This is a genomic window from Phenylobacterium haematophilum, from assembly GCF_014196295.1.
Taxonomy (GTDB): Bacteria; Pseudomonadota; Alphaproteobacteria; order Caulobacterales; family Caulobacteraceae; genus Phenylobacterium; species Phenylobacterium haematophilum.
In genome coordinates, this window is record NZ_JACIDK010000001.1 from 610161 (window position 1) to 1055951 (window position 445791).

At 67.2% G+C, this 445791-nt stretch carries 434 protein-coding genes, 8 tRNA genes and 2 pseudogenes (1 of these 444 cut by a window edge); 167 read left to right on the forward strand and 277 right to left on the reverse strand.

The annotated features are described in order from the left end of the window. The 4 genes from GGQ61_RS03065 to GGQ61_RS03080 all read left to right on the forward strand — a co-directional run. Positions 1 to 93, forward strand: the final stretch of a protein-coding gene (locus GGQ61_RS03065) for an acyl carrier protein (RefSeq protein ID WP_056019455.1). The gene continues 147 nt to the left of window position 1, outside the view; the window shows 93 of its 240 coding nt (coding positions 148-240); its start codon lies beyond the left edge, outside the window; the stop codon is at positions 91 to 93. Positions 94 to 176: 83 nt separating this feature from the next. After that, positions 177 to 1460: a beta-ketoacyl-ACP synthase II gene (gene fabF / locus GGQ61_RS03070; RefSeq protein ID WP_183769834.1), complete on the forward strand. Its 1284-nt coding sequence runs from the start codon at positions 177 to 179 to the stop codon at positions 1458 to 1460. Beyond that, positions 1457 to 2569, forward strand: a complete 1113-nt coding sequence (gene mltG, locus GGQ61_RS03075; protein ID WP_183769835.1) for an endolytic transglycosylase MltG — start codon at positions 1457 to 1459, stop codon at positions 2567 to 2569. Before fabF ends, mltG begins: the two co-directional genes overlap by 4 nt. 188 nt (positions 2570 to 2757) lie before the next feature. Beyond that, positions 2758 to 3825, forward strand: a complete 1068-nt coding sequence (locus GGQ61_RS03080) for a DUF2853 family protein (protein ID WP_183769836.1) — start codon at positions 2758 to 2760, stop codon at positions 3823 to 3825. A 24-nt stretch (positions 3826 to 3849) separates the two neighbouring features. Here the strand turns inward: GGQ61_RS03080 and GGQ61_RS03085 are convergent, their stop codons facing one another. Then, entirely contained in the window at positions 3850 to 4263 is a 414-nt protein-coding gene (locus GGQ61_RS03085; protein WP_183769837.1) for a hypothetical protein, read from the reverse strand. A gap of 150 nt (positions 4264 to 4413) precedes the next feature. Between GGQ61_RS03085 and GGQ61_RS03090 the strand changes: the two genes are divergently transcribed. From GGQ61_RS03090 to GGQ61_RS03100, 3 genes are all read left to right on the forward strand, one after another. Continuing rightward, positions 4414 to 5295, forward strand: a complete 882-nt coding sequence (locus GGQ61_RS03090; protein ID WP_183769838.1) for a YicC/YloC family endoribonuclease — start codon at positions 4414 to 4416, stop codon at positions 5293 to 5295. 100 nt (positions 5296 to 5395) lie between these two features. Beyond that, a complete protein-coding gene (gene gmk / locus GGQ61_RS03095; RefSeq protein ID WP_183769839.1) occupies positions 5396 to 6052 on the forward strand; it encodes a guanylate kinase in 657 nt (218 codons plus the stop codon). A 199-nt stretch (positions 6053 to 6251) separates the two neighbouring features. Then, positions 6252 to 6527, forward strand: a complete 276-nt coding sequence (locus GGQ61_RS03100; protein ID WP_183769840.1) for a hypothetical protein — start codon at positions 6252 to 6254, stop codon at positions 6525 to 6527. 86 nt (positions 6528 to 6613) lie between these two features. Here GGQ61_RS03100 and GGQ61_RS03105 read toward each other — a convergent pair whose 3' ends face one another. After that, on the reverse strand, positions 6614 to 6949 hold the full coding sequence (locus GGQ61_RS03105) for a hypothetical protein (RefSeq protein ID WP_183769841.1): 336 nt from the start codon (positions 6947 to 6949) through the stop codon (positions 6614 to 6616). Positions 6950 to 7274: 325 nt separating this feature from the next. Continuing rightward, positions 7275 to 8579: a nicotinate phosphoribosyltransferase gene (gene pncB, locus GGQ61_RS03110; RefSeq protein WP_183769842.1), complete on the reverse strand. Its 1305-nt coding sequence runs from the start codon at positions 8577 to 8579 to the stop codon at positions 7275 to 7277. Between the two features lie 47 nt (positions 8580 to 8626). Between pncB and GGQ61_RS03115 the strand changes: the two genes are divergently transcribed. The 10 genes from GGQ61_RS03115 (at position 8627) to GGQ61_RS03160 (ending at position 15253) form a co-directional block, all read left to right on the forward strand. Beyond that, positions 8627 to 9064, forward strand: coding sequence for an SRPBCC domain-containing protein (locus GGQ61_RS03115; RefSeq protein WP_183769843.1), 438 nt, complete (start codon positions 8627 to 8629; stop codon positions 9062 to 9064). Between the two features lie 43 nt (positions 9065 to 9107). Next, positions 9108 to 9482: a YbaN family protein gene (locus GGQ61_RS03120; RefSeq protein WP_183769844.1), complete on the forward strand. Its 375-nt coding sequence runs from the start codon at positions 9108 to 9110 to the stop codon at positions 9480 to 9482. 48 nt (positions 9483 to 9530) lie between these two features. Continuing rightward, positions 9531 to 9713: a DUF3606 domain-containing protein gene (locus tag GGQ61_RS03125; RefSeq protein ID WP_183769845.1), complete on the forward strand. Its 183-nt coding sequence runs from the start codon at positions 9531 to 9533 to the stop codon at positions 9711 to 9713. A 6-nt stretch (positions 9714 to 9719) separates the two neighbouring features. Next, a complete protein-coding gene (locus tag GGQ61_RS03130) occupies positions 9720 to 10487 on the forward strand; it encodes a sulfite exporter TauE/SafE family protein (RefSeq protein WP_183770584.1) in 768 nt (255 codons plus the stop codon). Positions 10488 to 10548: 61 nt separating this feature from the next. After that, positions 10549 to 11019, forward strand: coding sequence for a hypothetical protein (locus tag GGQ61_RS03135; protein ID WP_183769846.1), 471 nt, complete (start codon positions 10549 to 10551; stop codon positions 11017 to 11019). Positions 11020 to 11216: 197 nt separating this feature from the next. Beyond that, a complete protein-coding gene (locus tag GGQ61_RS03140; protein ID WP_183769847.1) occupies positions 11217 to 11642 on the forward strand; it encodes a hypothetical protein in 426 nt (141 codons plus the stop codon). 74 nt (positions 11643 to 11716) lie between these two features. Further along, the gene (locus GGQ61_RS03145) at positions 11717 to 12250 is read left to right on the forward strand and encodes a hypothetical protein (protein WP_183769848.1); all 534 of its coding nucleotides are present in this window, start codon (positions 11717 to 11719) and stop codon (positions 12248 to 12250) included. A gap of 54 nt (positions 12251 to 12304) precedes the next feature. Then, positions 12305 to 13426: a helix-turn-helix transcriptional regulator gene (locus GGQ61_RS03150; protein WP_183769849.1), complete on the forward strand. Its 1122-nt coding sequence runs from the start codon at positions 12305 to 12307 to the stop codon at positions 13424 to 13426. 96 nt (positions 13427 to 13522) lie between these two features. Beyond that, on the forward strand, positions 13523 to 14443 hold the full coding sequence (locus tag GGQ61_RS03155; RefSeq protein ID WP_183769850.1) for a hypothetical protein: 921 nt from the start codon (positions 13523 to 13525) through the stop codon (positions 14441 to 14443). A gap of 18 nt (positions 14444 to 14461) precedes the next feature. Then, positions 14462 to 15253, forward strand: coding sequence for an SDR family oxidoreductase (locus tag GGQ61_RS03160; RefSeq protein ID WP_183769851.1), 792 nt, complete (start codon positions 14462 to 14464; stop codon positions 15251 to 15253). Here the strand turns inward: GGQ61_RS03160 and rsmA are convergent. Both rsmA and GGQ61_RS03170 read right to left on the reverse strand, forming a co-directional pair. Then, positions 15250 to 16077: a 16S rRNA (adenine(1518)-N(6)/adenine(1519)-N(6))-dimethyltransferase RsmA gene (rsmA, locus tag GGQ61_RS03165; protein ID WP_183769852.1), complete on the reverse strand. Its 828-nt coding sequence runs from the start codon at positions 16075 to 16077 to the stop codon at positions 15250 to 15252. The genes GGQ61_RS03160 and rsmA overlap by 4 nt on opposite strands. A gap of 45 nt (positions 16078 to 16122) precedes the next feature. Beyond that, positions 16123 to 16932, reverse strand: a complete 810-nt coding sequence (locus tag GGQ61_RS03170) for a hypothetical protein (protein ID WP_183769853.1) — start codon at positions 16930 to 16932, stop codon at positions 16123 to 16125. A gap of 94 nt (positions 16933 to 17026) precedes the next feature. On the opposite strand from GGQ61_RS03170, the gene fliK reads away from it, so the two are divergent. The 3 genes from fliK to mtnN are packed head-to-tail and all read left to right on the forward strand — an operon-like array spanning position 17027 to position 19073. Then, entirely contained in the window at positions 17027 to 18058 is a 1032-nt protein-coding gene (gene fliK, locus GGQ61_RS22585) for a flagellar hook-length control protein FliK (protein ID WP_183769854.1), read from the forward strand. Further along, complete coding sequence (locus GGQ61_RS03180; protein ID WP_183769855.1) at positions 18055 to 18327, forward strand: EscU/YscU/HrcU family type III secretion system export apparatus switch protein; 273 nt, start codon at positions 18055 to 18057, stop codon at positions 18325 to 18327. Before fliK ends, GGQ61_RS03180 begins: the two co-directional genes overlap by 4 nt. Before the next feature lie 20 nt (positions 18328 to 18347). After that, positions 18348 to 19073: a 5'-methylthioadenosine/S-adenosylhomocysteine nucleosidase gene (gene mtnN / locus GGQ61_RS03185; protein WP_183769856.1), complete on the forward strand. Its 726-nt coding sequence runs from the start codon at positions 18348 to 18350 to the stop codon at positions 19071 to 19073. On the opposite strand, the gene GGQ61_RS03190 is transcribed toward mtnN, so the two are convergent. The 9 genes from GGQ61_RS03190 to lptF all read right to left on the reverse strand — a co-directional run bounded on the left by GGQ61_RS03190 (position 19070) and on the right by lptF (position 29386). After that, positions 19070 to 19237 (reverse strand): hypothetical protein, encoded by a 168-nt coding sequence (locus GGQ61_RS03190; RefSeq protein WP_183770629.1) that lies wholly within the window; start codon positions 19235 to 19237, stop codon positions 19070 to 19072. The two genes, mtnN and GGQ61_RS03190, sit on opposite strands and share 4 nt — an antisense overlap. Before the next feature lie 96 nt (positions 19238 to 19333). Continuing rightward, the gene (gene greA / locus GGQ61_RS03195; protein WP_183769857.1) at positions 19334 to 19813 is read right to left on the reverse strand and encodes a transcription elongation factor GreA; all 480 of its coding nucleotides are present in this window, start codon (positions 19811 to 19813) and stop codon (positions 19334 to 19336) included. Between the two features lie 12 nt (positions 19814 to 19825). Next, the gene (locus GGQ61_RS03200; RefSeq protein WP_183769858.1) at positions 19826 to 20440 is read right to left on the reverse strand and encodes a class I SAM-dependent methyltransferase; all 615 of its coding nucleotides are present in this window, start codon (positions 20438 to 20440) and stop codon (positions 19826 to 19828) included. Continuing rightward, positions 20440 to 22260: a DUF885 domain-containing protein gene (locus GGQ61_RS03205; RefSeq protein ID WP_183769859.1), complete on the reverse strand. Its 1821-nt coding sequence runs from the start codon at positions 22258 to 22260 to the stop codon at positions 20440 to 20442. The genes GGQ61_RS03200 and GGQ61_RS03205 overlap by 1 nt, the downstream gene beginning before the upstream one ends. 94 nt (positions 22261 to 22354) lie before the next feature. Further along, positions 22355 to 23371, reverse strand: coding sequence for a 4-hydroxythreonine-4-phosphate dehydrogenase PdxA (gene pdxA, locus GGQ61_RS03210; protein ID WP_183769860.1), 1017 nt, complete (start codon positions 23369 to 23371; stop codon positions 22355 to 22357). Continuing rightward, complete coding sequence (locus tag GGQ61_RS03215) at positions 23368 to 24717, reverse strand: peptidylprolyl isomerase (RefSeq protein WP_246370431.1); 1350 nt, start codon at positions 24715 to 24717, stop codon at positions 23368 to 23370. The genes pdxA and GGQ61_RS03215 overlap by 4 nt, the downstream gene beginning before the upstream one ends. A gap of 58 nt (positions 24718 to 24775) precedes the next feature. Then, positions 24776 to 27085 carry an LPS-assembly protein LptD gene (locus GGQ61_RS03220; RefSeq protein WP_183769862.1) on the reverse strand — a complete coding sequence of 770 codons (2310 nt, stop codon included), beginning with the start codon at positions 27083 to 27085 and terminating at the stop codon, positions 24776 to 24778. Between the two features lie 55 nt (positions 27086 to 27140). Further along, positions 27141 to 28244 (reverse strand): LptF/LptG family permease, encoded by a 1104-nt coding sequence (locus GGQ61_RS03225; RefSeq protein WP_183769863.1) that lies wholly within the window; start codon positions 28242 to 28244, stop codon positions 27141 to 27143. Then, positions 28241 to 29386 carry an LPS export ABC transporter permease LptF gene (gene lptF / locus GGQ61_RS03230; RefSeq protein ID WP_183769864.1) on the reverse strand — a complete coding sequence of 382 codons (1146 nt, stop codon included), beginning with the start codon at positions 29384 to 29386 and terminating at the stop codon, positions 28241 to 28243. The genes GGQ61_RS03225 and lptF overlap by 4 nt, the downstream gene beginning before the upstream one ends. Positions 29387 to 29540: 154 nt before the next feature. Between lptF and GGQ61_RS03235 the strand changes: the two genes are divergently transcribed. The 15 genes from GGQ61_RS03235 to GGQ61_RS03305 all read left to right on the forward strand — a co-directional run bounded on the left by GGQ61_RS03235 (position 29541) and on the right by GGQ61_RS03305 (position 44704). After that, positions 29541 to 31016: a leucyl aminopeptidase gene (locus GGQ61_RS03235; RefSeq protein WP_183769865.1), complete on the forward strand. Its 1476-nt coding sequence runs from the start codon at positions 29541 to 29543 to the stop codon at positions 31014 to 31016. An 80-nt stretch (positions 31017 to 31096) separates the two neighbouring features. Then, positions 31097 to 31801, forward strand: a complete 705-nt coding sequence (locus tag GGQ61_RS03240; protein WP_183769866.1) for an alpha/beta hydrolase — start codon at positions 31097 to 31099, stop codon at positions 31799 to 31801. After that, positions 31798 to 32256: a DNA polymerase III subunit chi gene (locus GGQ61_RS03245; protein ID WP_183769867.1), complete on the forward strand. Its 459-nt coding sequence runs from the start codon at positions 31798 to 31800 to the stop codon at positions 32254 to 32256. The genes GGQ61_RS03240 and GGQ61_RS03245 overlap by 4 nt, the downstream gene beginning before the upstream one ends. Next, entirely contained in the window at positions 32253 to 32570 is a 318-nt protein-coding gene (locus GGQ61_RS03250) for a peptidase inhibitor I78 (protein ID WP_183769868.1), read from the forward strand. The genes GGQ61_RS03245 and GGQ61_RS03250 overlap by 4 nt, the downstream gene beginning before the upstream one ends. A 13-nt stretch (positions 32571 to 32583) precedes the next feature. Continuing rightward, positions 32584 to 33159 (forward strand): molybdenum cofactor guanylyltransferase, encoded by a 576-nt coding sequence (gene mobA, locus GGQ61_RS03255; protein ID WP_183769869.1) that lies wholly within the window; start codon positions 32584 to 32586, stop codon positions 33157 to 33159. Between the two features lie 88 nt (positions 33160 to 33247). Next, a complete protein-coding gene (locus tag GGQ61_RS03260) occupies positions 33248 to 33826 on the forward strand; it encodes an ANTAR domain-containing response regulator (RefSeq protein ID WP_183769870.1) in 579 nt (192 codons plus the stop codon). Continuing rightward, positions 33823 to 34815 (forward strand): CmpA/NrtA family ABC transporter substrate-binding protein, encoded by a 993-nt coding sequence (locus GGQ61_RS03265; RefSeq protein WP_183769871.1) that lies wholly within the window; start codon positions 33823 to 33825, stop codon positions 34813 to 34815. Before GGQ61_RS03260 ends, GGQ61_RS03265 begins: the two co-directional genes overlap by 4 nt. Before the next feature lie 223 nt (positions 34816 to 35038). Continuing rightward, on the forward strand, positions 35039 to 36256 hold the full coding sequence (locus GGQ61_RS03270; RefSeq protein ID WP_183769872.1) for a nitrate/nitrite transporter: 1218 nt from the start codon (positions 35039 to 35041) through the stop codon (positions 36254 to 36256). A gap of 26 nt (positions 36257 to 36282) precedes the next feature. Beyond that, positions 36283 to 38739: a nitrite reductase large subunit NirB gene (nirB, locus tag GGQ61_RS03275; protein WP_183769873.1), complete on the forward strand. Its 2457-nt coding sequence runs from the start codon at positions 36283 to 36285 to the stop codon at positions 38737 to 38739. After that, positions 38736 to 39074 carry a nitrite reductase small subunit NirD gene (gene nirD / locus GGQ61_RS03280; protein WP_183769874.1) on the forward strand — a complete coding sequence of 113 codons (339 nt, stop codon included), beginning with the start codon at positions 38736 to 38738 and terminating at the stop codon, positions 39072 to 39074. The genes nirB and nirD overlap by 4 nt, the downstream gene beginning before the upstream one ends. A 4-nt stretch (positions 39075 to 39078) precedes the next feature. Further along, positions 39079 to 41739 carry a nitrate reductase gene (locus GGQ61_RS03285; RefSeq protein ID WP_183769875.1) on the forward strand — a complete coding sequence of 887 codons (2661 nt, stop codon included), beginning with the start codon at positions 39079 to 39081 and terminating at the stop codon, positions 41737 to 41739. Continuing rightward, complete coding sequence (gene cobA / locus GGQ61_RS03290) at positions 41729 to 42487, forward strand: uroporphyrinogen-III C-methyltransferase (RefSeq protein ID WP_183769876.1); 759 nt, start codon at positions 41729 to 41731, stop codon at positions 42485 to 42487. The genes GGQ61_RS03285 and cobA overlap by 11 nt, the downstream gene beginning before the upstream one ends. 67 nt (positions 42488 to 42554) lie before the next feature. Next, positions 42555 to 43523 (forward strand): magnesium/cobalt transporter CorA, encoded by a 969-nt coding sequence (corA, locus tag GGQ61_RS03295; RefSeq protein WP_183769877.1) that lies wholly within the window; start codon positions 42555 to 42557, stop codon positions 43521 to 43523. Further along, entirely contained in the window at positions 43523 to 44209 is a 687-nt protein-coding gene (locus tag GGQ61_RS03300) for an alpha/beta hydrolase family protein (protein ID WP_183769878.1), read from the forward strand. The genes corA and GGQ61_RS03300 overlap by 1 nt, the downstream gene beginning before the upstream one ends. A gap of 177 nt (positions 44210 to 44386) precedes the next feature. After that, positions 44387 to 44704, forward strand: coding sequence for a GIY-YIG nuclease family protein (locus GGQ61_RS03305; RefSeq protein WP_183769879.1), 318 nt, complete (start codon positions 44387 to 44389; stop codon positions 44702 to 44704). A gap of 4 nt (positions 44705 to 44708) precedes the next feature. Here the strand turns inward: GGQ61_RS03305 and GGQ61_RS03310 are convergent, their stop codons facing one another. Beyond that, the gene (locus GGQ61_RS03310) at positions 44709 to 45989 is read right to left on the reverse strand and encodes an aminotransferase class III-fold pyridoxal phosphate-dependent enzyme (RefSeq protein WP_183769880.1); all 1281 of its coding nucleotides are present in this window, start codon (positions 45987 to 45989) and stop codon (positions 44709 to 44711) included. A gap of 74 nt (positions 45990 to 46063) precedes the next feature. Here GGQ61_RS03310 and GGQ61_RS03315 point away from each other — a divergent pair, with 74 nt between their 5' ends. From GGQ61_RS03315 to GGQ61_RS03325, 3 genes are read left to right on the forward strand one after another with little or no spacing between them, the layout of a single operon-like run. Further along, a complete protein-coding gene (locus GGQ61_RS03315) occupies positions 46064 to 47008 on the forward strand; it encodes a carbohydrate kinase family protein (protein WP_183769881.1) in 945 nt (314 codons plus the stop codon). Further along, complete coding sequence (locus tag GGQ61_RS03320) at positions 47008 to 47661, forward strand: class II aldolase/adducin family protein (protein WP_183769882.1); 654 nt, start codon at positions 47008 to 47010, stop codon at positions 47659 to 47661. Before GGQ61_RS03315 ends, GGQ61_RS03320 begins: the two co-directional genes overlap by 1 nt. After that, positions 47658 to 48836 carry an MFS transporter gene (locus GGQ61_RS03325; RefSeq protein WP_183769883.1) on the forward strand — a complete coding sequence of 393 codons (1179 nt, stop codon included), beginning with the start codon at positions 47658 to 47660 and terminating at the stop codon, positions 48834 to 48836. The genes GGQ61_RS03320 and GGQ61_RS03325 overlap by 4 nt, the downstream gene beginning before the upstream one ends. On the opposite strand, the gene GGQ61_RS03330 is transcribed toward GGQ61_RS03325, so the two are convergent. Together GGQ61_RS03330 and GGQ61_RS03335 are read right to left on the reverse strand one after the other, a co-directional pair. Further along, positions 48778 to 49470, reverse strand: coding sequence for a TetR/AcrR family transcriptional regulator (locus GGQ61_RS03330; RefSeq protein ID WP_183769884.1), 693 nt, complete (start codon positions 49468 to 49470; stop codon positions 48778 to 48780). The two genes, GGQ61_RS03325 and GGQ61_RS03330, sit on opposite strands and share 59 nt — an antisense overlap. Positions 49471 to 49595: 125 nt before the next feature. Continuing rightward, positions 49596 to 51839 carry a TonB-dependent receptor gene (locus GGQ61_RS03335; protein ID WP_246370433.1) on the reverse strand — a complete coding sequence of 748 codons (2244 nt, stop codon included), beginning with the start codon at positions 51837 to 51839 and terminating at the stop codon, positions 49596 to 49598. Between the two features lie 236 nt (positions 51840 to 52075). Here GGQ61_RS03335 and GGQ61_RS03340 point away from each other — a divergent pair, with 236 nt between their 5' ends. Beyond that, complete coding sequence (locus GGQ61_RS03340; RefSeq protein ID WP_183769885.1) at positions 52076 to 53614, forward strand: N,N-dimethylformamidase beta subunit family domain-containing protein; 1539 nt, start codon at positions 52076 to 52078, stop codon at positions 53612 to 53614. Here the strand turns inward: GGQ61_RS03340 and GGQ61_RS03345 are convergent. Next, entirely contained in the window at positions 53611 to 54972 is a 1362-nt protein-coding gene (locus GGQ61_RS03345) for an NAD(P)-binding domain-containing protein (RefSeq protein ID WP_183769886.1), read from the reverse strand. The genes GGQ61_RS03340 and GGQ61_RS03345 overlap by 4 nt on opposite strands. Positions 54973 to 55127: 155 nt before the next feature. Between GGQ61_RS03345 and GGQ61_RS03350 the strand changes: the two genes are divergently transcribed. Beyond that, the gene (locus tag GGQ61_RS03350; RefSeq protein WP_221220816.1) at positions 55128 to 56696 is read left to right on the forward strand and encodes a PAS domain-containing sensor histidine kinase; all 1569 of its coding nucleotides are present in this window, start codon (positions 55128 to 55130) and stop codon (positions 56694 to 56696) included. Here the strand turns inward: GGQ61_RS03350 and pip are convergent. Continuing rightward, positions 56693 to 57772 (reverse strand): prolyl aminopeptidase, encoded by a 1080-nt coding sequence (gene pip / locus GGQ61_RS03355; RefSeq protein WP_183769888.1) that lies wholly within the window; start codon positions 57770 to 57772, stop codon positions 56693 to 56695. The genes GGQ61_RS03350 and pip overlap by 4 nt on opposite strands. A 361-nt stretch (positions 57773 to 58133) precedes the next feature. Between pip and GGQ61_RS03360 the strand changes: the two genes are divergently transcribed. Further along, positions 58134 to 60779, forward strand: a complete 2646-nt coding sequence (locus GGQ61_RS03360) for a bifunctional acetate--CoA ligase family protein/GNAT family N-acetyltransferase (protein ID WP_183769889.1) — start codon at positions 58134 to 58136, stop codon at positions 60777 to 60779. On the opposite strand, the gene purN is transcribed toward GGQ61_RS03360, so the two are convergent. The 6 genes from purN to GGQ61_RS03390 form a co-directional block, all read right to left on the reverse strand. Beyond that, positions 60776 to 61381, reverse strand: a complete 606-nt coding sequence (purN, locus tag GGQ61_RS03365) for a phosphoribosylglycinamide formyltransferase (protein ID WP_183769890.1) — start codon at positions 61379 to 61381, stop codon at positions 60776 to 60778. The two genes, GGQ61_RS03360 and purN, sit on opposite strands and share 4 nt — an antisense overlap. Continuing rightward, a complete protein-coding gene (locus GGQ61_RS03370) occupies positions 61378 to 62202 on the reverse strand; it encodes an MBL fold metallo-hydrolase (RefSeq protein ID WP_183769891.1) in 825 nt (274 codons plus the stop codon). Before GGQ61_RS03370 ends, purN begins: the two co-directional genes overlap by 4 nt. Beyond that, entirely contained in the window at positions 62199 to 62975 is a 777-nt protein-coding gene (locus GGQ61_RS03375; protein ID WP_183769892.1) for a TatD family hydrolase, read from the reverse strand. The genes GGQ61_RS03370 and GGQ61_RS03375 overlap by 4 nt, the downstream gene beginning before the upstream one ends. A gap of 9 nt (positions 62976 to 62984) precedes the next feature. Further along, positions 62985 to 63983: a DNA polymerase III subunit delta' gene (locus GGQ61_RS03380; protein WP_183769893.1), complete on the reverse strand. Its 999-nt coding sequence runs from the start codon at positions 63981 to 63983 to the stop codon at positions 62985 to 62987. Further along, a complete protein-coding gene (tmk, locus tag GGQ61_RS03385) occupies positions 63976 to 64620 on the reverse strand; it encodes a dTMP kinase (protein ID WP_183770586.1) in 645 nt (214 codons plus the stop codon). The genes GGQ61_RS03380 and tmk overlap by 8 nt, the downstream gene beginning before the upstream one ends. Positions 64621 to 64685: 65 nt before the next feature. Next, the gene (locus tag GGQ61_RS03390; protein ID WP_183769894.1) at positions 64686 to 65639 is read right to left on the reverse strand and encodes a septal ring lytic transglycosylase RlpA family protein; all 954 of its coding nucleotides are present in this window, start codon (positions 65637 to 65639) and stop codon (positions 64686 to 64688) included. Between the two features lie 151 nt (positions 65640 to 65790). On the opposite strand from GGQ61_RS03390, the gene GGQ61_RS03395 reads away from it, so the two are divergent. After that, positions 65791 to 65880, forward strand: a tRNA-Ser gene (locus GGQ61_RS03395). Here GGQ61_RS03395 and GGQ61_RS03400 read toward each other — a convergent pair. From GGQ61_RS03400 to GGQ61_RS03560, 33 genes are all read right to left on the reverse strand, one after another. Next, on the reverse strand, positions 65848 to 67515 hold the full coding sequence (locus tag GGQ61_RS03400) for a recombinase family protein (RefSeq protein WP_183769895.1): 1668 nt from the start codon (positions 67513 to 67515) through the stop codon (positions 65848 to 65850). The genes GGQ61_RS03395 and GGQ61_RS03400 overlap by 33 nt on opposite strands. Further along, on the reverse strand, positions 67512 to 67910 hold the full coding sequence (locus tag GGQ61_RS03405; protein WP_046846297.1) for an HVO_A0114 family putative DNA-binding protein: 399 nt from the start codon (positions 67908 to 67910) through the stop codon (positions 67512 to 67514). The genes GGQ61_RS03400 and GGQ61_RS03405 overlap by 4 nt, the downstream gene beginning before the upstream one ends. Further along, positions 67907 to 68260 carry a toxin-antitoxin system TumE family protein gene (locus GGQ61_RS03410; protein WP_046846296.1) on the reverse strand — a complete coding sequence of 118 codons (354 nt, stop codon included), beginning with the start codon at positions 68258 to 68260 and terminating at the stop codon, positions 67907 to 67909. Before GGQ61_RS03410 ends, GGQ61_RS03405 begins: the two co-directional genes overlap by 4 nt. Continuing rightward, on the reverse strand, positions 68257 to 68571 hold the full coding sequence (locus GGQ61_RS03415; RefSeq protein ID WP_046846295.1) for a hypothetical protein: 315 nt from the start codon (positions 68569 to 68571) through the stop codon (positions 68257 to 68259). The genes GGQ61_RS03410 and GGQ61_RS03415 overlap by 4 nt, the downstream gene beginning before the upstream one ends. 147 nt (positions 68572 to 68718) lie before the next feature. Next, on the reverse strand, positions 68719 to 68937 hold the full coding sequence (locus GGQ61_RS03420; protein ID WP_046846294.1) for a DUF2274 domain-containing protein: 219 nt from the start codon (positions 68935 to 68937) through the stop codon (positions 68719 to 68721). 2 nt (positions 68938 to 68939) lie between these two features. Next, positions 68940 to 70103, reverse strand: a complete 1164-nt coding sequence (locus GGQ61_RS03425; protein ID WP_030540343.1) for a TraB/TrbI/VirB10 family type IV secretion system protein — start codon at positions 70101 to 70103, stop codon at positions 68940 to 68942. Beyond that, positions 70100 to 71056 carry a P-type conjugative transfer protein TrbG gene (trbG, locus tag GGQ61_RS03430; protein ID WP_046846293.1) on the reverse strand — a complete coding sequence of 319 codons (957 nt, stop codon included), beginning with the start codon at positions 71054 to 71056 and terminating at the stop codon, positions 70100 to 70102. The genes GGQ61_RS03425 and trbG overlap by 4 nt, the downstream gene beginning before the upstream one ends. Then, complete coding sequence (gene trbF, locus GGQ61_RS03435; protein ID WP_425500969.1) at positions 71053 to 71736, reverse strand: conjugal transfer protein TrbF; 684 nt, start codon at positions 71734 to 71736, stop codon at positions 71053 to 71055. Before trbF ends, trbG begins: the two co-directional genes overlap by 4 nt. A gap of 2 nt (positions 71737 to 71738) precedes the next feature. Then, complete coding sequence (gene trbL, locus GGQ61_RS03440) at positions 71739 to 73052, reverse strand: P-type conjugative transfer protein TrbL (protein ID WP_046846291.1); 1314 nt, start codon at positions 73050 to 73052, stop codon at positions 71739 to 71741. 3 nt (positions 73053 to 73055) lie between these two features. Beyond that, positions 73056 to 73331 (reverse strand): putative entry exclusion protein TrbK-alt, encoded by a 276-nt coding sequence (gene trbK-alt / locus GGQ61_RS03445; RefSeq protein ID WP_003052351.1) that lies wholly within the window; start codon positions 73329 to 73331, stop codon positions 73056 to 73058. A gap of 10 nt (positions 73332 to 73341) precedes the next feature. After that, on the reverse strand, positions 73342 to 74115 hold the full coding sequence (gene trbJ / locus GGQ61_RS03450; RefSeq protein ID WP_046846290.1) for a P-type conjugative transfer protein TrbJ: 774 nt from the start codon (positions 74113 to 74115) through the stop codon (positions 73342 to 73344). Beyond that, the gene (gene trbE / locus GGQ61_RS03455; RefSeq protein WP_046846289.1) at positions 74112 to 76568 is read right to left on the reverse strand and encodes a conjugal transfer protein TrbE; all 2457 of its coding nucleotides are present in this window, start codon (positions 76566 to 76568) and stop codon (positions 74112 to 74114) included. The genes trbJ and trbE overlap by 4 nt, the downstream gene beginning before the upstream one ends. Positions 76569 to 76578: 10 nt before the next feature. Continuing rightward, a complete protein-coding gene (locus GGQ61_RS03460; RefSeq protein ID WP_003052343.1) occupies positions 76579 to 76860 on the reverse strand; it encodes a VirB3 family type IV secretion system protein in 282 nt (93 codons plus the stop codon). Beyond that, positions 76860 to 77159, reverse strand: a complete 300-nt coding sequence (locus tag GGQ61_RS03465) for a TrbC/VirB2 family type IV secretion system protein (RefSeq protein WP_238335910.1) — start codon at positions 77157 to 77159, stop codon at positions 76860 to 76862. The genes GGQ61_RS03460 and GGQ61_RS03465 overlap by 1 nt, the downstream gene beginning before the upstream one ends. A gap of 29 nt (positions 77160 to 77188) precedes the next feature. Beyond that, positions 77189 to 78124, reverse strand: coding sequence for a P-type conjugative transfer ATPase TrbB (gene trbB, locus GGQ61_RS03470; protein WP_202877089.1), 936 nt, complete (start codon positions 78122 to 78124; stop codon positions 77189 to 77191). Positions 78125 to 78317: 193 nt separating this feature from the next. Next, the gene (locus GGQ61_RS03475; RefSeq protein ID WP_003052333.1) at positions 78318 to 78779 is read right to left on the reverse strand and encodes a CopG family transcriptional regulator; all 462 of its coding nucleotides are present in this window, start codon (positions 78777 to 78779) and stop codon (positions 78318 to 78320) included. A gap of 10 nt (positions 78780 to 78789) precedes the next feature. Then, complete coding sequence (locus GGQ61_RS03480) at positions 78790 to 80778, reverse strand: conjugal transfer protein TraG (protein WP_046846287.1); 1989 nt, start codon at positions 80776 to 80778, stop codon at positions 78790 to 78792. A 185-nt stretch (positions 80779 to 80963) separates the two neighbouring features. Then, positions 80964 to 81905, reverse strand: a complete 942-nt coding sequence (locus GGQ61_RS03485; RefSeq protein WP_046846286.1) for a LysR family transcriptional regulator — start codon at positions 81903 to 81905, stop codon at positions 80964 to 80966. Between the two features lie 117 nt (positions 81906 to 82022). Further along, positions 82023 to 83432 carry an efflux transporter outer membrane subunit gene (locus GGQ61_RS03490; RefSeq protein WP_046846285.1) on the reverse strand — a complete coding sequence of 470 codons (1410 nt, stop codon included), beginning with the start codon at positions 83430 to 83432 and terminating at the stop codon, positions 82023 to 82025. A 3-nt stretch (positions 83433 to 83435) separates the two neighbouring features. Beyond that, positions 83436 to 84560: an ABC transporter permease gene (locus tag GGQ61_RS03495; RefSeq protein WP_046846284.1), complete on the reverse strand. Its 1125-nt coding sequence runs from the start codon at positions 84558 to 84560 to the stop codon at positions 83436 to 83438. Further along, on the reverse strand, positions 84557 to 85684 hold the full coding sequence (locus GGQ61_RS03500) for an ABC transporter permease (RefSeq protein ID WP_046846283.1): 1128 nt from the start codon (positions 85682 to 85684) through the stop codon (positions 84557 to 84559). The genes GGQ61_RS03495 and GGQ61_RS03500 overlap by 4 nt, the downstream gene beginning before the upstream one ends. After that, positions 85681 to 87411, reverse strand: a complete 1731-nt coding sequence (locus GGQ61_RS03505; protein WP_046846282.1) for an ATP-binding cassette domain-containing protein — start codon at positions 87409 to 87411, stop codon at positions 85681 to 85683. Before GGQ61_RS03505 ends, GGQ61_RS03500 begins: the two co-directional genes overlap by 4 nt. Before the next feature lies 1 nt (position 87412). Further along, the gene (gene hlyD, locus GGQ61_RS03510) at positions 87413 to 88420 is read right to left on the reverse strand and encodes a secretion protein HlyD (RefSeq protein ID WP_046846281.1); all 1008 of its coding nucleotides are present in this window, start codon (positions 88418 to 88420) and stop codon (positions 87413 to 87415) included. After that, the gene (locus tag GGQ61_RS03515) at positions 88420 to 89106 is read right to left on the reverse strand and encodes a CerR family C-terminal domain-containing protein (protein WP_046846738.1); all 687 of its coding nucleotides are present in this window, start codon (positions 89104 to 89106) and stop codon (positions 88420 to 88422) included. Before GGQ61_RS03515 ends, hlyD begins: the two co-directional genes overlap by 1 nt. 159 nt (positions 89107 to 89265) lie before the next feature. Then, complete coding sequence (locus GGQ61_RS03520; RefSeq protein ID WP_052750807.1) at positions 89266 to 90222, reverse strand: alpha/beta fold hydrolase; 957 nt, start codon at positions 90220 to 90222, stop codon at positions 89266 to 89268. 328 nt (positions 90223 to 90550) lie between these two features. After that, positions 90551 to 92602 carry a relaxase/mobilization nuclease domain-containing protein gene (locus GGQ61_RS22590; RefSeq protein WP_046846279.1) on the reverse strand — a complete coding sequence of 684 codons (2052 nt, stop codon included), beginning with the start codon at positions 92600 to 92602 and terminating at the stop codon, positions 90551 to 90553. Continuing rightward, positions 92599 to 92919, reverse strand: coding sequence for a hypothetical protein (locus GGQ61_RS03530; protein WP_046846278.1), 321 nt, complete (start codon positions 92917 to 92919; stop codon positions 92599 to 92601). The genes GGQ61_RS22590 and GGQ61_RS03530 overlap by 4 nt, the downstream gene beginning before the upstream one ends. Beyond that, positions 92916 to 93818, reverse strand: a complete 903-nt coding sequence (locus tag GGQ61_RS03535; protein ID WP_238335907.1) for a lytic transglycosylase domain-containing protein — start codon at positions 93816 to 93818, stop codon at positions 92916 to 92918. The genes GGQ61_RS03530 and GGQ61_RS03535 overlap by 4 nt, the downstream gene beginning before the upstream one ends. A gap of 3 nt (positions 93819 to 93821) precedes the next feature. After that, on the reverse strand, positions 93822 to 94154 hold the full coding sequence (locus tag GGQ61_RS03540; RefSeq protein WP_046846276.1) for a DUF736 domain-containing protein: 333 nt from the start codon (positions 94152 to 94154) through the stop codon (positions 93822 to 93824). Positions 94155 to 94191: 37 nt separating this feature from the next. After that, positions 94192 to 94737: a S26 family signal peptidase gene (locus GGQ61_RS03545; RefSeq protein ID WP_046846275.1), complete on the reverse strand. Its 546-nt coding sequence runs from the start codon at positions 94735 to 94737 to the stop codon at positions 94192 to 94194. Beyond that, entirely contained in the window at positions 94734 to 95252 is a 519-nt protein-coding gene (locus tag GGQ61_RS03550) for a DUF2840 domain-containing protein (protein WP_046846274.1), read from the reverse strand. The genes GGQ61_RS03545 and GGQ61_RS03550 overlap by 4 nt, the downstream gene beginning before the upstream one ends. Before the next feature lie 58 nt (positions 95253 to 95310). Beyond that, on the reverse strand, positions 95311 to 96390 hold the full coding sequence (locus GGQ61_RS03555; RefSeq protein ID WP_046846273.1) for a replication initiator protein A: 1080 nt from the start codon (positions 96388 to 96390) through the stop codon (positions 95311 to 95313). Then, positions 96391 to 96663, reverse strand: a complete 273-nt coding sequence (locus GGQ61_RS03560) for a helix-turn-helix transcriptional regulator (protein WP_003052294.1) — start codon at positions 96661 to 96663, stop codon at positions 96391 to 96393. A gap of 469 nt (positions 96664 to 97132) precedes the next feature. Between GGQ61_RS03560 and GGQ61_RS03565 the strand changes: the two genes are divergently transcribed. Continuing rightward, positions 97133 to 97420 carry a DNA -binding domain-containing protein gene (locus GGQ61_RS03565; protein ID WP_046846272.1) on the forward strand — a complete coding sequence of 96 codons (288 nt, stop codon included), beginning with the start codon at positions 97133 to 97135 and terminating at the stop codon, positions 97418 to 97420. Positions 97421 to 97433: 13 nt separating this feature from the next. Here the strand turns inward: GGQ61_RS03565 and GGQ61_RS03570 are convergent, their stop codons facing one another. From GGQ61_RS03570 to GGQ61_RS03590, 6 genes are all read right to left on the reverse strand, one after another. Then, positions 97434 to 97910 carry a DUF2285 domain-containing protein gene (locus GGQ61_RS03570; protein WP_202877086.1) on the reverse strand — a complete coding sequence of 159 codons (477 nt, stop codon included), beginning with the start codon at positions 97908 to 97910 and terminating at the stop codon, positions 97434 to 97436. 91 nt (positions 97911 to 98001) lie between these two features. After that, positions 98002 to 98217, reverse strand: a complete 216-nt coding sequence (locus GGQ61_RS22675; protein ID WP_081856739.1) for a transcriptional regulator domain-containing protein — start codon at positions 98215 to 98217, stop codon at positions 98002 to 98004. A 217-nt stretch (positions 98218 to 98434) separates the two neighbouring features. Next, a complete protein-coding gene (locus GGQ61_RS03575) occupies positions 98435 to 98962 on the reverse strand; it encodes an antirestriction protein ArdA (RefSeq protein WP_046846271.1) in 528 nt (175 codons plus the stop codon). Positions 98963 to 99376: 414 nt separating this feature from the next. Next, entirely contained in the window at positions 99377 to 99802 is a 426-nt protein-coding gene (locus GGQ61_RS03580; RefSeq protein WP_003043905.1) for a hypothetical protein, read from the reverse strand. Positions 99803 to 100063: 261 nt separating this feature from the next. Then, a complete protein-coding gene (locus GGQ61_RS03585; RefSeq protein ID WP_183769896.1) occupies positions 100064 to 100954 on the reverse strand; it encodes an aspartyl protease family protein in 891 nt (296 codons plus the stop codon). A gap of 136 nt (positions 100955 to 101090) precedes the next feature. After that, positions 101091 to 101849: a helix-turn-helix transcriptional regulator gene (locus tag GGQ61_RS03590; protein ID WP_343056010.1), complete on the reverse strand. Its 759-nt coding sequence runs from the start codon at positions 101847 to 101849 to the stop codon at positions 101091 to 101093. A 142-nt stretch (positions 101850 to 101991) separates the two neighbouring features. Between GGQ61_RS03590 and GGQ61_RS03595 the strand changes: the two genes are divergently transcribed. The 4 genes from GGQ61_RS03595 to GGQ61_RS03610 all read left to right on the forward strand — a co-directional run bounded on the left by GGQ61_RS03595 (position 101992) and on the right by GGQ61_RS03610 (position 107894). Beyond that, a complete protein-coding gene (locus tag GGQ61_RS03595; protein ID WP_246370437.1) occupies positions 101992 to 104367 on the forward strand; it encodes a TonB-dependent receptor in 2376 nt (791 codons plus the stop codon). Between the two features lie 12 nt (positions 104368 to 104379). Continuing rightward, the gene (locus GGQ61_RS03600; RefSeq protein ID WP_183769898.1) at positions 104380 to 105564 is read left to right on the forward strand and encodes an acyl-CoA dehydrogenase family protein; all 1185 of its coding nucleotides are present in this window, start codon (positions 104380 to 104382) and stop codon (positions 105562 to 105564) included. A 26-nt stretch (positions 105565 to 105590) separates the two neighbouring features. Next, positions 105591 to 107165, forward strand: coding sequence for a fatty acid--CoA ligase (locus GGQ61_RS03605; RefSeq protein WP_425500970.1), 1575 nt, complete (start codon positions 105591 to 105593; stop codon positions 107163 to 107165). 96 nt (positions 107166 to 107261) lie between these two features. Next, entirely contained in the window at positions 107262 to 107894 is a 633-nt protein-coding gene (locus tag GGQ61_RS03610) for a helix-turn-helix domain-containing protein (protein ID WP_183769900.1), read from the forward strand. A gap of 24 nt (positions 107895 to 107918) precedes the next feature. Here the strand turns inward: GGQ61_RS03610 and hemN are convergent, their stop codons facing one another. From hemN to ccoN, 9 genes are all read right to left on the reverse strand, one after another. Next, positions 107919 to 109298: an oxygen-independent coproporphyrinogen III oxidase gene (hemN, locus tag GGQ61_RS03615; protein WP_183769901.1), complete on the reverse strand. Its 1380-nt coding sequence runs from the start codon at positions 109296 to 109298 to the stop codon at positions 107919 to 107921. Between the two features lie 65 nt (positions 109299 to 109363). Then, positions 109364 to 109513: a cbb3-type cytochrome oxidase assembly protein CcoS gene (ccoS, locus tag GGQ61_RS03620; RefSeq protein WP_183769902.1), complete on the reverse strand. Its 150-nt coding sequence runs from the start codon at positions 109511 to 109513 to the stop codon at positions 109364 to 109366. Further along, positions 109513 to 111684 (reverse strand): heavy metal translocating P-type ATPase, encoded by a 2172-nt coding sequence (locus GGQ61_RS03625; protein ID WP_183769903.1) that lies wholly within the window; start codon positions 111682 to 111684, stop codon positions 109513 to 109515. The genes ccoS and GGQ61_RS03625 overlap by 1 nt, the downstream gene beginning before the upstream one ends. Further along, positions 111675 to 112151 carry a FixH family protein gene (locus GGQ61_RS03630; RefSeq protein ID WP_183769904.1) on the reverse strand — a complete coding sequence of 159 codons (477 nt, stop codon included), beginning with the start codon at positions 112149 to 112151 and terminating at the stop codon, positions 111675 to 111677. Before GGQ61_RS03630 ends, GGQ61_RS03625 begins: the two co-directional genes overlap by 10 nt. Then, positions 112148 to 113653, reverse strand: a complete 1506-nt coding sequence (gene ccoG / locus GGQ61_RS03635) for a cytochrome c oxidase accessory protein CcoG (RefSeq protein ID WP_183769905.1) — start codon at positions 113651 to 113653, stop codon at positions 112148 to 112150. The genes GGQ61_RS03630 and ccoG overlap by 4 nt, the downstream gene beginning before the upstream one ends. A 4-nt stretch (positions 113654 to 113657) precedes the next feature. Then, a complete protein-coding gene (ccoP, locus tag GGQ61_RS03640; protein WP_183769906.1) occupies positions 113658 to 114524 on the reverse strand; it encodes a cytochrome-c oxidase, cbb3-type subunit III in 867 nt (288 codons plus the stop codon). Further along, complete coding sequence (locus tag GGQ61_RS03645) at positions 114511 to 114690, reverse strand: cbb3-type cytochrome c oxidase subunit 3 (protein WP_183769907.1); 180 nt, start codon at positions 114688 to 114690, stop codon at positions 114511 to 114513. The genes ccoP and GGQ61_RS03645 overlap by 14 nt, the downstream gene beginning before the upstream one ends. Then, a complete protein-coding gene (ccoO, locus tag GGQ61_RS03650) occupies positions 114687 to 115421 on the reverse strand; it encodes a cytochrome-c oxidase, cbb3-type subunit II (RefSeq protein WP_183769908.1) in 735 nt (244 codons plus the stop codon). The genes GGQ61_RS03645 and ccoO overlap by 4 nt, the downstream gene beginning before the upstream one ends. A 13-nt stretch (positions 115422 to 115434) precedes the next feature. Continuing rightward, on the reverse strand, positions 115435 to 116919 hold the full coding sequence (gene ccoN, locus GGQ61_RS03655; protein ID WP_246370538.1) for a cytochrome-c oxidase, cbb3-type subunit I: 1485 nt from the start codon (positions 116917 to 116919) through the stop codon (positions 115435 to 115437). Between the two features lie 304 nt (positions 116920 to 117223). On the opposite strand from ccoN, the gene GGQ61_RS03660 reads away from it, so the two are divergent. Beyond that, entirely contained in the window at positions 117224 to 117469 is a 246-nt protein-coding gene (locus tag GGQ61_RS03660) for a hypothetical protein (protein WP_183769910.1), read from the forward strand. Positions 117470 to 117517: 48 nt separating this feature from the next. Here GGQ61_RS03660 and GGQ61_RS03665 read toward each other — a convergent pair whose 3' ends face one another. Next, a complete protein-coding gene (locus tag GGQ61_RS03665; RefSeq protein ID WP_183769911.1) occupies positions 117518 to 120277 on the reverse strand; it encodes a TonB-dependent receptor plug domain-containing protein in 2760 nt (919 codons plus the stop codon). Between the two features lie 275 nt (positions 120278 to 120552). Between GGQ61_RS03665 and GGQ61_RS03670 the strand changes: the two genes are divergently transcribed. The 6 genes from GGQ61_RS03670 to GGQ61_RS03695 all read left to right on the forward strand — a co-directional run bounded on the left by GGQ61_RS03670 (position 120553) and on the right by GGQ61_RS03695 (position 127512). Beyond that, positions 120553 to 121467, forward strand: a complete 915-nt coding sequence (locus GGQ61_RS03670; RefSeq protein ID WP_221220819.1) for a LysR family transcriptional regulator — start codon at positions 120553 to 120555, stop codon at positions 121465 to 121467. 55 nt (positions 121468 to 121522) lie between these two features. Then, positions 121523 to 122605, forward strand: a complete 1083-nt coding sequence (gene dgcN / locus GGQ61_RS03675; protein WP_246370438.1) for an N-acetyltransferase DgcN — start codon at positions 121523 to 121525, stop codon at positions 122603 to 122605. Beyond that, entirely contained in the window at positions 122563 to 123582 is a 1020-nt protein-coding gene (gene dgcA, locus GGQ61_RS03680) for an N-acetyl-D-Glu racemase DgcA (protein ID WP_183769912.1), read from the forward strand. The genes dgcN and dgcA overlap by 43 nt, the downstream gene beginning before the upstream one ends. 76 nt (positions 123583 to 123658) lie before the next feature. Further along, a complete protein-coding gene (locus tag GGQ61_RS03685) occupies positions 123659 to 125257 on the forward strand; it encodes an N-acyl-D-amino-acid deacylase family protein (RefSeq protein WP_183769913.1) in 1599 nt (532 codons plus the stop codon). A gap of 85 nt (positions 125258 to 125342) precedes the next feature. Beyond that, on the forward strand, positions 125343 to 126659 hold the full coding sequence (locus GGQ61_RS03690) for a dicarboxylate/amino acid:cation symporter (protein ID WP_183769914.1): 1317 nt from the start codon (positions 125343 to 125345) through the stop codon (positions 126657 to 126659). Positions 126660 to 126750: 91 nt separating this feature from the next. Then, the gene (locus tag GGQ61_RS03695; protein ID WP_183769915.1) at positions 126751 to 127512 is read left to right on the forward strand and encodes a porin family protein; all 762 of its coding nucleotides are present in this window, start codon (positions 126751 to 126753) and stop codon (positions 127510 to 127512) included. A 21-nt stretch (positions 127513 to 127533) separates the two neighbouring features. Here GGQ61_RS03695 and ftsZ read toward each other — a convergent pair. Next, a pseudogene (gene ftsZ / locus GGQ61_RS03700) lies at positions 127534 to 128601 on the reverse strand (cell division protein FtsZ); the annotation flags it as partial. Positions 128602 to 128768: 167 nt separating this feature from the next. Then, positions 128769 to 129563 carry an acyl-ACP--UDP-N-acetylglucosamine O-acyltransferase gene (gene lpxA, locus GGQ61_RS03705; protein ID WP_183769916.1) on the reverse strand — a complete coding sequence of 265 codons (795 nt, stop codon included), beginning with the start codon at positions 129561 to 129563 and terminating at the stop codon, positions 128769 to 128771. Between the two features lie 108 nt (positions 129564 to 129671). Here lpxA (GGQ61_RS03705) and GGQ61_RS03710 point away from each other — a divergent pair, with 108 nt between their 5' ends. The 3 genes from GGQ61_RS03710 to GGQ61_RS03720 are packed head-to-tail and all read left to right on the forward strand — an operon-like array spanning position 129672 to position 132752. Continuing rightward, complete coding sequence (locus GGQ61_RS03710; protein WP_246370439.1) at positions 129672 to 130574, forward strand: class I SAM-dependent methyltransferase; 903 nt, start codon at positions 129672 to 129674, stop codon at positions 130572 to 130574. Beyond that, positions 130571 to 131308: a pseudouridine synthase gene (locus tag GGQ61_RS03715; RefSeq protein WP_183769918.1), complete on the forward strand. Its 738-nt coding sequence runs from the start codon at positions 130571 to 130573 to the stop codon at positions 131306 to 131308. Before GGQ61_RS03710 ends, GGQ61_RS03715 begins: the two co-directional genes overlap by 4 nt. A gap of 25 nt (positions 131309 to 131333) precedes the next feature. Further along, the gene (locus GGQ61_RS03720; RefSeq protein WP_183769919.1) at positions 131334 to 132752 is read left to right on the forward strand and encodes a CoA transferase; all 1419 of its coding nucleotides are present in this window, start codon (positions 131334 to 131336) and stop codon (positions 132750 to 132752) included. Here the strand turns inward: GGQ61_RS03720 and GGQ61_RS03725 are convergent. Next, entirely contained in the window at positions 132749 to 134182 is a 1434-nt protein-coding gene (locus GGQ61_RS03725; RefSeq protein ID WP_183769920.1) for an MFS transporter, read from the reverse strand. The genes GGQ61_RS03720 and GGQ61_RS03725 overlap by 4 nt on opposite strands. Before the next feature lie 88 nt (positions 134183 to 134270). Here GGQ61_RS03725 and GGQ61_RS03730 point away from each other — a divergent pair, with 88 nt between their 5' ends. Then, positions 134271 to 134501 (forward strand): sulfurtransferase TusA family protein, encoded by a 231-nt coding sequence (locus GGQ61_RS03730; protein ID WP_183769921.1) that lies wholly within the window; start codon positions 134271 to 134273, stop codon positions 134499 to 134501. Here the strand turns inward: GGQ61_RS03730 and GGQ61_RS03735 are convergent. Then, the gene (locus GGQ61_RS03735; RefSeq protein WP_343056011.1) at positions 134476 to 135447 is read right to left on the reverse strand and encodes a YihY/virulence factor BrkB family protein; all 972 of its coding nucleotides are present in this window, start codon (positions 135445 to 135447) and stop codon (positions 134476 to 134478) included. The genes GGQ61_RS03730 and GGQ61_RS03735 overlap by 26 nt on opposite strands. Before the next feature lie 269 nt (positions 135448 to 135716). On the opposite strand from GGQ61_RS03735, the gene GGQ61_RS03740 reads away from it, so the two are divergent. Continuing rightward, positions 135717 to 136796, forward strand: coding sequence for a substrate-binding domain-containing protein (locus GGQ61_RS03740; protein ID WP_183769922.1), 1080 nt, complete (start codon positions 135717 to 135719; stop codon positions 136794 to 136796). 70 nt (positions 136797 to 136866) lie between these two features. Here the strand turns inward: GGQ61_RS03740 and GGQ61_RS03745 are convergent, their stop codons facing one another. Together GGQ61_RS03745 and GGQ61_RS03750 are read right to left on the reverse strand one after the other, a co-directional pair. After that, positions 136867 to 138000: a CaiB/BaiF CoA transferase family protein gene (locus GGQ61_RS03745; protein WP_183769923.1), complete on the reverse strand. Its 1134-nt coding sequence runs from the start codon at positions 137998 to 138000 to the stop codon at positions 136867 to 136869. A 77-nt stretch (positions 138001 to 138077) separates the two neighbouring features. After that, on the reverse strand, positions 138078 to 138854 hold the full coding sequence (locus tag GGQ61_RS03750) for an SDR family NAD(P)-dependent oxidoreductase (protein ID WP_183769924.1): 777 nt from the start codon (positions 138852 to 138854) through the stop codon (positions 138078 to 138080). Between the two features lie 131 nt (positions 138855 to 138985). Here GGQ61_RS03750 and GGQ61_RS03755 point away from each other — a divergent pair, with 131 nt between their 5' ends. Further along, a complete protein-coding gene (locus GGQ61_RS03755; protein ID WP_183769925.1) occupies positions 138986 to 140314 on the forward strand; it encodes a diguanylate cyclase domain-containing protein in 1329 nt (442 codons plus the stop codon). Between the two features lie 227 nt (positions 140315 to 140541). Here GGQ61_RS03755 and mfd read toward each other — a convergent pair whose 3' ends face one another. The 3 genes from mfd to GGQ61_RS03770 all read right to left on the reverse strand — a co-directional run bounded on the left by mfd (position 140542) and on the right by GGQ61_RS03770 (position 144973). Beyond that, a complete protein-coding gene (gene mfd / locus GGQ61_RS03760; RefSeq protein ID WP_425500972.1) occupies positions 140542 to 143982 on the reverse strand; it encodes a transcription-repair coupling factor in 3441 nt (1146 codons plus the stop codon). A gap of 37 nt (positions 143983 to 144019) precedes the next feature. Further along, entirely contained in the window at positions 144020 to 144310 is a 291-nt protein-coding gene (locus GGQ61_RS03765) for an FAD assembly factor SdhE (RefSeq protein ID WP_183769927.1), read from the reverse strand. Between the two features lie 63 nt (positions 144311 to 144373). Beyond that, positions 144374 to 144973, reverse strand: a complete 600-nt coding sequence (locus GGQ61_RS03770) for a hypothetical protein (RefSeq protein WP_183769928.1) — start codon at positions 144971 to 144973, stop codon at positions 144374 to 144376. A 74-nt stretch (positions 144974 to 145047) separates the two neighbouring features. Here GGQ61_RS03770 and recG point away from each other — a divergent pair, with 74 nt between their 5' ends. Continuing rightward, entirely contained in the window at positions 145048 to 147123 is a 2076-nt protein-coding gene (gene recG, locus GGQ61_RS03775; protein ID WP_183770594.1) for an ATP-dependent DNA helicase RecG, read from the forward strand. A gap of 9 nt (positions 147124 to 147132) precedes the next feature. Here the strand turns inward: recG and GGQ61_RS03780 are convergent, their stop codons facing one another. From GGQ61_RS03780 to kdsA, 5 genes are read right to left on the reverse strand one after another with little or no spacing between them, the layout of a single operon-like run. Continuing rightward, positions 147133 to 148125 carry an NADP-dependent oxidoreductase gene (locus GGQ61_RS03780; RefSeq protein ID WP_183769929.1) on the reverse strand — a complete coding sequence of 331 codons (993 nt, stop codon included), beginning with the start codon at positions 148123 to 148125 and terminating at the stop codon, positions 147133 to 147135. Positions 148126 to 148180: 55 nt separating this feature from the next. Beyond that, positions 148181 to 149305, reverse strand: coding sequence for a DUF3089 domain-containing protein (locus tag GGQ61_RS03785; RefSeq protein WP_183769930.1), 1125 nt, complete (start codon positions 149303 to 149305; stop codon positions 148181 to 148183). 12 nt (positions 149306 to 149317) lie between these two features. Then, positions 149318 to 150316: an ADP-glyceromanno-heptose 6-epimerase gene (rfaD, locus tag GGQ61_RS03790; protein ID WP_183769931.1), complete on the reverse strand. Its 999-nt coding sequence runs from the start codon at positions 150314 to 150316 to the stop codon at positions 149318 to 149320. Next, entirely contained in the window at positions 150313 to 151767 is a 1455-nt protein-coding gene (rfaE2, locus tag GGQ61_RS03795) for a D-glycero-beta-D-manno-heptose 1-phosphate adenylyltransferase (RefSeq protein ID WP_183770596.1), read from the reverse strand. The genes rfaD and rfaE2 overlap by 4 nt, the downstream gene beginning before the upstream one ends. A gap of 12 nt (positions 151768 to 151779) precedes the next feature. Further along, positions 151780 to 152634 carry a 3-deoxy-8-phosphooctulonate synthase gene (gene kdsA / locus GGQ61_RS03800; protein WP_183769932.1) on the reverse strand — a complete coding sequence of 285 codons (855 nt, stop codon included), beginning with the start codon at positions 152632 to 152634 and terminating at the stop codon, positions 151780 to 151782. Positions 152635 to 152933: 299 nt separating this feature from the next. Between kdsA and GGQ61_RS03805 the strand changes: the two genes are divergently transcribed. The 3 genes from GGQ61_RS03805 (at position 152934) to sseA (ending at position 155996) form a co-directional block, all read left to right on the forward strand. Next, positions 152934 to 154076, forward strand: coding sequence for a class I SAM-dependent methyltransferase (locus tag GGQ61_RS03805; RefSeq protein ID WP_425500953.1), 1143 nt, complete (start codon positions 152934 to 152936; stop codon positions 154074 to 154076). 85 nt (positions 154077 to 154161) lie between these two features. Beyond that, positions 154162 to 155160 (forward strand): cysteine synthase A, encoded by a 999-nt coding sequence (locus GGQ61_RS03810; RefSeq protein WP_183769934.1) that lies wholly within the window; start codon positions 154162 to 154164, stop codon positions 155158 to 155160. A 2-nt stretch (positions 155161 to 155162) separates the two neighbouring features. Next, positions 155163 to 155996: a 3-mercaptopyruvate sulfurtransferase gene (sseA, locus tag GGQ61_RS03815; RefSeq protein WP_183769935.1), complete on the forward strand. Its 834-nt coding sequence runs from the start codon at positions 155163 to 155165 to the stop codon at positions 155994 to 155996. On the opposite strand, the gene GGQ61_RS03820 is transcribed toward sseA, so the two are convergent. Continuing rightward, positions 155993 to 157054, reverse strand: coding sequence for an amino acid ABC transporter substrate-binding protein (locus GGQ61_RS03820; RefSeq protein ID WP_183769936.1), 1062 nt, complete (start codon positions 157052 to 157054; stop codon positions 155993 to 155995). The genes sseA and GGQ61_RS03820 overlap by 4 nt on opposite strands. A gap of 103 nt (positions 157055 to 157157) precedes the next feature. On the opposite strand from GGQ61_RS03820, the gene metC reads away from it, so the two are divergent. Then, positions 157158 to 158351 carry a cystathionine beta-lyase gene (metC, locus tag GGQ61_RS03825; RefSeq protein ID WP_183769937.1) on the forward strand — a complete coding sequence of 398 codons (1194 nt, stop codon included), beginning with the start codon at positions 157158 to 157160 and terminating at the stop codon, positions 158349 to 158351. Between the two features lie 192 nt (positions 158352 to 158543). On the opposite strand, the gene GGQ61_RS03830 is transcribed toward metC, so the two are convergent. The 12 genes from GGQ61_RS03830 to GGQ61_RS03885 form a co-directional block, all read right to left on the reverse strand. Beyond that, positions 158544 to 158620 (reverse strand) — tRNA-Arg (locus GGQ61_RS03830). Positions 158621 to 158631: 11 nt separating this feature from the next. Beyond that, positions 158632 to 158937 (reverse strand): ETC complex I subunit, encoded by a 306-nt coding sequence (locus tag GGQ61_RS03835; RefSeq protein WP_183769938.1) that lies wholly within the window; start codon positions 158935 to 158937, stop codon positions 158632 to 158634. A 28-nt stretch (positions 158938 to 158965) separates the two neighbouring features. After that, positions 158966 to 159042: transfer RNA gene (locus GGQ61_RS03840), tRNA-Pro, on the reverse strand. A gap of 69 nt (positions 159043 to 159111) precedes the next feature. Further along, a complete protein-coding gene (locus tag GGQ61_RS22115) occupies positions 159112 to 159540 on the reverse strand; it encodes a hotdog domain-containing protein (RefSeq protein WP_183769939.1) in 429 nt (142 codons plus the stop codon). After that, complete coding sequence (locus GGQ61_RS03850) at positions 159533 to 160081, reverse strand: DUF192 domain-containing protein (protein ID WP_343056013.1); 549 nt, start codon at positions 160079 to 160081, stop codon at positions 159533 to 159535. Before GGQ61_RS03850 ends, GGQ61_RS22115 begins: the two co-directional genes overlap by 8 nt. Before the next feature lie 70 nt (positions 160082 to 160151). Beyond that, the gene (locus GGQ61_RS03855) at positions 160152 to 160751 is read right to left on the reverse strand and encodes a cold-shock protein (protein ID WP_183769940.1); all 600 of its coding nucleotides are present in this window, start codon (positions 160749 to 160751) and stop codon (positions 160152 to 160154) included. Between the two features lie 165 nt (positions 160752 to 160916). Beyond that, positions 160917 to 160991, reverse strand: a tRNA-Glu gene (locus tag GGQ61_RS03860). Between the two features lie 124 nt (positions 160992 to 161115). Next, positions 161116 to 162915: a single-stranded-DNA-specific exonuclease RecJ gene (gene recJ / locus GGQ61_RS03865; RefSeq protein ID WP_183769941.1), complete on the reverse strand. Its 1800-nt coding sequence runs from the start codon at positions 162913 to 162915 to the stop codon at positions 161116 to 161118. A 4-nt stretch (positions 162916 to 162919) separates the two neighbouring features. Then, positions 162920 to 163873 (reverse strand): class II fructose-bisphosphatase, encoded by a 954-nt coding sequence (gene glpX / locus GGQ61_RS03870; protein ID WP_183769942.1) that lies wholly within the window; start codon positions 163871 to 163873, stop codon positions 162920 to 162922. Between the two features lie 45 nt (positions 163874 to 163918). Further along, positions 163919 to 165208 carry a homoserine dehydrogenase gene (locus GGQ61_RS03875; protein ID WP_183769943.1) on the reverse strand — a complete coding sequence of 430 codons (1290 nt, stop codon included), beginning with the start codon at positions 165206 to 165208 and terminating at the stop codon, positions 163919 to 163921. After that, a complete protein-coding gene (locus GGQ61_RS03880; protein ID WP_183769944.1) occupies positions 165205 to 166425 on the reverse strand; it encodes an LL-diaminopimelate aminotransferase in 1221 nt (406 codons plus the stop codon). The genes GGQ61_RS03875 and GGQ61_RS03880 overlap by 4 nt, the downstream gene beginning before the upstream one ends. Positions 166426 to 166540: 115 nt before the next feature. Then, positions 166541 to 167002, reverse strand: coding sequence for a hypothetical protein (locus tag GGQ61_RS03885; protein ID WP_183769945.1), 462 nt, complete (start codon positions 167000 to 167002; stop codon positions 166541 to 166543). 92 nt (positions 167003 to 167094) lie between these two features. Between GGQ61_RS03885 and phaC the strand changes: the two genes are divergently transcribed. Both phaC and GGQ61_RS03895 read left to right on the forward strand, forming a co-directional pair. Continuing rightward, positions 167095 to 169035, forward strand: coding sequence for a class I poly(R)-hydroxyalkanoic acid synthase (gene phaC / locus GGQ61_RS03890; RefSeq protein ID WP_183769946.1), 1941 nt, complete (start codon positions 167095 to 167097; stop codon positions 169033 to 169035). Positions 169036 to 169058: 23 nt separating this feature from the next. Continuing rightward, the gene (locus tag GGQ61_RS03895) at positions 169059 to 170009 is read left to right on the forward strand and encodes an alpha/beta hydrolase (protein WP_183769947.1); all 951 of its coding nucleotides are present in this window, start codon (positions 169059 to 169061) and stop codon (positions 170007 to 170009) included. Here GGQ61_RS03895 and msrB read toward each other — a convergent pair. The 5 genes from msrB to rplM form a co-directional block, all read right to left on the reverse strand. Further along, positions 170006 to 170494 (reverse strand): peptide-methionine (R)-S-oxide reductase MsrB, encoded by a 489-nt coding sequence (gene msrB / locus GGQ61_RS03900; protein ID WP_183769948.1) that lies wholly within the window; start codon positions 170492 to 170494, stop codon positions 170006 to 170008. The two genes, GGQ61_RS03895 and msrB, sit on opposite strands and share 4 nt — an antisense overlap. A 39-nt stretch (positions 170495 to 170533) precedes the next feature. After that, the gene (locus tag GGQ61_RS03905) at positions 170534 to 170974 is read right to left on the reverse strand and encodes a GNAT family N-acetyltransferase (protein WP_221220820.1); all 441 of its coding nucleotides are present in this window, start codon (positions 170972 to 170974) and stop codon (positions 170534 to 170536) included. After that, on the reverse strand, positions 170971 to 171948 hold the full coding sequence (gene argC, locus GGQ61_RS03910; RefSeq protein WP_183769949.1) for an N-acetyl-gamma-glutamyl-phosphate reductase: 978 nt from the start codon (positions 171946 to 171948) through the stop codon (positions 170971 to 170973). The genes GGQ61_RS03905 and argC overlap by 4 nt, the downstream gene beginning before the upstream one ends. 89 nt (positions 171949 to 172037) lie before the next feature. After that, entirely contained in the window at positions 172038 to 172508 is a 471-nt protein-coding gene (gene rpsI, locus GGQ61_RS03915) for a 30S ribosomal protein S9 (RefSeq protein WP_183769950.1), read from the reverse strand. A 5-nt stretch (positions 172509 to 172513) separates the two neighbouring features. Further along, complete coding sequence (gene rplM, locus GGQ61_RS03920) at positions 172514 to 172987, reverse strand: 50S ribosomal protein L13 (RefSeq protein ID WP_183769951.1); 474 nt, start codon at positions 172985 to 172987, stop codon at positions 172514 to 172516. 214 nt (positions 172988 to 173201) lie between these two features. Here rplM and GGQ61_RS03925 point away from each other — a divergent pair, with 214 nt between their 5' ends. Continuing rightward, the gene (locus GGQ61_RS03925; protein WP_183769952.1) at positions 173202 to 174638 is read left to right on the forward strand and encodes an alkaline phosphatase PhoX; all 1437 of its coding nucleotides are present in this window, start codon (positions 173202 to 173204) and stop codon (positions 174636 to 174638) included. Here GGQ61_RS03925 and GGQ61_RS03930 read toward each other — a convergent pair. Continuing rightward, on the reverse strand, positions 174635 to 175666 hold the full coding sequence (locus GGQ61_RS03930) for a COX15/CtaA family protein (RefSeq protein ID WP_183769953.1): 1032 nt from the start codon (positions 175664 to 175666) through the stop codon (positions 174635 to 174637). The genes GGQ61_RS03925 and GGQ61_RS03930 overlap by 4 nt on opposite strands. A 138-nt stretch (positions 175667 to 175804) precedes the next feature. Here GGQ61_RS03930 and GGQ61_RS03935 point away from each other — a divergent pair, with 138 nt between their 5' ends. Together GGQ61_RS03935 and GGQ61_RS03940 are read left to right on the forward strand one after the other, a co-directional pair. Continuing rightward, complete coding sequence (locus GGQ61_RS03935) at positions 175805 to 176053, forward strand: GlsB/YeaQ/YmgE family stress response membrane protein (RefSeq protein WP_183770599.1); 249 nt, start codon at positions 175805 to 175807, stop codon at positions 176051 to 176053. A 39-nt stretch (positions 176054 to 176092) separates the two neighbouring features. After that, on the forward strand, positions 176093 to 176290 hold the full coding sequence (locus GGQ61_RS03940) for a DUF2842 domain-containing protein (protein ID WP_183769954.1): 198 nt from the start codon (positions 176093 to 176095) through the stop codon (positions 176288 to 176290). Between the two features lie 189 nt (positions 176291 to 176479). On the opposite strand, the gene GGQ61_RS03945 is transcribed toward GGQ61_RS03940, so the two are convergent. The 7 genes from GGQ61_RS03945 to GGQ61_RS03975 form a co-directional block, all read right to left on the reverse strand. Continuing rightward, positions 176480 to 176556 (reverse strand) — tRNA-Pro (locus tag GGQ61_RS03945). An 89-nt stretch (positions 176557 to 176645) separates the two neighbouring features. After that, positions 176646 to 177059: a MerR family transcriptional regulator gene (locus tag GGQ61_RS03950; protein WP_183769955.1), complete on the reverse strand. Its 414-nt coding sequence runs from the start codon at positions 177057 to 177059 to the stop codon at positions 176646 to 176648. A 13-nt stretch (positions 177060 to 177072) separates the two neighbouring features. Continuing rightward, entirely contained in the window at positions 177073 to 177375 is a 303-nt protein-coding gene (locus tag GGQ61_RS03955) for an integration host factor subunit alpha (protein ID WP_056019003.1), read from the reverse strand. A 151-nt stretch (positions 177376 to 177526) separates the two neighbouring features. Next, the gene (locus GGQ61_RS03960) at positions 177527 to 178507 is read right to left on the reverse strand and encodes a beta-ketoacyl-ACP synthase 3 (protein WP_183769956.1); all 981 of its coding nucleotides are present in this window, start codon (positions 178505 to 178507) and stop codon (positions 177527 to 177529) included. Further along, positions 178508 to 179560 carry a phosphate acyltransferase PlsX gene (gene plsX, locus GGQ61_RS03965; RefSeq protein ID WP_183769957.1) on the reverse strand — a complete coding sequence of 351 codons (1053 nt, stop codon included), beginning with the start codon at positions 179558 to 179560 and terminating at the stop codon, positions 178508 to 178510. 84 nt (positions 179561 to 179644) lie between these two features. After that, positions 179645 to 180166 (reverse strand): YceD family protein, encoded by a 522-nt coding sequence (locus tag GGQ61_RS03970; RefSeq protein ID WP_343056014.1) that lies wholly within the window; start codon positions 180164 to 180166, stop codon positions 179645 to 179647. Beyond that, positions 180163 to 180693, reverse strand: coding sequence for a ubiquinol-cytochrome C chaperone family protein (locus GGQ61_RS03975; RefSeq protein ID WP_183769958.1), 531 nt, complete (start codon positions 180691 to 180693; stop codon positions 180163 to 180165). Before GGQ61_RS03975 ends, GGQ61_RS03970 begins: the two co-directional genes overlap by 4 nt. Before the next feature lie 105 nt (positions 180694 to 180798). Here GGQ61_RS03975 and GGQ61_RS03980 point away from each other — a divergent pair, with 105 nt between their 5' ends. Then, positions 180799 to 181290: an outer membrane protein assembly factor BamE gene (locus GGQ61_RS03980; protein WP_183769959.1), complete on the forward strand. Its 492-nt coding sequence runs from the start codon at positions 180799 to 180801 to the stop codon at positions 181288 to 181290. A gap of 78 nt (positions 181291 to 181368) precedes the next feature. On the opposite strand, the gene GGQ61_RS03985 is transcribed toward GGQ61_RS03980, so the two are convergent. The 9 genes from GGQ61_RS03985 to glyA all read right to left on the reverse strand — a co-directional run bounded on the left by GGQ61_RS03985 (position 181369) and on the right by glyA (position 189147). After that, positions 181369 to 183495 (reverse strand): sodium-translocating pyrophosphatase, encoded by a 2127-nt coding sequence (locus tag GGQ61_RS03985; protein WP_183769960.1) that lies wholly within the window; start codon positions 183493 to 183495, stop codon positions 181369 to 181371. 215 nt (positions 183496 to 183710) lie between these two features. Further along, positions 183711 to 184169: a hypothetical protein gene (locus tag GGQ61_RS03990; protein ID WP_183769961.1), complete on the reverse strand. Its 459-nt coding sequence runs from the start codon at positions 184167 to 184169 to the stop codon at positions 183711 to 183713. A 42-nt stretch (positions 184170 to 184211) separates the two neighbouring features. Next, the gene (thiL, locus tag GGQ61_RS03995; RefSeq protein ID WP_183769962.1) at positions 184212 to 185201 is read right to left on the reverse strand and encodes a thiamine-phosphate kinase; all 990 of its coding nucleotides are present in this window, start codon (positions 185199 to 185201) and stop codon (positions 184212 to 184214) included. Further along, on the reverse strand, positions 185161 to 185619 hold the full coding sequence (nusB, locus tag GGQ61_RS04000; protein ID WP_183769963.1) for a transcription antitermination factor NusB: 459 nt from the start codon (positions 185617 to 185619) through the stop codon (positions 185161 to 185163). The genes thiL and nusB overlap by 41 nt, the downstream gene beginning before the upstream one ends. Next, positions 185619 to 186080, reverse strand: a complete 462-nt coding sequence (gene ribH / locus GGQ61_RS04005; RefSeq protein ID WP_183769964.1) for a 6,7-dimethyl-8-ribityllumazine synthase — start codon at positions 186078 to 186080, stop codon at positions 185619 to 185621. The genes nusB and ribH overlap by 1 nt, the downstream gene beginning before the upstream one ends. Positions 186081 to 186110: 30 nt before the next feature. Next, positions 186111 to 186701 carry a riboflavin synthase gene (locus tag GGQ61_RS04010; RefSeq protein ID WP_183769965.1) on the reverse strand — a complete coding sequence of 197 codons (591 nt, stop codon included), beginning with the start codon at positions 186699 to 186701 and terminating at the stop codon, positions 186111 to 186113. Then, positions 186702 to 187352: a RibD family protein gene (locus GGQ61_RS04015; protein ID WP_183769966.1), complete on the reverse strand. Its 651-nt coding sequence runs from the start codon at positions 187350 to 187352 to the stop codon at positions 186702 to 186704. Continuing rightward, positions 187342 to 187815, reverse strand: a complete 474-nt coding sequence (gene nrdR / locus GGQ61_RS04020) for a transcriptional regulator NrdR (protein ID WP_183769967.1) — start codon at positions 187813 to 187815, stop codon at positions 187342 to 187344. The genes GGQ61_RS04015 and nrdR overlap by 11 nt, the downstream gene beginning before the upstream one ends. A gap of 42 nt (positions 187816 to 187857) precedes the next feature. Further along, positions 187858 to 189147: a serine hydroxymethyltransferase gene (glyA, locus tag GGQ61_RS04025; protein ID WP_183769968.1), complete on the reverse strand. Its 1290-nt coding sequence runs from the start codon at positions 189145 to 189147 to the stop codon at positions 187858 to 187860. A 188-nt stretch (positions 189148 to 189335) separates the two neighbouring features. Between glyA and GGQ61_RS04030 the strand changes: the two genes are divergently transcribed. Continuing rightward, on the forward strand, positions 189336 to 189767 hold the full coding sequence (locus GGQ61_RS04030; RefSeq protein ID WP_183769969.1) for a Ros/MucR family transcriptional regulator: 432 nt from the start codon (positions 189336 to 189338) through the stop codon (positions 189765 to 189767). A gap of 113 nt (positions 189768 to 189880) precedes the next feature. On the opposite strand, the gene hemA is transcribed toward GGQ61_RS04030, so the two are convergent. From hemA to GGQ61_RS04050, 4 genes are all read right to left on the reverse strand, one after another. Next, positions 189881 to 191110, reverse strand: a complete 1230-nt coding sequence (gene hemA, locus GGQ61_RS04035; RefSeq protein WP_183769970.1) for a 5-aminolevulinate synthase — start codon at positions 191108 to 191110, stop codon at positions 189881 to 189883. A 153-nt stretch (positions 191111 to 191263) separates the two neighbouring features. Continuing rightward, positions 191264 to 192160, reverse strand: a complete 897-nt coding sequence (mmsB, locus tag GGQ61_RS04040) for a 3-hydroxyisobutyrate dehydrogenase (RefSeq protein WP_183769971.1) — start codon at positions 192158 to 192160, stop codon at positions 191264 to 191266. A gap of 52 nt (positions 192161 to 192212) precedes the next feature. Then, entirely contained in the window at positions 192213 to 193268 is a 1056-nt protein-coding gene (locus tag GGQ61_RS04045) for an enoyl-CoA hydratase/isomerase family protein (RefSeq protein WP_183769972.1), read from the reverse strand. After that, a complete protein-coding gene (locus GGQ61_RS04050; protein WP_183769973.1) occupies positions 193265 to 194404 on the reverse strand; it encodes an isobutyryl-CoA dehydrogenase in 1140 nt (379 codons plus the stop codon). The genes GGQ61_RS04045 and GGQ61_RS04050 overlap by 4 nt, the downstream gene beginning before the upstream one ends. Before the next feature lie 105 nt (positions 194405 to 194509). Between GGQ61_RS04050 and GGQ61_RS04055 the strand changes: the two genes are divergently transcribed. The 3 genes from GGQ61_RS04055 to GGQ61_RS04065 are packed head-to-tail and all read left to right on the forward strand — an operon-like array spanning position 194510 to position 196373. Continuing rightward, positions 194510 to 194989, forward strand: coding sequence for a hypothetical protein (locus tag GGQ61_RS04055; protein WP_183769974.1), 480 nt, complete (start codon positions 194510 to 194512; stop codon positions 194987 to 194989). After that, positions 194986 to 195993: a porphobilinogen synthase gene (hemB, locus tag GGQ61_RS04060; protein WP_183769975.1), complete on the forward strand. Its 1008-nt coding sequence runs from the start codon at positions 194986 to 194988 to the stop codon at positions 195991 to 195993. The genes GGQ61_RS04055 and hemB overlap by 4 nt, the downstream gene beginning before the upstream one ends. Further along, positions 195990 to 196373 (forward strand): NUDIX domain-containing protein, encoded by a 384-nt coding sequence (locus GGQ61_RS04065; protein ID WP_183769976.1) that lies wholly within the window; start codon positions 195990 to 195992, stop codon positions 196371 to 196373. Before hemB ends, GGQ61_RS04065 begins: the two co-directional genes overlap by 4 nt. A gap of 7 nt (positions 196374 to 196380) precedes the next feature. Here the strand turns inward: GGQ61_RS04065 and GGQ61_RS04070 are convergent, their stop codons facing one another. Continuing rightward, positions 196381 to 197235, reverse strand: a complete 855-nt coding sequence (locus GGQ61_RS04070) for an NAD(P)-dependent oxidoreductase (RefSeq protein ID WP_183769977.1) — start codon at positions 197233 to 197235, stop codon at positions 196381 to 196383. A gap of 85 nt (positions 197236 to 197320) precedes the next feature. On the opposite strand from GGQ61_RS04070, the gene GGQ61_RS04075 reads away from it, so the two are divergent. From GGQ61_RS04075 to GGQ61_RS04105, 7 genes are all read left to right on the forward strand, one after another. Beyond that, a complete protein-coding gene (locus GGQ61_RS04075) occupies positions 197321 to 198226 on the forward strand; it encodes a flagellar motor protein MotB (protein WP_183769978.1) in 906 nt (301 codons plus the stop codon). 88 nt (positions 198227 to 198314) lie between these two features. After that, positions 198315 to 199079 carry an arginyltransferase gene (locus tag GGQ61_RS04080; RefSeq protein ID WP_183769979.1) on the forward strand — a complete coding sequence of 255 codons (765 nt, stop codon included), beginning with the start codon at positions 198315 to 198317 and terminating at the stop codon, positions 199077 to 199079. A 95-nt stretch (positions 199080 to 199174) separates the two neighbouring features. Beyond that, complete coding sequence (locus tag GGQ61_RS04085) at positions 199175 to 199912, forward strand: AAA family ATPase (RefSeq protein WP_343056017.1); 738 nt, start codon at positions 199175 to 199177, stop codon at positions 199910 to 199912. Between the two features lie 60 nt (positions 199913 to 199972). Further along, complete coding sequence (locus tag GGQ61_RS04090) at positions 199973 to 202171, forward strand: RNA degradosome polyphosphate kinase (RefSeq protein ID WP_246370442.1); 2199 nt, start codon at positions 199973 to 199975, stop codon at positions 202169 to 202171. Then, positions 202152 to 203687, forward strand: a complete 1536-nt coding sequence (locus GGQ61_RS04095; RefSeq protein ID WP_183769982.1) for a Ppx/GppA phosphatase family protein — start codon at positions 202152 to 202154, stop codon at positions 203685 to 203687. Before GGQ61_RS04090 ends, GGQ61_RS04095 begins: the two co-directional genes overlap by 20 nt. An 83-nt stretch (positions 203688 to 203770) precedes the next feature. Continuing rightward, positions 203771 to 205165: an alkaline phosphatase gene (locus GGQ61_RS04100; protein WP_183769983.1), complete on the forward strand. Its 1395-nt coding sequence runs from the start codon at positions 203771 to 203773 to the stop codon at positions 205163 to 205165. A gap of 58 nt (positions 205166 to 205223) precedes the next feature. Then, positions 205224 to 206489, forward strand: a complete 1266-nt coding sequence (locus tag GGQ61_RS04105; protein ID WP_183769984.1) for a serine hydrolase domain-containing protein — start codon at positions 205224 to 205226, stop codon at positions 206487 to 206489. Positions 206490 to 206870: 381 nt separating this feature from the next. On the opposite strand, the gene GGQ61_RS04110 is transcribed toward GGQ61_RS04105, so the two are convergent. Then, the gene (locus GGQ61_RS04110) at positions 206871 to 207044 is read right to left on the reverse strand and encodes a type 2 periplasmic-binding domain-containing protein (protein WP_183769985.1); all 174 of its coding nucleotides are present in this window, start codon (positions 207042 to 207044) and stop codon (positions 206871 to 206873) included. A 33-nt stretch (positions 207045 to 207077) separates the two neighbouring features. Next, on the reverse strand, positions 207078 to 208265 hold the full coding sequence (gene rnd, locus GGQ61_RS04115) for a ribonuclease D (RefSeq protein WP_183769986.1): 1188 nt from the start codon (positions 208263 to 208265) through the stop codon (positions 207078 to 207080). Between the two features lie 92 nt (positions 208266 to 208357). Here rnd and purM point away from each other — a divergent pair, with 92 nt between their 5' ends. Continuing rightward, complete coding sequence (gene purM / locus GGQ61_RS04120; protein ID WP_183769987.1) at positions 208358 to 209383, forward strand: phosphoribosylformylglycinamidine cyclo-ligase; 1026 nt, start codon at positions 208358 to 208360, stop codon at positions 209381 to 209383. A 16-nt stretch (positions 209384 to 209399) separates the two neighbouring features. Here the strand turns inward: purM and GGQ61_RS04125 are convergent, their stop codons facing one another. The 3 genes from GGQ61_RS04125 to GGQ61_RS04135 are packed head-to-tail and all read right to left on the reverse strand — an operon-like array spanning position 209400 to position 212563. Continuing rightward, complete coding sequence (locus GGQ61_RS04125; protein ID WP_183769988.1) at positions 209400 to 210179, reverse strand: enoyl-CoA hydratase/isomerase family protein; 780 nt, start codon at positions 210177 to 210179, stop codon at positions 209400 to 209402. Then, positions 210176 to 211396, reverse strand: a complete 1221-nt coding sequence (locus GGQ61_RS04130) for a CoA transferase (RefSeq protein ID WP_183769989.1) — start codon at positions 211394 to 211396, stop codon at positions 210176 to 210178. The genes GGQ61_RS04125 and GGQ61_RS04130 overlap by 4 nt, the downstream gene beginning before the upstream one ends. Positions 211397 to 211405: 9 nt before the next feature. After that, positions 211406 to 212563 carry an acyl-CoA dehydrogenase family protein gene (locus tag GGQ61_RS04135; protein ID WP_183769990.1) on the reverse strand — a complete coding sequence of 386 codons (1158 nt, stop codon included), beginning with the start codon at positions 212561 to 212563 and terminating at the stop codon, positions 211406 to 211408. A gap of 218 nt (positions 212564 to 212781) precedes the next feature. Here GGQ61_RS04135 and GGQ61_RS04140 point away from each other — a divergent pair, with 218 nt between their 5' ends. After that, positions 212782 to 212970, forward strand: a complete 189-nt coding sequence (locus GGQ61_RS04140) for a hypothetical protein (protein ID WP_183769991.1) — start codon at positions 212782 to 212784, stop codon at positions 212968 to 212970. Positions 212971 to 213101: 131 nt separating this feature from the next. Here the strand turns inward: GGQ61_RS04140 and ndk are convergent, their stop codons facing one another. Continuing rightward, positions 213102 to 213521, reverse strand: coding sequence for a nucleoside-diphosphate kinase (gene ndk / locus GGQ61_RS04145; protein ID WP_183769992.1), 420 nt, complete (start codon positions 213519 to 213521; stop codon positions 213102 to 213104). Between the two features lie 133 nt (positions 213522 to 213654). Here ndk and GGQ61_RS04150 point away from each other — a divergent pair, with 133 nt between their 5' ends. Both GGQ61_RS04150 and GGQ61_RS04155 read left to right on the forward strand, forming a co-directional pair. Next, positions 213655 to 215541 (forward strand): ABC-F family ATP-binding cassette domain-containing protein, encoded by a 1887-nt coding sequence (locus GGQ61_RS04150; RefSeq protein ID WP_183769993.1) that lies wholly within the window; start codon positions 213655 to 213657, stop codon positions 215539 to 215541. Positions 215542 to 215582: 41 nt separating this feature from the next. Beyond that, positions 215583 to 216395: a potassium channel family protein gene (locus GGQ61_RS04155; protein WP_183769994.1), complete on the forward strand. Its 813-nt coding sequence runs from the start codon at positions 215583 to 215585 to the stop codon at positions 216393 to 216395. Between the two features lie 115 nt (positions 216396 to 216510). Here the strand turns inward: GGQ61_RS04155 and GGQ61_RS04160 are convergent, their stop codons facing one another. Next, on the reverse strand, positions 216511 to 216681 hold the full coding sequence (locus GGQ61_RS04160) for a hypothetical protein (protein ID WP_183769995.1): 171 nt from the start codon (positions 216679 to 216681) through the stop codon (positions 216511 to 216513). 335 nt (positions 216682 to 217016) lie between these two features. Between GGQ61_RS04160 and GGQ61_RS04165 the strand changes: the two genes are divergently transcribed. The 10 genes from GGQ61_RS04165 to GGQ61_RS04210 all read left to right on the forward strand — a co-directional run bounded on the left by GGQ61_RS04165 (position 217017) and on the right by GGQ61_RS04210 (position 230714). Further along, on the forward strand, positions 217017 to 218798 hold the full coding sequence (locus GGQ61_RS04165) for an FAD-dependent oxidoreductase (protein ID WP_343056019.1): 1782 nt from the start codon (positions 217017 to 217019) through the stop codon (positions 218796 to 218798). Then, positions 218789 to 220615 (forward strand): 2-oxoacid:acceptor oxidoreductase subunit alpha, encoded by a 1827-nt coding sequence (locus GGQ61_RS04170; protein ID WP_183769997.1) that lies wholly within the window; start codon positions 218789 to 218791, stop codon positions 220613 to 220615. Before GGQ61_RS04165 ends, GGQ61_RS04170 begins: the two co-directional genes overlap by 10 nt. After that, positions 220612 to 221667 carry a 2-oxoacid:ferredoxin oxidoreductase subunit beta gene (locus tag GGQ61_RS04175; RefSeq protein ID WP_183769998.1) on the forward strand — a complete coding sequence of 352 codons (1056 nt, stop codon included), beginning with the start codon at positions 220612 to 220614 and terminating at the stop codon, positions 221665 to 221667. The genes GGQ61_RS04170 and GGQ61_RS04175 overlap by 4 nt, the downstream gene beginning before the upstream one ends. Before the next feature lie 113 nt (positions 221668 to 221780). Further along, positions 221781 to 224447 carry a hypothetical protein gene (locus GGQ61_RS04180; RefSeq protein ID WP_183769999.1) on the forward strand — a complete coding sequence of 889 codons (2667 nt, stop codon included), beginning with the start codon at positions 221781 to 221783 and terminating at the stop codon, positions 224445 to 224447. A 70-nt stretch (positions 224448 to 224517) separates the two neighbouring features. Beyond that, a complete protein-coding gene (locus GGQ61_RS04185; RefSeq protein WP_183770000.1) occupies positions 224518 to 225450 on the forward strand; it encodes an NAD-dependent epimerase/dehydratase family protein in 933 nt (310 codons plus the stop codon). Further along, the gene (locus tag GGQ61_RS04190; RefSeq protein ID WP_183770001.1) at positions 225450 to 226745 is read left to right on the forward strand and encodes an NAD(P)/FAD-dependent oxidoreductase; all 1296 of its coding nucleotides are present in this window, start codon (positions 225450 to 225452) and stop codon (positions 226743 to 226745) included. Before GGQ61_RS04185 ends, GGQ61_RS04190 begins: the two co-directional genes overlap by 1 nt. Next, positions 226738 to 227166: a GtrA family protein gene (locus tag GGQ61_RS04195; RefSeq protein ID WP_183770002.1), complete on the forward strand. Its 429-nt coding sequence runs from the start codon at positions 226738 to 226740 to the stop codon at positions 227164 to 227166. Before GGQ61_RS04190 ends, GGQ61_RS04195 begins: the two co-directional genes overlap by 8 nt. Then, complete coding sequence (locus GGQ61_RS04200; protein ID WP_183770003.1) at positions 227163 to 228626, forward strand: UbiA family prenyltransferase; 1464 nt, start codon at positions 227163 to 227165, stop codon at positions 228624 to 228626. Before GGQ61_RS04195 ends, GGQ61_RS04200 begins: the two co-directional genes overlap by 4 nt. After that, positions 228617 to 229954: an FAD-binding oxidoreductase gene (locus tag GGQ61_RS04205; RefSeq protein WP_183770004.1), complete on the forward strand. Its 1338-nt coding sequence runs from the start codon at positions 228617 to 228619 to the stop codon at positions 229952 to 229954. The genes GGQ61_RS04200 and GGQ61_RS04205 overlap by 10 nt, the downstream gene beginning before the upstream one ends. Next, entirely contained in the window at positions 229944 to 230714 is a 771-nt protein-coding gene (locus GGQ61_RS04210; RefSeq protein WP_183770005.1) for an SDR family NAD(P)-dependent oxidoreductase, read from the forward strand. The genes GGQ61_RS04205 and GGQ61_RS04210 overlap by 11 nt, the downstream gene beginning before the upstream one ends. A gap of 17 nt (positions 230715 to 230731) precedes the next feature. Here GGQ61_RS04210 and GGQ61_RS04215 read toward each other — a convergent pair whose 3' ends face one another. From GGQ61_RS04215 to GGQ61_RS04255, 9 genes are all read right to left on the reverse strand, one after another. Continuing rightward, complete coding sequence (locus GGQ61_RS04215) at positions 230732 to 231460, reverse strand: PepSY domain-containing protein (RefSeq protein WP_183770006.1); 729 nt, start codon at positions 231458 to 231460, stop codon at positions 230732 to 230734. A gap of 11 nt (positions 231461 to 231471) precedes the next feature. Next, on the reverse strand, positions 231472 to 232170 hold the full coding sequence (locus GGQ61_RS04220; protein ID WP_183770007.1) for a hypothetical protein: 699 nt from the start codon (positions 232168 to 232170) through the stop codon (positions 231472 to 231474). A 72-nt stretch (positions 232171 to 232242) separates the two neighbouring features. Next, on the reverse strand, positions 232243 to 234948 hold the full coding sequence (locus GGQ61_RS04225) for a TonB-dependent receptor (protein WP_183770008.1): 2706 nt from the start codon (positions 234946 to 234948) through the stop codon (positions 232243 to 232245). Positions 234949 to 235406: 458 nt separating this feature from the next. After that, on the reverse strand, positions 235407 to 235730 hold the full coding sequence (locus GGQ61_RS04230) for a copper-binding protein (protein WP_183770009.1): 324 nt from the start codon (positions 235728 to 235730) through the stop codon (positions 235407 to 235409). Between the two features lie 40 nt (positions 235731 to 235770). After that, complete coding sequence (locus tag GGQ61_RS04235) at positions 235771 to 236742, reverse strand: copper resistance protein B (RefSeq protein WP_183770010.1); 972 nt, start codon at positions 236740 to 236742, stop codon at positions 235771 to 235773. Beyond that, positions 236739 to 238454: a copper resistance system multicopper oxidase gene (locus GGQ61_RS04240; RefSeq protein ID WP_183770011.1), complete on the reverse strand. Its 1716-nt coding sequence runs from the start codon at positions 238452 to 238454 to the stop codon at positions 236739 to 236741. Before GGQ61_RS04240 ends, GGQ61_RS04235 begins: the two co-directional genes overlap by 4 nt. Positions 238455 to 238607: 153 nt before the next feature. Continuing rightward, a complete protein-coding gene (locus tag GGQ61_RS04245) occupies positions 238608 to 239192 on the reverse strand; it encodes a sigma-70 family RNA polymerase sigma factor (RefSeq protein ID WP_183770012.1) in 585 nt (194 codons plus the stop codon). Further along, a complete protein-coding gene (locus tag GGQ61_RS04250) occupies positions 239189 to 239626 on the reverse strand; it encodes a periplasmic heavy metal sensor (RefSeq protein ID WP_183770013.1) in 438 nt (145 codons plus the stop codon). Before GGQ61_RS04250 ends, GGQ61_RS04245 begins: the two co-directional genes overlap by 4 nt. Then, positions 239623 to 239916 (reverse strand): hypothetical protein, encoded by a 294-nt coding sequence (locus GGQ61_RS04255; protein WP_183770014.1) that lies wholly within the window; start codon positions 239914 to 239916, stop codon positions 239623 to 239625. The genes GGQ61_RS04250 and GGQ61_RS04255 overlap by 4 nt, the downstream gene beginning before the upstream one ends. Positions 239917 to 240135: 219 nt before the next feature. On the opposite strand from GGQ61_RS04255, the gene GGQ61_RS04260 reads away from it, so the two are divergent. From GGQ61_RS04260 to GGQ61_RS04275, 4 genes are all read left to right on the forward strand, one after another. Beyond that, complete coding sequence (locus tag GGQ61_RS04260) at positions 240136 to 240828, forward strand: response regulator (protein WP_183770015.1); 693 nt, start codon at positions 240136 to 240138, stop codon at positions 240826 to 240828. Continuing rightward, positions 240825 to 242000 (forward strand): sensor histidine kinase, encoded by a 1176-nt coding sequence (locus GGQ61_RS04265; protein ID WP_183770016.1) that lies wholly within the window; start codon positions 240825 to 240827, stop codon positions 241998 to 242000. Before GGQ61_RS04260 ends, GGQ61_RS04265 begins: the two co-directional genes overlap by 4 nt. Before the next feature lie 192 nt (positions 242001 to 242192). Next, positions 242193 to 243020, forward strand: a complete 828-nt coding sequence (locus tag GGQ61_RS04270) for a flagellin (RefSeq protein ID WP_183770017.1) — start codon at positions 242193 to 242195, stop codon at positions 243018 to 243020. Positions 243021 to 243087: 67 nt separating this feature from the next. Further along, positions 243088 to 244101, forward strand: coding sequence for an LLM class flavin-dependent oxidoreductase (locus GGQ61_RS04275; RefSeq protein ID WP_183770018.1), 1014 nt, complete (start codon positions 243088 to 243090; stop codon positions 244099 to 244101). On the opposite strand, the gene GGQ61_RS04280 is transcribed toward GGQ61_RS04275, so the two are convergent. Continuing rightward, positions 244098 to 244274: a DUF1508 domain-containing protein gene (locus GGQ61_RS04280; RefSeq protein WP_183770019.1), complete on the reverse strand. Its 177-nt coding sequence runs from the start codon at positions 244272 to 244274 to the stop codon at positions 244098 to 244100. The genes GGQ61_RS04275 and GGQ61_RS04280 overlap by 4 nt on opposite strands. A 184-nt stretch (positions 244275 to 244458) precedes the next feature. Between GGQ61_RS04280 and GGQ61_RS04285 the strand changes: the two genes are divergently transcribed. The 3 genes from GGQ61_RS04285 (at position 244459) to mazG (ending at position 247230) form a co-directional block, all read left to right on the forward strand. Further along, positions 244459 to 244959: a hypothetical protein gene (locus tag GGQ61_RS04285; protein WP_183770020.1), complete on the forward strand. Its 501-nt coding sequence runs from the start codon at positions 244459 to 244461 to the stop codon at positions 244957 to 244959. Positions 244960 to 245052: 93 nt separating this feature from the next. Continuing rightward, complete coding sequence (locus GGQ61_RS04290; RefSeq protein WP_183770021.1) at positions 245053 to 246417, forward strand: MFS transporter; 1365 nt, start codon at positions 245053 to 245055, stop codon at positions 246415 to 246417. Positions 246418 to 246420: 3 nt separating this feature from the next. Beyond that, positions 246421 to 247230: a nucleoside triphosphate pyrophosphohydrolase gene (mazG, locus tag GGQ61_RS04295; RefSeq protein WP_183770022.1), complete on the forward strand. Its 810-nt coding sequence runs from the start codon at positions 246421 to 246423 to the stop codon at positions 247228 to 247230. Here the strand turns inward: mazG and hflX are convergent. The 5 genes from hflX to GGQ61_RS04320 form a co-directional block, all read right to left on the reverse strand. Continuing rightward, entirely contained in the window at positions 247227 to 248543 is a 1317-nt protein-coding gene (gene hflX / locus GGQ61_RS04300) for a GTPase HflX (RefSeq protein WP_183770023.1), read from the reverse strand. The genes mazG and hflX overlap by 4 nt on opposite strands. Further along, on the reverse strand, positions 248540 to 248791 hold the full coding sequence (gene hfq, locus GGQ61_RS04305) for an RNA chaperone Hfq (RefSeq protein WP_183770024.1): 252 nt from the start codon (positions 248789 to 248791) through the stop codon (positions 248540 to 248542). The genes hflX and hfq overlap by 4 nt, the downstream gene beginning before the upstream one ends. 100 nt (positions 248792 to 248891) lie before the next feature. Next, on the reverse strand, positions 248892 to 249755 hold the full coding sequence (locus GGQ61_RS04310; RefSeq protein ID WP_183770025.1) for a D-amino-acid transaminase: 864 nt from the start codon (positions 249753 to 249755) through the stop codon (positions 248892 to 248894). A gap of 1 nt (position 249756) precedes the next feature. Next, entirely contained in the window at positions 249757 to 251148 is a 1392-nt protein-coding gene (gene ntrX / locus GGQ61_RS04315) for a nitrogen assimilation response regulator NtrX (RefSeq protein WP_183770026.1), read from the reverse strand. After that, positions 251148 to 253382, reverse strand: coding sequence for a sensor histidine kinase NtrY-like (locus GGQ61_RS04320; protein ID WP_183770027.1), 2235 nt, complete (start codon positions 253380 to 253382; stop codon positions 251148 to 251150). Before GGQ61_RS04320 ends, ntrX begins: the two co-directional genes overlap by 1 nt. Positions 253383 to 253672: 290 nt before the next feature. Between GGQ61_RS04320 and GGQ61_RS04325 the strand changes: the two genes are divergently transcribed. Both GGQ61_RS04325 and GGQ61_RS04330 read left to right on the forward strand, forming a co-directional pair. Continuing rightward, positions 253673 to 254758: a 3-deoxy-7-phosphoheptulonate synthase gene (locus GGQ61_RS04325; protein ID WP_183770028.1), complete on the forward strand. Its 1086-nt coding sequence runs from the start codon at positions 253673 to 253675 to the stop codon at positions 254756 to 254758. 126 nt (positions 254759 to 254884) lie between these two features. After that, complete coding sequence (locus GGQ61_RS04330) at positions 254885 to 256111, forward strand: serine hydrolase domain-containing protein (protein WP_183770029.1); 1227 nt, start codon at positions 254885 to 254887, stop codon at positions 256109 to 256111. Here GGQ61_RS04330 and GGQ61_RS04335 read toward each other — a convergent pair whose 3' ends face one another. From GGQ61_RS04335 to dusB, 3 genes are read right to left on the reverse strand one after another with little or no spacing between them, the layout of a single operon-like run. After that, on the reverse strand, positions 256112 to 257533 hold the full coding sequence (locus GGQ61_RS04335; RefSeq protein WP_183770601.1) for a sigma 54-interacting transcriptional regulator: 1422 nt from the start codon (positions 257531 to 257533) through the stop codon (positions 256112 to 256114). Between the two features lie 5 nt (positions 257534 to 257538). Then, positions 257539 to 258660 (reverse strand): two-component system sensor histidine kinase NtrB, encoded by a 1122-nt coding sequence (locus GGQ61_RS04340; protein WP_183770030.1) that lies wholly within the window; start codon positions 258658 to 258660, stop codon positions 257539 to 257541. After that, positions 258657 to 259664: a tRNA dihydrouridine synthase DusB gene (gene dusB, locus GGQ61_RS04345; RefSeq protein ID WP_183770031.1), complete on the reverse strand. Its 1008-nt coding sequence runs from the start codon at positions 259662 to 259664 to the stop codon at positions 258657 to 258659. The genes GGQ61_RS04340 and dusB overlap by 4 nt, the downstream gene beginning before the upstream one ends. 90 nt (positions 259665 to 259754) lie before the next feature. Between dusB and GGQ61_RS04350 the strand changes: the two genes are divergently transcribed. Then, positions 259755 to 260894 (forward strand): bifunctional 2-C-methyl-D-erythritol 4-phosphate cytidylyltransferase/2-C-methyl-D-erythritol 2,4-cyclodiphosphate synthase, encoded by a 1140-nt coding sequence (locus tag GGQ61_RS04350; protein WP_183770032.1) that lies wholly within the window; start codon positions 259755 to 259757, stop codon positions 260892 to 260894. Here the strand turns inward: GGQ61_RS04350 and GGQ61_RS04355 are convergent. Further along, positions 260891 to 263137, reverse strand: coding sequence for a spermidine synthase (locus GGQ61_RS04355; protein WP_183770033.1), 2247 nt, complete (start codon positions 263135 to 263137; stop codon positions 260891 to 260893). The genes GGQ61_RS04350 and GGQ61_RS04355 overlap by 4 nt on opposite strands. Before the next feature lie 84 nt (positions 263138 to 263221). On the opposite strand from GGQ61_RS04355, the gene GGQ61_RS04360 reads away from it, so the two are divergent. Next, a complete protein-coding gene (locus GGQ61_RS04360) occupies positions 263222 to 263713 on the forward strand; it encodes a CinA family protein (protein ID WP_183770034.1) in 492 nt (163 codons plus the stop codon). Here GGQ61_RS04360 and GGQ61_RS04365 read toward each other — a convergent pair. Together GGQ61_RS04365 and lipA are read right to left on the reverse strand one after the other, a co-directional pair. Beyond that, a complete protein-coding gene (locus GGQ61_RS04365; protein WP_183770035.1) occupies positions 263710 to 264159 on the reverse strand; it encodes a type II toxin-antitoxin system RatA family toxin in 450 nt (149 codons plus the stop codon). The two genes, GGQ61_RS04360 and GGQ61_RS04365, sit on opposite strands and share 4 nt — an antisense overlap. Before the next feature lie 4 nt (positions 264160 to 264163). After that, positions 264164 to 265126 (reverse strand): lipoyl synthase, encoded by a 963-nt coding sequence (gene lipA, locus GGQ61_RS04370; protein ID WP_183770036.1) that lies wholly within the window; start codon positions 265124 to 265126, stop codon positions 264164 to 264166. A gap of 77 nt (positions 265127 to 265203) precedes the next feature. Here lipA and GGQ61_RS04375 point away from each other — a divergent pair, with 77 nt between their 5' ends. The 3 genes from GGQ61_RS04375 to GGQ61_RS04385 all read left to right on the forward strand — a co-directional run bounded on the left by GGQ61_RS04375 (position 265204) and on the right by GGQ61_RS04385 (position 268352). After that, a complete protein-coding gene (locus GGQ61_RS04375; RefSeq protein ID WP_183770037.1) occupies positions 265204 to 266220 on the forward strand; it encodes an alpha/beta fold hydrolase in 1017 nt (338 codons plus the stop codon). A 126-nt stretch (positions 266221 to 266346) separates the two neighbouring features. Then, a complete protein-coding gene (locus tag GGQ61_RS04380) occupies positions 266347 to 267900 on the forward strand; it encodes an AMP-binding protein (protein WP_183770038.1) in 1554 nt (517 codons plus the stop codon). A gap of 47 nt (positions 267901 to 267947) precedes the next feature. Further along, entirely contained in the window at positions 267948 to 268352 is a 405-nt protein-coding gene (locus tag GGQ61_RS04385) for a DoxX family protein (protein ID WP_183770039.1), read from the forward strand. A 34-nt stretch (positions 268353 to 268386) separates the two neighbouring features. Here the strand turns inward: GGQ61_RS04385 and lpdA are convergent, their stop codons facing one another. The 11 genes from lpdA to secG all read right to left on the reverse strand — a co-directional run bounded on the left by lpdA (position 268387) and on the right by secG (position 278807). Then, positions 268387 to 269787, reverse strand: a complete 1401-nt coding sequence (gene lpdA, locus GGQ61_RS04390) for a dihydrolipoyl dehydrogenase (protein WP_183770040.1) — start codon at positions 269785 to 269787, stop codon at positions 268387 to 268389. Positions 269788 to 269801: 14 nt separating this feature from the next. Continuing rightward, positions 269802 to 271088 (reverse strand): pyruvate dehydrogenase complex dihydrolipoamide acetyltransferase, encoded by a 1287-nt coding sequence (locus tag GGQ61_RS04395; RefSeq protein WP_183770041.1) that lies wholly within the window; start codon positions 271086 to 271088, stop codon positions 269802 to 269804. Positions 271089 to 271099: 11 nt separating this feature from the next. Beyond that, entirely contained in the window at positions 271100 to 271534 is a 435-nt protein-coding gene (locus GGQ61_RS04400; protein WP_183770042.1) for a GFA family protein, read from the reverse strand. Positions 271535 to 271547: 13 nt separating this feature from the next. Next, on the reverse strand, positions 271548 to 272933 hold the full coding sequence (locus GGQ61_RS04405; RefSeq protein ID WP_183770043.1) for a pyruvate dehydrogenase complex E1 component subunit beta: 1386 nt from the start codon (positions 272931 to 272933) through the stop codon (positions 271548 to 271550). Then, complete coding sequence (pdhA, locus tag GGQ61_RS04410; protein WP_183770044.1) at positions 272930 to 273970, reverse strand: pyruvate dehydrogenase (acetyl-transferring) E1 component subunit alpha; 1041 nt, start codon at positions 273968 to 273970, stop codon at positions 272930 to 272932. Before pdhA ends, GGQ61_RS04405 begins: the two co-directional genes overlap by 4 nt. Before the next feature lie 76 nt (positions 273971 to 274046). Next, on the reverse strand, positions 274047 to 274343 hold the full coding sequence (locus GGQ61_RS04415) for a septum formation initiator family protein (RefSeq protein ID WP_183770045.1): 297 nt from the start codon (positions 274341 to 274343) through the stop codon (positions 274047 to 274049). 118 nt (positions 274344 to 274461) lie between these two features. Next, positions 274462 to 275742: a phosphopyruvate hydratase gene (eno, locus tag GGQ61_RS04420; protein ID WP_183770046.1), complete on the reverse strand. Its 1281-nt coding sequence runs from the start codon at positions 275740 to 275742 to the stop codon at positions 274462 to 274464. Positions 275743 to 275904: 162 nt separating this feature from the next. Continuing rightward, on the reverse strand, positions 275905 to 276087 hold the full coding sequence (gene rpmF / locus GGQ61_RS04425) for a 50S ribosomal protein L32 (protein WP_056018768.1): 183 nt from the start codon (positions 276085 to 276087) through the stop codon (positions 275905 to 275907). A gap of 93 nt (positions 276088 to 276180) precedes the next feature. Next, positions 276181 to 276537 (reverse strand): MmcQ/YjbR family DNA-binding protein, encoded by a 357-nt coding sequence (locus GGQ61_RS04430; protein WP_183770047.1) that lies wholly within the window; start codon positions 276535 to 276537, stop codon positions 276181 to 276183. Positions 276538 to 276585: 48 nt separating this feature from the next. Next, positions 276586 to 278226, reverse strand: a complete 1641-nt coding sequence (gene pyrG, locus GGQ61_RS04435; RefSeq protein ID WP_183770048.1) for a CTP synthase — start codon at positions 278224 to 278226, stop codon at positions 276586 to 276588. Between the two features lie 155 nt (positions 278227 to 278381). Beyond that, positions 278382 to 278807 (reverse strand): preprotein translocase subunit SecG, encoded by a 426-nt coding sequence (secG, locus tag GGQ61_RS04440; protein WP_183770049.1) that lies wholly within the window; start codon positions 278805 to 278807, stop codon positions 278382 to 278384. A 110-nt stretch (positions 278808 to 278917) separates the two neighbouring features. On the opposite strand from secG, the gene GGQ61_RS04445 reads away from it, so the two are divergent. Together GGQ61_RS04445 and GGQ61_RS04450 are read left to right on the forward strand one after the other, a co-directional pair. Continuing rightward, positions 278918 to 279433, forward strand: coding sequence for a GNAT family N-acetyltransferase (locus tag GGQ61_RS04445; protein ID WP_183770050.1), 516 nt, complete (start codon positions 278918 to 278920; stop codon positions 279431 to 279433). A gap of 31 nt (positions 279434 to 279464) precedes the next feature. After that, entirely contained in the window at positions 279465 to 279878 is a 414-nt protein-coding gene (locus GGQ61_RS04450; protein ID WP_183770051.1) for a VOC family protein, read from the forward strand. Between the two features lie 5 nt (positions 279879 to 279883). On the opposite strand, the gene tpiA is transcribed toward GGQ61_RS04450, so the two are convergent. Next, positions 279884 to 280627 (reverse strand): triose-phosphate isomerase, encoded by a 744-nt coding sequence (gene tpiA, locus GGQ61_RS04455; RefSeq protein ID WP_183770052.1) that lies wholly within the window; start codon positions 280625 to 280627, stop codon positions 279884 to 279886. 135 nt (positions 280628 to 280762) lie between these two features. Between tpiA and GGQ61_RS04460 the strand changes: the two genes are divergently transcribed. Together GGQ61_RS04460 and trpE are read left to right on the forward strand one after the other, a co-directional pair. Beyond that, complete coding sequence (locus GGQ61_RS04460) at positions 280763 to 282694, forward strand: peptidyl-prolyl cis-trans isomerase (protein ID WP_183770053.1); 1932 nt, start codon at positions 280763 to 280765, stop codon at positions 282692 to 282694. Then, positions 282691 to 284223, forward strand: a complete 1533-nt coding sequence (gene trpE, locus GGQ61_RS04465; protein ID WP_183770054.1) for an anthranilate synthase component I — start codon at positions 282691 to 282693, stop codon at positions 284221 to 284223. The genes GGQ61_RS04460 and trpE overlap by 4 nt, the downstream gene beginning before the upstream one ends. Here the strand turns inward: trpE and GGQ61_RS04470 are convergent. Next, positions 284220 to 284420 (reverse strand): hypothetical protein, encoded by a 201-nt coding sequence (locus GGQ61_RS04470; protein WP_183770055.1) that lies wholly within the window; start codon positions 284418 to 284420, stop codon positions 284220 to 284222. The two genes, trpE and GGQ61_RS04470, sit on opposite strands and share 4 nt — an antisense overlap. A 77-nt stretch (positions 284421 to 284497) precedes the next feature. Between GGQ61_RS04470 and GGQ61_RS04475 the strand changes: the two genes are divergently transcribed. The 4 genes from GGQ61_RS04475 (at position 284498) to lexA (ending at position 287718) form a co-directional block, all read left to right on the forward strand. Then, positions 284498 to 285088 carry an anthranilate synthase component II gene (locus tag GGQ61_RS04475; RefSeq protein WP_183770056.1) on the forward strand — a complete coding sequence of 197 codons (591 nt, stop codon included), beginning with the start codon at positions 284498 to 284500 and terminating at the stop codon, positions 285086 to 285088. A 3-nt stretch (positions 285089 to 285091) separates the two neighbouring features. Beyond that, positions 285092 to 286105 (forward strand): anthranilate phosphoribosyltransferase, encoded by a 1014-nt coding sequence (gene trpD, locus GGQ61_RS04480; protein WP_183770057.1) that lies wholly within the window; start codon positions 285092 to 285094, stop codon positions 286103 to 286105. Continuing rightward, positions 286102 to 286890, forward strand: a complete 789-nt coding sequence (trpC, locus tag GGQ61_RS04485) for an indole-3-glycerol phosphate synthase TrpC (RefSeq protein ID WP_183770058.1) — start codon at positions 286102 to 286104, stop codon at positions 286888 to 286890. The genes trpD and trpC overlap by 4 nt, the downstream gene beginning before the upstream one ends. A gap of 132 nt (positions 286891 to 287022) precedes the next feature. Continuing rightward, entirely contained in the window at positions 287023 to 287718 is a 696-nt protein-coding gene (lexA, locus tag GGQ61_RS04490) for a transcriptional repressor LexA (RefSeq protein WP_183770060.1), read from the forward strand. Positions 287719 to 287725: 7 nt separating this feature from the next. On the opposite strand, the gene GGQ61_RS04495 is transcribed toward lexA, so the two are convergent. Then, on the reverse strand, positions 287726 to 289768 hold the full coding sequence (locus tag GGQ61_RS04495; protein WP_343056025.1) for a ComEC/Rec2 family competence protein: 2043 nt from the start codon (positions 289766 to 289768) through the stop codon (positions 287726 to 287728). A gap of 121 nt (positions 289769 to 289889) precedes the next feature. Here GGQ61_RS04495 and gltX point away from each other — a divergent pair, with 121 nt between their 5' ends. Next, entirely contained in the window at positions 289890 to 291302 is a 1413-nt protein-coding gene (gltX, locus tag GGQ61_RS04500; protein WP_183770064.1) for a glutamate--tRNA ligase, read from the forward strand. Between the two features lie 57 nt (positions 291303 to 291359). Further along, positions 291360 to 292640, forward strand: a complete 1281-nt coding sequence (gene gltA, locus GGQ61_RS04505) for a citrate synthase (RefSeq protein ID WP_183770066.1) — start codon at positions 291360 to 291362, stop codon at positions 292638 to 292640. Between the two features lie 156 nt (positions 292641 to 292796). Here gltA and lpxB read toward each other — a convergent pair whose 3' ends face one another. From lpxB to rpsB, 15 genes are all read right to left on the reverse strand, one after another. Beyond that, positions 292797 to 293954, reverse strand: coding sequence for a lipid-A-disaccharide synthase (gene lpxB, locus GGQ61_RS04510; protein ID WP_183770068.1), 1158 nt, complete (start codon positions 293952 to 293954; stop codon positions 292797 to 292799). Beyond that, positions 293951 to 294793: a UDP-2,3-diacylglucosamine diphosphatase gene (lpxI, locus tag GGQ61_RS04515; protein WP_183770070.1), complete on the reverse strand. Its 843-nt coding sequence runs from the start codon at positions 294791 to 294793 to the stop codon at positions 293951 to 293953. Before lpxI ends, lpxB begins: the two co-directional genes overlap by 4 nt. 3 nt (positions 294794 to 294796) lie before the next feature. Continuing rightward, the gene (gene lpxA / locus GGQ61_RS04520; protein WP_183770602.1) at positions 294797 to 295588 is read right to left on the reverse strand and encodes an acyl-ACP--UDP-N-acetylglucosamine O-acyltransferase; all 792 of its coding nucleotides are present in this window, start codon (positions 295586 to 295588) and stop codon (positions 294797 to 294799) included. A gap of 2 nt (positions 295589 to 295590) precedes the next feature. Beyond that, positions 295591 to 296058, reverse strand: coding sequence for a 3-hydroxyacyl-ACP dehydratase FabZ (gene fabZ, locus GGQ61_RS04525; protein ID WP_183770072.1), 468 nt, complete (start codon positions 296056 to 296058; stop codon positions 295591 to 295593). Then, the gene (gene lpxD, locus GGQ61_RS04530) at positions 296055 to 297071 is read right to left on the reverse strand and encodes a UDP-3-O-(3-hydroxymyristoyl)glucosamine N-acyltransferase (RefSeq protein WP_183770073.1); all 1017 of its coding nucleotides are present in this window, start codon (positions 297069 to 297071) and stop codon (positions 296055 to 296057) included. The genes fabZ and lpxD overlap by 4 nt, the downstream gene beginning before the upstream one ends. 40 nt (positions 297072 to 297111) lie before the next feature. Next, on the reverse strand, positions 297112 to 297756 hold the full coding sequence (locus GGQ61_RS04535; protein ID WP_183770074.1) for an OmpH/Skp family outer membrane protein: 645 nt from the start codon (positions 297754 to 297756) through the stop codon (positions 297112 to 297114). 9 nt (positions 297757 to 297765) lie between these two features. Then, on the reverse strand, positions 297766 to 300180 hold the full coding sequence (bamA, locus tag GGQ61_RS04540) for an outer membrane protein assembly factor BamA (RefSeq protein WP_183770075.1): 2415 nt from the start codon (positions 300178 to 300180) through the stop codon (positions 297766 to 297768). Between the two features lie 31 nt (positions 300181 to 300211). Then, on the reverse strand, positions 300212 to 301429 hold the full coding sequence (gene rseP, locus GGQ61_RS04545; RefSeq protein ID WP_183770076.1) for an RIP metalloprotease RseP: 1218 nt from the start codon (positions 301427 to 301429) through the stop codon (positions 300212 to 300214). A 21-nt stretch (positions 301430 to 301450) separates the two neighbouring features. Next, positions 301451 to 302647 (reverse strand): 1-deoxy-D-xylulose-5-phosphate reductoisomerase, encoded by a 1197-nt coding sequence (locus GGQ61_RS04550; RefSeq protein ID WP_183770077.1) that lies wholly within the window; start codon positions 302645 to 302647, stop codon positions 301451 to 301453. Further along, positions 302635 to 303477, reverse strand: a complete 843-nt coding sequence (locus GGQ61_RS04555) for a phosphatidate cytidylyltransferase (protein WP_183770078.1) — start codon at positions 303475 to 303477, stop codon at positions 302635 to 302637. Before GGQ61_RS04555 ends, GGQ61_RS04550 begins: the two co-directional genes overlap by 13 nt. Continuing rightward, entirely contained in the window at positions 303455 to 304210 is a 756-nt protein-coding gene (gene uppS, locus GGQ61_RS04560) for an undecaprenyl pyrophosphate synthase (protein ID WP_183770080.1), read from the reverse strand. The genes GGQ61_RS04555 and uppS overlap by 23 nt, the downstream gene beginning before the upstream one ends. Before the next feature lie 34 nt (positions 304211 to 304244). Beyond that, a complete protein-coding gene (gene frr, locus GGQ61_RS04565; RefSeq protein ID WP_183770082.1) occupies positions 304245 to 304808 on the reverse strand; it encodes a ribosome recycling factor in 564 nt (187 codons plus the stop codon). Between the two features lie 40 nt (positions 304809 to 304848). Continuing rightward, positions 304849 to 305568, reverse strand: a complete 720-nt coding sequence (gene pyrH, locus GGQ61_RS04570) for a UMP kinase (RefSeq protein WP_183770084.1) — start codon at positions 305566 to 305568, stop codon at positions 304849 to 304851. Positions 305569 to 305666: 98 nt separating this feature from the next. Beyond that, positions 305667 to 306602, reverse strand: coding sequence for a translation elongation factor Ts (gene tsf / locus GGQ61_RS04575; RefSeq protein WP_183770086.1), 936 nt, complete (start codon positions 306600 to 306602; stop codon positions 305667 to 305669). 98 nt (positions 306603 to 306700) lie between these two features. Beyond that, entirely contained in the window at positions 306701 to 307528 is an 828-nt protein-coding gene (rpsB, locus tag GGQ61_RS04580) for a 30S ribosomal protein S2 (RefSeq protein WP_183770088.1), read from the reverse strand. A gap of 228 nt (positions 307529 to 307756) precedes the next feature. Between rpsB and GGQ61_RS04585 the strand changes: the two genes are divergently transcribed. Continuing rightward, positions 307757 to 308104, forward strand: coding sequence for a hypothetical protein (locus GGQ61_RS04585; protein WP_183770090.1), 348 nt, complete (start codon positions 307757 to 307759; stop codon positions 308102 to 308104). Here the strand turns inward: GGQ61_RS04585 and dnaE are convergent. Both dnaE and sidA read right to left on the reverse strand, forming a co-directional pair. Continuing rightward, a complete protein-coding gene (dnaE, locus tag GGQ61_RS04590; RefSeq protein ID WP_183770092.1) occupies positions 308101 to 311541 on the reverse strand; it encodes a DNA polymerase III subunit alpha in 3441 nt (1146 codons plus the stop codon). The two genes, GGQ61_RS04585 and dnaE, sit on opposite strands and share 4 nt — an antisense overlap. A gap of 16 nt (positions 311542 to 311557) precedes the next feature. Further along, entirely contained in the window at positions 311558 to 311647 is a 90-nt protein-coding gene (gene sidA, locus GGQ61_RS22680) for a cell division inhibitor SidA (RefSeq protein WP_183770094.1), read from the reverse strand. 98 nt (positions 311648 to 311745) lie between these two features. Between sidA and GGQ61_RS04600 the strand changes: the two genes are divergently transcribed. Next, positions 311746 to 312171, forward strand: a complete 426-nt coding sequence (locus tag GGQ61_RS04600; RefSeq protein ID WP_183770096.1) for a VOC family protein — start codon at positions 311746 to 311748, stop codon at positions 312169 to 312171. On the opposite strand, the gene GGQ61_RS04605 is transcribed toward GGQ61_RS04600, so the two are convergent. From GGQ61_RS04605 to GGQ61_RS04715, 23 genes are all read right to left on the reverse strand, one after another. After that, positions 312168 to 312854: an ABC transporter ATP-binding protein gene (locus tag GGQ61_RS04605; protein ID WP_183770098.1), complete on the reverse strand. Its 687-nt coding sequence runs from the start codon at positions 312852 to 312854 to the stop codon at positions 312168 to 312170. The genes GGQ61_RS04600 and GGQ61_RS04605 overlap by 4 nt on opposite strands. Further along, positions 312847 to 314142: a lipoprotein-releasing ABC transporter permease subunit gene (locus tag GGQ61_RS04610; RefSeq protein ID WP_343056026.1), complete on the reverse strand. Its 1296-nt coding sequence runs from the start codon at positions 314140 to 314142 to the stop codon at positions 312847 to 312849. Before GGQ61_RS04610 ends, GGQ61_RS04605 begins: the two co-directional genes overlap by 8 nt. A gap of 317 nt (positions 314143 to 314459) precedes the next feature. After that, positions 314460 to 314723 carry a DUF1467 family protein gene (locus GGQ61_RS04615; protein ID WP_183770100.1) on the reverse strand — a complete coding sequence of 88 codons (264 nt, stop codon included), beginning with the start codon at positions 314721 to 314723 and terminating at the stop codon, positions 314460 to 314462. Next, positions 314723 to 315145, reverse strand: coding sequence for a methylmalonyl-CoA epimerase (gene mce, locus GGQ61_RS04620; protein WP_183770102.1), 423 nt, complete (start codon positions 315143 to 315145; stop codon positions 314723 to 314725). The genes GGQ61_RS04615 and mce overlap by 1 nt, the downstream gene beginning before the upstream one ends. 56 nt (positions 315146 to 315201) lie before the next feature. Beyond that, positions 315202 to 316881 (reverse strand): ribonuclease J, encoded by a 1680-nt coding sequence (locus GGQ61_RS04625; RefSeq protein WP_183770104.1) that lies wholly within the window; start codon positions 316879 to 316881, stop codon positions 315202 to 315204. Further along, positions 316881 to 317657, reverse strand: coding sequence for a type III pantothenate kinase (locus tag GGQ61_RS04630; protein WP_183770106.1), 777 nt, complete (start codon positions 317655 to 317657; stop codon positions 316881 to 316883). Before GGQ61_RS04630 ends, GGQ61_RS04625 begins: the two co-directional genes overlap by 1 nt. Before the next feature lie 4 nt (positions 317658 to 317661). Beyond that, positions 317662 to 318402: a biotin--[acetyl-CoA-carboxylase] ligase gene (locus GGQ61_RS04635; RefSeq protein WP_183770108.1), complete on the reverse strand. Its 741-nt coding sequence runs from the start codon at positions 318400 to 318402 to the stop codon at positions 317662 to 317664. Then, complete coding sequence (gene nuoN, locus GGQ61_RS04640) at positions 318403 to 319845, reverse strand: NADH-quinone oxidoreductase subunit NuoN (RefSeq protein WP_183770110.1); 1443 nt, start codon at positions 319843 to 319845, stop codon at positions 318403 to 318405. 14 nt (positions 319846 to 319859) lie between these two features. Beyond that, positions 319860 to 321347: an NADH-quinone oxidoreductase subunit M gene (locus GGQ61_RS04645; RefSeq protein WP_183770112.1), complete on the reverse strand. Its 1488-nt coding sequence runs from the start codon at positions 321345 to 321347 to the stop codon at positions 319860 to 319862. A gap of 16 nt (positions 321348 to 321363) precedes the next feature. Continuing rightward, positions 321364 to 323451, reverse strand: coding sequence for an NADH-quinone oxidoreductase subunit L (gene nuoL / locus GGQ61_RS04650; protein WP_183770114.1), 2088 nt, complete (start codon positions 323449 to 323451; stop codon positions 321364 to 321366). A gap of 11 nt (positions 323452 to 323462) precedes the next feature. Next, a complete protein-coding gene (gene nuoK, locus GGQ61_RS04655; RefSeq protein ID WP_183770116.1) occupies positions 323463 to 323768 on the reverse strand; it encodes an NADH-quinone oxidoreductase subunit NuoK in 306 nt (101 codons plus the stop codon). After that, positions 323765 to 324373, reverse strand: a complete 609-nt coding sequence (locus GGQ61_RS04660) for an NADH-quinone oxidoreductase subunit J (protein WP_183770118.1) — start codon at positions 324371 to 324373, stop codon at positions 323765 to 323767. The genes nuoK and GGQ61_RS04660 overlap by 4 nt, the downstream gene beginning before the upstream one ends. Before the next feature lie 89 nt (positions 324374 to 324462). Then, entirely contained in the window at positions 324463 to 324954 is a 492-nt protein-coding gene (gene nuoI / locus GGQ61_RS04665; RefSeq protein ID WP_183770120.1) for an NADH-quinone oxidoreductase subunit NuoI, read from the reverse strand. A gap of 7 nt (positions 324955 to 324961) precedes the next feature. Then, positions 324962 to 325156: a hypothetical protein gene (locus GGQ61_RS04670; RefSeq protein WP_183770122.1), complete on the reverse strand. Its 195-nt coding sequence runs from the start codon at positions 325154 to 325156 to the stop codon at positions 324962 to 324964. An 8-nt stretch (positions 325157 to 325164) separates the two neighbouring features. After that, the gene (gene nuoH, locus GGQ61_RS04675) at positions 325165 to 326250 is read right to left on the reverse strand and encodes an NADH-quinone oxidoreductase subunit NuoH (RefSeq protein ID WP_183770124.1); all 1086 of its coding nucleotides are present in this window, start codon (positions 326248 to 326250) and stop codon (positions 325165 to 325167) included. Between the two features lie 4 nt (positions 326251 to 326254). Continuing rightward, positions 326255 to 328297 carry an NADH-quinone oxidoreductase subunit NuoG gene (gene nuoG, locus GGQ61_RS04680; protein WP_183770126.1) on the reverse strand — a complete coding sequence of 681 codons (2043 nt, stop codon included), beginning with the start codon at positions 328295 to 328297 and terminating at the stop codon, positions 326255 to 326257. 6 nt (positions 328298 to 328303) lie between these two features. Beyond that, entirely contained in the window at positions 328304 to 329620 is a 1317-nt protein-coding gene (gene nuoF, locus GGQ61_RS04685) for an NADH-quinone oxidoreductase subunit NuoF (protein WP_183770128.1), read from the reverse strand. A 55-nt stretch (positions 329621 to 329675) separates the two neighbouring features. Beyond that, positions 329676 to 330359 (reverse strand): NADH-quinone oxidoreductase subunit NuoE, encoded by a 684-nt coding sequence (gene nuoE / locus GGQ61_RS04690; protein WP_183770130.1) that lies wholly within the window; start codon positions 330357 to 330359, stop codon positions 329676 to 329678. A gap of 7 nt (positions 330360 to 330366) precedes the next feature. After that, positions 330367 to 330717: a nuclear transport factor 2 family protein gene (locus GGQ61_RS04695; protein ID WP_246370447.1), complete on the reverse strand. Its 351-nt coding sequence runs from the start codon at positions 330715 to 330717 to the stop codon at positions 330367 to 330369. Beyond that, positions 330714 to 331928: an NADH-quinone oxidoreductase subunit D gene (locus tag GGQ61_RS04700; RefSeq protein ID WP_183770132.1), complete on the reverse strand. Its 1215-nt coding sequence runs from the start codon at positions 331926 to 331928 to the stop codon at positions 330714 to 330716. The genes GGQ61_RS04695 and GGQ61_RS04700 overlap by 4 nt, the downstream gene beginning before the upstream one ends. After that, a complete protein-coding gene (locus tag GGQ61_RS04705) occupies positions 331928 to 332539 on the reverse strand; it encodes an NADH-quinone oxidoreductase subunit C (RefSeq protein ID WP_183770134.1) in 612 nt (203 codons plus the stop codon). The genes GGQ61_RS04700 and GGQ61_RS04705 overlap by 1 nt, the downstream gene beginning before the upstream one ends. Then, positions 332536 to 333117, reverse strand: coding sequence for a NuoB/complex I 20 kDa subunit family protein (locus GGQ61_RS04710; protein ID WP_183770136.1), 582 nt, complete (start codon positions 333115 to 333117; stop codon positions 332536 to 332538). The genes GGQ61_RS04705 and GGQ61_RS04710 overlap by 4 nt, the downstream gene beginning before the upstream one ends. Further along, the gene (locus GGQ61_RS04715) at positions 333087 to 333464 is read right to left on the reverse strand and encodes an NADH-quinone oxidoreductase subunit A (protein WP_183770138.1); all 378 of its coding nucleotides are present in this window, start codon (positions 333462 to 333464) and stop codon (positions 333087 to 333089) included. The genes GGQ61_RS04710 and GGQ61_RS04715 overlap by 31 nt, the downstream gene beginning before the upstream one ends. A gap of 322 nt (positions 333465 to 333786) precedes the next feature. Here GGQ61_RS04715 and GGQ61_RS04720 point away from each other — a divergent pair. After that, positions 333787 to 333863, forward strand: a tRNA-Asp gene (locus GGQ61_RS04720). A 176-nt stretch (positions 333864 to 334039) separates the two neighbouring features. After that, positions 334040 to 334717, forward strand: coding sequence for a PEPxxWA-CTERM sorting domain-containing protein (locus GGQ61_RS21985; protein ID WP_221220823.1), 678 nt, complete (start codon positions 334040 to 334042; stop codon positions 334715 to 334717). A 152-nt stretch (positions 334718 to 334869) separates the two neighbouring features. On the opposite strand, the gene GGQ61_RS04730 is transcribed toward GGQ61_RS21985, so the two are convergent. The 5 genes from GGQ61_RS04730 to GGQ61_RS04750 form a co-directional block, all read right to left on the reverse strand. After that, the gene (locus GGQ61_RS04730; protein ID WP_183770140.1) at positions 334870 to 335445 is read right to left on the reverse strand and encodes an NADPH-dependent FMN reductase; all 576 of its coding nucleotides are present in this window, start codon (positions 335443 to 335445) and stop codon (positions 334870 to 334872) included. Between the two features lie 238 nt (positions 335446 to 335683). Then, positions 335684 to 337603 (reverse strand): flavin-containing monooxygenase, encoded by a 1920-nt coding sequence (locus GGQ61_RS04735; protein WP_183770142.1) that lies wholly within the window; start codon positions 337601 to 337603, stop codon positions 335684 to 335686. 82 nt (positions 337604 to 337685) lie between these two features. Beyond that, a complete protein-coding gene (locus tag GGQ61_RS04740; protein ID WP_183770144.1) occupies positions 337686 to 338945 on the reverse strand; it encodes a cytochrome P450 in 1260 nt (419 codons plus the stop codon). Positions 338946 to 339064: 119 nt separating this feature from the next. Beyond that, on the reverse strand, positions 339065 to 339532 hold the full coding sequence (locus GGQ61_RS04745) for a nucleoside deaminase (RefSeq protein WP_183770610.1): 468 nt from the start codon (positions 339530 to 339532) through the stop codon (positions 339065 to 339067). A gap of 5 nt (positions 339533 to 339537) precedes the next feature. After that, positions 339538 to 340476 (reverse strand): aldo/keto reductase, encoded by a 939-nt coding sequence (locus GGQ61_RS04750; protein WP_221220824.1) that lies wholly within the window; start codon positions 340474 to 340476, stop codon positions 339538 to 339540. A gap of 479 nt (positions 340477 to 340955) precedes the next feature. Between GGQ61_RS04750 and GGQ61_RS04755 the strand changes: the two genes are divergently transcribed. Together GGQ61_RS04755 and GGQ61_RS04760 are read left to right on the forward strand one after the other, a co-directional pair. Beyond that, positions 340956 to 341501 carry a sigma-70 family RNA polymerase sigma factor gene (locus GGQ61_RS04755; RefSeq protein ID WP_183770147.1) on the forward strand — a complete coding sequence of 182 codons (546 nt, stop codon included), beginning with the start codon at positions 340956 to 340958 and terminating at the stop codon, positions 341499 to 341501. Positions 341502 to 341571: 70 nt separating this feature from the next. Continuing rightward, positions 341572 to 342894 carry a transporter gene (locus GGQ61_RS04760; protein ID WP_183770149.1) on the forward strand — a complete coding sequence of 441 codons (1323 nt, stop codon included), beginning with the start codon at positions 341572 to 341574 and terminating at the stop codon, positions 342892 to 342894. 5 nt (positions 342895 to 342899) lie between these two features. On the opposite strand, the gene GGQ61_RS04765 is transcribed toward GGQ61_RS04760, so the two are convergent. The 10 genes from GGQ61_RS04765 to GGQ61_RS04810 all read right to left on the reverse strand — a co-directional run bounded on the left by GGQ61_RS04765 (position 342900) and on the right by GGQ61_RS04810 (position 351208). Further along, the gene (locus GGQ61_RS04765; RefSeq protein WP_183770151.1) at positions 342900 to 343454 is read right to left on the reverse strand and encodes a hypothetical protein; all 555 of its coding nucleotides are present in this window, start codon (positions 343452 to 343454) and stop codon (positions 342900 to 342902) included. Positions 343455 to 343458: 4 nt separating this feature from the next. Then, positions 343459 to 344181, reverse strand: coding sequence for a C39 family peptidase (locus tag GGQ61_RS04770; RefSeq protein ID WP_183770153.1), 723 nt, complete (start codon positions 344179 to 344181; stop codon positions 343459 to 343461). Positions 344182 to 344188: 7 nt separating this feature from the next. After that, complete coding sequence (locus GGQ61_RS04775; protein WP_183770155.1) at positions 344189 to 344557, reverse strand: hypothetical protein; 369 nt, start codon at positions 344555 to 344557, stop codon at positions 344189 to 344191. 72 nt (positions 344558 to 344629) lie between these two features. Then, the gene (locus GGQ61_RS04780; protein ID WP_183770157.1) at positions 344630 to 345187 is read right to left on the reverse strand and encodes a hypothetical protein; all 558 of its coding nucleotides are present in this window, start codon (positions 345185 to 345187) and stop codon (positions 344630 to 344632) included. A gap of 139 nt (positions 345188 to 345326) precedes the next feature. Further along, positions 345327 to 345403: transfer RNA gene (locus GGQ61_RS04785), tRNA-Val, on the reverse strand. A gap of 71 nt (positions 345404 to 345474) precedes the next feature. Then, positions 345475 to 345771 (reverse strand): HU family DNA-binding protein, encoded by a 297-nt coding sequence (locus tag GGQ61_RS04790; protein WP_343056053.1) that lies wholly within the window; start codon positions 345769 to 345771, stop codon positions 345475 to 345477. Between the two features lie 135 nt (positions 345772 to 345906). Next, positions 345907 to 348306, reverse strand: a complete 2400-nt coding sequence (gene lon / locus GGQ61_RS04795; RefSeq protein ID WP_183770159.1) for an endopeptidase La — start codon at positions 348304 to 348306, stop codon at positions 345907 to 345909. 205 nt (positions 348307 to 348511) lie between these two features. Beyond that, positions 348512 to 349960 carry an amidohydrolase family protein gene (locus GGQ61_RS04800; protein ID WP_183770161.1) on the reverse strand — a complete coding sequence of 483 codons (1449 nt, stop codon included), beginning with the start codon at positions 349958 to 349960 and terminating at the stop codon, positions 348512 to 348514. Positions 349961 to 350033: 73 nt separating this feature from the next. Continuing rightward, entirely contained in the window at positions 350034 to 350591 is a 558-nt protein-coding gene (locus GGQ61_RS04805) for a hypothetical protein (RefSeq protein ID WP_183770163.1), read from the reverse strand. Further along, a complete protein-coding gene (locus tag GGQ61_RS04810; RefSeq protein WP_221220825.1) occupies positions 350591 to 351208 on the reverse strand; it encodes a DUF3011 domain-containing protein in 618 nt (205 codons plus the stop codon). The genes GGQ61_RS04805 and GGQ61_RS04810 overlap by 1 nt, the downstream gene beginning before the upstream one ends. A gap of 113 nt (positions 351209 to 351321) precedes the next feature. On the opposite strand from GGQ61_RS04810, the gene GGQ61_RS04815 reads away from it, so the two are divergent. After that, a complete protein-coding gene (locus GGQ61_RS04815) occupies positions 351322 to 351537 on the forward strand; it encodes a hypothetical protein (RefSeq protein ID WP_183770168.1) in 216 nt (71 codons plus the stop codon). Beyond that, the gene (locus tag GGQ61_RS04820; protein WP_343056054.1) at positions 351534 to 352094 is read left to right on the forward strand and encodes a transporter substrate-binding domain-containing protein; all 561 of its coding nucleotides are present in this window, start codon (positions 351534 to 351536) and stop codon (positions 352092 to 352094) included. The genes GGQ61_RS04815 and GGQ61_RS04820 overlap by 4 nt, the downstream gene beginning before the upstream one ends. Before the next feature lies 1 nt (position 352095). Here GGQ61_RS04820 and GGQ61_RS04825 read toward each other — a convergent pair whose 3' ends face one another. Together GGQ61_RS04825 and clpX are read right to left on the reverse strand one after the other, a co-directional pair. Beyond that, on the reverse strand, positions 352096 to 353520 hold the full coding sequence (locus GGQ61_RS04825) for a DHA2 family efflux MFS transporter permease subunit (protein ID WP_343056030.1): 1425 nt from the start codon (positions 353518 to 353520) through the stop codon (positions 352096 to 352098). Between the two features lie 73 nt (positions 353521 to 353593). Further along, positions 353594 to 354856, reverse strand: coding sequence for an ATP-dependent Clp protease ATP-binding subunit ClpX (clpX, locus tag GGQ61_RS04830; RefSeq protein WP_183770171.1), 1263 nt, complete (start codon positions 354854 to 354856; stop codon positions 353594 to 353596). Between the two features lie 340 nt (positions 354857 to 355196). Between clpX and GGQ61_RS04835 the strand changes: the two genes are divergently transcribed. Genes GGQ61_RS04835 through GGQ61_RS04850 form a run of 4 tightly spaced genes read left to right on the forward strand, consistent with a single transcriptional unit; the run spans position 355197 to position 356858 of the window. After that, positions 355197 to 355862, forward strand: coding sequence for an HAD-IB family hydrolase (locus GGQ61_RS04835; RefSeq protein ID WP_183770172.1), 666 nt, complete (start codon positions 355197 to 355199; stop codon positions 355860 to 355862). 23 nt (positions 355863 to 355885) lie between these two features. Continuing rightward, positions 355886 to 356203 carry a helix-turn-helix domain-containing protein gene (locus GGQ61_RS04840; RefSeq protein ID WP_183770173.1) on the forward strand — a complete coding sequence of 106 codons (318 nt, stop codon included), beginning with the start codon at positions 355886 to 355888 and terminating at the stop codon, positions 356201 to 356203. Positions 356204 to 356205: 2 nt separating this feature from the next. Beyond that, positions 356206 to 356592 carry a nucleoside triphosphate pyrophosphohydrolase gene (locus tag GGQ61_RS04845; protein ID WP_183770174.1) on the forward strand — a complete coding sequence of 129 codons (387 nt, stop codon included), beginning with the start codon at positions 356206 to 356208 and terminating at the stop codon, positions 356590 to 356592. A 5-nt stretch (positions 356593 to 356597) separates the two neighbouring features. Then, positions 356598 to 356858, forward strand: coding sequence for a hypothetical protein (locus GGQ61_RS04850; RefSeq protein ID WP_183770176.1), 261 nt, complete (start codon positions 356598 to 356600; stop codon positions 356856 to 356858). Here GGQ61_RS04850 and GGQ61_RS04855 read toward each other — a convergent pair. From GGQ61_RS04855 to GGQ61_RS04870, 4 genes are all read right to left on the reverse strand, one after another. Continuing rightward, positions 356848 to 357369 (reverse strand): Rossmann-fold NAD(P)-binding domain-containing protein, encoded by a 522-nt coding sequence (locus GGQ61_RS04855; protein ID WP_183770178.1) that lies wholly within the window; start codon positions 357367 to 357369, stop codon positions 356848 to 356850. The genes GGQ61_RS04850 and GGQ61_RS04855 overlap by 11 nt on opposite strands. A gap of 10 nt (positions 357370 to 357379) precedes the next feature. Beyond that, positions 357380 to 357994 carry an ATP-dependent Clp protease proteolytic subunit gene (locus tag GGQ61_RS04860; protein WP_183770180.1) on the reverse strand — a complete coding sequence of 205 codons (615 nt, stop codon included), beginning with the start codon at positions 357992 to 357994 and terminating at the stop codon, positions 357380 to 357382. 161 nt (positions 357995 to 358155) lie between these two features. Then, the gene (gene tig, locus GGQ61_RS04865; protein WP_281372610.1) at positions 358156 to 359514 is read right to left on the reverse strand and encodes a trigger factor; all 1359 of its coding nucleotides are present in this window, start codon (positions 359512 to 359514) and stop codon (positions 358156 to 358158) included. A gap of 327 nt (positions 359515 to 359841) precedes the next feature. Then, positions 359842 to 359926: transfer RNA gene (locus GGQ61_RS04870), tRNA-Leu, on the reverse strand. A 185-nt stretch (positions 359927 to 360111) separates the two neighbouring features. On the opposite strand from GGQ61_RS04870, the gene GGQ61_RS04875 reads away from it, so the two are divergent. Further along, positions 360112 to 360264, forward strand: coding sequence for a hypothetical protein (locus GGQ61_RS04875; protein WP_183770184.1), 153 nt, complete (start codon positions 360112 to 360114; stop codon positions 360262 to 360264). Positions 360265 to 360318: 54 nt separating this feature from the next. On the opposite strand, the gene GGQ61_RS04880 is transcribed toward GGQ61_RS04875, so the two are convergent. From GGQ61_RS04880 to GGQ61_RS04890, 3 genes are read right to left on the reverse strand one after another with little or no spacing between them, the layout of a single operon-like run. Next, on the reverse strand, positions 360319 to 361770 hold the full coding sequence (locus GGQ61_RS04880; protein ID WP_183770186.1) for an NAD(P)H-hydrate dehydratase: 1452 nt from the start codon (positions 361768 to 361770) through the stop codon (positions 360319 to 360321). A gap of 17 nt (positions 361771 to 361787) precedes the next feature. Then, a complete protein-coding gene (locus GGQ61_RS04885) occupies positions 361788 to 362357 on the reverse strand; it encodes a histidine phosphatase family protein (protein ID WP_183770188.1) in 570 nt (189 codons plus the stop codon). Between the two features lie 4 nt (positions 362358 to 362361). Then, the gene (locus tag GGQ61_RS04890; protein WP_183770190.1) at positions 362362 to 363897 is read right to left on the reverse strand and encodes an acetyl-CoA acetyltransferase; all 1536 of its coding nucleotides are present in this window, start codon (positions 363895 to 363897) and stop codon (positions 362362 to 362364) included. Positions 363898 to 364140: 243 nt separating this feature from the next. Between GGQ61_RS04890 and GGQ61_RS04895 the strand changes: the two genes are divergently transcribed. The 8 genes and pseudogenes from GGQ61_RS04895 to GGQ61_RS04930 all read left to right on the forward strand — a co-directional run bounded on the left by GGQ61_RS04895 (position 364141) and on the right by GGQ61_RS04930 (position 375223). After that, positions 364141 to 364479, forward strand: a complete 339-nt coding sequence (locus GGQ61_RS04895; RefSeq protein WP_183770192.1) for a P-II family nitrogen regulator — start codon at positions 364141 to 364143, stop codon at positions 364477 to 364479. A gap of 40 nt (positions 364480 to 364519) precedes the next feature. Next, a complete protein-coding gene (gene glnA, locus GGQ61_RS04900; RefSeq protein ID WP_183770194.1) occupies positions 364520 to 365932 on the forward strand; it encodes a type I glutamate--ammonia ligase in 1413 nt (470 codons plus the stop codon). Positions 365933 to 366199: 267 nt separating this feature from the next. After that, positions 366200 to 368509: a penicillin acylase family protein gene (locus GGQ61_RS04905; protein ID WP_183770196.1), complete on the forward strand. Its 2310-nt coding sequence runs from the start codon at positions 366200 to 366202 to the stop codon at positions 368507 to 368509. A gap of 610 nt (positions 368510 to 369119) precedes the next feature. Beyond that, positions 369120 to 369248: pseudogene (locus GGQ61_RS22685) on the forward strand (PEPxxWA-CTERM sorting domain-containing protein); the annotation flags it as partial. A gap of 53 nt (positions 369249 to 369301) precedes the next feature. Beyond that, positions 369302 to 371359 carry a DNA topoisomerase IV subunit B gene (gene parE, locus GGQ61_RS04915; RefSeq protein ID WP_183770197.1) on the forward strand — a complete coding sequence of 686 codons (2058 nt, stop codon included), beginning with the start codon at positions 369302 to 369304 and terminating at the stop codon, positions 371357 to 371359. A gap of 261 nt (positions 371360 to 371620) precedes the next feature. Continuing rightward, positions 371621 to 373174 (forward strand): DEAD/DEAH box helicase, encoded by a 1554-nt coding sequence (locus GGQ61_RS04920; protein WP_183770198.1) that lies wholly within the window; start codon positions 371621 to 371623, stop codon positions 373172 to 373174. A 111-nt stretch (positions 373175 to 373285) separates the two neighbouring features. Then, entirely contained in the window at positions 373286 to 374341 is a 1056-nt protein-coding gene (locus GGQ61_RS04925) for a GGDEF domain-containing protein (RefSeq protein ID WP_183770199.1), read from the forward strand. A gap of 81 nt (positions 374342 to 374422) precedes the next feature. Continuing rightward, a complete protein-coding gene (locus GGQ61_RS04930) occupies positions 374423 to 375223 on the forward strand; it encodes an enoyl-CoA hydratase/isomerase (RefSeq protein ID WP_183770200.1) in 801 nt (266 codons plus the stop codon). Positions 375224 to 375257: 34 nt separating this feature from the next. Here GGQ61_RS04930 and GGQ61_RS04935 read toward each other — a convergent pair whose 3' ends face one another. The 9 genes from GGQ61_RS04935 to GGQ61_RS04975 are packed head-to-tail and all read right to left on the reverse strand — an operon-like array spanning position 375258 to position 382492. Then, positions 375258 to 375656 carry a HesB/IscA family protein gene (locus GGQ61_RS04935; RefSeq protein WP_183770201.1) on the reverse strand — a complete coding sequence of 133 codons (399 nt, stop codon included), beginning with the start codon at positions 375654 to 375656 and terminating at the stop codon, positions 375258 to 375260. Positions 375657 to 375673: 17 nt separating this feature from the next. After that, on the reverse strand, positions 375674 to 376036 hold the full coding sequence (locus tag GGQ61_RS04940; RefSeq protein ID WP_183770203.1) for an SUF system Fe-S cluster assembly protein: 363 nt from the start codon (positions 376034 to 376036) through the stop codon (positions 375674 to 375676). 8 nt (positions 376037 to 376044) lie between these two features. Beyond that, positions 376045 to 377259 (reverse strand): aminotransferase class V-fold PLP-dependent enzyme, encoded by a 1215-nt coding sequence (locus tag GGQ61_RS04945; protein WP_183770205.1) that lies wholly within the window; start codon positions 377257 to 377259, stop codon positions 376045 to 376047. 2 nt (positions 377260 to 377261) lie between these two features. After that, positions 377262 to 378290, reverse strand: coding sequence for a Fe-S cluster assembly protein SufD (sufD, locus tag GGQ61_RS04950; protein ID WP_183770207.1), 1029 nt, complete (start codon positions 378288 to 378290; stop codon positions 377262 to 377264). After that, positions 378287 to 379033 carry a Fe-S cluster assembly ATPase SufC gene (gene sufC / locus GGQ61_RS04955; protein WP_183770209.1) on the reverse strand — a complete coding sequence of 249 codons (747 nt, stop codon included), beginning with the start codon at positions 379031 to 379033 and terminating at the stop codon, positions 378287 to 378289. Before sufC ends, sufD begins: the two co-directional genes overlap by 4 nt. Next, positions 379033 to 379407 carry a hypothetical protein gene (locus GGQ61_RS04960; protein ID WP_183770211.1) on the reverse strand — a complete coding sequence of 125 codons (375 nt, stop codon included), beginning with the start codon at positions 379405 to 379407 and terminating at the stop codon, positions 379033 to 379035. The genes sufC and GGQ61_RS04960 overlap by 1 nt, the downstream gene beginning before the upstream one ends. A gap of 26 nt (positions 379408 to 379433) precedes the next feature. Then, positions 379434 to 380903: a Fe-S cluster assembly protein SufB gene (gene sufB / locus GGQ61_RS04965; protein ID WP_183770213.1), complete on the reverse strand. Its 1470-nt coding sequence runs from the start codon at positions 380901 to 380903 to the stop codon at positions 379434 to 379436. A 12-nt stretch (positions 380904 to 380915) separates the two neighbouring features. After that, a complete protein-coding gene (locus GGQ61_RS04970) occupies positions 380916 to 382049 on the reverse strand; it encodes a cysteine desulfurase family protein (protein WP_183770215.1) in 1134 nt (377 codons plus the stop codon). Continuing rightward, positions 382046 to 382492, reverse strand: a complete 447-nt coding sequence (locus GGQ61_RS04975) for an Rrf2 family transcriptional regulator (RefSeq protein ID WP_183770217.1) — start codon at positions 382490 to 382492, stop codon at positions 382046 to 382048. Before GGQ61_RS04975 ends, GGQ61_RS04970 begins: the two co-directional genes overlap by 4 nt. A gap of 179 nt (positions 382493 to 382671) precedes the next feature. On the opposite strand from GGQ61_RS04975, the gene GGQ61_RS04980 reads away from it, so the two are divergent. Beyond that, complete coding sequence (locus GGQ61_RS04980) at positions 382672 to 383322, forward strand: alpha/beta hydrolase (protein WP_183770219.1); 651 nt, start codon at positions 382672 to 382674, stop codon at positions 383320 to 383322. A 61-nt stretch (positions 383323 to 383383) separates the two neighbouring features. Here the strand turns inward: GGQ61_RS04980 and GGQ61_RS04985 are convergent, their stop codons facing one another. Both GGQ61_RS04985 and GGQ61_RS04990 read right to left on the reverse strand, forming a co-directional pair. Continuing rightward, entirely contained in the window at positions 383384 to 384682 is a 1299-nt protein-coding gene (locus GGQ61_RS04985; protein WP_183770221.1) for an amidohydrolase, read from the reverse strand. A 15-nt stretch (positions 384683 to 384697) separates the two neighbouring features. Further along, positions 384698 to 385810 carry an anhydro-N-acetylmuramic acid kinase gene (locus GGQ61_RS04990; protein WP_183770223.1) on the reverse strand — a complete coding sequence of 371 codons (1113 nt, stop codon included), beginning with the start codon at positions 385808 to 385810 and terminating at the stop codon, positions 384698 to 384700. Positions 385811 to 385999: 189 nt separating this feature from the next. Between GGQ61_RS04990 and tyrS the strand changes: the two genes are divergently transcribed. The 4 genes from tyrS (at position 386000) to GGQ61_RS05010 (ending at position 389674) form a co-directional block, all read left to right on the forward strand. Next, the gene (gene tyrS, locus GGQ61_RS04995) at positions 386000 to 387328 is read left to right on the forward strand and encodes a tyrosine--tRNA ligase (RefSeq protein WP_183770225.1); all 1329 of its coding nucleotides are present in this window, start codon (positions 386000 to 386002) and stop codon (positions 387326 to 387328) included. A 9-nt stretch (positions 387329 to 387337) separates the two neighbouring features. Beyond that, positions 387338 to 387802 carry a peroxiredoxin gene (locus GGQ61_RS05000; RefSeq protein ID WP_183770227.1) on the forward strand — a complete coding sequence of 155 codons (465 nt, stop codon included), beginning with the start codon at positions 387338 to 387340 and terminating at the stop codon, positions 387800 to 387802. 293 nt (positions 387803 to 388095) lie between these two features. Then, a complete protein-coding gene (locus GGQ61_RS05005; RefSeq protein ID WP_183770230.1) occupies positions 388096 to 389259 on the forward strand; it encodes a peptidoglycan DD-metalloendopeptidase family protein in 1164 nt (387 codons plus the stop codon). Beyond that, positions 389240 to 389674 carry a bactofilin family protein gene (locus GGQ61_RS05010; protein WP_183770232.1) on the forward strand — a complete coding sequence of 145 codons (435 nt, stop codon included), beginning with the start codon at positions 389240 to 389242 and terminating at the stop codon, positions 389672 to 389674. The genes GGQ61_RS05005 and GGQ61_RS05010 overlap by 20 nt, the downstream gene beginning before the upstream one ends. A 3-nt stretch (positions 389675 to 389677) precedes the next feature. Here the strand turns inward: GGQ61_RS05010 and GGQ61_RS05015 are convergent, their stop codons facing one another. The 4 genes from GGQ61_RS05015 to GGQ61_RS05030 all read right to left on the reverse strand — a co-directional run bounded on the left by GGQ61_RS05015 (position 389678) and on the right by GGQ61_RS05030 (position 395342). After that, a complete protein-coding gene (locus GGQ61_RS05015) occupies positions 389678 to 390385 on the reverse strand; it encodes a 2-phosphosulfolactate phosphatase (protein ID WP_183770235.1) in 708 nt (235 codons plus the stop codon). 112 nt (positions 390386 to 390497) lie between these two features. Further along, positions 390498 to 391620, reverse strand: a protein-coding gene (gene prfB / locus GGQ61_RS05020) for a peptide chain release factor 2 (RefSeq protein WP_183770236.1) whose coding sequence is annotated in 2 segments (ribosomal slippage) — positions 390498 to 391550 and positions 391552 to 391620 — 1122 coding nt in all. Because the reading frame shifts where the segments join, the coding sequence is not laid out codon by codon here. Between the two features lie 76 nt (positions 391621 to 391696). Next, positions 391697 to 394081, reverse strand: coding sequence for a penicillin-binding protein 1A (locus GGQ61_RS05025; protein WP_221220828.1), 2385 nt, complete (start codon positions 394079 to 394081; stop codon positions 391697 to 391699). 100 nt (positions 394082 to 394181) lie between these two features. Then, positions 394182 to 395342 carry an N-acetylmuramoyl-L-alanine amidase family protein gene (locus tag GGQ61_RS05030; protein WP_343056032.1) on the reverse strand — a complete coding sequence of 387 codons (1161 nt, stop codon included), beginning with the start codon at positions 395340 to 395342 and terminating at the stop codon, positions 394182 to 394184. A 454-nt stretch (positions 395343 to 395796) separates the two neighbouring features. Here GGQ61_RS05030 and GGQ61_RS05035 point away from each other — a divergent pair, with 454 nt between their 5' ends. From GGQ61_RS05035 to GGQ61_RS05050, 4 genes are all read left to right on the forward strand, one after another. Continuing rightward, the gene (locus GGQ61_RS05035; protein WP_183770240.1) at positions 395797 to 398439 is read left to right on the forward strand and encodes an Rne/Rng family ribonuclease; all 2643 of its coding nucleotides are present in this window, start codon (positions 395797 to 395799) and stop codon (positions 398437 to 398439) included. 116 nt (positions 398440 to 398555) lie between these two features. After that, a complete protein-coding gene (locus tag GGQ61_RS05040; RefSeq protein ID WP_183770241.1) occupies positions 398556 to 399959 on the forward strand; it encodes a M48 family metalloprotease in 1404 nt (467 codons plus the stop codon). 51 nt (positions 399960 to 400010) lie between these two features. Beyond that, a complete protein-coding gene (locus GGQ61_RS05045) occupies positions 400011 to 400763 on the forward strand; it encodes a DsbA family protein (RefSeq protein ID WP_183770242.1) in 753 nt (250 codons plus the stop codon). 97 nt (positions 400764 to 400860) lie between these two features. Next, positions 400861 to 402360, forward strand: coding sequence for an FAD-dependent oxidoreductase (locus GGQ61_RS05050; protein ID WP_183770243.1), 1500 nt, complete (start codon positions 400861 to 400863; stop codon positions 402358 to 402360). Here GGQ61_RS05050 and GGQ61_RS05055 read toward each other — a convergent pair. The 4 genes from GGQ61_RS05055 to thiS all read right to left on the reverse strand — a co-directional run bounded on the left by GGQ61_RS05055 (position 402344) and on the right by thiS (position 404843). Then, the gene (locus GGQ61_RS05055) at positions 402344 to 403138 is read right to left on the reverse strand and encodes an SDR family oxidoreductase (RefSeq protein ID WP_183770244.1); all 795 of its coding nucleotides are present in this window, start codon (positions 403136 to 403138) and stop codon (positions 402344 to 402346) included. The two genes, GGQ61_RS05050 and GGQ61_RS05055, sit on opposite strands and share 17 nt — an antisense overlap. A gap of 64 nt (positions 403139 to 403202) precedes the next feature. Next, on the reverse strand, positions 403203 to 403853 hold the full coding sequence (locus GGQ61_RS05060; RefSeq protein WP_183770245.1) for a 2-hydroxychromene-2-carboxylate isomerase: 651 nt from the start codon (positions 403851 to 403853) through the stop codon (positions 403203 to 403205). Further along, positions 403853 to 404641: a thiazole synthase gene (locus tag GGQ61_RS05065; protein ID WP_183770246.1), complete on the reverse strand. Its 789-nt coding sequence runs from the start codon at positions 404639 to 404641 to the stop codon at positions 403853 to 403855. The genes GGQ61_RS05060 and GGQ61_RS05065 overlap by 1 nt, the downstream gene beginning before the upstream one ends. Before the next feature lies 1 nt (position 404642). Next, a complete protein-coding gene (gene thiS, locus GGQ61_RS05070) occupies positions 404643 to 404843 on the reverse strand; it encodes a sulfur carrier protein ThiS (RefSeq protein ID WP_183770247.1) in 201 nt (66 codons plus the stop codon). 87 nt (positions 404844 to 404930) lie between these two features. On the opposite strand from thiS, the gene GGQ61_RS05075 reads away from it, so the two are divergent. From GGQ61_RS05075 to aat, 4 genes are all read left to right on the forward strand, one after another. Then, the gene (locus GGQ61_RS05075) at positions 404931 to 405380 is read left to right on the forward strand and encodes a type II 3-dehydroquinate dehydratase (protein ID WP_183770249.1); all 450 of its coding nucleotides are present in this window, start codon (positions 404931 to 404933) and stop codon (positions 405378 to 405380) included. A 10-nt stretch (positions 405381 to 405390) separates the two neighbouring features. Further along, positions 405391 to 405873 (forward strand): acetyl-CoA carboxylase biotin carboxyl carrier protein, encoded by a 483-nt coding sequence (accB, locus tag GGQ61_RS05080; RefSeq protein WP_183770251.1) that lies wholly within the window; start codon positions 405391 to 405393, stop codon positions 405871 to 405873. A gap of 4 nt (positions 405874 to 405877) precedes the next feature. Further along, the gene (accC, locus tag GGQ61_RS05085) at positions 405878 to 407230 is read left to right on the forward strand and encodes an acetyl-CoA carboxylase biotin carboxylase subunit (RefSeq protein WP_183770253.1); all 1353 of its coding nucleotides are present in this window, start codon (positions 405878 to 405880) and stop codon (positions 407228 to 407230) included. A gap of 65 nt (positions 407231 to 407295) precedes the next feature. Continuing rightward, positions 407296 to 407943 carry a leucyl/phenylalanyl-tRNA--protein transferase gene (gene aat, locus GGQ61_RS05090; RefSeq protein ID WP_183770254.1) on the forward strand — a complete coding sequence of 216 codons (648 nt, stop codon included), beginning with the start codon at positions 407296 to 407298 and terminating at the stop codon, positions 407941 to 407943. Here the strand turns inward: aat and GGQ61_RS05095 are convergent. Beyond that, a complete protein-coding gene (locus GGQ61_RS05095) occupies positions 407883 to 408560 on the reverse strand; it encodes a DUF2155 domain-containing protein (protein ID WP_183770256.1) in 678 nt (225 codons plus the stop codon). The genes aat and GGQ61_RS05095 overlap by 61 nt on opposite strands. Before the next feature lie 2 nt (positions 408561 to 408562). After that, on the reverse strand, positions 408563 to 408958 hold the full coding sequence (locus GGQ61_RS05100) for an NADH:ubiquinone oxidoreductase subunit NDUFA12 (protein WP_183770258.1): 396 nt from the start codon (positions 408956 to 408958) through the stop codon (positions 408563 to 408565). Positions 408959 to 409126: 168 nt separating this feature from the next. Here GGQ61_RS05100 and GGQ61_RS05105 point away from each other — a divergent pair, with 168 nt between their 5' ends. From GGQ61_RS05105 to GGQ61_RS05115, 3 genes are all read left to right on the forward strand, one after another. After that, positions 409127 to 411613 carry a TSCPD domain-containing protein gene (locus GGQ61_RS05105; protein ID WP_183770260.1) on the forward strand — a complete coding sequence of 829 codons (2487 nt, stop codon included), beginning with the start codon at positions 409127 to 409129 and terminating at the stop codon, positions 411611 to 411613. Positions 411614 to 411685: 72 nt separating this feature from the next. Beyond that, positions 411686 to 412174, forward strand: a complete 489-nt coding sequence (locus GGQ61_RS05110) for a pentapeptide repeat-containing protein (RefSeq protein WP_183770262.1) — start codon at positions 411686 to 411688, stop codon at positions 412172 to 412174. Positions 412175 to 412265: 91 nt separating this feature from the next. Continuing rightward, a complete protein-coding gene (locus tag GGQ61_RS05115; RefSeq protein WP_183770264.1) occupies positions 412266 to 413156 on the forward strand; it encodes a pentapeptide repeat-containing protein in 891 nt (296 codons plus the stop codon). A 55-nt stretch (positions 413157 to 413211) separates the two neighbouring features. Here the strand turns inward: GGQ61_RS05115 and aspS are convergent, their stop codons facing one another. The 6 genes from aspS to lepB all read right to left on the reverse strand — a co-directional run bounded on the left by aspS (position 413212) and on the right by lepB (position 420717). Next, positions 413212 to 415041, reverse strand: coding sequence for an aspartate--tRNA ligase (gene aspS, locus GGQ61_RS05120; RefSeq protein ID WP_183770266.1), 1830 nt, complete (start codon positions 415039 to 415041; stop codon positions 413212 to 413214). A 180-nt stretch (positions 415042 to 415221) separates the two neighbouring features. After that, positions 415222 to 417471: a DNA topoisomerase IV subunit A gene (parC, locus tag GGQ61_RS05125; RefSeq protein ID WP_183770268.1), complete on the reverse strand. Its 2250-nt coding sequence runs from the start codon at positions 417469 to 417471 to the stop codon at positions 415222 to 415224. A gap of 72 nt (positions 417472 to 417543) precedes the next feature. Then, the gene (gene recO / locus GGQ61_RS05130; protein ID WP_183770270.1) at positions 417544 to 418275 is read right to left on the reverse strand and encodes a DNA repair protein RecO; all 732 of its coding nucleotides are present in this window, start codon (positions 418273 to 418275) and stop codon (positions 417544 to 417546) included. Between the two features lie 41 nt (positions 418276 to 418316). Continuing rightward, on the reverse strand, positions 418317 to 419252 hold the full coding sequence (gene era, locus GGQ61_RS05135) for a GTPase Era (RefSeq protein ID WP_183770272.1): 936 nt from the start codon (positions 419250 to 419252) through the stop codon (positions 418317 to 418319). Beyond that, the gene (gene rnc / locus GGQ61_RS05140) at positions 419249 to 419947 is read right to left on the reverse strand and encodes a ribonuclease III (protein ID WP_183770274.1); all 699 of its coding nucleotides are present in this window, start codon (positions 419945 to 419947) and stop codon (positions 419249 to 419251) included. The genes era and rnc overlap by 4 nt, the downstream gene beginning before the upstream one ends. After that, the gene (gene lepB / locus GGQ61_RS05145; protein WP_183770276.1) at positions 419944 to 420717 is read right to left on the reverse strand and encodes a signal peptidase I; all 774 of its coding nucleotides are present in this window, start codon (positions 420715 to 420717) and stop codon (positions 419944 to 419946) included. The genes rnc and lepB overlap by 4 nt, the downstream gene beginning before the upstream one ends. A gap of 247 nt (positions 420718 to 420964) precedes the next feature. Here lepB and GGQ61_RS05150 point away from each other — a divergent pair, with 247 nt between their 5' ends. Further along, positions 420965 to 421861, forward strand: coding sequence for an EamA family transporter (locus GGQ61_RS05150; protein WP_183770278.1), 897 nt, complete (start codon positions 420965 to 420967; stop codon positions 421859 to 421861). 37 nt (positions 421862 to 421898) lie between these two features. Here the strand turns inward: GGQ61_RS05150 and acpS are convergent, their stop codons facing one another. Genes acpS through pyrE form a run of 3 tightly spaced genes read right to left on the reverse strand, consistent with a single transcriptional unit; the run spans position 421899 to position 423633 of the window. Next, on the reverse strand, positions 421899 to 422297 hold the full coding sequence (gene acpS, locus GGQ61_RS05155; protein WP_183770280.1) for a holo-ACP synthase: 399 nt from the start codon (positions 422295 to 422297) through the stop codon (positions 421899 to 421901). Next, positions 422294 to 423052, reverse strand: a complete 759-nt coding sequence (locus tag GGQ61_RS05160) for a pyridoxine 5'-phosphate synthase (protein ID WP_183770282.1) — start codon at positions 423050 to 423052, stop codon at positions 422294 to 422296. Before GGQ61_RS05160 ends, acpS begins: the two co-directional genes overlap by 4 nt. Next, complete coding sequence (gene pyrE, locus GGQ61_RS05165) at positions 423049 to 423633, reverse strand: orotate phosphoribosyltransferase (RefSeq protein ID WP_183770284.1); 585 nt, start codon at positions 423631 to 423633, stop codon at positions 423049 to 423051. The genes GGQ61_RS05160 and pyrE overlap by 4 nt, the downstream gene beginning before the upstream one ends. 78 nt (positions 423634 to 423711) lie before the next feature. On the opposite strand from pyrE, the gene GGQ61_RS05170 reads away from it, so the two are divergent. Beyond that, complete coding sequence (locus GGQ61_RS05170; protein ID WP_183770286.1) at positions 423712 to 424404, forward strand: glutathione S-transferase N-terminal domain-containing protein; 693 nt, start codon at positions 423712 to 423714, stop codon at positions 424402 to 424404. A gap of 103 nt (positions 424405 to 424507) precedes the next feature. Here the strand turns inward: GGQ61_RS05170 and GGQ61_RS05175 are convergent, their stop codons facing one another. Further along, positions 424508 to 425770 carry an amidase family protein gene (locus tag GGQ61_RS05175; protein WP_183770288.1) on the reverse strand — a complete coding sequence of 421 codons (1263 nt, stop codon included), beginning with the start codon at positions 425768 to 425770 and terminating at the stop codon, positions 424508 to 424510. After that, positions 425767 to 427494, reverse strand: a complete 1728-nt coding sequence (locus GGQ61_RS05180; RefSeq protein ID WP_183770290.1) for an N-acyl-D-amino-acid deacylase family protein — start codon at positions 427492 to 427494, stop codon at positions 425767 to 425769. The genes GGQ61_RS05175 and GGQ61_RS05180 overlap by 4 nt, the downstream gene beginning before the upstream one ends. Positions 427495 to 427967: 473 nt before the next feature. Here GGQ61_RS05180 and GGQ61_RS05185 point away from each other — a divergent pair, with 473 nt between their 5' ends. Continuing rightward, entirely contained in the window at positions 427968 to 428405 is a 438-nt protein-coding gene (locus GGQ61_RS05185; protein WP_183770292.1) for a CBS domain-containing protein, read from the forward strand. A gap of 33 nt (positions 428406 to 428438) precedes the next feature. On the opposite strand, the gene GGQ61_RS05190 is transcribed toward GGQ61_RS05185, so the two are convergent. From GGQ61_RS05190 to folK, 4 genes are all read right to left on the reverse strand, one after another. Then, positions 428439 to 430607, reverse strand: a complete 2169-nt coding sequence (locus GGQ61_RS05190) for a RelA/SpoT family protein (protein ID WP_183770294.1) — start codon at positions 430605 to 430607, stop codon at positions 428439 to 428441. Positions 430608 to 430702: 95 nt separating this feature from the next. Continuing rightward, entirely contained in the window at positions 430703 to 431062 is a 360-nt protein-coding gene (gene rpoZ, locus GGQ61_RS05195; protein ID WP_183770296.1) for a DNA-directed RNA polymerase subunit omega, read from the reverse strand. 84 nt (positions 431063 to 431146) lie between these two features. Continuing rightward, on the reverse strand, positions 431147 to 431785 hold the full coding sequence (locus GGQ61_RS05200; protein WP_183770298.1) for an HAD hydrolase-like protein: 639 nt from the start codon (positions 431783 to 431785) through the stop codon (positions 431147 to 431149). 82 nt (positions 431786 to 431867) lie between these two features. After that, positions 431868 to 432404 carry a 2-amino-4-hydroxy-6-hydroxymethyldihydropteridine diphosphokinase gene (gene folK, locus GGQ61_RS05205; protein WP_343056034.1) on the reverse strand — a complete coding sequence of 179 codons (537 nt, stop codon included), beginning with the start codon at positions 432402 to 432404 and terminating at the stop codon, positions 431868 to 431870. Here folK and GGQ61_RS05210 point away from each other — a divergent pair. Next, positions 432403 to 432999: a LabA-like NYN domain-containing protein gene (locus GGQ61_RS05210; RefSeq protein WP_183770301.1), complete on the forward strand. Its 597-nt coding sequence runs from the start codon at positions 432403 to 432405 to the stop codon at positions 432997 to 432999. The two genes, folK and GGQ61_RS05210, sit on opposite strands and share 2 nt — an antisense overlap. Beyond that, positions 432999 to 433658 carry a uracil-DNA glycosylase gene (locus tag GGQ61_RS05215; protein WP_183770303.1) on the forward strand — a complete coding sequence of 220 codons (660 nt, stop codon included), beginning with the start codon at positions 432999 to 433001 and terminating at the stop codon, positions 433656 to 433658. Before GGQ61_RS05210 ends, GGQ61_RS05215 begins: the two co-directional genes overlap by 1 nt. On the opposite strand, the gene GGQ61_RS22600 is transcribed toward GGQ61_RS05215, so the two are convergent. The 3 genes from GGQ61_RS22600 to dapA are packed head-to-tail and all read right to left on the reverse strand — an operon-like array spanning position 433655 to position 435730. Further along, positions 433655 to 434398, reverse strand: a complete 744-nt coding sequence (locus GGQ61_RS22600) for a GNAT family N-acetyltransferase (protein WP_183770305.1) — start codon at positions 434396 to 434398, stop codon at positions 433655 to 433657. The genes GGQ61_RS05215 and GGQ61_RS22600 overlap by 4 nt on opposite strands. Further along, complete coding sequence (gene smpB, locus GGQ61_RS05225) at positions 434391 to 434846, reverse strand: SsrA-binding protein SmpB (RefSeq protein ID WP_183770307.1); 456 nt, start codon at positions 434844 to 434846, stop codon at positions 434391 to 434393. Before smpB ends, GGQ61_RS22600 begins: the two co-directional genes overlap by 8 nt. Continuing rightward, positions 434846 to 435730 carry a 4-hydroxy-tetrahydrodipicolinate synthase gene (gene dapA / locus GGQ61_RS05230; protein ID WP_183770309.1) on the reverse strand — a complete coding sequence of 295 codons (885 nt, stop codon included), beginning with the start codon at positions 435728 to 435730 and terminating at the stop codon, positions 434846 to 434848. The genes smpB and dapA overlap by 1 nt, the downstream gene beginning before the upstream one ends. 125 nt (positions 435731 to 435855) lie before the next feature. On the opposite strand from dapA, the gene GGQ61_RS05235 reads away from it, so the two are divergent. Further along, positions 435856 to 438027, forward strand: coding sequence for a lytic transglycosylase domain-containing protein (locus GGQ61_RS05235; protein ID WP_246370448.1), 2172 nt, complete (start codon positions 435856 to 435858; stop codon positions 438025 to 438027). Between the two features lie 15 nt (positions 438028 to 438042). On the opposite strand, the gene GGQ61_RS05240 is transcribed toward GGQ61_RS05235, so the two are convergent. From GGQ61_RS05240 to GGQ61_RS05250, 3 genes are read right to left on the reverse strand one after another with little or no spacing between them, the layout of a single operon-like run. After that, positions 438043 to 439581 carry a DHA2 family efflux MFS transporter permease subunit gene (locus tag GGQ61_RS05240; protein ID WP_343056036.1) on the reverse strand — a complete coding sequence of 513 codons (1539 nt, stop codon included), beginning with the start codon at positions 439579 to 439581 and terminating at the stop codon, positions 438043 to 438045. 10 nt (positions 439582 to 439591) lie between these two features. Next, positions 439592 to 440746, reverse strand: coding sequence for an HlyD family secretion protein (locus GGQ61_RS05245; protein WP_183770312.1), 1155 nt, complete (start codon positions 440744 to 440746; stop codon positions 439592 to 439594). Between the two features lie 38 nt (positions 440747 to 440784). Then, positions 440785 to 442197 carry an efflux transporter outer membrane subunit gene (locus GGQ61_RS05250; protein WP_183770314.1) on the reverse strand — a complete coding sequence of 471 codons (1413 nt, stop codon included), beginning with the start codon at positions 442195 to 442197 and terminating at the stop codon, positions 440785 to 440787. Positions 442198 to 442308: 111 nt separating this feature from the next. On the opposite strand from GGQ61_RS05250, the gene GGQ61_RS05255 reads away from it, so the two are divergent. Continuing rightward, positions 442309 to 442941, forward strand: a complete 633-nt coding sequence (locus tag GGQ61_RS05255; RefSeq protein WP_183770317.1) for a TetR/AcrR family transcriptional regulator — start codon at positions 442309 to 442311, stop codon at positions 442939 to 442941. Positions 442942 to 442950: 9 nt separating this feature from the next. On the opposite strand, the gene GGQ61_RS05260 is transcribed toward GGQ61_RS05255, so the two are convergent. Then, positions 442951 to 443586, reverse strand: a complete 636-nt coding sequence (locus GGQ61_RS05260; protein WP_343056037.1) for a TetR/AcrR family transcriptional regulator — start codon at positions 443584 to 443586, stop codon at positions 442951 to 442953. Between the two features lie 197 nt (positions 443587 to 443783). Here GGQ61_RS05260 and GGQ61_RS05265 point away from each other — a divergent pair, with 197 nt between their 5' ends. From GGQ61_RS05265 to GGQ61_RS05275, 3 genes are read left to right on the forward strand one after another with little or no spacing between them, the layout of a single operon-like run. Continuing rightward, positions 443784 to 444005, forward strand: coding sequence for an RING finger protein (locus GGQ61_RS05265; RefSeq protein WP_156378297.1), 222 nt, complete (start codon positions 443784 to 443786; stop codon positions 444003 to 444005). 49 nt (positions 444006 to 444054) lie between these two features. After that, the gene (locus GGQ61_RS05270) at positions 444055 to 444957 is read left to right on the forward strand and encodes a class I SAM-dependent methyltransferase (protein WP_183770320.1); all 903 of its coding nucleotides are present in this window, start codon (positions 444055 to 444057) and stop codon (positions 444955 to 444957) included. Then, positions 444954 to 445739, forward strand: coding sequence for a TrmH family RNA methyltransferase (locus GGQ61_RS05275; protein WP_183770322.1), 786 nt, complete (start codon positions 444954 to 444956; stop codon positions 445737 to 445739). Before GGQ61_RS05270 ends, GGQ61_RS05275 begins: the two co-directional genes overlap by 4 nt. The last annotated feature ends 52 nt before the right edge of the window (positions 445740 to 445791 follow it).

Here is a 445791-nt window from a genome sequence, read left to right on the forward strand (position 1 = left end):
GAGTTCGACATCGAGATCCCGGATGACGCCGCTGAGCACATCCAGACCGTCGGCGATGCGGTGAAGTTCATCGGTGAGCGCCTGGGCGCCTAAGGCGAGTCCACGGAATTCATTGAATATTTGACCGCCGCGAAGCTCTTCGGAGTTCGCGGCGGTCTGCGTTTGGAGGCCCGCTAATGCGTCGTGTCGTCGTCACCGGCATCGGTTTGCTGACCCCGCTCGGTCAAGGAACCGACATCACCTGGAAAGCCATCCTGGAGGGCAAGTCCGGGGCGGGCCGCATCACCACCTTCGATCCCACCGACTATGCCTGCCAGATCGCCTGCGAAGTGCCGCGGGTCGATGGTCGCGGCGGCGGCGGCGAAGGCGTCCCCGGTTCGTTCAATCCGGACGACACGCTGGCGCCCAAGGATCAGCGTCGGGTCGACGACTTCATCCTCTACGCGATCGCGGCGGCCGACGAAGCGGTGAAGGATTCGGGCTGGGTTCCGGAATCCGAAGACGACAAGGAACGCACCGGCGTCATCATCGGCTCGGGCATCGGCGGACTGGCGACGATCGAAAAGACCAGCGTCGAGCTGCACGAGAAGGGCCCGCGCCGCGTCAGCCCGTTCTTCATTCCCTCGGCCCTGATCAACCTGGCCTCGGGCCAGGTCTCGATCCGGCATGGCTTTAAGGGCCCGAACCACTCCGTCGTCACCGCCTGCGCCACTGGCGCGCACGCGATCGGCGACGCGGCCCGACTGATCAAGTACGGCGACGCCGACGTGATGGTCGCCGGCGGCGCCGAGGCCTCGATCTGCCCTGTGGGTGTCGCGGGCTTCATCGCCTGCCGCGCCATGTCGACCGGCTTCAACGACGCGCCGGAAAAGGCCAGCCGGCCTTACGACAAGGACCGCGACGGCTTCGTCATGGGCGAGGGCGCCGGCGTGTTGGTGCTGGAAGAGTACGAACACGCCAAGGCCCGCGGCGCGAAGATCTACGCCGAAGTGGCCGGCTACGGCCTGGCGGGCGACGCCTATCACATCACCGCCCCGGCCGAGGACGGCGACGGCGGCTTCCGCGCCATGCGCGCGGCGATCAAGGACGCGGGCATCACCCCGGCCGACATCGACTACATCAATGCGCACGGCACCTCGACGCCGCTCGGCGACGAGATCGAACTGGGCGCGGTCACCCGCCTGCTCGGCGACGCGGCCAAGGACTTGACCATGTCGTCGACCAAGTCGGCCACCGGGCACCTGCTCGGCGCCGCGGGCGCCATCGAGTCCGCGTTCACGGTGCTGGCGATCCGCGACCAGATCGCGCCGCCGACCATCAACCTCGATAATCCGTCGGTTGAGACCGAGATCGACCTGGTCGCCAACAAGGCCAAGCCGATGAAGATCGACATCGCGCTGTCCAACAGCTTCGGCTTCGGCGGCACCAACGCGTCCGTGGTGTTCAAGAAGGTCTCGTGAGCCGCAAGCCGCGCAAGTCGGCCGCCCGCGGGCGGCGCAAGCCGTCGGGCGCTTTGACGCCTGCGCGCAAGTTCAGGATCATCCTGGGCAGCGCGGCGGCGACGCTGGGCGTCGTCGCCGCGCTGGTACTGGCCTGGGCCCTGTGGTCCTACCAAGGTCCAGGGCCGGCCACTGACGGCGGCGAGACCCGCGTGGTCATGCTGCGAAAGGGGGCCGGCCTGACCGAGATCGCCTCGACTCTGGAGCGGTCCGGAGCGATCCGCTCCAAGGCGCTGTTCGCCGCCGCCGCCCAGTTCACCGGCGCGGCCAAGTCGCTGAAAGCCGGCGAGTACGAATTCAAGAGCCGCGCCTCGCTGGCTTCGATCCTGCGCGACATCCGCGACGGCAAGATCGTCATCCACCAGGTGACCATCCCCGAGGGCATGACGTCGGAGGCAGCGGTCGCCGCGCTGATGGCGCGCCCCGATCTGAGCGGCGTCGTGGCCGCCCCGCCCGAAGGCTCGATCCTGCCCGAGACCTACCAGTACGAGCGCGGGGAGGACCGCTCAGCGGTGCTGAAGCGCATGATGGACGCCCGGGACGAATTGCTCGCCCTGCTGTGGGAGAAACGTCAGCCGGGCCTGCCGATCAAGACGCCCGAGGAGGCGGTGACGCTGGCGTCTATCGTCGAGAAGGAAACCGGGATCGCGAGCGAACGGCCGGAGGTCGCGGCGGTCTTCGTGAACCGGCTGCGCAAGGGCATGCGGCTGGAGAGCGATCCGACGATCATCTACGGGCTTAATGGCGGCAAGCCGCTGGGCCGCGGGCTGCGCGCTTCGGAAATGGCGCAGCCAAACCCCTACAACACCTATCAGATCGACGGCCTTCCGCCGACGCCGATCGCCAATCCAGGCCGCGCGGCCCTGGCGGCCGTGCTCGATCCGCCCGCTAGCGACAATCTGTTCTTTGTCGCCGACGGCAGCGGCGGGCACGTCTTCGCGGTGACTTACGACGACCACCTAAAGAACGTCGCCAAGTGGCGGGTCGTGGAAAAGCAGCGCGCTGCGGCCGCGCTTCAGGAAAAGGCCGGCGCCCTTCAAGAGAAGGCGGCGGAGCAGGCTGGCCGCTAGTCGGTCGTGGCGCGGCTGCGAGTAGCGGCCAAGCGAGGCCGCAGATTCCTAAGGTAAATCCATCCGCCCACTCCGCAAACGGCCCTAGCGCCCGCATCTCGCCATGGCCCTATCGGTGAGAGGTCGATCCTGGACGCGACCCCTCGCGCGCCCGTTCGACGCCCGTCAAACGGATCGGAGGACAGGCCATGGCGGAAGACTGGGCCATCGACGTCAGGAAGTACGTTCCCAACGCCGATTCCAAGGTTATCGATGCGATCGTGCGGTATTGCGGGATCGCCCTGCATAACCGGGACTCGTCGCTGGTTTCCTTCACGGAGCCCGAGGAGCTGCGTCGGATTCGCGAGAATTACCTGAGGAAGAAGCTAGGTCTGGCGCATAGCGACGCCGAGCTGGATGACGCGATCATAGGCGTCGGCGAGCGGATGAGCGCGGATCGAACCAAGAACAGGGTGACCGTCTACTATCTGCTGGCCGAGCATTTCCGGAAACTGTCGGTGTTCGGCGGCACGGATGTCGCCGGCGGGATCGGCAAGGCGTCGATGGCGGCCGGCGCTGTCGGGGTCGGTGCTGGAGCCGCGTCCGTGGCGAGTGCGGCGACTGACGCCTCGGCGACCGTGGCCGACTTCGGCGATAGAGCCCACCGGGGCGAGGATCGGCCTCCGCCGGCCGCGCCGGTCTATGCGCGGAGCGCCGCCGCCGCGCCGGCCCGGCGTTCAGGCATGGGCGCATGGTTGCCATGGCTGCTGGGGGTGGCGGCGTTGGCGTTGCTGGCGTGGTTCTTCCTGGGCCGCCAGGCGACCGCGCCGACCGCGCCTGTCGCTGAGGTGAGGCCTGTAGCGCCAGCCGTGGCCCCGCCGGTCCGGACTGCGCCGGCCGAGACTGTCGCGCCGGTTCCAGTCACACCTGCGCCGGCGCCCGCGCCAGCGGCGATCGTCGGACTGCCCGCCAATGTGCATTTCGCCCTCGGCTCGGCGGCCATCGGTCCTGACGACGGCCGGCTGATCGAAGAAGCTGCGGCTGCGATAAAGCAGGATAACCTGCGGGTCGGCATCACCGGCTACACCGATCGCACCGGTAACCTGGCGCTCAACGAACGCCTGGCGCAGCAACGGGCGGAGGCGGTTCGCGATCGGCTGGTCGCGTCCGGAGTTCCGGCCTCCAGCATCGAGATGGTGGCGCCTGTTGCTGTCGAGAACGGTCCTGCCGCAACGCCTGACGTCGACGCACGGCGCGTCGAGATCGTCCGCCGCTAGGGACGAGCGCGCATGCGGCCCGCGCTAGTCGCGCGGGTCGCGGCGTGCGCGGAACACCGGAAGGATCGCAGCGTACAGCAGCAGGCCGAGTGTGGTCCAGGCAGCAATGCGATCATTGGGCTGGGCCAACTCCGCCGTGAATAAACGGCGGAAGAAGGTGAGTTCGACAACTGCCAGCACGAACAGCATCAGCACCGCGCCAGCCCCGACCGCTAGCCGCTGTGGGATCGAGGGCGTGATGCCGAAGGCGCGCACCGCAAATCCGGCCCAGGGCAGCAGGGCGAAGGCGACGATGAGCGCCCCGGCGATGACCCCGAACGCCGGCTCCACTCCGACGAGATCCACCACGTCGCGGACCAGCCGTGCGACGCCCAGCGCCGTAAACAAGGCACAGAAGTAGATCGCCGCAGCGCCCGCGATGCGTCGGACCATGTCCATGGCCGCCTCCGTCCAGTTTGGAGCGCAACTTGACGCTGATGCGCGTGGGGAGTCGACCCTGGACATTGGAAGCGCCACTCGCGTTTCGGTTAGCTTCGGGGTCGGTAGCCTGTGTAAACTGCCGGGGATTGTGCAGCTTCGAGGATTTTCATGCCGCTGTCTGGGATGACGGGCTTTGGCCGGGCCGAGGGTGCGGCGGGCGACTGGACTTGGGCGGTCGAGGCACGTTCGGTGAACGGGCGCAATCTCGAGGTTCGGTTTCGTGGGCCGCCGGGCTTTGACCAGTTGGAGCGCGCCGCGCGCGACGGCGCCCAGGCCCGCTTCGCCCGTGGTCAGGTCAATGTCGGCGTCCAGGCAAAGCGCACCGACAGCGGCGTCGAGGTGCGGATCAACGAAGACGTGCTGGCGCGCTACTTGGCGATGGGCGAAGGGTTGATCCTGGGCGGAAAGGTTGGACCGCCCAGCCTGGACGGGCTGTTGGCGCTGCGCGGGGTTATCGAGGCGGCGGAGGGCGACGGCGATCCGGACGCCCAGGCGGCGCTGCAGGCGGCGATCGCGCTGTCGATCGGCGCGGCGCTTGAGGCGTTGGCCGCCTCGCGTCGCGAAGAAGGCCTGGCGCTGACCTCAGTGCTGATTGGACTTGTCGACAAGATCGAAGCCCTGGTTGGCGATGCCCAGGGCCTAGCCGAAGGGCAGCCCGTGGCGATCAAGAATCGCTTCGCACGACGGATGGCCGAACTGGTCGGCGAAGCAGCCGGCGAGGACAAGATTGTCATCGAGGCGGCCGCCATGGCCGTGAAGGCCGACGTGCGTGAGGAACTGGACCGGCTGCGCGCCCACGTTGACGCGGCGCGCGCGCACATCGTCGCCGAGGGCCCGCAGGGACGACGGCTGGACTTCCTGACCCAGGAATTCATGCGCGAGGCCAACACCCTGTGCTCGAAGTCGGCGCTGGGCGTGCTGACGACCGTCGGGCTGGAACTCAAGGCGACGATCGAGCAGTTCCGAGAGCAGGTTCAGAACGTCGAGTAGGGCCTGTCCGTCCGCTCCAGTCGCTTGGCGGTGTCGGGAGCCCCTTCCGCCGAAAGGGCGGTATCTGTTAAGCGGCGCTCCGAACGTGCGAGAGTGACGAATGACTGACGGACACGACCATCCCAGGCCCTGGGAAACAACCCGCCGCGGGATGATGCTGCTGGTGTCCTCGCCGTCGGGCGCGGGCAAGACGTCGCTATCGCGGCGGCTCGTCGCCGATCACAGCGACCTGATGCTGTCGATCTCTTGCACCACTCGCGCGCCGCGCCCGGGAGAGGAGGAGGGCCGTGAGTATTATTTCGTCGACCGTCCGACCTTCGACGCGATGATAGAGCGCGGCGAGTTCCTGGAGTGGGCCGATGTGCACGACAATCGCTACGGCACCCCCAAGGCGCCGGTGATGGCGGCCCTGGAGGCTGGCAAGGACGTGCTGTTCGACATCGACTGGCAAGGCGCAAAGCAGGTCGCCGACAACGCGCCGGACGACAGCGTGCGGGTCTTCATTCTCCCGCCGTCATGGGAAGATCTGTCGCGCCGACTGCACGCTCGCGCTCAGGACAGCGAAGAGGTCATCCAGAAGCGCCTGCTAAAGGGCAAGGACGAGATCGAGCATTGGCGGCTCTACGACTATGTGATCGTCAACAAGAACTTCGACCGGGCCTATGCCGACCTCGGGCACATCTACCGTTCGGAGCGTATGAAGCCGGGCCGCAATCCATGGTTGCCGGACTTCGTCGAGGCGCTGCTGGCCGAGTAGCCCGCGCGGCTCCTGGAAAACAGGCCGTTCACAGGATTTCGCCCCCTGTGGATGACTGCGCGGTTTTGAGAACCCGCGACTCTTCCGATGCTTGCGGTTGGTTGCTCTCGTTTGAGTTGGAGGGCGGTCTGGCCGATCAACCTGAACGGAGTCGCCCGTGCCTGCGTGTTCTGTTTTTGTTCTGCCGCTGGAGGCGAACATGAAGCATGAGGAATGGAACGACGTGCAGCGCGAGCCGCTGCTGGCGTGCGTGGGACTGGATCGGCACCTGGTGGCGCGGTGCGCCTCGCCGGGATGTGAGCGGGCTGCGCCGTGCGATCCGACGCATTGGGTGGCGCAAGGACTGGGCGGTTTGCCCCTGCGAGCGTTCACCGATCGCATGCGCTGCGTGTGCGGTGGGCGGCGAGCGCAGCTGACGATCGCGGCCGGGCCGCTGCCTGAACGCGCAGGTGGGGACGTCTACGTCTTCCGCTGATCGCGGAACGACCCGTGTCGCACAGACGGCGACGATAAAAGGAGGAGCGCGCCCCGACTGGAGGTCCGGGGCGCGCTCGAAGCGGCTTACTTCTTCAGCATCGACTTCAGTTCGTCGGCCGTGGCGTTGATCGTCGCCGAGCCGTCGGCGATCGCCAGCTTGCTGGTTTCGACCGCGAAGGTGTCCGAGCCCATCTTGATCGTCGCGACTTGCTGGCCGGCGGCGTCGGGCTTCACTTCGGTGACCGTGCCGATGCTGGCGCCGGTCTTGTCCTTCACGGTGGCGCCGACGGCCAGGGTGGCGGCGGTGGCGCTGGCGTCCTTCGCCGGCGGGGCGGTCGGCTCAGAAGCGTCTTGAGCAAAGGCCGGAGCGGCGATGGCGAGGGCGAGGGCCGCAGCCCCGTAGGTGAAGATGGAACGCATGAGGTCTCCCGTACATCTGTGAGGCCTCCCCCGAGGCATCTCCAAGCTGACCTGGCAATTCGGCCATCAAAGGACCGTGGCAAGGCGTAATCGTGACATTGGTATGCGGCACGTGGCCTATAATGCAGCGCTTTGGGAAATAATTATAGTTATGGGTATGCATGCGAGGCCGCGCTCCGTGGGGAGCCGGCCTGACGGACGCCTAGCTTTACCTTGCAGCCTCCACGCGCATTGAGCGCGCTCAGAACAACCCGGGAGACAGGGTGGTGAAGCGCAGCCAAACCCGTTTGGTTGCAGGCGCAGGTGGGGCGTTTTGGCGCAGGGGTCAGACGCTGACCGGATGCGCGTGGCGTCCTGCCGCTCCGAAGACACGGAGATAGCGGGCGATTTCGGTGGGATCGCCGGTGGCTTTCTCGGGATTGTCGGATAGCTTCACGGCGGGACGGCCGTTCGCCTCGGTCACCTTGCAGACCAGCGAGATCGGATCGAGGGCCTCCCCGCCGCCGGGCAGGCATCCCTTGAAATCGTTGGTCAGGTTGGTGCCCCAGCCGAAGCTCATTCGCACGCGGCCGGCGAAGTGACGGTGGGCCTCTTCGATCGAGTCGATGTCCATGCCGTCGGAGAACACCAGCAGCTTGTCGCGCGGATCGCGGCCCTTGGCCTTCCACCAGGCGATGATCTCCTCGCCGCCTTCGATCGGTGGGGCGCTGTCGGGACGGAAGCCCGTCCAGTCGGCGACCCAGTCAGGGGCGTCGGCCAGGAAGGCGCGAGTGCCATAGGCGTCGGGCAGGGCGACGAGCAGGTTGCCGCCGTAGGTGCGCCGCCATTCGTCGAGCACCTTGTAAGGCGCGGCGCGCAAGGCTTCGTCCGTATCGGCCAGCGCTGCGGCGACCATCGGCAGCTCATGAGCGTTGGTTCCGACCGCCTCCAGATCCCCGTCCATGGCCAGGAGGACGTTGGACGTGCCGAGCACGGCGTCGCCTAGCCCTTCCTTCAGGGCTTCCACACACCATCGTTGCCAGAGGAACGAGTGGCGGCGGCGGGTCCCGAAATCGGAGATCAGCAGGCCGTCGAACTTGCGCAGGCGTTCGACCTTTTCCCAGAGCTTGGCCTTGGCGCGGGCGTAGGTGATGTCCAGGGCGAAGCGCCCCTGGCCGCGCAGCACGCTGCGGGTGCGCAGTTCGTTGATGATCGCCAGCGCGGGGATTTCCCACATGGTGGTGTGGGTCCACGGGCCGTGGAAACTGAGCTCGTACTGCCCGTCGCGCCGCGCCAGTTCGTAGGGCGGCAGGCGAAAGTCGGCGAGCCATGCGATGAAGCCCGGCTTGAACATCTGGGTCTCGCCGTAGAACGTGTTGCCGGCGAGCCAGATCAGCTCCTTTTTCGAGAACGACAGGGTGCGGGCGTGGTCGAGCTGGGCGCGTAGTTCGGCCTCGTCGACGACCTCGGCCAGACGCACGTGGCGGGTGCGATTGATCAGCGAGAAGGTGGCTTGGACTTCGGGATGCAGGCTCCAGATCAGCTGCAGCATCAGCAGTTTGTAGAAGTCGGTGTCCAACAAGCTGCGGATGATCGGATCCAGCCGCCAGCCGTGATTGTAGGTCCGCGTCGCGAGGTCGGTGTTCGCCATGCTGCGACAATGGCAGCCGACGCGAATTTTGCGAATATAGTTGAGCCATGCATCAGATCCGCACCGAAGCGATCATTCCCGCTATGCCCGATGCGGTCTGGGCCGTGCTCGCCGACTTCGAGCGGTACGGCGAGTGGAACCCGCTTAACCTGGAGGCCTATGGGGCGGCCAAGGTCGGGGCCAAGGTGAAGATGGTGTTCCGCAATCTGGCCGGGAAGGGCGTGATCCGCCAGACGACCCGGATCGTCGCGGCGGAACCAGGGCGAGAGCTCGCTTGGTCGGGTCACGTGCCGTTGGTCTTCGCCGGCCGGCACGGGTTCCTTCTGACGCCGCATGCGGAGGGTACGCACGTTCTGCACACCGAGGTGCTCGGCGGCCTGCTGCCGGCGACCTGGAGCAAGGCCAAGATCGCCCGCGATTTCACGCCGGCCTACGAGGCTGTCAACGTCGCCTTGGCGCAGCGTCTCGCAGATTTGGCGGCCTGACCCCTATCGCCGCAGGCGCTTTTGAGAGAAGTTCTCAATTGGCATGACGCGCGCGCTTTATCTGGTTTTGGGGTTGGGGTTCACGGGCCTGGGCATCGCCGGGGCGTTCCTGCCGTTACTGCCGACCACGGTGTTCCTGATCCTCGCGGCGGGCTGTTTTGCAAAGTCCTCGCCGAGGCTGGAGGCTTGGATCCTGGACCATAAGCAGTTCGGGCCGTTGGTGCGCGACTGGCGAGCGCATGGGGCGATCCCGCGCAAGGCGAAGGTGCTGGCCTGCACGGGCATGGCGGTCGGGTTCGCAGTCTTCTTCCTGTCGGTGCATCCTGATCTATGGCTGGCGCTGGCGGTCGCCGCCGCGCTGGCGGCTTGCGCGGCGTTCGTGGTCAGCCGGCCGAGCGGCTCGCGTCCAGGCGGGTAGGCGCCGCGCGACGGACTTGGTAGGCCAGGGGCGATCACGGAGGCGATCATGGCCGAACCCAAGGGCAAGCGGGATTTCCGCGACAATGTGCGGCTGGACGTCCGCGAGCGTCATGAGGTGGCGTTCTGGGCTAAGCGCTGGGGCGTGAAGCCAGAACAGGTCATCGCCGCGCACCGCAAGGTGGGCCACAACGTGAAGGACATCGCCGCCGAACTCGGCAAGCGGAAGTAGAGCCTCCTGCTCACCGATCCCTTCTTCTACGCCGTCGCGATCCCGGCGGTGATCCTGCTGGGCCTGGCCAAGGGCGGGTTTTCCGGCATCGGTGTCATCGCGGTCCCGATGATCGCGCTGGCGGTGTCGCCGGTGCTGGCCGCCTCGATCACCCTGCCGATCCTGATCGTGCAGGACGTCGTCAGCGTCTGGTCGTTCCGCAAGACTTGGGACAGAAACGTGCTGGCGGTCATGCTGCCGAGCGCGGCGGGCGGCATCGTCGTGGGGTACGCGCTGGCGGCGTTCGTGAAGCCGGGCGCGGTGGAACTGGCGGTCGGGGCGATCTCGATCGTCTTTGCAGTGATGCGACTGTGGGCCGAGCGCGGGTCGGCCTCGGCCAGGCCGGCCAAGCCGGAAAAGCTGCCGTGGCGCGGCGTGCTGGCGGGCGTCACGGCTGGATTCACGAGCCAGATCGCCCACGCCGGCGGGCCGCCGTTCCAGATCTACGTGATGCCCAAGAACCTGCCGCGTGACGTCTTCATCGGCACCAGCGCCATCTTCTTCGCGGTAGTGAACTGGATGAAAGTTCCGGCCTACTGGGCGCTGGGGCAGTTCACGCGCGAGGCGATGATGACGGCTCTCGTGCTGCTGCCGCTGGCCATCGCCTCCACTTGGGGCGGGGTGTGGCTCGTCCGTCGGGTCCCAGCGGGGAACTTCTATCGGATCATCTACGTCTTGTTGATCGCAGTCGGGGGCAAACTGGCCTGGGACGGGGCGACCTCGCTGCTTGGATAGCGCCTTACGAGCGCCCATATCCGCTGCTTAAGCTCGGGCGCGCTTGGAGGCGCCATCTGACATGCGTACGCGTACCGTTCTGGCGGCCTGGGCCGCGCTGGTCCTGACAGCGGGGACCGCCGAGGCCCAGGAGGCGATGAGCACCGCCGGCGCTACGGGCGTCGCGCCGTCAGAAATCAACTTGGCGGCCGCTGAACCGGCGACGTCGGTGACGATCGCTCCGAAGGCCGAGGCGCTGGACACCGCTGAGCAGATCAGACGCTGGCTGGCCGATTCCCCGGCCGCGGCGACTGAAGAAGCATATGGCGAAGGCGTGCGGCTACCGCGAGATCGCCAGATCCACGGCGAGGTCGGCGTTGCGGTCGGCACCGGCGGCTATCGCAGCGGCTACATCACCAGCGTCATGCCGATCGGCGAGAGCGGGACCCTGGCCCTGACCATCGGCCAGGAGAAGAACGGCGTTTGGCGCTATTGGAACCGAGCCGGTCGGCCATACGGAGCATTCGACTACGGCTACGGCCTGGCGCGCTGACACGCGGTTGTGACCGAGGCCCCGACGGTTTCACGGCTCGAAGTTATCGGGGCGCCCCAAATGGGGGATGCGGCCACCGACCGACGTCCACCATTTTGACCTGACGGAAGTCGGGCGCTTGGGGCGGACGAATGAAAGCAGCTTTGTTGGCTCTGGCGGCTGCAGCCGGGCTCGCCGCTTGCGGGGAGCGTGAGGCCGTGATCGAAAGCCCCGCCGCCGACGCGACGTCGACCGGCGTGATCAAGACCGCCGACGCTCGGGGCAGGATCGTAGCCGAACTGCCTCTGAAGCGCGGCTACTACGTGGCGGCCGACACGCCGTGCGCCCAGGCATCGAACGCCACCGTCGTCCTGCTGCGCCGTGAGGGCCTGGGCGGCTCGCAGGACTTTTGCGAGTTCAAGAAGATCGAGCAGACCGCTTCGAGCACCTATCGCGTGACGCAGAGCTGCGGCGACCTGCGCGGCGGCGGCGAAGAGACAAGCATCGTCACCTACGAACTGCTGGGCGACGCGGGCTTCAAGTCCAAAACCGAGTTCGGCTGGGAGCACAGCGCCCGGCGCTGCGAGCAGTCGAGCATGCCCGCCGACTGGCGCGAAAACGACATCAGCGACGTCATCGGCTGAGCGACGGCGGCCCGCGCGCCGTCCTGCGGGGAAACCAGAAGGGGGCGCCGCGGCAAGGCCGCGGCGCGAGCGGAATGAAGCAGAAGTCCGAGTACGTGAGGTCAGAGCGGGGCGGCGACACGCTGTTTACGGTGACGCCCGCTCCGGCGCCGAAGTTCATCTATCTGGGGGTGATCGGCGCGATCGCCGTCGTCATGGGTCTGCCGATGCTGCCCTTAGGTATCGTTCTGATCGGTATCGGTGGACTTGCGATCTGGGCCGCGTTCATTCGAGACATGCGGCCGCCGGAACATCGGGGGACGTCGGTCATCATCGTGGGGCCGGACCGCATCGAAGCTGCGGGACGGACCTTCAAGGCTGAGGACATCCATCGCCTGCTGATCCGCAATGCTGTCACGGGCCAGGAAGGCGACGTGACGATCGTTAATCCAAGCGTGAGCGTGGCCGCGGGAATGGGCTATCGGGCCAAGGTGGCGCAGATCGCCAACGCCCTGACCCTGGAAGGCGGCGGTAAGGCGACGGTGCTTGCCGGCGGCATGGACGAGGTCACCGCCTACGGCCTGCTGCGCGACGTCAGCCGGGCCATCGGCTTCGAGCGGGCGGCCTGACCGCATAACGCTCCCATATAACGCCGGTCTCGAATGACGTGTTAGATAACGACGGTGTCCGCGACCCAACATTACGACGCACGTCTCACGGAGCTTATCGCGCATCTCTACGATGCGGCGCTGGATGACGCGCTTTGGCTCGGCACAGCCGAGCGCATGGCGCGCGCCTTCGAATCCTCGAGCGCAGTCGTGAAGCTGCACGGCGTAGCTGACAGCGTCGAGCTTCTGGAGCGCACCGAGAACCTCGTAGTGGCTCAGGCGCGTGAATCCTGGGCCCAGGATTGGCATCGCCGGGACCTCTGGGTCGAGCGTTCGATCGTCCGCGGCATGTCGCAGATCATCACCGGCGACGACCTGGTGACGGCCGAGGAGCAGGCGCAAAGCGGCTATTATCAGGAGTGGCTTGCGGAACTCGATATCCACCACATGCTCGGCGCCGTCTTCCCAGCTGTCGATGGAGCGGTCGGGGTTATGGGCATCCACCGACCGCGCGCCGCTGAACGATACGGGTCGAACGACCGCCGCAGGGCGGCGTTGCTGTTGCCGCACCTGCGGCGGGCGCTTCAACTGGGTCAGCGCCTGTCGCTCAGCAGCGTCCAAAACGTAGCGTTGCAGGCCCTAGATCAGATTGCGGCCGGAGTGATTGTGCTCGATGGGGCCGGACGAGTGATCCACGCCAGCGGGCCTGCCGAAGCCATCCTGCAGACCAACCGGGAGCTGGCGGTGAAGGGCGGGAGGATGTGGTGCAGACGGCCGGCGCTGAACGAAAGGCTCCAATCCCAGATCCGTGACGCCCTTGAAACCGCAGCTGGGAGGCCGGCGCCGGCAGGTGCAGCCTTGGCGGTGGCGCGCGAGGGGCGGGCGCCACTGACCTTGACGGTGGCGCCTCTACGGCCGTCGGCGACCGGACTGGGCGACCAGAGGCCGTGCGCGTTGGTCTTCGTGAGGGAGCCAGATGCGGCGCTTGCCATAGAGCCGCTCTGCGAGCTCTTTGGACTGACGCCGGCCGAGGGGGCGGTAGCGGCAGATCTGGCGCGGGGGCTGTCGCTGGATCACATTGCGCGGCTTCGGGGCGTGCGCATTGCAACCGTCCGCTCGCACCTCAAGCAGATCTTGAGCAAGACCGGGACCCACCGGCAGGCCGAGTTGGCCGCCCTGCTGGCCCGTAGCGCGTAAGCATCGTTCAAACGCTTGTTTGAGGCGCCCTTGCATGCGTCTATATCGCGCTGCGCCCGGCTGGCGGCGGGCGCGCGATAGAGAGGAGAACGCCCCATGACCTTCGATACGCCCCTCAGCCTTGCCGGCCCGTTGCGCAAGCCGGCGCAGATGTTGGCTGACCAGGAATATGGCGGGCACACCTCGATCCATGATGACGCGATGGCCGAGAAGCTGGGCTTCCGGGCCGGGCCGATCGAAGGGCCGACGCACTTCAGCCAGTTCCAGCCGCTGCTGGCCAAGATCTGGGGGCGGCGCTGGCACGAGACCGGCTGCATCTCCTCCCACTTCCTGAACATGGTGGTCGAGGGCGAGGAAGTCCGCGCCTTCGCCGAGATCCCAGCCGAGGGGGCCACGCGCACGCGCGTTTGGGCCGAGAAGGCCGACGGGACCCCCGTGCTCGAGGCCAGCGCCAGCGTCGGACCGCAGACCGAGCCGAGCCTGCTGGAGGCGCGGATGGCGGCGCTGCGACCGCCCGGAAAGCTGCTGATCCTGGAAGACCTGAAAGTCGGCATGACCGGGGTCAAGGAGGAGCGGGTGCGGATGGACCCCGACCAGAACATGGGCGCGCTCTATCCCTTCAGCCTGAACCAGAAGCTGGCCAAGATCACCGAGACCTCGCCGTGGTACGTCGATGGTTCGGACTCGCCGTGGGGCCGAGCGATCATCCCGTTCGAGATGCTGAGCGTGCTGTTCGAGTATTCGAGCCGGGAGGCGGCGTTTCCGGTGAAGGGACCCGCCGTAGGGCTGTTCGCCGATCAGGAGATCAAGCTCATCGACGGTCCGCTGTTCGTCGGCGAGGAGTACGTGCTGCGTCGCGAGATCGTCGCGCTGGCCGAGAGCAAGCGCACCGAGTCCTACTGGGTGCGCACGCAGGTGTTCGACGCCAAGGGCGAGAAGCAGGTCGCGCAGATGCTGCTCAATCACGCCAGCATGAAGAACTCGTACGCCGGCTACGCCGACGCGGCCCAAGCCTGATCAAGAGGACGGATTTCGATGGAAGTTAAGGGCAAGGTCGTCGTCGTCACCGGCGGCGCCGAGGGGATCGGCGCCGGGCTGGCGCGGCGCTTCGCGCGCGAGGGCGCCAAGGCGGTGATCGTCGCCGACCGCAACGGCGAGGGCGCGGCCGCCGTCGCCAAGGAAATCGGCGGCGAAGCGGTGACCCTGGACGTCAGCGACGGCGCGGCGGTGGCGGCGATGGTCGCCGACATCGAGGCGCGGCATGGCGGCATCGATCTCTTTTGCTCCAACGCGGGCGTCGGCGACGGCGACCCGGACAAGCAGAGCGCGGCCTCGTCGCCGGATGCGGTCTGGAACCGGGCGTGGAACGTCAATGTCATGGCGCACGTCCATGCGGCGCGCGCGGTTATCCCCGGCATGCAGGCGCGCGGCGGCGGCTATCTGCTGAACACGATCTCGGCGGCGGGGCTGCTGTCCCAGATCGGCGGGGCGGTCTACTCGACCACTAAACATGCCGCGGTCGGCTTCGCGGAGTCGTTGGCCATCACCCATGGCGACCAGGGCATCAAGGTTTCGATCCTGTGCCCGCAGGGCGTCGACACCGCCATGCTGCGCCAGGGTGACGCCGCCTCTCAGCCGCAGAACTTGGACGGCGTGCTGACCCCTGACGACGTCGCCGAAAGCGTGGTGCAAGGGTTGGCGGCGGAGAACTTCCTGATCCTGCCGCACCCGGTCGTGCTGACCTATATGCAGCGTAAAACCGCGGACTACGACCGCTGGATCGGCGGCATGCGCCGGCTTCGGGCCAAGATGTTCGGCGGCGGCTAAGACGCTGCGCGGAGCGCGTCGGCAAGGGCCAGGAAGCCCGCAACGTCGATCGTCTCGGCCCGGGCGTCCGGCGCGATTCCGGCTGCCTCGCAGAGTTCGGCGCCGCCCAGAACCTTGAGGCTGGAGCGCAGCATCTTGCGGCGTTGTCCAAAGGCGGCGGCCGTCACGCGCTGCAGGGCCTCGAGCCGCTCAGGCGCCGGGCGGTCGGCACGTGGAGTCAACCGCGCCACCGCCGAGGAGACTTTGGGCGGCGGCGTGAACGCACGGGCCGGCACGTCCATGACCACGGCCGCGTGGCTCGTCGCCTGGGCGATGACCGAAAGTCGGCCATAGGCCTCCGATCCAGGTTCCGCGGCGACTCGGTCGGCGACTTCCTTCTGGAACATCAAGGTCATGGACGCGGGCGTGAAGGCCCCAGTCAGCCACTTGATCAGCAGCGGCGTGCCGACGTTGTAGGGCAGGTTGGAGACGATGTGGGCGGGCGCGCCGGCGGCGACGGACGCCTCGTCGGTTTTCAGAGCGTCCTCCAGGCGGACGGTAAGCGCGCCTCCCGAGGCGACGGAGAGTTCCTCCAGCAAAGGCGCAAACCGGGGATCCGCCTCGACGGCGGTGACCTTGGCGCCGGTCTCCAGCAACGCACGGGTAAGACCGCCGGGACCAGGACCGACCTCGATGACATGGTCGCCTTCGCCGACCTCGGCCAGGCGGGCGATCTTCCGCGTGATGTTCAGGTCCAGCAGAAAGTGCTGGCCGAAGCTCTTCTTGGCGAGGAGGCCGTGCTCGGCGAGGGTTTCGCGCAGGGGCGGGAGCTGGTCGAGGGTCATTACGCCGCCCAATAGCAGGCGCGGCGTGCGAAGGGCAGGGGGCGGCTAGGGCCGCTTAGGAGTAAGGGCGTGCAGCCGCTGATAGAGGGCGTTGGCCTCCTCGTCCTTGGGCGAGATCGCCCAGGCTTGGGCCGCGCAGGCGAAGGCGTGCTCGAGATGTTCGGCGTTGCGGCGCTGGGCTTCGAAGAGGTCGGCGTGGGCGGCCCCCTCCATGGTGGCGACGATAGCCCGTTGTCGCCCGCTCATGGACGGACGGGCGAAGCGGAGATCGGCGAGGGTGGCCAGAGAGCCGCGGGCGTCCTTGGCCTCGCGCTGAAACCGCGCCAGGTGAATGGCGATGTCGCCCTGGGGCCAGGCGCCGGCCGCGACCGCCGCGTCGCGCCAGCCGCCCGCGATGGCGACGCCGGCGCTCCATGCCCCGCTGCGCTTCAGCGCCTTGGCGCGGAGGTGACGCGCATCGCGGTCCGGCGTCAGACCGCGTCGATGGTCGCGGACCGCCTCCAGGATGACGAAGAGATCCTCGCGGGAGGGCGGCCGGCGCGGGACCAGATCGCGGATTTCCTCGTACGCGGCGTTCTCCTCTCGTACGCGGGCCGGGATCGCGGCGAACACGGCTTTGCGGAGGGCGTCGCTGGGAACGACCGCGCCGTCGGCAAGTCGAGCGAAGGGAACCGAGCGGGTCGCCGCGCGGGTCGCATAGGTGATGCGACGACCATCGAGATCGACGGCGAGGATCGACAGGAGGTCCTCGTGTTCACCGTCGTCGAAGCCGCACCCGACGAGCAGTTCCGGCTCCGCGCCCGGGCTGTCGAGCCAGCGGACGATCTCGGCGCCAGCTATGTCTGCGTCCGCCATGGGGATCTCCATGTTGACCGGATCACACCGATCTTAAGCCGAGCTTCACTCCCGGCCGGTAAGATGTCGGCAACTTTTGGCAAGTGAGTCGCTCGTGTCGATCACGCCGATCCAAGGCCCGCTGACGCCCCAGGTGGCGATACCGGTCACGCCGGTGCGTCCGGTGATTCCGGTGACGCCCCCGGCTGCCCCCTCGATAGACATCGACCCAGGCCAAGTTCAATCCCAGATACTTGCCCAGACCGCGCAGCAGGCGGCCGCCCGGCAGGGGGGCCTGGCGCCGCTGATGGCCGACCTGACCCGAGCCGCCGGCAATCCGGCGCTGCCGAGCCCTGTCCGCTCGGCGGCAGCGCAGGTGCTGGCCCAGGCGACGCCGTTCGATGCCCGGGTCGGCGGCGCCGACGTCGCCAAAGCGCTGTCGCAGTCAGGTCTGTTCCTCGAAGCCAAGCTGGCCGCAGCGCCGCAGGTCTCGCCGATGGGCCAGGACATGAAGGCCGGGCTGCTGGTGCTGCGCCAGGCGCTGAGTGCGTGGCTGGCCGGCGTCCCCCGCACGCCCGACGCCAGAGCGCCGGCGCGCACACCGCCGCCGCCCTATCGCGCGGGCGGACCGCGGGCCCAACCGGCGGCCGCTCCCAGCCTTCCGCTCGACGCCGCGCCAAGTCAGATCGGTCAGCGGCTGCTGGCCGAGACCGAGAGCGCCGTCGCCCGCCAGGAACTGCTGCAGATCGCCTCGATGCCGGCCGGCGAGCCTGTCGAGGCGCAGGTGACCCGCTGGATGTTCGAAATGCCGTTCACCACGCCGCAAGGTGCGACGGTGGCGCAGTTCGAGATCAGCCGTGACGGCCGCGGCAAGGGCGGCGAGGCCCAGCCCACCTGGCGGGCGGCGTTCTCGCTCGACATCGAGCCGTTGGGGCCGATCCACGCACGGGTCTCGCTGGCCGGCGGCCAGGCGATCGTCGGACTGTGGGCCGAACGCGAGACCGGGCTGGCGCGGCTTGAGGAAGGTCGCGAACTGCTGGGCGCGGCCATGGCGCGCGCCGACTTCCGGGCCGAGATCGCGGTGCATGCCGGGGCTCCGCGCATCGCCGAGCCCGAGGCCGGCCGGCTTGTGGACCAGACCTCATGAGCGAGGAACCTCGCAAGACCCTGGCTGTGGCCCTGACCTACGACGCCCCCCACGCGCCGCGGGTCGTTGCTAGCGGCCGCGGCCATATCGGCCAGAAGATCATCGAGGCGGCGCAGGCGCACGGCGTGCCGATCCAGAAGAACGCGGCGCTCGCCGAAGCGCTGTCGACCATTGAGGTTGAGACCGAGATCCCCGAGGGGCTCTATGTGGCGGTGGCCGAGATCCTCGCTTTCGTCCTGCGCGCCGCAGAAGACGGGCAGCGGCGCTGAGGCCGTGCTAAGCGGAGCGCATGCACGCGATCCTCTGCGCAACGCCTGAAGAGATGGCCGCCCTGCGCCGCGTCCTGCACGCCGGTCCGCAGCCGGAAATCCATGGGCCGACCAAGGTCTGGCGCGCGCTTTATCGCGGCGAACCCGTCGTGCTGGCTCAGGCCGGCATCGGGAAGGTGAATGCGGCGGCGGCCGCGACCCTGCTGCTTTCGGCGTTCGGCGCGCGCAGCCTCATCTTTTCTGGGGTCGCCGGCGGGCTGAACCCTTCCTTGAGCGTCGGCTCGGTGCTGCTCGCTGAGCGTCTGGCGGTGCACGATTATGGGATCGTCACCGCTGGCGCCTTCACGCCGACGGCTTACGGCGTGATCCCGGTCGGGGCGCCGGTGCTGAGCGCGCCCGAACCGGTGGACGAGGCCGTACGGGCGATCCTCGCGCAGTTGTCGGCGGCCATGGGCGGCCGGCTCGACGCGCGTCTCGGCGGCATAGTGACCGCGGACTACTTCCTGAACTGCCCGGCGACACGCGACGAGTTGCACGCCCGGTTCGGGGCAGATGCGATCGACATGGAGTCAGGCGCGGTGGCGGTCGTGGCGCGGGCCTGGAACACGCCGCTGTACGTGATCCGCACGCTGTCGGACTTGGCCGGGGAAGACAGCCACCTGACCTATGACGAGATGGTCGAGGCCGCGGCCGCGAACTCAGCCGCTTGCGTGGACGTGCTGTTGAGCCTGCTGGCCGAAGGCTAGTCGGCGACGCCGCCCCGGAGCGGGTCAACGCCGTCGAGCATCAGGATGTGACGCCGTTGGCGGCGGACGCCCTCGATGATCTGCTCCAGGCTGCGGCGCTGCCGCGCCGCCGATTGCGCCGAGCGATCACGAACGGGCGTCGGGTTGGTCTTGAGTGGCGTCATGGCTTCTCCTTCCTGGCCGTCGCCCGAGGCGGGCGGCGAAGTCGAAGGACAACACTTAAGCCGTGGATCGGTTCGCCAGCGGGTCCCGCCCCGACATCACTTGATCGAGACCACCTCAACTTCGGCGCCGTTGATCTCGGCGATGTCCCCGCAGGCCTTGCCGAGTAGGGCTTGGGCGAGGGGCGATATGTATGACACCGTGCCACTGGCGGGATCGGCCTCGTCCTCGCCGACGATGGCGTAGGTCTGGCGCCGGCCGTCCTCGCGCTCGAAGGTCACGCTGCGCCCAAACTGAACGGTGTCCAGCGACAGGTCGGGTTCGATCAGCTGGGCGCTGGCGCGACGCGCTCCGTAGTAGCGCAGGTCGCGGGTGGCCCTGGCCATGGCGGTGCGGTCAGCGTTGACGTCGCCGCTGGCCTGGGCGGCGCTGTAGGCGGCCCGGGCCTTTGCAAGTTCGTCCTCGAGCTGAGCCAGGCCCTTGGCGGTGACCAGGTTGGGGTGCGGGGAGATCGGACGATCGGGCAGGTCCGCAGCGGCGGACTCGCTATCCTCTTCCTTGGTGAAGGCGACGCTCATGGGGCCATTCTCTCAGGAAGCGGCGGTCATGAAAACGTCGTAGCGCAGGGTCTTGCCGACGATCTGGTGCGACGGCGCGCGCAGGCCCGGCATCGGCGGACCCTTGCGCGGCCATTTCAGGACCACGCGCTTGCCGGCGCAGGCCAGCGCGGCCTGCATCAGTTCGAGCTGGTCGGGATCGGTCCCCACAAGGTCGCGGAGCAGGCGCATGTCCTTCTTCACCAGGGCGCTGGATGTGCGCTCGGGATGCATCGGATCAACTATGACCACGTCGGCCGCGAGGGTCGGCAGCAACAGCCGTGCGTCGCCGTGCAGCAGGGTCATGCGGGCGACCACCTCAGCCGTGCGCCCATCGGCGGCTGCAGCCTCTAGTCCGGCGGCAAGACGGGCGTGGACGTGCGGCGAGCGCTCGATCAGCGTCACCTGCGCCCCCAGCGAGGCCAGCAAGAAGGCGTCGCGCCCGAGCCCGGCCGTCGCGTCGATGACCGTGGGGGTGACCCCCTTCACGAACCCGGCGGCGCGCGGCAGATCCTGGCCGCGGCCGCCGCCGAACCGGTGGCGATGGCCGACCGCGCCGCCGACAAAGTCGATGGTCAGTTCGCGGGCGAGATCGGCCGGGTCGCTCATCAGCGCTGGGACACTGTCCATTGGTCGACGACGCGCTCGAGCACGGCCAGCGGCAGCGATCCACCGAGCAGGACCGCATCGTGGAAGCCCTTGATGTCGAACTTCGGGCCCAGGGCGGCCCTGGACTTGGAGCGCAGGCGGTCGATCTCGGTGTGGCCGATCTTGTAGCCGCACGCCTGGCCCGGCCACACGACATAGCGGTCGATCTCGTTCTCGGCCGCGCCGAGCGGCAGGCCGACGGTCTCGCGCATGTAGGTGATCGCCTGCTCGCGGCTCCAGCCCTTGCCGTGGATCCCGGTGTCCAGAACGATCCGCGCAGCGCGGTAGAGGAAGGATTGCAGCCAGCCGATGCGACCGGCGGGATAGGCGTCGTACATGCCGAGCTCGTCGCCGAGTTGTTCGGCATAGAGCCCCCAGCCTTCGCCATAGGCGGTGAAGCCGATGTTCTTGAACAGCATCGGCGAAGCGCCGGCTTCCTGCACCAGCGCTCCGTGGAACAGGTGACCGGGAACCGCCTCGTGATAGGTGAGGGTCGGCAGCGCCCACTTCGCCCACTCGGTCGTGTCGCGCAGGTTGATGTAGTAGGTGCCGGGACGCGAGCCGTCGAGCGAGCCGCTCTCGGCATAGCCGCGCGGGGCGCCGATCTCGATAGACGGCGGCACGCGGCGGATGTCCATCCCGTCCTTGGGGATGGTGTTGAACATTTTCGGGGCGGCGGCCTTTACCTCCGTCATCTGACGGTTCAGTTCGGCGAGCAGCTCCTGCCGGCCCGCGTCGGTGTTCGGATAGAACTGGGCCGGATCCTTGGCGAAGGCGTCCAGGCGGGCGGCGACCGAGCCCTGGGTCAGGCCCTGCGCCCTCAGCAGCGGGTCGAGGCGGGCGGTCAAGTCCGCGACTTGTTCGAGGCCGATCTTGTGGGCGGCGTCGGGGGTCAGGTTCGTCGTCGTGTGAAAACGCAGTGCGTACTCGTAGTAGGCCGCGGTGATCGGCTGGCGCGAGACGGTGGCGTCATGCACGGCGGTGCGGCGCTGCTCAGTCAGCAGCGCGATCTGGCCGGCTAGGGCTTGGGCGACCGGACCATCGACGATCGCCGCGGCCTTGGCGCCCCAGTCGGTTCCCAGGCCCTTCTCGGCGGCGCGGCGGCCCACCGAGGCGGCGAGGCCCGAGCTCTCGCCCTTCTGCGCCGCCAGGGCGTTCATCTGGGCCAGGGCCTTGTCGAGGATGAAGTCCGGCGGGATCAGGCCCACGGCGGCGTTGTCCTTGGCGCGTGCGGTCTCGTCGTTCATCGCCTTGGCGAAGTCGGTGAGGCGCGCAAGGTAGGCTTCGGCGTCGGCCTTCGTCTCGATCACGTGCTTGGTGTCGAGCCCGTCCGGGACCTTCTGGTAGCAGCCGGTCAGTTGGCTGAGCACGTAGGGCACCGGATAGTCGTAGGACTCGACGCCGACGAAGGCGAAGCGCGCGCCCTCGGCGCAGCGGTCGGCGTACCAGGTGACGGTATCGTACTCGGTGACGCTGCGGCCCGAGAGCGCCGAACGGTCGACGGCCTTGAGACTATCGCGGGCGTCTATCAGCGGCTGGAACGAGCCCATGCGGCCGGCCTGCGAGCGATCGCCGACCTTCGACTTCAGGGACGCGCGGGCCTCCTTGTCGAGGCCAAGGCCGGAGGCGTTGAGCGGATCGGACGCCAGCATGCCCTCGAAGATGCGGTCGTAGAGCGCTTCGGCCTGAACCTGGGCGCCGCCCTGGGCGTGGGCCGACCCGAAGGCCCCAAGGCTGGCCACGCCGGCGGAGGCGGCGAGCAGGCGACGGCGATTGAGCATGTGGATTTCCCCCGGATCAGACGGCGGCAAGAGGACATGTCCGGCTGGAGTCGGCAAGCCGGCGGCGACGGAACCGATCGCCGGCGCGCCGAACTCAGGCGGCGCGATTGGCGGCGATCTCGGCGGCCATGCGGATGGCGGCGATCAGGCTGTCCGGGCGCGCCAGGCCGCGGCCGGCGATGTCGAACGCCGTGCCGTGGTCGGGCGAGGTGCGGACGATCGGCAGGCCCAGCGTGACGTTCACCCCACCCCAGAAGTCCAGCATCTTCACCGGGATCAGCGCCTGGTCGTGATACATGCAGACGGCCGCATCGAAGCGGGCGCGGGCGGCCTCGTGGAAGAGGCTGTCGGCGGGGGTCGGTCCGCTGGCGGCGACGCCTTGGGCCCGCAGCGCCTCGACGGCGGGGGCTATGATCTCGACATCTTCGCGGCCGATGGTTCCGTCTTCGCCGGCATGCGGGTTGAGGCCTGCGACCGCGAGCCGGGGCTCAGCGATCCCGAAGTCGCGGCGCAGGGCTTGGGCGGTGACGAGCCCGGCGTTCACGATCGCCTCGATGTTGAGTAGCGCGCCGACCCTGGAAATCGGCTCGTGGACCGTGACCAGGGCCGTGCGCAGGCCGGGCACGGCCAGCATCATGATCGGGCCGCGGGCGCCCTCATGGGCGGCGCCAGCCGTGAGCTCTCCGAGGAACTCGGTGTGACCGGGGAAGCCGAAGCCGGCGGCGTAGAGCGGCGCCTTGGCGATAGGGGCGGTGACTACGCCGCTGACTGCCCCCGAAAGGGCCAGCCCGACCGCGGTTTCGATCCAGCGGATGATCGCCGACGCCGCCGTCGACGACGGCTGGCCGGCGATCACCGGGCTGCGCAGCGGGATGTCGAGCACAGGCAGCGCCTCGCCGAAGACTGCGACAGCCTCCTTCGGCGTCGTCACCCGGCGTACGGTGCGCATGCTGGCGCCGGACGCCGAGGCCACCGACTGGGCGTCGCCCACCACCATGAAGGACGGCCCTTCATGGCGCAGCTGAGCCCAAGCCTTGACCACGATTTCGGGGCCGACCCCGGCGGGATCGCCGAGGGTGAGGGCGAGCGGCGGCTGATCGGGCGGGGTCACCGGGTCTCGATCGTCGCCGACGTCCGGAGGTCACGCATGTACCGGCGCGCGATCATGCTGAGTTGCTGGCCATAGAGGCGACTTTCGATCTGCTCGGCGGTCAGGCTCTCTGCCCCGCCCGCGCGCTTGCCGCAGACCGCCAGGATGTGCAGGCCGGCGTTGGTGCGGATCGGTCCCGAGATCTGGCCGGCTTCCAGGTTTTCGACCGCTTGGCGGAACGCCGGAGCCAGGTCCTTGATCTCGGTCTCGCCGAGATCGCCGGCGACGACTCCGTTTACCCGGCCAGCCTTGGCCTCGATGTCGTTGCAACTCGTGACCTGGCTGCGCACGGTTTCAAGCGTGGCGGTGGCGGCCGCGATCTGGGCCTCGGTGGCGCTTTGCGGCAGCGCCACTGCGGCCTGCTTCAGATGGACCACGGAAGCCGTCGATCCCGAACGCTTGTCGCGCAGGAAGATAATGTAGACGCCGTCGCGGACCGGGATCGGCTGCGACAGTTGGCCGGGCCGCATTTGATCGAGCGCCGCGTCGATCTCCGGCGCCATTTCGCCTGCGCTGACCCAACCGGCGTCGCCGCCGTTGGCTGCGGTGGCCGAGGCCGAGAACTGCCGGGCGACGGCCGGGAAGGGCGCGCCTTGCTGCATCTGGGAAATCAGCTGTGTAGCGCCGTTGACGGCCGTCTCCATGCCGCCGACGCGGTTGGCGTCGATGAACACTTCGCTGATCTGGTACTGCGGCTTGGACGCAGCCGCGGCCATGCGCTGCTGGACCGCCTTGACCTGATCTTCGCCGACCCGCAGGCGCGAGCCGTAGCGTCCGCGAATCCAGCGCTGCCAGCTGATCTGGGCCTGGACCTGCTCGCGCAGGGTGTCGATTCCGATCCCCTGGCCGGCGAGCGAGGTCGTGAACTGCTGGAGCGACATGTTGTTGTTGCGCGCCATGTCGGTCAGCTCTTCGTCGATCTCGGCGGAGTCGGCGATAAGCGAGATCTTCTGTTCCCTCTCCTGGCGACGCAGCTCCTGAATCTGGAGACGCTCGTCGACCAGCGAGACCAGGGCCTCGCGCTGGAACTGGGCGATGTTCTGCTGGGTCGGCTGGATGCCCGAGGTGGCGATCAGCAAACGCATCCTCTGGGCCAGATCGTAGGTCGAGATGATGTCGTCGTTGACGACCGCGGCGACCGATTCCGACAGCCCGCGCGGCGCGGCGGGCGCGGCGGGCGCGGCTGCGGCCGGAGCCGCGGCGGGGGCCTGTGCGAAGGCGTATTGCGGCACGGCCGCGGCGGCGAAGGCGGCGGCCAAGGCGACGCCGCGCGCCGCAAGGCCCGTGACTTTACGCGCGCGGATCATGGATGAGGTCTTCCTTAGCGTAGCCGTAGCGGGCGGCGCCTCGGGGCGGCCGCGGTTGTCAGTTGCCATATATCGGTTCGCCCAATGTGGCGAGGGTTAGGCGGAACCCGACAGACTCCGTCGCGCCCAGTCGATTGCCGATGGCGTCTTCGCGCCGATAGTAGACGTCAAGCCGCAGGCATTCGTCGCGATATGCGACGCCGATGTCTCGAACCACCCAGGCGTCAGCCTGCAGATCGCGGTTGCCGTAGGCGGTGAACGACCAGTTCTTGGAGACATAGACCTCGCCGCCCAGGTCCAGATTCTCGACGCGGCCGTTCGTGTTCGTCGCGATCGGGCTGGACCGGTCGCGAAGATAGCGAACGTAACCGAAGCCCCACTTAGAGTTCACGTTGGCCCCAGCCTCGGCGCGCGCGAGGTCGAAATCCTCGGAATCAAGGCGGGCGCGGGTGAAAAGGGAGAGGCCACGAAGCGGCTCGGCCGAAGCCGCGACGATCCAGTCCGACGACTTCGTGCGCAGGCCGCTGGCCTGGGAGAACACGTCGTTATCCTCGGTGCGCAGCGAGCGGCCGATCAGCAGGCTGGCCCGGCGGCCGTCATCCCAGAGGATCGAGGCCCGGCCGCCGACATTGGCCCTGATGCCGTCCTCGTAGAGGTCATAGCCGGGGAACTTGTTCGGCCGGAAGAGATTGGTTTCGTCGAACTCGAAGGCGAGGCCGTCCTCGTTCAGATAGATCGGCGCGCCCGTCGTGTCATAGCCGAGGACGACCTGCTTGACGTTGGGCGACAGAGCGACCTGAGCAATAGGCTCAAGAACCGCCGTGAAGTTGTTGTAACGCTTGAAGAAAGGATAGCTCAAGTCAGCCCCGGCGACGCCGAGGCCGCGCATGAGACTGTCCGAGCGCGAACCGTTCGACAAAACGCCCTGCAGGTTGTCGTCGATCGAATAAGCGTCGATCCGCGCCTGAACGTAGGGCGAGACGACCACGCCGCCTTTGGAGACGAAAGTCGTGCGCCAATCGACTTCGCCGGTGGCGCGGCGGCTATCGAGCCCCTCGAGCCTCAGAGGCGGCGCGTTCAGCGGCGACTGGTCGCGGGTCAGAGCGACGGCGCTGGCGCGCACCCGCAGCCGGCCGCCCAGGACTGCCGGTTCGGCTTCCCAGCGCGATTCAATGAGCGGCGCGACGATCGGGAAGGTGCGGTCGTTGTCGTCCGGGCGCAGGCCTTGGATGGTGAAGGCCGCTGCCGAGAAGTAGGACCGCTGGTCCTCGCGGATCGTATAGACCTGACTGATCAGGCGGCGGTCGTCGGCGACGTAAGGGCCGCGCGCCTCATAGACGCCGCCGATGTCGTACTTGTCGAACAGCAGGTCGTCGGACGTGCGCTCCGCCGTGAAACCCCAGCGCCACTTCTCGTTAATGGCGAAGGCGCCCGACGCAAGGATGTAGCTGTGCGAGGTCTCGTCGCCGCTCTGGCCCTGAGGCGCGGCGATGTCGTCGTCGTAGGTGTAGCCGAACCGCGCCTCGAGCCCGCCGGAATAGAACCGCTTGCGTAGCTTGCCGTTGAGCAGCGGGTTAACTTTCGTGTTGATCTGAGGGCTTAGCGTCAAATCTGCAGAGGGCGAGAGCACGAACAGGTATGGCTGCTCGTAGGAGGCGCCGCGGCGGTCCGAGAACGAGATCTCCGGGGGTAGCAGGCCAGACTTGCGCTGCGCCTGCGGATCCGGGTGCCAGAAGATCGGCAGGTAGATCAGCGGCACGCCTTTCACCTGAATGACGGCGTTCCGGTAGTATACGAGCTGGCGCTGCTTATCCTGGACGACCTTGTCGGCCTTGATCGACCAGGTCGGCGACTTGGCGGTCTTGGTGTCCGGGGCGCAGATATCGCACGGAGTGTAGATCGCGCGGTTTAGCTCATTGACGGTGTCGGAACGGTGGACGGCGCTGGCGGCCGCCATCTTCACGTTCTGCTGCAGGCGTGACGAGAACCCGGTCGCGACCCCGGCCTTCATCTCGTCGTCGAGCACGATCTCGTCGGCGTACTGCACCGAGCCGTCGGCGTTGATGATCGAGGTGTCGCCCCGGGCGCGGATAAGGCCTTTGGCCTCGTCGTAGATCAGTTCCTGGGCGTGCAGCGTGCGGCCCTGGTAGCGGACCTCGACCTCGCCCTTGGCCGTGGTGATCTTGTTCTTGTCGTCGCGAATGACCAGGTCGGCTTCCATATAGAGCTGACCGGGCGCGAGACCATCGGGCGAGGCCGGGGCCGCCCGCGCGGCCTCCTGCGCCTGGGCCGCGCCGCAGAACACCATCAGCGCCACGCCCGCAAGCAGGCCGCGCTTGGCTGAGGCTGAACGCCTGCCGAGACTCATGAACTCCCCTCGCGCGGACCCTGAAGCGTGATGCATAGCCGGTCAGTCCGGCGATTCAACCGTCTTCGGTGTAGCAGAGCAGCGCAAGGCCTGACAGCAACGCCACCAAAGGCGGCGCCCAGGCGGCCGCGAACAGCGGGATGATGTCGGCGCCGGCGAGCGCCCCGGAGAACTCGTTGAAGAAAAAAACGATGAATCCTAGGCCGACGCCGGCCCCGGCGAGGCCCGCCAATCCGCCCAGCCGGGCCAGGCGCAGCGAGAACGCCGCAGCGAGGATCGACATGGCCGCGAACAGCACCGGCGTGGCCAGCAACTGTTGGAAGCGCAGGCGATAGCCGTTGCCGGAGAACCCAGCCGCTTCCGTCAGTCGGATAGCGTCGGGCAGCCGCCAAAAGGCGACGGACTGCGGCGCGGCGTAGCGCTCCATGGCCGACTCTGCGTCGAGGGTCGAGCGGATCGACAGGGAGTCGGAGCGCACCGAGCTTTCGCCCGCGCTGGCCTCGCGCACATCCCAGAGCTTCCAGTAGCCGGGATAGAGCTGCGCCTCGGCCGCTTCCAGGCGGCGCTTGAACTCAGGCCGCCCGGCGCTGTCCTTCTGATAGACGAAGACCGAGACCGAGCGCAGTCGCACGCGGCCCTGCTCTGTGTCGCGCTGCTTGGCGTGGATGACCATCTGCGTCCGCTCGTCGCCCTGGCGCAGCCACACCTCCTTGGGTGCGTCGGTCAGGTAATTCTCCATCAGGTTCGCGCGGTCGGATTCGTACCTGGCGCTGAAGGTCGCGGCGAGCGGGTTGAACACCAGCACGACGGCGACGCCGATCAGAAACGCCACCGCCGCCGACGGCAGGATGAAGCGCCAGGCCGATACGCCGGCCGCACGCATGGCGACCAACTCGGAGCGTCGGTTGAGGCCGACATAGGCGGCGATGCCGCCGAATAGGAACACGAACGGCAGCAGCAGCAGCACGACCGACGGGGCCTGCAGCAGGGTCAGGCCGAACAACTGGGCGACGCCGACGTCGGCGCGCACGGCGACCTCGCGCGAGAGGTTCACGAACGAAACGAGGATGATCACCGCCGAAATCACCGCCAGCGCCGCGCCGACGCCGGCCAGGGTGCGGCCCATCACATAGCGCTCGAGCTTGCCGGCGCCGATCATGCGGCGGCCTCCCCGTGGCGGCTGATTCGGTGAGGTTTCAGGCGCATATCTATGAAACGAGAAACTTTTTCGCGGAAGATTCCCCGCAATCCGACATAGGTCGCGGCGACTGGCACGAGGTACTGCAGCACGTTCAGCCAGGCGGCTTCCTCTGACGCGGCCTGGACCACGAACCCGAGGATCCTAAAGCCCACCGCCACCGCGCTGATGATCGCGATGCGCCGCCCATAGCCCATGCGGCTGAAGCCGCCGCCGATGATCGCGGTGAAGGCCAGCGCCATCAGCGCGATGTTGTAGAGCGGACTGGCGATGCGGTTGTGGCCCTCGGCCAGCAGCTTCAGCCGGTTTCGCTTCTCCCAATCCTGCGTCAGGTCGGGGAACAGCAACTCGTGCAGGTAGCGGTCCGAAGGCTTGAAGTGAATCAGCTCGTCGCTGCGCATGAACGGCGCGAGTTCGTAAGGATAGTCGTCAAAGGTCAGGTAGTTGAGGACGTCCGCCTTGTCGAATTCCTGCATCGAGCCGCGATGCATGGCCAGCACCGGCTTGCCGTTGCGCTTCTCGATGCGTCCTTCCTCGGCGGTGTAGGTGGTGGCGCCGCCGCCGTCCTTCTCCTGGTGAATGAAGAGGTTGTGGATCAACCCTGTCGCGTCGACCGACTGGGCGTAGACCGTCAGACCTGGGGCCGGATTGGTGAACTCGCCCTCGCGGATCAAGGTCGAGGCGAGATCCGTACGCACCTCGAACAGCGTTTCCCGCATCTCGCGCGCAGCCAGCGGCTGAACCCAGAGGTTCATCACCAGAGCCAGCAGCGTGATCATAGAGGCCAACCGCAGGCCCGGCGCGATCACCCGCCAGCGGCTCATCCCCCCGGCGAAGCAGACCACGATCTCCTGCTCAGTGTGTAACCGGTTCAACGACACCAGGGCGGCGACGAACACCGCGATCGGCAGGACCATGTTGACCAGCTGGGGCATGGCCAGCAGCGTCACCTTGGCGAAGACGAGGGCGCTCTGCCGCTGCCCGACGATGAGGTCCAGCGCCGACAGGCTCTGCGAGAGCAAGGCGACGGCCGCCAGCGCGGCCGTGGCGAGCACGGTCGGTCCGAGGAGCTGGCGGAGCAGATAACGGTCGATCAGCAGCATGGGCAGAAAAGTGGGGTTCGCCGGGGATTTTGCGCGCCCTGGACGTGAACCTGCTCTAAATCATGCGTCGCCGCGTCACACAACCGCCGCAAGAACGGCCAAGCTTGCGAGCCAGATGGGCGCGGACCCAAATTCTTTTCGGAGTTCGAGACTGATGGAGATCGAGTTCATCGCGGCTGGCGCGGCGCCTGCTGATAAGAGCGCCCTGGCCTTGGTGGTGTTCGAAGGCGCGGTGCTGGACGGCCCGGCCGGCCAAGCCGACGCTCAGGCCGGCGGTGCGCTGGCGCGTGCGGCGACCGCTCAGCGCTTCACCGGCGCCAAGGGGCAGGTCCTGGACGTGCTGGGCGCCGCGGGAGCGGCCAGCCGGATCCTGCTGGTGGGCGCGGGCAAGAAGGACGGCTTCGACGACGTCGGGGCCGAGCACGCCGCCGCCAGCGCCTATAACGCCGTAAAGACCTCGGGTCTGACGACGCTGCGCGTCGAACTCCCTGCCGGCGGCTCGGCTGCCCATGCGGGCCTGGGCGTTCGCCTGGCCTCCTACCGCTTCGATCGCTACCGAACGAAGGAACCGGCGGACAAGAAGCCGTCGATCACGAAGACCCAGATCGTCGCCGACGACGCCGACAAGGCGCTCGCGGCCTTCGCCCCGCTCGCGGCGCTGGCCGACGCGGTGGCCTTCTCGCGCGATCTGGTCTCCGAGCCGCCGAACGTCCTCTATCCGGCCGAGTTCGCGCGCCGGGTGAAGGCGCTGGAGAGCCTCGGCCTCGAGGTCGAGATTCTCGGCGAGGCCGAGATGGAGAAGCTCGGCATGGGCAGTCTGCTTGGCGTGGGGCAGGGCAGCACCCGCGAGAGCCAACTGGCGGTGATCAAGTGGTACGGCGCGGCCGATAAGTCGGCCCAGCCGATTGCGTTCGTCGGCAAGGGCGTCTGCTTCGACACCGGCGGCATCTCGATCAAGCCGGCCGACGGCATGGAAGACATGAAGTGGGACATGGGCGGCGCCGGCGCCGTCGCCGGCCTCATGCACGTGCTGGCCGGCCGCAAGGCCAAGGTCAACGCCATCGGCATCCTCGGGCTGGTCGAGAACATGCCGGACGGAAACGCCCAGCGTCCGGGCGACGTGGTCACCTCGATGTCGGGCCAGACCATCGAGATCATCAACACCGATGCAGAAGGCCGCCTCGTGCTGGCCGACGCCATCTGGTACTGCCAGGACCGCTTCAAGCCGAAGTTCATGGTCGACCTCGCCACCCTGACCGGCGCCATCATCATCAGCCTCGGCAATGACTACGCCGGCCTGTTCTCGAACAACGACGAATTGTCGGCCAACCTGCTGGCGGCTTCGGGCGCCGAGGGCGAGCCGCTGTGGCGCATGCCGCTGCCGGCTCAGTACGACAAGAACATCGACTCGATGATCGCCGACATGAAGAACACCGGCGGCCGGCCGGGCGGTTCGATCACCGCGGCGCTGTTCATCCAGCGTTTCGTGAACAACGTGCCCTGGGCGCACCTGGATATCGCCTCCACCGCCTGGAAGAAGCCCTCGACCGTGCCGACCATCCCGGACGGCGCGACCGGCTTCGGCGTGCGGCTGCTGAACCGGATGGTCCAGGACAAGTACGAGGGCTGAGGCCCACGCGGCGGAGGGGAGATGCTCCCTCCGCCGACCTTTCGGCTCGGAACAGCTCGCTTCTGGGCTAGAACACGCCGATGCGATTCATCCTGCTTCACAGCCCGTTGACGGGCGCAGCGGCCTGGGGGCCTGTCGCGGCCGAATTGGCCGCACGCGGGATCGAAGCCACGCGCCCGGTGATCCCTCCGATGGCGGCCCTGGCCGCGCCTCACTACGAGAGCGCCGCGCGCGCCGTCGCAGCCCAGGTCCTGAGCCAGGGCGGCCCGTTCGTGTTGGCCGTGCATTCGGCGGCCGGCGGCCTCGCGCCTTCGGTCGTCGCGGCGGGCAAGAGGCAGATCCGCGGCGTGCTCTATGTCGACGCCATCCCGCCGCATCCTGGCCGCTGCTGGTTCGAAACGGCGAGCGATGGGCTGGTGGCGAGCCTCAAGGCCAAAGCCGAAGACGGCATAGTACCGGCGTGGGACCAGTGGTTTCCCCCCGGCGCGCTGGAGAGCCTGCTGCCGGAAGGCGCGCTGCGCGAACGGTTCATAGGAGAACTCTGTCCCACGCCGCTGGCTTGGTTCGAGGAGAGCGCCCCGCAGACGGACTTGCCGAATGACGTCGGCTGGGGCTTCCTGCGCCTCTCGAAGGCATATGAGCGCGAGGCCGGCGAGGCGCGACGGCTGGGATGGCCGACCCTGCGGCGCGACCTGCATCACCTGTCGATGGCCACGCACCCGAAGGAGGTCGCCAACGCCATGCTCGCCCTCACGCGGCTCCTGGGACTGAAGGCAGGCGCGTGAGCGAAGCCCCCTGCGAGGTATGGTTCTACCACCTAGAGCGCTCCGGGCTGGATCAGGTGCTGCCCGACCTGCTCGAGCGTACGCTGGGACGCGGCTGGAGGGCGATCGTGCGCACCCGGGAGCCAGACCGCATCGAACATCTGGACGGCTGGCTGTGGGCGTACCGCGATGACAGCTTCCTGCCGCACGGAACCGACGACGAGCCGCAGAAGGCCCGCCAGCCGATCCTGTTGACCCTGGCGATGGATAATCCGAACGAAGCCGACGTGCTGTTCGTCGTCGATGGGGCCGATCCGGGAGACCTTGCCGGATACGCCCGATGCATGATCGTGTTCGACGGTCGCGACGACGCCCAGCTGGCGGTGGCGCGCAGTCAGTGGAAGACGATCAAGGCCAAGGGGCATCCCGCGGTCTATTGGAAGCAACAAGAGCGGGGATGGGAGAAACAGGCATGAAGAAGCTCATCGTCCTTGGCGCGGCCCTGATGGCGCTGGCGGCCTGCGCCGACAGCCCGCCGGTTCCGCCGCCCGCTCCGCCGAAGCCCGCGCCGGCCCCCCCGCCGCCGCCGAAGGAGCCCGATCACTGCGGCGCGGACGCCGCTCAGAAGTACGTCGGCCGCCCCCGTTCGGAGATCCCGGTTCCGGTGCAGCCGAACCTTCAGCGCGTGGCCTGCACGACCTGCCCGGTCACCATGGACTTCAACGAGCGGCGCCTGAACTTCTTCTACGATGCTGCGACTGGCATCGTGAAAGAGGTCAAGTGCGGCTAGAACCCCGCGTAAGATGACCTCGACGCTTGGGGCGATGATCCTGACGGGCGGCGCCTCCAGTCGAATGGGCGTCGATAAGGCGACGCAGCTCTGGGAAGGAATTGCGGCTGTGGAGCGTGTCGCGGCGTTGGCCCGCGCGGTCGGGGCGAGCCCAGTGGTCACCGTTGGCGGTCGATCGCACGGCCTGCCGCATGTCCGCGATGAACCGGCGCTCGGCGGACCGGTGGGCGGCGTGCTGCGCGGAGCGGAGGCCTTGCGGGAGGCAGGCTGCTCAAGAGCGCTGATCCTGGCGGTCGACGCCCCGACCGTGCAGGCGGCGGATCTCGCGCCGCTGCTGAGGGCTGACGGGCGAGGTGCGGCTTACAAGACCCTTCACTTGCCGATGGTGCTGAGCCTCTCGGCGCTGCCGGCTGACGCTGAGGCCGGATGGCCCCTAGCGCGCCTTGCAGAACGGGCAGGGTTGGCGAGACCCTCATGTACGGCCGAGGTTGCGGCGCGAATCCGCGGCGCGAACACGCTGGACGAGCGCAATGCGCTGTTGGCGTGCATCCCTCGGGACGATTCTGCCGAGAAACCGGGCGCCGGCTGACCGATCGTCGGGCGTTTCAACGTTGCAAACAGCCGAGAAGGACCTCCCCCCCTGATCAAAGGCTGCGCCTCGCTCTTAGTCGAGCGGCATGCGCGTGCTTGTCATCGATCCTGATCCTGCCCGGGCCGCCCTCGTCGCCGAGGGCCTGGCCGGCGTCGAACCGTTGGAGGTTCGGCGGGCCTCGGTATTTGACGAATTGGAGGTCGCGCGCTTCGGGCCGGACGTCGTGGTCGTCGCCGCCGATAGCCCCGATCGCGACACGCTGGAGAGCCTGCGCGAGACCAGCTTGGCCAATCCGCGGCCCGTGGTGATGTTCGTCGACCGCTCGGAGCCGGGCTTGGCGGAGGAGGCGGTTCGCGCGGGCGTCGCCGCCTACATCGTCGACGGCCTGGCGGTCGGCCGGGTCCGCGCAATCCTGGAGGTGGCGATGACCCGTTTCCAGTTGATGAGCCAGCTGCGGCAGGACCTTGAGCGGGCCAAGGCCGACCTGGCCTCGCGCAAGACGGTCGAGAGGGCCAAGGCGCTGCTGATGAAGGAGCGCGGTCTGGAAGAAGACGCGGCCTATCGGCTGCTTCGCAAGCTTTCCATGGACACCGGCCGACCGCTAGGAGCGGTGGCGGCGGACCTGCTCGCCTTCGCGGGCGTGCTGAAGGGAGACGGCGCATGAGCCGCAGCGAGGTCCTGAGGCTGGGCTTCGTGCCCCTGACCGACAGCGCGCCGCTGGTCGTCGCCAAGGAGCGGGGATTCTTCGAGGCCGAGGGCCTGAAGGTCGAGCTGAGCCGCGAGGTGTCGTGGGCGACGATCCGCGACAAGGTCGCCGTCGGAGCGCTCGACGGCGCCCACATGCTGGCGCCGCTGGCGCTGGCCGCGACGATGGGGGCGGGCAGCGAGCCCACGCCGATGATCGCTCCGATGGCCCTGAACCTGAACGGGGCGGCGGTGACGCTGTCGACCCGGCTCACCTCGGCGCCGGGGGAGAACGGCGAGGCGATGGCGCTGGCCAAGCTGATCGCGCGACGCCGCAAGGAAGGGGCGAGCCTGCTGACCTTCGCGGTCGTCTATCCGTACTCGGTGCACAACTATCTGCTGCGCGACTGGCTGGCGGCGGCGGGCGTCGATCCCGACAACGACATCCGCCTGACCGTCGCCGCGCCCTCGCGCATGGCCGAACTGCTGGCCGACGGAATTATCGAAGGCTTCAGCGCCGGCGAACCCTGGAGCAGCGTCGCGGTGGCGTTGGGAGCTGGGCGGGTCGCGGTGCGTGCTTCACAGCTCTGGGGGCGGGCGCCCGACAAGGTGCTGGGCGTGACCCAGGAGTGGGCCGACGAGAACGGCGAGGTCCTGACCCGGCTCTTGCGGGCGCTGATCACCGCAGCGGCCTGGTGCGACGCCCCCGAGCATCGCGGCGAACTGTCGGGCCTGCTGGCCGGGGCCCCATACGTCGACGCGCCACGCGCGGCGATCGCCGCCAGTCTGGACGACGTGATCTTCCACCGCGACGGGGCTAATGCGCCCCGTACGGCCCAGGCCGCCTGGCTGCTCGGCCAGATGGCGCGCTGGGGACAGGTCGCCGCTGACGCCGAGACCTCGTCGGTGGCCGGGCAAGTCTACCGCCTCGACCTCTACGAAGCGGCCCGCGCCGGCCAGAACGCCTAAAATCCAATCACGCGCCCTGGTCGGCGCCGAGATTTTGCGCTGCAGCAAAGACCTCGCCACTCACCGCTGATTTGCAGATGACGCCTCAGCCAGGCCGGGTTCTCCTGGTCTTGGCCTCAGGACAACGGCGTTCGCGGCCCCTGGAAACCGCCCGATGACGGGCGGACCTCCGCCTTCGGCGACGCCGCCTCTTCCGTCCATTCCTGCACGGGGCCAATCAGCCATGCTGAGCCGTTCTTTCCTCAAGTCGGGCCACACGCCGACCCTGCTCTCGGCGTTCCTCTATTTCGACCTCAGCTTCATGGTCTGGGTGATCCTGGGGCCGCTGGGCGTCGCCATTTCCAAGACCCTGCATCTCGATCCGGGCCAGAAGGGCCTGATGGTCGCCATCCCGGTCCTGTCCGGGGCGATCCTGCGGCTGGTCGCTGGCGTGATGGTCGACCACATCGGTCCCAAGAAGACCGGCCTGATCGGCCAGGTCATCGTGATGGCGGGCCTGGGCCTGGCCTGGTTCCTAGGCATCAAGAGCTACGATCAGGTGCTGATGCTCGGCGTGGTGCTGGGCGTCGCCGGCGCATCGTTCGCCGTCGCCCTGCCGCTCGCCTCGCGCTGGTATCCGCCGGAGCACCAGGGCCTGGCGCTCGGGATCGCCGGCGCGGGCAACTCGGGGACCGCACTGGCCGCTCTGTTTGCGCCGGGCCTGGCCCAGACCTTCGGCTGGACCAACGTCATCGGCCTGGCGGTTCTGCCGTTGGCGGTCGCCTTCGTGGTCTATCTGATCTTCGCCAAGGATGCGCCGAACCGCCCGCCGCCTAAGCAGCTGTCGGAGTATCTGGGCGTGCTGCGCACCGCCGACGCCTGGTGGCTGATGCTGCTCTACGGCGTGACCTTCGGCGGCTTCGTCGGCCTGTCGTCGTCGCTGACCATCTACTTCAACTCCGAATACGGCCTCTCGGCGGTCACTGCCGGCTTCTTCACCGCCGCCTGTGTGTTCGCTGGTTCGTTCATCCGCCCGGTCGGCGGAGCGCTGGCCGACCGCTTCGGCGGGGTCCGCACCCTGACGGCCGTCTACATGCTGGCCGCCGTCGGTCTGACCCTGGCGAGCTTCGAGGCGGCCAATCCCTACATCGCGCTCGGCGTGCTGATGTTCAGCATGATGGCGCTGGGCGCCGGCAACGGCGCGGTGTTTCAGCTTGCCCCCCAGCGGTTCGGCAAGGAGATCGGCGTCGTCACCGGGCTGGTCGGCATGACCGGCGGGATCGGCGGCTTCTACCTGGCCGCCAGCCTGGGCTGGGCCAAGCAGGCGACCGGCAGCTACCAGTCCGGCCTGCTGGCGTTCGCGGGGCTCGCCCTGCTGGCCCTGGCCTGTCTGACCGGGGTCAAGGCGCGCTGGCGCCAGACCTGGGGCGCCCAGGCCGCCGGCGCCCAGCTTCGCCTTTGATTTCCTCTGTGACCGGGAGCGTTGCGATGCCCAAGGAAAAGCTCGTCGTCATCGGCAACGGCATGGCCGGCTGCCGGGCGGTGCAGGAAGTGATCAAGCGCGACCCTGACCGCTACGAGATCACCATCTTCGGCGCCGAGCCGCGGGTGAACTACGACCGGATCATGCTCTCGCCGGTGCTGGCGGGGGAGAAGGCCTTCGAGGACATCGTCCTCAACGACGAGGCCTGGTACCGCGACAACGGCATCGCCCTGCACGCCGGTCACGCGGTGACGCAGATCGACCGCGAGGCGAAGGTGGTTCGCACCGCTTCGGGTCTGGCCGAGCCCTATGACCGGCTGCTGCTGGCCATGGGTTCGGACCCGGTGCGGCTGCCGCTGCCGGGCTCGGACCTCAAGGGCGTGGTCACCTTCCGCGATCTGGACGATGTCGAGGCCATGGTCGCGGCCGCCGCCAAGCCGGGCGCGAAGGCCGTGGTGATCGGCGGCGGGCTGCTCGGCATCGAGGCGGCCTACGGCCTTGTTCGCCGCGGCATGGCGGCCACCGTCATCCACCTGATGGACGTGCTTATGGAGCGCCAACTGGACGCCTCCGCCGGCTTCCTGCTGGTCGAGGCGATGGCCCAGCGCGGCGTCGACACCGTGCTCGGCGCCCAGTCCGAGGAGATCGTCGGCCAGGACGGCAAGGTCGCCGGCCTGAGGCTGAAGGACGGCAGGCTGCTGCCGTGCGACATCCTGGTGATGGCGGTCGGCATCCGTCCGAACGTCGCGCTCGGTCGCGAGGCCGGCCTGGAGATCGGGCGCGGGATCGTCGTCGACGACGCCATGCGCACCTCCGACCCGGCGATCCTGGCCGTGGGCGAGTGCGCCGAGCACAGGGGCCAATGCTACGGCCTCGTCGCGCCGATCTGGGAGATGTGCAAGGCGCTGGGCCAGACCCTGACTCAGGGCGAGGGCGCCTACGAGGGCTCGGTGCTCTCGACCCGGCTCAAGGTCTCGGGCGTCGACGTGTTCTCGGCCGGCAAGTTCGGCGGCGGGACGGAGTGCGAGGACATCGTGTTCCGCGACGCCGGGCGCGGGGTCTACAAGCGCGTCGTGCTCGAGAACGGCAAGGTCGCCGGGGCGGTGCTGTTCGGCGACGCTGCGGACGGTCCCTGGTACTTCGACCTGATGAAGTCGGGGGCCGAGGTCGCGGACATTCGCGAGACCCTGATCTTCGGCCAAAGCGTGACGGAGGGCCTTCGGGGCCTGGACCCTAGCGCCGCCGTTGCCGCCATGGCCGACGAGGCCGAGGTCTGCGGCTGCAACGGCGTCTGCAAGGGCGAGATCACCGGCGCGATCACAGTTCAGGGGCTTTCGACCCTGGACTCGGTCCGCGCTGTCACCAAGGCCTCGGCATCGTGCGGTTCCTGTACGCCGCTGGTCGAAAAGCTGCTGAAACTGACGCTGGGCGACGGCTTCCAGGTGCAGACGGGCCCCAAGCCGGTGTGCGGCTGTACACCCAAGGGCCACGATGAGGTCCGCCGACGCATCGTCGCCGAGGGTCTGAAGTCGATCCCGGCCGCCATGCAGGGGCTGGAATGGGCCACGCCCGACGGTTGCGCCTCGTGCCGGCCGGCTTTGAATTACTACCTGCTGTGCGCCTGGCCCGGCGAGTATCGCGACGACAAGCAGTCGCGGTTCATCAACGAGCGCGCCCACGCCAACATCCAGAAGGACGGCACCTATTCGGTCGTACCGCGGATGTGGGGCGGCATGACTAGCGCCGCCGAACTGCGCGCCATCGCCGACGTGGTCGAGAAGTTCGAGGTCCCGGCGGTGAAGGTGACCGGCGGCCAGCGCATCGACCTGCTGGGCGTCAAGAAGGACGACCTGCCGGCGGTCTGGGCCGACCTCAACGCCGCTGGAATGGTCAGCGGCCACGCCTACGCCAAGGGCCTGCGGACCGTGAAGACCTGCGTCGGCTCGGACTGGTGCCGGTTCGGGACCCAGGACTCAACCGGCCTGGGCGTGCGGCTGGAGAAGTTCATGTGGGGCTCGTGGGCGCCGGCCAAGGTCAAGCTGGCCGTCTCCGGCTGCCCGCGCAATTGCGCGGAGGCGACCTGCAAGGACATCGGGGTGATCTGCGTCGACAGCGGCTACGAGATCCACGTCGGCGGCGCGGCGGGCCTGCATATCCAGGGGACCGAGGTGCTGACGAAGGTCGCCACCGAGGACGAGGCGGTCTGGACCATCTGCGCCGTCACCCAGCTCTACCGCGAGAACGGCTGGTACCTGGAGCGGATCTACAAGTGGATGGCCCGGGTCGGCCTGGAGAGCATCAAGGGCCAGGTAGAGGATCCCGAGGCCCGCAAGGCGCTCTACGACCGCTTCTCGTACTCGCAGCGCTTCTCGCGCATCGACCCCTGGGCCGAGCGCGTCGCCGGCCGCCACGCCGAAGAGTTCAATCCGCTTAGCCGCCGTATGGAGTTCGCGCCGTCATGAACGTGCTGGTGAAAGATCCGATCGCCTGGACCGATGTCGGGGCGGTGACCGACATCCCGCTGCGCGGCGCCCGGCGGGTGCCGACCCCGAGCGGCGATATCGCCATCTTCCGGACCGGCGACGGCAAGGTGTTTGCGCTGAAGGACGCCTGTCCGCACAAGGGCGGGCCGCTGAGCCAAGGCATCGTCCACGGCCACGCGGTGGCCTGCCCGCTGCACAACTGGTCGATCGACCTGGCGAGCGGCGAGCCGATGGGGGCCGACCGAGGCAAGGGCTGTACGCCGGTCGTGCCGCTCGAAGTCCGCGACGGCCGTCTGCTGCTGGGACGGAGCTGAGGCGATGAGCCGGGCCGCGGTTCGCACGGCTTGCCCCTATTGCGGCGTCGGCTGCGGCGTCGCCGGACGACCCGAAGGTCGCGCGTTGGAGGTCGCCGGCGACGCGGCGCATCCCTCGAACTTCGGGCGGCTGTGCTCCAAGGGCTCGGCGTTGGGGGCGACGGTCGGACTGGAGGGCCGACTGCTGAGCCCGATGATCGGCCGGCGTGCGGCGAGCTGGGACGAGGCGACCGCCCTGGTCGCCCGGCGCTTCAAGGAGACCATCGCCCGGCATGGCCAGGACTCGGTGGCCTTCTACGTCTCGGGCCAGTTGCTGACCGAGGACTACTACGCCGCGAACAAGCTGATGAAGGGCTTCATCGGCTCGGGCAACATCGACACCAACTCGCGGCTCTGCATGGCCTCGGCGGTCGTGGCGCACAAGCAGGCGTTCGGCGCCGACCTGGTGCCCGGTTGCTACGAGGACCTCGACCTGGCCGACCTCGTGGTGTTCTCAGGCCACAACGCGGCCTGGACCCATCCGGTGCTGTTCCGGCGGATGGAGCAGGCTCGAACCCGCGGGCAGCGCCACGTGGTCATCGACCCGCGCCGCACTGACACCGCCGAGGTCGCCGACCTGCATCTGGCGCTGGCCCCGCAGAGAGATGTGCGACTGTGGAACGGCCTGCTGGCCGAGCTGGACCGGCGCGGAGCGCTGGACAGCGCCTACATCGCCGCGCATGTCGCTGGCTTCGCCGAGGTGAAGGCGGCGCTGTCGGCAGACGATCAGTCGCCGGCGGCGGTGGCGGCCGACTGCGGCGTGCCGCTGGCGGACCTGCAGCAGTTCTTCGATTGGTTCGCCCAGACGCCGCGGACAGTCAGCCTGTTCTCGATGGGGGCCAACCAGTCGGCCCAGGGCGTCGCCAAGGGCCTCGCGATCCTCAACGTGCACCTGGCCACCGGCCGGATCGGCAAGCCGGGCGCCTGTCCGTTCTCGATCACCGGCCAGCCCAACGCCATGGGTGGGCGCGAGACTGGCGGCATGGCCACGACCCTGGCCGGCCACATGGACTTCGACGACGTCTCGCGGGCCCGTGTGGCGCGGTTCTGGGGCGCGCAGAACGTCGCGCCGCGCCCGGGCCTGAAGGCGATCGACATGTTCGACGCCATCGCCGACGGCAAGATCAAGGCGCTGTGGGTGATGGCGACCAACCCTGCGGTCAGCCTGCCGAACGCCGACAAGGTCCGTGCGGCGCTGGCGGCGTGTCCGTTCGTGGTGGTCTCGGACTGCATGGCGCAGACCGACACAATGGACTTCGCGCACGTGAAGCTGCCGGCCCTGGCCTGGGGTGAAAAGGACGGCACGGTCACCAATTCGGAGCGGCGGATCTCGCGCCAGCGGCGGCTGTTCGACCCGCCGGGCGAGGCGCGCGCCGACTGGCGGATCATCGCCGATGTCGCCAGCGCGATGGGCTGGCGCGAGGCCTTCGACTGGCGCTCACCGGCCCAGGTGTTTCGCGAGTGGGCGCGACTGACCAACTACGAGAACCAGGGGCGGATGCTGGCGCTGGGTCCGCTGGCGGGGCTGACGCCTCAGGCCTACGAGGCGCTGGAGCCCGTGCAGTGGCCGGTGACGGCGGCGGGCGGCACGGCGCGGCTGTTCGAGGACGGCGTCTTCCAGACCGCGGACGGCCGGGCGCGGATGGTGGTCACCGAGGCCAGGGGGCCAGCGCAGGCGACCGATCGGTCGTTCCCGCTGGCGCTCAACACCGGCCGGGTGCGCGATCACTGGCACACGCTGACGCGGACGGGGCTTGCCCCCGACCTCTGCCGCCACACGCCAGAGCCCTATGTCGAGATGCATCCAGCCGACGCCGAGCGCCTGGGTGTGATCGACCGCGCCTTGGTTCGGGTGCAGACCATGCAGGGCGAGGCCGTGACGCTCACCAAGTTGACCGACCGCCAGCGACAGGGATCGATCTTCATGCCGATGCACTGGACGCAGGCCTTCGCACCGAGCGGCCGGGCCAACCCGCTGGTCGCCGCGGCGGTGGATCCGAAGTCGGGCCAGCCGGAGTTCAAGCACACGCCGGCGCGGGTGAGGCCTTATCGCGAGACCTGGCGCGGTTTCTTCATCGCCCGAGCCGGCTGGTCGCCGCCGGCCGGGCTGGACCTCGTCTGGCGGCGCATCCCGCAGCACGGCTGCCAGTTGCACGAGTTCGCCGGGCGCGGCGACGAGACAGAGCGCGAGGCGCTGCGCCGGGCGCTGAGCAAGGGCGCGCGGGGCGAGCCGATGCGGTTCGAGGACGCCTCCGCCGGCAGCCTGCGTGAGGCCTATCTGGCTGGCGAGGCGCTGGATCGCGTGCTGTTCACGGCCACGAGCGGCGCGCTGCCGCCGCGCGACTGGCTGGCCGAACTGTTCGCCAAAGACGCGCTGAGCGCGCTCGACCGCACCGCCTTGCTGATCGGGCGGGCTCCGGGTCGCGTCGTAGAGAGCGCGCCGCTGGTCTGCGCTTGCCGCGGCGTGCGGGCCGACAGGATCGGCGCCGCTATCGAGGCCGGGGCCGGATCGGTCGACGCAGTCAGCGAGGCCACGGGCGCCGGTTCGTCCTGCGGCTCCTGCCGGCCGGAGATCGTCTGGATCATCGCCCAGACCCAAAGCAAGAAGGTGCGCCATGCCGCATGACCCTGGACGTGTTCTGCTGGTCGGGGCGGGGCCCGGCGCCGCCGACCTTCTGACGGTGCGCGCGGCCCGGGCTGTGGCCGAGGCCCAGGCGCTGCTCTACGACGCCCTGGTCCCGCAGGAGATCCTCGACCTGGCTCCGGCCAGTTGTCTGAAGATCCAGACCGGAAAGCGCGCAGGCCGCACCAGCATGGCGCAGACGACGATCAACCGGCTGATGGTGCGGCTGGCCCGGCGTGGGCTCGACGTCGTTCGTCTCAAGGGCGGCGATCCGTCGGTGTTCGGTAGGGTAGGCGAGGAGATGGCCGTGCTGAAGGCGGCCGGCATCGAGGCACAGGTCATTCCGGGCGTGACGGCGGCGGCGGCGGCGGCCGCGCAGTTCGGCTTCCCGCTGACCCATCGCGGCCAGGCCCGTCGCGTGGTGCTGACCACGGCGCGACTGGACCAGGGCAGCCTGGCCGAGGACTGGCGCGCGGCGGCCGATCCCGAAGCGACCCTCGCGATCTACATGGGCGGAGCCGCGGCTGGCGCGATCCGCGATCGGCTCATTGCGGCCGGCCGGTCGGCGGCGACGCCGATCCTGGCGGTCGAAAACGCCGGACGCCCTGCGGCACGGCTGTTCACGGGGGTGTTGGGCGGGTTGGCTGAGACCGTGCCGGCCGATCTCGACGGGCCCGTCCTGATCGTGGTCGGCGATGTGGCGGCGCAAGCCGTCGAGGCGGCGCCGGCCCTGACTGAGCTGGCGAGCTAGCCGGCTTGGCCGCGGCGGCGGACGAGGCGCACACTGGCGCCGATTCCAGTTGGTCGTGGTGAAGCCGATGAGCGTGATTGCCGCCTATGTGTATGGCGAGGGCCAGCGGGTTCGGGAGATAGACCTTGGGGACCCCGCTAGCCTCGAGCTGCAGCCCGGCCAGTTCGCCTGGATCGGACTCCTCGAGCCGAGCGAGGCCGAGCTCGACGTCCTGAAGCGGCGCTTCAACCTCCACCCGCTTGCTGTCGAGGACGCGCTGAAGGCAGACCAGCTGCCAAAGGTCGACGTCTATGGCGACCAACTGTTCGTGGTCGCCCGCACCGCGCATCTGCAGGAAGAGAAGATCGGCTACGGCGAAACCGACATCTTTGTTGGTCCGAGCCACATCATCACCGTTCGCCACGGCTCGGCGCGCGCCCATCTGGAACTTCGCCAGCATCTGGAGGCGGCGCCGGCCCAGCTCAAGCACGGCGTCGACTACATCCTTCACGCGGTGCTCGACTTCATCGTTGACGGCTACTTTCCGATCGTCGATGCGATCGAGGAGAAAGTGCTCGAGATGGAGCGCTACGCCCTCGACTCCTTCCTGAGCCGCGCCGAGGTCCTGCGGATCTTCGCTTTGCGTCGCGAACTGATGCGCTTCAAGCGGGTGCTCGGCCCCATGGAGGAGGTGGCCAGCCGTCTCGAGCACCACGAATTGCCCTGTATCGATTGGGATGTTCGGCCTTATTTTCGTGACGTCTACGATCACGTGCGGCGCGTCGCCTCGTTGGTCGAGACGCTTCGCGAGGTGCTATCGTCGGTGTTCGAAGCCAGCAGCCTGATGGAGCAGCAGCGCCAGGGTGCGATCACCCGGCGACTGGCGGCCTGGGCCGCGATCCTGGCGGTGCCGACAGCCATCGCCGGGATCTACGGCATGAACTTCGAGGTCATGCCGGAACTGAAGTGGCGCTACGGCTATCTGATGGTGGTGATCGCCATCACGGCGATCTGCCTGGTGCTATATGCCCGGTTCAAGCGCTCGAAGTGGCTGTGATGATCGAAGCTGTCGTCATTCCCCTGGACCCCGAGCGCAGCGTCTCCGGCCTCTGGATCCGCCCCGAAAACGCGCGCGCGGCGCTCGTCCTGGCGCACGGCGCAGGAGCTGGCATGGCCCACAAGGCCATGGCCGCCACCGCTGAGGGACTGGCCGAGCGAGGCGTCGCAACCCTTCGCTACAACTTTCCCTACATGGAGCGCGGTTCGAAACGCCCGGATAGCCCAGCTCTGGCCCATCAGGCCGTCCGCGCCGCGGTCGCCAAGGCGGGTGAACTGGCCGCGGGCCTGCCGCTGTTTGCTGGCGGTCGGTCATTCGGGGGGCGGATGACGTCGCAGGCGCAGGCCGGACTGGCTTTGCCCGGCGTCCGAGGGCTGGTCTTCTTCGCATTTCCCTTGCACGCCCCCGGCAAGCCGGGTGTCGAGCGCGCCGCGCATCTGTCGGAGATCAAGGTCCCGATGCTCTTCCTGCAAGGAACCAATGACGAGTTCGCCCGCCTGGACCTGCTGAACGAGACCATCGCGGGGCTCGGCGCCGGCGCAAGCCTGACCTTGGTGGAATTCGCGGACCACTCCTTCCATGCGCCCGCCAAGAGCGGCCGCAAGGACCCGGAGGTGCTGGCCGAGGCTCTGGACGCTTGCGTAGACTGGATGGCCGAGAATTGGGTGCGGAGCCTTCCGGAATGAAGCCGCGCCGCCTGCTGCCGGGATCGGACAAACTGGCGAACCACGCAACCGCGGCTGGGCGGCCATCGACGCTTCTGCGGCTCGGCGATGGGCTCGCTCCTCCCAGGGCGAGCCGATAGGCTGGCGTCTATGATCCAGGGGGCGCCCGGATGGTTGGGAAAAGCGCGGCGCGCGGCCGTGAGCCTTCGCGCCACGACGCGTGGAGCGTCGGGCGCCAAGCAATCGGTGTATGTCGTGCTGCTCCACGACGACCGGCGAGCCGATCCGTGGGGCCTCTATGTCGGTCAGACGTCCCGCGATCCCGACGTGCGGTTCGACCAGCACAAGGAGGGGTATAAGGCGAGCGGTCCAGCGCGCCGCTTCGGCGTGAGATTGCTGCCGGACCTCGTAGCCCACCTCAACCCCATGCGCCGCTGGGAGGCGCTGGAGTTGGAGGCGGCCCTGGCCGAGGCCTTTACTGCTTCGGGCGTGCCCTGGGTCGAGGGCGGCCACTAGGCGTCTAGTGGCCGTCGACCATCTGGTGCAGGAAGGCGATCTTCGCGACCGGCTCCAGCGGGCCGGCGTCCTTGACCACCTTGAAGGCGTCGTCGGCGGCGTTCAACGTGTCGTCGATGTCGGCCTCAGTCATCGCCGCGCAGATGAACATGTTGTGCCAGGGGTGGAAGTAGACGCCGCGCTTCAGCAGGGCGTTGTTCCATAGGTAACCCTTGGCCGAGGTCGGGTCGTCGTCGAACATGATGAGGGGCAGTTGGGCCGGACCGGTCTGGCGCAGCGCGAAGCCGTGACGGCCCGCTGCCTCGTCCAGGCCGCTGCGCAGCCGCTCGCCGAGCGCGATGGTTCGCTCGAGGTAGTCGGTCTGCGCGATCAACTTCAGGGTCTCCAGGGCCGCGGCCATTGGGGCGGCCGAGAACCAGTAAGAGCCGGTCGCGTAGATGGTCGCCGCTGCGAAGCGGCAGACGTCGGACCCCAGCAGCGCCGAGATCGGGTGGCCGTTGGCGACCGCCTTGCCCCAGGTGGAGAGGTCGGGCTTCACGTCGACCAGCGACCAGCTGCAGTCGCGGGCCAGACGGAAGCCGGCGCGGACGTCGTCGACGATCAGCAGAGCGCCGTGCTCGTCGCACAGCTCCCGGGCCCGGCGGGCGTATTCGGGGTTCGGCAGTTCCTGGTCGATGAAGGTGTCGTGCTTTATCGGCGAGGCGAAGATCGCCGCCAGGTCGGACCCGGCGGCCTTCACCGCCGCCTCAAGGCTCTCGACGTCGTTGTATTCATAGAACACTTGGTTCGCGCGGTCGGAGGGGGCGACCCCGTTCTTGACCGGCGTGCACCAGGGCGCGGCGCCATGATAGGCGCCCTTGGCCAGGACGATGGTGTTCTTCTTGGTGTGATTGCGGGCGATCATCATCGCCATGGTCGTGGCGTCGGTGCCGTTCTTGCAGAACATGGCCCAGTCTGCGTGACTGACCTGGGCGGTCATCGCTTCGGCCAGCAGGACCATGGCCTCGCCGGGGCCGGTCATGGTGTCGCCGAGCTTGGCGCGGTCGAAATAGGCCTGGTCGATGCCCGCATGCGCATAGCCGAACAGGTTGGGCCCATAGCCGCAAAGGAAGTCGACGTAGCGGTTCCCGTCCATGTCCCAGAGGTAGGCCCCCTGGGCGCGGTCGAAGAACTGCGGGTAGTCGTCCGGAAGAAGCATGACCGACTGGTGGCCATACATGCCGTTGGGGATGACGGCCTGCGCCCGTTCACGCAGTGCGCTGTCCTTGCTGTTCGTCCAAACCATGTCGGCCCCTGTAAGATAGTTTTGACTATCCTACCGAGCCGGACTTACTAATCAAGGCGTAGGGGAGAGAACCGATGAAGTCCGGACTGCTGACCATTGGACTGACGACGCTGGACGTTGTCGCGCGGCCGATCGACGGCCTGCCAAGCGGCGAGGGCACGACCCTCATCGAAGGCATCGCCTGCGCTCCGGCCGGGACCGCGGCAGGCGCGGCGATGGTCGCCGCGACGCTGGGCGTGCCGGTGAAACTGGCCTCGGCGGTCGGCGGCGACCTGATCGGACGCTTCGTGCGCATGGCCCTGGACGAGGCCGGCGTCGACACCTCGCTGCTGGCGACCATGGACGGCGCGCCGACCTCGACGACGGTGCTGGCGGTCGACTCGCAAGGTCGGCGGCCGAACTTCCACGCCCTGGGCGCAGGCATGTTCGCCACCGTCACCGACAATGTTCTGGCCGCCGCGCGCGAGACGCGTTTCCTCCACTATGCTGGCGTTGGCGGGCCGAAACTGGACCGCGGACCGGGCGCGGAGCTGCTGCGCGCGGCGCACGAGGCCGGTGCGATCATCACCTGCGACCTGATCTCGCCGCAGCCCTCGGCGTTGCAGGAGCTGGAGCGGCTGCTGCCTTATGTCGACTATTTCATGCCGAGCGCGGCCGAGGCCCTGGCCCTGACCGGGACCGAGGATCTGGACGCCGCGGCAGACGCCTTCCTGGCGCTGGGCGCCAAGGCCTGCATCATCAAGAACGGCGGGCAGGGGTCTTACATCGTGCTGCCGAGCGGCCGGTTTACACTGCCGGCTCACAGGATCACGCCGGTAGACACGACTAGCTGCGGCGATTCCTACTGCGCCGGTTTCATCGCCGCGCTGAACCGCGGCTGGGAACCGCTGGAAGCCTGCCGGTTCGCGACCGCGACCGCCGCGCAGGTGGCGCAGGCCTTGGCGACCCTGGGCAAGCTGGAGAGTTTCGAAGCGACCGAGGCGGCGATGACCGCGGCGCGCACGGCGGAGAGCGCCTGATGGCTCAGAAGCTGGACGAAGGTCAGCTGCGCGAGCGCATGGCCTATGTGATGCGGGCGATGGATGCGCGCGGGCTCAACCGCGGCACCTCGGGGAACGTCTCGGCGCGCTTCGGCGAAGGCATGCTGGTGACGCCGAGCGGCGTGGTCCCCGCGCAGTTGAGCGCCGAGCAGGTGGTCTATGTGGCCCCCGACGGTTCGACCCCGGAGGGCAGCCTGAAGCCCTCCAGCGAATGGCGGATGCATTGGGGACTGCTGGAGCGACGCCCCGACGCCAACGCCGTCGTCCATTGCCACTCTCGGCACGCGACGATCCTGGCCTGCGCCGGACTGGAGATCCCGCCCATGCACTACATGGTGGCGGTCGGCGGCGGCTCCAGCGTGCCGGTCGCGCCCTACGCCACCTTCGGGTCGGCCGAACTGGCCCAGTCCGTGGTCGAGGCCTTGGACGGCCGAGCCGCGGCGCTGATGGCCAATCACGGCCAGATCGTCGTCGCCCGCAACCTCGACGCCGCCCTGGCGATCGCCGAGGAGGTGGAGGAACAGTCAGCGGTCTATTGGGGCACGCTCGCCATCGGCGGCCCCAAGCTGCTCGACAAGCAGGAGATGGACACCATCCTCCAGCGCTTCAAATCCTACGGCCAGAAGTCGTGACCGCGGCCCTCAGCGTGGCGGGCGCTCCCGCCGCCAGCCGTCGGGACGTCACGATCGCGCTGACCGTCGGCGTCGTCGCCCTGCTGATCGCCGGCCTGCAACCGGTCGTCCTGGGTGGGCTTGAGTCCGAGGGACGGCTCACGGCCTCGCAGATCGGGCTGGCCGCCACCGTCGAGCTGCTGGCGCTTGGCCTGACCTGTGGCCTGGCCGCAGCGTTCCTCAAGCCTGACCGGGTTCGGCTGAAGCTGGCCCTTGCGTGCATGGCCCATGCCGGCGCCATGTTCGGCACCTGCCTGGTCGCCGGCGTCGCCGTGATCGCCATGCGCGGCGCGGCCGGGGTGTTCGCTGGCCTGATGCTGTGGGCGGCGATCAGCACCATCACGCGTGCGGAGCGCCCCGAACGACTGTCGGGGGTTTTCGTGACCGTGCAGACGCTGGCGCAACTGGTCCTCGCCGCCGTGCTGCCGGCGACCGTCGTGCCGTGGTTCGGCATCAATGGCGCGCTGGAGGCGCTGGGGGTCATCTCGCTGCTGACCGCCGTGGCCGCCCTGGCCGGCGCCAACAGCTATTCGCCGCTGCCCAAGGCGGCAAAGGGCGGGGGCGGCATCGGCCTGCGCCCGCTGCTGGGCCTGGCGGCCTGCTTCCTGTTCATGGCCTTCATCGTCGCGCTCTGGGTCTATCTGGAGCCGCTGGCCGAGCTCTCGGGCATGTCCGCCAAGCAGGCCGGTCTGGCCGTGGCCGTGGCGCTGGGCATGCAGGTGGCTGGCGGCGCGGCGGCGACGCTGGCGGCGCGGCGCTGGCGGCGGCCGGGGGGCGTGCTGCTGGCGGTCGGCGCGCTGAACGGCGGCATCCTCGCCATCCTGTTCGGCCCCCCGCAGGCGGCGCTGTTCATGGGCGCGGTGGCGGTGTTCGGTTTCCTCTGGCTGTTCGCCCTGCCGTTCCAGACCCTGCTGCTGATCCAGCTCGACCCGACGCGACGCGCGGCCATGCAGCTTGGGACCGCCCAACTGCTGGGCAGCAGCTTCGGCCCGCTGGTCGCCTCGTTCGTGGTGAGCAACGACGAAGTGAGGGGCGCCGTCGGCCTGTCGGCCGCACTCCTCGTGCTCGCGCTGATCGCTATCGGCCTGCTGACGGCGTTCCGGCCCGCTTCCGCAGCTGTTGGTAGTACAGGCTGACCATCCAGCTGACCTCCTCGGCGACCCTGTCGTCATCGAGGCTGGGGTCTTCGATGATCATCTCGACGGCGGCATAGGTCATCTGCTCGGAGAGCCGCATGGCGGTCCGCAGATGATCGTCGCTGACGTTCGGATAGGCCCGGCGCAGGAACTCGTACATCCGGTCGAGCACCTTGTTGCGCGAAGCGGTGCGGACCTCCTGGAAGGCCGGGACCGCGCGGATCGCGCGCAGGATCCACAGACCGCCAGGCTGACGGCGGGTGATCTCGATCTGACGTTTCTGAAGGCGCAGGTTCTTTTCGACCGCTTCTTCGAGGGTGGTCGAGATCGCCCCGCCCTCGTCGAGCCATTCGAACACGGCCTCGTCCTGCGCCTCCATCAGCCGGCGGGCGAGTTCGGAGACCAGGGCGTACTTGTTCGGGAAATAGCGATAGAGCGCCGGCGGCGTCAGTCCCGCGCGCTCGCAGACCAGATTGGTGGTGAGCCGCTCGAACCCGACCTCGGCCAGCACCTCGCCCGCGGTGGCCAGCACGGCTTCGTATGTGTTCTTGCCGCGCGGCCGCGAGGGCAGGGACTTGGCGTCGAGCGAGGGAGCCGCGCTTGCGGCGGCTGAAGCTGGTGCGCGTTTCGCCATTTGATTCCAGGTTCTCGCCGGATCGACGATCGCGATTTGTATAGCAGGGCCCGGACCCTCGGCGAAAGCGTGGCTAAGCCCTGGCGTACGCAGACGCCAGGGCCGCCAGGGCTCATTCGCAGGTCTTAGTAGTGGTAGCGCAGGAAGACGCCCAGGCTGCGCGGCTTGTTGTAGGTCAGCAGGTCCTGGCCGAGGCTGTCGATGTTGGAGATCGACACGAAGTAGTCCTCGTTGAACACGTTGCGGGCGAAGACGCCGGCCTCGATCGAGGTGTCGGGCGAACGCCAGCTGGCCTGGGCCCCGGCGATCCAGACGCCGTCCTGCGACAGACGCTCGGCGTTGGAGTTGTCGAAGTAGATCTTCGACGAATAGGCCGCGTCCGCGCTGGTCACGATCGAGGCGCCCGACGCCAGCGGGAAGGTGTAGTTGACCGCGGCGTTGAAGGTCACCTTCGGCGACTGCGGCAGGCGGTTGTCGGTGAAGTCGTCGCCGTCCGACTCGTACTCGCCGTACTTGGCGTTGAGCAGCGACAGACCGGCGGTGATCAAGAGGTTCTCGGTCGGGCGCGCGGTCAGGTCGGCCTCGGCGCCGTAGACCTTCGAGCTGGCGGCGTTGTCGAGCACCAGCACGGTCAGGCCGTTGCGCAGGGCCTGGGCGAACACCTGCTGGTTCTGGTAGTCGTAGTAGAAGGCCGACATGTTCAGGCGCACGCGGCGATCGAACAGCTCGGACTTCACGCCGACCTCGTAGGCGTCGAGCGTTTCGTTGTCGTAGGGCTCGAGCTCTTCCGGCGTGGTCGCCAGGCCGCCGAAGAAGCCGCCCGCCTTATAGCCGCGGCTGTAGGTGGCGTAGACATTGACGTCGTCATTGACCTCGTAGCGCAGGCCCAGGCGGCCCGACCAGTCGGAGAAGGTCTTGCTCTGCTTGGATTCGAGCAGGACGATCGAGCCCTCGGCGGTGCTGCGATAGTCGAAGTCCTTGTCGTCGGCCGACCAGCGCAGGCCCAGCGTCGCCGTCAGACGGTCGGTCAGCGAATAGTCGGCCTGGCCGAAGATCGCATAGCCCTTGGTCTTCTGGGTGTAGGGCGTGCCGAACACCGCGACGCTGTTCTCCAGGCTGACGCCGGTCGGATTGTCCGGGGTCGTGAACAGCGGACGCAGGTCGCGCAGAATGTCCTGCTGCGTGGCGTTCTTGATCGTCTCGTCCATGTAGTAGAGCCCCGCGACCCACTTCAGACGCGCGGCCGGGTCGTTGGACTGCAGGCGCAGCTCCTGGGTGAACTGCTGCGAGCGCGAGAGGTAGTTGATCTCGATCATCTGCAGCGGGCTGGAGTCGGTGTTCTCCAGGGCGTTGCGATGCGCCCACTGATAGGCTGTCACCGAGACCAGCGAGACCGGCCCGAGGTCCCAGTTGGCTTCCAGCGACGAGCCGAACAGGTCGACCTTGTCCTTGCCTTCGAGGTTGTAGTCGCCGGCGTAGCGGTCGTTGTCGGTGTCGGCGTAGCCGAGCAGGTCGGTGCACAGGCCGCTCGAATAGAGCGCGCTGGCGCAGAAGCCGGTCGGGCCGGCGGCCTCGGGCGCCGCCGGGAAGAGGGCGCGGTGCTGCGGGGCGGTGGCGTCTCCGCGGTTCACGAAGCGGTTCACCTGGGCCAGGACCTCGAAGTCCTCGGTCGGGGTGAACAGCAGTTGCGCACGGCCTGCCCAATAGTCGGTGGCGTTCACGTCGTTGCCGGTGACCCGGTTGTAGGTGAAGCCGTCGTCGGCGACGTACTGGCCGGCGACGCGGAAGGCGAGCTTGTCCTGCACGATCGGGCCGCCGACCGCGGCGGTCAGGTTGACCGCGTTGTAGGTCGCGTATTCAGCCGCAACGTCGGCGGTGAAGGTCTGGGTCGGGCGCTTGGTGGTGACGTTGATCGCCCCGCCATTGGTGTTGCGGCCGTAGAGCGTGCCTTGCGGACCGCGCAGCACCTCGACCTGGGCCAGGTCGAAGAAGCCGGCCATCTGGGCCAACGGCGAGCCGATGTAGACGCCGTCGACATAGACCCCGACGCCGCTCGACGAGTTGGGGTTGAAGTCGCTGAGGCCGACGCCGCGGATGAAGATCTTCGGGTTGGCGGCGGCGTCCCCGCTGCTGACGCGGAGGCCGGGCGCGAGATTGTTCAGGGCCACGACGTTGTTGACGCCCTGGTTGGCCAGCGCCTGGCCGGTGATGGCGGTCAGCGCGACCGGCACGTCCTGGAGGTTTTCGGAGCGCTTTTGCGCGGTGACGACGATCTCCTCGACCGTCGCCGTGCTGTCCTGCGCGTGAGCCGCGCCCGTCGAAAGCGCCGCCAGGGCGCAGCCCATCAGCCAGAACGTCTTCATCTTCATCCCCGTGATCTTCTTGTCGCAAACGCGATGCGAGCCCTTGAGATAGCAAAAGCTATCATAGCGCAAGAGGGGCGCTGCGGCTGGACGGCATGTGGGCGGCGGTGCGTGTTCTGGCGGCGACAGCGGCTCAAACCGCGTGCATCAAGGCCTGAGGGAGATTGCGGGTTGGCGAACGCCTCGGCCCCCTGCAATAATAAAAACTATCACAACGTCGTGGCCATTGGGAGGGTGTCATAATGCTGGGTTGCTACACCGATCGTCTGAGCGTGCGGCCGCTGGAGCGCTTCACCCTGCTGGCGAGCGCCGAGGGCCCGAGCCGGCTGCAGATCACCCGGATCGGCGGGACCGAGGACGTGGTCCTGTCGCAGGACGGTGTGGCCACGCAGCTGCAACCCGTGCCGGAAAACGTCGACCGTGACGGCTGCGGCTGGGCGCCGACGCTGGAGATCGAGGTCGGCGCCGATTGGCGCTCGGGCTACTACGACATCAGGCTGACTGACGCCGCCGGGGCCGAGACCCACCACTTCGTCTGCGTGAAGCCGCCGCTTCGCGCGGCGAAGTCACGAGCCGCCTTGGTCCTCGCGACCAACACCTATCACGCCTACAACTGGTGGGGCGGGGCCAACGCCTATTCCAATGTGACCGGACTGATGAGCGGGCAGGTTCCGTTCGATCAGGCGATGGACCAGGCCATCGGTGTCCTCTCCACCGAGCGCCCGTTCGCGCCGCTGATCGCCGCCGCGCCGGACGACGCGCCGCGGCTGGTCAACACCCGCAAGCGCGGCTTCAAGGAGCGGCCGTGGGCAAGCGATCCGGCCTGGATGGCGGCCCATCGCGTCTCGCCCTACGACGGCTCGGCCGGCTTCCTCAACAAGTGGGAGCACGCCTTCCTGCAGTGGGCCGAGCGCGAAGGCTACGTCTTCGACGTCTTCACCGACTATGACCTCGAGGCGGAGCCGGACGTCCTGAAGGACTACGCCTCGGCGTTCTTCGTGGGCCACAGCGAATACTGGTCGGGCGGCCAGCGGGCGCAGGTCGAGCGCTTCGTGGACGCCGGCGGCAAGGTCGGGATCCTGTCGGGCAATACCTGCTTCTGGAAAGTCCGCTGGGAGAACGACGGCAAGACCCTGATCTGCCACAAGTGGCGCGGCTTCGAGGCCGAGGACGTCCCGGCCAGGGACGCGACGCACCTGTGGTCGCACGCCGCCTTCGAGCAGCCGGAAGCGGCGCTGACCGGCCTCAGCTTCGTGTTCGCCGGCTATCACCGCCTGGGCATGTGCGTCTCGCGCGGGCAGGGCGGCTTCACCATCTACGACGACAAGCACTGGGCCCTGGAAGGCTCGGACCTGTTCTACGGCGACATCCTTGGCGGCGACCTGCCGCTGATCGGCTACGAGAGCGACGGCTGCAAGTTCGAGTTCGGTCAGGACGGCCTGCCCAAGGCGATCCCCAGCGTCGGCGTCCCGGCCAACTTGGAGATCATCGGCATCGCGCCGTGCGCCTTCGGCGAGGAGGCCGGTCGCGGCTACAACCCGATCATCCCCCCGGAGAAGCTGGACGTGATCGCCAACGTGGTGTTCGGCGACACGAGCGCGGAGGCTCAGGCCGCCGTCCTGCGCGGCCACGCTGTGCTCGCCAGCTTCAAGCGCGGCGAGGGCGAAGTGTTCAATACCGGCACCACGGAGTGGGCCCACGGCCTGAAGGCCCAGGACCCGTTCGTCGCGACCATCACCCACAACGTTCTGCGACGCTTCGGCGTGACCCGGACGGCTTAGGCGGAGACCTCGGCTCGGGCGGGGATCGGCGGCGCATAACCGGCGGCCTTAGCCCGGGCCTCGCCGCGGACGATTTCCTTCAACAGGTCGGCGACGTAGACGCCGAAGTCGACCTGGATGGTGTGGCGCTTGGACCGGTAGTACTGACCCAGATGCGCCTCCTCGTCGCGCGCGGTCGTCTCGGTCATCTCGGCCGACGAGGGCGGCAGGTAGCGACCGCTCAGATAGGCCGCCGCCAGCTTGGCCTGCTGTTCGGCGAAGTTGACGAGGGTCGGCAGCGGCTGGGCCAAACCCATGTAGAAGAGGTTCGGCACGGCCGGGTTCATCATCCGCTTGAACAGCGGCAGCCGATGGTCGGCGTCCGGGACCAGAGCCGGATCGTCGAAGAACGGAAAGCGCATGTCGTAGCCGGTGGCGAAGATGATGGCGTCGACGTCCTCGACGCTGCCGTCGGCGAAGCGGACCTGGTCGCCCTCCAATCGCTCGATCGCCGGCTTGAACTTCACGTCGCCGCAGCCGGCCCGGGTCAGGAACTCGCCTGAGACAGACGGATGCGCCTCCAGCGGCTCGTGGTCGGGCTTGGGCAGGCCGTAATCCTCCATCTTGCCGATCGACTTCTTGATGGCGGCGCGGGCCAGGGACAGCCCGAGCTTGCGCGGCATCCAGGACGGCATGGCCGATTTGTCGGCAGGGCGGCCGTTCATGTACTTGGGCAGCACCCAGACGCCGCGGCGGGCCGAGACCCAGAGGTTCTTGGCGATCGGCCGCTGGGAGAGTTCGGAGGCGATATCCATCGCCGAATTGCCCATCCCGACCACGACGATGTTCTTGCCGCGCATGTCGACAGGATCGAACGGGTCGCGATAGGCATGACTATGGAACGCCGCGCCGTTGAACTCGCCCTCATAGTCGGGGACGCGTGGGCTCCAATGGTGGCCGTTGCAGACGAACAATACATCGTAGAGCCGGGTCTCGCCGGTCGAGAGGCTGACCTCCCAGAGGCCGTCGTCCCTGCGCCGCGCCTTCTCGACCGCGGTGTTGAACGTGATGGTCTGACGCAGGCCGAAGTGGTCGACATAGTTCTTGAAGTACTGGAAGAGCTGGGCGTGGTGCGGGAAGTCGGGCCAGTCGGCCGGCACAGGATAATCCTCGAACGCCAGGCGCCACTTCGAGGTGTCGATGTGCAGGCTCTCGTAGCAGGCCGAAAGACCGTTCGGGTTGCGATAGTACCAATTGCCGCCGATGTCGTCGGAGAGTTCGAAGCAGTCGTAAGGGATGCCGTGATCCTTGAGGCGCTTGGCGGTCGTGAACCCCGAGCAGCCTGCGCCGATGATGCAGGCTTTTGGCGGCTGAGCCACGGTTCTCTCCCTCGAATGACATTGTTTGAATGAAGGCTAGCGCCGGACGGTCGGCGGCGCCTAGATTCACGTGGGGGAACCCGACGCGGCGGCGGCCATTAGCCCTCTACGGGGCGATAGTCCGCAGTAGGGTCAGTCGGGCTATGGGGGAAGAAATGAAGCAGTCCGTCGAGACGCCGCCAGCGGCGGACGACCGCATATACGAGCGGCTGATCCAGTCGGTCGTCGACTATGCGATCTACATGCTCGACTTGGAAGGTCGCGTCATCAGCTGGAACGCCGGGGCGGAGAAGATCAAGGGCTATGCGGCCGCCGAGATCATCGGCGACAACTTTGCGCGGTTCTACACGCCCGAGGAGCGCGACGCGGGCGCGCCGCAGAACGCGCTGCGGCTCGCCGCCGCCGAAGGCCGCTTCGCAGCCGAGGGCTGGCGACTGCGCAAGGACGGCACCCGTTTCTGGGCGATGGTGGTCATCGATCCGGTTCGCGCCGACGGCGAACTGATCGGCTTCGCCAAGATCACCCGCGACATGACCGAACTGCGGGAGGCTCAACTGGAGCTGGAGCGCTCGCGACAGGCGCTGTTCCAAGCCCAGAAGATGGAGGCGGTCGGCCAGTTGACCGGCGGCCTGGCGCACGATTTCAACAACCTGCTGACCGGCGTGACCGGCAGTCTCGACCTCATGCGCCGGCGTCTCGACCAGGGCCGGATCAGCGAGCTGGACCGGTATATCACCGCCGCGCAGGGCGCGACCTCGCGGGCTGCGGCGCTGACCCACCGGCTGCTGGCCTTCTCGCGCCGCCAAACCCTCGAGCCGAAGGCGGTCGACGCCAACAAGCTGGTCGCCGAGATGGAAGAGCTGGTCCGCCGCACTGTCGGCCCGAGCATCCTCGTGCAGACCGATCTCAGCGACGAACTCTGGACCTGCTTTTGGGACCCAAATCAACTTGAGAACGCGATCCTCAACCTCTGCATCAACGGCCGCGATGCGATGGGGGACGGCGGCCGGCTGATCGTCGAAACCGCCAACGCCGTGATCGACGCCGACGCGGCCGCCCAGCGCGACATGCCGCCCGGCGAGTATGTCGCGGTGGCGGTCAGCGATACCGGTCGCGGGATCAGCCCCGAGCTGCTGCCGCGGGTGCTCGAGCCGTTTTTCACCACCAAGGCGGCGGGGAAGGGGACGGGACTTGGCCTGTCGATGATCTACGGCTTCGCCAAGCAGTCCGGCGGTCAGATCCGCATCTACTCTGAAATCGGGGAGGGGACGACCGTCCGCCTTTACCTGCCGCGTCACCGAGGCGATGCGCAAGCCGAACAGCCCAAGGAGCAACCGGCCAAGCCCCCGGCGGGGCGCGGCGAGACGGTGCTGATCGTCGATGACGAGCCGACCATCCGGATGCTGGTCAGCGACACGCTGGCCGACCTCGGCTACCAGGCCATCGAGGCGGCCGACGCGCCGACCGGGCTGAAGCTGCTGGAATCGGACGTCGCCATCGACCTGCTGATCACCGACGTCGGGCTGCCCGGGGGGATGAACGGCAAGCAGATGGCCGACGTCGCCCGCCGGCGCCGCCCGGACCTCAAGGTGCTGTTCATCACGGGCTACACCGAGAACGCGGCGATCTCCAACGGGCGGCTGGAGCGCGGCATGCATGTGCTGAGCAAGCCGTTCCCGATGGAGAAGCTGGCCACCCGCATCCGGGCGATCATTGAAGGCTAGAGCCTGGGCAGGCCGTCCATGATCGCCGTCAGCGCCAACGCGGTCTCACGCTCCATGGCGCTGTGGCCGGCGTTGGTCATCACGAACGTCGCCGGCGGCGCGCCGAGCTCTGCGAGGGCGGCGGCGAGGCGCGAGGCTTGCGGCAGCGGACAGACCTGGTCGAACCTGCCATGGACGATGTGGGTGGGCACGCCCGCGATCGCTGCGGCGTTGCGGATGATGTAATCCGGCTCCAGGAACAGCTGGTTCGCGAAGAAGTGGGCCTCGATCTGCGCAAAGCAGAGCGTGAAGTCGGCCTCACCGAACTTCCCCGAGTCCGCGTTGTCCGGGATCATGTTCGAGATCGTGCCTTCCCAGACCGACCAGGCCAGCGCCGCCTGCAACTGGCGCTCGCGTTCGGCGTCGCTCGCCGGGGTCATATCGAAGATCGCCTTGTAGGCGCCCATCATGTCGGCGCGATCAGCCGGAGGGATGATCTCGACGAAGGCCTTCCACTCATCCGGATAGGTCACGTAGGAGCCGGGCTCAGAGAGCTCGAACGGCGTCTTCTCGAACACCGCCGCGTTGCCCTGGTACATGTAGAGCAGGTCCTCTCGCGTCCCGAGAAAGATCCCCCGCAGGATCAGCGACGCGACGTTCTGCGGATGGCGGATGGCGTAGACCATCGCCAGGGTGCTGCCCCAGCTGCCGCCGAACACGTGCATTTTCCCGCTGATCGACAGCGCCTCGCGCAGCGCGTTGATGTCGTCGACCAGGTGATCGGTCGTATTCTCGGCCAGAGCGATCTTCGGACCGGCCGAGGCGACGGTCGGCTCGCTTTTCCCGCAGCCACGCTGGTCGAACAGGATCACCCGGTAGCGCGCCGGATCGAAGAACCGCGACATGACCGGCGCGCAGGCGCCGCCAGGCCCGCCGTGCAGGAACATCACCGGTTCGCCGTCCGGGTTTCCGTATTCTTCCCAATAGAGCTTGTGGCCAGGCGAGACGGCCAGCAGGCCCGAGCGATTGGCCTGCGCCTGCGGATAGGACCATTCGTCGGTGATCTTGCTGGTCGCCTGCAGTTTCGAGAAGTCCACGGGGGTGCTCCGGATCCGTCGCTTTCGATGCGCCTTGGACCCGCACATGCCCTGAGGTCAACCCGTCCGTGCGGAAGCTCGGCCGGGTGGTCCGCGGCGCTGGGGTCGTGGATGCGAGTGTCCGCGCGGGGGCTGCTGAACGTCGGAGCAGGAGGACACGCATCGCTCAACAAGAACATCGCCTAAGGAATATTATCGGCAATTAATAGCTCCGGTCTGTTGGCCCGGGACGCTACATCCTTAGGCCGACGCTGACGGATTCGCCCCAGAGCGAGAAGCCGACTTGATCGACAGGCCGGTGCGCGGTGTCTTGGCGGTTCTGGCCAGAATCTCCTGGCCCAGGCGCAGACGGAAGCCGGGTATGACGACGCGAAACCTTGATGCGCTGTTCCATCCCAACGCCATCGCCGTGATCGGCGCCAGCAACGCCCCGGGCTCCGTCGGCCAGGTCCTGTCGCGCAATCTGCTGGAAAGCGGCTTCTCCGGCCCCGTGCTGCCGGTGTCGCTGAGCGCACGCGCGATCCGCTCTTCCATCGCCTATCTCAGCGTCGCCGAACTGCCGATGGTCCCGGACCTGGCCGTGATCGCCACGCCGGCGCCATCGGTTCCTGGCATGGTCGCCGAACTGGCCCGGGCCGGCTGCCGCGCGGCGATCGTGATCAGCGCCGGCGTCGATGCGACGCTGCGCCAGCAGATGCTGGACGCCGCCAAACCGACCCTGATGCGGATCCTAGGGCCCAACTGCCTGGGATTTATGTCGCCGCGCCAAGGCATTAACGCCAGTTTCGCACACCTGTCGCCGGCGCCTGGCGGCTTGGCGCTGGTCTCCCAGTCCGGCGCGGTGGCGGCCGCGGCCATTGACTGGGCCCACGCCCGCGGCGTCGGCTTTTCGCACGTCCTGACCATCGGCGACGCGGCCGACATCGATTTTGGGGATCTGCTCGACTATCTGGCCCTCGACTACGACACGCATGGCGTTCTGCTCTATGTCGAGAGCATCACTGATGCGCGCAAGTTCATGACCGCCGGCCGCATCGCCTCGCGCGCCAAGCCGGTCGTCGTGGTCAAGGCCGGCCGCAGCAAGGCCGGCGCTCAGGCCGCCTTCTCGCACACCGGCGCGCTGGCCGGCGCCGACCTCGTCTATGAAGCCGCCTTCCGTCGCGCCGGGATGCTCCGCGTCGGCGGTCTGCGCGAGCTCTTCGATGCGGTGTCGACCCTCGGCGCCGGCATGCGGGTCTACGGCGACCGCCTGGCGATCCTGACCAATGGCGGCGGGGCTGGCGTCATGGCCGCCGACGCGCTGGAAGCCCGCGACGGCCGGCTGGCCGAACTGTCGCCCGAGACCATGGAGAAGCTCGCCGTAACCGCGCCGAAATATTGGTCCGGCGCCAATCCCGTCGACATCCTGGGCGACACGCATGCCCCGGTTTATGCCCGGGCGCTGGAGATCATGCTGGAGGACCGCAATGCCGACGCCGTGCTGGTGATGAACTGCCCGACGGCGGTCGAAGACAGCACCGCAGCGGCCGACGCCGTGGTCGAGGTGCTGAAGGCCAAGCGCTACCATCGCCCCGTGCTCAGCGCCTGGATGGGCCAGACCGCCGTCGCCGAGGGCCGACGCCGGCTGGCGGCCGCCGGCGTGCCGGCCCACGAGACCCCGGACGAAGCGGTCCGCGCCTTCATGCACCTGGTCGATCACCGCAAGAACCAGGAAGCCCTGATCCGCACCCCCGGCGCCACAGCCGCGCCCAACGGCGCCACAGCACGCGCGGTGATCGCCAATGCCCGCGCCGATGGGCGCCTCACCCTCACCGACCCGGAGGCGCGCGAGGTGCTCAAGGCCTACGGCGTGCCAGCGCTGGAGGGCCGTGACGCGGCGACGCCTGAAGAGGCGGGCCGCATCGCCGAGGAGATCGGCGGTCCTGTGGCGCTGAAGATCCTGTCGCCGGACGTCAGCCACAAATCCGAGCTCGGCGGCGTCGTGCTCGGCCTCGAGGGCGCGCTGGAGACCCAGATCGAGGCCCAGGCGATGATGGCGCGGATCGCCAAGGCGCGGCCCCATGCGCGGATCGAAGGCCTGGTCGTCGAGCCGCTGGTGCATCGGCCCGAGGCGCGCGAGCTGCTGGTCGGGATCGCACAGGACAGCCTGTTCGGACCGATCGTGATGTTCGGCGCCGGCGGGATCAGCGTCGAGGTCACCGCCGACCACGTGATCGGCCTGCCGCCGCTCGACGACGTGCTGGCCCGCGACATGGTCGGCCGCACGCGGGTTTCAAGGCTGCTGCAGGGCTTCCGCGACCACACCGCCGCAGACCTCGACGCCATCGCCGACGTCATCGTCCGGGTCTCGCAGATCGCCGCCGGCGAACCGGAAATCGCCGAACTCGACATCAACCCCCTGCTCGCCGACGCGTCCGGGGCCCTGGCCCTGGCGGCCCGGATCCGGCTGCGGGCGCCTGACGAGCCGTCGCGGAGGATGGCCATCCTCCCCTACCCCGACCGTCTGCAACGCCAAATCGAGGTTGGCGGCCAGCAGGTGACGCTGCGCGCGATCCGCCCGCAGGACGGCCCGGCGATCGCCGCCATGGTCGAGGCCAGCAGCGCCGAGGACGTGCGCCTGCGCTTCCGGTCCGGCTTCCGGACCTTGCCCCCAGGCTGGCCCGAGCGCCTGTCGCAGATCGACTATGACCGTGAAATGGCGTTGGTCGTCGATGACGGCGAGAAGATCATCGGCGTCTCGCGCCTGGCCGGCGATCCCCAGGGCGAAACCGCCGAGTTCGCGCTGATGGTCCGCACCGACCAACAGCACAAGGGCCTGGGGCGGCTGCTGCTCGGCGAAATCCTCGACTACGCGGCGGCCAAGGGTCTGTCGGAGGTCTGGGGCGACGTCGCGCGTGAAAACACCGCGATGCTCACGACGGCCAAGTCCTTCGGCTTCGAGCGGCGTGCGGCCGAGGACTTCACGCGAGTGAAGATCGTGAAAACCCTGGCGAAGGACGCCGGCTAGTCCGGCAGTCGCAGGTCGCCCGAGGCGATGCGAGCCAGGGTCTCGACGAAGAACCCCGGCTCCATAGCCGCCACCCGCGCTTCAAGCGCCTCGGCCGTGTCGCCGGGCAGCACCGGCACGGTCCGCCGCTCGATCACCGGACCGTGGTCGTAGATCTCGTCGACCGCATGGATGGTGGCGCCGCTCTCGGTGACACCGGCGGCGATCACCGCCTCGTGGACGCGACGGCCGTACATCCCTTCCCCGCCGAAGGCCGGCAGCAAGCCTGGATGTATGTTCAGGATGCGGTTGCGATAGCGGCCCAGGGTCCGTGGTCCCAGGTGGCGGAGATAGCCCGACAGGATCACCAGTTCGACGCCCGCCGCCTCCAGCGCCTCGCAGAGCGCTGCATCTGCGGCGGCAGGATCCGACTGGGTCGGGATCAAGAGGCTCGGTACGCCGCGCTCGGCAGCGAACTCCAGCGCCGCGGCCTTGCGGTTGTTGCTGACGACCAACCGAGGCTCGGCCGGCAAAGCTCCGGCGCGGGCGGCGTCCACGATGACGCGCATGCTAGTGCCGTTCTTAGACGCCAAAAAGCCAAGCTTAAGCGGCGAGGAAGTCATGACAAATCGCCACTCAGTTCATGTTCGAAGCGCAGGCCGTCGAAAGCTGGCTCGACCCCCTGCGGCAGCTTCGCAGCCAGCTCGGCGTAGTCGAGGTCGATGTGCATGTTGGTCAGGATCGCCCGGCGCGGGCGCACCCGCGCGATCCATTCCAGCGCCAGGTCGACATGGGCGTGGGTCGGATGCGGCCGCCAGCGCAGCGCATCGAGGATCCAGACGTCCAGGCCGCTTAAGGCCTCGAAGGCCGCCTCGTCCAATCCGACCACATCGCTGGAATACGCCACGTTTCCAAAGCGATATCCGATAGACCTCACACCGCCATGGTCCTGATCGAAGGTCTTCACCGGGATCGCGCCGGACGGGCCGTCGATCGCCCAGAGCTGGCCGTGGGGCGCCAGCGGGGTGATGTCGCCGATGGCCGGATAGCCGTTCTCGCCCTGGAACACATAGCCGAACCGGCGCTGCATGCTGAGCGCGGTCGGCGGGTCCATGTAGCAGGGGATCCGCGCCCGCTGGCGGATGAAAAAGGCGCGGATGTCGTCGATGCCGTGGGTCTGGTCGGCGTGATCGTGCGTCAGCAGCACCGCATCCAGCCGCTTGGCGCCCGCTTCCGACGTCTGCCAGACCAGATCGGGCGAGGTGTCGACGATAAGGGTGGTGTCGCTCTCGCGCCCCTGCCCCAGCCGCCGCACCAAGAGCGAGCAGCGGCGACGACGGTTCTTCGGCTCAGCTGGATCGCACGCGCCCCAGTCGCCGTCCGCCCGCGGCACTCCGCCGGACGATCCGCAGCCCAGGATCGTGAACTCCAGCCGCCCGCTCATGGCCGCGGGATCCGGTCGAACAGGGCGAAGAACGCGTCCTCGGTCCGCTTTTCGGCGTCGTGCTTCGACCAGCCGCGGATCTGCGCGAGCTTGTTCAGCACGTCCGGCAGGAAGGCCGGCTCATTGCGGCGTCCTCGGTGCGGCACCGGGGCTAGATAGGGGCAGTCGGTTTCGACGATGATGCGGTCGGCCGGCATCTCGCGGACGACCGCGCGAACATCCTCGGCGGCCTTGAACGTCGCGATGCCCGACACCGAGAACCAGGCGCCCAGCGCCGCCGCCCGCGCCGCCAGCTCCGCGCCGGACGTGTAGCAGTGCATCAGCATCTTGAACGGGCCGGCGGCGTACTCCTCCTCGAGGATGTCGCCTATCAGCTCGTCAGCCTCGCGGGTGTGAACCACAAGCGGCAGGCCGGTTTCGCGCGCCGCAGCCACGTGCTGTCGGAACACCTTGGCCTGGATGTCGCGGGGGCTGAGGTCGTAGTGGAAATCGAGCCCGGTCTCGCCGATGCCGACCACGCGCGGATCGGCGGCGATGGCGATCAGGTCGGCCGCCGACAGGTCCGGGTTCTCCTTGGCCTCGTGCGGATGGGTGCCGACCGTGCACCAGATGTCGGGATGGTCGGCCAAGGCGCGCACGGCGGCGAAGCCGGAGACCTTGTCGCTGATGTTGACCATAAGCTCGATACCGGCGGCGCGCGCACGGGCGATCACCTCGTCGCGGTCTTCGTCGAACTGGTGCGCGTGCAGGTTTACGTGGCTGTCGATCAGCATCCGGATATTTCAGGCGCGCGCGGCGGCGCGAAGCTCAGTGAGGGCCGTGAAGAACGCGTCCGCACGGTCGAGATTGACGGCCTCGACCTCCCGCGGGAGGCGCTGCAGCGTCTCCCATGCTCCGGCCCAACGATCAAGTCCGCCATAGCCCTCGGCCGCCAGGCGCATGGCATGGCCGTGCACGCGCTCGGCGAGCCGCTCCAGCAGCAGATTGAACTGAGCCGCGCCCTCCGCGCCGCGGAAGCGATCGGCCAGCGACAGCGCCAGGCCTTCGTCGACGTTCGGCAGCGACAAAAGGATCTCCTTCGCCGCGTCGTCGACAGCAACCGCGCCAGCGAGGGCGAGCGCCAGAGCCTTGCCAGGCGCGCCCTTCGACATCCGGGCCAGTCGGATGGCGTCCTCGGCGTTGGCCGTCGTTCGGGACTCCACGAACGCGGTGACCGCGTCTTCCGGCAACGGCTGGAAGCCCAGCCGCCGGCAGCGCGACTTGATCGTCGGCAGCAGGCCGCCCGGCGCATGTGAGACCAGCAGGATCACGCCGCGCGGCGGCGGCTCCTCCAGGGTCTTGAGGACCGCGTTGGCGGCATTGACGTTGAGGTCGTCGGCGGCGTCGATGATCGCCACGCGATGCGGGGCCGAGGCCGGCGACTTGGAGAAGAAGTCGGTGAGCTTGCGCGCCTCGTCGACCGGGATCAGCTTCCGCGGCTTGCCGTCCTCGCCGATTTTCTCAAGCACCATCAGGTCCGGGTGCGAGCGGGCGATGATCTGGCGGCTGACGGGATGGTCCGGCGAGGCGCCCAGCACGCCGTAGGCGGCGTTCGGCGGCGCACCCAACAGCCGACGCGCGGCGCGGAAGGCGAAGGTGGCCTTGCCGACGCCCTCGGTCCCAGTGAGCAGCCAGGCGTGGTGCAGCCGGCCACGGCCTCTTGCCTCCTCGAAGGCGATTTCGGCCGCTTCATGGCCTTTCAGATCGAAGACCTGGCGTGGATGGGGCGCGGCGTCAGCCATGGACCAGCCGGCTCTCGACTGCGCGCCAGACCTGGCCCTCCACCTCGTCCATGTCCTGGGCGGCGTCGATCAGCGTGCAGCGGTCGGGTTCGGCCGCCGCGATGGCGCGGAATGCGGCGCGTAGCCGCTCATGGAAGGCCACGCCCTTGGATTCGAAGCGCGTCTCGGCATGGCCTTCGGCCTGAGCGAAGGCCTCTGCGCGGGCCAGACCGACATCCACCGGCAAATCGAACACCAGCGTCAGGTCCGGCCGGACATCGGCCAGGACAAAGGCCTCCAGCGCGGTGATGAAGGCGGGATCGACCCCGCCGGCCCCGCCTTGATAGGCGCGGGTTGAATCGGCGAAGCGATCGCAGACCACCCAGGCGCCGCGCTCCAGCGCCGGCAGGATGGTCCGCTCGATATGGTCCCGGCGCGCGCCGTACATCAGCAGGGTCTCGGTCGCCGGGCTCCAACGGTCGGCGTCGCCCTTCAGGACCAGGTTGCGAATAGCCTCGGCGCCCGGCGAGCCGCCCGGCTCGCGCGTGGCGACCACGTCGTGGCCGGCGGCCTGCAGGCGCGCGACCAGGCGCCGGACCTGCGTCGACTTGCCCGCGCCCTCGCCGCCTTCGAAAGTGATGAACCGCCCACGCGTCACGCCGGCCAAAATGGCCGCTTCGGTCCGTTTGTCCAGCGCTCAACTGTCGCCGGCGGCGATGGGGCTCAGGCGCCCGGCCGCACCACCCGCGCCTCGGTGAAGCCGTAGGCCGCGACCCGGTCGCGCAGATCGAAGGCCTCGCCCTCGTCCGCCGTCCCGTCGACCATCACCCGATAGAGCGTCATGCCGTCGGCGCGCTGGAACGGCTCCACCTTGGCGACGACGGCCGAGCCGAGTTGGCTGACCACGCGCTGCGCATTGGCCGGGTCGGAGAACGCGCCGGCCTGGACGCGATAGATCAGGCCGCCGCTCGCCGGCGGCGGCTGAACCGGGACCGAAGCGACCGGAGCCAGCGGCGCCAGCGGCTGCGACGCCACCGGCGTCTCGACTGGACCAGGGTTCAGGCCGGCGTACGGCGTCGGCGCCGGCGGCAGCTGCGATGGCGCGGGCGCCGGCGTGTAGGCGGAATGGCGCAGGCCGGCGTCCGGCGCGCCGAGCGGAGCCGGGCCGACATAGCGGACGCGCACGCGCGCCGTGCCCTGCTGCTCGAAGCCGAGTTGGCGCGCGGCCTCCTGCGAGACGTCGATCACCGCCCCGCCTTTGAACGGGCCACGGTCGTTGACCCGGACCTGGACGGTCCGGTTGTTCTCGAGATTGGTCACCTCGACGATCGACGGGAGCGGCAGCGTCGTGTGAGCGCCCGACAGCGCATAGCGATCGAACACCTCGCCGTTGGCCGTGGTCTTGAGGTGGTGCGATTGGCCGTACCACGTGGCGGTGCCTTCCTGGTCATAGCCAGGCTCCTCCTTCGGCACGTACCAGACGCCGCCGACCTCGTAGGGCGAACCGACCTTGTAGCGTCCTCCTGCCCCGTTCGGCAGCTGGCCAGGAGTCGGCCCGGCCGTAGGATGCTTGGCGGCGTAGCGCGGTTGCGGCGTGGCGCAGGCGGCGAGCGCCGCCGTTCCCATAAGCACGACAGCGACGCTGCGAACCGGCGTGCGCGAACGGATGCGGGCCATGGCCGCCCCCTCTTTCAAACCTACGCTCCCCAGCGCTGGCGGCCATGTTCGCGCGCGAGACTTGAGCCATGGTTAACGCCAGGGCGAATTTCATTAAGCATCCACGATGGGTGGAGACGTCGCGCGACGCCTGCTATAGCCCCCTCGTTCCGGAAGGGTGGCCGAGTGGTTTAAGGCAGCGGTCTTGAAAACCGCCGTAGGTGAAAGCCTACCGTGGGTTCGAATCCCACCCCTTCCGCCACTTTGGAACCCCTCTGGGCACGCCAGCCACCGCCGATTGCCGCACTTGGCCAGCAATAAGCGTCCTTAGCAGCTCCGTCTTCGATCCCATGATGCGAATTGCGTCGTCGGCGACCTCGACACGCTGCGCCAGTGAGCGCAGATGATCCCGCCGATAGCCGCCCTCGCTGCCCCGGATGCGCTCGCGTGCGCGACGCGCAAATCCCCGGATCATGGTCGGGGTGATGGCGCTGTGGCCGGGGCTGTCGAGCAAGGCTTGCGCCCGGTCGGCGTCGGCCCTGGCCTGATCGCGGATGACCTTGAGGCCGGCGATGCGCTCCTTGAGCGCCGGGTCGTCAAGATCGGCGACGCCCGCCTCGATGGCGTCGTAGAGGCGCTTGAGGCGCAATTCCGATTCGGTCGAGCGCCGCTCCAGTTCGGCGATGTGCTGCCGGCGACGCTCGGCCTGATCGTCGCGACGGCCGAGCACGGTGCCAAGCAAGTCCTCCAGCCGGTCGGCATCAAGCAAGCGTTCCTCGATATGCCCGACCACCATGCGGTCGAGCTTATCCATCGGGATCGCGCGGCCCTTGCAGCCGGTTTCGCCCTGCCGGGCCTTGATCGAGCACGCATAGTAGCGATAGCGCCCGCCCTTGCCGGTGCGGATCGTCATAGCGCCTCCGCAATTGCCGCAATAGCAGATGCCCGTTAGCAGCGTCGGCCCGATCACGACGCGCGCGGGCAGCTCGGTCTTGGGATTGCGGGCCTGCAATAGCTTCTGCACCGCGTCGAACGTCTCCCGCTCGATAAGCGCCGGCACCTGAACGGTGATAACCTCATCCTCGAGCTTCACCTCTCCCTTGTTGGAACGGCGATTGAACCGATGCTCGCCGATATAGGTGCGCCGGGTCAGGATGCGGTGAACCTGACCGATGCCCCAACGCCCGCCGTCGCGCGTGAAAATGCCCTTGCCATTGAGATACTTGACGATGGCCTTCACGCCCATCTGGCCGGATGAACCTTCACCCTCCAGCGCAAGGCGATAGATGAGCCGGATCGTCTCGGCGTGCAGCGGGTCGATTTCCAGCTTCTTCTTGACCTTCGCGCCGCGCTGCTCGGCCGCGACGACGCGGTAGCCGATGGGCGGCAGCGAGCCGTTCCAGAAGCCTTGCCGGGCGTTTTCCTTCAAGGCGCGCAGGACGTGCTTGGCGTTCTCCTTGGACTGGTATTCGTCGAATAGCGACATGATCCGTCGCATCATGTCGTGGATCGGATCATCGCCAAGCTCCTGCGTGATCGAAACCAGCTTCACACCGTTCTTCGCCAGCTTGCGGTAATAGAACTCCATTTCAAATTCGTCGCGGAAGAAGCGTGAGAAGCTGTGAACCACGACGACATCGAACGATGCCGGCTTAGCGGTGGCAGCCTCTATCATCCGCTGGAACTCCGGGCGGCGGTCGTTGGTCGCGCTGTTGCCCGGCTCCACGAATGTTTCGACAAGCTGATAGCCGCGCGCCTCGCAATAGGCTTCGCCCTGGCGCTTCTGGTCGGGGATCGACACGTCATGCTCGGCCTGCCGCGTCGTCGAGACGCGCAGATAGAGGGCGGCGCGCAGCGTGACGTTGGGATTGTGGACGGTGGGACTATGGACGTTCATTGCCGGCCTCCTGCCGCCTTGCGCGGCCCTGCGCGCTCGGTCAGCGGCAGGTCTAGTTCTACTCGGTCGTGGATGACCTTGGGCGTGAGCTTGCGGCCTTCGCCCTTCTCCATGCGGACAAGGCCGTAACTGGCCATCCGTTTCAGAGTGCGGGACAGGTTGGACTTGGCCCGGCCGGTGATCTCGGCCAGTTCCTCCAGCGAACCCGGCGCTTGCTGGTCGATGACGCGCAGCAATTCGCGATTGCCCGCCGACAGCACCTTGGCGAAGGATTCCATGGATGTGAACCACACCTTCGGATCGCCGGGCGCGGGCTTTTCCTCGCCCTTGGCAATCCGCATGGTGCGGGCCTTCATTTCGTCGTAGCCGGCAATCCCGACTTTCAATGTGGTCATGTTACGCCTCGCTCCTTCAACACCGCGTCCACCGCCTGCCAGAAGTCGGCCAGCAGCGTGGCCGCACCCTCGTAGGCGTAGGGCTTCACGGTCTGGAGGCGGTGCCGATGGTCCATCGGCTCGCCGCGCCTGCCTCGGCCGACTGGATGGGCGTTGTCGAAGCCGACCAGCCGTTCGCCCGAAGGCCCGTGAAGCGTGAGCGAGTAATCGAGGCCGTGCGGCTTCTCCGGCGATGCCGGAACGCGGGTGACGATGAACTTCACCCAATGGCCGCCCTCGGGATCGACAACGAGCACCTGGCCGTCGAGGTCCAGAAGCGTGTCGAGGTTCGGATCACGATCCTCGCTCATGGCTTTTTGTTATCAGATGAAGATAACTTAGTCAAGCCCGGCACGGTTGGAAGTGGGCCGAACATCTCGTCGAAGACATCGGCAAACCATCGCTCGAACACCTGAATCTCTGCCTCGGTGATCGGCACTTTCTCCGGCCAGTCGTCGATGACGGGCAGCTTCTCCACGTCGAAGGCATCGGGCGGGCTTCCGCGCGCCGGGCTGATACGCGGCGCGGGATCGTCGTCATAGTCGTAAAGGTCATCGGGAAGCGTCTGCGGAGCCGGCTGTCGTGGGCGGCCCCTTTGGGTATGGCGGCGTCTCGCGCACATGGAATCCTCCGTGGTTCGTTGCTGGATTCCGGGTGGCTGGAAGCCCCGGAATTAGGCGAAGCATGGAGGGGGATCGGCGGCCTGTAGCGTGCCGCATTTGCGCTCACGCGCTGGCGGCACCCCTGCTGTCGGGTGCCGCCAACTAGGTTAGCTGGCCGCGCGGCGGGCCTTCTGAAACTCTCGATCCGTGGCGAGGAAGCGTTCCAGCATCGGCACAATCAGCTTTTCCGGCTCTATTGGCGGCTGCCCTGGCTGCGCCAGCAATCGGCCATAAAGTTGCAAGTCCCGAAAGAGTGTCGCGGGAAACTCGCGCGACACCTTGACGGGCTTGTCGTCGGCGAGCGTGCCGAGTTTCAGCTTGCTCATGGTCAACCTCTGTATGGTTCGAGCACAAGGTCGCGGGTGACAATCACGCGGACGGGGAAGCCCGGCCTGATCGTGAGCGTCGGCGCAACCTGCAACTGGCGGCGGATGATCTGCTGGCCGGCGTCGTTGATGGTGTCCTGCGCCCCGTCGCGGATGGCGCGCACAAGGCGGTCCTCGTCGCTGACGGCCAGCTCCGTGCCGACCGCAAGCAACGTCGAAAGGCCGGCGGCCTTCGCCAAATCCCACCAATGATAATCGACGCCATCCTCAAGACCGGCGTAGCCCTGGCTATCCGCGCCCGGCTGGCGCTCCAGAACGATAGAGCGGCCATTGGGGAGGATCAGCCGATTCCAGACGAGCAGCACGCGGCGCTGGCCGAACTGAACGCTATTGTCATACTGCCCGATGATCCGCGTCCCCTGCGGGATCAGGAGCAGGCTGCCGGTCGGGCTGTCATAGATGTGCTGCGTCACCTGGGCGGTGATCTGGCCCGGAAGATCGGAACGGATGCCGGTAATGAGCGCAGCCGGGATCACGGCCCCGGCCTGGAGCACGAAGGGCGAGGCTGGAGCCATGACGCGATCCGACGACGTGGTGCGGCGATCGACGGGTGCATTGAGGAACGCAAGCTGCTTGTCCTGCGCGGTCTGCTGGCCGGGCTGCCCTGTCAGGCCGGCAAGGTCGAGGCCGGGAAGTCCCGGCGTGGTCGCGCCGCCCGGCGTTGCGGCCGGGCTGCCGGTGCGGGCCTCGGTCTGGAAGAACACGCGGCTGACGCGCGCGGCTTCTTCCTCGGCAAGCCGGCGTTCCTCGGCGCGATCCACGGGCGGCGTGGTGATCGTCGGCGGCACGACGGGCTGGCCCCTGTTCTGCGCGTCCAAGATGGGTCTGCCGAGGTCGCCCGGCAGCGGCGGCCCCAGGACCGGGCCGGTATAGTCGCGCGGCAGGCCGGCAAGCCCATCGGCAGGCTGGCGGTTGTTGGTGGAAAACAGTTCTTCGCCGCCCGTGCCGCCGTCACGGGTCTGGAGCGCGTAGATCAGCGCGCCGCCGACGCCGACCAGGGCGACGGCCGCCACGCTGGCGAGCACCTTGCGGGACAGGCGGGTGACGCGCGGGGCTTCCGCGCGAAGCCGCATTGGCGTGGCGGTATTGGTGTCATTCTCACTCATGACGATGGCCTCCCGTCCGTGCGGACAATCCTGACGGTCTGTTGGCGGTCGCCGCTGCCAAGGCGCAGCTCGGCCGCGCCGAACAGGCGGTCCACGATCAGGATGTGTTGATGGATGCGGCTGTTGACGATCTGCGCCTCGCCGTCCGCGCCGAGCACGAAGATCGGCGGCATTTCGCCTTGAACGATGCCGCGCGGAAACTCGACATAGACGCGCCTGCCGTCGTCATAGACGGCGACGGGCTTCCAAGCTGGATTGTCGCCTGTCAGTCCATAGCGATAGTTGCGCGCGGCGACGGCCGGGATGACCGGCGTGGCCGGCACCGCCTGCCGCTGCCCGGCCGGCTGCTGCGGATAGGCCCAGGCAACAGCCGGCATATAGGGCTTCTCGCCCGAGCGCAGCTCGAGCATGTAAACGCGCCGGTCGGTCGTCACGACAAGGTTCGTGGTGATGTCCGGCCGGCTTGGCTTCACGAGGATATGGACGCGGCGCATGACGCCCGAACCGGATTCCGTATCGCCGATAATCCAGCGTGCCGTGTCGCCGGCCGCTATCGGCCCCGCGCCGGTCAGGCTTTCGCCTGGCTCCAGGGCGATGTTCGTGATCTGGCCCGGCGCGGCATAGACCTGATAGAGCGCGCCGTCGCTCCACGGGTAAATCTGGATGGAGTTGTAATAGCCCTCGCGGCGCGGCTGCACGCGGGCGGCGGCATTGGCGTTCTCGACGCGCGCGGTCGGTGTGCCAGCGGCGGTGCCGCCGCGTGCGACGGTCCAGGCGGGCGGGATATGGATCGGCCGCGGCCGGTCGTCGGTGACGGCCGCGGGGACGGCCGGCAACGGCGGCACGCTCGCATCGTAGCTGATCTGCGGCGGTTTGTAGGTCGCGCAGCCGGCAAGCATGGTTGCGGAAAGTAGGACGGCGGGAATCGCCGGGGTGCGGATGATCGTCCTCATTGGCTCATCTCCCGCGACCACGAAATTGCATTGACGTAGATTCCCAACGGATTGGCGCGCAGCCGTTCGGTATCGCGCGGCGGCTGGATTGCGATGGTCAGGATCGCGGTCCATCGCTCGGTTGTTGAAAGCTGGCCGGATTCGTAGTGGCGTTCGGTCCAGGCGACGCGGAAGGAATCCGGCGAGGCGCGAATAACGCTCGACACCTCGACCGCGACCTGTTGCTTTCCGACTTTGGTGAACGGGTCGTTGGCGCGGGCATAGTCGTTGAGCGCCGCCGCGCCCCTGTCAGTCGTCCACTCGTAAGCGCGTAGCCAGTTCTGGCGGACGATGATGGGATCGGCGGGGATGCTCCTGACCTGTTCGATAAAGCGCCCAAGGTGCCATGCCACTTGCGGATCGGTCGGGCGATAGTCGGCCGTGGCAGGCGCGACGGCCTGCGCCTGGCCGAGCCGATCAACTTGGACTACCCAGGGCACAACGGTCCCGCGCGCCGATTGCCAGACAAGCGCGGCGGCGAAGCCGGCCGAAAGGATCAGGCTGCCGAACGCCATGTAGCGCCAGTTCCTCGCCTGCACGCGGGCCGAGCCTATGCGCTCGTCCCAAACCTGCGCGGCGCGCTGATAAGGCGTTTCGGGTTGTGGGGTCTTGCCGTAATGCACGGCGGGTCGCTTGAAGATGCTCATGTGCGGTCGCTTTCAGAGAGGTTGACGGAAGAACCAGAGGCGTGGCTGTCGCCAGAGCGGACGGCGTGCGCGGCCGTCTGGACGGCATGGCCGGTGTGGCCGGATTGGCGCATCCGCTGCGCCCAGCCGGGCGATGTGCCAGCGGCCGGCGCGGATGCGGATGTGCTGCCGGCCGATCCCATGGAGGATGTGCCGCCGGTCGCGCCGAACCCGGCTTTCACGCCATCGGAAAAGCTGGATTTGACGCTTGCCGCCGCGCGGCGCAGCGGCGATGTGGCTGTGCTGCCTGCCGCCCGCGCCACGCCGCCCAGGCCGGACGCGACGCCCGCCGCGCCGGACTGGCCGAGCGAGCCAAGGCTATAGGCGGCGGATGCTGCGCCGGCTGCGGTCGCGCCTCCGCGCACGGCGGCAGCGCCTCCCTTTGCGGCAAGCCCGGCTGCACCGCCTGCGGCCAGCGCCGCGCCACCAACGGCAAGGCCGGTGCCGACCGCCGCGCCCGCGCCGAGCTGCGGGCCGCCGCTGACAAGGCCGGAAGCGATGCCGGGTCCGAAGATGCCCAGCCCGACGAGCGAAAGCGCCGCGAGCACGATGGCCATGGCGTCGTCGATGCTAGGAGTCTGACCGCCGAAGCCTTGCGTGAATTGCGAAAACAGCGTCGAGCCGATGCCGACGATGACGGCGAGCACCAGCACTTTGATGCCGCTGGAAATCACATTGCCAAGCACGCGCTCGGCCATGAAGGCGGTCTTGCCGAACAGGCCGAACGGGATCAGCACGAAGCCTGCCAGCGTGCTCAATTTGAACTCGATCAGCGTCACGAAAAGCTGGATGGCGAGGATGAAGAAGGCTAGGATGACGAGCGCCCAGGCGAACAGCAGGCACGCGATCTGAATGAAGTTCTCGAAGAAGGCGACCCAGCCCATAAGGTTGGAAATGGAGTCGAGCAGCGGACGCGCTGCGTCGAGGCCGGTTTGCGCCACCTTGCCGGGCCGCATCAAATCCTGCGCGGTGAAGCCCGTGCCGGATGCTTTCAGGCCCAGGCCGGCGAAACTGTCGAAGACGATCTTCGCGAGGTTGTTCCAGTTGCCAATAAGATAGGCGAAGACGCCGACGAACAGCGTCTTCTTCACCAGCCGCGCAATGATGTCGTCGTCTGCGCTCCAGCTCCAGAACAGCGCTGCGAGCGTCACGTCGATGACGATGAGCGTGGTGGCGATGAACGCCACCTCGCCACCCAACAGGCCGAAGCCGGAGTCGATGTATTGCGTGAACGTGCCGAGAAAATTGTCGATGACGCCTGCGCCGCCCATGCGTCACCGCCCTTCCGGTGCGGCCGGCGCGCGCGTCCGGCCGAGAAAGCGGTCACGGGTTTCGGCCCATACACGTAGGCATTCCGCGTCGTCGGCGGCTTGCTGGCCAAGCTGCTGGCACCGGCGCTGCCCTTCGCGCAGCGGGTCACGTTCGGGCTGGAGAAGACGCGGCGGTGATGCCGGCGCGTCTTCCTTGCGGGTCATTTCGATGGCTGTCGCCGTGATGGCGATGGCCACGAATACGATTGCGCCCAGCCGGGCCAGCATCTTGCCGTCCATGGCCGCGCCCTCAATTGCCGTTGTTGAACATTTGCGCGTTGCCGGGCTGGTAGCCGTTGCCGGGCGTGAGGAAGCGGCGGCGCTGCTCGCGCCCCTGTTCTGCTGCCGCTGCGCGTTCGGCCTCGGTCAGCGCGCCCGCCCGGCCGTTGGCTGCGAGCAACGCAACAAGGTCGGAAAGCTGCTGCGACTGGAGGGCTAGAAGCTGGTTGCCGGCTTGCGTCGCCTGGAGTGCGCCGGTCGCGTTCTGGCTCTGGCCGACCAGCTCCGACATCTGCGTGCGGTTGCTGTCGATGTTGCCGACGACGCCGGCCTGAACGCGCATAGCGTCCTGCAAGCCGCCTACGGTGTTCTGCCAGCGCGTGCGAGCGTTGGCGACGAGCTGCTGATCCGTCGCCGACATCGACACGTTGCCGTATTGCTGCTGGAACGCCTGGTCGATGCGCTGCACGTCGAAGGCGATGTTCTGCGCCTGGCTCAAAAGCTGCTGCGTGCGCTGGACGTTCTGTTGAAGCTGCTGGAGCGACGAGAACGGCAGGCTCGCCAGATTGCGCGCCTGGTTCATCAACATGGTCGCCTCGTTCTGGAGCGAGGTGATCTGATGATTGATCTGCTCCAGCGTGCGCGCGGCCGTGAGGATGTTTTGCGCATAGTTCGACGGGTCGAAGACGATCCTTCCGAATTGCGCATGTGCCGGCGTTGCCAGCATGGACGAAACGGCCAGCGGGGCGGCGAGCATCGTTGCGGCCATGACGATGGCGCGCGAGCGGAAAACACGAATGGTCATGGTTGGGACTCCTTTTCGGTTTGGGGGATCAGCGTCGGGAAGTTCGGAAGAAGATCGACGGCCCAGCCGACATCGCGGGTCGTGAGCCAGGCCGCGAGAAAGCCGTCGCGGCCGTGTTCGGCGACAATCTGCGCAATGAGCGTCTGATCGGATTTGGCGGATGCGGCGCAGAGCGCGAGGCCGATTTCGGACAGGCCCAGCTCGAACAGGCGATTGCCGCGCCGCGACTGGCAGTAGTAATCCCGCTTCGGCGTAGCGCGGGCGATCAACTCTATCTGGCGGTCATTGAGTCCGAAGCGCCGATAGATGGCGGTGATCTGCGGCTCGATGGCCCGCTCGTTCGGCAAAAGCAGCCGCGTCGGGCAGCTCTCGATGATCGCAGGCGCAATATTGCTGCCGTCGATGTCGGACAGGCTTTGCGTGGCGAAGATGACGCTGGCGTTCTTCTTGCGCAGCGTTTTAAGCCACTCGCGGAGCTGGCCGGCAAAGCCTTCATCGTCGAGCGCAAGCCAACCCTCGTCGATGATGAGCAGCGTCGGCCGTCCGTCCAACCTGTCGCCGATGCGGTGAAACAGGTAGGCTAGAACGGCGGGCGCGGCTCCCGTGCCGACAAGCCCCTCGATCTCGAACGCCTGCACGTCGGCCGAGCCGAGATGTTCGGCTTCGGCGTCGAGCAGCCGGCCATAGGGACCGCCGACGCAATACGGCCGAAGGGCTTGTTTGAGGTCGTTGGATTGCAGCAGCACCGCGAGGCCGGTGATGGTGCGTTCCCCGACTGGCGCGGAGGCAAGCGAGGTCAGCGCCGTCCAGATATGTTCCTTCACCTCCGGCGTGATCGCCATGCCTTCGCGCATGAGGATGGCCACGATCCAGTCGGCGGCCCAGGCGCGTTCATAGGTGTCGTGAATGCGGGCAAGTGGCTGGAGCGATACGGAAGCGTCGGAACCTTCGGTCAGGCCGCCGCCCAGGTCGTGCCAGTCGCCGCCCATTGCGAGCGACGCGGCGCGGATGCTGCCGCCGAAGTCGAACGCGAAGACTTGGCTGCGGACGTAGCGCCGGAACTGTAAGGCCATGAGCGCGAGCAGCACTGACTTGCCCGCGCCGGTCGGGCCGACGACGAGCGTATGGCCGACATCGCCAACGTGAAGGGAAAACCGGAACGGGGTGGAGCCTTCGGTCTTTGCATAAAGCAGAGGGGGCGCACCGAAATGCTCGTCCCGTTCCGGCCCCGCCCACACCGCTGAAAGCGGGATCATGTGGGCGAGATTCAAAGTGCTGATGGGCGGCTGCCGGACGTTCGCGTAGGCGTGGCCGGGCAAGCTGCCGAGCCATGCGTCAACCGCGTTGACCGTCTCCACCATGGCGGTGAAGTCGCGGCCCTGGATGACCTTTTCGGCCAGCCGCAATTTTTCGTCGGCAATCCTGGGGTCCGCGTCCCATACGGTGATGGTGGCGGTGACGTAGGCCATGCCGGCGACATCGGCCCCAAGCTCCTGCAAGGCCATGTCGGCGTCGGCGGCCTTGTTGGCGGCGTCCGTATCGACGAGAACGGATGCCTCGTTGGTCATCACCTCTTTCAAGATCGCGGCGATGCTTTTGCGCTTCGCGAACCATTGCCGCCTGATCCTGGTGAGCAGCTTCGTCGCGTCGGTCTTGTCGAGCAGGACCGCGCGCGTGCTCCAGCGATACGGGAAGGCGAGCCGGTTCAAGTCGTCGAGCAGGCCGGGCGTTGTCGCGGTGGGAAAGCCGGTGACGGTCAGGACGCGGAGATGCTGGTCGCCAAGGCGCGGCTCCAGCCCGCCGGTCAACGGCTGGTCGGCGAGCAGCGCGTCGAGATAGATCGGCGTTTCGGGAACGCGGACGCGATGCCGGTTGGTCGAGACGGTGGAATGGAGGTAGGTCAGCGTTTCGCTGTCGTCGAGCCACCGGCAGGACGGCATGAAGCCGTCGAGCAATGCGAGCACGCGGTCGGTGCGGTCGATGAAACCGCGCAACACTTCATAGGGATCGACGCCGGATTGCTCGCGGCCTTCATAGAGCCAGGTTTCGGCGCGGGCGGCTTCCTCGGCCGGCGGCATATAGAGGAAGGTCAGGAAATAGCCCGACACGAAATGCGCGCCAGCTTCCTCGAAGGCGGCCTTGCGCTCGGCGTCGAGCAAGGCCGACGCGGGATCGGGAAAGGTGCTGTCGGGATAAGTCGCGGCTTCGCTGCGCTGCGCCTCGACGAAAATCGCCCAGCCCGATCCGAGACGGCGGAAGGCGTTGTTGATGCGACCGGCGACGGCAACCAGCTCGGCCGCAACGGCGGAATCCAAATCGGGACCGCGAAACCTGGCCGTGCGCTGGAACGAGCCGTCCTTGTTCAAGACGACGCCAGAGCCGACCAGCGCGGCCCAGGGCAGAAAGTCGGCAAGGCGACTGGCGGTGCGGCGATATTCGGCGAGGTTCATCATGGCCACGCCCTCACGCTGCAAGGTTTGCGGGGATGCGCAGATGCCGCCGCCCCACCTCGACAAAGAGCGGGTCGCGCTTCGCCGCCCATACGGCCGCGAAATGGCCGATGGCCCATATGGCGAGGCCCACAAGCCAGAGGCGCAGGCCAAGGCCCACGGCCCCGGCGAGAGTGCCGTTCATGATGGCGATGGAGCGAGGTGCGCCGCCGAGCATGATGTGCTCGGTCAGCGCCCGATGGACCGGGACCGAAAATCCCGGCACGGCGTCGAGTTGTTCGAGGACGGCGGCCATCAAACGAGCGCCCCGCCGCCGAACGAGAAGAACGACAGGAAGAAGCTCGATGCCGCGAACGCGATGGACAGACCGAATACGATCTGGATCAGGCGACGGAAGCCGCCCGACGTATCGCCGAACGCCAGGGTCAGGCCGGTTGCGATGATGATGATAACGGCCACCACCTTGGCAACCGGCCCTTCGATGGATTGAAGGACTTGTTGAAGCGGTTGCTCCCACGGCATTGACGAGCCGGACGCATGAGCGGCCGGGGCGAGGATCATGCTGATGAAAACAGCGGCGGTTGCGGTCGCCATGGTGCGGTAGCCGCGCGAAAGCGTGCGGATCATTTGGGTTCTCCTGTGCTGTTGGGGATTGCGGGGGTGATGCGGTAATCGCCGTCCGGCCCCAGCCCTTCGACGTGGGCGAGTTCGGCCAGCCGGCGCGCGGAACCGCGCCCGGAAAGGACGGCAACAAGGTCGATGGTTTCCGCGATCAGAGCGCGCGGGACCGTGACGACAGCCTCTTGAATGAGCTGTTCAAGGCGACGGAGCGCGCCGATGCCGGTGCCGGCATGGATGGTGCCGATGCCGCCCGGATGGCCCGTGCCCCAGGCTTTGAGTAGGTCGAGGGCTTCCGCGCCGCGCACCTCGCCGATGGGGATGCGGTCGGGGCGCAGGCGAAGCGAGGACCGCACAAGATCGGATAGCGTCGCCACGCCGTCTTTCGTCCGCATGGCGACAAGGTTGGGCGCGGCGCATTGCAGCTCGCGCGTATCCTCGATGATGACGACGCGATCCGCGCCCTTCGCCACCTCGGCGAGCAGCGCATTGGTCAGCGTCGTTTTGCCGGTGCTCGTGCCGCCCGCGACAAGGATGTTCGCACGCGATGCGACGGCGGTGCGCAACGTCACGGCCTGGTCGGCGGACATGATGCCGGCAGCTACATAGTCGTCGAGGCTGAACACCGCGACGGCGGGCTTCCTGATCGCAAATGCCGGTGCAGCGACGACGGGCGGCAAAAGTCCCTCGAACCGCTCGCCGGTTTCGGGAAGCTCTGCCGAGACGCGCGGGGATCGCGCGTGAACCTCTGCGCCGACGTGGTGAGCGACAAGACGGACGATGCGTTCGCCATCGGCCGGCGACATCGTTTCGCCCGTGTCGGCCAGCCCTTCGGAAAGTCGGTCGATCCAGATTCGCCCGTCTGGATTCAGCATGACCTCAACCACGGCCGGGTCTTCCAGAAACCGGGCGATGGCCGCGCCGAGCGCGGTGCGCAACATGCGCGCGCCGCGCTGTATCGCTTCCGGCTTATGGTGTGTGGATGTCATATCGGCCCCGATTCCTGACGGGGCGCGACAGACCGTCCCCGCAACGGGGTCGATTAAAGGAGCCTGAAATCAGGCTGATTCAACAAGTATCGAAGAGGATGCGGTGATCGGCGGCTATCGGCGGCGAATAGGACGGGTTGGAAATTCAGGTTACGCTGCCATCGGCCTCGAACTGATCTTGCGATGGACTATCGGGAAGCGAATCGACATCGCGCGACAACTCTTTGAGGAACCTGTCGCCGGTCGCAAGACGCCGGCCGAGCGTCTGCATGAAACCCTCGAACCGTTCGGCACCTTTCGCGCGGGCGGCGGCCTGCGCGCTCTCCGGCAGCGGCGGCGTGGCGGAAAGCCAGATGTTGACGAACAGCGAGACGGTTTCGCCGAGCACGGCAAGATCCTCGTCGAGCGCGTGGATCTCGCGGCCGAGCTTGTCGAGGCGGCGCGACATGGCCGCCTCCAGCCGATCCGAACTGTCGCCGGACAGGAAGGAAGCGACGGCTGCCTCGACGATGGCGGATTTCGACACTTGGCGGCGCAGCGCCAGCGCCTCGACCTGGGCGAGCAAGTCCGGGGCGAAATAGACGTTCATGCGGGTTCGGGTGGTCATGGGCGTATCCTCAAAGCTCGATGCCGTCGCCGGGGTCCAGCGACGCTTGCCGCGCGACCATCCGCATACGCTGGCGCAGCGCGCGGGCTTTGGCGGCGTCAACGTCCGGTTCATCGTCCAGAATGTCGAACTCCTGTTCGGGCGGACGTGGCGGCGCGACGATTTCCTCATGCTCCGGCAATTCCGGCTCGCGGCGGATACCGGCATTGGCCGGATCGCCTTCGGTCCCGCCGGCCGTGGCCGGGGCCGCTGCTTTCGTCGCCGCGACGATGCGGCTCGACCAATCGTCGGATGACGGGTTCGCGGCGGCGGGATCGGCTGCCGGATCGGGCGGGGTCAGGATGCGTTCCATGAACCGCGCATCCTCGAAATAGCGAGCCTTGGTCGCGCGGATGGGCGGCGTGCCGGCGACCATCACGATTTCGTCGCTCGGCGGAAGCTGCATCACCTCTCCAGGCGTGAGCAGCGGCCGTGCCGTCTCCTGCCGCGAAACCATCAAATGCCCTAGCCACGGCGCAAGCCGGTGGCCGGCATAGTTGGTAGAATCGCGCAGCTCGGTCGCGGTGCCGAGCGCATCGCTGATCCTTTTCGCCGTCCGCTCGTCGTTCGTCGCGAAGGCGACGCGGACGTGACAATTATCCAATACGCTGTTGTTCGCCCCGTAAGCCTTTTCGATCTGGTTGAGGCTCTGCGCGATCAAAAAGCTTTTGAGGCCATATCCGGCCATGAAGGCGAGCGCGGATTCAAAAAAATCGAGCCGGCCGAGCGCAGGAAACTCGTCGAGCATCAAGAGCAGCCGATGCCGCTTGCCGGACGTGTGCAATTCCTCCGTCAACCGCCTGCCAATCTGATTGAGGATCAGGCGAATGAGCGGCTTGGTGCGGTTGATGTCGGACGGCGGCACGACAAGGTAGAGGCTGACCGGCTTCTTGCTGCCAACAAGATCGGCAATGCGCCAGTCGCACCGCGCCGTGACGCGCGCCACGACGGGATCGCGATACAAACCCAGGAACGACATGGCGGTGGACAACACGCCGCTGCGCTCGTTCTCGCTCTTGTTCAACAGCTCGCGGGCCGATGACGCGATGACGGGGTGAACGCCGGCTTCGCCCAGGTGCGGCGTATCCATCATCGCGCGCAAGGTCGCCTCGACGGGGCGCTTCGGATCGGAAAGGAAGCTGGCGACGCCGGCCAGCGTCTTGTCGGGTTCGGCATAGAGGACGTGCAGGATTGCGCCGACAAGCAGGCTGTGGCTCGTCTTCTCCCAATGGTTTCTTCGATCCAAGCTCCCTTCGGGATCGACGAGAATATCCGCGATGTTCTGCACGTCGCGGACTTCCCATTCGCCTTGCCGGACTTCCAGCAGCGGATTGTAGGCAGAGGATTTCGCGTTCGTAGGGTCGAACAGCAGGACGCGACCGTGCTTCGCGCGGAAGCCGGCTGTCAGCGTCCAATTCTCCCCTTTTATGTCATGAACGATGCAGCTTCCCGGCCAGGTTAGCAGCGTCGGCACCACGAGGCCGACGCCTTTGCCTGACCGCGTAGGTGCGAAGCAAAGCACATGCTCCGGCCCATCATGGCGCAGATAGTCGCCGTCGTGCCGGCCGAGCACGACGCCGTCGGGACCGAGCAGACCAGCGGCGCGGATTTCCTTGTCCTCGGCCCATCGTGCCGATCCATAGGTGGCGACGTTGCGCGCCTCCCGCGCCCGGATGATCGACATCATGATTGCGGCGGCGATGGCCATAAGCCCGCCCGACGCTGCGATGACGCCACCCTCGACAAAAATCGAAGGCGCATAGGCGTCGAAGGCATACCACCACCAGAACAGCGCGGGTGGGTAGTAGATCGGCCAGCCAGCCAGCTCGAACCATGGATTGCCGAGTTGCGCCTGAAAGCCGAGACGCCATGCGGTCCATTGCGTCGCCGCCCAGGTCATCACCAGAACGATGGTGAAGACGACGGCGATCTGACCCCAAAGGATTCGGCCTCCGCGCATACGGGCTCCAGTCGGAAAAAGAGACGGAGCCGATCAGAGAGTAGGCAATTATGGGACAGGCAACAGTAAAGGTGGAGCGGGAGGGCTGTCGGATACTATCGGCGGCAAATAGGACGGGTTGCGTCCACTCATTTATCTGCGCGGATGTCTGTCGCGGGAAGACAGTAACGAATCGCGGACGAGACTCAATCCGCCGGGGTAGTTCGCCCCATTTCTCTTGCGAGGGTGAGCAAATTGCGAAGCGCCGCGCTACAGTTGAATGGCGACCAGACGGCCGAGAAAGGAACCGGCTCCGGTTCGTCCGCGACCGGAAGGAAAGTAACGTCGGAAGTTCGTAGCAGCGACGTAGCCGCGCCGACGATGGTGACGCCGAAGCCCTGTCCGACCATGGAAAGCAGCGTGCCGCGCTCGACATCGAAGCGTTGGATGGATGATGCCGGCCAGCGTCCGGCAAGGCGCAGCACGATATGGTCATGGACTTGTGGGCCGGTGCCGCCGTGCCGGGCAAGGAACGTCTCGCCCGCTAGATCGGCCCAGGTGACGGCGGCTTGCTTGGCGAGCCGATGCCTATCCGGCAGCGCGGCGACCAGCGGTTCGGTCCATATCCGCCGCGTGTGGCAGTCGGGTAGCTCGGGCGTGCCTGCCATGAATACGATGTCCAGACGGTCGGCGCGCAATTGCATAACCGCATCGCGTGCCGTGCCTTCCGTGATCTCGACTTCGATGCCGGGATAGTCTGCGCGATACTGTCCGATCAGTCCTGCGAGGAAGCTGCGAGGGATCAGGGCATGGACGCCGATGCGCAGGCGTCCGCACTCTCCTGACGCCGCCATGCCGGCGGTCTTCACGGCATGGTCGAGTTGATCGACGCCGGCAGAAACATGCTCGACGAACTGGCGACCGGCCTCTGTCAGCCGGACGCCTCGCGCATGGCGCTCGAACAGCAAAACGCCAAGGTCTTGCTCCAGCGTCTTCACGCGAGCACTGACGCTCGACAGGCTGACGCCGAGTGCGTTCGCAGCGTGCCGGAAGTTCAGATATTCGGCGACGGCGAGCGTTTGAATGAGGGACGCGAGGGGAATGCGTGAACCCAACGAGGTCGGCACTCCCCATTTGCGGTCGATCATGGGTGTTGAACGCCGCCGCCGCACCGTTTCACCTGTGCTCGGTCAATCGACGGCGACCGTCGCGCCGGACACCGGGAACATTGTGAATGTCTGACCGGAAAATCAGTGGCAGACCGATCATGAGACGGCGGCCTCCCATCCGCCCCCTAGTGCCTTGTAGAGAGCGACAACGGCCATCAGTTCGCCGACGCGAGCATCAAGGCTCGCACGCTCCGCAGCGCTGTATGCGGATTGCGCGTCCAGCAATATCGTTAGGTCGTCCTCGCCAGCTTGGTAGCGCTGGCGGGCAAGATCGACCGCAGCGGCCGCCTGCGTTGTCGCCCCCTCCGCTTTCCGGCGCATGATCTGTGCGGCGGCATATCGGTTAAGCGCCGTCTCACTGTCAGTAAGCGCGCCCGTTACGCTCCGCTCGTAGCGGATCATGGCTGCATCGGCTCGGGCATCCGCCGCCCGAATCTGCGCTCGGATGCGCCCCATGGAGAATATGGGCCAATGGAAGCTCGGCCCAACTTGCAATCGTGTGCTCGCCCCCGATGCCAGATCGCCCGCGCTCTGAGCTTGCTGACCAATCGACCCAATGAGCGATAGTCGCGGAAAGAGGTGAGCCGTGGCCACGCCAACGTCAGCGGTGAACGCCGCCAATTCGCGCTCTGCCTGACGTATATCCGGGCGTCGCCTTAACAGTTCGGATGGAAGCCCAGCCGTAATCTGCGATGGAGCAACCGGAAGCGACCCAGGGTTCAACAGCCGAAGTGAAGTGGCCCCCGGTGCTTGGCCAGTTAGCAAGGATAAGCGATAGGCTGCCGCGCGCGCGTCGGCCTCAATCCCATCAAGGCTTACGCTGGCTGCCCGAGCCTGTGTGTCGGCACGAGCAAAGTCGAAGCGCGACGCCTCGCCGGACCTAAACCGTCTTTCGACCAGGCTGGCGATGGCCTGCTGTGCGTTGGCGTCTGCGCGAGCAACCAACAGCCTAGTTTGGGAGCCGCGTAGATCGACATAGCTTCGGACAACCTCTGCGATCACCTGTAAGATGACATTGCGCCGGGCTTCCTGCATTGCCTCTGCACGGGCGTCCGCCGCTTCGATGCTACGCCGTGTTCGGCCCCATAGGTCGATTTCCCACGACGCATCGAATCCGAAATCGAAAAGGGAAAATTGAGGATCGAACCCCGGAACATTGGCAACCGGCAATTGACCGTTTCCGCTGACGCGGTTCGCCGTGGCCGCGCCGGATAGTGCTGCATCTGGACCGGCGCGACCGCGTGCGGCGTCGCGTAGCGCCCGCGCTTCGCGTAGGCGCGCTTCCGCCTCCCGAACGTCGTGGTTGCTGGTTACAGCCAATTCCACAAGTTCAACGAGTTGTGGATCATTGAACGAGCGCCACCAATCTTCATCAATCGGATGTGGAGTGGCAGCGGAAATCCAGCCGGGCGCCACCGCCGGGCTGGATTCGACATAGCTTGGTCCGACCGTGCAGGCCGCAACGCTAAGAGAGGCTAGTAGTGCCGGGAACGGGGGATGACGCATGGGCTACTCCATCCGAGCGCGGAAAAGAATTGCCGAAACGGTCAGCGTGACGGACGCGATAGCCGCCAGCGGCCATGTGTTCGCGAGAATGACCGCCGCAGGCATGTCTTTCAGGAAGACGCCTTCGGAGACGACGAGGAAATGCCGACAGGGATTGGCGAAAGCGATCACCTGTAGCCAGCCGGGCATGTTATCGACTGGAGTGGCGAAGCCGGACAGCAGGATTAGCGGCACCGTCACCAGAAACATGCCGAGAAAGGCTTGTTGCTGGGTTTGCGACAACGTGGATACCAGCATTCCGACGCCGATCAGCGACACTACATAGAAGAACAGAGAGAAGTAGAACGACGCCACGGAGCCGGTAAGCGGCACTCCGAAGACCGTGGGGATAAGGATCACATAGAGCGTGGCATTGAAGAATCCGATCAGCAAAGGCGGTGCCATCTTGCCAATGAGGATTTCGTGGACCCTCAACGGCGAAACCATAAGCTGATCGAAGGTGCCTAGCTCCCGCTCGCGGGCAACGGATTGAGCCGTAATCGACAAGGTGCCGGTTGCGCCCAGGGTCACAAGCAACGCCGGCATCACGAACCAAAGGTATATCAGCGCGGGATTGAACCAGTTGGTGACGACGGTTCGGGTAGTGGGCTGCCCTGGAGTTGCGGCGGGGCGCGCTTCGGCTGCGACCTGGCCAATGATCTGTTGCAGGTATGAGGAAACGATCTGCGATGCGTTCGAGCGTCGCCCGTCTAGGACGATCTGAACCTCGCCAATCTGCCCGCCCTCGATAGCCGCGCTGAATCGCGAATCGAAACTGAGAACGGCGATGACCTGCTGATTGTTGATTGCCTCCCGCATGTCGTCGGGCGAGGCGAGCGGCACCATGCGGCCGACGTTGGGGCTGCCTGCCACCCGCGAAACAATTTCATGGCTCCAGATGCCGGAATCGCGGTCTAGCACGCCAACGTCGAAGTTGCGCACTTCCAGCGTCGCCGCGAATCCGAACAGGACGAGTTGAAGTAACGGAGGCGCAATAAGGGTGATGCGAGCCCTGGGGTCGCGAAAGACCGCCCATAGCTCTTTCACGATGATCGCAGATAGTCGCGCGAAGCTGGCGGAACTCATCATGCGATCCTCCGGCGCGTCACTCGGAAGGCGAGGCCGAAGAACAGGAGGCCGAAACCCAGCATCGCCAGGATGCTGCGAACGAACATCGGCCAAAGATCGCCCACCACGAAAACGCTGGTCAGGGGCGGGATGAAGTAGCGGGCTGGAACCGCATAGGTCATCCCCTGAATGAATTTCGGCATCGAGCCGATCTCGAACAGAAATCCAGACAGCAGCAGGCCCGGCAAAAATGCCGTTAGCAACGCAACCTGGCTGGCCACGAACTGATTCTTCGTCGCCGCCGAAATCAGCAAGCCTTGGCCCAATGCTGGCATGAGGAAGGCCGCGCCAACCGCATACAGCGCGAGGATCGACCCTCTAAAGGGCACGCCGAACAGGAAGACGGCGACGATGACGCAGAGCGTCATCGAACCGAGCCCGAGCACAAAATAGGGAATGATTTTCGTGGCCAGGAACTCGCCCATGCTGACGGGCGTAGCCATCAACGCTTCGAGCGTGCCGCGCTCCCATTCCCGCGCGACGACGAGCGCGGTCAGAAGCGTCCCGATCATCGTCATGACAATGCTGATCGAGCCGGGAATGAGAGCGAACCGACTTTCGAGGCCCGGATTGAACCAGAAGCGGGGCAGCGGGGCGATTGCGGGAGCTAGTCGCACGCCACGATCCAATGCACGGCCTTCCGCCCAGGTGGCCCGCACACCTTCGGCATAGGCGGCGACAAAGGATGCCGTGTTCGGCAGCGAGCCATCGGTAATCACCTGGATCGGCGCGTCGATCCCGGCTGCGACCCTCTGGCCGAAATCACTCGGAATGACCACGATGCCCCGGATATGCCCAGCGATCAGTTCATCCTTGAGCGAAGTCACGTCGCGCCGGGATTGAACCTCAAACCACCGGGATGATCGGTAGGCCCCCGCCAGGCTGGCCGCCGCTTCGCTGGAATCTTGAACCGCCAAGCCGATCCGCGTCCTCGCCGTATCGAGAGACACGCCGTATCCAAACAGGAAAAGCAGGAGCAGCGGCAGCACAAAGGCGATCAGCATCGTCGAGGGGTCGCGGAGAATCTGTAGCGACTCCTTGACGAGCAGGGCCATGAAGCGTCGAGGATAGAAGCGGTCGTTCATGCGGCCTCCCGCTTTCGATCCGTTTCCTCGATCAGCGCAATGAAAGCGTCCTCCATCGTAAGGTCTGTGCCGCCACTGATTTCAGCCGCGCGGATTTTGAGGTCTTCGGGCGTGCCTTGGGCGATTTCCTGTGCGCGATAGATCAGCGCTATGCGGTCGCAATATTCCGCTTCTTCCATAAAGTGGGTGGTGACGAGCACCGTCACGCCGCGTTGCACGAGGCCGTTGATGTGCAACCAGAACTCGCGGCGGGTGATAGGGTCCACGCCCGATGTCGGCTCATCCAAGAAAAGCACGGGCGGTTGATGGAGCACGGCGCAGGCAAGCGAGAGCCGTTGCTTGAAGCCTAGCGGCAATGTTCCGCTGTTCACCGGCAGATGACGTTCAAGCTGGAAAATGTCGATGACGCGCGCAACGGCCTCGGCCCGCTGGCGTCGATTCAAGCCATAGGCTCCGGCGAAGAAGTCCAGATTTTGTTTGACGCTAAGATCGCCATACAAGGAAAATTTCTGCGCCATGTAGCCGAGAGACTGACGCGCCTCCGCGCTGGCGGTGCGAAGATCATGGCCGGCAACGCGGCCTTCGCCCGCTGTCGGCGTGAGAAGCCCGCAAAGCATCTTGAAGGTCGTGGATTTGCCCGCGCCGTTCGGCCCGAGAAGGCCGAATATCCGGCCTTGCGGCACGGAGAATGTGATGTCGCCTGCCGCCGTGAACGTCCCAAACACCTTGGTAAGCCCTCGCGCCTCGATGGCCGGCGCGTCGGACTTTTCGATGGGCTTGTAGCTCGCGGCGAGTTGGCTGACGCCTTTCGGTCCTCCACCAAGGATGTCAATGAACGCATCCTCAAATCGCGGCTGCACGGCTTCGATTCGGTCGCCCTGCGACATTCCGAATCGTTCTGTGGTCGGCGCAGCAGCGCCTTCGTCCATGAGGACGCGAACGGAAGCGCCCTGAATGGTGGCGTCCTTTACATCGTCGCGAAGGACAAGGCTGGCGAGTAAAGACCGCCGGCTTTCGGAAGGACCAAACAGACGATAGGTCCGACCTTCGACACGGGATGTCAGCCGCTTCGGCGGTCCACTGAACAGCAGCTTGCCTTCGTTCAGCAGGAATACCGTATCGCACTTCTCGGCCTCGTCGAGATAGGCGGTGGACCAGACGACGCCCATGCCCTCCGTCGTGAGCTGGCGGACCATCGCCCATAGTTCCCGTCTGGCCACGGGATCGACGCCAACGCCAGGCTCATCAAGCAGCAGCACGCGAGGGGGCCGCACCAGTGCGCAGGCCAGGCCCAGCTTTTGCTTCATGCCGCCCGATAGACGGCCAGCCAACCGGGGGCGGAATCGCTCAAGGTCCGTGAAAGACAGGAGTTGGGAAAAGCGCTCCGTGCGTTCTTTCCCTGGGGGTAAACCGCGAAGATCAGCGTAGAGTGAAAGGTTCTCGATAACCGACAGGTCTTCGTAGAGTCCGAAGCGTTGCGGCATGTAGCCTAGTGCCGATCTATCGGCCGCGATGGCGGGCTCGCCGAGAAGGGTAACTTCCCCTTCATCCGGGTCGAGCAATCCAGCGAGCAAACGGATCAGGGTTGTCTTGCCCGCGCCATCAGGGCCGACCAAGCCCGTCATCACGCCGCCCATCACCTCCATGCTCACGGCATCAAGTGCCGGGGCTGCATTGGGCGCGAAGCGTTTGGTGACATCTACAGCGTGGGCAACTGCCTCTGTCATTTCACTGGCCCGCCCCTGGGTCCGGGCTCTGCTGGAGCCTCACGGTCACGGGCTGACCTTGACGGAGACGGTCATCGGGATCGGTGACGTTGATCCTCAAACGATAAACGAGGTCGGCGCGCAGTTGTTCGGTCTGAACCGTCCTCGGCGTAAATTCGGCGGTTGGTGAAATGAAGCCGATGACACCACGATAGACTTTGGGGTTGCCGTCAGTGGTTACGAACACGGTCATGCCGGGCGCGATCCGCCCAAGGTCGGGTTCGGCAACATAGGCGCGCACCCGGATCGGCCGATTGATGGTGAGCGTGAAGATAGTTGCGCCGGATTGGACGATGGCACCGGGCTCGGCCGCTCGCGTGAGGATCGTGCCAGCGTCCGGTGCTTTAAGCGTCGTGTCGGCCAGATTGGTTTTCACCCTATCGCGTTCCGCTATCGCGGCCGCGAGTTGCGCCTCCGCAGCCGCGATGTCTTCGACGCGAGAGCCGGCGCGCAGCAGCGCCAAGGCTTCCTCCGCCGCGCGAAGCTGCGCTTCGGCGGCGCGGTATTCAGCCTCGGCGGCCTCGAAAACCGATTGGGATACAGCGCCGGTAGCAACCAGCGCCCGGCGACGCTGGAAGGCTTTTCGGGTTCGCACCATGTCCGCCCTTCGGACGGCGACCGCAGCCTCCGCCTGGGCAATTTCCTGGGGTCGATTCCCGTTGCGCCGTTTTTCGAGTTCGGCGCGAGCGGTCGCAACCTGCGCTTCCGCACCCGCCAGCGCGTCGATGAATGGCTGTTGGTCAAGCTGCGCCAGAGTTGCCCCAGCCTCGACCGAAGCACCTTCATCAATCGGCATTTCGGCGATACGACCCGCAACGCGAAACCCGAGATTCACCTGACGAATATCGACATTCCCATAAAGGACCAGCCCCTCGTTGGGCTTGTCCAAGAAGCCGAAGCCGCGAGTGTAGTATCCCGCCGCTGCGACGCCCGCGATGATGACTGCCAGGATGATGATGCGGCGGGACACTATGCGCCCCCCACATTCGGGGAGGCAGGCGCAATGGACCCGACGAGTTCAACCACCAAAGCCTCAATGGCTGCGAGGCCCTTGTCGTCTATCGTCTCCCAATCGAGCGCGGCGAGGACCGAAGCGCGCCCCACCCTGAACATGAGGACGCTTCCAACCAATGCGAGGGTTCTGAGGCGCACATGCTCGGAAGCAGAGTCTTCGTCGAGCAAGGTTCCAATTAGATGGTCACATATATTGAGCAGCGGTCCCATCAAGTCGTCGTAGAGGCAACGAAAGGCCGTAGTCGGCTGCATCTGCTCGCGGATAATGAAGCGCGCCCAAGGCTCGGAACGGCTGCTCACGAATAGCGCCGCCATCCGCTGAATGATCTCGGTCAGCAGGCGGCGTGCCTCATCCGTGCCAAGCGGCGTTCCCGAGCGCGCTTCTTCGACACGGGCAAAGACGAGGCTTCGCAGCGGGGCGATATGATCCTTGATGCCATCCCCGATGGAGGTGGCCGCAGCGAGGTAAAGGCCCTCCTTGTTCCCGAAGTAGTAGGCGATTGCCTGCTGGTTTGCCCCGGCCTTCTCGCAAAGCATCCGGGTCGTCGCGCCGTCGAAACCGACACGCCCGAAAACATCCACGGCTGCGATAAGCAGCTTCTCGCGAGTTTGATCGCCGCGTTCGATCTTTCGTCCCGACATGACGCCCGTGCTCCATCCTTCATCTTGGGAACCGAAAGCCGCCCTGCGCTCCCTCGCGGCGAGTCGGCTCCATCCCACGATCAAACCTAGCGTGGACCAGAGACTAAATCAATCATCTGATTTAGTTAAGGCTTGATGGATAGACGGCTGCGAGAACTGTCATTGCGATCCAGCGATAATTCGCGCCGTCTGGTTGAACGGCCCTGACAGGAGGCGGCCTGTGGTGTCGAGCAGATAGACGCCAGCCTGTCGGACGCCGCTAGCAACATGACCATCTTGGGCAGCCGCGAAATAGCGTGCCGCGAAGGTGGCGAAGCGGTCATGGTTGAAGGCATTGCCTGCTGGTAGGGTCGTGATGTCGATGATCCGTATGCCACCCCGGCGAGAAATCTCCTGTATCTCCGGGTCATCGACGCGGGCCGCACCAAGGCGGGGCCTGCCATTGGCAAGCCGACTCGACGCGGCAAGTGCCCGGTCGTCTTCGGATACAAGGACAGTTAGCGGCGGTGACAGTCGGCCGACCAAAGCAGCCTGTGTGCGGAAGACATCCACATCAATATCAGGGGCGGCAAGCCCGACCTGTAGGCGAGAGATAACACCGTCCCGTCCCTGGAGGCGAAGCTGTCGAAGCGCTTCCATGACCAGCCATGCGCCCAAGCTATGGCCGATCATGATCACGCGCCGCTCTGTGCGTGAACGGCTCAACGTGGCGAGCAAATGAACTAGATCGTCCCGCGCATAGGTGGCGGAGTCCCGGTCGGCGACGTAGCCTCTAACGCTGGCCTGCGAAGGCCAAGAAAAGAGGATTGGCACAACTCGCCCATCGACCTCGGCGCTCAACTGCGCAAGGCGGAAAACCGCCTCCTGATAACTGTAGTTATAGCCATGGACGAACACCGCGACCGTGCCGCCAGCATCTTTCTGCATACGGTTGACGCTATCCTCGAACGCTTTTTCATCGAGTTCGCGCCGTCCGACTGTGATAAAGTCTTTTGAGGGATCGCTGCTGCGAGCGTTGACAACCGCGCCCGCTCTGCCGCCGTCCGCTGATGCCGCCTGCATTGTGAACTGTTCGTAGCGCAGGATGCCGCGCCCGCTTCCTAAGACGGGGCGCACCAAATCTGTCGAAGAACGATCTGTCGCCGTGAGGACCGTGATGCTGCTAGTGTTCCCTGCTGCGCGCCGGCCAGCGGGATCAAGCGTCTCTGGTCCGGGCCGCGCTGCGCACCCTGCAAGCGCAGTCGCGAGGACCAGAACCAACGGGATGAAAGCCGCTCGTGCTCGTGGCATCGTTCTGGTTCCGCACAAAGGTCAATGAGAGGGACAAGCCAGGCGCTTCCTGCCAGCGTCCAACAATCAGTCTAGCGTGACGTAAAAACTAAATCAATCATATGATTTAGTGCCTATCCGGTTCCTGCGTTGCCAGCGCCTCGGTTGGACAGCGCTACAGCCCCAAACCCTTCTGCCGGCCCAATTGCCACGACACCGAACCGCCCTGCACGACGCCCGCGATTTCACGGCCGAGCTGGCGGTCGATGACAGGTCGCCATGGGACAAGGGTAAACTCGTGCGCTTTCTCGACGATGGCGAACTTGCCGCTGGTTAGCTGCACGGTGCCAGTGAACTTGCCGCTGACGGTTTCGCCATCGGCGACGGCGCGGAACGGCAGCGACTTGTTCGCCGCCATCGCCGTGCCGAAGCTGGCAACCTCGCGCTCGCGCAGCGTCGCGAGAAGATTGCGCCGATAGAAGATTCGGCCGTCCCGGCTGCGCGTGGCGTCGCCATGCTCGACGTGATGCTCGCGGCGCTGGTCCATCGCCTCGCGCACCTGCTGGCCGAAGCCGGCCGATGCAAGGTCGGTTGCGTCGGGCGTAACCAAGCGCCGGTCGAGCCAGGTCGCGCCGTCCGCGCCGATCTGCTTTTCAAGGTCGAGCACCGAAAGGACGCGAACGCTGGCTTGCCGGTTGCGGCCGGCGTCGTAGGCAGTGGCGCGGCTCTCGAAATCCTCGGGGATGCGCCATTGGTCGGCGTCGATCCGCGCGACAATGCCGGCCCGGCGCAATGCCTCCAGCCGGCGCACATGAGCATCGACATATCCCTCATAGTCGCCGCCCGGAACGCGGCCCTCGAACTTCGCCTGTTCCAGATGGCGGCTCGGCCGATAGACGCCATCCTCGGCGATGGCGGCAATGGTCCGGTCGGACGGACGGCTTGCCGTTTCGGCCGGGCCGATCTCGACGACGCTGCCTATCCGCGCGTCCTCAACGCGGGCCGGGTCGATGCCGGCGACATGGTGGGTCCGGCCGTCGATCCCGTCCACCACGACGGTCAGGTTCTCGCCCAGCTCGTCGGACAGATACTTATCGACGACGCGGCCGACGATGGGCTTTTCGGGCGGCCCGTCATGGACTTGGAAGGTCAGCGGGTCGCGCTCCAGGCCATCGGCCTTCAACGCCTTGTGCATGTTGCGGATGATGTCGCCGCGCTCGCCCATCTCGCGCAAGGTCGGCTCCATGCGCTCGCTCATTTCCCAAACGCCCGGCGCGTGCTCGGTCGCCAACCCCATCTTGTCTAGCTTGGCGAGACGGCGCAGGCGCAGGGCGCGATTGAACTGGCGGCGCGGCTCGGCCGGCTCTTGGCGAAGGTCGAGGAACCTGTCGTCGGCTTCCTCGACCATCGCCCGGTCGATGCGGGTGAAACGGTCCTGGTCGATCTCGGCCGACAGCTTACGGGTCTGCTCGATCTCGGAGACGGGGCCAAGCTCCAGCGTGGTCAATTCGCTTGCCCGCTCGCGTATGCCGTTGGCGAGATAGTCGCCGTTGATGACAAGGTTCTCGCCCAGGTCGTCCTTGCCGCGCACGATGACATGCACATGGGGATGGCCGGTGTTGTGGTGATTGACCGCAACCCAATCCAGTTTCGTGCCAAGGTCGGCTTCCATCTGGCGCATGAGGTCGCGGGTATAGGCTGTCAGGTCCGACAGGTCCGCGCCGTCCTCCGGCGAGACGATGAATCTGAATTGGTGGCGATCCTCCTGGCCGCGCTCAAGGAATGCAGCGCCATCGGCGCGGTCCTCGGTCGCCGAATAGAGCTGCCCGCGCTCGCCGTCGCGCGATGTGCCGTCGCGCTGGATGTAGCGCAGATGGGCGGCCGCCCTTCCGTTCCTGCCCGCCTCCTTGACGTAGCGGGTCTTGACGACGACGCGGCGCATTCCGGGCGCGCTGTGACGCCAGCCGCCCGACAGGGTGCGAGCGCGCACGAAGGCCGCGCCGCGTCCGCGCCGGACGCCCGGTCCTCCTGACGAACGCGCGCCCTTGCCGCCCTTGGCGGTCGGGGTCTTGCCTGGGCGCGGCGACGATCTGGATGACGTGGTGCTGTGCTGCCGCGCGATCTTCTTCGCCTGCGTGAGAAAGCTCTTGGTCTTGCCGCCCTTCGGCGCGTCGGATCGGATGCGACCGGGCTTCGGGCGGAAGCGGGTTTCGTCGTCGGCGCTCATGGACGCGCCTCCGGCCAAAATCCAAGGAAATCGGGCACTCGGCGGTCATGGTGCCGGTCGAAACCCAGCAAAGCCAAGGCTTTGCGCAACATCGCGGCACGCGGGATTAAAAAGCATGGTGCCGCTCGCGGCTCCCCTAACCAGTGTGCAGACAACAACAATTTCAGAAATCCGGCCGACCTAGTGCCGGTTTCCTTTATCTTGCCCTCCGCTCTTTCGTCCTTCTCTGCCTCTCCGGCCCGGTATGCTGCCAGACGCGAACCCGCCTGACTGCACACCGGATCGTCCGCCGCCGAGCGCGGGAATGCCACCTTCATGGCGTATCTCCGACGCTCGCGCGGGCTACAAAAATGCTGCCGTCTTGCGGTTCCATAGCGGCGGGATCGCGCACCGGAACGGTCGCGCGAGCGTCGCCGGATTGCGCGTCGGACGGCTGCGCGGCGATTGCCCGGCTGTCATTCGGCCGCATGATAAAGAGCGGTGCGTCGCGCCAGTCGGGCGGCGGTGGCGGTGCCGATGACGGCGCTTCCGATGCAGCCGCACCGCCAAGGATCGGCGCGAGCGCGGCGACATAGGCGCGTGTCTCGGCCGGTAGCGGACGGCCGGTCGAACGGTGCTCGTCGTAGCGGCCGGGGCCGGCATTGTAGGCCGCGAGCATCGCGCCGACATTGCCGTAGCGATCCCACATCTCGCGCAGATAGGCCGTGCCTGCGAGGATGTTGTCGCGGGGCTGATAGGGATCGCGGCCGAGCCGGTGACGGGCACGCAGGCCCGCCCAGGTGTCGGGCATAACCTGCATCAATCCCATCGCGCCGGCCGACGAAATCGCGCGCACGTCGCCCGCGCTCTCGGCGCGCAGGACGGCGCGAATCCAGTGTTCGGGGATGCCGAACCGCTGCGACGCCTCGGTGATGTGCGCGGCATAGGGATCGACGGCAACCGGGCGCACGACCGACGCGGATTGCGCGACCGCGACGCCCGATCCGGCGCTGACTGATAGTGCGCCGGCCAGCAACAGGACGGCATAGCGCCATGGCTTCCTGTCGCCGCTATGACGCCAGCCTGCCAGCGTGCTCGCTACGGTAAAGGGTGCGCGCAAAGCGCCGGCCGGTGGCCGCCCTTGACCTTCGCTGCGCGCGCCGGCCGTCTTGTCGCCGAGCGGGACGAAGGGATGCGAGTGCGTTCCCGCGAACAAAGGGATGATCGGAACGCGCACCAATTAGCTCCGATCCTCGCGCGCCTTCGGCCGCTTCCACGCGAGCCGGAAGGTGCGTGCCTCGTCGTCGGCCTGGAACAGCGCCGGGCGAAACAGCGCAGGGAAAAGCGGGCTGTCGATCTCCAGGGCGATGTAATCCCCCGCGCGTTCGCCGACACGTTTCCAAGCCCCGCCGATCTCGGGGCCGTCCTCGTCGTCAAGGTGGATGCGATAGGCCGGCGTGTTCTCGCCGTCGCCCGGCTCGATGGCGACGAGCACGATTGCCTCGTCAATGCCGAACAGCCGGACGCGGCCGGCGTAACCGTTGGCGGTGGGTTCAAAGATATTGGCGGGCATTGTAAGTCTCCTTGCGATTGGTTGGGGAAGCGCGAAGTCAGTGCGTCGGCGCGCGCCACTCGAAGCGGCCGACGCCTTCCTCATCGGTCCAGAGCGGGACCGCTCGGCCGATGACGGAGCTTGCGGGGATGGGTCCGAAGTAACGGCCGTCTAGGCTGTCGCGGACATCCCAATTCATGAGGAAGATTTCGCCGGGCGCGATGACGCGGCAGCCCTGCCAGGCAGGCAGTTCACGGCCGATCCGGTCGCGCTCCAGCGCCTCGCCCATCTCGATCCCGTCAACCGTGATCGTGCGGCCGGCGCGGCAAACCCACTGCCCTGGAAGGCCGACGACGCGCTTCAACAGCGGCACGCCGCGTCCGACATAGCCGCGCTGCACCATGAAGGCGGCGAGCGGTTCGGGCGGCATGACCGCGACCAGCTCGGGCACCTCGATCCGGTCGGCCGGCTCGACGGTGTAGAAGCCTACCGGCGCGCTGGCCGTGGCGTTCCAAATGAGTTTCGTCGGCGTCTCGATGGCGCTTGCGACGGCAACGCCCATCGCGGCCAGCGCCGTGACGGCGAGATAGCGGCGGCGCGTCACGGGTCGATCCTCCGACGCCCAATCCACGCCGCATGTCGTTCCGGCGTGTAGTCGCTCGGCTCCAGATTGGCGGCTAGGCGGTTGTGCGCGTGTCGCCAGTAGTCCGGTGACACGTCGGCCGGGTCGAGTCCCAGCGCCTCCACGGCGTCGATGACGGCAAGTGCGCGCTGCACTTTCGGCCAGCCGTCCAGGCGTAAAAGGATGTCGCCCCCAGGCCGGACGAAGGGCAATGTCTGGAACGGCTCGCCCCGACCGATGGCCCGCGCGATGTCGATGCGTGAAATGATCGTGCCGTGCTCGCCGGCCGCCCAACGGACGAAGGCGAAGATGTTGTTCGGCGCGAAGCCGACGACGCTTCGGCGACGGTCGATGATCTGTTCGTAGCTCTTGCGGCCGAAGCGTATCCAGTGCTCGACCTTGCGTTTCTCGAAAGTCAATTCGACAAGCGTGGTGAAGGGCGCGGGTCCGTCCGGCAGCGGACGGCCGTGCGCGCTGCGATGGGCGCGACGGGTCATTGTTCGTCTCCGGTGATGGCTTGGGGGTTGCGCGGGCGCACCGCGTCGAGCGCGGGCGTCATGGTTCGCCTCGCTCGGCGGCACCGGCACCACGCCTCGCGTGTGCGCGCGTCAAAGAAGAAAAGTTAGATTCTCTGTTAGACTCTAAGTTAGCGGTCGGATTGCGCGTTTCAGGCCAAAGCGTTAGCTGGGGTTCGTGCGCCTGATCTGCCGATAGGGTTGCGCCTGATGTGCCGATACCCCGTGCGCCTGATGTGCCGATGGCATTCACACCGTTATCAACAGGCACTGTGGACAGGTTTACCGGGCAGATGCGAAGCAGCTCACGGCCGTCTTCCCGCTCGATCTGGAGTCGATAGCCAGGAAGCGGCTGGCGGGCCGCGATGCGGCGCAAGTCGAGCGCAAAATCGGACAGCCGTGCGAGGCTGCCGGATTTCTGATGAAGGTGCGCAAACTCGAACAGCCAGCCATGGCGCTGGCGGCCGGCGTGCTTACGGGCGACGCGGTAAAGCCAACGCTCGATGCCGCCTGTCAGCCGGAAATAGGCCGGGTCGATGGTCAGGACCAACGAGCGGTCGATGACGCTGTTGTAGAACCATTCGGGCAAGACAAATTCCATGCCCTCGACGCGGCCGGCGCGCGTCGTCATTTCCTCCCACTCGTTGATCCATGAGAATTGCCGGCGACGCCAATGCGGGCCGTTGCGGATGGTGGTGGCGATGACGGTCGATTGCAGTCGCGCCAGCGCGGCTTTCAGCAGCAGGTATTGATGGTTGCCGGTCGGCCGCCCGATGGCGCGCAGCAGATGGTAAGGCGTGAAGCGGACGAAGCGTGACGTGGTGAGGCCGTTGTTTTCGGCCGCGACGATCTGCGAGGCCGCCCATATCAGCACGTCGGCGTCCCATATCGTCGCCATGCCGTGCTCGGGCATCCCGAACACCTGCACCTCGACATCGGCGGCCTTGTAGAAAATAGGCTTGGTGCGCGGCGTCTTCGCCAGGGAGAAGAACGGCCGCTCCATCAAATCGCGCTGGTCGCGCGGTGCGGCGTCGCCGGTCGCGACCACGAAGGGGTCGAGTCGGCTGCGTTCGCTGGCGTCGGCCGGCTGCGCGGGGCTATGGTCGTCCTCGCGTAGCATTCAGCAATCGCCCAGCTCTTTGGGCGTGAGCGGACGCGCGGGAAAAACCGTGCCGGCGTTCTTGTCGCGCGTGGATTTGCGGGTGCCGACCGCGCTCCAGGCTTCAAGGTCGCGGACGGTATAGAGGACGCGCCCGCCGATCTTGCGATAGGTCGGGCCGGTGCCGTATGTGCGATGCTTCTCAAGGGTGCGGACGGACAGGCCGAGAAAGCGCGCGGCTTCCTGTGTGCGAAGCAGGCGCGGCGGCAGGTCCGCGTTGCGGCGGATGGCCATAAGATCACCTCTGGTTCGTCGGTTGATGTGGCCGCCGAAAACTTCGGCGGGCTGTGGCGAACCATGGCGAGGGATCGGCGGCGCGTAGCGTGCCGCATTTGCGCCTATGCGCTGGCGGCACCCCTTGGGGAGCGTCGGCAAGCTGAAAAGACGAAGAAAATCCGTGCGTCATGCCTGCCGCACCGAATTGGCGAAGACATTCGCGTGCGGGTCGGCTAAGACTGAACGCGGAGCAGACGCGCTGCTCCGGGGCGTAGTAACCCCTGGTTAGCGGTTGGTGCCGGCCGTGACGGCATCAAACTCCTTGACCTTATGGTCGGGGAGCCTGTGGCGTATACAACAGGCTCTCCGAGCTAAAGGCCATAGGGCCGTCTAACCACGGTTACTAACTCCCCGATCACCAGAGTCAGAGAGCATCGTTTGCGGGGGCGCACCGCGAACAAACCCTCTCGGATACGGGGAAACGGCCATGCAAGTGCCCGTCGAACTCGATCCCGATGTGGACGACGAAGCCCCAACGGGAAACGACATAACGCCTTATGACGAACGGCATTACGTCACCTATCTGCGCCTTCTCGACGCGAAGGCCGAAGGGGCGGACTGGATGGAAGTCGCGCGAATCGTGCTGCATCGCGATCCGGTCGGCGATGAAGCGCGGACCCGGCGATGCTGGGAAAGTCACCTTGCCCGCGCCCAATGGCTTTCACGCGAAGGCTATCGGCGAATCTTGGAACAGGCGGTCGCGGCCGGGCGCTGATCGTTGCCGGTTTTCACTCGGCAGGCGATTTGATCGGATAGTGCAGCAATAGGCGGTAGCCGCCCCTCATCATCTTCAGGCCGTGCGCGACCAATCGGCGGGCCTGGTTCTTGCGCGGGTCGGCTTCCCAATCCTCCTTGGTCCCGCGAAAGCCAAGCAGGACTTCCGCGATGGTGCGATAGCTTTCGCCTCGCAAGCGGGCGTCGAGCGCGCGCAGGGACAGGATATGAAACTTGCGGAGCTGCGCCGGCAGGGTGCGGAAGTCCGCGCCGGGCGCTCGCCCATTGAGGGACCGCCAAAGTCGGCGGGCGGCATGGGCGCGAAGCTCCATGAAAGAATCCATCGGAAGGGATACGGCATAGAAGGCCGCTGCGTCGGGCACGGCCTGGGGCAGCCAGAATTGATGCGCGACGCCATCCACATTCCAGATGCCATGCCACCCATCCGCTGCGTGCCGTAGGTCGAGGCCGGACAGGTGCGCCAGCGTCACTATAGGTTCCGTCGCCCCGTCGCGATGCTGCACCGGGGACAAGAGAACCGCTTGCGGCTGGAGACTTGGAATCCAGAACAGGGATTGCCGATCAGGCGGCGTTTCGGGATCGCACGGGAAATCGCAAACCCCAACGCTGCGAGAATCCGTCAAGCTGGTCGCCAGCCGGCTCCTTCACCTGGGATATTGTTTGGAAGTCGCGATGATAGTCCTCATGGCGACGAAGATACTCCCAGGCGAAACCGGCGGGGGGAATAGCTTTCGCGTGCCCGTAAGCCGCCGGCGCACGCCAATCAATGCTAAGCATGGCGTCACCTCCCTATACCGGACGGCGCAGGGCAACGCCCGGATAGAGAGTTTCCGGAATCGCCAACACTGGATATAGCTGGAGTTATACGGAATGTTGTTCGTGAAGGCCGCACATTTATAGTTATTTTCTTCTTAACAACATTTCTGTGATTTTACTAGTCTGCGAGGTCGTGCGTGTTGCCTTGCCCGCTGGCGCAGGCAAGGCAACCCAAGTCTCACCTGTTGGAAAAGACATGCACCTCGTCGCGTGCTGTTTCTATCGTGAAGAACTCGCCGCCCATTTCAGCGTCGCGGGCCATTGCCTCCCAATCGACATAGTAGCGCAGGGCTTCGGGGATCGTGACGCTCTCGGCGGTCAGCTCCTCCATGTAGTCCGCAAGGCTCGCGTGCTGTCCATGATAGCAATCCTGCAAGGCACTTTCGGCCTGGTCGATGTCACCGACGAACTGCTCCAGCAAACCCGCGCCTAGTGCGCCGTGCTCGGCGATGAAAGCGCCCATCCGCGCCACGCCCTCGATGCTGGCGTATTCCCTGACGGTGACGCCCTCGAAGCCTTCATAGTCATGGATGGCATATTCTTCCGCGCCCTTGATCGGGGAACGCGCAAGCATCGCGGCAATCTCGTCTCTGATGTCGTCGGCGTCCTGATCCGCGTCGATCCAGGCACCATGCAGATAGCCGTTGTTATAGGCTGCAAGGCAGGCAACATAGATGCGGGGATTGGTGTCGGTTGCGCTGGTCATGTCTCTGTTCCTTCGGGTGTTGGGTTCAGAGCAGCGAAGCGCCGCTCCTGAACCCCTGCCCGTCGGCGAGACTGGGGTAGTAAGGTGCCAGACAAGTCTTTGGCACCGTGGAATAAATGGAGGGGACCCGCTTGCGGGGAGCGGGCCGTTTATGCCGCGAAAGGGCAAAGAGTTTTCTTGCGCCGCGCGAGGGCAACGCCCTTAGCAATCTCTCGAACAAGAAAATCAGCAGGCCGGACTACCATGCGCCCGGTTCTCCATATTTCCAGGCGGTAGGTGTCGAACGACGCGGCGACAGCCGCGCCGACCCGGAGGCGAACGCGCTTCCAAATTGCGCCGTAGTGAGCCGGAGGGTCGCCAGTGACAAAGCCCCGGCGCTTTAGCGCCGGGTCAATTTGATATTACGCCGTTGGATTAGCGAACGGGCGTGGGTCCGCTGGCCGAAGGTGCTGCCAGTCGCAGCAAGGCCGAAATCCCGACAAAGCCGCCGCCGATGATGCAGAAGATTTGCCGCCAGATTTCGGATGGGACCGATTCCTTGGTGACGCCGTGGACCAGCGCATAGCCGGCCACGGCAGCGGGTGCAGCGAAGATCAGCGCCACGGCGAGGCGCAGGATCGGGGAGCGTAGCGAGTCAAAGAGAAGCGCCAGGACGCCGAAGGCTGCGCCGGCCGCGACCAAGCCGACCAAGCCCGCGCCGATCAAGCCGGAGCCGGTCTGATAGGCGAACTGCGCGGCCGTCAATCCGAGCATGAAGGGCAGCGCATAGACCGCGAGCGTATAGGCCGCGACGCAAAGCATTGCGATCAATACAACGCTCATTATCATTACGACGGCCATGGCTCTGCTCCTTTACGACTGGCGCGGTTCGCTCTTTCTTGCTCCTTCGCGTGGCGATGCGCCTATGATGACGGTCCTCGTTTATTCTGTCGACCGTGAACATGGCTTTCTCGCGCAAGCCTGCGAAACAAGCGTGATTAAACAGAAGCGGCCGGAAACCTGCTGAGATTTCAGCAGATTCCGGCCGATTTTCATGGTTCATTTTGGAGGGCTATGGAGTAAACGTAGTGCTCATCGGTATCCCGCACGTCCCGCCAAGCCTCATCCCGCCGGGGCGACGAGGACGAGCTCTAGCCCCTTGTAATCGATGATGGTGCGGTAGCGGCCCAACTGGTCCATGCCCAGGATCATCGCCGGCCTGTCGGCCAGCCCGACCACCTCGAACACCGGCAGGTCCGCAATCCGAAGCTCGGGCCTCTCGATGAGCGCCCCCGCCACCTCCAGCTTGCGGGCGATATGGACAGCGTTGGCGCTCGCATGGCTGCTGACGCCCTTCACGGCGCTGCCCGCGCGCAGGCCTTCGCTCTGCGGCGTCAAGCCGAGCAGGCTCGCCGCGCGCCAGTTGATGATCGTCGCCCGCGCGCCGGTGTCGACGACCGCATCGATCGGGTAGCTGTCGATCCAGACCGTCACCCGCGGCGCCAATGCGTCGTCGAGGGTGATCGCAGTCCGATGATTCTGGGCCGAAATCGGCAGACTGGGCATCGCATCCCGCAGCGCCCAGCGCCGCTGCGCCAGATCGACGTCGAGCACCCCTTGGGCGAGCACGTCCGCGCCAAGGATGCCGTGGACCTGCAGCGCATCGACGGGCCCGGCCGGCATGTCGAACGCGGTCAGCCCCGTGAACCGCCGGCCCTGCGTGTCCAGCGTCCGGATAGCGACGGTGGCGACCTCCGCACTCCCCGCTGCGCCGTTGACCTCCAATTCGCCCCTCTTCTCGAGCTTCACCGGCAAGGCGGCGTGCAGGCTGGGCAGCACGACGGTGCTGCTGGCCGCGGTGTCGATCACGAACCGATAAGGGCCGTGACCTTCGATCGTGACTTCGGTGACCGGCAGTCCGCTGCTGTGAACCATCAGCGGCGTGGTCGGCCGCTCGGCCAGCGCGCCCGCCGACGTCAGCGCGAGCGCCAGAGCGTAGATCGCATGCATCATTCTGAAGTCTCCAGCCTTGCGCCGCGGTGAAGACCCTAACGCCCAGGGCCGCCCAGGCGACGCGTCGTCGCCCAAAACTGATTTCATCGCGGCAAGCACGACCAAACCGACGTTCGGCGCGACGAAGGCGGACCTTTCAGGCGCGACCGGTGGGACGGCGCTCGCCGACATAGCCAAGCACCGAGGCGCGGTGGACCGCCTGCGGCCGGCCCGCCACGCCCATCTTGTCGGCGGCGTTGCGCATGTGGAAGCGGACCGTCGGCATCGAAATCTTCACGATCTCGGCGATCTCGCCGTCCGTCTTGCCCTTGGCCGCCCACTTAAGACACTGGATTTCGCGACGAGTCAGGTGGACGAGGCCGTTCGGGGACGGGCCGCGGTCATTGTAGGCGGCCATGAAGCGCAGTGAGAGGACCGACAGCTCGGCCGCGCGCTGTTCGAACACCGGCCGCACGTCGAAGACCTCGGGCGAAGCCCAGACGATCGCCCCGATCACCCCGCCGGGCAGATGCGCCGGCGCGATGATCGCCGTGCCGATCTCCACCGTCTCGGCGCTCTGCACCACGTCGATCGCCGCCAGTCGGCGCGACGGCCGCCAGGCCCCGAAGCGTCCGTCCTGAAAGTAGAAGGGCTCGGCCGTGTAGCGGCATGCGAGCACGAAGGTCGAGCGCAGGGCGAAGCCTCGATCCTTCCAGTACTGCAATCCAGGGTCGAGCCACTGAAACAGCGTCTCGGCGAACGGCCGGCCATGCCGGTCGCGCATCGGCTCAGGATCGCCGATGTCGGCGCTGACTGCGACATAGGGCAGGCCGATCTCGCGGCCACCGTCGCGGACCTGCCCCGCCAAGGCCTCGATCAGCTCGTACTCCTCGTGAGACTCAGCGCTCAACGCCACGACGGCCTGCCTCCCCTGCGGCGCCTATCACATCCGTTAGCTTGTCCCTCAAAGCCTGGTTCTGCAAGCATTCCCGCCTCGCCGCGACAAGACGGCGACGTGCAAGAACGCTTCGCCGGCGCGGCCGGCGACGGGAGGGATGATGAAACAAGCACTGACGACCGCCTCGTGGGCGGTGATCGCGCTCGCCTGCGCGGCAGGTCCAGCCATCGCACAGGAATCGGGGACCGTCGCCGAACTCGTGGTCACGGCCCAGAAGCGCGAGCAGAACCTGCAGGACGTGCCGATCGTGGTCACCACCCTTCCGCAACGGCAACTTCAGGATGCGGGCGTTCGGGACATCAAGGACCTGCAGGTCCTCGCCCCGGGCCTCAGCGTGACCTCGTCGACCAGCGAGGCGCAGACGTCGGCCCGGATTCGCGGCGTCGGCACCATCGGCGACAACCCAGGCCTGGAATCGTCGGTCGGCACGGTCATCGACGGCGTCTATCGCGCCCGCAGCGGCGTGGCCTTCGGCGATCTCGGTGAACTGGAGCGCGTCGAGATCCTCAAGGGTCCGCAAGGCACGCTGTTCGGCAAGAATACGTCGGCGGGCGTCATAAACGTCCTGACCAAGGCCCCCTCGTTCGACTTCGAAGCGGCGGGCGAACTGACGGTCGGCAACTATGGCGCGCTCGGCGTGGCCGGCAGCGTCACCGGCCCGATCGTTGCCGACAAGCTGGCCGGGCGCCTGTACGCGGCCAAGCGCGAGCGCGACGGCTTCGCCGACGTCCACGTCGCGGCCGGGCCGCGCACCCGCACCGACGACACCGACCAGAACTACTACACCATCCGCGGCCAGCTGCTGTTCACACCGACCGAGGCCCTCAGCATCAAGCTGCTGGCCGACTATTCGAACCGTGACGAGCATTGCTGCGTGAACTTCGTCACCGTCGCCGGCCCGACCGCCGCGCTGGTCGACGCCCTGGCCGCCGACGAAGGCGTCCTGCGCCCGCCGACCCCCGGCGCGCGGATCGCCAACGCCAACCGCGACATGGGCTCGAAGATCATTGACCAGGGCGTCTCGGCGCAGATCGACTGGGACATCAACGACGACATGGTCCTGACCTCAATCACCGCCTACCGCGACTGGCGGGCGGAGAACGGCTCGGACATCGACTTCTCGTCGGCGGACATCTGGTATCGCCCGGCCGACGGCTCGAGCTTCAATCAGATCAAAGCATTCTCGCAGGAAGTTCGCCTGGCCGGGGCCACCGAGACGGTGAACTGGCTGATCGGCGCCTTCTATTCGGACGAGGACCTGACGGCCGCCGCGGCCACCACCTTCGGCAGCGCCTACGAGCCCTATTTCGGCCTGTTGCTGTCGGCGGCGACCGGCAGCCCCAACCCGGCCTTCGTCTCGGCGCTGACCGGCCTGCCGTTCGGAACCAACTTCCCGGCCGGCGCGGGGCCGCGCGACAGCTATGACCACAGCTCCAAGGGCTGGGCGCTGTTCACCAACAACAGCTGGAAGGTCACCGAGGCGCTCGAGCTGACCATGGGCCTGCGCTACTCCGACGACGAGAAGTCGGTCCGCAGCCACTACACCAACTCCGCGCCGGCCAACGCCTGCGCCGCAGCGCTGGTGCGACCTATTCCGGCCGCCGCTCGCGGAGCGATCTGCGCTCCCCACTCCGACCCCGCCTTCAACAACGTGGTCACCAACCAGGACCAGAGCGAGGGCCGCTGGAGCGGAACCCTCAAGGCCAGCTATCGCTTCAACGAGGGGGTGATGGCCTACGCCTCCTACGCCGAAGGCTTCAAGAGCGGCGGCTTCAATCTCGATCGCGCGCGCTTGGCCGCCGGGGTGATCAATCCCGACACCAGCTTCCCGGCGGAAACTGTGGTCAGCTACGAGTTCGGCGTGAAGACCAACACCGCCGACTACGGCCTGGTCGCCAACGCCGCCCTGTTCCACCAGACCTACGAGGACTTCCAGCTCAACACCTACACAGGCATCAGCTGGCTGGTGGCCTCGATCCCGGAAGTGATCTCGCGCGGCGTAGACGTCGACCTGATGTGGCGCCCGCCGATCGAGGGCCTCAGCTTCTCGGGCGGTGCGACCTACGCAGAGACCCAGTTCGGCGACTTCGTCCCGCCAGCCGGCATCTCGCCGCGCCTGCCGAACACCCGCCTCTCCTACGCGCCGCTATGGTCGGCGGCCGGAACCGTCAGCTACGAGCGCCCGGTCAACGAGACCCTCGAATTCCGGGCCAGCCTTTCGGCCAAGTACACCTCGGAGTACAACACCGGCTCCAACCTCGACCCGCTGAAGTCCCAGCCGCCGCTGACCCTGGTCAACGCCCGCCTGGTTCTGGCCAGCCAGGATGAGCGTTGGTCGGCCGAGCTCTGGGCCCAGAATCTGACCGACGAGGACTACAACCAGGTCGTCGTCGACCAACCGCTGCAGACCGGCACCTTCGCGACTTTCCTTGCGCCGCCGCGGACTTACGGCGTTACCCTGCGCGGACGTTTCTAGGACGCCCGCCAAGTGAACCTGGATCTGACCGCCGAAGAACTGGCCTTCCGCGACGAGGTGCGCGCCTTCCTGGAGGAGGCGCTTCTCCCCGATCTGCGGGAGGCCGGACGCCGCGCCACCAGCGTCTTCATCGACAAGCGCTACAGTCTGCCCTGGCAGAAGATCCTGCACGCCAAGGGCTGGGCCGCGCCGAGTTGGCCCAAGGCCTACGGCGGCCCCGGCTGGAACGAGATGCAGCGGCACATCTTCGCGGCCGAATGCGCCCGGGCCGGCGCGCCCAGCCTCGCCCCAATGGGCCTGCGCATGGTCGGGCCGGTGATCATGGGCTATGGCAGCGAGGCGCAGAAGGCCCACTACCTGCCCCGAATCCTGTCCGGCGAGGACTACTGGTGCCAGGGTTATTCCGAACCCGGCGCAGGTTCGGACCTGGCCGCGCTGCAGCTGCGCGCCGAACGCGACGGCGACGACTACGTCCTGAATGGGTCGAAGCTGTGGACCACTCATGCGCATTGGGCAAACCGCATGTTCTGCCTGGTCCGGACGTTGGCCGAGGGCAAGCCGCAGGCCGGGATCACCTTCCTGCTGCTCGACATGCAGACGCCAGGGATCAAGGTCCGCCCGATCATCACCCTGGCCGGTGAGCACGAGGTCAACGAGGTGTTCTTCGAGAACGTCCGGGTCCCGGTCTCCGGGCGGCTGGGGGAGGAGAACCAGGGCTGGACGGTCGCCAAGTACCTGCTCGAGTTCGAACGCGGCGGCGGCTCGGCGCCGGGCCTGAAGGTCATGCTGGAACGGCTGCGCAAAACCGCCCGTGACGCCGGCCTGCTGGATGAGGCGAGCTTCCGCCGCCAGCTGGTGGAGACCGAGATCGCCGTTCAGTCCATCGAGGTCTCCGAGCAACGGATCCTCGCCGAGTTGTCGTCCGGCAAAAACCCCGGCCCCGCCTCCTCGATGTTGAAGACCCAGGGCGGCGAAGCCATGCAGCGCATCGACGAACTGCTGCTGCAGGTCGCCGGCGTCTACGCCGCGCCCGACCAGCCGGCCGCCCGCGAAGCCGGGTCGAACATTACGCCGATCGGGCCGGACGCCGTCCTGACCGCGATGCCCCGTTACCTGAATAATCGCGCCGCCTCGATCTACGGCGGCTCCAACGAGATCCAGCGGGACATCATCGCCCGCCTGGTGCTCGGGCTCTAGGGAGGCCGCCCGTGGCTCCAACGTCCGTGGACTTCAACGCCATCCCGACCCTGGCTGACGCGCCGCGCTTCCACGCCCGCGAGCGGCCGGACGCCGTCGCCCTGACCTTCGAGGGGCGGGAGACGACCTACGCCCAGTTCGACGCCGCCAGCAATCAGGCGGCCCAGGCGCTGCTCGCTGAGGGTCTCAAGAAGGGCGACCGCATCGCCTATCTCGGCAAGAACAGCGACCACTATTTCGAACTGTTGTTCGGCGCCGCCAAGATCGGGGTGATCATGGCCCCGATCGGCTGGCGGCTGGCCCCGCCCGAGGTCGCCTACATCGCCGGCGACGCCCAGGCTAGGATGCTGTTCGTCGGCCCCGAGGCTCTCGACACCGCCCGGAAGGTCGCCGCCGAACTGCCCGACATGAAGGTCGTGGCCATGGAGCCCGGCGCCGGCGAGTGGCCGACCTACGAGGCATGGCGCGACGCGCAAGCCCCCCGCGATCCGGCCATCCAGATCGACGAGCGCGACGTCGCCGTCCAGCTCTACACCTCGGGCACCACGGGCCGCCCGAAGGGCGCGATGCTCAGCCACCTCAACATCCTGGGCGGCCGACGGCGGGCTCAGGAGTCGCCGATGGCCTGGAACCAGTGGGACCCGGAAGACATCAGCCTCGTCGCCATGCCGGTGGGCCATATCGGCGGCACTGGATGGGGCATCGTCGGCCTGGTGAATGGCGCCAAGGGCGTCGTCGCGCGCGAGTTCGATCCGTTCAAGGTGCTCGACTACATTGAGCATGACCGCATCTCGAAGATGTTCATGGTGCCGGCCGCGCTGCAGATCGTGGTGCGCCAGCCGCGGGCGCGCGAGGTCGACTATTCGCGTCTGAAATACATCCTCTACGGCGCCAGCCCGATCCCGCTGGACCTGCTGCGCGAGTGCATGGAGGTGTTCGGCTGCGGATTCGTCCAGCAGTACGGCATGACCGAGACCTGCGGCACGATCGTCTACCTGCCGCCGGAAGACCATGATCCCGCCGGCAACGCTCGGATGCGCGCCGCGGGCCTGCCGATGCCGGGGGTCGAGATCAAGGTGGTCGACGAGACCGGTGCCAGCCTGCCGCCGAACACCGTCGGCGAGGTCGCCGTCCGCTCGGTCTCAAACATGGCCGGCTATTGGCGGCTGCCCGAAGCGACCGCCGCGACCGTGGCCGCCGACGGCTGGCTGCGCACCGGCGACGCCGGCTACCTCGACGAGGACGGTTACCTCTTCATCCACGACCGGGTGAAGGACATGATCATTTCTGGGGCCGAGAACATCTATCCGGCCGAGGTCGAGAGCGCCGTCTATGGCCACCCGGACGTCGCCGAGGTCGCGGTGATCGGCGTGCCCGACGACAAGTGGGGCGAGTCGGTGAAAGCCATCGTCGCGCCGAAGCCTGGGACCAGCCCCGATCCAGAGGACATCATCGCCTTCGCCCGCACCCGCATCGCCGGCTTCAAGGTCCCCAAGAGCGTGGACTTCATCGAGGCCCTGCCCCGCAACGCCTCGGGCAAGATCCTGCGCCGCGAGCTGCGCGAGCCTTACTGGGCCGGCCGCACCCGCCGTGTGAACTGACCTCCGTAGGAGTACGTAAGGGCGCACCCGTAAGGGACGATCCGAAATTTTCCGCCTGCCCGCCCCGTCCTAGTCAAAGGTCATCGGGAGTTGGGTATGATTTGCAGCGAAACGATCCTCCGTGAAGACCACGACCTGATCAGCCGGATCGGCGTGCCGATGACCTTCGCCAAGGACGAAGAGATCTATGGCCAGGGCGAGCGCGCCGATCTGGTCTATCGCATGATCAGCGGCACGGTGCGCACCTCGCGCTTCATGGCCGACGGCCGCCGCCCGATCGGCGACTTCTACTATCCCGGCGACGTGTTCGGGCTGGAGACGACCGGCAGCCACAGCATGGCCGCCGAAGCGCTCAGCGATTGCGTGATCCTGGCCGCCAGCCGGCAGGCGATTCTGGCCGCAGGCGGCGAGGAAGAGCTCAAAGACCTGATGTGGGACGCCACCGTGCGTGACCTTGAAAGCGCCCGCGAGCACCTGACCCTCCTGGTCCGCAAAAGCGCCAGCGAGCGGGTCGCCAGCTTCCTGCTCGGCCTGGCCCAGCGTCGCGGCGAGACCGCCGTCGAGCTGGCCATGGGCCGCCAGGACATGGCGGACTATCTGGGTCTCACCATCGAGACGGTGTCTCGGATGATCACCCAGTTGCAGTCCTCCGGCGTGGTCGAGTTCGAAAGCTGCCGCCGCTTCCGCGTCCGCGACCGCGAGGCCCTTGAAGACCTCGCCGCCGCCTGACTTTTCACCTCTACAGTTCTCCCCTCACAACGCCTTGGCGTGCCGGCCTTGCTGGGCGTCGAAGTAGGCGTCCACCGCCGCGCAGATCGAGCGGATGACCAGCCGGCCGTGTCCGACCACATCGACGCGGCCGGCTTCGGCCTGCAACAGGCCTTCGCGCCGGAACGGCTCAAGCCGGGCCAGGATCAGCGCCAGGTCGGCCAAAGAGCGGCCGTGCCGGGCGCACATGGCATGCAGGTCGACAGCGAAGTCGCACATCAGCCGCTCGATGATCTCGCCGCGGAACCGGTCCTCGTCGGTGATCGCCACGCCGCGGGCGACCGGCAACTCCCCGCGCTCCAGCGCCGCGCGCCAGTCGAGTTCTCTCGTTACATTTTGCACGAAGCCTTGCGGGAAGGCGCCGATGGCCGACGCGCCCATGCCGATCAGGGTCTTGGCGGCGTCGGTCGTGTAGCCTTGGAAGTTCCGGCGCAGCCGGCCCTCGGCCAAGGCGATCGCAAGTTCGTCGCTCGGCAGGGCGAAGTGATCCAGGCCGATGCGGACATAACCCTCGGCGATCAGTCGATCGGCCGCGGTCTCGCTCTGGTCGAGGCGCTCGGCCGGCCCCGGCAGCGCGTCTTCAGCGATCAGTTGCTGGTGCGACTTCATCCACGGGACGTGAGCGTACCCGAATAGCGCCAGCCGTTCGGGCCGTAGCCCCAGAACCGCGTCGATAGTCGCCAGCGTGTTGGCGGTGGTCTGGTGCGGCAGGCCGTACATCAGGTCGAAATTGATCGAGGTGACGCCGGCCTCGCGGAGCCAGCCGACGCAGCGGGCCGCTTCCTCGATGGTGCCCTTGCGGTCGACGGCGGCCTGGACCTGCGGGTCGAGGTTCTGCACGCCCAGGCTCGCGCGCCGCAGGCCGTGGCCGGCGCAGGCCATGACCCAGTCGCGGGTCAGCGCCGGCGGATCGATCTCGGTCGCCACCTCGATGTCGGGTGCAAGCTCGAACACCTCGCCAAGGGCGGCGAACAGCACGTCGAGTTCCTCGACCGCCAGCATGTTCGGGGTCCCGCCGCCGAAGTGCAGGGCGTTGGCCGGCAGCTTTGACGGCAGCGCTTGCCCCAGCAGCCGGAGCTCATCGAGCAGCTTGCCGACATAGGCCGCGATCGGCTCATGCCGGTTCACGGCCCGGGTGTTGCACCCGCAGTACCAGCACAGCCGCGCGCAGAACGGGATGTGCATGTAGAGCGAGACCGGATCACCCGCGGGCAGGTCCGCCAGCCAGCGCCGGTAGGCCGCCTCCCCGACGTCCGGCGTAAACTGCACGGCGGTCGGATAGCTGGTGTAGCGCGGGGCGCGGCCGTCGAAGCGGGCGACGAGGTCGGCCAGCGCCTGGGGGTCTCTGAGCGCGGTGAGTGTCACGGGCGGCTCCTGTCGTGTCTCTCAGGACTTCTCGCCTGCTCCGCCGCAGCCCGCCGTGATATCCGTCAATCGGGCTGATCGTGATCCACCAGGATCCGCGACGCGTCGCCAACCGGGTCTTCGTACTGACCGCTGCGCAGCGTCCACCAGAACGCGCCGAGACCGACCAGCGCCAGAGCCACTGAGGCCGGGGCCAGGAACATCAGGATATCCATCAGGGTCTCCCCGCCCCCGTGCGTAGGGCGTTCAGGGTCACGACCAGCGACGAGCCGGACATCGCTAGGGCCGCGACGAACGGATTGACGAAGCCGAGCATCGCGGCCGGCGCCGCCACGAGGTTGTACAGAGCCGCGAACGAGAAGTTCTCCAGCGCCCGCCGACGGGCCGAGCGCGCAACATCGATCGCCTCGACGACCGCCTCTAACCGTTCGCCCGAGAACACCAGGTCGGCGGCGTTCTGGCTGGCGTCGAGCGCTGTGCCCGGCGCCATGCCCGCGTGCGCTCCGGCCAACGCGGCGGCGTCGTTCAGCCCGTCGCCGACCATCAGCACCTTGCGGCCTTCCGCCGTGCGTTCGGCGACGAGCGCTGCCTTTTCGGCCGGCGTCAGCGCCGCGCGCCAGACCTCGATCCCGGCCTGCTCGGCCGCCCGCGACACCGCCGCGAAAGCGTCCCCCGACAGTATCTCGACGCTCAGGCCCCGCGCCTTCAGGGCCGCCACCGTCGCGGCCGCGTCGGCGCGCAACTGATCGGCGAACACGAAGCGGATCTTGGTCTCGCCTTCGATTCCGAACCAGAGTTCCGTCTCGCTGGCCGGCGCACCGGCGACGCCGACGAAACTCGCGCGGCCAAGCCGGGCGCGGCGTCCGCCGATCAGGCCCTCGACCCCCTGCCCTGGCGTCTCCACGACGTCGTCAGCCAACAGGGTCGGCCCCGCATAAGCGGCCAGCGCGCGCGACAGCGGGTGGGCCGAGGCCTTGGCGAGCGGCGCAGCCATGGCGATGGCGGCCGGAACCGGGTCGATCAGCTGCGGCCTGCCCTCGGTCAGCACGCCGGTCTTGTCGAGCACGATATGGTCGACCTCGGCCAGCCGCTCCAGCGCCGCGCCGGACTTGACCAGGATCCCGCGCCGGAACAGCCGCGCCGAGGCGGTCACCTGCACCGCCGGGACCGCCAGCCCCAGCGCGCAGGGGCAGGTGATGATCAGCACGGCCACAGCGCGCAACAGCGCCTCGCGCGGCCCCAGGCCCAGCGCCCAGACGCCGACAAAGGTCAGCGCCGCCGCCGTATGGATGACCGGGACATAGAGCGCCGCCGCCCTATCGGCCAGTTGCACGTACTTCGAGCGTGACTGCGCCCCGGCCTCGACCAGGCGGGCGATCGCCGCGACGGCGGAGTCTTCCGAGCGGGCCACCGCACGCAGCCGCAGCACGCCGCCCAGGTTAAGCGCCCCGGCCTGGCAGGGTTCGCCGGCCGCCACGCGAACCGGCAACGTCTCGCCGGTCAGCATCGACTTGTCGAGTTCGGAGACTCCAGCGGCGATCACGGCGTCGACCGGGATCCGCTCGCCCGGACGGACGATCAGCTCGTCTCCGGGCGCAACTTCGCTAAGCGGGATGCGGCGCTCGGCCCCGCCCTCTGCGACCAGGGTCGCGGACGGCGCCTGCATCGCGAGGAGGTCGGCGGCGGCGCTCCGCGCGCTGGCGCGCAGCCGGTGATCGAGCCAGCGGCCGATGAGCAGCAGGAACAGTAGCGTCACCGCCGCGTCGAAGTACGCGTCGCGGCCGCGCAGCACCGTCTCGATGAACGAGATCACCAGCGTCAGGATCACCCCGATCGAGATCGGCACATCCATGTTGGCGCGCCCGGAGCGCAGCGAGCGCCAGGCGGACTCGAAGAACGGCATGCCGGCGTAGACGGCGCACGGCGCGCCGATCACGCCGCTCATCCACATCATCAGGGTGCGGGTGGCCGGGCCGAGCTCCTGGCCGAACAGCCCGGCCCAGATCGGCACCGAGAACATCATGGCGTTGCCGGCCCCGAAGGCCGCGACGCCGAGCGCCAGGGTCAGCTTGCGGCCCTCGGCGTCCCGGGCGGCCGCGGCCTTGCCGGGATCGTAGAGCGTCGCCGGATAGCCGAGCCCGTCGAGGCGCTCGAGCACCAGGCTCGGGTCGCCGGCGCCCGGCGCGAAGCCGACGGTCAGCTTGCCGGTCGTCAGGTTCAGCCGCGCCGACTCCACCGCGGGCAGAGCCCGGACCTCGGTCTCGATTTTGGAGAGACAGGCCGCGCAGCGCGCGCCCTTGACCAGCAGTTCCAGCGAACGGCCGCCGCTCTCCGATGGGCGCAGGAAGGCGGAGTAGTCGTGGCGATCGGCGGCGGTCATGGCCATGTCAGTCGGCGCTCCGCTTGGAAGACCTGGCCCTGCGTCTGGACGTGTACGTCCCAGGCCCCCGCGGCGGGCTTGGCAGGAGCGCGATAGCGGCCGGGCGCGGCCTCTTCGAACTTCAGCGGCAGTTCGCCTGCCTCGGTGGCCGGCCGCCGCAGCAGCCCGGTCAGTTTCAGGCCGGAGACCGGCTGGCCCTGGGCGTCGGCGACCTCGACCACGACGCCTCTGGCGTCCGTCGCCGCCGTCGCGGTCCAGCCCATCGCCGCCTGGGCCCGGCGCTGCGCGACGGCGCGGTTGTAGGCCAGCCCGTCCTCATAGGGGGTCACCGACACCTGGCCCGGGTGCGAGCGATAGGCCAGCACAAGGAACAGACTGTCGACCGCGATCACCACCCCGAAGAAGGCGACGACGGAGAACAGCACGTGCCACCCGGTGACCCGGAACGGCTTCTTCACGGCGCGGTCGGTCATGGCGCGTTCGCAGCTCCTGACAGGAAGGTGGTCTCGGTGCGCGCCTGGGTCGCCGACGTGGCGACGACGAAGGCGGTGGACATGTTGGCGGCGTCGATGGCCTCCGGCGGCAGGGTTACGAACACGCGCACGGCGCGCACCTCGTTGGCCGGAACCTCGACCTTCAGAATGTCTCCGCTGGCGGCGTCGCCCGGCGTCTTCAGGATCGCGCCCTTGGGCCCGTCAAAGGCGACCGTGTAGGTCTGGGCCTGGAAGGTCCGGTTGGCGATCTTGATCGTGTAGCCGTTGCGCACCGCCCCGTCGTGCAGCCGCACGAACACGGGGTTGCGGTCGTGCAGGACGTGGACGTCCAGGCTCGGACGGTTCAGCAGACCCCAGGTCATCAGCGCGCCGACGACCGCCAGGGCGACCGCGTAGAACACGGTGCGCGAGCGGATCAGGCGATAAACCGCCGGCTTGCCGGCCGCCCGCGCCTCGACGGCCGCGTCGGTGTCGTAGGCGATCAGCCCCTTGGGCCGGTCGACCTTCAGCATGATCTCGTCGCAGGCGTCGATGCAGAGGCCGCAGTTGATGCATTCCAGTTGCGCGCCGTCGCGGATGTCGATGCCCATCGGACAGGCCGTGACGCACTGGTGGCAGTCGACGCAGTCGCCGCGGCCTTCCCAGCCGGCGCTCTTCTTGTGCGCGCCGCGCGGCTCACCGCGGTCGTAGCGATAGGTCACCTGCAGTGAGTTGGCGTCGAGCATCGCGCCCTGGATGCGCGGCCACGGGCACATGTAGATGCAGACCTGCTCGCGCATGGTCCCGGCGAAGATATAGGTCGTGAAGGTAAGCAGGACGCAGAACACGTACCCGGTGACCGGTCCCTGCCCGATCCAGAAATCCCGCAACAGGCTGGGCGCGTCGTGGAAGTAGAAGATCCAGGCCCCGCCGGTGGCGAACGCGATGCCCAGCCAGGTCGCGTGCTTGCCGATCTTGCGCCAGGCCTTGTTCAGCGACCACGGCGCGGCGTCCAGGCGCATGCGCGCGTTGCGGTCGCCCTCGAACAGCCGCTCCACATAGATGAACAGGTCGGTCCAGACCGTCTGCGGACAGGCGTAGCCGCACCACAGCCGGCCGAACAGCGCGGTCACCAGGAACAGCGCCAGCGCCGACAGCACCAGCAGGCCGGTGATGAAGTGCACCTCCTGCGGCCAGAGCTGGATGTCGAAGAAGTAGAACCGGCGGCCGGCGAAATCGACCAGCACGGCCTGGTCCGGCAGCACGCCTGGCCGATCCCAGCGGATCCACGGGGTGATGTAGTAGATCGCCAGGGTGACGATCATCACCGCCCACTTGATCGCGCGCCAGCGGCCGTGGACCAGCTTGGGATAGATCGGCGCGCGCGGCTTGTAGAGGCCGCCGCCCGGATCGGCGCTCTTGCGAGCCCGGGCGGCGGCCGAGACGGGACCCGCTTCGTGCTTGGGGGCGGAAGCTCGGGTCCTGTCTATGACGACGGTCATGGCCCTACTGGCCTCCGGCGTTGGCGTGGATGTAGACGGCGAGCGCCTTCAGGGTTTCCGGATCGAACCGGGCCTTCCAGCTGGGCATGACCCCGTTGCGGCCGTTCCAGATCTGGGCGTGGATGTCGGCCCGCGCGGAGCCGTACAGCCACTCCTGGTCGGTCAGATTCGGAGCGCCCTGCTTCTGGTCGCCCGTCCCGGTCGGGCCGTGACAGGCCACGCACTGGGTCTGGTAGATCGGCGCGGCGCGGCGCACGGCCGCGGCGTTGGCCGGCCGGCCGGACAGCGCCACGACGTACTCCGTCAGGTCCGAGACCTCCGCGGCGGTCAGCATCTGGTCGCGACCGAAGGCCGGCATCTGCGAGAACCGCGTCTGCGGATGGTCCGCGCGAATGCCGACCTCGATGGTGTGGCGGATGTCCTCCAACGAACCGCCCCACAACCAGACGTCGTCGCGCAGGTTGGCGTAGCCCTTGGTCCCGACGCCGCCCGTGCCGTGGCAGGTCGCGCAGTTGTCCCCGAACACCGACTGGCCGACCTGCTGGGCGTAGGCCTGCAGTTCCGGATCGCGCTCGATCTCCTCGAGGCTCGCGGTCTTCAGGCGGGCGGCCTGTTCCCCGCGCAGGGTCTTCAGGTCGTTAAGGGCGACGACCACATCGGCGCGGTCCGACTGCCCGAGCACGCCCTGGGTATAGCTGCGGACCCCGGGCCAGGCCGGCATCAGCACCCAGTAGACCGCCGCCACAGCGATGCCGGCCCAGAACATATAGAGCCACCAGCGCGGCAGCGGGTTGTCCAGTTCACGGATCCCGTCCCACTCGTGTCCCGTGGTTTCGACGCCCGTGACCTCGTCGGCTTCACGCTTGGACATCGGGAGCCTCATCATCTTGCAAGGGAAGGCTGGCGAGGCGGTTGAACGCCTCGCGGTTGCGCGGCCAGAGCGCGTAGACGACGCCGCAGGCGAAGATCAGCCCGAAGTAGATCAGGCCGCCTTGCTGGGCGAAGCGCGCGACGGTCTCGTAAGTCAGGTCGCTCATCGACGGTTCTCCGGGGCCTTGGCCTCGTAGGTGCTGAAGTCGACGAGCGTGCCGAGCATCTGCAGGTAGGCGATCAGGGCGTCCATTTCGGACAGCCGGTCCGGCTCGCCGTCGAAGTCGCGTTGGATGACCTTGCCGCCGTAGCGGGCCTGGAACTTGCTGGCCGCCGCGAACGGATCGGCCTGGGTCTCCAGGTCGTCCTTGGCGTTGTCGATCATGTCCTGGGTGTAGGGCACGCCGACCTTGGTCATCGCGCGGATCTTGTCCTGGATGTCGCGGTAGTCGAGCGCCTTCTCGGCCAGGAAGGCGTAGGGCGGCATGACCGACTCCGGCACGACCGATCGCGGATCGACGAGGTGATCCTTGTGCCAGCCGTCCGAGTACTTGCCGCCGACCCGCGCCAGGTCGGGGCCCGTGCGCTTGGAACCCCACTGGAACGGGTGGTCGTACATGCTCTCGGCCGCCAGGCTGTAGTGGCCGTAGCGTTCGACCTCGTCGCGCAGCGGGCGGACCATCTGCGAGTGGCAGGTGTAGCAGCCCTCGCGGATGTAGATGTCGCGCCCCGCCAATTCGAGCGGGGTGTAAGGCCGCACGCCCTCCACCTCCTCGACGGTGCTTTCGAGCCAGAACAGCGGCGCGATCTCGACGATGCCCCCGATGGACACCACGATCAGGATCGCGATGACCAGCGGTAGGGAATGCTTCTCAAGCTTGGTGTGGTGCTTCCACATGGTCGGCCTCGCCTTACTGCGCCGCGACGAGCGCGGGGGCGGGACCGCTCAGGCTCTGGGCGCTGGGCGCAGAGCTGGGCATGCGGATCGTACGCCACAGGTTGTAGGACATGATCACCGCGCCGGCGAGGAACATGGCTCCGCCCAGGGTGCGGATGACGTTCTCGATATGCTTGGCGGCGACGGTTTCGACGAAGGAGTTCGCGAGGAAGCCCTGCGGCGTGTATTCGCGCCACATGAGGCCTTCCATGATCCCGGAAACCCACATCGCGCAGATGTAGAGAAGGATGCCGAGGGTCGCGATCCAGAAGTGCCACTCGGCCAGCTTCAGCGAGTAGAGGCCGTCCTTCTTCCACAGCCACGGGACCATGCAGTAGACGGCGCCGAAGGTGATGAAGCCGACCCAGCCGAGCGCGCCGGAATGCACGTGGCCGATGGTCCAGTCGGTGTAGTGGCTGAGCGCGTTGACCTCGCGGATCGACATCAGCGGGCCCTCGAACGTGGCCATGCCGTAGAAGGCGATCGCGACGGCCATCATCCGGATGACCGGGTCGGTGCGCAGCTTGTCCCACGCCCCCGAGAGGGTCATCAGGCCGTTGATCATCCCGCCCCAGGACGGCATCCACAGCATGATCGAGAAGGTCATGCCCAGCGTCTGCGCCCACTGCGGCAGCGCCGTGTAGTGCAGGTGGTGCGGGCCGGCCCAGATGTAGATGAAGATCAGCGACCAGAAGTGGACGATCGACAGGCGGTACGAATAGACCGGCCGCTCCGCGCGCTTGGGCACGAAGTAGTACATCATCGCCAGGAAGCCGGCGGTCAGGAAGAAGCCGACCGCGTTATGGCCGTACCACCACTGCAGCAGGGCGTCCTGCACCCCGGCGAACAGCGAGTAGCTGCGGCTGTTCAGCGGACTAACCGGAACGGCCAGATTGTTGACGATGTGCAGCAGCGCGATGGTGACGATGAAGGCCAGGTAGAACCAGTTGGCCACATAGATATGCGGCTCCTTGCGCTTCCAGATCGTACCCAGGAAGACCAGGAAGTATGCGACCCAGACGATGGTCAGCCAGAGATCGACCAGCCATTCCGGCTCGGCGTATTCCTTGGATTGGGTGATGCCGGCCACGTACCCGACCGCCGCCAACACGATGAACAGCTGGTAGCCCCAGAACACGAACCAGGGCCAGACTCCGCCGGCCAGCCGGGCGCGACAGGTGCGCTGGACCACGTAGAAGGAGGTGGCGATCAGGGCGTTGCCGCCGAACGCGAAGATTACGCCGGAGGTGTGCACCGGACGCAGGCGGCCGAAGTTCAGCCAGCCTTGCTCAGGGAAATACAGCAGGTTCGGCCACGACAGCTGGGCGGCGATGAACACGCCGGCGGTCATGCCGACGATCGCCCAGAACATGGTGGCGATGACCCCTGCCCGCACCACGCCGTCGGCGTAGCGGTCCTGCGGCGATTGCAGGCGGCCGGAGTTGATGGCGACCGTCATGATCGACAGCGCGAGCAGGAAGGCGCCCAGGAAGATCCAGCCCTGGAGCCGGAACAGCGGGTCTTCGGTGAAGGCGGTGGCGAGGAGCGCTGCGAACGCGCAGATCCCCGTTGTGATGAACAGAAGGACCGCGTCGCGCGGCGTTCTGCTCTCTGGAGCCGGCAAGGTAGTCATGGTCCCCCAAGCGAGTCATGGTGACAGCACCTGGGAGATGGCCGGCCCCTGCCGTAGGGGCATTGATTTCGGTCAAGGCGCCGCTCGGACGGCTAGTTCTTATGGCTGCACGCCACCCAGTGAGGACGCTATGACACAGCTGAAGTCGGACCTGATCACCGCCGCTGGAGCGGCCATGCTCGTCGGCGCGGCCGTGAGCGCCGAGATGGCTTGGCTCGCGGCTCGCGGCGTGGCGGAGCTCGGCGTCATCTGCGGCGCCGCCGGCCAGCCGCACTGCCCCTGGATGATCGGCTCGGCCGCGCTGCTGGCCTCGGGAACGGCGACCCTGATCGCCGGCCGCCGCCGCATGAAGCCCGCGCCGGCTTCTTCGAGGTGAAGCCGCCGCAGCCTGGTCGCTTGAGACCAGGCTGCGGGCTCTACATTGTCAGTAGGTAAAGCGCAGGCCCACCGTGAACCGGCGTCCGACGATGTCGTGCGCCGCGCCGGAGTTTGGGCTGCCGAAGATGAAGGTGTTCGGCGACACCGGCGGATCGACGTCGAACAGATTGCTGATCACGCCAAAGGCTTCGAGCGAACGCGCACCGTCGTCCCTGATCTTCCAGGCGGCCGACGCGGTCGTCACGAACTGGCTGTCGACATGGGCGTCGTCATAGGTCTGCTCGACGTCGTAGACGCCTTCGCCGACATAGCGCCCCTGAAGGTAGCCCTTGAAGGGGCCGTTCTCGTAGGACGCGCTGGCGGTCCAACGCCAGTGCGGCCGGTTGTTGCCGACTTCGCCGGCCGTATCGAGCGACGTCACCCCATCATTGGTGACGTAGCGGTCGAGATAGCTGGCCAGGAAACGTAGGGTCAGGTCGCCATCGACGGCCTCGAAGATGTTCGATAGCGGCGTGGAGTAGCTGACCTCGGTGTCGACGCCGCGCACCTGAATGCTCGACAGGTTGATGAAGGTCCGCATCACCTCGTTGAGCGAACCGTCCGGGTTGCGCGTGATGAAGCGGCACAGGTCGGCGGCGCCGGCCGCGCAACGATTGACGATGCCTTGCCCGGTCAGCGTCGAGATCGCGCCCTGCAGGTCGATGTCGTAATAGTCGACCGACAGCCGAAGGCGCGGCGCGAACGCCGGCTCATAGACGATGCCGGCGGTGAAGGTGTCGGCCTCCTCCGGCTGCAGCGCCAGATTGCCCTGCTGTGGCGAGCGCACCGTCGACTGCCGGCCGGTGACCGGATCGGTGATCGACGAGAAGGTCAGCACGTAGGACGAATAGAGTTCCGAGAGGTTGGGAGCCCGGATGTCGCGCGAACGGGTCGCCCGGAACTTCAGCCCGTCGAACGGCTCGTAGGTGAAGCCCGCCTTCCAGGTCCAGACGGTGCCGCTGGTCGAATAGTTGGTCGCCCGCACGGCGCCGTTGAAGTCCAGCGATTGGGCGAAGGCCATGTCCTTGGCCAGCGGAATGACGGTTTCGACGAAGGCTTCTTGCACGTCATAGGAGCCCTTCATCGCCTTCGGGTTGCCGATCGAGAACAGGCTGGCCTGGGCCATGGCGTCGACGCGCTGCTCGACCGAGTCCTTGCGGTACTCCAGGCCCGTGGCGATGGACACCGGGCCGGCCCAGGTCGAGAACGGCTCGCCCGACAGGCTGGCGGCGGCCGCCTGCTGCTCGATGTTGGCGACCAGGTGCTGGCTGCCCGTGACGTAGTCGATCGCGGCGGCCGACGGCGAGCCCTCGCCGAACAGGTTGATCGGCACGCAGCCGTTGCCCGGCGCGCTCAGGGTCGAGCGGCAGACGATCTGGTTGTTCGCCGGGTTGATCACCGCATCCAGGGCGTTGGTGAAGTTGGCCGCGATCCGGTTGTTGAAGATTCGCGCCGCGTAGCGGTTCTGGCCGTACTGGTAGTAGGCGTCCCAGTTCCAGCCGTCGCCGAAGTCGCCCTTCAGCCCGACGACGATGCGCGAAGTGGCGTTCTTGTTGTCGACCACGTTGAAGGCGATGTCGCGGTTGAAGCGGCCCATCCGGAAGGTCGAGATGCCGTTGGCGTCCATCAGCGCCCCGACGTTGGCCGGCAGGTAAGCGTTGTCGCGGCGGATGGTCAGCGTGCCCAGGTCATAGGACGTCGAAAGGTTGAAGGTCGTCTCGGCATAGGCGACCGAGGCCTCCATGAACGCTTCGACGTTGTCGGTGACGTCATAGGTCGTGCGGGTGAACAGGTTGGCCCGGGTCAACGGGGTCATCAGGCTGATGATGTCGCCCGGATAAAGGCCGTCGCCGTCGGTGTGGTACTGGGTGCCGACGTTGTTGCCATATCGGAACGGGGCGGTGACGCCGCCGGACAGGAATTGCAGCCCCTTCAGCGGTCCGTCGGTGATCAGGCCGCCCAGGGTCGCGACCGAGGCGGTGACGTTGGGGACCAGCAGGTTCTGCGGCTGGCCGTTGCCGGCGCGATAGGCCGGGTTGGCGATGACCTGCTGGTGCTCTCGGAACCAGTCACGGTCGGCGCCGACGCCCTTCATGTCGACGAACTCAGACGCGGCCATGAAGTGACCGCGGCCGCCGGCGAAGCGGAAGCCGCCGGCCAGGGCGACGTTGAATTCCTCATTGTCCTTGTACTGGCTGGTGCTGCCCTGGACCTGGCCTTCGAGGCCCTCAAGGTCCTCGCGGAAAATCAGGTTCACGACCCCGGCCACGGCGTCCGAGCCCCAGGCCGCGGACGCGCCGCCGGTGACCACTTCGACTCGGCCTAGCAGGGAGGCCGGGATCACGTTGATGTCGACCAGACCGCTCGAGGTCGTCGGCACGTGGCGGCGGCCGTCAACCAGGACCAGGGTACGGTTGTTGCCCAGGTCGCGCAGGTTCAGGAAGTTGGCCCCCGCGTTCTGCGAGCTGTGCGAGGTTGTCGTGCCGCCGCCGAAGGTCGGCAACGTGTTCAGCATGTCGGCGACATTGGTCGCCGCAACCGCCTGCAGGTTTTCAGTCCCGACCACGGTGGTCGGGGTCGGGGCATCGAAGCCCGAGCGATTCACCCGGCTGGCCGTGACGACCAGTTCGTCGACCAGGTCCTGGGCGAGCGCCGGCCCCGCCGGCATCATACAGGCCACCGCCAGGCTGCTGGCCCCCGCCAGAGCCGTCTTCCGCAGCCGGCTGCCGGCCGCGGCCCGGCCGTTGGTAGTCGTAGTGTTTCGCATGGTCCCCTCGTCGATGCCCGTCGGCGCTTGCTGGCGCTCGTCGTCTTGTCGACGCGGACCTTTGGTCGGCGACCCCGTGACGCCAATGTCGAAGGCTTCTTCAGCCCATAACCAGAGCTCATGGGTGGCCGAGGTTGTCTAATTCCTCCGGGTGCTGCAGATGCCCCGTGCGGCGTCGTTGATTGATCGGCTATTCCGCAGTCGCGTTTTTCGCCCTCTCCCGACGCGTACGTCATTGCGCACCGGGGTTTCAGCGGCGTTGAGGGGAAATGGTCATGGTCACAGTTCCGGGTTCGTCGATGAACCTGCGCCACATCGAAGTGTTTCACGCGGTCTATCAATCCGGCTCCGTCAGCGCCGCTTCCCGCGCCCTCAACGTCTCCCAGCCGTCGGTCAGCAAGGTGCTCAAGCACGCCGAGAGCCGGATCGGCTTTCGACTGTTCCGCCTGGTGAAAGGGCGCCTCGTGCCTACCGATGAGGCGCACACCCTGTTCCGCGAGGTCGACGACATCTACGGCCGGATCGAATCTCTTCGGCAGACGACACGGAACCTGCGGGCCGGCGGCGATGGGCACATCAGGCTGGCGGTCCTGCCCTCGCTCGGACTCGGCGTCGCGCCGGCCGCCGTCGCCCGCTTTCGCCAGCAACGGCCTAATGTTTCCTTTGATATCCACACCCTGCACAACGACGACATCCTCAAGGCGCTGTACGAACGCAACAGTGATCTGGCCGTCGCCTACGACACCCCCCGCCACCCCCGCCTGGCCGACGTCCGCATTGGCTCGGGCGAACTCGTCATGCTCTATCGCAAGGACGAGATGCCCGACGCGCCGGAGCGTCTGAGCCTCGACGCCGCCCGCGACCGCGACCTGATCAGCCTTGCTGGCAGCGGCCCTGTCGGGGCACTTTTCGCCAGCGAAGTCGTGCAGGACGACCCTGGCCGGAGCGAGCGCATATTCGTCCAGACTTACTATGTCGCCGCCGCCCTTGTGCGGCACGGCGCGGGGGTCGCCGTGGTCGACGAGTTCACCGCCCGCGCCAGCCTGAGCCCCGAGCTCGATTTCCGCCCGCTGACTCCAAAAGTGACCTTCGGCGTCCACTGCATCTACCTAGAAGACCGGCCGCCCTCACGCCCTGCGCGAGACTTCATTGCGGTCCTGCAGCAGACCCTCGCCGAGCGGTACACATAACCGGCGGCTATATCGCAGCCCAGTCTTTGACCTATCGCGGGAGCGGCTGCACGACATGATCCAGCCCGCCGGGCGCGCCCCGGCTGGTCTGGAGCTGTTGATGATCCCCTCCCCGTTTCTCCTCTATCTCGGCGACTCCCAGGACGAGCTGTCGGTGAAGACCTCGCGCGGCGTCGCGGTCTGGCGTCCGCAGGCCTGCGTCGGGGAATTTCGCGGCCCGAAATGCAACCAGACCCTCGGCCTGCCTCCCCTGAGCTTCGAAGAAGCCAAGGCCCAGGGCGCCAAGACCGTGATCATCGGCGTCGCCAACGCCGGCGGGATCATGGGCCCGGGAATCGTCGCCGACGTGGTGGCCGCGCTGCGCGCCGGCCTCAACGTCGCCTCCGGCCTGCATGACCGGCTTCGCAACCACTCCGAAATCGTCGAGGCCGCGGCGGCGGGCGGACTTGAGCTGTTCGACGTGCGCGAACCGCCGGCCGATATTCCCGTTGGCAACGGCCGCCCTCGCGCCGGCATGCGTCTGCTCACCGTCGGCACCGACTGTTCGGTTGGCAAGATGTACACGACGCTGGCGCTGGAGAAGGAGATGCAGGCCCGAGGTCTGAAGGCCGATTTCCGCGCCACCGGCCAGACCGGCATCTTCATCGCCCAGTCCGGCGTCCCGATCGACGCGGTGATCGCCGACTTCATCTCGGGCGCGGCCGAGCAGATTTCGCCTGCCCGCCACGACGGCGGATGGGACCTGCTGGAGGGCCAGGGATCGCTCTTCCATCCCTCCTATGCCGGGGTCTCGCTCGGCCTGCTGCACGGCGCCCAGGCCGACGCCCTGGTCATCTGCCATCAGCCGGGCCGCGAGAGCATGCGGGGCCTTCCGGGCCGCGCCTTGCCCGACCTCAAGACCTGTCTGGAGGCCAATCTCGCCGCCGCCCGGCTCACCAGCCCCGACGTGATCGCCGTGGGCGTGGCGCTCAACACCTCGGGAATGACCCCGGAAGCCGCCCAGCGCGCCTGCGCCGAGGCCAGCGACCTGCTCGGCCTCCCCGCCCAGGACCCGGTCTCCATGGGCGTCCATCTCATCGTCGACAGGCTGATCGAATGCTTCGAACCTTCCAAGCTCGCCGCGAACACTGGCCGCTAGCCGCGCCGTTCCGCATCTCGCGCGGGGTGAAGACGGCGGCCGACGTGGTCGCCGTCGACGTCGGGCACGACGGCCATATCGGACACGGCGAGGCCGTTCCCTACGCCCGCTATGGCGAGACCCTCGACAGCGTGCTCGCCCAAATCGAGTCCGTCGCCGAAGCGGTTCGGGGCGGCATGACCCGAATCGAACTCATGCGCGCCTTGCCTCCGGGCGCCGCGCGCAACGCCATCGACTGCGCGCTCTGGGATCTGGAGGCTAAGCTCGCGGGACGCAGCGTCGCCGAGCTGCTGCACCAACCCGAACCGTCCCCGGTAGTCATCGCCCTGACGGTCAGCCTCGACGAGCCGGAGGCCATGGGCCGCGCCGCAGCGGCGATGAACGGCGCCCCGGTCATCAAGGTGAAGGTAGATGCGGTCCAACCCGAGGCCTGCCTGCGCGCCGTCCGCGCGGCGGCTCCCGACGCGCAGCTGATCGTCGATCCCAATGAGGGCTGGACCTTCGAACTGCTGCGCGACATCCAGCCCGTGCTGCAAGAGCTGAACGTCGCGTTGGTCGAACAGCCGCTGCCCGCCGAAGAGGACCACCAGCTCTCCGGCTTCAATCCCGCAATTCCGATCTGCGCCGATGAATCATGCCATGTCGCCGCTGATTTGGACGATCTCGCCGGCCGGTATCAGGTCGTGAACATCAAGCTGGACAAGACCGGCGGCCTGACCGAAGCCCTCGACCTGCTGGCTGCGGCCAGGTCCCGCGGATTCGGCGTGATGATCGGCTGCATGGTGTCGAGTTCGCTGTCCATCGCCCCGGCCCTGCTGCTGGCCGGCGAGGCGGAGTTCGTCGATCTCGACGGACCTTTGTGGCTCAAGGCCGATCACGTGGGGGGCGTGCGGTTGGAGGCCGGCAAGCTCACCCCCGCGGCGCCGGGCTTCTGGGGGACGCCATGCCCGCAGGCTATGGCCGCGCCAAGCGACTGACGATGGCGGCTGCGCCGACCCGGCGCGAGAGTGTGAATCGGCGCCGGCGGCGCATGAGTTTCGGGGGAGAGCTGTGATGAAGACGTCCAAACTAGTCGCCCTGGCGGGAGCCAGCGTCCTGTCGTTGTCGGCGGGCGCGTTCGCCCACGCTCAGCCGGGCCGGGCGGTCGACGTGCTGATCAAGGGCGGGACGGTCTACGACGGCGGCCAAGGCGCCGGCGTCACAGCCGATGTCGCGATCTCCGGCGGCAAGGTCGTCTTCGTCGGCGACGCCGCCAAGGCCAAGATCACCGCGACCACCTCGATCGACGCCAAGGGTAAGATCGTCGCCCCCGGGTTCATCGACCCCCACACTCACTACTTCGAGGACCTCTCGTCGACGGACGCCGACACGCGCCGCAACCTGGCTGCCGCCATGCAGGGCGTGACGACCGTCTTCGTCGGCAGCGACGGCCGCGCCGCGCCCGAGGTCAAGGACACTTTCGCCAAGCTCGAGCAGAACGGCGTCGGCACGAACGTGGCGACCTATGTCGGCTTCGGCACCCTGCGCCAACGCGTGCTGGGCGACTCCGACCGCGCCCCGAACGCCGCCGAACTGGAGCAGATGAAGGGCATGGTCGCCAAGGCCATGTGCGAGGGCGCGCTCGGCCTCTCGACCGGCCTGTTTTATCCGCCGCAGAGCTACGCCAAGACCGAGGAGGTCATCGCGCTCGCCAAGGAAGCGGCCAAGCGCGGCGGGACCTACGACAGCCACATCCGCGACGAGTCCTCGTACACGATCGGCCTGAAGGGCGCGGTGCAGGAGGTGTTCGACATCGGCCGCGGGGCCGGCATCCCGGTCCACATCGGCCACATCAAGGCGCTGGGCGTCGACGTCCAGGGCCAGGCCGGCGAGATCATCAAGATGGTCGAAGCCGCCCAGGCCTCCGGCCTCAAGGTCACAGCCGACCAGTATCCGTGGGCCGCGTCGGGCACCGGGCTTTCCGCAGCCCTGCTTCCCCGCTGGGCGCAGGTCGACGGCGAGGCGGCGATGCTCAAGCGCCTCTCCGACCCGACGCTCGGACCGAAGATTCGCGCCGAAATGGCCGAGAACATGCGTCGCCGCGGCGGGCCCGATTCCCTCCTGCTGACGCGCACGCCGGTCGACGAGGCCAAGGGCAAGACCCTCGCGCAGATCGCCAAGGCCTGGGACGTCGATCCGATCGAGGCGGCGGTGCGCCTGCTCCAGCGCGGCGACGCCGGCGTCGCCTCGTTCAACCAGAGTGAAGACGACATCAAAGCCTTCATGCGCCAGCCCTGGGTGATGACCTCGTCCGACGGCTCGGAGGGTCACCCGCGCAAGTACGCCAGCTTCGCCGAGAAGTACGCCAAGTACGTCAAGGCCGAGAAGACGGTCTCCATGGCCGACTTCGTTCACCGCAGCACTGGTCTTACCGCCGACACCTTCGGCCTCACCGGCCGCGGCTACCTGAAGCCGGGCTACTACGCCGACGTGGTGGTGCTCGATCCGGCGACCTACGCCCCCAAGGCCACCTACGTGCAGCCCGAACTGCTGTCGGTCGGCGCCGAGCAGGTGCTGGTGAACGGCAAGTTCGTCGTCCGCGACGGCAAGCCGACCGACGCCCTGCCTGGCGCGGGCGTACTGCACGCCCCGACCGCCGGCTCCTGCAACTGACCCTGCGGCCGCGCGGCGCACTAGCGTCCAGCGCGGCCGCAACTATCGTCGGCGGCCGACACGCCCCGCACCTTGGGAACACCTCATGGCGACCGAGCAAGACGCCCGCACCGCGGCCGACGCCAGCCCCGCTCCGCGCGGCGCCGGCGCCCTGCTGCGCCGCTACTGGTTCGGCGTGGTCCTATGGAAGCGAATCCTGATCGCCCTGGCGCTCGGCACGATCGTCGGCCTGGCGCTCGGCGAGGCGTCGGTGCAGCTGAAATGGATGGGCGATGTCTTCATCCGGCTGATCCGGATGGTCGTCGCGCCGTTGGTGTTCTTCTCCATCGTCTCCGGCATCGCCAGCATGGGCGATCCCAAACGACTGGGCGCCATCGGCTCCAAGACCCTCGCTCTATATCTGACCCTCACGGTCATCGCCGTCAGCGTCGGCATGGCGATGGGCGTGATCTTCCAGCCGGGCGTCGGCATGGACTTCGCCGGAGCCGCCCCCGCCCAGATCGCCAAGGCGCCGCCCAGCCTCGGCGAGCACCTGATCAGCATCATCCCTACCAATCCGATCGCCGCCCTGGCCGAAGGCAACGTCCAGTCGGTGATCTTCTTCGGCATCCTGGTCGGCCTCGGCATCCTGACCATCGCGCCGCGCGCCGAGCCGGTCGGCCGCCTGTTTCAGATGGGCGCCGACATCATGCTGCAGATCGTGCGCTTCGTGATGGAGGTGGCGCCCTTCGGCGTCTTCGCCCTGGTCGCCTGGGTGATGGGCACGACAGGTCCGAGCGCCTTCGTCCACGTCCTCAAGCTGGCCGCGGCGCTGGTGCTCGGTTGCGCCTTCCAGACCCTGATCATCCACGGCGGCCTGGTGCGGCTGGTCGCGCGGCTGCCGGTGCTGCCGTTCTTCCGCGACATCACCGACGTCGTCGCCATCGCGTTCTCGACCTCGTCCAGCGCCGCCACCCTGCCGGTCGCGATGCGGGTCGCCGAGAAGAACCTCGGCGTCAGCCACGCGGTGACTTCGACCGCCATGCCGCTGGGCGTCACGCTCAGCATGGACGGCACCGCCCTCTACGTCGCCCTGCTGGCCGTGCTTTCGGCCCAGGCGTTCGGCATCGACCTGCATTTTTCGCAGTACGTGATGCTGGCTCTGGCGACGACTGTCGTGGCGCTGGGCACCGCCCCGGTGCCCTCGGCCTCGCTGTTCATGCTGGCCGCCGTGCTGCAGGTCATCGGTCTGGGCGCCGAGCAGACCGCCCTGGTCGTCGGGTTCATCCTGCCCTTCGACCGACTGCTGGACATGACCCGCACCATAACCAGCGCCACCAGCGACCTCTCCACCGCCGTCACCGTCGCCAAATGGGAAGGCGAACTCGATCACGAGGTTTATCTGCGCAAGCCAGTCGAATAGGTCGTCCGCGCACCTCGTCTAGGGTCTTACCCGGACAGCATCGCCCGGCGGCATGGCCCAATCTCCCGGAAGCTTCGCCAGGAGACGCAAAATGCGCAGGATCGGGATACTCGCCTTGCTGGCCGCGACGGCCGGGCTTCCCGCCGCCGCTCACGCAGAGGACGACTGGACCGTCGCCATCACGCCCTATGTCTGGATCGCGTTCCCGACGGGCGATGTGTCTCTGGCCTCGGGCCGCGGCGGTTCGCGTCCAACGGTCAATCCCGACGTTCAGGTGAACTTCGACGACATCGGCTTGTCAGGCGCGTTCACCGGCTCGGCCGACGTCCGCTACGGCAAGTTCGGGGTGCTCGGCGACCTTACCTACTACGAGGTCGAGGCCGACAAGGACATCGCCGCCGGCCCCCTGCCCGACGCTGACGGCAAGGTGACAATCTCGGGGACCAAAGGCATGATCGTCGGCTACTGGCGCGCCTACGAGACCGACCGAGCCTCGGTCGACATCCTCGGCGGCGCCCACTACCTCGGCATCGACGCCGACGTCGCGGTCAGCACCCCGAACCGCCAGATCGACTTCGGCGCCAAGGAAGATCTCTGGGACCCGGTCATCGGCGTCCGCGGCAAGACCATGATCGGCGAACATTTCGGAGTGATCGGCTTGGCCGCCGCCGGCGGCTTCGGCGTTTCGTCCGAAAGCCTCTACGAGGTCCAGGCCTACCTGAGCTACCGGTTCAACGACCTGATCACGGCCGAGGCCGGCTACCGCTTCTACTCCACGAAGTGGGAAGGCGACCGCATCGACTACGACGCCTCGTTCAGCGGCCCGCTGATGGGCCTGACCTTTACGTTCTAGGCGCCGCCGCGATCACCAGAACCGACGCGGCGTCGCGCCCGGCGCCGCATCGTGGGCAGACGCCGCCTCCGGGGCCGCGGCGGACGCCGGCGCAGGCGCCGCGTCGCGGCCGTTCGCCGAATTCATTCCGGTGGCGACGACCGACACCCGCAACTTGCCTTCCAGCGACGGATCGAAGGCCGCGCCGAAGATGATGTTGCCGTCCGGGTCGACCTGGTCGGAAATGACGTTCGCCGCCTCGTCGACTTCCAGCAGCGTCATGTCGGTGCCGCCGGTGACGTTGATCAGCACGGCCTTGGCCCCGGCCAGCGAGGTCTCGTCCAGCAGCGGGTTCTGGATGGCGTTCTGGGCGGCCACGGCGGCGCGGTCCGCGCCGCTCGCCTCGCCCGTGCCCATCATCGCCGCGCCCATGCCGCCCATGACGCTGAGCACGTCGGCGAAGTCGAGGTTGATCAGGCCGGGCAGCACCATCAGGTCGGTGATCGAGCGGACGCCGGAATGCAGAACTTGGTCGGCCATCCCGAACGCTTCAGCGAAGGTCGTTTGCTCGGTCGCGACGCGAAACAGGTTCTGGTTCGGCACGATGATCGAGGTGTCGACGTACTGCTGCAGCTCCTGCAGGCCGGCCTCCGCCAGGCGCATGCGGTGACGGCCCTCGAATCGGAACGGCTTGGAGACCACGCCGACGGTGAGGATGCCGCGCTCACGGGCGCAGCGGGCCACGAACGGCGCAGCCCCGGTCCCGGTGCCGCCGCCCATGCCGGCGGTGATGAACACCATGTCCGCGCCGTCCAGGTAGCGGATGATATCCTCGGCGGATTCCTCGGCCGCGCTGAGGCCGGCGTTGGGGTTGGCCCCGGCGCCCAGGCCCTGGGTGACCTGCACGCCCAGCTGGATCCGTTGGCTGGCCAGCGACAGCGACAGTTGCTGGGCGTCGGTGTTGGCGACGACGAAGTCGACGCCCTCCAGCCCCTGCTCGATCATGTTGTTGACCGCGTTCACGCCGGCGCCGCCGACTCCGAACACGACGATCCGGGGCTTCAATTGGGCGACCGCCGGGCGCGTTCCGTTCGGGGCTGACACTGACATGTTGGCAAAACTCCTCGTACGTCCCTGCCGTGGCCGCCGGCGATTCCACAACCAAGCGCGGACCAGTTCCACAGGAATGTGGTGCAATCCGGACTCGCCCCCCGGGCACGGGCCAACGAATTGGCCCATTGCGGGACAAACAGCAAGCGGGGGCTTAGCGCGGCGCTTTACGCCGCAGCTGGAAGATTCCGCCGGGGCGTGGCGATCACCCCGCGCGCGCTGGACCGCATGAAGGCGATCAGCCGGCGGACATGGTCGTCCTCGGCGTCGCGTTCGGCCGCGGCCAGGCGCTCGGACAGGACGCCGCCGCCGTGGAACACCAGCTTGAAGGCCCGCTTCAGCGAAGCGAGTTCGCCAGCCGCCCATCCAGCCCGGCGCAGGCCGACCGCGTTCAGCGAGACCAGCCGCGCACGATCACCCTGCACCAGGCAGTAGGGCGCGACGTCCTGGGTCACGATCGCGCCGCCGGCCACGAAGGCAAGCTCGCCGATCCGCACGTGCTGGTGGACCGCGCAGAGACCGCTGAGCTGCGCCCGGTCGCCGATGACGACATGCCCTGACAGCGTCGCACCGTTGGCCATCACCACGTCGTCGCCGACCACGCAGTCATGGGCGACGTGCGCGGTGGCCATGAACAGTCCTCGCGCCCCGATCACGGTGATCGAGTCGCCGCCCGCATGGACCGTCACGAACTCCCGGAACACGTTGCCGTCGCCGATCTGCAGTCGCCCCGCTTCGACGGCGCGGCCGGTGATCTGCGCGCTGGCCCCGATTGAACACGAGGCCATGAAGCGATTGTCCGCCCCGATCTCGCTACGGCCGTCGAGCACCGCATGCGGCCCGACGACATTGCCAGGTCCCATGCGCACGTCGGGGCCGATCACCGCATAGGGGCCGATCTCGCAACTCGGGTCGATCTGCGCGCCGGGTGCGACAACGGCTGTCGGATGGATGCTCGCCATGCGAAGACACCTGAACCCGTCCGATGTCGCCGCCAACTCAACTTCGGTGTCCGATTGCGACGGGCTACAGATGCCGCAACAGATTCGACGATCCCCCGGACCCAGCCCTTGCCTTCAGCCGTCTACGGAAATCCGCCGCCCGACGTTATCGAGACGCCCAAGGGGGCCGCGCAGCTGTCGCCGCTGATCCCTGGATCTACGGACATCGTCAGCCTGGCGGACGCCAGCCAGGACGAGCTCGCCCTACTCGTCCCCGGCGGCGCCATCGAAGCGCGATACCTCCTGGCCCAGGCTCTGCGCGTCCTGCGTCCAGGCGGCGCGCTCGCTGCGGCCGCGCCGAAGGACCGCGGTGGGCTGCGGCTGAAAAAGACTCTTGCCGCGCTCGGCTGCGAGGTCGCCGAGACTTCCCGCCGCCACCATCGGATCTGCGAGGTCGAGCGCCCGGACGTCTCTCTCGCGCTCGCCCCCGCCATCGCCGAGGGCGCGCCCCGCATCCTCCCCAGCGGGCTCTGGTCGCAGCCGGGGGTGTTCAGCTGGGATCGACTGGACCCGGGCAGCGAACTCCTGCTCCAGCACCTGCCGGCGCTGAGCGGCCGCGGGGCCGATTTCGGCTGCGGCGTCGGGTGGCTGTCGCGTGCAGTGCTGACCTCGCCGGCCGTCGCCGCCCTGACCCTGATCGACATCGATCGCCGCGCCGTCGAGTGCGCCGAGCACAACATCGTCGACTCGCGCGCCAGCTTCGTCTGGGCCGACGTCCGGACCGCCGCCAAGGCCCTCTCCGACCTCGATTTCGTGGTCATGAACCCGCCATTCCACGACGGCGGCCAGGAAGACCGGCGGCTGGGACAGGCGTTCATCCGCGCCGCCGCCGACAGCCTGCGTACGGGCGGCCGCCTCTGGCTGACCGCCAACCGGCACCTGCCCTATGAGGCGGCGCTCACTGAAGCGTTCAAGGCCGTGACGCTGGTCGCCGACGGCGGCGGCTACAAGATCTACGAGGCGCGCAAATGAGCAAGACGCCGACCATGCGGCTCGACCGGTTGCTCTCCAATCTCGGCTACGGCAGCCGCAAGGAGATGCACGGACTGGTCGCCGCCGGCCGGATCGTGCTGGACGGCGTGGCGCTGAGCGACGCCGGCGCGCGGATCGCCATCGGCGCCGATCTGCCCGAGCGCATGCTGGTCATGGGCCGGCCGGTCGATCCGCCGCCGCCGATGGTGATCATGATGCACAAACCGCTTGGCGTGGTCTGTTCGCATAAGGAGTACGGCGACCGCGTCTACGACCTGCTGCCGCCGCGCTGGCGAGTGCGCGACCCGGCGCTGTCGACCGTCGGCAGGCTCGACAAAGAAACCTCCGGGCTCTTGCTGATCACCGACAACGGCGACTTCCTGCACCGGGTGATCTCGCCGCGCCGCCATGTGAAGAAAAGCTACATCGCTGACCTTGACCGCCCGCTGGAAGGCCACGAGGGCGAGATCTTCGCCGCCGGAACGCTGATGCTCGAAGGCGAAGAAAAGCCCCTGCTCCCGGCGACCCTGGAGCCGCTCGGCGAGCGCCAGGCCCGGCTGATCATCGAAGAAGGCCGCTATCACCAGGTCAGGCGGATGTTCGCCGCGGTCGGCAATCACGTAGCGGCGCTGCACCGCGACCGCATCGGCGGGCTGAGCTTGCCGGACGATCTGGCGGTCGGCGATTATCGGGTCTTGCCCGCCGAGACCGCCGAGCTGGTGTTCGCCGACTGACCATCCACACACCGGAAGACAGGCGATGACCACAGCCGACGACGCGTTCGAACACCTGATGCGGCTGGCCGGCCGCCCGCGACCCGCCTTCGTCCGCATCGAGGACGAACCGGCGGCCATGGCCACGCGCTTCCAGGCTGAAGCCGGCGCCGCTGCGGCGCTGGCCGCGGTCGGGGCTATGGCCGCCGACCTCTGGACGCTCCGCACGGGCCAGACACAGCAGGTGAGCGTCTCACCCCGGGAGGCTGGCGCATCCCTGATCAGCTTCGCTCTGCAGGTGTTCGAAGACCCCGACCGCGCCCCGCCTTCGCGGCCAGACGACGCCGCCGGCGGCGGCCGGGGCACGCCGGCCATGGGGTTCTTCCCCACCAAGGACGGCCGCCACGTCTTCCTGCATCCGAGCTTCCCTGACAGCGCCGCCAAGCTGCACCAGTTGATGGGCTCGCCCGCCGACACCGCCGCAGTCGCCGCCGAGGCGCTGAAGTGGAATGCGCTCGATCTTGAGAACGCGATCGCCGACGCCGGCGTCTGTGGGGCGATGGTCCGCACGCCCGAGGAATGGGACGCCTCCGAACAAGGCCGCATCCTCGCCGGCCGGCCCGTCGTCGAGATCGTGAAGATCGCAGACGGCCCGCCCATGCCCTTGCCCGGTAACGGCGAGACGCCGCTATCCGGGGTTCGCGTCCTGGACCTGACCCGGGTGCTGGCCGGCCCGACCTGCGGCAAGACCCTGGCTCAGCACGGGGCGGACGTCCTCTACGTCGCCTCCCCCAACCTTCCGGCCACTGAGTTCTTCGTCAGCGACGTCGGCCACGGCAAGTTGGCGGCTTGGCTCGACCTGAAGGACGCGGCCCAGCTCGCCCAGTTGAAGGCTCTGGTCGCGCAGGCGGATGTGTTCAGCCAGGGCTATCGTTTGGGCGCGCTGGAACGGCTGGGCCTCGGCCCGCTCGACCTCGCCAGGCTGCGGCCGGGGATCGTCTACACCTCGATCAACGCCTATGGGCACGAAGGTCCCTGGGCCGGCCGCCCCGGTTGGGAGCAGCTCGCACAGACGGTCACCGGCATGGTCCATATTCACGGCGGCGATGGTCCGCCCAAGCTGCAGCCGGCCGCGGTCGCCGACTACACCACAGGCTTCCTCGCCGCCTTCGGCACGCTGGTCGCGCTGGAACGGCGAGCCCGCTTTGGAGGAAGCTATCTTGTTCGCGTGTCGTTGGTGCAGACGGCGACCTGGCTGCGCGGTCTGGGCCTGAAGTCCGCAAGCGATCTCGCCGCCATTCATCCCGCGACACCCGCCGAGATAGACGGCTGGCGGATCGACTCCCCATCGGGATTCGGTGGCGTACGACATCTGCGCCCGCCCGTGCGAATGTCGGCGACGCCGGCGCGGTGGGCGCGGCCGACGACGGCGCTGGGCGCTGCGCCCGCGATCTGGCCCGACTAGGGCGCGTCGTCGAGCACCGACAGAGGCGGGGCGACTTCTTCCAGCGGCTTGCGCTCGGCTGCGACGCCCAGGAACAGCTCCACGACCGCCGCGCTCAACATCAGCACGCCCCCCAACAGGTAGCCCCAGAAGATCTGGCTGCGCTCGCCGCTGTCGATCAGGGCCCCGAACAGCGCCGGTCCCCCGACCCCGCCCAGCAGCGTCCCGAACGCGTAGAACAGCGAGATGGTCACCGCCCTCGTCTCTAGCGGGAAGCTCTCGCCCACCGTCAAGTAGGCGGCGCTCGCTCCGGCCGAGGCGAAGAAGAAGATCACCGTCCAGGCCGCGGTCTGCGTCGTGGCGGTCAGCAGCCCGGCCGAGAACATCCAGCCCGTGGCGCACAGCAGCGCTCCCGCCAGACCATAGGTCAGGGCGATCATCGGCTTGCGCCCGACGCTGTCGAAGAAGTGGCCGAGCAGCAGCGGCCCCAGGAAGTTCCCCGCCGCGAACGGCAGGATGAACCAGCCGATCGAGGCGGCCGGCACGTCGTAGAACTTCGTCAGGATCAGCGCGTAGGTGAAAAAGATCGCATTGTAACAGAAGGCCTGGGTGGCCATCAGCACCAGCCCCAGGACGGTACGCTTGGGGTGCCGCACCACCAGCGAGCGGGCGATGTCGAACCACGAGGTGCGCATCGGCCGCAGCCGCAGGGTCGGCAACTCGCTGGTCGGGCCGAGCGACCGGCCGGTGTCCCGCTCGATCCGCGCCTCGATCCCCTCGACGACCGCCAGCGCCTCCTCCGGATGGCCGTGGGTCATCAGCCAGCGCGGGCTCTCGGGGATGTAGCGGCGGACCCAGATCACGATCAGCGCCAGCAGGCCGCCGATGATGAAGGCCAGCCGCCAGCCCCAGGCCTGATCGACGAGGTTCGGGTCGAGCACGATCAGCGATCCCATCGCCCCCAGCGCCGCGCCCAACCAGAAGCTGCCGTTGATCGCCAGATCGGTGTACCCCCGCCGCCGCGCAGGGATCAGCTCCTGAATGGCGGAGTTCACCGCGCCGTACTCGCCGCCGATGCCGGCCCCGGTCAGGAACCGGAACAGCAGGAACGACCAGAAGTCCCAGGCGAAGCCGGTGGCGATCGTCGCGATGAGATAGACGGCCACCGTGATGGTGAAGAGCCGCCGCCGCCCGAACGTGTCGGTCAGCCGCCCGAAGACCAGAGCGCCGAGCACCGCGCCCAGGATGTAGGCGCTGCCCGACAGGCCGATCTGGGTCGTGGTGAGCCCCAGCCCCTCCGAGATCGCCGGCGACAGCGACCCGACCAGCGTCACCTCCAGCCCATCGAGGATCCAGGTGATGCCCAGCGCCGCCACCACCAGCCAGTGGAACCGGCTCCAGGGGAGCCGATCAAGCCGCGCGGGCACGTTGGTTGTGAAGCTGCCGGTCATGCGCCCTCCCCCGTCGTTTGGCGTAAGTGAGCGACAACGCGACGGCGCCGCTTGGGTTCAGCGCCTTCTGGCTGTATGGCCGCACAAGATGTTTACCGACGAGATCACCGTTGACGCCCGCGGCCACCGCTGCCCGGTGCCGACCCTGCGGCTGCGGCGCGCGCTGGAGGACGCCTCGCCGGGCGTGAAAGTGCGGCTGCTGGCCGACGATCCGCTGGCCCGGATCGACGTCCCGCACTTTGCGAACGGCGCCGGCTTCGTCGTCGTCGAGACTGGCGAGCGCGACGGCGTCCTTAGTTTTCTGGTCGCGCGGCCATAGTCCCGTTGGCGGGCAGACGCCGCTCGCGCTCGCGCAGGACGATCTCGATCTCGGTCGCGAAGGCGCCGCCGAAGAATACCGCGTTCACGCTCCACGACAGCCAGATCAGGAACACCACGACCGCGGCGACCGAGCCGTAGGTCGCGCCCAGGTGCGCCACCTGCTCGACATAGAAGGCGCTGGCCCAGGATACGAGCAGGCAGAGGATTGCGGCCGACACCCCGCCGAGGATCGACGGCAGCCACGCCACCGGCCGGCTGGACATGGCGAACCGGTAGATCAGCGTCATCGCGAAGGTCAGGCCGAAGCTCGCCCAGGTCCACTCGCTGTAGAGCCACGAGACCCCCGCCAGGGGCTTGAGGCCGAACGCCGCGGCGATGAATCGGAAGTAGAAGAAGATCGCCGAGAAGAACGCCAGCATCGCGAAGGCGGCGATCAGCACGGCCAGGGCCAGCAGGTTGAACTGAAGAAAGCTGCGCGGCGCCGCCTCGTCGTGAATGAACGACAATCCAGCCAGCAGCGCCTTGAAGCCGCGGTGCGCGGCATAGCCGCCGACGACCAGCGCCACCCCGCTTTGCGCAGACACTGAATGGAACGGCGTCTGCGCCAGCCGCTCCAGCTCGGCCTGGAAGATCGCCTGCGCCCCCGAGGGCATCAGCCGCGCCAGCGCCTCCGCCTGGTGCGCCACCTCGTTCGGATCGGCCAGAAGGCTGTAAAGCCCAATCCCGATCGCCAGCGCCGGGAACACCGCGAGCATGATGAAGAACGAGACGCCGCCCGTGTAGAGCATGACGTCCCGCCCCCAGAGGCGGCGCATGGCGCGGCCGGTGATCAGGACCGCCAGGCGCAGCCAGTGCGAGGGGTCCCAGTCCGCCTCGCGAACGCGCTGGATTCGTTGCCGTAGCGACATGGCGCGGAAGGTGCTGAAGCTCGCCCCGCGGCGCAAGCAATGATCTCTCCACACGAACGGCGCGCCGGTCCTTGCTGGGAACCGACGCGCCGCCGATGGGCGTGTCATGCCATCCGGTCGGTCGCCGTATCGAGGGACGGGAGTGACGACGATCGACCGTGCCTTACGATGCGCCATGCGGCCTGAACCCCCGCTGAACGCCGTTCGTAGAACCTGTTCAGCCCGCACGCGTTCGTCATTCGACCTTCACAGAACCGTCAAACAACAATGTTAGCGCCTCTGCCGAACCGGAGCGGAGCCAGACCATGAAGACTTTCGCCTATCTCGCCGTCGCCGCCGTCGCGCTCAGCGCCTGCGGTCAGCAAGCCCCCAAGGGCGGTGCCGAAAAGGCCGCGGGACCCAGCGCCAGCGGCCGCGATCAAGTGTGGGCCGCGGGCTCCTCTACCGTGTTCCCTTTCGCCACCCGCGTCGCCGAGAACGTCGCCAAGACCACGGGCGGGCGCCCGGCCAAGGTGGAGAGCCTCGGCACCGGCGGCGGCTTCAAGCTGTTCTGCAGCGGCACGGGCGCGGGCTTCCCCGACATCGCCAACGCCTCCCGCCCGATCAAGAAGTCGGAGTTCGAGCAGTGCGCCGCCAACGGCGTGACCGACATCGTCGAGATCAAGATCGGCTATGACGGCATCGTGATCGCCAACGCCAAGAGCGGCCCGACCTACAACTTCAAGATCGACCAGGTCTATCGCGGCCTTGCCGCCGAACTGCCGCAGGGCGAAGGCTTCGCCAAGAACGCCGCCAAGTCCTGGAAGGACGTTGACGCGGGCCTGCCGGCCCAGGCGATCCTGGTCTACGGCCCGCCGCCGACCTCGGGCACCCGCGACGCCTTCGTCGAGCTTGGCCTCGAAAAGGGGGCCCGCAAGCTTCCGGCCCTCGAGGCCCTGCGCGAGAAGGACGAGGACGCGTTCAAGGCCAAGGCTCACACGATCCGCAGCGACGGCGCCTGGGTCGACGCCGGCGAGAACGACAACGCCATCGTCCAGACCCTGACCAAGACCCCGAACGCCATCGGCGTGTTCGGTTACTCGTTCCTTGAGAACAACCTCGACACCGTGAAGGCCGCCACGGTCGATGGCGTCGCCCCGACCTTCGAGACCATCTCGAACGGGACCTATCCGGTGTCGCGCTCGCTCTACGTCTACGTGAAGAAGGCCAATATCGGCGTCATTCCGGGACTGCGCGAATACGTCAACGCGTTCGTCTCGGACGCGGCGACCGGCAAGGGCGGCTATCTGCAGCAGCGCGGCCTGATCCCGCTCGGCGCCGAGGAGCACGCTGCTCAGAAGGTCTCGGTGACGGAGCTGAAGACGATCGGCGCGCCGGAAAAGTAAGCTTCGCTCGAAGCCCAGTGAAGAAGGCCCCGATGCTCGCGCTTCGGGGCCTTTCTGTTATCCGGCCGTCTTATCCAGCCAGGGCGCCGGCCGCCTTGAGCTCGTCGATGGCGGCGGTCGAGAAGCCCCAGTCGCTGAGCGCCTCGCGGTCATGAGCGCCGATCGCCGGCGGCGGACCCTGGATCTCCCCAGGCGTGGCCGAGAACCGCGGCGCCGGCGCAGGCTGCACGACCCCGCCCAACTCCACAAAGGTCTGCCGCGCCACGTTGTGCGGATGCTTGGGCGCCGCATCGAGGTCGAGAACCGGCGCGAAGCAGACGTCGGTGGCGTCCATGATCTCGCACCACTCGGCCTGGGTCTTCTGGGCGATCACGTGGGCCAGCTTGTCGCGCAGGTCGTTCCAGGCGCCCCGGTCCATCTGGGCGGCGAAGGCCGGGTCGTTGATCCCGGTCTTCTCCAGCAGCAGCGCGTAGAACTGCGGCTCGATCGAGCCGATCGAGATCCACTTGCCGTCGGCGCACTGGTAGGTGTCGTAGAAGTGCGCGCCGCCGTCGAGCAGGTTGGCCCGGCGCTCGTCCTTCCACATGCCGCTGGCCTTGAAGCCGTAGAACATCGCCATCAGCGAGGCCGCGCCGTCGCTCATCGCACAGTCGATCACCTGGCCCTCGCCGGTCGCGCGCGCATTCAGCACCCCGGCCAGCAGGCCGAACGCCAGGTACAGCGCCCCGCCCCCGAAGTCGCCGACCAGGTTCAGCGGCGGGATCGGCTTGTCGCCCGTGCCGATCGCATGCAGCGCACCGGTGATCGCGATGTAGTTCATGTCGTGGCCGGCGGCGTTGGCGTACGGTCCAGTTTGGCCCCAGCCGGTCATCCGGCCATAGACCAGCTTCGGATTGCGCTTCAGGGCGACCTCGGGGCCCAGGCCCAGGCGCTCCATGACGCCCGGCCGGAAGCCCTCGAACACCGCGTCCGCGCCTTCCATCAGCTTCAGGCACGTCTCGATGGCGGCGGGATTCTTAAGGTCGAGGCCGATCGAGCGGCGCCCGCGGCTGGTGATGTCGGCGGGCGACGACCGCCCCTGCCCCTTGCGGTCGATCCGCACGACGTCGGCGCCGAGGTCGGACAGCAGCATGCCGCAGAACGGACCCGGGCCGATTCCGGCGAATTCGATGACCTTCAGCCCTGAAAGCGGCCCCTTACCCATACGACGTCTCCCTGTTTCCTTGCCCGAAGCTAGCGGCCCCAAACCTAGCGATCATGACGCGCCGTCAGCCAACGGCTTCAGCCGCCGCCCGGCAACGACTGGCCGTCGTCGATGGTGATCACCGTCCCGGTGATCGCCCGCGCTGCCGGCCCGCTCAGCATCAGCAGCGAGGCGTCCAGGTCCGCGGCGTCCATCAGCCGCCGCCGCGGGAAGCCCTTCATCTGCTTCAGGCCGCCCTCGGTCTTGAACCAGTCGGAATTGATGTCGGTCTCGATATAGCCGGGGCAGATGGCGTTGACCGCGATCCCCTTCCGCGCCCATTCGCGGGCCAGGCTGCGGGTCAGCATCGCGACCGAGGCCTTAGAGGCGCAGTACGCCGACAGCCCCGGCAGCACCGTATGCGAGGCGATCGAGGCGATGTTGACGATGCGCGCCTCGCCGCGCTCGGCGACGCCGGAGGCGATCATCCGCTTGGCCGCCTGCTGGGCTGCGAAGAACACTCCACGGACATTGACGTCGAAAGTGCGGTCCCACTCCTCGATCGACAGGTCCAGGGCCAGCCCCTCGCCGCCGACCCCGGCGTTGTTGATCAGGATCGAGATCGGCCCCAGCGCCGTCTCCACCTCGTCGAAAGCCGGCCCGATCGCCGCGGCGTCGGCGACATCCAGCTTCAGCGCCATCGCCTGGCCACCGTCTCCGGCGATTGCCCCGGCATGACTTTCGACCAGATCCAGCCGCCGCGCGGTCAGCGCCACCGAAGCCCCTGCCTGGGCCAACACGCGCGCGAAATGCGCGCCCAACCCGCCCGATGCGCCGGTGATCACCGCCACCTGCCCCTTCAGAATCTGCTCCATCCCGTCTCTCCTCCACAGGCTTGCGACTCGGCGTCGCTGTGCCATTCGCCTTGCGCCTGTATAGTTGTGGCGCACGTCGATTCCCGCCCAGCCTGGGCGGGCGCGCGACCGAGAGGCCAGGGTTTAAGCGAATGACGGCGGGCGTCCAGGCGCGAGTCTTGATCGTTGCACGGGACGACGCGGTGGCCGGACCGCTGGCCGAGGGCCTGGACCGGCTCGGCTGGCGCACTGTCACGGCACGTGGCCCCTACGCCGCCGTCGCTGCGCTGGCCGACCTCAACGTCGAAGCCGCCATCGTCGACCTGGCCAGCGGCGGTCACGAGGCCCTGACCATGGCGCGGCGCCTGAAGGCCGCCTGCGCCCCGCGCCGCCTACCGGTCATCGCCATCGGCGATCCCGGTCCCGAGCTTGACACCTACGACTTCGACCTGACCCTCGCAGCGCCGGTGCATCCGGCCCAGATGGTCATGCGGCTGGAGACTCTGGTGCGCACCGCCGTAGCCGAGGAAGAGTTCGAGCTCAGGCTGGAGACCTTCGCCGACCGCGGCCGCCGGCTGGACATGCCCGAGCCGGACTCCGCACCCTACCACGTCCTGGCGATCGGCGAGCCGGCGCCGCAGTTCCTCGCCCTGGCCAACGCCCTGACGCGTTCCGGGGCCGAGGTCGTGGGCGCGTTCACCGCCTATACCGCCTTCGACTACCTTCATGAGCGCCCGTTCGACGCTGTGGTGCTGTGGGCCGGCGACACCAGCCAGGAGGCGCTGTCCATCGCCGCCGGCATGCGCCGCAACACCCGGCTCTACCACACGCCTGCGCTGCTCTACATGCGCCAGGAGAGCTACGTGACGATGTCGGAGGCCTACCATCGCGGCGTCTCCGACGTGGCCTCTCCCGAGACACCGGAAACCGAGACGGCACGCCGCGTGCTCGAACTGGCGCGCAGCTATCGCCGCCAGACCGCGATCCGCCGGGCGCTGGAGATGGCGCGCACCTCCGGCCTGATGGACGCCGCCACCGGCCTCTTCACCCGCGATCTCTTCGCTCGCCACGTCGCCCGCCTGGCCCAGGCGTCCCGCGTCCGCGGCCGCCCGCTGTCGGTCTGCGTGCTCAAGGTCGCTGAGCGGACCGACGTCTCGGCCGCGCGCGCCGGCGGCTGGCTGGACCGCGCCATTCCACAAATCGGCTCGATGATCGGCCGTCTCGTCCGCGTCGAGGACACCGCCGCGCGCCTGGGGCAGGAAGTCTTCGCCCTGGCCCTGCCCGCCACCGGCAAGGCTGCGGCCCGCGCCGCCGGCGAGCGCATCGCCGCGGTCATCGGCTGCACCGCCTTCGAGGCTGGCGACGGCCAACCGCCGTTCGTGGTCGACTTCGACATCGGCGTCGCCGAAGTCACCTCGCCCGAGAGCGTCGGCAAGGCGCTTGAAGAGGCCGCCGCCAGGGCGCACCAGAAGGCGAGTTAAGCGCGCTGTAAACGGCGCCAACCGCAAAGCTCAAGCCATTGTATACAAATCTCTTTCGGCTGTCCGGCCTCGTGTCGGCCACCCAAAGGCGCCGCGTTGCACGGCGCGCCGTGGCGCGCCGGCGTTCACCCTGCTCTGACTGCGTTTATGGGTCTCCGGGACACGCCCGGCGATGACGATCCATAAGAGCTCCCGTCATGCAGAAGCCTCCGGTCAGCTGGGCAGCCCTAAGCCGCCAGCTTGGCCAGCTCGCTGAGGATGCCCTCGGCCGCCGCCAGGCGCTGCTCCGGCGTCTCCCACTCGCCCTTCACCACCACCTTGTGATCGGGGCGGATCTTCCAGGCGACTTGGTTCTTCTGGACGAAGCCGACCAGTCCCATCGGATTCTTGAACTCGTCGCCACGGAAGGTGACGACCGCGCCCTTCGGTCCGACGTCGATCTTTGCGACATTGGCCTCGCGGCACATGCCCTTGATCGCCACGACCTTGAGCAATTGGCCGGCTTCCGGCGGAAGCGGGCCGAAGCGGTCGATCATCTCGGCGGCCAGCGCCTCGCGGTCGCCCGCCTTCTCGGCGTCGGACAGACGACGGTAAAGCGACAGGCGCACGTTGAGGTCCGGCACGTATTCATCGGGAATCAGCACCGCCGCGCCGGTGTTGATCTGCGGCGACCAACCGCGGTCGGCGGCTTCGCCCGTGCCGGCCAGTTCCTTCAGCTCGTTGACCGCGTCTTCCAGCATCTGCTGGTACAGCTCGACGCCGATCTCGCGGATATGCCCTGATTGCTCCTCGCCCAGCAGATTGCCGCCCCCGCGCTGGTCCAGGTCATGGCTCGCCAGCTGGAAGCCGGCGCCGAGGCTGTCGAGCGACTGCAGAACCTTCAGGCGGCGTTCGGCCGAAAGCGTCACCTGCTTCTCGGCAGGCGTGGTGAGGTACGCATAAGCGCGGGCCTTGGCCCGGCCGACGCGGCCACGCAGTTGGTACATCTGGGCCAGACCGAACATGTCGGCGCGGTGCAGGATCATGGTGTTGGCGGTCGGGATGTCGAGTCCGCTCTCGACGATCGTCGTCGACAGCAGCACGTCGTATTGCCCCTCGTAGAAGGCGCTCATCACCTCCTCGAGCTGGGTCGGCGCCATCTGGCCGTGGCCGACGACGAACTTCACCTCTGGCACCTGTTCGCGCAGGAACTTCTGCAACTCGGGCAGGTCGCTGATGCGGGGGGCGACGTAGTACGCCTGGCCGCCGCGATACTTCTCGCGCAGCAGCGCCTCGCGGATGACGACCGGATCGAAGGGCGTGATGTAGGTTCGCACCGCCAGGCGATCGACCGGCGGGGTGGCGATGATCGACATTTCGCGAATGCCCGAAAGCGACATCTGCAACGTGCGTGGGATCGGCGTCGCGGTCAGGGTCAGCATATGCACGTCGGCCCGAAGCTCCTTGAGCTTCTCCTTGTGCTTGACCCCGAAATGCTGCTCCTCGTCCACGATCACCAGGCCGAGGTTATTGAAGCTGACCTGCTTGCTCAGCACGGCATGGGTGCCGACGATGATCTCGACCTCGCCGTTGGCCAGGGCCGCGCGAGTTTCGCTGGCTTCCTTGGCCGGCACCAGCCGCGACAGCCGACGCACCTTAACCGGCCAGCCCTGGAAACGCTCGGAGAAGGTCTTGTAGTGCTGTCGCGCCAGCAGCGTGGTTGGCGCGACCACGGCGACCTGCTGGCCGCTCATCGCCACCACGAACGCCGCCCGCAGCGCGACCTCGGTCTTGCCGAATCCGACGTCGCCGCAGATCAGCCGGTCCATCGGCTTTCCGGCGCCCAGGTCCTCCAGCACATCGCCGATGGCGTTGAGCTGGTCCTCGGTCTCTTCGTACGGGAAGCGAGCGCAGAACTCGTCGAACACTCCGTGCGGCGGCGTGATCGCGTCGGTGTCCTTTGTCGCCCGCTCGGCCGCGATGCGGATAAGGCCTATGGCCATCTCCCGCAGACGTTCCTTGGCCTTGGCCTTGCGGGCCTGCCAGGCCGCGCCGCCCAGACGGTCGAGCTGGACGTTCTCGCCGTCCGAACCATATCGAGTCAGTAGGTCGATGTTCTCGACCGGCAGGTAGAGCTTGGCCTCGCCGCCGTACTGTAACTCCAGGCAGTCGTGCGGGGCGCCCGCGACGTCGAGGGTCTTCAGCCCCTCGTAGCGGCCGATGCCGTGATCGATATGGACGACGAGGTCGCCTGGCGTCAGCGACGAGGCCTCGGCCAGGAAGTTCGACGCCCGCCGCCGACGGCGCGGACGCGCCAGTCGGTCGCCGAGAATGTCGGTTTCGGAGATAACCGCGAGTTTTTCGGTCTCGAAGCCCGACTCCAGCGGCAGCACTACGCGCTGGAATATCTTGGGGTCGGCCGACCTTGCGGCGTCCCAGTAGGGCGCCAGCGAGATGTTCTTCAGGCCGTGATCGGCGAGCATCGCGCCCAGACGGTCTGACGAGCCGTCCGACCACGAGGCGAACAGCACCCGCTTGCCCTCCCCGACCAGTCGCTTCGCGTGGTCGGCGGTGGCCTCGAACAGGTTCACTGAATCCTGCTGACGCTCGGCCGTGAAGGCCCGCCCCTGGCGCGCACCCATGTCGATGACGGTTTCGCCCTCGACCTCCTGGAAAGCGGAAAACCGCCGGGTCGGGCGAACCGCAAGCCGCTCGCGGTATTCTTCGGCGTCCATGTAGAGCCGCGTCGGCTCCAGCGGCCGATAATGAACCTTTCGGTCGGCCTGGGCGCGGGCGTCGTAGGCGTCCTCGATCATCGAGAGACGCTCGTCGCGGGCCCCGTCGGACAGGTGGTCCAGGGCGATCAGCGTGTCGGCCGGCAGATAGTCGAGCAGCGTCGCCATCTCCGGGTAGAAGAGCGGCAGCCAATGCTCCATGCCCGCCCGGCGGCCGCCTTCGCTGACCGTGTCGTAAAGCGGGTCGCCGCCCGGCGCCCCGAAGGCCTCGACGTAACCGCGACGGAATCGCGAGACCCCCTCCTTGTCGAGCAGCACCTCGCTGACTGGCAGCAGCGTGACGTCCTTGAGTTGACGAGTCGAGCGCTGGGTTTCCGGGTCAAAGGCCCGGATCGATTCCAGGGTGTCGCCGAACAGGTCCAAGCGCACCGGCTCGTCGGCGCTCGGTGGATAGACGTCGATCACCCCGCCTCGGATGGCGAACTCGCCGCGTTCCGACACGGTCGAGGCGCGCTGGTAGCCGTTGATCGCGAAGTATCGCTCGAGGTCGGCGATTTCGACGACGTTGCCGACCGTCGCTGAATAGGCGCCGCCCTCGACGGCCGACTTCGGCGGAGTCCGCTGGATCAGCGCCGGCACGGTCGTGACCAGCAGCGCCGGCTTCTTGGCGTCGAAGCCCTTGGCCAGCCGGGCCAGGGCGGTCATCCGCTCGGCGGCGACGCCGGCCGAGGGACCGATACGGTCGTAAGGCAGACAGTCCCACGAGGGGAATCTGACGACCTCGACGTTGGAGGCGAAGAACGAAAAGGCGTCGACGAACGCCGAAAGCCGCGAGGCGTCGCGGGCCACGAACATCGACAGGCCGCCGCGAGCCTTGACGATGTCCGCCATGACTAGGGCGTCGAAGCCCTCGGGCGCGCCGACCAGATCGAGCCGACCTGGGTCCTGAGCAATACGCCGGGTCTCCGCCGCCGTCGGCGCCCGGAAGCCGTCAGCCGCCACGGGGCCCTCCCCTGGCCTCGAAGGCTTCGAAGCGGAACGTCTTGATCATGCCCATGATTTCGCCGTCGAACTCAGCCGGGGTCGGGGTGCGCTCGACGATCCACTCGTAGAGATCCTGGTCCGGCTGCTCCATCAGCGCCTCGAAGGCGTCGAGCTGCTCCGGAGTGAGGGTGTGGGCGTAGGTGTCCGCGAACGGCCCCAGGATGAGGTCCGCTTCCCGGAAGCCCCGGTGCCAGGCCCGGAACTTCAAACGCTTCAGTCGTGTGTCATCGATGCTCATGGGAGAGCGGCCGATATAGGCCGCTACGCCCACCCGCGCCAGAGCGCGTTCGCCGAAAAGGCGTCAGCCCCAGTCGCCGCCCCGCCAGGTGAACGCCACGTCCTTGAACGGCGTGTCGCCGACCTGCAGCGCTCCGGTGGCGACGGTCAGGCCGTCCTTGCCCTTTACGCCCTTGGTCTTCTTCAGCGCCACGGGGTCCAGCTTCACGTCCAGCCGCACATCGCCGAGCTTCGGATGCTTGCCGACCAGCCGGATGCGCTCGTCCGTGACGGCGTAGGCGTCCGGCAGCACCTTGAGCTTCACCGAATAGACCACGTTGCCGAGCGCGTTCTTGCGGGCCGGGCTCGTGATGTCGACGAACTCCAGCATCACCGGGGCGTAGGTCTTGGTCCTCTGGCCGGTCTCCCAGTCGTTGAAGCCCATCTGGCCGGCGACGTGCAGGTTGTCGAGCCGGTAGTCGCCGACCTTCACCTCGTTGACGGGCAGGTAGTAGCCGAACTGCTCGTCGCCCCTGGGCCGCCGCATGCCGGTGAAGCTCGGATCGACCGGCACCGCCGGCTCGGCCACAGGGGCCTTGGCCTGATCGACTGCCGCATCTTCCGCCGCCGGACTGCAAGCGGCGAGCAACGCGACGCCGATGGTCGCCAGAAGCGCATTGCGCATATGAATCCCCCCTGGGTTTTGGAAAGTTCATCATGGGCGCCGCAGGCTGTCCATGGTCGCGCTATGTTCCGCCTATGCGGCCCGAGATTCTTTTTCCGCTCTATGCGCCGATCACGACCCTGAAGGGCGTCGGCGCGCGCGTGGCGCCCCTGTTGGAGAAGCTGGCGGGGCCTATCGTGCGCGACGTGGCGTTCCTGCGCCCGCACTCGGTGATCCGCCGCGAGCGGGCCACCGTGGCCAGCGCCGTCGAAGGCGCGGTGCAGATCTTCGAGGTCCAGATCGACGCCTACAAGCGCCCGCGCAGCCCCCAGCAGCCCTGGCGGGTCGAGACCTACGACGGCACGGGCGTGCTCAGCCTGGTGTTCTTCGGCAGCTTCGGCGGCCAGCTCGAGGCCAAGCACCCGCTCGGCTCCAAGCGCCTGGTCAGCGGCAAGGTCGAGCGCTTCGGGCTTGGCCTGCAGATCGCCCACCCCGACTACATCGTCGCCCCCGACCGCGCCGAGGACATCCCGGCCTTCGAGGCGGTCTATCCGGCCACCGCCGGGCTGCCGGCCCGCACCGTCCGCAAGTTCGCGCTCGAAGCCCTCGGCCGCGCGCCTGAGCTGCCGGAATGGCAGGACCCCGCCTGGCTGGCCCGCGAGCGGTTCCCCAGCTGGCGCGAGGCGCTGGCGCTCATGCACGCGCCCCAATCCGAGCTCGACCTCGCGCCGCAGACGGCCCACGCGCGGCGCCTGGCCTATGACGAGCTGCTGGCCCATCAGCTGGCCATGGCCCAGCGCAAGACCGAGCGCCGCGCCGAACCGGCCGCCCGCATCGCCGCCTCGGAGCTGGCCGCCAAGGTCCGCGATGACCTGCCCTACCAGTTAACAGGCGCCCAGAACCGGGCGCTGGCCGACATCCGCCGCGACCTTGAGGCCGGCGAGCGCATGAGCCGCCTGGTCCAGGGCGACGTCGGCTCCGGCAAGACCGTCGTCGCCATGCTGGCCATGGCCGACGTCGCCGCCGGCGGCGGCCAGAGCGCGCTGATGGCCCCGACCGAAATCCTCGCCCGCCAGCATTTCGAGACCCTCTCGGGCCCGCTCGCCGAGCACGGGATCACCGCGATCCTGCTGACCGGCCGCGACAAGGGCGCGGCGCGGGCCGAAAAGCTGCGGGCCCTGGCCTCGGGGGCGGCCCAGGTCGCGGTCGGCACCCACGCCCTCTTCCAGGACGACGTCGGCTTCCAGCGCCTCCAGCTGGCCGTCATCGACGAACAGCACCGCTTCGGCGTCGCCGAACGCCAGCGGCTGCAGTCCAAGGGCCAGGCCGTCCACCTGATCGCCATGTCGGCGACACCGATTCCGCGCACCCTCGAGCTGACCGTCTACGGCGACCTCGACGTCTCGCGGATCGACGAGAAGCCGCCGGGCCGCACGCCGGTCGCCACCCGCGCGGTGCCGACCAGCCGCCTGGACGAGATCGAGGCCCGCCTGCGCGACGCCATCGCCAACGGCGCCCAGGCGTTCTGGATCTGCCCGCTGGTCTCGGAATCCGAGCTGATCGACCTCAAGGCCGCCGAAAAGCGCGCCGCCGAGCTTCGGGCGAAGATCGGCCCCGGCGTCGGTCTGGTCCACGGCAAGATGACCGGCCCGGAGAAGGACGCGGTCATGGCCGACTTCGCCGACGGCAGGATCAGCCTGCTGGTCGCCACGACCGTCGTCGAGGTCGGGGTCAATGTCCCCAACGCCACCATCATGGTCATCGAGCAGGCGGAGCGCTTCGGCCTGGCCCAGCTGCACCAGCTGCGCGGCCGCGTCGGCCGCGGCTCGCGCGAGAGCGCTTGCGTGCTGCTCTACGATCCGCCGCTGTCGGAGACGGCGCAAAAGCGCCTCGACATCCTGCGCCGAACCGACGACGGCTTCCTGATCGCCGAGCGCGACCTGGAGCTGCGTGGGGGCGGCGACGCGCTCGGCCTGCGCCAGTCAGGCTTTCCCGCCTACGTCTTCGTCGATCCCGTCGCGCACAAGGACCTCATCGCGACCGCGGGCGACGACGCGCGGCTGATCATCGAGCGCGACCCGGAGCTGACTTCGCCACGCGGCCAGGCGCTGCGCGTCCTGCAGGAACTGTTCGACTGGCGGCCAGGCTCGCCGCTGAAGGACGCGGGCTAGGGACGCCAGCTAGACCTTGACCATCCGCTTGCCGCGGTTCTCCCCGGCCAACAGCCCGACCAGGGCCGCGGGCGTGTTCTCCAACCCCTCGATCACGTCCTCCTGGACCTTCAGCGCGCCGCTGGCGACCCAGGCCTGCAGCTCGGCCAGCGCGATGTCGCGGCGGTCATAGAAATCCGAGACGATGAAGCCGCGGACGTTCAGCCGCTTGGTGACGATCAGCCCCGGCACCCCGCGCGGTCCATTCGACGGCGCTGCGCCGTCGTACTGCGAGACCGCCCCGCAGCAGGCGATGCGGCCGAAGTTGTTCATGTTGAACAGCGCCGCCTCGAAGATGTCCCCGCCGACATTGTCGAAATAGATGTCGATCCCGTCGGGGCACGCGGCCCGCAGCGCCCGGCGCACGTCGCCGGCCTTGTAGTCGACCGCCTCGTCGAACCCGAGCTCGTCGGTCAGCCAGGCGCACTTCTCGGCCCCGCCAGCGATCCCAACGACCCGGCAGCCCTTGATCTTGGCGATCTGTCCGACGATCGAGCCGACCGACCCGGCCGCCGCCGAGACCACGACCGTTTCGCCCGCCTGCGGCCGGCCGCACTCCATCAGCCCGAAATAGGCGGTCAGCCCCGCCACCCCGTAGACGCTGATAAGATGGGTGAGCGGCTTCAGGTCGGGCAGCGGCGACAGCCCCTCGGCCGAGACCGCCGCGTACTCCTGCCAGCCGGTGTCGGCGAACACCAGGTCGCCGGCCTTGAGGCCCGCCGCCTTGCTCTCCACGACCTCGGCGACAGATCCGCCCGCCATCACGTCGCCGGCCTGCAGGGCCGATCGGTAGGTCGCGCCCTGCATCCAGGCGCGGTTCGCTGCATCCAGCGAGATGTAGCGGGTGCGCACCAGCACCCCGCCGTCGCCCGGCGTCGGCGCGGGCGTCGTCTGCAGTCGGAAGTGCTGCGGCGTCAGCTTGCCCTGCGGGATCTGCTCAAGAACGATCTGACGGTTGTCCATCGCGCGTCTCCTGTCCTGCGGTGACGCCGACGATGACCCCCGAAGCCCGCCAGGGTCAATCGACCGGCGTGCCCCTGCGTTCTGTCAGCGTCGCCACCCGAGCGCCGGCGTCGGCCTCAAGGTCGGCGAAGAACACGTTGTAGCCCGGAGCCCGCCGTCGGTCGGTCCAGGACCCCGATGGCTTCAGCGACGGCGACTTCGGCCGCGTCACCCGCAGGATGCCCTTGTCGCACCTGGCCCCGACTTGCCGGGTCAGGAAGGCCGGCCGGGCGCCCCACTCCAGGCCGGTGGCGTTGGTGGCTCCGAGGTTCAGCCGCGCCGGAGCCTCGGCGTCGACCACGGCCCCGAACAGCGGATTGAAGCAGATCGGCGTGCGGCCGCCGAGATTGACCAGTTGCCCGGCGTCGTTCCACACCAACGAGCGGTCCAGCAGCGCCTGGGCCCGCTCCGGCTCGCCCTCATAGACCGAGGCCCAGGCCGCCAGGCATCCGGTCTGCTTGGGCGCGATGCACGGCGGCAGCGGCGGCTTGTCGGACGGCACGATGGTCTGCATCAGGTAGGCGGCCGCGATCCGCGAACGCAGCGCCGGATGGGGCGCGACCTCCTCGGCGATCAGCCGCGCGGCCAGGGTGCCGCCCTGCTCCACCCCGACGACAACGAAGGGCCGATCGCGGTTGTAGTGAGCGATGTAGTAGCGGAACGCCTCCGCCACGTCGCCATAGGCGAAGCGGCGCGCCTCCTTGGCGTCGTCGCGCAGCGTCATCAGCGTGTAGAGACTGGCCTGGCGATAGCGCGGGGCGAAGATCCGGCCGACCCGAACGAACGGCCCAGCGTAGTTCGGGGCCATGACCTCGCGGAACAGGCGGTCGGCCCGTGCGTCGTCGATCGGCGCGTTCCAGTGGCGACCGCCGTCGAAAGTCGTCGGCGAGATGAAGAAGACGTCGGCCGGCGGTTCCTCGTCCGTCGGGGCATCCGGCGCGTTCGGCATCAGCGCCCAGGCCGAACGCTGCGCATAGTCCGGCGCCGGCGGCGGATCGTAGATCTGGAACGGCTCCTTGGGATCGAGCTGGGTTCGCAGGATGTCGTCGCGCCAGACATAGACGGCCGCCGACAGCACCAGCGCCACCACCACGATCGCGGCGGTCGCGAGACGCCGAAAACCCTTGGGACGATCGGCCATCCGCCCCTGCGCCTAGCGGTATGGGTCGGGCTGGGACAGGTAGCGCTTTACGTAGTCGCTCACCCCGTCCTCCAGCGTGGTCATGGGCTGGTTGTACCCCGCCTCCTGCAGGCGTTCCATGTTGGCCTGGGTGAAGTACTGGTACTTGTCGCGGATCGCCGGCGGCATCGGCGTGTACTCGATCTCCGGCTCGCGGCCCGCGGCAGTGAACACCGCACGCGCCAGGTCCTCGAAGGTCCGGGCGGTCCCTGAGCCCAGATTGTAGATCCCGTTGACCTGCTCGTTCTTGGCCAGCCAGCCGATCACGTCGGCGACGTCGCGGACATAGACGAAGTCGCGGGTCTGGCCGCCGTCCGGAATGCCTTCGCGATAGGACTTGAACAGCTGCACCGAATGGCCGTCCCGGACCTTCGGCCAGATCTGCGAGGCCACCGACTTCATCGAGTGCTTGTGCTCTTCGTTCGGCCCGTAGACGTTAAAGAACTTGAGGCCTACCCATTGCGGAGGCGCGTAGTCGCGCGCGGCCTGCCGCGCGGCGAACAGGTCGAACAGCGCCTTGGACCAGCCGTAGGTGTTGAGCGGACGCAAGCCCGCCAGCCACTCCAGATCGTCGCGATCCCGGAAATCGGTCGAGTCGCCGTAAGTCGCGGCCGACGAAGCGTAGATGAACCGGCGCTGGTGATCGGCGCACCAGCGGAACAGGTCGCGCGACAGCGTGAAATTCGAATGGATGATCTTGTCGGCGTCCGGCTCGGTCGTCGACGACACCGCGCCCATGTGGACGACCAGCTCGACGTCGCGCCAGCGTTTCTCCAGCCAATCGAACATCGCTTCCGGCGCGACGAAATCGCCGATTGGATGCTTGGCGATGTTGCGCCATTTGCCCAGTTCGGCTTCGCGCAGCCGATCACAGACTACGACGTCGAGCGACGGGTCCTCAGCCAGCTTGGCGACGATGTTCGAGCCGATGAAGCCGGCGCCGCCGGTGACGAAGATGATGCGACGGGTCATGCCTTCTCCTGCATCCGGGCGATGGCCGCGGTCGTGGAGTATCCGTCCACGAGCTGGGCCAGCCTGACCTCGCCCCCATAAGACTTCACAAAGTCGCCGCCGACCACCTCGCTCTCGGCGTAGTCGGCGCCCTTGATCAGCACGTCGGGCCGCGCGGCCTCGATCAGGGCGATGGGCGTATCCTCGTCGAACGGCGCCACCAGGTCGACCGAGCCGAGCCCGGCCAGCACCATGGCCCGGCTCTCCAGATCGTTGACCGGCCGTCCCTCGCCCTTCAGCGCACGGACCGAGCGATCAGAATTGACGCCGACGATCAGCCGGTCGCACCAGGCCCGCGCCTGCGTCAGATAGGCGACATGCCCGCGGTGAAGGATGTCGAAGCAGCCGTTGGTGAAGCCGACCTTCAGCCCCTTGGCGCGCCAGCGGGCGATCTCGTCGGCCATGCGCTGCGGCGTGGCGATCTTGGCTTCGGCGGGCGCCATGTGCGCGGTGATCGAGGCCTCGATCATCTCCTCGGGCGTCACGACCGCAGTCCCCGCCTTGCCGACCGCGACACCGGAGGCCAGCATCGCAAACTCGATGGCGTCGGAGACGTCGACCTTGGCCGCCAGGGCCACGCCCAGCGCCGCCAGCGTGGTGTCGCCGGCCCCCGAAGCGTCGAAAACCTCACGCGGCACGCCTGGGAAATGGCGAACCGGCTCGCCGCGGACCGCCAGCGAGATACCCTTCGCAGCGCGGGTCACCAGGATCGCCTTGGCCTCGCAAACCGTCAGGGCGTGGGCGAGCGCAGCCTCGACCTCGGCGTCGGTTTGGGTCGGCATGTCAGTGGCGTGGGCCAGTTCGGCGGCGTTCGGCTTGACGATGTCGACTGCGCCGTAGCGGGCGAACGAACGGGCTTTCGAGTCCACGATCATCAGCGCGCCGGACGCGCGGCAGGCTTCGATGACGGCCGCAGTCACCACGCCCTTGCCGTAGTCCGACAGCAGGATGACGCCGGCGTCCTTGGCCACGTCGCGCACCGTTCGGACCAGGCGTTGTTCGACGTCGCCGCTGGCCGGACCGCTGGTCTCCATGTCGACGCGCAGCAACTGCTGGCCGCCGGACACGAAACGGGTTTTCAGGGTGGTCGGTCGCGCGGCGTCGGTCACCACAAAGCCTTCGACGCCCTCCTCGGCCTTGACCAGACGCAGCGCTTCCACGCCCTCCGGATCGCCGCCGATCATCCCGACCAGGCAGACCTCGCCCCCCAGCGCCGCGGCGTTTCGCGCCACATTGCCCGCCGCGCCGAGCATCACCAGTTCACGCTTGCGCGCCAGCACCGGGATCGGCGCCTCAGGCGAGACGCGCGTCACGTCGCCGTAGACGAACCGGTCCACCATGAGGTCGCCGACGCAGGCGATGCGGGCGCCCGACAGGGCCGAAAGGATCTTTTGAAGGGCCGCCAGGTCCATGATGCTCAAAGCCTACGCCGATTGCTGGACCGCCGCATGAACGGCTTTGACGCTGGCCAGCAGGTCGCGCGCGCCGTCGAGCGGCAGACAGCTCGGACCGTCGCACAGCGCCTTGTCCGGGTCGGGATGGAACTCAAGGAAAACGCCGTCGGCGCCGGAGGCGACCGCGGCCTTGGCGATGATCGCGACGCCGTCGCGACGCCCGCCCGTCGAGGCGCCGGCCGTGCGCGGATCGGCGCCCGGCAGCTGCACCGCGTGGGTGGCGTCGATCGTTACCGGCGCGCCGAGCTTCTTCATTTCCGGGATCGCCAGCATGTCGACCACCAGATTGTTGTAGCCGAAGGAGGAGCCTCGCTCGCACAGGACCACACCGACGTCCGAGACTTCCCTGATCTTGCTGAGGATGTTCTTGGTGTCCCACGGGGCCAGGAACTGCGCCTTCTTGACGTGCACCAGGCCGCCGGCCGCGCCTGTCGCCTTCGCGGTCGCCACCACAAGGTCGGTCTGACGGCAAAGGAACGCTGGTATCTGCACGAGATCGGCGACAGCAGCCACCGGCTCGGCCTGTTCGACCTCGTGCAGGTCGGTGCAGATCGGTACGTCCAGCTGCGCCTTCACCTCGGCCAGGATCTTCAGGCCGTCTTTCAGGCCAGGACCGCGGAAGCTCTTCACGGACGATCGGTTTGCCTTGTCGAAGCTCGCCTTGAACACAAAGGGCAGGCCCAGTTCGCCGGTGACAGCCTTCAGATGGCGGCCGGTCGCGAGCGCCAGGTCCAGGTCCTCGATGACATTCAGTCCGGCGATCACGACCAGCGGCTGGCCGTCGCCGATCGAGAGATTCCAGCGATTAAGCGTCAGTGCGGTCATGATAATCTCGGATTTGGGTGATCTGCGGCGCGCTCGCGCAACGGCCTAAGTGGCGCGCGTACGCTCGGTTCACAAGCGCGAAAACGTGAACCCCTCGAACCAGCTCTACCGGTCTCGCGTACTGGAGTTGATTCCATTCAATCCCAAATGCAGTGTTGCAGGTGTGAAAATCGAGGGTTGCGACCATGAGCTTGGCGCATGAACCATCGCTGGCGGCCCTGGCCGCCTCACCCAGGGCCTTCGGCAAGTTGCCGGCCCTCGCCGGCGCGCCCGCCGCATTCCGTTTTATGGCGCGCCTCATGGCGCTGAATTGGAGGGCGGGTTCCCTGACCTTCGTCACGCCCTCCGGCCAGGAATTGCGGATCAAGGGCGCCGAACCCGGAGTCGACGGGCGGATCATCGTCCACGACTTCGGCTTCATGCGGCGGGTGCTCGCCGCCGGCGATATCGGCTTCGCAGAAGGCTACATGGCCGGCGAGTGGACCACCCCCGACCTCTCGGCGGTGCTCATCTCGGTCAGCATGAACTTCGATCGCTTGGCGCGCTTCTTCATCGGCAACCCGGTCGTACGCGCGGTGAACTTCATCGGCCACAGTCTCCACGCCAACACCCGCAAGGGTTCGCGCAAGAACATCCACGCCCACTACGACCTCGGCAACGCCTTCTATTCCCAGTGGCTAGACCGGACGATGACCTACTCGTCGGCGCGCTTTTCCCATGACGGCGAGGCGCTGGAGCTCGCCCAGACCAACAAGTACCGCTCTCTGGCCCAGGGCATGGGACTGGAACGCGATCAGAGCGTGCTCGAGATCGGCTGCGGCTGGGGCGGCTTCGCCGAGTATACGGCGAAGGAGGTCGGCGCCAAGGTCACCGGCATCACCATTTCGCAGGAACAGTTCGACTTCGCCCGCAGACGAATCTTCGAACAGGGCCTTAGCGAACGCGCCGAAATCCGGATCATCGATTACCGCGACGTCCAGGGGCAGTTCGACCGCGTCGCTTCGATCGAGATGTTCGAGGCGGTCGGCGAGCGCTACTGGCCCACCTACTTCGGCAAGATCCGCGAGGTGCTGCGGCCGGGCGGCCGGGCTGGCCTGCAGATCATCACCATTCGCGACGAGATCTTCGAAGCCTACCGGCGCCGCGCAGACTTTATCCAGAAATACATCTTCCCAGGCGGGATGCTGCCGTCCGAAGCCCGGCTCAAGGACGTAACAGGTCGGGCCGGTCTGGCTTGGACCGGCATCAGCCGGTTCGGACAGGACTACGCCGACACCCTGGCCGAATGGGGCCAGCGCTTCGAGAGCGCCTGGGAGGGCATCGCCGAGCTGGGCTTCGACGATCGGTTCCGCAAGCTCTGGCGCTTCTACCTGAGCTATTGCGAGGCGGGGTTCCGCACCGAAAGGACCAATGTCGTCCAACTCAGTCTTTCGCGGGCCTAAGCCTCAGAACAGCTTAGGTCGGTTCGACGAAAGCTGAGGCCTTTCCCACTGTTCTGCGCCTGCAGCCCGGCTTAAGTAGTCGGCTATGACTGTCGCCAGCAGCGTCCTAGACGCCATCGGAAACACGCCCCTGATCCGTCTTCGCCGAGCGAGCGAAGCGACAGGTTGCGAAATCCTCGGCAAGGCCGAGTTCATGAACCCCGGGGCGTCGGTGAAGGACCGCGCGGCCCTCTATATCGTACGCGACGCCGAACGCCGCGGGCTGCTGCGGCCCGGCGGGCGCATCGTCGAGGGCACGGCCGGCAACACCGGCATCGGCCTGGCCATGGTCGGGGCGGCCAGCGGCTACAAGACCACCATCGTCATCCCGCGCACCCAGAGCCAGGAGAAGAAGGACGCCATCCGCCTGCTCGGCGCCGAGTTGGTCGAGGTGGACGCGGTCCCCTACTCCAACCCCGACAACTATGTTCGCTACTCCGGCCGCTTGGCCGAGGAGCTGAACGCCAAGGAGCCGGCCGGCGCGATCTGGGCCAACCAGTTCGACAACGTCGCCAACCGACAGGCCCACGTCGAGACGACCGCCCCGGAGATCTGGGAGCAGACCGGCGGCAAGGTCGACGCCTTCATCTGCGCGGTCGGTTCGGGCGGCACCCTTGCCGGCGTCGCCGAGGGCCTGCGAGCCCGCAATCCGAACATCAAGATCGGCCTCGCCGACCCGCACGGCGCAGCCCTCTATTCCTGGTACGCTGACGGCGAGCTGAAGTCGGATGGGACCTCGATCAGCGAAGGCATCGGCCAGGGCCGGATCACCGCCAACCTCGAAGGACTGAGGGTCGATCACCCCTACCGCATCGACGATGTCGAGATGCTCAACGTGATCTTCGACATGGTCGAGCACGAGGGTCTGGTGATGGGCGGCTCGACCGGCGTCAACGTCGCCGGCGCCATCCGCATGGCGAGGGACCTCGGCCCCGGCCACACCATCGTGACGATCCTCTGCGACCAGGGCGCCCGATACCAGAGCAAGATCTTCAATCCGGCGTTCCTGGCGGAGCGCGGCTTCCCCATCCCCCGCTGGCTCTAGCCATGGACGATCCCGTCGTCTCCACCGCCTGGCTGGCCGAACGCCTCGGCTCCGTCCGCGTCGTCGACGGCAGCTGGCACATGCCCGCCGAAGCCCGCAACGGCGCTGCGGAGTATCTCCAGCGGCATATTCCTGGCGCCGTCTTCTTCGACATTGATCATGTCGCCGATCACGACACCGACCTCCCGCACATGCTGCCGAGACCCGAGGCCTTCGCGCAGGCCGCCGGCGCGCTCGGTCTGTCGCGCGAGACCGACATCGTCGTCTACGACGTCCACGGCATTCGCTCAGCGGCCCGCGTCTGGTGGACGCTCCGCGTCATGGGCTACGACAAAGTCCACGTTCTCGACGGCGGCCTGCGCAAGTGGCTCGCCGAAGGGCGGCCCGTCGAAGCCGGCGACGTAGTTCCGCAACCCGTCACCGTCGCCCCCAGGTTCGAGGCGGAACTCGTGCGCAACGCCCAAGACGTCCAGGCCATCCTGCAGTCCGGCGCGGCCAGGATGCTCGACGCTCGCTCCGCCGCCCGTTTCCGCGGTGAAGCTCCCGAGCCGCGCGCCGGCCTGCGGTCCGGGCACATGCCGGGCGCCGCGAACCTCCCGTGGGAGCAAGTCATCGCCGAGGACGGAACGCTGCGTCCGTCCGAAGAGCTCAAGTCCGTTTTTGATCGGGTCGGCGTCGATCTCGCCAAGCCGATCGTCACGACGTGCGGCTCGGGCGTGACCGCTTCAGTCCTGGCCTTGGCGCTCGCCCGCCTGGGCATTTGCGCCGCTGTCTATGATGGTTCCTGGTCCGAATGGGGCGGCTTGGCCGACGCGCCCATCGTCACCGGTCCCTAGCGCGCGGGCGGCGCATAGAGCAGTCCCGGTATCGGCGCGTTCCATAACGCGTTGTGTCCCCGCTCGAGGTTCAGCGCTGACTGCGCCCCGAGATTGCGTGCGAAGACCTCGTCATAGGCGCCGACCTGGATGATCGCCTGCAGCGCAAAATCGCGCCTCAGACCGAGGAGCGGCCCAAAGTCGCCCTCAGCTCCGAGCAGTCGTCGGACACGTGGATCGACCGAGCTCTTGGCGAGCTCCGCCGCCGTCTTGGAGTTCACCCCGACCTCCTCGGCCAGGATCAGTGCATTCACGGTCCAGCGCACGATGTCGGTCCAGGCCGGATCGTCCTGCCGAACCACGGGCGCCAACGGCTCCTTGGAGATCACGGTCGGCAGGATCACATGGGCGTTCGGGCTGTTCATCACCGAGCGGGCCGACGCAAGCGCCGAAACATCGGCCGTGAACGCATCGCAGCTTTCAGCCTGGTAGAGCGCGCGGGCCTCAGCCTCGGTATTGGTCACGACCGGCGTATACTTTAGGGCGCGCGCCTTGAAATAGTCCTCGACATTAGTCTCGCTGGCGGTGCCGCGCTGAACGCAGATCCGCGCGCCGTTGAGCTCGTCCGCGCTTGTCAGGTTCAGGGACTTGGGCGCGAGGAACCCCTGTCCGTCGAAATAGGTGATCGCGGCGAAATCGACGCCCTCGCCCGCGTCCCGCGCCAAGGTCCAGGAGGTGTTGCGCGAGAGCACGTCGATCTTCCCGCTACGCAGGGCTTCGAAGCGATCAGCGGCCTCCACCGGTGTGAACCGGACCGCCTTGGCGTCGCCGAGGGTCGCGGCGGCCACCGCCCGACAGATATCGACATCGAAGCCGCGCCAGGTTCCACGATCGTCGGCGAAAGCGAATCCGGGCAGGCCCGGATTGACCCCGCAAGAAACCCACCCGCGGGACTTCACGGCCGCCAAAGTCGCGCTGGGTTTCGGCTTGAACGCGCCGGCCGGCGCGGTCGTCTCGACCTTTGGCGCGGGCTGGGGCGGCGGCGCGGCTCGTTCCTTCCCGCAGGCGGCCAGCAACATCGCCGCGGCGATGCAGCTGGTGGTCTTCGTAGAAATACTGTGCCGAGAGATTGGCCGCCCTCCTTGATTGCATAGCTGTGGAGGCTCTAAGTGCCATGCGATCATGGCTCAAGTTCGCTCCACCTCGTCAACCCGCGTCGCCCCAGAAACACGTCTCATCCGAGCTGGGGCGCGCGACTGCGACTTGGTAAAGACCGTCGGCCCTCCGATCCAGAAGGGCTCGACCGTTCTGCTGCCGAATGCAGCGGCGCTATACGATGACGATTCGTTCCTGACCTATGGCCGCGCGGGCCTCGCCGCCCACGACGCGCTCAAGTGCGCGCTGGCCGAGATGGAGGGCGCCGAGGGAGTCTGCCTCTATCCGTCCGGCCTCGCGGCGGTGACGGGCGCGGTCCTGGCCGTGCTGCAGGGTGGCGACGAGGTCCTGGCCGCAGACAACATCTACAAGCCGAGCCGCCGGTTCTGCGACAACGTCCTGAAGCGCTACGGAGTCGCCGTCCGATACTTCGATCCGCGTCTGTCGCCGGAGGCGTTACTTGATCTAGCCGGTGAAAAGACGCGCCTGATAATGATGGAGTCGCCCGGTTCGCTGACCTTCGAGATGATGGACCTGGCCGCCGTCGCGGCGCTGGCGAAGACCAGGGGCATACTGACCCTGACCGACAACACTTGGGGCGCCGGCTATTTCTTCAAGCCCTTGGAGCACGGCGTCGACATCAGCGTTCAGGCGCTGACCAAGTATGTCGGCGGGCACTCGGACGTGTTCATGGGCTCGGCAGCGGCGCGCGATTCCGCCCTCGTTCGGCGCCTCGAGGATGGCGTTCACAATCTCGGCTGGTCGGTTTCCGCCGAGGACGCCTATCAGATGCTGCGCGGCCTGCGCACGCTGCCCACCCGCCTCAAGGCCCAGGGCGACGCGGCGCTTCGGATCGCGCAATGGTTGGCTGGACAGCCAGAGGTCGCTGAGGTCATTCACCCAGCCCTGCCGGGCGCTGTCGACCATGACCTTTGGGCGCGCGACTACAGCGGCGCCTGCGGCCTGTTCGGCTTTGTCTTGAGGGGGAGGACGCCTCAGGCGGCCGACGCCTTCCTGGACGCGCTGCAGCTGTTCGGTCTCGGCTTCTCCTGGGGCGGCTTCGAGAGCCTCGCCATCGTTAGCGACCCGCAGCTCGGCAAGCGCAAATTCGCGCCGACATACGACGGTCCCCTGATGCGGCTGCACATCGGCCTCGAAGCCGAGGACGACCTCATGGCGGACCTGCGCCGCGGCCTCGACGCCTTCGCCGCCGCCCGCTAGGGCCGCGCCATTCGGCTCATGAACAGCGGCGCGGGTCTGCTCTGCCGATCAAGGCTGCTGAGGTCCATAGTCTCGCCGGCCGCCGAACCGAACTTGCGGCGAGCAGGGGCGAACGCCGGCAGCGCCGCGCGGGAAGTCTGGATCCTGACCCGTCCCCAGACACCTGCCGCCAGTCCACGGCAGTCCGAGACCTGGCGCGCCCAGCAGGACTCGAACCTGCAACCGTCCGCTTAGAAGGCGGATGCTCTATCCGGTTGAGCTATGGGCGCCTGGCAGGCTGTTAGTGCGTCCAGGACTGCTTGCGATTGTAGGCGAAGTTGTCCGCGTAGGCCTTAAGGATGCGCTTGGGCGCCTTCGGCTCGGTGATCTGGAACGGAATGCCATGCGCCTGAGCGTAGGCGACCGCCTCTTCGCTCGTCTCGAATGACAGGCGAATCTGGCCGTTCATGTCGCTGGTCAGGGTCCATCCCATCAGGGGATCGGAGCGACGGGCCGAGTCCGGCTCGAACTCCAGCACCCAGTCCTTGGTCTTGGCCTTGCCAGACTGCATGGCGTTCTTGGCCGGACGATAGATGCGCGCGAGCATGCAAACCCTCGTAGAAATCTGACCGGCGTGGTCGGGGCGGCAGGATTCGAACCTGCGACCCTCTGCTCCCAAAGCAGATGCGCTACCAGGCTGCGCTACACCCCGAAGAGCCGGCGTGGGCGGGATATAAGGCTTTGGCCTTTCCCGCAATTGAACAAAGTCGCGCGCCGCCGCTTAACCGTGCCGGCGCATCAACTTGAACACGGCTGACCCGCGCACGACGTCCGTCCCAGCCACATGCGCACGAGCCTCGACAAAGGCCACGTCACGCGTTGCGCGCGTGACCCGCGCCTCTCCCATCACCCACTCCCCGACCCGCGCCATATGCAGGAAATCGATCGAGAGATGGATCGTCACCGCCGTCTGCCGCGCTGCGCGGTAGACCGCCGCGCCCATAAGGCCATCGAGAAAGGCCGTCAGCATGCCCCCGTGCACCAGACCCAGGCCGTTCGCGTGGCGCGGCAGGGCGTAGAAGGCCTGTTCGGTGACTTCACCCATTTCGGCGCGGTGGAAATAGGGGCCGTTATGGCTTGAGAAGGGACCTCGGCTGCCCGATGGGACAAACCCGGCCGGCGGCGCGGGCACGATATCCTTGTCAGTCACGCTTGAAGATCCGGTGCTCGATGCGATCGCCCGGCATCAGGCCGATCTCGCCAGCCCGTCCGCCGGCCAACTCCAGAACGCCCAAGATTGGCCCGCCCGACGGGATCGGCGCTTCCGACAGCGGCGTCGTGTTGCGCGCGATCGACAGGACGGTTCCGTCGGCACGGATGTAGATGATGTCGAGCGGGATCAGGGTGTTCTTCATCCAGAACGCCACCTCGCGCGGCGTCTTGAAGTCGAACAGCATGCCGCGATCGGGCGGCACTTCCTTGCGGAACATCAGTCCCTTCTCACGTTCAGCGTCGGTGTCCGCGATTTCGACGAAGAAACGGGCTCGGCCGGCCGGCGTCACCGTCTCGAGCGCCTCGAAACCCGCCGGCGGATTTCCGATGGCGCCGGCAGCAGGCGCCGACGCCGGGCCGGCTGGCGCAGCACGGGTCGCAGCCTCCTGAGCCGCCGGTTGCTGGGCGCAGGCCGCAAGGAGCGACAAAGCACCGGCAAGCGCTGTCAGGCCGCTCCGCAGCCTCATCTGACTGGGCACCGGAACCTCCGAGCTGTGGGTCCGGAGCGCGACGGGCGTCGCGCCCCAAGGTCGAGAGTCCCGAAAGACTCTAGGCCAGACCTACAGGCTCGATCTCGGCGACGACAAGCCCCTTCGGGCCCTCCGCGAACCGCACCATGACATCGTCTCCTGGCTGCAGGTCCTCAATTCCGGACCTGCGCAAGGTTTCAATGTGCACGAAGATGTCGCCGGTCTCCCCGTCGCGAACCACGAAGCCGTAGCCCTTGGCGCGGTTGAACCACTTCACCTTGGCGCGTTCCAGCGGACCGCGCGGGGTCAAGGGACGGCGCTGCGGCCGGGCGCCAAAGCCCCCCCGATCGAAGCTGCGTCCGTGATGCCCCTCGTCGTGTCGTCGACGGTCGGAGGGCGGCGGAGCCGAGCTCTCGTCCACCTCCAGCACCTCGGCGACCTGCCATCCCTTTGGACGTCGGATCACGTCGCAAACGATCACCGCACCTTCTAGGGCGCTCTCCCGCCCGGAATTGCGAAGACTTGTGACGTGAAGCAATACGTCCTTGAGCCCCGTTTGATTGGGGTCGTCAGGAACGACAAATCCATAACCCTTGCCGGCGTCGAACCACTTCACACGCCCGCTGATCCGCACGGCTTCTTCGTGTGGACCTACTCCCTCGAATTCGTAACCAGACATCTGCCCCTCTGGCCCGGTCTCCCCCCGATCCTTTCGGACATGGCCAACTAGAACAGTGTTCTCGTTACGCTAGTGCCGTCAATGGGGCATTTTACGAGCGCCACCCGCATAGGTCGTGCTTTTCGCGCCAGCGTCGTGAACGAGTGATTTTGGGGAGCCTCGCGGTGGCAGTCCCTAGGGGAGTCGAACCCCTCTCTCCAGGTTGAAAACCTGGCGTCCTAACCGATAGACGAAGGGACCGCGTCCGCGAGAGCGGTGTCTATATGGGCGAATCTTCGGGGGCGCAAGCGCCTTGCTCAAACCTTTTTCAGCACGCCGTTATTCGAACGCCGAACGGAGGGCTCAAGCCCTTCCGGCTCAAGGCTCAGGCGACCCGCCGGGGGTCGGCCGCGTCTTCGATTTCCAGCTCGACGCTTTCACGTCCCTGCCAGTCATCGGGCTTCAGACGGCCGGCGACGTGGATCGCTCCGGCCCCGGCGAGCAACGTCCGCCCCAGCTCGGTCTCTTCGGCACGCCAGGCCACCGCCTTCAACCGGCCGCCTGAGCCGTCGGTTAGCGTGACCCGCACATGGCCGCCGCGCAGCGCCATGGGCCGCTCAACGCGGACGTTGGCGGCCGCAAACATCGGCTCGGGATTTCCCGGCCCGAATGGCGCCATTGCCTGGAAGGCGCGCCATAGGCCCCTGTCGGCTCCGCCCGCCGTCACGAGGGCGTCGATATCTAAGGCATCTTCAGCCGCCGCGATTTCGGCCTCCGTGGCGATGCGATCATTCAGGAAGGCCCGCAGGTCGGGAATCACTTCGGGCCGCACCGACAGCCCCGCGGCCATGGCATGTCCGCCGCCCGCAAGAAGCAGACCCTCATCGAACGCGGCCTGCACGGCGCGCCCAAGGTTCACACCCGGCTGGGAGCGACCCGAGCCCTTGCCGATGTTCGCGGCGCGGTCGACGCCGATGACCATGGTCGGCTTGCGGTAGCGTTCGCGCAGTCGGCTGGCCACGATGCCGATGACCCCCGGATGCCAGCCGTCGGCGGCGACCAGCGCCATGGGCGCGTCGCCCTGGTTGCTCTCGCGCTCTACGATGCGCACCGCCTCGTCGAAGATGTCCTTCTCGACTTCCTTACGTGATGCGTTGAGGGCGTCGAGCTCCGCGGCCAAGGTGGCCGCCTCTTCGGGGTCGTCAGTCGACAGCAGCCTTGCGCCGAGATCGGAGCGGCCGATGCGCCCGCCGGCGTTGATGCGAGGCCCAAGGATAAAACCCGCGTGAAAGACGCTGGCGGGACCGGAGCCCTTGGCGATTTCCAGCAGCGCCTTGAGGCCCGGATTGCGCCAAGCCGACATCACCTTCAAGCCTTGGGCTGTCAGCGCACGATTGAAGCCGACAAGCTGGGTGACGTCACAAATCGCGCCGAGCGCCGCAAGATCCAGCCATTGGCGCAGGTCCGGCTCGGCGCGATCCTGGAACAGGCCCCTGCCCCTCGCTTCACGGTTCAGAGCCGCCAGCAGCACGAAGGCCACCCCCGCCGCCGCCAGGACGCCCTGCCCCGACTCGCAGCCCGGACGGTTAGGGTTCACGAGCGCGGCGACGTCGGGGATTTCGTCGCGCATCAGGTGGTGGTCGATCACCACCACGTCGAGCCCGATCTCCTTGGCGTAGGCGAGCGCCTCGTAGGCGGCCGCGCCGCAATCGACGGTCACGACCAAATCCATGCCGGACTCGCGGATCTTGCGGAACGCAGCCGGCGACGGGCCGTAGCCCTCGGTCATCCTGTCGGGGACGTAGATCGGCAGCTCCATGCCCATGACACGGAACCAGCGGACGAGCTGAGCGGCGCTTGAGGCGCCGTCCACATCGTAATCTGCGAACACGGTCATCGGCCTGTTCGCGAGCAGCGCATCAATCAGGATCGCGGCCGCCCGATCCATGTCGAGGAAGCTCGATGGATCGGGAAACTGCGCCTTGAGGGTCGGATTGAGATAGGTTTCGCCGCCATCGGCCTCGACCCCGCGCGAGGCCAGCGCCCGCGCGAGGGGTTCGGAAAGGCCGAGCGCCAACTGGTGGCGGCGCACGACGGCGGGATCGGCCGGCCGCTCGCGCCACGCACGCCCGGTGAGCGACCGCGCGACCCCGAGATAACCCGTCGCCGAGCCCCCGTCGGGCACAGACCTAGACCGGCCGCTTCATCCGCACTTCGCGCACCGTGCGGGTGGAGGAGTTCATCACCAAGGTGTGCGTGTGGACGAAGCCGTCCTCGTAGGCCACGCCATCGAGCAAGGCGCCGTTGGTGACCCCCGTCGCGGCGAAGATCGCATCGGCGCGCACCATCTCGTGCAGATCGTACTTCTTGTCGAAGTCGGTGATCCCGACCCGGGTTGCGCGCGCCTTCTCGTCTGCGTTGCGGAACACCAAACGCCCTTGGAACTGGCCGCCGACGCACTTCAGCGCCGCACAGGCCAGGACGCCCTCCGGCGCGCCGCCCTGACCGATATAGAGATCGACGCCGGTCGTCGGGTCCGACGTATTGATCACGCCAGCCACGTCGCCGTCGGTGATCAGATGGACGCGGGCGCCCACCGAGCGGACCGAAGCGATGATCTCAGCGTGGCGCGGACGATCCAGCACACAAACCGTGATCTCGGACGGATCGACTTCCTTGGCCTCGGCCAGCGCCTGCACGTTCTCGGCAGGGGTCTTGTCGAGGTCGATCACCCCTTCCGGGTAGCCCGGACCGCAGGCGATCTTGTCCATGTAGGTGTCAGGCGCGTTCAGCAGGCTGCCTTTCGGCGCCCAGGCCATCACGGCCAACGCATTGGCCATCGCCTTGGCGGTCAGGGTCGTGCCTTCCAGCGGATCGAGCGCGATGTCGATCGCCGGGCCTTTGCCGCGGCCGACCTTCTCGCCGATGTAGAGCATCGGGGCTTCGTCCCGCTCGCCTTCGCCGATCACGATCTCGCCGTCGATGTCGAGATCGTTCAGCGCCGTACGCATGGCGTCGACGGCGGCCTGGTCGGCGGCCTTCTCATCCCCGCGGCCGACCAGCTTCCAGGCGGCGATCGCGGCGATTTCTGTCACCCGGACCGCGTCCAGAACCAGACCGCGATCCAGATCTTGCGAACTCATCTGTCTCTCCCAGCACCTCGAAGGGCGCAGATTATCCTTGGATTCTTATATGCGCGCGATCCGCAAGAGGCGCGGTCTTTCCAGCACCACCGAAAGATTGGCGATGCGGTCGATCGCGGCCGTCAGGACCGACTCGGCGACGGCGTGCGTGGTCAGCACGATCGGCACGCCCTCAGCATTCTCCACCGGCTTCTGCAGGAAGCTCTCGATCGAGACCCCCGCTTCAGCCAGGGTTTCGGAAACCGCGGCGATGACGCCGGGCTCGTCCTTCACCAGGAACCGAAGATAGGCGCGGCTCAGGTTCCGAGCCGGGTCGACCGGCGTGAAGGGCGTCAGCGAAGTAGCTGGAGCCTGGAAGACGGGACGATTCGCGGCGGTCATCACGTCTGCGATGTCGGCCGCCACGGCCGCCGCGGTCGGCCCAGAGCCTGCACCGGGCCCCTGGATAAAGATGCGGCCGATCCGCGTGCCCTCGATGAAGAGCGCGTTGAGCGCGCCGCCGGCCTGGGCCAGCGGATGGCTCTGGGCCACGAGGGTTGGATGAACACGGACCAGCACGCCCTCGTCGGACCTGTTCGCCGACGCGATGAGCTTGATCTTGTAGCCGAGGTCCTTGGCGAGCTGGATATCGAGCAGTGCGACCTGGTCGATGCCTTCGATCTCGGCGGCCGCGTAGTTCGGCGCACAACCGAACGCCAGGGCGGCAAGGATCGAGATCTTGTGCGCGGCGTCGAAGCCGCCGACGTCCATGGTCGGATCGGCCTCGGCGTAGCCAAGCCGCTGGGCCTCGGACAAAACGTCGGCGAACGAGCGCCCGCTGCTGTCCATCTCCGAGAGAATGTAGTTGCAGGTGCCGTTGAGGATCCCGGCCACCGACTTCACGTCGTCCCCGACCATGGCCTCGCGCAGCATCTTCACCGCCGGCGTCCCGCCCATCACCGCAGCTTCGAACAGCAGCGGCACGCCCTTGGACTCGGCCAAGGCGGCGAGTTCGGCGCCATGCTCGGCGATCAGCGCCTTGTTGGCGGTCACGACCGGCTTGCCGACGTTCAACGCCGCCTCGACGGCGGCCTTGGCCGGGCCGTCGGATCCGCCGATCAGCTCGACGAAGATGTCGATGTCCGGCGACTTCGCCAGTTCGACAGGATCGTCAAACCAGGGCAGGTTCGAGATGTCGAACGGGCGCGGGCGAGACCGCGAACGCGCCGACACGCCGGTCACGACGGCCTTGCCTCCGGCCGGCGCGAAGCCGGCCCGGTCGGAGAGGAAGTTCAGCAGGCCGCCGCCGACCGTACCCAGGCCCGCGACGCCGACCCGCCACTCAGTTTTACTCATTGCGCCGCCATAGTGTTGTGGGCCCGGCCGAGGATTTCGTCGGCGTTGGCCAGAAATTTCTTCACGTTGCGGGCCGCTTGACGAATGCGGTGCTCGTTCTCGACGAGTCCGATGCGCACATAACCCTCGCCGTACTCGCCGAACGCCACGCCGGGAGCGACGGCGACGCCGGCCTCCTCGATCAGCAGTTTGGCGAACAGCATAGAGCCGGCCTCCTTGAACTTCTCCGGCAGCGGCGCCCAGGCGAACATCGAGGCGGGCGGCGCCGGGATGTCCCAGCCGGCGCGCTTCATCGACGACACCAGGGTGTCACGGCGGCTCTTGTAGATCGCGCGGATCTCGTCGACGCAATCCTGTGGCCCGTTCAGCGCCGCGGCAGCGGCGACTTGGATCGGCGTATAGGCGCCGTAGTCGAGATAGGACTTCACACGCGCCAGCGCCGCGCACATCCGAGCATTGCCGACGACCATCCCAACGCGCCAGCCGGCCATGGCGTAGGTCTTCGAGAGAGAGTTGACCTCGACAGCGATGTCCTTAGCGCCCTCGACCTGCAGGATCGAAGGCGGCGGGTTGTCCTCAAAGTAGATCTCGGAATAGGCGATGTCGGAGAGCACGAGCATGTCGTGCTTCTTCGCCAGCGCCACGGCTTCCTTATAGAAGTCCAGGTCGACCCACTGCGCGGTCGGGTTCGACGGGTAGGACAGGATGAGAACGCTGGGCGGCGGCGCGGAATGCTTCACCGCCCGGCTGATCCCGGCCAGATACTCTTCTGGGGACGGCGCTGGCACGTGGCGGATTACTCCGCCGGCCATGATGAAGCCGTAGGCATGGATCGGATAGGCCGGGTTCGGGCAGATCACGACATCGCCCGGCGCGGTGAGGGCTTGGGCCAGATTGGCGAAGCCTTCCTTCGAACCGAGCGTCGCGATGACCTCGGTGTCCGGGTTCAGATCGACGTTGAAGCGCTTCTTGTAGTAGCCCGCCATGGCCTTGCGCAGCCCGGCGATGCCCTTGGAAGCGGAGTAGCGGCCAGCCTTGGGGTCCCGCGCCGTTTCGATCATCTTGTCGACGATGTGCTTGGGCGTGGGCATGTCCGGGTTGCCCATACCGAAGTCGATGATATCGACGCCTTCGCCGCGAAGCCGCGCCTTGATGCGGTTAACTTCTTCGAAGACGTAAGGCGGCAGGCGGCGGATACGGTGGAATTCGGGAGTCATTTTGAGCTCTGGCCGCGACGCTCGCGGCGGTAAGGAGCCGAAGTCGCGCATGGATAGCCCCCGCGACGGGGCGAGCCAAGCAGGTTCAAGGTCATTTTTGCCCCCGCCTGCCGTACTATCGCGGCGACGGAGGCGGGGTAGCTCGCTCCCGAAGTTCCTTGGCGAACGCTTCGCTGGCCGGCGTCGTCGACGCGTCCGACCCGATATCCGGCCCAGCCTGCGAGCGGGCCCGCGCCACGAAGCGCTCGGTGCCGCTCAGCGTCCAGGTGTTCGGCGCTGTCGCTTGCTCGACCTTGGCGCCCGCGATCTCCAGTTCGTCGGCCGCCTTCCCCCATTCCGCGATCGGACGCTGCGCCGCCGGCATGGGCGGGATCTCAGCGAAGGTCGGAAACTCGCGCGACTCATGGGCCATGCGCGCCACGTCTTCGGCCACCGCCGATTGAGGGTCCACCTTGGCCTCGGAGAAGGGATTTGCGGCACATCCGGCCGCCAGAACGGCGAGCGAAGCGCAGCCAAGCAGCGCCCGGGCGGAGGCTCCAAGCGACGAACATGCAAAAAGTCGAAGCGGCGCGTTCATTTCCGTCTCGGTCTTATGCCACTATCGCTTCGGGCGGAAGAGCGTGGGCGCTTTCGCTCCAAATGAATGCGCATACGGGAGGACAACGGGCGATGAGCGATCAGGCCACGGCGCCGCCGAAAGCCAAGGCGAAGAAGAAGGTCAAGGCGGTCGGCAAGGCCGCCAAGACCAAGTCCGCCGCCATCCCGCCCCCGGAGGTCGCCGCCGAGGAACCGGCGCCGCCTGAAGCGGCCAGCGCCTCGAGCTTCGAGCAACTAAGCGCCGAGCAGCGGGAGATGATGGAGAAGCTGTCGAGCAACTTGGCTAGGGCAGCCCTGACCGCTCAGGGTGCGATCGCCGAAGCGGCGCTCCGTCAGGCCGAGCGCCCGGCCGGGCTGCAGCCCGACCCGTTCCACGTGGCGCCGGCTCTGACAGACGTGATGGGCCGACTTATGGCCCAGCCTGACCGTCTGGTCCGCGCTCAGGCCGATCTGTTCCAACGCTATCTCGAGCTTTGGCAGACCGCCGCCCGCCGCGCCGGCGGCGAGGCGGTCGAGCCCGTGGTCCAGCCTGAACGCGGCGACAAGCGGTTCAACGATCCCGATTGGGCCGAGAACCCCGTCTTCGACGTCATCAAGCAGTCCTATCTGCTGACGTCGAACTGGCTGAACGGCCTGGTCGCCGACGTCGACGGCGTCGACGCGATGACCAAGCGGCGGGTCGAGTTCTTCATGAAGATGCTCACCGACGCCTTCTCGCCGTCGAACTTCCTGGCTTCCAATCCGGCGGCGCTGCGCGAGGCGATGGCCAGCCGCGGCGAGTCGCTGGTCAAGGGGATGGAGAACTTCGCCGCCGACCTGGCCCGCGGCGGCGGTCAGCTTGCGATCAGCCAGACCGACTATCAGATGTTCAAGATCGGCGAGAACGTCGCCACCGCGCCTGGCCAGGTCGTCTTCCAGAACGAGATCCTGCAACTGCTGCAGTTCAACCCGACGACTGAGCAGGTCCACGAGATCCCGCTGCTGATCTTTCCGCCGTGGATCAACAAGTTCTACATCCTGGACCTGCGCCCTGAGAATTCGATGATCCGCTGGCTCACCGACCAGGGGTTCACGGTGTTCGTCGCATCTTGGGTCAATCCCGACTCCACGCTCGCGGGCAAGACCTTCGAAGACTACATGCACCAGGGTATCTATGCGGCCACGGACGCGGCGATGGCCCAGGCCGGCGTCGATCGCGTCAACACCGTCGGCTACTGCATCGGCGGCACCCTGCTGTCCTCATCGCTAGCCCACATGGCCGCCAAGAACGACAAGCGAATATCCTCCGCCACGTTCTTTGCGGCCCAACAGGATTTTGCTGAAGCAGGCGATCTGCTGCTGTTCACGAACGAGGACTGGCTGGCCGACCTGGAGAAGCAGATGGACGCTGCGGGCGGCGTGCTCTCGGGTCAGGCCATGGCCGAGACCTTCAACTCGCTGCGGGCCAACGACCTGATCTGGTCGTTTTTCGTGAACAACTACCTCATGGGCAAGGAGCCCAAGCCGTTCGACCTGTTGTTCTGGAATTCCGACCAGACCCGCATGCCCAAGGCACTGCACCTCTTCTACCTGCGCAAGTTCTACGGCGAGAACGCGCTGTCGAAGGGCGAACTTGTTCTCGACAACGTCAAGCTCGACCTGAAGAACGTGAAGACGCCGGTCTACGTGCAGTCGTCCAAGGAAGACCACATCGCCCCGGCCCGTTCGGTCTATCGCGGCGCGCGGCTGTTCGGCGGGCCGGTCACCTTCACCCTCGCCGGCTCGGGCCACATCGCCGGGGTCATCAACGCTCCCGTCGCCAACAAGTACCAGCACTGGACCAACAGCGACCTGCCCGAGAGCGTCGAGCAGTGGATGGCAGGCGCCGTCGAGACGCCTGGTTCCTGGTGGCCGCACTGGGCCGAGTGGCTGCGGGACAAGTCCGGCGGCCTGGTGCCGGCCCGCGATCCCGCGAAGGGCAAGTTCTCACCTATCGAAGCCGCTCCCGGTTCCTATGTGAAGGTGAAGTCGTAGACGGCTGAGCTTTCGGGGGCGTGATGATCAAGACGGTGTTGCTGGGGCTGGCCGCGCTGCTGGCCCTGTGGGTCGGCGCCGGCCTTGCGCTCGTCGCCCTATCGGGACCGTTTGAGCCAAGCGGACGCTATGTCGACATCGGCGGACGCAAGCTTCGCCTCGTCTGCGCCGGCCCGAAATCCGACCAGCCGGTGATTTGGATGGAAGCCGGAGCCTGGGGGCTGGCCGCCGACTTTGCCGCGATCCAGCAGCGTCTGGCCGCCGAGGGGATCCGGTCGTGCGCCTATGACCGCGCCGGCATGGGCTTTTCGGATCCTGGCCCCAAGCCCCGCGACAGCGCCGCGATCGCCGCCGACCTAGCTAGGCTGATCGCCGCGTCAGGGGAAACTGGGCCATTCGTGTTCATGGCCCACTCGATGGCGGGGCAGCACATCCGCCTCTACGCCGGCCGACATCCCGACCAGGTCGCAGGGCTGGTGCTGCTGGAAGCGACGACACCGGAGATGGCCGAAAGCCCGGGCGCACAGAAATTCCTCGATCGCGTGCAGATGGTGGCGCGCGCCAGCGCGATCGCCGGCAGCCTCGGCCTAAGCAAAATCGCCTACTACAAGGGCGATCGCATCGGCTTGCCGCCGCAGGGCCAGGCCGAGAAGCGCCACGCCTTCGTTTCCGGCCGACATGCGCGCACCGCCGCCGACGAGGTTCTCGTCTGGCCGCAGGGTGCGGTTCAGGCCACGGCGGCGCCGCTGGACCCGAACTGGCCTGTCGCGGTGATCACCGCCGGGAACGCAGAGCTCATGGCCGGGTGGAACTCGGCCCGCCGCGCTCCGGAGCGCAACTCACGCGCGGGCTACTATGAGAATGAGAGCAAGGCCGGTCACGCAACGCTGCTCGGACTCACGCACTCGGACGCCGTGCTGCGCGGGGTCGATCACGTCCTGGCCGCGATCCGCACGCCGCCAGCCCAGCCCTAGGCCTTGGCCGGCACGAACCGTAGGGCGTCGCCGTTGTTGCAGTAACGCAGGCCCGTTGGCCGCGGCCCATCCGGGAAGACGTGGCCCTGGTGCCCGAGGCAGCGCGCGCAGTGGTATTCGGTCCGTGGAACGCCGATCGCAAAGTCGGTCTTCTTGCCCAACGCGCCCTTGATAGCGGTGTAGAAGCTGGGCCAGCCGGTGCCGCTCTCAAACTTCCACTGGGAGACGAACAACGGCAGCGCGCAGCCGGCGCAGACGTAGGTTCCCTTCCGCTTTTCCTTGTTGAGCGGACTGGTGCCGGCCATCTCGGTCGCCTCCTTGCGGAGGACGTTGTAGGTCGCCGTATCCAGCCGCTTGCGCCAGTCTGCGTCGGACAGCTTGCGCCACGGCGAGGCGGCATAGGGATCGTCAGCGGCAGGCGCCAGGGCCGGAACGCACGCTAGGGCCGATCCCATCAGGAAAGCGCGTCGGTCGATCTTGCTCATGCCAGGAGATACGGCGCTCTCCTGCAGACGGATGCAAGCCTAGCGGCCGGCCCAGCGATAGAGCGCGTCCGGTGTCTTTTCCTCGTTGTCGGCGCCGTCCGTCAGCCGGATGAGTTCGAAGCCGCGCGCTTCGTAGAAGCGCCGCGCACGATCGTTCTGCTGGAAGGTCCAGAGCTCGCGGGGCGCGCCATCTTCCAACGCCTTGGCGAGAAGCTTCGGACCGATACCCTGCGCCTGGTGGTCTGGATGAACGTAGAGGTGGCTGACCCAGCCGGGCTTGAACGCCACGTAGCCGATGATCTGCCCATCCGCCTCGGCGACCCAGACCTCGTTCTCCGGGAACAGGCGCTCGCTGAAGAACCGGAGGTCTTCTTCAGGCGTGTGGAGGTCGGGGAGATAGGGTAACGACACGCGCATGACGTGCCGTTGCAGCCGGGCCACCTGTCCGGCGTCGGCGAGGGCGGCCCGGCGCAGGATCACAGCCCTTCACCTTCCGGCAAGCCGAGCATCAGGTTCAGGCTCTGCACGGCTGCGCCAGAGGCTCCTTTGCCCAGGTTGTCCAGAACGGCCACGAGCCGGGCCTGTCCCTTTTCCTTGTTGCCGAACACATAGAGCTTCATCTTGTTGGTGCCGTTCAGCGCCTCGGGGTCCAGATCGGCGTTGTAGCCGCCCGCGCCTGCGCGGGCCTTCTGCAAGTCGGCGCATTCCTCAGGCGTCGCAACCTGCACGAATTGCTCGCCGGCATAGGCCTCGGCCAGGACGTCCAGCAGCTGCGCCGGAGTGGGCGCGCCCGGCAGCGCCCAAAGCGCCAGCGGCACTTCGACGATCATGCCCTGGGCGTAGCGGCCTACGGCCGGAGCGAAGATCGGCTCGTGATCGAGCCCCGTGTTCAGCTTCATCTCCGGCAGATGCTTATGCATGAGCGTGAGACCGTAGGGCCGGAAGGCGTCGTTGGTCCCCGCAGTGACGGGCGCCTCGAACTCGCCGATCAGCCCCTTCCCGCCGCCTGAATATCCGGAAATGGCGTTGACGCTGACCGGATAGGCGCTCGGAATCAATCCCGCCGCCACCAGCGGCTTCACCAGTCCGATGAAACCGGTCGGATAGCAGCCCGGATTGCTCACCCGCTTCGATCCGGCCACTGCGGCGCGTTGATCCTTGGACATCTCCGGAAAGCCGTAGGTCCAGCCCGGCGCCGTCCGATAGGCCGTGGAGGCGTCAATGACCCGCACGCTGTTGGAGGTGATCAGACCGACCGCTTCCTTGGACGCCTCGTCAGGCAAGCAGAGGATCACCGCATCCGCGGTGTTCAGCAGCTCCGCGCGCGCGTCGGCGTCCTTTCGCTTTTCGGGATCGATCGACAGGATCTCCAAGTCGCGGCGACCTTGCAGCCGGTCCCGGATCTGCAGGCCGGTGGTGCCGGCTTCGCCATCGATGAAGACTGTATGGGCCATGGTCGGGGATCCAGAATTCTAGGCCGAAAAACAGAAAGGGCGCCTCGGTTGCCCGAAGCGCCCCTCCAAACGCGAGTGCTCGCGCGCGGTTAGCGCTTCGAGAACTGGAAGCTACGGCGGGCCTTGGCCTTGCCGTACTTCTTACGCTCGACGACGCGGCTGTCGCGGGTCAGGAAGCCGTGCGGCTTCAGGACCGGGCGCAGGGCGGGTTCGTAGTAGGTCAGAGCCTTGGACAGGCCGTGACGGATGGCGCCGGCTTGGCCCGAAAGGCCAGAGCCTTCGACCGAAACGATCACGTCGAACTGGCCGACGCGGTCGGTGACCTGCAGCGGCTGGGCGATCATCATGCGCAGCACCGGGCGAGCGAAGTACACTTCCTGGTCACGGCCGTTGATCGTGATCGTGCCCTTGCCGGGCTTGATCCAGACCTTGGCGATCGCGTTCTTGCGCTTGCCGGTCGCATAGGCGCGGCCTTGAGCGTCGATCTTCGGCTCAGCCGGGGCGGCTTGCGGGTTGGATGAGAGGCCTTGCAGGGCCTCGAAACCTTGGGTCTCGGACATCTGTCTTACAGGCTCCGCACGTTCTTGGCGTTCAGCGAAGCGAACGCGATGGTCTCGGGGTTCTGCGCTTCGTGCGGATGCTCGCCGGCATTGTAGATGCGCAGATGCGTCATCTGCTTGCGGGCCAGCGGGCTTTCCTTCGGCAGCATGCGCTCGACCGCCTTTTCCAGGATGCGCTCCGGATACTTGCCGCCGAGGATCTTGTCCGCGGTGCGTTCCTTGATGCCGCCCGGATAGCCGGTGTGCCAGTAGTACTTCTTGTCGGTCAGCTTCTTGCCGGTGAACTTCACCTTGTCGGCGTTGACGACGACGACATAGTCGCCGCAATCGACGTGCGGGGTGTAGTCCGGGCGGTGCTTGCCGCGAAGACGCATGGCGATGAACGAAGCGAGACGGCCGACCACGGCGTTCTCGGCATCGATCACGATCCACTTCTTCTCGACGTCGGCGGGCTTCAGCGAAGCCGTCGTCTTCATCATGGGAACGGGTCCGTTAGGTTGGCGGGACGAAAAGGTCCCGGCGAGGGCGCGGCTAGTACGGGGTTACCAACCGCCTGTCAACAGCAATTGCGCCTCCGAGACCGCAACGCGTTGCCACACAAGGCTTTGCCGCGATTGGTATTATAATACCGTCAATTTCAGCACTCAAGCTTCTATGGTCGCGGCTGATCCCACCCACGCTGGAAAGCACCCAATGTCCGCGTCGCGTCGCCAATTCCTTCAGACCGCAGCCGCTTCCGCCGCCTTTACTGGCCTCGCGCGCTACGCGAACGCCCAGGTCACGGCTGACGCCGAGGGCTATTCCAACCCCGGATACGCCAGCGAGATCGCCGGATACGGTCCGTTGCGCCGCGATCCGGCCGAGATATTCGACCTGCCTGAGGGCTTTTCCTACAAGGTGATCTCGCGCGCCGGCGATCGCATGGACGATGGGTTGATCGCGGCTGGCAAGATGGACGGCATGGGATGCTTCCCGGCCGGCCGCAATCGAGTGGCCCTGGTTCGGAACCATGAGATCAGCCCCCCTCCCCGCGACGTCCAGATCACCGCCTTCGGCGAAAACCGCAGCCTGGCCGGCAAGGTCGCCGCCGCCGATGTCTACGACACCGATAGCGAGGGGCTGCCGCTGGGTGGCGGGACCAGCACCTTGATCTACGACCTCAAGACCCGCGAGCTGAAGGCGCAACACCTCAGCTTGGCGGGCACAGCGGTCAATTGCGCCGGCGGCGTCACCCCCTGGGGCTCATGGCTGACCTGCGAGGAGACGGTCGTGAAGGCCGGCCAGGGCGTGAAGAAAGATCACGGTTGGGTCTTCGAGGTTCCTTCCCGCCTGCGCGGCCTGTCCGAGCCCTTCGCGATCACCGGGATGGGCCGCTTCAAGCACGAGGCCTGCGCCGTCGACCCGCGTACGGGCGTCATCTACATGACCGAGGACGAAATCGACGGCAAAGGGCTGTTCTACCGCTACCTGCCCAACGATCGGCGCCGGTTGCAGGCAGGCGGGCGGCTGCAGGCCCTTGCCGTGATCGGCGACGGCGATCCGCGCAACTGGGACGCGGTATCCTGGAATCAAGGCGACTGGCGCAACGTGCGCTGGATCGACCTGGATGGCGTCGACAACCCCAACAACGATCTGCGCCATCGCGGCCAAGCGGCCGGCGCATCCTGGTTCGCACGCGGCGAAGGCATGTTCTTCGGTCAGGGCGAGCTCTACTTCACCTGCACGAGCGGCGGTCCGAAGTTCCACGGTCAGGTCATGCGCTACGTCCCCAGCGCGCACGAGGGACAGCCCGGCGAGTCGGACGAACCCGGCCGACTGCAGCTGTTCGTCGAGCCCTCGGACGCGCGAGTGATGGAAATGGCGGACAACCTGGCCATCGCACCCTGGGGCCACATAGTCGCCTGCGAGGACAAGGTCGGAGGCACCAACTATCTGCGCGCCATGACTCCGCAAGGGCAGGTCTACACCCTCGGGCGCAACGCCCAGACCCTGGCCGGCGCGAAGATCCGCGGCACATCAGAGCTCGCGGGCGTCTGTTTCTCGCCCGACGGCTCGACCATGTTCGTGAACATCTACTCGCCCGGCTGCACGCTCGCGATCACCGGGCCCTGGCGGTCGTTCAAGGCTTAGGGCCGGCGCACCCGCCAGCCGAACGCCACCGCCAAAGACAGCACCAGGGCCGCCGTGACCTGGTGGGCCATGCCCAGCCACACGGGCACGCCGGCGACCAGCGTCACGACGCCCAGCAGCGCCTGGAGTACGATGGCCGCGCTAGTAGCCTGGACCAGCAGCTTGGCCTCGGCTGGCAGATAGCGCGAGCGTGAAGCCACCCAGGCCATCGCCAGCCCGACGATGGTCAGCAGGTACGCCACGATGCGATGGTTGAACTGCACCGCCGCTTGGCTATGAGCCAGCGTCGCCCAGAAGCCGTCGTTGGCGTAGTCTTGCGGGAACAGAGCGCCGTTCATCAGCGGCCAGTCGTTGTAGACGAACCCAGCATCGTTGCCCGCAACCAGCGCACCCAGCAGGATCTGGAAGAAGATCAGTCCGATCAGCGCCCATGCACCCCGCGTCCACGGGCTGGGCACGGTCTGACGCGGCGCGCCGGACCAGGCGTCCAGCGCGGTCCACACGAGGGCGCCTAGCAGGGCGAAGGCCAGCCCAAGGTGGATGGCCAGCCGCTCGGGCGCCACCGACACTCGGTCGACGAGACCGCTGGCGACCATCCACCAGCCGACCGCGCCCTGAAGCCCGCCCAGGACGAACAACCCCATGCAGCGAACGATGAGCCGCCGCGGCAGTTCGCGCCGGATTAGGAAGTAGGCGAACGGCAACGCAAAGGCGGCTCCCACCAACCGACCGAGCAGCCGGTGGCTCCATTCCCACCAGTAGATCGCCTTGAAGGCTTCCAGGGTCATGCCCTTGTTGACCTGCTGGTACTGCGGAATCTGCTTGTAGAGCGCGAACTCGTCCGCCCAGTCCTGCGCCGACATCGGCGGCAGAGCGCCCGTCACGGGCTTCCACTGCGTGATCGACAGGCCGGAATCGGTCAGGCGCGTCGCGCCCCCTACCACCACCATCGCCAGCACCAGGGCGGCCACGATGAACAGCCAAACCGCGACCGGACGCGACCGGTCGGAACGAAGGAACGAGGTCATGACTTAAAGTGCTGGCTCTTCAGGGCGTTCTTACGGCGACCCGCTATCGGAGATCGCGCCGCAGGTCCATGCTCGAGAGGCGGAACCACGGAAGCTTGACCGCATTTGGTGAGTGGGACTCAACCAGAGGGCAAAATTATGCAGGGCGTGGGTATCATCGGGTGGATCATCATCGGCATCGCCGCCGGCTTCGTGGCTGAAAAGGTCATGAAGCGCGACCACGGTTTGCTGACTAACCTGCTTGTCGGGGTGGTCGGCGCGTTGCTCGGCGGCTGGATCGCCGGACTGATCGGTTTCAGCTTCGGCGGCTGGATCGGCAGTTTCATCGTCGCCACAATCGGCGCGATCGTCCTGCTTTTCCTCCTCGGCCTTATCAAGAAGCGCTAGGGGCTTAACGGCGCGCGCGCTGGCGCCTATAGGCATGGCATGAGCGCGCGCGTCCGGAAGTTTATCGGTGGCATTGGTATCGTCTTGTTCCTGGGCTTCTACGCCTGGATCATGACGATGATCGGCGAGCGGCTTCCCGATCACTGGGCCGCGCAGCTCGCTTTCTACGGGATCGGCGGCCTCGCCTGGGGCGTGCCGATTCTCCCGCTCATCAGCTGGATGAACCGCGGAAAGTAATAAGGCCGGCCGTCTCTGGGCGGCCTCTTCACATCAGAACCCGGATCAACGCTGGCGTCTTGCGAGCCCGAAAGACGCGGCGTCGAGACGCTGAACTCGCTCTGGCCGGTTATGCACGAAGCGTCCCGCTTTGGCGGGACGCACATTCAGTTCGCGTGGAAAATGCGGCCACTAAGGCCAATTCGCCGATGGTCGGAGCGACAGGATTCGAACCTGCGACCCCTTGACCCCCAGTCAAGTGCGCTACCAGGCTGCGCCACGCTCCGACATCGGCGAGCGGCCCTTCTAACCACTTGGGCACGGCGGGCAAGCTGAATTTCGAAATCCGGTGACGATCTCGCCCTGCCGCGGGGCGTCAGCCCTTATCCAGCAACGAGTCCAGGCGTCGTTTGGCGCTCTGCAGGTCGTCGAGAGCGAACAGCAGACGTTCGCGGCCGTCCTCGGTTAGATCACTGTTGGCGAGGTCCAGCGCCAAGCCTTCGGGCCGCGGGCCGACATCACCGTCCGCTGCGGCGAGCAGCCGCTTCAGGCCTTGTTCCTTGTGGAGCTTCTGGACGCCCTTGATCGTGTACCCGGCGTCGTGCAGCAGGACGCGCACGCCGCGCAACACCGCAATGTCCTGCGGCCGGTAGAAGCGCCGGCCGCCCGCGCGCTTCATCGGCCGAATGAAGGAGAACTTCGTCTCCCAGAACCGCAGCACGTGCTGCGGAACGTTCAGCTCGTCGGCTGCTTCCGAGATCGTCCGAAAGGCGTCCGGGCCCTTGGCCACTTAGTCGCCTTCCTCACTTCGCCAGGGCGCGGTCCACCCGCGCCTTCATGACCTGGGAGGCCCGGAAGCCAATCACCCGGCGCGGCTCGATCGCCGCCGGTTCCCCGGTCTTGGGATTGCGGCCCATGCGGGCGCGCTTCTCGCGCACCTGGAACACGCCGAATCCGGAAAGTTTCACCTGCTCGCCCTTCTCGAGGGCCTGCGCCATGAGCTCCAGCGTCCGCTCGACCAGCTCGGAACAATCCTGCCGGGTCAGCCCCACTTCCTCATGAACCGCCTCGCACAGGTCGGCCCGCGTCACCGTCGCGCCTTTCATGAACGCCCCCACCCCGAAAAACACCGTTACTCTAATAGTTGACCCGCCGTCACTACCTGATTGTCACATCAGGTCAAAGACTTCACGGCTCATAGTCTGAAATGCACCCTCGCGCCTACACGCGCCAGACGCAAGCGTCTCGCAACAAACGTTACAGACGGACCACGCAGGCGCCCCAGGTCAGCCCACCGCCCATCGCCTCCAGAAGCAGCATCTGGCCCGGCTTGATCCGGCCGTCCTGCATCGCCGTCCACCACGCGAGGGGAATCGACGCCGCCGAAGTGTTGGCGTGCTCGGACACGGTAGAGACCACCTTCGATTCATGGATCCCGACGCGCTTGGCGACGCCCTCGAGGATTCGCTGGTTGGCCTGGTGAGGGATAAACCAGTCCACCTCGTCGATCGCGACGCCGGCGTCGGCCGCGGCGGCGAAGATCGCCTCGGATATGTTCACGACTGCGTGGCGGAACACCTGATTGCCCTGCATCCGCAGATGGCCGATCTGGCCGTTGGTCGAGACGCCGCCATCGACGTAGAGCAGATCCTGCTTGGCGCCGTCCGCGCGCAGGGCGAAACCCAGCAGACCGCGATCGGCCGTCGTGCCCTCGCCTTCCTGCGGCTCGAGCACGACCGCGCCGGCGCCGTCGCCGAACAGGACGCAGGTGCCGCGATCAGTCCAGTCCATCAGGCGGGTCATCGTTTCGGCGCCGATGACAAGCGCGCACTTGGAGCGCCCGCGCGCCATGAAGCCGTCGGCGGTCGAAAGCGCGTAGACGAAACCCGAGCAGACCGCTTGGACGTCGAAGGCGATTCCCACCGGACAACCGAGCTTGCGCTGGACGATGGTCGCGGTCGCCGGGAAGGTCAGGTCGGGCGTCGTCGTCGCCACGATAATCAGATCGACGTCGGCCGGCGTCTTGCCGGCCGCCTCCAGGGCCATGCGTGCGGCCTCGACCGCCAGATCGGATACGGGCTGATCCTTCGCCGCGCGATGGCGCTGTCGAATGCCTGTGCGCTCAATGATCCATTCGTCGGAAGTGTCGACGACCTGGGCCAGATCAGTGTTGGTGACGATCTCGTCGGGGAGATAACCCCCGACACCGGTCACGACGCTACGCAGAACTTTGGTCACTCAGGCGGCTCCATCCACGGCCGGCGGCTGCTGTTCGGCCACCGCGGCGGTGAGCCGCGTCATATTCCGTTCGATCTCCGCTGCGAAGTCGCTTTGAGCGAGTTTCGAGGCCATGCGGATCGCGGCGGCGATGTCCCGGTCTGACGCGCCGCCGTGGCTCTTCACCACCACGCCATTGAGGCCAAGCAGCGGCGCCGCCGCGTCTGGACTCAACTTTTCGCGAAACTTCATGAGGCCAGCCTTGGCGAACAACATGCCAAGCTTGGAGGTGAGGCTGCTGTTCAGGGCGGCGCGCAATTCGCCGCCGATGTAGCGCGCCGCACCCTCGGCGGTCTTCAACGCGACATTGCCGGTGAATCCGTCGGTGACGACCACGTCGACCTTGTTCTGAAACAGCTCGTCGCCCTCGACGAAGCCGCGATAGTCCAGATCGAACTTGCCGCTACGCAGAATACTGTGAGCCTGACGGACCTCTTCATGGCCCTTCATGTCCTCGGCGCCGACGTTCAGCAGGCCGACGGTCGGCTTGGCAACGCCGTGGGCGGCGCGATGGAAGGCCTCGCCGAGGATGGCGAACTCGACCAGGCGCTCGGCGTCGCAATCGACATTGGCCCCGACGTCGAGAACCGTGGTGATTCCCTTCACACCCGGCCAGCCGACAACGAGACAGGGCCGCTCGACGTCTACGCTCATGCGCAGGATCAGCAGCGAGATGGCCATCAAGGCGCCGGTGTTGCCGGCCGAGACGGAACCCTGGGCTTCGCCAGACTTCACCGACTCGATCGCGGACCACATCGACGTGCCCTTGCCCCGGCGCAGCGCCTGAGCGGGCTTCTCGTCCATCGCCACCACACGCTCCGCGTGGCGAACCTCGACGCGGTCCTTGAGGGATGGATGCTTGGCGAGTTCGGCTGAGATAGCCCTCTCGTCGCCATGCAGCAGGAAGCGCAATGCGGGCGCCTCGGTCGCCGCCAGGGCGACACCAGGGACCACGACAGAGGGGCCGTGGTCGCCCCCCATTGCATCAATTGAAATGGTCAGGGATCTCGTCACGGCGCTGTTTCACCCCTCACAGCGTGGCGCCGCAAGCATTTTCAGAATATGGCCCGAGGCGCCGTGATGCAAATGGAGAGCCGATCACGCACCATCGTCCTTCAAGCGCTTCAGAACCGCGAATGGAGATTCCTCCGCAACATCCGGCTGGTAGTCGAATTCGGCTCCGGGCTTGCGCGGGAAAGGATCGATATCGAGCGCCAAATGTTCGACCAGGTATCCGGCCAAGTCGATTTCATCCGAGGTGAGAACGTCGGGCGGATCGGGTGCATCAAGATCCATCTCAACCTCGCCGCCCTCCGATTCGGCTGGCGCGTTCGGGCTTCCCGCCGGGACAGCGCGAACCACGAAGTCCCCGTCGAGCGGCGACTCGAACGGATCGAGCGTCACCCCGCAGATCTGCTCCACCGTTGCGGTGAACCGCCCGCTGATCTCCGCCCCGTCCAGCCAGGCGCGAGCGGTGATCCGCCCCTGCAGGGCCGGCAAGGCGACTAAGCCAAGCTCCTTGGCGATGGCGGCGCGCGTCGCATCATCGGGCGCCAGCGTAACGCTGACAGGCCCACGAGCCAGATCCGCAAGTCGGACCATGTGGCGCCAGCCGCTCACGCCGCACCCCACTTTGCACGGCCCTCAAGCAGGCTTTCCAGCTTCAGCTGCGCCAAGGCGGCGCGCTGGCGAAGGACATACTCGCCAAGCTCCGCCACATGCTCGGCGCCGCCCTGGGCGTAAACCGTCCGGCCCAGCAGCGCGTGCAGATGATCCGTCTGCGGCAGGGCCGCAAACGCCGACTCGTAGGACTTCACGCGGCCGTAGAAGGCCTCGCCCAGCTTGCGCATCTTCTTGCCGACTGAGAGGTCGCCGACGCCCATTTCGCGCAAGGCGTCATCCAACGCGCCGAGATAGGTGTCGAACAAGGCCTGCGAAGTTTCGCCGGCGCGGGCGCCCTGCCCCCGCAGCCGATCCAGCAGCAGGAAGACGTGGACGGTGTAGAGTTCGAATCGGCCCTCGACAGTGTCAGGCACACCGTAGGCCTCGTAGAGCGCGGGCGTACGCGCCTGTGCGACGACGCCGGCGTACAACTTCTGACCCATGGCCAGGGTCGCGCGTGGGCGGAAGAAGCGGTCCAGGAACATCTCGGCCTCGATTTCGCCCTCAGGCGCAGATACAGGCGGCATTGAACTAAGGGGCGGCGAGCGATAGGTCAAAGCCTCGAAGAATTGAACAGGTCCGGTTCGCACATGTTTCGCCGCGTCGCCTATGCCGCACTCGCCGCCGGTCTGCTGACCTCCGCCACGGCCTGCGCGCCTATTACGACCTATTCCGGCTTCCAGGCCATCGAAGCCAACCCCAAGGACGTGAAGGTCGGAACGGACACCAAGTCCACTGTCCGCGCCAGCCTCGGCTCGCCCTCGGCGACCTCTACCTTCGATCCGAACGTCTGGTTCTATATCGACCAGGTGAAGGAGCGTGTGGCGTTCCGTCGCCCCGTCGTCACCTCGCGTAACGTGGTCGCGGTGACGTTCGACAAGGACTCCGAGGTCGTGAAGACCGTAGACACCATGACGCTCAAGGACGGCAAGGTCATCGCCTTCAACGGCCGCGAGACCCCGACCCGCGGCCGCGAGCTCACGATCCTCGAACAGTTGCTGGGCAACGTCGGCCGCGGCGGCATGCTGCCCAACGCCGACGACGAGGGCATCCCCGGCACGCGTCCGGGCGACCGTCGCTAACCACTCGCATGGCTGCAGAATCAAACAGGCCCCGGAGATCGCTCTCCGGGGCCTGAACTTTTTGGTGCGTTTCTGGCCTTAGCCAACCACACCGTGCGCCAGCACCGCCAGCAGCAGCAACGCCACGATGTTGGTGATCTTGATCATCGGGTTCACGGCCGGGCCGGCGGTGTCCTTGTAGGGATCGCCGACAGTGTCGCCGGTGACCGCGGCCTTGTGCGCCTCGGACCCTTTGCCGCCGTAATGGCCTTCCTCAATCAGCTTCTTGGCGTTGTCCCAAGCGCCGCCGCCCGAGGTCATCGAGATGGCGACGAACAGACCGGTGACGATCACGCCCATCAGCATCGCGCCGAGGCTGGCGAAGGCGTTCACCTTGCCGGCTATGGCGTTGATGACGAAGAACAGCACGATCGGCGAGAACACCGGCAACAGCGACGGAACGATCATCTCCTTGATCGCCGCCTTGGTCAGGATGTCCACAGCCCGCCCGTACTCAGGCTTCACCTCCCCAGTCATGATGCCGGGGTTTTCCTTGAACTGCCGCCGAACTTCGGCGACGACCGATTCCGCGGCCCGACCGACCGCCGTCATCGACATGCCGCCGAACAGGAAGGGCAACAGCCCCCCAATCAGCAGGCCGACCACGACGTACGGGTTGGAAAGGTCGAAGGCCACCGCCCCCAGTCCGTCGAAGAACGAGCCTGGCGTCGCATTGGCTGCGAAGTACTTGAGATCCTCGGTGTAGGCCGCGAACAGCACCAAGGCGCCGAGACCGGCCGAACCGATGGCGTAGCCCTTGGTGACCGCCTTGGTGGTGTTGCCGACCGCGTCGAGGGCGTCGGTGGTCACCCGAACCTCCGGCGGCAGGCCGGCCATTTCGGCGATGCCGCCGGCGTTGTCCGTCACCGGACCGAACGCGTCGAGCGCGACGATAAAGCCGGCGAGCGACAGCATCGCGGTCGTGGCGATGGCGATCCCGAACAGGCCCGCCAGCCCATATGTGACGATGATGCCGACCACGATGACGAGCGCCGGCGCGGCGGTCGATTCCAGCGACATGGCCAGGCCCTGGATCACGTTGGTGCCGTGACCGGAGACTGACGCCTTGGCGACCGACTTCACCGGGCGGAAGCCGGTGCCGGTGTAGTACTCGGTGATCACCACGATCAGGGCGGTGACGACTAGGCCGGTGATGCCGCACCAGAACAGGCTCATCGCGTCGAAAGTCTTGTCCCCGACAGTGACGGGACCCGTGACCAGCGACGTCACCACCCAGTAAATCGCCGCGACTGACAACACACCGGTGACGATCAGGCCCTGGTAGAGCGCGCCCATGATGTTGTTGGACTTGCCCAGGCGCACGCCGAAGGTGCCGATGATCGAGGTCACGATGCAGACGCCGCAGATGGCCAGCGGCAGCAGCATCATGCTGTCGACCACGTCGCTGCCGCGGAAGAAGATCGCCGCAAGGACCATCGTGGCCACCGTGGTCACCGCGTAGGTCTCGAACAGATCGGCGGCCATGCCTGCGCAGTCGCCGACATTGTCGCCGACGTTGTCGGCGATGGTCGCAGCGTTGCGAGGATCATCCTCCGGGATACCGGCCTCGACCTTGCCGACCATGTCGCCGCCGACATCGGCGCCCTTGGTGAAGATCCCCCCGCCGAGGCGGGCGAAGATCGAGATCAGCGATGCGCCGAAGCCCAGAGCCACCAGCGAGTCGACCACTTCGCGGCTGGTGTTCTCATGGCCCAGCGGGCCCACCAGGAACGCGTAATACCCAGCGACGCCGACAAGTGCGAAGCCAGCCACCAGCATGCCGGTGATGGCCCCGGACTGGAACGCCAGCGAAAGGCCTTTGGCCAAGCCTTCAGAAGCGGCCTGGGCGGTGCGCACGTTAGCCCGCACGGAAATCAGCATGCCGATGAAGCCGGCCGCGCCGGACAGGATCGCGCCGATCGCGAACCCGACGGCCGCGAGCGGACCGATCAGAATCGCCGCGGCGATGAGCACCACGACGCCGACAATACCGATGGCCGTGTACTGACGCCGCAGATAAGCCTGAGCGCCCTCCTGGATCGCCGCGGCGATCTCCTGCATGCGTGGGTTACCAGGTGAAGCCCGCAACAACTGCGCGGTTCGCACGATGCCGTAGAGCACCGCCAATAGGCCGGCGGCGATCACCAGCGTAAGCGTAAGACTCATGTTCTAAGCGCCCCTATCGATTGCGCGGAGACGTCGGCCGCCGCCCACGATTGGGCGGTGCTCGACGCTCCAGGCCCCTGTCGTTTTTCCCTCAAATGGAGCGCCGTTGGTCCGCCGCTCGTTATTGATGGGCGCGACGTTGCCAGTTGTAACGCACGGGTGCAACGCCCCGTTGACCATCGTTACGCAACGGGACGGCGCCGGCGCAGCGATCTCTAAGGTCGGATTTCGGTCCTGGCGGGGCGTGGGCCGGCCTTGGGCAAGCCGCGGCGCTGCTTCGGGGTTTGAGCCGTGATTGCGACGCCCTTGACGTCTTTCCCGGCGATCGCGACGGCCTCGCGCTGGAAGGCGGCCGTCAGGCGCGGCGCATCGACCGACGCGTAATCCTTCGGATCACCGAAGGTCCCACGGCTCCCCAAGCGCGCGAGGGCGTCGCGGAAATAAGGCTCCTTGCCGCGCCACTTGCTGGCGTTCGCCGCTGGCGTGAGGTTCACACGGATCGTCACGAATACGTAGTTGACCAGCCGGCCCTCGGCCAGGATCGGCACCGCGACTGGCAGGACGTCGACGTACTGTCCGATCGGCTCATCCTTAGACGGCGCGGCCGCCTTGGCCGCGAGCGCAGGTCCGGCGACAGCGGCGAACAGGCTGGCGATGATGGCGCGGCGGTACATGGGCCGATCCTTAGCGCAAAGGCGTTTCCGGAAGCTTGCAGCTCAACGGTGGCGCCAGCCGCCGGCGCCCGTCTCAACGATGCGCCCTTCGCAGGTCGGTTCGACGCCCTGGCCTTCCACCACCTCGCCGATCACGGTGAAGCCGACGATAGGCGATGCGCCCGTGCAAACGACCTCGTAGTCGTCGCCGCCGCAGGCCAACAGGACTAGCGCCGTCGTTCGATCAGGCTGTGCGCCGAGCCAATCCGCCGCCGCCGGCGAAAGCGGCAGCGCATCCAGGCGCAGCCGCAGGCGCACGCCGCTGGCGCGGGCTATGTGCCCAGCGTCTGCAACGAGGCCGTCCGAGACATCGGCGGCCGCGCTTGCACCTGCGCGCAGGGCATCGCGCACATCGAGCCGCGGCGTCGGCAGCCGAAACCGCGCGGTCAGATAGCCATTGGGATCGTCGATCTCGCCGCGGGCCGCGGCTAGGCCGAGCCAACCATCGCCGATCGGCCCAGACACCATCAAGAGGTCCCCAGGGCGCGCGCCGCGGCGAGGGATCATTCGGCCGGCGGGAACCCAGCCCAGCATGGTCAGAGACACGTTCAACGGACCAGGCGTCGATACCGTGTCGCCGCCAAGCAGCGCGAGCCCGAAGGCCTCGCCATCTTCCCTAAGGCCCGAAGCGAAGCGCTGCCGTTCGGCCCATCCATAGCTAGAGGGCCAAGCGGTCGCCAGGAAGTAGCCGTAGGGCTCAGCCCCCTTCGCCGCGAGATCCGACAGGTTCACCCGCAGGAGCCGGCGCGCCACTATGTCGGGCGCTTCGGCAGCGAGAAAGTGAACGCCTTCGACCATGGCGTCCTTGGTCACGACCAGGTCGTGTCCAGCCCTCGATGGTATCGCGGCCGCGTCGTCCAGCAGGTCGAAGGCCTCGGGCACGCCCCGCGTCAGGGGCCGATAGAGGCGGGCGATCTGCCCGAACTCGTCGGGCAGATCTTCAGGCGGCTTGTCAGCCGCGGACATCGCGGGCCACCGCGTCCAAGGTCCCATTGACGAACCCCGCCTCGGGACCGTCGAAGAACGACTTCGTCAGTTCAACGTACTCGTTGATCGCCACCTCGACCGGCACGTCGGGGCGATGCGAAAGTTCGAACACGCCAGAGCGCAGAATGGCTCGCACCGTGGCGTCGAGTCGCTCCAGGCGCCAGTTGGCGGCGAGGCGCCCGGCAACCGTCGCATCAATCTCGCGCTGGTGGCCTACGACCCCGCGAACAAGGTCGGCGAAGAAGGCTTCGTCAGCGGCCGCTAGGGTGGCGCCCTCACCTTCAGCATCGCCCTCCAGCGTCCGGTCGAACCGGTGGTCGGAGAATTCGCGGATCACCGCTTCGACCCCGACACCGGACACCTCCATCTGATAGAGGGCCTGGATCGCGGCGAGGCGGGCGACGGAACGTTGGCTGCGGCTCATCAGTCCTGTCCGAGCAGTTGACGCTTGAGGCCGATCATCGCGAGCGCCGCGCGGGCGGCGCCGCCGCCTTTGTCTCCTTCGCTCGCCTTGGCGCGCGCCCAGGCCTGATCCTCGTCCTCGACCGTCAGGATGCCGTTGCCGATCGCCAGGCGCTTGCCGACGGTCAGATCCATGATCCCGCGGGCCGACTCGTTGGAGACGATCTCGAAGTGGTAGGTCTCACCGCGGATGACCGTGCCGAGCGCGACATAGCCGTCATAGCGCTTGCCGGCCGGGCCCTGCCCGCCCTCCTCGGCGATCGCGATCGCGCCGGGGATCTCCAGCGCGCCGGGCACGCTCACGACATCGTACTCAGCGCCGTGAGCGGTGATCACATCGGCGGCCGCCTTCAGCATCTCGTCGGCCAGATCGTCATAGAAGCGCGCCTCGACGATGAGGATGCGGATTTTGTCTTCGAGCATGGGGCTCCAGTCTTTGTTTGGAGGGACCCTTTAGGCCGTTTCTCGCCAGCGGGCGAGATAGCGAGCGAGCATGTCGATCTCGAGATTGACCTTTGCCCCCGATTTGAGGCGTCCCAAGGTCGTCACGTCCCAGGTGTGCGGGATCAGATTCACGCCGAAAACATCGTCATCGACCTCGTTCACGGTCAGCGACACGCCGTCCACGGTGATCGAGCCCTTAGGCGCGATAAAGCGGTGCAAGGGCCGCGGGACCCGGATCTTCACGCGATGCGAGCCGCCTTCGGATTCGACCGAGATCACCTCGCCGACGCCGTCGACATGTCCCGACACGATGTGGCCGCCGAGTTCGTCGCCCACGCGCGCCGCGCGCTCCAGGTTGATCGGATCACCTTCCTTCCACGTCCCCAGCGTGGTCAGGCTGATGGTTTCGCCCGAAATCTCAACCGCAAACCAGTTGTCGCCCTTCTCGACGATCGTCAGGCAGCAACCCGCATGGCTGATCGAAGCGCCCATGTCGATCGTCGACAGATCAAAGCTGGTCTCGACCTCGAAGCGCAGATCGCGGTTGGTTTCGCGGACGGCGCGCAGCCGGCCCACATCGGTGACAATGCCGGTGAACATTCAGATCCTCTCGTAACGCTCCCAAAGGTCGTCACCGACCTCGCGGATTTCAACTCGCCGCAGCCGCGGCGCCTGCGCCAGCGCATCGAGCGCCAACGCTCCGATTCCCGGCCGCCCCTCCCCGCCGATCACTATTGGCGCGCGGAACCACTCCAGGCGATCGACCAGCCCGCAACGCAGGAAACTTCCCGCCACCTGGCCGCCGCCCTCGACAAACAACCGCTGCAGGCCCTCTTTCGCCAAGGCTCCGACCACCTCATGCAATTCCGCTCGTCCGTCACCCACGGCCTTGACCTGCAGCACCCGAACGCCCGCCGCTACGAGGCGGGCCTCAGGCGGCGTCGTCGCGACGATATAGGTCGGAACATCCCGAGCGGTGACCACGAGCTTACAGCTGTCAGCGAGGCGCTGGCGGCTGTCCAGCACCACGCGCGCCGGCGGCCGGCCTCGCCAACCTTCAAGCCTCACAGTCAGTTCGGGATCGTCGGCCAGGGCCGTCTCCACCCCCACCAGCACAGCGTCGTGCTCGGCCCTGAGGCCGTGCACCGCCTCACGAGCCTGCGGCCCAGTGATCCAGCGGCTTTCGCCGCGCGAGGTGGCGATGCGACCGTCCAGCGAGGTCGCCAGCTTGAGGGTGACGCTAGCGGCCATCCTCGTCGCCGTCGCTCAGGCCCTCCTGGCCCAGGAAAGTCGCGAACTCACCAGCTTCACGGAAGTCGCGATAGACCGACGCGTAGCGGACGTAGGCGACGTCATCGAGCCCCTTGAGGTGCTTCATGATCAGTTCGCCCACCGCCGACGACGGCAACTCGGTCTCGCCCATGCTCTCAAGCTGGCGAACGATCGTCGAAATCATTTTCTCGATCCGGTCAGGCTCGATCGGCCTCTTGCGGGTGGCCAAGGCGATGGATCGCGCCAGCTTGTCCCGGTCGAACGGCGCACGCCGCCCGGCGCGCTTGACGATCGTCAGCTCGCGCAGCTGCACGCGCTCGAAGGTCGTGAAACGACCTTCGCACTCCGGGCACATACGACGGCGCCGGATAGCCGCGCCGTCTTCCGACGGGCGGCTGTCCTTCACCTGACTTTCAGAGTGGCCGCAGAACGGGCACCGCATGATCTAGCCCCTTCCGGCCAACCAGACCCCTAAATACAGGGACTAGCTGTAGATGGGGAAGCGTTTCGTCAGCGCCAGCACTTCGTCACGAACCTTGGCTTCTACGGCGCTGTTGTCGCCGCCCTGCGCCAGGCCGTCGAGGACCTCGCCGATCCAGGTCCCGATCTGACGGAATTCTCCGGGGCCAAAGCCACGGGTCGTTCCGGCCGGCGTGCCGACGCGCAGGCCCGAAGTCTGCATCGGGGGAAGCGGGTCAAACGGGATGCCGTTCTTGTTGGTGGTGATGTGCGCGCGTTCCAGCGCCACCTCGGCGTCCGATCCGGAAACGCCCTTCGGGGTGAGGTCGACCAGCATGAGGTGGCTGTCGGTACCGTTGGAGACGATCTTGAAGCCGGCGGTCTGCAGGCTGTCCGACAGCGCTCGCGCGTTGTCGACGACCTGGCGGGCGTACTGCTTGAACTCAGGCTTGAGCGCTTCGCCGAACGCGACGGCCTTGGCCGCGATCACGTGCATCAAGGGACCACCCTGCAGCCCCGGAAACACCGCCGAATCGATCTTCTTGGCCAACTTCTTGGAGTTGGTCAGGATCATGCCGCCGCGCGGACCGCGCAGGGTCTTGTGGGTCGTGGTGGTCACGATATCAGCGTGCGGGAACGGGTTGGGATAAACACCCCCGGCGACCAGCCCCGCGTAGTGGGCGATATCCACCATCAGCAGCGCATCGACGCTGTCGGCGATTTCCTTGAAGCGCGCGAAATCGATGTGGCGGCTGTAAGCCGAGCCGCCGGCGATGATCACCTTCGGCTTCTCAGCAAGCGCGACCTCGGCGGCCATGTCGTAGTCGATCAGGTGATCCTGCTGGCGCACGCCGTAGGCGACCGGACGGAACCACTTGCCCGATTGGTTCACGTTCTTTCCGTGCGTGAGGTGGCCGCCAGCTGACAGGTCCATGCCCATGAAGGTGTCGCCCGGGCTCATGGTCGCCATGAAGACGGCCTGGTTCGCCTGGCTGCCCGAGTGCGGCTGCACGTTGGCGAATTCGCAGCCGAAGATCTGCTTGGCCCGGTCGATGGCGATCTGCTCGGCCACGTCGACAACTTCGCAGCCGCCGTAGTAGCGCTTGCCCGGATAGCCCTCGGCATACTTGTTGGTCAGGACCGAGCCCTGCACGTCCATCACCGCCTTGGACACGATGTTCTCGGACGCGATCAACTCGATCTGGTCCTGCTGGCGCTTCAGCTCGCCCGACAGCACGGCGGCGATGTCCGTGTCGGTGTCGGCGACGCCGGCCGAGAAGAAGGCGTCTGCGGGGGCTTGTGCGTGAACGGTCATGGGCGGGCCTTTCGGGAAACGTGGGAGGCGAATTGAGGGTGAGCGCCTCGTGCTGCGCTCTTTAGCGCCATCGGACCTGCGATCCAACGGCATGGAACGATCTTCTGCGTGCGGCGTTGCAACCCTCACGGAGGGGCGCGCGCCGATGCGCCCGCTTCGCGTGTCATTGCGTTCTCAGGGGGTCCTGAATGAGTATTGAAGCCGAGCCCGAGATTCGTTCGGGCGAGGAATTGATGCGGCTTGGCGCCGACATCGTGGCCGCCTACGTCAGCCGCAATGCCGTCGCCGCCGAAGCGGTCCCCGAGATTATCCGATCCGTCTACGGTGCGCTTGAAGGCCTCAGCAAGGGGCCAGCGCCGGCTCCCGAAGAGAAGCCGAGGCCTGCCGTCCCAGTAGGACGCTCGATCCAGCACGACTACATCATCTGCCTGGAGGACGGCAAAAAGCTGAAGATGCTGAAGCGCTACCTGCGCTCGCGGTACGACATGAGCCCGGAAGACTACCGCCGTCGCTGGGGCCTGCCTGCCGATTATCCGATGGTGGCCCCGGCATATGCGGCACGCAGATCCGACTTCGCCAAGCAGATCGGCCTTGGCCGGGGCGTACGTCGAGGAAAATAGGCGGGGCGGCTTAGCCGCCCTTGCTCTCGTTTGATCAGTGAACCCGGTGGGTCTCCAGAGAATCGAACTGGGGTGCGTATGCGCCCGCCCCGCGCCGGCGGCAAGGAAGGACCTTAAGCCGCCTGTCCGCCCACGCGGGCGACGTTGCAACGAACCCAGAGCTTTTCAAGAGCTTCAGCCAGGGCGTCCATCATGCCGTCGGTGTGCGCCGGCGACGGCGTGAAGCGCAGCCGCTCGGTTCCGCGCGGCACGGTGGGATAGTTGATCGGCTGCACGTAGATGCCGAAGTCGGTCAGCAGGATGTCCGAGATCATCTTGCAGTGGACCGGGTCGCCGACCAGCACCGGCACGATGTGGCTGACCGAGGGCATCACCGGCAGGCCGGCCTTGAGCAGGCGCGCCTTCAGCGCTTCGGCGCGCTCTTGGTGAGCAACGCGGACCTCATTGTGTTCCTTGAGATAACGGATCGAAGCCACCGCGCCCGCGGCCAGGGCCGGCGGGATCGAGGTCGTGAAGATGAAGCCGTCGGCGTACGAGCGGATCGCATCGACGATGACGGCGTCGGCGGCGATGTAGCCTCCCATGACGCCGAACGCTTTGCCCAACGTGCCTTCGATGATGTCGATCTCCGCCATCACGCCGTCACGTTCAGCGACGCCGGCCCCGCGCGGGCCGTACATGCCGACCGCGTGGACTTCGTCAAGGTAAGTCATGGCGCCGTACTTCTTGGCCAGCGCCACCGTGCCGGCCATGTCGGCGATGTCGCCGTCCATCGAGTAGACGCTTTCGAAGGCGATCACCTTTGGCGCGTCAGCCGGCGCTTCGGCCAGCAGTTGCTCGAGGTGCTCAAGATCGTTGTGTCGGAACACGCGACGCTGGGCCCGCCCGCCCGCGCGAATGCCCGAGATCATCGAGTTATGGTTCAGCTCGTCCGAGAAAATGATCAGGCCCGGAAGGATCTTGTACAGCGTCGAGAGCGAGGCTTCGTTCGACACGTAGCCCGAGGTGAACAGCAGCGCCGCTTCCTTGCCATGCAGGTCGGCGAGCTCATGCTCAAGTTCGACGTGATAGTGGGTGGTGCCCGAAATGTTGCGCGTGCCGCCCGAACCGGCGCCGGCTTCGTCGATCGCCTTGTGCATGGCGTCGGTGACGATCGGGTTCTGGCCCTGGCCGAGATAGTCGTTTGAACACCAGACCACGACGTCCGACTGTCCGCCGTCCGGCCGGGTCCAGGTCGCCTGCGGGAACTGCCCGCGGTGGCGCTTCAAGTCGGCGAACACCCGGTAGCGGCCTTCCGAACGGATCTGTTCGAGGGCGGTGCGGAAGGCGTTCTTGTAATCCATCGACTTGAACTCCGCCCGAGGCGTTCGACGATCTCGCGCCGCGGGAGCGGTCCCCTTGCAATTGCCCGGCTTATCGCGCCGCGGGCATCGATTGTCTACAATTCGTCATACGTAATCACTCAGATATCGATGACGTATCGTAAGCTCGCGCGTTCAGCCGTGCAGTTCGTCTAGCCGACCGCGCAGCATCTGCAGAACTCCGGAAAAGTCCGTAGTGCCGAACCCGAGGCGGTCAAATAGGGCATAAAGTCCCTCAGCCTGCGCGCCCATCGGAGCTGCAGCGCCAGCCATGGCCGCCGCCTGCTGGGCCAGCTTGAGATCCTTGAGCATCATCGCCGTGGCGAAGCCGCCCTCGTAGCCGCGGTTGGACGGCGCGGTCTCCACGGGGCCCGGCCACGGGTAGTAGCTGGTGATCGACCAACATTGGCCCGAGGACTTGGACGCGATCTCGAAGAAGCGCTCCGGATCCAGGCCGAGTTTCTCGGCGAGGGCGATCGCTTCGCAGACGCCTAGCATCGAGATGCCCAGGACCATGTTGTTGCAGATCTTGGCCGCCTGCCCGGCTCCATGGTCGCCGGCCCGAATCACCGCGCGCGCCATGGGCTGGATCGCCGTCTCGACGTCAGCGAAGTCGGCGTCGTCGCAGCCCACCATGAAGGCCAACGTGCCGGCGTCCGCGGCCGCGGTGCCGCCAGAGACCGGCGCGTCGGCGAAGCGGAAGCCCTGGTCACGAGCCATATCGGCCACGGCCCTGGCGCTGTCGACGTCGATGGTCGAGCAGTCGACCAGCAGGGCGGACTTCGGCGCGTTGGGGAGAATCTCTTCGGCGTAGACTTTTCGGACGTGGGGCCCGGCAGGGAGCATCGTCACCACCGCGTCCGCGTCGCGAACCGCCTCGCAGACCGATCCTGCCGGTGCGCAACCAGCGGACCTCGCGCGGTCGAGAGCCGCGGCGGCCAGGTCGAAGGCCGCGACCTGGCGCCCGGCCTTGGCCTGGTTGGCGGCCATGCCGCCGCCCATGTTTCCCAATCCGATGAAGGCGATACGCATGTCAGGTCCCTAATGCCGGTCGCCCTGAACCGAGCGATCCTTGTTTGCTGCCTCACGGTAGAGGCGACCACTCCTGGTCGGAAGGCAGCGGCGCGAAAATCTCGTCGAGCATCGCCTCGGTGACGCCTTCGGCGCTCGGCGGGTTCCAACGAGGCGCGTTGTCCTTGTCGACAATCACCGCTCGCACGCCCTCTATGAAGTCGTGGCGCTGCACGACCCGGGCGCCGATACGGTACTCCATCGTCATGTTCTCGGCGAAGGACTCCATCTTCCCGCCGAGACGCAGCTGGCGAAGCGCCACCTTCATGGTCTGCGGCGACTTGGTCCCCATGACTCTCAGTTGCTCGTCCGCCCACTCGGTCCCAGCGGCCTTCAGCCGCGTCAGGATCTCCTCCAGGGTGTCAGCGCCGAAGACCCGATCGATCTCATCCTGATGCGCCGCCAATGGTGGCCGGCCTGCATCTCCTTCAAACTCGGTCAGCACGCCGTCGATAGCGGCCGGATCGGCGACGATCGCCGCCTTCAGCGCCTCGATCTTGTCGCTCTCGACGAAGTCGGTGGCGACCCCGACCAACTCGCAATCGGCCGCCTTGATCCGCCCGCCGGTCAGTGCCAGCCAGGTTCCGATGTGGCTCGGCATGCGCGGCAGGAACCAGCCGCCGCCCACGTCGGGGAAGAGCCCGATGCCGGTTTCGGGCATGGCGAAGGTGGTCCGCTCGGTCGCGACACGATAGCCGGCTGGCATGGCCAAGCCCACTCCCCCGCCCATGGTCACGCCGTCCATAATCACCACGACCGGCTTGGCGTACTCGAACAGCAGGTGGTTCAGGCGGTACTCGATAAAGAAGAACTGACGGGCGTCCTTGCCGTCCGAAGCGCCGCTCTCGGCCAGCATCCGGATGTCGCCGCCGGCGCAGAAGCCGCGCTCGCCGCTGTGATCCATCAGCACGAGCTTGACCGCGGGATCGTACCGCCAGGCCAGCAGCGCCTCGGTCATGGCCTTGCACATGGCCGTCGTCAGGGCGTGCAGCGCCTTGGGCCGACTGAGCGTGATCCGCCCGACTTCGCCTTCGATACGGATCAGGACTTCATCGGTCGCCGCGGTCATTGCCGGAACATCTCCCGGGCGATGATCACCCGCATGATTTCGTTGGTGCCTTCGAGGATCTGGTGGACCCGCAGGTCGCGCACGACCCGCTCGAGCGGATAGTCTTTCAGATAGCCATAGCCGCCGTGAAGCTGCAGCGCCTGGTTGGCGACGTCGAAGCCGGCGTCGGTGGCGAAGCGCTTGGCCATGGCGCAGTACTTGGTGGCCTGCGGGTCGCGGTTGTCGAGGGCGTTCGCCGCGCGGCGCACCATCAGCCGAGCGGCTTCGAGTTCGGTCGCCATGTCGGCGATCTTGAACTGCAGCGCCTGGAAATTGGCGAGCTGTTTCCCGAACTGCTTGCGCTCGGTCATGTAGGCCTGGGCGGTGTCGAGGGCGAAGGCCGCCCCGCCGAGCGAGCACGAGGCGATATTCAGCCGCCCGCCGTCGAGCCCCATCATCGCAAAGCGAAAGCCCTCGCCCTCCCCACCGATCCGGTTCTCGACAGGGATGCGGACGTTGTCGAAGTTGACCTGGGCGGTGGGCTGGGCGTTCCAGCCCATCTTCTTTTCCTGGGCCCCGAACGACAGCCCCGGCGTCCCGTTCTCGACCACGATGGCCGAGACGCCCTTGGCCCCCGGCTCGCCGGTGCGCGCCATGACCACGTAGAGGTCGGAGACCCCGCCGCCGGAGATGAACGCCTTGGAGCCGTTGAGCACATAGTGGTCGCCGTCCAGCGTCGCGGTCGTACGCAGCGCCGCGGCGTCCGATCCCGAGCCCGGCTCGGTCAGGCAGTAGCTGGCGATCAGCTCCATGGTGGTTAGGCGCGGCAGGTACTTTCGGCGCAGGTCGTCGGAGCCGAACCGATCGATCATCCACGACGCCATGTTGTGGATGGTCAGGTAGGCCGCGACCGACACGTCGCCATAGCTCAGCGCCTCGAAGACGATCGAGGCGTCCAGGCGGGTCAGGGCCGAGCCGCCGACGTCCTCGCCGATGTAAATTCCAGCGAAGCCGAGCTCCGCGGCCTTGCGCAAAACGTCGGTGGGGAAATGCTTGTCCTCGTCCCAGCGCGCCGAGTTCGGGGCAAGTTCCGCCTCGGCGAACGCCTGGGCGGCTTCCTGTATTGCGCGCTGATCGTCGGAGAGGGTGAAATCCATTCGCTCGAACCCGGGTTTGAGAGGCTGACTTGAGCAAGTCGCTCCGCTGGCGCAACCTGTCAACGACGCGACGCGCGGGGGCGTGTCTTTCTCGGGGTCTTACGCATGGCGGTCCAAGCGGGCGGCGGGCGCATCGGCGAGTCGGCGCGTAATCTCGCCTTCATCAACTACGCCCTGTTGTTCTCTGCGGTGTTCTTCGCTGGGGTGCCGGCGCTGATCGCGGCGATCATCGCCTACTCTCAACGCGACGAGGCGCCGCCGCCGATCGGCTCGCATTACAGCTTCCAGATCCGAATCTTCTGGGTGGCGTTCGTGATCGCGCTTGCGGCGGGCCTATGTTTTCTGGGCGCGATCGTCAGCATCGCGGGGGAGCTTTTCCAGGTCACGCGACTGGAAGGGTGGAAGGTCCCCGACCAGGTTCAGGTCCGGCTTTCCGATGTGACCGTCGATCGAACGCTGATCGTCCTGTTCGCCGGCACGGGCCTGTTTTCGGCGATCGGCGGCCTTTGGCTGATCTTCGCGCCGGCTCTGGGCTTCATCAGGCTTGCGTCGGCGCAGGGGATGGGTCACAGCGCGCGCTCATGAGCATGCCCCCCCTCGCCGCCTACCCCGCCCTGCGTCTCCGCCGCTTGCGCCAGGCCGACTGGGTCCGACGCCTGGTGCGCGAAAGCGTCCTCACCCCTGCCGACCTGATCTGGTCCATTGTCGTCCACGAGGGCGAAGGCGATATCCCGGTCGCGTCGATGCCGGGGGTTTCGCGCCTGTCGGTAGACCTCTGCGTCCAAGCAGCCGTCGAGGCCCGCAATCTGGGCATTCCGGCCATCGCCATCTTCCCGCACATCGACGGAGCCAAGAAGGACGCCGCCGGCTCGCTGGCCGCCGACCCGAACGGCGTCGTCTGCCGCGCCGTGAGGGCTATGAAGGCCGCCGCCCCCGAGGTTGGGATCATGTGCGACGTGGCCCTGGACCCGTTCACCGACCACGGCCACGACGGGGTCATCGAAGACGGCAAGATCGCCAACGACGCCACCATCGACCGCCTGGTCGAACAGGCCCTGGTCCAGGCGCGAGCCGGCTGCGACATCCTCGCCCCGTCGGACATGATGGACGGCCGCTGCGGCAAGCTGCGTGCGGCGCTGGAAGCCGAAGGTCTGCAGGACGTGATGATCATGTCCTACGCGGCCAAGTTCGCCTCGGCCTTCTATGGTCCCTATCGCGACGCCATCGGCTCGGGAAAGCTCGGCACCGCCGGCCCTGCCGACAAGAAAACCTATCAGATGGACTCGGCCAACACCGAGGAAGCGCTGCGCGAAGTCGCCCTCGACATCGCCGAAGGCTCCGACATGGTCATGGTCAAGCCCGGAATGCCCTATCTGGACATCGTCAGCCGCGTGGTCCGCGAGTTCAACATGCCGACCTTCGCGTTCCAGGTGTCGGGCGAGTACGCCATGATCATGGCCGCCGCTCAGAATGGCTGGATCGACGAGGAACGGGCGATTCTGGAAAGCCTCGGGGCCTTCAAGCGGGCCGGCGCCGCCGGGATCATCACCTATTTCGCTCCGCGCGCCGCGCGGATGCTGGGGGCGTGAAGGCCGTCGAAATCGTCGCCGGCGTCATCCGTGACCATCGGGGCCGGGTCCTCACCGTGCGCAAGCGCGGCACGACTGCGTTCATGCTGCCCGGCGGCAAGCGCAATCCCGGCGAGGCCGACATCGACACGCTCTCGCGCGAGCTGGGCGAGGAGCTCGGCTGCGACCTGGTCAGCGCCGAGCACCTGGGCACCTACGACGCGCCAGCGGCCAACGAGCCCGACACCCGCGTCTACGGCGCGATCTACCTGGCCGAGGTCGCCGGGGGCGTCTTGCCCAAGGCCGAGATAGAAGAACTGCTCTGGATCGAACCGAAGTCCCCGCCCAGCGTGCGGCTCGCGCCGCTGCTGGAGCGCCAGGTCCTGCCGCGGCTGGGCTGAGCGATTGCTACTTCTCCAGCCGCGCAACGAGGCTGGACGTGTCCCAACGGTTGCCGCCGAGTTCCTGCACCTCGCTATAGTAGCCGTCGACCAGTGCGGTCATGTCGAGCCTGGCTCCGTTGGCCTGGGCCTCGTCGAGCACCAGGCCCAGGTCCTTGCGCATCCAGTCGACCGCGAAGCCGAAGTCGAAGCGGTTCTCGGCCATCGTCGCCCAGCGGTTGTCCATCTGCCAGGACTGCGCTGCACCCTTGGAGATCGCCGCGGCGACCTCCAGCGGGTCGAGCCCCGCGCGCTTGGCGAAGTGCATGCCTTCGGCCAGGCCTTGGACGACGCCGGCGATGCAGATCTGATTGACCATCTTGGTCAGCTGCCCGGCGCCCGGGCCGCCCATCAGGCGGGTGGCTTTGGCGAAGGCGGCGATCACGGGTTCGGCCCGGGCGAAGGCGGCCGGATCGCCGCCGCACATGACCGTCAGCTGGCCGTTCTCGGCCCCCGCCTGCCCGCCGGAGACTGGCGCGTCGACGAACCAGCGGCCGCCCTGGCCGGCCAAGTCCGCCATCTCGCGCGCCACCTTGGCGGAGGTCGTGGTATGATCGACGATGATCGCGCCCGGCGCCATCACCGGCAGCGCCTCCCCGACCACGCCACGCACGTCGTCGTCATTGCCGACGCACAGGAAGACGATCTCCGCGCCCGCGGCGGCCTCGGCGACGCTCGCGGCCGCCTTGCCCGGATGTTGGGCCGCCCAGGCCTTCGCCTTCTGCGGACTGCGGTTGAACACCGTCACTTCGTGGCCCGCCTTCGCCAAGTGCCCGGCCATCGGGAAGCCCATGACCCCCAGGCCCACGAACGCGACTTTCATTCCAACTTCCTTCTTAAGCTCAACGCCATCTTAACGGCCTCCCGCGCAGTTTGCCGGGAAATCAGGGCTTCCGGGGTAGAACACCATGGCGATGGGCGAAGCGCCTATCCTGATCAAGAAGGTCAAGAAGGGCCACGGGCACGCCCATCACGGCGGCGCCTGGAAGGTGGCCTATGCCGACTTCGTCACCGCGATGATGGCCTTCTTCCTTCTGATGTGGCTGATCAACACCACGAGCCCGGAGCAGAAGCGCGGCATCGCCGACTACTTCGCCCCAGCCAGCGTGTCCGAGAGCACGTCCGGCTCCGGCGGCATCCTCGGCGGCACCGCACTTGGCGACGACGGCGCCATGGCCGCCGGCTCGCAGTCGATGATCGAGGAAATGGCGCCTGAGTCGCGCAACCCAAACGACGGCACCCAGACCGACGCCGCCAAGGAAATGGCCCGCGAGGCCTCGACCGAGGCGCTGCGCGAAGCAGTGCTCCAGCGCGAACAGGCCGCCTTCGCCTCCGCCGCCGCCTCCCTGCGCCAGGCGCTGCAGGACATGCCGGAGCTGGCCGAGCTGTCGAAGAACATCCTGATCGACGTGACCCCGGAGGGCCTGCGCATCCAGCTGGTCGACCAGGAGGGCCGCTCGATGTTCGCCAACGGCCGCTCCGAGCCTAACGACCGCGCCAAGCTGCTGCTGCGCGCCGTGGCCCGCGTGGTCAATCAGCTTCCCAACCGCATCAGCGTTTCCGGCCACACCAGCATGTCGCCGAACGGCGTGAAGGCCGACGGCGACTGGCAGCTTTCGGCCGGCCGCGCCGACGCCTCGCGCCGGGTCCTGCAGTCGGCCGGGGTCGATCCGGACCGCGTCTATCAGGTTTCGGGCAAGGCCAACTCAGAACCCCTGTATCCTGACGATCCGACCCTGGCCGGCAACCGTCGCATCGCGATCGTGCTGCTGCGCGAGGCGCCCGTTCTGCCGCCGGATCATGGTCTGCAATGAGGAGTTCGCTTGACTGACGCATGGGACCTTGCGCCCGAGCTTCCCATGACGCCTAATCGGCCCAGGCGCACTGTTTCGAGAGCGGTCCGTGACGCAGCACTTTCCGACACGACAGCTCAGGTTCTTCCTGACCGCGCCCAGTCCGTGCCCTTACCTGCCGGACCGACACGAGCGTAAGGTCTTCGCGCACTTGCCGCTGTCCGATGGCGCCAGCGTCAATGACAGCCTGACCCAGGTCGGGTTCCGCCGCTCCCAGAACATCGCCTATCGCCCAGCCTGCGAAAGCTGCTCGGCCTGCGTTTCGGCGCGGATCCCAGCCGGCGACTACGAGTTCTCGCGCTCCGAGCGCCGGGTGCTGAATCGGAACGAGGACCTCGAACGCCATCTGGTCGAAGCCGAAGCGACCATGGAGCAGTTCGACCTGCTGCGCCGCTATCTCACCACACGGCACGCCGACGGCGGCATGGCCGAAATGACCTGGCCGGACTATGTGGCCATGGTCGAGGACACCGCAGTCCGCACCCACATCATCGAATACCGGCTGCGCTCGAAGGACGGCGGCCCCGGCGACCTGATCGCCTGCGCGCTCGTCGATCTGATGAACGACGGCCTGAGCCTCGTCTATTCGTTCTACGACCCAACGGCGACCCGGCGCAGCCTGGGTTCGTTCATGATCCTTGACCATGTGGTCCAGGCGCAGTTGACCCAGATCCCGTACGTCTACCTGGGCTACTGGGTCCGCGGGTCGGAGAAGATGGACTACAAGGTCCGCTTCTCGCCGATCGAACTGTTGCGCCCCGAGGGCTGGTCGCTGATGTCGGCCCGCGACCGCGCCCGGCCAGTCGAAGCCTGAGCCGCCACCGGAGCGTGCCAGCCTCTTTTGTCGCCATCGCGTCGCGCTGATTTCTCCAGTGAAAACCGCAAGTCATCCCCAAGGCCGGCTTGCCGATGCGTCGACTGCTCTCGACCAGCTTGGTAAATGAGCGACCTGTTTCAGTTGTCTGGACTTGGCGCATGACGCGGCAACTACGCCTGAAGCTGCGACGCCCTGCTTCGCACCGCCGGGAAGACTTCGTCGTCGGCCCCTCGAACGCCCAGGCCATGGCGGCGCTGGACGCCTGGCCTGCCTGGCCAGGCGGCGCGCTGGCGCTGATCGGCCCGATCGGGAGCGGTAAGACGCATCTGGCCCGCGAGTGGGCTCAGCGCGCCGGCGCGCTGATAATGGACCGTGTCGCGCCTGATGTCGCCGCCGCCGCCGGCCGCCCCGTGCTGCTGGAGGATGTCGACCAGGGCGTCGACGACGAGGCCCTGTTTCACCTGATCAACATGGCCGGCCGCGAGGGCGCGGGCCTGCTGCTCACCGCCCGCGAGGCGCCGGCAGCCTGGCGGGCCCAGCTTCCCGACCTGCGTTCGCGCCTGAACGCCCTGCTCGTCGCCGAAATCGAGGAGCCGGACGATGAAGTGTTGGAGGGGGTCCTAAGAAAATTCTTCCGAGAGCGGAGCATTCGCCCGCCCAAGGAGGTTTATCCATATCTGCTGCGTCGCATGGAACGGTCGATCCCATGCGCACGCGAAATCGTGAAGCGGCTGGACGAAGCCGCCGATGATGAACAACGCCCCATTTCGCGCATGCTTGCGCGACAGATTCTTGAAGATGATATGGAGAATCTTGACCTTTTCGAGTGATGACTTGCGGGACCCGAAGGGCTGGGCCAGAACCAGCCCATGTCTACGGAAGCGCCCTCGATGACCTACGCCGCCCCCGCGCCGCGGCCGGCCGACCCCGGCACGCTGGCCCTCGATCCCGAGCTGTTCGGCTCCGCTGATCGCTTCTTCAACCGCGAACTTTCCTGGCTGGCCTTCAACGAGCGCGTGCTCGACGAGAGCAAGAACCCGCGTCATCCGCTGCTCGAGCGCCTGCGGTTCCTTTCGATCTCGGCCAACAACCTTGACGAATTCTACATGGTGCGCGTGGCCGGCCTGAAGGCTCAGGCCCGCGAAGGCGTGCGCGTCGTCTCACAGGACGGCCTGACCCCGGTCGAACAACTGCTGCGGGTCAACGCAGAAGCCGCCAACCTGATGGCCGACCAGCAGTCGCAGTGGCGGGGCCTGCGCAAGGAACTAGCCGGCGAAGGCTTGACGGTCGTCATGTCCGAAGAGGTGACGCCAACCGAGAAGCAGGCGCTGGAAGAGATCTTCCTGTCGCGCGTGTTCCCCGTGCTGACGCCGCTGGCGATCGACCCGGCCCACCCGTTCCCGTTCATCCCGAACCTGGCGTTCTCGATCGTCCTGAAGCTCAAGGGCAAGTCGGACGGTCGGATGCTCTACGCGCTGGTGCCGATCCCGGCCCAGGTCGCGCGGTTCTGGGAACTGCCTGCGCCGCCCAGCCGACGCAAGCGCCCGGAGCGCCGCTTCATCAGCTTGGAAAGCCTGACGGCGCTGTTCCTTGACCACCTGTTCCCCGATAGCGACGTAGAGGCCCAGGGCGTCATCCGCCTGATCCGCGACAGCGACGTGGAGATCGAGGAAGAGGCCGAAGACCTTGTCCGCGAGTTCGAGGTGCGCCTGAAGCAGCGGCGTCTGGGTTCGGTCGTGCGCGTCGAGATCGAAGCGACGATGCCCCAGGACCTGAGGGCGTTCATCGTCGAGAACCTGCACGCCAAGGACGAGGACATCATCCTCATCGACGGTCTGCTGGGGCTGGATGAGCTGTCGCAACTCATCCCGTCCAACCGGCCGGACCTCAAGTTCAAGCCGTTCGAAGCGCGCTTCCCCGAGCGGATCCGCGACTATGGCGGCGACTGCTTCGCCGCCATCCGCGCCAAGGACATCCTGGTCCACCACCCGTTCGAGAGCTTCGACGTGGTGATCCAGTTCATCCGCCAGGCCGCGCGCGACCCGAACGTGCTGGCGATCAAGCAGACGCTCTACCGGACCTCGTCGGACAGCCCGATCGTCGCGGCGCTGATCGAAGCGGCCGAGAACGGCAAGAACGTCACCGCCCTGGTCGAGATCAAGGCGCGCTTCGACGAAGAAGCGAACCTGAAATGGGCGCGCGACCTTGAACGGGCGGGTGTCCATGTCGTCTTCGGCTTCGTGGAGTACAAGACCCACGCAAAGCTCTCGATGGTCGTCCGCAAGGAAGGCGACCAGCTGCGCACCTACTGCCACTTCGGCACCGGCAACTATCACCCGGTCACTGCGCGCATCTACACCGACCTGTCGCTGTTCACCTGCGATCCGGCCCTCGGCCGCGACAGCGCCAAGGTGTTCAACTTCATCACCGGCTACGCTCGGCCCGAGCATCTGGAAAAGCTGTCGCCCTCGCCGCTGACCATGAAGGCCGACCTGCTGACCTTCATCATGCGCGAGGTCCAGGCGGCCCGTGAGGGCAGACCCGCCGGCATCTGGGCGAAACTGAATTCGCTGGTCGACCCGGTCATCATCGACGCCCTCTACGAGGCCAGCCAGGCTGGCGTCTCGATCGACCTGGTGATCCGCGGCATCTGCTGCCTGCGCCCTGGCGTGCCCAACCTGTCCGAGAACATACGGGTCAAGTCGATCGTCGGACGCTTCCTGGAGCACGCTCGAATCGTCGCTTTCGCCAACGGCGCGGCGATGCCCTCGGCCGAGAACCGGGTGTTCATATCGTCGGCCGACTGGATGCCCCGCAACCTCGATCGGCGCGTGGAATGCCTGACGCCCGTCGAGAACCCGACGGTCCACCAGCAGGTTCTGCAGCAGATCATGGTGGCCAATCTGAAGGACGAAGCGCAAAGCTGGACGCTCGACGCGGACGGCCGCTATACCCGGGACCCATCATGGGACCACCCGGGCGCCTTCTCCGCGCACGAGTACTTCATGACCAACCCCAGCCTTTCGGGCCGGGGAGAGAAGGTGAAGGACATGCCGCGCGCGATTGATCATGTGGCCCCGCGCGGATAGCCGGGCTTCCCAAGGCGACCCTGGGGCCCATGCGTTTCAGGATCCAAGTTCGCGTCAGACCGCCGTCATAGACGTCGGCTCGAACTCCGTGCGCCTGGTCATCTACCGCCTGGAAGGGCGCGCGATCTGGACCGTCTTCAACGAAAAGGCGCTGGCCGGTCTCGGTCGCGACCTGCCCGCCACGGGCCGGCTGTCGCCGGAAGGCGTCGAAACCGCCATAGTCGCCCTGCGCCGGTTCCGCGCAGCCCTCAGCGGCTGGAACCGCGACGACATCTTCGCCGTGGCGACCGCCGCCGTGCGGGAGGCCTCGGACGGTTCGGCCTTCCTGGCGCGGGTCGAGGCGGAGACCGGCCTGCGGCTGCGGGTGATTTCAGGTTCAGAGGAGGCGCGCTACGCGGCGCTCGGCGTCGTCGCCGGCCAGCCGGACGCCGCCGGGGTCGTCGGCGACCTCGGCGGCTCGAGCCTCGAACTCGTGCACCTCAACACTGCCGCCCCGCGCGACGGTATCACCCTGCCGCTGGGCCCGTTCGCGCTCGGCGCGCCCCGCCCTCTGGAGGTCGACAAGGTCCGCAAGATCATCGACCAGCGCATTGACGGAGCTGGATTAGCCTTCCGGTCCCCCGAATTCCATGCGGTCGGCGGCGCATGGCGGAACCTGGCGCTCCTGCACATGGAGATGGCCGACTACCCGCTCCGCGTCGCCCACCAGTACGAAATGCACCGCTCCGACGCCGTCGACGTCGCGCGCTTCGTCGCCCGGCAATCCAAGAACAGCCTGGAGCGCATGCAGGGACTCTCCAAGAAGCGCTTCGACACCCTGCCCTACTCCGCACTGGTTCTCGACGCGCTGATCGAGCGCCTCGGCATCGAGCGCATCGTGATCTCGGCCTACGGCCTGCGCGAAGGACTGCTGCTCGAGGCGATGCCGCCCGAGGAGGCCGCCCGCGACCCCCTGATTGAAGGCTGCGAAGCTCTCACCACCGTGCGGGGGCTGTCAGCGGACCTGGGAGCGGCCCTTCACCGGTGGCTGCAGCCGGCCTTCTCGCAGCTCAATCCGGTGTTCGGCGCCCGCGACCCGACCCTGATCGCCGCAGCCTGCCGCCTCGCTGACCTGGGCGCGCGGCTGCACCCCGACCACCGCGGCGAGCTCGCGTTCGAACAGGTTCTGCGCGCGCCGATCGCCGGCATGAACCATCCCGAGCGCGCGTTCCTGGCGAGCGCGGCGTTTGCGCGTCACTCATCGGCGCCCAGCACTCCTGATCCCCAGACCGTCGCCAAGGTGCTCTCGAGCGAGCGCCGCCAGCGTGCTCGGGCGCTCGGCTCGGCGATCCGTCTCGGCTGCGACCTGTCCGGCCGCAACGCCAGCCTGCTGCCGCATTCGACCTTGGCGATCGACGGGGAGCGACTGGTGCTCTCGGCTCAGGACGGCTGGGGCGACATGTTGCTAGGCGAGCAGACGGCCAAGCGCGCCCAAGCCTTGGCGCAGGCCCTAAGGCTGAAACTGCAGATCAGTTGAGACGACTGCAATCAAGCTGTCATCGGCGCGTCACGGCGCTGTAGCCAATAACCACCAAGAGGACGCCCTACAGTATGGAGGGCGTGACGTTGGCGAACATGAGCGGCAAGTTGGCGGCGGGGCTCTGCGCCCTGGCCTTGGCGGCCGGACCGGCCGCGGGGGCCGAACGGGCCAAGAACGTCATCCTCTTCATCGGCGACGGCATGGGCGTTTCCACCCTGACCGCTGCCCGGATCTACGAGGGCCAGAAGCGGGGCGTCGACGGCGCCTCCAACCTGCTCTCGTTCGAGACATTTCCCGACCTGGCTCTGGTGCGCACCTATTCGGCCGACAGCCTGGTCACCGACTCAGCCGCCGGGGCCTCAGCGCTCCTCACTGGCCGACGTACGCTGAACGGCGCGCTGGGCGTGACCGACAAGATCAAGTTCGCCGATTGCGCGTCGGCCAAGGATCAGTCCGCGCCAACCTTGGCCGAACAGGCCAAGCAGGCCGGGTTGGCGGTGGGCGTGGTGACCACCGCCGCGATCACCGACGCCACTCCGGCCTCGCTTTATGCGCACACGCCGTCGCGCCGCTGGCAATCCGACGCCGACCTCCCGCCGGAAGCCGTCGAGGCTGGCTGCGTCGACATCGCCCGCCAGATGCTGGACGTCCCGAAGGCCAACCGCTTCGACGTCATGCTCGGCGGCGGGCAAGCCAACTTCGTGGCCGAGGACGGCAAGCGGATGGATGGCCGCGACCTGACAGACGAGTGGCGCACGGCCGGTGGACTCTACGTGCAGACCGCAACCGAACTCGCCGCCGCGCCAAAGAGCGGCGCGCCGCTCCTGGGCCTGTTCGCGCCAAACAACATGATGCGCGACACCGCCCGCCAGGCGACGGGCACGGACGCGCCGACCCTGACCCAAATGACCACCCAGGCGATCGAACGCCTGGCCGAAAACGAGAAGGGCTACTTCCTGATGGTCGAGGGCGCCCTGATCGACAAGGCGCACCATATCAGCCTGGCCGGCGAGGCCTTGAACGAGACCGTAGAGTTTTCCAAGGCGATCGCCGCCGCCGCAGCGATGACTGACCCCAAGGACACCCTGATTATCGTCACCGCCGACCACAGTCACGGTCTGACCATCAACGGCGGCGCGCGCGACACCTCGATACTCGGCGTGCTGCAAGGCAATGACGATGACCCGCCGGTAGCGCTAGACGGCCGCACGGTGCCGATCCTGATGTACGCTTCGGGGCCCGGCGCGCCCGCCGCCGGAGAGCCGCGCGCCGTCCCGACCAGGACCGACGTCGACGACCCGGACCGGCTCACCTACGCCGCCGTTCCACTGTTAAGCGCGGCTCACACCGGCGAGGACGTCGCGGCCTACGCTCGCGGTCCCGGCGCCTCGAAAATCCGCGGCCTGATGGACCAGCCGGGCGTCAACCGCGTGATGAAGGAGGCGCTGGGGCTCGAAAGCGGCCCTCGGCTATAGCCACGCGGGCGTACCTCCCCCTAGAATTCGCACAACAAGAATCGGTGGGGGAAACGTCATGAGCATCACACGCAAAGGCCTGCTTGTCGGGCTGCTGGCTTCGGCCGCGATCATCGCCGGGCCCGCTTTCGCCGAGGTCAAGCTGGCGAACCCCGCCGACGTCGGGATGTCGAAGGAGGGCCTCGCGGCTCTAGACAAAAGCTTCCACGGCCTGGTCGACGACGGGCGATTGGCCGGCGTCACCACACTGGTCGCTCGCCATGGCAAGGTGGTCCACTTCGACGCCTATGGCGTCCAGGACATCGCCACCGGCGCGCCCATGAAGCGCGACACGATTTTCCGCATCGCCTCGATGACCAAGCCGGTGACCGGCGTGGCCATGATGATCCTTTACGAAGAGGGCAAGTGGAAGCTGGACGATCCGGTCGCCAAATATATTCCCGAATTCGCCGATCTGAAGGTCAAGGGGCCGGACGGGACTCTCGTCCCTCAGACCCACCCGATGACCATGGCCGAACTGATGAGCCATACGGCGGGCTTTGACGTCTCGGGTGGATATGCGCCCGACGTCACCGACCGCAACCAGCCCCTGCAGGCGATGATCGACAAGCTCGGCAAGCTGCCGCTCGCGGTCCAGCCGGGCGCCGACTGGCGTTATGGCCCTAGCGTCAACATCCAGGGCTACATCGTCGAGAAGCTGTCGGGTCAGCCGCTCGACGTCTTCTTCCAGCAACGCATCTTCGCGCCGCTGAAGATGACCGACACCGGCTTTGCGGTCCCTGCCGCAGACGTCTCGCGGGTGTCGGCCATCCACTCCTACGACGCGGCCAAGAAGCTGATCGTCCCGCCGAACCCCGTCGATCCGTCGGTGAAGCCGGCCCTGCTGTCGGGCTCCGGCGGTCTGCTGTCGACGACCGAGGACTACTGGCGCTTTTCGCAGATGCTCCTCAACAACGGCGAACTCGACGGCGCCCGCATCCTCAAGCCTGAAACCGTCAAGCTCATGCGCAAGAACGTCCTGAAGGACGGCGTCCTGGTCGACCTCTACGGCCCCAGCATGCAGGGCGTCGGCTTCGGCATGGACTTCGCGGTGATCCTGGATCCAGCCAAGGCCGAAACGCCTCAGGGCAAGGACAGCTACTACTGGGGCGGGGCGTTCGGGACCTGGTTCTGGATCGATCCGACCAACGACTTGGTCTTCGTCGGCATGATCCAGAACCTGAACGGCTCGATCCCCGGCCGCGACACGCCGGAAGTCCGCTCGATTTCTTATCCGCTCGTCTATGGCGCGCTGACGGACGCGGGCAAACAGGACGCCCAATAGCAAGAAGGCGGCGCAGTGGTTTCCCGCCGCGTCGCCTCCTCATTCCAGACACGAAGGCCTGAAGGTCTAAGGTCGTCGACATCTCCGGCGGGCGAGATTGCTCTGGTCGGCCGTTTCCGTCGTCGTGACCCATTGATCTGCTGCTTTGGGTCGCCCCTCGGCTGCGTTTCTCAGAGCCTTTCGCTCGCTTTCCGATCCGGTCTCCCGCTTCGTTTGCGCCGCGTTTCCTTTCGACAACTCCACCCTCGCGCCGATCCGTCCGACGTGCAAGCGCAGCCTTAGACAAATATATCCGCGTTCGGTGGAAAGGCGGTGCGCAAGCCTGTCGACGAACCGCGGTACGCCAAGTGCTGTAAGCGGCCGACGTTATCCACAGCTTCGTCAGAACAATGTGGGCAGGCGGATGTTGGCGTCCAGAAAATCGATGAACGCCCGCACCCGCGCCGACACCCTGCCGCCCCGCCCGACAAAGACGGCGGGGGCTTGCAGAATATCGCCCGGATCGAACGCCTCGAGCACCGGGACCAAGCGACCGGCGCGGACGCCGCCGGCCATCCGCGCGCTGTCGTTCTCTGAGGGCGGCGGGGCTTACTCCGCCGCTTCGGTCGCCTTGGCCTTGGGCCCGCGACGGACTTCGACGACCCGCACGCGGGCGCCGTCCAGCACCAGGGCCAGTTCCCCGCGCTTCAGGCGCAGGGCGTCCTCGCCGAACGCCTCGCGCCGCCAGCCGGTCAGGGCCTGGGTCTTGGCGTTGTCGTCATTGGCGATCTGCTCAAGATCCGAGACCGTCGCGATGAGCTTCGACGCCACCCCGGCGTCTTCCGACCGGGCTTTGAGCAGCACCTTCAGCAGCTCGACCACCGCGCCTGCGGCCGGCGACGGCTGGTGCTTGGTCTTCTCGATCACCGGGGCATAGGCCTCAGGATCTTTCAGTCCTTCACGCACGGCAGCCAGCAGGTCTGGTCCGAACCGCGAGCCCGAGAAGCCCTTCGGCACCGAACGCAGGCGGTCGAGACCGTCGGCGTCCGTGGGAGCCTGGGTCGCGATCTCGTCGATCGCGTCGTCCTTGAGGATCCGCCCGCGCGGCTGGTCACGCTGCTGCGCGGTGCGCTCGCGCCAGGCCGCCACCGCCTTGAAGATCGCCAGGTACTTCGCCGTATGCCGGCGCGGGCGCAGGCGCTTCCAGGCGTTTTCCGGGCTGACGTCGTACATCGCCGGATCGGTCAGGCTCTGCATCTCGTCGACGACCCAAGCCAGGCGGCCGTCCTTCTCCAGGCGGGCGCGCAGCATCGGGTAGAGCTTGGCAAGATGCGTCACATCGCCCAAGGCGTAGACCAACTGGGCGTCGGTCAGCGGCCGGCGCGCCCAATCGGTGAAACGCGACGACTTGTCGATCTCGACCTTGAGCATCTGGCGAACCAGCGCGTCGTACGCGATCTGCTCGCCGAACCCGGCGGCCATGCCGGCCACCTGGGTGTCGAACAGCGGCGTCGGCATCGCATTTAGGTTGTTGAAGATTTCCACATCCTGGCGCGCGGCGTGGAAGACCTTCTCGATCTTCGGATTGCGCAGGATTTCCAGGAACGGCTCGAGGTCCAAGCCGTCGGCCAGAGGGTCTATCACGGCCTCGGCGTTCGGCGCTGCAGCCTGGATCAGGCACAGCTTCGGCCAATAGGTCGTCTCGCGCATGAACTCGGTGTCCACGGCGACGAAAGGCTGGTCTTTGATCTTGTCGCAGAACGCCTGGAGGTCGGCGGTAGTTGTAATCGGCGTCATCAAGTAGCTATACGCTCGCGCAGGGCCGAGTCTGCAAGCGCCCGATGCGCGCAGCGGCCAATTTCTAGTCGTCCTAGCACCAAAGGCGTCACATGACCGACCGGCCCAATGGCCTCACCTACGCCCAGGCCGGCGTCGACATCGATGCCGGAAACGCCCTGATAGAGCGTATCAAGCCTCTGGCCAAGGCGACGCGTCGTCCCGGCGCCGATGCGGCCCTCGGCGGCTTCGGCGCCCTGTTCGACCTGAAGGCCGCGGGTTACGAGGATCCGCTGCTGGTCACGACTACGGACGGCGTCGGGACCAAGCTGAAGATCGCCATCGACACCGACCAGCACGACACGGTCGGAATCGACCTCGTGGCCATGTGCGTGAACGATCTGCTGGCCCAGGGGGCCGAGCCGCTTATGTTCCTTGACTACTTCGCGACCGGCAAGCTGGACGTCGACGCCGCCGCGCGCGTCGTGGCCGGCATCGCCGAGGGCTGCAGTCAGGCCGGCGCCGCCCTGGTCGGCGGCGAGACCGCCGAGATGCCCGGCATGTACTCGGACGGCGACTACGACCTGGCCGGCTTCTGTGTCGGCGCGGTCGACCGCGCTGGCGTGCTGCCGAAGTTGGACGCCCAACAGGCCGGCGACATCCTGATCGGCCTCGGCTCTTCGGGCCCGCACTCCAACGGCTACTCGCTGGTCCGCCGCATCGTCGAGCGTTCGGGCCTGGCCTGGGACGCACCGGCGCCGTTCGAAGACGGCAAGACCCTGGCCCAGGCGCTGATGGCCCCGACCAAGATCTACATCAAGAGCGTTCTGCCCCAGATCAAGAAGGGCCGCATCAAGGGCTGCGCCCACATCACGGGCGGCGGACTCATCGAGAACCCGCCGCGCGCCATCGCCGAAGGCCTGGCGCCGAAGTTCGACTGGGACGCCTGGACGATGCCCCCGGTGTTCCAGTGGCTGGCCGAGGTCGGCGGCGTCTCCGAGCATGAGATGCGCCGCACCTTCAACTGCGGCGTGGGGCTGATCCTGATCGTCGATCCGCACGATCTACCCGACGTGCTCGACGGGCTGCTGCATGCCGGCGAGGAAGCCTTCGTCTGCGGCGAGCTCGCCGCGGCCTGAGGTCGCTCTAGGGGAGCTACTCCCCCTTGAACACCGCGGTCCGCTTCTGATTGAAGGCGGCCACGCCCTCGCGCCGGTCCTTGGTTTTGAACAGCCGATTGTACTCGGCCAGTTCGAGCGCCATGGCCTTGCCCAGCGGCAGGGCCGCCCCACCACGGACCACTTTCTTCAGCGCCTTGACCGAGAGCGGCGCCTTGGCGGCGATCACCCGCGCGCGCTCCAGCACTTGGGGCATGAGCTCGTCCGGCGGGGTCACGCGGTTGACCAGGCCGAAATCCAGCGCCTGGGCTGCATCGATCGGCAGGCCCGACATCAGGAGCTCGGAGGCACGGCGCTCGCCCGCAGCGCGGACGATGTACTGGGTGCCGCCCAATCCAGGGATGATGCCGAGCCCCACTTCGGGCAGCCCCAGGCGCGCCGTTTGCGAGGCCCAGGCGAAGTCGCAGGCCAGCGCCATCTCGCAGCCGCCGCCCATCGCAGCACCGTTCACCGCCGCGATGATCGGGAACGGGCAGGCCAGCTGCGCGCGGATCATCGCTTCGAACATGACGTGCTGATCCGACCACTGCTGGTCGCTCATACCGTCCCGCTCCTTCAGGTCCGCGCCCGCGCAGAAGAACCGCCCCGCCCCGGTCAGCACCGCTGCGCGGACCGAAGCGTCGTTGGACAAGCTCGTCCAGAGCGCCAGCAGTTCCTCGCCCATGGCCGTGTTGAGCGCATTGGCGGCGTCCGGTCGACAAAGGGTGACGACCTTTACGCCGGGGGACGGCTCGCTGACCTCGACTGTGCTGCTCATCGTCCCTCCGGGCCGGCGACCACGCCGGCGTCATGCAATTTGGCGATCTCGCCCGCCGACAGCTTCAAGACCTGCGCCAGGACCTCGTCGGTGTGCTCACCCAGCCGCGCCGCGCCGCTCGCCGGCCGGCGTTCATCCTGCGGAACAGTCCCAGCGAAACCTGCCGTCGGATAGGTGCGGCCGCTTGGATGCGTGGCGTCGGAGAAAACCGGATTGCCCTTGATGAGACGGGGATCTTCCGCGGCCGCGCTCATCGGCTGATACGGCCCCCAGCAGACGCCTTCCTGGTCGAAGGACGGCTTGAGGTCCTCCAGCGTCTTGCGGGCGAACGCCGCTTCGAAAATGGGGAACAGGCGCACGCGGTGATCGAAGCGAAGCCCTTCATCGGCGGCGAAGCTGACGCCCAGTTCCGCTTCCAGGGCTGCGACCGGCGCCTCGATCTCCAGCACCTGGATCAGCCCCTTCCACTGCCGCGGGGTGATCGCCACCAGCATGATCCGCCGACCGCCCTTGAGCAGGAAGTCACGCCCGAACGCGCCGAACAGGTCGTTTCCCATCCGCTGGCGATCCTGGCCGCCCAGGCTCTCGGCGAGATAACCGAGGTTGGCCATGGTCGTGGCGGCGATGTCCGACAGCGGGATGCGGATCTCTCGCCCCTTGCCGTCCCGCTGACGGGCGTGAAGCGCCGAAACCAGCGCGAAGGCCGCATAGGCGCCGGTCAGCAGGTCCCAGGCCGGCAGCACGTTGTTCACGGGCCGCGGCTCTTCCGGAAAACCGTTCAGCATCGGCACGCCGACGGCGCTGTTGACGGTGTAGTCGACCGCCGGTCCGCCGTCCGCCCAGCCCATGACGCGCGCGCAGATCAGATCCGGACGCAGCGTGCTCAATTTCTCATAGGAAAGAAAGCCTTCGACAGGAAAGTTCGTCACGAAGACCCCGCCCTCGTCGCCCGGCGCAGCCGCCAACCGAGCCGCCAGTTCCCGTCCCTGGGGCCTCGACAGATCGATGGCGATCGACTTCTTGGACTTGTTCAGCCCTTCCCAGTAGAGGCTCTCGCCGCCCTCGCTGAGCGGCCATCGGCGGAAATCGGGCCCGCCGCCGATGTTGTCGAAGCGGATCACCTCGGCGCCGAGTTGGGCCAGATAGAGACCGCAGGTCGGCCCTGCCACGAAGGCCGAGCCTTCGACCACGCGCAAGCCCTTCAGAAGATCATACATCCCCTGCCCTCAGAACGATTTCGGCATGCCCAGCACGTGGGTGCCCACGTGGCTGAGGATCAGGTTGGTGGAGATCGGCGCGACCTGATAGAGCCGCGTCTCGCGGAACTTGCGCTCGATGTCGTAATCCTCGGCGAGGCCGAAGCCGCCGTGGGTCTGGACGGCCGTGTCGGCCGCGAACCAGGAGGCTTCCGACGCCAGCATCTTGGCCATATTGGCCTCAGTGCCGCACGCCAGGCCGGCGTCGAACATGGCCGCGGCCTTGTCGACCATCAGAGAGGCGGCGGCGACCTGCACGTGCGCCCGGGCGATCGGGAACTGGACGCCCTGGTTCTGGCCGATCGGCCGGCCGAAAACTTCGCGTTCGGTCGCGTACTTGCTGGCGCGGTCGACGAAGAACCGCCCGTCGCCGATGCACTCAGAAGCGATCAGGATGCGCTCGGCGTTCATGCCGTCGAGGATGTAGCGGAAGCCCTTGCCCTCCTCGCCCACGAGGTTCGCCGTCGGAACCCGCAGCCCGTCGAAGAACAGCTCCGTGGTCGCGTGGTTGAGCATTGTGCGAACAGGCCGGATCGTCAGTCCCCTCCCCACCGCTTCACGAAGGTCCACGATCAGTACGCTCATGCCATCCGAGGGCTTGGCGGCGTCGTCCCGGGCCGTCGTCCGGCACAGCAGGACCATGAGATCCGAGTGCTCGGCCCGGCTGATCCAGAGCTTCTGCCCGCTGACGACATAGTGGTCGCCGTCGCGCTTGGCGAAGGTGGAGATGCGCGTGGTGTCTGTGCCGGCGGTCGGCTCGGTCACGCCAAAGGCCTGCAGCCGCAGTTCGCCCGACGCGATCTTGGGCAGGTAAGCCTGCTTCTGCGCCTCGCTGCCGTGCTTGAGGATGGTGCCCATGGTGTACATCTGGGCGTGACAGGCGCCGCCGTTGCACCCGGACCGATGGATCTCCTCGAGGACCGCGGTCGCGGCGGCCAGGCCGAGCCCCGATCCGCCGTACGCCTCCGGGATCAGCACCGACAGAAACCCAGCCTCGGTCAGCGCCGCAACGAATTCCTGGGGATAGGTGCGGTCACGGTCACGCTCGCGCCAGTATTCGCCGGGAAACTGGCTGCACAGTTTGCGCACAGCCTCACGGATTTCAGGAAAACTCTCTGTCCCGCTCAAGCCTGCCTCCGCGACGCACCAAGTCCGGCACCAGCTAGCCCAAAGCCTTCCGACGGGAAAGCCATGCCCCTACGTCAGCGAGCGGCCGAGCAAGCTTCAGTTTTCGCCTGCCGAACACTGAAGCGAACTCAAATACAACTTCCGGGAATTTGCGAATCGTTAACCACCTTCAGGCGGAACTTCGTTGCGATTGCATTGTTCGAACCGGCATGGACAGCATGAACCGCAATGAACGCTTGCATAAGGAGGCTGTCAGCCTCTGGCGCGCGTTGAGCGCCGATCCTCCACCGAGGGGCCTGCGCGGGGCGCGCCTGCTGGACGCGGCCCTGCATCTGAAACTGGCCGACCAGTACGACCGCATTCATTCCCCGCACCTGCGGGCCAGCCAGATCGTCCGCCCACGCTGATCCCTGGAACGAGAAGGCCCCGCCCGGCGAGCGCCGAACGGGGCCTATCATGCGTCTGGTCCGCATTCTTGACCGAGCGAGGCTCGTGGCCGCGCCTGTTAAACGCGACCGGAGCTTAGCCTTACCCGAAATCAGCCGACGATCTGGTCGTCGGTGAAGAACTGCGCGATCTCGATCTTGGCGTTGTCCTGGCTGTCCGAGCCATGAACCGAGTTTTCGCCGACCGACAGGGCGAACAGCTTGCGGATCGTGCCTTCCGCGGCTTGTTCCGGATTGGTGGCGCCCATGACCTCGCGATACTTGGCGACGGCGTTGTCGCCTTCCAGAACCTGGACCACGACCGGCGCCGAGGTCATGAACTCGACCAGCTCGCCGAAGAACGGACGTTCCTTGTGGACTTCGTAGAACTTCTCGGCCTGAGCCTGGCTCATCTGGATGCGGCGCTGAGCGACGATGCGCAGGCCGGCGTCTTCGATCACCGCGTTGACCTTGCCGGTCAGGTTCCGCTTCGTGGCGTCCGGCTTGATGATCGAGAAGGTGCGTTCGGTCATGTCTGTTGCTTGTCTTATTCTTGGGAGGCGCGGGGGCCCGCGCGGGTGGCGGGCTTATAGCCGCCCGATGTGACATCGCCAAGCGCACGACGGTCGCCTTTGGCGGCGGCCTCTGCTAAGGCCCCGCGCTCCCATGCTGCTGATCAACGACCTTACCTTCGACTCCTGGGGCCGCCGCTTCTTCGACCACGCGAGCGTCAGCATCCCCGTGGGAGCCAAGGTCGGGCTCGTCGGACGCAACGGCGTCGGCAAGTCGACCCTCTTCAAGCTGATCCTCGACCAGCTGCACGCCGGCGATGGCGAGATCGCTTACCCCAAGCAGGCCCGCATCGGCTCCGTCGACCAGGAGCACCCAGCCACGCCGGTCCCGCTCATAGACACGGTGTTGGCCGCCGATGAGGAACGCGCCCGGCTGCTGCATGAGCTTGAGACCGCCAATCCGGAGCGGATGGGCGACATCTATGGCCGCCTGTCCGAAATCGGGGCCGATCGCGCGCCCAGCCGCGCCGCAGAAATCCTGTCCGGCCTTGGCTTCTCGAACGCCGACCTGACCCGTCCCATGGCTGAGTTCTCGGGCGGCTGGCGAATGCGTGTGGCCCTGGCCGCAGCGCTGTTCGCCGAACCGGATCTGCTGCTGCTCGACGAACCGACCAACTATCTCGACCTGGAAGGCGCGCTCTGGCTCGAGAGCCGGCTGAAAAAGTACCCGCACACCGCGGTGATCATCAGCCATGACCGTGAGATCTTGAACAACAGCTGCGACCACATCCTGCACCTTCTGGACGGCAAGCTGACGCTTTATGTCGGCGGTTACGACCAGTTCGAGCGCCAGCGCGAGGAGAAGGCCCGTCTGCAGGAAGCGACAAAGGCCAAGGTCGAGGCGCAGCGCGCCCACCTGCAGTCCTTCGTCGACCGCTTCCGCGCCAAGGCGTCCAAGGCCACCCAGGCCCAGTCCCGCCTGAAAATGCTGGCCAAGTTGCCGCCGGTCTCGGCGGTGGTCATCGAGCACACCGCGCCATTCGTTCTGCCTTCGCCCGAGCGGCCGCTGGCGCCGCCGCTGGTGCGCCTTGAAGGGGTCGCCACCGGCTATGCCGACGGCCCGCCAATCCTAAAGCACCTCAACCTGCGGCTCGACCTGGATGACCGCATCGGCCTGCTCGGCGTCAACGGCGCCGGCAAGTCGACCTTCGCCAAGCTGGTCGCCGGCGCGCTGGAGCCGCAGACCGGCGAACTCAAGCGCTCGGCGCGGCTGAAGGTCGGCTGGTTCCACCAACACCAGATCGAGGCGCTGGACCCCAACGACACGCCGCTCGACATCATCCGCCGCGAAATGCCCGAGGCGTCCGAGGCCAGCCGCCGCTCGCGCCTGGCCCAATACGGCCTCGGGCACGAGAAGGTCGAGACGTCGGTCGCCAATCTGTCCGGCGGCGAGCGCGCCCGCCTGCTGCTGAACCTGGTCGCCGCCGAGAAGCCGCACCTGCTGATTCTCGACGAACCGACCAACCACCTCGACATCGACAGCCGCCGGGCCCTGCTCGACGCCCTCAACGACTACGAGGGCGCGGTCATCCTAATCACCCACGACCGCTCGCTGATGGAACTGGTCGCCGACCGGCTGTGGCTGGCCACCGACGGCACCATCGCGCCCTTCGACGGGGACATGGACGACTACGCCAAGTTCGTCATCGACCGGGCCAAGCAGGCCGGCAAGGCGCCCACCCAGGTGCGCGAGGCCGAGCCGGTCGCCGCGCCCAAGCCGCCGCCCGCGGCGAAATCCAAGGTCCCGACCGGCACGGCGCGCCGCCGCGCCGAAGCGGCGGAGGCGGCGCTCGCCCGCGCCAGCCAGGCGTTGGCGAAGATCGACGCGGCCCTGACCGATCCGAAGATCTTCAGCGAGAACCCCGCCAAGGCCGCCGAACTCGGCCGCCAACGGGCCGTCGCGGAGGCGGCCCTAGAAGCCGCCGAGCTGGAATGGCTGGAGGCGACCGAGGCTTATGAAGCCCTGAAGGCCGACAGCTAGAGCCCCCTTCCCCTGCCCGCATAGCCGCCTATGGTTGGGCGATGCCCGCCGACGCGCTCTCGCCGCCCGAACCTGGCCAACGCCGCCTGGCGCCCCGCATCCGCGCGCGGTTGCACGAACTCTACTTCGGCAAGTCCGACCGCTCGGTCCGCTTCCGGCTGACCGTCATCACGATCGATCTCGTGATGATCGCGTTCTTCATCGCCGCGCCGCTGATCCGCGAGACGCCGGCGTTCCTGTTCATCGACTACGCCGTGGCGTTCGTATTGGCGGCGGACCTGCTGGCGCGAGCCTTGGCCAGCGACAATCTCGCAGCGTGGATCAAGCGGCCCGTCACCTGGATCGACCTCTTCGTCCTGGTGACGCTGCTGTTCCCGCTGTGGCTGTTCAATCTCGCCTTCCTGCGGGTGCTGAGACTATGGACCCTCGTCCACTCCGAGTTCTTCTGGGACACGGTCGGGCGGCGCTACAACGAGACGCGATGGGAAGACGTGATCCGGGCCGCCTCCACCCTCATCACCTTCATCTTCATCATGACGGGCTTCGTCTATACGAGCTTCGCGCGGACGGAGGGCATCGGCGGCTATGTCGATGCGCTTTACTTCACAATCGCAACGCTGACGACGACCGGGTTCGGAGACATCACCCTGCCGGGAACATGGGGCCGGGTGATCTCGATCGTGACGATGCTGACGGGGATCACGCTGTTCGTGCGCCTCGCCCAGGCCCTCTTTCGGCCCTACAAGATCCGCTTCACCTGCCCGACCTGCGGCTTGCGCCGACACGACATCGACGCCGTGCACTGCAAGGCGTGCGGCGAATTGCTGAACATTCCGAACGACGACGAGGTCTAGGACCGTGCCCGAGGAAGCCCGCCTGATCTATATGCTGCTGGTGCTCGTGCTGCTGGCGCCCGCAGGCTTAGCGGCGTTGCGCCGCCTGCTCCGCAAGCGCCACAAGTAGCGGCCTTTACAGAGCGCGAGCCAGGCGCAGGTTCTCGGCGTGCTCGGCCTGGGCGCGGCGCAAGTTGATCTCCAGCGACTGGCTGTCCTGGGCCTCATCGGCGGCCGCATCGATCATGATATCGGCGACTTCGGCGTCGTCGAACGGGGACGCGACTTCGAACGGCTGGTTCGGCATCGGAGGACCTCCTTGGCTGGTTGGCGAAATTGTTAAGCAAAGCTTGACGTCAACCAACCCCCTTCGCGTAACAGGCGCGTGAAATTCGCCGGGCTTCACAGCAACTTGAGCCGGCCAACCTGCGGCTTGGCCATCAAGTCCCCTGATGCGGAGCCCACAGCACAAGTCGACGAAATCGAATGCCTAGACCTTGGGAGCCGCAAGAAATGTATTGGCTCACGCGACGATAGGGTCCTACCATCCTCTTGAACGCTGCGTCGCGGTAAGCCGAGTCTGCTTTCACTGACCCTCGTCTTCGCAACCGCGAAAGAATGGCGTGTGGGAAGGAAGCGATTGTGCACCGCACCAGTACCGAGGGGCCTGACTACTTTCATAAGGTCGTCGATTGCCAGTGGGCCTGCCCGGCCCACACACCTGTGCCTGAGTACATCCGCCTGATCGCCGAAGGCAGGTACTCGGACGCCTACATGGTTAACTGGAAGTCGAACGTGTTCCCAGGCGTGCTGGGCCGAACGTGCGACCGACCTTGCGAACCGGCCTGCCGACGCGGACGGGTCGAGGACGAGCCGGTCGCAATCTGCCGCCTGAAGCGCGTGGCCGCCGACAACAAGGACGACATCACCGGCCGCCTGCCCGCGCCCGTAGCGGTCTCGAACGGCAAGCGCATTGCGCTGGTCGGCGCCGGGCCGGCGTCGCTGACGGTCGCGCGCGACCTGGCGCCGCTGGGCTACGAACTCACCCTGTTCGACGGCGAGGCCAAGGCCGGCGGCATGATCCGCAGCCAGATTCCCCGCTTCCGCCTCCCGGAGGAAGTCATCGACGAAGAGGTCGGCTACATCACGGGCCTTGGGATGGACGTTCGTCTGGGCGCGCGGGTCGACAGCCTCAAGGCGCTCATGGACGAGGGCTACGACGCCGTCTTCGTCGGCACGGGCGCGCCGCGTGGCCGCGACCTGGACCTGCCCGGGCGCCAGGAGGCGGCAGCCAACATCCACATCGGCATAGATTGGCTCAGCAACGTCTCGTTCGGACACCTCGACAAGATCGGGCGGCGCGTGATCGTGCTGGGCGGCGGCAACACCGCCATGGACTGCTGCCGCACCTCGCGCCGGCTGGGCGGCGAGGACGTCAAGGTCATCGTTCGCTCCGGCTTCGAGGAGATGAAAGCCAGCCCCTGGGAAAAGGAGGATGCGCTCCACGAGGACATTCCGATCCTCAACTTCCTGGTCCCCAAGGCCTTCACGCACGACAACGGCCGGCTGACAGGCGTGACATTCGAGAAGGTTCGCCCCGAGTACGACGCCAAGGGACGCCGCAGTCTGGTCGCGTCGGGCGAGCCCGACGAACACTACGAATGCGACGACGTGCTGATCGCCGTCGGCCAGGAGAACGCCTTCCCCTGGATCGAGCGCGACATCGGCCTGGCGTTCGACGAGTGGGGGATGCCCACGGTCGATCCCCTCACCTTTCAGTCGACGGCTCCGAACGTGTTCTTCGGCGGGGACGCGGCCTTCGGCCCCAAGAACATCATCTGGGCGGTCGCCCACGGCCACGACGCGGCGATCTCGATCGACAAGTTCTGCAAGGCTGAGGATCTCACCATCCGCCCGCCTCCCGGCACGTCGATGACGAGCCAGAAGATGGGCATTCACGAGTGGAGCTACGACAACGATCCGGCCAACGACGCTCGCTACCGCGTGCCGCTGCTGGATAAGGGCGAAGCGCTCAAGGACGTGCGGCTGGAGGTCGAGTTGGGCTTCGATCGGGCCGTCGCCTACCGCGAGACCCAGCGCTGCCTGAACTGCGACGTCCAGACCGTGTTCGCAGAGGCGTCCTGCATTGAATGCGACGCCTGCGTCGACATCTGCCCGACCGACTGCATCACCTTCACCGAGAACGGCGAGGAAGACGACTTGCGCGGCCGCCTGAAGGCCCCTGCGCTGAACCTTGACCAGGCGCTGTACGTGTCGGGCGACCTTCCGACCGGCCGGGTCATGGTCAAGGACGAAGACGTCTGCCTGCACTGCGGCCTCTGCGCCGAACGCTGCCCCACCGGCGCGTGGGACATGCAGAAATTCCTGTTGGAAATGACCCATGCGGGGGGATCATGCCGCTAGAGGCGCTGAACGACTTCGTCGTCAAGTTCGCGAACGTCAACGGTTCCGGGTCGGCCAGCGCCAACAGCATGTTCGCCAAGGCGATCCTGCGCATGGGCGTGCCGGTCGCGGCGCGCAACATCTTCCCGTCCAACATCCAGGGGCTGCCGACCTGGTTCGAAGTGCGCGTGACCGAGGCCGGACATCTGGGTCGCCGCGGCGGCGTCGACCTGATGGTGGCGATGAACCCCCAGACCTGGGATCGCGACGTCGCCGAGATCGAGCCCGGCGGATACCTGTTCTACGATTGCACCAAGCCGCTGCCGCCCTCCAAGTTTCGTGACGACATCACGGTGGTCGGCGTGCCGCTGACGGCGATGTGCAATGCGGCCTACCAGATCCCGCGCGAACGCCAGCTGTTCAAGAACATCATCTATGTCGGCGCGCTGGCGACGCTCCTCGACATCGAGATCGGCGTCATCGAGCAGCTTCTAGCCGAGCAGTTCGCCGGCAAGGATCGGCTGATCGCCGCCAATGTCGCGGCCCTGCACATGGGCCGCGACTACGTCGCCGAGCATCTCTCGCCGTTGCGGCTCAAGGTCCGGCGCGCTGATCGGGTCGGCGACCGGATCTTCGTCGAGGGCAACGCCGCCGCAGCATTGGGCGCCGTCTACGGCGGCGCGACCGTCTGCGCGTGGTATCCGATCACGCCCTCGACCTCCCTGGCCGAAGCCTTCACCGGCTACTGCGAGGATCTGCGCACCGATCCGGAAACCGGCAAGGCGCGCTATGCGATCGTCCAGGCTGAGGACGAGATCGCCTCGATCGGGGTGGTGGTCGGGGCCGGCTGGAACGGCGCCCGGGCGTTCACCGCGACCTCCGGACCGGGCGTATCGCTGATGACCGAGTTCATCGGCCTCTCATACTTCGCCGAGATCCCGGCGGTGATCTTCGACGTCCAGCGCGGCGGCCCCTCGACCGGGATGCCGACCCGCACCCAGCAAGCCGACCTGCTCGCCGCCGCCTATGCCGGTCACGGCGACACCAAGCACCCGTTGCTGCTGCCCGCCGATCCCGGCGAATGCTTCGAGATGGGCGCCCAAGCGTTCGACCTGGCCGACCGCCTGCAGACCACGGTGTTCGTCATGCTCGACCTCGACATCGGCATGAACGAGTGGCTGACGAAGCCCTTCGAATGGGACGACAGCCGAAAGCTCGATCGCGGCAAGGTGCTCGGCTACGACGAACTCGAGGCCGGCGTGGAGTTCGGCCGCTACCTTGAGGTCGATGGCGACGGCATCCCATACCGGACCTATCCGGGCGCGCACCCGACCAAGGGCGGCTACTTCACCCGCGGCACCTCGCGCAATCCATATGCCCGCTACAGCGAGGAAGGCGCAGTCTATGTCGGCAACATGGAGCGGCTGCTGCGCAAGTTCGACACCGCGCGCCGGTTGGTGCCTGGGCCGATCCTTCGGAATGCGACGCGGGCGACCCGCGACGGCGTGATCTACTTCGGCTCAAGCACGCCGGCCGTCCACGAGGCGCTGGACAGCCTCGAGCACGCCGGGCTGCACCTCGATGCGCTGCGGGTCCGCGGCTTCCCGTTCGCCGACGAAGTCTTCAAGTTCATCGCCGCCCACGACCGCGTGTTCGTCATCGAACAGAACCGCGACGCCCAACTTCGGACATTGCTCGTCAACGAGGGCGAGATCGATCCGTCCCGGCTGACCGCGGTGCTGCACTACGACGGCACGCCGATCACCGCGCGCTTCATCACCGAAGCGGTCACCCGGCTGATGAGCGAGCGCAGGCCCATGCCGGAGGCGGCCGAATGACCTACATCACCAAGCCGCAACTGCATCATCCGCACCTCAAGCCCAACGCACTCGGCTACACGCGGCGCGACTACGAAGGCGCGGTGTCGACCCTGTGCGCCGGCTGCGGACACGACTCGATCTCCTCGGCGATCATTCAGGCCTGCTACGAACTGGATCTTCCGCCGCATCGGGTCGCCAAGCTGTCGGGCATCGGCTGCTCGTCCAAGACCCCCGACTACTTCCTCGGCAATTCCCACGGGTTCAACACCGTGCACGGGCGCATGCCCTCGGTGCTGACCGGCGCCAATCTGGCGAACCGCGACCTCATCTATCTGGGCGTTTCAGGCGACGGCGACAGCGCCTCGATCGGCCTCGGCCAGTTCGCGCACTCGATCCGCCGCGGCGTGAACATGCTCTACATCGTCGAGAACAACGGGGTTTACGGCCTGACCAAGGGCCAGTTCTCCGCCACTTCCGACAAGGGCTCGAAGTCGAAGAAGGGCGTCGTCAACCACGACGCAGGCATCGATCTGGTCAGCCTGGCCCTGCAGATGGGCGCGACCTTCGTGGCGCGCTCGTTCTCGGGCGACAAGAACCAGCTCGTACCGCTGATCAAAGCAGCGCTCAGCCACAAGGGCGCAGCCTTCATCGATTGCATCAGCCCCTGCGTGCAGTTCAACAATCATGCGGGCTCGACCAAGTCCTACGACTACGTGCGCGAACACAACGAAGCTGTGAACCGGATGGATCTGGTGCCGGCGCGCAACGCGATCACCATCGACTACGCTCCCGGGGAGACTGTGCCGGTCGCTCAGCACGACGGGTCGGTGCTGCACCTTCACAAGCTTGCTGAACACTACGACCCGTCCGACCGGGTCGGCGCGCTGGCCTATCTGCAGGCGCGCCAGGCGCTCGGCGAGATCGTGACCGGCTTGCTGTTCCTGGACCCCGAGGCGCGCGATCTGCATGAGAACCTCGGGACTGTCGACGTCCCGCTGAACACGCTGAGCGAACGCGAGTTGACGCCTGGAGCGGCTGCGCTGGCCAAGCTCAACGCCGCGCTACGCTGAACCGAGCGAAGGATCAGCCACCACAACCCCCGCTGGCATCTTCTTCCGTACGCGCTGCTAACCTATGGTCTATGCCCGCTGATTCATCGGCGGACCGAGGGGAGCGAGCAGGCATGTGGTTGCTGCGGGCGATGCTTGGCGCGCTGGCTCTGCTGAGCCTTGCCGTCATACTCGCGCCCGAACCTTCGGCGAGGCCGATGCAGGGCCTTTCGACCGAGATCGTGATGGGACGGCCGCACACCCAGCCTCTGCACGATGCTGTCGGTGTCGACGGCGCGCTCAGGGCCGGAACACCACGCGATTCCGCCATCCAGCGATCCTTGTCGCCCCGCGGGGTGCGTCCCATGGCGCTTGAGATCGGCCCGCTGGAACCTGTGGACTATGTCGGCGTCACCTATCAGGGCGCGGTCCGGGAGTACGAGACACGCAACGCCCTCTATCTGCGATGCTCCAGCCATGGCCGGATCAAGCCCATCGCTGGCGGCGCGACGGAAGGCACCTTCACCGAATCCATCGTCCCTCTCGGACCGAACTGGTGCCCCGACGGCAAGGTCTATCTGCGCCTTGTCGGAACCTCCGACTATCGCAACATCGGCGTGGCCCCGCCATATAGCGTCTCGACGCTGAGCTATCTCAAGCAGTCGTACCTTGGGTTTGTCGGCTATCTGCTCACGGCCTTCGCCGTGGTGTTCGCCGCGTTCTTCGCTGGCGGTGTTGTCGCGAGGGCCACCCGAAGCGGCGTCGACCCGGTGCTGGCTGGCTTCCTGGGCGTGGGCGTAGCGTCCCTAACGATCTTCTACGCCTACGCCTGGACCCCGCTGCCGCCTGGCGGCGGCCTCCTGTTCGTCGCGGCACTCGCCGGGACGGTTGCATGGGTCTGCTGGAAGACCCCGGACGTGGCCAGCTCGGTCTGGAGGGCCCAGAAATTCCCGGTCTGCGCCTGGTTCCTGACCGCGTTCCTGGTCTTCACGGTGCTTCACCTGGGTGGGACGGGATCGGGGGCGTGGGAGGCGGCGCGCAGGTTCGCTCCCGCCGTCTGGTCCTCCGATCATCTGCTGCCTGGAATATTCGCCGAGACCGTCCGCCTCGGCGTCCATCCGCTCCAAACCTTGCCGGGCGACTGGTCGCTCAGCGACCGTCCGCCGCTCATGGCCGGCGGCTACCTTCTATTCGCTGACCTCTTCGCGCTCCTCCAGGCGAACAACGACGGACCGCACCTGCATGCGGCCACGCTCGGCGTCGGCGGGATCACCCTTTCGGCGCTCTGGGCGGCGGCGCTCTACTGGGGCGTTCGCAGGGCCGGCAAGTCGCCGGCCGCTGTCGCGACCATCGGCGTGATCCTGGTCGCCCTCACCCCGTTCGCGCTGTTCAACACGGGATACACCTGGCCGAAGCTCATGGGCGCGGCGTTCAGCATCGCGGCGGCCGCATACGCCTTCCGACTGCGGGCCCCTAGGAGGGCTCCGTTCGGCGAAACCGCGACCTTTGGCGGCCTGGCGGGCTTCGCGATGCTCTGCCACTCGGCCTCGGCGTTCTTCCTGGCGCCCGTCGCGCTGATCTACTTCGCCACCCGCCTTTGGCGCTCGCCGAAGGCGCTGGTCGCTGGGGCGGCCGTGGGGCTGGCGCTGCTGGCGACTTGGTCCGCCTTTAAGGCGACCGCTCTGCCGAGCGATGACCCCTTGCTGGCCTACGCTCTGACTGGCGAACTGCATCTTGGCTCCCAGGAGCCTCTGCTGGCGCGGATCGCGGCGCGATACCAGGAGCACTCCGCGCGCGAATGGCTGCAGGCCAAGGCGGAGATCGCAGCCTACCTGTTCACCCCGACGCCGCCGCCCAGCCCCCAAACGCTGTCGCGTCCGATCCCGCCGCCGGAGACGAACCTCGCCGGACGCCTGCGATACTGGGACTTCTACGCGCTCAGCGCCGGGAACCTCGCCATCCTGCTGGTGGGCGCATGCGGGATATGGGGCGTCCTGCAGCCCCGCGCGGCCCGCAAGCCTCAGGCGGCGATGGCCGCTCCGCTGCTGGGCGCCGTCGCCGGGTGTTATGCGCTGTTCGTCGGCGTGGCTTTCCTGGCGCTGTTCGTCCACCAGTTCAGCTATGACGCAGTTCTGGCCTTGGCCCTAGCCGGCGTTGTCAGCGTCGGCGCCTGGCCGCGCGGGCGGCCGGTGCTGCTGGCGCTGACCGCGGCGACGGCGCTCTATACGGCGATCGTCTGGATCGCCGCGCCGCTCGACGCCCTAATCAACCTGGATCTCGCGGCTGTCGGCGCGTTGGCGCTCACTGGCGGCGGCCTCGCCCTCGCCCTTCGCCGGCCCACGCCCGGCAGGCCGGCTCGCACGGTGCTCGTCGCCCTGGCGCTCGCCCTCGTCACAGGCGCCGCCGTATGGCTCTGGCCGTCAGCGGCCATTCGCGAACTGCATCCGCCCGAGCTCGCCTATATGGCCAAGCTCGTGCCCGACCCGGGGATCGACCTGGACCGTTGCCGCGGCAGCCTCGACGGCATGGCGGCGCGCAAGGCCGGGGACTGGCGCATATTCGGTTGGGCCTGGGACGTCGCCTCCGGCGCCCCCGTAAGAGCTGTCTCGGTGCTCGACGACGGCCTGCTCGTCGGCGCTGCGAAGACCGGCAAGGCCCGCCCGGACGTGCCTCAATCGCTGCCCATGGTCACTGACGCGGCCGTGGGCTGGATCCTCGACCTCGCCAACCGTCCTTCGCACCCGCAGGTGATTGTGACGCTTGGGGACGGATCGACCTGCACGCTCGGAGGCGCGTCCTGATGCGACGCAGAATCGACCCATGCTCGCGGTCTGAGGCTGCGGCCAATCCGCCCGAGGTGCGTGTTCTTCCATGACCCAGCGTGTCCTCGTCACCGGCGCAGCAGGTCTTGTCGGCCAGAACCTGATCGCCCAACTGGCGCGCACGGGCGAGTTCGAGCTCGTCGCCGTCGACAAGCACCCGCAGAACACCAGCGTTCTCAAACGCCTGCACCCGCAGCTTCAGATCATTACGGCGGACCTCGCCGAACCCGGCAATTGGGAGGAAGTCGCCGCCGGCTGCGATGCCGTCGTCATGCTGCAGGCTCAGATCGGCGGCCTCGACCCGGAGGCGTTCCGGCGCAACAACATCGTCGCGACCGATCGCGTTCTAGCCGCCGCCGGCCGTGGCGCGCGGCCCTATGTGGCGCATGTCAGCTCGTCGGTCGTGAACTCCCAGGCGCGCGACCTCTACACCGAGAGCAAGAAGGCGCAGGAGGCGATCGTCGCAGAGTGCGGCCTGCCTCATGTGATCCTGCGGCCCACGTTGATGTTTGGCTGGTTCGACCGCAAGCACCTGGGCTGGCTGGCCCGCTTCATGCGGCGGGCGCCGGTGTTTCCGATCCCCGGCGACGGCCGTTATCTGCGCCAACCGCTCTATGCCGGCGACTTCGCGAGCATCATCGCCGTTTGCTTGCGGGAGCGGCGGGAGGGGACGTTCAACATCTCCGGCCAGGAGCGAATCGACTACATCGACCTCATCCGGCAGATCCGCGATATCGACGGATCGCGCACGCCTATCGTCAGGATTCCCGTCTGGCTCTTCAGGTTCCTGCTGAAGACCTACGCGATCTTCGACCGCAATCCGCCGTTCACCACAGCCCAACTCAAGGCGCTGCGAACGCCGGACGTGTTTGAGGTGATTGACTGGCCGGGCATCTTCGGCGTCCGCGCCACGCCCCTGCGCGAGGCGCTGAGCGCCACCCTGAAGGATCCCGCCTACGCCGATGTCGAGCTGACCTTCTGATGCCGCGGACGGACGACAGACTGCTGGTGATCGGCGCGGGGCCGATGGGGCTTGCCGCGGCCTATTACGCTGCCAAGGCCGGCTGGAAAGTCGAGGTGCTGGAGGCCGGCGACCGGCCCGGCGGCATGGCCGCGCACTTCGACTTCAACGGCCTCTCGCTTGAGCGCTTCTACCACTTCTGCTGCCGCAGCGATGTCGACACCACCGCCCTGCTGGCCGAGCTCGGCCTGCCGCCGATCTCCTGGGTCCCGACGAAGATGGGCTACTTCGTCGACGGCAAGCTGCATCCCTGGGGCGATCCGATCTCGCTGCTGACCTTCCCCGGCATGAGCCTGGTCGAGAAGGTCCGCTACGGCCTGCAGGCCTATCTCTCGACCAAGCGCTCGGACTGGCGACGGCTCGACCAGATCAGCGCCGCAGACTGGTTCCGCGCCTGGTGCGGGCCGAGGGTCTACGACAAGCTCTGGCGGCCGCTTTTCGAGCTGAAGTTCTACGAGCACGCCGAGAGCATCTCGGCCGCCTGGGTCTGGCAGCGGATCAAGCGGCTGGGCCGCTCGCGCCGCTCGCTGTTCCAAGAGGAGCTTGGCTACATCGAGGGCGGCTCCGAGGCCCTGGTCACGGCGCTGACGAACGCGATTGAGAAGCTGGACGGGACGATCCATCTGCGGACCCCCGCCAGCCGCTTGCTGATCGCCGAGGGCGCGGCGCACGGCGTGGAGACCGCAGACGGGCGTCGCTTCGAGGCGAGCCAGGTGATCTCAACCGTCGCCATGCCGTATGCGGCGGCGATGCTAGCCGACCACCCGGACCTGGCGTCCAGCTACGCGCAGTTCGAGAACGTCGGCGTGGTCTGCGTCGTCCACCAGCTGGCCCAACCCGTCACCCCGAACTTCTGGGTCAACATTTCAGACCCGACTATCGACGCGCCGGGTTTCGTCGAGTTCTCGAACCTGCGCCCGCTCGACCGGCACATCGTCTACGTGCCGTACTACATGCCGGCGGACAATCCGGCGTTCGGGCGGCCAGACGAGTCGTTCATTGAGGAGAGTTTCGGCTATCTGCAGCGGGTGAACGCGGCGCTGAGCGCCTCAGACCGCATCGCGAGCCACGTCGCGCGCCTGCGTTACGCCCAGCCCGTCTGCGACGTGGGCTTCGCCGACAAGATCCCCGATCCGCAGACCCCTGCGGCCGGTCTTCAGATTGCAGATACCTGCTTCTACTATCCAGAGGATCGCGGCGTGTCCGAAAGCATCGGCTATGCGCGACGCCTGGTGGAGAGCCTCCCGCGTGCATGAGCGCCTGCGCCCGCTGCTGAGCCGCCAGTTCGCCGCCTTCCTGCTGGTCGGCGGGACGGCGGCCGGGGCGCAGTGGCTGAGCCGTTTCGCCTTCAGCCATGCCCTGCCCTATGCCGCCGCCGTCGTCTGCGCCTACGCGGTCGGGGTGCTGGTCGCCTTCGAGCTCAATCGCCGGTTCGTCTTTCCGACCGCGCCGGGCGATCGCCGCGGCCAGTTCATGCGCTTCCTGGCGGTGAACGCCGTCTCCTTCGCCGTCGTCTGGCTGTTTTCGATGCTGTTGGGCGAATGGCTGCTGCCACGATTCATGGCGCGCCCGTGGGCCGAAGCCGTCGGCCACGGTGTGGGCGTGCTGTCCCCTGCCGTGCTGAGCTTCGCCCTGCACAAGCGCTACACGTTCCGAACCCAAGGGCCCACCGAATGACCCTGCAGCCTGACGCGCAACGTGCAGCCGCCAGCGTGCTGGTCGTCGACCTCGACGACACATTGGTCCGCACCGACACCTTGGCCGAGCAGTTCGTGGCGCTGGTGTTCAGCAAGCCATTGGCCGCGCTCATGGTGTTGCCGATGCTGTTGCGCGGCCGCGCCGCGTTCAAGGACCGGCTGTCACAAATGCAGCCGCTGGACCCGGCCGCCCTACCCTACAACGAGCCGCTGCTGGACTTCCTGCGGGCGGAGCGGTCGCAATCGCGGCCTATTCATCTGGTCACCGCCGCTCACCAGTCGGTCGCTGACGCCGTCGCCGGCCACTGCGGCCTGTTCGACAGCGCCGAGGGCAGCGACGCGGGCCGCAATCTCAAGGGCGCACGCAAGGCTGAACACCTGACTGAACGCTTTCCCGAAGGCTTCTGCTATGCTGGCGACTCCCGGGCCGACCTCAAGGTCTGGGCGCACGCCGAGAGCATCGTGCTGGCGGGCGCGAGCGCCAGCGTCGCGCAAGACGCGCGAAACCTGGGCAAGCCGCTCGAAGCCGAGTTCGACCGCGACCGCCCCCGCCTGAAGACCTGGCGCAAGGCGCTGCGCTTGCACCAGTGGACCAAGAACCTCCTGGTGTTCCTGCCGCTGCTGCTCTCGCAGAAGTTCACCGAGCCGCACGCCGTTCTACTCAGCTTGGTGGCGTTCGTCGCCATGGGACTGACCGCCTCGGCGACCTATCTGATTAACGACCTATCAGACCTGGCCTCCGATCGCCGCCACGCCACCAAGCGCAACCGGCCGCTGGCCGCGGGCGTGCTGCGCATCGAGCACGTGGCCGTCGCCGTTCCTCTGCTGTTGATCACCGCCGCCGCGCTCGCGCTGGCGACGTCTCCGATCCTGTTGCTGGGCTTGGCTGGTTACGCCGCCTTGACGCTGACCTACACCTTCCGCCTGAAGCGGCGGCCCATGCTGGACGTCGCGGCCCTCGCCTCGCTGTACGCGATCCGCGTGGCTATCGGCGCAGCGGTGATCGGGACGCCGCAGTCGCCCTGGCTGATCACGTTCTCGCTGTTCTTCTTCTTCTCGATGTCGCTGGCCAAGCGCTACGCCGAGATTCACAACCTGCGGGACGGCGAAGGATCCCGTGCCCTACCCGGTCGCGGCTACCGTACCGACGACGGGCCGGCGGTGCTGGCGCTCGGTGCGGCGTCCAGCGTCGCCTCGGTGCTGGTCGTGGTCACCTATCTGATGGAAGAGGCGTTTCCCTCGAACATCTACGAACAACCCGACTGGCTTTGGGTCGCGCCGTTCCTGCTGATGATCTGGGTCGGGCGGATCTGGCTGGTCGCGGGGCGAGGCGAGCTGGACGAGGATCCGATCGCCTACGCAATCAGCGACCGCTTCAGCTGGAAGCTGATGGTCCCCCTCGTCGCCGCCTTCGTCTTGGCCACCGTCGCATGGCCCTGAGCTTCCACAGCCAGGTCGTCGAGCCGTGGGGCCGGACGCCGCGCTTGCCGCATCAGGTCGCCCGCCCCCGGCACCAGGACCAGCTTCCTGGCCTGATCGCAGAAGCCTGCGCGGACGAAAGCCTGCTCGCGGCCGGCCTGCATCGCTCCTACGGCGACAGCGGTCTCAATCCTGACGGCCTGATGATCTCGATGCGCGGCCTCGATCGCTTCATCGCCTTCGACCCGGCGACCGGCGTCCTGCGCGCGGAGGCCGGCGTGAGCCTCGACGAGATCCTGCGCATGGCGACGCCCCACGGGTGGTTCCTGCCGACCACCCCCGGCACCCGGTTCGTGACACTTGGCGGGGCGATCGCCAACGACGTGCACGGCAAGAACCATCATCGCGCCGGCTCGTTCGGTCGGTACGTGCGCCGCATCGGCCTGATGCGCTCGGACGGCGGAGCCCTCGAGCTCTCGGCGCAGGAGCGGCCGGAGCTGTTCCACGCCACGCTCGGCGGGCTTGGCCTCACCGGCCTGATCGCCTGGGCCGAAATCGCTCTGTCGCCGATCCCGAGCACCTTCGTCGACGAGGAAACCGTCCCGTTCGCCAACCTCGCGGAGTACTTTCGGCTGAGCGCCGAGAGCGATCCGCGCTTCGAACACGTGTCCTCGTGGATCGATTGCACAGCCACCGGCGGCGCATTGGGGCGCGGGGTCATGTACCGCGCCAACTGGTCCTCGGCCGGCGGACTGGCGCCGCACTCGCCGCGACAGAAGCTGAAAGTTCCTGTCACGGCGCCGCCAGGCCTGATGAACCGGCTGTCGCTGAAGGCCTTCAACACCGCCTATGGCGCCCTGCAGCGGATGCGGCGCGGGACGGCCCGCAAGCACTATGGCGGCGCCTTCTATCCGCTGGACGCGATCGGCGGCTGGAACCGCTTCTACGGCCCGGCGGGCTTCTATCAGCACCAGTTCATGGCGCCCGTCGAGACCCAACAGGACGCCATGGCCGAGGTGCTGCGGACGCTCGCGGCCACAGGCCAAGGCTCGTTCCTGGCGGTGCTCAAGACCCTCGGCCCCCTGCGCTCAGGCGGCCTGGTCTCCTTCGAAGGCCCGGGCGCCTCGCTGGCGCTGGATTTCCCGAACCGGGGCGAAGCGACGCTGAAGCTGCTGGAGCGGCTCGACGCCATCGTCGTGGCGGCCGGCGGCAAGATCTATCCGGCCAAGGACGGACGCATGTCCGCGGCCACTTTCCGCGCGGGCTATCCGCGCTGGCGCGAGCTTGAGGCGTTGCGCGACCCCCTGTTTTCTTCACGTTTCTGGCGACGAGTGACACATGACCAATAACGCCTGGCGCGGCCGCGGCGTCCTCATTCTGGGTGCCGCCTCGGCTATCGCCGAAGCGGTCGCGCGCGACCTCGCCGCCCAAGGCGCCCAGCTGATTCTGGTGGCGCGCGACGGCGCGCGGCTGGAGGCGATCGCCGCCGACCTGCGGGTGCGCGGCTCTCCCAACGTCGCCGTGCGGGCGTTGGATTTGGTCGAGTCAGAACCCACCGACGAGCTGCTGCAGTCGCTCGCCGACGCCATCGGCGGCTTCGACACCGCCCTGATCGCTCACGGCCTGCTCGGCGACCAGACCCGCGCCGAACAGGACGCTGCGCACGCCGCGGCCCTGATCGACGTCAACTTCACCTCAGCCGGCCTGTGGGCGCTCGCCCTGGCGCGCCGGCTGGAACGCACTGACGGCCGCAACGGGGTGGTCGCGGCGATCGGCAGCGTGGCCGGCGACCGCGGGCGGAGCTCCAACTTCGTCTATGGCGCAGCCAAGGCCGGCCTGGCGGTGCTGATGCAGGGACTGGCGCACCGCAGCGCGCTGCACGGCGGCCCCAAGGCGGTGATCTTCAAGCTGGGCTTTGTCGACACCCCGATGACCGCCGAGATTCCGAAGGGCGGGCCCCTGTGGGCGACGCCCGACGCCGTGGCCAAGGTCATCGTCAAAGGCCTGGATGGGCGTAGCGCGATCGTCTACGGGCCCTGGTTCTGGCGCTACGTCATGCTGATCATCCGGCTACTGCCGCAGCCGGTGATCGCCCGGATCGACATCTAGTCGTCCGGGCTTCGCCTCTACCCCTTCGAGCGACCTTCACGCAGGCGCTCGATCGGGTCGAGCAGATAGGCGAAATCCTGGCGGCGGAAGCTGCGGAACAGCAGGATCACGCCGCTGAGCGTCAGCCAGGTCACGCCGCTGGCGATGGTGATGATCAGCGGGTGATTGAAGCTCTCGCGCTTGGTGTAGTCCATGATGTGGATCATCCAGAAGATGTCCCACAGCCGCCAAGTGTCGTTGCGCAGCAGCTGCATCTCGCCGGTGGCCGCCGACATGAACAGCGTCGTGCGCTCGGCGTCGGCGAACTCCACCCGCCAGGCCGGCAGTTCGGCGGTGCGCGACTCGACGTCCGGCGTCTCGATCTTGCGGATCGAGGTCACGCCCTCCGAACCGGCGAAGGCCGCGGCGGCCAACGCGCCAGCCCGGGCCGCGTCGATGACCACCGGCTGGCCGCTCGCCGCGTCGAGCAGCTTGATCCCAGACGGGGTCGTCGCCTGGTAGACCTGAGCGCTCCCGAGGGTCTTGAGCTGCAGTTTCAGCACTGGCTCGCCCAGCGCGGCGGCCACTTGGGCCAAGGGCAGCGCCTGGGCGGGCAGCATCGGCGGAGCGGCTTGGCGAACCGAGCCTTCGCCAGAAACCTTGTTATGGTCCAGCAGGGCCATCATCGCGCCGCTGATCGACCAGAGCAGCATCTGCAGGCCCAGCACCAGGCCGAACCACTTGTGAAGCGTGCGGATCAGAAACATCGGGCGATCCCCTAGGCCGCTTTGCGCGCGCGGCGCCGGCGGCGGAAACTGTAGAGCAGCAGCCAGCCGCCGGTGGCCGATGTCGCCACCGCCATCCAGGTGGCGACGCGCAGCAGCGTGTTGTTCATGTCCGTGCGATCTTCGTAGTCCATGATGTGGAACATCCAGACGAAGTCGAAGGTGCGCCAAAGGTCGTGACGCTTGGCCACGAGCTCGCCGGTCTGCGGCGAGATGTAGAGGGTCGGCTTCCACATGCCCTCGAATTCGACCCGCCAGATCGGGACCTGACGCCCCTTGATCTCGCTGGGCGCGACGTCGAGCAGTTCGACGTTCTTGACCGCACCCTCGCCGGCATAGAGCGCGATGGCGCGTTCACGCGCGGCCACCTCGTCGAGCGGCGAGAGGAGTTCGCCGCTGCGGGCGTCGAACAGCATCCGCCCCGGAACGGCGTCGACGACGTACACCGGCCGGCCGAGCTGGGTTTCGAGGCGCACCGACCGCGTGCCGCCCGGGACGAGCGACGTCGGCTCGACCAAGCCCTGCAGGGCGATCGGCTGTTGGCGCGGAGCGCGCACCAGATGGTCGCCATGGATGATGTCGATGTGGATCGCGGTCATGTAGAGACCGCTCAGCATCCATAACACCGCCTGGACGGCGATGATCAGGGCGAGCCACTTGTGGGTCTTCCGGGCCAGGGCCGGCAGGCGCATGTCGAACTCTCTTCAGCAAATAGCTGACGCTGGACGGGCCATGGGGCAGCCCGTCCAGCGTCGTGCGCCGACCTAGTTGAACTGGTAGGTCAGGCGCACATAACCGCGACGACCCAGAAGGTCGTAGGTCATGGTGTCGGTGTTCCCGTCGGTGAAGCTCTGGATGTACGGAGCCTTCTTGTCGAAGATGTTGTCCACGCCGACGGCGATGTCGGCGTTGTCGGCGATGCGATAGGCCACCTGGGCGTTGTGGTAGAACACCCGCGGCGCCTGATAGCCGATGTCCTTCGGCGCGGCGTTGAAGTCGGTCGCCTTGCCGATCATCTGCACCGAGTAGGTCCCGGTCCACTTCTCGTCGGTGACGGTGAAGCTGGCGTTGGACCGCCACTTCGGATAGCCGCCGTTGCCGCCGCCGATGTGACCGTCGAACCGGATCGGTTCGGCGCCGTCATAGGCGGTGATCAGGTACTCGCCGAGATAGGTGGTGTTCCAGTCGAAGCTGGCCCGGCGCTCGAACAGGTCGAAGTCGTAGTGGATGCCGATGTCGACGCCGCTCATCTCTTCCTTGCCGGTGTTCACCGGGATGGACGAGAGGTAGTTGACCTCGCCGGTCAGCGCGCTGCGGGTGAAGTTGCTGGGACCGCAGAACGGATGGGTCATCCCCGCCGAGGCGTAGCAGACCGCCAGCTTGGTCGAGCCCGGGATCGAGCGGATCGCGTCGGTGATCTCGATGTCGAAATAGTCGATCGTCAGCGACAGGCCGCTGAGCTGCGTCGGCGTGAACACCAGGCCGAGCGTCAAGGTCTTCGCCTCTTCCGGCTGCAGGTCGCTGTTGCCGCCGTTGGTGGTCAGGATCGTGGTGCCCAGTTGGCGGTATCCGGCCGGAACGCCCGAAGCCTGGCAGTTCGCGATCAGGGTCGCGTTGCCGCTGGCGCTGTACCCGCTGCAGGGGTCGGTGGTGGTCAGGTTCCCCTCGGCCACGCCGCCGAACAGTTCTGGCACGCTCGGAACGCGGAAGCCGGTGCCGTAGGTGGCGCGTAGGCGCACGCCCTCGATCGCCGTCCAGTTCAGGCTGGCCTTGTAGGTCACGTTGCTGCCGAACAGGTCGTAGTCCGAGTAGCGGACGGCCCCGTCGACATCGAGGCGCTTGATCAGCGGCAGATCGGCCAGCAGCGGCGCCGAGACTTCCAGATAGGCTTCCTTGGCCTTCATCGAGCCGGCGATGGAGTCCTGCTGGTTGGTGTTGCCGATGCCCAGCACGGTCAGGGCGTCGGGATCACGCCAGCCCTCCTCCTCGCGATAGAGCAGACCGACGGCCGCCCCGACCGGACCAGCGGGCAGCTCGAACAGCGTGCCGGAGAAGTCGAGCGTCGCGCTGCGCTGCTCGTTACCGCCGGTGTCTCGCGAGGTGTAGAGGATGTAGTCCAGCACCTCCTTGGTCAGGCTGCCCTCGCCCAGATAGTCGCCGCACGGCGCGCCGGGCACGCAGTTCATGCTCTTCTGGACGCGTTCCAGGTTGGCGATGTTGGTCATCGCGTCGATGCCGGTGTTGCGCCCCCAGTTCACCGCCGCTTCCCAGGTCCAGTCGCCGACCACCTTGCCGCGGGCGCCCGCGACCAGGCGGTAGGTGTCCGTTTCCTGGAAGAACTTGCGCGGGCCGCCCTCGCCGAGCCGGCGCGCCAGCAGGACCAGGTCCTGCCCCGTCGGATTGTTCGGATTCGAGGCGCGGATGGTGAAGTCCCGCAGGACGTCGGGCGTGCCGTCCGGGTTGGTCGGCCGATGGGTCAGGCCGCCGGGGGTGGCCAGTTGGTTGCTCTTGCGGTGGGTGAAGAAGAACTCGCCGAAAAGCTGGACGTCGTCGGTCAGGTCGTAGTCGGCCAGGAACGCCGTGCTGATCCGCTCGATCGGCGAGACCGCGTTCAGGAACGGGTTCGAGTTAAAGCCGTGCTTTGTCCCGTTGTAGAGCTCGAAATAATTGCCGTCCGGGCCAGGCGTCTGACGGAAGTTGACGACCCGGCCGTCGGCCAGCCGCGCGCGGCCGCCCAGCGTGTTGCCGCTGTACGAGCAGACCAGTTGGCCGCCGCTCTCGCCCAGGCTGCAGGGCGCGCGGCTCGCCATGTTGACGGCTTCGGTCTTCTGGTAGGTGAACGCGGCGGTGACGCCGCCGCGATCGCCGCGCATGCCCCACAACAGGTCGACGGTGTAGTCTTCGCCGTCGCTCTCGTCGGTGACGCCGTACTTGGCGGAGACCTTCAGGCCTTCGTAGCCGTCGATGGTGACGATGTTGACGACGCCCGCGACGGCGTCGGCGCCGTAGATCGCCGAGGCGCCGTCCTTCAGCACGTCCATCCGGCCGATGATCGAGGTCGGGATCATGTTGAGGTCGGGCGCGCTGTTGGCGCCGGTGCCGCCATTCACGACGCGGCGGCCGTTGATCAGCGTCAGGGTGCGGTTGATGCCGAGGCCGCGCAGGTTCACCTGCGCCGTGCCGTAGCCGTTGCCGGTCCAGTAGGCGCTGGTCTGGCCGCCGGCCGCGCCGGCCGAGGCCGGCAGGCGCTGCAGCAGGGTCTCTACGTTGGTGACGCCGGTGTTGGCGATCTCTTCCTGGCTGACCACGGTCGCCGGGCCCACGCCGCTGATGTCGACGCGCTTGATACGGCTGCCGGTGACGATGACTTCCTCAACGTCGTTGGCGCTCTGCGCCCAGGCTGGAACGGCGGAAATCGCGCCGGTGAGCATCGCGCTCGCCAGCAGCAGGCGCTTGGAAAAACGGTTCATACCTACCCCCTTTGGCAGAAAGCGCCCTGAGCCACCCTCCCGGCGTTACGGAGCGCTTCGGAGCCCTCGCGGCGGACCGGCGACGGCTAATGTCTATACATATCTGGCATTGCACGAGCAGGATCGCTGATCGTCGGCCGTTATCCCATGCATCGGCCGCACGCTGCCTCGACGCGTCGACATAAAGCCGTCGCGCCGCCTTCCAGGCGACGTGTATTGCTGAAAATATCCCCACCCATCCAATACCGCTTGGCGTGTATTGGGTCGTCTTGCGACTGCTCTTGACTTACCCCGTTCTCACTACGCTGATCCCCTCACCTCGGGCGACCTGATCGTCGCTCATTGGGGATACGCGCTGCCTCCCTCAACCCCTCAGATTTTTTCCGGGTACGGCCGGATTATTTGACGGGGCTCAAGGCGAGTCTCCGGGGCGGCTCGCCGCCCCGGAGTTCAAACGTCTATTGCGGGCGGATGGCGGTGATGGTCTGGCCGCTGAGGTCGAAGCGCACCTTCGCGCCAACCTTGACCTTGGCCAGCAGCACCTTGTCAGCGACCTTGAACGGCATCGTCATCGCCGGCCAGTTAAGGGCCTTGATCGGGTCATGAGCGATCGTCACCGACCCGGTCTTGGCGTCGATCTTCTTGACCACGCCCGTGCCCTCGACGCTGCCGGCGGCGGCGGGCGCGGCGTGGCCGGCATGCTCGCTGTGGTCCTGACCGTGGGCCAAGGCCCCGGTAGCGCTGACGCCCAGGGCCGCGATGGCCAGAAGCAGGGTCTTCATGTCTTGATCTCCAACGAAGCTCGCGCCGACGACGCGAGGACTAGAACCAGGCGCGGACGCCCAGAACGAAACGGGTGTCTTTGACGTCTTCGCCGGCAGCGCGGGCCTGATCGGCGGTGTCGCCGAACTTCCGCTCGTGCGAGACCCCGACATAGGGACCGAACTCGCGGCGGAACTCGTAGCGCAGCCGCAGGCCGAGCTCGGCGCTGGTCAGGCCAGTACCGATGCCCAGTTCGGAAACCTCTTGCGCAGCCAGCTCGACCTCTGCGCGGGGCTCGAGGATCAGCTTCTGGGTCAGACGCAGGTCGTAGGCGCCTTCGAACCGGGCCGACAGGTCGCCCTTCTCCGAAAGGAAGGCAGCGCCTTCAAACTCAAACCAGTAGGGGGCGACGCCCTCGAACCCGACGGTGGCGTAGGTCCGCGAAGGGCCCGGCTCGAAGTCGTGACGGACGCCGGCCTGGAAGTCGAAATACGGGCCAATGGCGCGCGAGTAGAGGACCTGAGCCTCGGCCGAATGCAGGTCGCCGCCGAATTCGCCCTCGCCTGCCGACTTCAGGACCAGGCGGTTGATGTCGCCGCCGTACCAGAACTCTCCTTCCCAGGCGTAGGCGTCGTCGTCGGATGAGGGCCGGATCTCCGCGGTGCTCAGCATGATCTTCCACGCCTTGCCGCCGCCATGCTCCTTGGCGAGTTGCGCGCGGGCCGCGGCCATCGCCTCGCGGTCGAAGTAGCGCTCGGCCGCATAGTCGCCTGGGACTGGCGGCGCGGGCGCGTTGCCGGCAGGCGGGACGTTCGCCGGCGCAGGCATGACGTGACCAGAGTGGGGGTCGGCCGCGGGAGGCGCCGGCATCTCGTGGCCGGCATGCGGATCGGCCGCCGTCGGCGGCATGGCGTGGCCGGCGTGGGGGTCAACCGCCGGCGCGGCCGCAGGCGGCGCGTGATGCTCGTGCTGGGCGGCGGCGGGCGTGGCCAGGGCGAGCGGCGCCAGGGCGATCAGAAGCTGGCGGCTCACGCGGCGTCTCCTTCCAGGGGACGCACGGTCACCACGTTAAACATGCCCGCATGCATGTGGTACAGCAGGTGGCAGTGGAACGCCCAATCGCCGCGTTCGTCGGCGGTGAAATCGAACGCGACCTTGCCGCCCGGCAGCACGTTGACGGTGTGCTTGCGCGGATGCCGTCCCGGATTTCCGGTCACCACCTCGAAGAAGTGGCCGTGCAGGTGGATCGGGTGGGCCATCATCGAGTCGTTGACCAGCACCACGCGCACCCGCTCGTTGTAGCGGAACGGGATCGGGTCCTTCAGGTGACTGTAGGTCACCCCGTCGAACGCCCACATGAAGCGCTCCATGTTGCCCGTCAGGTGGATTTCCAGCTCGCGCGACGGCGGCCTGGGATCGGGATTGGCATCTAGCGACACGAGGTCCTTTAACGTCAGCACCTTGTGACCGACGTCCTCCAGACCTTGCCCGGGATCGCCGGTGCGATCGGCCGGCATCGGCGAGATCATCTGCACGCCAGGCCCCAGCTTCACCTGCGGCGCGTTGCGCGGGTCGAGCATGGACATGCCCGAGTGGTCCATCTCCATGCCTTCCATGCCGGGCATGGCCGAGTGATCCATCCCCATGTCGCGCATGTTGAGCACCGGCCGCTTCCGTAGCGGCGGAACTGGCGCGGTCATGCCCAGGCGCGGCGCCAGCGTGGCCCGGCCCATGCCCGAGCGGTCGGCCGCCTCGGCGACCAAGGTATAAGCCTCGTCGGCCATCGGTTGGACGATGATGTCGTATGTCTCGGCCGGGGCGATCTGGAACTCTTCGACCTCGACCGGAACGACATTCTGGCCGTCGGTCTGCACGACGCTGAGCTTCAGGCCCGGAATGCGGACGTTGAAGATCGTCATCGCGCCGGCGTTGACGAAGCGCAACCGCACCCGCTCGCCCGGCGTGAACAGGCCCGTCCAGTTGTCCTTCGGCCCATGGCCGTTGATCAGGAAGGTGTAGGTCGACCCGGTGACGTCCATGACGTCGGTCGGGTCCATCAGCATCTTGGACCACTCTTTACGGTCCTTGAACGACTGGTCCTCGCCCTTCAGCAGCCCGGCGACGGTCTGCTTCTGCATGTTGAAGTAGCCGGCGTGGGCCTTCAGCTTCCGGAAAATCTCGTGCGGATGCATGAAGCTGTAGTCCGACAGCACGACCACGTGCTCGCGGTCGGACTTCACGGGATCTTCGCCCGCAGGATCGATGACGATCGGGCCATAGTGGCCCATCTGTTCCTGCAGGCCCGAGTGGCTGTGGTACCAGTAGGTGCCGGCCTGCCGGACCTTGAACTCGTAGTGGAACGTCTCGCCCGGCTTGATGCCGGGGAAGCTGACGCCCGGCACGCCGTCCATCTCGAACGGCAGCAGCAAGCCGTGCCAGTGGATCGAGGTGTCCTCGTCAAGATTGTTGGTGACCGAGAGGCGGACCTGCTGCCCCTCCTTCAGGCGCACCAGCGGCGCAGGGACCGTGCCGTTGACGGTGATCGCGTGGCCGGCGCGGCCGTCCACCTTGAACGGGGTGTGCCCGACGGTCAGGGCGATGTTCTCGCCAGACACGGTCGGCAGAGTGCTGGCGATGCCTGGGGTTCCGCTCTGCGCCCAGGCCGGCAGCAGTGCGCTGAGGGCCGCTCCGCCGCCCAGGGCGGACGCCCCGCGCAGCAGTTGGCGTCGATCGAAATCCTTCATGGGCGGCCCTTCAAAGCATGTCCGTCAGGCGCGGGGGAGCGCCGACGGGTCGGGTACAAGTCGTGTCAGTCATGGTGGGAGAACAACAGGTTCCCATCGTGGGAGGGTCAAGCGGACGGTCAAAACGAGATACGCGCTGCCGATCGGTTTCCCTCAGGCCGGGCCCGCGAAATCTTCGGTCTTCAACAGTTCGGCGAGCCTGCGTCGGGCCCGATAGACCCGAGTCTCGATGGTTTTCGCCGACACGCCGAGCAAGTCCCCCGCCGCCTGCTGCGACAATTCCTCGAAGGCTGTGAGGATCAGCGGCTCCTTGAGCTTGGCCGGCAGCAGGGCTATGGCCCGGTCGAGCGCCCGGCGTCGTTCGGCGGCGATGAGGCTGTTGTCGGCAGCCGGCTGCGGGTCAGGCGCGGCCGCCACCTCCTCGCCGCCCGGATCGGCGCCGAAAAACACCCGCCGCACCGCCTCGCGTCGCCCCCGGTCGCGAGATTTGTTGAGCGCAATGGCGCGCATCCAGCTCGTGAAGGAACGCCCGGCGTCATAGCGAGCCAGGTTGCGCCAGGCGGCGACGAAGCTCTCCTGCACGACTTCGTAGGCGGCGTCGGCGTCGCCGACGTAACGCCTCACGAACCGGTACAGCCATCCCTTGTGGCGGCGCATGAGCAGGGTGAACGCGTGATCCTCGCCATCGAGCGCCCGACGGGTCAGCTCGACGTCGGACGCCTCGTCGGATTCGGTCACTTCGCGTCTTCGGTCAGGGCCTCCGACACGCGTCTGTCGAAGATCGCGGCCTGTTCCGGGGTCAGGATCGCCCGCATCTGCAGGATATGGACAACGGTTTCCTTCTGGAGCTCGCCCATCACGTCGTGGAAATGCTCGATCGCCGTCCGCACCTCAGGGGAATACTCGTGCTTGGCGTTGATCGCCCCGGCCAGCTCGGCGTTCGCCATACGCAACTCAGCCTCGCGCGCGCTGCGCGTGATCGAGAACTCCCGCTCCAGAGCCTGCAGTTGTCGGCCCTGTTCGTCGCTTAGGCTGAGCTTCTCGTGCATGAACTCATGCAGCGAGGGTTCCTGCTTGGCGTTGAGCACATAGGTGGCCCCGCCCCAGGCCCCGAGACCCGCGGCCAGCGCCGCGAGCAGCACCGTCAGGATCGCGCCTCGCAGTCCGCTCACCTGCGGGCTTCCAGCAGCGTGGAAGGCGCCAGCCGGCTATCGAGCGCGAAGACGGATGTCTCCTTAGGAGCCGCCGCCGCCGCCACGGCCGAAGCGCTGCCGACCGCGGCGCCCACGACCAGTGCCATGACCACGCTCGCCATGCGGACAGGCGCAAAGCCGAACGCAGGCTCGCGCTCGATGCGCGCGCCGCCGATCCGCCGCCAGACAGCCGGTTCGAGCTGGCTCAGATCACGGTCCGGCCCTTGGGATTTGAGCCCTTCAACCAGTTCATCCAGCGAGTGGTTCATCGACGACTCCGCATACGTCACGCTATCTATACGCGCCGGTTGCGCAAATCCCTCGGCATTCGCAGATGCATCACGCCCACAGGCGCGCCGGAGCACTGGCGCTGGACCTCGTCAAGCTATACGCAAGCGCGGACCCGCCGTGAGCCTTCAGCTCGTGGATGCGCATGGGCTAGCCCGGTTCTGCGCGCAATCTCCACAATCGCCCCGTTCGTGGCCCTCATGGACAACGCCCTCATCCTGATCGTCGAAGACGAGCCCGAGATCGCCGAGATTCTCGACGCCTATCTCAGCCGGGACGGTTTTCGGACGGTGCGGGCGGGCGACGGCGTGACGGCGTTGCAGCACCATCGGATGCTGCGCCCCGACCTCGTCGTGCTCGACGTCAAGCTGCCCAAGGCCGACGGCTTCGAAGTGCTGGCCGAGATTCGCCGCCGCGGCGACACGCCGGTGATCATGGCCACCGCCCTGGCCGAGGACCTCGACAAGCTCTCCGCGCTGCGGATCGGGGCCGACGATTATGTCGTGAAGCCGTTCAACCCGCTCGAACTCGTCGCCCGCGCCCGCGCGGTCCTGCGCCGCACCCAGGCCCGAGGCGTGAGCCACCTGCTGCGTCTCGGCCCGCTGGAGATCGACCCGCAGGCCTATTCGGTCGTGGTGATCGGCGAAATCGAAGCCAAGACGCTCGACCTGACGCTCACCGAATTTCGGCTGCTCGAACACATGGCGCGCGCGCCGCGCAAGGTGTTCAGCCGCGCCGAACTGCTCGACGCCTGCCTGCCCGACGGCGACGCACTGGAGCGGACTGTCGACAGTCACGTCTCGAACCTGCGCCGCAAGCTGGACGCGGCTGGCGCCGCCGATCTGCTGGAGGGTGTTCGGGGCGTCGGCTATCGGCTCGCCCACCTGCCATGAGTCGCCTGCGCCGCCTGCCGCGCCGCCCCTGGAAGCTGAGCGCTCAGCTGGTCGCGGCCATGACTGCTGTCGTCGTCCTGTCGGTGATCATCATGATCGGCGGCATGGCGCTGTACTATCTGATCCTCGACAAGGTCTTGCGGCTGCAGATGCCCCCGCAGGCGCTCGCCGCCTATCACGCCATCGAGGCCAACAAGATTCCACAGCCCGCCGATTTCCAGGTTCTGCTGGACGTCCATAAGGGACTGGAGACGCAGTTGAGCTTGATGGAGCTCGGCGCCCTGGCCGTCTGCGGCGCGGTGGCGCTGACCGCCGGCGTTGCTGCGGCGCTGTGGTTCGCGCGAAGCATCAGCGATCCGCTGCACAGGGTGGCCGCGACGGCGCGCCGCGTCGCCGGCGGCGATCTCGGCGCCCGGGTCCTGCAGCCGGAAACCGGCGGCGGCGCCGGCGAGACGCACCAACTGATCGCCGACTTCAACCGGATGGCAGACGAGATGCAGCGCGCCGAGCGCGACATGCGCGAGAGCGTCGCCGCCATCGCCCACGAGCTGCGCACTCCGCTCACCGTGCTGCGCGGCCGACTGCAGGGCATGTCGGACGGGGTGTTCGTGCCCGACAGCAAGGGCCTGGCCGGCCTGATCCTGCAGGTCGACTCCCTCACCCAGATCGTCGAGGACCTGCGCACCTTGAGCCTGGCCATGGCCGGCCGGCTGATGCTGCAGCCCGCGAGCCTCGATCTGGCGCAGGAGATCGAGGCCGCGGTCGATGCGCTGGCTCCGGATTTCAACGCCGCCGGGCTGACCATCGAACGCGACCTGCGTCCGGCCCCGGTGCGGGCCGATCCGGCGCGGCTGCGCCAGGTGCTGCTGGTGATGCTCGAGAACGCACGGCGCTACGCCCTGGCCGGCGGCGTGGCCCGGGTCGAGACCCGTCGCGGCGAGGGCATGGTCTATCTGCGGGTGCTGGACCGAGGTCCTGGTCTGCGCGTCGGCGACGAGGAACGCGTCTTCGAGCGCTTCTGGCGGGCCGACGAATCCCGTTCGCGCGACGCGGGCGGCACGGGCCTGGGCCTGGCCGTCGTCAAGGCCATCGCCGAGGCGCATGGCGGAACGGCGATCGCGTTCGCCCGACCTGGCGGCGGCGCCTGTTTCGAAATCCGCCTGCCGGCCTGAACGCGCTCCGTCTCGACCTCCCTCGCCGCTCGGCGCCGACGGCGCCCAAGCTCCACCTTGGCGGCTACCGCTTCTAACCTGCGCTTAACCGCGCGCGGTAACGAAGGTGCAACGCTGCCGCGAGCAATCTGATTGTGGGACAAAGCGCCCTGCTGACGCGCGCGTCAGCTCCCTTGGAACCGAGGCTTCGTCATGCCGCTGAACAGCGTCAATACGAACACCAGCGCCATGATCGCGCTGCAGAGCCTCAACGCCATCAGTGCGGAATACGCCCAGGTCCAGCGTCGCATCTCGACCGGCCTGAAGATCGCCAGCGCCAAGGACAACCCCGCGATATGGGCGATCGCCCAGAACATGCGAGCCGAATCCAAGTCGCTCGACGCGGTGATGAATTCGCTTCAGCGTGGTCAGTCGATCGTCGACACCGCGATGACCGCCGGCGAGACGATTTCCGACATCCTATCGCAGATGAAGGAAAAGGCGCTGGCGGCCACCGAGGCCGGTCTCAGCACCGCCAGCCGCCAGGCGCTCAACGACGAGTACGTCGCCCTGCGCCGCCAGATCGATCTGGTGGCCTCGAACGCAAGGTTCGACGGCGTGAACCTGATCTCGGCGGGCTCCACCGGCGACATCCGCGCCCTGGCCAACGCCAAAGCGACGGCGACGATCAATGTCGACCACGTCGACCTGTCCACCACGGGGGGAGCGATCTCCTCGACCTTGGCCGACCTCATGGGCGGCGTCACCTCCGCCGACATCAAGGCGCTGGAGGCCTCCTCCCAGCAGGTGTCGTCCGCCCTCTCAAAGCTCGGCGTCGGCGGCAAGGCGCTCGACCGCCAACTTGAGATGACCTCCAAGCTGCAGGACAGCTACGATTCCGGAATCGGCAATCTCGTCGACGCCGATCTGGCCAAGGAGAGCGCCCGGCTGACCGCCCTGGACGTCAAGATGCAACTCGCCATCCAGGCGCTCAGGATCGCCAACCAGGGCCCTTCGCTGCTGCTCGCCCTGTTCCGATAGTTGCGATCTTCGTCGGCTCGGGCGTTTGGCCCCTCCCAGCGGCGCAGCAAGCGCCTATATCGCGCTGATGGTTGATCTCTCGGTTCTCGATCTCTCGCCGATCGTCGAAGGCGGCAGCGCCGCCCAGTCGCTGCGCAACAGCCGCGACCTCGCCCAGCACGCCGAACGCTACGGCTACAAGCGCTACTGGCTGGCCGAGCACCACAACATGGCCGGCGTCGCCAGCGCGGCGACCTCGGTGGTCATCGGCTACGTGGCCGAGGGGACCTCGACCATCCGGGTCGGCGCCGGCGGCATCATGCTGCCCAACCACGCCCCGCTGGTGATCGCCGAGCAGTTCGGCACGCTCGCCTCGCTCTATCCAGGCCGCATCGATCTCGGTCTCGGCCGCGCGCCTGGATCGGACCAGGCGACCGCCCGCGCCCTGCGCCGGACCTTGGCCGGCGACATCGACGACTTCCCGCGCGATGTGATCGAACTGATGAACTACTTCGAGCCGGTGAAGCCCGGCCAACTCATCCGCGCGGTGCCCGGCGCGGGCCTGGACGTCGAGTTCTGGATGCTGGGCTCCAGCACCTACGGCGCGCAGCTCGCCGCGGCGCTCGGCCTGCCCTACGCCTTCGCCTCGCACTTCGCGCCGACCCAGCTGGAGCTGGCGCTGAACGTCTATCGCAGCCAGTTCCGACCGTCCGAGCACCTGGACAAGCCGCACGTCATGCTCGGCGTGAACGTCACAGCCGCCGACACTGACGCCGAGGCCCAGCGGCTGTTCACCTCGCTCAAGCAGGCCTTCATCAACCTTGGCCAGGGACGTCCCGGCCCGCTGCCGGCGCCGATCGACGATCCGGACGGCCGCCTCGACGAGATGGGCGGCGCCATGCTGCGCCAGAGCTTGAGCTGTTCGATCGTCGGCTCGCCCGAGCGTGTGCGTCAGGGCTTGGCCGATTTCGTGCGCCGCACCGGCGCGGACGAGCTGATGGTCACCGCCCAGGTCTACGACCACGCGGCCCGGGTCAGGTCGTTCGAGATCGCCGCCCAGGCGCGCGATGAACTCGCACGCCTGGCGGACGCATCTGCCTAGGCGTTATCTTCGACCGGCGCGTCCGGACCGTTCTTCTTGATGGAATCGATCGCGTTCTGGGCGCCCGCCTTCGACGAATAGCCTTCGGTCGAGAACAGAGTTTCGCTATTGTACTTGAAGCGAACCCGGAATTCTCCAGCCTTGTCCTTATAGATCTCGAACTTGTGCGCCACAGGTCGTCTCCGTTTGACGATTGAACATGCCATCCCCTGGCGGGCAGACTTGGGCGCCGCCCCCTTCAGGTCAAGCCTGATGCCGGGCTGCGCGCCACACTAAGGCCACGCTTGCGTGATCCCTTTGCGAAAGGCGGTCGTGCGCCCACCTAAGACTGTGTCGCCCTTTGGTTTGGAGCCAGTTATGCGCGCCCTGCTATTTACCGCATTCGCCGCCTTCGCCCTCGTCGGTTCAGCGTTCGCAGAGCCGATGCCGACCGTCGCCAGCGTCCAGGTCACGCTCAGCCCAGAGCTGCAGAAGAAGGCCGCAGAGGAATACGGCGTCCGTGACGTCGAGCGCCTGGCGACCGAACTGCGCAAGGACGTTGAGCGCGAAATGCATCGCACGGGCGTCCTGGCCGGCGGCCGCCTCGAGCTGACCCTCGTGGACGCGCGCCCCAACCGCCCGACCTTCAAGCAGCTCGGCGACAGGCCCGGCCTTTCGATGGAGAGCTTCGGCGTCGGCGGCGCCAAGATCGAAGGCCGCGCCATATCGGTCGACGGCGAGGTGACGCCGATCCGCTACGACTGGTACGAAACGGACATCCGCCAGTCGCGTCTCACCACCACCTGGTCGGACGCTGAGTACGCCTTCAACCGCTTCGCCCACCAATTGGGCCGCGGCAATGTGTACGCCCGGCGATAACGTCGATAGACCTTGCCACCCTGGGGCCTGAGGGTTCACATCGCGCCGCTCGCCGGACGCCCGTAGATCCGGAAGCGTCAGGGGATGAGTGAGATGACCGCGCAAGCGGAACGGCGTTCCAACTGGACACTTGCGGCCCTGGCCGCCCCGTGTCTCCCCCTGGCGGGCCTGGGTCTGCCGCTCGTGGTCTATCTCCCCGAGTACTATGCCAACGAACTCGGCCTCAGCCTCGGCGCTGTCGGCATGGCGTTCATGCTGGTGCGCCTGCTCGACATGGCGTTCGACCCCTATATCGGCGGGGTGATGGACGGCACCCGATCGCGGTTCGGGCGCTTCAAGCTGTGGTTCGCGATCAGCGCGCCGATGCTGATGCTGGCCTCCTACATGCTGTTCATGGCGAAGCCCGGCGTCTCCACGGGCTATCTGTGGCTCTGGCTGCTGGTGGTCTATGCCGGCGTTTCGATCGCCGGCCTCTCCCAACTGGCCTGGGCCGCCGTGCTCTCGCCGCAGTACGACCAGCGCTCTCGGATCTATGCCTGGTGGCAGGCCGGCAACGTCGTCGGCATGATCTTGGTGCTCACCCTGCCGGCGCTGCTGCCGCTGCTGGGCGTCACCGGACACCGCGCCGGCGTCCAGGCGATGGGCTGGTTCATCGTCATCCTCATGCCGATCACGGTGGCGCTGGCACTGTGGCGCGTCCCCGAACCGCCGGTCGTTTCCGAGGTGAAGAGGTCTGGCTTCCGCGAGTACCTGGCGCTGTTCAAGCGCCCGACCGTGGTGCGCATCCTGGTCGCCGACCTGCTGATCGGGACCGGCCCGGCGATCACCGGCGCCCTGTTCTTCTTCTTCTTCGGCCGCGTGAAGGGCTTCACCCACGCGGAGGCCAGCCTCCTGCTGCTGATCTACTTCATCGGCGGTCTGGTCGGCGCGCCGCTGTGGACCTGGCTGTCCTACAAGATCTCAAAGCACCGCGCGCTCGCCGTGTCGGGGATCGTGTACGCCGCGCTGACGCTCTGCTCGCTCCTCATCCCGCAAGGCGCGATGATCCCCGCCGCCACACTGATGTTCATGATCGGCGTGCCTTACGCGGCCGGCGCCTTCCTGCTGCGGGCGATGATGGCCGACATCGGCGATGAGGAGCGTCTGGCCAGCGGCGTCGACCGCACCGGCCTGCTTTACGCCATCCTGTCCGGCACCGTGAAGGTCGGCTCGGCCGCCGCGGTCGGCGTCAGCTTCCCGCTCCTGCAGGCCATGGGCTTCGATCCCAAGGGCTCGGGCGTCGATACCGGTCTCCAGGGCCTGGCCATTCTCTTCGCCGCAGCGCCGGCCGCGATGTCCATCGCGGCCAGCGTGATCGTCTGGGGCTTCCCGCTGACCTCAGAGCGTCACGCGGAGATTCGCGCAGCCCTGGCGGCCCGCGATATGAAGGACGCCCAACTTGCAGAAGCCGCCGAATAATCCATGAGTTCCACGCCCAGCGATCAGCGCCCCATCGACCGCCTGCTGTCCATCATGGCGAGGCTGCGCGACCCTGACGGAGGCTGCGCCTGGGATCTTGAGCAGACCTTCGCGACCATCGCGCCCTATACGGTCGAGGAGGCCTATGAGGTCGCCGACGCCATCGAGCGGGGCGACCTGAACGACCTGCGCGAGGAATTGGGCGACCTGTTGCTGCAGGTGGTGTTCCACAGCCGGATGGCGCAGGAACAGGGCGCGTTCGCATTCGACGACGTGGCCGACGCCATCTCCGAGAAGATGATCCGCCGCCACCCGCACGTGTTCGGGCAGGACGAGCAGCGCACCAGCGCCGAGCAGACCCGCGCCTGGGAGATTATCAAGGCTCAGGAGCGCGCGACGAAGGGCAAGAACCAGAGCTTGCTCGACGACGTGCCGACCGGCCTGCCCGCCCTCACCCGCGCGGTGAAACTGACCGCGCGGGCCGCGCGTGTAGGTTTCGACTGGCCGGACGTCTCGTTCGTGCTCGATAAGCTGCGCGAGGAGACCGCTGAACTGGAAGTCGAAATCGCCAACGGCCGCGACGTCGCGCGCATGCGCGACGAGTTGGGCGACATCCTGTTCGTCTGCGCCAACCTGGCCCGCAAGCTGGACCTGGAGCCCGAGGACGCGCTGCGCTCGACCAACGCCAAGTTCGCGCGCCGCTTCCAGTTCATCGAGGCCGAACTGGCGAAGCGCGGAAAGACCGCAGACCAATCCGACCTCGAAGAGATGGACGCCCTCTGGGACGCGGCCAAGGCGGCCGAAAAGGCCTAGAGCGGGGTCAGCTCCGCCTTCGGGAACTGCTGCTCGAACTGGCCCAGCGCCTGGGCGTTCAGCCGCACGGCGATGCGCGCCCCGCCGTCTTCGTCGTCGACCCGATCCAGCACCCGGCCATGCCGGTAAAGCCACGCCATAGCCGCGCCGTCCGCGGCCGTCAGCTTGACCGAAACCGGGGGCGCGTCGTCCACCAGACGCGCGATCGTCGCCAGCAGCGTGTCGCAACCCTCGCCGCTGACCGCCGACACCATCACCGCCGGCGGATGATGGCGCCGGGCGTCGCCGGCGATCTGCTCGCGATCCTCGGGCTCCAGAAGGTCGGCCTTGTTCCAGACCTCGATGACGTTGCGCTCTTCGACGTCCACGCCGAGGCGGTCCAGCACCGTGCGGACATCCTCGGCCTCGGCCTCGCTTTCCTCGCTGGCGATATCGCGGACGTGCAGGATGACGTCGGCCTCCTTCACTTCCTCGAGGGTGGCCCGGAAGGACTCGACCAGTTCGTGCGGCAGGTCGGAGATGAAGCCGACCGTGTCGGACAGGATCGCCGGCCGCCCATCGGGCAGATCCAGCATCCGCAGGGTCGGGTCGAGCGTGGCGAACAGCATGTCGGCCGCCATCACGTCCGCCTTGGTCAGGCGGTTGAACAGGGTCGACTTGCCGGCGTTGGTGTAGCCGACCAGCGCCACGGCCGGGAACGGGTGACGTTGGCGCGCGCCGCGCTGCAGGTTGCGGGTGCGTCGAACCTCGACCAGCTCGCGTTTCAGCTTACCGATCTTCTCGGCCAGCAGCCGCCGGTCGGTCTCGATCTGGGTTTCGCCGGGGCCGCCCATGACCCCGAAGCCGCCGCGCTGGCGCTCCAGGTGGGTCCAGGTCCGGACCAGGCGCGAGCGCTCATAGGACAGTCTGGCCAGTTCGACCTGCAGGATGCCTTCGCGGGTGCGGGCTCGGCGGGCGAAGATCTCGAGGATCATGCCTGTGCGGTCCATCACCTTGACCTGCCAAGCCTTTTCCAGATTGCGCTGCTGTACGGGCGTCAGGGCGTCGTCGACGACGGCGACATCGACGTCGAGCTGGGCGCAGAGCGCGCCGATCTCGTCGACCTTGCCGCTGCCGAACAGGGTCGCGGGCGTGCGTTTGCGCAGCGGCGCGATGATCGCGTCCCTGATCTCGAGGTCGAGCGCCAGGGCGAGGCCGACGGCCTCGTCCAGACGCGCCTGCGAGCTGCGCGCCGAATCGCGGCCGTCTCGCTGGGGATGAATGACGAGCGCCCCCTGGGGGGGCGCTTCACGATCGATGGACTTGGAGGTCAATCGCCCTCGTCTTCCGCCGGTTCATAGAGCTGAACGGGCTGAGCCGGCATGATGGTGGAAATGGCGTGCTTGTAGACCAGCTGCGACTGGCCGTCGCGACGCAGGAGCACGCAGAAATTATCGAACCAACTCACGACGCCCTGCAACTTCACGCCGTTCACCAGGAAGATCGTCAGCGGCGTCTTCGACTTGCGGACGCTGTTCAGGAACGTGTCCTGGAGGTTCTGTTTCTTTTCGTTGCCGGACATGGCTTGTCGCCCTTTTTTCTGTTCCGGGAGGCAACACGCCTCCCACACACATGCATGACGCTAGACCGGCCGGTATGACCGACGCAATCGCGCCGCTCGCTCAGACGGCGGTCGCCCTCGCGCGCTCGATATAGAGGCGTCGGAGCTTCATCGCCACCGGTCCGACCTCACCATTTCCAATTGGCGTGTCGTCGACGGCCACCACGGGCAGCACCAGGCTGCCGGCGCCGGTGATGAACGCCTCCTTCGCGGCGGCGGCCTCCGCGGGCGTGAACGGCCGCTCTTCGACCTTCATGCCCTCGTCGCGCAGGACGTCCAGCAGCGTGCGCCGGGTGACCCCGCGCAGGATGTTCGCGTTGGTGTCACGTGTCCGCAGCACCCCGTCGGCGTCGATGATCCAGGCGTTGGACGACGCGCCCTCGGTCACGAAGCCCAGATCGTCGACGAACCAGGCCTCGGCAGCGCCGCGCTCCTTGGCCGCCTGCTTGGCGAGTGCGTTGGGCAGCAGGCCGACGGTCTTGATGTCGCAGCGGCCCCAGCGGTTCTCCGGCGTGGTGATGACCTTCACGCCCTTGGCGGCCTTGGCCTCGCTCGTCGCCCGATCGACGGCGGACACCGTGATGACCACCGCCGGCGGGACCGGTTGGTCCGGAAAGGCGTGGCCGCGCGGGGCGACCCCGCGGCCGACCTGCAGGTAGAGCAGGCCCTCGCTGATCCGGTTGCGGCGCACCGCCTCGCGCAGGACGATGGTCAGGGCCGCGCGGCTCATCGGCATCGGGATGCGCAGTTCAGAGAGGCTGCGTTCCAGCCGCGCGAAATGGCCTTCGGCGTCCGCCAGCTTGCCGTCGAACAGGGCCCAGACCTCATAGACCGCGTCGGCCAGCTGGTAGCCGCGGTCCTCGATGTGCACCACGGCCTCGCCGTGCCGCACGAACTGCCCGTTCACATAGGCGATACGCCCCACCTTACGCGTCCTCTTCTTCCATAGGCCTGGCGCCCGACAGCCCCAGGGACTTCAGTTTCCGGTGCAGGGCCGAACGCTCCATCCCGATGAAGGCCGCCGTCCGCGAGATATTGCCCGAGAAGCGCAGCATCTGGGCGTTCAGGTACTCGCGCTCGAACACCTCGCGCGCCTCGCGCAGCGGCAAGGCGATGATCTTCTCAGCGCCCAGGCTGGACGGCTGGTCGTTCACCACCGCGTCGTTGGGCAGCATGTCGGCGCTGATCGGCTCGGCCGGATCGCCGGCCGCCAGGATCAGCATGCGCTCGACGTTGTTGCGCAGCTGGCTGAGGTTGCCCGGCCAGGCCCGCACCTGCAGCGCGGCCAGCGCATCGTCGGCCAGCCGCCGGCGCGGCATTCCGGTCGCCTCGCAGATCCGGTTCACGAAGTAGTCGATCAGCTCGGGAATATCCTCGCGCCGCTCCGATAGCCCCGGCACGCTGACCGGCACCACGTTCAGCCGGTGGAACAGATCCTCGCGGAAGCGGCCGGCATTGATCTCCTCGCGCAGATCACGGCAGGTCGAGGAGACCACCCGAACATCGACCTGCACGTCCTGCTCCCCGCCCACGCGGCGGAATCGCTGCTCCACCAGAACCCGCAGGATACGGCTTTGGGTCTCGCGCGGCATGTCCGCCACTTCATCGAGGTATAGCGTGCCGCCATGGGCCCGCTCGAACACCCCGATCTTGGCCGGGCGGCCGCCTTCCAGCTCCTCGCCGAACAGCTCGGCGTCAACGCGCTCGGGCGTCATGCCCGCGGCGCTGATCACCACGAACTCGTTGCGCGTTCGGGGACTGGCCGCGTGGATCAACCGCGCGACCGTCTCCTTGCCCGAGCCCGGCGGCCCGGCGATCAGCACCCGGCTGTTGGCCGAGGCCAGCTTGGCGATCAGGCCGCGCAACTGCTGCGTGACCACGGACTTGCCGATCAGGCCGTCGGGCTGGATCGTCTGGGCGCGCAGGCGGCGGTTCTCGCGCTTGAGGTTGCTGGTCTCGAGCGCCCGCTCCACGCAGAGCAGCAGGCGGTCGGACTTGAACGGCTTCTCCAGGAACTCGTAGGCCCCCCGCTTGATGGCGCTGACCGCCGTTTCGATGTTGCCATGTCCGGAGATCATGATCACCGGGATGTCCGCATCCAGCGTCTTGACCAGGTCGAGCAGCTCAAGCCCGTCCATCCCCCCGCCCTGCATCCAGATGTCGAGGATCAGCAAGGCCGGCTTGCGCGACTTGATGGCGGCCAGCGCGCTCTCGGAATCGTTGGCCGTGCGCACCGCATAGCCTTCGTCCGACAGGATGCCTGCGACGAGTTCACGGATGTCCGCCTCGTCGTCGACCACCAGTACATCAGCCGCCATCACATCACTCCTGCGTCTTGAGCTCTGGGCTCAGGTCCGGCGGCGGCGTCGGGCGAGGCCGGCGCCGCCGTGGGAAGTTTCAGCACTGCGCGGGCGCCGCGTCCGCCCGTCGCATCGGTCAAAATCAGTTCGCCGCCATGGTCTTCCAGGATGCGCTTGACGATCGCCAGGCCGAGCCCGGTGCCTTTTTCGCGCGTCGTGACATAGGGCTCGGTAAGTCGGTCGCGGTCCTTGTCGGGCAGGCCCACGCCGTTGTCCTCGACGATCACCTGCACGCCCAGCTCGTCCGAAATCAGGCGCACCGTGATCCGCCCCTTCGGCTCGGGCTCGACGGCGACGCGCGCGGCGATCGCCTCGGCGGCGTTCTTGAGGATGTTGGTCAGCGCCTGGGCGATCATCCGGCCGTCGGCCACCAGCGTCACCTGCGGGGTCGGATCGAGCAGCTCGACGTCGATATCCGGCGCGGCGACCCGCTGGGCGAACACCGCCGCCCGGACCAGCTCGGCCCCGTCCTGCGCCGCGAACTTGGGCGCCGGCATTCGCGCGAACGACGAGAACTCGTCGACCATGCGCCCGATCCCGTCGACCTGCCGCACGATGGTGTCGGTGCAGCGGTCGAAGGTCTCCAGGTCCTCCTGCGCCACGTCCTTGCGGAACTTGCGGCGCAGGCGTTCGGCCGACAGCTGGATCGGCGTCAGCGGGTTCTTGATCTCGTGGGCGATGCGCCGGGCGACGTCGCGCCAGGCCGCGTTGCGCTGGGCCGAAACGAGGCGCGTGATGTCGTCGAAGGTCAGCACCAGCCCGCCTTCCGAGCGGCTGGCCCGCACGCGCAGCCGGTGCGTCTCTCGGACCCGGGCCACGTCGACCTCGGCCTCCGCCTCCCCGACCGCATCGGCGCGGTCGGCGATAGCGACGAACTCGGGCGCCACCTCCGCCAGCCGCCGGCCGCTGGTCTGGCCTTCTACGAGATCGAGCAGGATGCGCGCCTGCCGGTTCACCGCCGAAATCCGGCCGTCCGAATCCAGGCCGATAACCCCGGCGGACACTTCGGCCAGCACGGTTTCGATAAACTGTCGGCGCTCCTCGGCCTCGTCGCCGGCCCGCTTCAGCGCCGCCTGCTGGGCCTGAAGATCATGCGTCATGCTGTTGAACGCGCGCGACAAGACAGCCAGCTCCTCGGGATCCTCGGACGTGTCGACCCGCGCATCGAGGTCGCCGCCCGCGACCCGCCCTGCCGCCTGCACAAGCCGCCCGACCGGGGCCGAAATCGCGCTGGCCGCCCCCATGCCCAGCCAGACCGCGCCCACGAGCACGAGCATCGCCGTCTCGATATAGGAAAGCGCGAAAACCCGTTGAATACGCGCACGACTTTCGGCCGCCTCGCGATATGCGGTCACCGCGCGGTCCGCCTCGTGCAGCTGATTGACGATGCCGGCCTGCACAGGCCGCGTCACATAGAGATAGGCGTCCGGATAGGCCGTCAACCTGGTCAGCGCCCGCGTCAGGTTCGGCGAGACCGAGATAGATCCCTCGTCCGCGGCCGCGAAGCTCGACGGCGGCGGCGCCTGGAAGCCGACCACGTCCACCGCCTCGGCTCGCGCCAGGATCCGCCCCTCGCGGTCGATCAGATAGGCGGCCGGGAACGCGTGATAGGACGCCTGATAGGCCAGGAAATGGCTGAACGTGACCGGACTGACCTGCAGCGCCGGCGCGGCGCGGTTCAGGTCGTTGGCCATCAGCGTGACATGCTCGTCGACGAACTGGCTCTGGTCGTCGACATACGAGCGCATCACCGTCGCCGAATTCTCGACCACCGTCTGCACCCGCTCGGAGAACCAGTTCTCGACGCCGCGATTGACCAGCACGGTGTAGAACAGCGCGACCACCATGGCCGGCGCCACAGCCGCCAAGGCGAAGAGGGTCACGAACCGCACGTGCAGCCGCGCCGCCGGATCGACCGACCGCGCCCGCATCAGCGTCGCCACCCGGAACCCGACTTGGGCCGCGAGCGCCAGGATTAGCACCAGGTTGAGGCCGAGGATCGCCAGGATGTTCTTTGACGCCGGCGCGAGCGGCCCGGTTTCAGGCGGCGAGGCTGCCAGCAGAATGGCCACCGCAGTGAGCAATGCGGCCAGCGCGTAGCCGCCGCCAAGCACGTAGCGTGATTGCAACGCCCGCCAGAACCGCGCGGCGGGCGTCGCGTGAGTTCCGCCATCGTGACTCAGAGACGCCATTGCAGCGGCGACCCTAACCACCTGTGCCCCAAATTCAACAGTGATGTTGCGCTCAAGCTTCACGGTTGCTTGGGGATGACAGCGGCGAGCGAGTGCGCTAACGGTGAAGGGATGATCCTCGCCACCAGCCAATATTCGTTTTGGTATTTTGGCTATTCCGATGCCGCTGGCGGAGGAAGGGGATCGCGCGACAGCACGCTGTCATAGGACGCAAGACCCGCCCAGCCGCCAGCACCTGGCGGCTTTTCTTTTGGGCCGCCGGGGACTGAAAAACACCCCGGAGCGCACCAGTGACCACCGACGACCTACGTATTCTCGACATCAAGCCCCTCGCCTCGCCGGCGCAGGTGATGGGCGACCTCCCGGCCAGCGACGCCATCGGCGCCCTCGTGTCGGATAGCCGACAGACCATCCATCGGATCCTGCATGGCGACGACGACCGGCTGGTCGTGGTCATCGGCCCCTGCTCGATCCACGACCCCGTCGCGGCTATGGACTACGCGCGACGACTGGCCGCACAGCGCGATCGCTTCGCGGGCCAGCTCGAGATCGTCATGCGCGTCTACTTCGAGAAGCCGCGCACCACCGTCGGCTGGAAGGGTCTGATCAACGACCCGCACCTGGACGGCACTTTCCGGATCGACGAGGGCCTGCCGCTCGCCCGCAAGCTGCTGCTCGAAGTGAACGCCCTCGGCCTGCCGGCCGCGGTCGAGTTCCTAGACGTGACGACGCCGCAGTACCTGGCCGACCTTGTGGCCTGGGGCGCGATCGGGGCCCGCACCACCGAAAGCCAGATCCACCGCGAGATGGCCTCCGGCCTCTCCTGCCCGATCGGATTCAAGAACGGCACCGACGGCAATCTGCGCATCGCGGTCGACGCGGTGAAGGCCGCCAGCCAGCCGCACCATTTCCTGGCGATCGGCAAGGACGGCCGCGCCGCCATCGCCGCCACCCGCGGAAACGACGACAGCCACGTGGTGCTGCGCGGCGGCAAGGCGCCCAACTACGACGCCGCCGGCGTCGCGGCGGCCTGCGCCGAGCTCGCCTCCAGCGGCCTGCGTCAAACCTTGATCATCGACGTCAGCCACGCCAACAGCGGCAAGAAGCCAGAGAACCAGCCGGCCGTCACCCGCGACGTCGCCGCCCAGGTCGCCGCCGGCGACCAGCGGATCGCCGGCGTGATGATCGAAAGCCACCTCGTGGCCGGCCGCCAGGACCTCGTCGAGGGTCAGCCGCTCACCTACGGCCAGAGCATCACTGACGGCTGCATCGACTGGGACACGTCCGTCGAGCTGCTGGAGGAACTGGCCCTGGCGGTCGAAGCCCGCCGCCGGGTGCGCGCCGCCCGGCTGGCCGGCGAGCCCGTACAGGCCTGACTTTGAGCGAGGAGCGCGCGCACCGGGGTGCGCGCTCCTCGCCATTCATGCGTCGTCGGGACTTGGCGCGCCCGGCCGGTTCAGGTCTGTTGACGGCTGCTTCGCCGTCAACGACCAGGACACGACATGGCCGATCCCCGTTCCCTTGGCTTCTGCCCCGACCGCCTCGCCAAGCTCGACCGCTTCATCACCGAAAAGTACCTGCAGCCCGGACGGATGCCCTGCGCCCAGGTGCTGATCGCCCGCCACGGCGAGATCGTGCACGAGTTCGTCGGCGGCCGACGTGATGTCGCCCGCGACCTGGCCAGCGGAGCCGACACCATCTTCCGCATCTATTCGATGACCAAGCCGATCACCTCGGTGGCCTTTATGATGCTGGTCGAAGAAGGCAAGGTCGCGCTCGACGATCCGGTCCATCGCTTTATTCCCGAATGGGCGAACCTCGGCGTGTTCAACGCTGGCGTCACAGGGGGTTTTCTGACCAAGCCGGTCGCCCGTCCGATGCAGATGGTCGATCTGCTGCGTCACACCTCCGGCCTCACCTACGGCTTCCAGAACCGCACGAACGTAGACGCCGCCTATCGCAAGGCCGGCGTCGGCGAGATCGGCAGCACCCTGCCGCTCGAGGCCATGATCCAGACGCTGGCGACCCTGCCGCTGGAATTCTCCCCGGGCGAGGCCTGGAACTACTCAGTCTCGACCGACGTGCTCGGCTACCTGGTCGGCAAGATCGCCGGCGTGCCGTTCGAGCAGTTCCTGCAAGAGCGGATCTTCACGCCGCTGGGCATGACCGACACCGGCTTCCGGGTCCGCGAAGGCCAGGGCGGACGTTTCGCCTCCTGCTACAACGCCACCCCGAAGGGCGGTCTGGACCTGCAGGACGACGCCACGACCAGCCCCTACTTGCAGCCGCCCTCATTCGTCTCCGGCGGCGGTGGGCTGGTCTCGACCGCCGCCGACTACATGAAATTCTGCCAGATGCTGCTGAACCGCGGCGAGTTCGGCGGCGTCCAACTGCTTGCGCCCAAGACGCTCGACCTGATGACCGCCAACCACCTGCCGGACGGCAAGGACCTGACCCAGCTGTCGCGCTCGCTGTTCTCGGAGGCGACCAACGCCGGGGTGGGGTTCGGCCTGGGGTTCGCCGTGGTGCAGGACGCCCCGCGCACGCTGGTGCCGTGCAGCGACGGCGAGTTCTATTGGGGTGGCGCGGCCAGCACCGCCTTCTGGGTCGACCCGGCCGAAGACCTTTCGGTCGTGTTCATGACCCAGGTGCTGCCCTCGTCGGCCTATCCCGTCCGGCGAGAGCTCCGCACCCTGGTCTATTCGGCCCTGATCGAACCGGCGGTCTGATCAGCGACGGCCGCGAGCCATCTCCACGCCCAGGTCCTGGATCTTCTTGCGCAACGTGTTGCGGTTGAGGCCCAGGATCTCGGCGGCGCGCACCTGGTTGCCGCGCGTGGCGGCCAGGGTCAGTTGGATCAGCGGCCGCTCGATCTCTTCGAGCACCCGATCATAGAGGCCAGGCGGCGGCACGCCGTCCGGCTGCTCTGCGAAGTAACCGCCCAGGTGACGCTCGACGAGCGTCGCCAGCGTCACCGGCCCCTCGTGGCCCGGAATGGCCGGCTGCTGGTCGGCCAGTTCACGCTCGACGATGCGGGCGGTGATCAGCTCTTCGCCATAAAGCGCGCAGATCCGGCGGATCAGGTTCTCCAGCTCGCGCACGTTGCCCGGCCAGCCGTGCAGCTTCAGCCGTTCCAGTGCGCTGGCGTCGATGGTCTTGGCCGGCAGACCCTCGCGGTTGGCGCGCAGCAGGAAGGCCCGGGCCAGATCCGGAATGTCCTCGGTGCGATCGCGCAGCGGCGGCAGGCGCAGCGGCGCGACGTTCAGACGGAAGAACAGGTCCTCGCGGAACAGGCCCTGCTGGATCAGCGCCCGCAGGTCGCGGTTGGTCGCCGCGATGATCCGCACGTTCGGCGGGCGGCCGGTCTTTGGGTTCACCGACTGTTCAGACCCGTCGATCACCCGAAGCAGGCGAGTCTGGGCGTCCAGGGGCATGTCGCCGATCTCGTCGAGGAACAGCGTGCCGCCGTCGGCCTCGACCAGCTTGCCATAGTCCCCGTCGTCGCGGCCGAAGAGCTCGGCCTCGACCCGCTCGCGCGGGACGGCGGCCAGGTTGATGACCACGAACTTGCCGTCCTTGCGCCGGCCCATGTCATGCAGGGCCCGGGCCACCAGTTCCTTGCCGGTGCCGCTCTCGCCGAGGATCAGCACCGTCAGGTCCGCGCCGACCAGTCGGGCGATGGTCCGGTAGACGTCCTGCATCGGTCCCGAGCGGCCGATCAGCGGCAGCCGCTCGTCGCGCACCGCGCGGGCCTGGGCCTTGGTGGCCTCGGTGTCGGCCGGCCGCGACAGCGCGCGCCGCGCGGCCGAAGTCATGTCGTCCAGGTCGAAGGGCTTGGAGACGTAGTCGAACGCCCCGGCGTCGGCGGCGTTGACCGCCGTCAGCAGCGTGTTCTGGGCGCTCATCACGATGACGGGCAACTTTGGGCGCTCCTTGCGGATGCGCGGCAGCACGTCGAACACGTTCTCGTCGGGCATCACCACGTCGGTGACGACCAGGTCGCCCTCGCCATCCGACACCCACTTCAGCAGCGTCGTGGCGTTGCCGGTGGCCCGCACCTGGTAGCCCAGCCGCGTGAACGCCTGGCTCAGCACCAGCCGGATCGAGGCGTCGTCATCGGCGATCAGGATCTTCTTGCTGGCGTTCGTCATCGCATTCATGCCGGCGTATCCTCTCCAGACGCGATCGGCAGAAGCACACGGAAGGTCGTGCGCCCCGGCTCGGATTCGAAATCGATCAGGCCGCCGTGTCCGGCGACCAGTTTGGCGACCAGGGCCAGGCCCAGGCCCGCCCCGTGGGTCTTGGTGCTGACGAACGGCTGGAACAGGCTCTCACGCAGGTGCGCGGGCACGCCCGGGCCGTTGTCCTGAATACGCACTTCCAGCGGCGCGCCGCGTAGGATGTGCCCCTTGGCGGCGCGGACCTTCACACCATGCCGATAGGCGGTGTGGATGGTGATCGCCCCGCGCCCATCGCCGCGCGCATGGGCGGCCTCGGCGGCGTTCTTCACGAGGTTCAGGAAGATCTGGATCAGCTGGTCCTCGTCGCCATAGGCCGGCGGCAGCGACGGGTCGTAGTCGTCGGTCAATTGCAAGCCGTCGGCGACGCCGTTGGCGGCCAGCGCCTTCACCCTGTCGAGCACCTGGTGAATGTTGATCGGATGGCAGTCCGGCAGCGCGTCGTCCGAGAACGCCTCCATCCGATCGACCAGCCGCCGGATGCGGTCGGTTTCATCGACGATCAGTTGGGCCAGCGGCGCATCCTCGACCTTGGCGCCCGACTTGAGCAGCTGGGCCGCGCCGCGGATGCCAGCCAGCGGGTTCTTGATCTCGTGCGCCAGCATGTGACCCAGCCCGACGATGGTCCGCAGGCCCGCCTGCTCGGCGCCGGTCCGCTCGCCGCCCAGCGCCCCGCCCTTGACGTGAAGGGTCAGCAGCACCGAGCCGTCGCCGAGCGGGGCGGCCGCGCCGTCCGCCTCGAAGGACGGATGACCGAACAGGCTGATCTCCACGCCTCGTTCGCGAACCCGAACGCCCTCCTCCCGGGCCCGGTCCAGCAGCGACACCAGCGCCGACCCGGGCGGCAAGGCCGCTCCGAACCGCCCACGGGTCAGCAGGCCAAGGCCCTGGCCGAACAGCGCCTCGGCGGCCTCGTTGACCGCGACCAGCGCCCCATCACGACTGACCACAAGAGCGGGCTCCGGAGATATGTCGAAGGCGCTCGACTTCAGAAGCTCCAGGTTCAGCCCGTTCGGCGCCGCGCGGGTTTGGTTGGTCATGCGGCCAGTCTCGGTTGAGGGTCACACCACAGGGCGGTCAGGCCAGCTTCGACCTCCGCCGGATCGTCCAGCCGGCACAGCGTGGAACGTGCGGCTCGCCGCGCTTCAGCCGTCCCGGGCCAGGGCGCGTTCTCGATGTAGGAGGCCAGGTGCTTGCGGAAGATTCGCAGGCCCAGCCGCTCGCCATAGAAGTTAAGGCTGTCGTGGAAGTGCTCCAGCGCGATCTCCAACCGGCGTTCGGCCAGCGGCTCTTCGAACACGCCGCCGGCCAGCTCGGTCTCGATTTGCGTCGCGACCCAAGGCCGCCCGTAGACGCCGCGCCCGACCATGACCCCGTCGGCGCCCGATGCGGCCAGTGCGCGACGCGCGCTCTCCCCATCGACGATGTCGCCGTTGACGATGACGGGAATAGAGACCGCCTCGGTCACCGGCCGCACCGCGCTCCAATCGGCCGCGTCCTTGTAGAACTGGCTGCGGGTGCGGCCATGAATAGTGACCGCCCGCGCCCCGCGGGCCTGCGCCCGCGCGGCGATGTCAGGCGCGTTCTTCGACGCAGCATCCCAGCCCAGCCGCATCTTCACCGTGACCGGCACGTCGACGGCGTCGACCGCGGCGGCGATTAGGCTCTCGGCGAGGTCAGGCTCGCGCATCAGCGCCGAACCCGACAGCACGCCGGTCACCTCCTTGGCCGGGCATCCGAAGTTCAGGTCGATGATCTGCGCCCCGGCCTGCGCCGCCAGGCGCGCGCCCTCGGCGATATGTCCGGGGTCGCGGCCGACCAACTGGACCACCATCAGCGGCAGGCCCTCGCCCACGGCCGCACGGCGCACCACATCGGGCCGGCCCTTCGAGAATTCGGCGCAGGCGACCATCTCGGTCGCGACATAACTCGCGCCCAGCTTGCTGGCGGCCTTGCGGAACGGCAGATCGGAGACGCCGGTCATCGGCGCGATCCAGGCGCGGCCGCCGACTTCTACATCCCCGATCTTGAGCGTGTTGCTCATTTTATAGTCACCCCTATCGCCTTCGTTTTAGGCAAATTGTGCACTGCCGTAAAGCCTAGACAGCGGGCGTACGCGGCCTAAACAGACGCCATGGATTTCTCAGCCGTCATCGTCGCCGCAGGTTCCAGCACTCGCGCCGGCCCTGGCGCGCCCAAGCCTTGGCGCAGCTTGGGCGGCCGCCCGATCCTCTCCTGGTCGATCGAGGCGTTCGCCGCAGCGGGGGCGCGACAGATTGTCATCGTAGTCGCCGAGGCTTGGCTGGATGAGGCGGCCGAACTTCTCCGCGGCGTGCCGGGCGCGGTCGCGGTGCGCGGCGGGGCGACGCGTGCGGATTCGGTCCAGCAGGGACTCGCTGCGCTGCAGGGCGAAAGCGCCGTCCTTGTGCATGACGCCGCCCGCCCCTTCCTGACGGCCACGCATATCCGGGGCTTGCTGGCGGCGCTCGAGAGCGCGGACGGCGCAGTCCCAGCTCTGCCCGTCGCCGACACCCTCAAGCGCGGCGGCGACGCCGTCGAGGAAACTGTCCCACGCGACGGTCTATGGCGCGCCCAGACGCCCCAGGCCTTTCGGCCGGGCGTCCTGCGGCCGGCCTACGCCGCCTGGCCCGCCGACGCCGAACCGACCGACGACGCCGCGGTCGTTGAACGAAACGGCGGCAAGGTCGCCATCATCGCCGGCGATCCGCGCCTTATGAAACTGACCTATCCGGAGGACTTCGCCATGGCCGAGCAACTGGCGGGCGGCGCGCGCGTCACCCGCATCGGCCAGGGCGTCGATGCGCATCGTTGGGGTCCGGGCGAAGCGGTGTGGCTCTGCGGGGTGAAGATCGAGCACGACCAGACGCTGATCGGTCACTCCGACGCCGACGCCGGGCTCCACGCCCTGACCGACGCCATCCTGGGCGCCATCGGCGAGGGCGACATCGGCGAGCATTTCCCGCCGTCCGATCCGCAGTGGAAGGGCGCGGCGTCTGACAGGTTCCTGCTGCACGCGGTCGAAATCCTGACGAACAAGGGCGGCCGGATCGTCAACGCCGACGTCACTCTGGTCTGCGAGCGTCCCAAGATCCGCCCCCACCGCGACGCCATGCGCCAGCGCCTCGCCGAACTCCTGGGCGTGCCGCTAGACCGCGTCAGCGTAAAGGCCACCACCACCGAGGGCATGGGCTTCACCGGACGCCAGGAGGGCCTGCTGGCCCAGGCGATCGTGGCGGTGGAGACCCCGTCCTAAGGCAGCCAGGGCCAGTTCACCTTCAGCTGCGTATACATCGCCCCGGCCAGGTTCATGTAGTCGTCGGTCCAGGGCCGGGCCGATGTCGGGTCGGTCTGCGACCAGCGCTCGTCCGCCTCGTAAGGCTCGAGCGCCGCCAGACTGCGGGTGACGATCATCGCGTCCTCGGCCGATTCCCATAGGGGCGGACTGCCCTTGGCGGGGCTATGACGCTGGATGAGAGCGAAGCCGCCGGCCGCCTCGGCCACCGCCATCGCCGGCGCGCGCAGCTCGAGATTGCGGTTCGACAGGTGTACGATCAGCACGCCGTCAGGCTTCAGCTTGGCGAGGTAGCCCTTCATCGCCTCGACAGTCAGCAGGTGCGCTGGGACCGCGTCGGACGAGAACGCGTCGATCAACAGCACGTCGAACGTTTCAGCCGGCTGCTTGGCCAGGGTCAGACGCGCGTCGCCGACCACATAGTCAATCACCCCTTTGGCGCAGGTCGTCGTGTAGCTGAAGTGCTGCGGATTGGTCGAAAGCCGGATCACCAGCGGATCGATCTCGAAGAAGGTCAGATGATCGCCCCTGCGGGTGTAGGCGGCCACCGCGCCAGTGCCGAGCCCCACCGCGCCGACGCGCAGCGGGCTCGGACGCTTGATCTCGTGGCTGAAGACCTGTCCGATCGGCGTCTCCGGGGCGTAATAGACCAGCGGGCGGCACATGTAGCGCGGATCCTGGGCCTGCGCGCCGTGCAGCGTCGTGCCGTGCGAGAGCATCTTCACGCGCCCGCCCATCTCAGGCACCGGCATCTCCGATTGCCGCAGGACGCCGAAGAAGCTGCGCCAGCTCTGGCGAACGTCCACGCGGTCCCCGACCAGCTCGGCCGATATCGAAAGCACCGCCACGAGCCCGAAGAACACGATCATCTGGCGACGGATGACAAAGGCGCTGACCGTCGCGACCAGCACCAGCGCAAAGACGATCAGCTTGTAGTGGTCGACCATTCCGAACTTCAGCGCGATGACCGGCGCCGCCGCAGCCGCGGCGACGCCCAGCGCAAAGGTCGCCCAGCGCCACAGTTCGACCGGCTGAAGTCCAGGCCGAGCTAGGCAGGCCAGCACCAGGGCCAGCGGATACTCCCAAACGTTCACGAAGATAACGGGCGCCAGGAAGGCGTTGAACGCGCCGCCGACGACGCCGCCGAACGACATCCACAGATAGAACTCGGTGAGGTGCGCCGGGTTTGGCCGCCGGGCGACCAACGCCTGGTGGCACATCAGCGCCGTCAGGAAGAAAGCCGCCAAATGTACCGACAACTGCAGCATGAAGTTGGCCGATTTGAACGGCAACATGGCCGCGCACGCCACCACCGCCGCGGCCTGCAGCGTCAGGGTCAATTCCGACGAGATGATCGGCTTGTCCGAGAAGGCGATGATGAACGTGACCAGATAGAGCGCCAGGGGAATGACCCAGAGGAACGGCGCCGAGGCCACGTCCGTGGTGATATGGGTCGTAACGCCGAGCATCAGGCTGGACGGGATCGCCGCCAGCCCGACCCAGATCGCCCGGTCGCGCCAGCTCGGCGCGGGGCCGGCGTCGGCGGCCGGCGCTTCAACCGTCGCGACGCGGGCGCGCGAGACGAACAGCGCCAGCGTCGCCATCAGCACCACAAACGCGACGTAGCCGGTGCTCCAGCCGGCCGTCTGCCCATGCAGCGTCGCCAGCGGCTCGACGAGGGCCGGATAGGCCAGCAAGGCCAGTAGACTGCCCAGGTTGGACGCGGCGTAGAGCACGTAGGGCTCGGCCCCGGTTTCCGCATGAATGGTGCGGGCGTGCCAGGCCTGCACCAGCGGAGCAGTCGCCGAGAGGATGGAGAACGGCGCGCCGATCGAGACGGCCAGCACTCCGAGCAGCCACAACGACGGGTGATCCGACGACGGCTCGCCCAGCAGGCCCGTCACGCGGAGCGGCAACGCCAGCGCCGCGACCAGAAGCGCAGCGACGTGCACGAGCGCCTGCACGCGCACTGAGCGAATCTTCTGCAGCGCGTGGGCATAACCGTAGCCGACGAGCAGCGCCGCCTGGAAGAAGGCGATCGACGTATTCCAGACCGACGAACTGCCGCCGAGCAGCGGCAGCACCAGCTTGGCCACCATCGGCTGCACGAGGAAAACCAGACCCGCGCTGGCGAAAGTCGTCACCGCAAAGAGGACCGGAGAGATCGAAGCGGTTGGCCGTTCGGCCCGTTCTAGCGTGGTCATGGATCGAATCGGCTTGTGTGGCGGGCTCCGGCGATGTTGTGGTCAGCCTTCGTCCTTGCCTAGAGCCAGCTGGAGTCGCCCATCATGTTTTCCCTGGAGATCGAAACCCTGGCGCGGCTGCTGATCGACGAGGCGCGCGAACGCTCGCTGCGCATCGTCACGGCCGAAAGCTGCACCGGCGGCCTGGTCGCCGGCGCGATCTGCTCGATCCCCGGGGCGTCCGACGTCTTCGAACGCGGCTTCGTGGTCTACACCAACCGCGCCAAGCAGGAGCTGCTGGGCGTCCCCGGCGACCTGATCGCCGACCTCGGCGCGGTGTCCGAACCCGTGGCGCGCATGATGGCCGAGGGGGCGCTGGAGGCGTCGAACGCTCACGTCGCCGTCGCGATCACCGGCGTCGCCGGTCCCGGCGGCGGCACGCCGATGAAGCCGGTGGGCACAGTGCACATCGCCACCGCGCGCTCGAACCAGGCGCTGATGCACCGCTCCGAGCTGTTCGACGGCGTCACACGCTCCGATATTCAGGAACAGGCGGTGCAGGCCGCGCTGCAGGCGCTGCGCGACCGGATGACCTAGGCGGGATAGAGCGCCCTCGCCCGCCCTTCGAAGCAGGCCATCAGCCGCTCGACCGCGTGGTTGAAGTTCGATTCCAGCAGGCCCGTCAGCAGCCTGGTCTTGAACTCGAAGTCGATGTCGAACTCGATTCGGGTTCCGCCCGGCGCCTCCACGAAACGCCAACGGTTCACCAGGTGCTTGAACGGCCCCGACAGCAGCTGCACGTCGATCTGGCGAGCGTTGGCGTCGCGCCGTACGCGAGTCGAAAAGGCCTCTTTCAGAAAGGCGAATCCGACCCCGACCTTGGCGTCGAGCTGGCTCACCCCTTCGGCCGGCGAGGTATGATTCCAGGTGCGCAGGGACTGGACCCATGGCACGAACTGAGGATAGGCCTCCACGTCCCCGACCAACGCGAAGAGCTGATCGGGCGCATACGGCAGCACCTTCTCGATATGGTGGCGCGGCAAGCGGTTAGGCCGCCGCGTCCTTCGCGAGCCGCGCGGCCTTGAGCCGCGCGAAGTCCTCCCCGGCATGGTGCGACGAGCGGGTCAGCGGGCTCGCCGAGACCATCAGGAAGCCCTTGGCCCGGGCGATCTCTTCGTAGGCCTTGAACTCTTCAGGCGTCACGAAGCGGTCGATGGCCGCGTGCTTGCGGGTCGGCTGGAGGTACTGGCCAATGGTCAGGAAGTCGACGCCGGCCGACCGCATGTCGTCCATGACCTGCATGACCTCTTCCTTGGCCTCGCCTAGTCCGACCATCAGACCGGACTTGGTGAACTGGTTCGGGTCGCGCTCCTTCACCCGCTCCAGCAGGCGCAGCGAGTGATAGTAACGCGCGCCCGGCCGGATCGAGAGATAGAGCCGCGGCACGGTCTCGAGGTTATGGTTGAAGACATCCGGCTTGGAGTCGATGACGATCTCGGCCGCGCTCGGCGCCTTACGCAGAAAGTCCGGCGTCAGGATTTCTATGGTGGTGCCGGGCGCCGCGGCGCGGATCGCGTGAACCACCGCGGCGAAGTGCGCGCCGCCGCCGTCGGCCAGGTCGTCTCGGTCGACCGAGGTGATGACGACGTGCTTCAGGCCCATCTTGCGCACGGCGTCGGCCACGCGGGCCGGCTCGGTCGGATCGAGCGGCAGCGGCTTACCGGTGCTGACGTTGCAGAAGGCGCAGGCGCGGGTGCAGATCTCGCCCATGATCATCATGGTCGCGTGGCTCTGGCTCCAGCACTCGCCGATGTTCGGGCAAGCGGCCTCTTCGCAGACCGTGGTGAGCCCGTGCTCCTTCACGATCGAGCGCGTCGCATTGTAGCCGGGCGAACCCGGCGCGCGCACGCGCAGCCACTCCGGCTTTCGCAGGATCGGCGTGTCGGGGCGCGACTGCTTTTCGGGATGTCGGGGCCGTGGCCCCCCGAGGGTGTCGATGACGGTCGCCATAAGGCCTAGATCGGCTTTCTGTCCCTTCGGATCAAGGCGTGATTGAGCGGCCCGGCGACGCATGGTCAAACTCGGCCATGGTTCGCGCGTGTCTGCTCGCCGCTCTGGTCCTTTCGCTCGCGGCCTGCGGGCGCGACGGCGGCCGCGAGCCGTTCGCGGAAAGCCGCACGCCCGGGTCGCTCGCCGCCCGGTTCTACCCGCCGGAAGGCTGGGCCTGGGGCTATGTCGGCGTTGGCGACCGACCGCTCCAGCGCTACGGCGTGGCCAGCACCAGACGGGTCCCCGTCGCCACCGTGGTCATCGTGCCGGGATATGGCGAAACAGCCGAGATATGGTTCGAGACCGCCTCCGACCTGATCGAGCGCGGCTGCACCGTCTGGATACTGGATCGCGCCGGCCAGGGCGGCTCAGGACGCTACGTCCTGCCCCGCGATCTCGGCTTTGCGCCTTCCTTCGACCCGGACGTGACGGCGCTGCGGGAGCTGGTTCGGGTGGTCGTCCGCCCGACGCCCGACTCGCCGCTCGTTCTGTTGGCGCACGCCGACGGCGCCGTCGTGGCGCTGAGCGCGGTGCGCTCGGGCCTCAAGGTCGACGGCGTGATCGCCAGTTCGCCGAAGCTCGCCGCCCCGCCGGAAAAGGCGCTGCTCGGTCCGGTCCGGCGCGCTTCGTCTCCTCCAGCAGGGTGGAAACCCTGGAGCCGCCAGACACCGGACGACCAGAAGGCCGGGCGCACGCATGACGAATGGCGCGGTCATGTCGGGCACGCCTGGATGACCGCCAATCCCGACTTGCGCCTATCCGGCCCCAGCCTCGGCTGGACCAACGCCTTTGAGGCCGCCAGCCGCGTACTGGAATCCGGCGCGCGGCAAGTACGCACGCCCGTGCTGATGCTGAACCCGGACAGGCCGGCCGCCGCCTTTTGCGCGCAACTTCCCGACTGCAGCACCAGCAGCTTGTCGGGCGCGCGCAGCGCCCTGCATCTTGAGGCCGACCGCTGGCGCCGCCCCTGGCTCGACGCGGTGGACGGCTTCATCGACGGCCGTCTGCCCCACGCCGCGCCTGCGACGATTTCGGCAGGCCCGGCAAGAACTTAAGCCGGCGTCTGGGCTTGACGGGCAGGCCGAGGCTCACGACCTGTTACACATCTTTTCAACCTCAGGCGTGGGCTATAGGCTCGCGCCCAACAATAATCGGCGAGACGTTCGGGGAGGTTTTCGCCTTTGTCGCGTTCTTTTGATCCGCGTTCGTGCGAGCGCTCACTGTTCGATGCGCTGGTCGACGCGCGCGCCACCTACGGCGCCAAGAAGCCGATCCTGGAAGACCAGGAGCGCAAGCCGCTCACCTACACCGACCTGATCCGCGCCGCGTTCGCGCTCGGCCGTAAGATCGCGGCCATGACCACCGAGGGCGAGCGCGTGGGCGTCATGCTGCCGGCCAGCGCCGGCGCCGTGGTGACCTTCTTTGCCCTGCACGCCTTCGGGCGCACGCCGGCGATGCTCAACTTCACGGCCGGCATCCGCAACCTCAAGGCGGCCTGCGAGCTGGCCGGGGTCAAGCGCGTGCTGACCTCGCACCGCTTCATCGAACAGGGCAAACTGCACGACCTGATCGACGCGCTCGAACCGCTGGCCGCGATCACCTACCTCGAAGACGTACGCGAGACGGTCGGCCTCTCCGACAAGCTGTTCGCCGCCGCCGCTGGGGCCTTCCCGAAGCGCTTCCGCGCGGCCACCAAGCCGTCCGATCCAGGTGTGATACTGTTCACCTCCGGCAGCTTCGGGGCGCCGCGCGGGGTGATCCTCAGCCAGGCGAATCTGATCGCCAATGTGGAGCAGGTCGCCGCTCACATCCCGCTCGATCCGTCGTGGGTGATGTTCAACCCGCTGCCGACCTTCCACTGCTTTGGCCTGACCGGCGGGGTGCTGCTGCCGCTGATGAAGGGCATGAAGGCGTTCGAGTACCCCTCGCCGCTGCACGTCAAGCAGATCCCGCCGCTGATCAAGGACACCGGGGCGTCTATCCTGTTCGCCACCGACACCTTCCTCAACCAGTATGCTCGCGCCGCCGAGCGCGACGAGTTGTCGGGCCTGCAGTTCATCGTCTGCGGCGCCGAGAAGGTGCGCGACGAGACCCACAACCTGATCCGTGATCGCTTCGGCGATACCCCGGTCTTGGAGGGCTACGGCGCGACGGAGGCCTCGCCCGTGATCGCCGTGAACAAACCGACCGACAACCGCCGCGGCACGGTCGGCGGCCTGTTGCCCGGCATTGAGGCCAAGCTCGAAAAGGTCGAGGGCATCCCGGGCGGCGGCCGCCTGTTCGTTCGCGGTCCCAACATCATGGCCGGCTACCTGACTGAAAACGGGCTCGAGCCGCCACCCGGCGGCTGGCACGACACCGGCGACGTCGTCGACATCACCTCGGACAACTGGATCAAGATCCTTGGCCGGGTGAAGCGTTTCGCCAAGGTCGGCGGCGAAATGGTTTCGCTGACCGCCGCCGAAGACATCGCGACCGCCGTCTGGCCTGACAGCCGCCATGCGGTGATCGCCATGCCTGATTCCAAGAAGGGCGAGCGCCTGGTGCTGGTCACCGACCGCCGCGACGCCGACACCGGCCCTCTGGTCGCCCACGCGCAGTCCATCGGGGCGCCGGAGCTGGCCGTCCCCCGCAAGATCATCCGGGTCACCGAGATTCCCGTGCTCGGCACCGGCAAGACCGACTATGTGGCGATCACGCGGATGGCGGAGGCTGACGGGCGCCGCGCCGCCTGATCCCCGACTGGATCGCGCCGCTTCGGCGCCGATTGGGAGGGACTGCTATGCCGAACCTGGAGGCCTGGGCGCCGCGGGTGCTGAGCCTGTTGCGGATCATCGCCGCCCTGCTCTTCATGGAGCACGGGCTGATGAAGCTGTTCCACTTCCCGGCGCCGCAGCCGGGCGCGCCGGACCCGCTGCCGATGATGCTGTTGGCGGCTGCATGGATCGAGGTGGTCGGCGGCGGCCTGCTGGTGCTGGGCCTGTTCACGCGGGTTGCGGCGTTCATCTGCTCGGGCCAGATGGCCGTAGCCTACTTCATCGCCCACGGCTCTCAGGGCGTCTGGCCGGCGCTCAACGGCGGCGAACCGGCGATCCTGTATTGCTTCGTGTTCTTGTACCTGGTCTTCGCCGGCGGCGGCGCATGGAGCCTCGACGCCACGCGTCGCGGCCGCCGCCGACGGCTGTAATCCGAGGGCGCCCGATACGGCGCCCCCGCCGTCGTCAGATATGTAGGACGCGTCCGTAGGCGTCGAGCGCGGCCTCGTGCATCGCCTCGCTCATGGTCGGGTGCGGGAAGACGGTGGCGAACACCTCCTCCTCGGTGGCCTCCAGGGTGATGGCCAGGGTGAAGCCCTGGATCATCTCGGTGACTTCCGCGCCGATCATATGCGCGCCGATCAGCGCGCCGGTCTTGCCGTCGAACACGGTCTTCACGAACCCCTCCGTCTCGCCGGCGGCGATGGCCTTCCCGTTCACCTTGAACGGGAAGCGGCCGACCTTGGCCTCGATCCCCTGCTCCTTGGCCTGCGCTTCCGTCAGGCCAACCGAGGCGATCTGCGGGGTCGAATAGGTACAGCCCGGGATCGGCGAGCTGAGATTGTTGGGCTTCAGACCGGCGATGTGCTCGACGCAGTGAACGCCTTCGTGGCTGGCCTTATGCGCTAGCCACGGCGGGCCGGCGACGTCGCCAATGGCGTAGAGGCCGGGCACGCCCGTCCCTCCATGGGCGTCGGTGACCACGTGGGTCTTCTCGACTTTCACGCCCAGCGCCTCGAGCCCGAGGTCCTCGACGTTGCCGACGATGCCGATGGCGACGATGGCGATGTCGGCCTCCAGCGTCTCAGCCTTGCCGCCGGCTTCAAGCTCGATCGACACGCCGGTCTTCGACTTGGCGAGCTTCTTGACGCTGGCCCCGACCCTGAACTTCAGGCCGCGCTTTTCGAACGCCTTGTGGGCGGTCTTGGAGACTTCCTCGTCTTCGACCGGCAGGATGCGCGGCAGCGCCTCGATGACCGTCACGTCCGAGCCCAGGGCCCGGTAGAAACTGGCGAATTCGATGCCGATGGCGCCAGACCCGATGACGATCAGGGATTTCGGCGCCGCCTTCGGAACCATGGCCTCGCGATAGGTCCAGATGCGATCGCCGTCCGGCTCCATGCCGACGGCGGGAACCGTGCGCGCCCGCGCGCCGGTGGCCAGGATCACGTGCTTGGCCTGCACGGTCCGCGAACCGCCGGCCTTCAGCGCCACGACCACCTTCGGCGCGCCCTGCCCTTTTTCGAGCTTGGCGACGCCTTCAATGACCTCGATCTTGTGCTTCTTCATCAAGAAAGCGACGCCGGAATTCAGCTGGCCGGCGACCTTGCGCGAGCGCTCGACGATCTTGCTGAAGTCGAAGCTCGCCTTCTCGACCTTGAGACCGTAGTCGGCCATGTGGCTGAGGTTCTCGTAGGCCTCGCCGGACTTCAGCAGGGCCTTGGTCGGGATGCAGCCCCAGTTGAGACAAACGCCGCCGAGCGCCTCGCGCTCGACGATGGCGGTCTTGAAGCCGAGCTGGCTGGCGCGGATGGCGGTCACATATCCGCCTGGGCCCGAGCCAATGACGATGACGTCGAAATCCATGACTTACTGCTTCCTCAGACGATCATCGTGATGGGGTCTTCGATCAGGGCCTTGAAGGCCTGCAGCCAGCGCGCGCCAGTCGCGCCGTCCACCACGCGGTGATCGCAGGACAAGGTGACGGTCATCACCGTGGCGATCGCCAATTGGCCGTTCTTGACCACGGGCCGCGGCTCGCCGGCGCCGACCGACAGGATGCAGCCCTGCGGTTCGTTGATGATCGAGCCGAACGACTTGATGCCGAACATGCCGAGGTTCGACACCGAAAAGGTGCCGCCCAGGAACTCGTCAGGCTTGAGCTTGCGAGTGCGCGCGCGCTCGGCCAGGTCCTTGGCCTCGACCGCGATCTGAGCCAGCCCCTTGGTCTCCGCCTTGCGGATGATCGGGGTGATCAGGCCGCCCTCGATCGCCACGGCCATGGCGATGTCGGCGTTGTGGTGCATCGCGATGCCTTCCGGCGAATACGACGCGTTCGCCTCCGGCACCTGCTTCAGGGCCACCGCGGCGGCCTTGATGACCAGGTCATTGACGCTGACCTTCACGCCTTGCTTCTCCAGCATGGCGTTGATCTTGGCGCGGCTGGCCAGCAGGCCGTCGATCTCCAGATCGATGGTGAGCGGAAAGTGCGGCACGTCGCGGAAGCTGTCGGTCATCCGCCGCGCGACCGTCTTGCGCATGCCGTCCAGCGGGATGAGATCGTAGCTGCCGTCCGGAATGCCCATCTGGGCCAGGGTCTGAGCCTGACGCGGCGCGGACGCGGCCGCCGCGGCGCCCGCGGCGGGCTTGGCCGCCTGGGGCGTCGCGCCCTCGACGTCGCGCTTGATGATCCGTCCGTGCGGGCCCGAGCCCTGCACCTGCGCGAGATCCAACCCCTTCTGCCCGGCGATCCGCCGCGCCAGCGGCGAGGCGAAGATCCGCTCGCCCGAGGTCCGGGCCGGCGCAGGGGCCGGAGCGGGCGCCTGGGCCTTGGCAGGCTCCGCCTTCGCCTCGGCCTTGGGCGCTTCCGTCTTCGGGGCTTCGGACTTCGCCGGTTCGGCCATGGGCGCCGGCGCGGCGGCGGCGTCATCGCCGCTCAGCCGGGCGATCGGGGTGTTGACCTTCACGCCTTCGGAGCCTTCCGGCACCAGGATATCCTCGACCACGCCCTCGTCGACCGCCTCGACCTCCATGGTCGCCTTGTCGGTCTCGATTTCAGCGATCACGTCCCCGGACGAGACTTTGTCGCCCTTCTTCACGTGCCACTTGGCGAGCGTGCCCTCTTCCATGGTCGGAGAGAGCGCGGGCATCAGAACATCAATGGACATCTTCAAGCTTCTCAGGCGCTGGGCGAGGCTTCGACAAGCACGGTGGGCGTCCAGCGCGCCTTTCGCCGGGCCAGCCTGTCCTCGTCAGTTTCGTCGTCATAGGCGACAGGTTCTCCAGCGCGGCCGGTAAACCCGTCGAGGGCGAACCCCGCCACGTTCAGCGTGGCGAGCATCTTGTCTTCGATCTGGATGACCGAGGCGACGTAGACGCCGCACTCGTCGCAAAGCAGGGCTTCCACCATCCGCCGACCGAACCGGTAGCGATTGAGCGAGCCCGGCGCCGCCTCGATGTTGAGCCGGCAATCGGGGTCGCTGGTGGTCTTGGCCCCGTGTCGCCGGCAAAAGCCGCATTGGCAGGACCGCAGGGGAAGCTCGCCGGCCGGCTTGCCGGTTTCGAGCTCCACCCGGATCGCGCCGCAGTGGCAGTGGCCGGCGAGCGTGGTCATGAGCGGCCGGTCATCACTTGTAGGCGACCGCCTTGGCCGCCTTCACGATGTCCTCCACCGAGGGCAGCGAGAGGGCTTCCAGATTTGCCGCATAGGGCAGCGGGACGTCCTTCTGGTGCACGCGGGCCGGCGGGGCGTCCAGATAATCGAACGCGTGCTCCAGCACCCGCGCCACGACCTCGGCGCCGACGCCCATCGGGCCCCAGCCCTCCTCGGCGGTGACCAGGCGGTTGGTCTTCTTCACGCTCTCGACGATCGTCTCGTGGTCGAGCGGGCGCAGGGTGCGCAGGTCGATGACCTCGGCCTCGATGCCCTCGGCCGCCAGCTCCTCGGCCGCCTTCAGCGCCAGGCCGACCATCCGCGAGTGGGCGGTGATGGTGACGTCCTTGCCCTCGCGGCGGATCTTGGCCTTGCCGATCGGCACGACCCAGTCGACGTCCTCGGGAACGTCGAACTCCTGGCCGTACATCATCTCGTGTTCGAGGAAGACGACGGGGTTCGGATCGCGTATCGCCGCCTTCAGCAAGCCCTTGGCGTCGGCCGCGTCGTACGGCGCGACGACCTTGAGGCCCGGGACCTGGGCGTACCAGGCCGAATAATCCTGGCTGTGCTGGGCGCCGACGCGGGCCGCGGCGCCGTTCGGCCCACGGAACACCACCGAACATTTGATCTGCCCGCCGGACATGTAGAGCGTCTTGGCGGCCGAGTTGATGATGTGGTCGATCGCCTGCATGGCGAAGTTCCAGGTCATGAATTCGACGATCGGCTTCAGGCCCGCCATGGCGGCGCCGACGCCGAGGCCGGCGAAGCCGTACTCCGTGATCGGGGTGTCGATGACGCGCTTGTCGCCGAACTCCTGCAGCAGGTCCCGGCTGACCTTGTAGGCGCCCTGGTATTGGGCGACCTCCTCCCCCATCAGGAAGACCTTGTCGTCCTTGCGCATCTCCTCGGCCATCGCGTCGCGCAGGGCGTCTCGAATGGTGGTCTTCACGAGCTTGACGCCCTCGGGCAGCTCTGCATCACGCAGCTCGACCTTCGGAACCACCGGGGCCGTCGCCTCGCCTTCGGGCCCGGGCTCGGCCTCCTCCGGCTGCTTCTTCTCGGGATCGCCGGCCGACTGCGCGGGCGGCGCCTCGGTGGTGGGCTTGGCCGACGCAGCGCCATCGCCCGACAGCCGGGCGATCGGCGTATTGACCTTCACCGCCTCGGCGCCTTCCGGCACGAGGATCTCCTCGACCACGCCCTCATCGACGGCTTCGACCTCCATGGTCGCCTTGTCGGTCTCGATCTCGGCGATCACGTCGCCCGAACGGACGGCGTCGCCCTTCTTCACGTGCCACTTGGCGAGCGTGCCTTCCTCCATGGTCGGGGAAAGCGCAGGCATAAGGACGTCGGTCACTGAGCGGCCTCCAGATAGACGTCCGTGTAGAGTTCGGAGGGTTCGGGCTCGGGCGAGGTCCGGGCGAACTCGGCGGCGTCGGCGACGATCGCCTTCACTTCCGCGTCGATCGCCTTGAGCGCGGCCTCGTCGGCCCAGCCGTTCTTTTCCAGCAGTTCCTGAACGTGATCGATCGGGTCTCGGGTCTTGCGCACCTCGTCGACCTCGTCGCGGGTCCGGTACTTGGCCGGGTCGCTCATCGAGTGGCCGCGATAACGATAGGTCTTCATCTCGAGGATGTAGGGGCCCTCGCCCGAGCGCGCATAGTCGGCGGCCTTCTGGGCCGCGGCCTTGACCGCCAGCACGTCCATGCCGTCGACCTCCTCGCCTGGGATCCGGAACGACGAGCCGCGCTTGTACAGATGGGTTTCCGACGACGAGCGCTCGATCGAGGTGCCCATCGCGTACTGGTTGTTCTCGATCACATAGACGACCGGCAGGTTCCACAGCCGAGCCATGTTGAAGCTCTCGTAGACCTGGCCCTGGTTCGCCGCCCCGTCGCCGAAGTAGGTGAACGAGACCTTCTTGTTGTCGCGGTAGTGGTTGGCCAGCGCCAATCCGGTGCCCAGCGCGACCTGCGCGCCGACGATCCCGTGCCCGCCGTAGAAGTCGGCCTCGGTCGAGAACATGTGCATCGACCCGCCCTTACCCTTGGATGAGCCGCCGGCCCGGCCGGTCAGTTCGGCCATGACCTCGCGCGGATCCATGCCGCAGGCCAGCATGTGGCCGTGGTCGCGATAGCCGGTGATGACCTGGTCGCCAGGCTCCTTGATCGCCTGCACGCCGACCGCGATCGCTTCCTGGCCGATGTAAAGGTGGCAGAAGCCCCCGATCAGCCCCATGCCGTAGAGCTGGCCGGCCCGCTCCTCGAAGCGGCGGATCAGCAACATGTCGCGATAGTACTTGAGCAGTTCGTCCTTGGTCACGCCGCCTACGGCGCCGCCGTCGGCGTCATTGCTCTTGCGCTTAGCTGCGGAGCTCGTTTGCCCACGCGCCATCTGTCTCTCCCGTAGGAATGATTTTGCGCGGTTAAATTCCACGCTTTCGGGTCGTTAATGAACGAACGAATCCGCCCTAGGGCTTCACGCGGACCACATAGTCGTTCGGATGCCCGAAACCTAGCAGGGAACGGGCACGTTCTTCCAGTAGGTCGGCGGAGAGGCTCGAATCGCGCAGCAGCTTGGCGCGGGCTTCTAGATCGCGGCGCTGGGCGCGCAGGTCGGCGAGTTCCTGGGACTTGGCCGCGAGTGTCGCATCCCGTTGCGTGGACGACAAAAGGCCACGCTCGCCCGTAAAGGCGTGGAACCCGAAATAGAAGATCAGGAGGACGAGCGCCGCGGTCGGCAGATATGGGCGGAAGCGCGCGAACACGGTCGAATCCAGGACTCCTGATCAGCGACATCTCACGCAAACGTGCTTAATTTCCGGTTACAAACACCGGATCGGCGGGCCGGATGCGAAAAATCCTGCCCGCCGAATGTGGCGCGTTTTAGAGCTGCTTCAGCGCCTTGGCGCCGAGATAGATCGCCTGGTCGCCCAGCTCTTCCTCGATGCGCAGCAGCTGGTTGTACTTGGCGGTCCGGTCCGAGCGGGCCAGCGAGCCGGTCTTGATCTGACCGCAGTTCATCGCCACCGCGAGGTCGGCGATGGTCGAGTCTTCGGTCTCGCCCGAGCGGTGGCTCATCACCGAGGTGTAGCCGGCGCGGTGGGCCATCTCGACGGCGTCCATGGTCTCGGACAGCGTGCCGATCTGGTTGACCTTGACCAGGATCGAGTTGGCCAGCCCCTTGTCGACGCCCATCGACAGGCGCGCCGGATTGGTAACGAACAGGTCGTCGCCCACCAGCTGCACCTTGCCGCCGAGAGCCTCGGTCAGCAGCTTCCAGCCTTCCAGGTCGTCCTCGGCCGCGCCGTCTTCGATGCTCACGATCGGGAAGTTCTTCACCAGGCCTTCCAGGTACTTGACCATACCGGCCGGATCGAGGGTCTTGCCCTCGCCTTCCAGCACGTACTTGCCGCCCTTGAAGAACTCCGTCGAGGCGACGTCGAGGCCCAGCTGGAAGTCCGAGCCGGCCTTGTAGCCGGCCGCTTCGCCGGCCTTGACGATGAAGGCCAGGGCCTCTTCGGCCGAGCCGATGTTGGGGGCAAAGCCGCCCTCGTCGCCGACGTTGGTGTTGTGACCAGCGTCCTTCAGGGCCTTCTTCAGACCGTGGAAGATCTCCGCGCCCATCCGCAGGCCTTCGGCGAAGGTCGGCGCGCCGGTCGGGAGGATCATGAATTCCTGGATGTCGATCGGATTGTCGGCGTGGGCGCCGCCGTTGATGATGTTCATCATCGGCACGGGCAGCACGCGGGCAGAGACGCCGCCGACATACTTGTAGAGCGGCAGGCCGGCGCTGATCGCCGCGGCCTTGGCGGTCGCCAGGCTGACGCCCAGAATGGCGTTGGCGCCCAGGCGGGCCTTGTTCGGCGTGCCGTCCAGCTCGATCAGGCGCTGGTCGAGGCGGCGCTGGTCCTCGGCGTCGAAGCCCGACAGCGCGTCGTAGATCTCGGTGTTGACGGCCTCTACGGCCTGCAGGACGCCCTTCCCGCCGTAGCGGCTCTTATCGCCGTCCCGCTTCTCGACCGCTTCGTGCGCGCCCGTGGAGGCCCCGGACGGCACCGCGGCGCGACCCATCGAGCCATCTTCCAGGACGACATCGACTTCGACCGTCGGATTGCCCCGGCTATCCAGGATTTCACGGGCTGTGATGTCGATGATTTCGGTCATGGGAGCTCCAGGTCTTTGGGCGGAAGGCGCGCGTTCGTTTAGCCACCTTCGCACGCGTGGGCAAATCGCCAGCCGAGCGGGCAAAGCAAAAGCCCCCGCCCGGCATCCCGGACGGGGGCTTTCGAAACTCGCCGGCGCGCTATGCGCCGGAACCTCGAAGGCTTAGTCGGCCTTCGGCGTGATGACCTGGCGGCCCTTGTACATGCCGGTCTTCAGGTCCACGTGGTGCGGACGCTTCAGTTCGCCGGTTTCCTTGTCCTCGACATAGGAGTTGGCGCCCAGCGCGTGGTGCGAGCGTCGCATGTTGCGCCGCGAGGGGGATACTTTTCGCTTCGGAACGGCCATCGGAAAATCTCGCAGGCGTAGAAAATGGAGAAGGCGGCCGAACGGGCGGCCGCCGACGTGAGCGCGGGTGTATGCCGGAAAACGTCCGCGGTTTCAACCGCCCTTGTGAATCCCGTTCAAAACGTTTGCCTGCAAGGTCTTAGAGGCCACCTGAGCCCAGGCCATGCGCATCAGTCCAGCCAGATCGGCCTCATCGATTCGCTCGAACCACACGAAGGTCGATCCATTCTTGCCCCAAAATCCCGGAACCGGCTCGACCACGCCCGGCCGGCCTTCCGCCAGATTGCGTTGGTCTTCAGGATCGAGCTTGAGCATCGTCCGTGGGCGGTCCTGGTGGATCGTGCAGAATATCTTCTTGCCGACGCGGAACGACGGCATGCCGTGATGATCGGCTTCGTAGGCCTCGGGCTGGGCGAGCGCGATACGGCGGACGTCATCCTGCGTGAGCATGACGACAGGCTAGCGCTCCCTCCCGCTGATGGGGAGGGAGTTCTGAAGCTAGACCAGCCGGCTCCGCTCCTTGGCGGCGCCGATGAAGCCGGTGAACAGCGGGTGCGGGTCGAACGGACGGCTCTTCAGTTCCGGGTGGAACTGAACGCCGACGAACCACGGGTGGTCGCTGCGTTCGCAGATTTCCGGCAGCACGCCGTCAGGTGAAAGGCCCGAGAACGCCAGCCCGGTGCTCTCGATGGCTTCACGATAGGTGATATTGACCTCGTAGCGGTGCCGGTGGCGCTCGCTGATGGTGGTGCCGCCATAGATGGCCTCCACCTTCGAACCCGGCGTCAGGACAGCGTCATAGGCGCCCAGACGCATCGTCCCCCCCAGGTCGTCGCCTTCCCTGCGGGTCTCGCGTTCGTTGCCGCGCACCCACTCGGTCATCAGGCCGACGATCGGCTCCGAGGTCGGGCCGAACTCGGTGGACGAGGCCTGCTTGATTCCGGCCAGGTTCCGCGCGGCCTCGATCATCGCCATCTGCATGCCGAAGCAGATGCCGAAGTACGGGATCTCGTGCTCACGCGCGAAACGGACCGCGCGGATCATGCCTTCCGAGCCGCGCTCGCCGAACGCGCCCGGCACCAGCACGCCGTGCACGCCGGTCAGGCGCTCGGAGATCAGCCCCTCTTCACGCTCGAAGGCCTCGCCCTCGATCCAGTCGAACTTGACGCGAACGTTGTTCGCGACGCCGCCATGCACCAGGGCTTCGACCAGCGACTTATAGGCGTCGGTCAGGCCGGTGTACTTGCCGACGACGGCGATGTTCACCTCGCCGTCCGGATGCGTCAGGATGTTGGAGATCGACTGCCAGCGCGAAAGATCCGGCGCCGGCGCGGTGTCCAGCATGCCGAACACCGACAGCACTTCGCGGTCCAGGCCCTGGGCGTGGTAGTCGAGCGGCACGTGATAGATGTTCGGCGAGTCCATCGCCTGGATCACCGCGCTTTCCCGCACATTGCAGAACTGGCCGATCTTGCGGCGCTCGCTGGCCGGGATCGGCTGCTCGCAGCGGCAGAGCAGGATGTCCGGCTGGATGCCGATCGAGCGCAGTTCCTTGACGGAGTGCTGGGTCGGCTTGGTCTTCATCTCGCCGGCCGTCTTGATGTACGGCAGCAAGGTCAGGTGAATGTAGCAGGCATGGCCGCGGGGCAGCTCCTGGCCCAACTGGCGGATCGCCTCGAAGAACGGCAGCCCCTCGATGTCGCCGACCGTGCCGCCGATCTCGACCAGCACGAAGTCGACGCCTTCGCCGGGATCGGAGAGCACGAAGTTGCGGATCTCGTCGGTGACGTGCGGGATCACCTGCACCGTCGCCCCGAGGTAGTCGCCGCGGCGCTCCTTCTCGATGATGGTCTTGTAGATCTGACCGGTGGTGATGTTATCGGCCTTGGTGGCGTTCACACCGGTGAAGCGCTCGTAGTGCCCCAGGTCGAGGTCGGTCTCCGCGCCGTCGTCGGTCACGAAGACCTCGCCGTGCTGATAGGGGCTCATCGTCCCCGGATCGACGTTCAGATAGGGGTCAAGCTTGCGCAGGCGGACCTTATAGCCGCGAGCCTGCAGGAGCGCGCCAAGGGCGGCGGACGCGAGACCTTTTCCCAAGGAGGAGACCACGCCGCCGGTGATGAAAATGTACCGGGCCATGGGCGTTCAGATTACCTCCGATTCGCGGCGGGCGCCCTGCGGCGTTTCGCCAAAGCCTGTGGATTGAGAGCAAAGTTCTGGGAGGAGCGGCGCGCACAAACGCCGAACGAGCCGCCGAAGCGGCTTTTCTGTCAGGCTCACGATCATAACTGGGCTTAGGGGTTGGACGGCGCCGCGGGGGCGGTCTGCTGCGCGGCCGGCGCGTCGAATGGGCTGCGAACCTGCGGGGTGGGCGCGGTCAGCGGCGCGGGCGCGTCGCTGGGCGCGGTCGGAGCCGCCGGTTGCGCCGGCTGGTTCAGTTGGTTCGGATCGAGGCCCTGCACCTTGATGCGGTCGACGACCGACGAGGCGCCGCGCTCCTGGCCGGCCAGAATCGTCAGCGCCAGGCTCAGCACGAAGAACACGCCGCCGAGAATCCAGGTCGTGCGGGTCAGCAGATCGCCGGCGCCGCGCGCCGTCATGAAGCCGGTGTTGCCCCCGCCCATGCCCAGGGCGCCGCCTTCCGACCGTTGCAGCAGAACCACAGCGATCAGAGCGATACAGACGATGACGTGAATGGTGAGCAGAATGCCGAGCAGCATGACGTATCCAATGACTTCGGGCGGTCCCCCGCTCCGAAATGAAGCGCGCGATCTAACACCAGGGAGCGCGTAAGGCCATAGCTAGCGCGTCGCATCGCCCGGACAAGGTCATGATTCTGGAAACCGAACGCCTCAGCCTGCGGCCGCTCGCGGCGCGGGACGCCGAACGCCTGTTTCCGCTGCTGAATGATCCCGAGGTCATGGCTCATTGGGACGTTCCCGAGATCGACGATCCCGACCTGGTCCGGGTGATCGTCGAAGGCCAGGTCGCTGAGGCCGACGCCGGCAAGGCCATGCACTGGACCATCCACACCCTCGCCGGCGACGAGTTCCTGGGAGCCTGCGACCTCTCAGAGATCGACCGCTGGCACAAGCGCGCCGAGATCGGCTTCATGCTGGGGCGCGGGGCCTGGGGTCAGGGCTATGCGCTGGAGGCGATGCGCTCGGTGGTCGGCTACGCTGCGACGCTGGGCTTGAGGCGGCTGTCGGCCCGCACGCATCTGGGGAACCTGCGCTCGGACGCCCTCCTGGAAAAGCTCGGCTTCGAGGAGGAAGGCCTTCTGCGCGGCCACGTCCTGCGCGATGGCGAGCACCGGGACTGCCGGCTGTTCGGGCTGCTGCTCTAGCAAGAGCCGGCGGCCGGCCTAACTAGGGTTCATGAGCCATCCGATCCAGACCACCGGCCTCGACCACATCGTCCTGCGCATCGTCGACAAGGAAAAGATGATCGCCTTCTACCGGGACGTCCTCGGCTGCCCGGTCGAATGGGACCGCCCGGACCTTGGCATGACCCATATGCGCGTCGGCGCTTCGCTCATCGATCTGGTCACCGTCGACGGCAAGCTGGGCCGGCAGGGTGGCCCGGCGCCCGGACCCGACGGGCGCAATCTCGACCACTTCGCGCTCGTGGTCCGGCCATTCGACGAGGAGGCCATCCGCGCTCATCTGGCCGCCCATGGCGTCGAGATCGGGGAAACCGCGCCGCGCTTCGGAGCCGACGGCGAAGGGCCTTCGATCTACATCCATGACCCCGAAGGCAACACCGTCGAGTTGAAGGGTCCGCCCGGCTGACCGCCTTAGATCGCGTTGATGATGCCCAGGAAGTCCTGGGCCTTCAGCGACGCCCCGCCGACCAGCGCGCCGCCGACTTCGGCCGCGGCGAGGATTTCGGCTGCGTTCGAGGGCTTCACCGAGCCCCCGTACAGGATGGCGACGCTCTTGCCGTGATCGCCGAACGCCTCGACCAGGGCCGCGCGGATCGCGATATGAACTTCCTCGATCTGCGGGGTGGTCGGCGTCAGGCCGGTGCCGATCGCCCAGACCGGTTCATAGGCGACGCAGAATGCCTTGCCCGCCAGTTCGGCCGGCAGCGATCCCCTCACCTGCCCGGTCACCACGCTCAACGCATCGCCCGCTTCGCGTTCGGCCAGGGTCTCGCCGACGCAGACAATCGGCTCAAGCCCCGCCCGCAGGGCCGCGCCCACCTTGGCGGCGACCACTTCATCGGTCTCGCCATATCCCGCACGGCGCTCGGAGTGCCCGAGGATCACCAGGCTGGCGCCGGCGTCGGCCAACATTTCGGCCGCGATGTCGCCCGTGAAGGCGCCCGACGTTTCCGCGCGGCAGTCCTGGCCGCCGACCAGCACCTTCCCGCCTCCCAGCGCTGCGGCCGCACGCGCGACCAGCGTTGCGGGCGGGCAGATCGCCACTCGCGCCTTGCTGTTTTCGATCCCGGCCGCGACCGCCTGGGCCTCGGCGAGCGACGCGGCGACCCCGTTCATCTTCCAGTTGCCGGCGATCAAAGGGGTCGGAGAAGTCATGTCTTGCCTCTAATTTCGTGGATCGCAGGGCCGTTAAGCTATGCAGCTTCTTCTGTCACGTGCTTGCGGGGGGGAAGCGGCCTCCACTATACCCGCCGTTCCACATTCGCTCCGAAGGGGCTCCGGTAGGGTCAAATGCTGTCCGCCACCCGACAATTCGCCAAATCCTGGGTCGCCGCCGTGCTGATCGGCCTGCTGGTCGTCAGCTTCGCGATCTTCGGCGTCAACGACGCCTTCCAGGGCAACTACACCAACGATGTCGTGAAGGCCGGCTCCCGGCATGTCTCCGGGACGGACTTCCGCCGCGAGTTCGACAACTTCCGCAAGGGCGCCGAAGAGCAGACCAAGCGTCCGATCAGCATCGAGGAGGCGGTCGAGGCCGGTCTCGACCGGCGGCTGATGGAAGAGATCGCCACCCGCGAGTCGTTCGGCGAGATGCTCCGCAAGATCGGCGTCCATCCGTCTGACCGGCTGATGGAATCGGAGCTGCGCAAGATCCCGGCGTTCTTCGACCAGGTGTCCGGCGCTTTCGACAAGGCCCTGTACCAGCAGCGCCTGAACGAGAACGGCCTGACCCCGGCCCGCTTTGAGACCCTGCTGCGCGACCAGATCGCCGAATCCCACACCGCCGCGGCGATGGTGAACGGCCTGCGCGTGCCGCGCGCCTATGGCGCACTGACCGCCATCTACGAGCTGGAAGCGCGCGACGTCGGCTACTTCATGATCGACCCGCGCAGCGTGCCGCAGCCGGCCCAGCCGACCGACGCTCAGTTGCAGGCCTTCATGAAGGAGAACGCCGACCGCATGACCCTGCCGGAGTTCCGGGTCCTGACCGTCGTCGCCTTCACACCGGCCCAGGTCGGAGAGGTCAAGGTCGACCCGGCCGAGGTCCAGAAGCGCTTTGACTTCCGCAAGGATACGCTGTCGCGCCCCGAAACCCGCACCCTCATCCAGATCCCGGCCAAGGACGCCGCCGCCGCCCAGGCGATCGCCGGGCGACTGACCAAGGGCGAAGATCCGGCCGCAATCGCCAAGTCGACCGGCGTGGAGGCGATCATCTACGCGGACAAGCCGCAGTCGGCGGTCGCCGATAAGCGGGTCGGCGCCGCCGCCTTCGCCCTGAAGGACGGCCAGGTCTCGGTCATCCAGGGCGACCTGGGCATGGCCGTGGTCAAGGTGGCCAAGGTCACCCCGGGCCAGGTCGTCACGATCGACCAGGTCCGCCCGCAGATCGAAGCCGAAGTCCGCAAGGACGCGGCCGCCGAGAAGGTCTACGCGCTCAGCCAGGCCTATGAAGACGCCCGCGCCGACGGGGCCAACCTCGTGGAAGCCGCCAAGAAGGCCGGCGTGCCGACCTTCACCATCGGTCCGGTGACCCAGCAGGGCCAGGGCCAGCAGGGCCAGCCGGTCGCCGGCGTGACCCCGAAGATGCTCGAACTCGCCTACAGCTTGCCGGCCGGCGGTGAGAGCGAGGTCCAGGACGCCGGCGAAGGTCAGTACTTCGCGGTCCGCGTCGAGCGGGTGATCCCCAAGGCGCTGCCGCCGCTGGCCGAGGTCAAGCCGCAGCTGACCCGCTTCTGGATGATGCGCGAACTGGTCAAGACGATGCAGACGCGCGCCGACGAACTGGCCGCCCGCGTGCGCAAGGGCGAGAGCCTCGACGCGGTGGCCGCCTCGGCCGGCGCCAAGGTGGTCAACGTGACCAACCTCGACCGTCAGAACGCGGCCCAGAACACCGCCCTGTCGCGCGACGCGCTGGGCAAGGCGTTCAGCGGCAAGCAGGGCGACGTCTTCACCGCCGAGGGCACGCAGTTCGGCCTCATCGTCGGCAAGCTGACGGCGGTCCGCGCCCCGAGCGGCCCGACCCTGGCCCGGATCACCGAGGACGTGCGCCCGCAACTGACCATGGCGCTGTTCCGCGACCTCGGCGCCGACGCCCGCAAGGCCGCCCGCACCGAGGTGAAGGCCAAGGTCTATCCGGACAAGGCGCGCGCGGCCCTGGGCCTGCCGCCGATCGAAAAGGGAAAGGCCGCTGAACCGGCGGCCAAGACGGAGAAGGCGAAGTGACGATCGATCCTGCGTTTGCGGACTTTGAGACCAAGTACTCTCAGGGCGCGCCGCAGGTCGTTTGGACCCGGCTCATCGACGATCTGGAAACGCCGGTCTCGGCCTATCTGAAGATCGCCCACGGCCGGCCCTACGCTTTCCTGTTCGAGTCGGTCGAGGGCGGCGCGCATCGCGGCCGCTACTCGGTCATCGCCATGAAGCCTGACCTCGTCTGGAGATGCCGCGGCGACCAGGCCGAGATCGCCGTCGGCCCGGACATCGCCGCCGACCGCTTCCAGGCCCAGGCGGGCGGCGCCCTGGATTCGCTGCGCGACCTGGTCTCCCGCTCGCAGCTGGACCTGCCGGAAGGCTTGCCGCCGATGTCGGCGGGCGTATTCGGGGCCATCGGCTACGACATGATCCGGCTGGTCGAGCGGCTGCCGAACGTCAATCCCGATCCGCTGGATTTGCCGGACGGGCTGATGATCCGCCCCTCGATGGTCGCGATCTTCGACGCCATCGCCCAGGAGATCATCCTGGTCACCACGGTCCGCCCCTCGGAAATCACCGCCCAGGCCGCCTACGAGGACGCCCAGGCCAGGCTGGCCGAGGTCGCCGCCGACCTGCGCAATCCGGCCCCGGCGCTGACAGGCGCGGCCCAGCCGGAGCCCGACCGCTTCACCACCCCGGTGAGCCGCGAGGACTATCACCGCATCGTCGCCCGCGCGAAGGACTACATCCTCGCCGGCGACATCTTCCAGGTCGTGCCCAGCCACCGGTTCCGCGCGCCCTTCGCGCACGACCCGTTCGCGCTCTACCGCTCGCTGCGCCGCATGAACCCCTCGCCGTTCCTGTTCTACATGAACTTCGGCGACTTCCAGCTGGCCGGCTCAAGCCCCGAGATCCTGGTGCGGCTGCGCGACGGCAAGATCACCATCCGCCCGATCGCCGGCACGCGGCCCCGCGGCGCGACGCCGGAAGAAGACCGCGCGCTGGAAGCCGAGCTGATCGCGGACCCCAAGGAACGCGCCGAGCACCTGATGCTGCTCGACCTCGGCCGCAACGACGTCGGCCGCGTGGCGATGCTGAAGAACCAGGGCTCCAACGAACCCCAGCAGGTCGCGCGCGGTCCGCGGGTGCGGGTCACCGACTCGTTCTTCGTCGAGCGCTACAGCCACGTCATGCACCTGGTCTCCAACGTCGAGGGCGACGCCCCCGAAGGCCTGGACCCGGTCGACGTGGTCATGGCCGCCCTGCCCGCCGGCACGCTGTCGGGCGCGCCGAAAGTGCGGGCGATGGAGATTATCGACGAACTCGAGCAGGAAAAGCGCGGCATCGCCTATGCCGGCGCGGTCGGCTACTTCGGCGCCGACGGGTCGGTCGACACCTGCATCGTGCTGCGCACGGCCTGCTTCAAGGACGGCCAGATGTACGTCCAGGCCGGCGGCGGCGTCGTCGCCGACAGCGACCCCGACGCCGAGTACGACGAGACTCTGCACAAGGCCCGGGCTCTGCGCCGCGCCGCAGAGGAATCCTGGCGTTTCGTCTAGTTCGCGCGATCGACCACGTGCGTGGTCGTCACGGGCGGGGCGGTGATCATGGCCGCGGCGAGCGCCAGCGCCGCCACGGCCGCGAAAGCCGCCGCGCCCAGGGCCGGCCAGGCCCGCTCGCGCTGGACGGGGGCCCGCAGCAAGCTGCGCGCATAGGCCATCTGGTCCGGGTCGAGGGCGGAATCGGCAGGCGTCATGGACACAGCATCCCGCCAAGATGCGACCCAGGCAATCGGGGCTTGGCGTCGGGGCGGGCCGAGCCTAGAGAACCCTTATGATCTTGGTGATCGATAACTACGACAGCTTCACCTACAACCTCGTTCATTATCTGAACGAGCTGGGGGCTGAGACGCTCGTCTACCGCAACGACGCGCTGAGCGTCGAAGAGGCGCTGGGCCTGAAGCCGCAAGGCGTCCTGCTCTCGCCGGGCCCCTGCACCCCCAACGAGGCGGGCATCTGCCTGGACCTGCTGGCCGCAGCGCCCGAGGACCTGCCGATCCTCGGCGTCTGCCTCGGCCACCAGTCGATCGGCCAGGCCTATGGCGGCCAGGTGGTGCGCGCCAAGGCGATCATGCACGGCAAGACCAGCCAGATCGAACACACCGGCAAGGGTATCTTCGCGGGCCTGCCCAATCCGGTGACCGCGACCCGATATCACAGCCTGTCTGTCGAGCGGTCGACCATGCCGGACGTGCTGGAGGTGACCGCCTGGACCGACGACGGCGAGGTCATGGGCTTCCAGCACAAGTCCAAGCCGGTGCACGGCGTGCAGTTCCACCCCGAATCCATCGCCACCGAAGGCGGCCACGCCATGCTGGCCAACTTCCTCAAGCTCGCGGGCGTTGCGCCCCTGGTCGACGCCTAAGACATGTCCGACGCCTTCAAGCCGCTCCTGGGCCGCCTCGCGGATGGCGGGACCCTGACCGAGGATGACGCCGGCGAGTTCTTCGCCGCCTGCCTGCGCGGTGAACCGACCCCGGCCCAGGTCGCCGCCGCCGTCACCGCCATGCGCATGCGCGGCGAGACGACCGGCGAGATCACCGCCTGCGCCCGCGCCATGCGCAAGGCCGCCGTCACCCTGGACCATCCGTTCCAGGTGATGGACGTCTGCGGCACCGGCGGCGATGGCCTGCATACCCTGAACGTCTCCACCGCCGTGGCCTTCGTCTGCGCCGGCGGCGGACTGAAGATCGCCAAGCACGGCAACCGCGCCGTCTCCTCGCGCTCGGGCGCCGCCGACGTGCTGACTGAGCTGGGCGTCAACCTGGCCGCCACCGCCGAACAGCAGTTGCGCGCGCTGGACGAGGCCAATGTCGCGTTCTTCTTCGCTCCGGCCCACCACAGCGCCATGCGCCATGTCGCACCGATCCGCACCGACCTGGGCTTCCGCACCATCTTCAACCTGCTCGGCCCGCTGACCAATCCGGCCAATGCCCAGCGCCAGGTGATGGGCGTGTTCGCCGACCGCTGGGTCGAGCCGCTGGCCCGCGTCCTCGGCGCGCTCGGCGCTGAACGGGCCTGGGTCGTGCACGGCGGCGGTCTCGACGAGATGACCACCACGGGCGAGACCAGCGTCGCCGAGTACCGCGACGGCCAGGTGCGCCTGTTCACGATCACTCCGGAAGCCGTCGGCTTGCCGCGCTCGGCGCTCGCCGACCTGACCGGCGGCTCGCCGGCTCAGAATGCGGTCGCCCTGCGTGAGCTGTTGGACGGCGCGACCGGCGCCTACCGCAACATCGTGCTGCTCAACGCCGCCGCTGCGTTCCTGGTCGGCGAGCACGTCGAAACCCTGCGCGAAGGCGTCGAACTGGCCGGCCAGATCATCGACGACGGCCGCGCCAAGGCCGCGCTCGACAAGCTGGTCGAGGTGACCGCGGCATGAGCGACATCCTCGACAAGATCGCCGCCTACAAGCGCGAGGAAGTCGCCGAGCGGAAAGCGCAGCGGACCCTGGCCGACCTCGAAGCCGCCGGCCAGGCCGCCTCGGCGCCGCGCGGCTTCCGCGCCGCCCTCGAGCGCGCCCATGCCCCCGGCAAGCTGGCCCTGATCGCCGAGATCAAGAAGGCCTCGCCGTCCAAGGGGCTGATCCGCGAGGACTTCGATCCGCCCGTGCTCGCCAAGGCTTACGAGTCCGGCGGCGCGGCCTGCCTGTCGGTGCTGACCGACGGACCGAGCTTCCAGGGCGCGGACGCCTTCCTGACCGCTGCACGCGACGCTGTCGCCCTGCCCGCCCTGCGCAAGGAATTCCTGGTGGATCCCTGGCAAGTCGTCGAGGCCCGCTCCCTGGGCGCCGACGCGATCCTGGTGATCATGGCCATGGTCGACGACGCGCTGGCGGCCGACCTCATGTCGGAAGCCGCCCGCCTGGGCATGGACGCCCTGGTGGAGGTCCATGACGAGGACGAGATGGTCCGCGCCGGCAAGCTGGGCGCGACCCTGGTCGGCGTCAACAACCGCAATCTGCGCACCTTCGAGACCGACCTGCGGATTACTGAGCGCTTGGCCGACGCCACGCCCGACAACGCCCTGCTGGTCACCGAGAGCGGCATCTTCACCCCGCTGGACGTGACGCGTCTGGAGCGCTGCGGCGCCCGCGCCATGCTGGTCGGCGAGAGCCTGATGCGGCAAGCCGACGTCACCGCCGCGACCCGAGCCCTGCTCCGCTGAGTCGGCTCACGGCTGCCTCAGGCGACCGAAAAAGCCTAGCTTTTCAAAGGCTCCGCGGTAACTTGACATTAACCTAGAACACCTAGAGAACATTCGTGACGTTAGCGCTTTGTTCTCAAGGGCTCGACAGCCATGCTCACCCGTAAGCAACACGAACTTCTCATGTTCATTCATGAGCGGATCAAGGAAACCGGGGTCTCGCCGTCCTTCGACGAGATGAAGGAGGCGCTGGATCTGGCCTCGAAATCGGGCATTCACCGGCTGATCACGGCGCTCGAGGAGCGCGGCTTCCTGCGCCGCCTGCCGCACCGAGCCCGCGCGCTCGAAGTCGTCAAGCTTCCGCAGCAGGCGACCACCGCCGCCCCGCCCAAGGGCCGCTCGCCGTTTAAGCCGCAGTTGGTCGAAGGCGCCGGGGACTCGCCGGTGATGCCGATCGCCAACGACACGCGTGAACTGCCGATCCTTGGCCGCATCGCCGCCGGCACGCCGATTGAGGCGATCCAGCAGGAACGCGACCGGATCCCGGTGCCGGAGACCATCCTGGGCGCCGGCGAGCACTTTGTGCTCGAGATCGCCGGCGACTCGATGATCAACGCCGGCATCCTCGACGGCGACTATGTGGTGATCCGCAAAACCGACACCGCCAACTCCGGCGACATCGTCGTCGCCCTCGTCATGGGCGAGGAAGCCACGCTGAAGCGCCTACGCAAGAAAGGCGCGTCGATCGCCCTGGAGGCTTCGAACCCAGCCTACGAGACCCGTATCTTCGGGCCCGACCAGGTGCAGGTGCAGGGCCGTCTGGTCGGCCTGATCCGCCGCTACCACTGACCCGGCGTCATCGGCTCCAGGGCCGCTGACCGCGCAGATCCTGCGCCCAGACCACCTGCCAGCCCTCGGCGGTCCGATAGAGTTCGGCTGAGCCGCCGCGCTGGAAGTCAGCCTCGGTGAGAGTGAGCGCCTTCGGACATGGCGCCGCCTGGCCGCGGATCACCACGACCTCGGCCCACTGGCAGAACAGCGGCTGCTTCTTCTCGATCGTCGAGGCTCGCCGCGTGAAGATCGCGGCGATACGCGCGTCCCTGCTCGACTGCAGCGGCGCGCAGGACCAGCGATCGCAGTCATATCCCCCGTCGCGGGCGTCCGCGTCCGCCACGATCAGGCCGCGCCGGCGCGACCAGAGCTCGGCCGCGAACAACTTGGCGTCCGGGCGCAGCAGGACCGCCTCGCCCCCTCGCCTTACCGCAGCCGATGAGCCGTCGGCGGATATCCAGGCGTCCGGAGCGGGCGGCCGCGGGCAGAGCCACACCGCCAGCGCCAGCGGCAGGCCGAGCCAGCGCAGCGGCCCTTTCCATAGACATAGCCACAGCACCCCGACGAAGGCCGCCGGCAGGGTCCAGGCCGGCGCACTGGCGAAGATGCGCTGGCTGCCCGGCATCCCGGCCACCCACGCGGCGATCATGTTCATCGTGTCGATCGCCAGGCCCGCGGCCGCCAGCGGGACGCCCCCAAGTCCCAGCGGCGCCAGCACGGCGCCGATCGCCAGCGCCGGCATCATCAGGAACGAGGTGATCGGCGCGGTCAGCAGGTTGGCGATCAAGCCAAAGGTCGAGACGCGGTTGAAGTGCTGCATGGCGAACGGTCCGGTCGCCAATCCCGCCACGAAGCTTGCCCCGATGCTGGCGGCGGTCCAGACCCCCAACGCCTGCACGATCCGGATCGGCCAGGGCGTGTTGATCTCGGCAGGCGGCCGCGGCCAGGCCTCGGCCAGGGCCACCAGCGCGGCCGTCGCGGCGAATGACATCTGGAAGCCCGGCGCGGCCACCGCTTCAGGCTGAAGCGCCAGGATCACCAAGGCCGCGATCGCCAGGGTGTGCAGGCTGATCGCCCGCCGGTCGACGAGAATCGCCAGGAACGCCGCCCCCGCCGTGATCGCCGCCCGCTCCGCCGGGGCTGGCGCACCTGAAATCACCAGGTACAGGCTCACCGCGAACAGGCCGGCCGCGGCGGCGACCTTCTTGGACGAGACCCGCACCGCCGCCCACGGCCAGGCGGCGATCCCGAGGCGCACCGCCGCGAAAGTGAAGCCTCCGACGATGGCCATGTGCAGGCCGGAGATCGAGATGATGTGCGCCAGGCCCGACGCCCGCAGATCCTCGACCTGATCCTTTGGCACGAAGGCCTCGTGGCCGCTGATCATCGCCGCGGCAAGGCCGCCGCTCTGGACGCCCATTTCTTCGACGATGCGCTTGGCCAGCGCCCAGCGTATCGCATTGATCTTCATCTCGAGGCCGAGCCGCCACGGCGGCGGCGCCGCGCGGATCGCTTCGACCGGTGTCAGTGCAAATCCGACTCCGCCGACGCCGTCGAAGAATGCGTCGCGGGCGAAGTCGTAGGATCCCGGGCTGGCCGGCGGCGGCGGCGCATTGACCATGCCCTTCAGCGAGATCGCAGATCCGGGCGTCGGCAGGAGGTCGTCGTCCCGCAGCGTCATACGGATCCGGATAGGCGTTTCCTCCGGCGCCAGGGCGCTGATCCGGATCGGGGCGATGAGCAGCCGCGGACCGCCTTGCCCCGGGCTCGCCACGTCTACGACGAACCCCTCGATCGCGCGGACCCCGCCCCCGGCCGGCGCGATCGGCGCGCGCACCGCCTGGGTTCGAAGCTTGGCCGCGGCGAATCCGCCCAGCGCGAAGGCCGTCAGCACGAGCAGCACGACCGCCGGCCGGCCGAGGCTGAGGCGCGAAACCGCCGCCAGCGTCAGCACCGCCGCGACCAGCAGCACATAGGCCACGAGCGCCAGCGGTTCACCCGGCAGCGTCAGATAGACCGCAGCCCCCGCTCCGAACGCGACAGGCGTCCAAAGACTGATCGGTTGCACGGAGGCTTGATCGACAAACCATGCTGCGATGCGGCGGAGGCTAGGACGTGGCGGAAAGGGCGTGTTAAGAGGCGCCGCGCGCACGTCAGGCGCGCCTGCTGCAGACATAGTTTCAATCTCGATGTCCGAACGTCCCGTCGTCACCCGGATCGCCCCCTCCCCCACCGGCTCCATGCACATTGGCACGGCCCGGACGGCGCTTTTCAACTGGCTTTATGCAAAGCACACCGGCGGCCAGTTCCTGCTGCGCATCGAGGACACCGACCGCGAGCGCTCAACCGAAGCGGCGGTGAAGGTCATTTTCGACGGCCTCGACTGGCTGGGCCTGAAGCCCGACGCCGAGCCGGTGTTCCAGTTTGCGCGCGCCGACCGCCATCGCGAGGTCGTGGCCGACATGCTGGCCCGCGGCGGCGCCTACCGCTGCTACATGACGCCCGAGGAACTCGAGATCGAGCGCGAGACCGCGCGCGCCGAGGGCCGCGTGATCCGCTCGCCGTGGCGCGACCGCACCGACGCCGGCAATTATGACGAGGGTCAGCCCTACGTCGTGCGCCTGAAGAGCCCGCTCGAAGGCGAGACGGTGATCGCCGACGAGGTGAAGGGCCAGGTCACGTTCCAGAACAAGACCCTGGACGATCTGATCCTGCTGCGCTCGGACGGCAGCCCGACCTACAACCTCGCCGTCGTGGTCGACGACCATGACATGGGCATCACCCATGTGATCCGCGGCGATGACCACCTGAACAACGCCGCCCGCCAGACCCTGATCTATCAGGCGATGGGGTGGGAGGTTCCGGTATGGGCGCACCTGCCGCTGATCCACGGCCCGGACGGGACCAAGCTGTCCAAGCGCCACGGCGCGCAGGCGGTCAGCGAATTCGACGACATGGGCTACCTGCCCGAAGCCATGCGCAACTATCTGGCCAAGCTCGGCTGGGGCCACGGCGACGATGAGATTTTCTCCGACGAGCAGGCGATCAGCTGGTTCGACGTCAAAGACGTGGTCGGCGCTCCCGCCCGCCTGGACTGGGACAAGCTGAACCACCTCAACAACCACTATATCCGCCAGGCCGAGCCGGCCCGGCTGGCCAAGCTGGTCGGCGGCATCCACAAGAGCCGAGACTTCCCGCTGCACGACGGCGACGAGGCGATCATCGAGCGCACCGTCCCCTTGGTGCGCGACGGCGCCAAGACGATGCTTGAGCTGGCGGACGCCACGGTCTTCGCGCTGAAGCGCCGGCCCCTGGAGCTGCCGGAGAAGGCTAAGGGCCTGCTGACCGACGAGACCCGCGCACGGCTTGGCCGCCTGCGTGAGCGCCTCGACGGCCAAGACGATTGGGCGGTCCCGGCGCTCGAAGCGGCGCTTCGCGGCTTCGCCGAATCCGAAGGCGTGGGCATGGGCAAGTTCGGTCCGGCCTTACGCGGCGTCCTCTCTGGAGGGTCTCCTGCCCCTGATCTGGCCGGAGCCCTTGTGAGCCTTGGGAAACCGGAAAGTTTGGGGCGCCTCGACGACGCGCTTTCACAGTCCGCATAACGCGCTATAAGGCGCGCTGAAACGGGCGTTTAACTCCTGCAAGACGGAAGGAATGGCATGGGCGATACGGCTAAGGTGAGTTTCGACGGCAAGTCGGTCGAGCTGCCGATCCTCAAGGGTACGGACGGTCCCGCCGTCGTGGATATCCGAAAACTCTACGCCGAGGCCGACGTCTTCACTTACGACCCGGGCTTCACGTCGACGGCGAGCTGCGAAAGCAAGATCACCTTCATCGACGGCGACAAGGGCGTCCTGCTGCATCGCGGTTACCCGATCGATCAGCTGGCCGAGAAGTCGAGCTTCCTCGAAGTCTGCTACCTCCTGCTGAACGGCGACCTGCCGAACGCCAAGGAGTTCGAGACCTTCGAGCACAACATCACCTATCACACCATGCTGCACGAGCAGTTCGATAGGTTCTTCATGGGCTTCCGCCGCGACGCCCACCCGATGGCCATCATGGTCGGCGCCGTCGGCGCGCTGTCGGCCTTCTATCACGACAGCACCAACATCGATGATCCGGAACAGCGGATGATCTCGTCGCATCGGCTCATCGCCAAGATGCCGACGATCGCCGCGCGCGCCTTCAAGTACTTCAAGGGCCAGCCGTTCGTGCATCCGCGCAACGACCTGTCCTACTCGGAGAACTTCCTGCGCATGTGCTTCTCGGTCCCGGCCGAGGACTGGAAGCCGAACCCGGTGCTGACCCGCGCCATGGACCGCATCTTCATCCTGCATGCGGACCACGAACAGAACGCGTCGACCTCGACCGTCCGTCTGGCCGGTTCGTCGGGCGCCAACCCGTTCGCCTGCATCGCGGCCGGCATCGCCTGCCTCTGGGGCCCGAGCCACGGCGGCGCGAACGAAGAAGCGCTGAACATGCTGGCCGAGATCGGCTCGGTGGAGAACATCCCCGAGTACGTCCAAGGCGTGAAGGATCGTCGCTATCGCCTGATGGGCTTCGGTCACCGGGTCTACAAGAATTACGACCCGCGCGCGAAGGTCATGCAGCAGACCTGCCACGAAGTGCTGGCGGAAGTCGGTCACTCCGACGACCCGCTGCTGAAAGTGGCGATCGAGCTCGAGAAGATCGCGCTCAACGACCCCTACTTCGTTGAACGCAAGCTTTACCCGAACGTCGACTTCTACTCGGGCATCACCCTGCGCGCCCTGGGCTTCCCGCCGGAGATGTTCACCGTGCTGTTCGCTCTGGCCCGCACCGTGGGCTGGATCAGCCAGTGGAAGGAAATGATCGAGGATCCGTCGCAGAAGATCGGCCGTCCGCGCCAGATCTACACGGGCGCTGGTCCGCGCGACTACGTCTCGGTCGACAAGCGCTAAGCTCGATCGACATCCAAGACATCAGCCCCGTCCGGTTCGCCGGGCGGGGTTTTTGTTTGGCGCCTAATCGTCGGGCCGGTCAACCCGACCTGGTCGGAGCTGCACGTCTGCGCCACGGCCCCGGAGATCCAGCAATTCGTGCTGGACGCCGCGCCGCTACGCTCGCGACCGGAGCACTTCCAGAACGGCGTCGGCCGCCACGTCTGAGGGATCGGCCCCGCCGCGCCCCATCTTCTGCAGGGCCGCGGTCTGGGCCGCGACCTGACGACCGCGCAGCGCCGGATCGTCGAGGCGCATTGCGACCTCGCGCGCGAGAGCCGGCCCGTTGCAGTCGTCCTGCACCAGTTCCGGCGCGACGAAGTCCTTCGCGGCGATGTTGAACAGGGTGATGTAGGGCGTGCGGATCAGCCGCTTGAGGATCGCGTGGGTCATCGCGCCCAGGCGATAGCCGACCACGATCGGCACGCCGGCCAGCGCCAGCTCGGTCGTGACGGTGCCCGAGCAGGCCAGCGCCACAGTCGCGGCCTTCATCGCGTCAAGCTTTGCGCTCTCCCCCTCGACCACATGAGCCCAGCCTGACGCCTGCTCCTTGACGGCTTGCGCCACCGTGGGCGCGGCCGGGATGATCACCTGCAGGTCGGGCCTCACGGCCTTGAGGATCGCCACGGCGTCTGCGAACGGCGGCAGGACGCGGCTGATCTCGCCCGGCCGGCTGCCCGGCAGAACCAGCAGCACCGGGGCGTCGGCGGCGATGCCGAGCTGCGCCCGCAGCCGCCCGCCGTCGGCCTGCGCAAAGTCGAGCGTCAGCGCCGAGTTGCCGACGAAGGTCACCGGCAGCCCCTCGGCCTCGAAGTACGGCGCGTCGAACACATGGATCGACAGCAGATGATCGACGGTCGCCGCCAGGGTCTTGGCCCGTCCCGGGCGCGTCGCCCAGACCTGCGGCGCGACGTACTTGATGAGCGGCAGTTGCGGGTCGAGCTTGCGTAGCTGCTGGGCGACCCGCAACGTGAAGCCCCAGGAGTCGATCAGCACCACCACGTCGGGCTTCTCGCGCTTGGCCAGGGCGACGGTGTCCGCGACCCGCGCCACCACCTTGCGATAGGCCAGCAGGCCTTCCAGCAGCCCCAGGATCGACAGCTGCGCGATGTCGAAGGGGCTCTGCACGCCCTCGGCCGCCATTCGCTCGCCGCCGACGCCTACGAAGCGGACGCCGTCGCCGAGACGCGCGCGCAGCGCCCGCGCAAGGCCCGCGCCGCGGTCGTCGCCCGACGCCTCGGCCGCGACCAGCATGACGCAAAGCGGCTTCGTCACGGCGCGCTCGGCGGCTCGACGCCGACCACGAAGAGACCGAGCTCGTCGGCCAGGGCGATCACCGCCTCGCGGTCCAGCACCAGCAGCCGCCCGACCTCGCCCGCCACCCCGGCCAGCCCGGCCTGCGCCGCCCGCTGGATCGTGCCCAGCCCGATGGTCGGCAGATCGATGCGGGTCTCCTGGATCGGCTTGGGCGCCTTGGCCAACACGCCGCGCGGCGCATCGGCGCTGCCGCGGATGTTGCGCGGCAGTTCGGCGACCCGGCGCAGCATCGCGTCGGTGCCTTCCTGCGCCTCCACGGCCAGGACCAAGCCCTCGCAGACGACCGCGCCCTGCCCCACGTCCAACTGGCCGATCGCGCGCGCCACGCGCAGCGCATGTTGGACGTCGGCCATCTGCTCGTCGGTCGGGGCGACCGCGCCCAACGGGCCGGCGGCCAGCGTCAGGTCGCCCATCACCTCGTGCGCGCCCTCGACGACGAAGCCTTCCTTCTCAAACTCGCCGAGCAACTGGCGCAGCAGCGCGTCGTCGCCCTGGCGCGCCGCGGCGATCACGCCGGGCAGAGCCATGAGGCCGCGTAGATCGGGCGTCAGGGACTTGAAATCGGGCCGATCGACCGTCCCGACCAGGGTCACGGCCCTGCAGCCGGCCCGCTTCAACGCCTTGAAGCACTTGCCGAGTTCGGCGATGCCGATGTCCTCGCCGGGAAAACGGGCGATCTCCTCGCCCGCAAAGCCCTTGAGCCGAACGATGAAGAACGGGCGGCCGGCGCGTTCGCAGTGCTGCGCGATCTCGACCGGCAGGTTCCCGCCGCCCGCAATCAGCCCGAGCTTCTGCACGCCCTAGACCTCCCGCTCCGGCAGGCAGAGCGGCCGGTTGGCGTCGGCGCGGATGAAGTCGATGATCTCCATGACTTCCGGCGATCCCGAGTAGGTCTCGACCGTGTCGTCGAGCCGCTCCTGGAAGGTGCCCTCGTCAGCGAACAGCATGCGGTAGGCCGCGCGCATGGTGTTGATCGTCTCGCGGCTGAAGCCGCGGCGCTTCAGGCCCAGCAGGTTCAGGCCCTCGAGGTGGGCGTGGTTGCCCCAGACCGAGCCGTAGGGGATGACATCCTTCACGACCGCCGCAAGGCCGCCGACCATGGCGTGCCGCCCCACGCGGGTGCGCTGGTGCACCGCCGCCAGGCCGCCGACGATGACGAAGTCGGCGATGTCGCAGTGCCCGCCGAGGGTCGCTTGCTTGGTCAGGATCACCTGGTCGCCGACGATGCAGTCGTGCCCGACGTGGCTCTCGATCATGTAGAAGCCGTCTGAGCCGACCTTGGTCAGCCCGCCGCCGCCGACGGTGCCGGTGTTCATCGTCGCGTGCTCGCGAATGACGTTGCGGTCGCCGATGACCAGCTGGGTCGGCTCGCCCTTGTAGGCGGTGTGCTGCGGCGGCCCGCCGAGCATGGCGAACGGATAGACCGCGTTGTCCTCGCCCAGCGACGTCACGCCGTCGATGACGACATGCGAGAAGAGTTTCGTCCGCGCGCCGATCTTTACATCGGGACCCACGGTGCAGAACGGGCCGATCACGACCCCTTCGGCCAGCTCGGCCTTGGGGTGCACGACGGAGCTGGGATGGACGTCGATGCTCATGGGGTCTCCACCAGCATGGCCGCGAACTCCGCCTCGGCAGCGGTCTTGTCGCCGACCATGGCCTTGCCTTCGAACTTGAAGAGCCCCCCACGCGCGCGCAGCACCTTCACATGCATGCGCAGGACGTCGCCAGGCCGCACGGGCTGGCGGAATCGGCAGTTGTCGACCGACGTGAACAGAATGGTCTTGCCGGCGCGATCGACGTTCAGCGTCTTAGACATCAACACCGCGCCGGTCTGAGCCATAGCTTCGACGATCAGCACCCCGGGCATCACCGCATAGTCCGGGAAGTGCCCCTGGAAAAACGGCTCGTTGATGGTCACGCACTTGATTCCGACGATCGACTCGTTCGGCCGATACTCTTCGGCGCGATCGACGAGCAGGAACGGATAGCGATGCGGTATCCGTTCCAGGATCTCCGCGATGTCGATCGAGACATCGGCTGTCGCCGCGTCGTTGCTCATTTGTCAGTCCCCTTGCGGTTAGCGGAGCGCGACAGCCACGCCACCTCCCGCATCCAGCGTCGAATGGGTTGTCCGGGCACGCCGCCCCAGGTTTCGCCGGCCGGAATGTCGCGAAATACGCCGGCCGCGGCGGCTACCTGGGCGCCGTCTCCGATATTCACGTGGTCGGCCACCCCGGCGCGGCCGCCGAACGCCGCTCCATCGCCGATCACGACGCTGCCCGAAATCCCGGTGTGCGCAGCCATGACGCAATTTCGTCCCACACGCACGTTGTGGGCGATCTGCACTAGGTTGTCGATCTTGGTGTTTTCACCGATCACCGTGTCGTCGAACGCGCCCCGGTCGATGCAGGCGTTCGCACCGATGGTCACCCCATCCTGCAGGATGACGCGGCCCAATTGCGGAATGTCGACGACGCCCGTGGCGCCTCCGGCCGCCCCGAAACCGGGCTCGCCGACACGCGCGCCGGCCAAGATACGGACCCGATCGCCGAGCAGCGCGAAACCCAGGGTGACATTGGCGCCGATCACGCAATCGCGCCCGATGGCGACGCCCGGGCCGATGACGGTGTTGGCGCCGATCTCGGTCCGCGCCCCGATGCGGGCTCCCGAGCCGACGACGACGCCGGGGGCCAGGTGCACGTCCTCCTCGATCACCGCGTCGACCGCAACGAGATCAGGCCCCGCATATCGGCGGGCGCGGTGCAGCCGCGTCGCGGCGGCTGCATAGGCCGCCTGCGGCGTCGGCGTGACCAGCGCTACGCAGCCTTGCGGCGCCAGATCCTTGTCGCGCGGCGTGACGAAAACTGCCGCAGCCTTCGCCGCGGCGAGGTCGGCCGCATACTTCTTGTCGGTCAGGAAGGTGACGGTGTCCGGCCGCGCGCTGGCCAGCACGGCGACGCCGTGGACCTGAACTTGGCCCTGGGCGGCGTCGGAAAGTTCGGCGCCCGTCAGGCTGGCCAGTTCGGCGAGCGTGACGGGACCGAGATCTTCAAAGAATCGGGGGTCGGGCATGGAAATCCTCAGCTCGACCCGCCTTTATCGCGAGTCGGCCCTACTTGCGGGTCGCAGGCGCCGCAGCCGGAGTCGCAGGCGCCGCAGCAGCCTGGTCGAGCCGTTCGCGGTCGAAGGTGAACTGCGTGATCTTCGCGTTCAGCGCGGTGACCACCGGCTGGCTGATGTCCATCGACGGGTTCGACAGCACGACGCTTTCGCGATTGATCAGCAGGCTGCACTTGTTCTGCTGGTACACTTGGCTGACGATCGGGGTCAGCTCCTGGTACACGCGGCCGAGGGCCTTCTGCTGCGTCGCCTGCAGTTCGCGGCCGCGCTGCTGCTCCTTGCGCTGATAGGCGTTGGCCTTGACCTGCAGGGCCGCCGCGCGAGTCTCGAACGTGTTCTGGTCGAGGGTGGCGCGCTGACCTTCCAGGGTCTTGGCTTCGTTCTGGATCGCGGTCTGCTCGGCCTTCAGCTCGGCTTCGACCTGGGTCGCGATCTGCTGCAGACGGGTCTGGACGTACTTGCCGACGGTCGAGGTCGCGATCGCCCCTTCCACCGAGACGGTGCAGACGCCGGGCAGAGCCGGGCCGTGGGTCACCGCGGGCGCCGCCGGGGCGGCCGCTTGCGCGAAGGCCGCGCTGGAAGCGGAAGCAGTGATGGCGGCGACACAGGTCGCCGCGACAAGGGCTTTGATCGTCATGTGGAGAATCTAGAACCTGGTTGAGGTGGAGAACCGGAACGTTTCGGTCTTGTCGTAGTCTTCTTTGGCCAAAACTTGGCTGAAGTCGAATCGGATGGGGCCCATCGGCGATCGCCAGAACACCGACAGACCGGCCGTCGCACGCAGCGACAGGTCGTCATAGATTAGCGGGTCGACGGTGCCGTCGGCTCTCAGCTTATCCTTGTCGTCCAGCAGGCCGAGCGTACCGACGTCGGTGAACAGCGCGGCCTTGATGCCGTACTGCTCGGGCAAGCCGGTCGGAATGGTCAGCTCGGCCGAACCGATGGCGTAGGCGCGGCCGCCGAGCGCATCGGAGCGCCCGAAGTTCGTGTCGCGCGGACCGATGCCGGCGGTTTCGAAGCCGCGGAAGCTGTTGCCGCCCTTGTAGAAGCGGCTGTTGACCCGGACCGTGTCTCCGTTCCAGCCGGCGATATAGCCGCCCTGCCCGGTCAGGCTCAGGATGAAGTCCTTGTTGAAGCCGTGGTACCAGCCGCCGGTCACTTCGGTGCTGATGTAGTTCACGTCGCCGCCGATGCCGGCGAGATCCTGGCTGACGTCGAATCGGAAGCCGCGCGTCGGATTGATCGGGTCGTTTCGGCGATCGTAGAGATAGGTGTAGCCGATCAGCGAGGTCAGGTACTTGCCGCGCTGCGCGCAGAGCGACAGCGACACCAGCGGCGCGGTCGGATCGCAGTAGGCGTCGTCGATCTGGACGTCTTCCTGACGAAGCGTATAGCGCGTCGACATCCGCGAGTTCAGCGTCAGCGGGAACGCCATCCGGATGTTGCCGCCGACGGTCACGGTCTTGTAGGCCGAGTATTCGGTCAGGTCGTAGCGGTACGAGTAAAGGTCGACGCCGGCGCCCAGGTCGCGGCCCAGGAACCGCGGCTCGGTGAAGCCGAAGTCGATCTGCTGACGCAGCGAGCCGACGGACACCCGCGCGCGCAGGCTCTGGCCGCGGCCACGGAAGTTCCGCTCGGTGACGCCGAGGTCGAGGATGAGCTGGTCGACCGACGAATAGCCGGCGCTGAACGAGAGTTCGCCCGTGGGCTGCTCTTCCACCTTCACCGCCAGACGCGTGCGGTCGGGCGCGCTGCCCGGCGCCTCGTCGATCGTAACGTCCTTGAAGAAGCCGAGGGCGCGGATGTTGTTGCGCGAACGGTCGACCAGGGCGCGGTTGTACGCGTCGCCTTCGACCAGGTTCATCTCGCGGCGGATCACGTAGTCCAGCGTGCGGGTGTTACCGGTGACGTCGATGCGCTCGACGTACACGCGCGGACCTTCACGGACCTGGAACACCACGTCGACGAGCCCCGTCTCGCGGTTCGGCGTATAGCGCGGACGCACGTCCACGGCCGCGAAGCCGGCGGCGCCCGCCGCGAAGGTCAGCGAGTCGGTCGCCGCCTCGATCTTTTCGTCCTGGTAGATCTCGCCCGAGCGGATCGGCACCAGCTGCTGCAGCACGTTCTTGTCGAGCTTCTGAAGCTCAGTTTCGACCGTGACCTTGCCGAACCGGTACTCCTTGCCCTCGTCGAGGGTGTAGGTGACGACGAAACCGTTCTTGTCGGGCGCCAGCTCGGCGATCGCCGAGACGACACGGAAGTCATAGAAGCCGCGGTTGCGATAGTGCTTGCGCAACTGCTCCTTGTCGTACTCCAGGCGGTCCGGGTCGTAGTTGGCGTTGTTCGAGAAGAACTTGTACCAGCTCGACTGCTCGGTCACGACAACGTCGCGCAGGTCGTTGTCCGAGAACTCGCTGTTACCCAGGAAGTTGACCCGCAGCACCCCGCTCTTGGGGCCCTCGTTGATCTCGAAGATCAAATCGACGCGCTTCTGCGGCAGTTCGACGATCTTCGGCGTCACGGTCGCCGAGATCCGGCCCGAACGGCGATAGAGCTCGACGATGCGCTGGACGTCCTGCTGCACCTTGGCGCGGGTGAATATGCCGCGCGGCCGCACGGTCACTTCGTCGCGCAGCTTGTCTTCCTTGAGGCCCGAGTTCCCCTCGAAGACCACCTTGTTGATGATCGGGTTCTCGACGACGGTCACGATCATGTCCGAGCCTTGCAGCTCGATCTTCACGTCGGCGAACAGGTCGGTGCGGAACAGGGTCTTCAGCGCCAGGTCGGCCTTGGCGGGGTCCAGGACCTCGCCCGGCTGGATCGGCAGGTAGGAGAGCACCGTCGACTGCTCGATCCGCTCGTTGCCGCGCACGATGATGCGCTGAACGACGCCGGACTGCTGACCGGCCTCCTGCGGCGCAGGCTGCGGCTGGGGCTGCGCCTGAGGCGGAGTCGCCTGTTCCTGGGCCAGCACGGCGCTGGGGATGACGATCGCCGTCGAGCCCATCAGCAAGGCAAGGCCGGAGGCGAGCGCGGCGCGGCTAGCGCGGGGTCTTTGCATCGTATCAGCCGTCAATGGAAAAGCGCGGGTTTCAGGAGAAAACGCCGCCGAGAATTTTGAACACACGCAGTTGCTGCAGATCGTTCCAGGTGGCGAACAACATCAATCCCAACAGCAGCGCAAGCCCCACCCGGTAGCCCGCCGCCTGGATCCGCGCCGCCAGCGGACGCCGCGCTACCGCCTCGTAGGCGTAAAACAGCAGATGTCCCCCATCCAGCACAGGGATCGGCAGCAAATTCATGAAGCCGATGCTGACCGAGACGAACGCAGCCAGCTGGAGCAGATTGACGCTGCTGCCGAGGATCATCCCCCCGACATCCGGCGCGCCTTCGGCTCCAGCCTGCGCAACCTTGCCGGAGATTCGGGCGATTCCGAGGGGGCCGCTGAGCTGATCGGGCGAAACCTGGCCGGTGATCATGCGCCCCAAATAGTAGACCGTGGTCTCCAGAGTGCGCCACGTACGCTGCACGCCGCCCGCCACCGCCTCGACAGGGTTGTAGCGGACGTGCTCGAAGTCGTCGCGCGTCTGGGCCGGAATCAGGCCCAGCATGCCCTGCCTGCGAGTGCCGGCGACGGAGTCGGTCCGCTCCACCCAGCGCGGCGTCGCCTCGAGAGTGATATCCGCGCCGGAGCGTTGGACCACGAATGCGGTCGGGACGTTGGCGCGGACCTGGACGATTTCGGCGACTTCGTCGAAGCCGCGGATCCGGCGGCCGTCCGCCTCGACGATCAGGTCGCCGGCGCGGAAACCAGCCTGCTCGGCCGGGCTGCCCGGCTGCACCGAGGCGATCTTGGCCGGCAGCACGTACTGGCCGAACGTCAGCAGCAGCGAGGCGAACAGCGCCACAGCCAGCACGAAATTGGCGATCGGGCCTGCTGCGACAACGATCGCGCGCTGCCAGAGCGGCTTGAAATGGAAATACCGGGCGACCGCCTCGTGTCCTTCGCGCCGCTCGATCGTGCGGCGCATGGTGTCGAGGTCTTCGGAGTCGGGGACGCTGGAGGCGTTTTCGTCGCCCGTGAACCGGACATACCCGCCCAGCGGAATCCAGCCCACGCGCCATTCCACGCCGGACTTGTCGGTCCACGATGCGATCGCCTTGCCGAAGCCGATTGAAAAGCGGTCTATGGCCACGCCAAACATCTTGGCGGCCAGGAAGTGGCCGAGCTCGTGGATCGTGACCACCAGCCCCAACACCAGAACGAAGGGAACGACGAAGGTCAGGGCGGTGAGGATGAAATCGAGCATCTGCTGTACTCCTCCGCGCGCCTAGCGCCTCAGGCCGCCGACGACCTCGCCGGCGACGCGACGCGCCAGCGTATCGGTCGCCTGAGCGTTCTCGAGCGTGTCGCCGTCCGCCGCCCCCGCGACAAGGCCCTGAGATTCGACGCGTTCGAGGGTCTCGGACACCGTTGCGGCAATATCGAGAAAGCCAATCTTGCGGTCAAGGAAGGCGGCCACGGCGACCTCGTTGGCGGCGTTCATCACCGCGGGCGCGGCCCCACCGGCCGCCAGAGCTTCTTTGGCGATCTTCAAGGCGGGAAAACGGCGCAGGTCCGGTTCTTCGAAGGTCAATTGCCCGATAGCCGCCAGATCCAGCCGCGGCGCAGGCCACGGGAGCCGATCCGGCCAGGCGAAAGCGCAGGCGATCGGCGTGCGCATGTCTGGCGCGCCCAGCTGGGCCAGCGTCGATCCGTCGCTGTACTCGACCAGCGAGTGGATGATCTGCTGATGGTGGATCAGCACCTCGACCCGTTCGTTGGTCATGCCGAACAGGTAGGCGGCCTCGATGATCTCCAGCCCCTTGTTCATCATGGTCGCGGAATCGACCGAAATCTTCGCGCCCATGCTGAAGTTCGGATGGGCGACGGCCTGCTCGGGCGTGGCGTGCGCCATCTGCTCGGCCGACCAGGTCCGGAACGGCCCTCCGGACGACGTCAGGATCAGTCGATCGACCCGCTGGGCGTTCATCGGGTCGAGCACCTGAAAGATCGCCGAGTGTTCGGAATCCACCGGGATGACGACCCCGCCGGCGAGCTTGGCCGCACGCAGCAGCGAAGGCCCCGCACAGACCAGGCTTTCCTTGTTGGCAAGCCCGATGACGGCCCCAGCCTGCGCCGCCGCCAGGGTCGGCGCCAGGCCCGCAAAGCCTACGATCGACGACATTACCCATTGGGCGTCGGCGGCCGCGGCCTCCACGACGGCGTTGTGTCCGGCCGCGGTCTTGATCCCCGAGCCGTCGAGCCGGTGACGCAGTTCCGCGAGCTTCGTCTCGTCTTCGACGACAGCGAGCGTCGGGCGCCAGCGCAGCGCCTGCTCAGCCAGCCGCTCGACGTTGCGCCCGGCGGTCAGAGCGGTCACCTCGACTTCGGCGCCGGCCTTCTCCAGGAGGTCGAGAGTGGATACGCCGACCGAGCCCGTGGAACCCAGAACGCTGACGCGGCGAGGCAAAGTCAATGCGCCCATCCCCAGTAGTTGATCAGTCGCGCGGCCGCCAGCACGACCACGGCGAACATCAGGCCGTCCACTCGATCCAATAAACCGCCGTGCCCTGGGATGAGGTCCCCGGAATCCTTCACGCCGAAGCGCCGCTTGAGCATCGATTCCCACAGGTCCCCAGCCATGGTGGCCAGGCCGCCGAGCAGGCCGATCAGTGCGCCGGCCGGCACGCTCAGCACGATGGCGCTGAACGCTGCCATCGCCGCGCCCGCGCCCGCCGCCGCGATCAGGCCGCCGACGAAGCCGGACCACGTCTTGTTCGGCGAGAACTTCGGCCACAGCTTGGGGCCTTTCAGGGCGCTGCCCACCGCGAAGGCGGCGATGTCGGCGGCCCAGGCCACCGCGAACAGCAGGATCGTCCACTGCCGGCCCTCCGGCATCCCGCGCAGCCACACCAGGCAGACGACCGGGATGGCCAGGTAGACCACCCCGAACGCCGCGTTCATGGGCCGCTCCGCCACGCCCCGGGCCACCAGGGCCGCCGCGACGGCGCCAAGTCCTGCTGCGGTCCAGGCGAGCGGCATGTGTTTCTGATGGGCGAGGAACGCCGCGGCCAGGATCGCCACGGTCAGCGCGGTGGAGACGCGGATCGGGGCCGTCGGGGCCGTCATCGCGCCCCATTCGATGGCCAACAGCGCGACGGCGACCGCCACGAGCACCAGGAACAGCCAGCGCAGTCCCGGCATGTCGGAAAACCACACGGCGCCCAGCACCGCGGGCACCAGAACGGTGGCCGAGGCGACCCGTACGCCCAGATTGGCCCAATCGAAACGCCTAGCCTGCGGCAAGGACGTCATCGGCCACGGCGCCGCCGTAGCGCCGCTCGCGCTTGTGGAATTCTTCGATCGCGGCCCGCAGATAGTCGGCGCCGTAGTCGGGCCAGAGCACGTCCTGGAAGACGAACTCCGAATACGCTGTCTCCCAGAGGAGGAAATTCGAGAGCCGCTGCTCGCCGCTGGTGCGGATCACCAGGTCCGGGTCCGGAATCCCGGCCGTCGACAGCCTGCTCTGAAGGAGGTCCTCGGTGATGTCCCCCGGCTGCAGACGCCCCGCCGCCGCCTCGGCGGCGAGCGCCCGGGCCGCGTCGGCGATATCGGCGCGGCCGCCGTAGTTGAAGGCCACCTGCAGGAAGAACTTGTCGTTGTGGGCGGTCTGGCGTTCGGCCCGCTCGACGATCTCAGCGACGTCGGGCGGCAAACCTGTCCGGCGCCCAAGGATCCGCACCTTCACGCCTTCGCGCGTCAGTTTGTCGAGATCCGAGTTCACGTAGAGCTTCAGCAGCCGCATGACCTCGGCCACCTCGCCCGCGGGGCGCCGCCAGTTCTCGGTCGAGAACGCATAGAGCGTCAGCCAGCGCACGCCCTGGGCGGGCGCGGCCTCGACCACCCGCCGGATCGCATCCACGCCCTTCGGATGGCCGACCTGGCGCGGCAGGCCGCGGCGCTTCGCCCAGCGGCCGTTGCCGTCCATGACGATCGCCACGTGCAGAGGCGCGTGCGGCGCGGGCTGCTGTTGATCGATCGTAGCCATGGGTTCCCGTTCGTCCTCGCTCCCGGTGGGACGATTAGACCTGCATGATCTCTTGTTCTTTGGTTTTCAAGGCTTCGTCGACGCGCTTGATCGCTTCGTCCGTAAACTTCTGGACCTCGGTCTCCATCCGCCGCTGCTCGTCCTGCGTGATGGCGCTGTCTTTCTCGGCCTTCTTCAGGTCGTCGTTGGCCTCGCGGCGCACGTTGCGGATGGCGATTTTCTGCTGCTCGGCGTACTTGCCGGCGATCTTCGCCAGGTCCTTGCGGCGCTCCTCGGTCAGCGGCGGGATCGGCACGCGCAGGCTTTGGCCGTCGACGACCGGGTTCAGGCCCAGGCCCGCGTTGCGGATAGCCTTCTCGACCGAGACCACCAGGCCGCGGTCCCAGATGTTGACGCTGATCGAGCGCGGCTCGGGCACGCTGACCGAGCCGACCGTATTCAGCGGGACGGTGGAGCCGTAGGCGTCGACCATCACCTGATCCAGCAGCCCCGCGGACGCGCGCCCGGTCCGCAGGCTCGAGAACTCGTCCTTCAGGGTCGAGATCGCCTTGTCCATGCGATCGCGATACTTGCTGAGAACCGGCTTTTCCGCAGCCATAGGATCTTCTCCTAAGATATTGGTCTAATTCGGCGAATGGTCAGGCGATCGTCGTGAAGACGCCCTGCCCCTTCAGCACTTTGAAGAAGTTGCCCCGTTCGCGGATCGAAAAGACCACGATCGGGATTTGATTGTCACGCATCAGGGCGATGGCCGAGGCGTCCATGACCCGCAGGTCCTTGGCCAGCACTTCCTGGTAGCTCAGCGTCTCGTAGCGCTGCGCGCTCGGATCCTTCTTGGGGTCGGCGGTATAGACGCCGTCGACGCTGGTGCCCTTGAACAGCGCGTCGCAACCCATCTCGGCCGTCCGCAGCGCCGCCGGCGTGTCGGTGGTGAAGAACGGCGCGCCCAGCCCGGCCGCGAAGATCACCACCCGGCCTTTTTCCAGATGCCGCAACGCGCGGCGTCGGATGTACGGCTCGCACACCGCTTCCATCGGGATCGCCGACTGCACGCGGGTGTAGACGCCGATCTTCTCGAGCGCGCCCTGCAGGGCCAGGGCGTTCATCACCGTGGCCAGCATGCCCATATAGTCGGCGTTGGCCCGGTCCATGCCCTTCCCGGCCAGCGAGACGCCCCGGAAGATGTTGCCGCCGCCGATCACCAGGCAGAGCTCGATGCCGTGATCGACCACTTCCTTGATGTCTTCGGCCACCGCCTCGATCGTCTTGGTGTCGATGCCGAAGAGCGCGTCGCCCATCAGGACCTCGCCCGACATCTTCAAGAGGATCTTCTTGTAGCGGGGCTTGGCTTCGGACATTGCGGCTTCCGTGGAGAATCTGGCTGGGTACTACATAAACCAAGGGCGCCGTACGCGTCGAACGTACGGCGCCCCCTGGGACGCTTATTTGGGCTTGATCAGCCTTGGCCGGTCATCGACGCCACTTCGGCGGCGAAGTCGTCCTGCTTCTTTTCCACGCCTTCGCCCAGGGCGAAGCGCACGAACGCCTTCACGGCGACCGGCGCGCCGGTTTCCTTGGCGGTTTCGGCGATCAACTGCTCGATGGTCTGATCCGGGTTCATGACGAAGGGCTGCTTCAGCAGCACCACTTCTTCCTGCCATTTGCGGATCCGGCCTTCGATCATCTTCTCGACGACGGCCAGCGGCTTGCCCGATTCCAGAGCCTGATCGGTCAGGAACTTCTTTTCCTTCTCGACGGCGGCCGGATCGAGGTCGCCCTCGTTCAGGGCCAGCGGCGGGGTCGGGGTGCCGGCGACGTGCAGAGCGATCTTGCGGCCGACTTCCTTCAGCACGGCCTGATCGCCAGCCCCTTCCAGGGCCACGAGCACGCCCAGACGGCCGACGCCTTCACCCTGCGCGTTGTGCAGGTAGAGGGCCACGGCGCCTTCGCTGACCGACAGACGGGCCGAACGACGCAGACGCATGTTCTCGCCGATCGTCGCGATCAGGTTGGTGATCACGTCGCTGACGACTTCGCCCTTGGCCGTCTTGGCCGCGGTGATAGCCTCGACGCCCTCGATGCTCAGACCGACGTCCGCGAAGTCGCGAGCGGCGTTCTGGAACAGCTCGTTCTTCGACACGAAGTCGGTCTCGGCGTTCAGCTCGACCAGCACGCCGGTCTTGCCGTCGGCGCTCAGCTTGCCGGCCACCAGGCCTTCAGCCGCAGCGCGGTCCGACTTCTTGGCGGCCTTCGAGAGGCCCTTGGTGCGCAGCCAATCGACGGCCGCTTCCATATCGCCGTTGTTTTCCTGCAAGGCCTTCTTGCAGTCCATCATGCCGGCGCCGGATTTTTCGCGCAGGTCCTTGACCAGCGCAGCGGTGATTTCCGCCATGGTCAGCTCCTTATCAGTCAGAATGGGTTTGACCGGACCCTGATAGGGCCCGGCCATGATCGTTTTTCGTCAAGCTGGGAAAGACGCCAAAAAGCGTCTTAGCCGGCTTGTTCCTGGTCCGCGGTCGGAGCCTCGGCGGCCGGGGCCGCTTCCGGCTCCGGCGTAAGCTCTCGGGCCAGGGTCGGCTCGACCGGCGCCACCGAGGCGCCCAGGTCCACGCCAGCGGCCGATTGGCCGGCGGCAAGGCCGTCGAGGACGGCGTCGGCCATCAGGTCGCAGTACAGCTGGATCGCGCGGGCGGCGTCGTCGTTACCCGGGATCGGGTAGGTGATGCCGTCCGGATCGCAGTTGGTGTCCAGGATCGCGATGACCGGGATGTTCAGCTTGCGGGCTTCCTGGATGGCGATCGACTCCTTGTTGGTGTCGATCACGAACATCAGGTCGGGAATGCCGCCCATGTCCTTGATGCCGCCCAGGCTGAGCTCGAGCTTGTCGCGCTCGCGGGTCATCTGCAGCAGTTCTTTCTTGCTGCGGCCCTGGCCCTGACCTTCGCCGTCGAGCAGGCCTTCCAGCTCGCGCAGGCGTTGGATCGAACCTGAAACGGTGCGCCAATTGGTGAGCGTGCCGCCCAGCCAACGGTGGTTCACGTAGTACTGGGCGCTGCGCTTGGCGGCCGTCGCGATCGGCTCCGAGGCCTGACGCTTGGTGCCGACGAACAGCACGCGACCGCCGCCGGCGGCGACTTCACGAACCTTCACCAGGGCTTGGTGCAGCAGCGGGATCGACTGCGAGAGGTCGATGATGTGGATGTTCGACCGCGAACCGAAGATGTAGCGGTCCATCTTCGGGTTCCAGCGATGGGTCTGGTGACCGAAGTGGGCGCCAGCTTCCAGGAGCTGACGCATGGAGAATTCAGGAAGCGCCATCGGCTTTTCGTCCTTTTTCCGGTTAACCGCCGCAGGCAAACCCTCCAGATGGAGGACCGGAATGGGTATGGCGGGATGTCTCCCCGCACATCGCCAAACACCTGCGTGTGGAATGAAGCGCCAAATAGGGGCTGAACGCAGAAAATGCAAGCCATCGCGCCCCGCCGGCTTGGCCGGCGCTTGCGTGAGCGCCCGCCCCGTCGCATCCTGAAGTCGCAGGAGGGGCCCATGACACCTATCATAGCGTTCGGTTTGGGCCTTGGCGTGCTGGCCCAGGGCACGTTCGGCGCAGGCGGCACGCTGAAACCTCAACCGGGGACATGGGGCCCTGCGCCGGCTGTCCAGCCCTACACGCCGCCGACGTACGGCGCTCCTGCACCGGCGCAGCGCAGCGCCCGGCCTAGCTCCGCGCCGCCGGCCTTTCCGGCGCCTCCGAAGCCGCCCAAGGCGCCGGAAATGTATCAGCCGCCGAACTTCAAACCCTACAAGCCGGGCGTCTCGCCCTACTCCGACCGCGGCGGCGTCAACGCCCACCCCAAGCCGGCGAAGCCGCCCGGCTATATCGAGCTGCCCTAGATATCTTCGACGAAGACCACGCCCGGCGCGGTCTTCAGGGCGCCGCGAACCGAGACGTCCAGGCTGAACCGCCCCGGCAGCTTGAGTTCGATCTCGCGGCCGCGGTCGATATTGGCGACCAGGATGATCTCCCCGCCCCGCGGGTTGGCCACGTTCTCCAGTCGCTTCTTCAGCGCCTCAATCTCGGCGCTGCGCGGCGCCACGTGCACGCGCAGACCGGCCACCGCATTCTCCACGGCCTTATCGACCGGCTCGGCGTCGTCGCCGAAGAACCGCACCTCCCCGTCCCGCGCCTTGGCCCGCACCTTGAGGGCGACGGCCTTGCCGGGCTCCAGCAGATCGCGGCACTTGCGCAGCGACTCCGGCGGGAACAGCACCTCGTACTCGCCCGTCGGATCCGACAGCGTCACGAAGGCGAACTTCTCGCCGCTCGACTGCGACGCCCGCTCCTGCTTGCGGCGTACGACGCCGGCCATCCGGAACGCCTCGGCGCCCGCTTCGGCCTTTGGGATCACATCGGCGAGCAGGTCCGTCCGCCGTCGGCGCAACGCGGTGACCATGTCGTCGAGCGGGTGGCCGGACAGATAGAAGCCCACCGCCGCGAGTTCCTCGTCCAGGCGCTGGACCGGGGTCCAGGGCTCAGCCTTGGGAATACGCGGCCGCTGCGCCTCGGCCTGGTCGCCTCCGAACAGCGAACCTTGCGACGACGCCCGGTCGGCGGCCATGCTCTGGCCGTGCCCGACCAGCACGTCTGCGGCCGCGACCAGCTGAGCGCGGTCCGGATGGATGGAATCGAAGGCGCCGGCCCGCGCCAAGGTCTCGAAGGCCCGCTTGTTGACCTGCTTGGGGTCCACGCGCTCCACGAAATCGAAGATATCGCAGAACGGTCCGCCCGCTTTGCGGACTTCGACCACGTGCTCCATCGCCTGCAGACCGACATTGCGGATGCCGCCCAGCGCGTAGAGGACCTCGCCGTTCTCGACCTCGAAGTCGGCGGAGCAGAGGTTCACGTCCGGGCTGCGCACCTTCACCCCGAACCGCTTGGCGTCCTGGTAGAAGACCGCCAGCTTGTCGGTGTTCGAGATATCGAGGCTCATCGAGGCCGCGAAGAACTCGACCGGGGTGTTCGCCTTCAGCCAGGCCGTTTGGTACGACACGTAGGCGTAGGCCGCCGCGTGGCTCTTGTTGAAGCCGTAGCCCGCGAACTTGTCCACCAGGTCGAAGATCGAACCGGCTTGCTCGGCCGGCACGCCCTTGGCCTCGGCGCCGGAGACGAACCTGGCGCGCTGCAGGTCCATCTCCTCCTTCTTCTTCTTGCCCATCGCCCGGCGCAGAAGGTCGGCTTCGCCGAGCGAGTAGCCCGCCAGGATCTGGGCGATCTGCATCACCTGTTCCTGGTAGACGATGATGCCGTAGGTCTCCTTCAGCACCGGCTCCAGGCTTGGGTGCATGTAGTCGATGGGCTTGCGGCCGAACTTGCAGTCGATGAAGGCCGGGATGTTGTCCATCGGACCCGGCCGGTACAGCGACACGACGGCGGTGACGTCCTCCAGCGAGCCCGGCCGCAGCTGGCGCAGGGTGTCGCGCATGCACTGGCCTTCAAGCTGGAACACCCCGACCGTGCCGCCGTTCGACATCACCTCGTAGGCGGCGGCGTCCGTCACCCCGAGCGTCGCGAAATCAACGTGCTCGCCGCGCTTGCGCAGGAACTTCACCGCCCTGTCGATCACAGTCAGCGTCTTAAGGCCCAGGAAGTCGAACTTCACCAGCCCGGCGCTTTCGACCCACTTCATGTTGAACTGGGTGGCGGGCAGCTCCGAGCGCGGATCGCGATAGAGCGGGGTCAGCTCGGTCAGCGGCCGGTCGCCGATCACCACGCCGGCGGCGTGGGTCGACGCGTTGCGGTACAGGCCTTCGAGCTGCAGCGCCGTCTCCAGCAACTGCCTGACCGCCTCGTCCTCCTCCTTGGCCTGGCGCAGACGCGGCTCGATTTCGATCGCCTTGGCCAGCGTCACCGGGTTGGCCGGGTTGGCCGGAACCATCTTGGCCAGGCGGTCGACCAGGCCCAACGGCAGTTGCAGCACCCGCCCCACGTCGCGCAGCACGGCGCGCGCCTGCAGGGTGCCGAACGTGATGATCTGCGCCACCCGATCACGGCCGTAGTGCTTCTGCACGTAGCTAATGACCTCTTCCCGGCGCTCCTGGCAGAAGTCGATATCGAAGTCGGGCATCGACACCCGCTCCGGGTTCAGGAAGCGCTCGAACAGCAGGCCATAACGCAGCGGGTCGAGATCGGTGATGGTCAGGGCGTAGGCGACCAGCGACCCCGCGCCCGAACCCCGGCCCGGACCGACCGGGATGTCGTGGGCCTTGGCCCACTTGATGAAGTCCGAAACGATCAGGAAGTAGCCGGGGAACCCCATCTGGGTGATGACCCCGATCTCACGCTCCAGCCGCGCTTCGTACTCCTCGACCGGCAGGGCGTCGGCCTGACCGCCGGCGATCCGCGCCTTCAGTCCCTCGCGCGCCTGGTGCGCCAGTTCATCGGCCTCCGAACGCCCGGCGCCGGTGTCGAAGCGCGGCAGGATCGGGTCGCGCTTCTTGACCATGAAGGCGCAGCGTCGGGCGATATCGAGAGTGTTGTCGCAGGCTTCCGGCAGGTCGGCGAACAGCGCCCGCATGTCGGCGGCCGGCTTGAACCAGTGCTCTGGCGTCACCCGCCGGCGCTCGTCCTGCATGATGAACGCGCCGTCGGCGATGCACAGCAGCGCCTCGTGCGCCTCGTACATGGCCGGCTTGGCGAAGTAGACGTCGTTGGTCGCGACCAACGGGATGTCGTTGTCGTAGGCGAACGCCACCAGTTCGCCCTCGGCGGCGGCCTGCGCAGGCAGGCCGTGCCGCTGTAGCTCGACATAGAACCGGTCGCCGAACACCCGCGCCATCTCAGCCAGCGCGGCCTTGCCCTCTGGGATCTTGCCCGCGGCCAGCAGCGGATCGACGGGGCCGTCGACGCCGCCGGACAACAGGATCAGGCCCTCGGCGCGCTCGGCCACCTTCGACCAGGCCACCGATACGTCCTCGCTGCCGTCGGCCTCCAGGTAGCAGAGCGACGAGAGTTCGCTGAGATTGAGGTACCCGACCTCGCTCTGGGCCAGCAGGACGATGGTCGGGATTTTGGCCCAGCGCTCGGTCTGACCGCCGCCGATGCCGGTGACCGGCAATGCGCAGCCGATGATCGGCTGGACGCCGGCGTCCTTGCTGGTGACCGAAAACTCGAGCGCGCCGTAGAGATTGGCCCGGTCGGTCAGCGCCACCGCCGGCATTTCCGAGGCCTTGGCCAGCCCGCTGACCTTGTCGGCCTTGATCGCGCCCTCAAGCAGCGAATAGGCGGAGCGAACCCGCAGGTGGACGAAGCCGTCGTTACCCGCGTCGCTCACTCTCGCACCTCCGAAGTCACGCCGCGTACTGGGCCACCGCGCACATCATCCAGACAAAGCCTGCAACCGACACAAAGGCCAGCGATTCCCGAGCCAAGCGAACCATCTGCGACGTCCTCACTGTGGATGTTCTATAATCGTTCTTATTTCCCTTTTTGTTCTCATCGTCAAGCGGTTTAGTCTCCCGCCCGCACGGAGGCTCGAATGGAACAGAGACTGTCCCTCATCACCCTGGGCGTGGACGACCTCGCCCGCTCGCGAACGTTCTTTGAAGACGGGCTCGGCTGGCGTCCGGGCACGGTGGCCGAAGGGGTCTGCTTCTATCAACTGCCCGGACTGGGTCTGGCGCTGTTCGGCCGCGAAGACCTCGCCGAGGATGCGCAACGGCCGGTGGACGGCCGCTTCTCAGGCATCACCCTGGCGATCAACGAACGCTCACGCGCCGAGGTCGACGCGACCTTCGCCCAGGCGCTCGCCGCCGGCGCCACGGCGCTCAAGGCGCCGCAAGAGGTGTTTTGGGGCGGCTATTCCGGCTACTTCGCGGACCTCGACGGCCACACCTGGGAAGTGGCGCATAATCCTGGCTGCACGATCAACGAGGACGGCGCGACGACCTTCGCCGCCGACTAGAGCTTCTGCTCTTCCAGATGGCCGTCCTTCAGCGCCAGAACCCGGTCCATATGCTTGGCCAGTTCGAGGTTGTGGGTCGCGACCAGCGCGGCGACGCCTTCCTGGCGGGCCAGGGCGTAGAGGCTGTCGAACACCGCGGCCGACGTATGCGGGTCCAGGTTGCCGGTCGGCTCGTCGGCCAGCAGCAGCCTGGGCGAGTTGGCCAGCGCCCGGGCGATCGCCACGCGCTGCTGCTCGCCCCCTGACATCTGCGCCGGCTGGTGATCGACGCGTTCGGCCAGCCCGAGGTTAGACAGCAAGCTCCTCGCCCGATCCCGCGCCGCCTTGCGCGAACGGCCGGCGATCATCTGCGGGAGGGCGACATTGTCGAGGGCGGTGAACTCGGCCAGCAGGTGGTGCGCCTGATAGACGAAGCCGATGGTCGCCAGTCGCACGCGCGTGCGCTGGCGGTCGCTGAGGTCCGAACAGTCGCGCCCCTCGATGACGATCCGCCCCTCGTCCGGGTGCTCAAGCAGGCCGGCGGCGTGAAGCAACGAGGACTTGCCAGACCCTGACGGGCCGATCAGCCCGACGATCTCGCCGGGGCGCACGTCGAGGTCGGCGCCGCTGAGGACGGTCAGGGTCTTGTCGCCGCTCTTGTAGGTCCGGCGCAGGCCCCGGATGGACAGCACGGGGTCACTCATAGCGAAGCGCTTCCACCGGATCGAGACGCGAGGCCCGCCAGGCCGGCGGCAGGGTCGCCAGGAACGACATGGCCAGGGCCCAGAACGTGATCACCGACACTTCCTGCCAGTCGATCTTCGCCGGAATGCGGGTCAGGAAGTAGATGTCCGAGTTGAACACTTCCGCGCCGGTCGCCCATTCCACGAACTGCTGGATCTCGCCGATGAAGATGCAGAACAGCGAGCCGATGAGCAGGCCGGCGATGGTGCCGAGCACCCCCACCGCGGCCCCTGACATGAAGAATATGCGCAGGATCGAGCCCTGCCCTGCGCCCATGGTGCGCAGGATAGCGATGTCGCGGCCCTTGTTTTTCACCAGCATGACCAGGCCGGAGATGATGTTCATCGCCGCGATCGCCACCAGCATCATCAGGATCAGGCGCATGACGTTGCGTTCGACCTTCAGCGCGCCCCAGTAGGCCGAGTTCTTCTCGGTCCAGTCGGTGACCAGCGCCGCCCCGCCGGCAGCCCTGGCCACCGCTCCCTTCATGGCGATCGCCTTGTCGGGGTCCTGCAGCTTGATCTCGAGATAGTCGATGCTGTTGTCGCGGCCGAAGAACAGCTGGGCCTGCTCCAGCGGCATGTAAATGAAAGCCTGGTCGTACTCGCTCATCCCGACGGTGAAGGTTCCCGCCACCGTGTAGGTCTTGCGCAGCGGCGTGGCGCCGAACGCGGTCGCGCCCCCGCTCGGCGAGATCAGACTGAGCTCGTCCCCCGGCCCGACCCCCAGCGCCTGTGCGAGCCTGTCCCCGACCATGACGTAATCGCCGCCATACTCGCCCTCGTCGAACCCGGCCATCGACCCGCGGGTGATGTTCTCGGAGACGATCTTCGTGGCCTTCAGGTCCTTGGCCGTCGTGCCCCGCACGATGGCGCCGCTGATCTGGCCTGCCCCCAGCGCCATCGCTTGGGCCTCGACGACCGGCGTCACCTGAACCACGCCCGGCAGATCCGAGATCCGCTTGATCACCGCCTCGCGGTCCGGGTCGGTCAGCACGCCGCCGGTGACATAGAGGTGACCGCTAAAGCCCAGCATCCGCGACAGCAGCTCGGCCCGGAAGCCGTTCATGACGCTCATCACGATGATCAACACCGCCACCGCCAGCATGATCCCGACGAACGAGATGATCGAGATCAGCGCCACCCCGCCCTGGCTGCGCTTGGCGCGCAGATAGCGGGCCGCCACGGAGCGTTCCCATTGGCCAAAGGGCGGCGCACGGCCATTCAGCGTCCCGTTGGTCGTGGTCACGCGGCGACCGCTCCGGCGGACGTAGGACTCGATAGATGCATGCCTGGGAAGATGTCCCGATCCTGTGCGGCCGTCACGGCCCGTTCGCCAGCTTTGCCATGTTAGCGGAGCGAAAAGAAGGCCGCCCAGTCAGCGGACGGCCTTCAAGTTATCGGGGAAAACGCCACGGACGGCCAGATGGCTGCCTGTGTCTGCGCCCAGGAGTAACCGAAGCTACGTCCCGTCCCCGCGTCCCTCGCGGCGGCGGCCGGCCAAATTTCTCATTCGCCCAAATCTTGTGCGAGCAGGCTAGCTCGCCGCCCAATCTCCGCTCGCGCCTAGCGCCAGCTGGCCGGCACCGGCGGCAGAGTGACCAGCTTGAAGTGAAGGACCAGGAACAGGATCACCCAGAGAATCGTCGAGACGATGGTCGTGGTGACGAATTTCTTCTTGAGCTTCGGATCCACCGGCGCGCCAGGATCGCCGCCGTCGCCCTTGTCGATCCCGGCCTCGGCGTGGCTGGTGACGCCGATCGGCAGGACGGAGAACAGCACGGTCCACCAGATGGTGAAATAGATCGCGATGCCGGTGAAGACAGTCATCAGTGCGCGTCCTTAGGGGATTCCATCAGCTCGACCAGCACCCCGCCCATGTTCTTCGGGTGGACGAAGATCACCGGAGTGCCATGCGCCCCAATCCGCGGCTCGCCAGTCCCCAGCACCGTCGCCCCCTTTGCCCGCATGTCGTCGCGCGCGGCGATAATGTCTGGCACTTCGAAGCACACATGGTGTTGGCCCCCGGCGGGGTTCTTCGCAAGGAAGCCGACAAGCGGCGAATCGTCGCCGAGCGGCTCGATCAGCTCGATCTGACTGTTGGGCAGGTCGACGAAGCAGACATAGACGCCCTGCTCCGGCATCGCCTTGGTCTCGGTGATGTTGGTCGCGCCAAGCACGTCGCGATAGAGCTTCACGGACTCGGCGATGGAGGGGGTTGCAACCCCGACGTGGTTCAGTCTTCCGATCATGACAGCCCTATAGACCTCTCCGAGACGCCGCGCGAGATCACGCTACGGCGCCCATGTCAGATCCGCAGGACCGTCGTCTCCACGACCGGCCGCTTGCCCCAGATCCGCTGACTGGCCTTCTTCACCGCCCGGGACATCACGGTCTCGACTTCGTCGTCGAGTTCGCGCTCCTCGCCTTGCAGCCGGGCCAGCGCCTGACGGGCTTCCTTGGCCAGATCGTCGAGCACCTCGTCCATCGGATAGTCGTCGTCGGCCGGTAGACCGAGCGCACGCACCTGGGGTCCTGCGGCGACCTTGCCGCGGCCGTCCAGCACCACGCTGACGGCCAGCACGCCGTTGTAGGCGGCGTGGCGACGCTCGCGCAGGGCGTCCCCGTTCTCCGGCGTCAGAACGCCGGCGTCGACATAGATCCGGCCTGCCGGCACTTCGTCGATGATCTCGGCGCGCCCCGGCGCCAGGCGCACCATGTCGCCGTTGCGCGGCGCCACCGACTGCGGAACCTGCAGGTCCTTGGCGAAGGCGGCGTGTTCCAGCAGATGACGGCGCTCGCCATGGGTCGGCACCGCGATCTGCGGCCGCGCCCAGGCGTACATCTGCGCCAGCTCGTCCCGGCACGGATGGCCGGAGACGTGGATCCCCGGATGGTCACGCTCGGTGTAGAGCCGCACTCCACGGTCGGCGAGCCGGTTTTGCAGGTTGCGGATCGGAATCTCGTTGCCCGGAATGACCCGCGAGGAAAACACGCAGGCGTCGCCGGTCCCCAACTTCACGTGCGGGTGCGAACCGTCGGCAATTCGCGACAGCGCCGCACGCGGTTCGCCCTGGCTGCCGGTGCAGAGGTACAGCACCTGGTTGTCCGGCATGGAGGCGGCCTGTTGCTCGGACAGGAACTCGCGCACGCCTTCCAGCAGGCCGACGGACTTCGCCGCGGCGGCCATGCGGTGCATCGAGCGGCCGACCAGGCAGACGCTGCGATCGGCCGCCTCAGCGGCGCGGATGACGCTGTCCATGCGGGCGACGTTCGAGGCGAAGCACGCCACCGCCACCTTGCCCGGCAAGCCGCCGATCAGACCGGCTAGGGCGTCCTTCACGTCAGCTTCCGAGCCGGACTCGCCGTCCACGAAGACGTTGGTGGAGTCGCAGACCATGGCCAGGACGCCCTCGTCGCCCAGCTTCTGGATCGCCGCATCGTCGGTGACCGAGCCCAGCACCGGGTCCGGATCGATCTTCCAGTCGCCTGTGTGCAGGACCGTGCCCAGCGGCGTCCGGATCGCCAGCCCGTTCGGTTCCGGGATCGAATGGGTCAGGGTGATCAGCTCGACCTCGAACGGTCCGAGCTGGATCGTGCCGCTCAGCGGGACCTCGGTGATCTCGGCGTCCGCGCACTCCTCGTTCTCGCGCAGCTTCTCGCGCAGGAGGAAGGCGGTGAACGGCGTCGCGTACAGCGGCGCGCGCAGCTGCGGCCACAGCCACGCCACCGCCCCGATGTGGTCTTCGTGCGCGTGGGTCAGCACGATGCCGACGATGTTCTTGGCGTACTCCCGGATAAACTCCGGGTCAGGCAGGATGATCTCCACGCCAGGCGTGGTCTGGTCGCCGAAGGTGACGCCCAGATCGACCACGATCCATTTGCGCGCATGCGCCGGACCGTAGCCGTAGAGATTGAAGTTCATGCCGATCTCGTTCGAGCCGCCGAGCGGCAGGAAGACGAGTTCGTCTTGGTCTTTTGCTTTCATTACGTCCTTGCCGCCGTGTTCCGGCGGTGAATTTCAAGTAGGCCTCGGATCGTCAGATCCGGGTCAAAATGGTCGATGGCCGTGGTGGCGCCGTGAAACAGCGAGGCGACGCCGCCCGTCGCGATAACGGTCATCGGCTTGTCGCGCTCTGCCTTGATGCGGGCGATCAGGCCCTCAATCAGGGCGACATAGCCCCAGAACACCCCCGACTGCATGGCCCCGACCGTATCGGTCCCGACAACGCGCTGCGGCTTCTGGATCGCAACCCGCGGCAGTTTCGCCGCCGCCGAGTGCAACGCTTCCATAGATAGGTTGATGCCCGGCGCGATGACACCCCCCTCGAAACCGCCGTCCGCGGCGATGACGTCGAAGGTGGTCGCCGTGCCCGAGTCGATGACGATCAGGTCGCCCGGATAGACGATATGGGCGCCCAGGGCGTTGACCAGCCGGTCGGCGCCCGCCTCCGACGGCTTGTCGATGCGCACCTGAATGCCGAGTTCGGCGTTCTCGCCGATCACCAGCGGTTCGACGTGCAGGTAGCGCCGCGCTAGGTTGCGCAGGTTGAAGATCGACTGCGGCACCACGCTGGAGATGATGCAGGAGTCGAGCACGCCGAACTGCAGCCCCGCCATGTGCAGCAGCTGCGAGAGCCAGACCGCATACTCGTCGGCCGTGCGGCTGGAGTCGGTAGCCGCCCGCCACTGAGCAATCCAGGACTCGCCGTCATGGACCGCGAACAGGGTGTTGGTGTTGCCTTGCTCGATCGCCAGAAGCATCGCTTCACGCCTCTCCGAAGAAAACGTCCCCGGCGGTGATACGCATCACCGCCCCGTCGTCCAATCGCAGCCGCAACGCCCCGTCCAGGTCGAGACCTTCGGCGATGCCCGTGTGAGTCTGATTGGGCAGACGCGCCACGCACGTCTCGCCCAGGCCCTGCGCGACCTCCGTCCAGCCGCGTGCGATCGGCGCGAAGCCTTCTGCCTGCCAGAGCGCGCGCCAGTGCTCGAACCGAGTCGCCAGGACCTCAAGCGCGTCGGCTGGCGACGGCGGTGGTCCGGCCATGTGATCTGCGAACGCCGTCGCCGGCCGCTCCACGTTGGTCGGCGCATGCGCAAGGTTGATGCCGATGCCGACCGCCAGCCATAGCGTCCCGTCGGGACGGCGGCCGGACTCGACCAGGATTCCGACCGCCTTGCGGCCATGGATCATCACGTCGTTGGGCCATTTCAACCGCGCGGCCCCAGGCCCCAGGCAGGTCTGGGCCAGATCGGCGGCGGCCAGCGCCGCCACGAACGACAGCTGCGCGGCCTCGGCGGCCGGCTTGTCGGTAGTCAGCAGCAGGGTGGCTGCCAGATTGCCGGTAGAGGTCGTCCACGGACGCCCCCTCCGGCCATGGCCGGCGGTCTGCCGCAGGGCGGTGATCCAGACCGGACCGCCCGCCCCCGCCTCGGCGCGCCTGCGCGCCTCGGCGTTGGTGGAGTCCAGTTCGTCGTAGGCTTCGATCGGGGGGTGGGCGCCCACCTAGGACGCGAGCCCGAACGCAGCCGCCGCGGCCTTGGCGAGCGGATCGATGAAGACCAGCGCACCCATCACGACGGGGAAGGTGAACAGCGCGGCGCTGATCGCCACCACCTGGGCTTCGCGCGGGAGTTCGTCGGTCCCGCTCGGCGCGTTGTCGAACCACATTACCTTGATCAAGCGCAGGTAGTAGAACGCGGCGATGACGCTGCCGACCAGGCCGAGGACGGCGGCGATCACGATCATCGGCTGGCCCACGCTCAGCGCCGCCTTGAAGACGTAGAACTTGGCCCAGAAGCCGGAGAACGGCGGCAGGCCGAGCGCCGACAACGAGAACGCCGTCATCGCGAGAGCGATGCCCGGGCGTTCCTTGAACAGTCCGGCCATGTCCGAGATCGTCTCCATCGGCCGGCCGTCGCGCGACAGCGCGGTCAGGCAGGCGAAGAAGCCGGTCACGTCGATCATGTAGAGGACCATGAACACCAGCATCGCCTGCATACCCTCGGGCGTGCCCGCGGCTAGGCCGAGGACGGCGTAGCCGACGTTGGCGATCGACGAGTAGGCCCACAGGCGCTTCAGGTTCTGTTGCGCCAGGCCGGCCAGCGCCCCAACGAAGATCGACAGCAACGCGATGACCACCAGGACCTGACGCCATTGGTCGACCGCCCCGGCGAATCCTTCGGCCAGAACACGGGCGAACAGCACCATGGCCGCCAGCTTCGGAGCACCAGCGAAGAAGGCCACGACCGGGGTCGGGGCGCCTTCGTAGACGTCCGGGGTCCACATGTGGAACGGCGCGGCCGAGACCTTGAAAGCCAGGCCGCAGATCAGGAAGACCAGCCCGAACAGCACGCCGGTGCTTGCGCCGCCCTGCACGACCAGCGCGATCTCATCGAACTTGGTCGAGCCGGCGAAGCCGTAGATCAGCGAGGCGCCGTAGAGCAGCAGGCCCGAGGACAGCGCACCCAGCACGAAGTACTTCAGGCCCGCTTCCGAGGCCTTGGCGTCTTCGCGGTGCATCGCTGCCAGCACGTAGAGCGCCAGCGAGTGCAGTTCGACGCCCATGTAGAGCGAAATCAGGTCGCCGGCCGAGGCCATCATCCCCATGCCGAGCGCGGCCAGGAGGATCAGGATCGGGAACTCGAAGTTGCGGATCGCCTTGCGCTCGAACCACTTCTGGCCAAGCACGATAGCGACAGCGCTGGCCAGATAGATCGCCACCTTGGCGAAGGCCGAGGCGTTGTCGGCGATCAGGCCGCCGGAGAAGCCGCGGCCGATCGGGCCGACCGCAGCGGCCCAGGCCGCGACGATCAGCGCGCCGACCGAGGCGAGCATCAGGGCCGTGGTGGCGCGCGGCGCGAACGCGCCGATCACCAGCAGGCCGAGGGCGCCGATGGCCAGGATCAGTTCCGGCGCGGCGAGAGCGAGGTCTTGGGAAAAGGTCATGTGACTTTAGGTCCTCACCCGCCGATGGCCGCGCGGTAAACCGCGGCGAGATTGTCGACCGAGGCTTGGGTCAGATCGAAGACGGCGGCCGGATAGACGCCGAGGTACAGGGTCATGGCGATCAGCGGCGCGAAGATCGCCACCTCGCGCCAGTCGAGGTCGGTGATGTCGGCCAAGGCCGGGTTGGTGATCTCGCCGAACACCACGCGCTTGTAGAGGGTCAGCGCATAGACGGCCGAGAAGATCACGCCGGTGGCGGCGACGACCGCGGTCCAGGTCGAGATCTCATAGACCCCGACCATGGTGGTGATTTCTCCGATGAAGCCCGAGGTGCCCGGCAGGCCGACATTACCCATGGTGAACAGCAGGAAGGTCGCCGCGTACCAGGGCATGCGGTTCACCAGGCCGCCATAGAAGGCGATCTCGCGGGTGTGCATGCGGTCGTAGACGACACCGACGCAGAGGAAGAGCGCGCCGGAGATCACGCCGTGGCTGAGCATCTGGAAGATCGCGCCCTGCACGCCGATGGCGTTGCCGGCGAAGATCCCCATGGTCACGAAGCCCATGTGGGCGACCGACGAATAGGCGATCAGCTTCTTGATGTCGGTCTGACGGAAGGCGACCAGCGAAGTGTAGACGACGGCGATCACGCTGAGCGCGAAGACCAGCGGCGTGAACAGGTCCGAAGCCAGCGGGAACATCGGCAGCGAGAAGCGCAGGAAGCCATAGCCGCCCATCTTCAGCAGGATGCCCGCCAGGATGACCGAGCCGGCGGTCGGCGCTTCGACGTGGGCGTCGGGCAGCCAGGTGTGCACCGGCCACATCGGCATCTTCACCGCGAACGAGGCGAAGAAGGCCAGCCACAGCCAAGTCTGCAGGTTCTGGTCGAACTTGTAGTTCATGAGTTCGGGGATCGAGGCGGTGCCCGCGACGCTGATCATGACCAGGATGGCCGCCAGCATCAGCACCGAGCCGAGCAGGGTGTAGAGGAAGAACTTGTAGGCCGCATAGACCCGGTTCTTGCCGCCCCAGATGCCGATGATCAGGAACATCGGCACCAGCCCGAATTCGAAGAACAGGTAGAACAGCACCAAGTCCAGCGCGCAGAACACGCCGATGACCAGGGTTTCGAGGATCAGGAACGCGACCATGTAGGCCGGCACCCGCTTGTCGATCGAGAACCACGAGGCCGCGATACAGATCGGCATCAGGAACGCGGTCAGCAGCACGAACAGGATCGAGATTCCGTCCACGCCCATGCGGTAGTGCAGGCCCGCGAACCACGCGTGGTCTTCCACGAACTGGAAGCCCGCATTGGCCGGGTCGTACTGCATCACAAGCAGCACCGACAGCGCGAAGGTCGCCAGCGTGGTCACCAGAGTGATCCACTTCACGGCGCGGATGGTCTGCTCGTCTTCGTGCGAACGGAAGAGACGCAGCAGGATGATCGCCGCCACGCCGACCAGCGGCGTGAACGTCGTCAGGGAGAGAATACCGGTCATGGGATCGCCCTCCCCCTTAAGCTTGCCAGGCCCACAGCGCGTAGGACAGCAGTCCCGCCACGCCGAGCAGCATTACGAACGCATAGTGATAGACGTAGCCGGTCTGCAGCCGCCCGGCCCGACGGCCGAGGGTGTAGGACAGCGCCGAGACCCCGTTCGGCCCAAGGCCGTCGATGATCTTCTGGTCGCCGACCTTCCAGAACACGTCGCCCAGGAACTTGGTGGCCCGCACGAAGGTCGCCTCATAGATCTCGTCGAAGAACCACTTGTTGTAGAGGAAGGTCCACATCGGGCCCTTCCGCGCCGCGATCGCCGCGCCCAGCCCTTCACGCATGATGTAGACGTAGTAGGCGCTGGCGAAGCCGATCGCCGACACCGCCAGCGGCGCCCACTTCACCCAGGTCGGGACGTGGTGCGCGTGCTCCAGGACGTGGTTCTCCGCGCCATTGAAGATCGCGCCGCGCCAGAACTCAGTCCAACCCTCGCCCACGAAGTGGTCGACGAACACGTAGCCGGCAGTGACGGCGCCGAACGCCAGCAACAGCAGCGGCACGAGCATGATGACGGGGCTCTCATGCGGCTTGTGGTCGTGGCCATGACCATGGTCGTGGTCGGCCAGCGGCTCGTCGTGGGTTTCGATCTGCGCCGAAGAGGCGTGATCGTCGTGGCCGTGACCGTGCGCATGGTCATCCGCATGATCGTCGTGATGACCCCACTTGGCGGTGCCGTGGAAGGTCATGAACGCCAGGCGCCACGAATAGAAGGCGGTGAGGCCGGCGGCGAAGATGCTGACCACGAAGGCGAAGTAGGCCACGCCGCCATGCAGTTGTCCGGCCGCGAAGGCGCTCTCGATGATGGTGTCCTTCGAGTAGAAGCCCGCGAAGCCCAGGTGCAGATTCGGAAGACCGAAGCCCGTGATCGCCAGGGTGCCGATGGTCATCACCGCATAGGTGACCGGCAGGTACTTCCACAGCGCGCCCATCTTCCGCATGTCCTGCTCGTGGTGCATCCCGTGGATCACCGAGCCGGCGCCCAGGAACAGCAGGGCCTTGAAGAAGGCGTGCGTGAACAGGTGGAACATGGCCGCCTGATAGGCGCCCACGCCCGCGGCGAAGAACATGTAGCCGAGCTGCGAACAGGTCGAATAGGCGATGACGCGCTTGATGTCGTTCTGGGCCAGACCGACGGTCGCGGCGAACAGAGCGGTGACCGCGCCGATGACCGTGACGATCTGCTTGGCGTACGGCGCGTACTCGAACATCGGCGACAGCAGGCAGACCATGTAGACGCCGGCGGTGACCATGGTCGCGGCGTGGATCAGCGCCGACACCGGGGTCGGGCCTTCCATCGCGTCCGGCAGCCAGGTGTGCAGGAAGAACTGCGCCGACTTGCCCATCGCGCCGACGAACAGCAGGGCGCAGGCCAGGTCGACCGCGTGCCAGTAGGAACCGGCGAACCACCAGCCCTCGTTGGCCATGGTCGGGATCTTCGGGAACAGCTCAGCGAACTGGATCGTGCCGAACATCCAGAAGACGGTCATGATGCCGAGCGCAAAGCCGAAGTCGCCGACCCGGTTGACCACAAAGGCCTTGATCGACGCGGCGTTGGCGGTCGGCTTCTTGAACCAGAAGCCGATCAGCAGGTAGCTCGCCAGGCCCACGCCTTCCCAGCCGAAGAACAACTGCATGAAGTCGGCGGCGGTGACCAGCGCAAGCATGGCGAAGGTGAACAAGGACAGGTACGCGAAGAAGCGCGGCTTGCTGTCGTCCTCGGCCATGTACCCCCACGAATAGATGTGGACGAGCGAGGAGACGCTGGTGACAACCACCAGCATGACCGCCGACAGACCGTCGAGGCGGATCGACCAGTTCGACTGGAAGTCGCCGATATTGATGAACGGCAGCAGCTTGATGGTGAAAGCTTCGAGCCCGCCCCAGGTCCACTGGCTGAAGATCGTCCACGAGAGGACGGCCGACAGCACCAGCAGGCCGGTGGTGATCGATTGGGACGCGACGTTGCCGATGCGGCGGCCGAAGAGGCCGGCCACGATCGCGCCGATCAGGGGCGCGAAAACGACTGCGGTGATGAGAGACTGCGGTGTCATGTTGTGGTCCGTCAGCCCTTCATCATCGAGACGTCGTCGACGGAGATGTCGCCGCGGTTACGGAAGAAGGTGACAAGGATAGCGAGGCCGACAGCGGCTTCTGCGGCCGCCACGGTCAGGACGAACATGGCGTAGATCTGCCCCACCACGTCGTGGAGATAGACCGAGAAGGCCACGAGATTGATGTTCACCGCGAGCAGGATCAGCTCGACCGACATCAGGATGACGATGATGTTCTTGCGGTTCACGAAGATCCCGAACACCCCGATGGTGAACAGGATCGCGGCCACCGCGAGATAATGGGTGAGCCCGATCATTGGTCGATCCCCTGCCCCGGCTTGATCTGAACGACGCGCATGCCGGTCTTCGGCGTGCGGGCGACCTGGTCGACGATGACCTGACGGCGCACGCCCGGCTTGTGGCGGAGGGTCAGGACGATGGCGCCGATCATGGCCACCAGCAGCACCAGCCCCGCGGCTTGGAAGAAGTAGACGTAGTCGGTGTAGAGCACCCGGCCGATCGTCTCGATGTTGGAGACGTCGGTGTAGACCTGAGGCGTATCGGCCTTGGGCTTGCCGCTGGTCGCGACCGCCGTGGCGACGACGATCATCTCGACCACGAGGACGCCGGCGACCAGGCCGCCCAGCGGCATGTAGCGGGCGAAGCCCTGCCGGAGCGCCGCGAAGTCGACGTCCAGCATCATCACCACGAAGAGGAAGAGCACCGCGACCGCGCCGACGTAAACGACGACGAGCAGCATCGCGAGGAACTCCGCGCCCATGGTCACGAAGAGGCCCGCGGCCGAGAAGAAGCTGAGGATCAGGAACAGCACCGAGTGCACGGGATTTCGGGAGGAAACCACCCCGAACCCTGCGCCTACGGTCACCGCCGCCAGCAGGTAGAATGCGATCGCCAAGGCCATGACGGCTTTTCTCAGCCCCTTAGTTTACTTGGTCCGCCCGCCGGAAGCCCGACAAAGCGAAGGTGGTCGTCTCACGGATGCGCCGGCGCTTACCGGTACGGCGCGTCCAGTTCCAGGTTCTTCGCGATCTGCCGTTCCCAGCGATCGCCGTTCGAGAGCAGGCGCTCCTTGTCGTAGTAGAGCTCCTCGCGGGTCTCGACGGCGAACTCGATGTTCGGGCCCTCGACGATGGCGTCCACCGGGCAGGCCTCCTGGCACAGGCCGCAGTAGATGCACTTGACCATGTCGATGTCGTACCGGGTCGTACGGCGGCTGCCGTCGTCACGCGGTTCGGCTTCGATGGTGATGGCCTGAGCCGGGCAGATCGCCTCGCAGAGCTTGCAGGCGATGCAACGCTCCTCCCCGTTGGGATAGCGGCGCAGCGCATGCTCGCCGCGGAAGCGCGGCGACTGCGGGCCGCGCTCGTGCGGGTACTGCACGGTGGCCTTCGGCTTGATCATGTACTTCATCGCCAGGCCGAAGGCCCCGACGAAGTCCATCAGGGCCGCGCCCCTGACTGCTTGTGAAATTCGCTGCATCATTTCGCGGTTACTTTCTCTTGCAGGCGTAGTCGGTCATGCGCTTGCCCGAGCCCTCGGGGCTGCGGACCAGCTCGCCGCCCTTGGCGGCGCAGGCCGCGCTGGCGGACTTCAGGGCGTCGTAGCTGGCGACGCCCCCGGTCACATCGGGGCCGCCTGCCGAACTGGCGCAGGACGAAAGGGAAATCAGGAGGATGCTGGCCATGACCGTCCTCATGCACCCCCCGGACCGAAAACGCGCCAGCCGGCGACCAGGACCACCGCGGCCAGCGAGGTCGGCAGGAAAACCTTCCAGCCCAGGCGCATCAGTTGGTCGTAGCGGTAGCGCGGCACGATCGCCTTCACCATCCCGATCAGGAAGAAGAAGAAGCAGATCTTCATGACGAGCCACATGAGCCCGTAGAAGCTCTGCACGGTCGGCGGCCAGCTCGCGACCCACGGCAGGTCGATCGGGGCCTGCCAGCCCCCGAAGAACATGACCGAGATCAGGGCGCACATCAGCACGATGTTCACCAGCTCGCCGATCATGAAGAGCAGGAACGGGCTGGACGAGTACTCGACCTGATAGCCGGCCACGAGTTCGGATTCGGCTTCCGGCAGGTCGAACGGCGGGCGGTTGGTCTCGGCCAGGGCCGAGATGAAGAAGATCACCGCCATCGGGATCATGATCAGCGCCATCGGCAGGTTATGCAGGCCCTGGCCGCCGAACACGTTCCAGTTCCAGAAGCCGCCGCTTTGCAGCTCGACGATCTTCTGCAGGTTCATCGTGCCCGAAAGCAGGATCACGGTGACGATGACGAAGCCGATCGAGACTTCATACGACACCATCTGCGCCGCCGAACGCAGCGAACCCAGGAACGGGTACTTCGAGTTCGAAGCCCAGCCGCCCATAATGATGCCGTAGACGCCCAGCGAACTGATCGCGAACAGGTACAGCACTCCGACATTAATGTCGGAGACGACCCAGCCCGGCGCGAACGGGATCACCGCCCAGCCGACCAGGGCCAGGACGAAGGTCAGCACCGGCGCCAGCAGGAAAACGAACTTGTCGGCCCCGTCGGGGATGACGATTTCCTTCAGCACGAACTTGATCAGGTCGGCGAAGGACTGCAGCAAGCCGAAAGGCCCGACCACGTTGGGGCCTTTGCGCATCTGCACGCCGGCCCAGATTTTCCGGTCGGCGAGCATGAAGAAGGCCAGCGCGACCAGCAGCGGCAGCACGACCGCCATGATCTGCGCGACCGTGATCAGGGTCCAGCCGCCCGGCGTAGCCCAGAAGTTGTTGGCGACAGCGTCCATGCCCCTACTCCGCCGCGATCTTGGCGGCGCCGGAAGCGACGGCGGCGCACTCGGCCATCGTCACGCTGGCGCGGGCGATGGGATTGGTCAGATGGAAGGTCTTCACCGCGCTCTCGAACGGAGCCTCGGAGACCTCGCCCTTCACACCCAGCGAACCGAAGTCCAGGGGCGCCCCCGACGAACCGGGGGCGTAGTCCACCTGACCGAAGGTCGGGTGGTCGGCGAAGAGCTTGGCCCGCAGTTGGGCCAGGGTGTCGTACGGCAGGGTCACGCCCAGGCGATCGGAGAGCGCCCGGAACACCGACCAGTCCTCGCGGGCCTCGCCCTTGGGGAACACAGCGCGGTAGCCGAACTGCACGCGACCTTCGGTGTTGACGTAGATGCCGTCCTTCTCGGTGTAGGCCGCGCCCGGCAGGACCACGTCCGCCGAGTGCGCGCCGGCGTCGCCGTGCGTGCCCAGATAGACCGTGAAGGCGCCCGAGGCCTTGGCGTCGATCTCGTCGGCGCCCAGCAGGAACAGCACGTCCAGCGCGCCCGGCTCCACCATCTCCCTGGCGCTCTTGCCACCCTCGCCCGGCACGAAGCCGAGATCCAGGCCGCCGACGCGCGAGGCGGCGGTGTGCAGCACGTTCCAAGTCATGCCGAAGCTCTTGGCGGCCGCGGCCGCGGCGGCGAGCACCGCTTGGCCGTCCTCGCGCGACAAGGCGCCGGCGCCGAGGATGATCGCCGGGTTTTTGGCGCTCTTGAGGGCGGCGACGAAATCGTTCTTGGCGCGGCTCAGGCCCGACAGGGTCGAGGCGCCCGCACCGAGGTAGTCGTACTTGTAGGTGAGGTCGGCCTGCTCGCCGATCACGCCGACGCGCAGCGCGCCCGCCAGCCAGCGCTTGCGCAGACGGGCGTTGAACACCGGCGCCTCGAGACGCGGATTGGTCCCGACCAGCAGGATGACGTCGGCTTCTTCAATGCCGGCGATGGTGGAGTTCATCAGCCAGCTCTCGCGCGGGCCGGCGCCCAGCACCATGCCGTCCTGGCGACAGTCGATATTGGCCGAGCCGAGCGCGGTGAACAGGTCCTTGGCCGCAGCCATGGATTCAACGTCCTGGACGTCGCCGGCGATGACGCCGATGCGTTCGCCGCTGGCGGCCTTGACCTTGGCGGTGATCAACTCGAACGCCTGCGCCCAGGTCGCCGGCTGCAGGCGACCGTCCTTACGGACGAACGGCTGGTCCAGGCGCTGGCGCGACAGGCCGTCGACGGCGTAGCGCGTCTTGTCGCTGATCCACTCTTCGTTGATCTCTTCGTTCAGGCGCGGCAGCACCCGCAGCACGGCCGGGCCGCGGCTGTCGACGCGGATCGCCGAGCCGAGCGCGTCCATGACGTCGACGCTCTCGGTCTTCTTCAGCTCCCACGGACGCGCATTGAAGGCGTACGGCTTGGAGGTGAGAGCGCCGACCGGGCACAGGTCGATGACGTTGGCGGACAGTTCCGACCCGACCGACTTGTCGAGATAGGTCGTGATTTCAACGTCCTCGCCGCGCGAGATGAGACCGATATCCGGCACGCCGGCCACTTCGGTGATGAAGCGGACGCAGCGCGTGCACTGGATGCAGCGGGTCATCACCGTCTTAATGAGCGGACCCATGTACTTTTCTTCAACGGCCCGCTTGTTCTCGGCGTAGCGGCTGTCGTCGCGGCCATAGCCCATGGCCTGATCCTGCAGGTCGCACTCGCCGCCCTGGTCGCAGATCGGGCAGTCCAGGGGGTGGTTGATGAGCAGGAACTCCATCACCCCTTCGCGCGCCTTCTTCACCATCGGCGTATTGGTGAAGATCTCCTGGCCTTCCGCGGCCGGCAGCGCGCAGGACGCCTGCGGCTTCGGCGGGCCGGGCTTCACCTCGACCAGACACATGCGGCAGTTGCCGGCGATGCTGAGGCGCTCGTGATAGCAGAAGCGCGGGATCTCTTCCCCAGCCAGTTCCGCCACCTGCAGAACCGTCATGCCGGGTTCGAACTCGACCTCAGCGCCGTTGACTTTAGCCTTGGGCATTAGGGGTTACTCCGCCGCTTGCAGGGACGCGCCCTGCACATGCGGCCTTCCGGCCCGGTATTGGGTGATGCGGTCTTCCACCTCGTGGCGGAAGTGGCGGAACAGACCCTGGATCGGCCAGGCCGCCGCGTCGCCGAGACCGCAGATCGTGTGACCTTCGACCTGGCTGGCGACGTCCAGCAGCATGTCGATTTCGCGCATTTCGGCTTCGCCGGTGACCATGCGCTCCATGACCCGCCACATCCAGCCGGTGCCTTCGCGGCACGGGGTGCACTGGCCGCAGCTCTCGTGCTTGTAGAAGTACGAGAGACGCGCGATCGCCTTCACGATGTCGGTGGACTGGTCCATCACGATCACCGCAGCGGTGCCGAGGCCCGACTTCAGCGCCGAGAGGCTGTCGAAGTCCATCAGCGCGGTCTCGGCCTCGTGAGCCGGGATCATGCGGACCGACGAGCCGCCCGGAATGACCGCCTTCAGGTTGCCCCAGCCGCCGCGAATGCCGCCGCAATGCTCTTCCAGCAACTGCTTCAGCGGGATCGACATCGCCTCTTCGACGACGCACGGCTTGTTCACGTGGCCCGAGATGGCCATCAGCTTGGTGCCGGTGTTGTTCGGCCGGCCAAAGCCCGCGAACCACTCGGCACCGCGGCGCAGGATGGTGCCGACGACCGAGATCGACTCGACGTTGTTGATGGTCGTCGGGCAGCCGTAGATGCCGGCGCCGGCCGGGAACGGCGGCTTCAGACGCGGCTGCCCCTTCTTGCCTTCCAGGCTTTCCATCAGCGCCGTTTCGTCGCCGCAGATGTACGCGCCGCCGCCATGGGTGACGTGCAGGTCGAAGTCCCAGCCGTGGACATTGCCCTTGCCGATCAGCTTGGCCTCGTAAGCTTGCTTGATCGCGGCCTCGAGGCGCTCGCGCTCGTGCACGTACTCGCCGCGGATATAGATGTAGCAGGTGTGCGCGCGGATCGCGTAGCTGGCGATCAGGCAGCCTTCGATCAGCAGGTGCGGATCATTGCGCATGATCTCGCGGTCCTTGCAGGTGCCCGGCTCGGACTCGTCGGCGTTCACCACCAGATAGTGGGGCCGCTCGCTCTCCTGCTTGGGCATGAAGGTCCACTTCAGGCCGGTGGAGAAACCAGCGCCGCCGCGCCCGCGCAGGCCCGACGCCTTGATCTGGTCGCAGAGCCATTCCGGCGTCTGCATCAGCATCTCACGCGTGCCGTTCCAGGCTCCACGCTTCTTCGCGCCCTCGAGGCCCCAGTCATGCAGGCCATAGAGGTTGGTGAAGATGCGGTCCTTGTCCTCGAGAATACCGACCAAGGCCCCTAAACTCCTCTGTCCGCGCCCGCCGGGCGCGTGATCGCATTCATTCCGCTCATTGGGCCGGCTCCTTCGCGCCCTTCGAAGGCTTGGGCGCATTGGGAAGCGACTTGATCGGCTTGGCGCGCGTGCCGTCGTACAGCGAGGCGTCGCTGAGCGTCAGCGGGCCGCCCTCAGGAGCGGAGCCCTGGCGGCCGATCACCGAGCCGGGGGCGCGCGGCGTGCCAGCAGCGAACTCATCAAGGATTTGGTCGAGCGTCTCGACCGTCAGGTCCTCGTAGTAATAGTCGTTGATGGCGGCCATCGGCGCGTTCGAACAGGCGCCCAGGCATTCGACTTCCTGCCAATAGAACTTGCCGTCCGCCGACAGGTGGTCCTTCGGGCCAAGGCGCTTCCTGCAATGGGCCATCAGTTCGTTGGCGCCGCGCAGCGCGCACGGCGTGGTGCCGCAAACCTGGACCAGGGCGTGGCTGCCGACCGGCTCAAGCATGAACATGGTGTAGAAGGTCGCGACCTCCAGCACCCGGATCTGGGCCATGCTCAGCAGCTCGGCGACCATGCGGATCGCCGGCTCGGAGACCCAGCCCTCCTGCTTCTGCACGAGCCACAGAATCGGAATGACCGCCGATTGCTGGCGGCCGGCCGGGAACTTGGAGATCCACCACTCCGCCGTCTTCTTGGTCTCCGCGGAGAACTCGAAGCTAGCGGGCTGGTTCGGAGAGAGGCGGCGAACGCTCAAGCGATCCTCACTTCACGAAGTCTACGCGGGCGATCTTGCCGCCTGCGATGGTGTAGATGGCCGCCACCTGGAAAGGCTGCGCATCGGGACTGCGGAACACGTCCTCGTGGTCGATGACCACTTGGCCAACCTCGATGCGATTGGTCCGGACCGCCTTGTTCTGCGGGAAATCGGCGAAAAGCTTCTCGTGCCGGGCGCGAATGGCGTCCAGCCCCTGGGCGGTGATTGCGCCGTTGAAGTCCGCAAGCACGGCGTCATCGGCGTAAAAGCCGCAGAAGGCTTCGATGTTCTGGGCGTTGTACGCGTCGAGCTGACCGGTGACGATCTCGCTGTTCGAAAGGCCGGCTTGATAGGTCAACGATCGATCTCCCCGAACACGATGTCCAGCGAGCCGAGGATCGCCGACACGTCTGCCAGCATGTGACCGCGGTTCAGCCAGTCCATCGCCATCAGGTGCGGGTAGCCCGGCGCGCGGATCTTGCAGCGATACGGCTTGTTGGTGCCGTCCGAGACCACGAACACGCCGAACTCGCCCTTCGGCGCTTCAACGCATGCGTAGACCTCGCCCGGAGGCGTACGGAAGCCTTCGGTGTAGAGCTTGAAGTGATGGATGAGCGCTTCCATCGAACGCTTCATCTCACCGCGGCGCGGCGGCGCGAACTTATTGTCTTCCGTCAGCACCGGACCGGGCGTTTTCTTAAGCCGGTCAGCGCATTGGATGATGATCTTCGCGCTCTGACGCATCTCCTCCATGCGGCAGAGATAGCGGTCGTAGCAATCGCCGTTGACGCCCAACGGGATGTCGAACTCGAAGTCGTCGTAGCACTCGTAGGGCTGGCTGCGGCGCAGATCCCAGGCGATGCCGGAACCGCGCACCATCACGCCCGAGAAGCCCCAGTTGATGGCCTCCTCCTTCGACACCACGCCGATGTCGACATTGCGCTGCTTGAAGATCCGGTTGCCGGTGATCAGCTTGTCGATGTCGCTGATCGGGCGCTCGAAGGCGACGGCCCAGTCGCGGATGTCGTCGACCAGCACCTCGGGCAGGTCCTGGTGGACGCCGCCCGGACGGAAGTAGTTGGCGTGCAGGCGAGCGCCGCAGGCGCGCTCGTAGAACACCATGAGCTTCTCGCGCTCTTCGAAGCCCCACAGCGGCGGCGTCAGCGCGCCGACGTCCATCGCCTGAGTGGTGACGTTGAGCAGGTGATTCAGGATCCGGCCGATTTCCGAGAACATGACTCGGATGATCGAACCACGGATCGGCACTTCCAGGCCCAGCAACTTCTCGATGGCCAGGCAGAACGCGTGTTCCTGGTTCATCGGCGCCACGTAGTCGAGGCGGTCGAAGTACGGAATGTTCTGGAGGTAGGTCCGGTACTCCATCAGCTTTTCGGTGCCGCGATGCAGCAGGCCGACGTGCGGGTCGACCCGCTCGACGACTTCACCGTCCAGTTCGAGCACGAGGCGCAGAACGCCGTGCGCAGCCGGGTGTTGAGGACCGAAGTTGATGTTGAACTTGCGGACCGGAGTTTCCGGGATCGCGACCGGGTTCGAAGCGTCGTCGGCCATTATTTCGCCTCCGCCTTTTCATCGCCCGGCAGCACATAATCGGCGCCTTCCCAGGGCGAGAGGAAGTCCCAGTTACGGAATTCGACCGACTTCACCGGCTCATACACCACCCGCTTCAGCTCGTCGTCGTAGCGCAGCTCGACGTAGCCGGTCATCGGGAAGTCCTTCCGCAGCGGATGGCCGTGGAAGCCGTAGTCAGTGAGGATCCGGCGCAAGTCCGGGTGTCCCTCGAAGAAGATCCCGTACATGTCGAACGCCTCGCGCTCGAACCAGTCGGCGCACGGGTAGACACCAGTGACGGTCGGCACCGGGGTGTCCTCATCCGTCTGCACCTTGATCCGGATGCGGCGGTTCTTGGTCATCGACAGCAGGTGGTAGACCACGTCGAAACGCTGGCCGCGCTCGGGATAGTCGACGCCGCACAGGTCGATCAGCTGATGAAAGCCGAACTGGTCGCGCAGCTGGGTCAACGCCTCGACGATGCGGTTGACCGGCCCGGTCAGGGTCAGCTCGCCATACTCGACATGAAAGCCGGCGATCGCACCGGTTCCCGAGGTCAGGATTTCGTTGCCCAGCGCCTGCAGGGCGTCTTCGGCGAGGGGCCAGCTCATCGCTCGATCGTCCCCGTCCGGCGGATCTTCTTCTGCAGCTGCAGCACGCCATAGACCAGCGCCTCAGCCGTCGGCGGGCACCCGGGGACATAGATGTCGACCGGAACGATGCGGTCGCAGCCGCGCACCACCGAATAGGAGAAGTAATAGTAGCCGCCACCGTTGGCGCACGACCCCATGGAGATGACGTAGCGCGGCTCAGGCATCTGGTCGTAGACCTTGCGCAGTGCCGGGGCCATCTTGTTGCACAGAGTGCCCGCGACGATCATCACGTCCGACTGGCGTGGGCTGGCGCGCGGCGCGAAGCCGTAGCGCTCCAGATCGTAGCGCGGCATCGACGCCTGCATCATCTCGACGGCGCAGCAGGCCAGGCCGAACGTCATCCACATCAGCGAGCCCGTACGGGCCCAGGTGATCAGGTCGTCGGCGGCGGCGGTGATGAAGCCCTTGTCGGCGAGCTCGCTGGAGACGCCGTCGAAGAAGGGATCATGAAGCTTGGGGTCGTAGCCTTCGACCGTCGTGCGGCCGGCCGAACCCGCGGGAACGATCACTCCCATTCCAGGGCGCCTTTCTTCCATTCGTAGATGAAGCCGACGGTCAGCACGCCGAGGAAGGTCATCATCGACCAGAAGGCGAACTGTCCGAGCTCCAGCGGCAGCTTCATGAGCGAGACGGCCCACGGGAACAGGAACGCCACTTCAAGGTCGAAAATGATGAAGAGGATCGAGACCAGATAGAACCGGACGTCGAACTTCATTCGCGCATCGTCGAAAGCGTTGAAGCCGCACTCGTACGTGGACAGCTTCTCGGGATCCGGGGCCTGCGGCGACAGCGTGGCCGAAGCCACGATGAATGCGAGGCCCAGGGCGGTCGCGATCCCAAGGAAGATCACGATGGGCAGATACTGCAAAAGAAAGGCGTTCATGGAATCCTCGAAGGAGTCGCGCGCCCTTCTAGACCAGCATTGCTCAGGGTTCAAACGGCGTGGTGCGACCGGTGGTATCGCAAATGCGCGCAACCTGCATCGTCTGTGAATTCGGACGCCGACGCCCGTGATCCAGGCTCCCCCCATCTTCGGGTCGATAGAATTGCGATTAATAATTACTCTCAACACTGAGGCCCCTCCCCCGCCCCTCGCGCAAGAAATTGCAGGCCAAGGCGGTTTATCCACAGCTGCGCGCAATTGGCCGTTGACACGATTCCGGGTCGGTCATATCAGACGCCCCTCGCGGCGACGTCGCCGTCACGCGGATGTAGCTCAGTTGGTTAGAGCGCCGGCCTGTCACGCCGGAGGTCGCGGGTTCGAGCCCCGTCATTCGCGCCACTTCTTCCTTAAAACTCAAATAGATAGCGCCAACCGGGCGCCGCCTGCGTTCGCGCTGTTCGGCGCGCAGGCCACACTGCGACAGGCGCACGCCAGCCCTTACAAAAACTTGGAACGGCTCAGCTTGACTTGAGGTGGAGCGCGGCGTCCGCTTCTCCCAATGAGGGAGTAAAGCAATGCTACGAGTCCATGTGCCTGTTCTCGCCTTTGCGGCGGCCTCCTGCCTCTGGTCCGGTTCGGCCCAGGCGGCCCGCTACTACGACGTCACGCTCAAGGGCGAGCTGGTCAACGAATTGGGCTACAGCCCTTGGGAGCTCAATACCGGGGTCGACCAGAACCTCGCGATCGGCGACATCGTCACCCTGACCGCACGTTTCAGCGCCGATCGCGCCTTTGAGCAAGGCGGCGGGTTCGTCGCTGGGCTGTACGGCCTGCCGGCCAGCGGCGCGGAGTTCTGGCGGCTGGACGTCGGCGGGCTGAGTTGGACCTCGACCCACGAAATGTACGACGGCTTTCCGATCTACGTGGATGACGAAAAGTTCTACGCCGATCCCTCGATCCGTTTCTCCGGCGGCAAGGTGACCGGGATCTCCGGCGAGATGGTGCCGACTTCGACCGACACGATCCCGGTATTCCGGCTCGCCGACTTCCGGATCGAGCCCGGCGAGGGCCTTTACGGCAACACCTACGGGACTCAAGGCTTCAAGGGGACCTGGGACTACGCACACTCTTCAGCCGTGCTCTCAGGCGTTCCCGAGCCTACTACCTGGGCGATCATGATCGTCGGGTTCGGAATGACCGGTGCGGCTATCAGGGCCGCGCGGCGCGCTCGCACGGCGACGGCCGCCGCCTGAACAGCCGACAAGGCGCTCCGCCCGGCGGAGCGCCTCTCGCCTTGGCGCTTGACCATTCCTGACGACGCGCGGTCCCCTGCCCCGTCGTTGGGAGGATGACGCCCGGTCGGGGTGGGCCTGGTGGTGCTCGACCGCCTCCTGCATCGCCGCGCCTAGGCGGACGCGTCGCGCATTCCCTTCAGCGCCAGGCCCCAGCGAGCCAGTTCGTCCAGCATGGCCTTCGCCGAGGCGAGGTGGATCTCGTTCGGAGTGAAGCGCTTCTCCTCGTCCAGGTGCTGGCTGAACATCGGGATCATGACCTGCTCGGGCAGCGGCATGATCTTGAAGCTGGTCATCATCAGCTTTTCCGCCTGCGTGGCGCGGATCCCGCCGGATACGCCGCCATAGCTGACGAAGCCGGCGACCTTGTTGTGCCACTCGAGCACCAGATAGTTCATCGCGTTCACAAGCGAGGGCGGCGGCCCGAAATTGTACTCCGGCGTCACGAACACAAAGGCGTCGGCGCTCTCGACGCTCTTGCTCCAGGCCTTGGTGTGGTCGTGCTCGTACTTGCGCAGGCGCGGATGGTGGGGCTCGTCGAACACCGGCAAGGCGTAGTCCGCCAGATCCTCCAGGCTCACATCAAAGCCGCCGTGAGCCTTGGCGTACTCCTCGAACCAGCGCCCGATCGAGATGCCGACGCGCCCCGGCCGGGTCGAACAGACTATGACATTGAGCTTGAGGGCCATGAGGAATCTCCGAGCGGCAAATCGGTCCCAGCATAGTCACGCCCGCGCGCCGAAGTCGCCCGGTACGACGTTTTTGCGCAGCTATAAGGGGTCCCCGCGCCCGAATGCGGGCAAGCCTGGGATCATCTGGCGGATAGAGTGGCGCGCCTCAGTTGGGAAAGACGCGCGATACATCCTGACCGCTGCCGCCCGGACCGATCTTGCGGCACGCAGACGGCCGAAGTTCGCCCTTCGCCCCCTAACGAACCAATTCGGCGCTCTCGGTGAGCACGAAGTCGTTGGGGTCGGGCGCCAGCGTCGCGCGCCAATAGTCCACCAGTGCAAAGGGCCAATTCTGGCTGACCCGGCCGTTCGCGCTCTTGTACCAGCTGCTGACCTGCGGCGCGCCCCACGCCATGAGGCTGTTGCCGGCGTCGACCCGCTCGTTGAACGCGTCGTGCACGTCGCGTCGCGGCTCCATCGCCACGGCACCGGTCTGGGCCAGCAGCTTCAGGCACCCGACGATGTAGCGGACGCTGCACTCCGAGAAGAAGATGATCGAGCCGTTGACCACGATGTTGGTGTTGGGCCCATAGATCATGAACAGGTTCGGGAATCCCGGCGTGGTCATGCCTAGATAGGCGCGCGCATCGCCGCCCCAGGTCTCGTGCAGGTCGGCGCCGCCCCGGCCCTTGATCTTCATCGGCCACAGGAACTTCGAGGCGTAGAATCCCGTACCGTAGATGATCACGTCGAAGTCGCGAACCTTCCCATCGGCGGTGACGACCCCGGTCTCGGTGATCTCGCTGATGCTGTCGGTGACCAGCTCAACATTCGGGCGCTGCAGCGCCGCCATCCAGACTCCGTTGTCGAGCAGCGAACGCTTGCCGCCCACCGGATAGGTCGGGATCACCTTCTCCACCAAGTCCGGCCGGTTGGGCGCCTGCGCGGCGATGGCCATGGCGATCATGTCGCGAAAGCCTTGGTTCAGTTCGCTGACCGCGGTCGGCGGGCCGTTCCAGCCTGGGTCCGCGGTGACCATGGGCAGCAGCCCGTCGGTGACCATCCAGAACATCCAGAACCGGTACCATTTGTCGTAGAACGGCACGTGCTCCAACAACCAGTTCATCCCCTCGGGGACGTCCTCGTGATAGTGCGCGACCGGGAAGCCCCAGGGCGGCGTGCGCTGGAAGACGGTCAGGCTGGCGACCTTGCCGGCGATTTCAGGAACGAACTGATAGGCGCTGGCCCCAGTGCCGATCACGGCCACCCGCTTGCCCGTCAGGTCGACGTCATGACGCCATTCCGCCGAGTGGAAGGCCGGCCCGGCGAAGCGCTCCCGCCCCTTGATTTCGGGGAAGCGCGGTCGATTAAGCTGACCCACTGCCGTGACGACAGCATTGGCCTCGACGTGCTCGACGCCCTCGGGCGTACTGAGGCGGACCTTCCAGACACCGCGGCGATCGTCCCAAACCATCTCCTCGACCGTGGTCGAAAAGCGGATGTGCTTCTTCAGGTCGTGCTTCGCGGCCACGCGGCGAAAATAGTCCAACAGAACCGGCTGGGTGGAGAAGTGCTGCGGCCAGAAGTGGTTAGGCTCGAAGCTGTACGAATACATGTGGTTGGAAGAGTCGACCCGACAGCCGGGATAGGTGTTTTCCAGCCAAGTACCGCCGACGTCCGCGTTCTTCTCCACCACCTGGAACGGCACGCCCGCCTGCTCCAGCCGCAGCGCAGTCAGCAACCCGGACATCCCGGCCCCAATCACCAAGACGTGCAGGCGGCGCGCCACCGTCTTCAGCTCGGGCGACCAGTTGGGATCCTTAGAGGAATGCCCGTCCAGCGCCAGCTCATCGGTCAGGAACTCGCCGTAGCCGTCCGGAATGTCTGCTCCGGCCACGAAACTCATCATCTGCCGGACCATGTCAGCCGACGGCGTCGGCGCCATTGGGACCTTGCCGGTCAGGTAGTCGGTGATCGCCGCCTTGGCGAGCTCGCGCATCTTGGCCTGCTCGGCCTCCGGCACGCCGGTCTCGCCGCGCGACAGCGGCGTATAGGCCGGCCGCCACTCGGGCCGCAGCCAACTGGGATCGCCGGTGAGGTGCACCATCGCCGCAGACAACGCCGGCAAGTGCGCCGTTTCCAACGCCTGGTCGAGAGGCCCGAGGTCCACGGCCATGACACGTCTCCACCCTGGTTATCGTTGTTATGCGAGAAGACTACGCCTCTCGCGGCCCAGGGAAAGGGCGCCGTTGCGTCAGCTAGGCATGAATGCGGACCGGCAGCGTCTCATAGCCCTTCACGAAGCTGGAGCGCACCCTGCGCGGTTCGCCGACCACCTCCACGTGCTTGAAGCGCTTGAGGATTTCCTCCCAGACGATGCGCAGCTGCATCTCCGCCAGGCGATTGCCGACGCAGCGGTGGATGCCGAAGCCGAAGGACAGGTGCTGGCGCGCGCGTTCACGGTCGATGACGAAGGCGTCGGGGTTGGCGATCACTTCGTCGTCGCGGTTGCCGGAGACGTACCACATCACGACCTTGTCGCCCTTGCGGATCAGCTTTCCGCCGACCTCGATATCCTCCAGCGCGGTCCGCCGCATGTGGGCCAGCGGCGTCTGCCAGCGGATGATTTCCGACACCATCGACGGGATCAGCCCGTGATCCGCCTTCAGCTTGTCGTACTGCTCGGGGTTCTGGTTCAGCGCCAGCAGCCCGCCGCTGATCGAGTTGCGGGTGGTGTCGTTGCCGCCGACGATCAGCAGGATGATGTTCCCGAGATACTCGTCCGGGTTCATGTTCCGCGTCGCCTCGCCATGCGCCAGCATCGAGACGAGATCGCCCGCCGGCGGCCGGTTGACCCGCTCGTTCCAGAGCTCGGTGAAGCTGGCCAGGCATTCCATCAGCTCGGCCTGCCGCGCCTCCTCGGTCTCGCAGAGCGCACCGGGCATCGGGATCGTGGTGGCGACGTCCGACCAGCGCGTCAGCTTGCGGCGGTGCTCGAACGGATAATCGAACAGGGTCGCCAACATCTGGGTGGTCAACTCGATAGAGACCCGGTCGACCCAGTCGAAAGTCTCGCCGACCGGCAGGTCGTCCAGGATCCGCCCCGCCCGCTCACGGATGATCGGTTCCAGCACCTGCAGGTTCGCGGGCGACACCACCGGACTGACAGTCTTGCGCTGCACGTCGTGCTTGGGCGGATCCATGGCGATGAAGCTGGGACGGCGCAGATCCGGACGCGCGTCACGGATTGTGATCCCGCCCAGCGCCGCCTCCGACGAGAAGACGCCATGGTTGGTGTCGACGGCCATGATGTCGTTGAACTTGGTGATCGACCAGTACGGCCCGAACTCACTGTCGCGGCACCAGTGCACCGGGTCCTCGCGCCGCAGCCGCTCGAAGTACGGCCAGTGGGTGTCGGTGCGGAAGAGATCGGGGTCGCCGGGGTGGAAGTCCTCCAGCGGCAAGGAATAGGCCCTGGCCTTGGCCTCGTCGGCCAGCTTCATGGCGCCGTCAGCCATCGCGCGATCTCCCTATGTGATCGACGCCTGGTCGCAGCTGCCGCCCGGCGCCGTTGAGCCGATGAAAGCTCAATCCGCACGCGGTCACAACAACCCTTTGAATCCAAACTAAGTTCGGTTCAGACCGGCTGGCGCGCCTTCCAGGCGGCATAGAGCGACGGCTCGCTGGTCGGCAGCGGATGATGGGCGATGTCGATCGCCTGCGCGTCCAGCGGCAGCGCCATTTGGGCGTAGACCCCCGCGGTCGAGAGACCGAAGGGTTCGCCATCATCATTCGAGTAGCAGAAGCGCACCCTGCGCACGCCGGTCATGTGCATGGCAGCAAGGCACATCGGACACGGCTGGCCGCTGGCATAGACCACGCAGCCATCCAGCCGCGGCGCGCCCAGCGCCTGCGCGGCGCGACGCATCGCCGTCAGTTCGGCATGAGCCGTCGGGTCGCCGGTCGCGCCGATCTCGTTGACGCCGGTGGCGATGACCACGCCGTCCTTGACCACCACCGCCCCGAACGGACGGCCCCCGTGGCCAACGACATTGGCCATCGCCAACTCCACGGCCTGCGACAGGAAATCCGCATCACTCGCCATCATCCCTACCCCGGCTCCTGGGCTTGGCGGATCCGCCGCAGCACCTCCGGCGGCAGGGCCATGCCCGAGGCCGCCAGATTGTCGATCAGGTGCGCCATCCGCGTCGTACCAACAACGGCGCAGGAGACGTTTGGATCAGCCAGCACATAGGCCAGCGCCGCCTGGGCCCCCGTCATCCCGTCGAGCGCCTGCAGGAAGCCGAAGCGTGCGCCTTTGACGACGTCGCTCCGATGGTTCTTGAGCGCCCGCAGCGCGTACCAGATGTCCCGCGGCGCGCGCAGGCGCAGCAACTGCCTGTTCGCGTGACCCATGGCCAGCGCCATGCCAGCCAGCACGCCTTTGCCCTGTTCCGCGGCTCCGGCGATCAGGGCCGCGCGCTCCGGTCGCAGCACGTTGTAGTCGACCATCACGACATCGAAGTCCGGCAAACCGATGATGTGCTCGATCACCACCGGATCGAAGCTGTTGGCGCCGACAGCACCCACCAGATCACGACGCTTGAGCAACGCCAGGGCGTCCAGCATCTCGCCGTCGAGCTCGGCCACGGCCGGCCCATGCAGTTGCAGCAGCGGCAGGCGCTCAAGGCCGAGGTTGCGGAGGCTGCGCTCCACGCTGGCGATGATCGCCGACGGCCGGAAGTCGCGCGCCACGCGTGAGCCGTCGTGATAGGTTCCCGCCTTGGTGGCGACCACGACGCCGTCCAGCGCCCTGCCCTTTAAGGCACGCCCCAACCTCGGCTCGGCCTCGCCACCGGAGTAGGCCGCGCCGGTGTCAAAGAACGTAACGCCGCGATCCAGCGCCGCGTGGACGAGTTTCGTCGCCTGGCGCTCGTCGAAGGCCTTCTGCCCCCACCAGCTCGCGCAGCCGAGGCCGATTTCGGAGACCGTCAGTCCGGTGCGGCCGAGGGCGCGATAGCGCATGGCGTTGGTGGTCGGTTGCAACATCACGTCCGGGACGACGCCTAGGGGTCGCTGCGGGGTCCGCAACGCCTGCGTCAGTCTCCGACTGCCTAGCCGCAGGCGTGACTCGTGCGCAAGCCCGCGCCTGCTCCAAATCGTCGACTGCGCAACGGTTTGCATGCCTGCTGGCCCACTGGACAAGATAGACTAATTCTCTTCCAATCCAGTTTTGTATGCACCTCAATTCCCACAATTGAATATTAGCGCAATACAATTGTGAATATTATATCTCAACCTAATTTAACAAGCGAGACTATTGGGGACGCTCATCGCGGCGGCATCTGCGGACGTGGCCACGCTTACCTCAGGTCGAAACCCCACAGAACCACCGTTCGCCTTGAACACGCATGCACCAGGTAATAGTAACAACGTTATCCGATGTCGACGCGTTCAGGCTACGGCCTCGGAGGGGGGAGAAGAAGGGACGAGGGCCTGCTGAGCCTTTGCGTGGAGGGCTACCCCCAATGCGTGACGTGTTTCCGGACGCCGTCATCGCGCTGATCCCGATGATGCGCGCCTACGCCATGAGTCTCACACGATCCAGGCCGGAGGCCGACGACCTTGTCCAGGACACCCTGGTTCGAGCTTGGCGCTTCCGCGCCGCTTACGAACCCGGAACCAACCTCAAGGCTTGGCTCTACAAGATCCTCCGCAACATCTTCTATTCGAACCATGCCCGCCGGCGCCTGGTCGTACAGGACGTCGACGGCCGTCTGACAGCCCAGCTCGCCTGCGCCGGCGACCAGGACTGGCAGGTCGAGTTCGGCGACCTCCTGCGCTCCCTCGACCGGCTGACGCCCGACACCCGGGACGCCTTGCTTCTGATCGTTGTCGCCGGACTGAGCTACGAAGAAGGGGCCGAAGTCTGCGGCTGCGCGACCGGCACATTGAAGAGCCGCGTCAGCAGGGCCAGGGCGCGTCTCGCCGAGCTGCTCGACTACGACCTGACCGCCGCACGCCGCCACATCGCCCGTCGCCCCGCACATACGCCGCCCCCCCCTGGAGCCTGAGCGCCCCTCAAGGCCCCGCCTGACACTCGGTCGGCGGGCGCCGGGATCTCCACAGTTCGGATCCGACCAGATGACCACAGAAATCGGCCTCTCCCGCTCGATAAGGCGTCTGACGCTGATCGGCGCAGCCATCATCACACTGGTCGGGGCGACGCCAGCCCGCGCCCAGGAGGACATATCCGCCAAGCTCCAGCGCATCGAAGCGTTACTGGACGACCAGTCGTCGCGGCTGAACACGCAGGAGCGAAAGCTGGCTGAGCAGGCCGCGCTCATTCAGCAGCAGGACATGGAGCTACGCGCCCTGCGCGCGACCCGAGACGAGGCGTTGGCCGAGATCCGCGCTGGCCGTGCGGCGGCTCCGCAGCAGGCGGGAGGCCTCAGCCCCCCGCTCGGCCCCGCGCCGATGACGACAGCGTCCGCCCAGACGCCCTCCGGGCCGGTCGGAGAAGCGCCGCCCCCGACGACCACCGAGCAGAAAGCGCGCGAGGTCGCCGCGATCCCTGAGCGCCTGGGCGTGCTCACCCCACCCGGCCGGTTCGTGTTCGATCCGACCGTCGAGTATGTGCGCGCGAGCACCAATCGCCTGACGTTCCGAGGGGTCGAAATCGTCCCGGGGATCAATCTGGGCCTGATCGAGGCCGGCGACGCCGACCGGGATTCCGTCGTCGGCACGCTGGCCGCACGCTATGGCCTGACCAACCGCCTTGAGGTCGAGGCGCGTGTTCCCTACGTCTATCGTCACGACCGCATAACCACTGTGGCTGCGGCCGATCGCGCCGTGACCCGCACCATGGAATTGGACGCCAACGACCTGGGCGACATCGAGGTCTCGGGGCGCTACCAGCTGAATGAAGGCGACAACGGCTGGCCGATCTTCGTGGCCGGGCTTCGCGTGAAGTCCGACACCGGCGTCGGCCCCTATGACGTCGACTTCGACGAATTCGCCGTGGCCAAGGGCCTCGCGACCGGCTCGGGCTTCTGGGCGACCGAGCTGGGGCTGACCATGCTCTATCCGAGCGATCCAGCGGTGATCTACGGCGGGGTCAGCTACCTGCACAACTTCGCCGGCGACGTGGACAAAGCGGTGGGCGACAACATCTTCGTCGGGAAGGTGGACCCCGGCGACGGCGTCAACGCCAGCATCGGCTTCGGCCTGGCGCTTAACCCGAAATTCTCGGTCTCGTTCGGCTATCAGCACCATTACATCTTCCCGACCGACACCGAGATCAACGGCACGACTCAGAGCTCGAACAGCCTCTCGATCGGCGCCCTGCAGATGAGCCTGTCCTACCGGCTGAACCGGCGGCTCACGCTGATCAACAGCTTCGAGTTCGGGGTGACGAGTGATGCTCCGGATATGCGGCTGACAATTCGCGCGCCCTACTCGTTCTGAGGATCTCAGGGCCGGGCGGCGTCGCCCAGCGCTGCGCCGACGGATTCCATCATGCGCATGTTCGCGCGTTCCTGGATCGCCGACTGCTGAAACTGCGAGAGCTCGGGAATCGCCAGGTCGATCTGCACTTCCTGGCGGATGTCGCGATTGTTCGCCGTGTTGACGACAACATTGGCGATCCTCGCTGCATTCAGCTCGTGTAGCACCACCGTAGAGCCGCCATCGCCGTTCAACGCCACCCCAGGCAATTGCGCCGCTCCGTCGGACAGGGTGATTTGGCCGTTCTGTCCTTGGGCCGCCAACGCGGGCGCTGCCTCCGATTGCAAGGCGCCCTGGTCCGTCCAGACCAGCTTGGTCTCCAACACCAACGCCCCGTCGACGAAGGTGCGCACCGAGGCGCCGAAGCCGACCTCCATTCCCGTCGGCAGCTGAATGCCGCCTCGCTCGCCAGCCAGCTCCTCATCGCTCAGCGGGCGGCCGAACACGCCCTGGGAGCTCGCCGCGCCGACACCTGCGACGAAACTCAGGAACAGCGCAGCCAGGAACGATACGCACCGCATGGCGTCAGAACCCGGCCGGCGGCCGGTTCTCCCAAACCACCTGATAGAGCGGGGGCAGCTGGAGCGTGAAGGCGGCCAGCGAGTCGTCCGTCAGCGGCTGACCGAAGGGAGAGGTAGTGGTCGCCGCCCACTCGTAGTCGGTGTTGTAAAGGCCGCGGGCCGGGCCCGAATGGATCCCGAACACGATGCCGTTCCAGATCTTCTCGAACTCGGCCTGACGATAAGATTTCAGCCCCAGCGCCGGATCGCCGACCAGCACCCGGCCGACGCCCGCACCCTTGACGACGACGAAGTGCTTGTAGGTTCCGACCGTGATCACCGCGATCGACGGCCATTTGGCGCGCACCAGCGCGTCGGCGTCGATGCGGTAACCGTCCGCCTTGTACCCCCGGGCAGCGAGGTACCGCTTCATGTCGAGCAGCGAGAAGCCGACTTTCTGAATCTGAGCCTGGTCCCCTCCAGCGTACATCGCCTTGAAGATATCGGCCTCGGTGACGTCCACCCCGTAGTGATAGCGCAGCAGCGTCGCCAGCGCGGCCGATCCGCAGCTGTAGTCGTACTGCTGGCGCACGACCGTCTTGAAGGGCATGTCACGGAAGGTCGTGACGCGATCGAGTGTGAACAGCGCGCCGCCCTCGGTGAAGGCGATCTGAGCCGCCGCCGGACCCGCGAGCAAGCACAGACCGCCGATCGCCGCCGCCAGGACATGTGGACCACGTGTCGGCATCACTCGCCTACGGTCCGCCCAGGGTGGCGACGTTGACGCTGATCACGCCCTGCAGATTGTTGTTGTTGCCGGTATTTACGACGAAGTTGCCGATGCCGGAGTAGTCGCCGGTCGAGAAATCGACATTGCCCGTGGCGACCTGATCGGCTTGGACCGACCCAGAATTACTGGCCGAGAGCTGCTGGTTCGAGAGCGCTTCGACGACCACGCCCTGCCCGCCGCTGATAGCCCCCAGCTCGCTGTCGCCGATCGGAGCAGCGTTGGGCGCATCGGCTACGGCCGGCGCCTTCGCAGTGGGCGCATCTTCGGCCATGACCGCGCTTGAGACGCCCAAGGCGACCAGGATGACGAGGCCGCCGAACTTCCAACTCGACATCGCTCCCTCCAAATCCCCAGAACCTCGAAGGCGAGTACGGGCCGGCGCCCAGGGGCGCCGGCCCGGATACGCTTACGGAGCGCCGAAGCTGATGTTGGCGTTCGCCGACAGCGACGTCGCGGCTTGGCCTTGCGAGTTGATGCCGGAGTTGGCGTTGGCGGTCTGGATCCCGCCGAACGCCGCGCCGTCAAACGACGCGTTCCCGGTGGTGATGGAACCTGTCGCGCCGTCGCCGCCGTTGTTCGAGACCGGAGCGCCGGTGACGGTCCCGCTGAGCGTCTGGGTGGACACCGCGCTGTAGGTCGACGTCGTCGAGTTGTCCGAATTATCCGAGTTGTCGGAGTTGTCGGTCGTCGAACTGTTCGAGTTGTCCGAGTTGTTCGAATTGTCGGTGGTCGAATTGTCGGAATTGTCCGAGTTGTTCGAGTTGTCCGAATTATTTGAGTTGTCGGTGGTCGAATTGTTCGAATTGTCCGTTGTGGAGCTGTTCGAATTGTCGGTGTTCGCTTGGGTCACCGTCGCCGTCGACGCATTGTCGGTCGTCGTATTGTCGACCTGCGCAATCGCCATGGTGCTCATGCCGAGGCCGATCGCCAAAGCGGCAGCCGATGTGAGAAGCTTGGATTTCATAAGGTCACCCTCCCAGGGTCGCTAAAAAACTGGAGGCGCCTGTCCTCCGGCCGCCAGAACCGCTGGAGCGTGGGGAGAGTTCGGATCACATGACCGTGAACCGCGCTTGGGCGGGAAATGACCGCCGCGTCGAAATCGATGGTGGGCGGCGAGGGGTTCGAACCCCCGACCCCCTGGGTGTAAACCAGGTGCTCTGACCAGCTGAGCTAGCCGCCCTCATAGAATGCGAAAAAGGGCGACCTCCGCGACAGGAGGCCGCCCTCGAACGAAAACCGATCGGACGGTTCTTAGTTCAGCGAGCCCTTCAGGCCCTCGCCGACGCGGAAGCGCGCCGTCTTCGAAGCCGGACGGCTCACGGTCTCGCCGGTGCGCGGGTTGCGCGCGGTGCCCGCAGCGCGGGTCACCGGCACGAAGCTGCCGAAACCGACGAGTCGGACTTCTTGGCCCGCCTTCAGCGACGCGGTGACGCTGTCGATGAACGCTTCCAGAGCGTCCTTCGCCTGAGCCTTGTTGAGGCCCGCCTTGTCGGCGATCGCCGTGACGAGTTCGGCCTTGGTCATTTCTTGTCTCTCCCAGCCCTTTATCTCAAACCGCGAACCTCTCGCGGAAGCGCGAGGCTGCTTCGCGTTGCGCGATTATGGCGGTCGATTCTCGCCCGTCAAACAAAGGCGGCGCGGAGAGGCTCCGCGCCGCCTTATTTTTTCTCAGTTTTCCACCGTTTAGTGGGTGATCATGGCCTCATCCGAGCCGTCATCGGCCGCAACGGATACCGCCGGTTGCTCGGCAGGGTTCCATTCGATCGGCGTCAGCGGCTGAATCAGCGCCCGGGCAAGGACTTCATCGACATTGGAGACAGGCACGATCTCCAGCGCCGACTTCACGTTGTCCGGGATATCGGCCAGATCTTTCACGTTTTCCTGCGGGATCAGCACGGTTTTGACGCCGGAACGCAGCGCCGCGAGCAGCTTTTCCTTCAGGCCGCCGATGGCCGTCACCCTGCCCCGCAGCGTGACCTCGCCGGTCATGGCGATGTCCTTTCGGATCGGGATGCCGGTCAGCACGGAGACGATAGCGGTGGCCATGGCCGCGCCGGCGGACGGACCGTCCTTGGGCGTGGCGCCGTCCGGCACGTGGATGTGCACGTCGGTCTTCTCGAAGACCGGCGGCTCGATGCCGAAGTGCGTAGCCCGGCTGCGGACATAGCTCGCCGCCGCCTGGATCGACTCCTTCATCACGTCCTTCAGGTTGCCCGTGATGGACATCCGCCCCTTGCCCGGCATCTTCACCGCTTCGATGGTCAGGATGTCGCCGCCGAACTCGGTGTAGGCCAGACCGGTGATGATGCCGACCTGATCCTCCTCGTCCGTCTCGCCGTAGCGGTACTTGCGAACGCCGGCGTACTTGGCCAAGCGCTCGTCGTCGACCGTGATCGAGGTGACGCTTTCGCGCCCCAGGTCACGCACCGTCTTCCGCGCCAGATTGCCCAGTTCCCGTTCCAGCGACCGGACCCCGGCTTCCCGCGTGTAGTAGCGGATCAGGTCGCGGATGGTCTCGTCCGGAACGATGAACTCTTCCGGCTTCAGGCCATGGTCCTTGGTCTGCTTCGGCAGGATGTGTCGCTTGGCGATCTCGACCTTCTCATCCTCGGTGTAGCCGGGGATGCGGATGATCTCCATCCGGTCCAGCAACGGCTGAGGCATGTTGAGACTGTTGGCCGTGGTGACGAACATCACCGGCGACAGGTCGTAGTCGACTTCCAGGTAATGGTCGCCAAACGTCGAGTTCTGCGCCGGGTCCAGCACCTCAAGCAGGGCCGAGGCCGGATCGCCCCGATAGTCGCTGCCCATCTTGTCGATCTCGTCGAGCAGGAAGAAGGCGTTGGTGGACTTCGCCTTTTTCATCGACTGGATGATCTTGCCGGGCATCGAGCCGATGTAGGTCCGGCGGTGACCGCGGATCTCAGCCTCATCGCGCACGCCGCCCAGGGAGACGCGCACGAACTCACGGCCGGTCGCCTCGGCGATCGACTTGCCCAGCGAAGTCTTGCCGACGCCCGGCGGGCCGACGAGGCAGAGGATCGGGCCGTTCAGCGAGCCGACCCGCGCCTGCACGGCGAGGTACTCCAGAATCCGCTCTTTGACCTTCTCAAGGCCGAAGTGGTCGCGGTTCAGGATCTCCTCGGCCTTCACCAGGTCGATGGACTTGGTCTTGGTCTTGCCCCACGGGATCGAGAGCAGCCAGTCGAGGTAGTTCCGCACGACGGTGGATTCCGCCGACATCGGGCTCATGTTGCGAAGCTTCTTCAGCTCGCCCTCGGCCTTGGTGCGGGCTTCCTTGGAGAGCTTGGTCTTCTTGATGCGCTTCTCGAGCTCGATCAGTTCGTCGCGCTGATCGTCCTGCTCGCCCAGCTCGCGCTGGATCGCCTTCATCTGCTCGTTGAGATAGTACTCGCGCTGGGTCTTCTCCATCTGCCGCTTCACGCGGTTCCGGATCTTCTTCTCGGTCTGCATGACCGAGATCTCACCCTCCATGAGGGCGTAGACCTTCTCCAGGCGCTTCACGACGTTGAAGATCTCGAGCAGGCTCTGCTTCTCGGCGATCTTCACCGACAGATGACTGGCGATGCGGTCGGCGAGCTCACCGGGCGCGTCGACCTGCGGCATCGAGGCCAGCGCCTCCGGCGGCACCTTCTTGTTCAGTTTGACGTAGTTCTCGAACTGCTCGACGACCGCGCGCGACAGCGCCTCGGCCTCGGGCGAGGCCGCGCCGTCTTCGGAAATGAAGGCGATCTCGGCTTCGTAGAACTCTTCTTGCGCGGTGAAACGGGAAATACCGGCGCGCGCCTTGCCTTCGACCAGCACCTTCACGGTGCCGTCCGGAAGCTTCAGCAGCTGCAGAACCGTCGCCACGACCCCGACGTCATAGATGGCCTCGGGCGACGGATCATCGTCGTCCTTGTCCTTCTGGGTCGCGAGGAGGATCTGCTTGCCTTCGCCCCGCATCGCCTCTTCGAGCGCGCGTACGGATTTCTCCCGGCCCACGAAGAGCGGCACCGGTTGATGCGGAAACACGACGATGTCCCGCAGCGGTAGAATGGGAAGGGTCTTAATCTCGGACATGATGCGTTCTTAACTCCTGCCGGCCTGTTGGGGGGTCAGGCTCGGCCCCCGGACCGCGGTCACTTCAGACGATGCGTCTGAGTCGGACGGCCCGTCCGCTTTCGAAGGCGGCTTATCGGTTCATTTATGTGGACGCTTCCGACCATCATTCAAGCGCAGCCGCAAATATGCCGACGATCTGTCGCGTGAAGATGACCCGCGATACTCAACCGCCGCCAGAATGAGCGGCGGCCTCGGCGGTCCTTTTCAACATGTCGTCCAGAGCTTTTCGGTCGAAGTACTGCCCCTTCATCACCACGCCGCCGATGGCGCGGGTAGCCGTGATGTCGGCGATCGGGTTGCGATCGAGGATCAGGATGTCGGCAGCCTTGCCCGCCGCGATCGCGCCGTAGCGGTCGGCATGGCCCAGGAAGCGCGGGCCGTTGATCACCGAGGCCTGCAGCGCGTGCAGCGGCGAGAGGCCGGCGTCGACATATATCTTCAGCTCGTCGTGCAGGCCGATGCCCGGATAGTTGAACGAGTTGAGGAATCCGGCGTCCGTTCCAGCCAGAATCGACACGCCCGCCTTCTGAAGCATCGGAACGAGCGCGGCGTTCTTCTCATAGACGGCGTGACGCCGCGCGATCGCCGCGGCGTCGTCCTTGGCGGCCCGCTCGACACGCCAGGCATAGGTCGCCTGCAATCCCTTGCCGATGTAGGCGAGATAGGGGTCGTTCCTGTGGTCGTCCTGGTCGAGGTAGGCTGTCGCCTTGCTGCCGTTCAGGGTCGGCGACACATAAGTCCCCCGCGCCGCCAAGCGGCTGAAGCCAGCCATCGCGGTCGCCTCGTCGAAGCTGGCTAGCGTCTGGATTGTGGCCTGCGCGCCAGTAATCTTGCCGCTGGCGACGTCGGCGGCGATCTGCGCCTCCTGCGGCGAGCCCAACCGCAGCGCATAGCCCATGTGCTCGATCGAGCTCAGCCCGGCCTCGCTCGCCGTATCGACCGTGATCGCGGCCGGGATGTGAGCCGAGGTGATCAGGCCCCGCGCCTTGGCCTGCTTGACCGTGTAGACGAACAGTTGCGGCGTCAGGGTGTTCTCGGTGATCTTCACGAAGTCGACCTTGAGGCTCTGGAGCTTGTCGAGCGCCGCGTCGGCCTCGGCCTCGGTCCCGACCTCGATCGTCCCCTTCCACATCGGCTTCACGCCCTCGATCTTCGGCCCCGACGAGAAGATCGTCGGGCCGAGCAAGGCGCCGGACGCCACCCCCCCGCGCCAGGCCAGAACCTGTTCGGGCAGGTCGCCTGAGGCGTCACGCACGGTGGTGATCCCATGGGCGACATAGAGCGGAAGCAGGGCCTTGTTCTCGTCGATGAGTTCGGGGCCGCCGCCGAAGTGGACGTGGTTGTCCCACAGGCCGGGCATCACGAAGCGCCCCTTGGCGTCCACGGTTTGGCTGGCGCTGAACTCCGCCTTGGCCTTGGCCGTCGGCTTCACCGCGACGATCGTGTCGCCGCGGACTGCGACCGCCGCGCCGTTTTTCAGCTGGCCGCTCGCCACGTCGATGACCGTCGCATCGACGATCAGCAGATCGACCTTCTCCGCCGCGTAGGCCGCGACGGAGCCGCCCATGAGCAGGGCGATGGCGAGAGGAGCTGCGAGCGTCAGGTTTCGCATAGGGACCTTCCAGAAAACTGATGGCGTGCTGTAGCGCCTCAGCCGTGTCGCGTCCCTGACATATCGTCGCGTGTCACCCGGTCTTGGGGGCGTACATGAAGGTCCCGCAGAGCTCGGCCTCCGGCGAGTTCGCACCAGGCGCCGCCTGTCCGCTGAAGGCGATGACGAACAGCCCCGCCGCCCCGCTTCCATCGACCCCAACATAGGTGACCAGATAGGTCGTCGGCGTAGCGCCGCATAACCCACCGTTGCGAGCCTTGCCGGGATCTTCCGCCATCACTTTGAAGAGCGAGAGGTCGGCGGTGTCCGGAACATCAATAAGGCCGGCGAAGCTGCCCTGGGTCGAAGCGTAGGCGCGGGCCCCTTTCAGGGTCGACACCCCTTCGAGGCGATAGCTCTGCCCCTGCGCGAACCTCAGCGTTCCGGCCGAGGCTGTCAGGTCGCCGGTAACGCCCACGGCGGTGTTCGAAATGGCGGCATATGCGCCCTCTAAGCCCACGACAGGCGCCGCCGGCGCCGGCGCTTCGGCGACCGGAACGCTGGCGGGGGGCGCAGCCGGCGGCTCGGCCGGCTTGCGGTCGCAGCCCGCAGCCAAGAGCAAGCTCAAGCAGGCCAGCGCCGCGCCGCGCATCAGTTCAGCTCCACGTTCGCATAGCGGCCGTCGTAGTCGCAGTTGAAGCTGTAGGTCACCGTCCGCGGGCCGACGTCGGCGGCCACATACCCCTGCACCGAATAGCCACGGCCCTGCGGCCGCGCATAGGTGATCCGGTCGATGCGGACCCGGCTGCCGTAGCGCGAAGCCTGGTTCATCGCTTCGTTCGAGCAGCTGTCGACCGCCTGGCGCGAGTCAGACGACGAACCGCCGCTGTTGTTGTCCTTGGACCCGGCCGCCAGCGCGCCCAGCAAAAGGCCGCCCAGCAACAGGCCGCCGACGACCGCGGCGGTGTTGTCCTTGTCCTTCTTGCCGTTGTCGCCGCTGTAGCGGTCCTCGACCCGGAAGCGGCCGCGGCAACCGCGGTCGACCCAGACCCCGCGACCGTCCCAGCCCCAGGTCTGGTTCTCGATGCAGGCGCCGTTGTTGTTGCTGTACTGGTAGTCCAGCCACACGCGGCCGCGCGAGTTCACCGGGCAGTAGTTCCGCCCGTAACCTGACGACGAACAGTCGATGTACGAGTCCGCATAGGCTGGCGTGACTGGGGCGGTCCAAAGGCCAAGCACTGACGCGGTGATCATCAAGCCGACACGCATCCCCGACCTCCGATGGCTCTTCGGCGTCACCCTAACGCCAACAATTCTCCATTGAGAATAGCGCTTGTTATCCGCCGACAATGGAATTCTCATCGCGATTGCAGCCAGGAGGGGTGATCGAGATGCGTCGCGGCTTGGTGATGGGCATGGTCCTCGGCCTCCTCGTGGGCGCCGCTCCAGCGATGGCCGATACGCTCGACGACGCGGCCAAGCGCGGCTCGCTGAAGATCTGTGTCGCCGAGGGCGCCCCCTATGCGCTCATGACGCCCTCCGAGCCACCGATTTCGGGCTCGCCCCGGAATTCGTGCCCGGCTCCTTGGCCGACGTGATCGGCCGCCTTAACAAGGGCGAGTGTGACCTTGTCGCCGCTTCGCTCGCGATAGAGCCGGATCGTCTCCGCCAAGCTTGGTTCACCACGCCCTACAGCGAGACCGACGTATCGATCGTGGCCGCTCGGAAAGGCCCCGTCCGGATCGCCGACCTCGACAAGGCCGGCGTCGTCATCGGCGCGGTCGCCGGCGCTCCGGCGATCCTCCTCGCCAAGTCGCGGCTCCCGGCCGCCACCATCGAGGTGTTCCCCGACTTGCTCGCCGCCGAACGCGCTCTGGAAGGCGGCGCCATCACCGGATTGGCGCACAAGGCCCCAATTCCGCGTATGGTCTCGGTGAGAGCCCCCGACAAGTACTCGCTCGTCGAGGGGGAGCCGCTGGCTCGCACCGCCGACGCGTTCGCCGTCCGCAAGGGCGACGCTGATTTGCTCAACACGTTGAACGGCTGGATCGAGGCCCGCAAGCGAGACGGGTTCCTCGACCGGACGAACAGCTATTGGCTTTCGACCCTGGATTGGACGGAACGGCTGAAGCCCCGCACGGGCGCGGCGAAGTAGCCTAGCCCTCCGTCGCCGCCCGCATCGTCAGCGCGCCCACCAGCCCCGCCGCGGCCGCAGCGCAGGCGGCCGCCGTCATCGCCATTCGGTAGGCCGCCGTCATCGTCTCGCCGCCTGCGCCGCCCGGAGCGAGAGCGAAGCCCGCCAACGCGACCGCCAGCAGCCCGCCGATCCTTGCCGTGGCGTTGTTGACGCCGGAGGCGGCTCCCTCGTAGGCGCTGGGGACCGCGCCGAGCACCGCATCGGTAAGCGGCGCCACCGCCACCCCCATGCCGAGCGCCACTAAGGTCAGGCCCGGAAAAACGCCGGTCCAGTAGTCGCCGTCCTGCGCGCTCCATGCCAGGCCAGCGAAGCCGGCCGCCGCCAGCAGCGGCCCGATGGTCAGCATCGCCCGCACCCCGATCCGCGCCGACAGCGCCCCAGCGAGCGGCGACAACACCGCCAGACCGATCGACAGCGGCAGCAGCGCCGCGCCGGCCGCCGTAGCTGGATAGCCGTGGACCCGGATCAACTGGAACGGCAGCAGGAAAAGCGCGCCGCCGAACGCCGCGTAGAGCAGCAGGGTCAGCGCGTTCGCTCCCGAGAACGCACGACTGTGAAACAGGGTCAGCGGGACCATCGGGCTGGCGGCGTGACGTTCGATCCGCAGAAAAAGCGCCAGCAGCGCTGCGCCCATGAAGCCAAGCGTCCAGACTGCGGCGGACGCACCGCCGCTAGAGGCCTGGGTCAGGCTCCAGGTTAAGGCGCTGAGCCCCAGAGTCGCGCAGGCGGCGCCGCTCCAGTCCACCGGGCCCGCGGCCGGCTCGCGGCTTTCCCGTGCGCCGGCCAGGATGAACCAGACCGCCAAAGCGGCCAGCGGCAGGTTGATCAGGAATACGGCCCGCCAGGAGACGGTGTCGGTCAGCCAACCGCCCAGCACGGGACCGATGGCGCTCATCAGGCCGCTCGCTCCTGCCCAGACGCCGACGGCCCGCCCCCTGCCCTTTTCGTCGAATGATGCGCCAAGCAGCGCCAGGCTTGCGGGGACCAGCAACGCCGCGCCGACGCCCTGCAGCGCCCGAGCCATGATCAGCAGCGCTAAGTTGGGCGCTGCGCCGCAGAGCGCGGAGGCCGCCGAGAACAGCACCACGCCGACGACGAACACCCGTCGCCGGCCGTAGCGGTCAGCCGCCGCCCCTCCCGCCAGCACCAGCGCGCCAAGCATCAGCGCGTAGGCGTTCATGATCCACTGGGCGCCGGCGGCGTCGCCGCCGAGCTGCTGTTGGACCACAGGCAGGGTGAGATTGACGGCCGATCCGTCGATGAAGGCCAGGCTCGAGCCTAACACCGTCCCGGTCAACACGAGCCGCCGGTTCAGCGGCCTCTCGGCAGGCTCGGTCGCCGCCACCACGCCGCGATCGCAGGGCGTCGCGCCGATCTGGCTCACGACCGCCCCCAAAAGAAAAGGGCCCCGCGGCGCATGTCCGCGGGGCCCTTGATCATCGCTCGCTCAACCGCCTTTAGGCGGCGCCGCCCTTGTCGCGGCGCTCGGCGTAGATGACCAGCGGCTGAGCGCGGCCTTCGACGACCTCGGCGTTGACCACGACTTCCTCGACGCCGTCATAGGTCGGCAGCTCGTACATGGTATCGAGCAGAATGCCCTCCAGGATCGAGCGCAGGCCCCGCGCGCCGGTCTTGCGCTGAATGGCCTTGCGGGCCACGGCGCTGAGCGCGTCGTCAGTGAACGTCAGGCCGACATTCTCCATGTCGAACAGGCGCTGGTACTGCTTCACGAAGGCGTTCTTCGGCTCGGTCAGGATCTTCACCAGGGCGGCCTCGTCGAGGTCGTCCAGGGTTGCGATCACCGGCAGACGGCCGATGAATTCCGGGATCAGGCCGAAGCGCAGCAGGTCGTCCGGCTCCACCTGGCGGAAGATCTCGCCGGTGCGGCGGTCGTCAGGGTCCGACACCTTGGCGCCGAAGCCGATCGAGGTGCCCTGGCCGCGGGCCGAGATGATCTTTTCCAGACCCGCGAACGCGCCGCCGCAGATGAACAGGATGTTCGTCGTGTCGACTTGCAGGAATTCCTGCTGCGGATGCTTGCGGCCGCCCTGCGGCGGCACCGAAGCGACCGTGCCTTCCATGATCTTCAGCAGCGCCTGCTGGACGCCCTCGCCCGACACGTCGCGGGTGATCGAGGGGTTGTCCGACTTGCGGCTGATCTTGTCGACTTCGTCGATGTAGACGATGCCGCGCTGGGCGCGTTCGACATTGTAGTCGGCGGCCTGCAGCAGCTTCAGGATGATGTTCTCGACGTCCTCGCCGACGTAGCCCGCTTCGGTCAGGGTCGTGGCGTCAGCCACGGTGAACGGCACGTCGATGATTCGAGCCAGGGTCTGGGCCAGCAGGGTCTTACCCGTACCGGTCGGACCGATGAGCAGGATGTTGGCCTTGCCCAGTTCGACGTCGTTGTTCTTCGTCGCGTGGTTCAGGCGCTTGTAGTGATTGTGGACGGCGACCGAGAGCACCTTCTTGGCGTGGTCCTGGCCGATCACGTAATCGTCGAGGACTTCGCGGATCTCCTTCGGGGTCGGGACGCCGTCCTTAGATTTCACGAAGGAAATCTTGTGCTCTTCGCGGATGATGTCCATGCACAATTCGACGCATTCATCGCAGATGAACACGGTCGGGCCCGCGATAAGCTTGCGGACCTCGTGCTGGCTCTTGCCGCAGAAAGAGCAATACAGCGTGCTCTTGGAGTCTCCGCTCGCGGCCTTGGTCATGCTCTTTTCTCACTCTCTCGACGACGCCGACTGGAGTCTTCGTCGTCGTTCGGCCCAGGGGCGTCCCTGACGCCATCAGTGCAGGATACGTGCCCGGGGTTGTCTAATCCTTGACATTCCCCGATCCGAGCCACGATCACAAGCCTCTGACATACTTCAGTGACATTTGGCGGCGGGGCGCCCGATGGCGGGCATGTCCGAATCCCTAGATGGGATTGTGTTCAAGCGGCGCAAGTGAGACGCCCTGGCGCGCATTCCGCCCCTCCCACAACGGCCGGACCAGCGCCAGACGCGATGACTTGAGTTGACACGCCACAGAACGCGGCGTGTTGGGGGATATATGGCTAGACGACAACTGCGGCGTATTGGCGCCTCGCAGGTGGAATCCTTGGACGAGCAGATCGAAGACGCCGGCGTGGTAGCCTTCGACTTCGACGGCACCTTGACCACGCACGACAGCTACACCGCCTTCCTGAAGTGGCGCGCCGGCCCTGCGCGCTACAACATTGGTCTGGCTAAGCTGGCGCCAGCCGCGATCACGTTCCTGGCTCACCGTAACCGCGGCCGCATCAAGGCGGCGGCTACCCGCGAATTCCTCGCTGGCGTCTCGCGCGAGCGGCTCGAGGCCGACGCCCGCGCCTTCGCCGAACTCATGGCCCCTCGGATGCTGCGTCCTGACGCCCTGCGCACCTGGCGGCGATGGGCACAGCGGCGCGCCAAGCTGGTCATAGTCACCGCCTCGCCGGAAATCGTCGTCGCGCCGTTCGCGCGGGGCCTGGGAGCCGACCTGCTCATCGGGACTGAACTCAAGTTCGATGGTCGCGACCGCGTGACCGGCGCTTTCGATGGACCCAACTGCCGGGGCCCGGAAAAGGTGCGGCGGCTGCAGGAAGTTTTCGGTCCCGACGTACGGTTGCGCGCGGCCTATGGCGATACAAGCGGAGATCGTGAGATGCTCGCGATCGCCGACGAGCCCGGCTACCGGGTCTTCCAGGAAAAGCCCTGAGCCGCCCGATCGCAGGAGAATACATGACGTCCGTCGTCTCCGGCGCCCAGATCGCCGCCGCCCGCGCCCTCACCGGCGTCAGCCAGGCCAAGCTGGCGCTCCGCGCCGGCCTTGCGGTTGAGGCGCTGCAAGCCCTCGAGGGCGCCGGACATGCGCCTCTGGACGCCACGCCCGCCATCGACCGTCTTCTGCTGGCGCTGGACTCCTTCGGCGTACTGCTAATCGACGACGGCGACGGCTTCGGGTCCGGCGTCCGCTTGAAGTTCAGCCGCAAGCAGGCCCAGGCCATCGGCGCGTGGGAAGATGAAGGCGGGGTGGTCGGCGACGACGACGTTCCCTGACCATGCGCTTCCGCGTCCAGAAACTGATCCGCGACCGACTGCCTGAAATCATGCGCGCCCAGGGGCTGGCGGTGTTCGACCATCGGCTTGAGGATACCGAGTTCGTCGCCGCCTTGGGCGAGAAGCTCGTCGAGGAGGCCCACGAGGCCCGGCTCGCAGGCCCAGGCGAAGTCGCAGGCGAACTGGCCGACGTACTGGAGGTCGTCCACGCCCTGGCCCTTGTCCACGGTCTCAGCTTCCAGGATGTAGAGGCCGCGCGCCTGGCTAAGCGCGCCGAGCGCGGCGGCTTCGATGCGCGCGTCTACAACGCCGCTGTAGAGGCTGCGGACGGCCTGCCCGCGGCGGAGTACTATCTCGCACGGCCGGAACAGTACCCACGCGAGGACTGAGGCGCATGAAGCACGCCACGGAGCAGGCTCTCGACGAGTTGGAGCTGCTGCTGATCGACCTGCGCAGCCTGCCGGGCATGGTCGAAATCAAGCGCGGCGTCTTCTACCGCAAAGCCAAGGCTTTCCTGCACTTCCACGAGGACCCGAAAGGCCTCTTCGCCGATCTTCGCGACGCCGACGGTCACGATTTCGACCGGTTCGACGTCACCGGCGAACCCGGGCGCGCCGATCTCCTTGCCGCAGCCAAAACCCGTCTCAGGGCCTAGCGGCCCAGGGTTCGACCTGGCCCACGACAGTGAGTTGGCGGTCGGCCCGCACCGCCTCCAGCACACCGCCGGAAATTTCGGCGTTGGACAGCCAGCGCGACGCGCCGCCCTCCACCCGAAACCCGAGCACGACCTGGCGCAATCGACAGTCCGGCAGCCCCACGGACACCGCTGCGGCCGTGGCCAACCGATGCGGATGAGCAGGATCGGCTGTCGCGCTGCCCAAGACCTGGAACATGCGCCCCCTCACCTGCTCGGCCAACAGTCGCGGCGCGGCGATCTTCAGGGTGTGAAACCAAGCTATGGCCAGGTCGATCGGCCCATTGCGCCGGATCGCGGCCTCTAGCGCGCGTCCGAACGCGGCCTCGTCGTGATAGTCGCAATCGATCCCCGCCGGGTGCTGAGAGGCGCGTCTCGACAACAGCGAAAGGCGCCCGCCGTCGCCGGCGAGCGCCTCCACAAGTCCTGTCAGCATGCCGGTCCCACCCACCACGAGCACATGGCCGGGCATGGCTGCGCCCTTAATCTTCGGCGCGGCGCTCGATCACGTGGTCGACCAGACCCCACTCCTTGGCCTCTTCCGGAGTCATGAAGGTGTCGCGGTCCAGCTTTTCCTCGACCTCTTCGTACGAGCGGCCGGTGTGCTTGGCGTAAATTTCGTTCAGGCGACGCTTGGTCTTGATGATATCCTCGGCGTGGCGCTCGATGTCCGAAGCCTTGCCCGAGTAGCCGCCCGACGGCTGGTGCACCATGATGCGGCTGTTGGGCAGCGCGATGCGGTTTCCTTTTTCGCCGGCCATCAACAGGAACGAGCCCATCGACGCGGCCATGCCCATGCACAGGGTCACGACCGGCGAGCGGATGTACTGCATGGTGTCGTAGATCGCGAGACCGGACGTCACCACCCCGCCGGGGGAGTTGATGTACATCTGGATCTCTTTCTTGGGGTTCTCGGCCTCAAGGTAGAGCAGCTGGGCGCAGATCAGCGCCGACATGCCGTCTTCCACGGGGCCGTTCAGAAAGATCACGCGCTCCTTGAGCAGGCGCGAGAAGATGTCGAAGGCGCGTTCGCCGCGGCTGGTCTGCTCCACCACCATGGGCACCAGGTTCAGCGCGGTGATCTGCGGGTCACGCATAAAGGGAAGCCTCTCTCATTGATCGACTCTGCGCGCAGAGCCGCGTTCCCCTCCGATATCGCGTGGCGGAGGGGCCAGCGCAAGGTGACCGATAGTCCTAAAGAAAATCCCTCCCGTTTCCGGGAGGGATTTCTGCGTCCGACTTCAGGGCCGAGCAGCGCTTAGGCGCCGTAGCCTTCCGGCATGTCGTCTTCCTTCAGAAGGTCGTCCTTGGAGACCTTCTCGTCCGTCACGGTGGCCTTCTCGACGATCAGATCGACGACCTTGTCCTCGAAGATCGGCGCACGCAGCTGCGCCTGCATACCCGCGTTCTGGCGGAACATGTCGAAGATCTGCTGGGCCTGCTGGCCGTATCGCATCGCTTCCTGGCGCATGGCGTCCAGCAGCTCCTGGTCGGTGACCTGGACGTTGTTGATGCGGCCGATCTCGGCCAGCACCAGGCCCAGGCGCACGCGGCGCTCGGCGATCTTGCGGTACTCGGTCTGCAGCTGGTCGTCCGACTTCTCGGCGTCTTCCGGCGGCAGGCCGCCACGCTCCTTGTCGGCCTGGACCTGTTGCCAGATGGCGTTGAACTCGGCTTCAACCATCTTCGGCGGCAGCGGGAAGTCGTGCTTCTCATCCAGCACGTCCAGCAGGGCGCGCTTCAGCTTGAAGCGCGAGGCGCCGGCGTACTGCGACTCCAGGTTCGACTTCAGCAGTTCCTTGAGCTTCTCCAGGCTCTCGACGCCCAGACGCTCGGCCAAAGCGTCGTCGGCCTTGGCGTCGACCGGCGCGCGGACTTCCTTCACCGTGGTGGTGAACTCGGCGTCCTTGCCGGCCAGGTTGGCGGCCTGGTAGTCAGCCGGGAAAGCCACCTTCACGATGACTTCGTCGCCCGGCTTGGCGCCGACCAGTTGCTCTTCGAAGCCCGGGATGAATTGGCCCGAACCCAGGACCAGTTCGGAATCCTCGGCGGTGCCGCCCTGGAAGGCTTCGCCGTCGATCCGGCCGACGAAGTCGATCAGCAGCTGATCGCCGTCCTTGGCCTTCAGCGACTTGCCGGTGCGCGGCTCGTACGTGCGGCTCTGCTTGGCCAGTTCGTCCAGCGCCTCATCGACTTCGGCGTCGGTCGGCTCGTAGACCGGGCGGGTCAGGGCGATCTTGCTCAGGTCGGTCGGCTCGAACTCCGGCATGATCTCGAGCGAAATCTCGTAGGAAAGGTCAGCCTTGCCGTCGATCACCTGCGCGATGTCGCCTTCCGGCTTCAGATCAGGCTCGCTGGCCGGACGCAGCTTGTTGTCTTCCAGCACCTTTTGGGTGGTTTCCGAGATGGTCTGCTCGACCACTTCGGCCATCAGGGCCTTGCCGTGCACGCGGCGAACGTGAGCGGCGGGCACCTTGCCGGGGCGGAAGCCCTTGATGTTGAGCTGGGGCGTGATCTCGACGATCCGCGCCTCGAGCCGCTCGTTCAGGTCCGCGACCGGGACGGTCACGCCATAGACGCGGCTCAGGCCTTCGCCAGACTTTTCAACGATCTGCATCGACATTCTCGAATTCCGGAGTGCGGCGCGGGCTCGCGCCGGCAGGTCCGCCCTAGGGGTGAAAAGGTGGTCGCCGCCGAATGAGCGGCGGCGAGCGGGCGCTCTTATGTCATTTCGCAGCCCCTAGTCCAAGCGCAAAGACAGCTCCGCCTGCCGCCGCAAGGCCTAGCCGCCCCTGGCGGACCGCGTGGCGACCTCGCTGCGGCGCACGCAGAGGGTCGCGATCGACCGGCCGTCCGAAGCAGGCGGCGGCAGGCGTCTCAGAGTGACATCCGGAAGATTTGGCCGTTCGTCCGGCCTAGCGTCAGACGCTGGCGGAGCCATGAATGGTGCGGGCGAGAGGACTCGAACCTCCACGCCTTGCGGCGCTGGAACCTAAATCCAGTGCGTCTACCAGTTCCGCCACACCCGCAACGCCCGCTGCATAGGGCTTAGCGCCCTGGAAAAGCAAGCCCTGCCCGCGCGCATTGGGCGCAGGCTGCGGGCCGGAAGTCAGCGACGAGGCGGCCATGCCGCCCTTGAGTGGGCCATGCTCGGTTGATTAATCGGAACACCGCCCCCGGGGCCCGCGTTCAATCTGCGAGCCGGAGCCGCGCCATGGAAACCGTAAAAGAGCACCATCGGACCTACGAAAGAACTGGGCGCAGCACTGAACACGCCGTGCTCCTTGTGCTGCTGCTGGTGTTCTCGGGCCTGTTTGCAGGGTTCTCAGTCGCCACCGTCATTGGCGTGCTGTCAGGCGCGGGCTGATCGCCGTCGCCCTCCGCACCAGTAGGTCGGCAGCAGGTGCGGCCTGACCGTTGTCTAGCCGAGACGGCCTTCGTAGAGCCGGCGAAGGATGGTCGGCGCCAGCCCCGGCAGGTCTTCGGCGATCAGGCCCGGACCGTGTAGTTCGGCGGCCTCAGCATGTATCCACGCCGCCGCGCAGGCCGCCTCGAAGCTCTCCATGCCCTGGGCGATGAGCGAGCCGATGAAGCCGGCCAGCACGTCCCCCGAGCCCGCCGTCGCCAACCAAGGCGAGCCGTTGGTGTTGACGCAAGCGCGCCCGTCGGGCGCGGCGATCACCGTATCGCCCCCCTTCAGCAAGACGATCGCGTCGGCCTGCTGCGCCGCGCGGCGGGCCGCGGCGATACGGTCAGGCGACTCCTTCAGAAGCCCCGGGAACAGGCGGTCGAACTCACCCGGATGCGGGGTCAGCACATCATCGACGTCGAGGACGGAGAACAGCTCCTCGGGATCGTCGCGGAAGACGGTGATGGCGTCGGCGTCGATGACCAGCGCCGCGCCTGTGCGGGCCAGCGCCAGCACATTGACCAGGGTGTTCTCGGTCACCCCCGCCGCTGGGCCGATAATCGCCGCATCGACGTCCGCGGCGGCCTGCTCCAGCTCCGCCTCGGTATCGAAGCCCTTTAGCATCACGGCCTCCAGGTGCGTTGCGTTCACCGACAGCGCCTCGCTCGGCGACAGCAGGGTCACCAGGCCGGCCCCCATCCGCAGCCCCGCCCGCGCCGACAGCCGCGCCGCCCCGGTGTTCCACGCCTCGCCCGAGACCACCACAAGGCGGCCTCTCGCATGCTTGTGGGAATTGGGTTTGGGCCACGGGAAACGGACAAGCCAGGCTTCCGGGCCGTTCTCGGTCAGGTCGCTATGGGCTTCCGCCAGGCCGATATCGGCGACCACCACTTCGCCGCAGAGCTCGTGCCCGGGCTGCAGGACGTGAGCAGGCTTCTTGGCGTGGAACGTCACTGTCAGGGCGGCGACCACGACCGGTCCATGGGGATCGCCGCTGTCGCCCGGCAGGCCGGAGGGCACGTCCACCGCGACCACGCTTTCAGGATGTGCGGCCAACAGTGTGGCCATGGTCGCAGCATCGCCGCTGAGGGGCCGCGCTAGGCCCGCGCCGAACATGGCGTCGACATAGAGGCGCGCTTCCAAAGGCGCTTCCCAGGCGGTCAGGCCGCCATCCCACCGGGCGGCCGCGGCCTTGGCGTCGGCGCTCTGCGGCGCGGCCAAGGCCCGCACCTCGACTGGCCATCCGCGCGCCTTGAGCAAGCGCGCGACGACATAACCGTCGCCGCCGTTGTTGCCCGGCCCGCAAAGGACGCAGACAGACCGCTGCGAGAAGCGCTCGGCGATAGCCTCAGCCACCGCCGCGCCGGCGCGTTCCATCAGCTCGATGCCGGGCGTCCCGGCCTCAATGGCCCGGCGGTCGGCCGCAGCGATTTCCGCGACCGTGAGAATCTTGCGCGCAGCCACGGCCGCTCCTCGTCTGACTACAGGACCTGCGTAGAGGCTTCTCGCCCCCGCTCCACCAAGGTCAAGCGCTCACCATCGCTGTCGAGGGTCGAGATCGAGGCGTGATCCGGGCGGAAGACGAGAACGCGCTCGTCGCATTCCAGATGCGAGATCACAGCATTGATCGCCACATAGTGCGAAAACACGGCCGCCCCGCCCTTGGCCTGCAGGGCCTTGACGACTTCGCCGCGCCAGGCGTCGTAGTCGAGATCGCCCTCGACTTCCTTCCAGCGGCCTTGAAATACGCCGCGCAGCCAGGCCGGCCGTTCTTCGGCGCTGAGCGCCTTCGGCGTGGGGATCTCGCCGACGAAGGGCTCGATCTCGACCTCCACGCCCAGCGCCGCTGCGGTCGGCGCGGCAGTCTCGCGGCAACGCCGCAGGGGCGAACTGAAGACCCGGCTGGGGCGTTCGGCCTGCGGCAGGCTCATCAGGTAGTCGCGCGCGGCCTCCGCCTGCGCCCGACCCGCCGCGTCCAGGCCGGGGTCCTCGTCGGCCTCGCCCCAGACGGCGGCCGGCTTGCCATGGCGGATCAGGTACAGTCGGGACATCAAATCAATCCGGTACGAAAATGTTACGGCTTCCGTCTTCGGAACGGCTGACGGTTCCGGTGCGGCCGACCGCTTCCTTAGCCTCAAGTCCGGCCAACGTCGCCTCGTCCGTCGGGGTATTGGCGACGAAACGGCGGCCTTCGGAGTCGCGGCCGACGACGATGCCCATCATGTACCCCTCGCGCCCGTGCACCACCGTATAGGTTTCGATGGTGGCCGCGCCTTTTGGCTCTTCGATGACTGTCGGGTGCGGCAGCGCGTCGATCTGGGCCTGGATGATCTTCGGATCCTGCCGATCGAACGGGCCCTTCGGCGGGGTTGTCGAGTAGACGCCGGTCGACTGCTTGGTCAGGAACCAGCCGTTGGCGGTCACCAGGCCGTAGGAGCCGCGATCGTCGCGCAGCCGCTGCATCATCACGGCTATCGAGTGCATGGCGTAGTTGTTGCCAGGGCCGCCCATGTACGGCAGCCCACCCGTGACCGTCAGGCCGCGCGGATCGTCCAGCGCCAGCCCCAACTCCTCGGCGCCGACCTCCACCGCAACCGGGAAGCAGGAATAGAGATCGATGTGGCCGATGTCGGCCAGGCTCACACCCGCCATCTCCAGGGCCCGCTTGCCGGTCAACCGCATGGCCGGGCTGGAATGGAAGTTCTGGCGATCGAGCGGATACCAGAGGTCTGAGGCGTCGGCGCAGCCGTGGAGGTAGACCAGCTTGTCCTCAGGGACGCCGAGTTCGCGGGCCGTCTTGAGGCTGGCCACCAGCACGCCAGCTGACTGGTCCACGTCCATGATGGCGTTCAGATACTTAGTGTAGGGGAAGCCGACCATGCGGTTGCGGTCGCTCACCTCGACCAGTTCCTGCGCCGAGCGTTCGATCCGGAACCACGCTTCCGGGTTCTGGGCCGCAACTTTCGTGAAGGGCGCGAACAACTCGCCCAGCCGCGCCTGGTGGTCGGGGATCGAGCGCCCGTCCCGCGCGCGGAGCGCGTTCTCGAACAGGGGGTAGCAGTTGATCGGCCGGCCCAGGCCATGCTTGGCCTCGTACGGCGTCACGCCCGGCCGCGGATCGCCGATCCGCTCCGGCTCGGGCAGTTCTTCCGCATCGTCCCAGTCGGCGAAGCCCAGCCCCTTGGTGAGTCGCTTGGTGGCGGAGCCAAGAAACTCGCAGCCGACCACCAGGGCGAGTTCGGTTTCGCCCTTTGCGATCCGCTCGCTGACGATGTTGACCAACTGCTGGGGGCTGTTGCCGCCCATGTGGGAATAGACCGCGTACTTCGGGTCGGCGCCGATGCGCTTGGCCAGGGTGGCCGGAGGATTGGTGGAATGCGGCACCAGCCGGCCGCCCCCTGGCGCGTCGATCGTGAAGCCGACGACGGCCAAGGTATCGATCTCCGACAGCTTTTCCGGGGCGAGGCCCGCATCCTGCGCTGCACGTTCCGCCGCAATCTTCAGCAATGCCGTCGGGGAAGGCGACGAGGCCGGATCGCCCCGATAGGTGAATTGGCCCGCTCCGATGAGAACTGGGGTCCGCTCGTCCATCATTTCCCTCCCCTCGGCGATCGTTCGGCGCCAAGGGCGGCCGCCGAACAGACGCGAACAGTATGTTTCCGGCAATGATCGTGATTTGGGCGCCGGGCGCCTAAAAAGGCATCATTCACATCATCGCACGCTCCCGCGACGGAACCGCAAGCCCATCCCTCTTGTGACTCCGCTCCGGAGCGTGCTCGTAGCCGCCAACCGCTTCGGCGGCGCCGCGCATCGAGTGAGGCCAGTGAGCTTGAAATGAAAAAGATCGAAGCCATCATCAAGCCGTTCAAACTGGACGAGGTGAAGGAGGCCCTGCAGGAGCTGGGCGTCCAGGGCATGACCGTGATCGAAGCCAAGGGCTACGGTCGCCAGAAGGGTCACACCGAGCTCTACCGCGGCGCTGAGTACGTCGTGGACTTCCTGCCGAAGATCAAAATCGAGGTCGTCGTCGCTGACGACCAGCTAGAAGCCGCGCTCGAAGCCATCGTGGGCGCGGCCCGCACCGGCCGCATTGGCGACGGCAAGATCTTCGTCTCGGAAATCACCGACGTTCTGCGCATCCGGACCGGCGAGACCGGCGCCGCAGCCGTCTAACGACTTTACAGCTATCGGACTTCTTCAAGGGGATTAGACCATGGCCACGACCGCCAAGGACATTCTGGATCAGATCAAGGAAAAGGACGTCAAATATGTCGACGTCCGCTTCACCGACATTCGCGGCAAGATGCAGCATGTCACCTTCGACATCGACCTGGTGGACGAAGAGTTCCTCACCGACGGCACCATGTTCGACGGCTCGTCGATCGCCGGCTGGAAGGCCATCAACGAGTCGGACATGAAGCTGCGTCCGGATCTGGACACCGCCTACATCGACCCCTTCTATCAGCAGACCACGCTGTGCCTGTTCTGCGACATCGTGAACCCGGACACCGGCACCCCGTACAACCGTGACCCGCGTTCGATCGCCAAGGCGGCGCTGAACTACGTGAAGTCCTCGGGTATCGGCGACACGGTGTTCTTCGGGCCGGAAGCCGAGTTCTTCATCTTCGACGACGTGCGCTGGTCCACCGCCCCGCACAACACCGGCTACTCGTACGACTCGAGCGAACTGCCCTCGAACACGGGCAAGGAATATCCGGAAGGCAACATGGGCCATCGGCCCGGCCCGAAGGGCGGATACTTCCCGGTGAACCCCGTCGACAGCTGCCAGGACCTGCGCGGCGAAATGCTCGCCGTCATGGGCGAACTCGGCATGAAGCCGGAAAAGCACCACCACGAAGTGGCGCCGGCCCAGCACGAACTCGGCCTGAAGTTCGACACCATGATCACCATGGCCGACCGAATGCAGCTCTATAAGTACGTGATCCACAACGTGGCCGCGGCCTACGGCAAGTCGGCCACCTTCATGGCCAAGCCGATGTTCGCCGACAACGGCTCGGGCATGCACGTTCACCAGTCGATCTGGGCCGACGGCAAGCCGCTGTTCGCGGGCGACAAGTACGCCGGCCTGTCGCAGATGTGCCTGTGGTACATCGGCGGCATCATCAAGCACGCCAAGGCCATCAACGCCTTCTCGAACTCCACGACAAACTCCTACAAGCGTCTCGTGCCCGGCTATGAAGCCCCGGTTAAACTGGCCTACTCGGCCCGTAACCGCTCGGCCTCGATCCGCATCCCGCACGTCGACTCGCCGAAGGCCAAGCGCATCGAAGCCCGCTTCCCGGACCCGATGGGCAACCCCTACCTGACCTTCGTCGCCCTGCTGATGGCCGGCCTGGACGGCATCATCAATCAGATCGACCCGGGCGCGGCCCAGGACAAGAACCTCTACGACCTGCCGCCGCGCGAGCAGAAGAAGGTTCCGGAGGTTTGCGGCTCGCTGCGTGAAGCCCTGGAAAATCTCGACAAGGACCGCGCCTTCCTGAAGGCCGGCGGCGTCATGGACGACGACTTCATCGACTCCTACATCGAGCTGAAGATGCAGGAAGTGATGCGCCTCCAGTTGCATCCGCACCCGGTCGAATTCGACATGTACTATTCGTGCTGATCGAAGCCGCCTGAGCGGGTCGAGGAAAAGTGCGAAGCGGTTTCCGCCCGCAACCCGCTCACTACGCTTTTGAACATCGAGCACGATTCAGAGATCAGGCGTTTCCGCCTGATCTCATCGTGCTCGAGGCGACTTTCGAGAGGGCCGCGGAGCAATCCGCGGCCCTTTTCGCATCCCCGCCAAGCTGGACGTTGACGAACCTGATTCAGTCAGCGCGTCATCCCGACACAACCTTGCGTTCAGCAGGGGACCAGTCGGGGAAACGCCATGAAAAAGCTGCTTTTGAGTACGGCCGCCTGCGCGTTGGCGGCAGGAATCGCCTCAAGCGCCGCCGCCTACGAGGCGCAGATCGTGCGCACCAAGTACGGCATCCCCCACGTGACCGCGAAAGACTTCGGCGGGCTCGGCTATGGCCAAGCCTACGCTTTCGCCCAGGACAACCTTTGCCTGCTGGCCGACAAGATCGCCACCGTGAACGGCGATCGGACCAAGCACTTCGGTCCGGACGCGACCAACGTCGTGGCCTTCACGGACATCAAGAACCTTGAGAGCGACTTCTTCTTCCGCTCGAACATCGACGTCCCCGCCCTGCGCGCCAAGCTCGACAAGGGCCCGGCCGACTACCGCGCCCTGGTTCATGGCTATGTCGCCGGCTTCAACCGCTATCTGGCCGATACGCCCAACGACAAACGCCCGGCTGACTGCCGCGACGCCGCCTGGGTGCGGCCGATCAGCGTCGATGACATGGTGCGCCTGAACGAAGAACGCATGATCCAGGCCAGCGGCGGGGCCTGGCTGCGCCAGACCAACGCTGCGACGCCGCCCGCGGCGGAGGCTCCGGCCAAGGCGGCCGCCAATGTGGGTCTGCCGAACATGGCGGAGCAGATCGGCCTCGGCTCCAACGGCTGGGCCTTCGGCCGCGCGGTGACCACCAACAAATCAGGGCTGTTGCTGGGCAACCCGCACTTCCCGTGGGAGACCACGAACCGCTTTTACGAAGTCCATCTGACCATCCCCGGCAAGTTCGACGCCATGGGCGTGACCATCGCCGGCGCTCCGGGCCTGTCGATCGGCTTCAACAAGGATGTGGCCTGGACGCACACCGTCTCGACCGACCGGCACTTCACCCTGTTCGAACTGGCGCTCGATCCGGCCGACCCGACCGCCTACCTCGTCGACGGCGAGCGCCACGCGATGGAGCTCAAGTCGGTCAGCGTCGACACGCCGGCGGGGCGGCAGACCCGCACCTACTACATGACCCTCTATGGCCCGGTGGTGGTGATGCCGCAGGCGGGCCTGGCCTGGACGACGAAGACCGCCTACGCGCTACGCGACGCCAACAAGGGCAACAGCGCCTCGGCTGGGACGTGGCTGGACATCGCACGCGCCAAGTCGGTGGGCGAGATCCAGGCGACGATCACCAAATCTCTGGGCATTCCGTGGGTCAACACCATCGCAGCCGACCGTCACGGCGACGCGCTCTACGCCGACATCACCGCCACGCCCAACGTCTCGGCCGACAAGCTGCAGACCTGCGCCCCCAGCCCGGCCGCCGCCAAGCTCGCGGCCGCCTCGCGCATCTACGTGCTCGACGGGTCGCGGGCCGCCTGCGACTGGGATGCGCCGGGCCTGATGTCCGGCGCGACCATGCCCGCGATGATCCGCCAGGACTATGTCGCCAACAGCAATGACAGCTTCTGGCTGACCAACGCCAAGGCCCCGATGCCGGCGGTCTCGCCCATCGTCGGCCTGACTGACATTCCCCAGAACCTGCGCACCCGTTCGGGCATCGTCGAGATCGACGCTCGCCTGGCTGGAACCGACGGCCTGCCCGGCAATGGCTTCGACCAGACGGCGGTGAAGACCATGCTGTTCTGGAACAAGAACCACGCGGCCGAGCTCTTCCTCGACGATACGCTGAAGGCCTGCGGGACCGGCGGTGCCGTCGCCCTGGCCGATGGCCAGAGCGTCGATCTGACCGCCGCCTGCGCGATCCTCGCCAAGTGGGACCGCCGGATGGACAACGACAGCGTCGGCGCCCTGCTGTGGATGGAGTACTGGCGTCAGGCCCAGAAGATCGCAGGCGTCTACGCCACGCCGTTCGACGCCGCCGATCCTGTGCACACCCCGCGGGGCCTGAAGGCCGACGCCGACACCGTCGCCAAGCTGCGCCAGGCGCTGGCCGGGGCCGTCCAACTGATGGCCACGCAGAACATCGCGCTCGATGCGCCCTACGGCGCTTATCACTTCGCGATCCGCGGCGAGCACAAGATCCCTGTTCACGGCGGCGAAGGCTCGGACGGGGTGCTCAACGCTCAGCAGGCGCACTTCAGCGCTAAGGCCGGCGGGTATGTGCCCTATCATGGCTCCAGCTACATCCAGGTCGTGACGTTCGACGAGAAGGGGCCCGTGGCCGACGCGGTGCTGTCCTATTCGCAGTCGACCGATCCGGCCTCGCCGCACTACGCCGACCAGACCTGGCTCTACTCCAAGAAGGGCTGGCACCGCCTGCCCTTCCATGCCGCCGACATCGCCGCCGACGAGCCCAGCGCGCCGCTGGTGCTGAAGGGGAACTGATCCGGATCCTGGGCCAGGGCGCCGCGTCTGGCCCGTTTCGGCACATCGGCGCACCTGGAAGGCGCACGCGCCGCCCAGCGCTCCCAGCCAAAACCCAGAGAATACTGATGCTTACGGCCACTCCGATCTGGCCCGCGCCTTGCTCCCTTCGGCCCAAGACAGATGCGCCGCAGGACGGCGCGTTGGGGCAGGACGGGGCCATATGCGCAAGTCGTCGAGACTAACCAGCAGGACGCTTTTCGGGCTGTTGGTGGCGACCATAGTCCTACCGCTGCCGGCGATGACGCCGGGCCTGCTGTCGAGCGCGATCGGCGCCATGGCGCTAGTCGGCGTTCCTGCCGCTGCGCCCTCTGCCGCTCCGATGGTTCCAGTCTACTTCAAGCCCGCCCGCGCCCGCCCCGCCAAGGCGATGGCGCCGGAGCATGAGCTGGCCCGGCTGGCGGAACCGCGCCAGGCGCTGTTCGAGAACGTCGGCGAACCGCCCGCGCCGCCAGAAGACCTTAAGCTGATCGCGCTCTACGATATCCAGCCGCGCATGCCGACGCCCTGGGACTGGCTGATCGCGCCTGGCACGCCGGCTACGACAGGCGTTCGGCGCCCGCTGCCGCGAGTGGCGACGCCGGTGCCCGAGCCGTCGACCTGGGCCATGATGATCACCGGCTTCGGCCTGGTCGGCGCTTTCATTCGCCGCCGCCGCGACGCCTCGACGCCCACCGGCCCGCGGGTCGCATTGATTTAGAAGCCCGCGCGATTCATATGGGGCGGTCTCGAATCGTTCCATTTTCAGGTCGCATGTCCCAGGCCTCCACTCCCCAAGCTTCTCTCTTCGACGACGCTCTGAACCCCGCGCCGGCCGCACCGCTGGCGCAAAGCCATGAGCCGCGCCCCGACCCGGCGGTGCTGACGGAGAAGCCCAGCGGCGGCTATTCCGCCAAGGACATCGAGGTTCTCGAGGGCCTGGAGCCGGTCCGCAAACGGCCCGGCATGTACATCGGCGGCACCGACGAACGGGCGCTGCACCACCTGTTCGCCGAGGTGCTCGACAACGCCATGGACGAGGCCGTCGCCGGCCAGGCCAAGGTCATCGAGGTCAAGCTCGACGCCGACGGCGTGCTGAGCGTCAAGGACGACGGCCGCGGGATTCCGGTCGATCCGCACCCGAAGCATCCGGGCAAGTCGGCCCTGGAAGTCATCATGACCGTCCTCCATTCGGGCGGTAAGTTTTCGGGCAAGGCCTACGAGACCTCCGGCGGTCTGCACGGGGTTGGCGTCTCAGTGGTGAACGCGCTGTCCGAGCGTGTCGACGTCACCGCCTGGAAGGACGGCTTCGAGTGGCGCCAGTCCTTCAGCCGCGGCAAGCCGCTGGGCTCGATCGAGAAGCTCGGCGCCACCCGCAAGAAGGGCACCGCCATCGCCTTCCTGCCCGACGAGCAGATCTTCGGCGAAGGCTGCGCCTTCAAGCCGGCGCGCCTCTACCGGATGGCGCGCTCCAAGGCCTATCTGTTCGGCGGCGTCGAGATCCGCTGGAGCTGCGATCCGTCGCGTATTCATGATCAGACCCCGGCCGAGGCGGTGTTCCGCTTCCCCAACGGCCTGGCGGACTTCCTGGCCGAGCGGGTCAAAGACATCGAGACCGTCACCCCCGAGCCCTTCGCCGGCCGCTACGAGCGTCCCGGCGAGACCGGCAAGGTGGAGTGGGCCGTCACCTGGACGCCAGCCGGCTTCGGCGAGGCCGACAGCTTCATGCAGTCCTACTGCAACACCGTGCCGACCCCCGAGGGCGGCACCCACGAGGCCGGCCTGCGCGCCGCCCTGACCCGCGGACTCAAGCAGTATGCCGAACTGACAGGCGAGAAGCGCGGCGGCGTGATCACAGCCGAAGACGTCGTGGCCCAGGCCGGCGCCTTGGTCAGCGTGTTCATCGCCAATCCCGAATTCCAGGGCCAGACCAAGGAGAAGCTCTCCTCCTCGGACGCCCAACGCCTGGTCGAGAACGCCCTGCGCGATCCCTTCGACCACTGGCTGACAGCCCAGCCTAAGTCGGCCAGCCTGCTGCTGCAGTTCGTCATCGACCGCGCCGAGGAGCGGCTGAAGCGCCGCCGCGACCGCGACGTCCAGCGCGCCTCGGCGACCCGTAAGCTGCGCCTGCCGGGCAAGCTGGCCGACTGCTCGGGCCAAGCCACCGACGGCACCGAAATCTTCCTGGTCGAAGGCGACTCCGCCGGCGGCTCGGCCAAGCAGGCCCGCAACCGTCGGACGCAGGCGATACTTCCGCTGCGCGGCAAGATCCTGAACGTGGCCTCGGCTTCGGTCGACAAGCTCGTCGCCAACAAGGAACTGTCCGACCTGCTGCTCGCCCTTGGCGTTCAGCCCGGCAAGAAGTTCAAGGAAGAGGACCTGCGCTACGAGCGTGTGGTGATCATGACGGACGCCGACGTCGACGGCGCCCACATCGCTTCCCTGCTGATCACCTTCTTCTACCGGACCATGCCTGACCTGATCCGCGCCGGCCGGCTCTATCTCGCCCTGCCACCGCTCTACCGGATGAGCCACGGCGGCAAGACCATCTACGCCCGTGACGACGCGCACCGCGAAGAGCTGCTGCGGACAGACTTCAAGGGCAAGAAGCCCGAGATCGGCCGCTTCAAGGGCCTTGGCGAAATGATGCCGAACCAGCTCAAGGAAACCACCATGGATCCGGGCAGCCGGACCCTGGCGCGCGTGACGCTGCCCCGCGCCGAGGAGACCGTCGAAGACCTCGTCGAAGCGCTGATGGGGCGCAAGCCCGAGTTGCGCTTCAGGTTCATCCAGGAAAACGCCGAGTTCGCCGCCGACGACCTCGACGTGTAGCGGTCCGGTCTGGGCGGACCTTACGCGGCAGGCCGCAGGCCGCTATATCGCGGTGCGAAGCTCTCCGCTGAGCCGCGACGCCCAATGCGCAGCATACGATCTTGCGTGAAGCTTACGCCTCCCCTTGAACTGTAAGGGGCAGAACGCGTTTGACTTGACGCTATGTCTCCGTATCTTCCGCGTCGCGCGACGATCGCCGTCCGCGCCGCCGCGGTTCGCTAGCTCGTCTTCGGGCGAGCCCTCCGCCCCCATTGCTGCTGAATGACCGAATTTACCGAACTGGGCCTGTCGCCCGCGACGCTCCAGGCAGTTGCCGACACCGGCTACACGACCGCCACGCCGATCCAGGCCCAGGCCATTCCTGTGGCGCTTCAAGGTCGCGACGTTCTGGGCATCGCCCAGACCGGAACCGGCAAGACCGCCGCCTTCACCCTGCCGATGATCGACCGCCTGGCCGCCGGCCGGTCGAAGGCGCGTATGCCGCGCTCGCTGGTTATCGCCCCGACCCGCGAGCTGGCCGACCAGGTCGCCGCCTCGTTTGAGAAGTACGCGAAGGGCCAGAAGCGCACGCTGTCGTGGGCGCTGCTGATCGGCGGCGTCTCGTTCGGCGACCAGGAACTGAAGCTCGATCGCGGCGTCGACGTGCTGATCGCCACTCCGGGCCGCCTGCTCGACCATTTCGAGCGCGGAAAGCTGCTGCTGACCGGCGTCCAGATCATGGTGGTCGACGAAGCCGACCGCATGCTCGACATGGGCTTCATCCCCGACATCGAACGCATCTTCAAGCTGACCCCGGCCAAGAAGCAGACGCTGTTCTTCTCCGCGACCATGCCGCCGGAAATCACCAGGCTGACCAAGCAGTTCCTGAACGACCCGCAGCGGATCGAGGTGGCGCGCCCGGCGACGACCGCCGAGACGATCAGCCAGTATATGGTGAAGCTTCCAACCTCCGATCCGAAAGCCAAGCGCACCGCCCTGCGCATGCTGATCGAACGGTCTCAAGTCGACACGGGCATCGTGTTCTGCAATCGCAAGTCCGAAGTCGACATCGTCGCCAAGTCGCTGAAGAAGCACGGCTTCGACGCTGGCGCCATTCACGGCGACCTGGACCAGGCGACGCGCATGCGCACCCTGGAAGCCTTCCGCAAGGGCGAGCTTAAGCTGCTCTGCGCCTCGGACGTGGCGGCCCGCGGCCTCGACATCCCGGCCGTCGGCCAGGTCTTCAACTACGATGTTCCGCACCACGCGGACGACTATGTCCACCGTATCGGGCGAACCGGCCGCGCGGGCCGCACCGGCGAGGCGTACATGATCGTCACGCCTGCCGACGCCAAGAACATAGACAAGGTCCTCAAGCTCATCGGCAAGACGCCCGAAGAGGTCGTTTTTGAGGGCGTCGATTTCGCCTCCATCAAGGACGAGCGTCGCGCCAGCAGCAGCGGCCGCGAACGGGGCGGCTCCCGCGAGCGCGGCGGCCGCAGCGAACGCGGCTCGCGTGATCGCTCGCGTCCGATCGCACCGCATGGCGAGGTCGCCTCGATGGAGCCCGTCGTCGCCGCTCCAGCGAGCGAACCGACCGAAACCGAAGCGCCCAAGCGCCGCAGCCGCGCCCGCGCCGAGGCGCCGGCCGAGTCGAAGGCTGCTGCAAAGCCCGCCCCGAAAGCTGCACCGCCCGCTCCGGCCCCCGCCGAGCCGGCGCGTCGCGATCGCTCGCGCCGCGACAACCGAGACGACCGCGACAGCGTCATCGGCTTCGGGTCCGACATCCCGGCGTTTTTGCTGCGCGCGCCCCCGCGCTCAACGACGACGGAATAGTCGACGTTACATTTTTAACGGCTCGTTCGGCTCTCCCCGGTAACCTTCTCCCGAGACATGAATGCTGCTGCGAAAAAATCGCGGCGCCTTCGGGGATTCGGGGAAGACAGTATGTCGGGCGACATCGAAACCAAGCTGCGGGGTCCGGGCGCCTATGCCCTGGCCAGGCAGACCATGGACGCCATGGAGGCGCACAAGGTCTGGCCGACGGCGGTGAATTTCGAGCTCTGGACCCACTTCATCGCCGCTCCCGACAGCGCACTGGGCCGCGAGATCGCCCGGATGCTCTCCACCGGGGAAGCTTTCACCGACACCGTCGCCGACGAGTTGGCCGCCACCTACCTCCCGAAGGCCAAGCTGAACGATCACATCCGCGACGCCGGCGACGCCCTGACGAAGGAGCTCGACGCCGTTAGCCGCGCCATCGACAGCGCTCAGAAGTCCAGCGAGGCCTATGGCGAGACCCTGGCCGGCGCCTCCAAGTCGCTGAGCGCGGTCGGCAACGCCGCCGACCTCAAGGCGACCATCGAAACCCTGGTCAACGCCACCAAGCGCGTTCAGCGCGAGAACAAGTCACTCGAGCGCCGCCTCGGCGAGTCCACAGCGCAGGTCACCAAGCTGCGCGAGCACCTCGAACAGGTCCGCCGCGAAGCCACGACTGACGGCCTGACCAACCTGGCCAACCGCAAGGCCTTCGACGAGGAGCTGGAGCGCGCGTGCGCCGACGCCGTCGACCAGGCCCAGAGCCTTACCTTGGCGGTCATCGACATCGATCACTTCAAGTCTTTCAACGACACCTGGGGCCACCAGACCGGTGACCAAGTCATCCGCTACGTCGCCAGCGTCATCGGCCGCGTCGGGGCCCCGCCACGTTTCGCGGCCCGCTACGGCGGCGAGGAGTTCGCGCTGATCTTCCCGCGCGAGCGGGCCGAACTGGCCGCCGTCGTCCTGGAAGAAATCCGCGAGGAGGTCTCCTCCCGGATGTTGAAGCGTCGCTCGACCAACGACGACCTCGGCGCGATCACCGTCTCGGTCGGCCTGGCCGAACTGCGCGCCGGCGAGAGCGCCCACGGCCTCATGGAGCGGGCAGATAGCGCCCTTTACGTCTCCAAGCGTTCGGGCCGCAACCGGGTCACCAGCGCCGAATCCGTCGCCGCCGCCGCCTGACCATGGTCCGGGCGTTTTTCCCCTAGCCTGACGCGGCGACATCCCTCTTTAAGTTCCGCCAGGACCTTGAGGGAGGACGCCATGACCTATTCGAAGATCAAGACTTCGGTCGCGGACGGGATCGGCGTCATCACGCTGTCGGACCCCAGCACGCTGAACGCCGCCGGCCTCGACCTCATGGACGAGCTGCAGCAGGCGTTTGACGGCATGAAGGCCGACGAGACGGTCCGCTGCGTGGTGCTGACCGGCGAAGGCCGCGGGTTCTGCTCGGGCGCCAACCTCTCTGGTCGCGGCGGCGCGGCGCCCTCCAATCCTGATCCCGAAGGCCCGGACGCCGGCGCGGCGCTGGAAAGTGTCTACAATCCCTTCGTGAAGTCGCTCCGCGACTACCCGCTGCCGATCGTCACCGCGGTGAACGGCGTCGCCGCCGGCGTCGGCTGTTCGCTGGCCCTGATGGGCGACATCATCGTCTGCGCCGAGAGCGCCTACTTCCTCCAGGCGTTCCGCCGCATCGGCCTCGTCCCGGACGGCGGCTCGACCTACCTGCTGCCTCGCCTCATCGGCAAGGCGCGGGCCATGGAGATGGCGCTTATGGGCGAGAAGGTGCCCGCCAAGACCGCCGTGGATTGGGGCCTGGCCAACCGCGTCGTGCCCGACGACCAGCTGATGGCTACCGCCATGGAGTTCGCTCACAACCTCGCCACGGGGCCGAAGGCGCTCGGCGCCATCCGCAAGTTGATGTGGGAGAGCCTGGACGCCGAGTGGGCCGATCAGCTTCACGCGGAGCGCGTGGCTCAAAAGCATGCGGGCCGGACCGAGGACAACCGCGAGGGCATCCTGGCCTTTCTTCAGAAGCGCCCTGCTCTGTTCAAAGGACGCTGAGCGCGCCCCCGCCCTCCCGCCGCCGCGCCAATGGCTAGTCGCCGGGCTTGGCCGGCTCGATGGTGACGCTCTCGCCGCAGCCGCACGCGTCGGTCTCGTTCGGATTGCGGAACTGGAACTTGGCCGAGAGCTTGGTCGTCACGTAGTCGATCTCGGTCCCGATAAGGAACAGCACCGCCTTGGGCTCGACCAGGATGGTGACGCCCTTGTCCTCGACAACCTCGTCCAGCGGACCGGCTTCCTCGGCGTATTCGAGGACATATTCCTGGCCGGCGCAGCCGCCGTTCTTCACGCCGACGCGAAGGCCGGCATAGGGCTTCTCAGCCTTGGCCATGATCTCGCGCACGCGATCAGCCGCGGCGTCGGTCAAGGTGACGACCTTCGGGCGGGGACGGCGCGCACGCGGCGCAGGGGTCACATCGAGATTGCTCATGCCCTATCCATATGGGGTCAGAACATGTTGAGTTGAAGCTTGGCCTCGTCCGACATCCGCGAGGAATCCCACGGCGGGTCGAAAACCAGCTCGACGGTCACGTTGCGGATGCCGGGGATCTCGCGCACAGCGTCTTGCACCCATCCCGGCATGTCGCCCGCCACAGGGCAGCCCGGCGCCGTCAGCGTCATGTCGATCGCCACGTCCTTATCGTCGGACACGTCGACCTTGTAGATCAGGCCCAACTCGTAAATGTCGACCGGGATTTCCGGGTCGAACACCGTCTTCAGCTTCTCGATGAGTTGGTCGGTCAGGGCGTCCAGCTCCGCCTGCGAAAGCGGGGTGGTCGCGGTCGGCTCGATGGAGGCGGCGTCGTCCATGTTCAAACTCAAGCGAAAAAGGCCTGGGTGCGGGTCAGCGCGTCGACGAATGCGTCGGCCTCCCCTTCCGTGTTATATAGGGCGAAGGAAGCTCTGGCGCTCGCGGTCAGGCCGAAACGCCGCATCAACGGCTCGGCGCAGTGAGTGCCGGCGCGCACCGCCACCCCATAGCGATCGAGGATCTGGGCCACGTCGTGAGCGTGCGCGCCATCGACGGTGAAGGCCATGATCGCGCCCTTGCCCGGCGCCTCGCCGATCACACGCAGCCAGTTATAGCCCTTCAGTCCGTCGCGGACGCGAGCATAGAGCCTGGCCTCGTGTTCGGCGGCGGCCTTGCGGTCGATAGTGTTCAGCCACTCGATGGCCGCGCCCAGGCCGATCGCCTCGATGATCGGCGGGGTGCCGGCCTCGAACCGGTGCGGCGGGTCGGCGTAGGTGATCGCTTCCAACCGCACTTCCCCGATCATCTCGCCCCCGCCCTGATATGGCGGCAGGTCGGCCAGCGCCGCTTCCTTGCCGTACAGCACGCCAATCCCGGTCGGACCGTAGAGCTTGTGGCTGGAGAACACGTAGTAATCGACGTCCAGCGCCTTCACGTCGACGTCCAGGTGGACCACGCCCTGGCAGCCGTCGATCAGCACCTTGGCGCCGGCCGCATGGGCGATCCGCGCGATTTCGGCCACCGGATTGATGGTGCCCAGCACGTTGGACATCTGGGTCAGGGCCACGACCTTGGTCCGGTCGGTCAGGAGATCCGGAATCGCCGACAGGTCCAGGCTTCCGTCGTCCAGCACCGGCACGAACTTCAACACCACACCCTTGCGCTCGCGCAGGAAGTGCCAGGGCACGATGTTGGCGTGATGCTCCATCACCGTCAGGAGGACTTCGTCCCCCTCGGCGAGGCTCGCGCCCAGACCGGAAGCGACCAGATTGATCGCCTCGGTGCCGCCCTTGGTGAAGACGATCTCATGCTCGCCAGCATTGATGAACTTGGCCACCGACCTGCGGGCGGCCTCATAGGCGTCGGTCGTCTCGTTGGCGAGCGTGTGCAGCCCACGGTGGACGTTGGAGTACGAGCCCTCCATCACCGCGGTCATGGCCTCGATCACCGCACGCGGCTTTTGGGCCGAGGCCGCGCTGTCCAGATAGATCAAGGGCTTGCCGTTCACCTGGCGCTTCAGGATCGGGAATTGCGCCCGCACCGCCTCGACATCGAAGGCCATGCTTAGACCTCCAGCCGCTGCGCGGCCCAGGCCTGTGCGGCCTCTCGCACGGCGTCATGCTCGATGCGCTCGATGACCTCGCCGACGAAGGCGGCGGTCAGCAGCGCGCGGGCCAGGTCTTCGGGCATGCCCCGCTGCTCGGCATAGAACAGCGCGTCGTCGTCCAGCGCTCCGACCGTGTTGCCGTGCGCGCACTGCACGTCGTCGGCGAAGATCAGCAGCTCTGGCTTGGCGTCGATCTCGGCCTTGTCGGACAGGATCAGCGCGTGGTGGCCCATGCGCGCGTCCGTGCGGTCAGCGCCTTCGGCGACGACGATGCGCCCCTGGAACACCCCGCGCGACTGATCGCGCACCACGCCCTTGGTGAGCTGGCTGGTGACTCCGTCGACGCCCTGGTGCTCGACCACGGTGGTCAGGTCGGCGTTGTGCTGGCCTTCCAGCAGATAGGCGCCGTCCAGGCGGACCTGGGCGTGAGCGCCCGGATGAGCGACCCGCGTCTCGATCCGCTGGCGGCGCGCGCCGGTGGTCAGAACCGTCTGGGCATAGTTGGCCTCGGCCGCCAGTTCGACGGTCGCATCGACCACGCAGACGCCCTCGGCGTGATCGGCTGCGAAGACCACGCGCTCGACGCGGGCTCCCCTGGCCAGGCGGAAGTTGAGATTGGCGTTGGCCAGATAGCCGCCAGCCGCGCCTTCGTAGCTCTCGACCAGGGTCAGCATCGCGCCCTCGCCCACCGACACCCACAGCTCGGCGGTGTGCGAACCGGCCTCAGCGCTCGACAGGAAGCGATAGACGGCCAGTCGCGTCTCGCCTGCCGGCACGTGCAGGTCGCTCGGCCCGCGGCCGTTGACGACGTCCACGGCCTCGATGCTCTGCGCAAGCGGGTGGTCCCAGGCCCACGCCTGGCCCTGCGGCGAGGCGGCGGGCATCTGGCGGATCAGGCCGCGCAGGTCGGTCCAGCGCCAGTCCTCGTCGCGCCGTCCCGGCAGCAGGCCGGCGTCGCCGGAACTGATGGCCTCGGTGACGCTCACGCAGCCCTCGCGTACTTGTCGTAGCCTTCGCGCTCGAGCTCGAGCGCCAGCTCCGGCCCGCCGGATTCGACGATCCGCCCGGCCGACAGCACGTGCACCCGATCGGGTTTGATGTAGTCGAGCAGGCGCTGATAGTGGGTGATCACCAGCATCCCGCGATCGGGCGCGCGCATGGCGTTGACCCCGTCCGACACGATCTTCAGCGCATCGATGTCCAGGCCGGAATCGGTCTCATCCAAGATCAGGAAGCGCGGCGAAAGCATCGCCATTTGAAAGATTTCCATGCGCTTCTTCTCACCACCGGAGAAGCCGACGTTCAGCGCGCGTTTGAGCATGTCGAAGTCGATCTTCAGCGACGCGGCGGTCGCCTTGGCCAGCTTCAGGAATTCGGGCGCGCTCACCTCCGGCTCGCCGCGCGCCTTGCGCTGGGCGTTCATCGCCGTGCGGATGAAGGTCAGGGCCGGCACGCCTGGGATCTCCAGCGGATACTGAAACGACAGGAACATGCCCTTGGCCGCACGTTCGGCGGGGTCGAGGCTCAGCAGGTCCTCGCCGTTTAGGCTCGCGGTTCCGCCGGTGACGTCGTAGCCGTCGCGGCCGGTCAGCACATAGGACAGCGTCGACTTGCCGGCGCCGTTCGGCCCCATGATCGCATGCACCTCGCCGGCGGGCACTTCCAGCGACAGGCCCTTCAGGATCTCGTTGCCGTCGACTTCGGCGCGCAGATTGGAAATCGAAAGCATCAGTCGGTCTCGTCGGCCAGGAACTGGGCCATCACGTCAAGGGCTTCGTCGGGGGTGTTCACGAGCTGCTGTTTGCGCGGCGCTGCGGTGGAGGTCGTCGCCGTGCGCTTGTCGGCCGAGCGAACGTTGATGGTGCCGGACTCGAAATAGGCGTCGATCAGGAAGGCGTCGTGGTTGAGCGTGACCGTGTAGCGACGCAGGCCCAGCGTCAGCCCCTTCTCGCGCAAGAAGCCCTCGTCTTCGGCCAGCGCATCGTACAACTGCTGGGCGCGCGCCAGGTCCTCCTCCTGCTGTTTGCGCTCGGCCTCCTCGCGGGCATGGCGAACCGCGTCGCGGCGGGCGTGCTCGGCTTCGAAGGCGCGGCGAAGGGACATGGAGCGGGTCTCTGAGCTGAGGAGGGTCATCCGACGGAGCCCTCAAGGGAGATGGCGACGAGCTTCTGGGCTTCCACGGCGAATTCCATGGGCAGCTCCTGCAGCACGTCCTTGACGAAACCGTTGACCAGCAGCTGCACGGCCTCTTCCTGCGAGAGCCCGCGCTGCATGGCGTAGAACAGCTGATCTTCGGACAGCTTGGTGGTCGTGGCTTCGTGCTCGAACACGCTGCTGCCGTTGCGCGCCTCGACATAGGGCACAGTGTGGGCGGCGCAGGTCTTGCCGATCAGAAGGCTGTCGCACTGGGTGAAATTGCGCGCGCCCTTGGCCTTGGGGTGAGCCGAGACCAGGCCGCGATAGGTGTTCGAAGACTTCCCGGCGCTGATGCCCTTCGAGATGATCCGCGAACGCGTGTTGGCCCCCAGATGGATCATTTTGGTCCCGGTGTCGGCCTGCTGGCGACCGTTGGTGATCGCGATCGAGTAGAATTCGCCGACGCTGCCCTCGCCGCGCAGCACGCAAGAAGGATACTTCCAGGTGATCGCCGAACCGGTCTCGACCTGGGTCCACGACACCTTCGAGCGGTCGCCGCGGCAGTCCGCGCGCTTGGTGACGAAGTTGTAGATGCCGCCCTTGCCGGTCTCGGGATCGCCGGGATACCAGTTCTGAACGGTTGAGTACTTGATCTCGGCGTCGTCCAGCACGACCAGTTCCACCACCGCGGCGTGCAGCTGGTTCTCGTCCCGCATCGGCGCGGTGCAGCCTTCGAGATAGGAGACGTAAGCGCCCTTGTCCGCGATGATCAGGGTGCGCTCGAACTGCCCGCTGTTCTCGGCGTTGATGCGGAAATAGGTGGACAGCTCCATCGGGCAGCGCACGCCCGGGGGCACGTAGACGAAGCTGCCGTCCGAAAACACCGCCGCGTTCAGGCAGGCGTAGTAGTTGTCCGAGACCGGAACCACCGAGCCCAGGTACTTCTGGACCAGTTCCGGGTGCTCGCGGATCGCCTCGCTCATCGAGCAGAAGATCACCCCCGCCTCGGCCAGCTCCTTCTTGAAGGTGGTCACCACCGAGACGCTGTCGAACACGGCGTCGACGGCGTAGCGCGGCGCGCCCTGCACGCCGGCCAGCACTTCCTGCTCGCGCAGCGGGATGCCCAGCTTCTCGTAGGTCGCCAGGATGTCGGGATCGACTTCGTCCAGGCTCATGGGCCCGTCCTTGCCCTTGGGCGCGGCGTAGTAATAGGCGTCCTGGTAGTCGATCGGCGGAAAGTCGACCTTGGCCCAGGTCGGCTCGTCCATGGCCAGCCAGCGCTCGAACGCGTCCAGCCGCCATTGCAGCATCCACTCCGGCTCGTCCTTCTTGGCCGAGATGAAGCGCACGATGTCGGCCGACAGCCCTTTGGGCGCGAACTCCTGGTCGATGTCCGTGACGAAGCCGTGCTTGTACTTTTCCAGGCTTTCGACGTGTTCGACGGTCTGCTTGACGGCGGCCATACTCTTACCTCCTCACGCCGCCGGCGCGCGGCGACGCGCGGCGTGACGGGACTGAACTTGCTCCCAGGCGGTCGCGAACGCCGCCCAGTCTTCTTCCGTGGTGGCCCAGCCGCCCGACACGCGGATCGCGCACCCAGCCAGGTCGGTCAGGCCCATGGCGGTCAGTACGTGGCTGGCCTTCACCTTGCCAGACGAGCAGGCCGAACCGGCGCTGACCATGACTCCGGCCAGGTCCAGGGCCATCACCTGCAGCTCCGCGCCCCAGTCGGGACTGGCCACGCAAAGCGTGTTGGCCAGCCGCGGCGCGGCCTCGCCGATCACCACCGCGCCGGCGGCTTTCAGGCGCTCGGCCGCGGCGTCACGCCAGCCGGCCTCGATCTCGCGGTCGCGCACGGCGGCCAGCGCCGCAGCGCCGAAGCCGGCGACGCCCGCAACGTTCTCGGTCCCGGCCCGGCGGCCGCGCTCCTGCCCGCCGCCGTGCTGGCGGCGCACCAGGGTCGCGCGCGGCCCGAAGGTCAGCGCGCCGACGCCCTGCGGCCCCCCCAGCTTGTGGGCCGAGACGACGAGGGTGTCCGCGCCGAGGGCGCGGCTGTCGGTCGGAATCTTGCCGGCGGTCTGGATCGCATCGACATGCAGCCAGCCTTCGGCGCTGCGCACGATCTCGGAGGCCTCGCGCACAGGCTGGATGACGCCGGTCTCGTTGTTGGCGTGCATCAGCGCGACGAACGGCCGCCCGTCGGCGACGTCCCAGCGCGCCAGACGCTCGGCCAGCCAGGCGAGGTCGGCGACGCCGTCGGACGTCACCGGCAGATATTCCAGCGCCGCGCCGCTGGCCTTGGCGCTCTCCAGCACGCTGTCATGCTCGATCGCGCTGACGATCAGGCGCTTGGATCCGGTCGCCACGGCGCTCTCGATGGCGAGCGCGTTGGCCTCGGTCCCGCCGGAGGTGAACACCACGGTCGAGGCCGGACCGCCGATCAGGGCGGCGACCGCGTTGCGGGCGTCCTCGACGATGGCGCGCGCCGCGCGACCGCTGGCGTGCACCGACGACGGATTGCCGCCGACCGCAAAGGCGCGCGCGACTGCGTCGGCGGCCTGCGGGCGCACCGGCGCAGTGGCGTTGTAATCGAGGTAGACGCCACTCATGCAGCGGCCTCGTGCGGCGCAAAGCGGCCGTTCACCAGGTCGTCCAGGCTGACCGAGGCCAGGTAGCTGTGCAGGTGCCGGCCCATGTCCTCCCAGAGGTCATGGGTGATGCAGCGCTCGCCCTTCAGCATGCAGCCCTTGCCCTGCACGCCGCAGCGGGTGGCGCGCAGCGGCTCGTCGACGGCCAAGACGATGTCGGCGATGTTGGTCTCTTCGGCGCTCTTGGCCAGGCGATAGCCGCCGCCCGGACCGCGCAGGCTCTTGACCAAGCCGCGGCGACGCAGACGTGCGAAAAGCTGTTCCAGGTACGAGAGCGAAATCTGTTGCCGGGCGGCGATTTCGGCCAGGGTGACGGCGCGATCGCCTTCCGCCAACGCGGCCTGACGGCGCGCGAGGTCGGCCATGGCCATCACCGCATAACGTCCCTTGGTCGAAAGGCGCATACCGCTCCTTGAAGCTCTCAGCAGCCCGATTGCTTTTTTTCGAGCATTTGTGGGGTCCCATATGTTACAGGCCCCCGCTTGCACGGGGCTTGTCGCCGGAACCGGCCGACGGTCGCGACTTAGGAAGACCGAGCGCGTTAGTCAAGTATTCGGACGCCGCGCCTGACGAGAGGAATGGCATGCCAGAAGTGGTTCTGACCGGCGCGGCCGGGCGGATCGAGGGTCGATACACCCAGGGCAAAAGCCCGACGGCGCCGATCGCGCTGATCCTGCACCCGCACCCCAAGGCCGGCGGGCAGATGAACCACCCCGTGGCGGTGCAACTCTTCCACCTGTTCATGAAGCGCGGCTTCTCGACACTGCGGTTCAATTTCCGCGGCGTCGGCCGCAGCCAGGGCGAGTTCGATTCGGGCATCGGCGAGTTGGCGGACGCGGCCACCGCGCTCGACTGGCTGCAGTCGACCAACCCCGCCGCCTCGCAGTGCTGGGTCGCTGGCTACTCGTTCGGCGCCTGGATCGGCATGCAACTGCTGATGCGCCGGCCGGAGACCGATGGCTTCATCAGCGTCTCGCCGCCGACCAACATGTACGACTTCAGCTTCCTGGCGCCCTGCCCGGCCTCGGGCCTGATCCTGCATGGCGGCGCCGACACCGTCGTCCCGCCGGTGGAGGTCGAGCGCGTGGTCTCCAAGCTGCGCACCCAGAAGGGCATCGTCATCGACCACGAGGTCGTCGAAGGGGCTTCGCACTTCTGGGCCGAGCACCTGCCGGAAGTCGAAAAGCGCGTCGGCGCCTATCTCGACAAGCGCATCGAGGCCGACCCGATCTGATCGGGCCGCCCAGCGCAAAAAGTTCAAAGGCCGGAGCTCCAGCCCCGGCCTTTTTCTTTGGCTACTTCGCCGCGAGGTAATCCAGCGCAAGCAGCGCCTGGGCGCGCACGCCCGTCTCCATCGCCTTTTCGTCGACATCGAAGAACGGCGAGTGGTTGCCGCCCTTCGGGGCGCCGACGCCCAGGTGATAGAAGAAACCCGGGATCTCCTTCTGGAAGTACGAGAAGTCCTCGGCGCCCATGATGTAGTCGATGTCGTCGGCGACCTTGCCCTGGGCCGCACGCGTCAGGGTCGGCTTCATCTGCGCCGAGAGCGCGCGGTTGTTGTCGGTCACCGGATTGGGCTGGCCCCAGTCGATCTTGCCGGTGGCGCCGTAGCGCTCGGTGATCGAGGCCACAGCCTTGTCGGCGCGGGCCATCACGTCGGTGCGCATGCCCGGATCGAAGGTCCGCAGCGTCCCGGTCATGGTCATGTCTTCGGGGATGATGTTGTAGCGCATGCCGCCCTGCAGAGTGGCGATGGTCAACACCGTCGGGGTCTTGGAGACGTTGATCTGGCGCGAGGTGATCTGGTTGAAGGCGGTGACGATGTCGGCGGTCAGCGACGACATGTCGATGCCTTGCCACGGCATCGAACCGTGCGCCTGCTTGCCCTTCAGATGGATCTCGAAGCGGTCGGAGGCGGCCATCATCGGACCTGGACGCCAGACCAGCATGCCGACCGGGCCGGGGAACGCGTGCAGGCCGAAGATCGCGTCGACCTTCGGGCTGGTCAGCACGCCTTCCTTGACCATCAGCGGCGCGCCGCCCTCCTCGCCCGGAGGCGGGCCTTCCTCGGCCGGTTGGAAGATGAAGACCACCGTGCCTTCGATCTGGTCCTTCATGCCGGCCAGGACCTCGGCCGTGCCCATCAGGATCGCGACGTGGCTGTCGTGGCCGCAGGCATGCATCACCGGCACCGTCTGGCCGAGATACTTGCCCGTCGCCTTCGAGGCGAACGGCAGGCCGGTCTGTTCGGCCACCGGCAAGGCGTCCATGTCGGCGCGCAGGGCGACGACCTTGCCGGGCTTGCCGCCCTTCAAGATACCGACCACGCCGGTCTTGCCGACGCCAGTGCGCACTTCCAGGCCCAGCTTGCGCAGATGGTCGGCGACGATTTTGGCGGTGCGAACCTCGCTGTTCGACAGCTCCGGATGCTCATGGAAGTCCCGCCGCCAGGCGATCACCTTCGGCTGCAGCGCCGCGGCCCGGGCGAACACCGCCGCGTCATAAGGTTTGGCCGCCGGCGCGTCCTGCGCCGACGCGCTCCCCGTCATCGCCACAACCGCGGCGACGCCCGCCAGCCAAACCCGTTTCGACATGTAAGCTCCTAAACTCTAGCGGTTCGGGCGGACGATGCGCCCGCCAGTCATCGGCGCAGCGACGCCGGTGGTCTTGGGAAACGAGATCGGCAGCCCCCGCGCGGTGCGCGCCGCCAGATAGGCGAAGGCCTCGGCCTCGATCGAGTCGCCGCGCCAGCCGTGATCCTCGGCCGTGGTCACCGGCACGTCCAGCCGCTCGGCGAAGGCCGCCATCAGGGTCGGATTGCGCCGTCCGCCGCCGCAGACGATCAGCTCGGTGGGCGATCCGCCCATGACGCCGAAGCCGAGCTTCAGCGCCTCGGCCGTGAACGCCACCAGGGTCGCGGCGGCGTCCTCCAGCCGCAGCGGCTCCAGCGGCTCCAGCGAGAAGTCGTAGCGGTCCAGCGACTTGGGCGGCGGCGCCTGGAAATACGGATGCGCCAGCAGGCCGCTCAGCACCACTTCGTCGGCCTGGCCGACGCTGGCGTACTTGCCGCCTTCGTCGAAACGGCCGGCGCCGCGCGACTGCATCAAGAGGTCGATCATGCCGTTGCCGGGGCCGGTGTCGAAGGCCGCGATGTCCTCGCCGCCCGACCAGAAGGTGACATTGGCGACGCCGCCGACGTTAAGCACCGCCAGCGGCGCGGACATGCCAGCGCTCTTGGCCCGGGCGAGGTGGTAGATCGGCGCCAGCGGCGCGCCCTCCCCGCCTGCGGCCACGTCGGCGGTGCGGAAATCGAAAGCCACCGGCACGCCGCACGCGTCGGCCAGCCATTGACCGTCGCCCAGTTGCACCGTGCGCCCGACCACGCCGTCCTGCGGCCGCTCGTGCAGCACCGTCTGGCCGTGCATGCCGATCAGGTCGATGTCGGACCAGCCCAGTCCGTTCTGGGCCAGGAATTCCTCAGCCGCGGCGAAGTGCTCGCGGGCCACCGCCTCGGCCGCCGGCGCGAACGAGTCCGGCTCCGGTTCGCCCCGCTCCCAGGCCATCGCCGCATGCGTCGCCTCCAGCACCGCCGCGCGAGTTTCCTCGCTCAGCTTGCGCTCGCCGGCCGGCCCGAAGGCGAAGATCGTCTCGCCGTCGGTCTCCAGGATCGCCATGTCGCAGGCGTCGAGGGACGTGCCGGTCATGAAGCCCAGAACTCGCATGCCAGCTTGACTGCCACGGCGTGCGGGCCGTAGCTAGAGCCCATGATCATCCGCGCTGTCATCGCCGGCCGCTATTACCGCCTGCCCTAGAGCAGGCGCGGATCGATCTCTTGCGCCACCTGTAATGGTCGGCGCCCGCATCCCAGAAAAAGACGGTCTCCGGCTAGCAGCCGCCTAGGAGCCTGTCAGATGTCCCTCGAAATCACAGACAATCGCGTGTTAGAGCGCGCCTCTGAATCCCCGACGCCAGAAGAACGCCCCATGTCCGAACAGCCGTTCAAGTCCGAGTTCCTGCGCACCATGCAGGAACGCGGCTACATTCATCAGATCACCCATCCGGTCGAGCTCGACGAAGCCGCCGCCAAGGGGGCGATCACGGCCTATATCGGCTTCGACGCCACCGCCGCATCTCTGCACGTCGGCCACATGATTCAGATCATGATGCTGCGCCGACTGCAGCAGGCCGGCCACAAGCCGATCGTGCTCATGGGCGGGGGCACCACCAAGGTCGGCGACCCGACCGACAAGGACGGCCAGCGCCCGCTGCTCACCCACGAGCAGATCCAGGACAACATCGCCACCATCAAGGGCACCTTCCAGCGGTTCCTGACCTTCGGCGACGGCCCGACGGACGCGATCATGGTCGACAACGACGAGTGGCTGTCCAAGTTCGGCTACGTCGAGTTCCTGCGGAACTACGGGGTCCACTTCACGGTCAACCGCATGCTGGCTTTCGACAGCGTCAAGGCGCGGCTCGAGCGGGAGCAGCCGATGACCTTCCTCGAATTCAACTACATGCTGATGCAGTCGGTCGACTTCCTGGAGCTCGAGCGCAGCCACGGCTGCCTGCTGCAGATGGGCGGCTCGGACCAGTGGGGAAACATCGTCAACGGGGTGGAGCTGATCCGCCGCGTCGATCAGAAGCCGGCCTTCGGCCTGACCACCCCCCTGCTCTCCACCGCTTCGGGCCAGAAGATGGGCAAGACGGTCGGCGGCGCGGTCTGGCTCAACGCCGACATGCGGAGCCCCTACGACTACTGGCAGTTCTGGCGCAACACCGAGGACGCCGACGTCGGCCGATTCATGCGCCTGTTCACCGACCTGCCGCTGGACGAGATCGCCCGCTACGAAGCGATGCAGGGCGCCGATATCAACGAGGCCAAAAAGGCGCTCGCCAACGAGACCACCCGCATGCTGCACGGGGAGGAAGCCGCCGCTGCGGCCGCCGAGGCCGCGCGGGTGGCCTTCGAGGTCGGTTCGGTGTCCGGCGACATGCCGACCCACGAGGTGCCGTCGGCCGAGCTCGAAGCCGGGATCATGCTGGCTGCGCTGGCCGCCGACGCCGGCTTGGCCGGCTCGCGCGGCGAGGCCCGCCGCCTGGCCCAGGGCGGCGGCCTGCGGGTCAACGACAAGGCCGAGGCGGATGCGGGCCGCATGATCACCAAGGCGGACCTCGTTGACGGCGTGGTCAAGCTGGCCGCAGGCAAGAAGAAGATCATCCTGGTGAAACCGGTCTAGGAGCACGACATGTCCGCACTGACCGAGGGCTCCGCCGCCCCCGACTTCGAACTGCAGGGTGCGCAAGGCCCGGTGAAGCTCGCCGACTTCGCCGGCAAGCCGCTGGTCGTCTATTTCTATCCGAAGGACGACACCTCCGGCTGCACCAAGGAGGCGCAGGAGTTCACCGCCCTGGCCGCAGAATTCGCCCAGGCCGGCGTTGCACTGCTGGGGGTCTCCAAGGACAGCGTCGCCAGTCACGCGAAGTTTACAGCCAAATACGACCTTGCCGTGCCGCTGGCCTCGGACCCGGAAGGGACGATGATCGAGGCCTACGGAGCCTGGGTCGAAAAGAACATGTACGGTCGCAAGTACATGGGCATCGATCGCTCGACCTTCCTGATCGGCGCAGACGGTAAATTGGCGCGAATTTGGCGCAAGGTCCGCGTTCCCGGCCACGCGGCCGAAGTACTGAGAGCTGCGCAATCCCTTTGATTGTTAAGCTTGACGCGCTGCGGCCGCTCGCCGCAGCGCGTCGCCTTGACACGGCCGTCCCGCGGAACCCGCCGCCCTCGCCGCTGTTGTAGATTTGTCGCGCCGAGCCTTTATCAGCCAAGGTTAGGGGCTGCATACTGCGATGGTCTAGCGTGGCTATTCAGGCCTTGTTAACCACGATCAGCGAAACTGGTTCACCGCTCGGCTAGCCTACGTTGCAGCGTGAAGACGCTTGCACGCGCGCCAATTCTCATTGCATATCGCGCCGTTTCCCCGAGTTCGTAACCGATACGGTGAGAATGACACGCTTCGCGCGCCTTCGCCGATCGCTTGTAGAGCTGTTCCCAGAGCGGCACCTCTACATCCGCTCCGGCGGTGAAATGCGTTCCTTCGTCCTGACCACCGGCCGCCAGATGGCGATCGCCGGAGGGGTCGCCGCCGGCGCGCTGTGGATGGGCGTCAGCACTGCGGCGATGATGGTCAATGCGATGGCCGTCTCCAGCCATGACCAGCAGCTGGCTCGCATGCAGGCCAAGTCCGAGCGCCTCGTCGCCGACCGAGAAGCCCGCCTGAACAGCGCCATGGTCCAGCTCAACCAGGCCGAGGGCGGCATCGGCGCACTGGCCGCGAGCGTCGAGAACCGCCACGCCGCGCTCGCCATGCTGCTGACCGAGTTCAAAGGCCAGCCGGGAGCCCAGGCTGCGCTGGCGCCCGCGATCGCGAAGGCCACCAGCGCCTCGGACGAGGTCGGCCCGCTCCGCCGCATAGAACTCGTCCGCGCCGGTCAGGAACGCCTGATCGACGCCGCCGACGACTTCGCCAAGACCCGCGCAGACCGTCTGCGGCTGGCTTTCCGCCTCGCCGGCCTGACCCCTTCCTCCTACGTGCCAAAGGGCGGCTCGCTCGGCGGCCCGCTGATCGAGGCCAAGGATCCCCGCGCCCTGGCCGCCGTGCTCGACGTCGACGAGGAGTTCGCCGAACGGATCCAGCACGCCGCGACCAATCTCTCGGAAGCCGGGGCTCTGGTCGACGCCGCCGCCAAGTTGCCTTTTGCTCGACCGACCACGGCGACGCCGCAGACCAGCAGCTACGGCGTCCGCTTCGACCCCTTCACTCGCCGGCCTGCTTTCCATTCGGGCCTCGACTTCGCCGGTCCGACCAACACGCCGATCTATTCGACCGCGCCCGGTGTGGTGTCGTTCACCGGCGTACGCTCCGGCTATGGCAACACCATCGAGATCGACCACGGCCGAGGCTTCAAAACCCGTTACGCCCACCTGCAGGCCATCGGCGTGCGCCCGGGCGATCGCGTGGCGGTCGGGACCCGCATCGGCGGCATGGGCTCCACGGGCCGGTCCACGGGGCCGCACCTGCACTACGAGGTCTGGGTCAATGGCAGGGCCCAGAACCCGTCGCGTTTCGTAAAGGCTGGCGATTATGTTCTCCAAGGCGGTTAAGCCGCAGAAGGCTCCCGACGCCCCTCTGTCGGCGACCAGCGAACGCAAGGCACCCAAGCCGGCCTCCCTCATCAGCCAGGACCTCACCCTCGAAGGCGGCATCGTCGGCGAGGGCGAACTGCACGTGGACGGCGTGATCCGCGGCGACGTCCGCGTCGGCCGCCTGACCCTCGGTGACACCGGCCATATCGAAGGCTCGGTCCAGGCCGAGAGCATCGACGTTCGCGGCCGCATCATCGGCACGGTGACCGCCAAGCAGGTGCGCCTGTTCGGCACCGCCTATGTCGACGGCGACATCACCCACGAGCAGCTGTCGGTCGAGACCGGCGCCTTCTTCCAGGGCCGCAGCCTGAAGTTCCAGCGCCCGGCCCCGGTAGCCCTCGCTGCGCCCGAACCCGAAGTCCAGAGCGCCTGAGGCCTAGGCTACGTTCTCATAGGCGCCGTTCTTCAGCATCGGCGTGCAATGGCTGACGTTCAGCTCGGCGGCGATGTCGACGTCGAGAGCGTGTTCCTTCTCGATCAACTCCACGCCCGACCGGCAGGTCCGCAAGGTCGCCTCCAGGTGCGGCCGGGCGCTCAGGAACGCGTGGCGGGCGACGACCGCCTCCGGCTCGCCGTCGAATCCGATCGCCTCGATCACCGCCCCGGCCCCCAGCAGGTCTTCGATCGCCGGCCGCAGCGAACCGTCAGGCCAGAGCTCTCCGGCCGGTACGACCGCAATGTCCCGCCCTTCGGCCAGCATCACCGCCTTGGCGGCCACCGCCGCGGCGTTGCGCAGGCAGCCGGCCAGCACCTTTGCCCGCCCGCAGGCCAGCGACAGTCGCGAACCGTTCGGCGACGGCAGCAACAGCCGCTCGCCCGGATTGAGCTTCATCAGGCTGGCCGGCGAAAGGCTCAGTTGCCCCCCGGCCTTGCGGCTGGCCGCCAGCCGCGCGCCAACCCGCTCGGCCTCGGCCCGGGCGGCGTCCTCGTCGCCATACGGGAAGGGATGGATTCGCGCCTGCCGATGCACCGCCACGTCGACCGCCGTCGAGAACGACAGCACGTCGACGACAACCACGACCGCAACGCGGTCCCGCAGCAGTTCGACGCCCTTCAGCCCCCACTCGCAATGAACCTTCTGCATCACGCGGCCTCCGGCCGTGATCGAACGCCGATCCGGGCGCGAATGCAAACGTCGCCATGGCCGCGCGCAGGCAGCGGGCCCGGGGGCGACGCTGCGTGGCGGATCGCGGAGGCTAGGCCTCCGCCCCCTCGCGGGTGTTGCCGACGCGCTGGGCGAGCGAGGCGCCCATGAACTCGTCGAGGTCGCCGTCCAGCACCCCTTGGGTGTCGGAGGTTTCGACGTTGGTCCGCAGGTCCTTCACCATCTGATACGGCTGCAGAACGTAGCTGCGGATCTGATGACCCCAACCGATATCGGTCTTCTGCTCGTTCAGGGCGGCGGCCTCGGCCTCGCGCTTCTGCAGCTCCAGTTCATAGAGCCTCGCGCGCAGCATCTTCCAGGCTTCCTCGCGGTTCTGATGCTGCGAGCGGCCGCTCTGACAGGCCACCACCACGCCGGTCGGGGCGTGGGTCAGGCGGACGGCGGAGTCGGTCTTGTTGATGTGCTGACCGCCGGCGCCAGAAGCGCGGTAGGTGTCGGTGCGCACGTCGGCCGGGTTGATGTCGATCTCGATGGTGTCGTCGACCACCGGATAGACCCAGACCGAGGCGAAGCTCGTGTGGCGCTTGGCGGCGGCGTCGTAGGGCGAGATCCGCACCAGGCGGTGGACGCCCGCCTCGGTCTTCAGCCAGCCATAGGCGTTCGGTCCCTTGATCTGCAGGGTGACCGACTTGATGCCCGCCTGTTCGCCCGCGGTTTCTTCGAGGAAGTCGACGCTCATCCCGTGGGCGTTGGCCCAGCGGGTGTACATCCGCATCAGCATTCCGGCCCAGTCGTTGGACTCGGTGCCGCCCGCGCCGGAGTTGATTTCCATGAAGGCGTCGTTGCCGTCGGCCTCGCCGGACAGCAGCGCTTCCAGCTCGGCGCGGGCCGCGCGTTCCTTGATCGCCTTCAGCTGCTCGCGGGCCTCGTTGAGGGTGGCTTCATCGCCCTCCTCGTCAGCCATCTCGGCATAGCCGACCGCATCGGCCAGATCGCGCTCAAGCGACTGCACCGCCTCCACGGAGGCGGCCAGCTTGGACCGTTCGCGGGTGATCGCCTGAGCGGCGGCCGCATCGTCCCACAGGGTGGGGTCTTCGACGCGGGCGTTCAGCTCATCGAGCTTTCTTAGGGCCGGTTCCCAGTCAAAGTCGCCTCCTGAGCAGTTCGATCGACTGCTCGATGTCGGCCTTCGAGGCCTCGACATCCGCTCTCATGGGAATCTCCGAAACCAGAAAAACTCTGGAAGTCGGGGCAGATAGCGCGCGCGGCGGCGCATGACAATGGCGGGCGCTAGTAGAGCCCGCTCATGTCGTCCTGCTTCTTCGGCGGAGGCGCAGCCGCCGGGGCCGGGCTGGTCAGCTGTCCGTCCGGCCAGACTTGGTTGTACGGCTGGGGCCCGCCTACCGGCATGCCGCCGGCCGGGGCCACGACCACCTTCGGCTCGGTGCCGGGCCGGAACGCCTCGCGGATGCCGCGCACGGTCGCGAACTTGGCGTTTTTCGGCGCCTTGAACTCGTCCTTCGGCAGGTCCTTGGTTGCGGCCTGCATGAACTCGATGAAGATCGGCACTGCGGCCTGGGTGCCGGTCTCGCCCTCGCCCAGGCTGCGGTTGTCGTCGAAGCCGACGAACACCCCAGCCACGATCTGCGGCGTGAAGCCGACGAACCAGGCGCTGCGGTACTCGTTGGTGGTCCCGGTCTTTCCGCCCACCGGACGGTTTAGCACCAGCGCCGAAGTCGCCGTGCCGCGCTGGACCACGCCCTGCAGCATCGAGGTCACCTGATAGGCCGTGATCGGGTCCATGACCTGCTCGCCGCCCGGTGCGATCCGCGGGCTCTCGTCGCCATTGAAGCCGGCCAGGCAGCGCGGGCAATCGCGCTTGTCGGCGCGGAAGATCGTCTCGCCGTTGCGGTCCTGGACCAGCTCGATCAGATGCGGCTCGACCCGCCGCCCGCCATTGACGAACGACGCATAGGCCGCCGTGAGCTTGAACGGCGTGGTCTCGCCGGCGCCGAGCGCCATGGCCAGGACGTTGTCCATGCGCTTGGCGACGCCCATCTTGACGGCCAAGTCGCTGATCTTGCGCATGCCCACGCCCTGGGCCAGACGCACGGTCATCGCGTTGCGCGACAGCTCCAGGCCTCGCCGCAGGGTGAGCGCGCCATAGTAGCGGCGGTTGTAGTTCTCAGGCGTCCAGTCTTGGCCGCCGGCGCCGCGCAGGGTGATCGCCGAGTCCATCACCACGCTGGACGGCGTGTAGCCGTTCTCCAGCGCCGCGGCGTAGACGATCGGCTTGAACGCCGAGCCGGGCTGACGCATCGCCTGGGTCGCGCGGTTGAAGTTCGACAGCGAGAGCGAGTAGCCGCCCACCATCGCCAGCACCCGGCCGGAATAGGGCTCCATCGCCACCAGCGCGCCGTTGACCGCCGGGATCTGACGCAGCCGGAAGCCGCCGCCGCCCTCGACCGGCTCGACGAACACCAGGTCGCCGGACCGCAAGCCCTTGCCGGCCCGCGCCCACGCCACGTCCTGACCGACGATCGAGCCCGTGGTCCCCTCGCCCGCCACGCGCACCCGGACATTGCCGCCCGAGACGTCGGTGACCAGCGCCGCGCGCCAGGCGCGTCGTTCCGAGGGCGGGCTCTTCTGCTTGGCGACCGCTTCCCAGCCCTCGGCGGTGTCGACGTGGCCCCAGGCGCCGCGCCAGCCGTGGCGGCGGTCGTACTGTTCCAGGCCGTTCATCAGCGCCACCCGAGCCGCCGTCTGCAGCTCCGGGTCGAGGGTGGTGCGCATGTAGTAGCCGCCCTCGTTCAGACGCTGGCCCATGGTCGCCAGGCCCCGCCGACGCACTTCCTCGACGAAGAAGTCGGCGTCGCGGTACTTGGCGCGGGTCGGCGCCTTCTGGACCTTCAGGTCCTCGCGCTTGGCGGCTTCGGCCTCGGCGCGGCTCACCCAGCCGAGCTCGGCCATCTGGTCCAGCACCCAGTTGCGGCGGGCCATCGCCTGCGCCTTGCGGCGGATCGGGTGGTAGTTGTCCGGCCCCTTGGGCAGCGAGGCGAGATAGGCGCTCTCGGCCAGGGTCAGGTCGCTGATCGACTTGCCGAAATAGTTGTAGGCGGCCGCGCCGACGCCATAGGAGCGATAGCCCAGCCAGATCTCGTTCAGATAGAGTTCGAGGATCTGCTCCTTGTTCAGCGTCTTCTCCAGCCGCCCCGCCAGGATGGCTTCCTTGAGCTTGCGCCCGACCGTCGCCTCGCTGGTGAGCAGGACGTTCTTGGCGACCTGTTGCGTGATGGTCGAGCCGCCCTCGAGGCGGCGGCCGTTCACCGCGTTCATAACGTTCTTCATCATGGCCCGGGTCAGGCCCATGGCGTCGACGCCGCCGTGGCTGAAGAAGTTACGGTCCTCAGCGGCCAGAAACGCCTGGGCCAACTGCGGGGGCATGTTGTCGTACGGCACGTAGATGCGGCGTTCGCGCGAAAACTCGCCGATAAGCACCCCGTCCCAGGCGTACGCACGCGTCGCGGTGGGCGGACGATAGTCGGCCAGGTCGGCGGCGTCGGGCATGTCGTGGAACAGCCAGGCGGCATAGATGGCGATGGCGAATCCCGCCAGCGCGACTGCGCTCAGCACGGTCACGCCGGCGATCGCGATCCATCTCTCGGGGGGCTTCAAACTGACCGACCTCCGCGGGGCGCGCCCCGTCCGCTAAAGGCTGGTCTAGCGTGCATCGCGCCGGGCGCCAACGGCCCTGCGTCGGCGTGGCGCGGCGGCGTCAGTTCGAGGCGAGCTTGGTCGGCTGGCCGAAGTAGTCGTCGATGGCCTCGGCGACCGAACCCATCAGCCGGGTGCGCTTGCCCGGATCGCGCAGCACGGCCTCGTCGGCGGCGTTGGTCAGGAAGCCCATTTCCAGCAGAACAGCCGGCACGTCTGGAGCCAGCAGCACCGCCAGGCCCGCCTCGCGGTGGCTGCGGCGCAGCAGCGGCTGATGGTCGCTGACCCGTTCCAGCAGCACCTCGGCGAAGGTCGCCGATCGATTGCGGGTCATGCGTTGGGTCAGGTCCAGCAGGATGGTCGAAACCCCATGATCACCATGGCTGCCGGCTTGCATGAACCAGTCGTCCTTGCTGACGAACTTGGCCGAGCGAGCCGTAGCGCGGTCGGCCAGCGTATAGACGCTGGCGCCGCGAAGCGACGGGTCGGTGCCGGAATCGGCGTGCAGCGAGATGAACAGGTCGGCGTCGGCCCGGCGGGCGATCTGCACGCGCACGGCGTGGTCGACATAGACGTCGGCGTCGCGGGTCATCACGACCTTGTAGCGGCCGCTCTTTTCCAGCTGGCTCTTCAGCGCCCGGGCTGCGGCCAGGGTGACGTCCTTTTCGTTGCCCTCAGCGCCCTTGGTGCCGGGATCCTTGCCGCCGTGGCCGGCGTCGATGACGATGACCTTCTTGAGGGGCAGCGCGACCTTGGTCGACTTGACCGGCGCTGAGATGAAGCGCGGACCGGCCGACGCCTGTGCGACCTTCACGCCCGACGGCGCCTTGGACGACAGGTCGATCACATAGCGATAGTTGGCGACGCCGTCGGCCGGCGGAAGCAGGAAGCGGCGCTTGATCACCGCGTCGTCGGCCAGGTCGATGCGCAGGCGCGCGCCGCCGGCGGCGTCGTCCACGACCCAGGCCTTCACCAAACCGAGCCCGCCGCCCTGCAGCTGGCTGTCGACCGACACGCCCGGCAGGTTAACGACGACTCGCCGGTCGCCCTGCCCGTCGGAGGCCACCTTGCCGGTCGCCGACTTGTCGAGATCGATGACGATGCGGGTTTCGGCGCGGTCGCCGCCCAGGCGCACCTTAAGAATGTCGGCCTTGGCCCCTGCGGCCTGCGCTCCGGCGACGATCGCCAGGCAGCAGACCACTGCGCCGACAGCCGCCAGCACGCTTCGTCCGCCGATCCTGAACCTGCCGCCCATACGCGCAGCCCCGTTACACATTCTATACCGTCACACCCATATAGACCGCAGTGGCGTGGACAAACGGTTAACCGTCTACTTACGCCACCGCATTGCGGCGCGGCGGCTTTCCTTTTCGCCTCCAGTGTTGCAATGTCCGCCCCGCGCTGGACCGTGCGCGCCTTGCGTCGCAAGGTTGCGGCCCGCGTGACACAACCCCGCGTCGGCTTCGCCTCATTCGGCGACCACGCGCCATCCGATCCGCGCTTAACGTTAGGCGCGCCTGGGAACACACCAATGGGCAGCGCCGCTCGAGCCCAATTTCGGCCTACCGCCCGCCTTGCCGCTTTCGGCATTGCGATGGGCGGTGGCGTGCGCGCCCTCCTGACAGACCGGCGGCGCCCGAGCCGAGAGTTCGCGGCGCGCCTCGGAGACGTACTTGATGTCCAAGAAGATGTTGATCGACGCCGCACACGCCGAAGAGACGCGTGTCGTGGTGGTCGACGGACCGCGTGTTGAAGAATTCGATTTCGAGAGCCAGAACCGAAAACAACTCAGAGGCAATATCTATCTCGCCAAGGTGACGCGCGTTGAGCCGTCGCTTCAGGCTGCCTTTATCGAGTACGGCGGCAACCGCCACGGCTTCCTGGCCTTCAACGAAATCCACCCCGACTACTACCAGATCCCGGTCGCCGACCGCGAAGCGCTGATGCGTGAAGAGGCCGACGAAGAGGACGAAGTCGAATCGCGCGCCCGTTCGGGCGACGACGAGGACGAAGACGCCGTCGACGCCGACGACGACGACGTCATGGAAGAAGAAGTCGCGCGTCGCCGCCGTCGGCTGATGCGCCGCTACAAGATCCAGGAAGTGATCCGCCGCCGGCAGATCATGCTGGTCCAGGTCGTCAAGGAAGAGCGCGGCAACAAAGGCGCGGCCCTGACCACCTACCTCTCCCTGGCCGGCCGCTACGGCGTTTTGATGCCGAACACGGCCCGCGGCGGCGGCATCAGCCGCAAGATCACCGCGGCCACCGACCGCAAGCGCCTGAAGGGCGTGGTCCAGAGCCTGGACGTGCCGGAAGGCATGGGGCTGATCGTCCGCACGGCCGGCGCCAAGCGCACCAAGGCCGAGATCAAGCGCGACTACGAGTATCTCCTGCGCCTGTGGGAGAACATTCGCGACACCACGCTGCACTCCGTGGCCCCGGCCCTCATCTACGAGGAAGAGGACCTGGTGAAGCGGACCATCCGCGACCTCTACGACAAGGACATCGACGAGGTCTGGGTCGAGGGCGAGGCCGGCTTCAAGGAAGCGCGCGAGTTCATGCGCATGCTGATGCCGTCCCAGGCCAAAAAGGTGCAGCCGTACCGCGAAGCGACTCCGCTGTTCGTGAAGCACCGGGTCGAGGACCACCTCTCGCAGATCTATTCGCCCGTCGTGCCCCTGCGTTCGGGCGGCTACCTGGTGATCAACCAGACTGAAGCCCTGGTCGCCATCGACGTGAACTCCGGCCGCGCGACGCGCGAGCGCAACATCGAGGCCACAGCCCTCAAGACCAACATGGAAGCGGCCGAAGAGGCCGCCCGCCAGTTGCGTCTGCGCGATCTCGCCGGCCTGATCGTCATCGACTTCATCGACATGGATGAGGCCAAGAACAATCGCGCCGTCGAAAAGAAGCTGAAGGACGCGCTGAAGGACGATCGCGCCCGCGTCCAGATGGGCAAGATCTCGACCTTCGGCCTGATGGAAATAAGCCGCCAACGCCGCCGCTCGGGCGTGCTGGAGGGCACGACCCACGTCTGCGAACATTGCGCCGGCACCGGCCGCGTGCGTTCGGTCGAGTCGAGCGCCCTGTCGGCTCTGCGCGCCGTCGAGATCGAGGCCCTGAAGGGCGGCGGCGAAGCCACCCTGAAGCTGCCGCGCGCCGTCGGGCTCTACATTCTCAATGAGAAGCGCAACCACCTGGCGCGCATCCACGAGAGCCTGGGCCTCTTCATCACCATCGTGATCGACGACGCCCTGGCCCATGCCGATCACGAGATCGAGCGCACGGCCAGCGAGACCCGGCCCGAGCACGCGGCCGTGCATCACGTCCCGCTGCAGCCCTACCAGCCGGTTGAAGACGATTTCGACGACGAAGCGTTTGAGGACGAAGAAGACGTCGAGGAAGACGAAGAAGACGCCGACATCGAGCGCGAGGCCACCGACGACGACGAGGCCGAGCACCGCTTCCAGGACCACGAGGCCGAAGGTGACGACCGCAACGGCCGTCGCGGCCGCCGCCGCCGCCGCCGCGGACGCCGTGATGGCGAGCCGGTCGAAGCGCGTGAGGGCGGCGAACGCCCGGCCCGCGAGCCTCGTGAAGACCGCGATGGCGACGGCGACGGCCGCCGCCGCCGCCGTGGTCGCCGCGGCGGTCGCCGGATGCGTGACGACGGTCGCCCGGCCGACATGTTCGCCTGGACCCGCCCGTGGGTGCCGTACGGCGACGATCCCTTTGTCTGGCACGATCCGTCGGAAGACTTCCCGGCGGCTCGCGCTCCGGCGCCCGCTCCGGCGAATGACGTCGCTCCTGCTCCGGCCGCAGCGGCCGAGGTGATCGCTCCTGCGCCGAGCGTGAGCGACGAGCAGCCGCACGTCGAACTGGACGTCTGGGTCGAACTGCCGGCGGTCGAAGACAAGCCGAAGAAGAGCCGTTCGCGCCGCGGTCGCGGTCGCGGCAAGGCCGAAGCGGGTGAGGCCGCCGAAGCAGAGGTGACCACAGAAGCGCCCGAGATCGTCGAGGTCGGCGAGGTTGTGGAAGCCGTCGCCGAACCGGAACCGGTCGCCGAGCCTGTCGCGGAGCCCGAGGCCAAGCCGGCCAGGAAGCCACGTGCGCGCCGCACCAAGGCCGCCGCCGCCGCTGAGGCGGTGATCGAAGCGGCCCCCGAGGCCGTCGTCGAGGCGGCTCCGGAGCCGGCTCCCGCTCCGGAACCCGAGTCTGAGCCCGCACCGGCGCCTGCGCCGGTCGCGCGTCAGCCAGATCCGAACGAGATCGTCGCCCCGCCGCCGGTCCCGAAGAAGGGCTGGTGGCGTCGGGGCTGACCCCGGACTGTGACAACGGAGACCGGCTCGCCTCTGCGAGCCGGTTTCCAGTCCGTCTGAAGCGCGTTAGGCTTCGAACACTGGGGCTTTGCGGGGGGCGCTTGGAGTTGTTCGGCATGGTTTCCCCCGCCCGTTCGGTCTCGAGAATCGCTCTGGCCGCAGTAACGGCGCTGAGCCTGTCGCTGCAGGCCGCGCCGGTTCGCGCCGAAGAGGCCATGTCGCTCATTCGCGACACCGAGATCGAAGAGATCCTTCGCAAGGACTCCGAACCGATCTTCAAGGCCGCCGGCGTCGACTCCAAGTCGATCGAGATCCTGCTGATCGGCTCCAAGGACCTGAACGCCTTCGCCGGCCCCGGCGCCATGGGGGTCTTCACCGGACTGATCCTCGAATCGGAAAACCCGAACCAGCTTCGGGGCGTCATCGCGCACGAAGTCGGCCATTTGGCCGCCGGACACTCGGCCCGCTCGGGCGAGATGACCTCGGCCGGCATGAAGCCCTTTCTGCTGACCATGGGGCTCGGCGTGCTCGCCGCGCTCGCTGGTTCGGGCGAAGGCGCCGCCGGCCTGATCGGCAGCGCCAGCTACTTCGGCACCCTGGGCGCCATGGGCTACAGCCGCGAACAGGAAAGCCGCGCCGACCAGGCCGGCGCCGCGATCCTCGAACGCGCCGGCCTTTCGGGTAAGGGCCTCGTCGAGTTCTTCGACAACTTCCGTTACCAGGAGGTCTTCCAGGAGGCGCGCCGCTACGCCTACTTCCGCTCCCACCCGCTGTCGTCCTCGCGGATCGAGGCGCTTCGCCACCGGGTCGAGCAGAACGCCCACTACGACACGCCCGACACGCCGGAAGCGATCGCCGAGCACGAGATCATGAAGGCGAAACTGGACGGGTTCATCAACCCGACCGTCGCCATCACCAAGTACGACGAGAAGGACAAGTCCTATCCGGCCCGCTACGCCCGGGCCATCGCCTACTACCAGATGAAGCAGCCCGATCAGTCGGTGAAACTCATCGACGCCCTGCTCGCCGAGCAGCCGGAAAATCCCTACCTCTGGGAGCTCAAGGGCCAGGTGCTGTTCGAGTTCGGCCGCGCCCAGGAGGCCGAGGCCCCGCAACGCAAGTCGGTCGAGCTGAAGCCCGACGCGCCGCTGCTGCGCATCAATCTGGGCCAGACGCTGATCGCGCTCGAGGACAAGGCCAAGGTCGAGGAAGGCGTCGGCGAACTGCGCAAGGCGCTGACCCAGGAACACGACAACGCTACCGCCTGGCGGATTCTGGCCCAGGCTTACGACAAGCAGGGCAAGGAGGGGCTCGCCCGCCTGGCCACCGGCGAGTACTTCTTCGCGACGGGCGATGCGACCCAGGCGCGGATCTTCGCCATGCGCGCTCGCGAAAAGCTCGACAAGGACACTCCCGAATGGCGCCGCGCCACCGACATCGTCCTGACCTCCAATCCCAGCAAGGACGATCTCAAGGATCTCGCGTCCGAGGGCTCGATCAACCGCAGATCCTCGCGCTGAGCCCGCCGAAAGGCCTTCGCAAAGCCACGCTTCTCACCTAATTGGCCTGACATGACCAAGATTTCCCGCGGCGTCCTCGTCGCCTGCGCCGCCCTCGCCCTGCCCCTCGCCGCCTGCCAGAAGCAGGAGGACGACTTCGGCCAGAAGGTCCGCGCCTACCTGCTCGCCCACCCAGAGGTGATCGAGGAGGCGGTCGTGAAGCTGCAGGAAAACAAGCAGGCCGCAGCCCAGGAAGCCGCCAAGGCCTCGCTCGCCAAGTATCGCGACCAGTTGGAGCGCGATCCCCGCGACTTCGTCGCCAATCCGAACGGCTCGGTCACCGTCGTGGAGTTCTTCGACTACCGCTGCGGCTACTGCAAGGTCAGCGCGCCCGAGGTGCTGAAGCTGATCAAGGAGAACCCGGACGTCCGCTTCGTATTCAAGGAATTCCCGATCTTCGGGGCCGAGAGCAATATCGCCGCCGAGGTCGCCCTGTCTCCGGCCGGAATGCCCAAGAACATCGAGCTGTTCGAGCGCTTCATGGCCGAGAAGGCCCTCGATGAGGCCGCGATCGACCGGCATCTGCGCGCCGTCGGCGTTGATCCGGCCGCAGCCCGGGCCGGCGGCGCCAGCGCCGAGGTCAAGAAGCACATCGCCGACACCCGCGCGCTCGCCCAGGCCCTGGCCATCGAAGGCACGCCCGCCTTCATCGTCGGCGACCGCATTATCCCTGGCGCGGACATACCGGCCCTGCGCGCGGCGATTGCCGAAGCAAAGACCGGCAAGCTCAAGACCGTTCCCTCGCCGCAGATCGACAAGGGCTAAGACCCCTCGCAAAACTCGGGCTTTGCGCCGCTGAACGACGCAGCTAGGCTCCTCTAGGGTGCTTTGAGAGTCTGTCCGTCCGACTACGGCGAGCCGAATGCACGAACGAGTGCTGATCATCGGAGCTGGTATCGGCGGCCTGTGTTCGGCGCTGGCCCTCGCGCCGACCGGCCGCGATATCGTCATTCTCGAACGTGACCCGCCGCCGCCGCGCGGCGGCGGCGATCACGCCTTCGCCGACTGGAGCCGCCGCGGCGTCAGCCACCTGCGTCACAGCCACGCCTTCCTGGCCCGGCTGCGCACGATCATCCGCAACGAGCACCCCGAACTGCACGCCGACCTGATGGCTGCGGGCTGCCGTGAGCTCGGCTTCGAACGGATGCTCACCGACGTTCATCGCCAGGATTACCGGCCCCAGCCCGCCGACCGCGACTTCGTGGTCCTGACCAGCCGGCGCACGACCCTGGAACTGGTCATCCGCCGCTACGTCGAGCGCTATCCGAATATCCGGATCGATTCGGAGACCTTCGTCCGCCGGCTGCTGACCCAGCGCGATCCCCAAGGTCTGCGCGTCGTCGGGGTGTCGGTCGCCGATGCTGGCGGGGCGCGCGACATCATCGGGGATCTCGTGATCGACGCGGGCGGCCGCACCTCCTCCTGCGTCGAGCAGCTCGTCGAAGAAGGCGCCGTCATCCCCGAGGAGAGCGAGACCGCCGGGATCGTCTACTTCACCCGCCACTTCCGCCTGCTGCCGGGGGCTCAGGAGCCCCAACGCACCAGGGCCGGCGGCACGGGCGACCTCGGCTTCCTCAAGTTTGGGCTGTTCCCAGCCGACAACGGCTGCTTCTCGATCACGCTCTGCACGCCGGAGCCCGAGTTCGAGCTGCGCAAGGCCATCGTTCGGCCAGAGGTGTTCGACGCCATCTGCGCGCGCCTGCCGGGCCTCGCTCCCTGGGTCGATCCAACCGTGGCCGAGGCCGTCAGCCACGTGTTCGGGATGGGCGAACTGCAAAGCCGCTGGCGCGAGATCGCCGGCGAGGGCGTGCCGCCGCTGCTGGGCTACTTCCCGGTCGGCGACGCCCTGGTCCGTACGAACCCCCTCTACGGCCGCGGCTGCTCGTTCGCGGCGGTCACCGCCTACGCCTTGCGCGACATCCTGGTCTCCACCGGGGACCCCGCCGACCGTGTCCAGGCGTTCCAGGCCAGGGTCAGCGCGGACCTTCGGCCCTACTATCTCAACATGCGCGACCAGGACCGCGCCGCAATCCGGCGAGCGCGCCAGCAACTCACCCCCGGCTATCGCCCCAGCCTGCGCAGCCGAGTGGTCAAAAGCTTCCTTGAGGACGGCGTGAATATCGCCATCCGCTCCGACGCCAATCTGCTGCGCGAGGCGCTACGGGGCTTTCACATGCTGGAGCATCCCTCCGCCTGGCTGAAGCGCCCGGACAACCTCGCCAAGGTGCTGCGCTACTGGGCCACCGGCCGAGACAGGAAGGCGCACGTCTATCCGCCCAGGCCCGGCCCCGACCGCGCCGAGATGTTCCAGCTGCTGGGCCTGCCGGCCGAGGCCGACATGATCCCTAAGGCGGCGCGCTGAACAGCCCGCCCTGGGCCATCTGGTCGCGCACCGCCTCCGGCGTCAGGGTCGCGGCCTTGTCCAGCTCGATCAGTTCAGGCGGCACGTACCAGTGCAGCTTGTCGGCGTGGTAGGCCTCCCACACCGCCTTGGCGACCTCGACCGGCGGGATGGCGCGGAACATGCCCTCCTTGGGCGCCGCCTCGGCGACGCCAGGCGGCAGGATCGGCGTGTCGATCACCCCGGGCAGCACGTCCGCGACCCGCACGCCATAGGCCTTGAACTCGACCGAAAGCGCCTCGGACAGGCCCTTCACCGCGTGCTTGGTGGCCGAATAGACCGCAATGTTGGCCATGCCGAAGGTCGCCGAGGACGACGAGGTCGTGAAGCACAGCGAGTTGGGCGTCGCCTTCAGCAGGCCGATCGCCTCGTGGATGCCGATCAGCACGCCCATCAGATTGACTTGGACGACCGCGATCACGTCCTCGAACGGCTGTTCGGCGAACGGACCGCCGCGGCCGATGCCGGCGTTGTTATAGAGCAGGTCCATCTTCCCGCGCGTCGCCTCGCCGAACTCGGCCAGCGCCACTCGGTAGTCGTCACGGTCGGTGACGTCGAGCCGGCGGACTGCGCAATTGTCCTGGCCAAGCTCCGCTTTCAGCGCCTCAAGCCCAGCCTCATTGACGTCGTAGCCGCCCACGAACCAGCCCTGGCCAGCGAACAGCCTGGCCGTCTCGCGGCCCATGCCCGACGCCGCGCCGGTGATGAAGATGGACTTGCGCCCGTTGGCCTTGCCCATGTGCGCCTCGCTCCCGTTTTCAGGAGCCTAGAGCGCGTTCCGTAACGGAACGCCGCTGAATTTTTTAGGCGCGCTTCTGCAGGCCGCGCTGCTTGAGCCGCCACACCAGCACGTCGAAGCGATCCTGACCGAAGAAGGGCTCGCCGTCGAAGACCATGGTCGGCACGCCCCAATGGCCGCTCTCGCGGTGGGCGACCTGGTTGGCCTCGATCTCGGCGGCGATCTCGTCCTTCTTGCCGGCTGCCTCGGCCTGCAGTTCGGCCATGTCGAGCCCCGCACGCTCGATGGCCCGCGCCAGCTTGTCGCCCTCGTTCCACGGCATGTCCTGGCCGTTCCAGATCAGGCGCGAGACCTCGTCATAGAAAGCCAGCGCCTCCGGCTTGTGCGCGGCGATCACGCCCAACGGCATCAGCAGGTCCAGGTGCGGCTGCTCGGCCGCCCCGTTCAGGTTCTGTCCGATAACTACGGGGTCGGGGTTCGGCCACACCAACGGCAGGCCCAGGAAGTCCCCCAACCGCCGAACGTCCCTCACCAGATACGGGACAAACAGCGGATCCTGCTTGGTGAAGAATCCCTCCGAACGGACCGCCAGCGGATAGACTGGCCGCATCCGGACATCGACGTCGTAGGTCTCAGCCAATTCCCGCAGACGCGGGACCACCAGGTAGGAATAGGGGCTGCGGAAGGACCAGTAGACGTCGACGCCAAGGCTCATCAGATCAGACCGGATAGCGGGGATGATGGGTCAGCATACATACGTTTTGGCATACGTCCTGCCAAAAATGCTTCCCGCCCCGCGATCACGGCGTGCTTCATCGCGATGGCCATGCGGATAGGGTCCTGGGCCCCGGCGATAGCGGTGTTCATCAGCACCGCGTCGCAACCGGTTTCCATGGCAAGGGTGGCGTCCGAGGCCGTCCCGACCCCGGCGTCGACCAGAACCGGCACCTTGGACTGCTCGATGATCAGCCCCAGGTTCAGGAAGTTCTGAATGCCGCGTCCCGAGCCGATCGGCGCCGCCGCCGGCATGATCGCCGCCGCGCCCGCGTCTTCCAGCTTTTTGGCGTAGACCGGGTCGTCGCTGCAGTAGACCATCACCTGGAACCCGTCGGCGACGAGCAGCTTCAGCGCCCGCAGGGTCTCTTCCATGTCCGGCAGGAGGTGCTTGGTGTCGGACAGCACTTCCAGCTTCACCAGATCCCAGCCGCCGGCTTCGCGCGCCAGCCGTAGGGTGCGGATCGCGTCCTCACCGGTGAAGCAACCGGCCGTGTTCGGCAGGAAAGTGAAGCGGTCGGGCTTCACATAGTCGACCAGCATCGGCTGGTTGGGATCGGACAGGTTCACCCGGCGAACCGCGACGGTGACGATCTCAGCGCCTGCGGCCTCGGCGGCTGCGGCGTTCTGCGCATAGTCCTTGTACTTCCCCGTCCCGACGATCAGCCGCGAGGTGAAGGTCCGGCCCGCCACGCTCCAGGTGTCTTCCTTGTGGGTAGACCCGTCCATGTCAGCCGCCTCCGATAAAATGCACGATCTCGATGCGGTCGCCGTCGGCGAGCGCGGTCTGTCCATAGGCCGATCGCGGTACGATCTCCAGATTGCGCTCCACCGCCACCTTGCGCGCATCCAGGCCCAGTTCCGCAACCAGGGCGGCCACGCTCGACAACCCGCCGAAGGCCCTTTGTTCCCCGTTGATGGTCAGCGTCATGACGCCCTCGTGAAGCTTGGAGTTTCCGAATGCTTGTGACCCCCGCCGCCGCCCGTTACAAGACGGCGGAATCGACGGCGGAGCCGAATGTCGAAACCGATCTATGTGCTTAGCGGACCCAACCTCAACCTCTTGGGGGTCCGGGAGCCGGAGATTTACGGAAAGGAGACGCTGGAGGACGTCCGCACTCGCTGCGAACGCCGCGCCGGCGCCCTCGGTCATGCCGTGGTCTTCCGCCAATCCAACCATGAAGGCCAGCTCATCGACTGGGTGCAGGAAGCCCGGACCGAGGCCTGCGCCGTCGTGATAAATCCCGCAGGCTATGGTCACACTTCCGTGGCCCTGCTGGACGCCCTGAAGACACTCGATATTCCTGTCGTCGAATGTCACCTGTCCAACCCGGCGGCGCGCGAAGCGTTCCGTCGTGAAACCTATGTGTCCCTCGTCGCCACCGGGGTCGTCTCCGGCTTCGGCGGGGCGAGCTACGAACTGGCCGTCGAGGCCGCCGCGGGCCTGGCCCGCCAAAGCCAAAACTAAGGATTATCAAATGGCTAGCAGTCCGAAGGCCCCCGCCGACCCGATCGACGCGCGTCTGGTGCGCCAACTGGCCGACATTCTCACCGAGACCGGCCTGACCGAGATCGAAGTCGAGCACAACGACCTGAAGATCCGCGTCGCCAAGACCGCCGCTCCGACGGCCGTCCAGTACGCTCCTGCTCCGGCTTACGCCGCCGCCCCGGCCCCGGCCGCCGCCCCCGTGGCTGGCGAGACCGCCCCTGCCGCCGTCGAGCGCAAGGGCGACGTGGTGAAGTCGCCGATGGTCGGCACCGTCTACCTGCAACCTCAGCCCGACGCTCCGGCCTTCGTGAAGGTCGGCGACACCGTCACCGCCGGGCAGACCCTGCTGATCGTCGAAGCCATGAAGACCATGAACCCGATCCCGGCGCCGCGCGGCGGCAAGATCGTCGAGATCATCGTCCAGGACGCTCAGCCGGTCGAATTCGGCGAACCGCTGATCGTCATCGAGTAAGTCGATGTTCGACAAAATCCTCATCGCCAATCGCGGCGAGATCGCCCTGCGGGTCCACCGGGCCTGCAAGGAAATGGGCATCTCGACCGTGGCGGTCCATTCCGAGGCCGACACCGGCGCCATGTGGGTGCGGCTGGCCGACGAAAGCGTCTGCATCGGCCCGGCCCCCGCCGCCAAGTCCTACCTGAACATCCCCTCGATCATCGCCGCGGCGGAGATCACCGGCGCTCAGGCGATCCACCCGGGGTACGGCTTCCTGTCAGAGAACGCCCGCTTCGCCGAGATAGTGGCGGCGCACGGCTTTACCTTCATCGGCCCGACCGCCGAGCACATCAAGATGATGGGCGACAAGATCACCGCCAAACAGGCGGTTAAGGACGCCGGCATCCCCGTCGTGCCGGGCTCCGACGGCGCCGTGACCACCGAGGAAGAAGCCTTCGAGGCGGCAAAGAAGATCGGCTTCCCCGTGCTCATCAAGGCCGCCGCCGGCGGCGGCGGGCGCGGCATGAAGGTCGCCCAGACCGAGGAGGACCTCTACGAGGCGGTCTCCACCGCCCGCGCCGAGGCCAAGGCCGCCTTCGGCGACGACGCGGTCTACATGGAGCGCTACCTCCAGACCCCGCGTCATATCGAGATTCAGGTCATCGCCGACAAGTTCGGCAATGTCTGCCACCTCGGCGAACGCGACTGCTCGCTTCAGCGCCGTCACCAGAAGGTGCTGGAAGAAGCTCCCTCGCCGGTCATCGACGCCGCCGCCCGCGCCAAGATCGGCAAGGTCGTCGTCGATGCGATCAAGGCTATCGGCTATCTCGGCGTCGGCACCATCGAGTTCCTGTACGAGAACGGCGAGTTCTTCTTCATCGAGATGAACACCCGCCTGCAGGTCGAGCACCCGGTCACCGAAGCCATCACCGGCATCGACCTGGTGCGCGAACAGATCCGTATCGCCGCCGGCCTGCCGCTGTCGTTCAAGCAGGAAGACGTCGTCTTCGAAGGCCATGCCATCGAATGCCGGATCAACGCCGAGAACCCGAAGACCTTCGCGCCTTCGCCAGGCCTCGTCACCGACTTCCACGCCCCCGGCGGCCTGGGCGTGCGCCTCGATAGCGCGCTCTACGCCGGCTACTCGATCCCGCCCTACTACGATAGCCTGGTCGGCAAGCTGATCGTCCACGGCCGCGACCGCGAGGAATGCATCGCCCGCGTCAATCGCTGCCTGAACGAGATGGTGGTCGGCGGCATCGAAACCTCGATCCCCCTGTTCCAGGAACTGCTGCACCAGCCCGACTTCCTGACTGGCGACTACAACATCCACTGGCTCGAACGCTGGATGAAGTCGCAACAGGACGAGGCCTGACCCTGACATCCTCCCCCGCCCGCGCGGGGGAGGAAACTCAGGGCTAAATCCACTAGACTGCCGCCATGAAACGTTTCGGCCCCCGCGAGCTCCTCGAGTGCTACGGCCGTGGCGTGTTCCCGATGGCCGATGCGCGCGAAGACGATCGGGTCTTCCTGATCGATCCCGAGAAACGCGGCGTCATTCCGCTGAACAGCTTCCACGTCTCGCGCCGCCTGGCCCGCACCGTTCGTGGCGATCCCTTCGACATCCGCATCGATACGGCCTTCTCGCGGGTGGTTCTCGAATGCGCCGCCCCTAAGCCCGGCCGCACCGAGACCTGGATCAACGGCGTCATCGAAGACCTCTACGCCCAGCTGTTCGAGATGGGCCACGCCCATAGCGTCGAATGCTGGCTGGGGGACGAGTTGGTCGGCGGCCTCTATGGCGTCTCGCTCGGCGCGGCCTTCTTCGGCGAGAGCATGTTCAGCCGCCGCACCGACGCTTCAAAGGTGGCGCTCGTCCATCTGGTCGCCCGGCTGCTCACCGACGGCTACAAGCTGCTCGACGCGCAGTTCATCACCGACCACCTCTCGACCTTCGGGGCGGTGGAGATTCCGCGGGCGGAGTATCACCGCCGCCTGGCCCGCGCGCTCGAGGCGCAGGCCTCGCTTCAGCGCGCCGCCGTCGGGACGGGCGCGGCCGCCCTGCAGGTGATCAGCCAGGCGTCATAAATCGGGTGTTCCAGCGGGTTGAGGCCCGGGGACGACGCATACATCCACCCCCGGAACGCCTGGCGCGGCGGCGGAGTCGGCTTGCCGGGCGCAGCGCGCGGCTGGGATTCAACGGTCACATGCGCGATCGAGTCCTCGACCGCCTCATCGGCCGCCGATCGTTCGCAGGCCTTCACCGTGAAGACGAGATTCTTGTAGCGCACGGGCCGCCCCACGGCCGCCTCGAAGCGCATGGATTCCGCCGAGACCTTGTCCAGCGCCTGGATGACCGCGACGTCATAACGCGTGCGCTTGGCGGCCTCGGCCGGCTTGGCCGCGACCTGGGCCTTCGGCGGCGGGGCTTCCTCGACCTCCTCGGCCGCGATCGGCGGAGCGGCGACCGGGGGCGGCGGAGCCACCTGAGCAGGCGGCGCCTCTTCGCGGGCCGGCGGCGGCTGAGCGACCGGCGGGGCCGCGCCGCCATTCGGGGTCGTGCTCGGCTGAACCGCCGGCGGCGGTTGCAGCAGGGTCGGCTGCGTCGGCTGCGTGTTCTGTGTGGTCGGCTGCGCGCTCACCACGCCGGCGCCCGCCAGGGCGCTCAGCACCGCCAGTCCGGCAAGGGTGCGGCCGCGCGACATGCCTATTCGGGCCGCCAGGCCTCGTAGTCGCCCGACGCCTTCTGACGCTCGCCGCCGCGGGCGATCGAGCCCTGCGGCTTCCAAGCGTGCACGGTGCCGGTCAGGTTCGGCACGTGATCCTTTTCCCAGGCCTGGCGCTTCAGCGGCTCTTTGGTCGGCGGCTCGTCAAAGGTGTAGTGCAGCCAGCCGTGCCAGTCGGCCGGGACCTTCGAGGCTTCGGCGTAGCCGTTGTAGATGACCCAGCGCCGCTTGCGGCCCTTGTCGTACGATTTCTTGTCGTCCCGGGCTTCGTAGTAGCTGTTCCCCAGCTCGTCCTTGCCGATGAAGACGCTGCCGCGAACCGTGTTGCGGATGCCGATGGTCGCGCCGTTCCACCAGGTGAAGATATTCTTGAGCACGTTTGGGAATTCCAGACAGACAGGAAGCGGCCGGACTATAGGCGCCCGGCGCCCCACCGTCCAGCGGCGCGAAAGCCGCAATATGTTGGGGATAGGCGCCCCGCAAACCGCAACATCTATTGCCCGCGTTAACGACGCTGCTAGACTCGCCAGACGGGAGAGCCGGATATGGGTGCAGAAGCGGCAAGGATCGAACGGCGGACGCTCGAGCGCGCGTCCAGCGTGACCGACGTTCTGGCCCCAGCGTCATGGACCGATGCGCGGGTCGAAGCCTGGCTCGACTGGCTGGGCGAGGATGCCGATCTGCCCGCCGCCGTGTTCCGCTTCGCCGAAGACCTCGTGCAGCGCGGCGATTCGGCTGTGCTGTTCGAGAACGCCCGCGCTCGCGCCGCCTTCCGCCGCGACCTGGGCGCGGCCATGCTGGCCGGTCAGATCGCCATGTCCTGGCCGCGGGCTGACGCGACGACGCCCGTCGTCCAGCTTGGCGACGGCGGCGCGTCGGCCATCGCCGCCCTGCGCGCCCGACATCGCGGCCGCTCCATGGCGCGCGCCGCCGCTCGCGAGATGGGCGCCCGGCTCCAGGCGGTGATGGACTCCATCCTTCGCTGCGAAGGCGATCCGGCCGCCTGCGCCGACCTGCGGGCCAACGCCAGCCTCGCGCGCAGCGCAGAGGCCGCCCGAACCGCCGGCGCCACCGACGCGATGATCCTCGACGCGATCGCCCTGGCGAAGGCCGGCGAACTCGAATGGGCGTCCGCCGAACCGGATTTCGGCGCCGTGGAGGATCTTGAACTGATCTGCGTCGCCGCCGGCGCACCCGAACCGGTCCTCGCCGCCGCCGCCTGGGAGACCGGCGCCCTGGCGCTCGCCCTCACCCCGGACATCGCCCAGGGCGTCGCCCGCGCCTGGGGCGGCGCGCGCGGGGCCGTCAATCTTATGAGCTTCGGGTCCGGGCCGGACTTCGACGCCGCCGGCTTCGCGTCCGCGGTCGCGCTGCTGGCCAACGCCCTGGCCGCGGTCGGCGGCGAGCGCCCGGCCTCGCTGGGTCTGGCCGGTGTCGCCGATTGGCTGGTCGCGCAGGGCCTGGCCTATGACTCCGAGGCCGGCCGCACCGCGATCCGCGACCTTTACCGGCACGCGGCCTCGGCCTGCGTCGCCTCGGGCGCCAAGCTCAACGGCGGTCTGGCGGTGTTCGACGATCCCGAACTCGCCCTTCGCCTCGGCGGAGCCAGCGCCTCGGCCGCCCCCTGGCTCGGCCCTGTCACCGTCGCCCAGACTGAGGACGGCGTACTGACGCGGGTGATGACCGAATCCGCGCTGTGCGGCCTGACGGCGATCGGCGCGGACCTCTCCCAGGCGCGCGCCTGGCTGCTCGGGGGCCAGGACCTCTCGGAAGCCCCCGGCGTCGACCATGCCGCCCTCGCCGCACGCGGGTTCACCGATCACGAGATCGCCCAGGCCGAGGCCGCCCTGCCATTCGCCGCGACCCTGGCGGAGGCCTTCTCCGCCATAGACGCCGGCTTCCTCTGCGACGTGCTCGGCGCCACCGACGCCGATCTCGCCGACCCGAATCTCAACGTGCTCAAGCTGGCCGGCTTCGGCGACGAGGAGATCGCGCAGGCCGAAGCCTACGCCATGGGATCGGGCGCGCTCTCGCAGGCCAACTTCCTGACCGCCGCCCAGCAGGCGGTGTTCGAGACGGCCGACGACCTGGGCCCCGAACCCTACTTCGCAGTATTGGCCGTCATCGCCCACGCCCTCGCCGTGCCGGCCATGGCCGATCTTGAGCTGGAGTGGGACACCACCCCCGCCGACGCCGCCGGCGTGATCGCCCTAGCCGCCGCCGCCAAGGCGCCGGCCCTGCGCATGCGGCGCGCCGCGGCCCCGGCCGAGATGGTGCTGGACCTGCCCAAGACAAGCGAACCGCCGCCCCGCACGGTTCGCGAACCGGAGGCCGAGGCTCGCGCCCCGCAGCCGGAACGGATTATCGAGCGCATCGTCGAGCGCGAGCGCACCCGCCGCAAGCTGCCCGACCGGCGCAAGGGCTACATCCAGAAGGCCAGCGTCGGCGGCCACAAGGTCTATCTGCACACCGGCGAGTACGAGGACGGCGAGCTCGGCGAGATCTTCATCGACATGCACAAGGAAGGCGCCGCCTTCCGCTCGCTGATGAACAACTTCGCCATCGCGATCTCGATCGGCCTACAGTACGGCGTGCCGCTCGACGAGTTCGTCGACGCCTTCGTCTTCACCCGCTTCGAGCCGGCGGGCCCCGTCACCGGCAACGACTCCGTGCGCTCGGCGACCTCGATCCTCGACTACCTGTTCCGCGAACTCGGCGTCTCGTACCTCGGCCGCAACGACCTGGCCAACGCCGACCCCGACGCGCTCAACGCCGACGGCCTCGGCGACGGCAAGAACGAGGACGAAGACGGGCCCCAGCCGGCCAGTCACTTCATCTCGCGCGGCTTCGCCCGCGGCGCGGCGCCCGACAACCTGGTCTTCCTGCCCAGCGCCGCCGCCCGACCGCCCGCGGCCGAGGCCGACGTCTGCGCGGCCTGCGGCGACATCGCCGTCGTCCGCAAAGGCGCCAGCCTGATCTGCGAGACCTGCGGAACCCGGGCGACGCCGCAGGGCGGCGACATGACCGGATGACGCCGTTCGGTCGCGGTCACCTCGCCTTAAAGCTTCACCGGTAAGCAAGGAGCCCTTGTCGGAGGGCTCCTCATGAAACCGCTCGTCGCGATCGGCGTCCTCGCCGCCCTCGCCGTAGCTGCGCCTGCCAGCGCCCAGAACGCCGGCCAGATCGGCCAGGCGCGACGCGGCGCCAGCTGTCCGAAGTGCAACCTCTTCCAGGCCGACATGGCCGGGCTCGAGATGCGAGGCCAGAACTTCGCCGGCGCGCGCCTGCGCCAGGCAGACCTGTCGCTCGCGGTGATGAATCGCGTGAACTTCTCCGGCGCGGACCTGCGCGATGTCGAAGCCTATGGCGGCGTGTTCTCAAGCTCGAATTTCGCGGGCGCCGATCTCACCAATTCCAGCTTTGTCGGCACGCATCTCAGCGGGGCGAATTTCGCCGGCGCCAAGCTCGACGGGGCCAATTTTTCCGGGGCCGAGCTCAACGGCGCACGCGGCTTGTCTCAAGCCCAACTGAACCGCGCCTGCGGGGATGGTTCGACCCGCCTGCCCGGCGGCCTGCGCATCCCCAGTTGCTAGCTAAGCCGCTGACAATTACGGCGAATTAAGTAGCGTCCACAGGGTGTCGAGAGCACATGCTCACATCATGGACCAACAACGCCAAGCTTCGATGCCTCGTCTGAAGCGTTCCCTGCCCGCCCTTTCCGCCCTGGTCGCCGTGGCGCTCGCCGCCATTCCCGGCCTCGCCAGCGCCAATATGGGCGACAAGGATGTGGCGCGGATGGTCTCGTTCGGCGGCGCTTGCGCCAAGTGCGAGCTGTCGGGCCGCAAGCTGGCCGGCGCCCAGTTCGTCGGCGCGAACTTCGCCCAAGCCGCGCTGGTCGGCTCGGACCTGCGCGACGCTCGCTTCCTCGGCGCCAACTTCAGCGGCGCGGATCTGTCGCGCGCCGATCTCAGCGACGCCCAGATGGTCGGCGCGAACTTCACCACCGCGGTGCTGGCCGACGCACGGCTGCGCGACGTCGAGGCGCGGGGAGTCAACTTTGGGGGGGCCAACCTCGCCCGCGCCGACCTGCGCGATGCCGCCGCCGCCGGCTCCGTCTTCAGCAAGGCCAACCTCTCCAACGCCTCGCTGCGCGGCGCCGAGCTGCGCGCCGCCAACTTCTCCAAGGCCAACGCCCGCGCCGCAGACTTCCGAGACGCAGCGCTGACGGGGGCCAATCTCGGCTCGGGGGCCTTCGACCACGCCTCGTTCCGCGACGCCGATCTCTCGGCCGCCAGCCTGAGCGGCGCGACCTTCGTGAACGCTGATTTCCGCGGCGCCGGCCTGACCGGCGCCAACATCGCCGGGGTCGACCTCTCCCGCGCCAAGGGCCTTGAGCAGGACCAGCTCGACGACGCCTGCGCCGACGGCGCCACCCGCGTCCCGCCCGGCCTGATCGCCAAGGCATGCCATCGCGGCGCCCGCGTCCGGGTCGTCAGCCGCAGCCCTGCGCCGCCGGCCCCGCCCGCGGCCCCCGCGCCGCCGGCCCCGCCTCGCTTCTTCGCCGCCGTCGACTAGCGGGCACAAAAAAAAGGGGGCCCACGGCCCCCTTTTCCATACCTGTCGATAGGCCTCAGACCTTGATCGGCGGCGCCAGGCGGATGTGCAGTTCCTTGAGCTGCTTTTCCAGCACCTCCGAGGGCGCGTTCATCAGCAGGTCCTGCCCCTGCTGGTTCAGCGGGAAGGCGATGACCTCGCGGATCGCGGTCTCACCGGCCAGCAACATGACGATCCGGTCGATGCCGGGCGCCAGGCCGCCGTGAGGCGGCGCGCCGTGGCGGAACGCGTTCAGCATGCCGCCGAACTCTTCCTCGACGACGTTGGCGCCGTAGCCGGCCAGTTCGAACGCCTTCACCATCACCTCGGGGAGGTGGTTCCGGATCGCCCCCGAGCACAGCTCGTAGCCGTTGCACACGATGTCGTACTGGAACGCGCGGATAGTCAGCGGGTCCTGGTTCAGCAGCGCGTCGAGGCCGCCTTGCGGCATCGAGAACGGGTTGTGCGAGAAGTCGACCTTCTGCTCTTCCTCGCTCCACTCGAACATCGGGAAGTCTACGATCCAGCAGAACTTGAATTGGTCTTCGTCGACCAGGTTCAGGTCCGTGCCGACCTTAGTGCGGGCGGCGCCGGCGAACTTCACGAAGGCCTTGGGATCGCCGGCCACGAAGAAGGCCGCGTCGCCCTGGCCCATGCCGATCTGTTCCATCAGCGCCTGGGTCGCGTCGGGACCGAGGTTCTTGGCGATCGGGCCGCCCCAGCCGCCCTGGTCTTCCGACCAGAAGATATAGCCCAGGCCCGGCTGGCCTTCGCCCTGCGCCCAGCTGTTCATGCGGTCGCAGAACGCGCGGCTGCCGCCCTTCGGGGCCGGGATCGCCCAGACGGCGTTCTTGGCGTCTTCCAGAATGCGCGCGAACAGGCCGAAGCCGCCGCCGCGGAAGCGCTCGGAGACGTCCTGCATGACGATCGGGTTCCGCAGGTCGGGCTTGTCGGTGCCGTAGCGGGCCATCGACTGCAAGTAGGTCAGGCGCTCGAAGCCCTGGTGCTCGATGGTCTTGCCGAAGTCGTCCACATAGGACATCGGCTGGTCGATCGGCGAGACGCGCTTGCCGCCGCCGAACTCCACGAACACCCCGTGCATCACCGGCTCGATCGCGGCGAACACGTCCTCTTGGGTCACGAAGCTCATCTCGACGTCGAGCTGGTAGAACTCGAGCGAGCGGTCGGCGCGCAGGTCTTCGTCACGGAAGCACGGCGCGATCTGGAAGTAACGGTCGAAGCCCGAAACCATCAGCAGCTGCTTGAACTGCTGGGGCGCCTGCGGCAGCGCATAGAACTTGGTCGGGTGCATCCGCGAGGGGACCAGGAAGTCGCGCGCGCCTTCCGGCGACGAGGCCGTCAGGATCGGCGTCTGGTACTCCAGGAAGCCCTGCTCGATCATGCGGTTGCGGATCGAATGGATGACCTTCGAGCGCAGCACGATGTTCCGGTGCAGCGTCTCGCGCCGCAGGTCCAGATAGCGGTGCTTCAGGCGGATCTCTTCCGGATACTCCGGCTCGCCGAAGACCGGCAGCGGCAGTTCGGCGGCTTCCGACAGCACCTCGACCGAGCGCACGCGCACCTCGACCTCGCCGGTCGGCAGATTGGCGTTCACCGTCTCTGGGCTGCGGGCCACGACTTCGCCGTCGACGCGGATGACGCTCTCGGCGCGCAGGCGCTCGATGACGTCGAAGCCGGGAGTCTCCGGGCTGATCACCAGCTGGGTCAGGCCGTAGTGGTCGCGCAGATCGATGAAGACGAGACCGCCGTGGTCGCGCTTGCGGTGGATCCAGCCCGAAAGACGGACGGTCTGGCCCGTGTCGGCGGCGCGAAGAGCGCCTGCGGTATGGGTGCGGTAGGCGTGCATGGGGAGTCGCTAAGGCTCTGAAAATCGAGGGCGGAAGGGCGCATGTAGGGCCCCGAAAGTCAAGGCGCGCGCCCAATCCCTCCCCTCGGCGCCCTACTTCGCCGGGTCGACCAGGGCCTGATAGACCAGCGTCCTCGTCAGGCCCTCACGTCGGGTCCGCCGCCGCTCTTATCCGCACGGCTATTTCGGCTTGAACCGCTTGCTGGTCGGGAAGCCCTTGGGCGCCAGCTTTCCGGCCGCAGCACGCCGGCCCAGCCACTCGCGCCACTCGCCCCAGACACGGGTGCGGCCGGCCGTGTCGATCCAGGTCGCGCCTTCTTCAGCGTTGAAGATCACCCCGTCGCGCAGGCCGCCCTCGCGGTAGGTCTGCAGCTTCACCCCCTTGCCGCGCGGCATTTCAGGCAGCTCGGACAGCGGGAAGATCAGTATCTTGCCGTTGTCGCCGATCACCCCGAAGTGGTCGCCGCTCATCGGCATGGCGAAGGCCGCGCCCTTTGCCCCGGCGTTCAGCACCTGCTTGCCGGCCCGGCGGAAGCTGACCGCCTCCTCTTCGGGCAGGATGAAGCCGTAGCCTTCCTTCGAGGCGATGACCCGCTTGGTCCCCGGCTTATGGGGGAAGATGTCGATGATGTCGGTCTTGTCGTCGAGGTCGAGCATCAGCCGCAGCGGTTCGCCGTGGCCGCGCGCACCCGGCAGCTTATCGCAACCGATGGTGAAGAACCTGCCGTCCGAGGCGAAGATCAGCAGCTTGTCGGTGGTCTCGGCCGCGACGATGAAGCCGAGCTTGTCGCCTTCCTTGAACTTCAGCTCCGACGGGTCCTCGACCTTGCCCTTGGCGGCGCGGATCCAGCCGCGCTCGGACAGGATCACCGTGATCGGCTCGCGCACGATCATCGCTTCCATGGCCGCCTCGGCGTCCACCACCGGAGCAGTGTCGAAGATCGAGCGACGCTTGCCGAGGTTGGTGTCGGGGCCGAGGATGGCGCGCACGTCCTTCAGGCCGACGCCGACCAGACGCCACTGCGCCCGGTCCGAGGCGAGCATCTTGAGCAGCCCGTCGCGTTCCTCCGCCAGCTCGGCATGCTCGCGCCGCAGCTCCATCTCCTCCAGTTTGGCCAGTTGGCGCAGCCGGGTGTTGAGAATGGCGTCGGCCTGGATGTCGGTCAGCGCGAAGGCTTCGATCAGCTTGACCTTGGGCTCGTCCTCGTAGCGGACGATGCGGATCACCTCGTCGAGGTTCAGGAAGGCGATGACCAAGCCGTCCAGGATGTGCAGGCGGGCTTCAATCTTATCCAGACGGAAGCGCGCACGCCGCACCACCACCTCGCGGCGGTGATCCAGGAACGACTGCAACAGCTGGCGCAGACCCATGACGCCCGGCGCGCCCTTGGCGTCCAGCACGTTCATGTTGACCGAGAAACGGCTCTCCAGCGCCGAGAGCTTGAACAGGCTCTCCATCAGCACTTCGGGCTCGACGTTGCGGTTCTTCGGTTCGAGGACCAGCCGCACGTCCTCGGCGCTCTCATCGCGCACGTCGCCCAGCAGCGGCGCCTTCTTGGTCTCGATCAGGTCGGCCAGCTGCTCGACCAGATCAGCCTTCTTCACTTGGTACGGGATCTCGGTGACGACGATCTGATAGGTCCCGCGCCCGGTGTCTTCCTTCTCCCAACGCGCACGCACGCGGACGCCGCCGCGGCCGGTGGCGTACGTCTCCAGCATGCTCTCGCGCGGCTCGACGATCACCCCGCCGGTCGGGAAGTCAGGGCCCTGGACGTGCTCCATCAGCCGCGCGGTGTCGGCGTTCGGATCCTCCAGCAGCACCAGGCAGGCGTCGATCAGCTCGGCGGCGTTGTGCGGCGGGATCGAGGTCGCCATGCCGACGGCGATACCGCTCGAACCATTGGCCAGCAGGTTCGGGAAACCGGCCGGCAGCACCACCGGCTCTTCGTCCTCGCCGTCATAGGTCGGGCGGAAGTCGACCGCGTCTTCGTCGATGCCGTCCAGCAGCAGCTGCGCGGCCACGGTGAGCTTGCACTCGGTGTATCGCATGGCGGCGGCGTTATCGCCGTCGATGTTGCCGAAGTTCCCCTGCCCATCGACCAGCGGGTAGCGCTGCGCGAAGTCCTGAGCCAGGCGCACCAGAGCATCGTAGACGGCAGTGTCGCCGTGCGGGTGGTACTTACCGATGACGTCGCCGACGACGCGGGCGCACTTCTTGGCCGTCGTGTTCGGGTCCAGCCGCAGCTGGCGCATCGCGTACATCAGCCGCCGGTGCACCGGCTTCATCCCGTCGCGCACGTCAGGCAGCGCCCGTCCAGTGATCGTCGAGAGCGCATAGGCAAGATACCGCCGAGACAGCGCCTCGGTCAGCGGCTCGTCGATGATGCGGTCGCCTTCGCCGTCGCCCGGCGGGGGGATGTGCTTGGTCATGGTCGAATCAAACTCGCAGTTCAGTCCCGTTCTAACGGGCGACACGACGGAAGTCGCCGCGGCCGATCGGGCCTAAAGCCGCTCGGCTTCGCTGAGCCGCTCCACCAGCCAGACCCGCGCGGGCGGCAGCGGCTTGTTGATCGGCCCGAAGACGAACAGCTCCAGGAAGTGGGCGGTCAGGTCTAGCCCGGCCTTCACGTCGCCGACCGCCAGTCCGGTCTGGGCCGACAGCATGAACGGCGGCAGCGGCAGCAGCCGATCCTTGTAGGGCTCGCCGGCCTTGCGGCTCACCGCTCGGCCGGTGCGCGGACTGACATAGATGAGATCGTCAACCTCGCCGGTCGCCGCGCACTTCGACAGGTCCATGCCGAAACCCAGCTCCTGCAGCAGTCCGGCCTCAAAGCGCACGAACACCGCCGGCCAGATCTCAGGCAGCATCAGCGCCGAGGTCAGCGCCTCGAAGGCCAGAAATACGCCGGGATGCGGCTCGCGCTCGGGCAGCGCTGCAGCCGCCACCGCCGCGGCGGCCGACAGTCCGGCCAACGCCATGCGGTCGTCGAACAGCGCCGAGGGCCCCTCGCCGACCGGTTCCAATTGCGCCGAGCCGAGTTGGTCGGACACCCGTGCGCGATAGTGCAGGATGGTCCGCGCCCCGGCCTGCAGGAACGGCTTCATGCGCCGAGAGGCGCCGCCGGCGACGTGCGCGACGTACTTCCCGTGCCGCGCAGTCAGCAGCTCGACGATCGCTCCGGTCTCGCCATGGGCGCGCGCCGACAGCACATAGGCGTCGTCTTCGAACTCCATCAGCCGTGCGCCACCGGGATCATGACGCTCAAACTAGGGTGCTAGGCGTCGAAATCCAGGCCCACGTCGCCGTAGAACTCGCGCTTGTCCGCCCAGCGCTCGTCGACCTTGACGTGGAGGAACAGGTGCACCGGCCGATCGAACAGCTCGATAAGTTCCTCACGGGATTTCTGACCGATCCATTTCAGGGTCTGGCCGTTCTTGCCCAGCACGATCGGGCGCTGGCTTTCGCGCTCGACATAGATCGACTGCTCGATCCGCACCGAACCGTCCTTGCGTTCCTGGAACGCCGTGGTCTCGACCGCCGCGGCGTAGGGCAGTTCCTCGTGCACGCGCAGGAAAAGCTTCTCGCGGGTGATCTCGGCGGCCAGCAGCCGCGCCGAAAGGTCGGCGGTCTGTTCCTCTGGATATAGCCAGGGGCCCTCGGGCATCAGTTCAGCCAGCCGCGCCTTCAGGTCGTCGACGCCCTGGCCGTCGGCGGCCGAGATCATGAACACCTCGGAATAGACGCCCGTTTCGAACAGGCGTTGAGCCAGGCCGAGCAACCGTTCGCGCTTGATGCCGTCGATCTTGTTGAGCGCCAGGATCACCTTCTTGCCGGCGGTCTTCAGCCCCTCGACGATCATCTGGACGTCTGCGGCCGACCGCTTGTCGGCGGACTTGGCGCCCGGTTCGTCCGCGGCCAGCTCGGCCTGCACATCGACCAAGTGCACGGTGACATCGGCCTCGTCCGCCCCGCCCCAGGCGGAACGCACCATCGCCCGGTCCAGCCGGCGGCGCGGCGAAAAGATGCCGGGGGTGTCGACCAGCACGATCTGCGACTCGCCGGCCATGGCGACGCCCCGGACGGGGAAGCGGGTGGTCTGGACCTTCTGGGTCACGATCGTGACCTTCGCCCCGACCAGGCGGTTGGTCAGGGTCGACTTGCCCGCATTCGGGGCTCCGATAATCGCGGCGAAGCCGGCGCGGGTGGTCATTGAGATCCTTCGCGTTTGAGCAACATCACCAGGGCCGCGGCCTTCTCGGCCTCCTGACGGGAACGGCCTTCGGCGAGTTCAGGTTCATAATCGCCCACGCTCACCGAGACGGTGAACGAAGGCGCGTGGTCCGGGCCTTCGCGCCCGACCACCTTGTAGAGCGGCAACGGCAGGCCGCGGCCCTGGGCCCACTCCTGCAGCTGGGTCTTGGGGTCTTTGACCTGCGGCGCATCCAGGCGCTCGAACTCCTCGGCCCAGAACTCCAGGAAGAAGGTGCGGGCCGCGTCCAGCCCGTCGTCGACATAGATCGCCCCGATTAGCGCCTCGCACGCGTCGCCGAGCACGGTGTCCTTGTCGCGCGCGCCGATCTTGCTGGCGCTGGGCGCCATGCGCAGCGCGTTGGGCAGTCCGATACGCCGGGCTACCCGGGCGCAGGCGTGGTAGTTGACGAGCGACGCCATCAGCCGGCTCATCTCGCCTTCCCGAGCCTCGGAGTTCAGCGCCATCAGCCGCTCTGCGGCGAGCAGGTTCAGCACCCGGTCGCCCAGGAACTCCAGCCGCTCGTAATGGCGAACCTTCAACGCGCCGTCGCCGACGCTGGCATGCGTCAGCGCGCGCTCCAGAAGCTCGCGGTCTTGGAAGACGTGGCCGATGCGGCCTTCCAGTTCGGCGACCGCGACTTCTCGTCTGTTCATTGGAGGATGTTGAAGAACCGGCTGGGCCGGGCGTTCATGACCCAGGTCCAGGGCTTGAACAGCGACGCTCCCGGGTTCCAGGACAGCAGGATGATCTGCGCCTTGCCAACCAGGTTCTCGGCCGGGACAAAGCCGACCCCGATCTCGGCCGGCACGCGGCTGTCGAGCGAGTTGTCGCGGTTGTCGCCCATGAAGAAGTAGTGGCCTTCCGGAACCACGAAGGTCGGCGTGTTGTCCACGTCGCCGTCGGGGCCGAAGTCGTAGGTAATGAAGGTGCGGCCGCCCGGCAGCGTTTCCTGGAAGCGCTGGACGTTGCGGGTGAAGCCGTAGCCGGAGTCGATCATCACCGGCGGCAGTTCCTTGTCGATGACTTCCTTGCCGTTGACCCACAGGCGCCCCTGGCGCATCTGCACCCGGTCGCCCGGCAGGCCGATCAGCCGCTTGATGTAGTCGGTGCGGCCGTCGCGCGGCAGCTTGAAGACGATGATATCGCCGCGTTCGGGCGAGCGCTCCATGATCCGCCCCTTGAACAGCGGCGGGCTGAACGGGATCGAGTGGCGCGAATAGCCGTAAGAGAACTTCGAGACGATGATGTAGTCGCCTTCCAGCAGGGTCGGCTCCATCGAGGCCGACGGAATCGTGAACGGCTGGAAGAACAGGACGCGCAGAAACAGCGCGATCAAAAGCGCGTAGGCGACGGTCTTCACGATCTCGACGAAATCGTTCACCCCGCTGGCTTTTTCAGAAGCGGTCTCTGCGCGGTCGGTCATCTTCAATCCTTAGCCCGAAGCAGCGGGCAGTTCGCCTAGCTAGACGTTGCATGGGCCTTGAGCAAGCGCGCGACGGAGGACTCTCCTTGTGGCGCGATACGGCCTTTTTGCGGCAGATCAAGCAAACTCCAGGCCAGCATTGAGCTTTCCTTCGCGCGCGCCCCTACGACGAGATATTCAGCGCCCCTGGCGTGACCCCGCAACTTTCCTGCCTTGCCCGCCGCATTTGCGGGAGTATCAACCCCTCATGACTCGTCCAGGCCTGCCGCTGACCCATGTGCTGCTCGCCCTCGCCGTCGTGGCGGTGTGGGGCACCAACTTCGTCGTTATCCGCATCGGCCTCGACCACCTGCCCCCGCTGACCTTCGCGGTGCTCCGCTTCACCTTCGCCCTGCTGCCGGCGGTGTTCTTTCTCAAGAGGCCGGCCGTGCCCTGGAAGAACCTCGCCGCCTACGGCGTGCTGATCGGCGCCGGCCAGTTCGGCCTGCTCTACATCGCCATCAACGGCTTCATCTCACCGGGCCTGGCCTCGCTGGTCGTGCAGACCCAGGTGTTCTTCACCATCGGTCTGGCCATGTGGCTGGCCAAGGAACGCCTGCGCAGCTTCCAGGTGGTCGCCCTGGCGCTGGCCGCCATCGGACTGGTCGTGATCGTCAGCCACAACACCGACGCCTCGGTCACGCCGCTGGGGCTGGCCCTCGTGCTGGCCGCCGCAGCCAGCTGGGCCGGCGGCAACGCCTTCTCGCGCGCCGCGGGCCAGGTTAACATGCTCGCCTACGTGGTCTGGGCCAGCCTGTTCTCCGTCCCGCCGCTGCTGGTCCTGGCCCTGGTGTTCGAAGGGCCGACGGCGATGATCGAGGGCGTCCGCGCCGCCGACGCGGCCACCTGGGCCGCGGTGCTCTGGCAGTCGGTCGGCAACACCCTCTTCGGCTACGCCGCCTGGGGCTGGCTGCTGTCGCGCCACCCGGCCGCCACCATCACCCCGATGGCCATGCTGGTGCCGGTGTTCGGCATGGGCGCCTCAGCGGTGTTCCTGGGCGAAAGCCTGCCGGCATGGAAGCTGCTCGCAGCCGCCCTGGTGATGAGCGGCCTGGCGCTGAACATCTTCTGGCCGCGCCTGGAGCGGCGTCTGGTCCGAGCCTAGCTATCTCACGACGCCGGGACGAGCCTGGAGGGACGCCCTACTCCGGCACCGCCTCGATGATCACGAAGGCCTGCGCATAAGGGTGGTCGTCGGTCAGCGACAGGTGGATCACCGCCTTGTGGCCCGGCGGCGTCATCTTCGCCAGCCGCTCGGCCGCGCCGCCGGTCAGCGCCATCGTCGGTTGGCCCGAACGCATATTGACCACGCCCATGTCGCGCCAGAACACTCCGGCCCGCATGCCCGTGCCCAGCGCCTTGGCGCAGGCTTCCTTGGCCGCGAACCGCTTGGCGTAGCTCGACGCCTGATCCGGCTTGCGCTCAGAGCGCGTGCGTTCGATATCGGTGAAGATGCGGTTGGTGAAGCGCTCGCCGAACCGCTCCAGCGTATCGGCGATACGGCGGATGTCCGACAGGTCGGACCCGATGCCGATGATCACGCCGCTTTCCCCACCCGCGCTTCGTCCATCAGGGCGCGCATGCGATGGATCGCCGGCGCCAGTCCCACGAAGATCGCCTCGCCGATCAGGAAGTGGCCGATGTTCAGCTCCATCACCTCAGGAATCGCCGCGATCGGCTTGACGGTCTCGTAGTCGATGCCGTGGCCGGCGTGGACTTCCAGCCCCAGCCGCCCGGCTTCCGCCGCCGCGGCCCGCAGTCCCTCGAGCAGCGCCGGGGCGTCGGGCGAGCGCTCGCGCACCGCGTCGCAGTAGGCGCCGGTGTGGAACTCCACCACCTGCGCGCCCATCGCCTTGGCCGCTGCCGCCTGGGCGGGGTCGGCGTCGATGAAGCACGAGACCCGCACGCCCGCGGCGACCAGCTTGCTCACCACCGGGGCGATGTGGCTGTGGCCGCCGACCACGTCGAGACCACCCTCGGTCGTGCGCTCCTCGCGCCGCTCGGGCACCAGGCAGGCCGCGTGCGGCAGGTGAGCCAGGGCGATGGACTCCATCTCCTGCGTCACCGCCATCTCGAAGTTCAGCGGCCGCCCGCGCTTGCGGGTGATCGCCGCCAGCGCCTCGATATCGGCGTCGGAGATGTGACGCCGGTCCTCGCGCAAGTGGGCGGTGATCCCGTCGGCCCCGGCGGCGATGGCCAGTTCGGCCGCGCGCACCGGATCGGGATAGCTGCCGCCACGGGCGTTCCGGATGGTCGCCACGTGGTCGATGTTCACGCCCAGCCGCAGCTTGCTCACTTGCTCAGTCTCCGGCTGCCCGGGTCCTCGACGGGGATGGCCGCCAGCTCTGGCGGCAGCTGGTCGGCCGGATAGGCCGGAACGTCCAGCCGCGCCAGGGCCACGAACGGCGCCCCAGGGTCGGCCCGACCGCCGGAACGATCGACGATGCAGGCGGCGACGACCACATCGCCGCCGGCCTTCTTGATGGCTTCGACGCACTCGCGCGACGACAGGCCGGTCGAAACGATGTCCTCGACCATGGCGATCCGTGCGCCCGACGGGATTTCGAAGGCCCGGCGCAGCTTGAACTCGCCGCCTTCGCGCTCGACGTACATCGACGGCACGCCAAGTTGGCGCGCGGTTTCGTAGCCCGGGATGATGCCGCCCACGGCCGGTGAGATGCAGAGGTCGACCTCGCCCACCGCTTCCTTGATCTTCTCAGCCAGCGCCTTGCACAGCCGCGCCGTACGCTCCGGATACTGGAACACCAGGTTCTTCTGCAGGAACGTCCCGGAGTGCAGGCCGCTCGACAGCACGAAATGGCCTTCGCGCAGCGCGCCCGAGGCGCGGAATTCTTCCAGGACGTCTTCAGTGTTCATGTCGGATCTCCTGACCTTGCGGATTACCCAACGCCCGCCATGCTGTCATCGACCAATTCGCGTCGGGAGGACGGACCGGTGAAGCTGTTCCAGACCTATGACTCGCCATTCCCCAGCCGAGTGCGGCTGCTGCTCTACGCCAAGGGGATCGAGGTCGAGATCATCCATCCGCCCGGCTTCGGCGCCTCGGAAGAGACCAAGGCCGAGTATCTCAAGGTCAATCCGATCGGCCGGGTGCCGACCCTGGTGCTCGATGACGGTCGGGCCCTGCCCGAGTCGGAAGTGATCTGCGAGTATCTCGAAGACGCCTATCCGGAGCCCGCACTGCGGCCCGCCGATCCCTGGGCGCGCGCGCAGATGCGGCTCCTCTCGCGCATCTGCGACTTCTACGTGGTCATGGCCATGGTCCCGCTGTTCAACCTGGCCGGCCGTTCGCGCCGCCACTGGGAGCCGGCGGTGGTCGAGGCCGCCGCCGACAAGCTGGCCGAGGCCCTCGCCTATCTCGAAACCTTCATCGGATCCGACGGCTATGCGGTGGGTCGCAGCCTGACACAGGCGGACGGCGCCATCGCCCCGCAGCTGGTTCTGGCGAGCGAATGGATTCCCAGCGTGTTCGGCACGCCCGACCCGTTGCTCGCCCTGCCTCGGTTGGCCGCCTATTGGAAAGCAATCCAGACCGACCCGATCATCGCGCGCATCCTGAACGAGACCCGCCAAGGCATCGTGATGCAGCAACAGACCGCCCACGACCGCGCCGCCCGGGCGGTCTGACACATCGCCGTCTACCGCTTGAAGGCCTTGGGCCGCTGGGGCCCTCAACGCAGCCGACCGGGCCCCCTGACCCAGATGGTCAAGACCGCCGAAGCGGCGCGCCCTAGCCTCCGAACCCTGCAAGATCGGGCCGCCGGCCGCTCCAGCCAGACACCGCCTCGAACGCCGCCGCCAGGGCGACGACCGAGGTCTCGTCCGCCATCCGGCCCATGATCTGCAGCCCAGCGGGCAAGCCTGCGTCGGTCAGCCCCATCGGCACGCTGGCGGCGGGCAGGTCCAGATAGTTGCCGGCCCGCGTCATGGCCGAGAACGGTGAGGCGGTCTCATCGACGTCGTCGATCGGCGGCGGCGGGATCGGCAGGGTCGGCGACAGCAGCGCCGCATAAGGCGCCATCCAGTCCTGGAACTCGCGCTGGTCGGCCGCCCGCCGCGCCAACGCTTGGGCCAATTGGGCGTCGGTCGCATCGCGCCCAGCCTCGAAACGCTTCACCACCCAGCGGTCCATCACCTCGCCGTTCGCGGCGATGTGCGCGCCGCGCGCCCGCCAGCCTTCGGCCGCCATCAGCCAGCCGTTCGGGATGAAATAGTCGGCGAACGGCCTCGGCGTGCGGGCGGTCTCGATCTCCACGCCCAGGTCCGCGAGCTTCCCGATGGCGGCGCCATAGAGCGCGGCGACCTGCGGATCGATCGCCGGCATGTCCTCCATCGCCAGCACGGCGATCTTCCAGCCGCGCACGTCGCTCGCCAGCGCGGCGGCGGCGTCGAAGCGGGGGCGCGCCGCGCCGGCGACGTCCGGGCCCGAGATGACTTCCAGCACCCACGCGGCGTCCGCGACCGAGCGCGCCAGCGGCCCTAGCGTGTCCAGGCTGGGGGCCAGGTCATGCACGCCTTGCGTCGGCGCCAGTCCCCGCCCCGGCTTCAACCCGACCACCCCGCACGCCGCCGCGGGGATGCGGATCGACCCGCCGGTGTCGGTGCCCAGGGCGACGTCGCACAGCCCGGCTGCGACCGCCACGGCCGAGCCGCTTGACGAACCGCCCGGCGCCCGGTGCACCGCCGCGTCCCAAGGGTTACACGGCGCGCCGACGGAGCGATTGGTGCCCCAGCCGCCGAACGCCAGCTCCACGGTATGGGTCTTGCCGACGGCCACATAGCCGGCGTCGAGCAGCCGCTGCACCGCCAGCGCATGAACCGCCGGCGCCGCGTCCAGCGGAACCAACCCGCCGCCGCCGGTGGGCACGCCCGCCACGTCGATCAGGTCCTTGACGGCGAAGGTCGGCCCGCTCCCTGCCCCCAGCGGCGGATCGAACACCTGGGTGAAGGCGTGCAGCCGGCCGCCCAGGCGGCGTCGCTGATCGATGCTCACCACGTCCAGCTCCAGTCTTTGGCGGTCGCCCGGCAGCCGCCGTCGCTCCAGCCGGTCCAGCCACGGCCGCGCACCACCTGGCCGCTCAGTTCCCCGGTCGGCTCTCCATCCTTCAACGCCTGCTTGCCGTTGACGAACACGTCGCTGACCCCGACCGCGAACTGCTTGGGATTTTCGTACGTGCCGACGTCGCCGACCGTCGCCGGATCGAACACCACGACGTCGGCATAGTAGCCGGCTTTCAACATCCCACGGTCTTTCAGCCCCAGGTTCTGGGCCGGGAACGCCGATAGCCGCCGAACGGCGTCGGCCAGGCTGGTCGTCTTCTCCTCGCGCACATACTTGCCCAGCAGCCGGGCGAAGTTGCCGTAGGCGCGCGGATGGGTGCTCGATTTCAGGAACACTGCCTCCGGCGCCTGGGCCGAGGCGTCCGAGCCGAAGCTCATCCAGGGCAGCGCCGTCTGCCGCGCCACATTCTCCTCCGACATCAGGAAGTAGACAACCTGCACCCGGCTTCCGTCCTCGATCACCAGGTCGATGGCGGCGTCCTCGGGCGAGACCCCTCGGTCCTTCGCGACCTGCGCCAGGGTCTTGCCGGTCAGCCCCTTCATCGCCGGGTTCTTGAACCCGACCAGCAGCGTCCCCTCCGCGCCGGCATGGCGATAGAGGTTCTCGAAGTCCGGTTTTTCCTGGCGCATTTCGGCGATGACCTTGGCGCGGGTCGCTGGGTCCTTCATCCGCCCTATCCAGGCCTCCACCCCGCCGGCCTGCACCCACGGCGGCATCGCCGCGTCCAGCCCGGTGGATCCGGCGGTGTAGGTGTACATGTCGGCCGTGATCCGGTGGCCCGCCGCCCGCGCCGCCTCGATGCGGGCGATGGCCGGATCCAGCTTGTCCCAATTGGCCTTGCCGGCCTGCTTCAGGTGATAGATCTCGGCCGGCGCCCCCGATCGCCTCGAAATCTCGATCAGCTCGTCGATGGCCTCCAGCAGCCGGTCGGCCTCCGAGCGCATGTGGCTGATATAGATGCCGCCGCAGCGCCCCGCCTCGGTCGCCAGCGCCACCAGTTCCGGCGTCTCGGCGTAGCTCGCCGGCGCATAGATCAGCGACGAACCCACCCCCAGCGCGCCGTCCTGCATCGCCTCGACCACCAGTTTGCGCATGGCGACCAGTTGCTCGGGCGTAGGATCGACGTCGCCCTCGCCCAGCACGTGCTCGCGCACTGTCGCCGCGCCGACGAACGAGGCGACGTTCAGCGCCGATCCGCGCTTTGTCAGCCAGGTCAGGTATTCGTCCAGACTGGTCCAGCCGATGTCGTACTTGATGTCGCCCATGCGCTGGGTTTCCAGGCGCTTCATCTCCGGGCTCAGCGGGCCCATCGACGTCCCCTCGCCCATCACCTCCAGCGTGACGCCCTGCTTGAGGTCCGACAGCCCCCGCGGATCGGCGATCAGGCTCTCGTTGGCCCAGGACAGCATGTTGACGAAGCCCGGCGCCACGGCCTTGCCGCCCGCGTCGATGTCTTTGCGCGCGCTCTCCGGCGCCTTGGGGCCCACATAGACGATACGGTCCTCGGCGATCGCCACGTCGCCTTGGAAGGGCGCCTGCCCCGAGCCGTCATAGATCTGCGCGTTGCGGATCAGCACGTCATAGGCCGGCGGCGAACTCGCCTGGGCGGCGGTGGTGGCGAGCAGGATGGCGGCGAGCGCGAGCGGTTTGTGCATGCCTTCCATGTGACGGGAGAATCCGCCCCGTGTCAGGCCCCGCAGAACGTGCGTCCACTCACTTATTCCACCTCACCGGGAACCGATGCGGCCCTGCGTGGTTATCAGACATGTCTACGGACATGCCCGATCCCCGAAACGCAAATTCGAGATCGGCTCAAAGCCCAGGAGTGCTGACCGGCCTCCTGGGCTTTTCACATCGACTCTCTCGGTGGCGGAATTTTTGTCGTCAGCCCGGAACCCATCGGCTCGGTCGTCCGTTGAGAAGACGGTTGGAGATGAAAATCGAAAACCAGCCCGACAAATCAGCCAGCAATGGAAAACGATAGTCGGACTTGAAGCCCGGCGGGTCCTCGACCCCCGGGCTTCGCTGTTTTGGGGCTGGCGCCTGAGCCTCGGAACACCCGCCGTCTCCGCCCGTTTGCCGCAGAGGCCGGCCCGCGTGCCGGCTCCACCAGGTACGGAGTCCCGACATGAAAGTCGCCGATTGCATGACCCGCAACGTGAAGATGGCCAGCCCGCAGGAGTCCTTGCGCGACGCCGCGCGGATGATGGCCGAGCTCGACGCCGGTATTCTGCCAGTCGCCGATGGCGATCGGCTGGTCGGCATGATCACCGACCGCGACATCTGCGTGCGCGGCGTCGCGCTGGGCAAGGGCCCGGACGACAAGGTCGCCGATGTGATGAGCCGCGAGGTGAAATACTGCTTCGAGGACGACGACAGCGACGCCGTCCTGCGCAACATGGGCGATATCCAGGTGCGCCGCCTGCCCGTGCTCAACCGCGACAAGCGGCTGATCGGCATCGTTTCACTGGCGGATCTCGCCTCCATCGGCCAGACCTCGCGCACCGGCGAGGCGCTCGGCGGCATCGTCCGGCCGGGCGGCGAACACTCGCAGTCGGTCCACTGAACGAAGGGGCGGCGCTCGATCCGCGCCGCTCCCTCACCCCTTGGCGCGGTCGACCGTCTCGATGCTGGGATAGGCGCGGAGCGCCGCGGCGATGTTGGTCAGGTGCCGGGCGTCCTTCACCTCGATGTCGAAGTCGACGTCGAAGAAGTCCGATTGCCGCCGGTGCATGCGTAGATTGACGATGTTTCCGCCCGCCTCGCCGATCGCCGTGCAGGCCTGGCCAAGCACGCCCGGCGCGTTACGGATCGTCGCTGTAAGCTTGGACAGCGTCACCGTGTTCCGCTCGGCCTCGGCCGTCCATTGCAGGTCGCGCCACAGTTCCTCGCGGTCCTCGAACTCGGCAAGCCGCGCGCAGTCGATGGTATGGACCGTCAGGCCCGTGCCGTCCGGCTCCAGAATGCCGACGATGCGGTCGCCGGGCACCGGCGTGCAGCACTGGCCGAAGTTCAGCGACACGCCCGGCGTCAGCCCGCCGCCACGCACATAGAGCCGCGCACCCTTGCCGCCTTCGATCCGCCGCGTCGCCGTCGCGGCCTCGCGATCGGCGGCCTTCAGACCGGGGAAGATCACGTCCAGCACCTGGGTCGGCGAAATCCGGCCGCGTCCGACCAGTTCGAACAGATCTTCCTCGGTCGGCACGGCGAACCGCTCCAGCGACGGCTTCAGCAGCACGTCCTTGCGCGACTTGCCGGCCCGCTCGAAGGTCTGGTCGAGGCTCGCCCGCCCAAGCCGCACGAACTCTTCGCGCTCGGTCTGGCGGATGTGCCGGCGGATCGCCGAACGCGCCCGCCCGGTGACAGTCAGCGAGCGCCAGTCCGGCGGCACCACCGGCTTCGGCCCAAGGATCACCTCAACCACGTCGCCGTTCTGCAAGGTCGTGCGCAGCGGCTTCAGCTCGCCGTTGATCTTCACCCCGATGCAGGTGTCGCCGACATCGGTGTGGACCGCATAGGCGAAGTCCAGCGGCATGGCCCCGCGCGGTAGGCTGACCAGTCGCCCCTTCGGGGTGAACACGAAGACCTGGTCGAGATACATCTCGAGCTTGGCGTGCTCGACCAGTTCCTCGACGTCCCCGCCATGCTCCAGCACCTGCACCAGATGGCGCAGGTTGACCAATGGGTCGCGTCCGCCGCCGGCGGCCTGATCCTCGGGATCGAAGCCGTAGGACGAATTCTTGTAGCGCCAGTGCGCCGCCACGCCGTCCTCGGCGATCCGGTCCATGGTCTCGGTGCGGATCTGCATCTCGATCCGCATGCCCTTCGGGCCCACAACGGTCGTGTGCAGCGAGCGGTAGTTGTTCCGCTTCGGCGTCGAGATGAAGTCCTTGAAGCGCTCGGGCACGCTGGGCCAGGCGCGATGAATCACGCCTAGGGCCGCGTAGCAATGCGCCTCGGTATCGACGATCACCCGAAACGCGTAGATGTCGGAAAGCTGAGAGAAACCAATCGATTTACGCTGCAACTTGCGCCAGATCGAATAGGCGTTCTTCTCCCGCCCGAAGACCCGCGCCGGGATTCCGGCCGCCTCGAGCTTGGCGGCGATTTCGCCGGAGACGATCGAGACCGCCGCCCCCTGCTCGATGCGCAGGGCTTCCAGACGCCGGCCGATCGCGTCGCGCGCCACCGGGTTCAGATGCTCGAAGCAAAGCTCTTCCAGCTCGGTGCAGATGCGGTGACAGCCGATCGAGCGCGCCAGCGGCGCATAGATGTCCAGCGTCTCGCGCGCGATCCGCTCGCGCTTGGCCGGACTGGAGATGTAGTGCAGCGTCCGCATGTTGTGCAGGCGGTCGGCCAGCTTCACCATCAGGACTCGCACGTCCCTGGAGATGGCCAGGATGAACTTGCGCAGGTTCTCGGCCTGCTTGGTCCGCTCGCTGTTCAGTTCGAGCTTGGTGAGCTTGGTCACCCCCTCGACCAGCTCGGTGATCTCGGGCCCGAACAGGCCGCGGATGTCGTCAGGCGTGACCGGGGTGTCCTCGATCACGTCGTGCAGCAGGGCGGTGACGATGGTGGCGGTGTCCAGCCGGTAGTCGGTCAGGATTCCCGCCACCTCGATCGGATGGGCGAAATAGGGGTCGCCGGACGCACGCTTCTGAGACCCATGCATGCGCATGGCGTAGACATAGGCGCGGTTGAGCACCGCCTCGTCGGCGGTCGGGTCGTAAGAGCGGACCTTCTCGATCAGCTCGTACTGGCGAAGCATCTTCGGCCGCTGCTTAGCGACCGGCGCGTCGGTTTTATCGGCGGGCGGTGGTTGAGGCGCCGCCGTGACGGTGAGAGGTTCTGCGCCTTCCGGGCTCAGTACCGCTCCTCCTGGCCGCCGTCACGGTCGCTCTGAAGCGCGCGAACCAGTTCCAGCTCGCTCATCTGCATGTGGGTCGGATCCGCCAGCAGGGCCAGGGTTTCGGCCTCTTCCTCGGCTTCCGAACGCTCATCGACGCGCTGCAGCGTGCCGATCAGGTTTTCCCGCAGGTCGTCGGCGTCCACCACGTCGTCGGCGATTTCGCGCAGCGACACGACGGGGTTCTTGTCGTTGTCACGGTCGACCATCAGCGGGGCGCCGGCCGAAATGGCGCGGGCGCGATGCGCCGCCAGCAGCACGAGGCTGAAGCGGTTGGGGACCTTCTCGACGCAATCTTCGACGGTGACGCGGGCCATGGAATCCTCAGAGGGGCGGTAGAACCGAACAAAATAGAGGCTTCGCGGCGATTGTGCAACGCCGCATGGCGGTCCTGCGGCGGGTTAGATGCCGCAGAGCCCGGCTTCGCGCAGCACGTCGTCGGTGGTTTCGAACATCGCACTGGGCCGCTGCGCCTGCAGGATTTCGGGCGTCGCGTAGCCCCAGGTCACCGCTCCGGCCGCCAGCCGCACCTTCCGCGCCGCCTCGATGTCGCGCACCTCGTCGCCGACGCTCAAGACGTCGGCGTCCGCCACGCCGGCGGCGCGGATCACCTGGCGGAACTTGGCCGCCTTGCCGAAGATCGACGCGCCGCAGCCGTAGTGCGCGACCAGCCCGGCCAGTTCGGGCCCCAGCACCCGACGCACCACCGCCTCGCTGTTCGAACTCACGATCGCCACCTTCACCCCGCGCGCGGACAACCGGCGCAGCATGTCGGCCACACCCGGAAACAGGTCGATCGAGGGCGCAGCCTCGGCCGCAAGCTTGCGTATGTGCGCGGCGATGAACGGCAGCTTCCAGGGGCTGACCTTCAGCGCCTGCATGATCTCGCGGTTCGGCCGCCCGCGCAGGCGCGCCATTTCGGCGAGGTCGATCTCGCGAAAACCATAGCGCCGCGCCACGCCGTTCAGCGCGCCGGCGAACCAGGCGGCGCTGTCGGCCAGCGTGCCGTCGAAGTCGAAGATGATGAGCCGATAGCCCACGGGACGTTCCTGCCGCCTCGAAAGGGGCCGGGCCGTATACCCGCATGACGCGTGCGTCAACTTCGCGCGCGCCCCTGCGACGTTAAAGCGGGGCCGCGTCCAATCCGACCGTGGCGCTGGCCGCCAGTTCCGCCGCGGTGCGGCCAAGCACCGGATGGCGCCAATCCGGCGCGATCTGCGCCAGCGGCCCCATGACGAACAGCCGCTCGTGCGCCCGCGGATGCGGCAGCGTCAGCTCTGGGTCGTCGGAGACGATTCGTCCGTGCGCGATGAGGTCGAGGTCGAGAGTCCGCGGAGCATTCCGGACGCTGCGCATGCGTCCGAATTCGTTCTCCAGCATGAACAATGTTCGGATAAGCGCCTCGGGCGAAAGCCGAGCCTCGACAAGCACAACGCCGTTGCGATACTCCTGATCGCTCGGGTCGGGCCAGGCGGCGGAGCGCCACCAGGACGACCGACGCAGGATGGGCAATCCCGCCTCCGCGAAACGAGCGAGCGCCGCCTCGAGAAGGGCTTCGGACGATCCATAGTCGCCGGCGACATTTCCGCCCAAGGCGACAACCGCAGCATCGTTCGGATTTACGCCCAGAGACATTTTCGCAGGATTATTCGCACTCATGACCTTCTACCCCACGGACAGGCTGGCGCTCTTCATTGACGGAGCGAACCTGTACTCCGCCGCCAAGGGGCTGGGCTTCGATATCGACTATCGCAAGCTGCTGGAAGAGTTCCGCAAGCGCGGCGTGCTGGTGCGGGCCTACTATTACACCGCCCTGGTCGAGGATCAGGAGTATTCGCCGATCCGCCCGCTGGTCGACTGGCTCGACTACAACGGCTTCCGCCTAGTGACCAAGCCGGCGCGCGAATACACCGACGCCCAGGGCCGCAAGCGCTGGCGCGGCGACATGGACGTCGAGATCGCCGTCGACATGATGGAGATGGCCAGCCACGCCGACCATCTGGTGCTGTTCTCCGGCGACGGCGACTTCCGCGTCCTGGTCGAGGCGGTCCAACGCCGCGGCGCCCGCGTCACCGTGGTCTCGACCGTCAAGTCTCAGCCGCCGATGGCCTCCGACGACCTGCGCCGCCAGGCCGACAACTTCGTGGACCTGGCCGACCTCGCCGACATCATCGGCCGCCCCTCGCGTCTGCCGCGCTTCATCCAGGAAAGCCGCGCCGCGCGCGACGAACACGACGTCGACGCCGAACTCTGATGTCGGTTGAGCTCTGGGGCGCCGAACCGCCCCGCGACTGCCCGCTGTGCCCGCGCCTGGTCGCCTATCGCCAGGCGAACGCGGCCCAGAACCCCGACTGGTGGAACGGCCCTGCGCCCTCCTTCGTCCCGGTCGGCGGACCACAGAGCGTGCGCTTGCTGGTGGCGGGCCTGGCGCCAGGCCGCACCGGCGCCAACCGCACCGGCCGCCCGTTCACCGGCGACCATGCCGGCTGGATGCTCTACGACACCCTGTTCAAGACCGGTTTCGCCAACGACAAGTTCGACGCCCGCATCGACGACGGGCTCGAACTGTACGAGTGCATGATCACCAACGCGGTCCGCTGCGCCCCGCCCGGCAACAAGCCCGAGACCAGCGAAGAGAACACCTGCCGGCCATTTCTGACCCAGCGGTTCAAGGACCTGCCCAACCTGAAGGTCATCGTCACCCTGGGCGACGTCTCGCGGCGTAATATCCTGAAGGCGCTGGGCCTCAAGGCTTCCGCCGGCATTCCGGGACACGGCACGGAGTTCCAGGCCGGGCCCTACATCGTGTTGAACAGCTACCACTGCTCGCGGCTCAACACGAACACCGGCCGTCTGACCGCCGAGATGTTCGAGGCCGTCTTCCGCCGCGCGCGCCAGCTGATCGACGCCTAGACCGGCCCGCTCCAATAGAAGTACCGCCAGGCTTGGGTGAACCCGGCCCGCCGATAGAGGCTGCGCGCGCCGAGGTTGCCCTCCTCGACCTGCAGGAACACGCGCTCCACGCCGCGCGCTTGAGCGGCGCCCGCCAGACCCGCCAGAACACGCCCGGCCAGCCCCTCCCCGCGTCGCGAAGCGTCGGTGCGCATCCCATGCACGCTGGCCCAGCCATGGCCGAATGCGGCGACGCCGACCGCGAGGGTCCGCTCTCCTTCCGAAATCCCGCCATAGACCGCGTCAGGCGAGCGGGTCAGCGCCGCCACGCGGCTGCGGCCGTCGGCCTCGTCGAACCCCTCGCTCGTGAACACGCTCGCCCAGCCTGCGTCGGGCGCGTCGGCGATCATCGCAGCCGCCGCGCCGCGCGCCGCCGCGATCATCGCAGCCGCCGCGCCCACCTTCACCAGGGTCGGTTGCTCGAAGCCGTAGCCGCGCCGCGTCAGCTCGGCCCGAACGCTCTCCAGCCCGGGCGCATCGGCGATCCGGAACGCCGGCGCCAGGCCGCGCTCGGTGAACGCCGCCTCGATCTCGTCGATGACGCCCGGGTCGGCCGCCAGCTCGTGGCTGAGCGGAACGGCGCTCGCCGCCCGGCGGATCGTCCCCGCGTTGAGGGCGACCAGCCAGCCGGCGATCTCGAGCACTTCGTGCGGCGCCACGGCCGCGACCGTCGCCCGCTCGATCGCCTCGACGTCAGCCACGGTCGCGAAGCAGCCGGGCCTTGTCGCGGGCCCAGTCGCGTTCGGCGGTGGCCTCGCGCTTGTCGTGCAGCTTCTTGCCCTTGGCCAAGGCGATCTCCAGCTTGGCCAGCCCCTTGTCGTTCCAATAGAGCTTGGTCGGGATGATCGTGCGGCCTTCGCGCGTCACCGCCCCGATCAGCTTGTCCAGCTGCTTGCGATGCAGCAGCAGCTTCCGGTGCCGCCGCGGCTCGTGGTTGAAGCGGTTGGCCTGGGCGAAGGGGGGGATGTCGGCGTTGATCAGCACGACCTCGTCGCCCTCCACCGAAGCGTAGGACTCGGCGATGTTGGCTCGGCCGTTGCGCAGGGATTTGACCTCCGATCCGGTCAGGACCAGGCCCGCCTCGAACGTCTCCTCGAGGAAGTAGTCGAACCGCGCGCGGCGGTTTTCTGCGATCAGCTTACCGGTCATCAGATGACGCCGGCTTCCCTCATCCCGGCCAGGACCTCGGCGCGCGAAGCTTCGGACGCCGGCACGATCGGCAGGCGCGCGTCCTCGGCGCAGAGGCCGAGGTGCGAAAGCGCGAATTTGGTCGGGGCCGGCGAGGCGTCCGTGAACAGCGAGCGGTGCAGCCGGAAGAGGCGGTCCTGCCAGTAGAGCGCGGTCTGCCAGTCGCCGCCCATGGCGGCGTTGTAGAAGGTCGCGCACAGGTCCGGAGCGATGTTGGCGGTCACCGAGATGCAGCCATGGCCGCCATGGGCCATGTAGCCCAGCGCCGTCAGGTCGTCGCCCGACAGCAGCACCCAGTCCTCGCCGCACAGCTGGCGCTGCACGGTGGCGCGGGTCATGTCGGCGGTGGCGTCCTTGATGCCGACGATGTTGGGCAGCTTCGACAGCCGGCCCAGGGTTTCGTTGCTGATGTCGACAGACGTGCGGCCCGGCACGTTGTAGACCAGCACCGGCAGCTGAACCGCCTCGTTGATCGCCGCATAGTGGGCGTAGAGGCCTTCCTGGCTCGGGCGATTGTAGTACGGCGTCACCACCAGGGCGGCGTCCGCACCGATGGTCTTGGCGTGCTGGACCAGTTCGATCGCCTCGTCCGTCGAGTTGGAGCCCGCGCCGGCGACCACCGGCACGCGGCCTGCGGCGGTCTTCACGGCCAGCTCGACCACCCGGCGGTGCTCATCATGAGAAAGCGTCGAGGTCTCGCCTGTCGTGCCCACGGGCACGATGCCGTGGACTCCGCCCGCGATCTGACGCTCGACGAGGGCGACGAACGCCTTCTCGTCCACGGCGCCGTCGCGGAAGGGAGTCACCAGGGCAGGCATCACGCCCTTGAACAACGAATCTGACATGGTCTGCAAAAAGCCGTGAAAGCGAGGCCAGTTGTTGCGGCCTCATGATTTGGCCGGACAATATGGCGGGGCGACCCCGCGCCGCAACATAGTTTCATCCTTCCGCGAATCCGGAGTTCGTCACCTTGCCGCCCAAGGCCCGTAAAGCGTTTCTGACCACCGCCTCGATCGCCCTGCTGGCCACCATGGCCAACGCCCAGGCGCCGACCGGAGGCGCCCCGGCTCAGGGACCCTACCGGCCGTTCGCGGGCGTCGACCGGCCGCCGGCCGACGGGCCCCGCCCCATTGAGCTGACCCAGACCCCGCCGACGGCCTATCGCCAGTCACTGTCGATGACCGACTCGGCGACCCTCAGCTCGGCGCTGGCGGCGGCCAAACGCGGCGACGTGACCACCGCCCGGTCGGGCATCGCCGCCCTCTCCGACCCGATCGCCAAGAAGCTCGCCACCTGGGCGCTGGTCGATTCCGCCGTGGAATCGATGTCGTTCTTCGAGGTCGACCAGGCCCGCCGCGACCTCGCCGGCTGGCCGCGCGCCAATCGCCGCCAGCTCGGCGCCGAGAAGCTGCTGGAGACTTCAGGCCAGACGCCGCAGCAGATCATCGCCTGGTTCGGCGGCTCAGAACCCCAGACCGCCGAGGGCGCCATGGCCCTGGCCAGCGCCTACCAGGCCAGCGGCCGCCAGAAGGACGCCGAGGACCTGATCCGCCGCTTCTGGCGCGACAAGCTGTTCGAAGTCACGCCCCAGCGCACCATGCTGAGCCGCTTCGGCTCGATGCTGACGCCCGAGGACCACGTCCGCCGCGCCGACATCCTGCTCTACGGGCCGCAAGGCCCGGCCGCGCGCGATATCCTTCCGCTGCTGCCGCCCGACCGGCTCCAGGTCGCCCAAGTGCGGATGGCCTATCGCGCCGGCTCCTCGGCCGCCAACGACCAGGCCAACGCCCTGCCCGGCAATCTGTCCAACGATCCGGGCGTCGCCTTCGAGCGCGCCAGCTACTACCGCCAGCGCAACCTCGAGACCCTCGCGCTCGCCAACCTCCGATACTTCCCGACCGATCTGGCGCACGGCGACATGGCCGACCGGATCTGGGCCGAGCGCTATCGCCTGATCCTCTACGCGCTGCGCAACAACGACTCCGCCGGCGCTTACGCCGCCGCCGCCAACAGCGGCCTGACCACGGGCGCGCCCGCCGCCGACGCGGAGTTCTACGCCGGCTGGATCGCCCTCACCCGGCTGAAGAAACCCGACCAGGCCGCCGTCCACTTCGCCAATCTGGAACGGATCGGGCAGTCGCCGATCACTCGCGGCCGGGCCTTCTACTGGCAGGGCCGAGCCGCCGAGGCGCGCGGCGACCAGAACGCCGCCAAGGGCTACTATGCGGCCGGCGCCAAGTTCAACACCACCTTCTACGGACAGCTCGCCACCGAAAAGCTCGGCCAGCCGCTGGTGCTCGGCGCCGATCCCCAGATCACGCAAGCCGACCGCGCCCGCTTCGAGAGCCGCGACACCGTCCGCGCCGCCCGGCTGCTCTACGAGATCGGCAATCGCGATCTCTTCAAGACCTTCGTCCTCGCCCTCGACGACATCCTGCCGACCGTCGAGGAGCAGGCCCTGTTGGTCGATCTGGCCCGTGGCTATGGCGACCAGGACACCTCGATGAAGGTGGTCCGCACCGCCGCCCAGCGCGGCTTCATCCTGCCCGAGCGCGGCTATCCGCTGCGCAACCCGCCGCCGGTGGCCGGCGCGCCGGAGCCGGCCCTGACGCTCGGCATCACCCGCCAGGAAAGCGGCTTCGATCCCATGGCCCGCTCGGGCGCCGACGCCCGCGGCATGATGCAGCTGCTGCCCGCCACCGCCGCCAGCACCGCCCGCGGCCTCGGCATGAGCTACGACGTCTCGATGCTCTGGCAGCCGGATTACAACATGCAGCTGGGCCAGGCCTTCCTCGGCCGGCAGATCAACAACTTCTCCGGCTCTTACCCGATGGCGATCGCCGCCTACAACGCCGGCCCCGGGCGCCCCCCTCAGTGGGTCCAGTTCTGCGGCGATCCGCGCGGCGGCTCCACCGACCCGATCGATTTCGTCGAGTGCATCCCGTTCTCAGAGACGCGCAACTACGTCATGCGGGTCATGGAGGGCATGCAGGTTTACCGCGCCCGCCTGGCCGGCGGCTCGGCCCCGATCACCCTGACCGCCGACCTCAAGCGCGGCTCCTATGGCGGTTACGCCGGCCCGGTCGGGCCGCAGCCGCAGCTGCCGATCGGCGGAGCCAGCACGCCGGTGCCGAACCCCTGACGTCGATCTCCTGACCTAGTGGCCGCCGCCTGGTCCGGCGGCTCGCTTGGGTCGCGGGGCCAGCCAGATGGTCGTCGCGGCGATGGCGAACACCACTGCGGTGGTCAGGAACATCAGATTGGTCGACAGCATCACCGCCTGGCTCTGCACCAGCCCTTCCAGCTGCCGCAGCGCCTGATCGGGCGAGAAGCCCTGGGCGACCATGCCGTCCAGCGCCGACTGCGGCTGGTTCAGCGCGCCGACCAGTTCGGCGCGCTTGGCGCTGGCCTGGTTCTCCCATGAGGTGGTCATCAACGAGGTCGCGAACGCCCCGGCCACGACCCGCAGGAAGTTGGCGATCCCGGCCGCCGCGGCGGTCTCCTCCTCGTCTACGGCCCCCAGCGCGATGCTCTGGGTCGGGATGAAGAAGAAAGGCATGGCGAAGCCCAGCGCCAGCTGCGGCAGGGCGATCGTCATGAAGTCGGCGTTGGTCGCGAAGTGGCTGCGCCAGATGGCGATCCCCGCCATCCAGAACACCCCGAACGAGACCAGGGCCCGTGGATCGCGCTTGGCGACCTGGCTGGCGACGATCGGCGACATCACCACGGCCAGCACGCCCTGGAAGGCGGCGGCGTAGCCGGCCCAGGTGGCGGTGTAGCCCATGTTGGTCTGCAGCCAGAGCGGCAGGATCACCACGCTGGCGAAGAACGCCCCGAACGTCAGGCTCAAGGTCGTTACGCCTATGGTGTAGCCGCGGTGCCTGAACACCCGCAGGTTCACGATCGGGTTCTCGGCGGTCAGCTCCCAGATCAGGAAGGCTGCGAAGCCGACCGCCGCGACGACCGCCAGGCCGACGATGAACGACGAGGCGAACCAGTCGTGCTCCTTGCCGGTGTCGAGCATGATCTGCAGCGCCCCGACCCAGACGATCAGCAGCGTCAGGCCCATGTAGTCGACCGGCACGCGGCGCGTCGCGCCCTGGCGGCCGATCAGCGCGCGATAGGCCAGGAACGCCACGCCGAAGGCGACGGGGATGTTGATGAAGAAGATCCAGTGCCAGCCGATGGTGTCCGAGATCGTCCCGCCGAGGATCGGCCCGGCGATCGGCCCGACGACCGTGGTCATGCTCCACAGGCCCAGCGCCTGAGGCGCCTTCTCCTTGGGGAAGATCTGCAGCAGCAGGGTCTGCGACATCGGCATGATCGGGCCGCCGCAGAGACCCTGCAGCACCCGGGCGAACACCAGGAAGCCGAAGGTCGGCGCCAGGCCGCAGAGGATCGAGCAAACCCCGAAGCCGACCAGGCCGAACACGAACACCTTCACCGCCCCGAACCGCTGGGCCAGCCAGCCGGACAGCGGCACGGTGATGGCCTCGGCCACCGAGTACGAGGTGATCACCCAGGTGCCCTGGCTGGGCGACACGGCAAGGCCGCCGGCGATGTGCGGCACCGCCACGTTGGCGATGGTGATGTCCAGCACCACCATGAAGTTGGCCAGCCCGAGCAGCAGCCCGGTGACCAGCAGCGCCAGCCCCGTGAGGGGCGCCGGCGCCGGCGTCGATTGGCTCTGGCTCACGGCCGGCCCCTTACTTCGAGATGTCGATCACGGCTTCCATGGACAGACCCACGCGCAGCGGATGCTCGGCCAGCTCCTTGGGATCCAGCGCGATGCGGACCGGCACGCGCTGGACGACCTTGATCCAGTTGCCGGTGGCGTTCTGGGCCGGGATCAGCGCGAAGGCCGAGCCCGTGCCGCCGCCGACGCCCGCGACCTTGCCGTGGAACTTCACGCCCTTGCCGTAGAGGTCGCTGGTCAGCTCGACCGGCTGGCCGGGCCGCACCTTGCGCAGCTGCACTTCCTTGAAGTTGGCGTCCACATAGGCGGTCTGGATCGGCACGATGCTCATCACCGGCGCGCCGTTGGCGACTTTCTGGCCGACCACCACGCTCTTGCGCGCCACGACCCCGTCGACCGGCGAGCGGATCGTCGTGCGGGCCAGGTCCAGCTCGGCCTGGGCCAGCTTGGCGCGGGCGGCGGCGACTTCCGGGTTGTCCTCGACCTTGGCTCCCGCGACCAGGGCGTTGGCGGCTTTCTGCTGGCCGGCCGACTGCGCGGCGGCGGCCTTGGCCTGGGCCAGGCCCGCCTGCGCAGCGGCCAGCGCGGCCTTGGCGGCCTGATAGCGATTCTCGGCCTGGGTCAGCTCGTCGCCCGACACCGCGCCGGTGTTGGCGAGGTTGCGGCGGCGGCCGTACTCGACCTCGGCCCGCGAATAGTCGGACCGGGCGCTGGCCAGCATCGCCTCGGCGCGGGCGATGTCGGCGCCGCGCGCGGCGGTCTGGGCGGCCAGCGCCTCATCGTTGGCGAAGTACTGCCCCACCCGGCGCTGCGCCTGGCCAAGCTCGGCGCGGGCGCGGTCGACGGCCAGTTCGAAGTCCGCCGGATCGATCACCGCGATCACCTGGCCGGCCATCACGACCGTGGTCTCGCCGACCGGCGCCTGCACGATCGGGCCGGCGACCAGCGCCGTCACCTGGGCGGTGTCGGCATTTACGTAGGCGTTGTCGGTGGCCACGTGACGCGAGCCCACCAGGACGTAGTAGAGCCCCCAGATAACCGCGCCAGCGAGCACCACGCCGCCGAGGATCATGAACAGGCGCTTGCGGCGCGCGCCGTTGGCGGGCGGGGGCGCGGTTGCGACGGCGGCCGCCGGTTGGGGATGCGATCCGATGTCGTCGGGCATGGGAGACCTTTCCGGGGGAGGACGGAAATTGGTTGGGGTCAGGCGGCCCGGAAGCCGCCGCCAAGGGCGCGGACCAGGGCTGCATCAAGGGTGAGCGCGCGCGATTCCAGGTCGGCGGCGGCCCGCCGCTGCAGGATCACGGCGTTCTCGGCGGCGAGCACCGAGGTGTAGGAGTTCAGGCCGCCTTCGTAGCGCAGGCGGGCGATGCGATAGGCTTCCTCGCCCTTGGCCAAGGCCTCGCGCGCGGCCTGGAGCCGCACAGCCAGCGCACGTTCGCTGACAGCGGCGTCGGCCACCTCCTTCAGCGCCTGGGTGAGCGTCGCGTCATACGCCGCGACCGCGACGTCGTACTCGGCCCGCGCGCCGCGATAGGCGCCCGACAGTCGCCCGCCCTGGAAGATCGGCAGGCTGAGCGCCAGCCCCGCCTGGCCGATGTCCGACCCGCTCTCGGTCAGCATGTCGAGGCCCAGCGACTGGGCGCCGATGAATCCGGCGAGGTTCACGTTCGGATAGAAGGACTTGCGCGCCACATCGATGCGCTTGCCGGCCGCCTCGGCGCGCAGCCGCGCCGCGACGATGTCCGGACGACGCCCGATCAGGTCGGCCGCCAGGTTGGTCGGCAGCCCGAACTCGCGCACCGCTGGCGCCTGCGGCTTGGCGATCGCCAGGCCCCGGTCGGGACCGGCGCCCAGCAGGGCGGCGATCGCATCGCGGGCCAGGCCCACCTGTTCATGCGCGGCGGCCAGGTCCTGGTTGGCGCTCGCCAGCCCGGATTCGGCCTGCCGCAGCTCGCCCTTGTTGGCCGCGCCGTTCTCGACCTGCTGGGCGACCAGCTTGCGGGTGGCTTCGCGGTTGGCCTGGGCCTGCACGGCCGCGTCCTCGACGGCGAAGGCGCGCTGCAGTTCGGCATAGGCCCCGACCACGGAGGTGGTCAGCATCAGCCGCGCCTGGGCCGCGTCCATCTCCGCGGCGGTGGCTTCCGAGGTCGCCGCGGCCAGCGCCGCGCGGTTCTTGCCCCAGAGGTCGAGGTCGAAGCTGAGGTCCAGCGTCGCGCGGCCAGTGTCGTTGTAACCCTCCGGCACGAAGGCCGGCGGAATCCCGTTGTTATAGCTCTGCTTGGTCTCAGCCGCCTGGACGTTCAGCCCTGCGCTGGGCAGCAGCGCCGCGCGGCTCTGCTGGGCCCTCGCCTGCGCCGCGCGCACCCGCGCCTGCGCCTGAACAAGGGTCGGCGAGCCGGCCAGCGCCTCGTCGACCAGTGTGTCGAGCTGGGCGTCGCCATAGCCCTTCCACCACTGGTCGGTCGGCCACTGGGCGGCCGGGGCGTCGAAGCTCGAGGTTGCGGCATAGGCCTGCGCAGACCGCACCTGGGGGGCTGGACCCAGGTTTGGTACGGCCGCGCAGCCCGCCAACAGGAGGGCCGCCGTCACTGGGGGGAGAATCAGGCGTGCCATGCCGCGTCTCGGGATTCGACTAAGGAGAAGTACGGCCTGGAAAACCGTACGGTACGGTCATATGTTCCCGAGGCTGGATTTCGTCAAGGACAAACCGTACAGGATGGTCAGATGACAGCCGCCCCCATGAGCCGGCGCGAAGAACGCCGCGATGAACGCCGCGACGGCATTCTCGACGTCGCGCGCGACTGCTTCCTGGCCGACGGCTACGCGGCCACCTCGATGTCCAGCATCGCCGCGCGCCTGGGCGGGTCGAAGGGCACGCTCTACAACTACTTCAAGTCCAAGGAAGAGCTGTTCGAGGCGGTCATGCAGCGCCAGTGCGGCGCCCTGGCCGAGACCTTGTTCGACGTCGAGCACGAAGGCGACGACGCCCGCGAGCGGCTCGAACACTTCGGCGCGGCGTTCCTGAAGCTTCTGCTGACCCCGGAATCGATCGGCATCCACCGCGTCGTGGTCGGCGAGAGCGGACGCTTCCCCGAGGTCGGGCGCATGTTCTACGAGATGGGCCCCAAGGTCATCCTGACCAAGATGGCGGGCTACCTGTCCGACCTGATGGACCAGGGCGTCCTGCGCCGCGCGGACCCGTTCGTCGCCGCCCAGCACTTCAAGGACCTGACGATCTCCGGCGTGCAGCAGCCACGCACCTGGGGCGTCCTTACCGGCGAGCTCAGTGACGCAGAGGTCGAGAGTCAGGTGACGATGGCGGTCGACACCTTTCTGCGCGCGTACCGGCCGGACTAGACGCCGCCGCTAGTCCGCGACTAGGCCGTGCATCAGCCCGTCGAGCGTCACGTGGATCAGCTCGTCGGTCGGCGCCCACTCGAAATTCGGCCGGGCGATCATCATGCTGACAACGCCATGGCAGGCGGTCCACAACGCCTGCGCGGCGCTGTCCGCGGTGCCCGTGCGCAGCCGCCCTTCGGCCGCGATCTCTCGGACCACGCCGGAGAACACCTGATAGCACTGGTCGCCCAGGTCGGCGGTGGTCTCTTCCTCGCCAATCACCGCGGCCAGCCGCGCGACGTTGCAGAACACCAGCTCGTAGGCGTTCGGATGCTCCAGCCCCCAGCGCATGTAGGCGTCCAGCATCAGCTTGACGCGGTTGGCCGCGTCCATCGGCTTGGCGGCGATCTCGGCGTTGCGCTCCAGCAGGTTGCGGATCGTGCCCTGGCAGATCTCCAGCAGGATGCAGCTCTTGTCCGGAAAGTGCATGTAGAGCGCGGTCGACGACACCCCGACCTCGTCGGCGATCTTCCGGATCGTCGCGCCTTCGTAGCCCTCGGCCACGAAGATGCGCTCGGCGGCCTCCAGGATTTCCTGCCTGCGGAGGTGGCCGTCGCCCTTGGGTTTCCGGGCTGAGCGCCGCGTCGTCACTGCGATGGTCACAGCTATCCTTCCGAGTCCGTCCTGTAACGAACGGAAACCAAAACCACCGCGGTTGCAAGCCTGGACTAAAGAAAAGCCCAGCCGAATCCGAGACTAAGGGCGCCCCTGCGGAAGCTATTCGGCAGGTGTTCACCGCCAAATGGCAGCGTTTCGAGCTTTCAGGCGTTCCTTTCGAGCGAATGGATGAGGGAGCGGCCATGAGACTGCCCGACGACCAACTGCAACGCCTGGCGCTGCACAGCGCCTTCGGACTCCACCTCGTCGCCAAGTGGATGGCGACCCGTTCCGACGTCGACCCGGAGATTCGTGAGCGGCTCTCGGTCCATATGGCCGCTCTCGACGGCGTGCTGTCGGCCAACGGCCACGACTGGATCCGGGAAGAGATCGAGGGCACCGAGGCGGCCCTGCAAGGTCGCTGACCCCTCGCAGGACTGGACCACGAGGCTGCGAACCGGCTAGTGGGCGGCCATGATCAGGACCGCCCCCGTCGTCGCCGACCTGCCCGGCGCCATGCGCACCACTGGCTGGGCCGATTACGCCCTGCTGGATTCTGGCGGCGGCCGCAAGCTCGAGCGCTACGGCCCCTACACCGTCGTTCGCCCCGAGCCCCAGGCGATGTGGGACCCGCGCCTGCCGGCTGCGACCTGGGACAAGGCCGACGCCGTCTTCGATCCCTCCGACGAAGAAGACGCCGGCAAGTGGCGCTTCCGCGGTAAGCCCAAGGAAAGCTGGCCCATGGCCTGGGGCGACGTGCGCTTTCACGCCCGCTTCACCGCCTTCCGCCACCTAGCCTTCTTCCCTGAGCAGGCCGCCAACTGGGCCTGGCTGGACCAGCGCGTGCGCGGCCTCCCCGGCCAGCCGCGCATCCTGAACCTGTTCGGCTACACCGGCGTCGCCAGCCTGGTCTGCGCCGCCGCCGGCGCCCACGTGACCCATGTCGACGCCTCCAAGAAGGCCATCGCCTGGGCGCGCGAGAACGCCGCGCTGTCGGGCCTGGAAGACCGCCCGATCCGCTGGATCTGCGAAGACGCCCGCCGCTACGTCCAGCGCGAGGTACGCCGCGGCTCACGCTACGACGGCATCATCCTAGACCCGCCGAAGTACGGCCGCGGCCCGGACGGCGAGGTCTGGCGCCTGTTCGAGAACCTTCCAGAGCTTTCAGCTCTATGCGCTGAACTTCTAGGGGAAAACGCCTCCTTCCTGCTGCTCAACGCCTATGCCGAGCGCATTTCCGGCGCGGCGCTGTCGTCGCTTTGCGCCGCCAAGCTGGCCGGCCGCGCCGGGACCATCGACTGGGGCGAACTGACCCTGGTCGAGGACGCCGCCGACCGCCAGATCGGCATGTCCTTCTACGGCCGGTGGTCGGCATGAGCCGCCTCGTCACCTCCCTGACCAACCCGACGGTCAAGTCCGTCCGCGGCCTGCACATGCGCAAGGAGCGTGAGCAATCGGGCCTGTTCGTGGCCGAGGGCCTCAAGATCGTCACCGAGGCGGTCGAACTCGGCCACGCCCCGCGCATCCTGATGTACGGCAAGGACGCCGAGGGCCACGCACTGCTCAAGCGCGCCATCCAGGCGACGCTCGCCGCCCGGGGAGAAGTGATCGAGGTCACCCAGGACATTCTCGCCAAGGTTTCGCGCCGCGATAACCCGCAGGCCGTGGTGGCTGTGTTCGCCCAGGTGTTCACGCCGCTGACCCACCTCGACCCGGCCGCCGCGCCCTGCTTCGTCGCGCTGCACCGCGTGCGCGATCCCGGCAATCTCGGCACCATCGTTCGCACCGCCGACGCCGCCGGCTGCGGCGCGGTGATCCTGGTCGGCGACTGCTGCGATCCGTTCTCGGTCGAGGCGGTCCGCGCCACCATGGGTTCGATCTTCGCGGTGCCGATCGTCAAGGCGACCGAGGCCGAGTTCGCCGGCTGGCGCTCGTCCTGGCCGGGCTCTGTCGTCGGCACCCTGCTCAGCGCCGACGTCGATCATCGCCAGGCGAGCTACGCCAAGCCGGCGCTGATCCTGATGGGCAACGAACAGCAGGGCCTGACGCCCGACATGGCCGCCCTGTGCGACGTCAACGTCAAGATTCCGATGCGCGGCCGCGCCGACAGCCTGAACCTCTCGGTCGCTACCGGCATCATGATCTACGCCGCAACCTAGTTCCCGCTGTCCCCGCCAACCCCGCCACGACGGCCTTGACGTCGATTTACAT

What these genes read in the sequence shown, in the direction of transcription:
- GGQ61_RS04740 (WP_183770144.1), bottom strand. Translation starts at nt 338,945, where the DNA reads ATGGCTGACGGCGCCATGAAGCTGGCCGACGAGGCCAAGGCCAGGGCC.
- GGQ61_RS05050 (WP_183770243.1), top strand. Translation starts at nt 400,861, where the DNA reads ATGCACGAACGAGTGCTGATCATCGGAGCTGGTATCGGCGGCCTGTGT.
- frr (WP_183770082.1), bottom strand. Translation starts at nt 304,808, where the DNA reads ATGGCTGCGGAAAAGCCGGTTCTCAGCAAGTATCGCGATCGCATGGAC.
- GGQ61_RS03190 (WP_183770629.1), bottom strand. Translation starts at nt 19,237, where the DNA reads ATGACGCCACTCAAGACCAACCCGACGCCCGTTCGTGATCGCTCGGCG.
- metC (WP_183769937.1), top strand. Translation starts at nt 157,158, where the DNA reads ATGGCTCAAGTTCGCTCCACCTCGTCAACCCGCGTCGCCCCAGAAACA.
- GGQ61_RS04240 (WP_183770011.1), bottom strand. Translation starts at nt 238,454, where the DNA reads ATGAAGGATTTCGATCGACGCCAACTGCTGCGCGGGGCGTCCGCCCTG.
- trbG (WP_046846293.1), bottom strand. Translation starts at nt 71,056, where the DNA reads ATGAGGACGATCATCCGCACCCCGGCGATTCCCGCCGTCCTACTTTCC.
- lpxD (WP_183770073.1), bottom strand. Translation starts at nt 297,071, where the DNA reads ATGCCCGACCCCCGATTCTTTGAAGATCTCGGTCCCGTCACGCTCGCC.
- GGQ61_RS03610 (WP_183769900.1), top strand. Translation starts at nt 107,262, where the DNA reads ATGATTTGCAGCGAAACGATCCTCCGTGAAGACCACGACCTGATCAGC.
- GGQ61_RS03415 (WP_046846295.1), bottom strand. Translation starts at nt 68,571, where the DNA reads ATGTGCGCGAGACGCCGCCATACCCAAAGGGGCCGCCCACGACAGCCG.
- GGQ61_RS04330 (WP_183770029.1), top strand. Translation starts at nt 254,885, where the DNA reads ATGGCCGATCCCCGTTCCCTTGGCTTCTGCCCCGACCGCCTCGCCAAG.
- nrdR (WP_183769967.1), bottom strand. Translation starts at nt 187,815, where the DNA reads ATGCGGTGCCCGTTCTGCGGCCACTCTGAAAGTCAGGTGAAGGACAGC.
- ccoO (WP_183769908.1), bottom strand. Translation starts at nt 115,421, where the DNA reads ATGTGGAAGCACCACACCAAGCTTGAGAAGCATTCCCTACCGCTGGTC.
- GGQ61_RS03805 (WP_425500953.1), top strand. Translation starts at nt 152,934, where the DNA reads ATGGCGCTGAATTGGAGGGCGGGTTCCCTGACCTTCGTCACGCCCTCC.
- GGQ61_RS03465 (WP_238335910.1), bottom strand. Translation starts at nt 77,159, where the DNA reads ATGGCGACCGCAACCGCCGCTGTTTTCATCAGCATGATCCTCGCCCCG.
- GGQ61_RS03695 (WP_183769915.1), top strand. Translation starts at nt 126,751, where the DNA reads ATGCGCAGGATCGGGATACTCGCCTTGCTGGCCGCGACGGCCGGGCTT.
- fabF (WP_183769834.1), top strand. Translation starts at nt 177, where the DNA reads ATGCGTCGTGTCGTCGTCACCGGCATCGGTTTGCTGACCCCGCTCGGT.
- GGQ61_RS03170 (WP_183769853.1), bottom strand. Translation starts at nt 16,932, where the DNA reads ATGGCGGACGCAGACATAGCTGGCGCCGAGATCGTCCGCTGGCTCGAC.
- GGQ61_RS03205 (WP_183769859.1), bottom strand. Translation starts at nt 22,260, where the DNA reads ATGCTCAATCGCCGTCGCCTGCTCGCCGCCTCCGCCGGCGTGGCCAGC.
- trpC (WP_183770058.1), top strand. Translation starts at nt 286,102, where the DNA reads ATGAGCGACATCCTCGACAAGATCGCCGCCTACAAGCGCGAGGAAGTC.
- secG (WP_183770049.1), bottom strand. Translation starts at nt 278,807, where the DNA reads ATGCTGCTCGGCATTCTGCTCACCATTCACGTCATCGTCTGTATCGCT.
- GGQ61_RS04260 (WP_183770015.1), top strand. Translation starts at nt 240,136, where the DNA reads ATGGACAACGCCCTCATCCTGATCGTCGAAGACGAGCCCGAGATCGCC.
- trbE (WP_046846289.1), bottom strand. Translation starts at nt 76,568, where the DNA reads ATGATGAACCTCGCCGAATATCGCCGCACCGCCAGTCGCCTTGCCGAC.
- GGQ61_RS03460 (WP_003052343.1), bottom strand. Translation starts at nt 76,860, where the DNA reads ATGGCCGCCGTCCTCGAACAACTCGACGCCGTGCCGGGATTTTCGGTC.
- GGQ61_RS03125 (WP_183769845.1), top strand. Translation starts at nt 9,531, where the DNA reads ATGGCCGAACCCAAGGGCAAGCGGGATTTCCGCGACAATGTGCGGCTG.
- GGQ61_RS03765 (WP_183769927.1), bottom strand. Translation starts at nt 144,310, where the DNA reads ATGAGCATCGATGACACACGACTGAAGCGTTTGAAGTTCCGGGCCTGG.
- GGQ61_RS04475 (WP_183770056.1), top strand. Translation starts at nt 284,498, where the DNA reads ATGATCTTGGTGATCGATAACTACGACAGCTTCACCTACAACCTCGTT.
- GGQ61_RS03500 (WP_046846283.1), bottom strand. Translation starts at nt 85,684, where the DNA reads ATGAACGACCGCTTCTATCCTCGACGCTTCATGGCCCTGCTCGTCAAG.
- GGQ61_RS04970 (WP_183770215.1), bottom strand. Translation starts at nt 382,049, where the DNA reads ATGAGTGGCGTCTACCTCGATTACAACGCCACTGCGCCGGTGCGCCCG.
- tpiA (WP_183770052.1), bottom strand. Translation starts at nt 280,627, where the DNA reads ATGACTTCTCCGACCCCTTTGATCGCCGGCAACTGGAAGATGAACGGG.
- GGQ61_RS05010 (WP_183770232.1), top strand. Translation starts at nt 389,240, where the DNA reads ATGTTCTCCAAGGCGGTTAAGCCGCAGAAGGCTCCCGACGCCCCTCTG.
- GGQ61_RS04355 (WP_183770033.1), bottom strand. Translation starts at nt 263,137, where the DNA reads ATGACCACGCTAGAACGGGCCGAACGGCCAACCGCTTCGATCTCTCCG.
- hemA (WP_183769970.1), bottom strand. Translation starts at nt 191,110, where the DNA reads ATGGATTACAAGAACGCCTTCCGCACCGCCCTCGAACAGATCCGTTCG.
- GGQ61_RS03555 (WP_046846273.1), bottom strand. Translation starts at nt 96,390, where the DNA reads ATGCTACGCGAGGACGACCATAGCCCCGCGCAGCCGGCCGACGCCAGC.
- dgcN (WP_246370438.1), top strand. Translation starts at nt 121,523, where the DNA reads ATGATCCAGCCCGCCGGGCGCGCCCCGGCTGGTCTGGAGCTGTTGATG.
- GGQ61_RS04450 (WP_183770051.1), top strand. Translation starts at nt 279,465, where the DNA reads ATGAGCCATCCGATCCAGACCACCGGCCTCGACCACATCGTCCTGCGC.
- dusB (WP_183770031.1), bottom strand. Translation starts at nt 259,664, where the DNA reads ATGAGCAACACGCTCAAGATCGGGGATGTAGAAGTCGGCGGCCGCGCC.
- GGQ61_RS04015 (WP_183769966.1), bottom strand. Translation starts at nt 187,352, where the DNA reads ATGGCCGCTAGCGTCACCCTCAAGCTGGCGACCTCGCTGGACGGTCGC.
- GGQ61_RS04205 (WP_183770004.1), top strand. Translation starts at nt 228,617, where the DNA reads ATGGCCCTGAGCTTCCACAGCCAGGTCGTCGAGCCGTGGGGCCGGACG.
- GGQ61_RS03360 (WP_183769889.1), top strand. Translation starts at nt 58,134, where the DNA reads ATGACGACGCGAAACCTTGATGCGCTGTTCCATCCCAACGCCATCGCC.
- trbB (WP_202877089.1), bottom strand. Translation starts at nt 78,124, where the DNA reads ATGTTGCGCACCGCGCTCGGCGCGGCCATCGCCCGGTTTCTGGAAGAC.
- GGQ61_RS04395 (WP_183770041.1), bottom strand. Translation starts at nt 271,088, where the DNA reads ATGTCCATTGATGTTCTGATGCCCGCGCTCTCTCCGACCATGGAAGAG.
- GGQ61_RS04555 (WP_183770078.1), bottom strand. Translation starts at nt 303,477, where the DNA reads ATGACGTCCTTGCCGCAGGCTAGGCGTTTCGATTGGGCCAATCTGGGC.
- GGQ61_RS04945 (WP_183770205.1), bottom strand. Translation starts at nt 377,259, where the DNA reads ATGGCCTTCGATGTCGAGGCGGTGCGGGCGCAATTCCCGATCCTGAAG.
- rpsI (WP_183769950.1), bottom strand. Translation starts at nt 172,508, where the DNA reads ATGTCCGAGACCCAAGGTTTCGAGGCCCTGCAAGGCCTCTCATCCAAC.
- GGQ61_RS03375 (WP_183769892.1), bottom strand. Translation starts at nt 62,975, where the DNA reads ATGCTGATCGACAGCCACGTAAACCTGCACGCGCACCAGTTCGACGAA.
- rnd (WP_183769986.1), bottom strand. Translation starts at nt 208,265, where the DNA reads ATGACGCCGATTACAACTACCGCCGACCTCCAGGCGTTCTGCGACAAG.
- lon (WP_183770159.1), bottom strand. Translation starts at nt 348,306, where the DNA reads ATGTCCGAGATTAAGACCCTTCCCATTCTACCGCTGCGGGACATCGTC.
- GGQ61_RS05110 (WP_183770262.1), top strand. Translation starts at nt 411,686, where the DNA reads ATGAAACCGCTCGTCGCGATCGGCGTCCTCGCCGCCCTCGCCGTAGCT.
- GGQ61_RS03315 (WP_183769881.1), top strand. Translation starts at nt 46,064, where the DNA reads ATGAAGTCCGGACTGCTGACCATTGGACTGACGACGCTGGACGTTGTC.
- GGQ61_RS03515 (WP_046846738.1), bottom strand. Translation starts at nt 89,106, where the DNA reads ATGTCGGGACGAAAGATCGAACGCGGCGATCAAACTCGCGAGAAGCTG.
- GGQ61_RS04400 (WP_183770042.1), bottom strand. Translation starts at nt 271,534, where the DNA reads ATGACCACGCTCGCCGGCCACTGCCACTGCGGCGCGATCCGGGTGGAG.
- thiS (WP_183770247.1), bottom strand. Translation starts at nt 404,843, where the DNA reads ATGACGCTGACCATCAACGGGGAACAAAGGGCCTTCGGCGGGTTGTCG.
- GGQ61_RS04095 (WP_183769982.1), top strand. Translation starts at nt 202,152, where the DNA reads ATGTGGCCCCGCGCGGATAGCCGGGCTTCCCAAGGCGACCCTGGGGCC.
- GGQ61_RS03730 (WP_183769921.1), top strand. Translation starts at nt 134,271, where the DNA reads ATGTTTACCGACGAGATCACCGTTGACGCCCGCGGCCACCGCTGCCCG.
- GGQ61_RS04055 (WP_183769974.1), top strand. Translation starts at nt 194,510, where the DNA reads ATGGCGGTCCAAGCGGGCGGCGGGCGCATCGGCGAGTCGGCGCGTAAT.
- nuoN (WP_183770110.1), bottom strand. Translation starts at nt 319,845, where the DNA reads ATGACCTTTTCCCAAGACCTCGCTCTCGCCGCGCCGGAACTGATCCTG.
- GGQ61_RS04920 (WP_183770198.1), top strand. Translation starts at nt 371,621, where the DNA reads ATGACCGAATTTACCGAACTGGGCCTGTCGCCCGCGACGCTCCAGGCA.
- dgcA (WP_183769912.1), top strand. Translation starts at nt 122,563, where the DNA reads ATGCTTCGAACCTTCCAAGCTCGCCGCGAACACTGGCCGCTAGCCGCG.
- GGQ61_RS04925 (WP_183770199.1), top strand. Translation starts at nt 373,286, where the DNA reads ATGTCGGGCGACATCGAAACCAAGCTGCGGGGTCCGGGCGCCTATGCC.
- GGQ61_RS03980 (WP_183769959.1), top strand. Translation starts at nt 180,799, where the DNA reads ATGTTTCGCCGCGTCGCCTATGCCGCACTCGCCGCCGGTCTGCTGACC.
- folK (WP_343056034.1), bottom strand. Translation starts at nt 432,404, where the DNA reads ATGAGTGCGAATAATCCTGCGAAAATGTCTCTGGGCGTAAATCCGAAC.
- GGQ61_RS04770 (WP_183770153.1), bottom strand. Translation starts at nt 344,181, where the DNA reads ATGCCGACACGTGGTCCACATGTCCTGGCGGCGGCGATCGGCGGTCTG.
- glpX (WP_183769942.1), bottom strand. Translation starts at nt 163,873, where the DNA reads ATGAGTTCGCAAGATCTGGATCGCGGTCTGGTTCTGGACGCGGTCCGG.
- hemB (WP_183769975.1), top strand. Translation starts at nt 194,986, where the DNA reads ATGAGCATGCCCCCCCTCGCCGCCTACCCCGCCCTGCGTCTCCGCCGC.
- GGQ61_RS03215 (WP_246370431.1), bottom strand. Translation starts at nt 24,717, where the DNA reads ATGATCCGCGCGCGTAAAGTCACGGGCCTTGCGGCGCGCGGCGTCGCC.
- mce (WP_183770102.1), bottom strand. Translation starts at nt 315,145, where the DNA reads ATGATCGGAAGACTGAACCACGTCGGGGTTGCAACCCCCTCCATCGCC.
- GGQ61_RS04760 (WP_183770149.1), top strand. Translation starts at nt 341,572, where the DNA reads ATGACCACAGAAATCGGCCTCTCCCGCTCGATAAGGCGTCTGACGCTG.
- nuoL (WP_183770114.1), bottom strand. Translation starts at nt 323,451, where the DNA reads ATGACACCGCAGTCTCTCATCACCGCAGTCGTTTTCGCGCCCCTGATC.
- GGQ61_RS04845 (WP_183770174.1), top strand. Translation starts at nt 356,206, where the DNA reads ATGCGCTTCCGCGTCCAGAAACTGATCCGCGACCGACTGCCTGAAATC.
- GGQ61_RS04535 (WP_183770074.1), bottom strand. Translation starts at nt 297,756, where the DNA reads ATGACGATCAAAGCCCTTGTCGCGGCGACCTGTGTCGCCGCCATCACT.
- GGQ61_RS04975 (WP_183770217.1), bottom strand. Translation starts at nt 382,492, where the DNA reads ATGCGCCTTTCGACCAAGGGACGTTATGCGGTGATGGCCATGGCCGAC.
- GGQ61_RS03390 (WP_183769894.1), bottom strand. Translation starts at nt 65,639, where the DNA reads ATGGCCCGCATCCGTTCGCGCACGCCGGTTCGCAGCGTCGCTGTCGTG.
- GGQ61_RS03495 (WP_046846284.1), bottom strand. Translation starts at nt 84,560, where the DNA reads ATGATGAGTTCCGCCAGCTTCGCGCGACTATCTGCGATCATCGTGAAA.
- gmk (WP_183769839.1), top strand. Translation starts at nt 5,396, where the DNA reads ATGACTGACGGACACGACCATCCCAGGCCCTGGGAAACAACCCGCCGC.
- GGQ61_RS05035 (WP_183770240.1), top strand. Translation starts at nt 395,797, where the DNA reads ATGTCCAAGAAGATGTTGATCGACGCCGCACACGCCGAAGAGACGCGT.
- GGQ61_RS03725 (WP_183769920.1), bottom strand. Translation starts at nt 134,182, where the DNA reads ATGACCGGCAGCTTCACAACCAACGTGCCCGCGCGGCTTGATCGGCTC.
- GGQ61_RS03250 (WP_183769868.1), top strand. Translation starts at nt 32,253, where the DNA reads ATGAAGAAGCTCATCGTCCTTGGCGCGGCCCTGATGGCGCTGGCGGCC.
- gltX (WP_183770064.1), top strand. Translation starts at nt 289,890, where the DNA reads ATGTCCGAACGTCCCGTCGTCACCCGGATCGCCCCCTCCCCCACCGGC.
- GGQ61_RS04885 (WP_183770188.1), bottom strand. Translation starts at nt 362,357, where the DNA reads ATGTCCCGACTGTACCTGATCCGCCATGGCAAGCCGGCCGCCGTCTGG.
- GGQ61_RS03335 (WP_246370433.1), bottom strand. Translation starts at nt 51,839, where the DNA reads ATGAAGATGAAGACGTTCTGGCTGATGGGCTGCGCCCTGGCGGCGCTT.
- GGQ61_RS03595 (WP_246370437.1), top strand. Translation starts at nt 101,992, where the DNA reads ATGAAACAAGCACTGACGACCGCCTCGTGGGCGGTGATCGCGCTCGCC.
- GGQ61_RS03115 (WP_183769843.1), top strand. Translation starts at nt 8,627, where the DNA reads ATGCATCAGATCCGCACCGAAGCGATCATTCCCGCTATGCCCGATGCG.
- GGQ61_RS03260 (WP_183769870.1), top strand. Translation starts at nt 33,248, where the DNA reads ATGCGCGTGCTTGTCATCGATCCTGATCCTGCCCGGGCCGCCCTCGTC.
- GGQ61_RS04990 (WP_183770223.1), bottom strand. Translation starts at nt 385,810, where the DNA reads ATGCGAGTTCTGGGCTTCATGACCGGCACGTCCCTCGACGCCTGCGAC.
- sufC (WP_183770209.1), bottom strand. Translation starts at nt 379,033, where the DNA reads ATGCTTTCGATTTCCAATCTGCGCGCCGAAGTCGACGGCAACGAGATC.
- GGQ61_RS03235 (WP_183769865.1), top strand. Translation starts at nt 29,541, where the DNA reads ATGGAGATCGAGTTCATCGCGGCTGGCGCGGCGCCTGCTGATAAGAGC.
- GGQ61_RS04125 (WP_183769988.1), bottom strand. Translation starts at nt 210,179, where the DNA reads ATGAGCAGCACAGTCGAGGTCAGCGAGCCGTCCCCCGGCGTAAAGGTC.
- pyrG (WP_183770048.1), bottom strand. Translation starts at nt 278,226, where the DNA reads ATGGCCCGGTACATTTTCATCACCGGCGGCGTGGTCTCCTCCTTGGGA.
- pyrH (WP_183770084.1), bottom strand. Translation starts at nt 305,568, where the DNA reads ATGTCCGAAGCCAAGCCCCGCTACAAGAAGATCCTCTTGAAGATGTCG.
- GGQ61_RS03085 (WP_183769837.1), bottom strand. Translation starts at nt 4,263, where the DNA reads ATGGACATGGTCCGACGCATCGCGGGCGCTGCGGCGATCTACTTCTGT.
- GGQ61_RS05060 (WP_183770245.1), bottom strand. Translation starts at nt 403,853, where the DNA reads ATGAGCCTTGGCGTCGACGTCTACTGGTCCTTCCGCAGCCCCTATTCC.
- GGQ61_RS04710 (WP_183770136.1), bottom strand. Translation starts at nt 333,117, where the DNA reads ATGGAAGAAAGGCGCCCTGGAATGGGAGTGATCGTTCCCGCGGGTTCG.
- GGQ61_RS04660 (WP_183770118.1), bottom strand. Translation starts at nt 324,373, where the DNA reads ATGGCCTTGGCGATCGCATTCTACCTGCTGGCGGCGGTGACCGTAGGC.
- GGQ61_RS03630 (WP_183769904.1), bottom strand. Translation starts at nt 112,151, where the DNA reads ATGACCGACCGCGCCGTGAAGAAGCCGTTCCGGGTCACCGGGTGGCAC.
- GGQ61_RS04855 (WP_183770178.1), bottom strand. Translation starts at nt 357,369, where the DNA reads ATGCCCGGCCATGTGCTCGTGGTGGGTGGGACCGGCATGCTGACAGGA.
- GGQ61_RS04550 (WP_183770077.1), bottom strand. Translation starts at nt 302,647, where the DNA reads ATGGGCGCATTGACTTTGCCTCGCCGCGTCAGCGTTCTGGGTTCCACG.
- GGQ61_RS03330 (WP_183769884.1), bottom strand. Translation starts at nt 49,470, where the DNA reads ATGGCGAAACGCGCACCAGCTTCAGCCGCCGCAAGCGCGGCTCCCTCG.
- ribH (WP_183769964.1), bottom strand. Translation starts at nt 186,080, where the DNA reads ATGCTCGAAGACAAAATCCGCATCCTCATCGTCGAGGCGCGCTTCTAT.
- GGQ61_RS04890 (WP_183770190.1), bottom strand. Translation starts at nt 363,897, where the DNA reads ATGGACGAGCGGACCCCAGTTCTCATCGGAGCGGGCCAATTCACCTAT.
- GGQ61_RS03955 (WP_056019003.1), bottom strand. Translation starts at nt 177,375, where the DNA reads ATGAAAGGCGCGACGGTGACGCGGGCCGACCTGTGCGAGGCGGTTCAT.
- GGQ61_RS05065 (WP_183770246.1), bottom strand. Translation starts at nt 404,641, where the DNA reads ATGGACGGGTCTACCCACAAGGAAGACACCTGGAGCGTGGCGGGCCGG.
- GGQ61_RS04085 (WP_343056017.1), top strand. Translation starts at nt 199,175, where the DNA reads ATGCGTCGACTGCTCTCGACCAGCTTGGTAAATGAGCGACCTGTTTCA.
- lpxA (WP_183769916.1), bottom strand. Translation starts at nt 129,563, where the DNA reads ATGGCGAGCATCCATCCGACAGCCGTTGTCGCACCCGGCGCGCAGATC.
- GGQ61_RS05015 (WP_183770235.1), bottom strand. Translation starts at nt 390,385, where the DNA reads ATGCAGAAGGTTCATTGCGAGTGGGGGCTGAAGGGCGTCGAACTGCTG.
- lpdA (WP_183770040.1), bottom strand. Translation starts at nt 269,787, where the DNA reads ATGGATTTCGACGTCATCGTCATTGGCTCGGGCCCAGGCGGATATGTG.
- argC (WP_183769949.1), bottom strand. Translation starts at nt 171,948, where the DNA reads ATGGCCCATACAGTCTTCATCGATGGCGAAGCCGGCACCACCGGCCTG.
- mazG (WP_183770022.1), top strand. Translation starts at nt 246,421, where the DNA reads ATGAGTTCCACGCCCAGCGATCAGCGCCCCATCGACCGCCTGCTGTCC.
- GGQ61_RS03785 (WP_183769930.1), bottom strand. Translation starts at nt 149,305, where the DNA reads ATGGCCGATCGTCCCAAGGGTTTTCGGCGTCTCGCGACCGCCGCGATC.
- GGQ61_RS03240 (WP_183769866.1), top strand. Translation starts at nt 31,097, where the DNA reads ATGCGATTCATCCTGCTTCACAGCCCGTTGACGGGCGCAGCGGCCTGG.
- GGQ61_RS03580 (WP_003043905.1), bottom strand. Translation starts at nt 99,802, where the DNA reads ATGGCCGTCGTAATGATAATGAGCGTTGTATTGATCGCAATGCTTTGC.
- GGQ61_RS03810 (WP_183769934.1), top strand. Translation starts at nt 154,162, where the DNA reads ATGACTGTCGCCAGCAGCGTCCTAGACGCCATCGGAAACACGCCCCTG.
- GGQ61_RS04270 (WP_183770017.1), top strand. Translation starts at nt 242,193, where the DNA reads ATGCCGCTGAACAGCGTCAATACGAACACCAGCGCCATGATCGCGCTG.
- GGQ61_RS03755 (WP_183769925.1), top strand. Translation starts at nt 138,986, where the DNA reads ATGACGGCGGGCGTCCAGGCGCGAGTCTTGATCGTTGCACGGGACGAC.
- GGQ61_RS03740 (WP_183769922.1), top strand. Translation starts at nt 135,717, where the DNA reads ATGAAGACTTTCGCCTATCTCGCCGTCGCCGCCGTCGCGCTCAGCGCC.
- GGQ61_RS03350 (WP_221220816.1), top strand. Translation starts at nt 55,128, where the DNA reads ATGAAGCAGTCCGTCGAGACGCCGCCAGCGGCGGACGACCGCATATAC.
- nuoI (WP_183770120.1), bottom strand. Translation starts at nt 324,954, where the DNA reads ATGATGCAGCGAATTTCACAAGCAGTCAGGGGCGCGGCCCTGATGGAC.
- GGQ61_RS04030 (WP_183769969.1), top strand. Translation starts at nt 189,336, where the DNA reads ATGAGTATTGAAGCCGAGCCCGAGATTCGTTCGGGCGAGGAATTGATG.
- nuoG (WP_183770126.1), bottom strand. Translation starts at nt 328,297, where the DNA reads ATGCCCAAGGCTAAAGTCAACGGCGCTGAGGTCGAGTTCGAACCCGGC.
- GGQ61_RS03625 (WP_183769903.1), bottom strand. Translation starts at nt 111,684, where the DNA reads ATGGCCATGACCGCCGCCGATCGCCACGACTACTCCGCCTTCCTGCGC.
- eno (WP_183770046.1), bottom strand. Translation starts at nt 275,742, where the DNA reads ATGACCGAAATCATCGACATCACAGCCCGTGAAATCCTGGATAGCCGG.
- sufB (WP_183770213.1), bottom strand. Translation starts at nt 380,903, where the DNA reads ATGGCCGCCGTCAAGCAGACCGTCGAACACGTCGAAAGCCTGGAAAAG.
- GGQ61_RS04045 (WP_183769972.1), bottom strand. Translation starts at nt 193,268, where the DNA reads ATGACCGCGGCGACCGATGAAGTCCTGATCCGTATCGAAGGCGAAGTC.
- GGQ61_RS03670 (WP_221220819.1), top strand. Translation starts at nt 120,553, where the DNA reads ATGGTCACAGTTCCGGGTTCGTCGATGAACCTGCGCCACATCGAAGTG.
- GGQ61_RS03100 (WP_183769840.1), top strand. Translation starts at nt 6,252, where the DNA reads ATGAAGCATGAGGAATGGAACGACGTGCAGCGCGAGCCGCTGCTGGCG.
- thiL (WP_183769962.1), bottom strand. Translation starts at nt 185,201, where the DNA reads ATGGGACCTTGGACGCGGTGGCCCGCGATGTCCGCGGCTGACAAGCCG.
- accC (WP_183770253.1), top strand. Translation starts at nt 405,878, where the DNA reads ATGTTCGACAAAATCCTCATCGCCAATCGCGGCGAGATCGCCCTGCGG.
- GGQ61_RS04705 (WP_183770134.1), bottom strand. Translation starts at nt 332,539, where the DNA reads ATGAGCTGGCCCCTCGCCGAAGACGCCCTGCAGGCGCTGGGCAACGAA.
- GGQ61_RS04290 (WP_183770021.1), top strand. Translation starts at nt 245,053, where the DNA reads ATGACCGCGCAAGCGGAACGGCGTTCCAACTGGACACTTGCGGCCCTG.
- GGQ61_RS03310 (WP_183769880.1), bottom strand. Translation starts at nt 45,989, where the DNA reads ATGGTTTGGACGAACAGCAAGGACAGCGCACTGCGTGAACGGGCGCAG.
- ndk (WP_183769992.1), bottom strand. Translation starts at nt 213,521, where the DNA reads ATGACCGAACGCACCTTCTCGATCATCAAGCCGGACGCCACGAAGCGG.
- rplM (WP_183769951.1), bottom strand. Translation starts at nt 172,987, where the DNA reads ATGATGAAGACGACGGCTTCGCTGAAGCCCGCCGACGTCGAGAAGAAG.
- rsmA (WP_183769852.1), bottom strand. Translation starts at nt 16,077, where the DNA reads ATGACCCTCGACCAGCTCCCGCCCCTGCGCGAAACCCTCGCCGAGCAC.
- greA (WP_183769857.1), bottom strand. Translation starts at nt 19,813, where the DNA reads ATGAGCGTCGCCTTCACCAAGGAAGAGGATAGCGAGTCCGCCGCTGCG.
- GGQ61_RS04430 (WP_183770047.1), bottom strand. Translation starts at nt 276,537, where the DNA reads ATGCTCACGCAGGATGACGTCCGCCGTATCGCGCTCGCCCAGCCCGAG.
- GGQ61_RS04840 (WP_183770173.1), top strand. Translation starts at nt 355,886, where the DNA reads ATGACGTCCGTCGTCTCCGGCGCCCAGATCGCCGCCGCCCGCGCCCTC.
- GGQ61_RS04810 (WP_221220825.1), bottom strand. Translation starts at nt 351,208, where the DNA reads ATGCGTGTCGGCTTGATGATCACCGCGTCAGTGCTTGGCCTTTGGACC.
- GGQ61_RS03320 (WP_183769882.1), top strand. Translation starts at nt 47,008, where the DNA reads ATGGCTCAGAAGCTGGACGAAGGTCAGCTGCGCGAGCGCATGGCCTAT.
- GGQ61_RS04860 (WP_183770180.1), bottom strand. Translation starts at nt 357,994, where the DNA reads ATGCGTGACCCGCAGATCACCGCGCTGAACCTGGTGCCCATGGTGGTG.
- GGQ61_RS04750 (WP_221220824.1), bottom strand. Translation starts at nt 340,476, where the DNA reads ATGTTGCAACCGACCACCAACGCCATGCGCTATCGCGCCCTCGGCCGC.
- GGQ61_RS05000 (WP_183770227.1), top strand. Translation starts at nt 387,338, where the DNA reads ATGTCCGCACTGACCGAGGGCTCCGCCGCCCCCGACTTCGAACTGCAG.
- GGQ61_RS05055 (WP_183770244.1), bottom strand. Translation starts at nt 403,138, where the DNA reads ATGGGCAAGGCCAACGGGCGCAAGTCCATCTTCATCACCGGCGCGGCG.
- GGQ61_RS05265 (WP_156378297.1), top strand. Translation starts at nt 443,784, where the DNA reads ATGAGACTGCCCGACGACCAACTGCAACGCCTGGCGCTGCACAGCGCC.
- GGQ61_RS03820 (WP_183769936.1), bottom strand. Translation starts at nt 157,054, where the DNA reads ATGTTGCTGGCCGCCTGCGGGAAGGAACGAGCCGCGCCGCCGCCCCAG.
- GGQ61_RS03530 (WP_046846278.1), bottom strand. Translation starts at nt 92,919, where the DNA reads ATGAAGGTGGCATTCCCGCGCTCGGCGGCGGACGATCCGGTGTGCAGT.
- nuoH (WP_183770124.1), bottom strand. Translation starts at nt 326,250, where the DNA reads ATGGACGCTGTCGCCAACAACTTCTGGGCTACGCCGGGCGGCTGGACC.
- GGQ61_RS04385 (WP_183770039.1), top strand. Translation starts at nt 267,948, where the DNA reads ATGCCGAACCTGGAGGCCTGGGCGCCGCGGGTGCTGAGCCTGTTGCGG.
- GGQ61_RS04615 (WP_183770100.1), bottom strand. Translation starts at nt 314,723, where the DNA reads ATGACTGTCTTCACCGGCATCGCGATCTATTTCACCATCTGGTGGACC.
- trbJ (WP_046846290.1), bottom strand. Translation starts at nt 74,115, where the DNA reads ATGACCATTCGTGTTTTCCGCTCGCGCGCCATCGTCATGGCCGCAACG.
- GGQ61_RS03875 (WP_183769943.1), bottom strand. Translation starts at nt 165,208, where the DNA reads ATGAGTAAAACTGAGTGGCGGGTCGGCGTCGCGGGCCTGGGTACGGTC.
- GGQ61_RS04445 (WP_183770050.1), top strand. Translation starts at nt 278,918, where the DNA reads ATGATTCTGGAAACCGAACGCCTCAGCCTGCGGCCGCTCGCGGCGCGG.
- gltA (WP_183770066.1), top strand. Translation starts at nt 291,360, where the DNA reads ATGGGCGATACGGCTAAGGTGAGTTTCGACGGCAAGTCGGTCGAGCTG.
- GGQ61_RS03285 (WP_183769875.1), top strand. Translation starts at nt 39,079, where the DNA reads ATGAGCCGGGCCGCGGTTCGCACGGCTTGCCCCTATTGCGGCGTCGGC.
- GGQ61_RS04200 (WP_183770003.1), top strand. Translation starts at nt 227,163, where the DNA reads ATGACCCTGCAGCCTGACGCGCAACGTGCAGCCGCCAGCGTGCTGGTC.
- GGQ61_RS03745 (WP_183769923.1), bottom strand. Translation starts at nt 138,000, where the DNA reads ATGGGTAAGGGGCCGCTTTCAGGGCTGAAGGTCATCGAATTCGCCGGA.
- GGQ61_RS04755 (WP_183770147.1), top strand. Translation starts at nt 340,956, where the DNA reads ATGCGTGACGTGTTTCCGGACGCCGTCATCGCGCTGATCCCGATGATG.
- aspS (WP_183770266.1), bottom strand. Translation starts at nt 415,041, where the DNA reads ATGCACGCCTACCGCACCCATACCGCAGGCGCTCTTCGCGCCGCCGAC.
- GGQ61_RS21985 (WP_221220823.1), top strand. Translation starts at nt 334,040, where the DNA reads ATGCTACGAGTCCATGTGCCTGTTCTCGCCTTTGCGGCGGCCTCCTGC.
- tig (WP_281372610.1), bottom strand. Translation starts at nt 359,514, where the DNA reads ATGCAGATCGTTGAAAAGTCTGGCGAAGGCCTGAGCCGCGTCTATGGC.
- rpsB (WP_183770088.1), bottom strand. Translation starts at nt 307,528, where the DNA reads ATGGCGCTTCCTGAATTCTCCATGCGTCAGCTCCTGGAAGCTGGCGCC.
- GGQ61_RS04585 (WP_183770090.1), top strand. Translation starts at nt 307,757, where the DNA reads ATGACACCTATCATAGCGTTCGGTTTGGGCCTTGGCGTGCTGGCCCAG.
- glnA (WP_183770194.1), top strand. Translation starts at nt 364,520, where the DNA reads ATGGCCACGACCGCCAAGGACATTCTGGATCAGATCAAGGAAAAGGAC.
- GGQ61_RS05255 (WP_183770317.1), top strand. Translation starts at nt 442,309, where the DNA reads ATGACAGCCGCCCCCATGAGCCGGCGCGAAGAACGCCGCGATGAACGC.
- GGQ61_RS04605 (WP_183770098.1), bottom strand. Translation starts at nt 312,854, where the DNA reads ATGAGTGACCCCGTGCTGTCCATCCGGGGCCTGCGCCGGACCTACAAG.
- GGQ61_RS03645 (WP_183769907.1), bottom strand. Translation starts at nt 114,690, where the DNA reads ATGAGCGACCTGACTTACGAGACCGTCGCGCGCTTCGCCCAGCAAGGC.
- GGQ61_RS03340 (WP_183769885.1), top strand. Translation starts at nt 52,076, where the DNA reads ATGCTGGGTTGCTACACCGATCGTCTGAGCGTGCGGCCGCTGGAGCGC.
- GGQ61_RS04090 (WP_246370442.1), top strand. Translation starts at nt 199,973, where the DNA reads ATGACCTACGCCGCCCCCGCGCCGCGGCCGGCCGACCCCGGCACGCTG.
- GGQ61_RS03080 (WP_183769836.1), top strand. Translation starts at nt 2,758, where the DNA reads ATGGCGGAAGACTGGGCCATCGACGTCAGGAAGTACGTTCCCAACGCC.
- GGQ61_RS03985 (WP_183769960.1), bottom strand. Translation starts at nt 183,495, where the DNA reads ATGAGTCTTACGCTTACGCTGGTGATCGCCGCCGGCCTATTGGCGGTG.
- GGQ61_RS04730 (WP_183770140.1), bottom strand. Translation starts at nt 335,445, where the DNA reads ATGGCCCTCAAGCTCAATGTCATAGTCTGTTCGACCCGGCCGGGGCGC.
- GGQ61_RS03220 (WP_183769862.1), bottom strand. Translation starts at nt 27,085, where the DNA reads ATGAGTCTCGGCAGGCGTTCAGCCTCAGCCAAGCGCGGCCTGCTTGCG.
- GGQ61_RS03685 (WP_183769913.1), top strand. Translation starts at nt 123,659, where the DNA reads ATGAAGACGTCCAAACTAGTCGCCCTGGCGGGAGCCAGCGTCCTGTCG.
- GGQ61_RS04285 (WP_183770020.1), top strand. Translation starts at nt 244,459, where the DNA reads ATGCGCGCCCTGCTATTTACCGCATTCGCCGCCTTCGCCCTCGTCGGT.
- GGQ61_RS04180 (WP_183769999.1), top strand. Translation starts at nt 221,781, where the DNA reads ATGTGGTTGCTGCGGGCGATGCTTGGCGCGCTGGCTCTGCTGAGCCTT.
- GGQ61_RS04155 (WP_183769994.1), top strand. Translation starts at nt 215,583, where the DNA reads ATGCCCGCCGACGCGCTCTCGCCGCCCGAACCTGGCCAACGCCGCCTG.
- GGQ61_RS05180 (WP_183770290.1), bottom strand. Translation starts at nt 427,494, where the DNA reads ATGCACAAACCGCTCGCGCTCGCCGCCATCCTGCTCGCCACCACCGCC.
- GGQ61_RS04350 (WP_183770032.1), top strand. Translation starts at nt 259,755, where the DNA reads ATGGATTTCTCAGCCGTCATCGTCGCCGCAGGTTCCAGCACTCGCGCC.
- ccoN (WP_246370538.1), bottom strand. Translation starts at nt 116,919, where the DNA reads ATGACGGTCGCCATCAACTCCGGCCGCCTGCAATCGCCGCAGGACCGC.
- GGQ61_RS04255 (WP_183770014.1), bottom strand. Translation starts at nt 239,916, where the DNA reads ATGAACCACTCGCTGGATGAACTGGTTGAAGGGCTCAAATCCCAAGGG.
- GGQ61_RS04360 (WP_183770034.1), top strand. Translation starts at nt 263,222, where the DNA reads ATGTTTTCCCTGGAGATCGAAACCCTGGCGCGGCTGCTGATCGACGAG.
- GGQ61_RS03550 (WP_046846274.1), bottom strand. Translation starts at nt 95,252, where the DNA reads ATGACCCGTCGCGCCCATCGCAGCGCGCACGGCCGTCCGCTGCCGGAC.
- GGQ61_RS03180 (WP_183769855.1), top strand. Translation starts at nt 18,055, where the DNA reads ATGAGCGAGGAACCTCGCAAGACCCTGGCTGTGGCCCTGACCTACGAC.
- mtnN (WP_183769856.1), top strand. Translation starts at nt 18,348, where the DNA reads ATGCACGCGATCCTCTGCGCAACGCCTGAAGAGATGGCCGCCCTGCGC.
- GGQ61_RS04170 (WP_183769997.1), top strand. Translation starts at nt 218,789, where the DNA reads ATGCCGCTAGAGGCGCTGAACGACTTCGTCGTCAAGTTCGCGAACGTC.
- lexA (WP_183770060.1), top strand. Translation starts at nt 287,023, where the DNA reads ATGCTCACCCGTAAGCAACACGAACTTCTCATGTTCATTCATGAGCGG.
- GGQ61_RS03120 (WP_183769844.1), top strand. Translation starts at nt 9,108, where the DNA reads ATGACGCGCGCGCTTTATCTGGTTTTGGGGTTGGGGTTCACGGGCCTG.
- GGQ61_RS03720 (WP_183769919.1), top strand. Translation starts at nt 131,334, where the DNA reads ATGACCACAGCCGACGACGCGTTCGAACACCTGATGCGGCTGGCCGGC.
- GGQ61_RS03410 (WP_046846296.1), bottom strand. Translation starts at nt 68,260, where the DNA reads ATGAGCGAGGATCGTGATCCGAACCTCGACACGCTTCTGGACCTCGAC.
- rnc (WP_183770274.1), bottom strand. Translation starts at nt 419,947, where the DNA reads ATGAACAGACGAGAAGTCGCGGTCGCCGAACTGGAAGGCCGCATCGGC.
- pdhA (WP_183770044.1), bottom strand. Translation starts at nt 273,970, where the DNA reads ATGGCGCGTGGGCAAACGAGCTCCGCAGCTAAGCGCAAGAGCAATGAC.
- GGQ61_RS03540 (WP_046846276.1), bottom strand. Translation starts at nt 94,154, where the DNA reads ATGCCCGCCAATATCTTTGAACCCACCGCCAACGGTTACGCCGGCCGC.
- ccoS (WP_183769902.1), bottom strand. Translation starts at nt 109,513, where the DNA reads ATGGATATCCTGATGTTCCTGGCCCCGGCCTCAGTGGCTCTGGCGCTG.
- GGQ61_RS04225 (WP_183770008.1), bottom strand. Translation starts at nt 234,948, where the DNA reads ATGAACCGTTTTTCCAAGCGCCTGCTGCTGGCGAGCGCGATGCTCACC.
- nuoK (WP_183770116.1), bottom strand. Translation starts at nt 323,768, where the DNA reads ATGATCGGGCTCACCCATTATCTCGCGGTGGCCGCGATCCTGTTCACC.
- dapA (WP_183770309.1), bottom strand. Translation starts at nt 435,730, where the DNA reads ATGTCAGATTCGTTGTTCAAGGGCGTGATGCCTGCCCTGGTGACTCCC.
- trbK-alt (WP_003052351.1), bottom strand. Translation starts at nt 73,331, where the DNA reads ATGGACGGCAAGATGCTGGCCCGGCTGGGCGCAATCGTATTCGTGGCC.
- GGQ61_RS03565 (WP_046846272.1), top strand. Translation starts at nt 97,133, where the DNA reads ATGCAAGTGCCCGTCGAACTCGATCCCGATGTGGACGACGAAGCCCCA.
- GGQ61_RS03880 (WP_183769944.1), bottom strand. Translation starts at nt 166,425, where the DNA reads ATGACTCCCGAATTCCACCGTATCCGCCGCCTGCCGCCTTACGTCTTC.
- GGQ61_RS03425 (WP_030540343.1), bottom strand. Translation starts at nt 70,103, where the DNA reads ATGAGTGAGAATGACACCAATACCGCCACGCCAATGCGGCTTCGCGCG.
- GGQ61_RS03990 (WP_183769961.1), bottom strand. Translation starts at nt 184,169, where the DNA reads ATGTACCGCCGCGCCATCATCGCCAGCCTGTTCGCCGCTGTCGCCGGA.
- pncB (WP_183769842.1), bottom strand. Translation starts at nt 8,579, where the DNA reads ATGGCGAACACCGACCTCGCGACGCGGACCTACAATCACGGCTGGCGG.
- GGQ61_RS04645 (WP_183770112.1), bottom strand. Translation starts at nt 321,347, where the DNA reads ATGACCGGTATTCTCTCCCTGACGACGTTCACGCCGCTGGTCGGCGTG.
- GGQ61_RS03380 (WP_183769893.1), bottom strand. Translation starts at nt 63,983, where the DNA reads ATGGCTGACGCCGCGCCCCATCCACGCCAGGTCTTCGATCTGAAAGGC.
- GGQ61_RS04375 (WP_183770037.1), top strand. Translation starts at nt 265,204, where the DNA reads ATGGTTCGCGCGTGTCTGCTCGCCGCTCTGGTCCTTTCGCTCGCGGCC.
- lptF (WP_183769864.1), bottom strand. Translation starts at nt 29,386, where the DNA reads ATGCTGCTGATCGACCGTTATCTGCTCCGCCAGCTCCTCGGACCGACC.
- GGQ61_RS04935 (WP_183770201.1), bottom strand. Translation starts at nt 375,656, where the DNA reads ATGAGCAATCTCGATGTGACCCCTGCGCCGCGTGCGCGCCGTCCCCGC.
- nirD (WP_183769874.1), top strand. Translation starts at nt 38,736, where the DNA reads ATGAACGTGCTGGTGAAAGATCCGATCGCCTGGACCGATGTCGGGGCG.
- GGQ61_RS04190 (WP_183770001.1), top strand. Translation starts at nt 225,450, where the DNA reads ATGCCGCGGACGGACGACAGACTGCTGGTGATCGGCGCGGGGCCGATG.
- GGQ61_RS05105 (WP_183770260.1), top strand. Translation starts at nt 409,127, where the DNA reads ATGGGTGCAGAAGCGGCAAGGATCGAACGGCGGACGCTCGAGCGCGCG.
- aat (WP_183770254.1), top strand. Translation starts at nt 407,296, where the DNA reads ATGAAACGTTTCGGCCCCCGCGAGCTCCTCGAGTGCTACGGCCGTGGC.
- GGQ61_RS03090 (WP_183769838.1), top strand. Translation starts at nt 4,414, where the DNA reads ATGCCGCTGTCTGGGATGACGGGCTTTGGCCGGGCCGAGGGTGCGGCG.
- nusB (WP_183769963.1), bottom strand. Translation starts at nt 185,619, where the DNA reads ATGAGCCGCAGCCAACGTTCCGTCGCCCGCCTCGCCGCGATCCAGGCC.
- GGQ61_RS03975 (WP_183769958.1), bottom strand. Translation starts at nt 180,693, where the DNA reads ATGTTCCTGGACCGCTTCTTCCGCCCACGCGCGACCCTGGCCATGGGT.
- purN (WP_183769890.1), bottom strand. Translation starts at nt 61,381, where the DNA reads ATGACTTCCTCGCCGCTTAAGCTTGGCTTTTTGGCGTCTAAGAACGGC.
- GGQ61_RS05040 (WP_183770241.1), top strand. Translation starts at nt 398,556, where the DNA reads ATGGTTTCCCCCGCCCGTTCGGTCTCGAGAATCGCTCTGGCCGCAGTA.
- GGQ61_RS04175 (WP_183769998.1), top strand. Translation starts at nt 220,612, where the DNA reads ATGACCTACATCACCAAGCCGCAACTGCATCATCCGCACCTCAAGCCC.
- tsf (WP_183770086.1), bottom strand. Translation starts at nt 306,602, where the DNA reads ATGGCGGAAATCACCGCTGCGCTGGTCAAGGACCTGCGCGAAAAATCC.
- GGQ61_RS03200 (WP_183769858.1), bottom strand. Translation starts at nt 20,440, where the DNA reads ATGAGCGACCCGGCCGATCTCGCCCGCGAACTGACCATCGACTTTGTC.
- GGQ61_RS03405 (WP_046846297.1), bottom strand. Translation starts at nt 67,910, where the DNA reads ATGACCACATTGAAAGTCGGGATTGCCGGCTACGACGAAATGAAGGCC.
- GGQ61_RS05045 (WP_183770242.1), top strand. Translation starts at nt 400,011, where the DNA reads ATGACCAAGATTTCCCGCGGCGTCCTCGTCGCCTGCGCCGCCCTCGCC.
- parC (WP_183770268.1), bottom strand. Translation starts at nt 417,471, where the DNA reads ATGACCAAGCACATCCCCCCGCCGGGCGACGGCGAAGGCGACCGCATC.
- GGQ61_RS04010 (WP_183769965.1), bottom strand. Translation starts at nt 186,701, where the DNA reads ATGTTCACCGGCATTGTCACCGATGTGGGCCGGCTGCGCGCCGTCCGC.
- GGQ61_RS03930 (WP_183769953.1), bottom strand. Translation starts at nt 175,666, where the DNA reads ATGACCTCGTTCCTTCGTTCCGACCGGTCGCGTCCGGTCGCGGTTTGG.
- lipA (WP_183770036.1), bottom strand. Translation starts at nt 265,126, where the DNA reads ATGGCGACCGTCATCGACACCCTCGGGGGGCCACGGCCCCGACATCCC.
- GGQ61_RS04075 (WP_183769978.1), top strand. Translation starts at nt 197,321, where the DNA reads ATGGCGATGGGCGAAGCGCCTATCCTGATCAAGAAGGTCAAGAAGGGC.
- GGQ61_RS03940 (WP_183769954.1), top strand. Translation starts at nt 176,093, where the DNA reads ATGAGCGCGCGCGTCCGGAAGTTTATCGGTGGCATTGGTATCGTCTTG.
- GGQ61_RS22590 (WP_046846279.1), bottom strand. Translation starts at nt 92,602, where the DNA reads ATGAGCGCCGACGACGAAACCCGCTTCCGCCCGAAGCCCGGTCGCATC.
- mobA (WP_183769869.1), top strand. Translation starts at nt 32,584, where the DNA reads ATGACCTCGACGCTTGGGGCGATGATCCTGACGGGCGGCGCCTCCAGT.
- GGQ61_RS05185 (WP_183770292.1), top strand. Translation starts at nt 427,968, where the DNA reads ATGAAAGTCGCCGATTGCATGACCCGCAACGTGAAGATGGCCAGCCCG.
- GGQ61_RS04320 (WP_183770027.1), bottom strand. Translation starts at nt 253,382, where the DNA reads ATGGCGTCTCTGAGTCACGATGGCGGAACTCACGCGACGCCCGCCGCG.
- GGQ61_RS04670 (WP_183770122.1), bottom strand. Translation starts at nt 325,156, where the DNA reads ATGGCCAGCATCCTCCTGATTTCCCTTTCGTCCTGCGCCAGTTCGGCA.
- GGQ61_RS04850 (WP_183770176.1), top strand. Translation starts at nt 356,598, where the DNA reads ATGAAGCACGCCACGGAGCAGGCTCTCGACGAGTTGGAGCTGCTGCTG.
- GGQ61_RS04140 (WP_183769991.1), top strand. Translation starts at nt 212,782, where the DNA reads ATGAACCGCAATGAACGCTTGCATAAGGAGGCTGTCAGCCTCTGGCGC.
- GGQ61_RS03300 (WP_183769878.1), top strand. Translation starts at nt 43,523, where the DNA reads ATGATCGAAGCTGTCGTCATTCCCCTGGACCCCGAGCGCAGCGTCTCC.
- fabZ (WP_183770072.1), bottom strand. Translation starts at nt 296,058, where the DNA reads ATGAGCAACGACGCGGCGACAGCCGATGTCTCGATCGACATCGCGGAG.
- GGQ61_RS04835 (WP_183770172.1), top strand. Translation starts at nt 355,197, where the DNA reads ATGGCTAGACGACAACTGCGGCGTATTGGCGCCTCGCAGGTGGAATCC.
- mmsB (WP_183769971.1), bottom strand. Translation starts at nt 192,160, where the DNA reads ATGCGTATCGCCTTCATCGGATTGGGAAACATGGGCGGCGGCATGGCC.
- rpmF (WP_056018768.1), bottom strand. Translation starts at nt 276,087, where the DNA reads ATGGCCGTTCCGAAGCGAAAAGTATCCCCCTCGCGGCGCAACATGCGA.
- GGQ61_RS03145 (WP_183769848.1), top strand. Translation starts at nt 11,717, where the DNA reads ATGAAGCAGAAGTCCGAGTACGTGAGGTCAGAGCGGGGCGGCGACACG.
- GGQ61_RS03560 (WP_003052294.1), bottom strand. Translation starts at nt 96,663, where the DNA reads ATGGCCATCCGCCGCAACGCGGACCTGCCGCCGCGCCTGCTTCGCACA.
- GGQ61_RS03780 (WP_183769929.1), bottom strand. Translation starts at nt 148,125, where the DNA reads ATGGACAACCGTCAGATCGTTCTTGAGCAGATCCCGCAGGGCAAGCTG.
- GGQ61_RS04130 (WP_183769989.1), bottom strand. Translation starts at nt 211,396, where the DNA reads ATGTATGATCTTCTGAAGGGCTTGCGCGTGGTCGAAGGCTCGGCCTTC.
- rfaE2 (WP_183770596.1), bottom strand. Translation starts at nt 151,767, where the DNA reads ATGGACCTGGCGGCCCTTCAAAAGATCCTTTCGGCCCTGTCGGGCGCC.
- recO (WP_183770270.1), bottom strand. Translation starts at nt 418,275, where the DNA reads ATGGAGTTCGAAGACGACGCCTATGTGCTGTCGGCGCGCGCCCATGGC.
- GGQ61_RS04940 (WP_183770203.1), bottom strand. Translation starts at nt 376,036, where the DNA reads ATGGACGACGCCGCCTCCATCGAGCCGACCGCGACCACCCCGCTTTCG.
- GGQ61_RS04220 (WP_183770007.1), bottom strand. Translation starts at nt 232,170, where the DNA reads ATGCGCCTGCCGGCCCTGGCCCGGAAGACCCACAAGTGGCTCGCCCTG.
- GGQ61_RS04930 (WP_183770200.1), top strand. Translation starts at nt 374,423, where the DNA reads ATGACCTATTCGAAGATCAAGACTTCGGTCGCGGACGGGATCGGCGTC.
- GGQ61_RS03505 (WP_046846282.1), bottom strand. Translation starts at nt 87,411, where the DNA reads ATGACAGAGGCAGTTGCCCACGCTGTAGATGTCACCAAACGCTTCGCG.
- lepB (WP_183770276.1), bottom strand. Translation starts at nt 420,717, where the DNA reads ATGACCGACCGCGCAGAGACCGCTTCTGAAAAAGCCAGCGGGGTGAAC.
- GGQ61_RS04960 (WP_183770211.1), bottom strand. Translation starts at nt 379,407, where the DNA reads ATGTCCCTTCGCCGCGCCTTCGAAGCCGAGCACGCCCGCCGCGACGCG.
- GGQ61_RS04050 (WP_183769973.1), bottom strand. Translation starts at nt 194,404, where the DNA reads ATGGATTTCACCCTCTCCGACGATCAGCGCGCAATACAGGAAGCCGCC.
- GGQ61_RS03400 (WP_183769895.1), bottom strand. Translation starts at nt 67,515, where the DNA reads ATGAACGTCCATAGTCCCACCGTCCACAATCCCAACGTCACGCTGCGC.
- tyrS (WP_183770225.1), top strand. Translation starts at nt 386,000, where the DNA reads ATGTCCCTCGAAATCACAGACAATCGCGTGTTAGAGCGCGCCTCTGAA.
- GGQ61_RS05270 (WP_183770320.1), top strand. Translation starts at nt 444,055, where the DNA reads ATGATCAGGACCGCCCCCGTCGTCGCCGACCTGCCCGGCGCCATGCGC.
- clpX (WP_183770171.1), bottom strand. Translation starts at nt 354,856, where the DNA reads ATGACCAAGGCCGCGAGCGGAGACTCCAAGAGCACGCTGTATTGCTCT.
- GGQ61_RS05150 (WP_183770278.1), top strand. Translation starts at nt 420,965, where the DNA reads ATGACTCGTCCAGGCCTGCCGCTGACCCATGTGCTGCTCGCCCTCGCC.
- GGQ61_RS04265 (WP_183770016.1), top strand. Translation starts at nt 240,825, where the DNA reads ATGAGTCGCCTGCGCCGCCTGCCGCGCCGCCCCTGGAAGCTGAGCGCT.
- GGQ61_RS04070 (WP_183769977.1), bottom strand. Translation starts at nt 197,235, where the DNA reads ATGAAAGTCGCGTTCGTGGGCCTGGGGGTCATGGGCTTCCCGATGGCC.
- GGQ61_RS03925 (WP_183769952.1), top strand. Translation starts at nt 173,202, where the DNA reads ATGTCCGCGTCGCGTCGCCAATTCCTTCAGACCGCAGCCGCTTCCGCC.
- GGQ61_RS03770 (WP_183769928.1), bottom strand. Translation starts at nt 144,973, where the DNA reads ATGCGCAATGCGCTTCTGGCGACCATCGGCGTCGCGTTGCTCGCCGCT.
- GGQ61_RS04150 (WP_183769993.1), top strand. Translation starts at nt 213,655, where the DNA reads ATGCTGCTGATCAACGACCTTACCTTCGACTCCTGGGGCCGCCGCTTC.
- GGQ61_RS05210 (WP_183770301.1), top strand. Translation starts at nt 432,403, where the DNA reads ATGACCTTCTACCCCACGGACAGGCTGGCGCTCTTCATTGACGGAGCG.
- GGQ61_RS03835 (WP_183769938.1), bottom strand. Translation starts at nt 158,937, where the DNA reads ATGCTCGCGCGCATCTATCGTCCGGCCAAGAACGCCATGCAGTCTGGC.
- smpB (WP_183770307.1), bottom strand. Translation starts at nt 434,846, where the DNA reads ATGACCGGTAAGCTGATCGCAGAAAACCGCCGCGCGCGGTTCGACTAC.
- trbL (WP_046846291.1), bottom strand. Translation starts at nt 73,052, where the DNA reads ATGGGCGGCGCAGGCGTCATCGACAATTTTCTCGGCACGTTCACGCAA.
- GGQ61_RS04210 (WP_183770005.1), top strand. Translation starts at nt 229,944, where the DNA reads ATGACCAATAACGCCTGGCGCGGCCGCGGCGTCCTCATTCTGGGTGCC.
- GGQ61_RS03935 (WP_183770599.1), top strand. Translation starts at nt 175,805, where the DNA reads ATGCAGGGCGTGGGTATCATCGGGTGGATCATCATCGGCATCGCCGCC.
- GGQ61_RS03370 (WP_183769891.1), bottom strand. Translation starts at nt 62,202, where the DNA reads ATGAGCGGGCGGCTGGAGTTCACGATCCTGGGCTGCGGATCGTCCGGC.
- sidA (WP_183770094.1), bottom strand. Translation starts at nt 311,647, where the DNA reads ATGGTTCGCTTGGCTCGGGAATCGCTGGCCTTTGTGTCGGTTGCAGGC.
- GGQ61_RS04765 (WP_183770151.1), bottom strand. Translation starts at nt 343,454, where the DNA reads ATGCGGTGCGTATCGTTCCTGGCTGCGCTGTTCCTGAGTTTCGTCGCA.
- GGQ61_RS03105 (WP_183769841.1), bottom strand. Translation starts at nt 6,949, where the DNA reads ATGCGTTCCATCTTCACCTACGGGGCTGCGGCCCTCGCCCTCGCCATC.
- ccoG (WP_183769905.1), bottom strand. Translation starts at nt 113,653, where the DNA reads ATGACCGTCGTCATAGACAGGACCCGAGCTTCCGCCCCCAAGCACGAA.
- GGQ61_RS03490 (WP_046846285.1), bottom strand. Translation starts at nt 83,432, where the DNA reads ATGCGTCATCCCCCGTTCCCGGCACTACTAGCCTCTCTTAGCGTTGCG.
- GGQ61_RS04905 (WP_183770196.1), top strand. Translation starts at nt 366,200, where the DNA reads ATGAAAAAGCTGCTTTTGAGTACGGCCGCCTGCGCGTTGGCGGCAGGA.
- msrB (WP_183769948.1), bottom strand. Translation starts at nt 170,494, where the DNA reads ATGAGCAAGATCGACCGACGCGCTTTCCTGATGGGATCGGCCCTAGCG.
- bamA (WP_183770075.1), bottom strand. Translation starts at nt 300,180, where the DNA reads ATGCAAAGACCCCGCGCTAGCCGCGCCGCGCTCGCCTCCGGCCTTGCC.
- GGQ61_RS03485 (WP_046846286.1), bottom strand. Translation starts at nt 81,905, where the DNA reads ATGATCGACCGCAAATGGGGAGTGCCGACCTCGTTGGGTTCACGCATT.
- GGQ61_RS03575 (WP_046846271.1), bottom strand. Translation starts at nt 98,962, where the DNA reads ATGACCAGCGCAACCGACACCAATCCCCGCATCTATGTTGCCTGCCTT.
- era (WP_183770272.1), bottom strand. Translation starts at nt 419,252, where the DNA reads ATGACCACCCGCGCCGGCTTCGCCGCGATTATCGGAGCCCCGAATGCG.
- GGQ61_RS03660 (WP_183769910.1), top strand. Translation starts at nt 117,224, where the DNA reads ATGACACAGCTGAAGTCGGACCTGATCACCGCCGCTGGAGCGGCCATG.
- GGQ61_RS04780 (WP_183770157.1), bottom strand. Translation starts at nt 345,187, where the DNA reads ATGAAATCCAAGCTTCTCACATCGGCTGCCGCTTTGGCGATCGGCCTC.
- GGQ61_RS04470 (WP_183770055.1), bottom strand. Translation starts at nt 284,420, where the DNA reads ATGACGCCTGCCGATTCCGCCCTCGACCCGGACCAGATGGCCTATGCG.
- GGQ61_RS03420 (WP_046846294.1), bottom strand. Translation starts at nt 68,937, where the DNA reads ATGAGCAAGCTGAAACTCGGCACGCTCGCCGACGACAAGCCCGTCAAG.
- GGQ61_RS04745 (WP_183770610.1), bottom strand. Translation starts at nt 339,532, where the DNA reads ATGGCGAGTGATGCGGATTTCCTGTCGCAGGCCGTGGAGTTGGCGATG.
- GGQ61_RS03155 (WP_183769850.1), top strand. Translation starts at nt 13,523, where the DNA reads ATGACCTTCGATACGCCCCTCAGCCTTGCCGGCCCGTTGCGCAAGCCG.
- GGQ61_RS05275 (WP_183770322.1), top strand. Translation starts at nt 444,954, where the DNA reads ATGAGCCGCCTCGTCACCTCCCTGACCAACCCGACGGTCAAGTCCGTC.
- GGQ61_RS03480 (WP_046846287.1), bottom strand. Translation starts at nt 80,778, where the DNA reads ATGCGCGGAGGCCGAATCCTTTGGGGTCAGATCGCCGTCGTCTTCACC.
- phaC (WP_183769946.1), top strand. Translation starts at nt 167,095, where the DNA reads ATGAGCGATCAGGCCACGGCGCCGCCGAAAGCCAAGGCGAAGAAGAAG.
- GGQ61_RS03270 (WP_183769872.1), top strand. Translation starts at nt 35,039, where the DNA reads ATGCTGAGCCGTTCTTTCCTCAAGTCGGGCCACACGCCGACCCTGCTC.
- GGQ61_RS03665 (WP_183769911.1), bottom strand. Translation starts at nt 120,277, where the DNA reads ATGCGAAACACTACGACTACCAACGGCCGGGCCGCGGCCGGCAGCCGG.
- GGQ61_RS04160 (WP_183769995.1), bottom strand. Translation starts at nt 216,681, where the DNA reads ATGCCGAACCAGCCGTTCGAAGTCGCGTCCCCGTTCGACGACGCCGAA.
- glyA (WP_183769968.1), bottom strand. Translation starts at nt 189,147, where the DNA reads ATGACCGTTCACGCACAAGCCCCCGCAGACGCCTTCTTCTCGGCCGGC.
- purM (WP_183769987.1), top strand. Translation starts at nt 208,358, where the DNA reads ATGACCGACCGGCCCAATGGCCTCACCTACGCCCAGGCCGGCGTCGAC.
- GGQ61_RS04340 (WP_183770030.1), bottom strand. Translation starts at nt 258,660, where the DNA reads ATGACCAACCAAACCCGCGCGGCGCCGAACGGGCTGAACCTGGAGCTT.
- kdsA (WP_183769932.1), bottom strand. Translation starts at nt 152,634, where the DNA reads ATGACCGCACTGACGCTTAATCGCTGGAATCTCTCGATCGGCGACGGC.
- GGQ61_RS03690 (WP_183769914.1), top strand. Translation starts at nt 125,343, where the DNA reads ATGGCGACCGAGCAAGACGCCCGCACCGCGGCCGACGCCAGCCCCGCT.
- ccoP (WP_183769906.1), bottom strand. Translation starts at nt 114,524, where the DNA reads ATGTCCAAGCGTGAAGCCGACGAGGTCACGGGCGTCGAAACCACGGGA.
- rseP (WP_183770076.1), bottom strand. Translation starts at nt 301,429, where the DNA reads ATGCTCGATTTCATCCTCACCGCCCTGACCTTCGTCGTTCCCTTCGTT.
- GGQ61_RS03265 (WP_183769871.1), top strand. Translation starts at nt 33,823, where the DNA reads ATGAGCCGCAGCGAGGTCCTGAGGCTGGGCTTCGTGCCCCTGACCGAC.
- accB (WP_183770251.1), top strand. Translation starts at nt 405,391, where the DNA reads ATGGCTAGCAGTCCGAAGGCCCCCGCCGACCCGATCGACGCGCGTCTG.
- GGQ61_RS05190 (WP_183770294.1), bottom strand. Translation starts at nt 430,607, where the DNA reads ATGCTTCGCCAGTACGAGCTGATCGAGAAGGTCCGCTCTTACGACCCG.
- recG (WP_183770594.1), top strand. Translation starts at nt 145,048, where the DNA reads ATGCGGCCCGAGATTCTTTTTCCGCTCTATGCGCCGATCACGACCCTG.
- rfaD (WP_183769931.1), bottom strand. Translation starts at nt 150,316, where the DNA reads ATGACCCGTCGCATCATCTTCGTCACCGGCGGCGCCGGCTTCATCGGC.
- GGQ61_RS03475 (WP_003052333.1), bottom strand. Translation starts at nt 78,779, where the DNA reads ATGACCACCCGAACCCGCATGAACGTCTATTTCGCCCCGGACTTGCTC.
- GGQ61_RS05095 (WP_183770256.1), bottom strand. Translation starts at nt 408,560, where the DNA reads ATGTCGCGCGGCCGCACCCTTGCCGGACTGGCGGTGCTGAGCGCCCTG.
- GGQ61_RS04110 (WP_183769985.1), bottom strand. Translation starts at nt 207,044, where the DNA reads ATGGCCGGCGGCGTCCGCGCCGGTCGCTTGGTCCCGGTGCTCGAGGCG.
- sseA (WP_183769935.1), top strand. Translation starts at nt 155,163, where the DNA reads ATGGACGATCCCGTCGTCTCCACCGCCTGGCTGGCCGAACGCCTCGGC.
- GGQ61_RS04700 (WP_183770132.1), bottom strand. Translation starts at nt 331,928, where the DNA reads ATGGCCGACGACGCTTCGAACCCGGTCGCGATCCCGGAAACTCCGGTC.
- ntrX (WP_183770026.1), bottom strand. Translation starts at nt 251,148, where the DNA reads ATGGCGGCTGATGTACTGGTGGTCGACGACGAGGCGGACATCCGTGAA.
- GGQ61_RS03885 (WP_183769945.1), bottom strand. Translation starts at nt 167,002, where the DNA reads ATGAACGCGCCGCTTCGACTTTTTGCATGTTCGTCGCTTGGAGCCTCC.
- nirB (WP_183769873.1), top strand. Translation starts at nt 36,283, where the DNA reads ATGCCCAAGGAAAAGCTCGTCGTCATCGGCAACGGCATGGCCGGCTGC.
- GGQ61_RS05215 (WP_183770303.1), top strand. Translation starts at nt 432,999, where the DNA reads ATGTCGGTTGAGCTCTGGGGCGCCGAACCGCCCCGCGACTGCCCGCTG.
- GGQ61_RS03715 (WP_183769918.1), top strand. Translation starts at nt 130,571, where the DNA reads ATGAGCAAGACGCCGACCATGCGGCTCGACCGGTTGCTCTCCAATCTC.
- GGQ61_RS04600 (WP_183770096.1), top strand. Translation starts at nt 311,746, where the DNA reads ATGGAACAGAGACTGTCCCTCATCACCCTGGGCGTGGACGACCTCGCC.
- GGQ61_RS03160 (WP_183769851.1), top strand. Translation starts at nt 14,462, where the DNA reads ATGGAAGTTAAGGGCAAGGTCGTCGTCGTCACCGGCGGCGCCGAGGGG.
- uppS (WP_183770080.1), bottom strand. Translation starts at nt 304,210, where the DNA reads ATGGCTACGATCGATCAACAGCAGCCCGCGCCGCACGCGCCTCTGCAC.
- GGQ61_RS04980 (WP_183770219.1), top strand. Translation starts at nt 382,672, where the DNA reads ATGCCAGAAGTGGTTCTGACCGGCGCGGCCGGGCGGATCGAGGGTCGA.
- GGQ61_RS04625 (WP_183770104.1), bottom strand. Translation starts at nt 316,881, where the DNA reads ATGAAAGCAAAAGACCAAGACGAACTCGTCTTCCTGCCGCTCGGCGGC.
- trpD (WP_183770057.1), top strand. Translation starts at nt 285,092, where the DNA reads ATGTCCGACGCCTTCAAGCCGCTCCTGGGCCGCCTCGCGGATGGCGGG.
- GGQ61_RS04735 (WP_183770142.1), bottom strand. Translation starts at nt 337,603, where the DNA reads ATGGCCGTGGACCTCGGGCCTCTCGACCAGGCGTTGGAAACGGCGCAC.
- GGQ61_RS04335 (WP_183770601.1), bottom strand. Translation starts at nt 257,533, where the DNA reads ATGACGAACGCCAGCAAGAAGATCCTGATCGCCGATGACGACGCCTCG.
- GGQ61_RS04800 (WP_183770161.1), bottom strand. Translation starts at nt 349,960, where the DNA reads ATGCGAAACCTGACGCTCGCAGCTCCTCTCGCCATCGCCCTGCTCATG.
- GGQ61_RS04230 (WP_183770009.1), bottom strand. Translation starts at nt 235,730, where the DNA reads ATGAAGACCCTGCTTCTGGCCATCGCGGCCCTGGGCGTCAGCGCTACC.
- GGQ61_RS05245 (WP_183770312.1), bottom strand. Translation starts at nt 440,746, where the DNA reads ATGCCCGACGACATCGGATCGCATCCCCAACCGGCGGCCGCCGTCGCA.
- GGQ61_RS04895 (WP_183770192.1), top strand. Translation starts at nt 364,141, where the DNA reads ATGAAAAAGATCGAAGCCATCATCAAGCCGTTCAAACTGGACGAGGTG.
- GGQ61_RS05075 (WP_183770249.1), top strand. Translation starts at nt 404,931, where the DNA reads ATGTCGAAACCGATCTATGTGCTTAGCGGACCCAACCTCAACCTCTTG.
- corA (WP_183769877.1), top strand. Translation starts at nt 42,555, where the DNA reads ATGAGCGTGATTGCCGCCTATGTGTATGGCGAGGGCCAGCGGGTTCGG.
- GGQ61_RS04985 (WP_183770221.1), bottom strand. Translation starts at nt 384,682, where the DNA reads ATGTCGAAACGGGTTTGGCTGGCGGGCGTCGCCGCGGTTGTGGCGATG.
- GGQ61_RS03855 (WP_183769940.1), bottom strand. Translation starts at nt 160,751, where the DNA reads ATGTCTGGTTACGAATTCGAGGGAGTAGGTCCACACGAAGAAGCCGTG.
- GGQ61_RS04715 (WP_183770138.1), bottom strand. Translation starts at nt 333,464, where the DNA reads ATGAACGCCTTTCTTTTGCAGTATCTGCCCATCGTGATCTTCCTTGGG.
- GGQ61_RS04630 (WP_183770106.1), bottom strand. Translation starts at nt 317,657, where the DNA reads ATGCTTCTGGCGATCGAGCAAGGCAACACCAACACCCTGTTCGCGGTC.
- GGQ61_RS03585 (WP_183769896.1), bottom strand. Translation starts at nt 100,954, where the DNA reads ATGATGCATGCGATCTACGCTCTGGCGCTCGCGCTGACGTCGGCGGGC.
- GGQ61_RS03225 (WP_183769863.1), bottom strand. Translation starts at nt 28,244, where the DNA reads ATGATCGGCGCCGGCAAGCTCGAGCGCTATGTGATGGGCCGCACCCTG.
- GGQ61_RS04805 (WP_183770163.1), bottom strand. Translation starts at nt 350,591, where the DNA reads ATGCGCGGCGCGGCGCTGGCCTGCTTGAGCTTGCTCTTGGCTGCGGGC.
- GGQ61_RS04215 (WP_183770006.1), bottom strand. Translation starts at nt 231,460, where the DNA reads ATGTTTCTGATCCGCACGCTTCACAAGTGGTTCGGCCTGGTGCTGGGC.
- GGQ61_RS22675 (WP_081856739.1), bottom strand. Translation starts at nt 98,217, where the DNA reads ATGCTTAGCATTGATTGGCGTGCGCCGGCGGCTTACGGGCACGCGAAA.
- GGQ61_RS05115 (WP_183770264.1), top strand. Translation starts at nt 412,266, where the DNA reads ATGCCTCGTCTGAAGCGTTCCCTGCCCGCCCTTTCCGCCCTGGTCGCC.
- GGQ61_RS04275 (WP_183770018.1), top strand. Translation starts at nt 243,088, where the DNA reads ATGGTTGATCTCTCGGTTCTCGATCTCTCGCCGATCGTCGAAGGCGGC.
- GGQ61_RS04185 (WP_183770000.1), top strand. Translation starts at nt 224,518, where the DNA reads ATGACCCAGCGTGTCCTCGTCACCGGCGCAGCAGGTCTTGTCGGCCAG.
- GGQ61_RS03895 (WP_183769947.1), top strand. Translation starts at nt 169,059, where the DNA reads ATGATCAAGACGGTGTTGCTGGGGCTGGCCGCGCTGCTGGCCCTGTGG.
- GGQ61_RS04775 (WP_183770155.1), bottom strand. Translation starts at nt 344,557, where the DNA reads ATGTCGAGTTGGAAGTTCGGCGGCCTCGTCATCCTGGTCGCCTTGGGC.
- hfq (WP_183770024.1), bottom strand. Translation starts at nt 248,791, where the DNA reads ATGTCCGGCAACGAAAAGAAACAGAACCTCCAGGACACGTTCCTGAAC.
- parE (WP_183770197.1), top strand. Translation starts at nt 369,302, where the DNA reads ATGTCCCAGGCCTCCACTCCCCAAGCTTCTCTCTTCGACGACGCTCTG.
- GGQ61_RS05250 (WP_183770314.1), bottom strand. Translation starts at nt 442,197, where the DNA reads ATGGCACGCCTGATTCTCCCCCCAGTGACGGCGGCCCTCCTGTTGGCG.
- GGQ61_RS03750 (WP_183769924.1), bottom strand. Translation starts at nt 138,854, where the DNA reads ATGGAGCAGATTCTGAAGGGGCAGGTGGCGGTGATCACCGGCGCATCG.
- GGQ61_RS03135 (WP_183769846.1), top strand. Translation starts at nt 10,549, where the DNA reads ATGCGTACGCGTACCGTTCTGGCGGCCTGGGCCGCGCTGGTCCTGACA.
- GGQ61_RS04875 (WP_183770184.1), top strand. Translation starts at nt 360,112, where the DNA reads ATGGAAACCGTAAAAGAGCACCATCGGACCTACGAAAGAACTGGGCGC.
- GGQ61_RS04460 (WP_183770053.1), top strand. Translation starts at nt 280,763, where the DNA reads ATGCTGTCCGCCACCCGACAATTCGCCAAATCCTGGGTCGCCGCCGTG.
- pyrE (WP_183770284.1), bottom strand. Translation starts at nt 423,633, where the DNA reads ATGAACACTGAAGACGTCCTGGAAGAATTCCGCGCCTCGGGCGCGCTG.
- GGQ61_RS04105 (WP_183769984.1), top strand. Translation starts at nt 205,224, where the DNA reads ATGAGCATCACACGCAAAGGCCTGCTTGTCGGGCTGCTGGCTTCGGCC.
- rpoZ (WP_183770296.1), bottom strand. Translation starts at nt 431,062, where the DNA reads ATGGCCCGCGTCACCGTCGAAGATTGCGTCGAGAAGGTCCCCAACCGC.
- cobA (WP_183769876.1), top strand. Translation starts at nt 41,729, where the DNA reads ATGCCGCATGACCCTGGACGTGTTCTGCTGGTCGGGGCGGGGCCCGGC.